370 protein-coding genes and 1 tRNA gene (2 of these 371 only partly in view) are annotated in these 456,497 nt (G+C 71.4%); 185 read left to right on the top strand and 186 right to left on the bottom strand.

Translation table 11 applies throughout. The features are described 5' to 3' along the window. A protein-coding gene (locus AABA78_RS23900; protein ID WP_338266091.1) for a sensor histidine kinase crosses the window boundary here: on the top strand, positions 1-498 show its 3' portion. It extends 900 nt beyond the left edge of the window; 498 of the gene's 1,398 nt are visible here — the last part of the coding sequence; its start codon lies off the left edge, out of view; its stop codon occupies positions 496-498. A gap of 12 nt (positions 499-510) precedes the next feature. Here AABA78_RS23900 and AABA78_RS23895 read toward each other — a convergent pair whose 3' ends face one another. Together AABA78_RS23895 and AABA78_RS23890 are read right to left on the bottom strand one after the other, a co-directional pair. Then, positions 511-885, bottom strand: coding sequence for a helix-turn-helix transcriptional regulator (locus AABA78_RS23895; protein WP_014393392.1), 375 nt, complete (start codon positions 883-885; stop codon positions 511-513). A 429-nt stretch (positions 886-1,314) separates the two neighbouring features. Further along, the gene (locus AABA78_RS23890; protein WP_338266085.1) at positions 1,315-2,196 is read right to left on the bottom strand and encodes an NAD(P)H-dependent flavin oxidoreductase; all 882 of its coding nucleotides are present in this window, start codon (positions 2,194-2,196) and stop codon (positions 1,315-1,317) included. Positions 2,197-2,435: 239 nt separating this feature from the next. On the opposite strand from AABA78_RS23890, the gene AABA78_RS23885 reads away from it, so the two are divergent. From AABA78_RS23885 to AABA78_RS23875, 3 genes are read left to right on the top strand one after another with little or no spacing between them, the layout of a single operon-like run. Beyond that, on the top strand, positions 2,436-4,541 hold the full coding sequence (locus AABA78_RS23885) for a HEAT repeat domain-containing protein (RefSeq protein ID WP_338266084.1): 2,106 nt from the start codon (positions 2,436-2,438) through the stop codon (positions 4,539-4,541). Positions 4,542-4,590: 49 nt separating this feature from the next. Further along, positions 4,591-5,553 (top strand): ParA family protein, encoded by a 963-nt coding sequence (locus AABA78_RS23880; RefSeq protein ID WP_171413097.1) that lies wholly within the window; start codon positions 4,591-4,593, stop codon positions 5,551-5,553. Positions 5,554-5,562: 9 nt separating this feature from the next. Next, the gene (locus tag AABA78_RS23875) at positions 5,563-7,323 is read left to right on the top strand and encodes a hypothetical protein (RefSeq protein ID WP_338266081.1); all 1,761 of its coding nucleotides are present in this window, start codon (positions 5,563-5,565) and stop codon (positions 7,321-7,323) included. A gap of 9 nt (positions 7,324-7,332) precedes the next feature. On the opposite strand, the gene AABA78_RS23870 is transcribed toward AABA78_RS23875, so the two are convergent. Genes AABA78_RS23870 through AABA78_RS23860 form a run of 3 tightly spaced genes read right to left on the bottom strand, consistent with a single transcriptional unit; the run spans position 7,333 to position 11,231 of the window. Next, positions 7,333-8,319, bottom strand: a complete 987-nt coding sequence (locus AABA78_RS23870) for a M48 family metalloprotease (protein ID WP_338266079.1) — start codon at positions 8,317-8,319, stop codon at positions 7,333-7,335. Continuing rightward, positions 8,319-8,882, bottom strand: a complete 564-nt coding sequence (locus AABA78_RS23865) for an SH3 domain-containing protein (protein ID WP_338266078.1) — start codon at positions 8,880-8,882, stop codon at positions 8,319-8,321. Before AABA78_RS23865 ends, AABA78_RS23870 begins: the two co-directional genes overlap by 1 nt. 27 nt (positions 8,883-8,909) lie before the next feature. Continuing rightward, entirely contained in the window at positions 8,910-11,231 is a 2,322-nt protein-coding gene (locus AABA78_RS23860) for a CHASE2 domain-containing protein (protein WP_338266077.1), read from the bottom strand. 285 nt (positions 11,232-11,516) lie between these two features. Between AABA78_RS23860 and AABA78_RS23855 the strand changes: the two genes are divergently transcribed. The 3 genes from AABA78_RS23855 (at position 11,517) to AABA78_RS23845 (ending at position 14,115) form a co-directional block, all read left to right on the top strand. Continuing rightward, positions 11,517-12,722, top strand: coding sequence for a hypothetical protein (locus tag AABA78_RS23855; protein WP_338266076.1), 1,206 nt, complete (start codon positions 11,517-11,519; stop codon positions 12,720-12,722). Further along, positions 12,719-13,489, top strand: a complete 771-nt coding sequence (locus AABA78_RS23850) for a ferritin-like domain-containing protein (RefSeq protein ID WP_338266073.1) — start codon at positions 12,719-12,721, stop codon at positions 13,487-13,489. Before AABA78_RS23855 ends, AABA78_RS23850 begins: the two co-directional genes overlap by 4 nt. A 95-nt stretch (positions 13,490-13,584) precedes the next feature. Then, entirely contained in the window at positions 13,585-14,115 is a 531-nt protein-coding gene (locus AABA78_RS23845) for a TspO/MBR family protein (protein ID WP_338266071.1), read from the top strand. 33 nt (positions 14,116-14,148) lie between these two features. Here the strand turns inward: AABA78_RS23845 and AABA78_RS23840 are convergent, their stop codons facing one another. Continuing rightward, positions 14,149-14,331 (bottom strand): hypothetical protein, encoded by a 183-nt coding sequence (locus AABA78_RS23840; RefSeq protein WP_171421999.1) that lies wholly within the window; start codon positions 14,329-14,331, stop codon positions 14,149-14,151. A gap of 145 nt (positions 14,332-14,476) precedes the next feature. After that, positions 14,477-16,423, bottom strand: coding sequence for a PAS domain-containing sensor histidine kinase (locus AABA78_RS23835; RefSeq protein WP_338266069.1), 1,947 nt, complete (start codon positions 16,421-16,423; stop codon positions 14,477-14,479). A 224-nt stretch (positions 16,424-16,647) separates the two neighbouring features. On the opposite strand from AABA78_RS23835, the gene AABA78_RS23830 reads away from it, so the two are divergent. Further along, the gene (locus AABA78_RS23830) at positions 16,648-17,364 is read left to right on the top strand and encodes an alpha/beta hydrolase (protein ID WP_338266068.1); all 717 of its coding nucleotides are present in this window, start codon (positions 16,648-16,650) and stop codon (positions 17,362-17,364) included. Positions 17,365-17,415: 51 nt separating this feature from the next. On the opposite strand, the gene AABA78_RS23825 is transcribed toward AABA78_RS23830, so the two are convergent. After that, positions 17,416-20,025, bottom strand: coding sequence for a M1 family aminopeptidase (locus tag AABA78_RS23825; RefSeq protein WP_338266067.1), 2,610 nt, complete (start codon positions 20,023-20,025; stop codon positions 17,416-17,418). Positions 20,026-20,170: 145 nt separating this feature from the next. Here AABA78_RS23825 and AABA78_RS23820 point away from each other — a divergent pair, with 145 nt between their 5' ends. Then, a complete protein-coding gene (locus tag AABA78_RS23820; RefSeq protein ID WP_338266065.1) occupies positions 20,171-20,959 on the top strand; it encodes a DnaJ domain-containing protein in 789 nt (262 codons plus the stop codon). Positions 20,960-20,970: 11 nt separating this feature from the next. Here AABA78_RS23820 and AABA78_RS23815 read toward each other — a convergent pair whose 3' ends face one another. From AABA78_RS23815 to AABA78_RS23800, 4 genes are all read right to left on the bottom strand, one after another. Next, positions 20,971-21,363 carry a DUF488 domain-containing protein gene (locus tag AABA78_RS23815; RefSeq protein ID WP_338266063.1) on the bottom strand — a complete coding sequence of 131 codons (393 nt, stop codon included), beginning with the start codon at positions 21,361-21,363 and terminating at the stop codon, positions 20,971-20,973. An 81-nt stretch (positions 21,364-21,444) separates the two neighbouring features. Then, positions 21,445-22,416 carry an endonuclease/exonuclease/phosphatase family protein gene (locus AABA78_RS23810; RefSeq protein WP_338266061.1) on the bottom strand — a complete coding sequence of 324 codons (972 nt, stop codon included), beginning with the start codon at positions 22,414-22,416 and terminating at the stop codon, positions 21,445-21,447. Positions 22,417-22,565: 149 nt separating this feature from the next. After that, positions 22,566-22,964 (bottom strand): DUF3037 domain-containing protein, encoded by a 399-nt coding sequence (locus tag AABA78_RS23805; protein ID WP_121724992.1) that lies wholly within the window; start codon positions 22,962-22,964, stop codon positions 22,566-22,568. After that, positions 22,942-23,724: a HipA family kinase gene (locus AABA78_RS23800; RefSeq protein WP_171421042.1), complete on the bottom strand. Its 783-nt coding sequence runs from the start codon at positions 23,722-23,724 to the stop codon at positions 22,942-22,944. The genes AABA78_RS23805 and AABA78_RS23800 overlap by 23 nt, the downstream gene beginning before the upstream one ends. A 149-nt stretch (positions 23,725-23,873) precedes the next feature. On the opposite strand from AABA78_RS23800, the gene AABA78_RS23795 reads away from it, so the two are divergent. Further along, entirely contained in the window at positions 23,874-24,317 is a 444-nt protein-coding gene (locus AABA78_RS23795) for a MarR family winged helix-turn-helix transcriptional regulator (RefSeq protein WP_338266060.1), read from the top strand. A 44-nt stretch (positions 24,318-24,361) separates the two neighbouring features. Beyond that, positions 24,362-24,805 (top strand): organic hydroperoxide resistance protein, encoded by a 444-nt coding sequence (locus AABA78_RS23790; protein WP_171421040.1) that lies wholly within the window; start codon positions 24,362-24,364, stop codon positions 24,803-24,805. A 4-nt stretch (positions 24,806-24,809) separates the two neighbouring features. Here the strand turns inward: AABA78_RS23790 and AABA78_RS23785 are convergent, their stop codons facing one another. After that, complete coding sequence (locus tag AABA78_RS23785) at positions 24,810-25,712, bottom strand: bestrophin family protein (protein ID WP_338266056.1); 903 nt, start codon at positions 25,710-25,712, stop codon at positions 24,810-24,812. Between the two features lie 170 nt (positions 25,713-25,882). Between AABA78_RS23785 and AABA78_RS23780 the strand changes: the two genes are divergently transcribed. Next, the gene (locus AABA78_RS23780) at positions 25,883-27,715 is read left to right on the top strand and encodes a patatin-like phospholipase family protein (RefSeq protein WP_338266055.1); all 1,833 of its coding nucleotides are present in this window, start codon (positions 25,883-25,885) and stop codon (positions 27,713-27,715) included. A gap of 2 nt (positions 27,716-27,717) precedes the next feature. On the opposite strand, the gene AABA78_RS23775 is transcribed toward AABA78_RS23780, so the two are convergent. The 4 genes from AABA78_RS23775 to sitA6 form a co-directional block, all read right to left on the bottom strand. Further along, positions 27,718-28,962, bottom strand: coding sequence for a DUF6068 family protein (locus tag AABA78_RS23775; protein WP_338266053.1), 1,245 nt, complete (start codon positions 28,960-28,962; stop codon positions 27,718-27,720). 62 nt (positions 28,963-29,024) lie between these two features. Then, positions 29,025-30,239 carry a DUF6068 family protein gene (locus AABA78_RS23770; RefSeq protein ID WP_338266051.1) on the bottom strand — a complete coding sequence of 405 codons (1,215 nt, stop codon included), beginning with the start codon at positions 30,237-30,239 and terminating at the stop codon, positions 29,025-29,027. Positions 30,240-30,241: 2 nt separating this feature from the next. Beyond that, complete coding sequence (gene sitI6, locus AABA78_RS23765) at positions 30,242-30,952, bottom strand: SitI6 family double-CXXCG motif immunity protein (protein ID WP_338266049.1); 711 nt, start codon at positions 30,950-30,952, stop codon at positions 30,242-30,244. Positions 30,953-30,955: 3 nt separating this feature from the next. Then, a complete protein-coding gene (gene sitA6 / locus AABA78_RS23760; RefSeq protein WP_338266047.1) occupies positions 30,956-31,657 on the bottom strand; it encodes a SitA6 family polymorphic toxin lipoprotein in 702 nt (233 codons plus the stop codon). A 123-nt stretch (positions 31,658-31,780) separates the two neighbouring features. Between sitA6 and AABA78_RS23755 the strand changes: the two genes are divergently transcribed. Beyond that, a complete protein-coding gene (locus AABA78_RS23755) occupies positions 31,781-33,802 on the top strand; it encodes a hypothetical protein (RefSeq protein ID WP_338266045.1) in 2,022 nt (673 codons plus the stop codon). Here the strand turns inward: AABA78_RS23755 and AABA78_RS23750 are convergent, their stop codons facing one another. The 3 genes from AABA78_RS23750 to AABA78_RS23740 form a co-directional block, all read right to left on the bottom strand. Then, positions 33,803-35,506: an amidohydrolase gene (locus AABA78_RS23750; protein ID WP_338266244.1), complete on the bottom strand. Its 1,704-nt coding sequence runs from the start codon at positions 35,504-35,506 to the stop codon at positions 33,803-33,805. It lies immediately after the preceding gene. Between the two features lie 109 nt (positions 35,507-35,615). After that, a complete protein-coding gene (locus tag AABA78_RS23745; RefSeq protein WP_338266043.1) occupies positions 35,616-36,368 on the bottom strand; it encodes a hypothetical protein in 753 nt (250 codons plus the stop codon). A 35-nt stretch (positions 36,369-36,403) separates the two neighbouring features. Beyond that, a complete protein-coding gene (locus tag AABA78_RS23740) occupies positions 36,404-37,285 on the bottom strand; it encodes an AraC family transcriptional regulator (protein WP_338266041.1) in 882 nt (293 codons plus the stop codon). Positions 37,286-37,369: 84 nt separating this feature from the next. On the opposite strand from AABA78_RS23740, the gene AABA78_RS23735 reads away from it, so the two are divergent. Next, positions 37,370-38,026, top strand: a complete 657-nt coding sequence (locus AABA78_RS23735; RefSeq protein ID WP_370469480.1) for an HAD family hydrolase — start codon at positions 37,370-37,372, stop codon at positions 38,024-38,026. 12 nt (positions 38,027-38,038) lie between these two features. On the opposite strand, the gene AABA78_RS23730 is transcribed toward AABA78_RS23735, so the two are convergent. Together AABA78_RS23730 and AABA78_RS23725 are read right to left on the bottom strand one after the other, a co-directional pair. Continuing rightward, positions 38,039-39,445 carry an NAD(P)/FAD-dependent oxidoreductase gene (locus AABA78_RS23730; protein ID WP_338266037.1) on the bottom strand — a complete coding sequence of 469 codons (1,407 nt, stop codon included), beginning with the start codon at positions 39,443-39,445 and terminating at the stop codon, positions 38,039-38,041. A gap of 107 nt (positions 39,446-39,552) precedes the next feature. Beyond that, positions 39,553-40,326 carry a rhomboid family intramembrane serine protease gene (locus tag AABA78_RS23725; RefSeq protein WP_338266035.1) on the bottom strand — a complete coding sequence of 258 codons (774 nt, stop codon included), beginning with the start codon at positions 40,324-40,326 and terminating at the stop codon, positions 39,553-39,555. A 125-nt stretch (positions 40,327-40,451) separates the two neighbouring features. On the opposite strand from AABA78_RS23725, the gene AABA78_RS23720 reads away from it, so the two are divergent. Next, on the top strand, positions 40,452-41,378 hold the full coding sequence (locus AABA78_RS23720) for an alpha/beta fold hydrolase (RefSeq protein ID WP_338266032.1): 927 nt from the start codon (positions 40,452-40,454) through the stop codon (positions 41,376-41,378). Between the two features lie 108 nt (positions 41,379-41,486). After that, positions 41,487-42,008, top strand: a complete 522-nt coding sequence (locus AABA78_RS23715) for a hypothetical protein (RefSeq protein ID WP_338266029.1) — start codon at positions 41,487-41,489, stop codon at positions 42,006-42,008. Positions 42,009-42,056: 48 nt separating this feature from the next. On the opposite strand, the gene rnz is transcribed toward AABA78_RS23715, so the two are convergent. Beyond that, positions 42,057-42,980, bottom strand: a complete 924-nt coding sequence (gene rnz, locus AABA78_RS23710; protein WP_171411937.1) for a ribonuclease Z — start codon at positions 42,978-42,980, stop codon at positions 42,057-42,059. A 130-nt stretch (positions 42,981-43,110) separates the two neighbouring features. Between rnz and AABA78_RS23705 the strand changes: the two genes are divergently transcribed. The 4 genes from AABA78_RS23705 (at position 43,111) to AABA78_RS23690 (ending at position 48,920) form a co-directional block, all read left to right on the top strand. Next, positions 43,111-43,812, top strand: a complete 702-nt coding sequence (locus tag AABA78_RS23705; RefSeq protein ID WP_338266027.1) for a DUF2293 domain-containing protein — start codon at positions 43,111-43,113, stop codon at positions 43,810-43,812. A gap of 57 nt (positions 43,813-43,869) precedes the next feature. Continuing rightward, positions 43,870-44,628: a TetR/AcrR family transcriptional regulator gene (locus AABA78_RS23700; protein WP_338266025.1), complete on the top strand. Its 759-nt coding sequence runs from the start codon at positions 43,870-43,872 to the stop codon at positions 44,626-44,628. Then, positions 44,625-45,734: an efflux RND transporter periplasmic adaptor subunit gene (locus tag AABA78_RS23695; protein ID WP_338266023.1), complete on the top strand. Its 1,110-nt coding sequence runs from the start codon at positions 44,625-44,627 to the stop codon at positions 45,732-45,734. Before AABA78_RS23700 ends, AABA78_RS23695 begins: the two co-directional genes overlap by 4 nt. 63 nt (positions 45,735-45,797) lie before the next feature. Then, entirely contained in the window at positions 45,798-48,920 is a 3,123-nt protein-coding gene (locus AABA78_RS23690; RefSeq protein WP_338266021.1) for an efflux RND transporter permease subunit, read from the top strand. Positions 48,921-49,185: 265 nt separating this feature from the next. On the opposite strand, the gene AABA78_RS23685 is transcribed toward AABA78_RS23690, so the two are convergent. Then, positions 49,186-49,539, bottom strand: a complete 354-nt coding sequence (locus AABA78_RS23685; RefSeq protein ID WP_253894833.1) for a hypothetical protein — start codon at positions 49,537-49,539, stop codon at positions 49,186-49,188. Positions 49,540-49,802: 263 nt separating this feature from the next. After that, positions 49,803-50,009 (bottom strand): cold-shock protein, encoded by a 207-nt coding sequence (locus AABA78_RS23680; RefSeq protein WP_120526528.1) that lies wholly within the window; start codon positions 50,007-50,009, stop codon positions 49,803-49,805. A 278-nt stretch (positions 50,010-50,287) separates the two neighbouring features. On the opposite strand from AABA78_RS23680, the gene AABA78_RS23675 reads away from it, so the two are divergent. Further along, entirely contained in the window at positions 50,288-50,842 is a 555-nt protein-coding gene (locus tag AABA78_RS23675; protein ID WP_171411931.1) for a hypothetical protein, read from the top strand. 61 nt (positions 50,843-50,903) lie between these two features. Here the strand turns inward: AABA78_RS23675 and AABA78_RS23670 are convergent, their stop codons facing one another. The 4 genes from AABA78_RS23670 to AABA78_RS23655 form a co-directional block, all read right to left on the bottom strand. Further along, a complete protein-coding gene (locus AABA78_RS23670; RefSeq protein WP_338266018.1) occupies positions 50,904-53,411 on the bottom strand; it encodes a sodium-translocating pyrophosphatase in 2,508 nt (835 codons plus the stop codon). Between the two features lie 262 nt (positions 53,412-53,673). Continuing rightward, entirely contained in the window at positions 53,674-55,083 is a 1,410-nt protein-coding gene (locus tag AABA78_RS23665; RefSeq protein WP_338266014.1) for a hypothetical protein, read from the bottom strand. A 244-nt stretch (positions 55,084-55,327) separates the two neighbouring features. Then, complete coding sequence (locus tag AABA78_RS23660) at positions 55,328-55,831, bottom strand: hypothetical protein (RefSeq protein WP_338266012.1); 504 nt, start codon at positions 55,829-55,831, stop codon at positions 55,328-55,330. A gap of 131 nt (positions 55,832-55,962) precedes the next feature. After that, positions 55,963-57,309 (bottom strand): TIGR00366 family protein, encoded by a 1,347-nt coding sequence (locus tag AABA78_RS23655; protein WP_171411928.1) that lies wholly within the window; start codon positions 57,307-57,309, stop codon positions 55,963-55,965. Positions 57,310-57,391: 82 nt separating this feature from the next. Here AABA78_RS23655 and AABA78_RS23650 point away from each other — a divergent pair, with 82 nt between their 5' ends. The 8 genes from AABA78_RS23650 (at position 57,392) to AABA78_RS23615 (ending at position 65,302) form a co-directional block, all read left to right on the top strand. Further along, positions 57,392-58,864, top strand: coding sequence for an ATPase domain-containing protein (locus tag AABA78_RS23650; RefSeq protein WP_338266010.1), 1,473 nt, complete (start codon positions 57,392-57,394; stop codon positions 58,862-58,864). Positions 58,865-58,878: 14 nt separating this feature from the next. After that, on the top strand, positions 58,879-59,268 hold the full coding sequence (locus tag AABA78_RS23645) for a response regulator (protein ID WP_338266008.1): 390 nt from the start codon (positions 58,879-58,881) through the stop codon (positions 59,266-59,268). Between the two features lie 31 nt (positions 59,269-59,299). Next, positions 59,300-60,121: a hypothetical protein gene (locus tag AABA78_RS23640; RefSeq protein ID WP_338266006.1), complete on the top strand. Its 822-nt coding sequence runs from the start codon at positions 59,300-59,302 to the stop codon at positions 60,119-60,121. A gap of 127 nt (positions 60,122-60,248) precedes the next feature. After that, a complete protein-coding gene (locus tag AABA78_RS23635) occupies positions 60,249-60,659 on the top strand; it encodes a hypothetical protein (RefSeq protein ID WP_171411924.1) in 411 nt (136 codons plus the stop codon). Further along, on the top strand, positions 60,652-60,909 hold the full coding sequence (locus AABA78_RS23630) for a DUF5985 family protein (RefSeq protein ID WP_171411922.1): 258 nt from the start codon (positions 60,652-60,654) through the stop codon (positions 60,907-60,909). Before AABA78_RS23635 ends, AABA78_RS23630 begins: the two co-directional genes overlap by 8 nt. 2 nt (positions 60,910-60,911) lie before the next feature. Further along, a complete protein-coding gene (locus AABA78_RS23625) occupies positions 60,912-61,187 on the top strand; it encodes a DUF5985 family protein (protein WP_171411921.1) in 276 nt (91 codons plus the stop codon). Positions 61,188-61,226: 39 nt separating this feature from the next. Next, entirely contained in the window at positions 61,227-62,180 is a 954-nt protein-coding gene (locus AABA78_RS23620; RefSeq protein ID WP_338266003.1) for an aldo/keto reductase, read from the top strand. 155 nt (positions 62,181-62,335) lie between these two features. Continuing rightward, positions 62,336-65,302: a GAF domain-containing sensor histidine kinase gene (locus AABA78_RS23615; protein WP_338266002.1), complete on the top strand. Its 2,967-nt coding sequence runs from the start codon at positions 62,336-62,338 to the stop codon at positions 65,300-65,302. On the opposite strand, the gene AABA78_RS23610 is transcribed toward AABA78_RS23615, so the two are convergent. Next, the gene (locus tag AABA78_RS23610) at positions 65,283-65,672 is read right to left on the bottom strand and encodes a DUF779 domain-containing protein (RefSeq protein WP_338266001.1); all 390 of its coding nucleotides are present in this window, start codon (positions 65,670-65,672) and stop codon (positions 65,283-65,285) included. The two genes, AABA78_RS23615 and AABA78_RS23610, sit on opposite strands and share 20 nt — an antisense overlap. A 12-nt stretch (positions 65,673-65,684) precedes the next feature. After that, positions 65,685-67,211 (bottom strand): aldehyde dehydrogenase, encoded by a 1,527-nt coding sequence (gene adh / locus AABA78_RS23605; RefSeq protein ID WP_338265999.1) that lies wholly within the window; start codon positions 67,209-67,211, stop codon positions 65,685-65,687. Between the two features lie 263 nt (positions 67,212-67,474). Between adh and AABA78_RS23600 the strand changes: the two genes are divergently transcribed. The 5 genes from AABA78_RS23600 to AABA78_RS23580 all read left to right on the top strand — a co-directional run bounded on the left by AABA78_RS23600 (position 67,475) and on the right by AABA78_RS23580 (position 73,737). Beyond that, positions 67,475-68,146 carry a phosphoribosyltransferase gene (locus tag AABA78_RS23600; RefSeq protein WP_338265997.1) on the top strand — a complete coding sequence of 224 codons (672 nt, stop codon included), beginning with the start codon at positions 67,475-67,477 and terminating at the stop codon, positions 68,144-68,146. After that, positions 68,143-68,844: a dienelactone hydrolase family protein gene (locus tag AABA78_RS23595; protein ID WP_338265995.1), complete on the top strand. Its 702-nt coding sequence runs from the start codon at positions 68,143-68,145 to the stop codon at positions 68,842-68,844. Before AABA78_RS23600 ends, AABA78_RS23595 begins: the two co-directional genes overlap by 4 nt. Continuing rightward, positions 68,841-69,785 carry a ribokinase gene (locus tag AABA78_RS23590; protein WP_338265994.1) on the top strand — a complete coding sequence of 315 codons (945 nt, stop codon included), beginning with the start codon at positions 68,841-68,843 and terminating at the stop codon, positions 69,783-69,785. The genes AABA78_RS23595 and AABA78_RS23590 overlap by 4 nt, the downstream gene beginning before the upstream one ends. A 710-nt stretch (positions 69,786-70,495) precedes the next feature. Continuing rightward, entirely contained in the window at positions 70,496-72,352 is a 1,857-nt protein-coding gene (locus AABA78_RS23585) for a protein kinase domain-containing protein (protein ID WP_338265992.1), read from the top strand. Between the two features lie 74 nt (positions 72,353-72,426). After that, positions 72,427-73,737: an ABC1 kinase family protein gene (locus tag AABA78_RS23580; protein ID WP_338265990.1), complete on the top strand. Its 1,311-nt coding sequence runs from the start codon at positions 72,427-72,429 to the stop codon at positions 73,735-73,737. Between the two features lie 31 nt (positions 73,738-73,768). On the opposite strand, the gene AABA78_RS23575 is transcribed toward AABA78_RS23580, so the two are convergent. Both AABA78_RS23575 and AABA78_RS23570 read right to left on the bottom strand, forming a co-directional pair. Next, complete coding sequence (locus tag AABA78_RS23575; protein ID WP_338265988.1) at positions 73,769-74,164, bottom strand: response regulator; 396 nt, start codon at positions 74,162-74,164, stop codon at positions 73,769-73,771. A 198-nt stretch (positions 74,165-74,362) separates the two neighbouring features. Next, complete coding sequence (locus AABA78_RS23570; protein ID WP_338265986.1) at positions 74,363-75,649, bottom strand: sensor histidine kinase; 1,287 nt, start codon at positions 75,647-75,649, stop codon at positions 74,363-74,365. Positions 75,650-75,816: 167 nt separating this feature from the next. On the opposite strand from AABA78_RS23570, the gene AABA78_RS23565 reads away from it, so the two are divergent. Further along, positions 75,817-76,506 (top strand): response regulator transcription factor, encoded by a 690-nt coding sequence (locus AABA78_RS23565; RefSeq protein ID WP_338265984.1) that lies wholly within the window; start codon positions 75,817-75,819, stop codon positions 76,504-76,506. A gap of 9 nt (positions 76,507-76,515) precedes the next feature. Here the strand turns inward: AABA78_RS23565 and AABA78_RS23560 are convergent, their stop codons facing one another. The 9 genes from AABA78_RS23560 to AABA78_RS23520 all read right to left on the bottom strand — a co-directional run bounded on the left by AABA78_RS23560 (position 76,516) and on the right by AABA78_RS23520 (position 89,818). After that, positions 76,516-77,178 (bottom strand): dienelactone hydrolase family protein, encoded by a 663-nt coding sequence (locus AABA78_RS23560; RefSeq protein WP_171411892.1) that lies wholly within the window; start codon positions 77,176-77,178, stop codon positions 76,516-76,518. 295 nt (positions 77,179-77,473) lie between these two features. Further along, entirely contained in the window at positions 77,474-78,514 is a 1,041-nt protein-coding gene (locus AABA78_RS23555) for a methyltransferase (protein WP_171411891.1), read from the bottom strand. Then, on the bottom strand, positions 78,511-79,650 hold the full coding sequence (locus tag AABA78_RS23550) for an aminotransferase class V-fold PLP-dependent enzyme (protein WP_338265979.1): 1,140 nt from the start codon (positions 79,648-79,650) through the stop codon (positions 78,511-78,513). Before AABA78_RS23550 ends, AABA78_RS23555 begins: the two co-directional genes overlap by 4 nt. 2 nt (positions 79,651-79,652) lie before the next feature. Further along, positions 79,653-80,978: a tryptophan 2,3-dioxygenase family protein gene (locus tag AABA78_RS23545; protein WP_338265977.1), complete on the bottom strand. Its 1,326-nt coding sequence runs from the start codon at positions 80,976-80,978 to the stop codon at positions 79,653-79,655. 272 nt (positions 80,979-81,250) lie between these two features. After that, a complete protein-coding gene (locus tag AABA78_RS23540; protein WP_171411888.1) occupies positions 81,251-81,670 on the bottom strand; it encodes a response regulator in 420 nt (139 codons plus the stop codon). Continuing rightward, the gene (locus AABA78_RS23535; RefSeq protein ID WP_338265974.1) at positions 81,663-84,629 is read right to left on the bottom strand and encodes a response regulator; all 2,967 of its coding nucleotides are present in this window, start codon (positions 84,627-84,629) and stop codon (positions 81,663-81,665) included. The genes AABA78_RS23540 and AABA78_RS23535 overlap by 8 nt, the downstream gene beginning before the upstream one ends. Positions 84,630-84,635: 6 nt before the next feature. Beyond that, positions 84,636-85,799 carry an FIST signal transduction protein gene (locus tag AABA78_RS23530; RefSeq protein ID WP_171411885.1) on the bottom strand — a complete coding sequence of 388 codons (1,164 nt, stop codon included), beginning with the start codon at positions 85,797-85,799 and terminating at the stop codon, positions 84,636-84,638. Positions 85,800-85,827: 28 nt separating this feature from the next. Then, positions 85,828-87,693, bottom strand: coding sequence for a cytochrome c3 family protein (locus tag AABA78_RS23525; protein ID WP_338265973.1), 1,866 nt, complete (start codon positions 87,691-87,693; stop codon positions 85,828-85,830). Positions 87,694-87,961: 268 nt separating this feature from the next. Further along, positions 87,962-89,818: a sensor histidine kinase gene (locus AABA78_RS23520; protein ID WP_338265970.1), complete on the bottom strand. Its 1,857-nt coding sequence runs from the start codon at positions 89,816-89,818 to the stop codon at positions 87,962-87,964. A 341-nt stretch (positions 89,819-90,159) separates the two neighbouring features. On the opposite strand from AABA78_RS23520, the gene AABA78_RS23515 reads away from it, so the two are divergent. The 5 genes from AABA78_RS23515 to AABA78_RS23495 all read left to right on the top strand — a co-directional run bounded on the left by AABA78_RS23515 (position 90,160) and on the right by AABA78_RS23495 (position 97,347). Continuing rightward, positions 90,160-93,225, top strand: coding sequence for a helicase-related protein (locus AABA78_RS23515; RefSeq protein ID WP_338265969.1), 3,066 nt, complete (start codon positions 90,160-90,162; stop codon positions 93,223-93,225). Positions 93,226-93,327: 102 nt separating this feature from the next. After that, entirely contained in the window at positions 93,328-94,125 is a 798-nt protein-coding gene (locus AABA78_RS23510) for a TadE/TadG family type IV pilus assembly protein (RefSeq protein WP_171411879.1), read from the top strand. Then, positions 94,104-95,645: a pilus assembly protein gene (locus AABA78_RS23505; RefSeq protein WP_338265966.1), complete on the top strand. Its 1,542-nt coding sequence runs from the start codon at positions 94,104-94,106 to the stop codon at positions 95,643-95,645. The genes AABA78_RS23510 and AABA78_RS23505 overlap by 22 nt, the downstream gene beginning before the upstream one ends. After that, positions 95,645-96,628, top strand: a complete 984-nt coding sequence (locus AABA78_RS23500) for a hypothetical protein (protein WP_338265964.1) — start codon at positions 95,645-95,647, stop codon at positions 96,626-96,628. Before AABA78_RS23505 ends, AABA78_RS23500 begins: the two co-directional genes overlap by 1 nt. Before the next feature lie 23 nt (positions 96,629-96,651). Beyond that, positions 96,652-97,347 (top strand): hypothetical protein, encoded by a 696-nt coding sequence (locus AABA78_RS23495; protein ID WP_338265961.1) that lies wholly within the window; start codon positions 96,652-96,654, stop codon positions 97,345-97,347. Between the two features lie 70 nt (positions 97,348-97,417). Here AABA78_RS23495 and AABA78_RS23490 read toward each other — a convergent pair whose 3' ends face one another. After that, a complete protein-coding gene (locus AABA78_RS23490) occupies positions 97,418-97,972 on the bottom strand; it encodes a hypothetical protein (RefSeq protein ID WP_171411874.1) in 555 nt (184 codons plus the stop codon). Positions 97,973-97,974: 2 nt separating this feature from the next. Next, positions 97,975-98,736, bottom strand: a complete 762-nt coding sequence (locus AABA78_RS23485) for a hypothetical protein (protein ID WP_338266242.1) — start codon at positions 98,734-98,736, stop codon at positions 97,975-97,977. 144 nt (positions 98,737-98,880) lie between these two features. Here AABA78_RS23485 and AABA78_RS23480 point away from each other — a divergent pair, with 144 nt between their 5' ends. After that, positions 98,881-99,564, top strand: coding sequence for a hypothetical protein (locus tag AABA78_RS23480; protein ID WP_338265959.1), 684 nt, complete (start codon positions 98,881-98,883; stop codon positions 99,562-99,564). Here the strand turns inward: AABA78_RS23480 and AABA78_RS23475 are convergent. The 3 genes from AABA78_RS23475 to AABA78_RS23465 all read right to left on the bottom strand — a co-directional run bounded on the left by AABA78_RS23475 (position 99,533) and on the right by AABA78_RS23465 (position 102,842). Further along, positions 99,533-100,501: a hypothetical protein gene (locus AABA78_RS23475; RefSeq protein ID WP_338265957.1), complete on the bottom strand. Its 969-nt coding sequence runs from the start codon at positions 100,499-100,501 to the stop codon at positions 99,533-99,535. The two genes, AABA78_RS23480 and AABA78_RS23475, sit on opposite strands and share 32 nt — an antisense overlap. Positions 100,502-100,550: 49 nt before the next feature. Further along, positions 100,551-100,946 carry a hypothetical protein gene (locus AABA78_RS23470; RefSeq protein ID WP_171411871.1) on the bottom strand — a complete coding sequence of 132 codons (396 nt, stop codon included), beginning with the start codon at positions 100,944-100,946 and terminating at the stop codon, positions 100,551-100,553. A 132-nt stretch (positions 100,947-101,078) separates the two neighbouring features. Beyond that, positions 101,079-102,842, bottom strand: coding sequence for an ABC transporter ATP-binding protein (locus AABA78_RS23465; protein WP_338265955.1), 1,764 nt, complete (start codon positions 102,840-102,842; stop codon positions 101,079-101,081). A 158-nt stretch (positions 102,843-103,000) separates the two neighbouring features. Between AABA78_RS23465 and AABA78_RS23460 the strand changes: the two genes are divergently transcribed. The 4 genes from AABA78_RS23460 to AABA78_RS23445 all read left to right on the top strand — a co-directional run bounded on the left by AABA78_RS23460 (position 103,001) and on the right by AABA78_RS23445 (position 108,666). Continuing rightward, positions 103,001-103,441, top strand: coding sequence for a hypothetical protein (locus AABA78_RS23460; RefSeq protein WP_120523638.1), 441 nt, complete (start codon positions 103,001-103,003; stop codon positions 103,439-103,441). 124 nt (positions 103,442-103,565) lie between these two features. Beyond that, the gene (gene dnaJ, locus AABA78_RS23455; RefSeq protein ID WP_338265954.1) at positions 103,566-104,687 is read left to right on the top strand and encodes a molecular chaperone DnaJ; all 1,122 of its coding nucleotides are present in this window, start codon (positions 103,566-103,568) and stop codon (positions 104,685-104,687) included. 188 nt (positions 104,688-104,875) lie between these two features. Beyond that, the gene (locus AABA78_RS23450; RefSeq protein ID WP_338265951.1) at positions 104,876-107,020 is read left to right on the top strand and encodes a penicillin-binding protein activator; all 2,145 of its coding nucleotides are present in this window, start codon (positions 104,876-104,878) and stop codon (positions 107,018-107,020) included. Continuing rightward, the gene (locus AABA78_RS23445; RefSeq protein WP_338265950.1) at positions 107,017-108,666 is read left to right on the top strand and encodes an aspartyl protease family protein; all 1,650 of its coding nucleotides are present in this window, start codon (positions 107,017-107,019) and stop codon (positions 108,664-108,666) included. The genes AABA78_RS23450 and AABA78_RS23445 overlap by 4 nt, the downstream gene beginning before the upstream one ends. On the opposite strand, the gene AABA78_RS23440 is transcribed toward AABA78_RS23445, so the two are convergent. Beyond that, complete coding sequence (locus tag AABA78_RS23440) at positions 108,660-109,352, bottom strand: ferredoxin reductase domain-containing protein (RefSeq protein ID WP_338265948.1); 693 nt, start codon at positions 109,350-109,352, stop codon at positions 108,660-108,662. The two genes, AABA78_RS23445 and AABA78_RS23440, sit on opposite strands and share 7 nt — an antisense overlap. Before the next feature lie 55 nt (positions 109,353-109,407). Here AABA78_RS23440 and AABA78_RS23435 point away from each other — a divergent pair, with 55 nt between their 5' ends. Beyond that, positions 109,408-110,193 carry a transglycosylase domain-containing protein gene (locus tag AABA78_RS23435; RefSeq protein WP_338265947.1) on the top strand — a complete coding sequence of 262 codons (786 nt, stop codon included), beginning with the start codon at positions 109,408-109,410 and terminating at the stop codon, positions 110,191-110,193. Between the two features lie 7 nt (positions 110,194-110,200). On the opposite strand, the gene AABA78_RS23430 is transcribed toward AABA78_RS23435, so the two are convergent. From AABA78_RS23430 to AABA78_RS23410, 5 genes are all read right to left on the bottom strand, one after another. Continuing rightward, complete coding sequence (locus AABA78_RS23430; protein WP_338265945.1) at positions 110,201-110,683, bottom strand: hypothetical protein; 483 nt, start codon at positions 110,681-110,683, stop codon at positions 110,201-110,203. A 10-nt stretch (positions 110,684-110,693) separates the two neighbouring features. Further along, entirely contained in the window at positions 110,694-112,397 is a 1,704-nt protein-coding gene (locus AABA78_RS23425; protein ID WP_338265943.1) for a serine/threonine-protein kinase, read from the bottom strand. A 139-nt stretch (positions 112,398-112,536) separates the two neighbouring features. After that, positions 112,537-114,252 (bottom strand): hypothetical protein, encoded by a 1,716-nt coding sequence (locus AABA78_RS23420; protein WP_338265941.1) that lies wholly within the window; start codon positions 114,250-114,252, stop codon positions 112,537-112,539. A 14-nt stretch (positions 114,253-114,266) separates the two neighbouring features. After that, positions 114,267-115,238 (bottom strand): hypothetical protein, encoded by a 972-nt coding sequence (locus tag AABA78_RS23415; RefSeq protein ID WP_338265940.1) that lies wholly within the window; start codon positions 115,236-115,238, stop codon positions 114,267-114,269. A 179-nt stretch (positions 115,239-115,417) separates the two neighbouring features. Continuing rightward, the gene (locus AABA78_RS23410; RefSeq protein WP_338265937.1) at positions 115,418-117,145 is read right to left on the bottom strand and encodes a TadA family conjugal transfer-associated ATPase; all 1,728 of its coding nucleotides are present in this window, start codon (positions 117,143-117,145) and stop codon (positions 115,418-115,420) included. Between the two features lie 142 nt (positions 117,146-117,287). On the opposite strand from AABA78_RS23410, the gene AABA78_RS23405 reads away from it, so the two are divergent. The 6 genes from AABA78_RS23405 to AABA78_RS23380 all read left to right on the top strand — a co-directional run bounded on the left by AABA78_RS23405 (position 117,288) and on the right by AABA78_RS23380 (position 122,512). Next, positions 117,288-118,040: a hypothetical protein gene (locus AABA78_RS23405; RefSeq protein WP_338265935.1), complete on the top strand. Its 753-nt coding sequence runs from the start codon at positions 117,288-117,290 to the stop codon at positions 118,038-118,040. After that, positions 118,037-118,615 (top strand): hypothetical protein, encoded by a 579-nt coding sequence (locus tag AABA78_RS23400; protein ID WP_338265932.1) that lies wholly within the window; start codon positions 118,037-118,039, stop codon positions 118,613-118,615. The genes AABA78_RS23405 and AABA78_RS23400 overlap by 4 nt, the downstream gene beginning before the upstream one ends. Positions 118,616-118,722: 107 nt before the next feature. Further along, positions 118,723-119,403: a uracil-DNA glycosylase gene (locus AABA78_RS23395; protein ID WP_338265930.1), complete on the top strand. Its 681-nt coding sequence runs from the start codon at positions 118,723-118,725 to the stop codon at positions 119,401-119,403. 40 nt (positions 119,404-119,443) lie between these two features. Next, positions 119,444-120,073, top strand: coding sequence for a TPM domain-containing protein (locus AABA78_RS23390; protein ID WP_338265927.1), 630 nt, complete (start codon positions 119,444-119,446; stop codon positions 120,071-120,073). After that, positions 120,070-121,686, top strand: coding sequence for a TIM44-like domain-containing protein (locus AABA78_RS23385; RefSeq protein WP_338265925.1), 1,617 nt, complete (start codon positions 120,070-120,072; stop codon positions 121,684-121,686). Before AABA78_RS23390 ends, AABA78_RS23385 begins: the two co-directional genes overlap by 4 nt. Before the next feature lie 22 nt (positions 121,687-121,708). Then, a complete protein-coding gene (locus AABA78_RS23380) occupies positions 121,709-122,512 on the top strand; it encodes an acyl-CoA thioesterase (protein WP_338265922.1) in 804 nt (267 codons plus the stop codon). Here AABA78_RS23380 and AABA78_RS23375 read toward each other — a convergent pair. Then, entirely contained in the window at positions 122,488-123,234 is a 747-nt protein-coding gene (locus tag AABA78_RS23375; protein ID WP_338265919.1) for an endonuclease/exonuclease/phosphatase family protein, read from the bottom strand. The genes AABA78_RS23380 and AABA78_RS23375 overlap by 25 nt on opposite strands. Before the next feature lie 189 nt (positions 123,235-123,423). Here AABA78_RS23375 and AABA78_RS23370 point away from each other — a divergent pair, with 189 nt between their 5' ends. Next, a complete protein-coding gene (locus AABA78_RS23370) occupies positions 123,424-124,668 on the top strand; it encodes a tetratricopeptide repeat protein (RefSeq protein ID WP_338265916.1) in 1,245 nt (414 codons plus the stop codon). A gap of 22 nt (positions 124,669-124,690) precedes the next feature. On the opposite strand, the gene AABA78_RS23365 is transcribed toward AABA78_RS23370, so the two are convergent. Both AABA78_RS23365 and AABA78_RS23360 read right to left on the bottom strand, forming a co-directional pair. After that, positions 124,691-125,050 carry a response regulator gene (locus tag AABA78_RS23365; RefSeq protein ID WP_338265914.1) on the bottom strand — a complete coding sequence of 120 codons (360 nt, stop codon included), beginning with the start codon at positions 125,048-125,050 and terminating at the stop codon, positions 124,691-124,693. Positions 125,051-125,197: 147 nt separating this feature from the next. Continuing rightward, complete coding sequence (locus AABA78_RS23360; RefSeq protein ID WP_338266240.1) at positions 125,198-126,532, bottom strand: M24 family metallopeptidase; 1,335 nt, start codon at positions 126,530-126,532, stop codon at positions 125,198-125,200. Between the two features lie 283 nt (positions 126,533-126,815). On the opposite strand from AABA78_RS23360, the gene AABA78_RS23355 reads away from it, so the two are divergent. From AABA78_RS23355 to gyrA, 3 genes are all read left to right on the top strand, one after another. Continuing rightward, on the top strand, positions 126,816-127,661 hold the full coding sequence (locus tag AABA78_RS23355; RefSeq protein ID WP_338265911.1) for a class I SAM-dependent methyltransferase: 846 nt from the start codon (positions 126,816-126,818) through the stop codon (positions 127,659-127,661). Between the two features lie 90 nt (positions 127,662-127,751). Beyond that, positions 127,752-128,489 carry a tetratricopeptide repeat protein gene (locus tag AABA78_RS23350; protein ID WP_338265908.1) on the top strand — a complete coding sequence of 246 codons (738 nt, stop codon included), beginning with the start codon at positions 127,752-127,754 and terminating at the stop codon, positions 128,487-128,489. A gap of 251 nt (positions 128,490-128,740) precedes the next feature. Next, positions 128,741-131,560: a DNA gyrase subunit A gene (gyrA, locus tag AABA78_RS23345; protein WP_338265905.1), complete on the top strand. Its 2,820-nt coding sequence runs from the start codon at positions 128,741-128,743 to the stop codon at positions 131,558-131,560. Positions 131,561-131,649: 89 nt separating this feature from the next. Here gyrA and AABA78_RS23340 read toward each other — a convergent pair whose 3' ends face one another. After that, positions 131,650-132,291 carry a nuclear transport factor 2 family protein gene (locus AABA78_RS23340; protein WP_338265902.1) on the bottom strand — a complete coding sequence of 214 codons (642 nt, stop codon included), beginning with the start codon at positions 132,289-132,291 and terminating at the stop codon, positions 131,650-131,652. A gap of 181 nt (positions 132,292-132,472) precedes the next feature. Between AABA78_RS23340 and AABA78_RS23335 the strand changes: the two genes are divergently transcribed. Next, positions 132,473-133,528: an ABC transporter ATP-binding protein gene (locus AABA78_RS23335; RefSeq protein ID WP_338265899.1), complete on the top strand. Its 1,056-nt coding sequence runs from the start codon at positions 132,473-132,475 to the stop codon at positions 133,526-133,528. A gap of 69 nt (positions 133,529-133,597) precedes the next feature. Beyond that, entirely contained in the window at positions 133,598-133,915 is a 318-nt protein-coding gene (locus AABA78_RS23330) for a YkvA family protein (protein WP_338265897.1), read from the top strand. Here AABA78_RS23330 and AABA78_RS23325 read toward each other — a convergent pair. The 4 genes from AABA78_RS23325 to AABA78_RS23310 all read right to left on the bottom strand — a co-directional run bounded on the left by AABA78_RS23325 (position 133,912) and on the right by AABA78_RS23310 (position 139,069). Continuing rightward, entirely contained in the window at positions 133,912-134,550 is a 639-nt protein-coding gene (locus AABA78_RS23325; protein ID WP_338265895.1) for an LURP-one-related family protein, read from the bottom strand. The genes AABA78_RS23330 and AABA78_RS23325 overlap by 4 nt on opposite strands. A 42-nt stretch (positions 134,551-134,592) precedes the next feature. Next, positions 134,593-135,780: a hypothetical protein gene (locus tag AABA78_RS23320; protein ID WP_338265893.1), complete on the bottom strand. Its 1,188-nt coding sequence runs from the start codon at positions 135,778-135,780 to the stop codon at positions 134,593-134,595. A gap of 101 nt (positions 135,781-135,881) precedes the next feature. Then, entirely contained in the window at positions 135,882-138,587 is a 2,706-nt protein-coding gene (locus AABA78_RS23315) for a VIT domain-containing protein (protein ID WP_338265890.1), read from the bottom strand. Beyond that, entirely contained in the window at positions 138,584-139,069 is a 486-nt protein-coding gene (locus AABA78_RS23310) for a helix-turn-helix domain-containing protein (RefSeq protein WP_338265888.1), read from the bottom strand. The genes AABA78_RS23315 and AABA78_RS23310 overlap by 4 nt, the downstream gene beginning before the upstream one ends. A 115-nt stretch (positions 139,070-139,184) precedes the next feature. Here AABA78_RS23310 and AABA78_RS23305 point away from each other — a divergent pair, with 115 nt between their 5' ends. Both AABA78_RS23305 and AABA78_RS23300 read left to right on the top strand, forming a co-directional pair. Next, a complete protein-coding gene (locus tag AABA78_RS23305) occupies positions 139,185-139,676 on the top strand; it encodes a DUF2721 domain-containing protein (protein WP_338265885.1) in 492 nt (163 codons plus the stop codon). A 139-nt stretch (positions 139,677-139,815) separates the two neighbouring features. Next, the gene (locus AABA78_RS23300; protein WP_171421443.1) at positions 139,816-140,331 is read left to right on the top strand and encodes a peptidylprolyl isomerase; all 516 of its coding nucleotides are present in this window, start codon (positions 139,816-139,818) and stop codon (positions 140,329-140,331) included. Between the two features lie 68 nt (positions 140,332-140,399). Here the strand turns inward: AABA78_RS23300 and AABA78_RS23295 are convergent, their stop codons facing one another. Together AABA78_RS23295 and AABA78_RS23290 are read right to left on the bottom strand one after the other, a co-directional pair. Further along, entirely contained in the window at positions 140,400-141,224 is an 825-nt protein-coding gene (locus tag AABA78_RS23295) for a slipin family protein (RefSeq protein ID WP_338265882.1), read from the bottom strand. Then, complete coding sequence (locus tag AABA78_RS23290; RefSeq protein ID WP_338266238.1) at positions 141,221-142,576, bottom strand: NfeD family protein; 1,356 nt, start codon at positions 142,574-142,576, stop codon at positions 141,221-141,223. The genes AABA78_RS23295 and AABA78_RS23290 overlap by 4 nt, the downstream gene beginning before the upstream one ends. A gap of 226 nt (positions 142,577-142,802) precedes the next feature. Here AABA78_RS23290 and AABA78_RS23285 point away from each other — a divergent pair, with 226 nt between their 5' ends. Both AABA78_RS23285 and AABA78_RS23280 read left to right on the top strand, forming a co-directional pair. Beyond that, positions 142,803-143,024, top strand: a complete 222-nt coding sequence (locus tag AABA78_RS23285) for a hypothetical protein (protein WP_338265880.1) — start codon at positions 142,803-142,805, stop codon at positions 143,022-143,024. Positions 143,025-143,035: 11 nt separating this feature from the next. After that, positions 143,036-144,634 (top strand): amidohydrolase, encoded by a 1,599-nt coding sequence (locus tag AABA78_RS23280; RefSeq protein WP_338265878.1) that lies wholly within the window; start codon positions 143,036-143,038, stop codon positions 144,632-144,634. A gap of 9 nt (positions 144,635-144,643) precedes the next feature. On the opposite strand, the gene nhaR (AABA78_RS23275) is transcribed toward AABA78_RS23280, so the two are convergent. Further along, positions 144,644-145,543 carry a transcriptional activator NhaR gene (gene nhaR / locus AABA78_RS23275; RefSeq protein ID WP_120551277.1) on the bottom strand — a complete coding sequence of 300 codons (900 nt, stop codon included), beginning with the start codon at positions 145,541-145,543 and terminating at the stop codon, positions 144,644-144,646. Between the two features lie 124 nt (positions 145,544-145,667). Here nhaR (AABA78_RS23275) and AABA78_RS23270 point away from each other — a divergent pair, with 124 nt between their 5' ends. From AABA78_RS23270 to AABA78_RS23260, 3 genes are all read left to right on the top strand, one after another. Beyond that, positions 145,668-146,468: a sigma-70 family RNA polymerase sigma factor gene (locus tag AABA78_RS23270; RefSeq protein WP_338265873.1), complete on the top strand. Its 801-nt coding sequence runs from the start codon at positions 145,668-145,670 to the stop codon at positions 146,466-146,468. Between the two features lie 90 nt (positions 146,469-146,558). Further along, positions 146,559-146,631, top strand: a tRNA-Phe gene (locus AABA78_RS23265). Between the two features lie 347 nt (positions 146,632-146,978). Next, positions 146,979-149,519 carry a S24 family peptidase gene (locus tag AABA78_RS23260; RefSeq protein WP_338265872.1) on the top strand — a complete coding sequence of 847 codons (2,541 nt, stop codon included), beginning with the start codon at positions 146,979-146,981 and terminating at the stop codon, positions 149,517-149,519. A gap of 62 nt (positions 149,520-149,581) precedes the next feature. Here AABA78_RS23260 and AABA78_RS23255 read toward each other — a convergent pair whose 3' ends face one another. The 3 genes from AABA78_RS23255 to AABA78_RS23245 all read right to left on the bottom strand — a co-directional run bounded on the left by AABA78_RS23255 (position 149,582) and on the right by AABA78_RS23245 (position 151,022). After that, positions 149,582-150,076, bottom strand: a complete 495-nt coding sequence (locus AABA78_RS23255) for a hypothetical protein (RefSeq protein ID WP_338265869.1) — start codon at positions 150,074-150,076, stop codon at positions 149,582-149,584. Between the two features lie 38 nt (positions 150,077-150,114). Further along, entirely contained in the window at positions 150,115-150,402 is a 288-nt protein-coding gene (locus AABA78_RS23250) for a hypothetical protein (RefSeq protein ID WP_338265867.1), read from the bottom strand. 197 nt (positions 150,403-150,599) lie between these two features. Beyond that, positions 150,600-151,022, bottom strand: coding sequence for a hypothetical protein (locus tag AABA78_RS23245; protein WP_338265865.1), 423 nt, complete (start codon positions 151,020-151,022; stop codon positions 150,600-150,602). A 319-nt stretch (positions 151,023-151,341) separates the two neighbouring features. On the opposite strand from AABA78_RS23245, the gene AABA78_RS23240 reads away from it, so the two are divergent. The 4 genes from AABA78_RS23240 (at position 151,342) to AABA78_RS23225 (ending at position 156,759) form a co-directional block, all read left to right on the top strand. Then, entirely contained in the window at positions 151,342-151,884 is a 543-nt protein-coding gene (locus AABA78_RS23240) for a hypothetical protein (RefSeq protein WP_338265863.1), read from the top strand. 92 nt (positions 151,885-151,976) lie between these two features. Beyond that, positions 151,977-153,383, top strand: a complete 1,407-nt coding sequence (locus tag AABA78_RS23235) for a M16 family metallopeptidase (RefSeq protein ID WP_338265861.1) — start codon at positions 151,977-151,979, stop codon at positions 153,381-153,383. Between the two features lie 80 nt (positions 153,384-153,463). Then, on the top strand, positions 153,464-154,978 hold the full coding sequence (locus tag AABA78_RS23230; RefSeq protein WP_338265860.1) for a M16 family metallopeptidase: 1,515 nt from the start codon (positions 153,464-153,466) through the stop codon (positions 154,976-154,978). Positions 154,979-155,139: 161 nt separating this feature from the next. Then, positions 155,140-156,759, top strand: coding sequence for a fibronectin type III domain-containing protein (locus AABA78_RS23225; protein WP_338265859.1), 1,620 nt, complete (start codon positions 155,140-155,142; stop codon positions 156,757-156,759). 24 nt (positions 156,760-156,783) lie between these two features. Here the strand turns inward: AABA78_RS23225 and AABA78_RS23220 are convergent, their stop codons facing one another. Then, positions 156,784-157,980, bottom strand: coding sequence for a DUF1615 domain-containing protein (locus AABA78_RS23220; protein WP_338265857.1), 1,197 nt, complete (start codon positions 157,978-157,980; stop codon positions 156,784-156,786). A 258-nt stretch (positions 157,981-158,238) separates the two neighbouring features. On the opposite strand from AABA78_RS23220, the gene AABA78_RS23215 reads away from it, so the two are divergent. Further along, the gene (locus AABA78_RS23215) at positions 158,239-160,461 is read left to right on the top strand and encodes a M4 family metallopeptidase (RefSeq protein ID WP_338265854.1); all 2,223 of its coding nucleotides are present in this window, start codon (positions 158,239-158,241) and stop codon (positions 160,459-160,461) included. Between the two features lie 121 nt (positions 160,462-160,582). On the opposite strand, the gene AABA78_RS23210 is transcribed toward AABA78_RS23215, so the two are convergent. The 3 genes from AABA78_RS23210 to AABA78_RS23200 all read right to left on the bottom strand — a co-directional run bounded on the left by AABA78_RS23210 (position 160,583) and on the right by AABA78_RS23200 (position 164,153). Then, positions 160,583-161,437 (bottom strand): hypothetical protein, encoded by an 855-nt coding sequence (locus AABA78_RS23210; RefSeq protein WP_338265852.1) that lies wholly within the window; start codon positions 161,435-161,437, stop codon positions 160,583-160,585. 93 nt (positions 161,438-161,530) lie between these two features. Further along, the gene (locus AABA78_RS23205) at positions 161,531-162,340 is read right to left on the bottom strand and encodes a hypothetical protein (RefSeq protein WP_338265850.1); all 810 of its coding nucleotides are present in this window, start codon (positions 162,338-162,340) and stop codon (positions 161,531-161,533) included. A 1-nt stretch (position 162,341) separates the two neighbouring features. Then, positions 162,342-164,153, bottom strand: a complete 1,812-nt coding sequence (locus tag AABA78_RS23200; protein ID WP_338265848.1) for an acyl-CoA dehydrogenase — start codon at positions 164,151-164,153, stop codon at positions 162,342-162,344. Between the two features lie 370 nt (positions 164,154-164,523). On the opposite strand from AABA78_RS23200, the gene AABA78_RS23195 reads away from it, so the two are divergent. Continuing rightward, the gene (locus AABA78_RS23195) at positions 164,524-164,721 is read left to right on the top strand and encodes a hypothetical protein (RefSeq protein WP_338265847.1); all 198 of its coding nucleotides are present in this window, start codon (positions 164,524-164,526) and stop codon (positions 164,719-164,721) included. Positions 164,722-164,765: 44 nt separating this feature from the next. Then, complete coding sequence (locus AABA78_RS23190) at positions 164,766-165,515, top strand: hypothetical protein (RefSeq protein ID WP_338265845.1); 750 nt, start codon at positions 164,766-164,768, stop codon at positions 165,513-165,515. Between the two features lie 508 nt (positions 165,516-166,023). Here AABA78_RS23190 and AABA78_RS23185 read toward each other — a convergent pair. Together AABA78_RS23185 and AABA78_RS23180 are read right to left on the bottom strand one after the other, a co-directional pair. Then, positions 166,024-166,815, bottom strand: coding sequence for an FRG domain-containing protein (locus AABA78_RS23185; RefSeq protein ID WP_338265842.1), 792 nt, complete (start codon positions 166,813-166,815; stop codon positions 166,024-166,026). A gap of 180 nt (positions 166,816-166,995) precedes the next feature. After that, a complete protein-coding gene (locus AABA78_RS23180; RefSeq protein WP_171421990.1) occupies positions 166,996-167,232 on the bottom strand; it encodes a hypothetical protein in 237 nt (78 codons plus the stop codon). Between the two features lie 274 nt (positions 167,233-167,506). Here AABA78_RS23180 and traC point away from each other — a divergent pair, with 274 nt between their 5' ends. Then, the gene (gene traC, locus AABA78_RS23175) at positions 167,507-169,321 is read left to right on the top strand and encodes an outer membrane exchange accessory lipoprotein TraC (RefSeq protein ID WP_338265839.1); all 1,815 of its coding nucleotides are present in this window, start codon (positions 167,507-167,509) and stop codon (positions 169,319-169,321) included. 58 nt (positions 169,322-169,379) lie between these two features. Here the strand turns inward: traC and AABA78_RS23170 are convergent, their stop codons facing one another. Further along, complete coding sequence (locus tag AABA78_RS23170) at positions 169,380-170,630, bottom strand: MDR family MFS transporter (protein WP_338265836.1); 1,251 nt, start codon at positions 170,628-170,630, stop codon at positions 169,380-169,382. Positions 170,631-170,880: 250 nt separating this feature from the next. Here AABA78_RS23170 and AABA78_RS23165 point away from each other — a divergent pair, with 250 nt between their 5' ends. Continuing rightward, positions 170,881-171,786: an AEC family transporter gene (locus AABA78_RS23165; RefSeq protein WP_338265835.1), complete on the top strand. Its 906-nt coding sequence runs from the start codon at positions 170,881-170,883 to the stop codon at positions 171,784-171,786. 31 nt (positions 171,787-171,817) lie between these two features. Here the strand turns inward: AABA78_RS23165 and AABA78_RS23160 are convergent, their stop codons facing one another. Further along, on the bottom strand, positions 171,818-172,027 hold the full coding sequence (locus AABA78_RS23160; RefSeq protein WP_120530399.1) for a hypothetical protein: 210 nt from the start codon (positions 172,025-172,027) through the stop codon (positions 171,818-171,820). Positions 172,028-172,302: 275 nt separating this feature from the next. Between AABA78_RS23160 and AABA78_RS23155 the strand changes: the two genes are divergently transcribed. Next, complete coding sequence (locus AABA78_RS23155) at positions 172,303-172,518, top strand: hypothetical protein (protein WP_338265832.1); 216 nt, start codon at positions 172,303-172,305, stop codon at positions 172,516-172,518. Next, positions 172,511-172,792 (top strand): hypothetical protein, encoded by a 282-nt coding sequence (locus AABA78_RS23150; protein WP_338265830.1) that lies wholly within the window; start codon positions 172,511-172,513, stop codon positions 172,790-172,792. The genes AABA78_RS23155 and AABA78_RS23150 overlap by 8 nt, the downstream gene beginning before the upstream one ends. A 27-nt stretch (positions 172,793-172,819) precedes the next feature. Here the strand turns inward: AABA78_RS23150 and AABA78_RS23145 are convergent, their stop codons facing one another. Then, a complete protein-coding gene (locus tag AABA78_RS23145) occupies positions 172,820-174,007 on the bottom strand; it encodes a hypothetical protein (RefSeq protein WP_338265828.1) in 1,188 nt (395 codons plus the stop codon). Positions 174,008-174,111: 104 nt separating this feature from the next. Here AABA78_RS23145 and AABA78_RS23140 point away from each other — a divergent pair, with 104 nt between their 5' ends. From AABA78_RS23140 to AABA78_RS23125, 4 genes are all read left to right on the top strand, one after another. Beyond that, positions 174,112-177,222 carry an MG2 domain-containing protein gene (locus AABA78_RS23140; protein WP_338265826.1) on the top strand — a complete coding sequence of 1,037 codons (3,111 nt, stop codon included), beginning with the start codon at positions 174,112-174,114 and terminating at the stop codon, positions 177,220-177,222. Continuing rightward, positions 177,219-179,591 carry an alpha-2-macroglobulin family protein gene (locus AABA78_RS23135; RefSeq protein ID WP_338265824.1) on the top strand — a complete coding sequence of 791 codons (2,373 nt, stop codon included), beginning with the start codon at positions 177,219-177,221 and terminating at the stop codon, positions 179,589-179,591. Before AABA78_RS23140 ends, AABA78_RS23135 begins: the two co-directional genes overlap by 4 nt. A 209-nt stretch (positions 179,592-179,800) precedes the next feature. After that, positions 179,801-180,838, top strand: coding sequence for a trypsin-like peptidase domain-containing protein (locus AABA78_RS23130; protein ID WP_338265823.1), 1,038 nt, complete (start codon positions 179,801-179,803; stop codon positions 180,836-180,838). 84 nt (positions 180,839-180,922) lie between these two features. Continuing rightward, positions 180,923-183,256 carry a hypothetical protein gene (locus AABA78_RS23125; protein WP_338265820.1) on the top strand — a complete coding sequence of 778 codons (2,334 nt, stop codon included), beginning with the start codon at positions 180,923-180,925 and terminating at the stop codon, positions 183,254-183,256. Between the two features lie 2 nt (positions 183,257-183,258). Here AABA78_RS23125 and AABA78_RS23120 read toward each other — a convergent pair whose 3' ends face one another. The 3 genes from AABA78_RS23120 to AABA78_RS23110 are packed head-to-tail and all read right to left on the bottom strand — an operon-like array spanning position 183,259 to position 185,661. Next, complete coding sequence (locus AABA78_RS23120; RefSeq protein WP_338265819.1) at positions 183,259-184,059, bottom strand: SDR family oxidoreductase; 801 nt, start codon at positions 184,057-184,059, stop codon at positions 183,259-183,261. A gap of 28 nt (positions 184,060-184,087) precedes the next feature. Beyond that, positions 184,088-184,882 (bottom strand): ZIP family metal transporter, encoded by a 795-nt coding sequence (locus tag AABA78_RS23115; protein WP_338265817.1) that lies wholly within the window; start codon positions 184,880-184,882, stop codon positions 184,088-184,090. Then, on the bottom strand, positions 184,882-185,661 hold the full coding sequence (locus AABA78_RS23110; RefSeq protein ID WP_338265816.1) for an alpha/beta fold hydrolase: 780 nt from the start codon (positions 185,659-185,661) through the stop codon (positions 184,882-184,884). Before AABA78_RS23110 ends, AABA78_RS23115 begins: the two co-directional genes overlap by 1 nt. Positions 185,662-185,749: 88 nt before the next feature. Here AABA78_RS23110 and AABA78_RS23105 point away from each other — a divergent pair, with 88 nt between their 5' ends. The 3 genes from AABA78_RS23105 (at position 185,750) to AABA78_RS23095 (ending at position 187,285) form a co-directional block, all read left to right on the top strand. Continuing rightward, positions 185,750-186,283 carry a nuclear transport factor 2 family protein gene (locus AABA78_RS23105; RefSeq protein ID WP_338265814.1) on the top strand — a complete coding sequence of 178 codons (534 nt, stop codon included), beginning with the start codon at positions 185,750-185,752 and terminating at the stop codon, positions 186,281-186,283. A 135-nt stretch (positions 186,284-186,418) separates the two neighbouring features. Then, entirely contained in the window at positions 186,419-186,820 is a 402-nt protein-coding gene (locus AABA78_RS23100) for a hypothetical protein (protein ID WP_171415707.1), read from the top strand. Positions 186,821-186,874: 54 nt separating this feature from the next. Then, complete coding sequence (locus tag AABA78_RS23095) at positions 186,875-187,285, top strand: SET domain-containing protein (RefSeq protein WP_338265813.1); 411 nt, start codon at positions 186,875-186,877, stop codon at positions 187,283-187,285. Between the two features lie 10 nt (positions 187,286-187,295). Here the strand turns inward: AABA78_RS23095 and AABA78_RS23090 are convergent, their stop codons facing one another. After that, complete coding sequence (locus AABA78_RS23090; RefSeq protein WP_338265811.1) at positions 187,296-188,363, bottom strand: hypothetical protein; 1,068 nt, start codon at positions 188,361-188,363, stop codon at positions 187,296-187,298. Between the two features lie 106 nt (positions 188,364-188,469). Continuing rightward, entirely contained in the window at positions 188,470-190,146 is a 1,677-nt protein-coding gene (locus AABA78_RS23085) for an amidase (RefSeq protein ID WP_338265810.1), read from the bottom strand. 199 nt (positions 190,147-190,345) lie between these two features. Here AABA78_RS23085 and AABA78_RS23080 point away from each other — a divergent pair, with 199 nt between their 5' ends. The 3 genes from AABA78_RS23080 to AABA78_RS23070 are packed head-to-tail and all read left to right on the top strand — an operon-like array spanning position 190,346 to position 193,721. Continuing rightward, complete coding sequence (locus AABA78_RS23080) at positions 190,346-191,398, top strand: ligand-gated ion channel (RefSeq protein ID WP_338265808.1); 1,053 nt, start codon at positions 190,346-190,348, stop codon at positions 191,396-191,398. A 10-nt stretch (positions 191,399-191,408) separates the two neighbouring features. Next, complete coding sequence (locus AABA78_RS23075) at positions 191,409-192,545, top strand: phosphatidylserine decarboxylase (protein WP_338265806.1); 1,137 nt, start codon at positions 191,409-191,411, stop codon at positions 192,543-192,545. A gap of 48 nt (positions 192,546-192,593) precedes the next feature. Beyond that, entirely contained in the window at positions 192,594-193,721 is a 1,128-nt protein-coding gene (locus AABA78_RS23070; RefSeq protein WP_338265803.1) for a BMP family lipoprotein, read from the top strand. Positions 193,722-193,763: 42 nt separating this feature from the next. Here the strand turns inward: AABA78_RS23070 and AABA78_RS23065 are convergent, their stop codons facing one another. The 3 genes from AABA78_RS23065 to AABA78_RS23055 all read right to left on the bottom strand — a co-directional run bounded on the left by AABA78_RS23065 (position 193,764) and on the right by AABA78_RS23055 (position 195,445). Then, a complete protein-coding gene (locus AABA78_RS23065; RefSeq protein WP_338265801.1) occupies positions 193,764-194,297 on the bottom strand; it encodes a hypothetical protein in 534 nt (177 codons plus the stop codon). A gap of 28 nt (positions 194,298-194,325) precedes the next feature. Then, complete coding sequence (locus AABA78_RS23060) at positions 194,326-194,706, bottom strand: hypothetical protein (RefSeq protein WP_338265798.1); 381 nt, start codon at positions 194,704-194,706, stop codon at positions 194,326-194,328. A gap of 211 nt (positions 194,707-194,917) precedes the next feature. Continuing rightward, entirely contained in the window at positions 194,918-195,445 is a 528-nt protein-coding gene (locus AABA78_RS23055) for a YkgJ family cysteine cluster protein (protein WP_338265796.1), read from the bottom strand. A 194-nt stretch (positions 195,446-195,639) separates the two neighbouring features. Between AABA78_RS23055 and AABA78_RS23050 the strand changes: the two genes are divergently transcribed. Further along, positions 195,640-198,189 carry a hypothetical protein gene (locus AABA78_RS23050; protein WP_338265795.1) on the top strand — a complete coding sequence of 850 codons (2,550 nt, stop codon included), beginning with the start codon at positions 195,640-195,642 and terminating at the stop codon, positions 198,187-198,189. A 33-nt stretch (positions 198,190-198,222) separates the two neighbouring features. Here AABA78_RS23050 and AABA78_RS23045 read toward each other — a convergent pair whose 3' ends face one another. After that, positions 198,223-198,987, bottom strand: a complete 765-nt coding sequence (locus AABA78_RS23045) for a glucose 1-dehydrogenase (RefSeq protein ID WP_171415693.1) — start codon at positions 198,985-198,987, stop codon at positions 198,223-198,225. Positions 198,988-199,020: 33 nt separating this feature from the next. Then, a complete protein-coding gene (locus AABA78_RS23040) occupies positions 199,021-200,007 on the bottom strand; it encodes a zinc-dependent alcohol dehydrogenase family protein (RefSeq protein ID WP_338265791.1) in 987 nt (328 codons plus the stop codon). 281 nt (positions 200,008-200,288) lie between these two features. On the opposite strand from AABA78_RS23040, the gene AABA78_RS23035 reads away from it, so the two are divergent. Further along, on the top strand, positions 200,289-201,365 hold the full coding sequence (locus AABA78_RS23035) for a lysylphosphatidylglycerol synthase domain-containing protein (protein ID WP_338265789.1): 1,077 nt from the start codon (positions 200,289-200,291) through the stop codon (positions 201,363-201,365). Positions 201,366-201,728: 363 nt separating this feature from the next. On the opposite strand, the gene AABA78_RS23030 is transcribed toward AABA78_RS23035, so the two are convergent. Next, on the bottom strand, positions 201,729-203,915 hold the full coding sequence (locus AABA78_RS23030; protein ID WP_338265786.1) for a molybdopterin oxidoreductase family protein: 2,187 nt from the start codon (positions 203,913-203,915) through the stop codon (positions 201,729-201,731). A 167-nt stretch (positions 203,916-204,082) separates the two neighbouring features. On the opposite strand from AABA78_RS23030, the gene AABA78_RS23025 reads away from it, so the two are divergent. From AABA78_RS23025 to AABA78_RS22995, 7 genes are all read left to right on the top strand, one after another. Next, positions 204,083-207,112 carry an ATP-binding response regulator gene (locus tag AABA78_RS23025; protein ID WP_338265784.1) on the top strand — a complete coding sequence of 1,010 codons (3,030 nt, stop codon included), beginning with the start codon at positions 204,083-204,085 and terminating at the stop codon, positions 207,110-207,112. Between the two features lie 189 nt (positions 207,113-207,301). Then, positions 207,302-207,898 (top strand): chalcone isomerase family protein, encoded by a 597-nt coding sequence (locus AABA78_RS23020; protein ID WP_253895086.1) that lies wholly within the window; start codon positions 207,302-207,304, stop codon positions 207,896-207,898. Between the two features lie 117 nt (positions 207,899-208,015). Beyond that, positions 208,016-208,828, top strand: a complete 813-nt coding sequence (locus AABA78_RS23015; protein WP_338265779.1) for an OmpA/MotB family protein — start codon at positions 208,016-208,018, stop codon at positions 208,826-208,828. 30 nt (positions 208,829-208,858) lie between these two features. Further along, a complete protein-coding gene (locus AABA78_RS23010) occupies positions 208,859-211,480 on the top strand; it encodes a TonB-dependent receptor domain-containing protein (RefSeq protein WP_338265776.1) in 2,622 nt (873 codons plus the stop codon). Between the two features lie 4 nt (positions 211,481-211,484). Beyond that, a complete protein-coding gene (locus tag AABA78_RS23005) occupies positions 211,485-212,378 on the top strand; it encodes a hypothetical protein (RefSeq protein ID WP_338265774.1) in 894 nt (297 codons plus the stop codon). 248 nt (positions 212,379-212,626) lie between these two features. After that, positions 212,627-213,109: a hypothetical protein gene (locus AABA78_RS23000; protein ID WP_338265771.1), complete on the top strand. Its 483-nt coding sequence runs from the start codon at positions 212,627-212,629 to the stop codon at positions 213,107-213,109. Between the two features lie 15 nt (positions 213,110-213,124). Continuing rightward, a complete protein-coding gene (locus AABA78_RS22995; protein ID WP_338265770.1) occupies positions 213,125-213,643 on the top strand; it encodes a hypothetical protein in 519 nt (172 codons plus the stop codon). A 22-nt stretch (positions 213,644-213,665) separates the two neighbouring features. Here AABA78_RS22995 and AABA78_RS22990 read toward each other — a convergent pair whose 3' ends face one another. Together AABA78_RS22990 and AABA78_RS22985 are read right to left on the bottom strand one after the other, a co-directional pair. After that, positions 213,666-214,235: a hypothetical protein gene (locus tag AABA78_RS22990; RefSeq protein ID WP_338265768.1), complete on the bottom strand. Its 570-nt coding sequence runs from the start codon at positions 214,233-214,235 to the stop codon at positions 213,666-213,668. A 515-nt stretch (positions 214,236-214,750) separates the two neighbouring features. Beyond that, on the bottom strand, positions 214,751-216,007 hold the full coding sequence (locus AABA78_RS22985; protein WP_338265766.1) for an Hsp70 family protein: 1,257 nt from the start codon (positions 216,005-216,007) through the stop codon (positions 214,751-214,753). Between the two features lie 159 nt (positions 216,008-216,166). On the opposite strand from AABA78_RS22985, the gene AABA78_RS22980 reads away from it, so the two are divergent. Beyond that, positions 216,167-217,033, top strand: a complete 867-nt coding sequence (locus tag AABA78_RS22980; RefSeq protein WP_338265764.1) for a hypothetical protein — start codon at positions 216,167-216,169, stop codon at positions 217,031-217,033. Between the two features lie 104 nt (positions 217,034-217,137). On the opposite strand, the gene AABA78_RS22975 is transcribed toward AABA78_RS22980, so the two are convergent. From AABA78_RS22975 to AABA78_RS22930, 10 genes are all read right to left on the bottom strand, one after another. After that, positions 217,138-218,028, bottom strand: a complete 891-nt coding sequence (locus AABA78_RS22975) for an RNA polymerase factor sigma-32 (RefSeq protein ID WP_171413924.1) — start codon at positions 218,026-218,028, stop codon at positions 217,138-217,140. A gap of 323 nt (positions 218,029-218,351) precedes the next feature. Beyond that, positions 218,352-219,239 carry a CHAD domain-containing protein gene (locus tag AABA78_RS22970; protein ID WP_338265759.1) on the bottom strand — a complete coding sequence of 296 codons (888 nt, stop codon included), beginning with the start codon at positions 219,237-219,239 and terminating at the stop codon, positions 218,352-218,354. A gap of 6 nt (positions 219,240-219,245) precedes the next feature. Next, positions 219,246-219,785, bottom strand: a complete 540-nt coding sequence (locus AABA78_RS22965; RefSeq protein ID WP_338265757.1) for an inorganic diphosphatase — start codon at positions 219,783-219,785, stop codon at positions 219,246-219,248. A 6-nt stretch (positions 219,786-219,791) separates the two neighbouring features. Further along, entirely contained in the window at positions 219,792-220,106 is a 315-nt protein-coding gene (locus tag AABA78_RS22960; protein WP_338265756.1) for a hypothetical protein, read from the bottom strand. A 39-nt stretch (positions 220,107-220,145) separates the two neighbouring features. Continuing rightward, positions 220,146-220,646 carry a hypothetical protein gene (locus AABA78_RS22955; protein WP_338265754.1) on the bottom strand — a complete coding sequence of 167 codons (501 nt, stop codon included), beginning with the start codon at positions 220,644-220,646 and terminating at the stop codon, positions 220,146-220,148. A gap of 92 nt (positions 220,647-220,738) precedes the next feature. After that, positions 220,739-222,205 carry a protein adenylyltransferase SelO gene (locus tag AABA78_RS22950; protein WP_338265753.1) on the bottom strand — a complete coding sequence of 489 codons (1,467 nt, stop codon included), beginning with the start codon at positions 222,203-222,205 and terminating at the stop codon, positions 220,739-220,741. Positions 222,206-222,223: 18 nt separating this feature from the next. Then, positions 222,224-222,838, bottom strand: a complete 615-nt coding sequence (locus tag AABA78_RS22945) for a glutathione S-transferase family protein (RefSeq protein ID WP_338265751.1) — start codon at positions 222,836-222,838, stop codon at positions 222,224-222,226. After that, positions 222,835-223,710, bottom strand: a complete 876-nt coding sequence (locus AABA78_RS22940; RefSeq protein WP_338265749.1) for an SDR family oxidoreductase — start codon at positions 223,708-223,710, stop codon at positions 222,835-222,837. The genes AABA78_RS22945 and AABA78_RS22940 overlap by 4 nt, the downstream gene beginning before the upstream one ends. 95 nt (positions 223,711-223,805) lie before the next feature. After that, positions 223,806-224,369 (bottom strand): DNA starvation/stationary phase protection protein Dps, encoded by a 564-nt coding sequence (dps, locus tag AABA78_RS22935; protein WP_338265747.1) that lies wholly within the window; start codon positions 224,367-224,369, stop codon positions 223,806-223,808. Positions 224,370-224,533: 164 nt separating this feature from the next. Next, complete coding sequence (locus tag AABA78_RS22930) at positions 224,534-225,904, bottom strand: flavin monoamine oxidase family protein (protein WP_338265745.1); 1,371 nt, start codon at positions 225,902-225,904, stop codon at positions 224,534-224,536. A gap of 40 nt (positions 225,905-225,944) precedes the next feature. Here AABA78_RS22930 and AABA78_RS22925 point away from each other — a divergent pair, with 40 nt between their 5' ends. Then, the gene (locus AABA78_RS22925) at positions 225,945-226,475 is read left to right on the top strand and encodes a DUF4442 domain-containing protein (RefSeq protein WP_338265744.1); all 531 of its coding nucleotides are present in this window, start codon (positions 225,945-225,947) and stop codon (positions 226,473-226,475) included. Here the strand turns inward: AABA78_RS22925 and AABA78_RS22920 are convergent, their stop codons facing one another. Beyond that, positions 226,476-227,618, bottom strand: coding sequence for an esterase/lipase family protein (locus tag AABA78_RS22920; RefSeq protein WP_338265742.1), 1,143 nt, complete (start codon positions 227,616-227,618; stop codon positions 226,476-226,478). It lies immediately after the preceding gene. Between the two features lie 130 nt (positions 227,619-227,748). Here AABA78_RS22920 and AABA78_RS22915 point away from each other — a divergent pair, with 130 nt between their 5' ends. Continuing rightward, the gene (locus AABA78_RS22915) at positions 227,749-229,827 is read left to right on the top strand and encodes a S46 family peptidase (RefSeq protein ID WP_338265740.1); all 2,079 of its coding nucleotides are present in this window, start codon (positions 227,749-227,751) and stop codon (positions 229,825-229,827) included. A 56-nt stretch (positions 229,828-229,883) separates the two neighbouring features. Here the strand turns inward: AABA78_RS22915 and AABA78_RS22910 are convergent, their stop codons facing one another. The 3 genes from AABA78_RS22910 to AABA78_RS22900 all read right to left on the bottom strand — a co-directional run bounded on the left by AABA78_RS22910 (position 229,884) and on the right by AABA78_RS22900 (position 234,314). After that, a complete protein-coding gene (locus tag AABA78_RS22910; protein WP_338265738.1) occupies positions 229,884-230,747 on the bottom strand; it encodes a hypothetical protein in 864 nt (287 codons plus the stop codon). A 128-nt stretch (positions 230,748-230,875) separates the two neighbouring features. Further along, a complete protein-coding gene (locus AABA78_RS22905; protein WP_338265736.1) occupies positions 230,876-232,822 on the bottom strand; it encodes a HEAT repeat domain-containing protein in 1,947 nt (648 codons plus the stop codon). A gap of 133 nt (positions 232,823-232,955) precedes the next feature. Continuing rightward, positions 232,956-234,314 (bottom strand): hypothetical protein, encoded by a 1,359-nt coding sequence (locus AABA78_RS22900; protein ID WP_338265734.1) that lies wholly within the window; start codon positions 234,312-234,314, stop codon positions 232,956-232,958. Positions 234,315-234,831: 517 nt separating this feature from the next. On the opposite strand from AABA78_RS22900, the gene AABA78_RS22895 reads away from it, so the two are divergent. Both AABA78_RS22895 and AABA78_RS22890 read left to right on the top strand, forming a co-directional pair. Further along, the gene (locus tag AABA78_RS22895; RefSeq protein WP_171413910.1) at positions 234,832-235,443 is read left to right on the top strand and encodes an adenylate/guanylate cyclase domain-containing protein; all 612 of its coding nucleotides are present in this window, start codon (positions 234,832-234,834) and stop codon (positions 235,441-235,443) included. A 38-nt stretch (positions 235,444-235,481) separates the two neighbouring features. After that, positions 235,482-236,132, top strand: a complete 651-nt coding sequence (locus AABA78_RS22890) for a glutathione S-transferase family protein (protein WP_338265732.1) — start codon at positions 235,482-235,484, stop codon at positions 236,130-236,132. Between the two features lies 1 nt (position 236,133). Here the strand turns inward: AABA78_RS22890 and AABA78_RS22885 are convergent, their stop codons facing one another. The 3 genes from AABA78_RS22885 to AABA78_RS22875 all read right to left on the bottom strand — a co-directional run bounded on the left by AABA78_RS22885 (position 236,134) and on the right by AABA78_RS22875 (position 239,166). Beyond that, positions 236,134-236,742 (bottom strand): HAD family hydrolase, encoded by a 609-nt coding sequence (locus AABA78_RS22885; protein WP_338265731.1) that lies wholly within the window; start codon positions 236,740-236,742, stop codon positions 236,134-236,136. Between the two features lie 14 nt (positions 236,743-236,756). After that, on the bottom strand, positions 236,757-238,649 hold the full coding sequence (locus tag AABA78_RS22880; protein WP_338265730.1) for a methyl-accepting chemotaxis protein: 1,893 nt from the start codon (positions 238,647-238,649) through the stop codon (positions 236,757-236,759). A gap of 79 nt (positions 238,650-238,728) precedes the next feature. After that, on the bottom strand, positions 238,729-239,166 hold the full coding sequence (locus AABA78_RS22875; protein ID WP_171413904.1) for a host attachment protein: 438 nt from the start codon (positions 239,164-239,166) through the stop codon (positions 238,729-238,731). A gap of 407 nt (positions 239,167-239,573) precedes the next feature. On the opposite strand from AABA78_RS22875, the gene AABA78_RS22870 reads away from it, so the two are divergent. Both AABA78_RS22870 and AABA78_RS22865 read left to right on the top strand, forming a co-directional pair. After that, positions 239,574-241,088 carry a serine/threonine protein kinase gene (locus tag AABA78_RS22870; RefSeq protein ID WP_338265729.1) on the top strand — a complete coding sequence of 505 codons (1,515 nt, stop codon included), beginning with the start codon at positions 239,574-239,576 and terminating at the stop codon, positions 241,086-241,088. Further along, positions 241,066-241,788 carry a tetratricopeptide repeat protein gene (locus AABA78_RS22865; protein WP_338265728.1) on the top strand — a complete coding sequence of 241 codons (723 nt, stop codon included), beginning with the start codon at positions 241,066-241,068 and terminating at the stop codon, positions 241,786-241,788. The genes AABA78_RS22870 and AABA78_RS22865 overlap by 23 nt, the downstream gene beginning before the upstream one ends. Before the next feature lie 18 nt (positions 241,789-241,806). Here AABA78_RS22865 and AABA78_RS22860 read toward each other — a convergent pair whose 3' ends face one another. The 3 genes from AABA78_RS22860 to AABA78_RS22850 form a co-directional block, all read right to left on the bottom strand. Beyond that, positions 241,807-242,343 (bottom strand): FHA domain-containing protein, encoded by a 537-nt coding sequence (locus AABA78_RS22860; RefSeq protein ID WP_338265726.1) that lies wholly within the window; start codon positions 242,341-242,343, stop codon positions 241,807-241,809. An 89-nt stretch (positions 242,344-242,432) separates the two neighbouring features. Then, entirely contained in the window at positions 242,433-243,287 is an 855-nt protein-coding gene (locus tag AABA78_RS22855) for an ATP-grasp domain-containing protein (protein ID WP_338265724.1), read from the bottom strand. A 76-nt stretch (positions 243,288-243,363) separates the two neighbouring features. Next, a complete protein-coding gene (locus AABA78_RS22850; protein WP_338265722.1) occupies positions 243,364-244,971 on the bottom strand; it encodes a serine/threonine-protein kinase in 1,608 nt (535 codons plus the stop codon). 238 nt (positions 244,972-245,209) lie between these two features. Here AABA78_RS22850 and AABA78_RS22845 point away from each other — a divergent pair, with 238 nt between their 5' ends. Further along, a complete protein-coding gene (locus tag AABA78_RS22845; protein ID WP_338265721.1) occupies positions 245,210-249,718 on the top strand; it encodes a thrombospondin type 3 repeat-containing protein in 4,509 nt (1,502 codons plus the stop codon). A gap of 138 nt (positions 249,719-249,856) precedes the next feature. Here the strand turns inward: AABA78_RS22845 and AABA78_RS22840 are convergent, their stop codons facing one another. The 6 genes from AABA78_RS22840 to AABA78_RS22815 form a co-directional block, all read right to left on the bottom strand. Continuing rightward, positions 249,857-250,501 carry a TetR/AcrR family transcriptional regulator gene (locus tag AABA78_RS22840; RefSeq protein WP_338265719.1) on the bottom strand — a complete coding sequence of 215 codons (645 nt, stop codon included), beginning with the start codon at positions 250,499-250,501 and terminating at the stop codon, positions 249,857-249,859. A gap of 19 nt (positions 250,502-250,520) precedes the next feature. Next, on the bottom strand, positions 250,521-251,780 hold the full coding sequence (locus AABA78_RS22835) for a metallophosphoesterase (RefSeq protein WP_338265717.1): 1,260 nt from the start codon (positions 251,778-251,780) through the stop codon (positions 250,521-250,523). Positions 251,781-251,889: 109 nt separating this feature from the next. Next, positions 251,890-252,492 carry a hypothetical protein gene (locus tag AABA78_RS22830; protein WP_338265716.1) on the bottom strand — a complete coding sequence of 201 codons (603 nt, stop codon included), beginning with the start codon at positions 252,490-252,492 and terminating at the stop codon, positions 251,890-251,892. Positions 252,493-252,751: 259 nt separating this feature from the next. Continuing rightward, positions 252,752-253,804 carry an alpha/beta hydrolase-fold protein gene (locus AABA78_RS22825; RefSeq protein WP_338265714.1) on the bottom strand — a complete coding sequence of 351 codons (1,053 nt, stop codon included), beginning with the start codon at positions 253,802-253,804 and terminating at the stop codon, positions 252,752-252,754. A 94-nt stretch (positions 253,805-253,898) separates the two neighbouring features. Continuing rightward, positions 253,899-254,807, bottom strand: coding sequence for a TIGR01777 family oxidoreductase (locus AABA78_RS22820; RefSeq protein ID WP_338265713.1), 909 nt, complete (start codon positions 254,805-254,807; stop codon positions 253,899-253,901). After that, on the bottom strand, positions 254,804-255,367 hold the full coding sequence (locus AABA78_RS22815; protein WP_338265711.1) for a peroxiredoxin family protein: 564 nt from the start codon (positions 255,365-255,367) through the stop codon (positions 254,804-254,806). Before AABA78_RS22815 ends, AABA78_RS22820 begins: the two co-directional genes overlap by 4 nt. Before the next feature lie 123 nt (positions 255,368-255,490). Between AABA78_RS22815 and AABA78_RS22810 the strand changes: the two genes are divergently transcribed. From AABA78_RS22810 to AABA78_RS22760, 11 genes are read left to right on the top strand one after another with little or no spacing between them, the layout of a single operon-like run. Continuing rightward, complete coding sequence (locus AABA78_RS22810; RefSeq protein WP_338265710.1) at positions 255,491-256,579, top strand: polyprenyl synthetase family protein; 1,089 nt, start codon at positions 255,491-255,493, stop codon at positions 256,577-256,579. Positions 256,580-256,589: 10 nt separating this feature from the next. Beyond that, positions 256,590-258,134 (top strand): phytoene desaturase family protein, encoded by a 1,545-nt coding sequence (locus AABA78_RS22805; RefSeq protein ID WP_338265708.1) that lies wholly within the window; start codon positions 256,590-256,592, stop codon positions 258,132-258,134. Continuing rightward, entirely contained in the window at positions 258,131-259,171 is a 1,041-nt protein-coding gene (locus AABA78_RS22800; RefSeq protein WP_338265706.1) for a phytoene/squalene synthase family protein, read from the top strand. Before AABA78_RS22805 ends, AABA78_RS22800 begins: the two co-directional genes overlap by 4 nt. Beyond that, positions 259,168-260,619, top strand: a complete 1,452-nt coding sequence (locus tag AABA78_RS22795; protein ID WP_338265704.1) for a phytoene desaturase family protein — start codon at positions 259,168-259,170, stop codon at positions 260,617-260,619. Before AABA78_RS22800 ends, AABA78_RS22795 begins: the two co-directional genes overlap by 4 nt. After that, entirely contained in the window at positions 260,616-261,575 is a 960-nt protein-coding gene (locus tag AABA78_RS22790; RefSeq protein ID WP_338265701.1) for a carotenoid 1,2-hydratase family protein, read from the top strand. Before AABA78_RS22795 ends, AABA78_RS22790 begins: the two co-directional genes overlap by 4 nt. After that, on the top strand, positions 261,572-262,690 hold the full coding sequence (locus tag AABA78_RS22785) for a glycosyltransferase (RefSeq protein ID WP_338265698.1): 1,119 nt from the start codon (positions 261,572-261,574) through the stop codon (positions 262,688-262,690). The genes AABA78_RS22790 and AABA78_RS22785 overlap by 4 nt, the downstream gene beginning before the upstream one ends. Then, entirely contained in the window at positions 262,687-263,070 is a 384-nt protein-coding gene (locus AABA78_RS22780; protein ID WP_338265697.1) for a lycopene cyclase domain-containing protein, read from the top strand. The genes AABA78_RS22785 and AABA78_RS22780 overlap by 4 nt, the downstream gene beginning before the upstream one ends. Continuing rightward, a complete protein-coding gene (locus AABA78_RS22775; protein WP_120560322.1) occupies positions 263,067-263,414 on the top strand; it encodes a lycopene cyclase domain-containing protein in 348 nt (115 codons plus the stop codon). Before AABA78_RS22780 ends, AABA78_RS22775 begins: the two co-directional genes overlap by 4 nt. Beyond that, complete coding sequence (locus AABA78_RS22770; RefSeq protein WP_338265693.1) at positions 263,411-264,088, top strand: lysophospholipid acyltransferase family protein; 678 nt, start codon at positions 263,411-263,413, stop codon at positions 264,086-264,088. Before AABA78_RS22775 ends, AABA78_RS22770 begins: the two co-directional genes overlap by 4 nt. Continuing rightward, positions 264,085-264,945 (top strand): MerR family transcriptional regulator, encoded by an 861-nt coding sequence (locus tag AABA78_RS22765; protein ID WP_338265692.1) that lies wholly within the window; start codon positions 264,085-264,087, stop codon positions 264,943-264,945. The genes AABA78_RS22770 and AABA78_RS22765 overlap by 4 nt, the downstream gene beginning before the upstream one ends. A 12-nt stretch (positions 264,946-264,957) precedes the next feature. Continuing rightward, positions 264,958-265,860, top strand: a complete 903-nt coding sequence (locus AABA78_RS22760) for a MerR family transcriptional regulator (RefSeq protein ID WP_338265690.1) — start codon at positions 264,958-264,960, stop codon at positions 265,858-265,860. Positions 265,861-265,866: 6 nt separating this feature from the next. Here the strand turns inward: AABA78_RS22760 and AABA78_RS22755 are convergent, their stop codons facing one another. The 5 genes from AABA78_RS22755 to AABA78_RS22735 form a co-directional block, all read right to left on the bottom strand. Continuing rightward, positions 265,867-266,241, bottom strand: a complete 375-nt coding sequence (locus AABA78_RS22755) for a DUF2019 domain-containing protein (protein ID WP_338265687.1) — start codon at positions 266,239-266,241, stop codon at positions 265,867-265,869. A 55-nt stretch (positions 266,242-266,296) separates the two neighbouring features. Continuing rightward, positions 266,297-266,647 carry a DUF2019 domain-containing protein gene (locus AABA78_RS22750; RefSeq protein ID WP_338265685.1) on the bottom strand — a complete coding sequence of 117 codons (351 nt, stop codon included), beginning with the start codon at positions 266,645-266,647 and terminating at the stop codon, positions 266,297-266,299. After that, positions 266,644-267,996: a SitA5 family polymorphic toxin gene (gene sitA5 / locus AABA78_RS22745; protein ID WP_440588512.1), complete on the bottom strand. Its 1,353-nt coding sequence runs from the start codon at positions 267,994-267,996 to the stop codon at positions 266,644-266,646. The genes AABA78_RS22750 and sitA5 overlap by 4 nt, the downstream gene beginning before the upstream one ends. Positions 267,997-268,464: 468 nt before the next feature. Further along, complete coding sequence (locus AABA78_RS22740) at positions 268,465-268,941, bottom strand: hypothetical protein (protein WP_171420344.1); 477 nt, start codon at positions 268,939-268,941, stop codon at positions 268,465-268,467. A gap of 206 nt (positions 268,942-269,147) precedes the next feature. Continuing rightward, entirely contained in the window at positions 269,148-270,623 is a 1,476-nt protein-coding gene (locus AABA78_RS22735; protein ID WP_338265681.1) for a DUF2252 domain-containing protein, read from the bottom strand. Between the two features lie 239 nt (positions 270,624-270,862). On the opposite strand from AABA78_RS22735, the gene AABA78_RS22730 reads away from it, so the two are divergent. Both AABA78_RS22730 and AABA78_RS22725 read left to right on the top strand, forming a co-directional pair. Next, a complete protein-coding gene (locus AABA78_RS22730) occupies positions 270,863-271,375 on the top strand; it encodes a hypothetical protein (RefSeq protein WP_253895012.1) in 513 nt (170 codons plus the stop codon). Between the two features lie 4 nt (positions 271,376-271,379). Further along, positions 271,380-271,850, top strand: a complete 471-nt coding sequence (locus AABA78_RS22725) for an SMI1/KNR4 family protein (RefSeq protein ID WP_338265677.1) — start codon at positions 271,380-271,382, stop codon at positions 271,848-271,850. An 11-nt stretch (positions 271,851-271,861) separates the two neighbouring features. On the opposite strand, the gene AABA78_RS22720 is transcribed toward AABA78_RS22725, so the two are convergent. After that, positions 271,862-273,202 carry a cytochrome P450 gene (locus tag AABA78_RS22720; RefSeq protein WP_338265675.1) on the bottom strand — a complete coding sequence of 447 codons (1,341 nt, stop codon included), beginning with the start codon at positions 273,200-273,202 and terminating at the stop codon, positions 271,862-271,864. Between the two features lie 275 nt (positions 273,203-273,477). Between AABA78_RS22720 and AABA78_RS22715 the strand changes: the two genes are divergently transcribed. Continuing rightward, entirely contained in the window at positions 273,478-274,308 is an 831-nt protein-coding gene (locus AABA78_RS22715; RefSeq protein ID WP_338265674.1) for a hypothetical protein, read from the top strand. A gap of 62 nt (positions 274,309-274,370) precedes the next feature. Here AABA78_RS22715 and AABA78_RS22710 read toward each other — a convergent pair whose 3' ends face one another. From AABA78_RS22710 to AABA78_RS22695, 4 genes are all read right to left on the bottom strand, one after another. Next, positions 274,371-277,886: a methyl-accepting chemotaxis protein gene (locus AABA78_RS22710; protein ID WP_338265672.1), complete on the bottom strand. Its 3,516-nt coding sequence runs from the start codon at positions 277,884-277,886 to the stop codon at positions 274,371-274,373. Positions 277,887-277,924: 38 nt separating this feature from the next. Beyond that, a complete protein-coding gene (locus tag AABA78_RS22705) occupies positions 277,925-279,784 on the bottom strand; it encodes a hypothetical protein (RefSeq protein ID WP_338265670.1) in 1,860 nt (619 codons plus the stop codon). A gap of 173 nt (positions 279,785-279,957) precedes the next feature. Continuing rightward, positions 279,958-280,476 (bottom strand): hypothetical protein, encoded by a 519-nt coding sequence (locus tag AABA78_RS22700; protein WP_338265668.1) that lies wholly within the window; start codon positions 280,474-280,476, stop codon positions 279,958-279,960. A gap of 36 nt (positions 280,477-280,512) precedes the next feature. After that, positions 280,513-280,911 (bottom strand): hypothetical protein, encoded by a 399-nt coding sequence (locus tag AABA78_RS22695; protein ID WP_338265666.1) that lies wholly within the window; start codon positions 280,909-280,911, stop codon positions 280,513-280,515. Positions 280,912-281,056: 145 nt separating this feature from the next. Here AABA78_RS22695 and AABA78_RS22690 point away from each other — a divergent pair, with 145 nt between their 5' ends. Beyond that, on the top strand, positions 281,057-282,970 hold the full coding sequence (locus tag AABA78_RS22690; protein ID WP_338265664.1) for a propionate--CoA ligase: 1,914 nt from the start codon (positions 281,057-281,059) through the stop codon (positions 282,968-282,970). Positions 282,971-283,046: 76 nt separating this feature from the next. On the opposite strand, the gene AABA78_RS22685 is transcribed toward AABA78_RS22690, so the two are convergent. Together AABA78_RS22685 and AABA78_RS22680 are read right to left on the bottom strand one after the other, a co-directional pair. Next, positions 283,047-284,840 carry a M4 family metallopeptidase gene (locus AABA78_RS22685; RefSeq protein ID WP_338265663.1) on the bottom strand — a complete coding sequence of 598 codons (1,794 nt, stop codon included), beginning with the start codon at positions 284,838-284,840 and terminating at the stop codon, positions 283,047-283,049. A 166-nt stretch (positions 284,841-285,006) separates the two neighbouring features. After that, positions 285,007-285,645: a TetR/AcrR family transcriptional regulator gene (locus AABA78_RS22680; RefSeq protein WP_338265661.1), complete on the bottom strand. Its 639-nt coding sequence runs from the start codon at positions 285,643-285,645 to the stop codon at positions 285,007-285,009. A gap of 149 nt (positions 285,646-285,794) precedes the next feature. Here AABA78_RS22680 and trhA point away from each other — a divergent pair, with 149 nt between their 5' ends. Both trhA and AABA78_RS22670 read left to right on the top strand, forming a co-directional pair. Further along, positions 285,795-286,430 (top strand): PAQR family membrane homeostasis protein TrhA, encoded by a 636-nt coding sequence (gene trhA / locus AABA78_RS22675; RefSeq protein ID WP_171413310.1) that lies wholly within the window; start codon positions 285,795-285,797, stop codon positions 286,428-286,430. A 52-nt stretch (positions 286,431-286,482) separates the two neighbouring features. Then, complete coding sequence (locus tag AABA78_RS22670) at positions 286,483-286,899, top strand: hypothetical protein (RefSeq protein WP_338265658.1); 417 nt, start codon at positions 286,483-286,485, stop codon at positions 286,897-286,899. Between the two features lie 18 nt (positions 286,900-286,917). On the opposite strand, the gene AABA78_RS22665 is transcribed toward AABA78_RS22670, so the two are convergent. Further along, a complete protein-coding gene (locus AABA78_RS22665) occupies positions 286,918-287,301 on the bottom strand; it encodes a winged helix-turn-helix transcriptional regulator (RefSeq protein ID WP_120524826.1) in 384 nt (127 codons plus the stop codon). 87 nt (positions 287,302-287,388) lie between these two features. Between AABA78_RS22665 and AABA78_RS22660 the strand changes: the two genes are divergently transcribed. From AABA78_RS22660 to AABA78_RS22650, 3 genes are read left to right on the top strand one after another with little or no spacing between them, the layout of a single operon-like run. Then, positions 287,389-288,408, top strand: a complete 1,020-nt coding sequence (locus AABA78_RS22660; RefSeq protein WP_338265656.1) for a zinc-binding alcohol dehydrogenase family protein — start codon at positions 287,389-287,391, stop codon at positions 288,406-288,408. A gap of 15 nt (positions 288,409-288,423) precedes the next feature. Beyond that, positions 288,424-289,590: a sensor histidine kinase gene (locus tag AABA78_RS22655; protein WP_338265654.1), complete on the top strand. Its 1,167-nt coding sequence runs from the start codon at positions 288,424-288,426 to the stop codon at positions 289,588-289,590. Next, entirely contained in the window at positions 289,583-290,365 is a 783-nt protein-coding gene (locus tag AABA78_RS22650; protein WP_338265652.1) for a LytR/AlgR family response regulator transcription factor, read from the top strand. Before AABA78_RS22655 ends, AABA78_RS22650 begins: the two co-directional genes overlap by 8 nt. A gap of 475 nt (positions 290,366-290,840) precedes the next feature. On the opposite strand, the gene AABA78_RS22645 is transcribed toward AABA78_RS22650, so the two are convergent. Further along, positions 290,841-292,358 carry an MBL fold metallo-hydrolase gene (locus tag AABA78_RS22645; RefSeq protein WP_338265650.1) on the bottom strand — a complete coding sequence of 506 codons (1,518 nt, stop codon included), beginning with the start codon at positions 292,356-292,358 and terminating at the stop codon, positions 290,841-290,843. Between the two features lie 225 nt (positions 292,359-292,583). Between AABA78_RS22645 and poxB the strand changes: the two genes are divergently transcribed. Both poxB and AABA78_RS22635 read left to right on the top strand, forming a co-directional pair. Continuing rightward, entirely contained in the window at positions 292,584-294,320 is a 1,737-nt protein-coding gene (poxB, locus tag AABA78_RS22640; protein ID WP_338265648.1) for a ubiquinone-dependent pyruvate dehydrogenase, read from the top strand. Between the two features lie 152 nt (positions 294,321-294,472). Further along, positions 294,473-294,934, top strand: coding sequence for a DoxX family membrane protein (locus AABA78_RS22635; protein WP_338265647.1), 462 nt, complete (start codon positions 294,473-294,475; stop codon positions 294,932-294,934). On the opposite strand, the gene AABA78_RS22630 is transcribed toward AABA78_RS22635, so the two are convergent. Together AABA78_RS22630 and AABA78_RS22625 are read right to left on the bottom strand one after the other, a co-directional pair. Beyond that, entirely contained in the window at positions 294,846-296,177 is a 1,332-nt protein-coding gene (locus AABA78_RS22630) for a FadR/GntR family transcriptional regulator (RefSeq protein ID WP_338265645.1), read from the bottom strand. The genes AABA78_RS22635 and AABA78_RS22630 overlap by 89 nt on opposite strands. 826 nt (positions 296,178-297,003) lie before the next feature. Then, positions 297,004-298,050 carry an NAD(P)-dependent alcohol dehydrogenase gene (locus tag AABA78_RS22625; protein WP_338265643.1) on the bottom strand — a complete coding sequence of 349 codons (1,047 nt, stop codon included), beginning with the start codon at positions 298,048-298,050 and terminating at the stop codon, positions 297,004-297,006. A 106-nt stretch (positions 298,051-298,156) separates the two neighbouring features. On the opposite strand from AABA78_RS22625, the gene AABA78_RS22620 reads away from it, so the two are divergent. Continuing rightward, positions 298,157-299,062: a LysR family transcriptional regulator gene (locus AABA78_RS22620; protein WP_338265641.1), complete on the top strand. Its 906-nt coding sequence runs from the start codon at positions 298,157-298,159 to the stop codon at positions 299,060-299,062. Positions 299,063-299,065: 3 nt separating this feature from the next. Here the strand turns inward: AABA78_RS22620 and AABA78_RS22615 are convergent, their stop codons facing one another. Then, complete coding sequence (locus tag AABA78_RS22615; RefSeq protein WP_338265639.1) at positions 299,066-300,541, bottom strand: S28 family serine protease; 1,476 nt, start codon at positions 300,539-300,541, stop codon at positions 299,066-299,068. Between the two features lie 88 nt (positions 300,542-300,629). Further along, positions 300,630-301,262 carry a hypothetical protein gene (locus tag AABA78_RS22610; RefSeq protein ID WP_338265637.1) on the bottom strand — a complete coding sequence of 211 codons (633 nt, stop codon included), beginning with the start codon at positions 301,260-301,262 and terminating at the stop codon, positions 300,630-300,632. A gap of 47 nt (positions 301,263-301,309) precedes the next feature. Here AABA78_RS22610 and AABA78_RS22605 point away from each other — a divergent pair, with 47 nt between their 5' ends. Then, entirely contained in the window at positions 301,310-302,323 is a 1,014-nt protein-coding gene (locus AABA78_RS22605) for a zinc-dependent alcohol dehydrogenase family protein (RefSeq protein WP_338265635.1), read from the top strand. On the opposite strand, the gene AABA78_RS22600 is transcribed toward AABA78_RS22605, so the two are convergent. Both AABA78_RS22600 and AABA78_RS22595 read right to left on the bottom strand, forming a co-directional pair. Continuing rightward, a complete protein-coding gene (locus tag AABA78_RS22600; RefSeq protein WP_338265632.1) occupies positions 302,310-302,711 on the bottom strand; it encodes a TonB family protein in 402 nt (133 codons plus the stop codon). The genes AABA78_RS22605 and AABA78_RS22600 overlap by 14 nt on opposite strands. A gap of 20 nt (positions 302,712-302,731) precedes the next feature. Beyond that, positions 302,732-303,343 (bottom strand): DUF2378 family protein, encoded by a 612-nt coding sequence (locus AABA78_RS22595; protein WP_338265630.1) that lies wholly within the window; start codon positions 303,341-303,343, stop codon positions 302,732-302,734. A 235-nt stretch (positions 303,344-303,578) separates the two neighbouring features. Between AABA78_RS22595 and AABA78_RS22590 the strand changes: the two genes are divergently transcribed. From AABA78_RS22590 to AABA78_RS22580, 3 genes are all read left to right on the top strand, one after another. Next, positions 303,579-303,959, top strand: a complete 381-nt coding sequence (locus AABA78_RS22590) for a hypothetical protein (RefSeq protein ID WP_338265628.1) — start codon at positions 303,579-303,581, stop codon at positions 303,957-303,959. Between the two features lie 33 nt (positions 303,960-303,992). Continuing rightward, positions 303,993-305,615, top strand: a complete 1,623-nt coding sequence (locus AABA78_RS22585) for a sigma 54-interacting transcriptional regulator (RefSeq protein ID WP_338265626.1) — start codon at positions 303,993-303,995, stop codon at positions 305,613-305,615. Positions 305,616-305,691: 76 nt separating this feature from the next. Then, positions 305,692-306,186, top strand: a complete 495-nt coding sequence (locus AABA78_RS22580; protein WP_338265624.1) for a cupredoxin domain-containing protein — start codon at positions 305,692-305,694, stop codon at positions 306,184-306,186. Positions 306,187-306,214: 28 nt separating this feature from the next. Here AABA78_RS22580 and AABA78_RS22575 read toward each other — a convergent pair whose 3' ends face one another. After that, the gene (locus AABA78_RS22575) at positions 306,215-306,844 is read right to left on the bottom strand and encodes a TetR/AcrR family transcriptional regulator (RefSeq protein WP_338265621.1); all 630 of its coding nucleotides are present in this window, start codon (positions 306,842-306,844) and stop codon (positions 306,215-306,217) included. A gap of 81 nt (positions 306,845-306,925) precedes the next feature. Between AABA78_RS22575 and AABA78_RS22570 the strand changes: the two genes are divergently transcribed. Continuing rightward, positions 306,926-307,828, top strand: a complete 903-nt coding sequence (locus tag AABA78_RS22570; protein ID WP_338265619.1) for an SDR family oxidoreductase — start codon at positions 306,926-306,928, stop codon at positions 307,826-307,828. Positions 307,829-308,547: 719 nt separating this feature from the next. Here the strand turns inward: AABA78_RS22570 and AABA78_RS22565 are convergent. Continuing rightward, positions 308,548-312,150 (bottom strand): protein kinase domain-containing protein, encoded by a 3,603-nt coding sequence (locus AABA78_RS22565; RefSeq protein WP_338265618.1) that lies wholly within the window; start codon positions 312,148-312,150, stop codon positions 308,548-308,550. 117 nt (positions 312,151-312,267) lie between these two features. Here AABA78_RS22565 and AABA78_RS22560 point away from each other — a divergent pair, with 117 nt between their 5' ends. Further along, positions 312,268-313,074 carry an alpha/beta hydrolase family protein gene (locus AABA78_RS22560; protein WP_338265616.1) on the top strand — a complete coding sequence of 269 codons (807 nt, stop codon included), beginning with the start codon at positions 312,268-312,270 and terminating at the stop codon, positions 313,072-313,074. 36 nt (positions 313,075-313,110) lie between these two features. Here the strand turns inward: AABA78_RS22560 and AABA78_RS22555 are convergent, their stop codons facing one another. From AABA78_RS22555 to AABA78_RS22545, 3 genes are read right to left on the bottom strand one after another with little or no spacing between them, the layout of a single operon-like run. Continuing rightward, positions 313,111-314,154, bottom strand: coding sequence for an HlyD family secretion protein (locus AABA78_RS22555; protein WP_338265615.1), 1,044 nt, complete (start codon positions 314,152-314,154; stop codon positions 313,111-313,113). Then, positions 314,151-315,836, bottom strand: coding sequence for a peptidase domain-containing ABC transporter (locus AABA78_RS22550; RefSeq protein WP_338265614.1), 1,686 nt, complete (start codon positions 315,834-315,836; stop codon positions 314,151-314,153). Before AABA78_RS22550 ends, AABA78_RS22555 begins: the two co-directional genes overlap by 4 nt. Before the next feature lie 5 nt (positions 315,837-315,841). Further along, positions 315,842-317,308: a TolC family protein gene (locus AABA78_RS22545; protein WP_338265612.1), complete on the bottom strand. Its 1,467-nt coding sequence runs from the start codon at positions 317,306-317,308 to the stop codon at positions 315,842-315,844. Positions 317,309-317,477: 169 nt separating this feature from the next. Between AABA78_RS22545 and nhaR (AABA78_RS22540) the strand changes: the two genes are divergently transcribed. Next, entirely contained in the window at positions 317,478-318,392 is a 915-nt protein-coding gene (nhaR, locus tag AABA78_RS22540) for a transcriptional activator NhaR (RefSeq protein ID WP_338265609.1), read from the top strand. 188 nt (positions 318,393-318,580) lie between these two features. Then, positions 318,581-319,429 (top strand): DUF1206 domain-containing protein, encoded by an 849-nt coding sequence (locus AABA78_RS22535; protein WP_338265608.1) that lies wholly within the window; start codon positions 318,581-318,583, stop codon positions 319,427-319,429. On the opposite strand, the gene AABA78_RS22530 is transcribed toward AABA78_RS22535, so the two are convergent. Continuing rightward, on the bottom strand, positions 319,426-320,865 hold the full coding sequence (locus tag AABA78_RS22530) for a glutamine synthetase family protein (protein ID WP_338265606.1): 1,440 nt from the start codon (positions 320,863-320,865) through the stop codon (positions 319,426-319,428). The genes AABA78_RS22535 and AABA78_RS22530 overlap by 4 nt on opposite strands. Positions 320,866-321,106: 241 nt before the next feature. Continuing rightward, positions 321,107-322,366, bottom strand: a complete 1,260-nt coding sequence (locus tag AABA78_RS22525; protein ID WP_338265604.1) for a C39 family peptidase — start codon at positions 322,364-322,366, stop codon at positions 321,107-321,109. Positions 322,367-322,508: 142 nt separating this feature from the next. Here AABA78_RS22525 and AABA78_RS22520 point away from each other — a divergent pair, with 142 nt between their 5' ends. Together AABA78_RS22520 and AABA78_RS22515 are read left to right on the top strand one after the other, a co-directional pair. After that, positions 322,509-323,009, top strand: coding sequence for a hypothetical protein (locus AABA78_RS22520; protein ID WP_338265602.1), 501 nt, complete (start codon positions 322,509-322,511; stop codon positions 323,007-323,009). Positions 323,010-323,056: 47 nt separating this feature from the next. Beyond that, positions 323,057-323,446: a helix-turn-helix domain-containing protein gene (locus AABA78_RS22515; protein ID WP_338265601.1), complete on the top strand. Its 390-nt coding sequence runs from the start codon at positions 323,057-323,059 to the stop codon at positions 323,444-323,446. Positions 323,447-323,550: 104 nt separating this feature from the next. Here the strand turns inward: AABA78_RS22515 and AABA78_RS22510 are convergent, their stop codons facing one another. Continuing rightward, complete coding sequence (locus tag AABA78_RS22510) at positions 323,551-324,879, bottom strand: ferritin-like domain-containing protein (protein ID WP_338265598.1); 1,329 nt, start codon at positions 324,877-324,879, stop codon at positions 323,551-323,553. A gap of 133 nt (positions 324,880-325,012) precedes the next feature. Then, positions 325,013-325,825 carry a TetR/AcrR family transcriptional regulator C-terminal domain-containing protein gene (locus AABA78_RS22505; RefSeq protein ID WP_338265595.1) on the bottom strand — a complete coding sequence of 271 codons (813 nt, stop codon included), beginning with the start codon at positions 325,823-325,825 and terminating at the stop codon, positions 325,013-325,015. A gap of 91 nt (positions 325,826-325,916) precedes the next feature. On the opposite strand from AABA78_RS22505, the gene AABA78_RS22500 reads away from it, so the two are divergent. The 6 genes from AABA78_RS22500 (at position 325,917) to AABA78_RS22475 (ending at position 334,885) form a co-directional block, all read left to right on the top strand. Further along, positions 325,917-326,315 (top strand): VOC family protein, encoded by a 399-nt coding sequence (locus tag AABA78_RS22500; RefSeq protein WP_171416430.1) that lies wholly within the window; start codon positions 325,917-325,919, stop codon positions 326,313-326,315. 87 nt (positions 326,316-326,402) lie between these two features. Further along, entirely contained in the window at positions 326,403-327,506 is a 1,104-nt protein-coding gene (locus AABA78_RS22495) for an ATP-binding protein (protein ID WP_338265591.1), read from the top strand. After that, positions 327,506-329,824: a DUF5682 family protein gene (locus tag AABA78_RS22490; protein ID WP_338265590.1), complete on the top strand. Its 2,319-nt coding sequence runs from the start codon at positions 327,506-327,508 to the stop codon at positions 329,822-329,824. Before AABA78_RS22495 ends, AABA78_RS22490 begins: the two co-directional genes overlap by 1 nt. Beyond that, entirely contained in the window at positions 329,821-331,038 is a 1,218-nt protein-coding gene (locus AABA78_RS22485; RefSeq protein WP_338265588.1) for a VWA domain-containing protein, read from the top strand. The genes AABA78_RS22490 and AABA78_RS22485 overlap by 4 nt, the downstream gene beginning before the upstream one ends. After that, positions 331,031-333,907: a HEAT repeat domain-containing protein gene (locus AABA78_RS22480; RefSeq protein WP_338265587.1), complete on the top strand. Its 2,877-nt coding sequence runs from the start codon at positions 331,031-331,033 to the stop codon at positions 333,905-333,907. The genes AABA78_RS22485 and AABA78_RS22480 overlap by 8 nt, the downstream gene beginning before the upstream one ends. Positions 333,908-334,126: 219 nt before the next feature. Further along, positions 334,127-334,885 (top strand): class I SAM-dependent methyltransferase, encoded by a 759-nt coding sequence (locus AABA78_RS22475; RefSeq protein WP_338265586.1) that lies wholly within the window; start codon positions 334,127-334,129, stop codon positions 334,883-334,885. A gap of 3 nt (positions 334,886-334,888) precedes the next feature. On the opposite strand, the gene AABA78_RS22470 is transcribed toward AABA78_RS22475, so the two are convergent. After that, a complete protein-coding gene (locus tag AABA78_RS22470; RefSeq protein ID WP_338265585.1) occupies positions 334,889-336,283 on the bottom strand; it encodes a M20/M25/M40 family metallo-hydrolase in 1,395 nt (464 codons plus the stop codon). Between the two features lie 96 nt (positions 336,284-336,379). Between AABA78_RS22470 and AABA78_RS22465 the strand changes: the two genes are divergently transcribed. From AABA78_RS22465 to AABA78_RS22425, 9 genes are all read left to right on the top strand, one after another. Continuing rightward, the gene (locus AABA78_RS22465) at positions 336,380-337,399 is read left to right on the top strand and encodes a dipeptide epimerase (RefSeq protein ID WP_338265582.1); all 1,020 of its coding nucleotides are present in this window, start codon (positions 336,380-336,382) and stop codon (positions 337,397-337,399) included. After that, positions 337,396-338,598 carry a DUF819 family protein gene (locus AABA78_RS22460; protein WP_338265580.1) on the top strand — a complete coding sequence of 401 codons (1,203 nt, stop codon included), beginning with the start codon at positions 337,396-337,398 and terminating at the stop codon, positions 338,596-338,598. Before AABA78_RS22465 ends, AABA78_RS22460 begins: the two co-directional genes overlap by 4 nt. Positions 338,599-338,619: 21 nt before the next feature. Then, positions 338,620-339,564: a serine hydrolase gene (locus tag AABA78_RS22455; RefSeq protein WP_338265577.1), complete on the top strand. Its 945-nt coding sequence runs from the start codon at positions 338,620-338,622 to the stop codon at positions 339,562-339,564. Positions 339,565-340,271: 707 nt separating this feature from the next. Further along, a complete protein-coding gene (locus tag AABA78_RS22450; RefSeq protein ID WP_338265575.1) occupies positions 340,272-341,348 on the top strand; it encodes an NAD(P)H-dependent flavin oxidoreductase in 1,077 nt (358 codons plus the stop codon). Positions 341,349-341,443: 95 nt separating this feature from the next. Beyond that, positions 341,444-341,809 (top strand): hypothetical protein, encoded by a 366-nt coding sequence (locus AABA78_RS22445; RefSeq protein WP_338265573.1) that lies wholly within the window; start codon positions 341,444-341,446, stop codon positions 341,807-341,809. A gap of 364 nt (positions 341,810-342,173) precedes the next feature. Next, entirely contained in the window at positions 342,174-342,590 is a 417-nt protein-coding gene (gene rnk, locus AABA78_RS22440; protein WP_338265572.1) for a nucleoside diphosphate kinase regulator, read from the top strand. Between the two features lie 219 nt (positions 342,591-342,809). Further along, positions 342,810-344,582, top strand: coding sequence for an OmpA family protein (locus tag AABA78_RS22435; RefSeq protein WP_338265570.1), 1,773 nt, complete (start codon positions 342,810-342,812; stop codon positions 344,580-344,582). A gap of 57 nt (positions 344,583-344,639) precedes the next feature. Then, positions 344,640-347,825, top strand: coding sequence for a DUF4215 domain-containing protein (locus AABA78_RS22430; protein WP_338265567.1), 3,186 nt, complete (start codon positions 344,640-344,642; stop codon positions 347,823-347,825). 117 nt (positions 347,826-347,942) lie between these two features. After that, the gene (locus AABA78_RS22425) at positions 347,943-351,503 is read left to right on the top strand and encodes a protein kinase domain-containing protein (RefSeq protein WP_440588511.1); all 3,561 of its coding nucleotides are present in this window, start codon (positions 347,943-347,945) and stop codon (positions 351,501-351,503) included. 23 nt (positions 351,504-351,526) lie between these two features. Here AABA78_RS22425 and AABA78_RS22420 read toward each other — a convergent pair whose 3' ends face one another. The 3 genes from AABA78_RS22420 to AABA78_RS22410 form a co-directional block, all read right to left on the bottom strand. After that, positions 351,527-351,916 (bottom strand): hypothetical protein, encoded by a 390-nt coding sequence (locus tag AABA78_RS22420; protein ID WP_338265562.1) that lies wholly within the window; start codon positions 351,914-351,916, stop codon positions 351,527-351,529. A 139-nt stretch (positions 351,917-352,055) separates the two neighbouring features. Continuing rightward, positions 352,056-352,415: a hypothetical protein gene (locus AABA78_RS22415; protein WP_338265559.1), complete on the bottom strand. Its 360-nt coding sequence runs from the start codon at positions 352,413-352,415 to the stop codon at positions 352,056-352,058. A 42-nt stretch (positions 352,416-352,457) separates the two neighbouring features. Then, the gene (locus AABA78_RS22410) at positions 352,458-354,101 is read right to left on the bottom strand and encodes a sigma 54-interacting transcriptional regulator (protein WP_338265558.1); all 1,644 of its coding nucleotides are present in this window, start codon (positions 354,099-354,101) and stop codon (positions 352,458-352,460) included. Positions 354,102-354,311: 210 nt separating this feature from the next. On the opposite strand from AABA78_RS22410, the gene AABA78_RS22405 reads away from it, so the two are divergent. Further along, entirely contained in the window at positions 354,312-355,025 is a 714-nt protein-coding gene (locus tag AABA78_RS22405) for an HAD family hydrolase (RefSeq protein ID WP_338265556.1), read from the top strand. On the opposite strand, the gene AABA78_RS22400 is transcribed toward AABA78_RS22405, so the two are convergent. The 12 genes from AABA78_RS22400 to AABA78_RS22345 all read right to left on the bottom strand — a co-directional run bounded on the left by AABA78_RS22400 (position 354,997) and on the right by AABA78_RS22345 (position 368,845). Continuing rightward, entirely contained in the window at positions 354,997-355,749 is a 753-nt protein-coding gene (locus tag AABA78_RS22400; RefSeq protein WP_338265554.1) for a hypothetical protein, read from the bottom strand. The genes AABA78_RS22405 and AABA78_RS22400 overlap by 29 nt on opposite strands. Positions 355,750-355,789: 40 nt before the next feature. Next, entirely contained in the window at positions 355,790-358,954 is a 3,165-nt protein-coding gene (locus tag AABA78_RS22395) for a TonB-dependent receptor (protein ID WP_338266235.1), read from the bottom strand. Positions 358,955-359,135: 181 nt separating this feature from the next. Next, entirely contained in the window at positions 359,136-359,717 is a 582-nt protein-coding gene (locus AABA78_RS22390) for a hypothetical protein (protein ID WP_338265551.1), read from the bottom strand. Further along, on the bottom strand, positions 359,714-359,965 hold the full coding sequence (locus AABA78_RS22385) for a hypothetical protein (RefSeq protein ID WP_338265549.1): 252 nt from the start codon (positions 359,963-359,965) through the stop codon (positions 359,714-359,716). The genes AABA78_RS22390 and AABA78_RS22385 overlap by 4 nt, the downstream gene beginning before the upstream one ends. 335 nt (positions 359,966-360,300) lie before the next feature. Next, positions 360,301-361,962, bottom strand: coding sequence for a HEAT repeat domain-containing protein (locus AABA78_RS22380; RefSeq protein ID WP_338265546.1), 1,662 nt, complete (start codon positions 361,960-361,962; stop codon positions 360,301-360,303). A gap of 89 nt (positions 361,963-362,051) precedes the next feature. Then, entirely contained in the window at positions 362,052-362,777 is a 726-nt protein-coding gene (locus tag AABA78_RS22375) for an SDR family oxidoreductase (protein WP_338265543.1), read from the bottom strand. Further along, a complete protein-coding gene (locus AABA78_RS22370; RefSeq protein ID WP_338265540.1) occupies positions 362,767-364,158 on the bottom strand; it encodes an FAD-dependent oxidoreductase in 1,392 nt (463 codons plus the stop codon). Before AABA78_RS22370 ends, AABA78_RS22375 begins: the two co-directional genes overlap by 11 nt. Further along, entirely contained in the window at positions 364,145-365,422 is a 1,278-nt protein-coding gene (gene kynU, locus AABA78_RS22365) for a kynureninase (protein WP_338265538.1), read from the bottom strand. Before kynU ends, AABA78_RS22370 begins: the two co-directional genes overlap by 14 nt. Beyond that, positions 365,419-366,435, bottom strand: coding sequence for an amidohydrolase family protein (locus AABA78_RS22360; protein WP_338265535.1), 1,017 nt, complete (start codon positions 366,433-366,435; stop codon positions 365,419-365,421). The genes kynU and AABA78_RS22360 overlap by 4 nt, the downstream gene beginning before the upstream one ends. Then, the gene (gene nbaC, locus AABA78_RS22355; protein WP_171412638.1) at positions 366,432-366,956 is read right to left on the bottom strand and encodes a 3-hydroxyanthranilate 3,4-dioxygenase; all 525 of its coding nucleotides are present in this window, start codon (positions 366,954-366,956) and stop codon (positions 366,432-366,434) included. The genes AABA78_RS22360 and nbaC overlap by 4 nt, the downstream gene beginning before the upstream one ends. A gap of 1 nt (position 366,957) precedes the next feature. After that, complete coding sequence (locus AABA78_RS22350; protein WP_014393721.1) at positions 366,958-367,386, bottom strand: RidA family protein; 429 nt, start codon at positions 367,384-367,386, stop codon at positions 366,958-366,960. Positions 367,387-367,402: 16 nt separating this feature from the next. Next, positions 367,403-368,845, bottom strand: coding sequence for an aldehyde dehydrogenase (locus AABA78_RS22345; RefSeq protein WP_338265528.1), 1,443 nt, complete (start codon positions 368,843-368,845; stop codon positions 367,403-367,405). Between the two features lie 186 nt (positions 368,846-369,031). Here AABA78_RS22345 and AABA78_RS22340 point away from each other — a divergent pair, with 186 nt between their 5' ends. Further along, a complete protein-coding gene (locus tag AABA78_RS22340; protein ID WP_338265526.1) occupies positions 369,032-369,820 on the top strand; it encodes a 2-keto-4-pentenoate hydratase in 789 nt (262 codons plus the stop codon). Positions 369,821-369,823: 3 nt separating this feature from the next. Here AABA78_RS22340 and AABA78_RS22335 read toward each other — a convergent pair whose 3' ends face one another. The 5 genes from AABA78_RS22335 to AABA78_RS22315 form a co-directional block, all read right to left on the bottom strand. Beyond that, a complete protein-coding gene (locus AABA78_RS22335) occupies positions 369,824-370,966 on the bottom strand; it encodes a bestrophin family protein (RefSeq protein ID WP_338265524.1) in 1,143 nt (380 codons plus the stop codon). A gap of 169 nt (positions 370,967-371,135) precedes the next feature. Next, positions 371,136-373,367: a hypothetical protein gene (locus tag AABA78_RS22330; protein WP_338265523.1), complete on the bottom strand. Its 2,232-nt coding sequence runs from the start codon at positions 373,365-373,367 to the stop codon at positions 371,136-371,138. A 106-nt stretch (positions 373,368-373,473) separates the two neighbouring features. After that, positions 373,474-374,760: a hypothetical protein gene (locus tag AABA78_RS22325; protein ID WP_338265521.1), complete on the bottom strand. Its 1,287-nt coding sequence runs from the start codon at positions 374,758-374,760 to the stop codon at positions 373,474-373,476. Positions 374,761-374,922: 162 nt separating this feature from the next. Then, positions 374,923-376,434 carry an FAD/NAD(P)-binding protein gene (locus tag AABA78_RS22320; RefSeq protein ID WP_338265517.1) on the bottom strand — a complete coding sequence of 504 codons (1,512 nt, stop codon included), beginning with the start codon at positions 376,432-376,434 and terminating at the stop codon, positions 374,923-374,925. 138 nt (positions 376,435-376,572) lie between these two features. Beyond that, positions 376,573-377,433, bottom strand: coding sequence for a sterol desaturase family protein (locus AABA78_RS22315; RefSeq protein ID WP_338265515.1), 861 nt, complete (start codon positions 377,431-377,433; stop codon positions 376,573-376,575). Positions 377,434-377,576: 143 nt separating this feature from the next. Between AABA78_RS22315 and AABA78_RS22310 the strand changes: the two genes are divergently transcribed. Next, positions 377,577-378,287, top strand: a complete 711-nt coding sequence (locus AABA78_RS22310; protein WP_338265513.1) for a TetR/AcrR family transcriptional regulator — start codon at positions 377,577-377,579, stop codon at positions 378,285-378,287. A 14-nt stretch (positions 378,288-378,301) separates the two neighbouring features. Here the strand turns inward: AABA78_RS22310 and AABA78_RS22305 are convergent, their stop codons facing one another. The 3 genes from AABA78_RS22305 to AABA78_RS22295 form a co-directional block, all read right to left on the bottom strand. Continuing rightward, positions 378,302-379,285: a sensor histidine kinase gene (locus AABA78_RS22305; protein ID WP_338265510.1), complete on the bottom strand. Its 984-nt coding sequence runs from the start codon at positions 379,283-379,285 to the stop codon at positions 378,302-378,304. Between the two features lie 310 nt (positions 379,286-379,595). Beyond that, positions 379,596-380,468 (bottom strand): hypothetical protein, encoded by an 873-nt coding sequence (locus tag AABA78_RS22300; RefSeq protein ID WP_338265507.1) that lies wholly within the window; start codon positions 380,466-380,468, stop codon positions 379,596-379,598. 349 nt (positions 380,469-380,817) lie between these two features. Then, the gene (locus AABA78_RS22295) at positions 380,818-382,206 is read right to left on the bottom strand and encodes a serine/threonine-protein kinase (protein ID WP_338265505.1); all 1,389 of its coding nucleotides are present in this window, start codon (positions 382,204-382,206) and stop codon (positions 380,818-380,820) included. A 260-nt stretch (positions 382,207-382,466) separates the two neighbouring features. Between AABA78_RS22295 and AABA78_RS22290 the strand changes: the two genes are divergently transcribed. Continuing rightward, a complete protein-coding gene (locus AABA78_RS22290; protein ID WP_338266233.1) occupies positions 382,467-384,731 on the top strand; it encodes a serine histidine kinase EspA in 2,265 nt (754 codons plus the stop codon). Further along, positions 384,728-386,545, top strand: coding sequence for an OPT/YSL family transporter (locus AABA78_RS22285; RefSeq protein ID WP_338265503.1), 1,818 nt, complete (start codon positions 384,728-384,730; stop codon positions 386,543-386,545). Before AABA78_RS22290 ends, AABA78_RS22285 begins: the two co-directional genes overlap by 4 nt. 85 nt (positions 386,546-386,630) lie before the next feature. Here AABA78_RS22285 and AABA78_RS22280 read toward each other — a convergent pair whose 3' ends face one another. Beyond that, a complete protein-coding gene (locus AABA78_RS22280; protein ID WP_338265501.1) occupies positions 386,631-390,548 on the bottom strand; it encodes a serine/threonine-protein kinase in 3,918 nt (1,305 codons plus the stop codon). Positions 390,549-390,912: 364 nt separating this feature from the next. Here AABA78_RS22280 and AABA78_RS22275 point away from each other — a divergent pair, with 364 nt between their 5' ends. Both AABA78_RS22275 and AABA78_RS22270 read left to right on the top strand, forming a co-directional pair. Then, a complete protein-coding gene (locus AABA78_RS22275) occupies positions 390,913-392,502 on the top strand; it encodes a Tox-REase-5 domain-containing protein (RefSeq protein ID WP_338265498.1) in 1,590 nt (529 codons plus the stop codon). A 12-nt stretch (positions 392,503-392,514) separates the two neighbouring features. Next, entirely contained in the window at positions 392,515-393,261 is a 747-nt protein-coding gene (locus AABA78_RS22270; protein WP_338265496.1) for an immunity 52 family protein, read from the top strand. Between the two features lie 56 nt (positions 393,262-393,317). Here the strand turns inward: AABA78_RS22270 and AABA78_RS22265 are convergent, their stop codons facing one another. Further along, positions 393,318-394,847, bottom strand: a complete 1,530-nt coding sequence (locus tag AABA78_RS22265) for a trypsin-like peptidase domain-containing protein (protein ID WP_338265494.1) — start codon at positions 394,845-394,847, stop codon at positions 393,318-393,320. A 363-nt stretch (positions 394,848-395,210) separates the two neighbouring features. On the opposite strand from AABA78_RS22265, the gene AABA78_RS22260 reads away from it, so the two are divergent. After that, positions 395,211-395,723 (top strand): response regulator, encoded by a 513-nt coding sequence (locus AABA78_RS22260; protein WP_338265493.1) that lies wholly within the window; start codon positions 395,211-395,213, stop codon positions 395,721-395,723. Positions 395,724-395,785: 62 nt separating this feature from the next. Then, positions 395,786-396,589, top strand: a complete 804-nt coding sequence (locus AABA78_RS22255; protein WP_338265491.1) for a glutaminyl-peptide cyclotransferase — start codon at positions 395,786-395,788, stop codon at positions 396,587-396,589. Between the two features lie 21 nt (positions 396,590-396,610). Here the strand turns inward: AABA78_RS22255 and AABA78_RS22250 are convergent, their stop codons facing one another. Then, a complete protein-coding gene (locus tag AABA78_RS22250; RefSeq protein WP_338265488.1) occupies positions 396,611-397,147 on the bottom strand; it encodes a metal-dependent hydrolase in 537 nt (178 codons plus the stop codon). 84 nt (positions 397,148-397,231) lie between these two features. On the opposite strand from AABA78_RS22250, the gene AABA78_RS22245 reads away from it, so the two are divergent. Both AABA78_RS22245 and AABA78_RS22240 read left to right on the top strand, forming a co-directional pair. Next, positions 397,232-405,898: a non-ribosomal peptide synthetase/type I polyketide synthase gene (locus tag AABA78_RS22245; protein WP_338265486.1), complete on the top strand. Its 8,667-nt coding sequence runs from the start codon at positions 397,232-397,234 to the stop codon at positions 405,896-405,898. Then, positions 405,876-406,328: a nuclear transport factor 2 family protein gene (locus AABA78_RS22240; RefSeq protein WP_338265484.1), complete on the top strand. Its 453-nt coding sequence runs from the start codon at positions 405,876-405,878 to the stop codon at positions 406,326-406,328. Before AABA78_RS22245 ends, AABA78_RS22240 begins: the two co-directional genes overlap by 23 nt. Here the strand turns inward: AABA78_RS22240 and AABA78_RS22235 are convergent, their stop codons facing one another. After that, entirely contained in the window at positions 406,329-406,562 is a 234-nt protein-coding gene (locus tag AABA78_RS22235) for a hypothetical protein (RefSeq protein WP_338265483.1), read from the bottom strand. A 47-nt stretch (positions 406,563-406,609) separates the two neighbouring features. Here AABA78_RS22235 and AABA78_RS22230 point away from each other — a divergent pair, with 47 nt between their 5' ends. The 4 genes from AABA78_RS22230 (at position 406,610) to AABA78_RS22215 (ending at position 411,241) form a co-directional block, all read left to right on the top strand. Further along, positions 406,610-407,716: a glycerophosphodiester phosphodiesterase family protein gene (locus tag AABA78_RS22230; RefSeq protein WP_338265482.1), complete on the top strand. Its 1,107-nt coding sequence runs from the start codon at positions 406,610-406,612 to the stop codon at positions 407,714-407,716. Between the two features lie 129 nt (positions 407,717-407,845). Beyond that, positions 407,846-408,352, top strand: coding sequence for a MarR family winged helix-turn-helix transcriptional regulator (locus AABA78_RS22225; RefSeq protein WP_171419247.1), 507 nt, complete (start codon positions 407,846-407,848; stop codon positions 408,350-408,352). Between the two features lie 48 nt (positions 408,353-408,400). Further along, a complete protein-coding gene (locus AABA78_RS22220; RefSeq protein WP_338265481.1) occupies positions 408,401-409,684 on the top strand; it encodes an HlyD family secretion protein in 1,284 nt (427 codons plus the stop codon). Between the two features lie 6 nt (positions 409,685-409,690). Further along, positions 409,691-411,241, top strand: a complete 1,551-nt coding sequence (locus AABA78_RS22215; protein ID WP_338265479.1) for a DHA2 family efflux MFS transporter permease subunit — start codon at positions 409,691-409,693, stop codon at positions 411,239-411,241. An 86-nt stretch (positions 411,242-411,327) separates the two neighbouring features. On the opposite strand, the gene AABA78_RS22210 is transcribed toward AABA78_RS22215, so the two are convergent. Further along, positions 411,328-412,863: a ricin-type beta-trefoil lectin domain protein gene (locus tag AABA78_RS22210; RefSeq protein WP_338265477.1), complete on the bottom strand. Its 1,536-nt coding sequence runs from the start codon at positions 412,861-412,863 to the stop codon at positions 411,328-411,330. A 193-nt stretch (positions 412,864-413,056) separates the two neighbouring features. After that, positions 413,057-414,127: a polysaccharide lyase family 20 protein gene (locus tag AABA78_RS22205; protein WP_338265476.1), complete on the bottom strand. Its 1,071-nt coding sequence runs from the start codon at positions 414,125-414,127 to the stop codon at positions 413,057-413,059. A 514-nt stretch (positions 414,128-414,641) separates the two neighbouring features. Here AABA78_RS22205 and AABA78_RS22200 point away from each other — a divergent pair. Further along, the gene (locus AABA78_RS22200; protein WP_338265475.1) at positions 414,642-417,398 is read left to right on the top strand and encodes a CHAT domain-containing protein; all 2,757 of its coding nucleotides are present in this window, start codon (positions 414,642-414,644) and stop codon (positions 417,396-417,398) included. Positions 417,399-417,406: 8 nt separating this feature from the next. Here AABA78_RS22200 and AABA78_RS22195 read toward each other — a convergent pair whose 3' ends face one another. Next, complete coding sequence (locus tag AABA78_RS22195; protein ID WP_338265473.1) at positions 417,407-418,414, bottom strand: cupin-like domain-containing protein; 1,008 nt, start codon at positions 418,412-418,414, stop codon at positions 417,407-417,409. Positions 418,415-418,560: 146 nt separating this feature from the next. On the opposite strand from AABA78_RS22195, the gene AABA78_RS22190 reads away from it, so the two are divergent. The 4 genes from AABA78_RS22190 (at position 418,561) to AABA78_RS22175 (ending at position 421,999) form a co-directional block, all read left to right on the top strand. Further along, entirely contained in the window at positions 418,561-418,734 is a 174-nt protein-coding gene (locus AABA78_RS22190) for a hypothetical protein (RefSeq protein WP_338265472.1), read from the top strand. A gap of 112 nt (positions 418,735-418,846) precedes the next feature. Next, on the top strand, positions 418,847-419,404 hold the full coding sequence (locus tag AABA78_RS22185) for an RNA polymerase sigma factor (protein WP_171420808.1): 558 nt from the start codon (positions 418,847-418,849) through the stop codon (positions 419,402-419,404). Then, positions 419,401-420,237, top strand: coding sequence for a zf-HC2 domain-containing protein (locus tag AABA78_RS22180; protein WP_338265468.1), 837 nt, complete (start codon positions 419,401-419,403; stop codon positions 420,235-420,237). Before AABA78_RS22185 ends, AABA78_RS22180 begins: the two co-directional genes overlap by 4 nt. A 127-nt stretch (positions 420,238-420,364) precedes the next feature. After that, positions 420,365-421,999, top strand: coding sequence for an acetate--CoA ligase (locus tag AABA78_RS22175; protein WP_338265466.1), 1,635 nt, complete (start codon positions 420,365-420,367; stop codon positions 421,997-421,999). A 29-nt stretch (positions 422,000-422,028) separates the two neighbouring features. Here the strand turns inward: AABA78_RS22175 and gnd are convergent, their stop codons facing one another. The 3 genes from gnd to zwf are packed head-to-tail and all read right to left on the bottom strand — an operon-like array spanning position 422,029 to position 425,682. Beyond that, positions 422,029-423,456, bottom strand: a complete 1,428-nt coding sequence (gene gnd, locus AABA78_RS22170) for an NADP-dependent phosphogluconate dehydrogenase (RefSeq protein WP_338265463.1) — start codon at positions 423,454-423,456, stop codon at positions 422,029-422,031. A gap of 22 nt (positions 423,457-423,478) precedes the next feature. Further along, entirely contained in the window at positions 423,479-424,144 is a 666-nt protein-coding gene (gene pgl, locus AABA78_RS22165; RefSeq protein WP_338265462.1) for a 6-phosphogluconolactonase, read from the bottom strand. Beyond that, positions 424,141-425,682: a glucose-6-phosphate dehydrogenase gene (gene zwf, locus AABA78_RS22160; protein WP_338265459.1), complete on the bottom strand. Its 1,542-nt coding sequence runs from the start codon at positions 425,680-425,682 to the stop codon at positions 424,141-424,143. The genes pgl and zwf overlap by 4 nt, the downstream gene beginning before the upstream one ends. A 207-nt stretch (positions 425,683-425,889) precedes the next feature. Between zwf and AABA78_RS22155 the strand changes: the two genes are divergently transcribed. From AABA78_RS22155 to AABA78_RS22145, 3 genes are read left to right on the top strand one after another with little or no spacing between them, the layout of a single operon-like run. After that, positions 425,890-426,687 (top strand): SDR family NAD(P)-dependent oxidoreductase, encoded by a 798-nt coding sequence (locus tag AABA78_RS22155; RefSeq protein ID WP_338265458.1) that lies wholly within the window; start codon positions 425,890-425,892, stop codon positions 426,685-426,687. A gap of 17 nt (positions 426,688-426,704) precedes the next feature. Then, positions 426,705-427,427: a lysophospholipid acyltransferase family protein gene (locus AABA78_RS22150; protein ID WP_171416514.1), complete on the top strand. Its 723-nt coding sequence runs from the start codon at positions 426,705-426,707 to the stop codon at positions 427,425-427,427. Between the two features lie 21 nt (positions 427,428-427,448). Next, on the top strand, positions 427,449-428,579 hold the full coding sequence (locus AABA78_RS22145) for an Ig-like domain-containing protein (protein WP_338265455.1): 1,131 nt from the start codon (positions 427,449-427,451) through the stop codon (positions 428,577-428,579). Positions 428,580-428,603: 24 nt separating this feature from the next. Here AABA78_RS22145 and AABA78_RS22140 read toward each other — a convergent pair whose 3' ends face one another. Further along, positions 428,604-429,287, bottom strand: a complete 684-nt coding sequence (locus AABA78_RS22140; RefSeq protein ID WP_338265452.1) for a hypothetical protein — start codon at positions 429,285-429,287, stop codon at positions 428,604-428,606. Positions 429,288-429,763: 476 nt separating this feature from the next. On the opposite strand from AABA78_RS22140, the gene AABA78_RS22135 reads away from it, so the two are divergent. After that, on the top strand, positions 429,764-431,008 hold the full coding sequence (locus tag AABA78_RS22135) for an exonuclease SbcCD subunit D (RefSeq protein WP_338265451.1): 1,245 nt from the start codon (positions 429,764-429,766) through the stop codon (positions 431,006-431,008). After that, complete coding sequence (locus tag AABA78_RS22130; protein WP_338265448.1) at positions 431,005-434,805, top strand: AAA family ATPase; 3,801 nt, start codon at positions 431,005-431,007, stop codon at positions 434,803-434,805. Before AABA78_RS22135 ends, AABA78_RS22130 begins: the two co-directional genes overlap by 4 nt. A 30-nt stretch (positions 434,806-434,835) precedes the next feature. Here the strand turns inward: AABA78_RS22130 and AABA78_RS22125 are convergent, their stop codons facing one another. Both AABA78_RS22125 and AABA78_RS22120 read right to left on the bottom strand, forming a co-directional pair. After that, entirely contained in the window at positions 434,836-435,783 is a 948-nt protein-coding gene (locus tag AABA78_RS22125) for a serine/threonine-protein kinase (protein WP_338265446.1), read from the bottom strand. Beyond that, positions 435,780-436,568, bottom strand: coding sequence for a TIGR02266 family protein (locus AABA78_RS22120; protein WP_338266230.1), 789 nt, complete (start codon positions 436,566-436,568; stop codon positions 435,780-435,782). The genes AABA78_RS22125 and AABA78_RS22120 overlap by 4 nt, the downstream gene beginning before the upstream one ends. 262 nt (positions 436,569-436,830) lie before the next feature. Here AABA78_RS22120 and cglD point away from each other — a divergent pair, with 262 nt between their 5' ends. Next, positions 436,831-440,259 (top strand): adventurous gliding motility lipoprotein CglD, encoded by a 3,429-nt coding sequence (cglD, locus tag AABA78_RS22115; RefSeq protein ID WP_338265443.1) that lies wholly within the window; start codon positions 436,831-436,833, stop codon positions 440,257-440,259. 130 nt (positions 440,260-440,389) lie between these two features. On the opposite strand, the gene AABA78_RS22110 is transcribed toward cglD, so the two are convergent. Together AABA78_RS22110 and AABA78_RS22105 are read right to left on the bottom strand one after the other, a co-directional pair. Further along, positions 440,390-442,156 (bottom strand): M14 family zinc carboxypeptidase, encoded by a 1,767-nt coding sequence (locus AABA78_RS22110; RefSeq protein WP_338265441.1) that lies wholly within the window; start codon positions 442,154-442,156, stop codon positions 440,390-440,392. A 31-nt stretch (positions 442,157-442,187) separates the two neighbouring features. Further along, positions 442,188-443,123 carry an MBL fold metallo-hydrolase gene (locus tag AABA78_RS22105; RefSeq protein WP_338265439.1) on the bottom strand — a complete coding sequence of 312 codons (936 nt, stop codon included), beginning with the start codon at positions 443,121-443,123 and terminating at the stop codon, positions 442,188-442,190. Positions 443,124-443,289: 166 nt separating this feature from the next. Here AABA78_RS22105 and AABA78_RS22100 point away from each other — a divergent pair, with 166 nt between their 5' ends. Both AABA78_RS22100 and AABA78_RS22095 read left to right on the top strand, forming a co-directional pair. Further along, positions 443,290-444,759, top strand: coding sequence for a sensor histidine kinase (locus tag AABA78_RS22100; protein ID WP_338265438.1), 1,470 nt, complete (start codon positions 443,290-443,292; stop codon positions 444,757-444,759). Next, positions 444,756-446,162 carry a sigma-54-dependent transcriptional regulator gene (locus AABA78_RS22095; protein ID WP_338265437.1) on the top strand — a complete coding sequence of 469 codons (1,407 nt, stop codon included), beginning with the start codon at positions 444,756-444,758 and terminating at the stop codon, positions 446,160-446,162. The genes AABA78_RS22100 and AABA78_RS22095 overlap by 4 nt, the downstream gene beginning before the upstream one ends. Before the next feature lie 6 nt (positions 446,163-446,168). Here the strand turns inward: AABA78_RS22095 and AABA78_RS22090 are convergent, their stop codons facing one another. After that, positions 446,169-446,633, bottom strand: coding sequence for a hypothetical protein (locus tag AABA78_RS22090; RefSeq protein ID WP_338265435.1), 465 nt, complete (start codon positions 446,631-446,633; stop codon positions 446,169-446,171). 119 nt (positions 446,634-446,752) lie between these two features. Between AABA78_RS22090 and AABA78_RS22085 the strand changes: the two genes are divergently transcribed. Both AABA78_RS22085 and AABA78_RS22080 read left to right on the top strand, forming a co-directional pair. Then, positions 446,753-447,328: a phospholipase A2 family protein gene (locus tag AABA78_RS22085; protein ID WP_338265433.1), complete on the top strand. Its 576-nt coding sequence runs from the start codon at positions 446,753-446,755 to the stop codon at positions 447,326-447,328. A 24-nt stretch (positions 447,329-447,352) separates the two neighbouring features. Further along, entirely contained in the window at positions 447,353-447,934 is a 582-nt protein-coding gene (locus tag AABA78_RS22080) for an RNA polymerase sigma factor (RefSeq protein ID WP_338265431.1), read from the top strand. A gap of 9 nt (positions 447,935-447,943) precedes the next feature. On the opposite strand, the gene AABA78_RS22075 is transcribed toward AABA78_RS22080, so the two are convergent. Continuing rightward, the gene (locus tag AABA78_RS22075) at positions 447,944-449,962 is read right to left on the bottom strand and encodes a DUF7151 family protein (protein ID WP_338265430.1); all 2,019 of its coding nucleotides are present in this window, start codon (positions 449,960-449,962) and stop codon (positions 447,944-447,946) included. A gap of 330 nt (positions 449,963-450,292) precedes the next feature. Between AABA78_RS22075 and AABA78_RS22070 the strand changes: the two genes are divergently transcribed. From AABA78_RS22070 to AABA78_RS22060, 3 genes are all read left to right on the top strand, one after another. Next, a complete protein-coding gene (locus AABA78_RS22070; RefSeq protein WP_338265427.1) occupies positions 450,293-452,770 on the top strand; it encodes a heavy metal translocating P-type ATPase in 2,478 nt (825 codons plus the stop codon). 109 nt (positions 452,771-452,879) lie between these two features. Further along, complete coding sequence (locus tag AABA78_RS22065; RefSeq protein WP_338265425.1) at positions 452,880-453,293, top strand: four-helix bundle copper-binding protein; 414 nt, start codon at positions 452,880-452,882, stop codon at positions 453,291-453,293. A gap of 41 nt (positions 453,294-453,334) precedes the next feature. Beyond that, positions 453,335-454,426 (top strand): Rieske 2Fe-2S domain-containing protein, encoded by a 1,092-nt coding sequence (locus AABA78_RS22060; protein ID WP_171411815.1) that lies wholly within the window; start codon positions 453,335-453,337, stop codon positions 454,424-454,426. Between the two features lie 4 nt (positions 454,427-454,430). Here the strand turns inward: AABA78_RS22060 and AABA78_RS22055 are convergent, their stop codons facing one another. Beyond that, positions 454,431-455,402 carry a PLP-dependent cysteine synthase family protein gene (locus AABA78_RS22055; protein ID WP_338265421.1) on the bottom strand — a complete coding sequence of 324 codons (972 nt, stop codon included), beginning with the start codon at positions 455,400-455,402 and terminating at the stop codon, positions 454,431-454,433. 173 nt (positions 455,403-455,575) lie between these two features. On the opposite strand from AABA78_RS22055, the gene AABA78_RS22050 reads away from it, so the two are divergent. Next, a protein-coding gene (locus AABA78_RS22050; protein WP_338265418.1) for a sensor histidine kinase crosses the window boundary here: on the top strand, positions 455,576-456,497 show its 5' portion. It continues 539 nt past the right edge of the window; the window shows 922 of its 1,461 coding nt (coding positions 1-922); the start codon lies at positions 455,576-455,578; the stop codon falls past the right edge of the window.

Genomic DNA, 456,497 nt, shown 5'->3' with positions numbered 1-456,497 from the left:
GAGGCGCAGCGGCTGGCCTCGGTGCGGCTGCGGAGCCTGGGCGTGGTGGAGCGCGACGTCACGCCGGGGCTGGCCCCCGCGCGCGTCACGGCCCGCCACCTGGTGCAGGTGCTGGTGAACCTGCTGCTCAACGCCGCGGACGCGCTGGAGGCCGCCCGCTCCAGCAAGCCCGCGCACGTGATGCTGCGCGCGCGCATGGACGACGGCCGCGTGCGGGTGGAGGTGGAGGACAACGGACCGGGCATCCCGGAGGCCGCGCTGCCGCGCCTCTTCGAGCCCTTCTTCACCACCAAGCCGCCCGGCAAGGGCACCGGCCTGGGCCTGGCGCTCTGCCGCGACTACGTGGCGCGCGCGGGCGGCACCCTGGAGGCGGAGAACCGCGCGGAAGGCGGTGCGCGCTTCATCCTCCGGCTGCCCGTCGCCGGCACTTCATCCCCCCCTGTCCACCGCGAAGCCCCCGCTCCCGTGGACGCGAACGCGGAGCCCGCGGCCGAGTAGCCCCTCCGCGCTTCATCGCTCCAGCGCGTGCGCGACCTGACCCAAGAGGCGCAGGCGCGGGGAGTCCAGCTTGCGCACGGTGCGCATGAGGCGGCGCACCTCGGGACGCTCGCGGTACTCCGGCGGGTCCTCCGCGAGCTGCGGCGCGCCGTCCTCCGTCACCGCCGCCGTCGCGCTCAACCCGAGCAGCACGTCCGACGAGCAGCTGAGCACCAGGCACAGCTTCCGCAACGTCCGCACGCTGGGCAGCATGTGCCCGCGCTCCAGCCGCCCGTACACCTCGGTGGCGATGCCAACGCGCTCGGCGACATCGGCCTGCGTCAGCTCCAGCCGCTGCCGGGCCACTCGCACCGCGTTTCCAATGAGGGTTGCCAGTCGTTGTTCCATGGCGTGGAAAACCTGTCGAAAGAGGAGCTTCTCCCCCCGCTTTTCAGACGGAGAGGTACCGGGGAGAAGTCGCTGCCTTGCGTGACCTCGTGAGACACAGATTAAGAGTGGGGTCTGACATCTCCGGGCATGCGGACAGGGCCCGCAAACCCTCGACAATCCGCCGTTTCCGCCGTTCTCGCGCACGCGTTTCGCAAGGCTTCCCGGGTGATTTTTTCGCGGGTGCCTCGCGCGTCGAACCGGGGTGGTAGGCGGGCGCGCTCGCGCCCCTCCCATGACGTCACGGGAAGGCCGTGTGAGGTCGCCCGACGTGCCAGGTTGCTTCGTGGGCTGGGAGACGGTTTCGCGAGGGTCCGGGGAGACCGCGCGCTTCCGGCGGGACGTGGCCGGAAGCGGGGCCTTCACACCCGGAGCCGCTTCAGCGCGGCTTCAGGATTCGGACGGCAGCGCGGCGCGTGCTTCGGAGTACTCGCGCACCATGCGCTCGACGACGGTGGCGGCGGGCAGCACGTCCTTCACGAAGGCCACGCCCTGGCCCGCGCTCCAGGTGTCCTTCCACGCCTTGCCCTGGCCCGCGCGGAAGCGCTCCAGCGCTCTCTTGATGAAGTTGCCGTGCACGCCCGTCACCTCCTTCGTGTACTCCAGGTCCTCCGGGTTCGAGTCCACCAGCGCCTGCTTGTAGTCGGGCGCGGCGCCCGCCTCCTCCGTGGCCAAAAAGCGCGTGCCCACGTACGCGCCATCCAGCCCCAGCGCGAGCGTCGCGGCCAGGTGGCGCCCCGTGGACAGCGCGCCCGCGAGCACCACCGGCACGCCCAGCTCCGCCTTGAGCCACGGCCCCAGCACCAGGGGGCTCAGGTTGCCCGCGTGGCCGCCCGCGCCGCTGCCCACGGCGACGAGCGCGTCCACGCCCGCCTTCACGGCCTTCTCCGCGTGGCGCAGCGAAATCACGTCGCTCCACACCTTGCCGCCGTACGCGTGCACGCGCTCCACGATGGGCGTGGGGTCGCCCAGGCTGGTGATGACCAGCGGGACCTTGCGCGCCACCGTCGCGGCCACGTCCTCCTCCAGGCGCTCGGCCCACTTGAGGATGAGGTTCACGCCGAAGGGCACGTTCTTGGGGAACGTGTCGAGGAAGTCCCGGTACGCCTGCGCGGTGCGGAAGTTGAGCGACGGCACCGCGCCGATGGCGCCCGCGCGTCCGGCGGCCTCCAGCAGCGCGGCGTTGGACACCAGGAACATGGGCGCGGCGATGATGGGATAGCGGATGCCCAACATCCGGGTGACGGCGGTGTCGATGCGCGAAGGGGCCATGACGCGCATTGGACCATGCGTGCACGCGGGCGCGAGGCCGAAAAATCGGCCTGGGCGGCGTTGTCAATCACAGCGTGTCCTGGCGGGGGAAAACCCCTGGTGTTTCCGTGGTTTACGTAGCACGTAGGGCTGACATAAGGTGCCCGCCCCGGCGATGAGCCGGGAAGCCGGGGAGTCCCTTCGGTGTCGCGAACCGGGGAGCGCCGCCGAGCGCCTTCGCGGGGAGGCCAGAGCCAGTCGTGAGTGACGAGCGTCCGGACGCGCTGCTCAAGAGCGCACTCGAAAAGATCGTCTACTTCGAGGCCCGTGCGCAGCAGTTGCATGGCGAGCTGGCGTCCGCGCGCGACGAGCTTTCGCACCTCAGGGAGGACCTGGCGGAGGGGCACCAGCGTGAGCTGGACCTGCGCCGGGAGGTGGCCGAGCTGGAGGTGAAGAGCGGCCGTGCGCAGGCGGAGCGCGAGGAGCTGACGCGGGTCAACCACGCGCTGCGGCTGGAGCGGGACCAGCTGATGGCGAAGCTGCTGGACGCGAGCCGGATCCACTCCTCCGGGCAGGCGCGCCCGGTGGTGGACGACGATGCCGACGAGTTGGGGTTCGACCTGGCGTCGTTCATCTCGCAGCTGCGCAGCGAGGTGATCCTCCGCGGGGACGTGCCGGCGGTGCGCACGCCGTACAGCGGGCCCGCGGTGCCGCTGAAGTCCCACGAGCCGATCGTCCCGTGGACGGAGCGCCCCGCGGCGCCCATTCCTCCGCGAGCGCATGCGGTGTCCTCGGGCGCGGCGGATTCAGGGCTGTCGCCGGTGGCGCGCGAGGCGCAGCGGCTGCAGAGCGAGGGCCGCCTGCGGGTGAGCCCGGAGCAGATGGCGGAGCTGTCCGGGCACGCGGGCAGCACCACGGACGAGACGCTGTTCGGGTTCTCCGTGCGGGAGCTGTCGGCGGCGGACGCGGCGGCGCGGGTTCGTGCGGCGGAGCGGCTGAAGGCGCTGGCGCATCCGGCGGCGGCGCCCGCGCTGGCGGCGGCGCTGCATGCGGAGACGGACGCGACGGCGCAGGTGGCGCTGGTGCAGGCGTTCGCGGGGCTGTGCCGGGAGGAGGGCGCGTCGGTGGTGTCGCCGCTCCTGTCGTCGCCGGTGCCGGAGGTGCGCATCGCGGCGTTGAAGGCGCTGCTGGTGCTGGCGCCGAAGGACGCGGCGCCGCACCTGGCGCAGGCGATGAAGGACTCGGACCGGTCGGTGCGCCGGCGCGCGTCGCTGCTCGCCCTGGGGTTGGAGGGGGAGACGGCGCGGCGGCTGGGCGAGGACGCGATTCACGACACGGATCCGGAGGTCCGCGCGCTGGCGGCGCTGGCGCTGGGCGCGGGCCGGGGTGAGAACGCGCGGACGCTGCTCTTGAGCGCGCTGGATGACGGCGAGGCGCGCGTGCGCAAGGCGGCGGCGCAGAGCCTGTCGCGCATCCTGGGGCACGACGTGTCCGCGGTGGTCGCGCTGGATGATGCCCACCGGCGCCGGGAGATCCGCCGGCTGGCGACGCTGCCCGTGAAGCCCGTGCGCGCGACGCTGGACGTGAAGCCCGTGGAGCCCGTGCGCGTGGCCCCTGTGGAGGTGGCGCAGGGCGCGCAGCCGGTGATGCAGACCGTGGCGCAGGGTGCTCAGCCCGTGGCGGTGCAGGGCGCGCAGCCGGTGTTCGCGCAGGCGCCTCAGGTGGCCGCTCACGACGTGCAGCCGCAGCAGGTGAATGCTCCGGTCGTGGCGCAGCAGCCCATCCCTTCGATTCCCGCGCACGCCGTGCCGATGTCGCTCGCGGCCGAGGCCGCCAACACCTCTCAGTGGACCGCCGCCCCCGCGCTCGCGGTCGCCACCGTGGGCGCGGCCCGCTCCGCACCGGCGATGATGCACGGCGCGGCTTCCGCTCCCGCCCGGGTCGCGAACGGTGGGCCCGTGTCGTTCGCTTCGGGCCCTTCCGCGCCGCCGTCGCGCCCCGTGGCCTCCGTTCCTCCTGCCGCGCCCGTGCAGCGCTCCGCGCCTGTGCCGCCCGCCGCGCCCGCGCAGCCCGCCGCGAGACGGACGCCCGTGCAGGCCGCGCTGGTTGCCATGGGCGCGCCTCCTCCCGCCCGGGCTCCCGCGCCCGCTGCGCCGCCGCCTGTTCCTCCCAAGCGCGGCCCGTCTCCCGTGGAAGCGCTGTGTGGGGCGATGTTGCAGGAGGTGCGGGTCGCCGTCCGGGGACGCTCGCTCGCCGAGCTGACGTCCGGGCTGTCCGCTCCGGCGGAGCTGGCCCAGGAGGCTGTTGCCCTGCTGGTGGCCCGAGGGGCCATCGTGCGAAGGGGGCACAAATACTTCGCCGCTTGAGGCAAGGTGCACGCAAGCCGGGCCTCACACGTCATCCGAAGGGTCGTTCATGGAAGCGCCGACGTACAGCTCGAAGCAGGTAGCCGAGATGCTCGGCGTGACTCCGAAGTCCATCCCCTCGGAGCTGCGCAAGGACGCCTACGGCCCGGAAGACGTGTGGGAGCTGCGCACGACGCTCAACAAGTTCCCGCCCACCGCGGGCCTCCGCCGCCAGCTCTTCCTCAACTTCAAGGGCGGCACCGGCAAGACGTCCCTGTCCACCTCCTACGCGTGGCGCCTGGCGGAGCTGGGCTACGCCGTCCTCCTCATCGACCTGGACAGCCAGGGCCACGCCACCAAGTGCCTGGGCTACGAGGGCGAGGACTTCGAGAAGACGCTGCTGGACGTGCTGGTGCGCAAGACGCCGCTCGCGCAGGTGGTGCAGAAGTCCACCCTGCCCAACCTGGACTTCATCCCGTCCAACCTGAGCATGTCCACGGTGGACCTGGCGCTGATGCCCATGGCGGGCCGTGAGTTCAAGCTGCGCAACGCGCTCAAGGACGTGGAGGCGCAGTACGACTTCATCGTCTTCGACGCGCCCCCGTCCTTCGGCCTGCTCAACCTGAACGCGCTGATGGCCGCGAACGACCTGTTCGTACCGGTGCTCGCGGACTTCCTGTCCTTCCACGGCCTCAAGCTGCTGTTCGAAACGGTGCAGAGCCTGGAGGAGGACCTGAACCACGTGCTGGACCACGTGTTCATCGTGGTGAACTCCTTCAACGCCACCTTCAAGCTGGCGAAGGAGGCGCTGGAGGCGCTCCAGACGCACTACCCCGAGTACCTGCTGCCCACCATCATCCGGCAGTGCACCAAGTTCGCGCAGGCCTCCAGCGAGGGCCGTCCGGTGTTCGTCGCGGACCCCACGTCCAAGGGGGCCAACGACATCCAGGCCATGCTGGACAACGTGCTGCCGCGCCTGGTGGCCGCGCACGCCGCGGCGGTGAAGGCCGGCACCGCGACGAAAGCCGGCTGAGATTTCCCCATGAAGAAAGCCTTCGAACAGAACGTGTCCCGCGCGAAGCCGCGCCTCCGCCTGGGGGCGCTGACGGGTGCCCTCGACCCGTCCGACCCCACGGGGACGGCCGCCGCCCACCCGGAGCCCGCCGCGCCGGAAGCACCTCCGCCGGTCGCGGAGTCGCCGGACCTGTCCTCCGAGGTGCGCGCCCGCATCGAGCGCCGCGCCGGCCCGCGTCCCACCGCCGCCGAGGCGATGGAGGCCGCGCTGAACGCGCCTGCCCGCACCGCCGCGCCCCCTGCCGCGCAGAACCTGCCCGCGGTGACGGCGCCGTCGTTCTCGCCGGTGTCCCACGCGCTGTCCGCGCTGGTGTCCCCGGAGGCGGCGCGCGAGGAGGAGGTCGCGCCGCCCTCGCCGTGGTTGGAGGCGGACTCGCAGGAGCCCGCGCCTGGCTGGAACGTGGCGCAGGAGACCGCGCCCGAGGAGTCCGTCTGGGACGCGGAGGCCGTGTCGCCCGTTTCGCACCGCGAGGTGGCGGAGGCGGTGGCCGCGTCCGCGTGGAACCTGTCCGCCGCGCACGTCGCGCAGCAGCGGGAGTCCGTGGTCGAGGCCTTCGGCCAGGAGCCCCTGGGCGCCGAGCCGACGCCCACGCACGTGGAGCCGCCCGCGCCGGCCGCGCGCTGGGATGCGCTGACGGCGCGTCCGGAAGCCGCCACGCATGTGGATCCGACGCGCGTGGCGCCCCTGGCCCACTCCGTGACGCACACCGAAGCGCTCCGCGCCGAGGTGTCCCGCATGGAGAGCCCGGCTCCGGCCGCGCCTCGCGCCGAAGCCGCCGCACCGGTGGAAGCCCCCAGGGCAGCGCCGGTCACGTTCGCCTCGCCTCCTCCGGCGATGGCCCAGGCTGAGGCGCCCCGGGCGGCCCCGGCCACCTTCGCGGGCCCTCCGCCCGGAGTACAGTTCGATGGACGGATGGGCGTTCAGGCCCTCCGCATGCCTTCCGAGGCCGAGCCCATGACGACGTACGCTGCCGTCCAGGCCTCCACCGTCACCACCACCGAGACGGTGGCCCGACAGGAAGCCGCGCCCGCCCCCGTCGAGGTGCAGACGCCCGCGCCTCCCCGCGAGGAGCTGGACTCCGAATCCCGCCGCGAGCGCCTCAAGGCCCGCCTCAAGGCCGTGCGCGAGAACCCGCGCCCGGAGCCGCTGCCCGCCACCGTCGCCGAAGCCGGCCAGCGCGCCGTGGAGCGCATCACCCACCTCCAGGCGGAGCTCACCAAGGTCAAGGCGCTCAACCTCACGCTCACCCAGGACCTCGAGGTCGCCCGCCGTCAGGCGGAGAAGGCCACCGAGGAAGCCCGCCTGCGCATGGACGAGGCCCGCCGCCTGTCCGCGGAGATGGAGGGCCGCGTGAAGCTGCTCGCCGACCTGGAGCGTGAGCTGGCCGCCCTGGAAGGTGAACGCGACGAAGCGCTCCTGTCCCTCCAGGAGTCCCGCCAGGCCCTCCAGGCCGCCGCGAAGGAGCACGAAGCGCTGGAGCAGGTCGTCACCAAGGGCAAGCTGGCCCTGGCCGACAGCCTCGCGGAAGAGGAGCGCCTCGCCGTGGAGCTGGAGGGCGCCAAGGACGAGTCCGCCTCCCTGCGCCGCGCCGTGGAGACGCTCCAGGGCGAACGCGACGTGCTGGCCCAGCAGGTCGCGTCCCTCACCGCCGAGCGCGCCGAGCTGCTCGAGGCGCGCAAGGCCCTGGAGTCCGTGCACCGCGCCTTGAGCCAGGCCACGGTGCGCTGAAGTCCCGGCCTACTTCGCGTCCTTCGCCACGCCCGTGGGCTTCTTCCCGGGCCCCACGATGGCGAAGGCCGCGGGCAGGGCAGGGCGCTGGAGCGACGCCACGTCCAGCCGCGCGAGCGGATCCGTCGCCTCCTTCCGCGCCTGGACGAGCTCGGAGATCTGCTTCTGGCGGTCCTCCTTGCTCGGGTGGTTCTCCATGAGCCCGCCGCCGCCGGACGTCTGGCCCAGCAGCCGCGAGTACTCCCCCGGGTCGTAGCCCGCGGACAGCATCAGCTCCACCGCGAGCGCGTCCGCCGCCAGCTCCTCGTCCCTGCGGTTGCCCTTGCCGAAGGCCTCCACGGTCCCTTCGACCATCTTCCCCATCAGCTCCGTGTCCGAGTCCAGGTCCAGGCGGCCGTCCAGCCGGCTCGCGCCCACCACCTTCGAGGCGACCGTCGACACCACGGCGCCCGCCACCGCGGCGCCCTTGCAGGTGCTCACCTTCACGGAGACGTACTGGTTCAGCGCGTGCTTGAGCACGACGTGGGCAATCTCATGCGCCAGCACGCCCGCGAGCTGCGCCTCGTTGTCCACGCCCTGGAGCAGCCCGCGCGTGACGAACACGTAGCCGGCGGGCGCGGACAGGGCGTTGAAGTGCCGCTCGTCCTTGAGCACGCCGAACGTCCAGCGCAGCTCCGGCCGGGGGGACTGCATCGCCAGGTTGCGGCCCACCGTGTTGACGTAGGTGTTCAGCCCCTGCTCCGCGGTGCCCGTCAGCATCAGCCCGCCGCCCTGCTGCGCCCAGTGGATGGCCAGCGCGCTGCCCAGCGCGTACTCCTCCTGGATGGCCGGCGCCACCTTCAGCTTGTCGCAGGACTGCACCTTCTCCGTCGCGGCCACCACCCGGTCCACGTCACCGCCCAGGTTCGCGGCCTTCAGGGTCTTCGTCACCTGGGTACAGGACGTGAGGCACAGCCCCAGGCCCGCCGCCGCCAGGACTCCCATGCGCGAGCGCATCACTTGCCCCCCTTCTTCGCCTGGGGACCCAGCTTCGTGTTGGGCGCCACCACCGGGAACAGCCCGGCCTGCCGCACGTGCTTGTCGATCTCCACGGGGGTGACCTTGAGGGCCAGGCCCTCCAGCGTCTTGATTTGAGCCACCGCGACCTTGTAGTCGCCGCCCTTCTCGTTGCCGTACTTCTCCGCGCCCGGGCTCAGCGCCTTCACCGCCGCGCCGCTGGACACGAAGGTCGCCGGGTCGATGGAGCGCGTCTGGCCGTCCTTGGCCACCAGCTCCATGTTGGGCGGCTTCGTGGACAGGTTCGTCTGGAACACGTAGCCGGGCTTGCCGCCGGGCTCCGTCACCTGGTGCCACTGCGCGTTCTTCGGATCCGCGCCCTTCCACGTCACCTGCTGCCCGGGCTGGAGCACCGCCACCACGTCCGCCGTGGGCACCGCGCTCTTGAGCACGCGCGTGTTGCGCGCCTTCACGTAGAGCTTCTCGTCCTTCTTCACCGCCCACGCGGCCGTCACCGGCACGCCCAACGCCAGCAGCAGGATGCCCCAGGTCCATCGTTTCATCGTCGTGCTCCCCACCCTGATACGCCGTCACTTCTCCAGATTCGCGACGCCATCGAAATTCTCCGGGGGTGACTCCAGGTACTCGCGGCAGCGCTCCAGCAGCTTCCCCGTGGGCCCGTCCTCCGGCGACCGAGCGGCCTCCGCCTCCAGCACCGCCGCGGCCTCCGCGAAGCGCGCCTCGCGGTACAGCCCCAGGGCCTCGTGGTAGCGCGCCACCGTGTGCCGCGTGGACGCGTCCAGCTGCCCCTTGAGCGCCAGCAGCTCGTACACCGTGACGGCCTCCGTCTTGCCCGCCACCCGCACCCGGTCCAGCTCGCGCACCTCGATGTGCTCGCGCGCCAGCTCATACGTGCGCGGGCCAATCATGATGACCGACCCGTAGGCCTTGTTCGCGCCCTCCAGGCGCGCGGCCAGGTTCATGCCGTCGCCAATGGCTGTGTAGCTGAAGAGCTGGTCGCTGCCGAAGTTGCCCACGAAGTTCACCGCGCTGTTCACGCCGATGCGCGTGTACACGTCCGGGAACCCCTTCGCGCGGAAGTCCTGGCGCAGCGCCTCCACCGCCGCCTTCGCCGCCAGCGCTCCCCGGCACGCGCGCACGGCGTGGTCCTCCTGGGCCATGGGCGCGCCGAAGAGGCACACCACCGCGTCGCCGATGTACTTGTCCAGGCACCCGCCCTCGCGCAGCAGCGCCCCGCTCACCGTCGTGAGGTATGTGTTGAGGATGCGCACCAGCTGGCGCGGGTCCTCCTTGAAGCGCTCGCTGAAGGTGGAGAAGCCGCGGATGTCGCTGAAGAACGCGGTGATCTCCTTGTTCTCCCCATCCAGGCGCGGCAGCTGGCGTGAGCGGATCATCTGCTCCACCAGCTTCGGCTCCATGAAGCGGTGGAACGCCTGCCGGATGAACTGCGTCTCGCGGTTGGCCACCAGGTGGTTGAACGCCAGCGCCGCCATGCTCGCGCCCACGCCCGCCAGCGCCGGCATCGCCATCCGCACGTGCGTGTGCGACGTCTTGAGCAACAGGCCCGTGAGCACGAACAGCCCCGCCACCAGCGCCACCGGCCAGACCACCTCCAGCGGCGTCCAGCGCGCCGTCATCAACAGCACCGCGGACACCAGCGCCACCAGGAACGTCAGGCCCAGGTCCACGCCCGCCGGGGCGTCGGTGATGAACGCGCCCGACAGCAGCGTGTCCACCACCGTGGCCTGCTTCACCAGGCCCGGCTGCGTGGAGGAGAAGGGCGTGGCCTTGATGTCGTTGACGCCCACCGCCGTGCCGCCGATGACGACGACCTTCCCCCGGAACAGGGCCGGGTCCAGGCCCGGGGGCTTGCCGTGGCCGCGGCGGATCCAGTCGTCCAGCACGGCGATGAGGGGCACCTGCTGGAAGCGCGTCTCCAGCGGACCGCCGTAGTCCAGGGCCGCGCTGCCATCCGCGTCCACGTGCCACGTGCGCTCGCCCATGCGCAGGGTACGGCCGGAGAGCGTGACCTCCTTCGCGCCCAGCAGGTCCGCCATCATGCGCACCGGCAGCGTCACGTAGGTGTTGGTCCCGTCCGTGAACGCGAAGTGCGTGCGGCGCATGGAGCCGTCCCCGTCCGCCTCCGTGTCCACCAGCCCGAACCCGCTCACCGCGCCCACCAGCGCGGGCGTGGGAGGCACGGGGTAGCGGGGAACCCGGGACGTTCCCTGGAGGCTCTGCAGCGGCTTCCCATCCGTCCGGCTCGCGGGAAAGGCCAGCGCCCGCGCCAGGGCTCCCGCCTCCAGCACGGGGGTGGCCGGGGCCGGGGCGTCCTCGAACTCGTCGGGGAAGGTGTCTGACGGGGGCTGGGGGGCGGACTCGGGCGTGGCCAGCGGCACGGGGGACTGGAAGTCCGCGCGGGCCAGGGGCTTCGCGGAGCCGCTGCTCACCATGCCCACGTAGAAGGGCAGCCCCGTCTCACGCAGCACCTGCGCGAAGCCCAGGTCGGCGGACTCGTCGGACGCCCGCTCGTCCATCACCGCGTCGAACAGCACGGCCCTGGCCCCCGCGGCCTTCAGCTCCTGCGCGACGCGCGCCCACAGCGTGCGCGTGTACGGCCAGTTGCCGAAGTTGACCTGGAGCTGCGCGTCCTGGCTGATGGCGTCGATGGACTGCTGGTCGATGGCCACCACCACCACCTGCCCGGACGCCTTCCGGTCGCCGGTGTAGCGGATCAGCGCCTCGTCGTAGGCGATGTGCTCCGTGCCTTCGAGGCGGCCGCTCCACTGGGCCGCCCCCGCGATGAGCGTGGCCACCAGCGCGACGCCCAGCATCGGGAGCCGGTGATGGCGCCAGCGCTCCTGGATGATCTTCCACGTCTCACCCGCCACGGCCCCTCCCCACGAGGTCGACGACGGCAAACGCTACTCCGGGAAACGGCCCTCCGGCACGCACCGGCCGCGACGGAATTGGACCTTCATCCAGGAGGAACAGGAGAGGTCCGCGAAGCAGGGGACCTGACGAGCCATCGCAGCCCCTGGCGTCCCACGGCCGACGCCTGCACGTCTGTTGCCGTTGGCGGGGGGCCCCCAACCTTGAAGCGCAGGGGACCCGAGCTGGTGACGCCCACCGCCCGCGCTTCAACGTCCTGTCCCTGCCCAAGAAGGAGTCACCCCGTGGCCTTGGACCTCTTCAAAGAAAAAGGCACTCCCGTCGAGCGCCAGTCCTTTACGTGGAAGGACCTGGTGCGGCGGCCCTACAGCAAGCTGGACGACGACGCCTTCACCCGGACGCGCGTCATCCTGATGAATGGCATTGAAGCGGACGCGCTGCGCATGAAGCACATCTTCGCGCGCCGCAGCCTGGAGCTGCGCCCGCACCTGGCGCTGGTGCGCCGCGCGGAGCACCACCAGCAGACGCTGGTGAACTGGCTCACCCCGCCAGACCAGAAGGCCATCGAGACGACCCTGGGCTTCGAGCAGCTCGCCATCGAGGTGACGGCCAGCGTGGCCATCCACGAGCCGGACCCCTATCTGGCGCAGACGTACCGCTTCGGGATGCTGGAGGACTTCGACCACCTGTACCGCTACTCCGCGCTCTACGACCGGCTGGAGGGGAAGGACCCCAACAACATCACCCAGTCCTATACGGACATCATCCCGGGCCGCCCCACGGCCGTGGAGCACCGCCACCCGCTGGATGACCTGCGCCGCCCGTACAACGCGAAGACGGCGGCCCCGCTGTCCAAGCTGCACGCGCTGACCATCACCGCGGCCGAGTTCCAGACGCACGACTACTACATGACCGTGGGCCCCACGTTCACGGACCCCGTCGCGCGGCAGCTCTACGCGGAGATCGCCTCCATCGAGGAGCAGCACGTCACCCAGTACGGCTCACTCATCGACCCCGACGAGTCCATGCTGGAGCAGTGGATGCTCCACGAGGCCATGGAGGTCTACAACTACCACTCGTGCCTCGCGTACGAGTCGAACCCGCGCATCAAGGAGGTGTGGCAGCGGTTCGTGGACTACGAGCTGGGACACCTGCACTACGTGATGGAGCTGTTCAAGAACCTGGAGCGCCGCGACCCCGCGGAGGTGCTTCCCCGCGAGCTGCCGGAGCCCATCGCGTTCAAGGAACACCGTGAGTTCGTGCGCAAGGTCCTCTCGCAGGAGGTGGACATGCGCTCCGACGGCACCGAGTACGTGGACAAGTCCCAGCTGCCGCCGGATCACCGCTCGCTCGCGTACCAGGCGCAGCTGAACTCGGAAGGGTCGCCCTCGGAGACGGCGGCGGCTGGTTACCAATGGAGGCCCGGCACGGAGCTCGCCGCGAAGGCGGAGCGCATGGGCTCGGTGCTGGAGGGGAGGAGACTGCAATGAGCAAGGACACCATCGCCGACGTGGGCGCCAACCGCACCGGCATCAAGACATCACCCGTGGACAGCAAGGACGTCATCGCGGAGGCGCGGCGCGCGAAGCCCAGCAGCCTGGGGGATGCGCGGGCCATCGCGGACGTGCGCAAGCAGTACATGCGCGAGGCCTGTGACGGTCTGGGCAGCGTGCCGCCGCCCGCGAGCCTCAAGGGCATGGCCAAGACGGCCATGGACATGCTCAAGGGCGGCAAGCCCACGGTGTTCATCGACAAGCTGGGGGAGCGGCTCGCCTTCGAGCGCTCCGGCGTCCGGCTCTACGAGGGCGCGCTCTCCAAGCTGGAGGTCTTCGGCAGCTGGGAGGGGGGCCCCTCGCGGGAGCTGCTCACGAAGATCATGGACGACGAGCTGAGCCACTTCGCCCTGCTGGTGGAGGCGATGGAGAAGCTGGGCGCGGACCCCACGGCGATGACGCCGTCCGCGGACCTCACCTCGGTCATCTCCATGGGCGTGCCGGCGGCCATCTCCGACGCGCGCACCAACCTGCGCCAGTGCATGGAGGCGCTGCTGGTGGCGGAGCTCACGGACAACGCGAGCTGGGAGCTGCTCATCGACCTGGCGCGCGGCCTGGGCCATGACTCGCTGGCGGACCGCTTCCAGCTGGCGCTGGACGCGGAGGCCGAGCACCTGGCCCTGGTGAAGGGCTGGCTCGCGGCGGGCGTGTCCACGGAGGCGCGCGCCCCCATGGACTCCGCGACCCTCCCCGCGCAGCCCTGAAGACGGCCGGGCAGGCAGGCGGACGTGGCGAGCCGTTGTGCGAGGACACAGCTTGTGGCTTCGCACAACGGCTTCATCACGTCTGGAGGAACGACATGCAGCTCAGCGAGCTGGGAGGCTCCGAGGGTCTGGAACACAACGCCACGCTCAACCGCGAGTCGATGGTGGCGCTGGGCGCCTTCGGTGCCCTGACCGCGGGCGCGGTCTTCATCGGCGCGCGCAGCACCCGCGATGCCATCCAGCAGGGCTGGTACAAGCGCCTGAAGAAGCCGCCCTTCCAGCCGCCCCGCCAGGCCTTCGCGCCGGTGTGGACGGCGCTCTATGGCCTCATCGCCGTCTCCGGCTGGCGCATCTGGGGCTCACCGGCGGGGGAGCGGCGTTCGCGCGCGCTGGGCCTGTGGTTCATGCAGCTGGGGCTCAACGCCGCCTGGTCGCACCTGTTCTTCCGCAAGCGCCTGCTGAAGGCCGCGGCGGTGGAGAACTGGGCGCTGCTGGGCAGCATCGTGGCCTATACCGCCGCCGCCAGCCGCGTGGACCGCAAGGCCCCGTGGCTGATGGCGCCCTACCTGGGCTGGGTGTCCTTCGCCAACGTGCTGTCGACGGACATCGCCCGGCGCAATGCCTGACCTGACGCCGGGCGTCTCCTCCTCGTGCTCGCGCTAGTGGCGCAGGCGCGAGGGGGGCGTCGCGTTGTTGAAGGACAGCACGGCCGCGAAGTAGCGCGCCTGGTTCTCCGAGGTGCAGCGCACCTCCTGGACACGTCCACCGACCTTCACCCGGACAATCCATCCGTCATTGTCGCGGCTGACAGGGGACTCGCTCTTCATCGTCATGTTCTCCATGGGTGTCTCTCCCTCCCGTGCACCCACCTTGAGCAGGGGGCGTGCCAGGGCTGGGAACCGTGGGATTCCAGCCCTTTGCATGGGGCGGCCGGCGGGGGCGGAGAGGCGGGGCTGAAGTTCTTTCAGCGCTTGCGCGCCCATGGCTTCAGTGGAGCTGGCGATCCGGCCAGGCGAGCGGGAGGGCGGGCCGCGCGGCGGAGAGTGTCGGCAGCGCGACGTAGAAGGTGGACCCCCGGCCCGCTTCACTCTCCACCCAGATGCGGCCGCCGTGGCGCTCCACGATGTCGCGGCTGATGTAGAGGCCCAGGCCCAGCCCGCCGTAGGAGCGGGTGGAGGCGTTGCGCGCGCGGAAGTAGCGGTCGAAGAGCTGCTGCTGCTGGTCCTCCGGGATGCCGATGCCCGGGTCCGTCACGGACAGCACCGCGACGTCCTCGCTCAGGGACAGCCGCACGCGGATGGTGCCGCCGTCCGGGCTGTACTTGAGCGCGTTCTCCAGCAGGTTGGAGACCACCTGCTCCAGCCGGTACGCGTCGCCCTGGACGGAGATGGGCTCCGGGGGCGTCTCGAACTCGAAGGCGTGGTTGCCCTTCTGGCCCTCCATGCTGGCGAGCGTGTGCTCCACGAGCAGGTCGAAGCGGGTGGCCTCCGGGTGCAGGGCCAGCCGGCCGGCCTCGATGCGCGAGGCGTCCAGCAGGTCGTTGATGAGGCCGGTGAGGCGCGTGAGCTGGTGGCGCGCGTGGCGCAGCACGCTGGGGTCCAGGTTCTCGCCGCGCTCCAGGCGGCGCTCCAGCGTGGCCAGGCGCAGGCTGAGGGGCGTGAGCGGCGTCTTCAGCTCGTGCGAGGCGATGGACAGGAAGTCGTCGCGCACGCGGATGGCCTCCTGGGCCTCGCGGTACAGGTGCGCGCGCTCCTCCTCCGCGCGCTTGCGCTCGGTGATGTCCTCCACGAGGACGCCCACGCCCAGCACGCGGCCATCCGGCGTGCGCACCGGGTAGTAGCTTCCCAGGAAGTAACGCCGGGGGCCGGGGACGCGCAGGTCCTCGTCGGAGATGGCCTCCCTGTTCACCATGGGCTCACCGGTGCGCAGCACCTGCCGGGGCCCCCGCTCGGCCAGGGCGCCCGGCTCCCCGAGCAGCTCCGGCAACGTGTGGCCCGTGTGGGCCTCCGCCGGGATGCCGTTGATGCGCGCGAGCGTCTCGTTGACGCGCACGTAGCGCAGGTTCGCGTCCAGGAAGCCGATGCCCACGGGCGCGCCGCGGAAGAGCAGGTCCAGCTGGGCCAGGTTCTCCTCGCGCTCGGCCTCCACGCGGCGGCGGTCGGTGATGTCCTCCACGATGCCGACGCCGCCCTCCACGGTGCCGTCCTCGGCGTAGCAGGGGGCGAAGCGCACGCGCACGGGCGTCACCTTGCTGGTGGTGAGCGCGCGGTAGTCGCCTTCGTAGTCACAGTTGTGGCCGGCCAGTGACTCGCGCACGCAGGCGATGATGCGCTCGTCGCTCAGCGTGAAGAGGTTCAGGCCCACCAGGTTGCGCTTCGACGTGCCGATGAGGTGCGCGAAGCGGTCGTTGCACGCGGTGACGATGGGCGCGCGGTCGAAGTGGAAGATGCCCAGGGGGGCGTTCTCCACGACCAGCCGGTAGAGCCGGTCCACCGTCTCCTCGTGGTGCGCGGTCCGGTCGGGGGTGCCGGGGACGTGCTCCACCGGCTCCTCCAGCGAGTCGATGACCTCGTGCAGCCGGCGCATCGTGAGGACGATGCGCTCCTGCGAGTCCACGCCGGTGGCGCCCGCCGTCAGCTCCACCTGCAGCTCCACCCCGTCGCGCCGCCGGGCGAAGACGCGCGTGGGCCGCCCCCCCAGCACCTTGCGGCGCGACAGCAGGTAGCGCGGCAGGGAGAGGCCGTGGAAGCGGTGCAGGCGGGGCGGGAAGAGGTCGGTGACGGGCCTGCCCAGGAGCTGCTCCCGGTCCCAGCCCAGCAGCCGCTCCGTCGCCGCGTTGACGTGCAGGATGCGCTCGTCGGCGTCGCACGCGATGAACGGGTCCACGGCGGCGTCCAAGATGGCTTCCAGCTCCCGTGCGGCTCCTCCGGCCATGCCTTGCTCCTGGTGGGGCCCGGCGCCCGCGTCCGTCGCGTGAGGCCGGCCCTGGCCGGGACATGGGGGCTCCCCGGCGTTGGCGGGCGCGCGTCTTGGCGCCCGTGCGCGTTTCCCTTTGACTACAGGTACACACTGCGAGCCCGAACGGCGCGGTGAAGCCGGATACCCGGACGCCGTCAGCACCCCTGGAGGACGGGCAGGCGGGCGGGTAGAGCAGGGGCATGCGTGAACCCCGGACCGTCGCCTTGTTGCTCGCCGTGTCGCTGCTGGGAGGAGCCTGTGCCGGGTCCCGCGGCGCCGCCGTGCCGCTCGTTCACCAGAGCGAGGCGGTGGGCGCTCCCATGCCCGAGGCGCTGCTCGTGGCGCTGCACTTCTCCGGGTCCACGCCCGCGTTCTGGGACGAGCACGTCCAGTCCCTGGGCATCCCCGTGCGCACGCTGCTGCCCCAGGGCCCGAGGCCCCGCCGCGACGGCTTCACGTGGTTCCAGGCCGACCACGAGGCGAAGACGTGGGAGGGGAAGGCGGAGGACGTGGAGGGCATGGCCGCGCGGCTCGCGGAGCTGATCCGCGAGGTCCGGGTGGCGCATCCGGAGCTCCGCCGCGTCGTGGTGACGGGGTTCTCCTACGGAGGAGACCTGGCGTGGATGCTGGCCATCCGGCACCCGGAGCTGGTGGACGCGGCGGTGCCCATGGGGACGCGGTTGTTGGGAGACCCGGCGGGGGAGCTGCCCGCGTCGCTCCGGGTCCGGGTGCTCCAGGGAGAACAGGACGCCATCATCCCCGTCCAGCACACGCGCGAGCGGGTGGCGGAGCTGAAGGGCCGGGGCGTCCCCATCGACCTGCGGACCTACCCGGACCTGGGCCACGACGTGTCGCCCGCGCTGCTCGAGGACTGGCGCACGTTCCTGCGCCAGGCGCTGCAAGGCCCCGTGGACTGAAGCGCAGGCCCTGCTCCACCGCGCAGGAGCGCTTCGGGCCGGATGCGCGGCTCAGCGCCGGCGCTTGGGAGGCGGCGTGCGGCCACGCTTGGCCGCGCGCTTGCTCGGGGGCTTCCGGGCGGTGGCGGCGGGCTTCGCGTTCAGCGTGAGCGTCTCCAGCTTCTCGCGCAGGGTGCGCGTCTCCTGCTTGAGCGCGTCCAGTTCCTCGCGCAGCGACGCGACCTCGCGGGCCTGGGGGGCGCCCTCGCGCAGGGCTCGCACGGCCTCGCGGGCGTAGCGGCGGGTGCGCGGGTCGCTGAAGGTCGTGCCCTCCAGCGCGGGCAGCAGGCGCCGGTCGCCCAGCGTGGCGGCCGCGTCGCAGACGGCCAGCTGCACGCGGAACTGCGGGTCGCGCAGCAGCTGCGAGAACAGGTCCACCGCTTCACGCTTGCGGTTCGCCACCTCCGCCAGCTTCGCCACGGCGCTCACGGCCGCGCGGCGCAGGAACGCGGGCTGCCCGTACGCGGTGCGCGCCACGGCCACCGGGAACGCCGCCGCGTCCTGCGTCTCCGCGAGCCCGTCCATCGCGCCCGCGCCGATGACGTCCTGGAACGACGGCCGGGCCGCGACGGCCTCCAGCAGGGGCAGCGCATCCGGCGCGCGCACGCGGCCCAGGCCCCGCGCGGCCTCCGCCTCCACGAAGTAGCTGGCGTCCCCGGCCTCCAGCAGCGCGCGCAGGCGCGAGGCCACCTCCACGTCGTGGCGGAACTCCCCCAGCGCGGCGACGACGGCGCGGCGCACGCGCGGGTGGTCGGTGACGGCCGCGTCCAGCAGCAGCGCGCGGGCCTCCGGCGTGCGGATGCGGCCCAGCGCCTTCGCGCACGCGGCGCGGGTGGCCCAGAACAGGTTCGCGTCCTTCAGCGCGCGGCCCAGCGCCTCCACCGACCTCAAGCCCCCGTCCTTCCCCAGCGCGTGCGCGGCCTCCGTGCGCGCGCGGGCCTCCGGCGCCTTCGCCAGCTCCTCGCGCCACAGCCCCACGGCCTTGTCCACGTCCAGCGTGCCCAGCACGTCGCGGCGCGGATCCACGCGCACCTGCGTGGGCGCGGCGGGGCAGGGAAGGTGGAAGCGGTGCTCCGCGTCCGTGAGCTCCAGCCGGTGGCGCGTGTCCTCGCCGTTCACCGTGACGGCCACCTCCAGCGGCAGACGGAACACGGGCGTGCCCGAGTCCGTGGCTTGCGTCTGGCGCACGCTGATGCGCAGGCGCGCGTCGTCCGCCTCGTAGCGGACCTCCACCTTCAACTCCGGGTGGCCGGGGGAGAAGACGTACTGGTCGAAGACGGGGTCCAGGTTGTGGCCGGTGGCCTCCTCGAAGGCGCGCGCCAGGTCCACCGTCTCCACCACGCCGTGGCGGTGGGACGCGACGTAGTGGCGCAGGGCGCGCACGAAGAGGTCATCCCCCACGCGGCGGCGCAGCTCGTGGAGCACCAGCCCGCCCTTCTCGTAGAGGTGGCGGTCGAACAGGTCCATGGGCGCCTGGAACTTCCGGGCGACGATGGGGCGCGCGTAGCGCTCGCGCGTCTCGGACAGGTACGCCTCCAGGTCGAGCGCGCGGTGGTGGTCGGCCTCGTCCCGGCTGTCCCCGCGCTCCTTCCAGAGGACCTCGAAGTAGGTGGCGAAGCCCTCGTTGAGCCAGCCGTGGGGCCAGTCGCGGCAGGTGAGCAGGTCGCCGAACCACTGGTGCGCCAGCTCGTGGGAGATGAGCGGTTCGGCGTTGTAGTCCAGGTGGGCCCGCGCGTCGTGCAGCACCGTGTCCACCAGCGTGGTGGCGGTGGTGTGCTCCATGCCGCCCAGGATGAACTCCGTGACGAACACCTGCGCGTAGCCGCTCCACGGGTAGGGCTCGCCGGTGAGGGACTCGTACGCGGCAATCATCTTCGGCGTGCGCGCCACGCACCGGAGCGCGTCCTCGCGGCGGCCCCTGGGGAACAGGTAGCGCAGCGGCGTGGTGCCGGCGGTGTCGGTGGCCTCGTCGAACTCGCCCACCACCAGCGTGACGAGGTAGGGCGCGTGCGGCTGCGCCATGCGGTGGTGCTGGGTGCGGCGCTCGCCGGTGGTGACGTCGCTGACGAGCACGCCGTTGGACAGCGAGGTCATGTTCGCCGGGAAGGTGGCGATGACCTCCGACGTGGCCTTCTGCGCGGGCGTGTCCAGGCAGGGGAACCAGCACCGCGCGTCGATGTCCTGCCCCTGCGTCCACGCCTGGAGCGGACGGTCCGGGTAGCCCGCGTCGGGGCCCCAGAAGTAGAGGCCGCGGCGGGGGCGGGCGCGGTAGGTGAGCGCGATGTCGCACGCCTGGCCCGCGTCGAGCGCGCGAGGCAGCTCCACGCGCACGTGGGCGCCGGAGTTGGAGAAGGCGGCGGAGCGGCCGTCCACGCGCGCGCCGGTGACGTCCAGGTCCACGGCGTCGAAGGTGACGGTGGACACGGTGCGCACGGCGCTCACGCGGGTGGTGCACGTGCCGGCCAGGGTGTGCTGGGCGAAGTCCAGGTCCAGCTCGATGCGCACGTGCTCGGCGCGCACGGGGCGGGGCGCGGCGTAGTGCTCGGTGGCGCCGGGGAGGCTGAACGGATGCGGGTCGGAGGACCCGGCGGCGGCGGGGGCGTGGCGGTGGCAGCAGCGCATAGGAGGGGGTGACTCTTTCCCAAGCCCGCCCCCGGGTCGAGCCGCTTTGAACCGCGCCTTGTCGGAATTCCAGGAACCGGACCCGGCGGGTTGGGAGGGGAACGGATGGGGGGCCGGGGCCTGGAGGCCCTAAGATGGGAGGACCGTGCAGGCCGTTCTCTACTTCTCCGACAAGCAGGTCCGCGAGAAGCTCTTCGCGTTCGTGGAAGCGGCGCAGGGGCTGCTGCTGGTGGCGGGGGTGCGCCACGGCGCGGCGATGACGCGCCCGCCGCAGGCGCGTGAGCCCTTCGCGGCGCTGGAGGACGTGTTCGGGCACGTGCTGTCGCAGGTCATCGTGGCGGACGAGGGCACCACGGAGGGCATGTGGCGCGATCCGCTGGGGGACCTGGGCGACCGGCTCTACCCGGAGGACAAGAAGCGCGCCTACGCCGCGGCCACGGGCTACGTGCTGCTGGAGGGCGGCAGGCCGCGCGCGGTGGTGCGCAAGAACGCCAGCCCCACGGAGGACCTGTGGTTCCTCCAGGAGGCCCTGAGCCGCCTCTCCCCGGCCATCCCCGCGCCGGACCCGGAGAAGCGCCCGGGCCACCGCCGCCCGGAGCCCGCGCCGAAAGCGCCTCCGCGCTACGGGCCCGCGAGCGACACCGGAGCCCGCCAGGGTTCCTCCAGGGCCCGCGAGTGGCAGGCCGACGAAGCCACGCCCCCGCGCGGCCAACGCGCCGTCGCGGCCGAGCCCGAAACGAAGGACCCGTGGACGGTGCTGGGCATCGAGCGGGGCACGCCCAGGGACGAGGCGCGCAAGGCGTTCCGCGCGCTCATCGCGCAATACCACCCGGACAAGGTGGCGCACCTGGCGCCGGAGTTCCACGCGCTCGCCGAGCGCCGCACGCGTGAAATCCTGGACGCGTGGGAGGCGCTGGAGCGCGACGAGGAGTAAGCCGCGCGCGGTCAGTGCACCGTGCGGCGCGGCTTCGCTCTCGATGGGCGCTTCAGCCGGGCCTCCAGGTAGTCCTTCAGCACCACGGCGTTGTTGTGCTCGGTGTCGCGGGCGCCGTAGAGCAGGGTGACGCGGCCCTGGCGCGCGGCCTCGAGCAGCGGCTCCCACGCGTCGTGGTGCGCGTCCAGCTCGCGGGCGTACCGGCGCCGGAACTCGTCCCAGCGCGCCACGTCGTGGGCGAACCACCGCCGCAGCTCCGTGCTGGGCCCCACCTCGCGGAGCCAGCCGTCCAGGTGGAGGTCCGCCTTCTTGCGTCCCCGAGGCCACAGCCGATCCACCAGGAAGCGGGTCCCCGCCCGGGGATCCGGGCCGCCCTCGTCATAGACGCGCTGGAGTCGAATCATCGTCGCGAGCCTCCGAAGAGACACGCTGCCCACGCGAGGCGCGCGCGGGGAGCAGCCGGCGGGGACGCGGCGGCCCGCTTCTCAGGTCACCAACGCTGGCGCCGGGGTCTCCAACCGGAAGCGCGCGATGAGCGGCACGTGGTCGGACAGGCCATGGAAGCGGCTGTTCAGGTCTCCGAAGGGCCGCGTCTCGTCCGTGTCCAGCCAGCTCACGCCGCCACCGGAGAACAGGTGGTCCAGGTGCATGCGCATGTGCATGAAGCCCGCGGTGGGGAACGCGCGGGCCAGGGCCGGGTTGATCTGCCCCACCGCCGCCTGCGCGCACGTCAGGTGCGCATCCCCCGTGAGATAGCGGTACACCGGCGACGACGGCGGCGAGTTGAAGTCCCCACACACCACGAACGGCTCGTCCTTCGCGTGCAACCCGATGAAGCCCGTGAGCTTCTTCGCTTCATGCAGTTGGTTCACGCCGCAGCCCATCTTGTCGCGCGTGGCCCAGAACTCGCGGGCGAACGGCGTGGGCAGGCTCAGGTGCGTGTTGAAGATGTGGAACGCGCGCTGGTCCGCGCGGCGGATGACGCGCATGTGCGCGCAGATGCGGCTCTGCTTGCGCTCCTTGAGGCCCTGCACGTGGTGGTGCGTGATGTGCTCCGGCGCCTCCACGTTGTGCCGGTCCACCAGGAGCGTGCGCGTGTTGACGAGCATCGCCAGCCCCGTCGTGTACAGCGACACCTCGCCCACCTTGTAGTGGTGCGCGCGGAAGTAGAACGCCTCGTAGGGCATCTCCCTCCCCTGGAGGGCGAACGTCTCCTCCACGCGCGCCATGAAGGCTTCCAGCTGCGTCTCACCCGGGCGGACCTGCCGGTGCGCGATGTTGCTGCGCAGCGACGTCGTCTCCACCTCCTGCAAGCACACGACGTCCGGCAGCGGATCCAGCGTGGCCAGGGCGGCGGCCACCCGGCGCTTGGGCCCCACGGTGCTCGCGAGCCCCCTCAGCATGTGTCCGAAGTAGCGGACGTTGTACGTGACGATGCGTAGCGGTGACGGCTCCATTGCGGCTCGCTACCTCCCCAGGGCTCGCGGCGAAAAATGGGAAGCCCTGGGACGAACGTCCAGGCCTCCCCCCTCTCTTCACGATGGGATGCGCGCCCGTCATTCGCGATGTGCCGACAAGCGGACGAAGGGCCCGCCCGCCCGCCTGCTCACGGAGCGGGCTTTACCCGCACCATCGTGTCCAGCAGGTGCTCCAGCGCGCGGTCCGGGTCGTCACACAGGCCCGCGTGCACGGGGCCCGTCTGGAGCATCGTGCTCCGGGGCGCCACCAGCCAGTGCCAGCGCTCCTTCTGCGGCAGCCGCCCGATGGGCCCCGCGTCCTTGCCGCCCACGCACACGCGGCGGAAGCTCTCCAGGTGGCCGCTGAGCAGCTCCACGTCCGCGTCCGGCGACAGCGCCTTCAGCCGCGCCACGTCCAGCTCCACGCGCGCGCCCAGGTAGCGGTGCTGCACGCAGAAGAGGACGACGCCCACGTTGATGAACTCCTCGCGCTCCACGCGAGGCACCAGCCGGATGATGGCGTAGTCAAACGAGCTGGGCGTGGGCACGCGTCGCCTCCTCGATGAACCCCGGCGCCGCTTCCAGCCTGCGCAGCAGCCACGTCACGTACGCCGCGCGGTGCTCCGCCGTGGACGCGAACGCGGGCTCCTGGCCCAGCCACGCCTCCGGAATCGCCCCCACGATGCGCTCCACCACCTCGCGCGTCACCCGCTCCCTGAGCAGGTCCCCGGCCTCCGCCAGCCCGTGCGCCCACGGCAGGAGCACGTGGTCCTTGATGGGCGCGAAGCGCGTCTGGCTGCGCTCCTCCCACCCGTCCCACGAGTGGTGGAAGTACAGCGCCGCCCCGTGGTCGATGAGCCAGAGGTTGCGGTGCCACACCAGGAGGTTGGGGTTCTTCGGCGTGCGGTCCACGTTCGTCACGAACGCGTCGAACGCCACGATGGCGGACGCCACCTGCGCCTCCGGCACCGGCACCGCCAGCGGGTCGAACGTCACCGAGCGCGGCAGGTAGTCCAGCGCCAGGTTCAACCCCGCGCTCGACTTGAGCAGCTCGCGGATTTCGCTGTCCGGCTCGTTGCGCCCCAGCGACACGTCCAGCTCCACGAACACCAGCTCCGGCACCCGCAGGCCCAGCACGCGCGCCAGCTCCCCCGCCAACAGCTCCGCGATGAGCGCCTTGGCGCCCTGACCCGCCCCACGGAACTTCACGACATAGAGCCCCGCGTCGTTCGCCTCCACGATGGCGGGCAGCGAGCCCCCCTCGCGCAAGGGCGTCACGTAGCGCGTGGCGGTGACCGTCCTGAGCATCCCTCGTCCTCGACAGTTCCCGGGCACTCCGGGGGTGGCGGCTGTACCACGGCCCTGCCCGCCGGGGGAAACACCCCGCACCCCGCCTGGCTTCCCCACGTGTCTCCAATTCAGTTGCGCGCAATTCAATTGCGCACTACATATTCCCCATGTCGACGGAAGACCTCCTCCGGCTGGACCTGCAGCTGTGCTTCCCGCTCTACGCGGCGTCGCGCGCGATGGTGCAGGCCTACACGCCGCTCCTGGCGAAGCTGGGGCTCACCTATCCGCAGTACCTGGTGATGCTGGTGCTGTGGGAGACGGACGGGGTCACGGTGAAGGAGCTGGGGGAGAAGCTGTACCTGGACTCGGGGACGCTCACGCCGCTGCTCAAGCGGCTGGAGGCGCAGGGCTTCGTGCGCCGCGAGCGCTCCACGCAGGACGCGCGGTCGGTGACGGTGTCGCTCACCGCGCAGGGCAAGGGGCTGCGCCGCAAGGCCGCGGCCATCCCGGAGGCCATCGTCTGCCGCACGGGTTTGACGCTGGAGGAGCTGTCGCGGCTGCGCCGGGACATCCAGCGGCTGTTCGAGAAGGTTTCTTCACGCAGCGCTTGAGACACACGCGGTTTCCACTCACGACGTCACGAAGGAGCAACACCATGGCCCCGGTCCAGATCTCGCCGCTCTACTCCACCACCGCCATCACGCACGGCGGCCGCAACGGCCGGCTGCTGCTGCCTGAGAGCCCGCTGGACGGCCTGGAGCTGGCCATGCCGAAGCAGCTGGGCGGCTCCGGCAAGACGACGGCCACCAACCCCGAGCAGCTCTTCGCCGCGGGCTTCTCCTCCTGCTTCGAGAGCGCGCTGCGCCTGGTCGCGGGCAAGGCCGGCAAGAAGCTGGATGAGAAGGCCGGCGTGAAGGCCACCGTCACCATCGGCAAGACGCCCGAGGGCGGCTTCGGCCTGGCGGTGGAGCTCACGGGCATCCTCCCGGGCGTCCCCCGCGAGGAGGCGCAGCAGCTGATGGAGGCGGCCCACCAGGTGTGCCCGTACTCCAACGCCACGCGCGGCAACATCGAGGTGAAGGTCTCCGTCGCGGAGTAGTCCTTCACGGACCCGGGCTCTCCTCTGCTGGGAGGGCTCGCGGTTCGGCCGGCAGGAACGCCAGCAGGTTGTTCTGGATGTTCTGGCAGATGGTGTCGAGCGGCAGGTCGTTGTCGTCCGTGCCGAAGGGGTCTTCAATCTCGACGCCGATCTCCTCGATGCCGAAGAAGACGTACGCCACCACGAAGGTGGCCACCACTGTCACCCAGCCAAAAGTGTCCACCAGCGCGAAGGGCAGGGTGAAGCAGTAGAGGATGAGCGCGCGCCGCAGGTGCACCATGTACGCGAAGGGCATGGGCGTGCGGTGGATGCGCTCACAACCCCCCAGGTAGTCGATGAGCAATTGGACGTTCTGGTCCAACTGCATCTGGACGTACTCCGGATACAGCCCCTGGCGGCGGCCTTCATCCAGCACGGCGGTCATCCGGCGGGCCACGGCGAGCGGCACGTGCTGGGCCTTGAGCACGCCGGCCACCTCCCCCGGGGGCAGGGTGTCCGTGTGCGGGCCGACATGCCGCTGCTGGCCGCGCAGCCACGCGGCGGCGGCGAAGGGGAACGCGGCCGTCCAGCGCACCAGCGGGGCGTAGAGCGGCGTCCTGCCCAGGAACACCTCCGACGCGCGCGCCAGGTTGCGCGTCTCGTTGACGATGCCGCCCCACAGCTTGCGGCCCTCCCAGAAGCGGTCATAGGAGGCGTTGGTGCGGAACACGAGCAGGAGGCTCAGCGAGATGCCCGCCAGCGTGTGCACCGTCGGGGCCACGCCCACGTTGCGCACGTGCTGTGAGAAGCCCACCACGGCCGCGGCCCAGACGACGCACATCAACACGCGACCGACGATCTCCTTCACCATCGAACCGCGCAGGTAGTGGAAGTAGCTCCACCAGCGATGCGGGTCATACTCAACCATGTGGGGTCCATCCTCCGGGTCGGGGGCGCGCATGCTAACCGCACCGCGACGCGTCGCGAGCGGCGCTTTGCGAGATTGCGGATGCCTGACGTTTCGGGTGATGGCCGGGCGTCGGGGGCATCGGCTAAGGAGGAGGACGGTCCGCTCATTCTCCTCATGGAGGAGTCCCCATGCGCCGTCACCTCACGCCCCTGCTGATGTTCCTCGCCGCCACCGCGGGCGGTTGCAGCTTCATGCGTACGGACGTGCTCCTGGACACGCTCAACACCCCGGACGCGTCGCCGCCCAAGGACATGCCGTCCCGGGTGCCGGCGGTGGAGCGCGTGGCGGGGATGACGCGCGCGCAGCTGACGGACTCCTACGTGGATCCGGCGCGCGCGGGCGCGTGGATGGAGGCGCTGGGCGCGGCTCCGGAGGCCGTGCTGGACATGACCGCGTGCCTGGTCCAGCACGCGGGCAACGACACGGCGTCCTGCTATGAGAACGCCGAGCGCACGGGCTACGTGGACCGGGCGGTGAAGGCGTCCGTGTGGGGCGTGCCGCCGCCGGTGCAGTCCCTCTCCGAGGCGTCGCCGGCCGTGGAGGAGGTGGACGCGCAGCGCTTCCTCGCGAACACGCTGGGCATCGGCCCGTCGCTGGCGGCGCTGCAGCAGTCGCTGGAGGTGCCGCTGACGCGCGAGGTGCTCGCGCAGGGCATCCAGAAGGGCGCGGCGTCCGCGGCCGCGTACGTGCGAGCGCGCTCGTGGCGCCGGGACCTCCAGCGGCCCAGCAACGCGGTGGTGCTGAGCGGCGGCGGGGCCAACGGCGCGTTCAGCGCGGGGGCCATCTGGCGGCTCTTGGGCATCCTGGAGCAGTGCCGGGGCAAGCCCGCGCCGGAGGGCTGCGGGGACGCGCGCATCGACCTGGCGGCGGGCACGAGCACGGGCGCGCTCATCAGCACGCTGGTGGACCTGTTCCACACGCCGGGCCAGGAGGCGAACGCGCGCAAGCAGCTGCTGGGCAACTACACGTGCACGGTGGAGTCGGACCTGTACTGCGTGAACTCCACGTGGCTGTGGAACCTGGCGGAGGACACGCGGGGGCTGGTGCGGTTCGACGGCATCTTCTCGAAGCTGGATCAGTTCATCCAGCCGGAGATGTTGCACAACGGCACGGAGCTGGTGTCGGTGTCGGTGGACTTCCAGACGGGCGACGTGTTCAGCGTGAGCGACCAGGACCCGGCGGACTTCAAGGCGGGCGCGTCCGACAAGCTGCGCAAGGGCGGGATGACGAACGCCATCGTGGCGTCCATCGCGGAGCCGGTGCTGTCGAACCCGGTGGGCGTGCTGCCGTCGGCGGCGGGCGACCGCACGGGGACGTACTACGACGGCGGGGTGCGCTCGGGGCTGCCGCTGCTGCAGGCGGTGCAGCGCGGGGCGGAGCGCGTGCTGGTGATTTCGACGGGTGGGGCGAACCCGTCGCCGTCGGCGGATCCGAAGAACGCGATGAGCGTGCTGATGCGCACCATTGACCTGTTCGTGGCGCAGCCGCGCGTGGGCGAGGTGCAGCAGGCGGAGTTGCTCGCGGTGACGCGCCGGCTGGGCGAGTACAACGTCTGCACGCTGCGCGGCGCGACCGAGGACTTCTGCCGCCGCAAGGGCCCGGGCTTCCAGCCGCCGTCGCTGGGGCCGGGGGCGGGGCAGTCGGTGTGGATGGGCTCGGCGCGCTTCGACCAGGTGGCAACCAGCTGGCGCAGCGCGTGGATGTTCAAGCCGGAGACGGGCCTGGCGACGGCGAGCGGCTACTCCTTCACGCCGGAGGTGATGCAGCCGCTCTTCGTGGCGGGCGTGGAGTCCCTGCAGAAGCGCTGCGCGGAGGTGCTGTCCCTGTTCGGCATCCAGGGCACGCTGGCGGCGAAGGAGTGCGCGCGCCCGCTGGTGGAGGTGGCGGACGAGGCGCGCGAGGCGCTCCCGTCCGTGGCGCAGTGCCGCGCGGACAAGCCGGAGCGCCGCACGTGTGACTGACGCTACTGCCCGCCGTCCTTGACCCACCTGCCCCAGCCCGCGAGCGCGGTGCTGTCCTCGGCCACGCGCTTGCCCTTCGGCGGGGCGCGGAAGACGGCGTCGGAGAGCGGGGTGAAGCGGGCCTCGTCCGCGAGCCCCTGGAGCGCGGTGCCCCACGGCTCCGCGGCGTAGTGGGTGACCTGCACGCGGCGCTCGGCGCCCTCGCCCGCGGGCGCTTCGAAGACGACGGCGGGGATGGGGTGCTGGGCGACGGTGAAGGTCTCGCGGCGCGACGGCGCGGTGCCGGCGGTGACGGGCGGCCACTGCTGCGGCTGGCTGACGGCCTCGCTGACCGCGTCGAGCACGGCCTCTTCCAGGGGCGTGGTTTCGGCGTCCTGGAAGTCCGCGCACGGCGCGTCGCCGGTGGGGCTGGTGGCCTCCTTGCGCAGGAGGAAGCCGCCCTCCGCGCCCAGGCAGACGCGGCGCACGGAGGCCGTGCCGGAGAGGTCCTGGCGCACGTCGTACCAGGTGCCCGGGCCCCACGCGTGGTCGAGCATGGGCACGGTGCCCGCGCCGTCGGTGCCCTGGCGGAAGGACACGAGCGTGAGCTGCTGGCTGCCGCTGGCGCCGAAGCCGGAGAGCGTGGTGCTGGCGTCGAGCAGGCCGTGGGTGAGGTACAGCGGTCCGGGCTCGGTGGCGTAGAGGCGGTTCTGGAGGGGGCCGTCGCTGGGGCGGCGGTCGTCCAGGAAGCGGCGCGCGTCCCACGCACGGCCGGCGGCGGTGGTCTGTTCGGTGGAGCGTTGGCCGCGGTGTTCCTCCTTCCACGGCTGCGTCAACTCCAGGCGCATGGGCAGCACGCGGGGCTGGGAGAGGCGCGGGTGGAGCAGGGGCCTGCCCTGATCATCCGTGAAGGTGACGGTGAGCCACGCCCACGGCGCCTGCACGGCGACGACCTCCAGCGCGACATGGCCGGCCACGCCCACGCCGGTGTCCGAGCCCGGGCGGCCCCGGTGGGCGGAGAAGGCGTACTCCACGCGGTCGCCCACGCGGGCGCGCTGCCACGGTGACGGCGTGGCGGTGGTCTCTTCGGGAGTGGGCGCGCCCGCGTCCGGCACGGAGGCCTGGGTGGGGACGGAGGCGTCGGGCGGTTCGGTGGCGGTGGTGCCGTCGGAGGGGGAGACGGCACGGGGCTTCATGCTCTCGCAGCCGGTGCTCAGGAGGAGCGCGGAGCACAGCAGGAGGGGAGCGCGGAAGAGGGGGCGTCGCATGCGGCCGTTAGATACACGGAGCCCCGCGCGGATCCGCGTGGACGGTGGCCGCGTGTTCGGGGTCAACGTGTGCTGGAAGACAGCTCGGAGGGCTCCATCCACGTGCCCCAGCCCGAGAGTCTGGAGCTTGAGATGAAATGGTGCACGCCTGCCCAGGGTTGCCAGACCGTCTCCTCGGACACCTGGTTGAAGCGGACTTCCATGGGGAGCCCTCGGAGCACGGGGCTCCACACGTCGGTGGCGAAGGCCCGGACGGCCACCTTGAGGCTGACGTACTCCTGCCCATTCGGGGTTTCGTCGAGATAGACCGGCAAGGCGTCCTGCCCCAGCTGAAGCCGTCCCTGCCGCGGGAGAGGCCTTCCGTCATTGAGAGGCGGCCAGGTGGGCACGCCGACGGTCTTGTTGACGAGGTTGAGCAGGGCGTCCTCCAGCGATAGGACCGCCGCTCCCTGGAAGTGCTCGCACCGCTTACCGGTTGGCGGCCGGGTCCAGATCTTGCGCCGCAGGTAGCCCTGTTCCGCGTCCAGGCAGACGCGCTTATCGGAGACGCCCTGGTGGGTCCGCTCCCGTATCTCGTACCAGGTGCCGGGGCCCCAAGGGTGGTCCATGGCGGGAGGCGTTCCCTGGGTGGCACCGGAGCCCCGCTGGAAGGACACGAGCGTGAGCGAGTGAATGGCGAAATCGCTGGGGCTGACCGCGCCGAAGTAGATCCTGAGCAGGCCGTTGGTGAGATAGAGCGGGCCGGGAGTCGTGGCATAGAGCCATTGCTGCATGGGGCCATCCCCCAAGGAATCGTCACGGGCGAACTGCCGTGCGCTCCAATGTTGACCGGCGGCAAAGGCCCAGACGCGGGTGATGCTGGTGCTGCCGTCCTTGATGGGATCGGGGAGATTGGGTGGGGCCTCCCCCATGCGCATGGGCAGCACGAAGTCGTGGCTCAGGAACGGATGCGGATGGGGCTGGCCGTCATTCCGCGCGATGCGGATGGAGAGCCAGACCCAGGGAGCCTGGACGGCGACGACCTCCACGAAGAGCTGGCCCGCCGAGGAGCTGCCTCCCCGGCCCGAGCCGGAGACGGCCGCGTCGAAGACATACTCCACGCGGTCTCCCACGCGAGCGTCCTGCCAGGACTTGGGGGCTTCCTCCGTGGAACTTCCGGGAGGGAACTCCGTCACGCTGATGAAGCCCCTGGGCCGGGAAGCCCCGCAGCCCATGAGCAGGACCAGGGCCACCCATGCCACCGCGATGAATCCCTGGCGAAAAGACAGTCGTTGCATCGCTACTCCACGGTGATCTCCCGGTAGACCACGTCACTGGGGCCCAGCCGGTTCACGGTGTCGACGAAGCGCTCGGAGACGACGATGCGGGTGGTTTCTTCCACGCCGAAGAGGTCCAGGTCCTTGGGGATGGATTCACCCAGCAGCCAGCGCTCCGGTGGGAGCGAGAAGCCGTGGCGTCCGCAGTACTCGCAGGTGGCCACCCGATCCTGGATGCAGGCGGGATGCAGCTTCACCAGGGGGCGCGCTTCCAGTTCGTATTGCGGAAGCTCCTTCGTACGGCGGTTCCGCAGGTCAGCCCGGACCGGGATGATGCCTTTGAGTCCTGCGTCCTGAAGTGCTGTGAGCGTGTCCTCCCGCACCAGCACTTCCCACGAAGGCCTCGCGGTGATGGGACCGAACTTGCCCATCGCTGTTCCTACCAGGGGACCGAAGCTACAGCCCGGCTCAAGAGGAAGTTCTGGTGGCACGAACGGGCGCACCAAGGCCGCACGCCGCGCGTACTCCTCCCGCGGTTGGGGCCATCCGCTCGTCAGCACGTCGCTCTCCGTCAGGTTGGACAGGTCCACCGACGCATAGGCCAACATGCCGCCCCAGGGCGTGCAGCGGGGACAGTCGACTCCCGGTAGGCACCACTTGCGCGTGGCCCGGTACGTGCCGCTCCACTGCCTGGAGTCGGGATCCCTGGGATCGGCCAATTCGAAGTAGCGCACCGCTCAGTCCTCCACCGGAATGGGCGCGAGGTCCACCTGCTGCCAGTAGGTCATGGTCAGGCCAAAGAGACCGTATTTCTGAATCATCAGGGAGGCCTGCTCGAAGTGTGCCTCCTGCGCGGCGAAGGCTCCTTTCGAAACAATGTAGCTCCACCATTCCTGGTTCCATGGGCCGCCATCCGCTCCACGGTGGATGCGCTTGTGCAGTTCCGCATCAATGGCAATGACGTATTGGTGGATGTCGATGCCCTTGTTGACGAAGTGTTTCTTGAACGCCTGCGGGAAGATGTGGTGCCGCTCCTTGGGCCGCTTCGCCCACTCCTCCAGCGCCTTCTGCCGCTTCACCTCGCTGGGCAGCTTCTCGCGCGGATACCAGCGGAACACCATGACGGGAGTCGCATCGCCCGGCAGGCCCTGAGCACTGCCCCACGTCCGCTGCGGCCCACTGCCCGGAGCCACGAACACCGGCGGCGCGAGCGCTCCCCGCGTGCGCACCACGCGGCCCGGCTCCAAGTCCTCGCACCGGAACAACGCGCAGGCCCCATCCACGCACAGCGGCGCGAGGCACTGGTCCTCGTCTCCGTCCGCGCACTCACTCCCAGTCTCCGCCTCCGCCCAGAAGACCTCCGGCGAGAACGCCGTCGAGGAGGGTGTCGACGCACAGCTCCAGAGCAGCCCTACCCACAGCCAACACAGTCCGCGCATGCATCTCCCGGGAATGACGCTCCGGCAGCATGCCAGGGCGGCCATCCCCACCCGGAGTGGAACCCCGTCCCCCGGCACTGCTAGACCAGACCCCACGTCCACACCGCACCCGGAGCCCCGCGCATGCCTTCGCCCCTGTCCATCCGCCGTGTCGTCCTCTACAAGCACGGCGTCGGCTACTTCGAGCGCCGGGGGAAGGTGACCGGCAGCGAGACCGCGCACCTGGACTTCAAGGCGCGCGACATGAACGACGTCCTCAAGTCCATGACCGTGCTGGACTTGAACGGCGGCTCCGTGTCCGCCGTGAGCTACGACTCCACCAAGCCCCTGGAGCAGCTCCTCTCCGAAGCCACCATCCGCATCCCCGAACACGGCAGCCTCACCGCGCTGCTCGGCCAGGTGAAGGGCGCCCGCGTGCGCGCTCGCGTTGGCGCCGCGCAGGTGGAGGGCGCCATCGTCGGCCTCGAGTCCCTGCCCGTCGTGCAGGGGGAAGCGAGCGTCGTGCGCCCCTTCCTCACGCTGCTCGTCGGCGCGTCGCTGCGCACCTTCGACGTGCTGGAGCTGGGCGAACTGGAGTTCCTCGACGAGGCCGTGCGCAAGGACCTGGAGTTCTACCTGGCCACCGTCATGTCCTCGTACAAGAAGGACTCCAAGCGGCTGTCCATCCTCACCGCCGGAGAGGGCTCGCGCGAGCTGTTCGTCAGCTACGTGCTGGAGTCCCCCGTGTGGAAGACCAGCTACCGCATCCTCCTGGACGAGGGGAAACCGCCCCTCCTCCAGGGCTGGGCCCTGGTGGACAACACCGGCGACGAGGACTGGGTGGACGTGGAGCTGTCCCTCATCGCCGGCCTGCCCGTGTCCTTCGTCCACGACCTCTACAACCCCCGCTACCTGCGCCGCCCCGTCGTGGAGGTGCGCTCGGAGACCGGCGTCGCGCCCGTCATCCCCCAGGAGGCCCACGAGAGCGCCTTCGAGCCCGCCATGGACATGGAGGCCGAAGACGGCTTCGGCAGCCAGGGCGCCGCCCCCATGGCCAGCATCATGCCCATGGCCGCGCCCGCCCCGGCCCCCCGCATGCGGGCCAAGGGCGGCCCCATGATTGGCGGCGGCGGCCGCGGTGGCATGCGCGAGACGCTGGAGCAGAGCACCGCCGTGACGACGCTGACGAAGGAGGTGGGCGACCTCTTCGAGTACGGCGTGGATCGCCCCGTCACCGTGCACCGCAACCAGAGCGCGCTCGTGCCCATCCTGCACCGCCCCTTCGAGGGCCGCCGCGTGCTGCTCTACAACCGCTCCACGCGTGAGAAGAACCCGATGGCCTGCATCGAGTTCAAGAACACCACCGGCCTCACGCTGGAGGGCGGCCCCGTCACCATCACCGAGGACGAGACCTACGTGGGCGAGGCGATGCTCGACACCCTCAAGCCCGACGACGTGCGCTTCGTCCCCTACGCCGTCGAGCTGTCCTGCACCGTGTCCGTGGAGCAGGACCTGGAGGACGGCCCGGTGTTCCGCGCGCGGCTCGGCCGGGGCACGCTCATCGTGGAGTTCTTCCACCAGCGCCGCACGAAGGTCCTCGCGCGCAACAAGGCGAAGCGTCCCCAGGTGCTCTACGTGGAGCACCCGCGCACCGGCTGGGAGCTGAAGGACACGGCCGCCCCCGCGGAGACGACGGACGGCTTCTGGCGCTTCAAGCGCGAGCTGGCCCCGGGCGCCTCCGACACGCTCACCGTCACCGAGCGCACCAAGGGACAGCGCCAGTACTACCTCGGCAACCTGGGGCTGGAGGAGGTGACGTTCTTCCTCGACTCGCGCTTCATCGACCCGCGCGTCGCCCAGGCCCTGCGCGACGTGGTGGCCATGCGCGAGAAGCTCTCCCAGGTCACCCGCGACGTGCAGCGGCTGGACGAGGAGCGCACCCAGCTCTTCAAGGACCAGGAGCGGATCCGCTCCAACATCGACTCGCTCAAGAGCGGCGCGTCCCAGCGCGAGCTGGTGGAGCGCTTCGTCACCAAGCTCAACGCGCAGGAGGACCGGCTGGAGAGCATCGGCCGGGAGCTGGAGCGACTCGAGCAGGAGCGCACCCGTCTGCAGACGGAGGCGAACCAGCGCATCGAGTCGCTCTCCTACGAAGCGGACCTGTAGCTACTTCGCGTCCGCGCGGAACACCTCGCGGCCCGCGACCACCGTCAGCCGGACCTGCCCGGTGAGCAGGTCCGCCGGGGGCGCGTCCACGGGGTCCACCGACAGCGCCACGAAGTCCGCGTCCATGCCCGGCTTCAGCCGGCCGCGCTGCCCTTCCGCGAAGGACGCCCAGGCCGCGCCCGCGGTGAAGCCCTCCAGCGCCTCCTCACCGCTCAGGCGCTGATCCGGCTGCCACCCGCCCGGCGGCTGGCCACTGGCGTCCTGCCGCGTGCGCGCCGCGTACAGCCCCGCGAGCACGTCCGGCCGCTCCACCGGGAAGTCGCTGCCCAGCGCCAGCACCGCGCCCGCGGCCTTCAGCTTCTGCCACGCATAGGCGCCCTGGATGCGGTCCGGGCCCACGCGCTTCTGCGCCCAGGGCATGTCGCTGGTGGCGTGCGTGGGCTGCACGCTCGCGACGAAGCCGTTCGCGCCCAGCCGGGAGATGTCCTCGGCGGTCATGATCTGCGCGTGCTCCACGCGGGGGCGCGCGTCCTTCGTCCCCGTGGCCGCCAGCTCACGCAGCACCGTGTCCAGCACCAGCGTGTTGGCGCGGTCGCCAATCGCATGCGTCGCCACCTGGAAGCCGCGGCCCACGAAGGCGTGCACGCGCGCGGCGTACTCCTCCGGGGACAGGAGCAGCAGGCCGCGGTGGCCGGGCTCGTCGCTGTAGGCCGCGCCCAGCGCCGCGCCCCGGCTGCCCAGCGCGCCGTCCAGGAGGAGCTTCACCGCGCGCATCGTCAGGAGCTTCCCCTGGAAGGGGCCGTCCTTGAGGTACTGCACGCGGTCGTCCGTCTGGCCATCCGCCATGGCGTAGACGCGCAGGGGCAGGGTGCCCGCCTTGTCCCAGGCCTGGAGCAGGCGGAAGGTCCGCAGGTCCATGCCGGCGTCGTGCACGCCGGTGAGCCCCACGCGCGCGCAGTGCTCCAGCGCCGCGCGCAGGTGCGCCTCGTGCTGCTCACGCGTGGGCGGGGGCAGCACCTTCAGCGCCAGGTCCATGGCGTTGTCGATGAGCACGCCGCTGGGGTCGCCCTCCGGCAGGCGCACGATGGTGCCGCCCTCCGGGTCCTTCGTGTCGCGGGTGATGTTCGCGCGCTTGAGCGCCGCGCCGTTGAGCCACAGCGCGTGCCCGTCGATGCGCCACAGCGCCACGGGCGTGTCCTTCAGGTGCTCGCCCATGTCGAAGAGGGTGGGGAAGCGCGGGGTGGCCCAGTCGTTCTGGTCCCAGCCCTGACCCACCAGCCAGTCGCCCTGGTGCGCGGTGGACGGGGCCTTCTCCAGCCGCTGGCGCACCTCCTCCAGGGACGTGGTACCCTCCAGCCGCACGCTCGCGAGCGCCTGACCCAGCCCGGCCAGGTGCCCGTGCGAATCCGTGAGGCCCGGCACCACCGTCGCGTCGCCCAGCTCCACCACGCGCGCGGTGGCGCCCGCGACGGCGAGCACCTCCTCGCGCGTGCCCACGGCCAGCACCTTGCCGTCGCGCACGGCGAGCGCCTGGGCCTCCGGCTTCGCGGCATCCAGCGTGCGGATGCGCCTGGCCACGTACACCGTGGGCGCGTCCTCGACCGCCTGCTCCGCGGGCGTTGCTTCCGGCACACGCCGGGAGCAGCCCGAAGCGCCCACCCACAGGACCAGCGCCCCCAGCATCCAACCGAGACGTCCTCGCATCATCCGCGCACCCGCCATGATCGTTCGCCCGGGAACCCGTCCCGGGACATCGCGCGGCACTCTGACGCACGCCCCGCGCGACGGCCAGTCCTGTGCGCCTGTCTGGTGACTACCGCGCCACGCGCAGCGTGTATGTGTAATCAATGGGCGCGCCGAAGGGCGCCAGGGCCCGCACGTTCACCACGTGCTCGCCCGGGGACAGCTGGAGCATCAGCCACCACCCGTCCGTCACGCCGCGCTGCTCGCCCCCCACGAGGCACGGGTCGGGAATCTTCCCCACGAGGCTGGGGTCCGCGTCGAAGGTGAACAGGCCGCTGGTGTGGCGGTGGCGGCGGGTGTCCACGCGCCGGCCGTCCACGGTGACCACCAGGTCCTGCGTGCCATTGTTGAAGTCGAGCGCGCCCTGGCGCAGGAAGTCCTCCAGCGTCTGGCCCGGCGCCGGTTCGAAGGACGGGTCGGGGCACGGGTAGTCATTGATGATGACCCACAGCGGCACCAGCACGGGCTTGTTCCGGGGGACGCGGCAGGTGCGCTGGTACGTGGTGTCCAGGTCGTAGGTGGGCACGAAGTAGACGGGGCCGTCCTGGTCCTCGTCGCAGTCCTGCTCCAGCCGCAGCATGGGGCTGCGGTCCGCCGGCACGCGGAAGTGCCAGCGGTACCACTCCTTCGCCCACGCGGTGATGGGGCGGCCGTACACGCGCGCTCCCGGTGGAAGGACGACCGCGCCCCAGGTCCGCGCGTCCGTCTCCAGCGCCTCCTCGGAGGCGGCGGGCTCCGCCGTCACCTCGTCCGCCAGGGGCTCCGGCGCGCAGCCCATGAGCCACCCCGTGAGCACCGCCACCGCGATGATGTTTCGCTGCATGTGTGGACCCCTCCTGTCTGAAAGAGGGCTCCAACCTACGGACGCACGGGCGCGCGGGATTGTACGTGCTTGCGCGGTCCACGCCCCGCGAGCGCCGCGGCCCGGTACTCGCCGGGCGTCACCCCCAGCGTGCGGCCGAAGTGTTTGATGAGGTGGCTCTGGTCCGTGAAGCCCGCCGCGAGCGCCACCTCCGCCATGGGCAGCGGCCCCGCCAGCAGCTCCTGCGCCAGCCGCAGCCGCAGGGCCCGCTGGAACACCTGCGGCGTCTGGCCGAACTGACGGTGGAACGCGCGCACCAGGTGCCACGGGCTGAGCCCCGCGACCCGCGCGAGCGCCTCCAGCGAGAGGTTGCGCGTGGGGTGGGCCTCCAGCAGCTCCCGCGCCCGCGTCACGCCCCGCGCGCACGCGGTGGACCGCCGCCGGTACGGCAGCCCCGAGTGCCGACGCAGCAGCGCCACCAGCAGCCCCAGCAGCCGCTCCTCGCGCTCCAGCAGGGACACCGCGCCGTCCTTCAGCGCGTCGAAGGTGACGGTGAAGCGCTCCATCAGCGCCGCGTCCTGGAGCATGGGCGACGCGAAGCCGGGCAGGGTGCCCGCGGGCGCTCCCGTCTCCTCCGCCGCGCGGATGAGCAGCGCGGGCGGGACGTAGAGGATGCGGTAGGCCCACCCGACGGTGGAGTCGGCGGCGTGGCCCTGGTGCATCTCCCCTGTCGACACGGCGAGGAGGCTGCCCACGGAGGCCACCACCCGCTGCCCCTGCAGGTGCATCGACTGCGCGCCCGCGTCGTAGGCGCACAGCGAGAAGACGTCATGCGAGTGCTTCGGAAAGGTCCACCGGGTGTAGGCCGCCCGGTGCAGCTCCAGTCCTGGCACCTCCGGGGCCACCCAGAAGCCGTCCTCTTGTTTCGCGCGTCGCATGTCGCCCCCCCGGCGGCGCCCCCGTCCAGGGGAAGGAGCGCACGTCGGACGCAAGCATAGGGACACGCGGCCCCGGAAGGGCGTATGGAACGGCGGGTGAGCACCGTTACCCCTCGCGGCATCTGTTTCGACCTGGACGGCACGCTGGTGGATTCGCTGCCGGACATCATCGACAGCTTCCTCCACGGCTTCACGCACCACGGCCTGCCGGTGCCCTCCGTCGCGGAGGTGCGGGCGCTCATCGGCCAGCCGCTGGAGGCCATGTACACGCGCTTCGCGCCCGAGCACGCCGCCACGCTCTGCGTGGCCTACCGCGAGCACTACCCTCTGAACTTCCACCGGCGCTCCCGGCCCTTCCCCGGCGTGGAGCGCGTGCTGCGCACCCTGCGCGAGCGGGGCTACCTGCTCGCCGTCGCCACCACCAAGCGCGGCGACATGGCGCGGCGCTTCGTGGACGCGATGGGATTGGGCGGCCTGCTGCACCACGTGCAGGGCACGGACGGCTTCCCGCACAAGCCCGCGCCGGACGTCATCCACCACGCCCTGAAGGCGCTGGGCACCGGCGGCCTGTGGATGGTGGGCGACACCACGCTGGACCTGCGCGCGGGCCAGGCCGCGGGCCTCAAGACCTACGCCGTGACGTGGGGCACGCACGCGCAGGACGAGCTGGCCACCGCCGCGCCGGACGAGCTCCAGCCGGACCTGGAGCGGCTGCTGCACCACCTGCCGCCGCTCGGCTGAAGCGCACGGCGCTCAGTGCTGCGTGCGCGGCTGGAGCGCCTGCACCTGCCGCACCTGCTGACGGCTGTTGAGCGGCAGGGCCGGCAGCGTGAGCTGATCCAATTCGCGCGGGCCGATGAGCTGCACCACGTCCTTGCGGAAGAACAGGTCCAGCGTCCAGCCCATGGCCACGCGCACCTTCGTCTCCAGCTTCGGCAGCTTGAACAGGTAGATGGTGCGCCAGAGCACCCACGCGAAGGTGCCGGAGAACTTCATCCCCAGGATGCGCGCCACCCCCGAGCGCCGGCCAATCGCCGCCAGCTGTCCCAGCATCTTGTAGCGCAGCGCCTTGCCCGGCTTGCCGTCCAGCGCCGCGCACACGTTGCGCGCCGCCACCAGCCCCTGGCGCAGCGCGTGCTGCGCGGTGGGCGGGCAGGGCTTGCCTCCGTTGGTGACGTCCGGCACCGACGCGCAGTCGCCCAGCGCCCACACGCCCGGGAAGCCGGGCACCTCCATGCGCTCGTTCACCTTGAGCCGCCCGCGCTCCTTCTCGCACGGCAGCGTCGCCATCAGGGACGGCGGCGTCACACCCGCGGTCCACACCACCGTCTTGGTGGGCACCACCGTGCCGTCCGGTAGCTCCACCCCCTCCTGCGTCACGTCCTTCACGTGGACGCCGGTGCGCACCTCCACGCCGTGCTCGATGAGCTTCTTGCGTGCGTACGCGCCCAGGTCCCTGCCCAGCTCCGGCAGCACCTCCTCGCCGCCGTGCACCAGCATCACGCGCACGTTGGCGTGCTGGATGTTCGGGTAGAAGGGCAGGGCGCCGTGGATGAAGTCGTTGATGGCGCCCGCCGTCTCCACGCCCGCGAAGCCGCCGCCCACCACCACGAAGGTGACGATGGCGTCGCGCTTGCCCGCCGTCACGCAGTCCGTGTCCGCCTCCTCCAGCCGGTCGATGAGGCAGTTGCGCAGCAGCATCGCGTCGCCCAGCGTCTTCATGGTCAGCGTGTAGTCGCGCGGGCCCGGCTTGCCGAAGAAGTTCGTCTCCGAGCCCAGGGCCAGGACCAGGTAGTCGTACGGCAGCGTGTGGCTGTGGCCGTCCAACCCGCCGTGCGCCACCGTGACCTTCTTCGCCTCCAGGTCCAGCCCGCTGACGTCGCCCTCCACGAACGTCAGGCGCGGCAGCAGCTTGCGCAGCGAAATGACGATGGCGGACGCGTTGACGTCGCTCGCGGCCACCTCGTGGAGCATGGGCGTGAAGAGGAAGAAGTTGTCGCGGCTGACGAGCGTCACCTCCACGTCGTCCCGATTGCCCAGCTGCCGCTCAAGGTGCAGCGCCGCGTACATCCCCGCGAAGCCGCCTCCCAGGATGAACACCCGCTTGCGAGGCGGCGGCGCCTCCACGCACAGCCCTGCCGACTTCGGGTCCGCCCCCATGCACGCCTCCTCATGACGCGAAGAACATCACCCCCCAATGTCGGGGCGCTCCTTCGCATCCGCACCCCCCGCGCGCGGGCGCCTGCCCTCCTACCCGCCGGACGGGCTCAGGGATGGTTCGGGTGCATCCGGTGCCGCCACGTCGTGCGCTGCGCCGTGTAGCGCGGGTTCTGGAAGAGCTTGATGAGCACCATGCCCGCCACGAACCCGCCGATGTGCGCCCACACGGCGACGCCGCCGGACACCTCCGGCCGCAGCGTCATCAGCTGCGGCAGGCCGGTGACGACCTGGAGCACGAACCACCACACCAGCACGGCCCACGCGGGGATGGGGAAGACGCGGATGAAGATGAAGAGGATGAACAGCATGTTCACCCGCACGCGCGGGTAGAGCACCAGGTACGCGCCCAGCACGCCCGCGATGGCGCCCGACGCGCCCACCGTGGGCACCGGCGACGTGGGGTCCACCGCCACGTGCGTCGCCGCCGCCACCAGTCCGCACAAGAGGTAGAACACGAGGAAGCGCAGGCGCCCCATGCTGTCCTCGATGTTGTTGCCGAAGACCCAGAAGAACAGCACGTTGCCCAAAAGGTGCCCCCAGCTGCCGTGCAGGAACATGGACGTGAGCGGCGTGAGGCGGTTGATGGCGTCGTTGTCCACCACGCACGCGAGCCCGTCCCCCAGCGGCACCGCCTGCCCCAGCGGCGCGCGGCCGGTGAGCTCCCCGGGCACCAGGCCCAGCTCGCAGATGCTGGTGGCCAGCCGCACCACGTTGAAGCCCGCGCCCTGGAAGAACACCCAGGTGAGCCCCAGGGCCGCGAGCAGCAGGTACGTCATCACCGGGGTGCGCAGGGTCGGGTTGTCGTCGCTGATGGGAATCATGTCCGCCCTCCAGCATGGCCCAACGTTGGATGCGCGGACGGTGTCGTGCACGCGGATGTGTGGCGCCCGACGCATGCGCCCGCGTCCGCCGGGAGGACGCCGGAGCGCGCATTAGGGTCCCGCCCATGAACACCCCCACGCCCGTCGACTTCCCGCTGCCCGGCCTGCGCATGCACGCGCTGGAGGCGGGCCCCTCGGACGGCCCGCTCGTCCTGCTGCTGCACGGCTTCCCCGAGCTGTCGGAGAGCTGGCGTGACGTGATGCCGCCCCTGGCCGACGCGGGCTTCCACGTCGTCGCTCCGGACCTGCGCGGCTATGGCGGCACGGACCGGCCGCGGGGCGGCTACGACACGGATACGCTCGCACAGGACGTGGCCCGGCTCGCGGAGCACCTCCAGCCGGACAGGCCCGCGCACGTCGTGGGCCATGACTGGGGCGGCGCCATCGCCTACCACCTGGCCGCCACGAAGCCCCAGGCGGTGGACCGGCTGGTGGTCATCAACGCGCCCCACCTGGCCGTCTTCGCGCGGCGCATCTGGCTGCCCCAGCAGCTGCGGCGCTCCTGGTACATCTTCTTCTTCCTCCTGCCCTGGCTGCCGGAGCACCTGCTGTCGGCCCACGGCGGCCAGCGCGTATCCCGGTGGATCCGCCACGCGCTGTCGGACCCCTCGCGCGTCAGCGAGGAGCGGCTGGACCCCTACGCACGCAACATGGCCCGGCCGGGCGCGGCGCGCGCCGCGCTCGCGTACTACCGCGAGGCCATGAAGGAGGCCGTCACGTCGCGGCGGAGGCAGCGTCAGCTGCGCGACTACCCGCGCATCCGCGCGCCCCTCCTCCTCATCTGGGGCGAGGACGACGGGGCGCTCGGCCGCGAGCTCACCCAGGGGCTGGAGCCATACTTCGAGTCGCCCCCCACCGTCCGGTTCCTCCCGGGCGTGGGCCACTTCGTGCCCCTGGAGGCCCCGGACCGGGTGGCCTCGCTGGTGCTGGGACACCTGGGCCGCGCGCAACGGGGCGCATCACCGGGAGGCGGCGGGGCTCCTACCAAATGAAGGTTGCCTGATGAGGGTAACCCCGTCCCGCACGGACCCGGACCTGGCTTCCGGGCCCGCACCGCGCGATGTTCCGCAGCCGTCTTCCCTTTCATGGAGTCCGGAGCAATGAACCCCTCGAAATCGTCCCGCGCCTCGGCGCTGCTCGTGGTGTCCGTCCTCGCCCTCGCCTTCAGCGGCTGTGCCGCGCGCCGGCAGCAGGCGTACCTGGAGGACAAGGCCATGGGGCACGTCTACCGCAAGCCCATCGCGGAGGTGTGGCCGGCGGCCGTCGCCCTCCTCCAGCAGAAGGGCTTCTCCCTGATGAAGGGCCAGACCGGCTTCGAGGCGACGACGGAGTGGCTCATGACCAGCGCCCCGTCCTCCCTGGGCACCGCCTACGCGCGCTACCACGTGCGCGGCACCGAGCGCGGCCCCGGCCAGTGCTCCGTGGAGTTCCGCCGCCAGGACCGCTCCGAGTCCCGCGCCGCCGACGACACCAGCGGCCGCGGCAAGGACATGGGCGAGTCCGCGGTGGGCGCCGGCAACTCCCAGATGAAGCGCGACTCCGAGCTGGAGTGGGAGCTGCTCCAGAAGGTGGACCCGGACGCCGCCTCCGCCCTCCAGGCCGAGGCGAAGAAGCTCGATTAACCCCGCCCTCCCTCACCGAGCAGGAGCCGCCGCCCGCGCGAAGCCACCTCAGTCGCGCAGCGGCAGCTCCACGGTGAGGCCGTCGAAGGCCACCTCCACCGGCCCCTTGAACGCCTCGCGCGCCTGCGTGAGCAGCCGTCCGGGGTCGGTGTCGTGGCGGCTGGACAGGTGGGTGAGGATGAGCCGCTTCGCGCCCGCGTCGCGCGCCACCTGGGCCGCCTCCCGCGCGGTGGAGTGCCGCGTCTCCACGGCGCGCGTCTGCTCGTCGTCGGAGAAGGTGGACTCGTGCACCAGCAGGTCCGCGTCCTTCGCCGCCTGCACCAGCGCGGGGCACGGCCGCGTGTCGCCGGAAATCACCAGCCGCCGCCCGGCCCGGGCCTCCCCCAGCACGTCCTCCGGCTTCACCACGCGCCCGTCCGGCAGCGTGACGGCCTCGCCCTTCTGCAGCTTCCCGAAGGCCGGCCCCTCCGGCACGCCCAGCTCCCGCGCCTTCTCCAGGTGGAAGCGCCCCGGGCGCGCGTCCTCCGCCAGCACGTAGCCCAGCGCGTGGATGCGGTGGTCCACGCCCACCGCCTGCACGGAGTAGCCGTTGCGGCGCACCACGTCCCCGTCCTTCAGCTCGTGGATCTCCACCGGGAAGGCCAGCGACTCCAGCCCCAGGTGCACGGCCTGGTGCAACAGCCGGCGCGCCGGGGGCGGCCCGTACAGGTGCATGGGCTCCGTGCGGCCCGTCATCCCCAGCGTGCGCAGGAAACCGATGATCCCCAGGTAGTGGTCGGCGTGGAAGTGCGTGAAGAACGCCGCGTCCACGGTGAAGCCCGTGCCGAAGCGCACCATCTGCCGCTGGCTGCCCTCGCCGCAGTCGAACAGGAGCAGGTCCGCGTGCGCCTTCACCGCCAGGCCGGACAGGCCGCGATGCAGGGTGGGCTGCGCGGCGGAGGTGCCGAGGAAGGTGAGCCTCAGTAGGGACATGCCGGCGCTTCCCACGACGAGAGTGGCCTCCTCGCACGCGCGGAGTCCTTCCTTCGCGCGCGCGTTCCCGGGGCATTTACCAGGGTGCGAGGGGGCGTGCTATGCAGCCGGCCCTTTCGGACCCCACCCCATGCCTGATTCCCTGACGGTCGGCCCCACGGCCGACCCCCGCCGCGTGCGTGCCCAGGACGGCCGCCTCCTCTCCGTGCCTGATGGCTGGGCCCTGCTTCCCCCCGGCGACGCCGGCCTCACCCGCCGCGTGAAGGCCGCCGGCCCCTCCTGGACCGTGGTGGAGAAGGTGGGCCGCAAGCTCTTCTCCCGGGGCGTATGGGCGCCGGAGGCCCACATCGTCCACGCCAGGGCCGCCCTGGAGGACGAGCGCGCCACCCCCGCCTACGCGAAGAAGCTGGCCCAGGGCCGAGAGCGCCGCGCCAAGGAGCAGGCGGAGTACGAGGTGGACTTCGCCAACGCCGTCCTGCGCTTCCTCGCCTTCAGCCCCGCGTGGCTCCCCCACGCCAAGCGACTGGCCGTGCTCGTCGCCGGCCACGCCACCCCCGTGGGCAGCGGCACCGTGGCCCGCACGGAGCGCATCCCCATTGAGCGGCGCGCGGAGGCCGCCGTCATCGCCTGGATGCGCCACCAGACCACCGGCTACGACCACATGCGCATCGAGCGCGTGAAGGGCGCCCGCCGCGAGGTGCGCCGCGAGCTGGCGGAGGTGTCCCGCGCCATCCTGGACCTGCACCGCCGGGACAGCCCCCACGCACCGCCCGCGTGTCCGCTCTGCTCCGCCCTCGTGCGCCCTCCGCCGACACGCCCCTCGGATTCCTGACCCGGCGTTCAGCAACGACTGTTTTATTTCTGACCAGCGGGTTAGGAATGGCCCGCCATGCCCCGTCCCGCCGACCCCAAAGCCCGCAGCGCGCTCATCGCGTCCGCGCGGGCGGAGTTCGCGAAGCGGGGCGTGAAGGGCGCGCGCATCAGCGACATCACCGCCGCCAGCGGCCTGTCCAAGGGCGCCTTCTACCTGCACTTCCCCTCGAAGGAGGCCCTCTTCGCGGCGCTGGTGGAGGGGTTCCTGGAGGAGCTGGAGCGGCTGGCCACGGAGCGCCTGTCGCGCATGGAGCGCTTCCGCGCGGAGTACGGCATGCCGGGCCCCGGCGACGTCGCCACGCGCTCGGAGCGCTACCGCGCCTTCCTGCGCCTGGAGGCCGCGCTGGACGTGGAGATGCTGGAGCTCATGTGGGACCAGCGTGAGCTCGTCACGGCGCTCATCGTGGGCAGCCAGGGCACCGCCTTCGAGTCCGTCATGTGGGACGTGGTGGACCGCGAGGTGGAGCGCATCGCGCGGGAGTTCCACCACCTGCGCGGCCAGCAGCCGGACACCCCAGACGTGGACCCCAGCCTCTTCGGCTCGTTCGTCGTGGGCACGTACCTGCTGCTGGCCCGGCGCATGGGCCGGCTGACGCAGAAGCCGGACCTGGCCACCTGGGCCGTGGGCCTCCAGCGCCTCATGCACGAAGGCTCGCTGCCGCGTGAGCCCGTGCCCCAGGCCGCCGCCTACGCGCGGCCCTCTTCCCCGCCCTCCACGCGCCGGCGCCACGCCCGCGCGGCCAACCCGCACCGTCCGCCAAGGAAACGCCCGTGAAACCGACCACGAAGCCCTCCACCTCCCGTGCCCTCGCCGCCATGGGCGTGGCCGCCGCGCTCGCGCTCACCGGCTGCGACAAGGCGGACGCGTCCGCGCCGGCCGCCGCCGCGGCGGCCCCTGGCCAGGACAAGCCCATGCCGGCCGTGAAGGTCGTCTCCGCGCGCGGCGTGCAGGCCTCGCAGTCGGAGGAGGTGACGGGCACGCTGTACCCGGCCCAGGGCCTCCAGGTTGGCTTCGAGGTGGGTGGCCGGCTGGAGGCGGTCCGCGTCCAGAAGGGGCAGGCCGTGAAGAAGGGCGACACGCTCGCCCAGCTCAACTCCGAGATCGTGGACGCGCAGGTGGCCGGCGCGGAGGCCGCCGTCGCCGCCGCGGAGGCCGCCGCCTCCATGGCGCAGGACGCGGCCGAGCGCACGCAGAAGCTCAGCACCGGCGGAGGCGTCAGCGACCAGCAGCACAAGAACGCCGTCGCCGCCGCCGCGCAGGCCCAGGCCCAGGTGATGGCCGCCAAGGCGCAGCTGGCGCAGGCCCGCGCGTCGCGCCGCCGGCACGACCTGAAGGCGCCCTTCGCTGGCACCCTGATTGAGTCCCCGGACCAGACGGGCGCCACGGTGGGCCCGGGCGCGCCCCTCTTCACGCTGGAGCAGCTGGACACGCTCATCTTCCGCACCACCGTGGCGGAGGGCGCGCGCGCGCTGCTCAAGCCGGGCGTGAAGGTGCGCGTGGCGGCGCTGGGCCACGGCGCGTCCACCGACGAGGCCGTGGTGCGCACCATCCTGCCCTCCGCGGACCCCACCACCCGCCGCATCCCGGTGGAGATTTCGGTGCCCAACGCGGACGGCCGCTTCGTGGCCCACACCCTGGCGCGCGCCATGCTGAAGCTGGGGGAGGCGCAGGACGCGCAGCTGCTGCCCACGACGGCGCTGTCCTCCTCCAACGGGGACCACGTCCTCGTCGTCAGCGACGGCGCCCTCCAGCGCGTGGACGTGCAGGTGCTGGAGCGCCGCGACCGCGAGGTGGTGGTGCGCGCCGCGGCCGTCCTCCAGCAGGTGGTGGACTTCCCCACGCCCTCCCTGTCCCCCGGCACCCGCGTCTCCGTGAAGTAGCCGAACGGCCGCCCCTTTTCGCCGCGCGGCCCTCAAGCCAGCGCGGCGCGCGTGAGCACTTCCATGATTCTCAGCGACGTCTCCATCCGACGGCCGGTGTTCACGGCCATGCTGTCCCTGCTGCTCATCGTGCTGGGCGTGATGGGCCTCAAGCGCCTGGGCACCGACCTCTACCCGGACGTCAGCTTCCCCGTGGTGGTGGTCAACACCCTCTACAAGGGCGCGGGCCCGGGCGAAATCGAGACCCAGGTCATCAAGCCCCTGGAGGACGCGGTCGCCGGCATCAGCGGCGTGGATAAAATCCACTCCTTCAGCCGTGAGAACGTGGGCACCGTCGTGGTGTCCTTCACGCTGGGCACCGCCCTGGACACCGCCGTCCAGGACGTGCGCGACAAGGTGGGGCAGGCCGTCAACAAGCTGCCCTCGGACGCGGACGCGCCCATCGTCAGCCGCGTGGACCTGTCCGCCGCGCCCATCCTCACCTACGCGGTGTCCGCGGACATGACGTCCCAGGCGCTGCGCAAGCTCCTGGATGACCGCATCAAGCCCGCGCTCGCGCAGCTGGCCGGCGTGGCGGAGGTGCGCATCACCGGCGGCGACACGCGGGAGATCCAGGTCGACATCGATTTGGACAAGGCCCGCGCGGTGGGCATCACGCCGTCCCAGGTGTCCCAGCGCATCGGCACGGAGAACCTCAACCTGCCCGCGGGCCGCCTCCAGCTGGGGCCCAACGAGCTGACCGTGCGCGCCATGGGCGAGTTCACCAGCGTGGACGACCTGCGCCAGCTGCCCATCGCCCGCAGCGGCACCGGCGCGCAGGTGCGCCTGGAGGAGATCGCCACCATCACGGACGGCGTCGCCGAGCGCCGCACCACCGCGCGCCTCAACGCCCGCGACGCCGTGGTGCTCGAAATCGTGAAGCAGCCGGGCTCCAACACCGTGAGCGTCAGCGACGCGGTGAAGAAGACGCTCGCGCAGATGGGTCCCGTCGTGGGGCAGGGCTTCCAGGCCACGCTCCTCATCGACCAGTCGGACCTCATCCGCGCCAACACCCACGAGGTGTGGATCGCCCTCATCTTCGGCGGCTTCATGGCGGTCCTCATCATCCTGATGTTCCTGCTGGACCCGCGCGGCACGTTCATCTCCGCGCTCGCGCTGCCCACGTCCGTCATCGGCACGTTCTTCGTGATGTACGTGCTGGGCTACTCGCTCAACCAGATGACGCTGTTGTCGCTGTCATTGGCCATCGGTCTGCTCATCGACGACGCGGTGGTGGTGCGTGAGGCCATCACCCACCGGCTGGAGCAGGGGGAAGACCCCATGAGCGCCGCGTCCAACGGCACGCGGGACGTGGGCCTGGCGGTGCTCGCCACCACGCTGTCCCTGGTGGCGGTGTTCATCCCCGTGGCCTTCATGCCCGGCATCGTGGGCCAGTTCTTCAAGCAGTTCGGCATCACCATCTCCGTGGCGGTGCTCATCTCGCTGTTCATCTCCTTCACGCTGGACCCCATGCTGTCCGCCCGCTTCGCCAAGGCGCGCAAGCCGGGGGAGCAGCACCACGAGCCCGCCGTGTTCCGCGCGCTGCGCCGCTTCCTGGAGGCCACGGAGCACACGTACGCGCGCATCCTGGGCTGGGTGCTGCGCCACAAGTGGGCCACCGCGGGCCTCACCCTGCTGGCGCTGGTGCTGTCCTTCGGCGCCGCCAGCCGCCTGGGCGTGGAGTTCATGAGCGCGGAGGACCGCTCGCAGCTCATCGTCGAGTTGCAGCTGCCGGACTCGTCCAACCTCGCGCAGACCACGGAGCGCGCCGCGCAGGCGGAGACGCTCCTCAAGAAGATCCCCGAAATCACCGACATCTACACCACGGTCGGTCCCAGCGGAGACGTCTACAAGGCGCGCCTGCGCGTGCTCACGGTGGGCAAGGAGAAGCGCACCAAGACCATCGGCACCCTCAAGGAGGAGGCCCGCGCGCTGCTGGTCCCCAACCTGGTCTCCACCGCCATCACCCTGTCGGACCCGCCGGCCATCGAAGGCCTGGGGGACTGGTACCCCATCATGGTGCGCGTGGTGGGCCCGGACCTGAAGCGCGTCAACGAGGAGGCCGAGCGCGTCGCCGGCATCCTGCGCACCCTGGGCACCTCCGACGTGCGCGTGGACTCCAACCCGGCCAAGCCGGAGCTCCAGATCCAAATCGACCGCGCGCGCGCCGCGGACATGGACCTGTCCGCCGGGGCGCTCGCCATGCAGCTGCGGCTGGCCATCGACGGTGACGTGTCCGCCAAGCTGCGCGAGGGCACGGATGAGACGGACATCCGCGTGCGCCTGCGCGAAGAGGACCGCGCCACGCCGGAGCGCGTGCGCCAGCTGATGGTGGCCACGCCCAGGGGCCTGCACCAGGTGACGGACGTGGCGGAGGTGTCGCTCAAGGACGGCCCCAGCGTCATCGAGCACGAGAACCGCGAGCGTCAGGTGGCCGTCGTGTCCCAGCTGGCAAAGGGCGCCGCGCTGGGTGACGTGGCCACGAAGCTCAAGGCCGCCATCGCCGCGAAGCCCCTGCCGCCCGGCTACGCCATCGTCTACGACGGCCAGATGAAGAGCCTGGATGAGCAGAACGACGCGTTCGGCATCGCGTTCGGCCTGGCCTTCGTCTTCATCTACATGGTGCTCGCCAGCCAGTTCGAGTCCTTCAAGCACCCCTTCACCATCATGGTGTCGCTGCCGCTGGCGCTCGTGGGCGCGCTGCTGGGGCTCGTCGTCACGAACTACCACGTGAGCATGGGCGCGATGATTGGCGTCATCCTGCTGATGGGCCTGGTCACGAAGAACGCCATCCTCCTCATCGACGGCGCGCTCCACCACCTGCGCGAGGGCGACTCCGTGGACGAGGCCCTGCTCAAGGCCGGCCCGCGCCGCCTGCGCCCCATCCTCATGACGAGCGCGGCGATGGCCATTGGCATGGTGCCCACCGCCGTGGGCACGGGCACCGGCTCCGAGTTCCGCGCCCCCATGGCCATCTCCGTCATCGGCGGCGTCATCACCTCCACCTTCCTCACGCTGCTGGTGGTGCCGGTGGTGTTCGCGGCCATGGAGAAGCTGTCCTTCCGCAAGAAGAAGCCCCGCACGGAAGAAGGGACGCTCCCGGCGCCGCCCGTGGACGCGCCCGCCGCGCACGACCGCGCGGCCTGAAGCGGACAGAGGGCCTTGAAGTGAAAGAGGGCGCGGGGACAGCCAGTCCCCCGCGCCCTTCTTCACGTCCGGTGGTCAATCACACGCGGGCAAGACAAAGGGCCCGGATGACGATGCCGTCACCCGCGCCCTTGATTTGAAACAGGGATGTCTTGATACAGGGGGATGAAACAAGTCCCGGGAGGGCGTCTTCCGCGGGGGCCGCCGGCTCCGGGCCGTGCCGGAGACGGGGCGTTCGCGGGCGTCCTGCCCGGGCGGGACTGCTCTAGCGCGCAGCCGACATGCCTTCGCCGTTGAGCAGGCGCACGCGCGCCTTGGCGAGCTGGTTCTGCGCCTCCTCCAGCGACACACAATCCACGGTGATGTCGTCGTTGGGGGATGCTTCCGACGCCACGCGAGCCGTCTGCAGGCGCGCGATGGTGGAGTCCGACACGTGGGCGCACATCACGCAGCCGTTCTTGCGCCCGTGGTTGATGACCTCGGAGAACAGGTTCGCGGATTCCGGCTCCAGCGGGCGCAGACCCCGCATGTCGGCCAGAACCAGGTGCCGCCCTCCGCCGTAGCTGTCCGTGGCCTTCTTGTAGACGGCCACGTACTCCTTCATCTCGTTGGGCCGCATGAAACCGCTCATGCGGGCAGTGATGGTCCGACGGCTGACATCGTTGGTGACTTCGAACATGGGTGCGCCCTCCCTCGCAGGTGCAAAGCCTAACAGACGTCTTTCGGACTTTCACAGCCCCCCCGGTGATTCCTTGGAGGTTGGAAGGTTTGAAAGGGATTGCGTGTTTTTCCTTCTTGGGACGTTGTAAAAATGAAGAAGCCCGGTCCGCGTGAGCGGGACCGGGCTTCCGTGACTCCAGGCTGACCCGGAGCGGGGTGTTATCAACCCGCTGCGCGGACGTTCTGTGCCTGCAGGCCCTTGGGGCCGCGCGTCACCTCGAACTCCACCTTCTGGCCTTCGGCCAGGGTGCGGAAGCCGTCCATGTTGATGGCGCTGTGGTGGCAGAACACGTCCTCACCACCGCCGTCCTGCGTGATGAAGCCAAAGCCCTTCGCATCGTTGAACCACTTCACGGTACCGGTAGCCATGAATCGTCTTCTCTTTGTTGGTGGGGCGGGGCACCCACCGCGCGAGGCGGCCAGTCCTCTCGAAATGTGAGGACCTGAGTGCGGACCGCAGTCTGCCCGGCGGGGCAGGGTGGGTGGAAGCCCCCCTGCTCGGCAGCCAACAGTTCAATGGGTGGTCCGCAGGGCCCCTCCGCCGTCGCAGGCAGGCGGGCGAGGGGGAGGGACGGGCCCGGCGCCCGGGCCTGGGGGCGTGGCTACCGTTCCGGCAAGGCCACGACGGCCGGGAGAGGAGTCACGTCATGTACGAGGTCCGAGGCCTGGAGCCAGCGCCGGTGCTGCCCCCCGTCCCCCCGCGCTCGGAGGGCGCCGTGCGCCGCGAGTGGCGCCGCATGAGGGACCACAGCGCGGCGGCGGGCATCCTGTCGCGTCCCCTGTGGGGTCGGCTGCCGCTGCGCCGCTGGGTGTCGCAGGACCTCCACTCGGTGCTGGACTACGTGGGTGGGGCGGCGCTGGTGGCGGTGGGGAGCGCGTCCGGCGACCGCGCGGCGAAGGCGGCCGGCTGGGCCCTGGGCGGTGCCGCGGTGGGCGTGTCGCTCCTCACGGACTACCGGCTGAGCCTCACGAAGCTCATCCCCATCGAAGCGCACGAGCTGGCGGACTACGCCTACGGCCTGGGCGCGGTGCTGGCGCCCTTCGTGCTGGGGTACGCGAAGCGCTCGCCCGTGGCGGCCGCGCTGCACGTGCTGCTGGGCGTGAAGGTGCTGGCCGCGTCGCTGGTGACGGACTACCGCTGCCAGACGGGCATGCACCTGGGCGGGGAGCTGGCCACGGACCCCGAGGGCATCGGGGCCTGAAACGGGCTTGAGCCCGGGCGGCGGGGCCTTGGGGGCTCCCGCCGCCGTCGCGAGCAGTAACTCAGGCGGTCTTCACCTGCGCGCTGGACTCCAGCTTCGTGGGGCCAGCGCTCTCGATGCGCATGCCGTAGAAGCTGCGGTAGACGAACACCGTGGACAGGACGAAGAACACCGCGGACAGCACGCGCAGGAGCGTGCCCTGGCCGGCGGCCTCCAGCTCCACGGACAGCTCCACCGCGAGCAGGCCGAACAGCGTGGTGAACTTGATGACCGGGTTGAGCGCGACGGAGGACGTGTCCTTGAACGGGTCGCCCACCGTGTCGCCCACCACCGTGGCGGCGTGCAGCTCCGTGCCCTTGGCCTTCAGCTCCGTCTCCACCAGCTTCTTCGCGTTGTCCCAGGCGCCGCCGGCGTTGGCCATGAACACGGCCTGATACAGACCGAAGATGGCGATGGAGATGAGGTAGCCCACGAAGAAGTAGGGCTCCAGGCACGCGAACGCGAGCGTGCTGAAGAACACCACGAGGAAGATGTTGATCATCCCCTTCTGCGCGTACTGGGTGCAGATCTCCACCACCTTCTTGGAGTCGGACACGCTGGCCTTCTCCACGCCCTCCAGCTGGATGTTGGCCTTGATGAACTCCACCGCGCGGTAGGCGCCCGTGGACACCGCCTGCATGGAGGCGCCGGAGAACCAGTAGATGATGGCGCCGCCGGTGATGAGGCCCAGCAGGAAGGGCGCGTGCAGGAGGGACAGGTTCTGCGCGTTGACCGCGTTGAGCACCTGCTGGCCGTTGGCGGCCCGCGTGATGCCCACCAGCAGCACGATAATGGAGAAGATCATCGTCGTGGCGCCCACCACCGCCGTGCCGATGAGCACCGGCTTCGCGGTGGCCTTGAACGTGTTGCCCGCGCCGTCGTTCTCCTCCAGGAACTCCTTGCCCTTGTCGAAGTCCGGCGTGAAGCCGAAGTCCCTGCGCACCTCCTCCTTCACGTCAGGGACGTTCTCGATGAGGGACAGCTCGTAGACGCTCTGCGCGTTGTCCGTCACCGGGCCATAGGAGTCCACGGCGATGGTGACCGGGCCCATGCCCAGGAAGCCGAACGCCACCAGGCCGAACGCGAACACCGCCGGGGCAATCATCAGCGCGCCCACGCCCAGGGTGCTGAACCCATACGCCAGGCCCATCAGCCCCGCGATGATGAGGCCCATCCAGTACGCGGAGAAGTTGCCCGCCACCAGGCCGGAGATGACGTTGAGGGACGCGCCACCCTCGCGGCTGGCCGTCACCACCTCGCGCACGTGGCGGCTCTCCGTGGAGGTGAAGACCTTGATGGCCTCCGGGATGATGGCGCCCGCCAGCGTGCCGCAGGTGATGATGGCGGACAGCTTCACCCAGAGGGTGTCGTCCCCGCCGATGTCCGGGATGAGCAGGTAGCTGATGAGGAACGTCAGCGCCACGGACACGATGGACGTCAGCCACACCAGGAAGGTGAGCGGCGCCTCGAAGTTCATGTGGTCCGCGTTCCTGTAGCGCGCGCCCTGGATGGCGTTGTTGATCCAGTACGACGCCAGCGACGCCACCACCATCACGATGCGCATCATGAAGATCCACACCAGGAGCTGCACCCGGTACTGGGCCTCCACCGCCAGGAGGATGAACGTGATGAGCGCCACGCCGGTGACGCCGTAGGTCTCGAAGCCGTCCGCGGAGGGGCCCACGCTGTCGCCCGCGTTGTCGCCGGTGCAGTCCGCGATGACGCCCGGGTTGCGCGCGTCGTCCTCCTTGATCTTGAAGACGATCTTCATCAGGTCCGACCCGATGTCGGCGATCTTCGTGAAGATGCCGCCCGCGATGCGCAGCGCGGAGGCGCCCAGCGACTCACCGATGGCGAAGCCGATGAAACACGCGCCCGCGAAGTCCGGCGGGACGAACAGCAGGATGAACAGCATCAGCATCAGCTCCGTGCTGATGAGCACCATGCCAATGGACATGCCCGCCTGCAGCGGGATGGCATACGTGGGATAGGGCTTGCCGCGCAGCGACGCGAACGCGGTGCGGCTGTTGGCGAAGGTGTTCACCCGGATGCCGAACCAGGCCACGCCGCAGCTGCCGGCGATGCCCACGAGGCTGGCCAGCAGGATGATGGCCACCCGGCCGGGCTCCATGTGCTGGAGGAAGCCGAAGTAGCCCACCATCACCACCGCGATGAGCACCCAGAGGACGCCAATGAACTTCAGCTGCGTCATCAGGTACGTCTTGCACGTCTCGTAGATGAGCTCGGAGATCTCCAGCATCGCCCGGTGCACGGGCAGCTTCTGGAGGCTCGCGTACTGCAGGAAGCCGAAGACGAGGCCCAGGACGCAGACGGCGATGCCGGACATCAACAGCTGCCGTCCGTCAAAGCCTCCGAAGAAGGTGACGGAGCTGAAGTCGGGGAGCTTGAGGTCCGCCTCGCTCGCGCGAGCGGGGGTTCCTCCGAACAACGCCAGGAGCCCTAGGGCCCCCAACGCCGTGCCGGTGACACGCTGCTTGAGACGGTCCAGCCGTGAAACGGTGGGTGTCATGGGGTGCAACCTCTCTCACAGTGACTCAGGGGAGTGATGTCGAGGGGTTGGCCGCCTGCGTGCGAGCACCTCCGAGCGCAGACGCTTCAGCGCAGCCTCGCCCTTCAAGGCAAGACATGCCCTGAAGGCGGCTGTGATTTATCACGCTCCGTCAATTGAAGTCGAAGTCAGGAATTCCATGTCGCATCCCGTCAAGTTGGATTCAGGGACAAACACCTGAACCACCCGGCAGGTGGGATGGCATTGGGGACGGATGGACCTGTCAGGGATTGAACTTGAAGAGGAAGCCGTCCTGCAGCCGGCGCGACGGACCGTCTTCCTGTTCGGGCCGGTCGAAGCCGCCGGCCAGGAGCACGCCGCCGGACGCGTCCACGCTCACGGCGCGGGCCTGGGCCACGGTGCCGGGGCTGGCGAAGCCGCGGACCCACAGCGACGTGCCCTCCTCCGGCAGCAGCTTCGCGACATACAACCCGGGGGGCAGGTTCCCCCCGCCCAGGGCCAGGCCGCCGTCGTGGCCGCCCGCCACCGTCACCTGGCCCGCCTCGTCGGTGGTGACCAGGGGCGCGCTGGTGGGGAAGGTGCGCGCCCACTGCTGGCCGCCGCGCGCGTCGTAGGCCAGCAGGAAGCCGTCGCGGGAGTCCGCGCGGTGGAAGGTGTTCTGGAAGTAGAGCCGGCCGCTGAAGCCGCCGCCCACGAAGACGCGGTCGGCCCCCACGGCCACGGACACCGCGGTGCCGTCCGTGCCGCGCACGTCGTGGCTCCAGACGTGGTCGCCGTCGCGGGTGAGCTTCACCACGAAGGGCGTGTGCTGGCGCACGGTGACGAAGGTGGCGTCGCCAAAGGACACCGCCCCCGCGTAGCCGCCCACCACGTGCACGTCGCCAAAGACATCCACCGCCACCGCCCGCGCGGAGACCTCGCCCTCGCCGGCGGGCATCCACACGCGGCTCCAGCGCTGCTCGCCCTTGGGCCCCACGCGCAGCGCGAAGCCCGCGTGTCTGCCATTGGGCGGCGTCTTCAAGCCCTCGCCCAGGTCGCGCGCGCCGGAGAAGTCCCCCACCAGCACCGCGCCGCCGTCATGGTCGGACGTGACGCCGTTCACCGCCACGGGGCCCTGGCCCGGCAGCGAGCGCACCCAGTCCAGCGCGCCGCCGCCGTCCAGCCGTGCCAGGAACGGCCCCTCCGGCAGCGTGGCGCCGTCGCGGGTGAAGCCCGCGGACAGACCCGTGAGGAAGATGTGGTCGGAGGCGTCCACCGCCAGGCCGCCCACGCGGGCCCGCGCCGCGTGCTGGGGCGTCCAGCCCCGCGCCCACCTGAGCGTGCCCTCCGGCGAATACCGCGCCACCAGCAGGTGCGGCGCGACAACGTTGCGATTGAAGGGCAGGGGCCCCGCCCCCAGGTCGATGGGCTCTTGATAGGTCGCCGCCACGAGGACGTCCCCGTTGGAGGTCACCACCGCGTGCGGAGCCTGAGGGTCCCCCACCATCAGGGTCCGCGACCACGCGTGGGCCTCCACGCCCTCTTGCACGACCTGTCCACCCACCTCGCCGAGCACCGGGATGCGCGGTGCCGTGGCCCGGGCTTCCTCGCACCCCACGAGGAAGAGTCCCCCCACGCACACCGCCATCCGAAACCACGCCACCGCCGCCACCCCGTCCCGGTCTCGCACCACCAACCCCGACTCCCCCGCCCTTCAACCGCGCCCAAGCCCTACTGCAAGCGCGCGGCCAACGTGGCGTGGCAAAGATGTCCCCTCGGGGAAGGCCACGGCGAGCCGGGCGGAAGGGCAGGGTGCGTGTCCGGCAGCCAGTAATTCCTGCCGACCGCGGGGAGGGGCGCCGGTAAAGAAAGACGCCCGCGCGGGTCTCCCCGGCGGGCGTCGATGGATGTGTTTGTTTCCGGACGCAGCCGGAGGACTACAGCACCTTCACCGGCACTTCCTTGAGCACCTGGTCGCCGCGCATCACCACGACGGTCCAGCTGCCGGGCTTGGCCAGCTTCACGCCAGTCCACTGCCGCGCGCGCCAGCCGTCGCCCTTCACCTTCACGTCCTTCGTCTCGCGCACGGTGTTGCCCTGCTTCACCTGCACCGTCAGGTCGTCGATGGAGTCGCCCTGGGGCACCAGGTAGCTCTGCCACAGCATCACGGTGGTGCCCGCCTTGATGCCCTCGGGGCCGACCTCGGCGGTGCACTCGAACTTGTTGGGGCCTTCCTTGGCCACCTCCGTGCAGAGCTTGGCCTCCACCAGCACGGGGCCCTGGCCCTGGCCCTTGTAGAAGTAGTTCCAGGTGTCGCGCACCGCGTCCGCGCTGGGGGCCTTCACGGACTCCGCCGCCGGGGCCGCCGCCTCCTGGGCTCCCGCCACCGACGCCACACCCAGCACCGCGCACAGCACGCTTCCGTTGAACACGCTCTTCATGTCTTGGGGTCCCCTCGTTGATGTTGAAGGCAGCCGGCCCACGTCCGGCCCCTTGGTGTGCCTGTCTACCATGAAACAACCCCGCCATTCCCCGGCTTCCCAGGACGGCGCACGGCGCACGGCGCGCCGCGCTATCCGAACAGGAAGAAGCCCAGCGTCACCAGCGGCAGGTACGCGAGGAAGGCCACCAGGAGGAAGCCGAGGATGTCCTTGAACTCCAACCGCGCCACGGCCAGCAGCGGCAGCGCCCAGAAGGGCTGGATGAGGTCGGTGGCCATGTCCCCCCAGGCGTACGCCAGCACCACCTTCTCCGGCGCCACGCCCAGCCTCCCCGCCGCGTCCAGCAGGTAGGGCGCTTCAATGGCCCACTTGGAGCCGCCAGAGGGCACGAAGTAGTTCACCACGCCGCTGTAGAGGTACACGATGGCGGGGAAGGTCTCCCGCGTGGACAGCGACACGAACAGCTCCCCGATGCGGTCCGTGAGCCCCGTGGCCTTGAAGATGCCGTAGATGCCCGCGTACAGCGGGAACTGCAGCACGATGCCGTGCAGCACGCTCGCGGCCTCCTCGCTCGCCTTGAGCAGCCGGGCCGGCGTGCCGTGCAGCAGCACCGCCAGCGTGAGGAAGGTGAAGTTCACCACGTTGAGGTTGAGCGCCTTCCAACCGCCGTTCAGCCACAGGTGCCGCGCGAACCACAGCAGCCCCAGCACGCCGAAGAGGGCGTTGAGCAGCCACGCGTGATCCAACCACTCCGCGGGGCTCAGGCGGCCTTGAGGCTTCCGCGGCGGGACGAAGTCGCCCAGCTTCTCCAGCACCGCGGGCTCCACGCGCACGGTGCGCTCAGGCGACGGGTGCAGCGCCCACGCCAGCGCCGTGAGCAGCGCCACCGCGGCCAGCGTGAGGCCCACGTTGAAGGGGGAGAACAGCGTCCGGTCGATGGGGATGACCCCCAGCTGCTTCTCCAGGAAGTGCCCCGGCGTCGCGACCAGCAGCGGGGCGGACGCGGACAGCCCCGCGTGCCACGTGGCGCCCAGCCCGAAGTAGGCGCACGCCACCAGCAGCCGGTAGTCCACGTCCGGGCGCCTGCGCGCGATGAAGCGCACCAGCATGGCGCTGGCCACCAGCGACAGACCCCAGTTGAAGTACGCGAGCGCCATGGACACCGCCGCCATCAGCGCGGTGGCGCTCCGGGGGCTCTGGGGCAGGCGGGCGACCTTCTCCAGCAGGGCCTTCACAGGGGCGGTGAGCGCGAGCAGATAGCCAGTGAACATCACGAGGGCCATCTGCATGGAGAAGGTGAGCAGCTCCCAGAAGCCGCCGCCCCACGCGTCCAGCACCGCCGGCGGCGCGGCCCCCACCCAGCCCAGGGCCAGCGCCATGGTCAGCAGGGTGAGCAGCACGGCGATGGCGAAGGCGCTGGGGACGAAGCGCGCGGAGAAGCGGCCCAGGCCTTCGGCGAGCCGGACGAGGGTTTCCACGGTGAAGGCTCCAGGCGGTCAAGGGGGCTCCGGTACAAACTCCCGGAGCGACACTGCGGGTTTTACGGTATGAGCGGTCGCCATGTCCCCTAGCGAGCAGCACCCTCCCGCCTTCGAGCGAATCGCGACAGGCGTGCCCGGACTGGACCCCATCCTGGGCGGCGGCCTGGTGGCCTCAGGCGTCTACATCGTCGTGGGGGAGCCGGGCGCGGGGAAGACCATCTTCGCCAACCAGCTCTGCTATTCGCAGGCGCAGCAGGGCACGCGCTGTCTGTACGTGACGCTGCTGGCGGAGTCGCACTCGCGCATGCTGGCGAACCTGCGCAGCATGGCGTTCTTCGACGCCTCCCAGCTGCCCCAGCGCATCTACTACGTCAGCGGCTTCCGCATGCTGGAGGAGCAGGGGCTGCCGGGGCTGCTGGAGCTGTTGCGCCGGGAGATGCGCAACCACGGCGCGGGCATCCTGGTGCTGGACGGCCTGGTGCAGGCGCAGGAGGCCGCGGGCAGCAGCCGCGACTTCAAGAAGTTCATCCACGAACTCCAGGTGTCCGCCGGCCTGTCGCGCTTCACCGCGCTCCTGCTCACGAGCAGCGTGGGCCCCACCGTGCACCCGGAGTACACGATGGTGGACGGCATCCTGGAGCTGCGCGAGCGCACGGCGGCCATGCGGTCGTGGCGCGAGCTCCAGGTGCGCAAGTTCCGGGGCAGCGCCAGCCTCAATGGCTCGCACCACTTCCGCATCTCGGAGGCCGGGCTGGAGGTGTTCCCCCGCCTGGAGTCCATGGCCAGCCGCGCGCAGCCGCCGGACTGGGGCACGCAGCGGGTGCGCTTTGGCGTGCCCACGCTGGACGCCATGATCCCGGAGGGCATCGCCGCGGCGTCCACCACGCTGGTGATGGGGCCGCCGGGCTGCGGCAAGACGCTGCTGGGCGCCAGCCACCTGGCTGAAGGGCTGCGCCTGGGCGAGCCCGGCCTGATGGTGAGCTTCTATGAGGGGCCGGACCGGCTGCTGCACAAGGCGGCCAACGTGGGGCTGTCGCTGGGCACCGGGGTGAAGGACGGCCGGCTGGTGCTCCAGTGGAACATGCCCGCCGAGTGCAACCTGGACCTGGTGGCGCACAACATGCTGGAGGACGTGCGCAAGCGCGGCGTGAAGCGCCTGTTCGTGGACGGCCTGAGCGCCATGGTGGAGACCACGCACGAGCCGGCGCGCATCAGCCCCTTCTTCGCCGCGCTGACGCAGGAATTGCGACGTCACGGGGTGACGACCGTCTTCACGCTGGAGACGCCGCGCCTCTTCGGCCCGGACATGGACGTCCCCCTGGGCACCGGCCTGTCTGGCGTGGCGGAGAACCTGCTGTTCATGCGCCACCTGGAGCTCAACGGCCGCCTGCGGCGACTGCTCTCCATCTTCAAGCTGCGCGACGCGGACTACGACCCGACGCTGCGCGAGTTCCTCATCACCTCCCAGGGAATCGAGATCCAGCCCCCGTTCCAGCCGTCGCCCGAGTTGCTGCTCACCGGCATCGCCCGCTTCCCGGGCAACCACTCCTGACCCCCAGAGGACCCGTGGTTCCCGCGACCGAGACCGTGCTGGTGGTGGACGACGAACAGGGCATCCTGGAGGCGCTCGCGGACCTCTTGAGGGAGGAGGGCTACCGCGTGCTCACGGCGTCCCATGGCCGCGAGGCCCTGGAGCGCATGGCGGAGGTGAAGCCGGACCTGGTGCTGACGGACTGGATGATGCCCGTGCTGGACGGCCCCGCGCTGATTGAACGCATCCTCCAGGACCCGTCCCTGCGCGACATCCCCGTGCTGGGCATGAGCGCCGTGGACGTCAACGGCCTCAAGCGCCTGCACCCGGCCATGGAGTTCCTCCAGAAGCCGTTCGACATCCGCGCCCTGATGAAGCTGGTCCGCAGGTCCCTGGACGCGAACCCCCGCGCCCGGGGAGGGTGAGGCGAAAGACCGCGTGCCCGGAGGGTCCGCAATGTTCCACCTGCTGAAGCTGGGTCCGGTGCCCCTCTCCGTGGGCACCACCGGCGTCTACCTGCGCATTGGCGAGACGGGCGAGCCGTCCGCCCCCGTCTTCGAACAGACGGACGTCGCCGGCGTGCGCGCCCTCACCGCCGGCCTGGAGCCGTCCCAGGTGTCCTGCGAGCCCGCGCTGGCGGACGCCGCCGCCGAGCTGGGCCTGGCCGTGGCGCCCCCGTCCCCCGCGGCGCTCTCCGCGCGGGCGGCCATCGCCACCTTCCTCGCGTGGGGGCAGTTGGGCGTGTCCGGGCTGGGCAGTGACAAGGCGCTGCTCTTCGTCCAGGCCGCCACGGAGTTCTGGGACGCCATGCCCTGGACGCACTGGGACGACAGCCAGGCCTTCGTCGTGGAGGTGACGGGCGCGCACGAGCACACCTACGAGGGCTGCGTCTTCCACGGCGACGACGAGGGCCCCTCCGGCCTGGCCCTGTACCTGTCCCCCGGCGCGCTGGGGCGGCTCCTTGAACTCCAGGTGCACGGCGCGGAGGCGGAGGCCAAGGCGCTGCCCGCCATCACCGTGTCGCTGGAGGGCCGCCCCGCCTACGCCGTGGAGGCGCTGTCCGCCGCCGGCCGCCTGCCCCGGCTGCCCCTGCCCGTGAAGGCCGGGCCCCAGGGGCTGGCGGTGCCCTCCAGCCTGGAGGCCCTCATCCTGGTGGCCGCCCTGCGCGCCGTGGCCCGCCTGACCCCGTCCCAGCCGGAGGCCATCAGCAGCATGGTGGCCGGTGATGCCCGCATGGACGTCCGCGTGCGCGCCCCTGCCCCTCGCGTCCGCAACTAGGCGGAATCAGGCACCCCCTGCCCTGACGGACCCGGACCAGGCAGGGGACCGGCTCGTGTGAAACTGTGAACAACCGCCCTCACCGAAAAGGTTGATTCACAAAGTATCTAGGTCCATAGGTGGAGGCGTGACTGACGCCGGCCTTTCCTCACGGGTCCAGCGCTTCATCACGACGCACATCGATTCCATCGAGAAGCTGGAGGTCCTCCTCCTGCTTCGCGCCCGGACGGACCGGGCGTGGTCAGCGTCGGCGGTGGCCCTGGAACTGCGCATCACCGAAGCCTCGGCGGCCCGCCGCATGGCGGAGCTGAAGACGGGAGGGCTGCTGCTCCAGGATGGGGTAGCGGACTCCTACCGGTTCAGCCCCGGCCGGTCGGACGACGTGCAGGACACGGCCGAGCTGGCTGCTGCGTACTCGGCGCGCCGCGTGAGTGTGATTTCGTTCATCTTCTCACGCCCCATGGACCGGGTGAGGGGCTTCGCGGACGCGTTCGTGTTCAAGCAGGACAAGGACAAGGACGGCAACGGACATGGCTGAGGTGGTCTACATCCTGTGCGCGTTGACGAGCGCGGCGTGCGCGGTGCTGCTGTTGAGGGCCTGGCGGCGCACGCGGATGAAGCTGCTGCTCTACAGCGGCCTGTGCTTCTCCGTCCTGACGGTGAACAACGTGCTGCTCTTCGTGGATCTGGTGCTCATCCCGGCCGGAGACCTGTCGCTGGCGCGCACCCTCGCGTCGCTCGCGGGGGGCAGCGTGCTGCTCTTCGGCCTCATCTGGGACGTGTCCTGAGCATGCTGAAGACCCTGCTCGATGGCGCGGTGATGATGGCGTACCTCGCGTGCGCCCTGTTCTTCCTGCGCTTCTACCTCCAGTCGAAGGACCGGCTGTTCGCGCTGTTCTCCCTGGCCTTCACGTTGATGGGCTTGCACAACGTGCTGGGCACGGTGGTGGGGCCGGACCTGGACACGGAGCGCATCCACTACCTGTTCGTCGTGCGCCTGGTGGCCTACCTGCTCATCCTGGGGGCCATCTGGGACAAGAACCGTGCGGGGCGCAAGCCGCGGTGAGAGGCTGTTCTTCCGCCTGACCCTCGGGAGGACTCCTTCATGCGCACGACCTCGCTTCCCCGCTTTACCCCGCGCCGTCCGTTGGGGCGCACGGGCTTCACCGCGACGGCGGTGGGCATTGGCGACCTGGCGGACCGCTCGGTGCCGCGCGAGTCGCTGATCGCCACGCTCGTGCGCGCGCTGGACGCGGGGCTCAACGTCATCGACACCGCGCCCGGCTACGAGGACGGCCTGAGCGAGGAGGTGGTGGGGGAGGCGCTGCGCGGCCGTCGCGAGGGCGTGTTCGTCATCGACAAGGTGGACGTGCTGGACGCGCCGGTGGCGCCGCAGGTGGAGGACTCCCTGCGGCGGCTGGGCTTGCCGTCGGTGGACCTGTTCGCGCTGCACGCGGTGAAGTCGCTGGCGCAATGGGAGGCGCTGGCCCGGCCGGGCGGCGCGCTGGAGCAACTGGAGGCGTGCGTGGCGAAGGGCCAGGCGCGCTTCAGGGGCATCTCCTGCCACCACCCGGACGCGCTGGTGGCGGCGGTGCGCTCCGGGCGGTGTGACGTGGTGATGTTCCCGCTGGGGCCGTTCGTGGACGCGCGCTACGTGGAGCAGGTGCTGCCCCTGGCGCGTGCGCACGGCGTGGGCGTGGTGTCCTTCAAGACGTTCGGCGCGGGCAAGCTGCTGGGGGACACGGAGGGCTATGGCCGGCCGCTCCAGGCGCGTCCGCGCGGCAAGGTGGGCTCCGGCGGCGAGGCGCGGGACACGCCGGCGCTGCCGCACCTGTCGGTGGAGGAGTGCGTGCGCTACACGCTCACGTTGGATCCGGACGTGATGTTGCTGGGGATGGGCTTCCCGAACGAACAGGACGCCGCGCTCCAGGCGGCCGCGGCCTTCGGGCCCCTGGACGCGGCCGGGCTCCAGGCGGTGCGCGAGCGGGCGCACGCGGCCATCCAGGACAAGGGCGAGGTGTGGTGGAATCCGCCTTCACCGGACGTCACGGCGGGCTGAGTCACCTGGCGCAAGCGGCCGGCCTTCGCGGGTTGCCTGGAGGACACTCGTCCCGGATCCAGGGGCCATGGAGGCTTGTGGCCCGTGGGGGACCGTCATTATCGGAGCGTCCTTCTGGTGAGGCGTCATCCCCGTGACGCCATGGCCCGCGCTCCATGCCCGAATCATCCATCGAGCCTTCGACCGAGCCTGCCGGTGAGCCACCGCCGACGTCCGCTGTCCAGACGAACGACGCGGTCTCCGCGCCTTCCCATGGTGGCGTGGACGCGTCCGTGAGCGCGGCGGAGGCGGTCGCCTCCGCCGTCGCCGTCACGCACGAGGCGTCCTCCTCCGCCAGGGAGGCCGTGTCGCTGGGGACGCGGGGCGGGGCGGCGGTGAATGTCATGGACCCCCAGGGGGGCGTCCCCGCCGCGTCCGTGGAGGGCGTCCCGCCGCGGACGGGCGGGCCGTCCGCCTCCGCGGAGGAGGGCCGCTTCGCGTTCCTGGCCCGCGCGGGCGAGGTGCTGGCGTCGTCGCTGGATGAACCCACGGTGCTGCGCCAGCTGGCGCAGCTGGTGGTGCCGGGGCTGGCGGACTGGTGCGCGGTGGACGTCGTCACGCCTTCGCAGCAGGTGGTGCGCCGGGCCGCGGCGCACCGGGACCCCGCGCTCGCGCCCTTCGTGTATGCCATCGCGGAGCGCTGGCCCCTGCGTGCGGACGGCGCCCAGGGCGTGGCCCACGTGCTGGGCACCGGCCTGCCCCGCCTCATCCCGGACCTGTCCGAACCCCAGGTCCAGGAGGCGGTGGCGCGCGGGAACGCGGCCTTGGGAGAAGCGTGGCGCCTGGGCTGCCGCTCCGTGATCCAGGTGCCGCTGGAGGCGCGGGGGCGGGTGCTGGGGTGTCTGTCATTGATCTCCGGCACCGCCGGCCGCTTTGGCGAGTGCGACCTCGAGCTGGCGCGCGAGCTGGCCCGCAGGGCGGCGCTGTCGCTGGACAACGCGCTCCTGTACGGCGAGGCCCGTCAGGCCCAGGCGCGCACGGCGCGGTTGCAGGCGGTGACGGCGGCCCTGTCCCGCGCGGCCAGCGAGGACGCGGTGGCGCAGGTGCTGGCGCGCGAGGTGTGGGAGGCGAGCGGCGCCACGCGCGTCGCGGTGCTGGCCCTGGAAGAGGACGGCCGGATGCGCCCGCTGCGGGTGCTGGGCTACTCCGAGGAGGCGCTGGCCTCGTTCACCCGGCCGCCGGACCGGTCCGCCTCCAAGGGGTCCCCGGAGCTCCGGCGCGAAGCGGGGTGGTTCTCCACGCTGGAGGAGTTCATCGCGTGCCACCCGCGGGACGCGGAGCTGGCGCGCCGCCAGGGGCAGGGGGCGCGCGCGGTGGTGCCGCTGTGGGGTGAGACGCGCGTGCGCGGCCTGCTGCTGCTCGCGTGGCCGGAGCCGCGCGTCTTCCCGGCCGCGGAGCGCTCGTTCCTGGAGGCGCTGGCGCACCAGTGCGCGCAGGCGCTGGAGCGGGCCGCGCTCTACGAAGCGCTGCGCGAGCGCACGGAGCGGCTGCGGCAGGCGCTGGTGACCGGCGACATGGGCACCTGGCGGCTGGACCTGGTGCGCGGCCGGGAGCTGCGCGACGCGGCGCTCAACCACATGCTGGGCCTTGCGGCCGTGGACTCGGTGGTGCCGGTGGGGGACACGCTGGAGCGGCTGCATCCGGAGGACCGGCCGCACGTGGAGGCGGAGTTCCACCGCTTCCAGCGCGAGGCGCCGGGCTTCTTCGAGCTGGAGTTCCGCGTCCTGCGCCGCGACGGCGCGCGCTGGATGCACAGCGTGGGACAGTCCTTCGCCGGGCCGGACGGGAAGGTGACGGAGCTCACCGGCGCGATGGCGGACGTCACCCGGCGCAAGGAGGCCGAGGAGCGTCTGCAATTGCTGCTGGACGCCAGCCGCGTGCTGGCGCTGCGCCTGGACGACGTGGAGGAGGCGCTGCCCCAGGTGGCGCGGCTGGTGGTGGACCACGTGGCCACCGGCTGCCTGGTGGACCTGTCCGCGCCGGACGGCACCCTGCGCCAGGTGGCGGCGGCCCACCGCATGGCCGGACACGACGCGCTGCTGAGGTCCCCGCCGGGGAGGGCCCGGAGGGCCTCGCACCCGGCGCTCCAGTGCTTCCGGACGGGCGAGGTCTGCTTCCTGTCGCGCCTGGACCTCCAGCTGCGCGACGAGGTCTTCGCGACCGACGCGCAACGCCCGCTGGTGCAGAGCCTGTCGCCCACGTCCGCGCTGTCGGTGCCGCTGCGCGCGCGCGGCCGCACGCTGGGCGTCATCACGCTGTTCACCGCGGACCCGCAGCGCACGCTGGTGGCCGCGGACGTGACGATGGCGGAGGAGCTGGCGCTGCGGGTGAGCGTGGCGCTGGAGAACGCGCGCCTGTTCCACGACGCCCAGTCCGCGGTGCGGCTGCGCGACGAGTTCCTCTCCGTGGCGAGCCACGAGCTGAAGACGCCGCTCACCAGCCTCATCCTCCAGCACAACCTCATTGCCCGGGCGCTGGAGGTCGCGGGCACGCAGGGGCCCGTCACCGGGAAGCTCAACACCGCGCAGCGGCAGGTGCACCGGCTGACGGCGCTGGTGGACAACCTGCTGGACGTGAGCCGACTGTCATTGGGCAAGCTGGCGCTGGAGCGCGCGGAGGTGGACCTGGCGCAGCTGACGCGCGACGCGGTGGAGCGGCTGGAGGACGTGTTCACCCAGGCGCGGTGTCCGCTGAGGCTGGAGCTGCCGCGCACGCTGACGGGCCAGTGGGACTCGCTGCGCTTGGACCAGGTGCTGGTGAACCTGCTCACCAACGCGGCGAAGTATGGCGCGGGCCACCCGGTGACGGTGCGCGCGGGCGTGGATGCCAGCGACGAGGCCTGGCTGGAGGTGCGCGACGAGGGCATCGGCATCGAAGCGGACGCGCTGCCGCGCCTCTTCGGCCGCTTCGAGCGCGCCGTGAGCGAGCGGCACTACGGCGGCCTGGGGCTGGGGCTCTACATCAGCCGGCAGATTGTAGAGGCGCTGGGCGGCCGCATCGACGTGGACAGCCAGCCGGGGCAGGGCGCCACCTTCACGCTGCGCCTGCCCCGGAACATGACCTTCAGTGCCGCGGCCCCTTGAGCGGGGGCCCCTCCTGCTCCAGCGCGCGGTACTCGTCGTCGGTGAACAGGCGTGAGCGGATGAGGAAGCGCACGCCTTCGGGGGCCTCGACGGAGAAGCCGCTGCCGCGGCCGGGCACCACGTCCACGGTGAGGTGGGTGTGGCGCCAGAGCTGGAACTGCGGGCCGGACATGTAGAAGGGCGTGCCGACGATTTCACCCAGGTACACGTCCTCCTGTCCCACGCGGAAGTCGCCGCGCGGAAAGCACATGGGCGCGCTGCCGTCGCAGCAGCCGCCGGACTGGTGGAAGAGGAGCGGGCCGTGAAGGCCCTGCATCTTGCGGAGCAGGGCCTCTGCGGCCGGCGTGACCTCGACGCGCGGCACGGGCATGGGCGGCGCGTCCTAGAAGAAGCCCATGGGCTTCGGGTCGTAGCTGACGAGCAGGTTCTTCGTCTGCTGGTAGTGATTGAGCATCATCTTGTGCGTCTCGCGGCCGATGCCGGACTGCTTGTAGCCGCCGAACGCCGCGTGCGCGGGGTACAGGTGGTAGCAGTTCACCCAGACGCGGCCCGCCTGGATGCCGCGGCCCATGCGGTACGCGGTGTTCTGGTCACGCGTCCACACGCCGGCGCCCAGGCCGTAGAGCGTGTCATTGGCCAGCGCGAGCGCGTCCTCGGCGTCCTTGAACCTCGCCACCGCGACGACGGGGCCGAAGATCTCCTCCTGGAACACGCGCATCTTGTTGGAGCCCTCGAAGATGGTGGGCTCCACGTAGTAGCCCTCCGCCAGCGCGCCGGGGAGCGCCTTGCGCCCGCCGCCGGTGAGCACCTTCGCGCCCTCCTTCTTGCCGATGTCCAGGTAGGAGAGGATCTTCTCCAACTGGTCGTTGGAGGCCTGCGCGCCAATCTGCGTGGAGACGTCCAGCGGGTTGCCCTGCACGATGCGCTTCGTGCGCTCCACGGCCCTGGCCATGAACTCGTCGTAGAAGCGCTCGGCGACGAGCGAACGCGAGGGGCAGGTGCAGACCTCGCCCTGGTTGAGGGCGAACATGGCGAAGCCCTCCAGCGCCTTCTGGGCGAAGTCGTCGTCCTTGGAGAAGACGTCCTCGAAGAAGATGTTGGGGGACTTGCCGCCCAGCTCCAGGGTGACGGGGATGATGTTCTCGGAGGCGTACTGCATGATGAGGCGGCCGGTGGTCGTCTCACCCGTGAAGGCAATCTTCGCGATGCGCTTGTTGCTGGCCAGCGGCTTGCCGGCCTCGATGCCGAAGCCGTTCACGATGTTGAGCACGCCGGGGGGCAAGAGGTCGCCCACCAGCTCCGCGAACTTGAGGATGGTGACGGGGGTCTGCTCCGCGGGCTTGAGGACGACGCAGTTGCCGGCGGCGAGCGCGGGGGCCAGCTTCCACGCGGCCATCAGCAGCGGGAAGTTCCACGGGATGATCTGCCCCACGACGCCCAGCGGCTCGGTGAAGTGGTAGGCGACGGTGTTGTCATCCAGCTGGCTGAGTGAGCCCTCCTGCGCGCGGATGCAGCCGGCGAAGTAGCGGAAGTGGTCGATGGCGAGCGGCAGGTCCGCGGCGAGCGTCTCCCGGACGGGCTTGCCGTTGTCCCACGTCTCGGAGACGGCGAGCATCTCCAGGTTCTGCTCCATGCGGTCGGCGATCTTCAGCAGGATGTTGGCGCGCTCGCCGGCGGCCGTCCTGCCCCACGCGTCCTTCGCCTTGTGCGCGGCGTCGAGCGCCTTCTCGATGTCCTCGGCCGTGGAGCGGGGAATCTCGCAGAAGGGGCGGCCGGTGACGGGGCTGATGTTCTCGAAGTACTGGCCCTTCACCGGCGGGACGAACTCACCGCCGATGTAGTTGCCGTAGCGGCTCTTGTACTCGACCTTGCTGCCCTTCTGACCCGGAGCTTCATAGACCTTCGACATGGGGGACTCCCTGCGTTGGTTTTGACGCGCACGTGCGGGGGGTTTGACGCGGAACGGACGATAGACAGGTGATGCTCCGCGTCATGCGCAGGGGGTTGGATGTGAATGTTTGTTAATGGTTGATGCCTGAATCGGGTGCCGAAAAGGCATACACAGCCTGCTTTGGCGGGCGTGCCAGCACCCGGGTGAGCTGCGAGCGAGCGGGCAGTGTGCCCTTGCTGGCGCCCGGCGTGTCCTCCACCTCAAGAAGGTGGGGGCATGGCATGCAAATGTTCAGAGACCGCTTCGACGCCGGCCGTGCGTTGGGGCAGCGGCTCCGCGTCCTGCTCGGTGGAGGCGGAGACCTGGTGGTGCTGGCGCTGCCGCGCGGCGGCGTGCCCGTGGGCTTCGAGGTGGCGCGGATCCTCGGCGTGCCGCTGGACGTGTTCGTGGTGCGCAAGCTGGGCACGCCCGGGCACGAGGAGCTGGCCATGGGGGCCATCGCCACGGGCGGCGTCACGGTCCTCAACGAGGGCATCGTGCGCAGGCTGGGGATTGCCCGGGCGGCCATCGCGGCGGCCGTGCAGCGGGAGGCGCGGGAGCTGGCGCGGCGGGAGCAGCTCTTCCGCGACGGCAGGCCGCCGGCGCGCGTCGAAGGGCGGACGGTGGTCCTGGTGGATGACGGGCTGGCCACGGGCTCCACCATGCGGGCGGCGCTCCAGGCGCTTCGTCAGCACGCGCCCGCGCGCGTCGTGGTGGCCGTCCCGGTGGGCGCGCCGGAGACGTGCGCGGCGCTCCAGGATGAAGCGGACGCGGTCATCTGCATCCACACCCCGGCGCGGTTCTTCGCGGTGGGCCAGTGGTACGAGGACTTCACGCAGACCACCGACGACGAGGTGCGCGAGCTGCTGGCGCGCGCGGCGCACGGTGAGGGGTCTGCACCGGAGGCGCCATGAACGAGCGACGGGTGTCGGAGCACGCGGTGCGGCTGGAGGCGGAGCCCGGCGTGTGGCTGGAGGGAACGCTGAGCGTGCCGGAGGGCATTTCGGGCGTGGTGCTGTTCGCGCACGGCAGCGGCAGCAGCCGCTTCAGCCCGCGCAACCGGTACGTGGCGGAAGTGCTCGAGCAGGCGGGGCTGGCGACCCTGCTCATGGACCTGCTCACGCCGGGAGAGGAGGAGGCCGAGCGGTGGACGCGGCACCTGCGCTTCGACATCGAGCTGCTGGCGCGACGGCTCCAGGGGGCGGCGCGATGGCTGATGCAGGTGCCAGGGCTGGAGCGCCAGCCGCTGGGGTTGATTGGGTCGAGCACCGGCGCGGGGGCCGCGCTGGTGGCCGCGGGGCGTGCGCCCGAGGGCATTCGAGCGGTGGTGTCCCGAGGCGGCCGTCCGGACCTGGCGGGCGCCGTGCTGCCGGCGGTGCGGGCGCCGACGCTGCTCATCGTGGGTGGGGATGACACGCAGGTGATCGCGCTCAACCGTCAGGCATTGGCGGCGCTGCGCACGCACAAGCAATTGGAGATCGTCCCTGGGGCGACCCACCTGTTCGAGGAGCCGGGGACGCTCGAGCAGGCGGCGCTGCTGGCCCGGGACTGGTTCCTCCAGCACCTGGCCACGGCCGCGCGGGAGCGCCCGTCCGCAGAGGTCCCGCCATGAGCCCGGACGTCGTGGTGGTGGGAGGCGTGGCCACGGACTACCTCGTGCGAGGCAGGTCGTTGCCGGAGCCGGGAGGCAGCGCCCAGGGCGACGTCTTCCAGGAAGCGCTCGGAGGAAAGGGAGCCAACGGCGCCGTGGCCGCCGTGAGGTTGGGGGCGCGTGCCGCGCTGGTGGCGCGGGTGGGGATGGATGGGCGCGGCCTGACGCAGGTGGCGTGGCTGACGCAGGAAGGCGTGGCGCTGGAGTCGGTGGTGCCCGCGTCGGAGGAGCCCTCCGGCGCGGTGCTGGTGATGGTGGATGGAGGCGGGAGGAAGCAGACCTTCTCCGCGCCGGGCGCCAATCACAGCCTGTCCATCCGGGACGTGTTGCGGAGCGCGGAGTTGATCGCCACCGCGCGGGTGTTGCTCGTGCAGTTGGAGGTGCCGCTGGACGCGGTCCAGGCGGCGGTCCGTCTGGCGCGTGCCGCGGGTGTCCGGGTGGTGTTGGATCCCGCGCCGGCCGTGCCGCTGCCGGAGGTGTTGCTGGAGGACGTGCACGTCCTCCGGCCCAACGCCTCCGAGGCCCGGACGCTGACGGGCATCCGGGTGCATGACCGCGCTTCCGCGCGGCGCGCCGCCATCAATCTGCTGATGCGAGGCGTGGGGGCGGCCATCATCGCGGCGCCCGGGGGCAGTCTGCTGGTGTCACGGGAGGAGGAGGCGTGGCTGCCGCACCTGCCGGTGGACACGGTGGATACGACCGGAGCGGGGGATGCCTTCTGCGCGGCGCTCTGTGTCGCCCTGGCGGAGTCCCAGCCGCTCCTCACCGCCGCGCGCTTCGCGCACGCCGCCGCGGCCATCGCGACGACACGGCTGGGAGCGCAGGCGGGGCTGCCGTATCGGGATGAAGTGGAAGGCCTGCTCGCGGACGTGAAGCCCGACGTCCAGCCCGCACCGTCGTAGCGAAGAACTCCGGGATACAGGCTCCAGCGGCGGATCCGCGAGGCGAACGGCATCGCCTCGGAACCGCGTCCCCACCGCACGCAGCCGCGTTCCGCCAGCAGCCGTGAAAGTCCCGCCATCCACGCAGGCCGCTTCATCCCAGGCCGATTTGTCGGCGTCCCAACACAGTTGGAGCCGTACGTTCCTCTAGCGCCTCAGCGCCTTCCCGGCACCCGCAGGGAGCCTCGCAATCTCGGCTTTCTTCGAGAGCGAACGACATGTTTTCCAGCGTGGATGTTCATGTCGCTGCGCACTGGAAACCCGCACGACGTGCTGTCATCGTGAAGGGACTGCGCGTCGCGGCAGGCGTGTTGGCGGTAGTGGGCGGAAATCGTCCAAGGTCTTCCGGACCCGACGTATTGGGATGTGCAGGGCGGAAAACGTTTCCGTCTCGGGGCTGTAAAAACTCCCCGGAACCGAGGGGTGTCTGCTGATGAGCTGGGACCCAGGCCGCATCCGAGTGTCGCAAAAGCGAAGCGGATCAACCGGTTGGCGTGGCCGGCCGCGCGAGCCGGAAAATCCCGGCTCCTGGCACAGGGCTCGCATCGGCCGCTGACGCTGTTCCACCCCCGCATCGCCTTCCCCAGGTCCCGGTCCTCGTGCTCGCCCAGTCGCCTCTCCTCTGCTCCTGCGGTCAGCTCCACTCGAACGCGGAGGCGTGTCCCACGCTGATGCGCGGGCTCGACCTCAACGGCGGGACGATGCTCTACGCCGGCACGCCGCCGCCGGGGCCGGCCTCCGCGCTGCAGCCCGCCACGCCCTCGCCCATGTCGTCTCCCACGCCCGTGGTGCCTTCCCTCGTGGGCCAGGAGTTCGGCCGCTTCCGCGTCGTGCGCGAGCTGGGGCGCGGCGGCATGGGCACCGTGTTCCTCGCGGAGCACACGCTCATCCAGAAGCGCGTGGCCATCAAGGTGCTCCACGCGCACCTGGCCCAGGCCCCGGAGCTCGTCGCGCGCTTCCTCTCCGAGGCCCGCACGCTCACGCTGGTGCAGCACGAGAACGTCGTCACCCTCTACGACCTGGACTCGCGCGACGGGCGCCCGTACCTCGTCATGGAGTACCTGGAGGGGGACAGCCTGGCCAGCTTCGCCCGCGGCCCCATGGCCCCGGCGCTGGTGGTGGACCTGATGACGCAGGTGTGTGACGCCCTGGGCGCCGCGCACGCGCACGGCATCGTCCACCGCGACCTGAAGCCCGCCAACGTCTTCCTCGTCCCCAGCCCCAGCGGCAAGCAGCGCGTGAAGCTGCTCGACTTCGGCATCGCCAAGCTGCTGTCCCGCCCCGCCGGGGAGATGACCACGGAGGTCGGCGTCCTCCTGGGCACGCCGGAGTTCATGGCCCCCGAGCAGTGCGGCGACGGACTCGTGGACGCGCGCAGCGACCTCTACGCGGCCGGCGTGCTCGCGTACCTGCTGCTCACCGGCCAGGTGCCCTTCTACGGCCGCACCGCCGCCGAAATCCTGGTGGGCCACCTGCAGAAGGAGCCCGTCCCGCCGCACGAGCTGAACCCCGCCGTGCCGGAGGCCCTGTCGCGCGTCCTGCTGCGCGCGCTGGCCAAGCGGCCTGAACACCGCTTCGCCTCCGCCGCGGAGCTGAGAGCGGCCCTGGAGGCGTCGCTCGCGCCGCCCCCCGCGCCCAGCGCGCCGCCGCTCACCGCGCTCCTGCGCGGCAAGGGCACCCAGGCGGCCATGGAGCTCAAGGGCGAGTGGGTGGGCCGCTCCGGCCTCTTCTTCCAGCTGGCCACGCCCCCTCCCGCGCTCCTGTCGGACGTGGCGCTGGTGCTGCGGCTGCCCGGCGGCGAGCTGCCCTGCACCGCGCAGGTGGTGCGCCACGTCACCGCCGAGCAGGCCCAGGCGTGGAACATGCCCCCGGGCTTCGGCGTGCAGCTGCGCGACTCCAGCCCCGCCTTCCAGGCCCAGCTGGCCCAGCTTCGCAACGGCGCGCGCGCGACGCCCGCGGCCGCCACCGCCGCCATCCCCACGCCCGAGGACGCGCAGGCGGAAGGAGTCCTCCAGGGCTTCCGCCGGCGGCTCGCCGGGGACCCGTACGCCGTGCTGGAGCTGCCGCGCGACGCCACGCTGGAGGCCGTGCGCACCGCCGCCCAGCGCGCTCGCGGGGCGCTGGAGCTGCTCAAGGCCCGGCCGCTGTCGGAAGGCCAGCGGGCCCAGGTGGACCGCGCGCTGGAGCGCGTGGCCGGGGCGCTCCACACGCTGGGCAACGTGGAGCGGCGCGTGGAGTACGACGCCACGCTGGGCAACGTGGAGGGCATCGAGCGGTGCCTGGCCGCGGGCCTCACCGCCACCATGCTGGAGCAGTGCCGCCGCCGCTTCCTCGCGGGCAACACCGGCCGCGAGGGCCGCGCCGCCGTGCACCGGCTGTCCGGAGACGCCCTGGCGTCCGTGGGCCGACTGGAGGAGGCGCTCGCCGCCTACGAGCTGGCGGTCCGCGCGGACCCGCTGGACCTGGAGGGGCTCAAGCGCTGGCGCTTCCTCCGGGCCCGGGTGCGGGGCTCGGCCGCCCCCCGGTAGGGGAGCCGGGTTCGCATCCATCCGGGGGTCGTCTTGCGTATGGGAGAGCAGTCCCCGTTAACTCCTCCTCTCCCATGGCTTCCGAACCCGACGACAAGCTGCCGCCCCAGGGGCGCTTCAACCGCCTGCGCAAGCTGGCGGGCCTCTCCATGCACGTGGGCACGGAGGTGCTCAAGGCGGGCGCCAAACAGCTCTCCGGCAGCAGCCCCACGGACCTGCTCAGCCTGGGCACCGCGGAGAAGCTGGTGGCCACGCTGGGGGAGATGAAGGGCGCGGCCATGAAGCTGGGCCAGGCGCTCTCCATGGACCCGGACCTGCTCACGCCGGAGGTGCGGCAGATGCTGGCCCGGCTGCAGAACCAGGCCCCGGCCATGTCCTACGCGCAGGTGTCGCGCGTGATTCAGCAGGAGCTGGGCGCGCCGCCGGAGGCGCTGTTCCAGGAGTTCTCCCCGGACGCGCTCGCCGCCGCGTCCCTGGGCCAGGTGCACCGCGCGGTGCTGCACGACGGCCGCAAGGTCGCGGTGAAGGTGCAGTACCCCGGCATCGACGCGTCCATGGGCCACGACATGGACAACCTGGGCCTCGTCGTGAAGACGGTGTCCAAGACGTCGCGGATGATGGACGGCACCGCCTACTTCCAGGAGTTCCGCGACGAGCTGATGCTGGAACTGGACTACCGCCGCGAGGCGAAGCTGGCCCAGGGCTTCGCGAAGAGCGTGGCGCGGCTGCCGGACCTGTACGTGCCCCAGGTCATCGAGGAGCGCAGCGCCCACCGCGTGCTCACGCTGGAGCTTCTGGAAGGCCAGACGCTCAAGGACTGGGTGCTGACGTCGCCGGACAACGACGCGCGCTTCCGCGTCGCGCGCCAGCTCATCCGCGCCACCTACGGGCCGTTCCTGGACGCGGGTGAAATCCACGCGGATCCGCACCCCGGCAACTTCATGGTGATGCCGGACGGGCGCATGGGGCTGTTGGACTTCGGCTCCATCAAGCGCTTCAGCCCGGGCTTCGTCGCGGCCAACCGGCGCATGTTCCAGCAGGCGCTGCGGCTGGAGACGCTGGACGTGCTGGGGCTGTGCCGCGAGGTGGGCTTCTCCGTGGAGCTGCCGGAGCCGGAGGCGGAGGTGCTCTTGCGCGAGGTGCTGCACATCGCCGGGCGGCCCATGCGCGGTGCTCCGTATGACTACGGCACCTGCGACATCAACCGCGACATGCGCAACCACTTCACGAAGAACGCCGCGCGCATGATGCGCATCCGGCCGCCCCCGGAGGCGATGATGTTCTTTCGCGCCACCGGCGGGCTGGCGCAGAACCTGCGGCTCGTGGGCGCCGCTGGCGACTTCCGCCAGGTGTTCCTGGAGGTCGGCGCGCTCGTGGGCGAGTGAGCCCACGAGGCGCGGGCGGGGCAGGGCGGCGCTACGTGCCCGCGGCGACGCGCGGGCGCTTGTGCAGCCGCTCCAGCTTGCGCGCCAGGTCCGCGCCCTGCGTGCTCTTGGACAGGTAGCCGTCCGCGCCCGCCGCCAGCGCCAGCGCGCGCAGCTTCGACTCGTCGGAGGCGGAGTAGAGGACGAAGCGCGTGTGCTCCGGGGCCTGCTGCCGCGCCAGCGCCAGCACCTTGTCTCCGCTCAGCGCGGGGATGTTCACGTCCAGGAGCACCAGGTCCGGCGCCGTGGTGCGCACCAGGTTGGAGACCCCCAGGGACGAGCGGTGGGTGCGCACCTCGAAGTTGTACGAGGTCAACGAGCGCTCCGTCAGCGCGAGCTGGTCCGGGTCATCGTCCACGATGAGGACGCGAATCTTGAGCTCCGACATGGTGGCTCCCCCTGGAACCGACAGTTGGGTGCCCCGGCCGGCAAGATGCCGCCCCAAGGATGACAGTGACCCGGGCACTTCCCGAGTATGACCCACCCCCTCCCTGCTGGCCAGCGTCCCTGGAATTTTCTGGAAACTTCCGATTGAAACCACATGCCTCACCCTGCCGGGTGGGCAGCCCGGTCCGCGCCTCGAGGATCATCCCCGCCCGGCGGGCGCGGCCTTGAGGGCGGGGAAGGTGAGCGTGAACACCGCGCCCCCTTCCGGGCGGTTGGCGGCGGTGAGCGTTCCGCCGGCCTGCGTCACCACGCCGTGGGCCATGGACAGCCCCAGGCCGGTGCCCTTGTCGCCCTTGGTGGTGAAGAAGGGCTTGAAGAGGTTCGGCAGGTGCGCTTCGGGGATGCCGGTGCCCTCGTCCTCCACGGTGAGCCGCACGGCCCTGCCCGTCTTGAGCGCGCGCACGCGGATGGTGCCGCCCCGGGGCATGGCGTCGCGCGCGTTGATGAGGAGGTTGATGATGACGTAACGCAGCTCCATGGCCGAGCCCGTCACCTGGGGCAGCCCTGCCGGCAGCTCCAATTCCAGACGCAGGGGATGATGGCCGCCCTGCCGCGCCTGGTGCTCGATGCCGCCCCGGATGATGTCCGCCGCGTCGCGCACCACGTCCGCCAGCTGGACGCGCTCCAGGACGGTGCCGGGCTTGCGGCGGGAGAAGTCCTGGAGCCGGCCCACGCGCGCGTTCGCGTCCGCCAGGATGCGCGTGAGCGCGTCCAGGTGCTGCTGGCCCTGCCCGGTGGAGCCCAGGTCGCGCTGGAGCAGCTCCAGCCGCAGCCGCATGGCGTCGAGCGTGGCGCGCAGGTCGTGCGCGATGCCCGCCGCCAGGTCCCTCAGGGCGAGCACCTTCTCGCGCTCCAGCAGCGTGGCGCGCGCGTTCGCCAGCTCCTCCTCGTCGCGCGCCTGGGCGGTGATGTCTCGCGCGAGCACCAGCACCCGCCCCCGCATGCGGCCGGCGACGCGCTCGGCGCGCAGCTCCAGCACCCGGGGATGGGCCTCGCACGTCTGCCGGTAGCGGGTGACGCGCGGCCCCTCTTCCAACCGGGCCAGCACCGCCGCGGCCTCCGCCTGGGCCGCGTCGGGCAGGGACCTCCACTCCGAGCCGTCCTCTTCACGCCGCCAGGGCCCGGGCAGTTGTTCCAGCGCGTGCCAGCGGCTGTTGGCCACCATCACGCCGTCCGCGTTCAGCATCGCGAGCGCGCTGTCGCTCGTCTCCAGCGCTTGGTGCGACAGCTCGAAGGTGAGGACCTGCTGGCGGGTGTGGTCCCTCAGCTTGCGCACCAGGCGGCGGAGGTCGAGGTTCCGGACCGGTCTCAGCGCTTCCAGGATGGCTTCGAGCTCGCTGTCTCGCGGAGGCTGTGTGGCCATGCAGAGGAAGTAGCCCAGCGGTCCCAACCGGGCAAGACCCGCATTCCCCTCTCGTAGGAGCATCCCGGGCGCACTCCTTGTCTGGGTTCACCGCGATGAAACGTTCGCTGTGTTTCTCCATGGGACGGAAGGGGCAGGGAGTCGTTTCGCGGCGGACGTCCGGATGGCATAGCGTGGATGTCCCTTCCCAGGGGGTGATGACCAATGATGGGAAGACAAGGGTGTCATCCATGGAGCTGAACGCAACGGGCCGGGAGATCCGCGTGGCGCTGCTGGAGGATCAGCAGGTGTTCCGCGAGAGCCTGGTGGCCCTGCTCGAAGGCGCGGGGATGAAGGTGGTGGCCCGGTGCGCGGAGACGGGCACGTTCCTGTCCAACGTGCGCGCGGCCGCGCCCGACGTGGCCGTGGTGGACCTGCGGCTGGAGCACGTGGGCCGCGAGGGCACGGAGGATGGCTTGAGCGCGCTGAAGTACCTGCATGACTTCCATCCGCGGGTGCGCGCGCTGGTGCTGTCCGGCTACCAGGCGCCGGACATGGTGGAGCGCTGCTTCCAGGCGGGCGCGGCGGGCTACCTGTGCAAGCTGAACGTGGGGTGTGACGACGTGGTGCGCGCCGTGGAGCGCGTGGCCCGGGGCGAGCGGCTCCTGCCCGTGGACATGCTCCAGGCCAATGCCATCCCATTGGACAACCTCCACGTGCCGGCCTCCGCGCTGTCGCGGCTCACCCTGCGCGAGCGCGAGGTGCTGGGCTACGTGGCGGCGGGCGCGGACAACCTGAAGATCGCCGCGCACCTCGGCATCACCGAGCGCACGGTGAAGGCGCACCTGACGAGCATCTACCGCAAGCTGGGGCCGGAGAACCGCGCCCAGCTCGCGGTGCTGGCGTGCGAGCTGGGCGTCACCCGCCCCGTGCTGGCCTGAGGCCTTGAGTCAGGGCGCCGCGCTCTCCTCCGCGGCGTCCCGGGGGCCGCCCAGGTGCTGGAGGAACCACTCCCCGGCGAGCTCCGCCACCTGCTCCAGCTCCGAGTCCTCCTGGAAGTGGTGCGTGGCGCCCGGGATGATGTCCATGCGCTTGTCGGTGCGGAGCGCTTCGTAGGCCCGGCGGTTGATGTCCAGGCCCAGCGTGTCCGCGCCGCCCACCAGCAGCAGCGTGGGGGCCCGCACCTTGGGCAGCACCGCGCCCGCGAGGTCCGGACGGCCGCCGCGCGACACGACGGCCTCCACCTGGTCGGGCCGGAAGGCCGCGGCGGACAGCGCCGCGCCCGCGCCGGTGTGCGCGCCGAAGTAGCCCACGCGCAGCCCCTGGGCGGGGCCTTCGCGCTGGAGCCACCGGGACGCGCCCGCCATGCGCATGCCCAGGAGGCCCACGTTGAAGCGCAGTTGCCGCGTGCGGCGCTCCTCCATCTCCTCGCTGGTCAGCAGGTCCATCAGCAGGGTGCCCAGCCCCATCGCCTGGAACAGGCGCGAGGTCTGCGCGAGCCGTGGACTCTGGAGGCTGCTGTCGCTGCCGCGCGCCAGCACCACCACGCCCCGGGCCCCCGCGGGCACCGCCAGCCGCCCCCGGACGAGGACGGCGTCATCGACGGGCACCATCACCTCGCGCTCCAGGTGCTTTCGCGTCGCCGAGCCACCACCACGCCGCGCTTGGGACTCCCGCGCTTCGTCCCACCCGTGGTCCTGCCCTACCGCCTTCAACCCCGTTCGTGACCGGGGACCTGTCATACAGGCTCCTCCCGTCTGCGTTTGGCTGGTTACAGCGTCTGGCTGAGACCCAAGTTGAGCACTGTGCCCGCCGCTGTGACCTGCCGGAAGGTACAGGGTGTCCAGCGTAGGACAGGGCCGCCGGTGCGGGGGAGGACGCCCTGGGGAGGGTGCCCGGAGCAGGACGTCAGGGCTTCGTGGCCACCACCAGCTCGAAGGGACCGGGGAGCACCCGCGCGTGCGTGAAGCCCGACGCGGTGAGCGCCTCCAGGTAGAACTCCACCTCGCGCAGCCGGCTCACGCACGTGTCCACGCCGATGAGGAAGTAGGACCAGAAGAACTGGGCCGCCAGCCGCTCCGGGGTGCGGAACTCCTCGCAGATGAGCACGCGCCCGCCGGAGGGCAGGGCGGTGAAGGCGGCCTGCATGAGCGACCGCGCCACCTCCGCGGGCCAGTCATGGAGCACGCGCACGAACGACAGCGCGTCGTAGCCCGTGGGCAGGGGCTCCTTCAGGAAGTCGCCGCCCACGAACCCCATCCGCTGGGCGGACAGGCCCGCGCGCTCGCGGGTGCGCGCGACGAGCGCTTCGGTCGCGGGCAGGTTGTAGACGTCCACGGCGAGCGCCGGGTGCTGGCGCAGCAGGTGCTCCGCGAGCGTGCCGTCCCCGCCGCCCACGTCGAGCAGCCGCGCCCCGGCGGGCCACAGCGCGCCCGCGTGCGTGCGGAACGTCTCCAGGATGGGGCCCAGGCCCGCGGCCATGCTGGCCTCGAAGCCCTCCACCTGCTCGGGCGTGCGCGGGGGCCAGTCGAACGACGTGGCGGACATGGAGTGCTGGCCGCGCAGCGTCTCCGGCATCCGGCCGTGCAGGGCCTTCCAGTCGTACTTCTCGCGGTCGCGCTCGAGCGAGTTGGCGCCCAGCACGGCCTCCGCCGCCGCGCGCAGGCCGGGCACGCCGCGGTAGCGCGCCGCCTCCAGCGCGTCGCTGGTCTGCTCGCGCTGCACCAGCCCCAGGCTCTCCAGGCAGTCGAGGAACTTGTAGAGCCGCTTGGGCACCAGGCCGTGCTTCGCAGACAGCTCGCCCAGCGTCACGGGCCCGGGCTCCAGCGCGTCCAGCAGCCCCAGGTTCAGGGCCGTCTCCACGACGTCCAGCGCGCGGGCGCCGTTGAACAGCAGGTGCAGCAGGGCGCGGGGCGAGGGCGCCTCGCGGGTGAAGGGGGCCGTGCTCATGCGGACTCCTTGCGCTGCTCTTCGAGGAGCGCGTCCATGAAGGCGTCCACCTCCTCGGGCGTGTTGTAGAAGTGCGGCGCCGCGCGCAGGAAGCCCCGGTGGCTGCAGATGAAGCCGCGCGCCACCAGCCGCTGCGTCACCTGGGCGTCGCCCTGGAAGCGCAGCGCCACCACGCCGCCGCGCCGGTGCGGCTCGCGCGGCGTCACCACGTGCAGGCCCGCTTCGTCCGCGCGGGCCATCAGCCGGTCCGTGAGCTTCAGCGAGTGCGCGCGCACCGCTTCCATGCCCACGCCCTTGAGCAGCTCCAGGCCCGGACGGGACAGCAGCACCATCAGCGGCGCGGGCGTGCCGCCCATCATCCGCCGCGCGTCCGGCGCGTAGTCCGCCGTCTCCTGGAAGGCCAGCGGCGAGGCTCCGGCCAGCCACCCGGTGGCCGCGGGCCTCAGCGTGGGCAGGAGGCCCGGGCGCACGTACATGAAGGCGGCCTCGGATCCGCCCAGCCACTTGTGCGCGCCGCCCATGAGGAAGTCCACGTCCAGGTGGCGCACGTCCACGGGGACGGCGCCCACCGTCTGGTACGCGTCCGTGGCGATGAGGGCCCCGGCCGCGTGCGCCGCCTTCGCGATGCGCGCGACGTCCAGCACCGCGCCGGTCGCGAAGGCGCCGTGCGAAACACAGACGATGCGCGTGCGCGCGTCGATGGCCGCCTCCAGCGCGGCATCATCCACGCGGCCGTCCTTGGACGGCACGACGACCAGCTCCGCCCCGTAGCGCGCGAAGCCCTTCCAGATGAAGGGCACCGTGGGGAACTCCAGGTCGGTGACGACGACGCGGCGGCGCTCTCCGGTGAACTCCAGGCACGAGGCCAGGCGCGACAGGTGCGCGCTCAGGTTCGTGTCCAGCGCCACGGAGCCGGCGGGCGCGCCGATGAGGCCCGCCACGCCGTCCGCGTACGCCTGCATCTGGGACAGCCACGTGTCCCAGGTGTCATCGCGCCACGCGCGCATCGTGTTCCAGTACTGCGCCAGCACGCCCTCCGCCGCCCGGGGCAGCGCCCCGGTGGAGTTGCTGTTGAGGTACGTGCAGGTCTGGAGCAGCGGGTACTCCGCGCGAAGGGCTCCCGGGAGTGCCGCCACGGTCACGGCAGTCTCCGCAGCTCCTGGGCGTGGGCGTACGCCGACGCATGCGCGGCGTGAGAATGCGCGTGCGGGCCATGCGGCGTCGGAGCGTGGGCCACCGGAGCGTGCGGACCGTGAGCCACCGGAGCGTGCGGACCGTGAGCCACCGGGGCATGCGGCCCGTGAGCCACCGGGGCGTGCGGCTGAGCGTGCGCCACCGGAGCATGCGGCCCGTGGGCCACCGGAGCGTGAGGCCCGTGAGCCACCGGAGCGTGAGGCTGAGCGTGAGCCACCGGAGCGTGCGGCACCGGAGTGTGAGGAGCATGGGCCGCTACGTGGGCCGGAGCAGGCTGGGCGTGGGCCGCCATGACGTGCGCCGGAGCAGGCTGGGCGTGGGCCGCGGAAGCGTGCGCCACCGGCGTGTGCTGAGCGTGCATCGGGCAGCCGCCGCCAACGCGCGGCTCATGTGCATGCGCGGTGGTGGGGTGCTGCGCGTGGGCCATCGGGGCGTGGTGCAGGTGCGGCGCGGGGCCCCCCGCGGACTGCGCCTGGGCCACCGGCGCGTGCATCGCCGAGTCATTCATCGCGTTGATCGCGGCCATCGGGCAGCCGCCACCGGTGCGCGCCTCACCCGGCGCGTAGCCACCCTCGCGCTTCCAGCCCGCGGTCAGCTCCACGCGCACGTCCCACAGCGCGCGGAACAGCGGCAGCGTCATCCGCGCCTGCAGCACCTGCGAAGGCAGCCCGTCCAGCGCCTTCACCGTGCGGTCGATGCCAATCGTCCGGCGCACCAGCTGGTAGTGCGCGTACAGCCATCCCTGGAAGCTCTCATCCACCGTCACCAGCTGCTCGCAGACGTGCTGCAGGTCCTTCGGCCCCCCAGCCGAATAGACCTGGAACAGCGTCAGCCCGCGACGCGCCAGCATGCGCTCCATGGCGGACTCCAGCCCGTCCGCCGCGTGGCGCAAGGTGTTGTAGCCCGGCGACTCCTGCCCGCTGCCGTTGCCCAGGCTGCGGCGGATGACCTGGTACTCCGACGGCGTCATCGTCTCCAGGATCGCCATCTCCGCGCTGATGCCGGCGATGATCTTCTGCACGCGCGCCAGCCGGGCCACCACCGCCCACAGCGCGTCGCGGTCCATCTCCGCCACCACCTCCACCATCTCCCGCGACGCCAGCTTCAGGTACAGCTCCTGCGACTGGTGGACGATCTGGAACATCAGCTCGTCGTGGGAGACCAGCTCGCCTTCCGGGGACTGCAGCGCCAGCAAGGTGTCCGTGTGCAGGTAGCGCTCGTAGTCCAGCTCGCCCTTGCCCACCCACTTCTTCAACATGACGTTGAACATGGGCTGAGTCAGCTCATACTTCAGCTTTTCGGCATGGCTGTAATCGGTCGACGTGTGCAAGGTGCCTCCGGGGGGACGCAGGCAGTTCGTGGTGGGTGAGGCGCGCCCCAGCAGGGAAGAACAGTGAGCGCGTAAATCTCTAGAAGCGACTACCTTACAGCCCTTTTGGTGAACTTCAAGTCATACCGGGCTTGCGGGTTATCGATTTTTGAGATTCCCATCGTTCCGGAGGGAGGGGTAGCCCGAGGGGTCGGGCTTACCCAGGGGGTGAGTCAGCTCTCAACCGGTGAGGGATTCCGGTTGGAGGACGCCGGCCGCGGCTTCAGGCGCATGGCGTTGAGCTTCTGGGCCAGGTCGGCGCCCTGGACACTCTTGGAGATGTAGCCGTCCGCGCCGGACGCGATGGCCAGCGAGCGCAGCTTGGCCTCGTCGGAGGCGGAGTAGAGGATGAAGCGGGTGCCCGGGGGGGCGTACTGGCGCGCCAGCCCCACCACCTTGTCCCCCTTGAGGGCGGGGAAATTCACGTCGATGAGCACGAAGTCCGGCTCGGAGGCGCGCACGATGTTGGACACGCCCAGGGCGGACGTGTGGGTCTGCACATCGAACCCGTACGCGCTCAACGAGCGCTGCACGAGGTCGAGCAGGTCCGGATCGTCGTCCACGACAAGGACGCGCGGTTTTGCTTCAGCCATGGCTTCTCCCTAGGTACTGACGAATCGTCTCGATGAGCTGGTCGCGGTCCAGGGGCTTGGTCATGTAGGCCGTGCAACCGGCCGCCTGTGCCTTGTCCTGGTATTCGCGACCCGCGTGCGCCGTGACGGCGATGACGGGCACATTCTGCCCATCCGGCAACGCGCGGAGCCTGCGGGTGACTTCCCAACCGTCGAGTCTCGGCAGGGACAGGTCCATGAGGATGAGGTCCGGCGCGTCGTTGCGGGCCCGCTCCAGCCCCTGCTCGCCGTCCTCCGCCTCGATGAGGTCATACAGCCCGCCCAGGTAGCGGCGGACGATGTCGCGGTTCTGCTCGCTGTCCTCCACGTACAGCACGCGGGGCAGCTTCCCCGCGGTGGCCGCTCGCTGGGACACCAGGAGCCCCTTGGCCTGCGCGATGACGTCCTCCAGCGCGTGGCCACCCTTGCGCACGAAGCCGGCGAAGCCGTCGCGTAGGAGCGTCTCCTCCTCCTGGGAGAGCGTCTTGCCGGTGAGCACCACCACCGGGACGGACAGCTTCTCCGCGCGCAGCCGGCGCAGCACCTCGAAGCCGTCCAGGTTGGGCATCATCAGGTCCAGCACCACCAGCGACGGCGGCGACACGCGCGCCTTGAGCAGCGCGTCCTCGCCGTTGCGCGCCTCGTTGGTGGAGAAGCCCGCGCGGCGCAGGTTGCGGCTGACCAGCTCGCGCGTGGCCGCGTCGTCGTCCACCACCAGCACGTCGCCGGCGGCGGCCGTGGCGCCCGCGGAGGCCAGGCTCTTCTGCACCACCTCCACCAGCCGCTCCGGCTCCACCGGCTTCACCAGGTACTCGCACGCGCCCAGGCTGAAGCCGCGCGCGCGCTGCTCCTCCACGGACACCAGGATGACCGGGATGGCCGCCAGCGTCGGGTCGCTCTTGAGCTGGCTCAGCACGGACCAGCCGTCCATGCGCGGCAGGTGGATGTCCAGCAGGATGGCCTGCGGCTTCACCTCCCGGGCCAGCTTCATCGCGGCGAGGCCGTCGTTCGCCGTCACCACCTTGAAGCCCGCGGGCTCCAACTGGCCGGTGACGAGCTGCTGGATGAGCACGTCGTCGTCCACCACCAGCACCGTGCTGCCCGGCCGCGCCATGGGCGCGAGCTTCTGGGCCACGTCGTGCACGGGCACCAGGCGCTCCGTGGCGTGCGGGCTGTCCGCGCCCACCGTCGTCGCCAGCACGTCCGGCAGCCGCACCGTGAAGGTGGAGCCGCGGCCCAGCGTGCTCTTCACGTCCACCGTGCCGCCCAGCACGCGGGTGAGCTCGCGCACGATGGCCAGGCCCAGGCCCGTGCCGCCCACCTTGCGCGTGGTGGTGCCGTCCACCTGACGGAACTTCTCGAAGATGAAGGCGAGCTGATCCGCCGGGATGCCCACGCCGGTGTCCTCCACCGTCATCAGCAGCTCGCCCCCGCCCGCGGGCACCACCGTGAGCGCGACCTCGCCCGTGTCGGTGAACTTGGCCGCGTTGCTCAGCAGGTTGAGCATGATCTGCCGCAGCTTCAGCGCGTCGGTGCGGATCTCCTTCGCTTCGGGGTCCACGTTCACGGTGAGGGCCACGTCCTTGCCCTTCAGGTACTCCTTCACCGTGGCCATGCACTCGTCGGCCAGCTCCTCGACGTCCACCGGCTCGGTGACGACCTCCACGCGGCCCGCTTCGATCTTGGACAGGTCCAGGATGTCGTTGATGAGCGCCAGCAGCGTCTTGGCGTTCGTCTTCACCACGTTGAGGTCGCGCCGGCCGTGCGGCGTCAGGCGGCTGCCCTCCTCGCGCATGAGCAGGTCGCAGTAGCCGATGATGCCGTTGAGCGGCGTGCGGATCTCATGGCTGAAGTTCGCCAGGAACTCGCTCTTGAGGCGCACGGCGCCCTCCGCCTCGCGGGCGCGCTCCTCCTCGTTGCGCTTGGCGACGGAGAGCTCCTGGGCCAGCCGGTCCAGGTCCTCGTTCTGCTGACGGATGATCTCCATCTGCAGCGCGCGCTGCTGGTAGCTCGCCAGGGAGCGGGCGGACACCGCGCGCGTCTTCTTGATCTCCTCCAGGCTGGCGGCCAGCTGCTTGTTGGCGGCCTCCAGCTCGTCCTTGGAGGCGCGCAGGGCCTCTTCGTTCTGCTTGCGCTCGGTGATGTCTTCCGTGACGCCCAGCACGAAGCGCGCGACGCCCTGGTCGTCCAGCAGCGGAATCTTGCGCGTGGCGAAGATGCGGTCCACGCCGTCCGCGCGGGCCACCTCCTCGAACGTCTTCATCCGGCGCGTCTCGAGGATCTCCGTGTCGATGGCGATGAACGACTCCGCCTGCTCCGCCGGGAAGTAGTCGTGGTCCAGCTTCCCCAGCAACCACTCCTTGGTGACCTTGAAGGCGTCCGCGAACGTCTTGTTCGCCACCACCAGCCGGCGCGTCTCCGCGTCCTTCACGAACAGCACGAAGGGCAGCGCGTCGATGATGTTGCTGAGCAGGTAGTTGGTGCGCTTGAGCTCCACGCCCGTCATCTGGTGCTGGGCGCGCTCGGCGTGCAGGCGCAGCTCGCGCGCCACCACGAAGGGCAGGTGGCCGTAGCGGTCCTCGGTGACGTAGTCGCGCGCGCCGGCGCGCATGACCGCGGACAGCGTGTCCGCGCTCCAGGTGGGAGAGCTCACCACGAAGGCCGTCTCCCGGCCGCGCTTCACCCACGCCGCCTGGACGTCCTCCCAGGTCATGCCCGGGACTTCGGCCCCCACCAGCACCAGGGCCCAGGGGCGCTCCAGCGCCTGCTCCAGGGACTCCCGCGTGCTGACGGGCTCCAGCGTGAGCATGGAGAGGATGTCCTCCTTCTCCAACGCGTCGCGCATGGCGCGCGTCTCACGCTCGCTGCCCACCAGGAGCAGGGACAGGGTGTAACCGAGGGGCGCTTCCGCGTGGGCCACGTCGAACGGGTGGTGGGCCATGGTCTTTTAGTTGGAACCGAACGCCAGCACGGTCAGCGTGGTGTTGATGTGGAACCCTGAGTAGATCTCGAACTGCACGTTCATCCCAGCCGCCGACGGTGCGAGCTTCATGGCCTCGGAGAGGCTCGGCACCGTACCCGTGGCGCCCGCGTACCACATGCGTCCGCTGCAGTGGAACAGGAGGGCCGCCTGGGGGTTCTGTACCCGCCTGGGCAGCTCCTCCTGGAAGAAGTCCCGCGTCATGCCCGCCAGGTCGCCGGCCTTCATCAGGTCCAGCTCGCTGCCCTCCTCCAGGAGGTTGGCGAACAGGATGGAGCCGTCCTCCAGGGGACGCCACGCGGCGCGGATGAAGTACTCGCGGCCCACCTTCAGCGCGGTGGGGCGCGACGCGAAGCCGCCCGGCCGGCCGAACTCCAGGTCCGCGATGTTCTCCACGCCCAGGATGTCCGCGTAGCGCCGCGCGGCGGGCTTGCCGTCGATCTCCAGGGCGCGCGTGTGCGTCTCATCCACCTTGGTGATGGTGAGCCGCTCGCCGGTGGGCACGTACCAGTGCGAGCGCAGCGCGGCCCAGGGGGCGTTCGTCTTGAACAGCGCCACCAGCACGCCGTCGCCGGCCACTTCACCATCCACGTGGATGAGGGCGGACTGGCGCGCGGGGTCCGTCTCTGAATCGCTGGCGCCGCCGCCCACGAGCACCAGGGTCTGGTTCTTCTCCAGGATGCCCAGCAGCAGCTCTTCCTTCTTGTAACGGAAGCCGTCGTCAATCACGAGGCCCACGTACCGGCGCGCGTCCAGGTCCTGCTGGCGCACGCCCAATTCCTCGCACGCGCGCTTGATGGCCATGGCGCCCGCGGCGATGGCGTCCCCGGTGAGGCCTGAGCCCAGGCCCAGGCCCACCTCGAAGTCGCCGGAGAGCGCGCCCAGCACCACGCTGTTCTCGTGGATGCCGTTGTTGTCCAGCTCGCCGGCGGTGGTGGCGCCCACCAGCCGGGTGTCCTTGGGCAGCCGCTCGCGCACCGCGCGGTTGAGCGCGCGCTGGTCCCGCTGACGGGACGCGAACAGCGTCACCAGCTTCGGCGGGGGGCCGTGTAACTGGCGCAGGAGGTCCTCAGCGACGGCGACTGGATCCGTGAGGGTGGAACGAGCCGTCTGCATCTTCACGTGCGCCATGGAGGACCTCCGTGCGAACCGGCGGCGGCTAGAAGCCGGCGCCGGGGTGTGTCTTGTGACAACTGCCGGTGCACTGCTGGAACGACTCGCGGCCCCCGCCGACGTAAATGCTCTCGATGGGGCCGAACTTCTCCACGTGGCTGTCCGGGTAGCTCTTGTGGCACGACAGGCACGCGGCCTTGCTGGTGCGCTGCGTGGTCTCCTGCTTCAGGTGGCAGGACGAGCACTTCTCCAGGGGCGCGTCGAAGCGGTTGGAGCGCGAGTGGATGAAGTGCGTGCGCACGAAGATGGGCCCCTCCAGTTCGAAGCCCAGCGGAGCATGGCACGACGCGCACGCGGCGCGGTTGTCGTTCGCATGCAGCACTTCGCCCAGCTCGCCGCCCTTGCTGTGGCAGGTGTTGCACGGACCCGTGGTCAGGACTGCTTCCGTGTGCGTCTTCGTCCCCACCTGGATTTCGATGGTGCGCGACGCCGGCCGGTCCTCGCCCAGGTACACGCGGCGCGCCTTGGCGGTCACCAGGTAGGTGCCGGGCTTCGCGTCCGCGGGCAGGTGGTAGGTCCAGGTGTCGCTCACGGGCGCGTCCCAGCGGCCCTCGTTGGGGAAGAAGGCGCCGCCGAAGAGCTTGTTCGCCGGGGGGAAGGTCATGAACTGCGCATAGACGCCGTCGCGCGCGGGGGTGGCGATGGTCTGCACGTCCTGCGAGTCATCCAGGAAGGCCTCCAGGTCGACGATGCTCCGGATGGGCTGGATGTCCTGCGCCGGCCCGATGAGCTGCGTCATCATCATCCGTTCCTGGTGCTTGCGGCGATAGTAGGTCGTCGTGGGGTTGAAGAAGGCCTGATAGTACTGGATCCCCGCCGGATTGCCGGGAGCGCCCGGAGGTGCGACCTCATTGTAGGTTGGAAGGCTCCCGGCCGGGTGCAGCCGCTTGCCCTGGCCGTCCTTCAGGGTCATCTGGAAGGTGACGTCCGACCCGGGGGCGTACGTGCCGTCCTTGCGGGGCGCCGTCAGGGGCTTGATGTCGATGCCGAACCCGTAGCTGTACGCCGGCTTGGAGACCTGCGTGACGGGGATGAAGTAGGGGGCGAACGGGCGCAGGCTCCAGCGCAGGCGCAGGCCCACCGTGCGGGACGTGAAGGTGAGCGTCTGCTTCTTCGCGTGGTCGTACGCGTTGCGCAGCTCCACCAGGGCCTCTTCCTCGTAGGCCTTGGCGCCCGTGCAGTCCGTGGACGAGCGGCAGTCGCGCGTCCACTGGATGGCGCGCATGCGGCGGATGAAGAAGTCGTCACGCTCCGTGCGGCGGGTGTCGTCGCTGCCGATGTTCAGCAGCACCGGCGCGCCCGTCAGCACGCCGCGCGCGTCCACCGGCTCCACCGTGAAGAGGCTGGTCGCCTTCATCCACGCCGCGTCCCGGTAGAAGCGGCGGCGGGTGTAGGTGCCGTCCGCGTTCGACAGGCCCACGAACTCCTGGTCCGCCAGACGCACACCGCCCCACCCCACGGCGAGGAAATCGCTGTTCTGGCGCAGGCCGTCCACGCCCTCGTCCTTCGTGGCGAAGATGGAGGCGCGCAGGTCAATCTGGTTCACCCAGAACGTCTGGCCGGCCTTCACCTTCAGGGGGACGCCCTCGCCGTTGTCCACCTCCAGCGCCAGGCCCACGGGCGCGGAAGCGCCGCTGCCGCCACCCTTGAGGGCGGCATCGTCGGAGAGCGCCTGACCCTGGGCCGCGAGCTCCGGCTCCAGGCCGGCGGAGGACTCCTGCTCCGTGGACTCAGGACCGCCGCAGGCCACCGTCAGGCTGGCCAGCGCGGCCAGCAGGCCAGCGCGGCCCGCCGTGAACAGGCGGGGGGAAGTGCGAGTACACCGCTCCTGAATCTTGTCAGCTCCACCCATGAGGGGACTCCTCCGAACGCGTATGTGCGGACGGCTGCCGGAGCAGCGTCGCGGCCAGTGGACCCGGGTGCCCTTGCGTCGGGGGGACGCTGGCGGAGGGTCGCGCTCAAATCCGGCTTTTGCCGGAAACGAGCAGTTCTAGCCGCACGGAGAATATCCACAATCAACAGACGGGTTCAACTTCTGAGAATAATTCTACTCAGAGGCGAACTCGGAATGTTCGTGACTGGATGGGAAGGGGTGCTGGGGCGCAACCCACCCGGGAGGGTCATGCTCGAATCGAGGAAACGCTTGCTGCCGGGGTTTCCGGGGTGAAAGGGAGTTCGACGGTGAACTCCGAGCCCTCTCCCAGCCTCGAGTGGACGCGGATGGTGCCGCCGTGGGCTTCGACGAGCTGGCGGACGATGTAGAGGCCCAGGCCGAAGCCCGGCGCGCGGCTGTCCGTTGTGACCCGCTCGAAGCGGGTGAACAGGCGCTGCTGGGCTTCCGAGGAGATGCCGGCGCCGTGGTCGCGCACCGACATGCGGATCCGGTGTGTGACCTCATCCACGTCCACATGCACCTCCACGGGCTGACCCCGGCCGAATTTGAGGGCGTTGCTGACCAGGTTGGTGAGGACGCGGTCCAGGCGCTGGCGGTCCCAGCGGCCGCGGGCGCCGTCGCGGGCGTGGACGGTGAGGGCGCAGCCGGCGGCGGCGGCCTGGTCCTCGTGGCGGGCGGCCACCTCGTGCGCCAGCTCCGCCAGGTCCATGGGCTGGGCCTCCAGCACCAGCCGGCCGCCGGACAGGCGCGACAGGTCCAGCAGGTTGTGCACCAGCCGCCCCAGCCGCTTCGTCTCCTCCTCGGCCAGCAGCAGCCCCTCGCGCAGGCGCGAGTCCTCGCCGTGGGCGGGCGCGCACTGCAGGCGCACGCGGCGCAGGCGCAGCTGCAGCGAGCTCAGCGGGGTGCCCAGGTCGTGCGCGGCCACGCCAATGAGCTCCAGCGCGTTCTGCGTCGCCGCCATCAGGCGGGCGTTGTCCAGCGCCAGCGCGGCCCGGGCGGACAGCTCCTCCAGGAAGGCCTGGTCCACCGCGCCGTAGTGGCGGTGCGGCCGGGTGGACAGCAGGCACAGCGCGCCCAGCACGCGGTTGTCCACGATGAGCGGCACGCTCAGCGCGGAGCGCACGCCCAGCGCGCGCCACAGCTCCGCGGAGGCGCTGTCGCTGACGGAGGGCGGCAGCCGGTCCGGATCCACCTCCGCGAAGCGCTCGGCGCGGCCGGTGTGGACGACGCGCGCGGGGCCGGGCTCATCCAGTGATGGCCGGCGCATCAGGGGCTCCCACAGCCGCGTCTGGGTGGCCGCGTCCGCGCACGCCACCGCGCCGGGGCGCACGTCGCCGTTGCCGTCCGGCAGGTAGAGCACGCACGCGTCCGCCACCTCCGGCACGCACAGGCGGGTGAGGGCGTTTCCCAGCTCCTTGGCCCCGGCCTGGGGCTGGAGCACGCGGCCGGCCTCCGCGAGCAGCGCCTGCATGCGCTCGGTGCGCTTGCGCTCGGTGATGTCGCGCGTCACCTCCGCGAAGCCCTGCAGCGTGCCGCCTTCGGCGTACAGTGCGGTGAGCAGCGTCTCCGCCCAGAAGCGCGAGCCGTCCTTGCGCACCCGCCAGCCCTCCGACTGCAGGCGCCGCTCGCGCGCGGCCCGCTCGCGGTGGGACGCGGGCAGGCCGTGCGCCACCGCGTCCGGCACGTGCAGCACCTCCGCGCGCTGGCCCACGATGTCCGACGACGTCCAGCCGGTGAGCCGCTCCGCGCCCGTGCTCCAGCAGGACACCTGCCCGTCCGGCTCCAGGAAGCACAGCGCGTAGTCGCTCACGCCATCCATGAACAGGTGCAACCGCTGTTCACTTTGCAGCCGCTCCTCGTGCATGGGGCCCAGCGCGTTGCGCAGCACCATGACCAGCGCGAGGAGGGCGCCCAGGCCCAGCAGGCCGGTGAGGATGTCGGAGACGTGATGGAGGAAGGCCCCATCGTCCACCGCCAGCGTGTGGGTCGCGGACACCAAGGCGGCAAGCAGGATGAGTCCGGCCAGAAGGCACGCGGACAGACCCGCACCCACCCTCTGCGCGAAGGTCCAACGTCGCAGCATGTGGCACTCCCCCCCGACGGCACCGAGCGCTTCTGTGCAGAAGGACCCTCAACATCACCGAAAAGGTGGGGTGAGCGACATCGCACTGCCGGGCAGGGTATCCTATAACTCGGTTTTTACCTGTTTGTCATGAAGTCATGGAGCCTACCTGACAGGACGGGAAGTTTTCGGCCGGCAGGACGCGGCGGGGCTGTCCGGCGGTGGACAGGGGCCTGGGGCCGCCGGGAACTCGGGCCTGGAATCAAGGGGTTGGAAGGGGTGGAGGTGCCTGTGAAATGGCCTTCCGGGCGCCGGGACGTTATGCAGCGCCCCCCTCCTCGCTTCCGGGTGTTGCACGGCATATGGCGTCTCTCGTCGAAGGTCTGAAGGTCCGCTACCTCCCGCAGCCCGAATGGGGCGTGGGGCATCTGGTGTCGCTGCAGGAGCAGGGGGCCAAGGCCCTCATCGCCTTCCCGTCCCGCGAGGATGCGCCGGTGCTGGTGTCCACGCGCGGCGGCGCGCTGGTGCCGTACCAGCTGCCGAAGGGCGAACCCATCCAGACGCCGAAGGGGCGCAAGGCCACCATCCTGGGCGAGGAGCCGGGCGCGCGCGGCCTGCGCCGCTACGTGGTGCGCTTCGAGGACACGGGCGAGGAGGACGAGCTGCCGGAGTCCGAGGTCCGCGCGCTGGCGCCGCGCTCCGACCTGCTGTCCACGCTGCGCGACGGGCGGGTGGGGGACGCGAAGGCGTTCATGCTGCGCAAGCAGGCGCTGGTGCTGGACGACGAGCGCCGGGGTGACGCGCTGGGCGCGCTGCTGGCCAGCCGGGTGATGGTGAAGCCGCACCAGGTGGGCGTGGTTCAGCGCGTGCTGTCCGCGCGCCGGCCGCGCTTCGTGCTGGCGGATGAAGTGGGCCTGGGCAAGACGATTGAAGCGGGCATGGTGTTCAGCGCGCTGCGGCTGGTGGGCCTGGCGCGCAGGTGCCTGGTGGTGGCGCCCAGCCACCTCACCGTGCAGTGGCTGGTGGAGCTGTTCCACAAGTTCAACCAGCTCTTCACGCTGATGGACTCGGACCGCTACGAGCAGTCGCTGAAGGAGGCGCCGGACGTCTCCCCGTGGGCGCGCTTCCCGCTGGTGGTGACCAGCCTGGAGCTGCTCAGCCGCACCCGCGAGCACCGCGAGGAGGTGGCGGCCGAGGACGCCTTCTGGGACCTGGTCATCATCGACGAGGCGCATCACCTGAAGGGCGAGAAGGCCTTCGCCGCCGCGAAGGGGCTGGCCGCGAACTCGTGGGGCCTGCTGCTGCTCACCGCCACGCCCATGCAGCTGGACCCGGCGGAGTACCACGGGCTGCTCACCCTCATCGACGCGGCGACCGCGCCGTCCGTGAAGGGCTTCGAGGCGCGGCTGCAGCGCCAGGAGGAGCTGTCCACCGCGGTGCGCGCGCTCATGGCGGGCAAGGACGCGAAGGCGGCCGTGGCCTCGCTGGCGAAGCGCTTCCCGGAGGACGCGCGGCTCCAGACGCTGAAGGAGAAGGAGGCGCTGCTCGCGCACCTGGCGGAGACGTACAGCCTGTCGGACCGGCTGGTGCGCAACCGGCGCGCGGTGGTGGGCGGCTTCTCCACGCGCAGGCTCCACCGGCACCCGGTGCAGCTCACGGCGGAGGAGCTGAAGGCGCGTGATACGGCGCTCGCCACGCTGGCGACGGGCACGCTCCGCGGCGCGCCGCTGGCCAACGTGCTCAGGCGCCTGGAGTCCAGCCCCGCGGCGTTCATGGGCGCGGTGAGGTCCAACCCGGCGCTGAAGGGCGCGGACCTCAAGCTGACCGGCCGCGACGCGAAGCTCGTCGCGTTCGTGGGCGTGCTGCGCGGCATCTGGAAGGCGGAGCCGCGCGCGAAGGTGCTCGTGTTCACGGAGAGCCGCGACACGCTGGAGTCGCTCCAGTCGGAGCTGTCGCGCGAGGGCGTGGAGGCGCTGGGCTACCACGGCGACCTGCCGCTCGTGGAGCGCGACCGGCAGGTGGCGCGCTTCCGCGACCCGGAAGGCCCCAAGGTGCTGCTGTGCACGGAGGTGGGCGGCGAGGGCCGCAACTTCCAGTTCGCGCACCACCTGGTCCACTACGACCTGCCGTGGAGCCCCTCCACCGTGGAGCAGAGAATCGGCCGCCTGGACCGCATCGGGCAGACGCACCCGGTGGAGATCCACGTCTTCGACCCCGCGGGCACGCTCGCGTCGGACGTGCTGATGCTGCTGGCGGATGCCGTGGGCGTCTTCGGTGAGACGGTGGGCGGCCTGGACGCGGTGCTGGAGGAGGTGGAGGACCGCATCGCGGACCTGGCCCTGCTGCCCCGCGAGGCGCGCGTCGAATACGCCGCGGAGTTGAAGGCCCGCGTGGAGGCGGCGCGCGAGCAGGTGAAGCGCGCGTACGACCCGCTCTTGGACGTGCGCAGCTTCGACAAGCCCGCCGTGGCCCGGCTGGTGGCGCGCGCGCAGGAGCGCATGGGCGAGGAGCCCCCGGAGCCCCCAGAGCTCGGAGACGAGGACTCCGACGAGGAGGCGCCGCCGCTGGAGGACGGGCTGTGGAGCGTGGCGCGCGACCTGGACGAGCGCCTGGAGGAGACGGTCACGGAGCTGGCGCGCCGCGTGGGCATCGGCGTGGACACCGACGAGCAGGTGGAGGCCTTCCAGGTGGCCTTCCAGTTCGGCCACGCGCTCAACGTCGAGGGCCTGCCCGGCATCGACGTGATGCAGGACCGCACCGTGCTGGGCACCTTCTGGCGCGACACCGCCGTGGAGGCGGAGGAGCTGGAGTACTTCGCCACCGGCCACCCGCTGGTGGAGGCGCTGTTCGGCTTCCTCAAGGACGGCCCCTACGGCCGCAGCGGCTTCCGCCACATCGAGAAGCGCGGCGTGAAGAAGCCCGCGCGCGGCCTGGAGCTGCTCTTCCACGTCCAGCTCCCGGAGCCCCAGGACACGACCCCCGGCGCCCGCGTGCCCAGCCGCCAGCTGGCGCGCTTCCTGGCGCGCACGCTGCTGCCCGTCGCCGTGGTGGACGGCCCCCAGGGCCCCGTGGCCGACCCCGCCGTGCTCCCCGCCCTGGAGGCGGACGGCAAGGCCCTGAAGGGGGACGAGGTCCACCAGGCCTTCCCCGGCTTCGGCGCCTTCGTGGACGCCGCGCTGCCCGTGGCCCAGGCCGCCGCCGAGGCGGAGCTGGCCCGGTCCGCGAAGAAGGCCCGGGCCGCCATCGAGGCGGAGCGCGACGCCGCCGCCAGCCGCCTGCGCCTCTCCCTCTCCCACCAGGGCCTGCCCCCGGAAGAGGTGGAGGCCCAGGTTGACGCGGAGCGCCATCACTATGAGCGCCTGCTGGGGGCGCTCACGGGGGCGAAGGTGGTGCTGGACGCCGCCTGCGGGTTCACCCTCAACAAGTGAGCCAAACAGTTGTGTCATAATGGAATCGGCCTTGTCGGCGTTCCGGCCATTTGACCGATTCCCCAATCATCGAGAATCTAGGAGGAAGGCAGCCTCCCCCCTATGGCCTTCCCCCGCCCCCAGCGTCGGCAGCACGAGTCCGGTCAGGCCGCCGTGGAAGCGGCGTTGTGCATGCCGCTGGTGGTGTTCATGGTGCTGGGCTCGCTGCAGCTCTTCATGCTGCTGCAGGGCCGCATCCTGGCGCAGGTGGCGGTGTACCGCGCGGTGCGCGCGGGCAGCCTCAACCACGGCAGCTGCGAGGCGATGACGCACGCGGCGCTGGTGACGATGCTGCCCACGGTGGAGCACACCCGGACGCCCGCGCAGCTGGCCGCCGCCTTTGAAGACCGCAAGCGCAACTACCTGCGTGTGCGCGGCTCCAAGGGCACGCTCTTCACCGAAGGGCCCATGGTCGAGATCGTCCGCGAGTCGCCGGACGTGGGCTGGGTGCGCAGCCTCGCGGGCGATGAAGATTTGATGTTCGACGCGCCCACGGACTCGGCGGCGGAGATGCAGCGGCGCACGCTCGAGATCCGCATGGTGGCCTGGTACTACATGCGCATCCCGTTCGCGGACTGGGTGATGAGCCGCATGTTCCTGGCCCAGTTCCACCTGAAGAACTACACGAACGCGAACCCGCTCAACCCGGCGCAGAAGGAGTCCGACTGGTGGGCGGACACCGACGTGGAGCTGGGGCCGGATGACTGGCCCGGTGGGGACCTGGGGGACCGGATGCTGCGCTGGAACGCGCAGGGCCACTACCTGTTCCCCATCCAGGTCCACGCGGCCATGCGGATGATGACCCCGGTGAAGGCGTCGAACTTCCAGGGAGGTGCCGGATGCAGCCTGCACGGCTTCTGAAGTCCGGCGCGCGCGGCCAGGCGCTGGTGCTGTTCTCGCTGACGTTCCTCCTGCTGACGTTGATGGTGCTGCTCACGCTGGGCTTCGGCATGCGCGCCAAGGAGCGCGTCGAAATCCAGATGGCCGCGGACGCGGCGGCCTACAGCCAGGCGGTGTCCACGGCGCGCACGTTCAACGCCATCGCGGTGATGAACCGCGCCCAGATTGCCCACATGGTGGCCATGGCGGGCACGCAGTCGATGATCAGCTACGGCAGCCAGATGTACGCCGCGCGGCAGACGTCCGCGTGCCCCATGCCCGCGCCCGCGTGGTCCGGCCTGGACGAGGCGGCGGCCATGCAGACGCTGTCGCTGCAGGGGCGCGCGGGGTCCATGTTCCGCGCGGAGCTGGCCATGTACAACCGGCTCATCGGCACGCACCTGGCGAACCAGGGCCTGACGAACCTCATCGCCAAGGAGGTCAACCCGGAGCTCTTCGCTCCGCCCGAGGGCGCCAACAAGTCGCTGGCGGAGGTGTCCGGCGGCGCGTCCGCCGGCTCCAGCTACGACGACCTGATGCAGCAGGAGAAGACCGGCACGGTGCCGGAGACCTCCGGCGCGGTGATGCCCACCGGCGGAGGCCAGGGCAACGCCACCCGCAACGCCACCATGGGCAGCCTGGGCTGGACCTGGGTGCACAACCGCCCGAGCGGCAGCGCGGGCTTCGGCTCTGGCGCGGCCGCGCACAACCCGGGCTTCCAGCACTACGCCAACGCGGGGGCGATGGACTCCTCCACCTACCAGACCATCTCCGGCCGCAACTCGTGGGCGCACGACCACGGCCGCGCCATCACGGAGACCTGCCCGGACGGCACCCCCATCACCGCCGCGGCGACGGACGCGTGGGTGATGTCCGACGAGAGGCAGTCCAACGAGGACCAGCACGTCTACGGCGCGAACAAGCCGCCCCCCGGCCAGGGCGCGGAGAACAACACCACCGTGGACGAGCGCCACACGCTGGGCGCCTGCGTGGTGTGCCCCGGCATCTGGCCCTACTCGGTGGGCTTCAACGCGGCGCTCCTGCACGGCAACGCGGACGAGAACGACTACGGCCAGCCCAAGCTGTACGCGATGCTCCTGCGCGACTACGCCAGCGACTCGCGCCGCGCGAGGCCGGATCCGTGGAACCTGCTGTTCACGTTCAAGTTCGCGAACCAGGAGACGGAGTTCGACAACGCCGCGCCGCTGGGCCGCATCCAGCCCACGGGCCGCGAGGACGTGCAGCGCAACCAGGTGGCGCTGGCCGCGGGGCTCGCCTACTACCACCGGCCCCGGCCGGCGGCGGCGGGCGGAGGCTGGGAGGAGCCGCCCAACTTCCTCAACCCCTTCTGGCGCGCGACGCTGGTGAGCACCGAGGGCGCCCGCGACGACAAGCCCGCGCGCAGCCTGGAGCAGGCGGGCTTCTCCGAGCACGCGGACGCGCTGCGCCGGCTGGACAGCGCCGGCTACCGGGGCGGCAGCAGCACGGGCGGGAGGTACTGATGCGCGCGCGCGCTTCCAGGTCACGCCGGGGACAGGCGCTCGTCGAGACGGCGCTGGGGTCCATGGTGTTCGTCACCATCCTCATGTTCGGCATCTACTTCGCGGAGGTGGGCGCGCTGACGCTCAAGGTGCAGGAGGCCGCCAACTTCGCGCTGTGGGAGTCCACCGGGCACGTGATGCACAACCCGGAGAACGGCATCTTCCAGCGCTCGAACGCGGAGGCGCTGGCGTCCTCGGAGGCGTCCGGGCGCTACCAGGACTTCGACGGCCGGGCCAGCCAGACGAGCGGCAGGATGACCTTCCAGCTGGCCATCGCGCGCGCCACGCGGGTGCAGGTGGACTGCGAGCCCACGCGGCCCGCGGGCAGCCCCGTGGACATCCTGGGCACCCGCCCGGTGGACGCGGATCCGGGCTCGGCGGCGCTGGGGCTGGCCATGAACACCCAGTCCGACGGCATCTCCTGCAATGCGTTCACCTCCCTGCGCGCGGAGCGGCTGGGCACGTTCATGGAGCCGGAGTTCTTCAAGGTGTCGCACCGGCTGGCCAGCGACCAGTTCCGCGTGTGCGCCGCCGGGCGCGCGTCCGGCGGGCGCTGCACCCGGCGCTTCTTCATGCTGCTGGACGACTGGGGCCTGTCGGGCGTGGCGGAAGGGCGCGAGTGCCCGCTCAGCACCAACACCGGCGGGCCGTGCGCGAACGTGGACTACTACGGCTGGGCCGAAAGCGTGTACCGCGAGAACGGCGGCGGCGGGAGCGCCGGCAGCGCGCTGATGGCGGGCGTGGGCGCGACGGGCGGCGTGAACGAGGACCAGTTCTTCATGAGCTTCCGCGGCGCGGAGAGCAACTACGAGCAGAGCATCGGCGCGTCGCACGCGGGCAACCAGACCGTCTGGGAGACGACCCCCTTCGTGGCGCCCAACGTCTCCCCCAACTACCGGAGCGACGGCCGGCGCAACAAGTGGCTGGGAGGCGTGCCGCATTGAGCGGGGCGGGGGGCCGCGGGCGCGTGGCGGCCGGAGCGCTGGCGCTGATGCTGTCGCTGTCCGCCTGGGCCCAGGCCCCGGATGCGGGCGTGCCGGACGCGGGCGCGCAAGCGGCGCCGCGCTTCGCGTGGCCCCAGCTCCAGGTCATCGCGCACGTGGAGTCCAGCGACATCGTGGAGGCGGGCGGCATCCCCGTGGCGCTGCGCGCGGTGCACGTGAAGGAGAACATCCGCGAACTGGTGCAGCGCTTCGCGGATGCGTTCCGCGACGGCGGGCTCTACGTGCCGCCCGGCAAGGAGCAGGCGCAGTACGCGAACAACGCGGCCATGCTCACCGCGTTGGATCCAAAGCGCCGCATCACCTACACCGTGGTGATGATGCCGCAGCCGGACGGCACCACCACGCTTTACCTGGGGGAGGCCAACCACGCGCTGGCGCGTCCGCCGGAAGCGGCGGGGGACTTCGCGCCGCTGCCGCCGCGGGCCAACGGCGTGCTGCGCGTCAACGCGGAAGGCTCGCGCACGCTCACCTTCGAGGTGCCTCTCACGGGCCAGGAGGTCCAGGCCTTCTACGATGACGCGCTGGCGAAGGCCGGTTGGAAGCGCGGCGACGAGGCCGGCCTGTACTCGCGGCCCGGCGCGGAGCTGCGGCTCACGCACCAGCCCGGCAAGGGCGGGCAGCGCGGCGTGGTGCTCATCTATCAGCAGCGCGCGCGCTGAGTTGCTCAAGCGCGCGGGGCAGCAGCGCGCACGTTGATCAGGCGCGCGGGGCAGCAGCGCGCTGAGTTGATCAGGCGCGCAGCTTCTCGCGCAGCGCCTTGGCGCGGCCCTGCATGTCGGGGTCCAGGCCGGTGAGCTCGATGGACTTCAGCCGCTGGTCCAGGCTCTTGGGCAGCTTCTTCTGGAGCGTGCCCGCCTCCTGGAGCGACTCCAGCTTCGCCAGCGCCTTGTCCACGATGCGCTCGCGCGGGTGGTCCAGCAGGCTGTCGAGGAAGTACGCGTCCTCGGGCAGGTCCGGATACTTCTCCAGGTAGTCCACCACGCCCTTCACCCAGTCCGCGCGCGTCTCCGACTCCTGCACCTTTCGCAGCGCGTCCTTCTGGGCCTTGCGCTTGCCCTCGGGGTCGAAGGTCTTCGCCAGGCCCTCGGGCAGCTCGCCGCCGGTGAAGAGGGCGTCCGCGGCCGTCTTGTATTTCTGGTAGCTGGCGCTGCGCTCCAGCTTCTGCTGCGCCGGGTCGTCCTGGCGCGAGTGGTACTTGCTCTTGCCGCGCTGCGCGTCCAGCTCGCGGTAGGACTTGTTGCGCTTGCCGGTGAAGCCACCACCGTCGTTGTCGTCTCGGGCCATCTTCATCTCCCCTTGCGGGCGCGCCACAGCGCCGCCAGTCCCCGCCGGACGAGGGTGCGCACCTGCGCCAGCTCCTCGGGGGCGAGGGGGTGCTCCTCGTCCTGCTCCGCCTCGAACAGCGCTTCCGTCACGTAGTCCTGGAGGGTGTCCGGCGCGGGCGGCGCATCCGGTTCCCTGTCCAGGGCCCTGGCCTCCACGGCCGTAAGCCCCGGCGGCCAGCCCAGCTCCAGCATGGCGTGCAGCTCGAAGAGCAGGTGGCGGGCGACCCCATAACCTTCGTCCGTGAGGCCAGCGGCGTCAAGCGCACCCAGCAAGCTGTCCTGACGGTTCTCGTAGGCGTGCATCAGCCGCGTGCGCGCCTTGTCGTCGTCCTCCAGGTAACGCCAGGCGGCCTCCACGAATTCGCTGGAGGGCTCACCGGGGTGGAAGGGCGCGGGCGGCTGCAGCCGCTCCTTCTTCGGGCGCGGCGGGCGGGGGCCGTCGTCCAGCCGCACCTCCTTGCCCTCCAGCACCAGGTCCCAGAGGCCCAGCAGGTTCTGGTACAGGCGGCGCGCCAGCTCCGCGTCCCGGAAGCGGGGCTCCCCCGCGAAGAGGGTGGGAATCACCTCGCTGGAGTCGGCGCCGTCGGCACGCGCCTCGCGCATGCGCTCGAGCACGTCGGCGGTGTCGCAGGGACTGCCGGCCAGCTCCAGCAGTCCGTCGAGCGTCTGTGCACCCTCGAACTGGCGGACGAAGTCGGGGGCTCGGTTCTTGGAGCGGCTCATCGTGAGGTGGACGGTAGGCACAAGGCGGGCATCCGCGCACGGGGCATTCACGCCTGGACGGCGCGGCTTCCGTTTCGGGCGCCGCGCCCCTACTCTGCGGCAGTCATGGCCGTGGAACCTTCGTCCGACCCCTTGAAGTCCGCGATGCAGGAACTCTATCGCGCGCGCGCGGTGGAGGGTCCCCTGGGGGAGAACGGCCTGCGCACCGTCTGGCACCTGTCTCCCCAGGGCGCGGAGTTGATGTCGCTGGTGGACGAGGACGGCCGGGTGCGCCGCCAGGAGCTCACGCTGCTGGACGAGCACTGCATCTGGGCCAGCGGCCAGGGCGTGCGCACGGGCCGCGTGGAGTCAGGCGAGGCGCGCCCCGTGTCCACGGAGGTGCGCGCGGACCCGGAGCTGGTGCCGCAGCGGCTGGTGCGTGCCGCGCAGGCGCTCGCCACCTACGAGGGGCAGGACCGTTACATCCTGCACATGCAGCGCGTGCTGGCGCTGGCGCGCGAGGGGCTGGAGATGTCCAGCGTCATGTCGCCGGAGCTGATGGGCCGGGGCCCTGGCGCGACGCGGGACACCGGGCCCACGCGGACCGTGACCTTCACGCCGGTGGCGCCGCCGCCGCGGGAAGTGATTCCCGCCGCCGCGCCGGAGGAGCCCGTGCCGGAAGCGGCGCCCGAGCCGGAGCACGTGCTGCCGCGGCACGGCCAGCCGCTGCCCAACGAGGTCCTGCCTCCCGTGGTGCGCCGCTCGGAGGGGCTGGTGATGGTGGCCGTCTTCGGCTTCGCCTTCGTGGTGGGGCTCATCATGCTGTACGTGCTGACGCGGGGAAGCTGAGGCGCACGGGCGAGTGCTCGCCCATCAGGTGCGTCACGTCCGCGTCGGTGGGGACGCGGCCGGACGTGCGGCGCCCGGCGGTGACGCGCTCCGGGCCCAGCGTCGTGTGCAGCGGATGCGCGTCCAGCACCAGCAGGACGGCCACCGCGGCGCTGAGCACCAGGCCGCCCACCCACTCCAGCGCGCGCGCGCGCCGGGCCTCCCGCGCGCGGTACGTCATCAGCCAGGTGAAGCCCAGCACCAGCAGGCAGGAGAAGCAGCTCCAGCGCACCGTGCGCAGCCGCGCCGCCTGCGCCATGCCCTCCGCCATCAGGTCCGGGCGCAGCGCGCCGGGGGCCCGCGACAGCCGCGACAGCAGCGTGAAGAGCTGGTGCGCCTCCAGCGTGCCCACCACCGCCATGCCCGCCAGCGCCGCTGACACCAGGCTGCCCAGCAGCAGGCTGCGGCGCGTGCTGGCGTCCTGACCCGCGCTCGCGCGGCTGAAGCGGGCCACGCCCAGCGCCACCGACAGCGCGCTCAGCAGCACCGCGCTCGTCCAGGCGCCGAGCAGCCGGGGCGCCATCGCCTTGCCCATCCCCGCCGTGAGCGCGACGCCCGCGTCGGTGGCGGACACCAGCGGCAGCGCCGCCTGCATCCGCTCCAGCAGCACCTCCGTGCCCAGCAGGCCCAGCGTCCAGGGCACCGTCGCCATGCCCACCATGACCGCCAGCGGCACCATCCGGCCCAGCAGCGTGGAGCCCGCCGCGAAGGTGAGCAGCGGCACCTCCACCAGCAGCGTCAGCCCGAGCAGCACCGCGAAGGGCCCCGCGGAGGCCACCACGCTCAACAGGCCGGAGGGACTGCCCAGCAGCGCTGGCAACGTGCCCCCCAACACGCACACCGTGGCGGGAACGGCCAGCGCCACGACGAACAGTCCGGGCGCGACGTGGGGTCTCACTGGAACAAGCATTTCCAGTAAGAATAGGGTGTCGTCGATTCCTGGTAATTCAGACGGGGGGACGACCCACGAGCCAGTACACGACAGAGCAGACGGCGCCGGCCACGGGAGCCAGCACGATTCCCCAGAGGAGTGTCTGGCCGCAGTCAGGACCCTCGCAGCCGATGCGGCCGTAGGCGAGCACGCCGCCCGCGAGCATGGGCACGTGCATGCCGGCGATGAAGAGGCCCAGGCCGCGCAGCACGAGCCCCCGGTACCAGGGCCGCGTCCACAGCCGGAAGACGAGCGGCACGAGGACGAGGGTGCCGGTGAAGGCCGCGGCCAGCGCGAAGTGACGGGCGGCCACCGCGACGCAGGCGCCCGCGGCCAGCAGCAGGGCGGGCGCCAGCAGCAGCGCGTTGAGGGACAGCGGCTCTCGTTCGCGGGGCGGCGGCGTCGGAGGCATGGGCCAGGGCGGAAGGCTCGCAGGGCGTGCTCGGCCGCGCAAGGCCAGGCTTGGGATGCGCCCGGTCGGCGGACACCGGCCCCGGGTCGGAGTGCATGGCCCTCCCGGGCCGGCCCCTCGCGCCCGACGGGTTCAGGCGGCGACGGCGCCTTCGCCCAGCAGCCGCGCGTAGCGGCCGCGCAGCGCGAGCAGCTGTTCGTGCGTGCCGGCCTCCACCACCTGGCCTCCCTCCACCACGGCGATGAGGTCCGCGTCGCGCACGGTGCTGAGCCGGTGCGCGATGACCAGCACCGTGCGGCCCTTCATCAGCGCCGCGAGCCCCGCGCCCACCGCCGCTTCACTGGTGGCGTCCAGGGCGCTCGTGGGCTCATCCAGCAGCAGCAGGGAGGGGCGGCACAGGAAGGCGCGCGCCAGGGCCAGCCGCTGCCGTTGTCCGCCGGACAGGCGGCTGCCCCGCTCGCCCACGGGTTCATCCAGGCCGCCGGGCAGCGCGCGCACGAAGTCCTCCGCGTGCGCCAGCCGCAGCGCTTCCCACAGCGCGTCATCCGGTGCGTCCGGCTGCCCCAGGCGCAGGTTGTGGCGCACGGTGCCGGAGAAGAGCACCGGCTCCTGCGGCACCCACGCCACCTGGCCGCGCACGCTGGAGGCCTTCAGCGACGACAGCGGCAGGCCGTCCCACCTCACCTCGCCGCCGCTCGGGGGCAGGAAGCCCAGGAGCACGGAGAACAGCGTCGTCTTGCCCGCGCCGGACGGGCCCACCAGCGCCACGCGCGAGCCCGCGGGAATCGTCAGGTCCACGCTCTTGAGCGCTTCGCGTCCGTCCGCGTAGGTGGCGCGCACGCCGGACAGCTCCAGGGCGCGCGACAGGGGCGGAGCCTCCGCGCCCACGTCCGGCGGCACCGGCGCGTCCGCGAGCGCGAAGAGCCGCTCCGCCGCCGCCAGCCCCGTGAGCACCTGGGACAGCGTGCCGCTCAGCGACTTCACCGGCTGGTAGAGCAGCAGCGCCGCCGCCATGAAGGACAGGAGCCGCCCGGCGAGCGACGGATCCATGGAGACCGCGCGGGCGCCCCACGCCACCGCCGCCGCCACGCCCACGATGCCCAGCAGCTCCACCGTCGGGCTGAACGCGCCGCGGATGAAGAGCGAGCGGCGCATCTCGTTCAGGTACGCCTCCGCCTCCTGGTCGAAGGACTCCAGCGCGCGCGGCACCGTCCCGTACGCCTGCACCACGGGGAGGTTCTGGAGCTGCTCGGCGGTGATGGCGCTGAGCGCGCCCAGGTTCGCCTGCGAGCGGGTCGCCACCTTCTTGAGCGAGCGCGCGAAGCGGTTGACCGGCAGCACGGTCACGGGCACGACGACGAAGGTGAAGAGAAAAAGCTTCGCGTCGATGAGGAAGCAGGTCGCCAGCAATGAGCAGATCTGCAGCCCATCCCTTACGTACGATGACAGCGCCTGGGTGACGGAGAACTCCACCAGGGGTACGTCCGAGGTGAACCGGGAGACAAGTTCTCCCGAGTGCCGCTGCTCGAAGAAAGAAGGCGGCTGGGCGAGCAGGCGGCCGTAGAGAAAGCCTCTCAGGTCGGCCATCACGCGCTGGCCCAACCGCTGCATCAGGCCCCCCTGGAGGAACTGGGCGGTGGCCTTCACCACCGCCACCGCGACGACCAGCAGGGGCAGCCGGGACAGCAGGGCCTCCGGCGACAGGGTCATCCCCGCGACGGTGACGGGGGCGCCGGTGAGGACGGCGCGCAGCAGGGGCCCGACGATCCAGGCGTACGCGGCGGTAGCGGCGGCGCCAGCGAGCGAGGCCAGCGTGCCCGCCAGCAGCAACCGGCGATACGGGCTCAGGTAGCCCAGGAGCCGGCGATAGACGTGCGCGGAGGGACGGGGTGCCACGGAGGGGGCGCACTCTGTCACCGAGGCGACGGTGGCGTCCAAGCCAAAGGGACGTGGGTCGTAGGCGTGCATGGCCGCCTGCCCCACGGCCGGTCAGGGAGCGCTCGCGCCCGCCTGCGTTGCCGCATCCCACACATGCGGACAGCTTGAGAGGCGCCATGGAAACCAACTCCGAGAAAGAAGTCCTGTTCAATCCCGGCTGCGAGTCGGTCGTGGATGACGAAGAGCGCCGCCGTCTGCTCTGGCTGATGGCCGAGTATTTCCGCACCATCGGTTACTCGGACATCAAAGCCCGGCTCCCTGGCTTCATGCCGCCGCCCGTACTCTCCGGCACCATCGAGGATCACCGGCCGGACTTCACCTGTCGTCAGTCCGACTCCGCCCGGACGCCCATCATCCTGGAGATCGTCACCCCGGGCATGGTGGATGATCCCACCGCGGAGAACCGCTGGAGCCTGCTGGCGAGCGCCGCGAAGCTCTACAACGCGGAGCTGCACTTCGTGGTCCCCAAGTGGTCCATCAACGGCCCCGTGGACCCGGCCCTCAAGCGCCGGCTCGCCCGCATGGAGCTGACCGTGAACCGCGTCTGGACCGTGTAGCCCCGAAGCGCTCCCGTCACATGGGTTGGACCGGCCTGGATTGCTGGTGGGTTTCGCTGCGTTATAGTGACTCCGATTCTCTACGCAGCTTGAAAACGCCAGCAAATTCCAGGGGTTCGATTCAATGGCAGGGGCCGCAGGGCAGAAGCGCGACTACTACGAGGTCCTGGGCGTCCAGAAGAATGTCTCGGCGCAGGACCTGAAGAGCGCGTTCCGGAAGGTCGCGTTGCAGTACCACCCGGACCGCAACCCCGGGAACCACGAGGCCGAGGAGAAGTTCAAGGAGGCCTCGGAGGCCTACGAGGTCCTGAGTGATCCGGACCGGCGCACGAAGTACGACCGCTTCGGACACGCGGGCAATCCCTTCGGGGACGCGGGCGGCGGCTTCCAGGGCGTCAACATCAACGACATCTTCGGGGAGATCTTCGGAGACATCTTCGGGGGTGGCGGCGGGCGTGGCCGGCAGCGCAACAGCCGGGGCGCGGACCTGCGCTACAACCTGGAGATCTCCTTCGAGGAGGCCGCGTTCGGCTGCCGTCCGAAGGTGACCATCCCCCGTCCGAAGAAGTGCGAGACCTGCTCCGGCTCCGGCAGCAAGAGCGGCGCGGCGCCACGGCCCTGCGCGGCGTGCGGCGGCAGCGGGGAGCTGCGCTACTCGCAGGGCTTCTTCGCGGTGTCCCGGCCGTGCGGTGACTGCGGCGGCACGGGCGCCACCATCCCGGATCCGTGCGCGAAGTGCCGGGGCTCCGGCAAGACGCCGTCGGAAGAGGTCATCGAGGTCGCCATCCCGGGCGGCGTGGACAACGGCACGCGCGTGCGGCTGGGCGGCATGGGCGAGCCGGGCGACCGGGGCGGGCCTCCGGGCGACCTGTACGTGACGGTCATCGTGCGCGAGCACCCGCTGTTCCAGCGCGAGGAGTACGAGGTCTTCTGCGAGGTGCCGGTGTCCTTCACGCAGGCGGCGCTGGGCGCGAAGATCGACGTGCCCACGCTGGACGGCAAGGTGAAGATGACCATCCCGCAGGGGACCCAGTCCGGGAAGGTGTTCCGGCTGCGCGGCAAGGGCATCCCGCACCTGCACAGCCAGCAGCGCGGAGATCAGCACGTGCGCGTCATCATCGAAACGCCCACGGAGCTGTCCTCCAAGCAGCGCGAGCTCTTGGAGCGCTTCGCGGAGGTGTCCGGCGAGGAGACCCATCCCCAGTCGAAGACCTTCTTCGACAAGGTGAAGGAGCTCTTCGGCTAGGAGGCCGGGCGTGCGTCCGGGGCCGCGCGCGAGCGTGGCTCCGGGGCCGCACGCGGTGGGGGAGGGGAGCCAGGTCCCCTCGGTGACGCACGCGGGCATGCGCGGTGCACTGAAGCGGACGTTCCAGGGGAATCTTCCCCCCGCTCAAGTGTCGACGGAGCCGCACCCGCGCTGCTATGCACCTCGCCATGGAAGTCCTCTCCGCATCGCGCCGCGCGCTCGTCGCCGCGCTGGCCCTGACGTTGACCGCCTGCCCCAAGACGCCCTCCCGCACCGACAGCCGGGACGACACCTCCGGGGGCGACTCCACCCAGCCCAACCGCCCGCGCGTGGAGGTGAAGCAGGACGCCACCGCGAACGCCGCGCTCGCGCAGGCCCGCACGCAGGCGCAAGGAAACCCGGACAAGAAGCAGGCCGCGGAGGCCTACCTGTCCGTGCGCAAGGCGTACCCCGCCACCACCGCCGGTCAGGACGCGCTCTACAACGCGGGCGTCCTCTACTTCGAGGCGAAGGACTACGCGAACGCGCGCAAGACCTTCAACGAGCTGCTCTTCGAGAACCCCCTCTACGCCCAGGCCGAGGACGCCAAGCACAAGCTGGCCGTCTCCGCCATGGAGGTGGGCGCCTACCGCGACGCGTACCAGACGCTCACCAGCCTGGCCGAGCGCGCGGAGGGCGCGGAGAAGGAGCAGCTGCTGAAGGAGGCCGCGCGCGCGGCGGAAGGCGCGGGCCTGTTCTCGCAGGCGCTGTCGTCCGCGGTGAAGGACGCCGGGGACGCGCAGTCGCCGGAGGAGAAGACCGCCGCGGTGCAGAAGGTGGAGCAGCTGGTGGAGGGCCGCGCCAGCTTCCTCGACATCGCGCGCGTGCAGGAGGGGCTGTCCCCGTCCAACCCCGCGTGGCCGGTGCTCCAGTTCAAGCTGGCGCGCATCTACTACCACCTGCGTGACTGGACCCGCCTGGAGGAGACGCTCCAGACGTACCTGCGCGAGGCGCCCAACAGCACCTTCGCGCCGCAGGCGAAGGAGCTGCTCGCGCGCGCCACCCGTCGCGTGGAGGTGCGTCCGCGCACCGTGGCGGTGCTGCTGCCCATGACGGGCCGCTACCAGCCCATTGGTGAAGCGGTGCTGCGCGGCGTGAAGCTGGGCCTGCAGGGCAGCGACATCGAGCTGGTGGTGAAGGACACGCAGGGTGACGTCAACAAGACGGGCACGGCGATGGAGCAGCTGGCGTTCGACGACGGCGCCATCGCGGCCATGGGCCCGCTCCTGGTGGACGACACCAAGCGCGCGGCGCTGCTGGCGGAGGAGCTCCAGGTGCCGCTGCTGACGCTGAGCCGTCAGGAGGGCATCACGGACATTGGCCCGTACGTCTTCCGCAACATGCTGACGAACTCCGCGCAGGCGCGCGCCATCGCGGACTACGCGATGAACGTGAAGGGCTACAAGCGCTTCGCGGTGCTCTACCCGAACATCCCCTACGGTGTTGAGCTGGCGAACGAGTTCTGGGACGACGTGGTGTCGCGCGGCGGCGCGGTGCGCGGCGCGGAGTCGTACTCCTACGACCAGACGACGTTCACCGGCGAGGCCAAGCGCCTGGTGGGCCGCTACTACCTGGAGGACCGCGGCGACTACGCGGAGGCCGTGCGCGACGTGCAGGACGAGAAGTTCACCGACGCGTACCGCCGCCGCAAGGCCATGGAGAAGGCCCGCAGCGGCGTGGAGCCCATCATCGACTTCGAGGGCCTCTTCATCCCGGACGACTGGCGCCGGGTGAGCCTGGTGACGCCCGCGCTCGCGGTGGAGGACATCGTCACCAACGCGTGCGACCCGCGCGACCTGGAGCGCATCCGCAAGACGACGGGCAAGAAGGACCTGAAGACCGTCACGCTCTTCGGCACGAACCAGTGGTCCAGCCCCAAGGGCCGCTCGGGCCTGCCGGAGCTGCTGGAGCGCGGCGGCAAGTTCGTCACCTGCTCGGTGTACGTGGACGGCTTCTTCGTGGACTCGCAGCGGCCCGCGACGCAGAAGTTCGTGAAGACCTACCGCGACGCGTACAAGGAGACGGGGCGTGACCCGGGCCTGCTGGAGGCCATCGGCTACGACTCGGCGCGCATGGTGCGGCAGGTCATCGACAAGCAGCGGCCCAACACGCGCGCGGCGATGCGCGAGGCGCTGGCGGGGCTGAAGGACTTCGACGGCGCCACCGGCCGCACGTCGTTCAACGACAAGCGGGAAGCGGACAAGCAGCTGTTCCTGCTGTCCGTGGACAGCAAGGGCGTGAACGAGATCAACGTGGAGAAGGAGAAGGCCGCCGTCCGCGGCTCGGGTTCATGAGCCTGCGTGTCGGGGGCTTCGTGCTCGCGGGCGCGCTGGCGCTCACGGGCTGCGCGCACACGGCCGCGGGCCTTCCGCCGGACACGGTGACGCGGTTGGAGTCCACGCCCGGAGGCTTCCTCTCCGGCGCGGTGGAGGGCTTCGACGGTGAGCCCACCGTCCTCAACCGCAAGGACGTCATCTGGACGGTGGACTTCGCGCCCCGAAGCCCGCTTGTCGCGTACACGCGCTTCGCGAACGGCACCATCGGCCAGCGGCTCACCGTCTGGGACCTGGGGACTGCCAGCGCCAAGGGCGCGGCCGGGCCCACCGAGCGGTTCGACGCCCTGGTGAACGCCTCCGAGTTCGACCCGGAAGGCGTGGCCTTTTCTCCCGACGGTGCGCTGGTGGCAACGGTGAGCCGCAGCGGCGCGGTGCAGCTGTTCGACGTGGCCACGGGAACGCAGCGGGCGCTGCTCGCCACCGAGGAGCCGCTGGTGTCGGTGGCCTTCCATCCGGACGGCAAGTGGCTGGCGGTGGGCAGCACCCAGGGCCTGGTGTCGCTGGTGTCGGTGCCCGCGCTGGAGTTCGCGGCGGAAGCCCGGCTGCACACGGGGCCGGTGAGCGCGTTGGCGTTCACGGCGGACGGGACCCTGTACTCGGGCGGCTGGGACGGCCACGTGCGCGCGTCGGACACGCCGGAGCAGGCCGCGCGGCCGGACGCGGCGCGCACGCACTTCGAGCGGCGCGGCGGGTTCGCGGCGGTGCAGGGCCGCGTGGACGACGGGCCGCCGATGGTGCTGGCGCTGGACTCGCGCACGCCGGTGGTGGTGCTCACCACCGCGGCCGCGACGGCGTCCGGCATCGACGTGGCGTTCCTGAAGGACACCGTCACCGTGCCGGGCGCGATGGGCAACACCGTGGCGCGGGTGGCGCGCGGACGCACGCTGCGCTTCAAGGCGCTGACGCTGCCGGGCGTGGACGTGGCGGTGTGCGACGCGTGCGTGCCGCAGGGCAGCCAGGGCGTGCTGGGCGCGCCCTTCAGCGAGCGCGTGGACACGGTCTTCGACGAGACGACGGCGGAGGCGGTCCTCACGTTGAAGGGCGGCGTGCCGGAAGGAACTCCCTCGGTGACCTCCCGCGGGCTGACGCCGCGTCTGGACTTCACCTTCCCCGCGCACGTCAACGACGTCACCGTGGATGCGCGCGGACAGCGGCTGGGCGTGGCCTTCAGTCAGGAGAAGGCGGAGCGCACGCTCGCGGTGTACCAGCGCGAGCGCAAGGGCGTGGAGGAACCGCAGGGCCCGTGGAACGCGGGCGCGCTGGTGGACGCGGCCTCCGGCAAGGTGCTGCGCAAGTGGGAGCTGCACCACGGCGTGGTGTCCTCGGCGGCCATCTCCCCCGACGGACGCTCGCTGGCGTCCGGTGGGTGGGACCGGCGCGTGTACCTCTTCACCGAGGCGGAGCAGGCGCCGAAGGGCGAGCTGGAGTTCGGCTGGACCGTGCGCCGCGTGCGCTTCTCGCCGGACGGACGTCGGGTGGGCGTGGCCGCGTGGACGCGCGTGAATACCGTGGGCAGCCAGGAGAGCGACCCGGCGGCGGTGGTGGTGGGCGTGCGCTACGCGTCCCCCACCGTGGAGCCGCGCGGGGCTCCGGCGGCTCAGTAGTTGAGGAACACGGCGCTCCTCGGAACGCCGCGCCGGGCCAGCTGGGCCATCACGTCCTGCACCATGTCCGCCGGCCCGCACACGAAGGCGATGGCGTGCTCCAGCCGCTCCTCGCCCAGGTGGGACTGCACGTAGCCGACGAGGCCCTGCCAGCCGCTGCCGCCGGGGCGGCTCACGGTGCACAGCACCTTCACGCCGTCCGCCTGCCACTGCTCCAGTTCATGCTGGTACGCGAAGCTGTCCGGCGTGCGCGCGCCGAAGTACAGCGTCACCCGGCCATACGCACCCCGGTCCTGGCGCACGGCGGAGATGACGGGGCGGATGGCGGAGATGCCGGAGCCGCTGGCGAACAGCAGCAGGTCGCGGCCGCGCGCCTTCTCCATGGGGAAGCCCGGGCCTTCCGGCCGCTTCACCTCCACGCGCGCGCCCAATGGCAGACGCAGCAGCGCGGCCGGCAGCGAGCCGTCGTCCTTGAGCAGGAACTCCCACTGCGTGCCGGCGGGAGCGGGCGGCGAGGCGATGGCGAACATGCCCGGCTCCCCACCGGGGAGGCGCAGCTGGACGTACTGCCCCGGATGGGCGTGCGAGCCCACGAGCGGCGTCCCGCCGATGTCGAGCACCCAGTCGGTGAGGCCATCCGCCGCAAGCTTCCGGGCGGTGACGGTGGCGGTGTGCCAGTCGCTCATGGGGCCTTTCTAACCGGTCCTCCTGAGGCGTGCCTCCCCTGCTAGAGTCGGCCCTGTGAAGACCGTTTTCTGGCTGTTCATGTTCCTGGTCGGCCTGGCCGGCGTGGTGATTCCGCTCACGTACCTGTACACGGCCAGCAAGCTGCCGCGTCTGGAGAGCGAATTCGACGTCGAGAGCCAGCTGCGCCATCGCATCGAAGGCGACCGGATGAGCGTGCTGGCCGGCCGGATGGACCAGGGCGGCCGGGAGCGCACGGCGGTGACCTTCACGCGTCCGGACTTCTCGCGGATGCCCAAGGACCTGGTGGCGCTCTACATCCGCCAGATGGACTGCCCCACCTACTTCCAGACGCCGCGTGAGGACGGCCGCGCGTGGGCGTGGCGCCTGTTCGCCGGCGTGACGCTGGGCACGGCGCCCCCCGGGGACGGTTCCTGTGAGCGGTGGCTGGCCATGCGCATCGCGCGGGAGATGGGCATCGAGGGCGACCTGCAGCTGTCCGTGGCGGCGCACCGGCTGCACGCGTTCTTCCAGAAGGACCAGCTCGTCGCCTACGACCTGTCCACCATCCGCTTCGAGCGCGGCGTCATCGGCGTGGAGGACGGGGCCCGCAAGCTCTTCGGCCGTGAGCTGGGGGAGCTCCAGTTGTCGGAGCTGGCGGAGCTGCAGCTCGCGCTGCCGCCGTACGGGTTCTACGGCGACCTCAAGGCGTGCAAGAACGCGAGCCTCATCCGGCAGAACCGCGACCTGCTGCTGCAGGACCTGGCGGGCTACGCGCTGGTGAGCGAGGAGCGCGCGCGCAACGCCATCGCGCAGCCGGTGGCGTGCCTGTCGGTGAAGTAGCGGGCCATCAGCGGCGCACCTCCGCGGGGACCTGGGCAAGCCAGCCCACCTCCAGCGCGCCCCACAGGCCCAGCAGGATGGCCTCCGCGGCGTCGTGGCGCAGCGAGGTGGGGCGGGGCGCCTGGGACCAGTCGATGACCCGCCGCGCGAGCCCGTCCGCGGCGTCCTTCGCCAGCGCGCCGCTGCGCTGCTCCCGCGCGTAGAGCAGCCGGTGGCGCCAGTCCTCCGCGGCCACGCGCAGCACGGGCAGGGCGCGGCGCAGGGCCTCGCGCTCCCAGATGTCCGCGATGGGGCCACCGCCCTCCAGCACGAGCCACGCGAGCGGCGATGCGTCCTGGAGCACGGCGGGCACCGCGCGCTTGAGCCGCGCGTGCGTGCCGAAGTTCTGCGAGCGGTACCACCGCAGCCGCCCGTCCGCGCCGAAGCGCGCGAGCCCGCTGCGCAGTCCCAGGTCCACCGCGAGCAGCGCAGGGCCTGGGGGCGCGGTCATGGCGTGAGGACTACTTGAGGTAGCGCTGCTTCCAGCCGCGAAGGTCCTCGAGGATCTCCGTGCGGCCCGCCGAGTCGTCCACGTTCTCCAGCCGCTTGAGCTGCTGGTCCAGGTAGTTCCGTGCGGCCTGCCGGGTGAGCCCCTTGTGGACCTTGTTGTCGGCGTACAGCGGGCTGGTCTCGACCTGATTCACGGTGGCGAGGATCTGATTGCGCACGGCCGTTTCACTCGAGGACTCCGTGCGCTTGGGCGGCGGGCCTTCACGGACGGGCTTCACGGTGGCGGTCCTGGCGACGACCGGCTCCTGCTTCACCGGAGGAGGCGGCTCGGCGACGGGAGCAGGCGCAGGCTCCTGCACCACGGGCGCGGCGACGACCTCCGGCGCGGGCGCGGGTTCGACCTTCGGCGCGGGAGGCGGCGTCGGGGACGCGACGACGGGCGGAGGCGTCTCACCGCCACCGCGCGTGGCGGCGACGACGCCCACGGCCGCGAGCAGCACGGCCGCGCCCACGGCGATGGGCACGAAGCGCCGCATCGACCGGGGCTCTTCTTCCTGCGGCACCATCAGGTCCTCGGGCGGGACCGGCGGCGGCACCTGGGTGGTGGGGCGGCGCGCGTCCGCGTCGCTGACGGCGACGGCGGCGGGCTTGGGCGGCGCGGGTTCGACGGGGGCGGGCGCGGTGGGGTTGGTGCGCGTGGCCCGCAGGGTGCGGCGCAGTTTGGCCAGGTGCTGACGCAGGACATCCGCGGAGTTGGGGCGCGTCTCCGGGTCCTTGGTGAGCATCTGCAGGATGAAGGCGTCCACGGCGGGCGGCAGGTCGGGGACGAACTCCGACGGCCGGGGCGGGCGCGCCTCCACGTGCTTCATGAGCAGGTCCACCGGGGAGCTGCCGATGAAGGGCAGCCGGCCGGTGACGATCTCGAAGGTGACGACGCCCATGGCGTACAGGTCCGTCATGGGGCCCACGGACTGGCCGCGGGCCTGCTCGGGCGCCATGTACTCCGGGGTGCCGACGACCATGTCGGTGCGCGTCTGCGCGGTGCGGACGGTGGGGCCTTCGCCGCGCTTGGCGAGCCCGAAGTCCAGCAGCTTCACGTAGCGCGAGCCGTCCGGCTGGCGCACCAGGAAGATGTTGCTGGGCTTGAGGTCGCGGTGCACCACGCCCGCGCCGTGCGCGGCGCCCAGGGCGGCGAGCACCTCATCCAGCAGCGACAGGGCCTCCGGGACGGGCAGGCGGCCCTTCTCCGCGAGGATGGCGTCCAGCGGCTGACCGTCCAGGTACTCCATGACGATGTACTGGCGACCGTCGGGGAGCTGGCCGAAGCCGAAGATGTCGATGATGCCGCGGTGGCGGATGGCGTTGACGGCGCGGGCCTCCGCGAGGAGGCGGGCCACCTGTTCCGACGAGTGCGCCAGTTCCGGGCGCAGCACCTTCACGGCGACGCGCTTGCCGATGAGGGGCTGGATGCCGTCGTAGACGAGCCCCATGCCGCCCACGCCGATGCGCGAGCGCAGCTCGTACTCGCCCAGCTTCAGGCCGATGAGGGGGTCGGTGGGGGCGATGGCTTCGTTACCGGGGTGCTCCACGATGACCTTCGGTTCCGGTGGAGTCGGATGGAACGACGACAGCACGACGGTGCCATCGCGAGGGCACACCGCCGTCTCGGACGGAACGGTGAGGCCGCAGGTTTCGCAGATCAGCTCGGAAGACATCTCCACCACGGGGGAGCGTAACAGGTGAAATCCCGGGAAGCGAAGTCACCGCCCGTGGATGCAGGGCAAGCAAACAAGCACCTGCCCCCGGGTCTCGTTTTCTCACCCGCCGCTGTCACCCAGCGGGCGATGCGGTGGGTCAGGGCGTCGTGCGGCAATCATGGGTGGGAACCTGGGCACCGATGCTGCCCCGGTTGCCCGTGCTCGCGCCGCCCTCGCCACCATTGCCGGGCGAGACGCTGCTGCTCTCGTCCACCACGACGCCCGCGTCCAACACGCACCAGACGCCAATGGAGGGCCCACCCGCGCCACCGCCACCCGGACCGCCCTGTCCGCCGGAACCTCCGTTGCCGCCCCGGCCGCTGGTCCCTCCGTAGGTGGTGTAGGACTCCTCGGTGCCGGTGGCCACGATGATCGTGGAGCGCGTTCCAGGCGTCCCGCCCTTTCCACCTTCGCCGCCTGCACCGCCGCGAGCCCCAGCGCCGCCATTTCCACCTCCGCGCGTGACCAGCTGGGAGTGACTGCTCACGGTGACGTCGGCTTGGAGGAGCAGCATTGCGATGGATGCGCCACCACCCCCTCCGCCCGTTCCCTGTTGGCCTCCACATCCGCCACTCCCGCCGCCACCGCCGCCTCCTGCGGCGGCAATCTGTGATGGAGGAATGGTGCCGTCCGCACATGCGCCTCCCGCGCCGCCACCGCCACCGCCAGCACCGGGCTTTCCCGCGGCGCCGTCGTTGCCCTTCTGCGGTGCGAGCCTCTGCCAGGTCACTTGATCGAGGTCGATCCCACCCATGCCGCTGCCAGGGGCTCCTGCATCGCCCGGGGCTCCGGTAACGCCGGCATCGCCATCACCTCCAGCTCCGCCAACGCATGTGGAGATGTTGTCGCCGGCATCCGCCTTCTGGCCCAGGGGGCCACCCCGGCCTCCGGGCGTGTTGGGGGCACCCACTTCGCCGGGAGCGCCCAGGTCCGCCGCCTTGGCGCTACCCCCATTGCCTCCGTCATTGGCGCCGCTGAAAGCGCAAACAGGGGCGACGCCGCCCAGGCCCCGGAATCCCGCCGTGTTCATATTCGCGTTTTCGCCTCGGCCTCCGTCTCTTCCAGCGCCGCCCTCAGCCCCTTCGGTGCCGTCTGTTCCAGGAGCTCCCTGACCTGCCTCGACGACCACGTTGTTGAATTGCACCGCCGAAGCACGAACGACCCGAACGGCGATGGAAGGCTCGCCCGCGTCGGTGGCATTCGCGGAGGCAATGTGGAGCGAATCCAGCAACACCCCTGCGTCCAGCGTGTCGCGCACCGTGAATGCGACCGTGCCGCCATCGAAGAACGTGCTGCCACCGCCCTCCTTGAACCGATCCCAGTATTTGTTTCCGCGCCACGTGTACCCGCCGTAGAGCGAAACAGGCATGTCCACCACGGGCGCGGGCTCGGTGTACGTGCCGGTGCCCAGGTACACGATGCTGCGCCCCGTGCCACCGTTGCGGATCTCCCGGAGAGCGCGTGCCAGGGTCTGGAACGGCTTCTCGCGGGTCCCGTCGTTGTCGTTGTCCCTGCCCCCCACCGGATCCACGAAATAGCCCGCGTCCGCGACACCGTCGATGCCGTCGCAGTCGTTGTCGAAGCCGGTCAGGTCGGGGTAGTCCACCCCGCCGTCGCCGCAGGGGGGAGGCGTTGTGTCGCCACCATCGCCTCCATCGCCCGCGTCCGCGCCGCCGTCGCCGCTCGCCTGCGGTCCGCAGCGGCCCGCGTCCTGGCAGCCTTCATAGGCGGCTTCGAAGTCGCTGCATCCGCCCATGCCGAGCACCGCACCGAACACCGCGCTCAGCGCTCCAACCTTCCAGAGGTTCCGCATGGCTTTCCCCGTGCTCACTGCCACGTCCCGGCGAAGCTCAATCCACCGCCCTGCGGCGTGAGCGTCACGGACGGCTGAACATTCGTCTGCTTCACCGGCAGGAAGTACATCAGCGCGCCCGCCGCGATGGCCGCCGCGCCCACTCCAATGCCCACCACGCCAATCGTCTGCGAGCGCTTGCCGGAGTCGCGGACATCCTCAGCCTCCGCCAGCGTGGGGAACTCGTTGTTGTTCAGGTCGCTGAGCTTCCCGCGCGACTGCACGTAGAACACCGTCCCCACCCCCGCGAGCACCACGCCGCCCGCCGCCGGCACCCACGCCCACTTGCGCCGCCCCGGCGTCTCCACCGTCGACGTGCCGCTCAGGCCCAGGTCCGTGGGCGGCTGCACGCCCGGCGTCAGCTCCGGACCCGGCACCGGCTGCTTCTCTCCCGGCGTCACGTTGGGCGTCTGCTGCGCCACGGGCGGCGTCACCGGCGGAGGCGCCACCGGCTCCGGACGCAGCACCCGCAGCGTGCGCGGCACCACCACGTCCAGCGACTTGCTGAGCGCGTCCAGCACCTGGTCCTCGCTCACGCCAGGGACGGACTCCTCGACGAGCGGCGCGCCGTCATGCGCCGTGTACACGCGCACGCCCGCCTTGTACGCGTTCAGGTACGGGCCAATCTCCGTCACCATCACCACGTCCGTCTTCGCCGCGATGCCCAGCGACGCGATGCAGGACGGCTGCGTGCGGTTGCAGCGCATCATCGCCGTGCGCTTCTTCTTCGGCAGCGTGCGCGTCACGTCCTCCACGCGGATCACCTCCAGGCCGCGGGCCTTGAGCTGCTCGGCCACGTGCTCCTGGGCGGTTCCGATGAGGTAGCGCGGCGTTCCCCGCGTCACGTCCGTCGGCGCCAGCAGCACGGTGACGGGTTTCGCGGAGGAGGGAGGCGCGGGCGCCTGGGCGACCACCAGGGTGAGCGCGGCGAGGAAGGGGATCAACACGGGAGCACTTTCTCCCCGACCCGCCCTCCTCGCAAGGTCAGGATTCGCGGACCCTCGTGGTGGGACAGGGCCCCACCCACCCGGGGGCGACGCCGGTGTCCAGCGCCGGGCGCCTGCGCGTGGATGCGACACGTCACCGGTGCACGGGGAACCCGGAGGGTCCCCGCGCCATGGCGCGGCTACCGGCGCGGGCGCTCCGGCGCGGGGCGGATCTGCGTCTTCTCCGACGTGTTCAGCTCCGTCTTCGGCCGGTTGTCGTCCTCGTCCTCGTCCAGGTCGTCGGAGGGCGGTGGCGGGGGACCCGGCGGACGGCGCGTGGGCGTCGCACCCGCGCGCAGGGTGTTGGACGGCGACATGCCGGGGCGTGCGGGCGCGGGCGGCGGACGGCGCGGCGGCGGCGTGTTGCGCGCGGGCGGGGCCTCCGCGAGCAGGTCCTCGGACACCTGCACCAGCGGTTCGGAGGGCGGAGCGGAGCGGGTGTCCTCCTGCTCCGCGAACGGGTTGCGCGTGGGCGGCGGCGTCTTGTCGTCGTCCTGCGGGGGCGGCGGGCGGGACGGCAGTGAGGGGCGCAAGGCCGGCGCGGCCTTCGCGGGCGGCGGCGGCGCGGCGGCGGGCTTGGGCGGGGGCGCCGCGGGCTTGGGGCCGGAGACGGGGCCGTCCGGGGCCGCGTTGCGCAGCACCTGTTCGAAGCGGGCCCAGTCCTCCTTGAAGTGCGCGGGGTCCGGCAGGCCCTGCTCGCGGTGCTTCAGCGAGGGGGCCCAGCGCAGGGAGTACGCCTCGCCCACGTGGAAGCTGGGCGGGGGCGGCACGCCGTAGGTGGCCGGGTCGAAGAAGGCGTCGTCCAGGTCGTCGAAGCCGTACGCGCGGGCCTTCTGGATGAAGTTGGGGATGATGCCGGTGGGCGCGTGGTAGCCCAGGATGTTGCCGTGCTCGTCCTTGGCGACGGGCGTGAAGACGAAGATGTCCTGCGTGCGGTACTCGCCCTTCTCCGTGAGGGGCAGCACCTCCGACAGGGCAATGGTCTTGCGGCTGCCGTCGTGGAGGCGCTCGCAGCAGATGACGAAGTTGATGGCGCTGGCCACCTGGGCGCGCACGGCGACCATGGGCAGCTCCACGGACGACATGAGGCACAGGGATTCAATGCGGCGCAGCGTGTCCGTGGGCGTGTTCGCGTGCGTGGTGGCCAGCGAGCCGCCGTGGCCGGTGTTCATGGCCTGCATGAGGTGGAAGGCCTCGCCGCCGCGCACCTCGCCCACCACGATGCGGTCCGGGCGCAGACGCAGCGCGGAGTGCAGCAGGTCTCCCATGTCCACGGCGCCCTTGCCGAACTTGTCGGCGGGGCGGGACTCGAAGGCCACGATGTGGGACTGGTTGAGCTGGAGCTCGGCGGAGTCCTCGATGGTGAGGATGCGCTCCTCGTCCGGGATGAGGGACGAGACGATGTTGAGCAGCGTCGTCTTGCCGGAGCCCGTGCCGCCGGCCACCAGCATGTTGAGCTTGGTGGCGATGCCGGCCTCGATGAGGCGCGCCATGGGCTTGGTCAGCGACTTGAACTTCAACAGCGAGTCGATGGTCAGCTTGTCCTTGAAGAACTTGCGGATGGAGATGGTGGTGCCGTTGCGCGCGATGGGCGGGATGACCACGTGGATGCGGCTGCCGTCGGGCAGGCGCGCGTCCAGGCGGGGGCGCTCCTCGGACAGGGGGCGGCCCACGAACTGGGCCATGTTGCGCGCGGCGCCCAGCAGGCCTTCGTCGGAGAAGGCGGCATCCGTCTTGATCAGCCGGCCCTTGCGTTCGATCCACACGTCGGTGGGGCCGTTGATCATGATTTCCGACACCGACTCGTCGTCCAGGTAGGCGAGGACGGGCTTGAGGAAGGCGCGGAGCGACTCGGTGTACATCGTCATGGCGGGCGCAAGGCTAGCGCGCCCCGGCCCGGGCCCCAAGCTCCCGCCCTGACTGCCTGCTCGCTTTCCGGTGCGGCGTTCCGGCACGATGCCGTCCAGGAGGCCATCCGCCTTCCATTTCCAAGGAAGGAGACTCCGACCCATGCGCGGTCTCTTGGGGTGCTGCCTGGTGCCCTGGCTCGGGGGCTGCGCGTCTTCAGCCGCGCTTGACCCGGACCGTGTACGGCCGGAGCCCGGGGCTCCCTTCCTGGAAGAGATTCAGGGCCCCTTGCTGGGCCCTTATGAGTCCGCCTCCGATGCGCTCCTGGCCGCATGCGGGAAGATCCTGTCGAAGCCTCGCGCCAGCGCGGGCCGCCCGGATCATCCCAGCTTCGACACCCACTGGCGTGTCTCCAGCGAGTACTGCGCATGGCTGTATTACACGCCAGAGCATCAGTACGCCGTCAGCCGACTCACCGACCAGTCGAGGGTTGATCCCGCTCAGCGCAGTAAGAGTTGCCTGCTCCCTTCCAGGGTCGCTGATGCGCGTTATCCCGCGGACGCAATCCGCTACATCTACGCCCTTCACAACCATCCCTACGGAAGCGCGCTGTCCTCGAACGACCTGCGCTTCATCGTTTCAGAGGGCCGGGTACACGGCTTCGAGACCGAAACGAAGAACGGACGCGTGCGGCTCTCCATCGTCGCGTTCTTCTCCAATGCGACGGAGCCGACGTCGTGTGACGGCTTCCACCAGTACATTCCCCTCACGGGGCAGTTGCTGAAGTGGACACGCACCGCATCGGCGGGGTGGCAGTGCGAGCAGGCGGGGCGCGTCACATGGCACGATGCGGACGCATTGGACTTCACCATTCAGAAACTCCAGGGCCCCTGCCTGAGGGGAGCGGGGCCATGAAGCGGCTGCTGCTCTTGGGCGCGGTCTTGTGCGTCGGATGCATGCGGCGCGAGGCAAATCCGTCCGACACGCTGGTTCCGGAGGACCGCTCCATCGTCTTCCCGGAGATGTTCACGCGCGAGGCGCTGTCCGTGGGTGTACCGGGGCAGCCGTACGTGTTGGAGGGAGGCCTGTTGCGGGCCGTGCTCGTGGCGGCCGATGACTTCCTTCCTCGGGCGCGGGAGGGACGGTCCTGCTGGAGCAGGAGGGAGGCCCACCGCTTCTGGATCCTTCGTGAAGGGGACATCGCCTTCGTGCGCATGGACCTGGACCCGCGTGCCTGTGAATCCGGTGGGCTGCCGCTGGACGGCGGCGCCACCTACGCGGTCCGGCTGTCGGACGGACGCATCCTGCGGCGGCTCCACGACGGCGAGCCGGATGGCCCTACCGTCCCTGGCAGCGCCGACGCGGGTGTGTCCGCCGGGCCCTCGGACCCGTCCATTCCCGTGGGGGATACGTCCTGGGGAGAGCCGCTCCCGTCGTTTCCATCCCAGTGGATGGACGCAGGAAGTCCAGCACCTGTCCCTGCACCCTGAGCGGCCCGCCTCCGTGCGCAACGTTCGCCGTCCGGCACGCGGATGCACACGCTTTCGCCTCCGGATGCGCGCACTGGTCTAGGGTGCGGCCTTACGGAGGGACGTGAATGAGCCTGGCGGACGGGTTGCCCGAGGACTGGAGAGAGGTGCTGCATGACGCCATCCACGCGCCGTCGTTCAAGGAGCTGGAGACGTTCCTGCGGCAGGAACGCAAGGAATACACCGTGTTCCCGTCGGAGGAGGACCTGTTCTCCGCGTTCCGCTTCACGCCCTACGCGGACGTGCGCGTGCTGCTGCTGGGCCAGGACCCCTACCACGGCCCCGGACAGGCCCACGGCCTCGCCTTCTCCGTGAAGCCCGGCGTGCCGCCTCCGCCCTCGCTCGTGAACATGTTCAAGGAGCTCCAGAGCGACGTGGGCGCTCCCAAGCCTCGCGACGGTTCACTCATCCCGTGGGCGAAGCAGGGCGTGTTCCTGCTCAACACCGTGCTCACCGTGCGCCAGGGCAGCCCCAACAGCCACGCGAAGCACGGGTGGGAGCCGTTCACCGACGCCGTCATCCGCGCCGTCAGCGCGAAGGAAGACCCCGTCGTCTTCCTGCTCTGGGGCAAGCCCGCGCAGAAGAAGAAGGCCCTCATCGACGGGGACCGCCACGTCATCCTGGAAGGCGTGCACCCCTCGCCGCTGTCCGCCAGCAAGGGGTTCTTCGGCAGCAAGCCGTACAGCACCACCAACGCCGCGCTCCAGAAGCACGGCCAGCCCACCATCGACTGGGCCCTGCCCGCCTGAAAAACCGCGCCCCGGGGGTTGGCTATAGTGCCCGCCCACGATGGCCACCACCTTCCTCCAAGACGCCGCACGTACCCTGGCCGCCGAAGCCGTCGCGGCCATTGAGTCCCAGACCTCCGCCGAGGTCGTGGTGGCCGTGCGCCGCGCCGCCAGCGACTACGCCCACACCGATGCCCGGCTGGGCGCGGCCGTCGCCTTCGTGATGCTGCTGGTGCTCCTGTTCATCCCGCAGGAGGTCCACCTCTTCGCCTTCCCGCCCGTGGTGCTCCTGTCCTACGCCGGGGGCGCGCTGGGCAGCCGCCTGCTGCCGTCGCTGCGCCGCGCGCTCACCTCGCGCAAGCTCCAGGAGTCCTGCGTGCGCACCGCCGCGCTGGCCGCCTTCACGGAGTTGGGCGTTTCTCACACGTCGCGCCGCACCGGCATCCTGGTGTTCGTCTCCCTCCTCGAGCGCCGCGTGGAGGTCGTCACCGACCATGGCGTGGACCCCTCGCTCATGGGCGCGGAGTGGCAGGACGCGCTCACGCAGCTGTCCGCCGCGCTGGCCACGTCCCCCGCGCCCGAGCCCTTCTTCCAGGCCCTGCGCCGCCTCCAGGCGCCGCTGGCGCGCGCGCTGCCCCGCCTGGAGGATGACGTGAACGAGCTGCCGGACATGCCCGGAGCCGTGGCGTGAGGGGCTCGCGTTCCGTCCTCCTCCTCGCCGTCGCGCTGTTCATGGGGCTGGGCTTCGGCTCGCTCCCCGACGCCGAGGCGCGCCCTGGCGGTGGCAGCACCTACCGCGGCTCCAGCCGCAGCTCGTCGAGCAGCCGAAGCTCATCGAGCAGCCGCAGCTCGTCGAGCAGCCGCAGTTCGTCGTCCTCGTCCTTCGGGTCCAGCAGCCGGTCCTCGTACAGCTCCGGCAGCCGGTCCTACGGCTCCAGCGGTTCGTCGTCGTCGGACGGTGGAGGGGCGTTCGGGGGCTTCTGCCTGCTCATCGTCGTCCTGGGCGTGGTCGCCATCGTGCTCATGAACGCGAGGTCGGGCTCGGGACAGAAGGAGTGGAGCACCAGCGCGCCCCATGCCCCGCCGCCCCCCCGGCGTCAGGGGTCGCTGCGCACGAAGCTCGCGAGCCTGGCCCGCGTGGGACCCAAGGGCTCGGACGGGTCCGTGCAGCCGCTGGATCCGGAGTTCTCCATCGTCCTCTTCGAGGACTTCGTCTACTCGCTCTTCGCCCGCGTGCATGAGGCACGCGGCGGCGACCGCCTGGACACGCTGGGCGGCTGGCTGTCCGACGGCGCCATCGCCTCGCTCCGGGAGCTGGGAACGCCGGACGCGGTGAAGGCCGTGGTGGTGGGGGCCGTGACGTACGAGTCCGTGGAGGGCGTGGGCGCGAACAGCCAGCGCGTCCGCGTGGTCCTGCGCTTCGAGGCCAACTACACGGAGGTCTCCGGCTCCGAGCAGAGCTGGTACGTCGCGGAGGAGTGGCGGCTGGAGCGCGACGCGTCCGTGAAGTCGCGGCCGCCCGAGGACGCGCGCGCCTTCAAGTGCCCGAACTGCGGCGCCCCGTTGGAGTCCGTGCACGGCCACACCTGCTCGTACTGCAACACGGTGGTGAACACCGGCGAGTTCGACTGGGTGGTGACGCGCGTGACGGCGCGGGAGCGCGAGCGGCGCGGTCCCCAGCTCACCGGCACCACGGAGGAGCAGGGCACGGAGCTGCCCACCCTCAAGGACCCGCGCGCGCAGGAGCGGCTGAACGCGCTCATGCACGACGACCCGGAGGCGACGCCGCTCGCGCTGCGCAAGCGCCTGGAGTTCATCTTCCACGAGATGCAGACGGCGTGGGCCCAGCGCGAATGGCAGGGCATGCGGCCCTTCCTCAGCGACAACCTCTTCCAGACGCAGCTGTACTGGATCAACGCCTACCGTCAGGCGGGCCTGCGCAACATCACGGAGAACGCGCACATCACGAACCTGACGCTCGCGCGCGTGACGCGGGACGCGTACTTCGACGCCGTCACGCTGCGCGTGCACGCCTCCAGCCTGGACTACACGGTGCGGGACCGGGACGGGCAGGTCGTGGGCGGCAGCCGTTCCCGGGAGCGCGCGTACAGCGAGTACTGGACGCTCATCCGCGGCCGGGGCGTGCAGGGCAGGCCCTCCACCCGGAAGCAGTGCCCGTCGTGCGGCGCCCCGCTGTCCATCAACATGGCGGGCCACTGCACGCACTGCCAGGCGCGGGTGACGTCCGGCGAGTTCGACTGGGTGCTCAGCCGCATCGAACAGGACGAGGCGTACCAGGGCTGAGAGGTCTAGGATGCGGTGCATCATGACTTCGCCCTTCCTCGCCGCCACCGTCGTTGAACCGCTGGAACCCGGGCACTACCGCTCGCGCTACGAGGCGGCCTGGTATCAGGGCCGGGGCGCCTACGGCGGCGTGGTGGCGGGGCAGGTGCTTCGCGCGCTGGAGCACCACCTGAACGACGCCCAGCGGGCGGTGCGCTCGTTCACCGTGCACTTCTGCTCGCCCGCGGCGGAGGGCGTGGCGGACCTGCACACGCGCATCGAGCGCGCCGGCAAGCTCGTCACCCACGCCACCGCGCGGGTGGAGAGCGGCGGCGCGGTGGTGGCCGTCGCCACGGCGACCTTCGGTGCCGCTCGCGGTGGGGCCCCCGGGTACACGGACTTCGTCATGCCCCAGGTGCCCGCGCCCGGGACGCTCACGCCCGTCCCCGACGACGTGCCCATGCCGGACTTCTGCCGCTTCTTCGAGTACCGCTACTGCGTGGGCTCGCCGCCGTACTCGGGCGGGCCCGAGGCGGAGGTGGGCGGCTGGCTGCGGCCTCGCGTCCCCATGGCGCTGGACGCGGCGCTGTGCGTGGGGTTGATGGACGCGTATCCGCCGTCCGTGCTGTCGCGGTTGGAGGGCTTCCGCGCCGCCGCGTCGGTGGACTTCAGCGTGCAGTTCTTCCAGACGTTCCCGGTGAAGGGCATCGCGCCGGACGCGCACTACCTGCGCACCGGCCGCTCGCGCCACGCCGCGGACGGCTACACGGAGGAGACCCAGCTGCTCTGGGCACAGGACGGCACGCTGCTCGCGCAGTGCCGTCAGCTCGTCGCCGTGCTCGGCTGAAGCGTCAGCTCGGCCACCACGGCGTGGTGGTCGGAGACGGCGTCGGGCAGGCGCGCGTAGCGGGTGAAGCGCAGGGCGTGGGAGATGAGCACCTGATCCAACCGCTGACGTGCTCGCGGAACGGGATACGTGGGCTCGCCGTCAGCGGGCGTGTGCAGTCCCAGCGCCGCGCACAGGCGGGCCGCGGGGCCGTCCGCGTCCTCCGCGTTGAAGTCGCCCATCACCACGCGAGGCCGCTCCGGCCGCTGGCGCAGGGCGTGGATGAGCTGGTCCACCTGCCGCTGTCGCACCGCGGGGGAGAACGGATCCAGGTGCAGCGACACGACCTCCGGCCCGCGCTCCCCCGCGAGCGCGGCGACGACGTAGCCCTTGTCCATCCGCCGGTCGCGGCCGAAGTGCGCCGTGTCGCGCGACTCCAGCGGATGCCGGCACAGGAGCGCGGTGCCCTGCGCGAACAGCCCGGCGACACCGGAGTGCACGCCGTGATGCACGTGCGGATAGCCGGCCTGCTCCGCGATGCGCGCCACCTGATCCACCCGCCCGCTGAAGAGGCTGGACCGGTCCGCCTCCTGCAACGCCACCACGTCCGCGGCCTCGCGCGAGAGCAGCGCCGCCACCCGGTCCAGCGTGCCCAGCAGCGCCGACCGCCGGCGCAGGAAGGGCATGGGCACGGCGAAGGGCGCACCGTGGGCCACGTTCAGGGTGAGGACCTTGAGTCGCACGCGCCTGAGTGGGACCACGGAGTCCCGCGCCCGGGCAAGTCCGTCGTCACGGTGCGCTGCCAGGTTTGCAAGAGCGCGGGGCGCCCGGCCGGGGCCCGGGAGCGCGGGAGGAGGACTGTCCGCCAGTCTGCTACCCTGAAGGCCACGGAAGGTTCGGGGGGCGGCATCGCGGACCTGAATGGACCTCCCATGCATTGCCCTGCCCGGTGGGGTGCGCATCTTCCGTGGGGAGCGTCCGTCCTGAATCCTGTTCCACGCCATGAAACGCTGTTCAAGGCGGGTGACCTGGAGGGGGCCCGTCGCGAGGCCCTGCTCGCGCAGGAGCGCGATGCGTCCGACTGGCGCGCGGCGCTCACGCTGGCGCGGCTTGCCCTGATGGACGGCGAGGATGCGCTCGCGGAGTCCCTGCTCCTGGGCGTCACCCGGGCCGGCGAGGCCTCCCGGCCCGAGGCCCGGCTGGTGCGCGCGGCGCTGCACACGCGGCGCGGCGAGTGGCCCCAGGCCCTGGCCCTGTACCGGGCGCTCACGGAGGAGCCCGACCCGCCCACCGAGGCCTTCTTCGGCCTGGGCTACGCGTGGATGGAGCAGGGGAACGCGACCGCCGCGTACCCGGCCCTGTCCCAGGCCGTATCGCGCGAGCCTCGCGTGGCGCTGCACCACTTCCAGTTCGCGCGCGCCCTCTTCCTGCTCGACCGGATGGAGGAGGCCTTCGCGCACCTGGAGAAGTCCCTGCACCTGGACCCGTGGCACGCGCCCAGCTACCTCGTGTTCGCGCGCGCGCTGGAGGCGGGCGGGGAGCTGGAGGCGGCGGAGGACCTGCTGCGCCAGGGCCAGAAGGCGGTGCCGGACGACGTGGGCCTGCTCAAGGCGCTGTCGGACGTGCGGCTCGCGCGAGGCAACGTGCGCGGCGCCGTGTCCGCGGCGGAGGCCCGCGTGCGCGTGGAGCCCGAAGGCGTGGCGGCGCTGGGGCACCTGGCCCGCCTGCGCGTGACGGAGCGCCGCTTCCTGGAGGCCCTGGAGCTGTGCCACCAGCTGGAGGCGCGAGGCCTCTCCACCGGCCTCAGCCGCTCCGTGGAGGCGCTCGTCTTCGAGTCCCTGGAGCCGCCGGACGTGGAGCGCGCGCTCGCCGCGTGGCGCGACGCCGTGCGGCTGTCCCCGGACGACTGGATGCCCGCGTGGCGCCTGGGCCTGCTGCTTCTGCGTCAGGTGGAGGGCGGGCCCCCGGAGGCCGCGGCCCCCGCGCGCGAGCCCCTGGCGGAGGCCCACCGCCGCGCGCCCCACCGTCCGGAGCCCGTGCTGTCCCTGGCCCGCGTGGAGGCCCGGCTGGGTGAACGGGACACCGCGAAGGCGCGGCTGACGACGCTGCTGGGTGGGCCCTCGCTGGAGCCCGAGTGGCGCGAGCGCGCGGAGGCCCTGCTCTCCGAGCTGGGCTGAAGGCCCGCGCGCGGAGGGCCGCTCAGGCGGCGATCTGCTTGCGCAGCAGCCGCGTCAGCTCGGAGGCATCCACCGGCTTGGGCAGCAGCTCCGCGCCGTAGCGGATGGCCACGGGCAGCAGGTCATCCAGGTCCGAGTGGCCCGTGAGGAAGATGAACGGCGCCCGGCACTCCTGCAGCTCGCGAATGGCGACGAGCACGTCGGAGCCGTTCATCTCCGGCATGTTGTAGTCGCACAGGATGGCGGCGACGCCGGAGAGGTCCAGGTGGAAGGCCTCGGCGGGGGACTGCACCGTGAGCACCGTGTAGCCCGCGCCCCGCAGGGTGTCCCCCACGGTCGCGAGCACGAAGAGGTCATCGTCGATGACCAGCACGGTTGGCATGGGCGGTCCTCCAGCGCCTGACCGGCGCGCTGATGCCTCCGAGTGTAGCCGAGCCCGCGCGTCCGCGCGCCACACCCCACCGTCCAAGTCGCCGGGGTCGGGACCACCCCCGTCGTAGGGTGTGGGCGCGGGCGGGGCCCAAGTTCCTCAGCGTTTCGTGGCCGTGACAGGAGACGGGATGAGGATGAGCTGCTCCTGGGGTGGGTTGAGGTACTCGGCGCCGGTGTCGGTGACGACGGCCATCTCCTCCACGGAGAGGATGCGCAGCGCGTCCGGGCTGCTGCCGTCCTTCCACGCGAAGAAGCCGTCGAAGGCGAACACCTGGCCGGGCTGGAGCTTGCGCAGCGCGGAGCCCGTGGGCGGCTTGCCGGACGCCGCGCCGGACAGGGCCGGGCCGGCGTCATGGGCCCAGTAGCCCACGGGGTGGCCGGTGCCCCACATCACGGGCTCGGAGCCCGCTTCGCGCATCCAGTCGCGCTGGGCCTTGTCCACGTCGTAGCCGCGCGCGCCGGGCTTCATCGCCGCCAGCGCGATGCGGCTGCCCTTCTTCGACTTCTCCCACTTCGCCAGCGCCTCCGCGGGCGGCTGCTGCTCGCCCGGGGCCAGCACGTAGGCGAAGCGCTGGATGTCCGTCACCCAGGTGCCGCCCACGCGGATGCCGAAGTCCGTCTGGATGAAGTCCCCCGGCTGGATGACGCGGTCGGTGGCGTTCGAGTGCCCGCGCGTGGGCCCGCTGTTCACGTTGGGGTTCTGGTCCGGCTGCCACCCGTCGCCCACGCCCAGCTCCGCGATGCGCTTCTTGAGGAAGCGCGCCACGTCCGAGTCCCGCGTCTTGCCCGGCACCACCGTGCGGTACGCCTCCTCCTCCAGCTTCGCGGTGAGGTCCGCGGCCTTGCGCATGATGTCCACCTCCTCCGGCGTCTTCACGGACAGCCACTCGGAGACCAGATCCTCGGAGGACACCAGCTTCTTGCGCAGCGCGGGGGACAGCGCCGCCTCCAGCTTCGCGCGCTGCGTGGCGGACAGCCCGTCCGCGATGGACATCCGCTCCGACGAATTGATGGCCACCTTCGTTGGCTTCGCCTTGGCCAGACGCGCGGCGATGAGCGCGTTCACGTCCGCGCCGCGCTCGAAGGCCACCACCTCGTCCACCACGCCCATGTCCCGGAGCGCGGTGGCCTCACCCTCGGGGGACAGGGCGGTGGAGCGCAGCGCGTCGCCGTCGCGCAGGAACAGGAACGCGGCGGTGCCGCCCGCGTTCTCCCCGCCGACGTGGGCGGCGAGCGGGTCGTTGTCGTTCTCGCGGCAGAGCACCACCCACGCGTCCACGCCCGCGCGGGCCATGGCCTGGGGCAAGAGCTTCTGGAGGCGCTCCTTGCGCACGCGAGGCCACGCGCCTTCCGCGGCGGGCACGGCGGGGGCCGCGTGGGCGAGGGAGGCAAGCAGCAGGGCGGAGAGGAGCACGGGCCGGACGCGCGTCAGCGTGGACATGGGAGAGGCGTTCCTTCGGTGGGAGAGCGCGCGGATTGTTTCACGGCAGCGCGGCGCGACCACCCACACGCCGTGCACCGCGCATGTGCTTCACCGGGAAGTCCCGGAATCAAGAGCCATGGCCGGGATGTGGGCCTGTCCAACGAGGGACGGGGGCCTGCCCTCCGGTCGCGGGCGCGGATGGCTGTCTGTCATTGCGGAGGGACCGCCGGGAGGGCGCGAAGGCCGCCAGGGCTTGCGACCGTGCGCGCTGTCTCCAACCCCGGAGTCGCACATGCACGTCGAGGAAACGGTAACCCCCGCGGACCCTGTCCTGGGCCACGAGGACCGGGAGCTGCACCGGCTGATGCTCCTGGCGCAGGTGTACGCGCCGCTGACGGAGGGAGTGCTGCGCGGGGCCGGCCTCAAGCCCGGCATGCGGGTGCTGGACGTGGGCTGCGGCGTGGGAGACGTGTCCTTCCTCGCCGCGGAGCTGGTGGGCCCCACGGGCCAGGTGGTGGGCGTCGACCGCGAGGCCCGCTTCCTCACCTGGGCCCAGCGCCGCGCCGAGGCGCAGGGCCTTGCCCACGTGCGCTTCCGGCAGAGCAGCCTGGAGTCCCTGCCCGTCGAAGGCCCCTTCGACGCCATCGTCTGCCGGCTGGTGCTGATGTTCCAGCCGGACCCCATCTCGTTCGTGCGGCGCATGGCGGAGCACCTGCGCCCCGGGGGCGTGATGGCGCTGCACGAACTGGAGCTGGCGGCCATGGGCCTGGCGCACCCGAAGCTGCCGCTGTTCTCCCGCCTCTGGGGCTGGATGCTGCCCACCTGCGAGCGCCTGGGCATCAAGGTCCACATGGGCATGGAGCTGGTGTCCACGCTGCGCAGGGCGGGGCTGGTGGTGGATGACGGCGTGATTGGCGGACGGCTGGGCGTGACGGCGGACGCGGAGCCCACGCAGGCCCTGGTGGAGACGGTGCGCACGCTGCTGCCCCACATGGAGCGGCTGGGCGTGGCGCTGGCCATGGAGGTGGACATCGACACGCTGGCCGCCCGCCTCACCGCCGAGCTTCGCGCCCACGGCGGCGTGCTGGTGCCCAGCCTCATGGTGGGCGCCTGGGGCCACCGGCCAGGCCCCGTCTAGCGCGGCCGTCTCCGGACGACTTCGTCTTCACGACTTCGTCTTCGCACGACTTCACGAGCGGCGGGGGAGTGGGTCGCTTAGAGTGGCCTCATGGCAAAGACGGCACCCCGCAAGTCCCCGGCGAAGGTGAAGAAGCAGCCTGCGCGCCCCGCCGCTCCCGCGAAGGCCCCGGCCCGGCCGGTGAAGGCGAAGGTGGAGAAGGTGGACCCCCGCCGCGCCTCGTCGTCCCCCAGGCCCCCCGTGCTGGAGGCCGAGCCCGTCTTCGACGAGTCCCCGCCCAAGAGCCTGCCCGCGGGCGAGCCGCAGGGCCGCGTGCTGCCCTTCGAAATCGACCCGGCCCAGCTGGAGGCCGGCTTCAAGAAGCTCCGCGGCGAGCTGGTCCACTGGACCAACAAGGGCCGCTACACCAAGGTCCGCTTCAAGTTCCGGGGCAAGCAGCTGCTGCCCGACCTGCCCCTGGCCGCCGTCGTCGCCGCGGAGGGGCTGTCGTTCTACTGGGGCGGCATCCTGCGCGTGCTCGTGGCCAACGTCGTGGGCAAGAGCGTCTTCGAGGTGGAGCTGGTCAACGACGCGGACAAGCGCGTCCTGGCGGGCCGTGAAGCGCTCCTGTCGGGTGACGTGGACCAGGCACTCACGTTGTTCCGCGAAGCGCTCGCCATGGACCGCGACAACGCCTCCGCGCACCTCAACGTGGGCGTGGCGCTGAAGCTGCGCGGGGACCGCGAAGGGGCGCTCGCCGCGTTCGAGACCGCGAAGGCCAAGGACCCCGAGGGCGGCGTGGGCGCGGAGGCCGAACGGCTGGCCGCGAACCTCCGCCCCAAGGCCTGAAAACGGCCTGGAAAACGGCCCTGAAGAAGGCCTGGAAAACGGCCTCCGGTGGGGCTGAAAACGCACCGCCCGGATGTTCCCTCCGGGTGCCCCGGAAAGGCCCTCTCCGACCCCTGGAACCGGGCGGGCGGGCAGCCGTGGCGAATCCCCCCTGTTTCCCTTATTGACTGAGGGAAATCCAGGGGTTACGAACACTCTCCCATCGAACGGAGCCCCCCACGCGCGGGGCCCGTCCGCACCTTCCAGAGCCCATGGCTGACGACACCACCGACACGCCGGCAACGCCCCCCGCGCCTCCTCCGTCGAGCGGCGCCGGAGAGCTCATTCCCATCAACATCGAAGACGAGATGCGCCGCTCGTATCTCGATTACTCGATGTCCGTCATCATCGGCCGCGCGCTGCCGGACGTGCGCGACGGCCTGAAGCCCGTGCACCGTCGCGTCCTCTTCGCGATGAACGACCTGGGCAACCTCCACAACCGCGCCTACAAGAAGAGCGCGCGCGTGGTGGGTGACGTCATCGGTAAGTACCACCCGCACGGCGACTCGTCGGTGTACGACGCCATGGTGCGCCTGGCCCAGGAGTGGAGCCTTCGCTACCTGCTGGTGGACGGCCAGGGCAACTTCGGCTCGGTGGACGGCGACTCGCCGGCGGCCATGCGCTACACGGAAGTGCGCATGGAGCGGCTGGCGGAGGACCTCCTGGGGGACATCGACAAGGAGACCGTCGAGTTCGGCCCCAACTACGACGACTCGCTGGAAGAGCCGCTCGTCCTGCCGGCCAAGTTCCCCAACCTCCTCGTCAACGGCAGCAGCGGCATCGCGGTGGGCATGACCACCAACATCCCGCCGCACAACATGACGGAGGTCGTGTCCGGGACGCTGCACCTCATCGACAACCCGGACTGCACCGTCCTGGACCTGATGGAGTTCATCGAGGGGCCGGACTTCCCCACCGCCGCCATCATCACCGGCCGCGAGGGCATCCGCCGCGCCTACGAGACGGGCCGCGGGTCCATGACCATCCGTGCGCGCACGGAGATTGAAACGAACAAGAAGGGCGACCGTGAGGCCATCATCGTCACGGAGATCCCCTACCAGGTGAACAAGGCCCGGCTCATCGAGAAGATCGCCGAGCTGGTGCGTGAGAAGAAGCTGGAGGGCATCAGCGACATCCGTGACGAGAGCGACCGTCAGGGCATGCGCATCGTCATCGAGCTCAAGCGCGACGCCATCTCCCAGGTGGTGCTCAACAACCTCTTCTCCATGACGCAGATGGAGACGACGTTCGGCGCGGTGATGCTCGCCATCGACGGCGGGCAGCCGCGCACGCTCAACCTGAAGGAGCTGCTGGACCGCTTCGTCGCGCACCGCCGCGACGTGGTGACGCGCCGCACTCGCTACGAGCTGCGCAAGGCGCTGGCGCGCATGCACATCGTGGAAGGCCTGCTCGTCGCGCAGGACCTCATCGACCTGGTGGTCAGCCTCATCCGCGCGTCGCGCGACCCGGACGAGGCCCGCTGGGGCCTGATGAACATCCTGTCGCCGGAGCTGTACACGCGCGAGCGCTTCCAGAACCTGGACCGCATCGACTACGCGAAGGCCAAGGCGCAGATGGAGCTGCTGGTCAGCCGCGCGCGCAACGAGGAGCCGGCCTACGGCGGCCTGGAGCACAAGTACGAGGGCGCGGGCTTCAGCGAGGACCAGGCGCAGAACATCCTGGAGATGCGCCTGCAGCGCCTCACCGGCCTGCAGCGCGAGGAGCTCTTCAAGGAGCTCATCGGGCTGGTGCGCGACATCGCGCGCCTGCGCGACATCCTGGCCAACGAGAAGAGCCTGCTCTCCGTCATCAAGGCGGAGCTGATGGAGATCCGCGAGCGCTACGGCGACAAGCGCCGCACGGAGATCACCGGCGCGGTGGATGACTTCACCAGCGAGGACCTCATCGCGGAAGAGACGATGGTGGTCACGCTGTCGCACACGGGCTACGTGAAGCGCTCGCCCCTGTCGGAGTACCGCGCGCAGAAGCGTGGCGGGCGCGGCAAGACGGGCGCGGGGACGAAGGAGGACGACTTCGTCACCAAGGTGTTCGTGGCCAGCACGCACGCGTACCTCATGCCCATCACCACCAAGGGCAAGCTGTACTCGCTGAAGGTGCACCAGATTCCGCAGGGCAGCCGCACGTCGCGCGGCAAGGCCATCGTGAACCTGGTGCAGTTCGGGGAAGGGGAGCGGCTGGCGCAGGTGCTGGTGACGCGCGACTTCCCGGAGAACCGCTACGTCTTCTTCGTCACGAAGAAGGGCGTGGTGAAGCGCACGGACCTGAGCGCGTTCGAGAGCGTCCGCGCCAGCGGCATCATCGCGCTGGGCATCGACGAGGGCGACGAGCTGGTGGGCGTGATGATCACCGACGGCACCAAGGACATCCTCCTGTCCACGGCCACGGGCATGAGCATCCGCTTCAAGGAAGAGGACGTGCGCTCCATGGGCCGTCAGGCCTACGGCGTGAAGGGCATCACGCTGGAGGACGGCGACGAGGTGGTGGGCGCGGACCTCCTGGACAAGGAGCCGGAGGAGGGCCAGACGCCCGCGGAGCAGGGCAGCGCCATCCTCACGGTGACGGAGAACGGCTACGGCAAGCGCACGCAGGGCGCCGAGTACCGGCAGCAGGGCCGTGGCGGCAAGGGCATCATCGACATCAAGACCACCGAGCGGAACGGCCGCGTGGTGGGCGTGGTGCAGGTGAAGGACAGCGACGAGGTGATGCTCGTCACCAACGGCGGCATGCTCATCCGCATGAAGGTGAAGGAGATCTCCGTCATCGGCCGCAACACGCAGGGCGTGCGCCTCATCGCGCTGGAGAACGGCGAGGAGAAGGTGATGGCCATCTCCAAGCTCCCCGAAGGCGAGGAGTCCGAGGAGGAGACGGAGGCCACGTCGCCCGTGGAGGCGGCCAGCGCCGAGGGTGCGGAGGCGGAGGCTTCCGCGCCGGAGGCTCCGGCGGATGCGTCCGGTCCGGAGGGCTCCGAGGGCTCCGCGGGCACTGAAGGCGAGCCCGGCTCGGAAGGCTGAGTCAGGGCCGTCGGTTGAAGCACGGGAGGGCCGGTGACGGGACGCGCGAGCCGCGCTTCCGGGACCGGCCCTCTTCGTTTGTCGCGGGGCTACTTCTGCGTGAGGTCCTTGGGCACCTTGAGGCCGGCGGTGTTCTCGTCGATCCAGAAGATGTTCATGACCCACCAGCGCTGGCCGTCGTTGAAGAGCTGGATGCTGTTGACGCCCTTGGCGATGAGCGGCCCGTCCTGCGTGCCGCGCGCCTCATAGGTGCTCATCACCTGCACCAGGGCGCCGAAGGCGTGCGTCTGGCGCGCGGTCTCCTTCTCGAAGAAGCCGTGCGTCGCGGTGGCCTCCTGGCCCCACGTCACGTAGTCCTCCGGGGTGATGGGGCGGGCCGCGAGCGTGGTGGCGCCCGGGGGCTTCACGAGCGGGATGAGCTGGGCGCCCGGGTAGAAGAGGGAGCGGAAGCGCTGCCAGTCGCGAGCCGTCCCCGCCGGCCCGCTGATGACGTCGTAGAGGGCCTTGAGGATGGCGTCCTGGGACTTCACGTCCTCGGGCTTCGCCTGGGGCACCTGCGCGAGCGCGGCCTGGGTGCGCTCCGCGGCGGCCTTCAGCGGGTTCGGCTTCGCCGGAGCGGCGGGGGCGGCCGGAGCGGTCGCGGCCTTGGGCGGAGACGCAGGGGCAGCGGGGGCCTGGGCGAAGGACGTGGCTCCCAGCAGGACGGCACAGGCGATGAGCAGGCGCGACATGGGGACTCCCGGGAAGTGGGCAGGAACGGCGAGCGAGCCTAATCCCACCGCGCGGAAGCGCGGCAGCCGCTTCGGAGCGCCTGCCCGAACCGGTCCGACTGTCCGACAGGTTCCGGCCGTGCCCGGCCTCGGGCCCCGGTGCTTGGCCCCGCCGGTGCCGCACCGTAGTGTGCCCGCCGTCATGGCCTTCCTCTCGCTCGATGCCCTCACCCTGAAGTTCCTCGGCGCTCCCGCCCCGGCGGTGCGGGACGTGACGCTGGCGCTGGAGCCGGGGGACGCGGTGGCGCTGATGGGCACCTCCGGCTCCGGGAAGACCGCGCTGCTGCGGCTGGTGGCGGGCCTGGAGCAGCCGACGTCCGGCACCATCACGCTTGAGGGCCGGGTGCTCGCGGGGCCGGACACGTTCGTCCCTCCGGAGCAGCGCCCCCTGCGCCGCGTCCTCCACGACGCCGAGCTCGAATCCGGCCTCACCGTGCGCGACGTGGTGATGGGCGTGCAGCCGAAGGGCGAAGGCCTGGCGCACGCGCGCGGCCTGCTGGCGCTGTTCCAAATCGAGGACCTGGAGTCGCGCACCTGCGGCACGCTCTCCCGTGGACAGCGGCAGCGGGTGCTGTTGGCCCGGGCGCTGGCCTCCGGCACGAAGCTGCTGGTGCTGGATGAGCCCTTCGCCGGAATGGACGCGGGCCTGCGCGCCACGGTCCTCGGGGAGTGGCGCCGCGTGCTCAAGGCGCGAGGCACCGCCGTGCTCTTCGCCACGCACGACGTGGGGGACGCGCTGGCCTTCGCGGACCGGCTGGTGCTGCTACGCGCGGGCACGGTGGAACAGCAGGGCACCCCCGAGTCCGTCTACGAAGCGCCGCGCACCGCCTTCGCCGCGTACTTCCTGGGCGGCACCAACCTGCTGCCCGGCTCCGCCTTCGGCCGCGTCGCGCGCACGGCCCTGGGCAACCTGCCGCTGAGCAGCGATGCGCGCGGCGAGGTGATGCTCTCCCTGCGCCCGGAGGCGCTGCGGCTCGTCCCCGACACGGACGGCGTCGCGGTGGGCGGCGCGCTGCGAGCGGAGGTGCTGGAGCGCGCCTTCCGGGGCGCGCACGTGGACCTCACCGTGTCCTGCGCGGGCATGGCGCTGGTGGTGCGCACGGCCACCGCGTCCCCCTTGCGCGAGGGCAGCCGCGCCCGCCTGGAGGTCTCAGGCCGCGCGGACGTGCTGGAGGAGACACCCGGGCAGGCCCGCTAGCACCCCGGGCGTGCAAGCGCCGGGCCGGGGTGATGCAATCACCCGCGTCCGCCATGCGTAGGGAGGGGTATGAACATCGCAGGCCTTCGAGGAATGGGGACCCGCTTCTTCCACTACGTTCGCGACCCCCGGGTGGCGACGTGGCGCAAGCTGGCCGGGCTGCTGGCCGTCCTGTACTTCGTGTCGCCCGTGGACGTGATTCCGGACTTCATCCCGGTGGTGGGCTGGCTGGACGACCTGGGCGTGCTGTCCGCCGCGGCGTTCTTCATGGTGCGCGAGGTCCAGCGCTGGCGTCCCGCCACGCTCTCCGGCGAGCCGGAGCTCGACGGCCTCCCGCGTGACGAGGAGGGCCGCACGCGCGTGCCCTCGCTGCGCCGGCACTCCTAGCCGCTGCTCTCGCGGCGGTTCTCGAAGTGCACGAAGTCGATGAGGAACGTGGCGGCCACGACCAGCGTGCGGACATGCGGGTCGTGCAGGCCATTGAACCGGACGCCGAAGTTGTCGGCGTCCGTGAACATCTCCTTGCCGAACCCGCTCCACTTCTTCGCGATGGTGCCCACCTCGCGGCCCTGCTGCTCCACGTTGAACGTCCACGGCCGGAAGAACGGCCCGCTCAGGTGGGCCAGTTCCTCGTCGCGGGGCCCGAGCACGTCGTAGGCGCGGCTGAAGAAGCGGAAGCGCTGCTGGATGGCGCCCAGGTGCCGCCCCTCGCCGTCCTCCACCTCCATCCGTGACAGCCAGAAGCGCCACGGGCGGCGCAGCCGCAGCAGCGTCTCCCCGCTCGCGGACTTGAGCTCCATCGTGAAGGGCCGCTTCGCCTTGAGGAAGCTGCGCAGGATGAACAGCCCCACGCCGCTGCCCACCTCGCCCGCGAAGAAGAGCGGGCCTCCGTCATTGCCCACCACCTCGTAGCGGTTGCGGCCCTCGAAGCCGGTGAGGATTTCGCCCCACTCCTTCACCTGCCGCACGCGCAGCGCGTGCTCATCACGCAAGAGGGTCAGGGCCTGGGGCTCGACGGGCATGGACGGCTCCGGAAGCGGGGGAACGAAGCGGGCAGCTTAGGGCTAGAACTGGCCCAGCACCGCCAGCCCCAGCCCACCGTGGCGTCCCAGCGTCGCCGGGATGACGGAGACGGCCGGCGCGTCATCCGGCCCGTCGAAGTCGCGCGTGAGGAAGGTCGCGGTCCCCAGGCCGGCCACCACGCCCACGGCGGTGCCCACCAGGAGGGCGTCCCCGTGGTCGTCGTTGAACGCCAGGAACAGCGCGCTCAGCCCCACCAGGCCGCCCAGGAGGCCGCCCGCGTCGATGAGCAGCACCCGGCCCCGGGAGATGTCCAGGTTGCGCGACACCAGCGCGAAGGTAATCAGGCCCGCGCCCACCACGCCCTGCTCGATGCCGAAGAACGCGCGCGTGTCGTTGTTGTCCTGCGTGCCCATGATGAGCGCCGCCACCACGCCGGACCACAGGCCGCCGGAGTTCGCCAGCGACACCTGCCCGGCGGTGGGCCGCGCCAGCTCCGCCACCAGGATGCCCAGCCCCGTGAAGCCCAGCGCCCCCGCCATCACCGCTCCCGTGGAGGCATCGCCGTCCAGGTCGAACGAGCCAATCGACGCAAGGCCATACCCGAAGCCCCACACCGTGCCGGAGTTGATGGCCGCCGCCTGCCCCTGCGTCAGCCCGCTCCGCGTGGTGAGCAGGGAAAGCGCCGCCCCCGCGCCGCCGCCCAGGAGCGACACCGCCACGTACGCGCGCGTGTCCTGGCAGTTGGAGATGGCGCACAGCAGGATGCCCTGGGTGATGCCGTGCATCGTCTGCACGATGGTCAGCGACGCCCGCGCCCCCTTCGACGGTCCTTCCTTCGACGGTCCCTCCTCCGACGACACCACCGGCCGCGCCAGCGTGTCCTGCGCCAGCCGCGCGCCGGGGTCCAGCCGCGTCCGCGCCAGCCGCGCCAGCTCCGGCGCGTACGGATGGCGGGGGCACACCCGCAGCACCCGCTCCAGCAACTCCAGCGCCCGGGCGTCCTCGCCGCGCACCAGCGCATCGAAGCCCGCCGCGTAGTCGGACTCGGCGGCGCAGGCTTCGTCACTCGCCACGAGCGGCGGCGCGGATACGGCGTCCGGAGGCGCGACGGCAGGGGAGGGCGCGGAGGAGACAGGGGCCGCGGCCCCCGGGGATGCCGCGCCTCCCTGGGGAGGAGGACCGGGCTGCGCGGCGACGAGGACGGCCAGGATGAAGGGCGCGAGGTGCATGCGGGCGCAACCCTAGTCGACCCCCGTGAAAAGTCGGGAGACCCGGGACCCCGGTCCTCCCGAAGAGGAGGCACGGAGCCCGGGTGACGCCACGCGGCGGCCTACCGCGTCGCCAGCGTCTCCACGTGCTGCCGGAGCGCGGCCGTGTCTCCCATCCGCCCGTCCAGGCCCGGGAGGGGCTTCGCGGCCTGCTCGATGCGGCCCCGGGTGCGCGGGCCCGCCGCCACCAGCCACGCGACGCCCAGCGCCAGCTCCGCCACGTCCGGCGCCTGGGTGAGCTGCGCGGCCAGCGCGAGCAGCGCGTCCACCGCCTTCTTCACCTGCGCGCCGTGCAGCGGATGGCTGCTGGTGATGCCCTCGCGCAGGAGCACCAGCAGCACCCGCGCGGTGGCACGCGCCTGACGCACCGGCTCCGGCCCTTCACCCGCGCCGGCCCACAGGCCGTTCGCGAGCTGCTGGCCCAAGAGGCTGCCCACGTCCTCGGTGGGGATGGAGGCCTCCGCCACGGACGGCAGCGAGACCTCCTCCTGCTCGTAGAACACCTCCGCCTTGTCCTGCTGCGGGCGCGGCGCGGCCTGGGAGGAGGGCCGCCCCTCCAGCTCGGGGGCAGTGAGCAGCTTCGACGAGGCGGACATCAGCCGGTCGAAGAGGCCGCCCTTCGCCTTCTTCGCGGACTCCTGCTCCCTGCGCTCCTTGGGCGCGGCACCGGGCCCCATGGCCCCGGCACCATCCGCGGACCCCGCCTGGAAGGAAGAGCCGGTGGTGGGCTCCGCCTCCAGAGCGCGCGCGGGCGCGGCCATGGCCGGAGCCGGCGGGGGCGGGGGCACCGCGCCGCCCCGGGAGCGGCCGACCGCTCCGGGCATCGCCCCGGGGGCAGGCACCGGCTTCGAGGCCATCCGCTTCATCGCGGGCGCCTTCGCCGGCGCGAGCCCACCCTCCACCTCATCGTCGGCCACGTCCCCCGGGGCCGGGTTGAACATGCTCCAGCCCGCGGGCGCGTTCACCGGCACCACGCGCGTCTCCGGCGTGCCCGACGCGCGACGGTCGCCCTGGCGCTCCTCCACCACCACGAAGGACGTGTACTGCGTGGCCAGCTGGTGCTCGACGGCCAGCCGCACGATGCGCTCCTTCATCGCCTCCGCGCGCCGGCCCATCAGCCCCGCGTCCATCCAGCCCCGGATGCGCTCGGCGGCCCACAACTTCTCCACCACCGGCCGGTCCGACAGCGAGGGCAGGTCCAGCCGCACCGTGAGGGAGAAGGGCTCCCGGCCCGACCTCCCCTTCAGCGTCACGCTGCCCGTGCCCGCCTGCGCATAGCGCCCGAAGAGCGTCCACGGCGTGCCGTCCACCAGCGGTGGCAGTGTGGCCGGAGCCAGCTCGCTGGCCTCCACGCCGTCGAAGCGCACCTCCAGGTCGGTGACCCGCGGCGCGAGCGCCCGCGAGAACTGCGCCACCACCTTCTCGTCGATGCGCTCCCCCGGGTGGATGAACTCCACCGCGCCGTCCGTGCGTCGAGCCAGGTCGCGCAACAGCGCGTCGCTCACGTTGGTGCCGATGCCGAAAGAGAACACCCGCCCCGACCCGCGCGACGCGAGCACCGCGTTGAGGATCTCGTTCTCGTTGCCCACCTGGCCATCCGTCAGCAGCACCACCACGCCGTCCGGCGCGGCCTTCATCGCTGCGACCATCGGCTCCAGCAGCTCCGTGCCGCCGTAGGCTTTGAGTCCCGCGACCCACGCATCCGCCTGCTCCAGCGTGCGCTGGGTGAACGGCACCGGCTGCGCGGAGAAGGAGCGGAACGCGTTCTCGAACGCGATGACGTTGAAGCGGTCGCCTTCGCGCAGGTGCCGCAGGCACAGCCGGAGCGCGGCCTGCGCCTGGGGCAGGCTTTCCCCGGCCATGGAGCCGGACGTGTCCACCACGAACACCACCTCCTGCCGGGGCGGCGCCGCCGCCAGGTTCAGCAGGTCCGGCACCACCGTGAGCGCGAACGTGCCCGGCCCCTCCGCCTTGCGGTGCGCGACCACGGGCGTGAGCATCACGTCCGGGTTGGCGTTGCGCATGGTGAGCACCACGTCCCGGTTCAGCTCCACCTCGTCGCCCGCGAGGTTCCGCAGGAGCGAATCGCGCTGGAGGTTCACCCGCGTGCGCGTGCCCTCCTTCGTGACGGTGAGCCGGTGGGACGGGCTCTCCACCACCACGTCACGGCCCACGTCGATGAGCAGGTCCATGCGCAGCCCGTAGTCCGCGCCCGGGCCCTGGGGCGGGGAGATGCGGTCCGCGTCCGGCACCCGCGTCGTCGGGGCCGCGCTGCCATGGCCCGTGCGGTCGCCGTGCACCGGGCCGGGGATGTACCGGGGCGCCACCAGCGTGGGCAGCATCCAGCGCACGCTGCCCTCCTCGGAGGTGAGCGTCTGGAGGAACTCCACTTCCACCAGCGTCTCCTCGCCCGGCAGCAGGTTGCCCACCTGCGCGGTGAAGACGTTGGCGCGCTCCTGGTCCAGCAGCGCCGCGCCGTGCCCTTCGGTGATGGCGTCGTCGTAGGCGCGGAAGGCCGCCTCGCGCTCCTTCACCACGCCGGCCACGCGGCGGCCCGCGCACGTCATGGAGAAGGCGCTGAGCGTCGCGTCCGAGGGCAGGGGGAAGGTGTAGACGGCCTCCACCGGCTTCTTCTCGTCGTTGCGGTAGCGCTGCGCCACGCGCACCCGCGCGTGTCCCCCGAGCAGCTCACCGGTGACCTCCACCCCCTGCAGGGGCACCTGGGCCCCCTCACGCGTGAACAGCCCACACTTCGCCTGCTCGTTCATGACGGCGTTCCTTCCTGGGACTCTTCGATGAGGGCGCGCACCCGCTCCGCCAGCGCCCGGACCTTTGCTTCCGCCTGCTCCGACACGTGCAATTCCAACCCCGGCGCCAGGAGCCAGCGCTGGTAACGCGCCACCTCCACCGTCGGGTCTTTTCCCGGACGCCTGGGGGGCGGAAGCCGGGGGGCTTCTTCCGGCAACGTCCCCGGCCCCACCGGCGTCTCCGCCAGCCGGCGCAGCTCCTCCAGCGACAGCCGCGCCAGCTCCGCCTGGATGGCGTCCAGGGGCAGGAACCTCGCCTGGAGCACCCGGATGGCCTTGAGCCGCACCCGGTGCTCCTCCCCGTAGACCGTGTCCGGCCCCTTGAAGGGCGGTGCGGGCAGGAGGCCCCGCTGGACGTAATAGCGGACCGTGCGAGGCGAGACGCCCACCTCCTCCGCCAGCGCGGTCAGCTTCCACTCCGTCTGTGTCTTGGGCGTGCTCACGAACCTGACAGTAGGTTGTGACAGTTCAAGTGTCAAGACGTCGGTGGCGATTCGTCAGCGGTGGTGTCGCGATGCCGGAGGTGGCGGCCGGGCGGGCGGTGGGACAGAAGGGGGCATGAACGGCGTCGTGGACGGCCTGGACCCCTCCTCCATCCAGCTCATCGGCACGGCGGTGACGCCCGCGGTGATGGTGTCCGGGTGCGGCATCCTGGCCACGGGCCTGGACAACCAAATCTCCCGAATCACCGCGCGCATGCGGGACATGGTCCGGGAATGGCGCACGCTGCCGGAGGGCCACGCGCGCCGCTCGCTCCTGCGCGAGGAGGTGGCCATCCTGGACCGCCGCCACGCCATCCTCGCGCGGGCCATTGGCTTCACCTACGCGGCGCTCCTGTCCTTCGTGGTGACGTCGCTGCTGTACCTGCTGCGCCGCAGCGTGGCGGTGCCGGAGGGGTTGCCGGTGATGTCCTTCTCCCTGGGCGTGGGGCTGCTGGGCTCCACGGCGGTGCTGGCCCTGGCGTCGCTGCGCTTGAGCCGCCGCGCCATCACGCTGGAGCACGAGGAGCTCTTCCGGGACGGGCAGCCGGGCGGCCCACCGAAGGCCTGAATTTGTTCCGCAGCGCACGCGAAGGTGCTAGCGGGTGCCTCCGAGACGCGAGGGTCTGGTACGTCCCGGCTCGCGCGCCTGGTATCGCGCTGGATTCCGCAGCCTCTCTGGCTCAACCCTCACCGTGGAGCACGTGAACATGGCAAACGCCAAGGTCTTCTTCGACATGTCGATTGGTGGCCAGCCCGCCGGTCGTATCGTGATGGAGCTGTTCTCCGACGACGTTCCCAAGACCGCCGAGAACTTCCGCGCCCTGTGCACGGGTGAGAAGGGCACCGGCAAGAGCGGCAAGCCGCTGCACTACAAGGGGACGCCCTTCCACCGCGTCATCCCGGGGTTCATGTGCCAGGGCGGCGACATCACGCTCGGCAACGGCTACGGCGGTGAGTCCATCTACGGTGAGAAGTTCGCGGACGAGAACTTCAAGCACAAGCACACCGCTCCGGGCTTCCTCTCCATGGCGAACGCGGGCCCCAACAGCAACGGCTCGCAGTTCTTCCTCACCACCGTCCCCACCTCGTGGCTCGACGGCAAGCACGTCGTCTTCGGCAAGGTCGTCGAGGGCATGGACGTGGTGAAGAAGATCGAAGGCGTGGGCAGCCAGTCCGGCGCGACGCGCCAGCCCGTGAAGATCGAGGACAGCGGCCAGCTGTAATCCCGCCGTCGCCGCGTCTCACCTGGAAGGTCCATCCGTGCCTCGCGCCCGGGTGGACCTTCGTCGTTTCAGGACAGGCCGTGGGACGCGTCCTCGTCCTCGTCCTCCTCCCGGGCCTGCTCCGGAGGGAGGGGCCGCGCGGTCACGGCGCCGAACGCGCGCAGGAGCTCCAGGGGAATGGGCAGGATGGTGTGGTTGCCGCCGCCGGTGATCTCCACCAGCGTCTGCAGGTAGCGCAGCTGGAGCGTGGCGGGGTTGCGGCTGAGCACGTCCGCGGCCTGGGCCAGCTTCTCCGCGGCCTGGTGTTCGCCTTCCGCGGCGATGATCTTCGCGCGGCGCTCGCGTTCGGCCTCGGCCTGCCGCGCGATGGCCCGCTGCATCTCCAGCGGCAGGTCGATGTGCTTCACCTCCACGTTGGAGACCTTGATGCCCCACGGGCCGGTGCGTGCGTCGAGCACCTGCTGCAACTCGTGGTTGATGCGCTCGCGCTGGGACAAGAGGTCGTCCAGCTCCACCTGGCCCAGGATGGCGCGCAGGGTCGTCTGCGCGATCTGGCTGGTGGCGTAGAGGTAGTCCTCCACCTGGAGCACGGCCTTGTCCGCCTGCATGACGCGGAAGTAGACGACGGCGCTGACCTTCACGCTGACGTTGTCCTTGGTGATGACGTCCTGCGGAGGCACGTCGCGCGCGACGGTGCGCAGGTCGATGATCACCATGCGTTCAATGAAGGGGATGAGCCAGCGGAAGCCCGCGCGCTTGAGGCCCACGTAGCGGCCCAGCCGGAACACGACGCCGTTCTGGTACTCGGTGACGATGCGCACACCGGAGAGGAAGAGGAGGAACAGCACGCCCAGGGGGATGAGCCATCCCAGGGCTCCGAACAGCTCGTTCATGGCATCGACTCCGCGACGGTGAGGGTGAGCCCCTCCACGGCGCGCACCACGACCTGCGCGCCCTCGCGGATGGGGGTGAAGGAGACGGCGCGCCAGCGCTCGCCGTGGACGAACACCTCGCCGCCGGAGGGCGTGACGGGGACCAGCGCCGTGCCCGCCTCGCCCACGAGCCCCACGTCACCGCCCCGCTGCGGCAGCTTGCGGGTCTGGGCGCTGCGATACGCGAGGAAGGCCGCGGACCCCGCGAACAGGAGCGCCGTCGGCAGCATCACGCCCCACGACAGGCGGAAGGACGGCTCCACGAACCAGCCCGGTTCGAAGCGGTCCACCAGGAACACGCCACCCAGTATCAACAGGCCCGTGCCCGCTGCCCCCAGCAGGCCGCTGGTGACGAACAGCTCCGCGATGATGAGCCCCACGCCCACCAGCATCAACACCAGCGCGCCCGAGCGCACCGGCAGCGTCGCCGAAGCCATCAACGCCAGCACCAGCGCCACGCCGCCAATGAGCCCCGGCGCCACCGCGCCCGGATGGGACACCTCCGCCACCAGGCCCAGCACCGCGACGAGGAACAGCAGGTAGATGATGGAGGGCTGCGCGAGCGCATGCACCACCTGCTGTGACAGCCCCGGCTCCAGGGACACCACGTGGGCATCGCGGGTGGTGAGCGTCACGGTGTCACCCCCGGCGACCTCCACGCTGCGGCCCTCCACGGCGTCGAGGAACGCGGCCTCGGTGGGCGCGACGAGCTCCACCACGCGAAGCTCCACGGCGCGGTCCGCGGGAACGCTGGCGCTGTCGCGCACGGCGGCCGCGGCCCACTCCGGATTGCGGCCCCGCTGCCGTGCGATGCCCTCCGCGAAGGCGACCGTGTCGTTCTCCACCTTCCGGGCCAGCTGCTCGCCGCCGCGCTCCTCCACGTCCTCGCCCCCCGGCCCCACGGGGTGCGCCGCGCCGATGTTCGTCCCCGGCGCCATGGCGCTCACGTTCGAGGCCAGCGAGATGAACACGCCCGCGCTGCCGGCACGCGCGCCGGAAGGCCCCACCCACACGAGCACGGGGACGCGCGAGCCCAGGAACGCTCGCACCACGGCGCGGGTGGCCTCCAGCGAGCCGCCCGGCGTGTCCAACCGGACGAGCAGCGCCGTGGCCCCACCGTCCTCCGCGCGCTTCACGCAGTCCGCGAGGTACGCGCCCGACCCGGTGTCCACCACGCCCTCCAGCTCGCAGCGCGCGACGAGGGACGGCGGCGCGGAAGCCGCCGGAGCGACGAGGCCCGCGAAGAGGAGCGCCAGGAGCCAGCCCCACAGAACGTGACGGCGCCAGCCCCTCCTGTCGACGTGCTCCCGCATGTCCGCCCCCGGTGCGCGCACCGTGCGCACACGCACTCGGACAACGATGTGCATGGGGCCGCTGGACGACCGGCGCGTGAAGCCAGGGGGCCTGGAGGGCATGCGGGCAGGAGGGGCCCGGCGTCCTGCTTGTGCATCCGATGTTGGACGTTGCAGGGGATGCGCGTTGCCGGAGGAGGACGCACCTCCCTAGGGTCGGCCTCTCGATATTCTCCCAGGAGGTTTCATGCGCCGTGCCGTGCTGCTCATCGCTGCTCTGGGTCTGACCGCTGCTGGAGCGGTGGCTTGCAAGACCACCCAGCCCGCCGGGACCGAGGACCAGATGCCCATCCAGGGCCCGGACACGGCCCGGGAGACCATCCAGAACGTACCCAACGAACCGGCGGGCCCCGCGGGTCCCGTCAATGCGCCGGACGTGGATGGCGGCATCCCCCAGGGTGGCGGATAGTCTTCCGCCCCATGACGGCAGAGACCACGGTCTACAAGGCGGAGCGCGTGTGGACTCTCGATGCGGAGCGTCCGCGCGCGGAGGCGTTGGCGGTACGTGACGGGCGGCTGCTCGCGGTGGGGACGCTCGCGGAGGCACGCGCCGCCGCGGGCTCCACCGCGCGCGAGGTGGACCTGGGCCGGGCCACGGTGGTGCCCGGTCTGGTGGACGCGCACGCGCACCTGCACGGTCTGGGGAAGAGCCTGACCACCGTGCGCCTGGAGAAGGCGCCCTCGGTGCAGGACGTCGTCCGGCGTCTGGGGCAGGCGCCCGCGTCGAGCTTCCAGGGGGACTGGTTGCTCGGCAAGGGGTGGGACCAGAACGAGTGGCCCGGCGCCGCGTTCCCGGGCCGCGCGGAGCTGGACGCGCGCTTCCCCACGACGCCGGTGTACCTCATGCGGGTGGATCATCACGCGGCCTGGGTGAACGGCGAGGCCCTGCGCAGAGCGGGCATCACGCGGGACACGCCGGATCCACGAGGAGGCCGCATCCTCCGCGACGCGAGGGGCGAACCCACCGGCGTCCTCGTGGACAACGCGATGGACGTGGTGGAGGCCGCCATCCCCGCGCCCACGCGCGAGCAGCTGGAGACCCGGCTGCGAGCCGCGCTGGAGCGCTGCGCGCAGGTCGGGCTCACGGGCGTGCACGACGCGGGCATGGACCTCCAGGCCTTCCGCACGTTGCAGGCGTGGGACGCGGCGGGGACGCTGCCCCTGCGCGTGTACGCGATGGCGGCGGGGCAGGGTGAGCAGCGCCACACCTATCTGGAGCAGGGCCCCTGGCAGGGGCGGCACCTGGCGATGCGCTCGGTGAAGTTCCTGGCGGACGGAGCGCTGGGCAGCCGGGGCGCGGCGCTGCACGACGACTACAGCGACGAGCCCGGCCAGCGCGGCCTGTTGCTCCTCGCGCCGGAAGAACTCGAGGCCCGCGCGCAGGCCTTCATGGCCCGGGGCTTCCAGGTGTGCATCCACGCCATTGGAGACCGTGCCAATACATTGGTCGTGGACGTCCTCCTTCGAGGCGCGGAGCGGACGGGCACGCAGGCCCTGCGCCACCGCGTGGAGCACGCGCAGATCCTCCGGCTGGAGGACATCCGGAGGCTGGGCGCGGCGGGGCTGGTGGCCAGCGTGCAGCCCACGCACGCCACCAGTGACATGCCCTGGGCGGAGACGCGGCTGGGGCGCGAGCGGCTCAAGGGCGCCTACGCCTGGCGCACGTTGAAGGACGCGGGCGCGCACCTGGCGCTGGGCAGCGACTTCCCCATCGAGAACCCGGACGTGCTCGCGGGGCTCTACGCGGCGCGCACGCGGCAGGACGCGAAGGGCTGGCCGGAAGGTGGCTGGTATCCGGAGGAGCGCCTGAGCGCGGCGGAAGCGCTGGAGGGCTTCACGGCGGGGCCCGCGTGGGCGTCCTTCGAGGAGGCGCGGCGCGGAAGGCTGAAGCCCGGCCTGGACGCGGACTTCGTCGCGCTGTCCGAGGATCCGCTGGAGGGGCCCGCGGTCGCGCTGGTGGACGCGCGAGTGCTGGCCACGGTGGTGGCGGGCGCGGAGGTGTTCCGGGCGGCGGGCTGAACGGCTGACTCACCCGCCGAAGATGTGCGAGCGCGCGGCCTCGGCGATGGCGACGACGGCGGGGTGGCGCAGGCGGCGCTCCACGGTGATGGCGTAGAAGCACTGCTCGATTTCGTCGGTGTGCCCGATGGCGGTGACGTTGAACTGCCGTTGCACCTCGGCGTCGATGATGGAGGGCATGGCGAAGATGCCGTGCCCCTTCTGTCCGAAGGCCTGGAGCAGCGCGCTGTCGTCGAAGTCACCCGCGATGAGCGGCCGGATGCCGAGCCGCTCGAACCACAGGTCCAGCGAGCGGCGCACCGAGGACTCCTCCGACGGCAGCAGCATGGGCGCGCCGTCCAGCGAGCGCGGGAAGTCCTTGCGCAGGTGCGCGAGCGGCTGGGCGGCGAAGAACGTCACGCCGCACTTGCCCAGCAGGTGGTTGAAGGACCGGACGCTGACGGGCTCGGAGCCGGGTGCGTCCGCGAGCACCACGTCCAACTCATGCAACGCCAGCTGTGCAAGCAATTGGGGCAGGGGGCTCTCGCGGCAGATGATGCGCAGCGAGGGGCCGGCCTCCAGCGCGGGCTTGAGCAGCTGCTCGGCGACGAGCTTGGGGATGACGTCGAGCACGCCCACGTTGAGGCGCAGCTGCTGGCCGGTGGGCAGGCCGGAGACGACGTTCTTCAGCTCGTTGCCCAGGCGGAAGATCTCATCCGCGTAGCGCATGACGGTGCGGCCCACGTCGGAGAGCACGAGCTTGCGGCCCTTGCGCTCGAAGAGCTGGTGGCCCAGCGACTCCTCCAGCAGCTTGATTTGAGCGCTGATGGTGGGCTGGGCGAGGTGCAGCTCTTCGCTCGCCTTGGCGATGCTGCCCGCCCGCGCAACCGTCCAGAAATACAGGAGATGGTGGTAGTTGAGCCACGCCATGACTTAGGTTTAACCGAAGGGTTTCATCCAAACTAGCTCATTTTTTTAAGAGTCGCGGCCGCTTATCTCTACCTCCGTCACCGCGCGATGGGTGTGCGGGGGACTGATTGGGGAGGTTGCGTTCATGGAAGCCATCTACGAGGAGCGCGAGTCCACGGTGGAGCTTGTCGGGGCCGAGGTGGACTCGGCCGAAGTGGAGATGCGGGTGCGGGGGCACCTGGAGCTGGTCCGCCGGCTGGCCTGGAAGTACCGCTGGACGGGTCTGTCGTTGGAGGAGCTGATGTCGGAGGGCAACGTCGGCCTGGTGGAGGCGGCGCGCCGGTTCGAGGAGCGGGGTGTGCCGTTCGGCGCCTACGCCCAGCAGTGGATCCGCGCGCGCATCCGGGCGTACGTGTCCCGCACCTGGAGTGTGGCGGGCGGCCGCGCGCCGTGGATCGTCTTCCAGCTGAGGCGCGAGCGCGCGCGGCTGGAGGCCCGCTGGGGCGAGGGCCATCCGGAAGTGACGAAGCGGCTGGCCGAGGCGCTGGGCAAGCGGGAGGAGGAGGTGGCGCGGGGGGCGGACGCCCTGGCGAAGGACGTGTCGTTGAACGCGCCCCTGGGGTGGGAGGGGGACGTGACGCGGCTGGACATGCTGGAGTCGGAGGAGGACTCGGCGGAGGAGCTGGCGGACCGGGGCGCCTGGGCGGAGAAGCTGCACCAGAGCGTGGCGGAGGCCTGGCCGGAGCTGGACGCCCGGGAGCGGGCGCTGGTGAAGGAGCGGATGCTGGCGGAGGACGGGGTGAGCGCGGAGCTGCTGGCGAAGCGCTTCGGGGTGACGGCGGTGCGCATCCGGCAGATCGAGCAGGGGCTGCGCCAGAAGCTGCGCCAGCGTCTGACGGCGGGGTGCACGGCCTGGGACAGCGAGTCGCCCCGGCTGGCGGCCTGAGTGTCGGGCGAGGGGGAGGGTTGGCGGAAAGAGGTTGACGGCGCGGGCAAGTGACCGTAAATCGGCGCTGCCGCTCGCGGTGCGCGGTACGCCCAAGTAGCTCAGTCGGTAGAGCAGGGGACTGAAAATCCCCGTGTCGGTGGTTCGATTCCGCCCTTGGGCACACCAGTACGAAGAATCTGAAGGGCGTCGGACTCCGGTCCGGCGCCCTTCTGTTTTTCGCGTGCTCCCAGGCCAGCGCCGCGGAACAGGTGCTGGCTCCGGTGCACACCGAAGCTGGGCCCGAAGTGCCGCACGGCCTGCTCATCGCCGCCATCGAGTGATGACAGACACTCTTTGAGACTGGCCGGGATGCTCGCCGGTCCCTTCCCATTCACCCCCATATGTCTGGTCTCCCGCTGCGGGCTGGGTGGGCCGGCCGCACCCGATGTGCGAGCATCGTGATGCATCCTTTGACGTGGCCGGTAGGCGTTGCCCCGCCCGTGCATCGGGTTCGGAGGTTCCTCGCAAATGGAGTTCTTTCAGACCACCGAGGCCACGACCGGGGAAGCACGGGTCTTCAACGCCCTCCGAGAGGCGTTCCGCCAGGACGAGGGACTCTGCTTCCTGCGGTATCCCTTCTTCGAGACCCGAGGGCGCTTTCGCCACGAGCCCGACATTCTCATGCTTCATCGGGACCTGGGACTGCTCATCATCGAGGTCAAGGACCTGCAGGCTCGCCACGTGTCCCGCATGGAAGGGCACACCTGGCACATGGCTGATTGGCACAAGGGCATCGAGGAGCCATATGCCCAAGCGGAAGCGCAGATGTGGTCGGCGCTCAAGCGCTTCAACAGCGTGCCTCTGCTGCATGATCGCCTGAAGCATCATGCGCTGGTGGCCCTTCCCAACGTCCCCCGTGCCGAGTGGGCCGCGAAGGGATTCACCTTGCTGCCGTGCAATCCGGCCATCCTTCACAAAGACGAACTGGGCCCCGTCACCCTGCGCCGGCGACTTGGCGATTTCGCCGGAACGGCAGGTCGCTCACGTCTGACGAATGAGGAGTGGCAGAAGGCGCGTGCAGTCCTGGGGTTTGGCACGGTCATCGAGCAGATCCAGAAGAGGGGAGGATTCGCTGGCACCGCCGCCCGTGTTGCCGCCAGCGAGACGAGGATTGCCGCCCTTGATCTGGAGCAGGTGAGTATTGGAGTGGAGATTCCACCGGGTCCGCAGCGGATCCGAGGCATCGCGGGCTCCGGTAAGACGATGCTCCTGGCCATCAAGGCGGCACGGATGCATCTCGCGCATCCGGATTGGGATATTGCATTCACTTTCAATACAAAGAGCCTTTATCAGGTCATCCAAAGCTACATCACGGAGCTGTGCCGGTATCTGGGCGATTCGGAGCCGAACTGGCGGAAGCTGCGGGTCATGCATGCCTGGGGCGGCAGGACGACGGGCCCCGGCCTCTACTACGTCACAGCGCAGGCCATGGGGCGCAAGGCGCGTATCCCCAACGATTTTGTGCGCTCTACCGTCGCAGAGAAGCTGGCTGTCGCGTGCCGCGAGCTCCTGGAACCGGGGAGGGTCCCCGAGCTCTTCGATGCGGTGCTCGTCGACGAAGGCCAGGATCTGTTGTCAGACTTTTATCGACTGGCGTACGCAGTTCTAAAGGCTCCCAAGCGCCTGATCTGGGCCTATGATGAGGCTCAGAGCCTGGACCACCTCACCATTCCAACGTCGGAGAACCTCTTCGGCCGCGGCCCCGACGGGAAGTTGCTCGTGGATGTCGCCGGCCAATACCCGGGAGGCATCTACAAGAGCCACATCATGCGGAGGTGCTATCGCACGCCACGCCAGATCCTGCTGGCAGCCCATGCGGTCGGAATGGGCCTCCTGCGGCCGGAGGGCCCGGTTCAGGCGATCACCACGAAGAGTGGCTGGCAGGACATCGGCTACTCAGTCGAGACAGGCGGATTCGCGAGTCCCGGTGCCGAAGTCGTGCTGGTGCGCTCGATGGCGAATTCGGGCCATCCGCTGGATTCCTTGCCGATGCCTCGCCGACCCCTCCTGAGATCTCAGGGCTTCGCGGATCGCGAGGCGGAATTCGAGGCCTGCGCACGTTGCGTCCAAGAGCAGGTGCGGACCGGAGTCCGAGCCGAACAGATCATGGTCGTCCATCTGGGCTTCAAGGACGAACTCCAACGCCTCGCCGGAAGGCTGAGTGAGGCGGGCGTCGTCGTTCATTCCACGGAGGAAAACCCCAGAGAGTTTCGCCGCGCAGGTGCGGTCACCGTGACCGGGGTCCATCGAGCCAAGGGCAACGAGTCTCGCGTCGTTTTCGTCACAGGGCTTGATTGTGTCGAGCGAGTCGAAGGCGAGGTCGTGAACCGGAATCACCTGTTCGTCGCGCTGACCCGCTCACGACAGGAGTGCATCGTCTCGGGCGTCAGTACGAGATCACGCCGCCTTCTGCACGAACTGGAAACACTGCACCGGATGGGAGACCGGATCGTGTTCCTGGCCCCTGACCCCAAGCGGCTCAAGCGGAGCCTGGAGGATGAGCCGAGCCCGGGAGTTCCTTCGGATCCGCCACGGCCCCAGGAGTCCCCTGTTCGTGCCAGCGTTGCTGATGACGAGCGCTTCAGGACTCACTTGCCGCTCTACGATGTCCGGGCCGCGGCGGGACCCTGGGGGGCTGGACGTGTCGTTGAACAGGAAGTGGATGGCTGGGTCGATGCCACGGCGATCGGCGCGCTCTCCACGGACATGTTCGCCGTAAGGGTCGCCGGAAAATCGATGGAACCCCAGATTGCTGATGGTTCCATCGCCGTGTTCCGACACCTGCGCGACTCCGTACCCGAGGGCAAGATCGTCCTCGTCCAGCAGTTGCAGGCGGACCACGAGAGTGTCGCGGTGGTGGTGAAGCGCCTGGCGCGCTCGGTCAGCGGCTACCGGCTGGAGTCCTTGAATCCGCTCTACTCCCCGTTGGCCTTCGACCCGTTCTCCGAGAAGGAGCCCGTCCGTCTGCTGGGTGTGTACCTTGGCGTTGTGCCACCTGCCAGGAGCTAGCCTCGATGCAAACTTGAGGAACCGCCGCGTTTCGGCCATGTCGGGGCGCGGTACATTTCCGCCTACTTCGCGGTGCCAATGCGTGATGCGAACAGGCCGAACTTCTGGCTGTGACGCTCGCGCCGGCACCAGTCCTCGATGATGTTCAGGTCCACTTCCTTGCTCCGCGCATGGAAGACAGCAAGGGCCTGCTCCAGGCCGCTGAAGTCGTTCCAGAAGAGAAAGGACGCGAGTCGGTCCCGGCAGGAGTCGGTCGGCGACAGGACGTACAGCACCTCGTCGTCACGACGCGCGGTGCTCCAGCTCTTGATCAAGTCATCCCCTACCGCCAGGGGGCCATTCGGAAACTCCAGAAGGAAGTGCGAGCGTGGGTGACGGTAGAAGTCTCCCTTCCTGATGAAGCCGAGCGCAGTCAACGCCGCTTCGCCTCCCGTTCCCTTCAGGGTGGTCACGAAGTCGAGGTCTCCTGATTGGTACGCTTCCGGCGCGTAGTAGGTCGCCGCGCTTCCGCCCGTGAGCACTGCGTGGAAGCCTTTGCGCTCCAGTGCCGTGCACACGGCGAATGCAATATCCGTGAGCGACGAAGTGGGCCCGATCACAGGAGCCCCGGCTTGCCAGCTCGGCGAGGACGACGCCGTCGCGCGGCGAGCTTGCTCTGGAGCGCCGTGTCGCTCTCGCCAAGTTTCCAAAGCAGCGCGCTGAGCTCCGCGTGCGCGAAGTACCGAGGATTCAGGGAGACCATCCGCGTTCGCCCCATCAGCCGGCTGGCGATGACGGCTTCCCGTTCGAGTGACGTCAGGATGGATTGGACGGTGTAGAGGCGTACGCCAAGCAGCGCAGCCAACTCACTGGGATAGGTTCCTTCGAGCAGGCGGATGGCCATGAGCACCGCCGTCCTGGTCGAAGTACCAAAAAGCCGGGAGCCTTCTTCAAGCACGAAGCCAATTTACCAATTTTCTTGGCGATATTGCCAGCGGCCTTGGTGATTCCGCCCTTGGGCACACCAGTAAGAAGAATCTGAAGGGCGTCGGACTCCGGTCCGGCGCCCTTTTTCTTTGTCCGCGCTGGCGGGCGGCGTCGCTACGGGGGGGTGATGCGTCCGGGGGCGCCATTGGCCCCGGCCACGGTGTGGCAGGAGCCGCAGGCCCCGGTGCCCTGCGCGGTGTTCATGGCCCACTGGGTGCCACCGTGGGTGACGCGGGCGGTGTAGGGGAACGCGAAGTCCTTCGCGTCTCCGGCCTTGAGGAAGAAGTTGCCGGAGGCATTGGCCGTCAGTGGGTAGGTCTTCTGGTTGGCGTCGGTGATGACGACCTGGGCGCCCTCGAGGCCCGCGCAGTCGTCCGCCTCGTGCGCGGTGGCCTGGACGGTCCCCGCCACCACGAACTTCGGCCCCTCGCCCCGGTCCGCATGACATTGGATGCAGTTGCCACCGGGATGCATCAGGGCGTTGCCGCTGTCGCCGCCCGTCCACTTCATGCCCGTGGAGCACTCGGAGGTGCTCACCGCCTCCAGGCTGCCTCCGCCGCATCCCGTGACAAGACCACCAAAAGCCAGACACAGCATGAGTATCGGGGAAATGCGTTGTGACATGTGTCACCTCTGGAAGGACTGTGTTTCATTCGAGGACTTCACCTCCTCGCTGTCAACGGCACTCCCGGTACGGGGTCCCGCGGGGGCGGGTTGGGAATACGGGAGGCAGCTCGCGGTTCATCCGGGCCGGGCCTCCGTTGGGTCCAGGCGCCTTGCGTGCGGTCCCTCCGCGTCCCGGGTGCACATCCGGGCGCGACGCGGTAGATCGGTGTCCCGGAGGAACATCAACGCAATGGACGCGAACGTGGTGGCGGAGCTGGAGAAGGCGGGCGTGAAGGTGGAGGACCCCATGCGCCTGTTCATCCCCGTGGAGCGGGACGAACAGGGCCAGGTGAAGCCCGTGGGTGACGAGGTGCCCGTGCGCTTCGGCGACGTCACCGCCCACGTGCGCCTGCAGCCCGTCTCCGCGCTGTGGACCGGGAACAAGCAGCCCCCTGACTTCACCCGGCCGCCCTTCCCCGAGTACGAGCCGTTCTTCTTCCTCATCGAGGCCACCGCCGCCGGCTTCTGCCGCGACACGCGCCACGCGGAGGTCGACCAGGAGTTCTCCCAGCTCTACCGCCACCTCGCGCGCCGGCCCGACGGCCACCACAAGAACCCGCTCTTCTCCTACCTGCGCGCCGCCGCCCGCCTGTACCTGTCCCTGCGCGACGTCAGCCAGGCGGAGTTCGAGGCCGTCGCCCAGCGGCTCCACCAGTCCGCCAAGCTGCACGCGGGCCACATCGGCAGCACGAACTACTTCCAGTCCGTGCTGCGGCAGGTGCTGGGCGCCTGAGGCTCCTCGGGGACACCCGCGCGGCGTTTCTGGAATAGGGTGCGCTGCCGCCCGTTCCCGGGCGCCGCCGTGGTCCCTCCCCAGGAGCAAGGATGTCCCGTCCTCCGTTGTCGTGGTTCGCCTGTCTGGCCCTCCTGGGTGCGCCCCAGGCGGGGGCCCAGGCCGTCCCCGAGCCGTCCGCGAAGCCCGCCGCCGCCTCCACCCCCGCCGCGAAGCTGGGCTCCGACATCCAGGCCCGCACGCTGAAGAACGGGCTCACCGTCATCGTCTGGCCGGACCACGACATCCCCAACGTGGCGCTGGCCAACTGGTTCCGCGTGGGCAGCCGCAACGAGCGCCCCGGCATCACCGGCCTGTCCCACTTCTTCGAGCACATGATGTTCAACGGCGCGAAGAAGTACGGCCCCGGCCAGTTCGACCGCGTCATGGAGGCCAACGGCGGCGCCAACAACGCCTTCACCTCCGAGGACGTCACCGTCTACCTGGACTGGTTCCCGTCCTCCGCGCTGCCCCTCATCCTGGACCTGGAGCAGGACCGGCTCCAGTCGCTCGCCTTCGACCCCAAGGTCATCGAGTCCGAGCGCGGCGTCGTCTACTCCGAGCGCCGCTCCGGCGTGGACAACGACAACGGCGGCGCGCTGCAGGAGCAGATGCAGGCCACCGCCTTCGTCGCGCACCCGTATCAAATCCCCGTCATCGGCTGGCCGTCCGACATCGAGTCCTGGCGCATGGAGGACCTCCAGCGCTACTTCAAGACGTACTACGCCCCCAACAACGCCACGCTCGTCATCGCGGGCGACGTGGAGCCCGCGCGCGTCTTCGAGCAGGTGGAGGCCACGCTCGGCACCATCCCCTCGCAGCCCGCGCCGGAGCCCGTGCGCACCCAGGAGCCCGAGCAGCAGGGCGAGCGGCGCATCGTCGTGAAGCGGCTGGCCCAGTCCCCGCTGCTCCAGGTCGCCTACCACGGCCTTTCCGCCAACGACCCGGACGCGGAGACGCTGGAGCTGCTGGGCCTCATCCTCACCCACGGCGACTCGTCGCGGCTGCACCGCAAGCTGGTGGATGAAGCGCGCGTGGCCATCCGTGTCCGCGGCACCACCGCCGGCGGCTTCGACCCGACGCTCACGTGGTTCTACGTGGACCTGCCGCCGGGCGGCGACCTGGCGAAGACCGAGGCGCTCCTCACCTCGGAGCTGGCCCGCGTGGCGAAGGACGGCGTCACCGACGCGGAGCTGAAGAAGGCGCGCAACGTCGCCCTGGCCACCTTCTGGCGCAAGCTGGAGACCAACGACGGCCGCGCCCGCGAGCTGGGCAACGCCGCCACCTTCCGGGGCGACTGGAAGGCCCTGCTCGACGCGCCCACGCGCTACGAGAAGGTCACCCTCGACGGCGTGAAGGCGCTCGCCGCCCGCATCTTCAACCCCGACCACCGCACGGTGGGCTGGCTGGTGCCCACCACCGATTCCGCCACCCCGGTCCGCCAGGAGACCGCGCGATGAGTGCTTCCTTCCGACTGCGTTCCGCCAGGCCTCACGCGACCCGCGCCTCCCCCCGCCCCGACCCGAGCAGGCCTCACCCGATGCCGACCCTCCGCCCGCTGCGCTCCGCCCTCGCCGCGCTGCTGTTCGTCTCCGCGTGCGCGACCACGCAGGCGCCCGCTCCCGACTCCGCGCCCGCGCAGCCTCCGCCGGCACCGGAAGCCCCTGCCCCGGCCACCCCGGCCCCCACCGCCCCGCTGTCGACGAAGGGCGTGACGCTGCCGGAGGCGACCGCCGTCACGCTGAAGAACGGCGTGCGGCTGCTGCTCGTGGAGAAGCACGAGCTGCCGCTGGTGTCCTTCAGCGCGTGGCTCAAGGGCGGCGCCGTCACCGACCCCGCCGGCAAGGAGGGGCTGGCCGCGCTCACCGCCGAGCTGCTCCAGAAGGGCGCGGGCTCCCGCAACGCCCAGCAGTTCGCGGACGCCGTGGACGGCGTGGGCGGCGAGCTGGAAGTCGTGCCGGGCCGCGAGGCCCTCATCCTCAATGGCAGCTTCCAGGCCCGCGACACCGCGCTGATGGTGGAGCTGCTGTCGGACATGCTCGTGCGCCCGCGCTTCGACGCGAAGGAGCTGGAGAAGGCCCGCGCGCTGCGAGTGTCGGAGATCGCCTCCGCCAAGGACGGCGACCCGCGCATGCTCATCGGCGTGTACTTCAATGCCTTCCACTTCCCCTCGCACCCGTACGGCGGGTCCTCGGTGGGCAGTGAGGCGTCATTGCCCACGATTGGCCGGGGCGACGTGCTCGGCTGGGCGAAGGCGAACCTGGGCGCGGACCGGCTCATCCTCTCCGTGGTGGGGGACTTCGACGCGAAGCAGCTCGCCGCGAAGCTGGAGGCCGCCCTGGGCGGGTGGGCCCCCGCGGGCCAGCCGCTTCCCGCCGTGCCCGCCACCGCGCCCACGAAGGGCCGGCACGTGCTGCTGGTGGACAAGCCGGACGCCACCCAGACCTACTTCGCCATTGGTAACACCGGCATCCGCCGCACCGACCCGGACCGCGTCGTGGCGGAGCTGGGCAACACCGTGCTGGGCGGCCGCTTCACCTCGCTGCTCAACACCGAGCTGCGCGTGAAGACGGGCCTCACCTACGGCGCCCGCTCCTCCATGCAGCAGGCCCTCCAGCCCTACACCGTCGTCCTCACCTCCTATACGCAGACGGCCACCACGGGCCGCGCCATCGACCTGGCGCTGGACGTGCTCTCGCGCTACCGCCAGGACGGCATGGATGACGCCATGCTCGCCTCCGCCCAGGCCTACGTGCTGGGGCAGTTCCCCCCCACGCTGGAGACGGGGGACCAGCTGGCCATGAAGCTGTCGGAGCTGGCCTTCTACGGCCTGGACGCCCAGGACGTGAACGGCTTCGCGGGCGCCGTGTCCGCCGCCACCCGCGACGGCGTGCGCACCGTGCTCCAGCGCGTCCTGCCCGCCCCGGAGGACCTGACGTTCGTCCTCATCGGCAAGGCGGACGCCCTGCGCGACGTGGCCCGCAAGTACGGCCCCGTCACGGAGATGAAGATCTCCGACAAGCGCTTCACCCCGCCAACGGCGCCTGCCCGTTGAAGACAGACTCAGGTGGGCGCAAGCCTTCATCCACGCCCACCTGAACTACCCATCAAAACGCAACTATCCAGTAAAAGCCTGCCGCGCTTTCGCGTATAGAAGCGGCGTCAGGTTTGGGCCGGGACCGGACAGCCATTCATTGCTTGTCACCTGGGCCCATCATGTCCTTCCGACGTCTGTCGTTGTTGCTCGTCCCCGCCTGCGCGGCCTGGCTGGGCTGCGGGGAAGCGCCTCCCTCCGAGGAGGTGAACCCTCCCGAGATCGCCATGGACCCCCGCGAGGGGACGGCGGTCATCTCCAGCGACGAGTTCCTGCCGGGCTGTGGTGAGACCGACGGGGGCACCGGGCCGGTGGACGCGGGCACGTCCGTGCTGGTGACGGCGGACACCCGCTTCCACTCCAGCGCCGGGGTGACGGTGGTGCCGCAGGACCTGTCCGGCCGCGACGTCGAAATCCTCATCCCCAACGGCATCGACTTCGAGCGGCGCACGGGCACGCCAGTGGCGGGGGGCCTGCGCTTCGACAACGTGCCGGACGGTGAGTACTTCCTGCGCTCGAACCGGTTCTACTACCTGACGCGGGAGCGCCACTTCGACCTGGGCGTCAACCGCATTGGCCGTCCGGACGCGGTCTACACGTCCCTCAACGAGACCCCCGTGTCGGCGGAGCTCTTCAACCTGGAGCCCTGGCAGCAGTGGGCCTCCACCGCCGAGCAGGGCAGCGTCGTGCAGGTCACCAGCGCGGACGTGGACGCGTACAACGCGTTCTCCCCCAGCGTGGAAATTCCCGTCGGGGCCACGTCCATCTTCGACCCGGACGCCTACGCGTTCTCCAGCAATGGCTACGGACTGGCCGTCCTGGACCAGGCGAAGGGTGACCGCCTCTACGTGAACCAGCTCAACTCCGTGGCGGTCGGGACGCTGCCGAGCGGCGGGACCCTGGCGTACCAGACGGTGGTGAGCAGCGCGCACCTGCCGTCGTTCTCGTTCACGCCGGACGGCACCACGGCGCTGCCGCTGGCGGCCACGATGACCCCCGTGCGCCAGACGCCCTTCTCCCTGGAGTGGCGCCTGAACGAGTTCTCCCGCTGGCGCACGGACTCGAACCCCACCGGCACCATCGGCTATGCCTCCATGTCGCTGCTGCCCATTCCGTTCGGCTACCAGCACGGCTGGGTGGGCTACCAGGGCGAGCTGTTCAACCTGTGGCTGCCGCGCGGTGAGGACGGCGTCATCACGAATCGCTTCGCCTACGGCAATCCCTATCCGTCCAGCTGGGGCGTGGTGGGCACCATCAGCTACTCGTTCCGCGCCCCGTCGCCCGTCATCGTGGGCACCCGCGCGCACTACCCCAGCGGCAACGTCTTCATCACCGACCGGATGGACCACCTCATCGCCGGCCCCATCCAGCCGGGCATCTCGCCGCCGCGGGAGCTGCGCATCGACGGCGTGGACGCCTACGTGCCGCGCGTGGTGGGCACCAACCAGCCGGTCATCAGCTGGCGGGCTCCCGCGATGCGCGCGCCCCGGAACTACGTGGTGTCCGTCCTCCAGTTGATCAGCACCTTCACCGCCACGCCGACGCTGCGCTTCTACGTCCCCGGTGACCGGACGCAGGTCCGCCTGCCGCCGGGCCTGCTGCTGCCCGGGACGAGCTACTACGTGCGCGTGACGGCGGACGACTCGCCGTACTACGAGCCCTCGCGCGCGCCGTACGTCACCGCGGAGCTGCTGCCCGCGGTCAGCGCGGACACGTTCAGCGCCGTCTTCACCACGCCGTAGTCCCGGCCTTCGGGCCCGGGCCCGCTACCGCGCAGCCTGGCGGTGGCGGGCCATGCACTGCTGGTAGCGGGCGTCCACCGACCTCGCGAACCACGCGGTGCTGCGCTCCCCGCTCAGCTTCACGCTCTTGAGCGTCACCTCGGGCAGCTGGGCGTAGGCGGGCGCCTCCCCCGTCTGCTTCGAGTAGACGCGCTTCACCGCCAGGTACGTGTCCGTCTTCTCGAAGTCCGCCGTCTTCTCCTCCTCCACGTCCCGGCGCACCCGGCGCTCGCTCAGGTCCGGCGCGTAGCGCTGACGGAAGAGGAGCAGCGCCTTGAGGCTCTGGCTGTCCTCGCCGCGAGGCTCTCCATCCTTGTCATACAGTCGCAGGTCTCCGTCGGTTGCCAGCGCGACGCCGGTGAGCCGGCTCACCTGGGCCTGCAGCGCGGCGTTGCGGGAGCTGTAGACACCGCCGTTGTAGTCCGCGAAGCGGTAGAGCGGGGCGTCGTACGCGGCCTCGAAGCCCAACAGCCGCGCGGTGCCGTAGCGCACGCCGCCCGCGCGCGTGTAGAGCGACTCGCGCACCGCCACCGGATCCGCGTCCGGGCCCGCCTTCTCCACCGCGTAGCGCACGCTGACCTGCATGGAGCCCGCGGTGGTGACGGGGTTCTGCCCCGCGAACGAGGACGGGCCGAACAGGGAGCTTGCCAGGTCCGCGGCCGCGTACGCCGCCGGGTACTCCTCCTCGTAGTACGCCAGCATGTCCCGGAAGAGCCGGTCCAGGTCCCGCTCCGTGCGCAGCGCGTCCAGCCGCGCGCCGAAGCTGCGCTTCGCCCCCTTCGCCTTCGCCGCCAGCACGTCCTCCAGCAAGCGCCGCCCCAGGGGGCCCAGCCGTCCCGCGGTGCCGTCCAGCTTCTGACGCACCAGTTTGGGCAGGCCCGGCACCGCGGGATCCGCCTGGAAGCCGGACTCCTGTTCGATGATGGCCAGCACCTGACAGACCACAGGCGCTGAAGGAGCAATCGCCTCCGCGTCCAGCGCCGCCAGCACGTCGCGCGCCCAGCCCTCGCGCTCCGCGCCCTTCACCTTCGCCGGCAAGAGCCGCGTCACCTGCGCCACCGACAGCGTGGGAGGCGCCGGCACCTCCGTCGCCACCGGCGCCCGCGACGCGCACGCCGTGAGCGCCAGCAGTACCCCCACGCACAGCGCCCCCGTCCCCCGGCGGCCGGCACCTCGCGTCATGTCAGCCTCCTGGTGCATGCTGCCGCCCGTCTCATGAAACATTTTTTGAGACATTCCCGGGGCAGGTTCGTTCACTCCGGAGACCCGCTGAAAGAGCGGAAGCGGTAGGAATCACGCTTACTCTGCAATTCCAGTTGTCCTGGTTTGTTCGGCAGGGTGGGGGAAAGTGACTAAACGTACTTTCTCTAAAAAGTAGTTGCCCTGATGATTTCAAGTGTGTCACGTATCACCCCGCTGTTTCTTCATGGAGGTATCGCGTTGGCTCATCGACTGTTGAAGACGATTGGCGCGGCTTGGCTCGGCGTGGCTCTGACGGCGTGCGGTACGCAGGGTTCCACGGGCGAGGAGACGCAGGCGCCTGAGCAGGAGAAGTCGGGCGAGGACATCCAGAGCTCGCTGAACGCGTTGGCTGGCGCCCAGGTGGTGGGCGTGCACGCGGACGGCATCCCGGACAACATCACGGGCGAGCTGGGCCGGGTGGCGCGGACGCTGAACACGCTGGACGCGAGCCGCCAGGCGGTCGCGGGCGTGGCGCCGGCGTTCCGGCTGAACGCGGACGACCTGGTGCTGCGCAAGGCGAGCACCGACGAGCAGGGCAACCAGCACCTGCGCTTCAAGCAGACGAAGAACGGCCTGGAGGTCATCGGCGGTGAGCTGGTGGTGCACGTGCGCCCCGACGGCACGGTGTTCCGCGCCAACGGCTCCGCGCGCGACGGCGTGAACGTGTCCGCGCTGCCGCGCATCGCGGCCTCGTCCGCGCGCGACGCGGCGCTGAGCGCGACGGTGGGCACGGGCCTGGCGGCCCAGGGTGCTCCCCGCCTGGTGTACGTGCGCACCGACGACGGCGCGCTGCGCCTGGCGTACGAGGTGAAGGTCACGGGCGAGAGCGACCTGATGCCCCTGCGCGACCGCGTCTACGTGAGCGCGGTGGACGGCTCCATCGTGCTGCGCGCGCCGGAGATCCACACGGCGCTCAACCGCAAGGTCTACAGCGCGAACAACGGCACCAGCACCCCGGGCACGCTCAAGCGCAGCGAGGGCCAGGCGGCCATCGGTGACTCGCATGTCGACACGAACTACGACATGCTGGGCTACACCTACAACTGCTACAAGACGCTGTTCAACCGCGACTCGCTGGACAACGCGGGTGAGACGCTCATCAGCACGGTGCACTACAGCACCAACTACGTGAACGCCTACTGGGACGGCACCCAGATGGTGTACGGCGATGGCGACGGCGTGAACTCCATCGAGCTGGGCAAGGACGCGGACGTCACCGTCCACGAGCTGACCCACGCGGTGACGGAGAGGGAGTCCAACCTCACGTACTCCGGCCAGTCTGGCGGCCTCAACGAGGCGATGTCCGACACCTTCGGCGCCATCTGCGAGAGCTGGGCCTCCGGCACGTGGAGCACCGCGGCGGCCATCTGGATGGTGGGCGAGGACGTCTGGACGCCGGGCACGGCGAACGACGCCCTGCGCTACATGGATGACCCGGCGAAGGACGGCGCGTCCAAGGACTGGGCGGCCAACGTGACGTCCGGCACGGACGTGCACTACAGCTCCGGCGTGCCCAACCTGGCGTTCGCGCTGCTCTCCAAGGGTGGCGTGCACCCGCGCCGCTCGGGCGGCCCCACGGTGCCGGCCATCGGCGTCGAGAAGGCCGGCCGCATCTGGTACAAGGCCAACACCGACCTCTACACGGCGAGCACGAACTTCGCGCAGGCGAAGACGCTGACCATCCAGGCGGCGGCGGACCTGGGCTACGACCAGGCCACGCAGGACGCGGTGAAGGCGGCCTGGGAAGCGGTGGGCGTGGGCGTCGTGACGCCTCCCCCGACCTCCACCCCGCTGACCAACGGCACGGCGGTGACGAACCTGTCCGACAGCACGGGCAACAGCAAGTACTACTCGCTGGTGGTCCCCTCGGGCGCGACGGGGCTGACGTTCACCATCTCCGGTGGCACGGGTGACGCCGACCTGTACGTGCGCTTCGGCGCCGCGCCGGACGCGTCCACCTACGACTGCCGTCCGTACGTCGGTGGCAACGCGGAGACGTGCACCATCACCAACATCCAGGCGGGCACCTACTACGTGATGCTGAACGCCTACGCCGCGTACTCGGGCGTGACGCTGAAGGGCAGCTACACGGCCCCCGGCGGTGGCGGCGGCAACGTGCTGCAGAGCGGCGTGGCGGTGACGGGCGTCTCCGGCGCCTCCGGCTCCTTCACCACGGAGTGGACGACGCTGGACGTGCCGGCGAACAAGACGGTCACCATCACCACCACGGGTGGCACGGGTGACGCGGACCTGTACGTGCGCTTCGGCTCCTCGCCGACGACCACCGCGTACGACTGCCGTCCGTACCAGTCCGGCAACACCGAGACGTGCACCCTGACCAAGACGACCGCGGGCAAGTACTACGTGAAGATCCGCGGGTACACGGCCTACTCGGGCGTGACGCTCAAGGCCGTCTACTAGCCGCATCCGCATCCAGCCCGGCTCCCCTCGCGTGAGGGGAGCCCGGGACGAAGACAGGCACCCGGGGAGCCACCATGGCTTCCCGGGTGTCGTCGTTTCAGGCATCGAAGGGGCAGCGGACCTAGCGCCGCACCTGCACGTCGCGCGCGACGGTGCGGCCGCCCATGAGGACGAACTGGGCGCGCACCGGGGTGCCCTCCTGGAGCTCCTTGAGGGGCACGCGCTGGCCCTGGCGGAGGCCGCGGCTGCGCGGGTCGAGCTGGAGCTCGTAGACGGTGCCCTCGCCGTCGCGCACGTGCAGGGTGTCCTTGGCCACGCGCGTCACCCGGCCGTTCACCGTGCTGGACGCGATGACGACCTGCTCCAGCGGCCGGTTGGCGGAGTTGTCCGTCACCGCCGCCTGCGCCGCCTTGGCCGCGCCCTCGTACCAGGCCTCGTCGTCGCTGGCCTGCACGGCCTGCGCGCCAATCATCACCCGGCCCTCGGCGGGCGCCTGCGTCGCGGGCGCGCCGTCCGGGTTGGCCTGGCCCTGCCGCTGGCCGTTCGCGTTCGCCGGGGTGGCCTGCTGGGACCGCGAAGCGTTCGGGTTCGCCTGGGCCTGCCGCTGGCCGTTCGCGTTCGTCGCCGGCGTGCCCTGACGGGCTGGAGCATTCGCGGGGGCCTGCGCGGTGGTGCCCTGCGCGGGTTCGCTCACCCGCGGGCCTGGAAGTGGCCGGGCGCCGGGTGGAGGTGCCGTGTCGGGGGGCACCTGCGCGTTCGCCGCCAGCAGCGCGTCACCACCTGGGGAACGGTCGCCGTCCACCGTGCTCCGTGCCAGCGCGGGCGTGGCGGGCACCATCAGCCCGCCGGTCGCGGAGTCCCGCGCCTGCATGGACGCCGGCGTCCGCGTCACCGTGTCCGCGGTGTCGTGCTCCCGACAGCCGGAAGCGAGCGAGCACAACCCCACCATCCCCATCCACATCCAACGTCCACCCATCCGCCAACCCTCCCGCAGGCAAACCTGCGGACGACCCCCTGGCGTTGCAAGCGGCCGGCGTGCGGAGGGGTGTTGGCTTCTGGATGGCGGGGTCTACGCGGGGAAGGTGGCGGCCACGGCGCGCACGTGGTCGCGCACCAGGGCGCGCGCGGCGAGCAGGGCCGGTGCGTCCGGGGGCGTGTAGCCCAGGCACAGCACCACGTCGTCCTCGGGGGCGGCGCGCGTGCCCAGCGCCGCGTAATCGAGTGAGCGCGGGGTGGGTTCGCCTTCCGTGTCATGGGCGAAGCGGCCGAAGACAGTGGCCTGTCCGTCGCGGCCGGGGGCCGTCTCCTTGAGGGCGAAGAGGCGGCGCACGGCGGCGAGCGAGTCGGGGCGCTCGCGCAGGATGTCCGGGGACGCGGGGCCTCCCAGCTCCCACTCCAGGAGCTTCAGGCAGCCGCGCACGAACTCCACGTCCGTGATGACCAACCCGTAGAGGTACCAGTCCGCGCACGCGGCCTGGACCAGCCGGGCCTGCGCGTCGGTGAGCCAGCCGAAGGACGGACAGGTGAAGGATTCACAGACGGTGGCGCGGTAGACGCCGCAGTCGCGCAGGTCCGCGCCGCCCGTCACCCGGGGATGGCCCAGGCAGCCCACGCGCTGGTGCTCCGCGTCCAGGAAGCCCAGCAGGGGACACACCCGCACGATGGGGAAGAGGGCGGGGGCGTCGCGGTTCGCGGTGAGCTCGCGCGCGGCCTCGCCGTAGGCCTCCGGGGTGTGGGGTGTGCGGGAGAGCCGCTCCGTCTGCGCCGTGAGCCTCCGGGTCAGCGCCGCGCGGGAGTGGTCGCGGAAGTTGTAGAGGCCGCAGCAGGCGCCGCACGAGGCGCCCCCGCCGGGCTGGCACAGGTGGAAGGAGACGGACATGTCAGAACCAGTCCGGGCGCATGCGCGCGTAGGAGTCCTCGCCCGTGCGGCACAGGTGGGCTAGCAGCGGCACGCGCGGCACCTCCACCGCGAACCAGTACTGCGCGGCGGCGAGCTTGCCCTCGTAGAAGCCAGCGTCCTCCGCGCTCGTCGTGCGCGCCAGGCCCTCCTTCGCGGCGGCGGCCTGCGCGAGCCAGCGCCACGCCACGGCCACCACGCTGAAGAGCTCCAGGAAGTCCGTGCTGTGGCGGAGCATCACGTCCACCTCGCCCGCCATGCCTCGCGCGCCCAGCTCCAGCGTGAGGGTGGTGGCCTGCTGGAGCGCGTCCTCCAGCGCGTCGCTCCACGCGGGCTCCACGCCCGCGGCGTGGGCGCGGGCGGTGGTGGCGCGCACCTCCTCGTCGAGCGCCTGGAGCGCGGCGCCGCCCTCCGCCACCGCCTTGCGCCCGAGCAGGTCCAGGCCCTGGATGCCGGTGGTGCCCTCGTGGATGCTGTTGAGCTTCTGGTCGCGCAGCCACGCCTCCGGGAGGTACTCGCTGGAGTAGCCGTAGCCGCCGTGGATCTGCAGCGCGAGCGCGTTGGCTTCGAAGCCCCGCTCCGCGGGGAACGTCTTGGCGATGGGCGTGAGCAGGTCCAGCAGCAGGTGCGCGCGCTTGCGCGTGGCTTCGTCCGGCGCGTGGGTGGCCAGGTCCGCCTGCGTGGAGGTGGTGAGCAGGAGCGCGAGGCCGCCCTCCACGATGGCCTTCTGGCGCAGCAGCATGCGGCGCACGTCGGCGTGTTCGATGATGGGGGACTGGGCGCGCGTGGTGTCGCGGATGCCGGCGGGGCGGCCCTGGGGGCGTTCACGCGCGTAGGCGAGCGACTCCTGGTAGGCGACGGCGGCGGTGGACACGCCGTTGAGGCCCACCATGATGCGCGCCTCGTTCATCATCTGGAACATGCAGGCGAGGCCGCGACCGGGCTGGCCCACGAGCCAGCCGTGACAGTCATTGGCTTCACCGAAGTTGAGGACGAGGCTGGGCAGGCCGCGCCAGCCAATCTTGTGGATGACGCCGGCCACCTGGACGTCGTTGGGGACGAGCGAGTCTGCCTCCGGCCTCTTCGCGGGCACGGCGAAGAGGGACACGCCGCGCGTGCCGCCCTCCGCGCCCTCGATGCGGGCGAGGGTGAGGTGCACGACGTTGTCGGTGAAGTCCTGGTCGCCGCCGCTGATGAAGATCTTCGAGCCCTGGAGGCGGTAGGAGCCGTCCGGCGCGGGCGTGGCGCGCGTCTTCACGTCCGCGAGGCTGCTGCCGGCCTGGGGCTCGGTGAGGGCCATGGTGCCGGTCCATTCACCGCGGTACAGCCGGGCCATGAAGGTGTCGCGCAGGAAGGGCGTGCCGAAGACCTCCAAGAGGTGCGCGGCGCCGAGCGTGAGGCCCAGGTAGCCATAGGCGCTCAGGTTGGCGGCCATGAGGTAGGCGCTGGCCACGGCGTGCACGGTGAGGGGGAGCTGCTGGCCGCCGACGTCCGGCGGGCGGGTGGCGGTGAGCAGGCCCAGGTCGACCATGCCGGCGTAGAGCGAGCGCATGGCGGGATGCACGCGCACGCGGCCGTGTTCGAAGACGGGCGGGGCGGCGTCCATGGGCCGGTAGGTGGGGGCGAGCACCTCGCGGGCGAAGCGGCGGGTGCTGTCCAGGAGGAGCGCGAAGGTGTCGCGCGAGTGCTCCTGGAAGGCAGGCAGCGCGCAGAGGCCCGCGGTGTCCAGCGCCTCGTAGAGCTGGAAGTCCACGTCGCGGTCCGACAGCAGGGGGTTGGGGCGGGGCACGCTCATGCCCTGATTCCCTACCAGGACGCGATGGGGTCGTCGAAGTCGTCGTGCGGCGGGCATTCACCGTTGGACGTGGGCGGGGCGGGGAGTGGGCGGGGGGCTTGGGGGCGAAGGGGGGGCGGGGGCAGCGAGGGCTTGGGGGTTGGGGGATTGGGTCGTCTGGTGCCGGCGTCTTGCATTGGCGCACCTCCATGTGGGGCGTCCCGGCGGCGTTTCGACGAAGGTGCGTCCCGTGTCTGTCCATTGCCAGGAGGGGGCACCGGGGTCGCAGGCAGGTGGGACCGGACGGGGAGGCAAGGTCCCGCAGGGCGTGTCGGCTCCGGCCTGCGGGAGGGGCAGGCGCGACGCACCGTTGGGAGTGGAGGTGGTCCACATGGTCATCATCGGCGCGGTGGTGGTGGGAATCCTGGTGATGTTGGTGGTGCTGGGCGGGGTCATCACGGGCGGCGCGCTCGCGCACAAGAACGCGCGCACGGATGACGCACGCTGGGCGAGGGAAGACGCGGAGCGCGAGGCACGGCGCGACCGGGACAGGTCCGGGCCCGTGGGTGGGGAACCCGTGCATGTGTGAATGCGTGAGGTGCGCTCCTCGCGTCGGTGCGAGGATGCCGCTCCGTGCGATTCTCGCTGACGTCATTGCTGGTGCTGCTGGTGGGATGCGCGGCCTCCATGCCCGCTCCCACCACCGTCGCGGCCGCCAAGGCCGTTCGCGGTCCCTGGGCGGAAGTGCCCGCGGTCGAGATGCCTGCTGGGGACAACTCCATCCCCATCGACCTGATGCGGGATGTGGCGGACGCGTTCCTCAAGCGTCCAGGTGCCCGGACGTGCGACCCCGCGACGCTGCGGCCCATCCAGGGCCTGTCCACGGAGTACTGCGCGACCGTCTACGTCACCGGCGGGCGAAATGCCTTGTCCTGGCGCGTGTCCGAGCCTGTTCGCGGAAGCCATGACCGCTGCTCCGCGCCACTGCATGTCCAGGATGATGATCATCCGGCCTCGCAAGTCTGGGTGGTCGGGTTCATCCACAACCATCCGTGTGGCAGCCCACCTTCTTCGGTGGACCTGCTGGCCTGGCCGACAGATGCGTTCGATCCGCTGACCGCCATGGCGGTGGTGCGCCTGGTTCCCGGCAATCCCGCACCCGCCTTGTTCAAGGAACTGGCCATTGAGATGGCCTCCGCCCTGGTCGCGGAGCGCATGGACGGAAGCCGGGTCTACCTGCGCTATTTTCCCACGGGCGAGGTCGAGCAATGGAGTGAACGGCGGCGAAGGTGGATCCTCCTGGGCACCTGCGCGCCGACACAGAGCCACCTGGGGTCGGAGCCCCGGTGCACGAATGGGCCGCTGCGGCTGCTGCGTGAATAGGGAGCATCGATGAGGGGCAGGGCACTGGCAGCGGGATGTATCGCGATGCTCGCGGGATGTGCCGCGAGGCCGACGGCGTGGAAGACGCCCATCGAATGGCCCGATGAGACCTCCGCCACCCTCGTGGGGCAACCCATGGAGGCCGGGGCCGTGGTGGCCGCGGCCGGCGCGGTGCGGGAGTTCATCCGCACGAACCCCGACCCCACGTTGTTCCAGGGCTGCGCCAGCCCGGAGCAGGGTCTGGCGGTCGCCGTCTTCACCGGGCAGGCCCAAGGCCTCTACTTCGTCGCGGTGCACCAGGACTTCAGGCGGTGTGGTGGACCTCGCATCCGCGTCCTCGACGCATGGGATGCCTATGCGGTCACTCCCCAGGGAGAGGTGATCGCCAAGGCTCCTCCACCGGCGGGAGATGCCTCCTTCGCGGTGCCGCCACCGGCTCCAGATGCGCAAACTCCTCCGCCGGAGGCCCCACCGCCCGCTCCCGAAGCTCCCGCGACCGAGCCTTCGCCTACCGGGGACGGGGGGCGTAGTAGCGGCGCAGCCAGCGGCTGAGGCCGTCCAGGCCGGGGAAGAGGACCCGCTCGGTGATGTTCGCCTGGTCGAGCTTGTCGCGGACCTCCCACTTGAGCTTCGCCGGCACCACGAGCCTGCGCACCCCCTGGTGCTGGTGCCCCAGGAAGTCGTTGAGGCTCAGCTCCGGCCCGTTCATCACCGAGAACAGCGCGAACTGGTTCACGATGCGCGCGTCCAGCGACGGCGGCTCGAAGAACAACACGAAGGGGTGCGTCCCCAGCCCGTCGAACGCCGCCAGGTCCCCGGCCACCGACGCCAGCATCTCCGCCGTGAACACGTCCGCGCCCTCCAGCCGCAACTGCTCCCGCAGCGGCCTGGGCAACTGCTCGTTCGTCTGGTGATAGTCCACGCACCAGATGGCGCCGTCCTCCGCCAGCAGGTCCGTGCGCTCCGTCATGAAGTGCAGCGCCACGTACGGGCTGAACGTCCAGTCCAGCAGCCGCGTGGGCATCCCGTGGTGCTGCGCCAGCGCCAGCCAGTCCCAGATGGACGTCAGCCGCTCCGTGCCCGGCACACCCCGCGCGTACTTGCGGAAGGCCCGCAGCAGGTCCCGCTCCTGGCGCACGAACGCACCCTGGCGGTTGAGCGTCGCCGTCAAATCCAGCTTCGCGTCCGGGACCCCCCGGAACACGAAGCTCGTGCGGAACCGGCCCAGCGGCTCGTTCCACGAGCCCGCGAACAACAGGTCCTGCAGCTCCAACCACGATGTGACACGACGCTCCTGCATCCGCTGTCCCCTCGCCGCCTGACAAGGTGGACCCTGTCCTCCAGGAACGCAGTGTCCAGGGGTACAGGAGGCGGAACCGGACGACGGGCGTCCCTCCAGCCCGCTCCCCCTCCTGGCGAAGAGGCGCGGAGGAGGGCAGGACGCCCGGCCGTCTCAATCACAGAACTTGAAACAGAGACACTACGGCTGCCCGAAGTTCGCGGGCTGCGTGAAGGCATACGAGCTGGCGCCCGGCGCCTTGTCCTGCTGGAACATGGGGCACTTGGCGCAGGTGAAGCTCTCCCAGTCCTGACGGACCGCCACGTCGATGCAGCCGCCGTAGAAGCGGCAGTGGACGTTGCGGTGGTCCTCGATGGAGAACGACTCGGCCCGCAGCGGGAGATGGAACTTGGTGGGACGCGGCTGTGGACAAGGCATTGGATTCCTCTAGCCCCCCTCGTGGGTGCTGATTCCCTCTACTGACTGGTGCGTCGCGTCATTCCCGGAGTCCCGCTGCCCGGTCACTGAACGCTTGCACCCCGTCTCATCGCTGCCAGCAGAAGACCGTGTGGGTGTGACACATTCAAAAGGCACAACAGCCTAATGACGACGGGCGTCCCTGGCCCGACCCGCCAGGATGTCTGCCTTCACGAGGGGTAGCCGGCCGGGCGGGCCGTCGGAATCTTCACGCCCGGCGCGCTTTCCCGCGAGAATGCGGCGCGTGAGCTCCCCCGCCCGAATCCCCCCCGCCCCCTCCCGCTGGCTGAGCGCCCTGGCCCTGCTGTCGCTGGTGCTGCTCAGTGGCTGTTCCGCCTTCTCCCGCGCGGTGCGCGAGGGCGACGGCGCCGTGAAGGAGCGCCACTGGGCGGAAGCCGAGGCCGCCTACCTGCGCGCCCTGGCCGCGGATCCGGAGGCGTCCGAAATCACCGTGAAGCTGCGCGCGGTGCGCAAGGAGTGGGGCGCGGAGGTGTACCAGGAGGCCGGCGCCGCCCACGCCTCCGGGGACCTGCCGTCCGCCACCAAGCTGCTGGTGCGCGTGCTGGAGCTGGACCCCGACCACGAGGGGGCTCGCGCGCTGCTCGCGCAGACGCTGGAGGCGCGCGTGGGCGTGGCCCTGGGGCTGCTCAAGGAGGAGAAGCTCCAGGATGCTCGCGCGGAGCTGGACGCGGTGCTGGCCGTGTCGCCGGACCACGTGAACGCTCGCAAGGGCGTGGACGCGGTGCAGGTGGCGTGGGCGAAGCGCTTCTTCGCCAGCGCGGACACGCTGGAGAAGGCGGGCAAGCTGGGCAACGCGCTCGTGGCCTACGTGCGCGCGGACCAGGAGCGCGTGGGCGCCACCGCGGCCCGTGAGCGCGCGGAGGCCGTGCGGCAGCGGCTGCGCGACGAGGTGGCCTTCCTGGTGGTGGCCACGCCCGTGGAGGACAACGCCCAGGCCCCCGACGTGGCGCAGCGGCTGAGCGCGGGACGGCTGGCCGCGGCGCTCCCCACGAAGCTGCCCCTGAAGGTCGTGACGGAGGCGCCCCCGGGCCGCGTGGGCGTGAAGCTGGACCTGGCCCTGGAGCGCGTGCTGCCGCTCAAGGCGGTGGAGGACTCCCAGCGCAGCCAGCGCTACCTCGCGGGCAACCGCTCCGTGCCCAACCCCAGGCGCGGCGACTACGAGAAGAAGCTGTTGGAGACGGAGCGCACCCTGGAGGGCGTGGAGCGCAAGCAGGCCGCGGTGCTGCGCGAGTACCTGCGCGCCCAGGTGGAACTGGGCACGCTGCGCGACGCCGCCGAGCGCTGCCGCGAGCGGGAGAAGCGCGAGTGCCGCGCGGCCATCCAGGAGTGCGGCGAGGAGGCTCGCGACGCGAAGAGCCCGGGCAAGATGCCCAGCGAGTGCGACCCGGAGCGGTGCTCGGGGCAGTGCACGCAGGACGAGGGCCTGATGGTGCAGAAGGCCAAGGCGGCGCGCGTGCTGGAGGTGGCCGTGCAGGCGGCGCTGGACAAGGCGGAGCTCCAGCGCGCCGAGGTGCAGCGCAACCGCGACGCCGTCTTCCGCGAGCCCATCACCGTGGAGGAGCCCATGTACTCGGACTTCGTCTACGACGTGCAGCTGCACCGGCTGACGGTGACGGCCACCGTGACGGCGGTGATGCGCGACCTCTTGACGCCCCAGCAGGTGGCCGCGCCCAACACGCAGGACTACGCGGTGCTGCACGAGGACCTGGCCCACAAGGGCTATGACCGCTACGGCGTGCTGGCGGACCCCGTGCAGCTTCGCAACGAGCTGGAGCTGCGCGTGGACGCGGGCGACAAGGCCGTCGCGGACGTGGCGAAGCACGTGAAGGAGCGCTTCGACCTGTACCGCGGCAAGCGCGTGGAGGACGCCCGGCGCGGCATGGTGCGCCCCGGCGCCGAGGACGTGGTGGAGACCGCCGTGCGCGCGCTGCTGCTCACCGCGGACGCGCCCCCGCAGGACATCCTCCAGCCCGTCGCCCGCGCGCGCGGCCTCACGAAGCCCGAGGCCCTCCTCGGCATCGGGCAGTAGGCCGCCGCCCTCCCGAGCCTCTCGTGGCGCGAGGGGCGCGAGGGGCGCCCGCCCTTTCTCAGTCCAGGCTGGCGCTCATCTCCGGGCGCTCCAGGCGCAGCGTCTCCACGCGGCGCCTGCGCGCACCCGCGATGGTGAGGTGCCACGCGGCCGCGGCCAGGCCCACGCAGCAGCAGCCCGCCCACAGCGCGGTGGCGCCCACGTGGCCCAGCATCGCGCCGCCCAGCGCGGGGGCGACGCTGGACGCGAGCCCCCACATCATGTGGTACGCGCCCTGGTAGCTGCCTCGCAGCTCCGCGGGCGCCAGGTCCGCCACCACCGACGGCGCCACGGGTGACTGCGCCATCTCCCCCAGCGTCCACACCGCCACGGCGACCATCGCCCACGGCACGCTCGCCGGCAGCGCGTGCAGTCCGAAGCCCACCCCCGTCAGCACCCCCGCCAACGCCAGCGCCGTGGAGCGCCGCACCCGGCCCACCGCGCGCGTGACGAACGGCTGCAGCGCGACGATGAGCACGCCGTTGACCGCCATCACCAGGCCGTAGTCCGCGGGCGTCAGGCCGCGCGCGGACAGCGTCAGCGGCAGGCTCAGGGTGCTCTGGAAGAAGAGCAGCGCCAGCGCGAAGACGGGCAGGCAGAAGGCCAGGTACACGCCGTCGCGGAACGGCGTCAGCAGGTCCCCCAGCGTGGAGCGAGCCTTGTGCTCCGTCGCGGCTTGCGGCCGCGTCTCCGGCACGAACGCCCAGACGCAGCAGCCGTAGAGGAACGTGGTCACCGCGTCCGCGATGAAGAGCAGCCGGTAGCCCAGCCCCGCCAGCAGGCCCGCCAGCGGCAGCGCGATGGCGAAGCCCAGGTTGATGACCCAGTAGAGCATCCCGTACGCGCGCGCGCGGTCCCGGGGCGGCACCACGTCCGCCACCGCCGCGGACACCGCCGGCCGGTACAGGTCCCCCAGGATGCCCAGCATGAAGGCCGCCACCGCGATGCGCCCCGGCGTCTCCGAGAAGCCGATGAACAGCATGGCCCCCGAGCCCAGCCACAGGCCCCCCGCGAGCGTCAGTCTGCGGCCCACCCGGTCCGCGAGCATGCCTCCCAGGGGCGCCGCCATCACCGCGCCCGCGCCGTTGAGCGCCACGATGAAGCCCGTCTGCTCCACGCTGAAGCCGCGCTCGCGCGTGAGGTAGAGCGCCAGGAACGGCGCGACGAAGGACCCCAGCCGGTTCACGAAGGTGCCCACCCACAGGACCCAATAGGTCCGTGGCAGGCCACCCCCGCCCAGCGCTCTCAACACCGTGGCAACGGGATTCATGGCGAATGCCCGACGGTCGTGGGGAGGAAGGACTGACCGGGGCGCCCGCCAGCATGCGCCCGCGCCCCGCGCGTTTCCACGCCCGCTCCGTCACGGCCCGGCGGTGGGCGCTGGTTGGGGCCTCATGCATTCCAGCCGCGCGCGAAACACGACTTCCCCGTGCGTGCCCTGATGGCGCTGGACATCGCTGGCGGGCTCCTCCAGGTTGCCGCGCCAACGCACACGCAGGAAGGCGGGACGCAAGGCGGGCATGGGGCAGGTCATCGGACTCCTGGGGGTGTGCCTGGTGCTGGGCGTGCTGGCGCGTGCGAGCGGCCGGTTCCCGGGTGGGACGGCGCCCGCGTTCAACGCCTTCATCCTCAACGTGTCCCTGCCCGCGCTGGTGCTGCGCGCCATGCACCGGCTGGAGTTCGCGCCCGGGCTGATGGTGGCCGCCGTGGCGCCGTGGCTGCTCTTCGGGGGGGCGGTGCTGTTCCTGCGGCTGCTCGGGCCCCGGCTGGGCCTGTCACGCGATTCGGTGACGGCGCTCATCCTCACCGCGGGGCTGGGCAATACGGCCTTCGTGGGCCTGCCCATGGCCACGGCGCTGCTGGGGCCCGCGAGCGTGCCGGTGGCGGTGGTGGTGGATCAGCTGGGCTCGTTCATGGTGCTGGCGACGCTCGCCACGCTGACGGCGGCGAGGGCCCACGCCCAGGCGGCGGTGTCCGCGCGTGGGCTCGTGCGCAAGGTGCTGGTGTTCCCCCCGTTCCAGGCGCTGGTGGTGGCGCTGGTGCTGCGGCCCTTCGCCTTCCCGGACTGGCTGGAGGCGGTGCTGCAGCGGCTGGGCGACCTGCTCACGCCGCTGGCGCTGTTCATCGTGGGCTTCCAGCTGCGGCTCCAGGGGTTGCGTCCGCGCGTACCGGCGCTCGTGCTGGGGCTGTCCTACAAGCTGGTGCTCGCGCCGCTGGCGGTGCTGGGCCTGCTGACGTTCGTGCCGGGGTTGTCGCTGGTGGTGAGGCAGGCCACGGTGCTTCAAATCGCCATGGCGCCCATGGTGACGGCGGCCATCCTGGCCGCCGAGCACGAGCTGGATCCGGAGCTGGCGGTGCTGATGGTGGGCGTGGGCATTCCGCTGTCGTTCCTCAGCGCGCCGCTGCTCGTGTCCCTGGTGCACTGACGCTCCGTGCACCAGGAAGGGACGCTCGGGTTCAGGCGAGCGCCGTGGTCTCGAAGGAGAGCTCGACGCCGTTGGGCTTCACCTTCATCTGCGGACGCGACAGCACGTGGCAGTGGGGGCAGTAGCCGTGGGCCCCCGCTGGCGTGGCCCGGATGGAGACCGCGCCGCCACACATCATGCAGCCCTCGGGAAGATCGAAGTCCGCGAACCGCTCTCCGTTCTGGGTCTCGAATTGGGTCATGCCATTGAGTTAACGCAGGATCCGCCCGACACAAGCAGACCGGCATCACCCCGCGGGGACTTGGTGTGGCGCCCCGCCCCGCCTTTCGGGGGCAGGGGGGGCCCCCCGGGGCAGGCTGCAAACGTTACCGGTCCCCTGGCGACTGCTCACCCGCTGACACCGCAACCCGTTGGGCAGGCTTGCGGGCGCTGGCACGGGGATTTCATGGGCCACCCCCTCGGACGACAGCGGGACGGGGGAGGCGTGGGATGGGTGCAGGGAACACAGTGAAGGTCATGTGCGACCCGAAGGGCTGGCGGGTGGAGGTGGCCCACGCGGGGGGCGTGCGGCGGTACCGGTACGGCAGCGAGTCACAGGCCCGCTACTTCGCCGCGGTGTTCGAGCTGGGGCCGAGCGTGCTGCCTCCCAAGAACCATGCGCGAAGGCGGCAGCAGCCCAGCTTGCCTCTACACAACGAGGTCTCTTTCGGAGAGGCTTGGCTGCATGAGTGATGCTCCCAAGACCAAGCCCTTCATCCTCCCCAACCGGCAGCACGTGACCAAGGAGCCGGATCCCGGCAACCGCTGGTCCGCGCAGTTCCCGGACACCATCGGCTACACCAGCCAGGGCGGCGGCAAGGTGCCGGCCGACTTCGGGTGGAACACCAACCCCAAGCAGTGGCAGGAGGAGCTGACGCCGCAGACGCTGGCGGAGCGCTTCGAGGAGCTGCGCGTGCTGCCTCCGAAGAAGGAAGACCCCGCGCTGCCCGCGCCCGCGAAGCCCTGAAGCGGGCCTTTGTCGAAGCGCGGCTCGCTAGCTGAACGGCAGGCTGGCCAGGCGCTCGCGGAAGCGGGCCAGCAGGTCGCGCGCGCCGGCTTCGTTGAGCCCCTCCGCGGCCTCCTGACGGCCCTTGCGCAGGAAGGCGTCGAAGGGCGCCGAGCGGCCGGTGAGCGCCCCCGCCGCCGTCACCGCCTCCTCCAGGACGCGCGCCGCGCCCGGAGAGCCCAGCTCCAGGTGCATGTCCACCTGCTCCAGCCGGACGCCGCTCGCGGCCCACACGGCGCGGTCGTGCACGGTGAGCCAGTGGCGCGTCACCTCCTCCATCGCTTCATCCAGCAGCGCGAGGAAGGGCTCCACGAGCCCGGGCAGCACCTCCGGCCCCAGCGCGGGCTGCGTGCCCGCCGCGCGCAGCCGGCCGCGCGCCGCGACGATTTCGCGCTTGGTGGGCGTCTTCAGCGCGAGCGACGCGGGCAGGGACACGAACGCGGCCAGGCTCTCCTCGGCCTGCCTCGCCAGCGCGGGGCGCTGCGCGTCCGTCGCCTTCGCGGCGCGCTCCAGCCGGCCCTGCAGTGAGCGGCGCAGGTCCGCCGCCGCGCCGCGCAGGGCCACGCGCGCGCCCACCTGGTTCGCGTAGCCCGGCACCACGTCCTCGCGGCGCACGTCCGCGAAGGCCGCGGCGGTGAGGTACACGAGGTCGCCGATGCGGTTGCGGAAGTCCGCGCGCGACGCGGCCAGCTCCGACATCAGCGTCCAGCGGTCGCTCACCACCTCCGGCCGGCGCATCTGCACGCCCAGCTCCTGCACGCGCTTGGACAGCCGCTCCGCGCTGGCGTGCAGCACGGCCTCCGCTTCCTGGGACAGGCGCTCGTCGGAGCTCGCGGGGGGCGGGGCCCAGCCGCCGTCGTTGGACACGGCGGGGCGCGCGGGCGGGGGGAAGGCGTCGCGGATGGCGACCACCAGCCGGTTCACGTCCACCAGCGTCTCGCCGATGGCGGGCGCCATCGTCTCCCAGAGGGACAGGTCCGCGGCGTCGTCGGGCTCCGCGGTGGTGGGCTCGTACTTCACGATGCTCAGGTGCCCCAGCCGGTCGATGGCGACGGCGGCCGCCTGGTAGACCTTGCGCAGCCGCGCCGCGAAGTCGCGGTCCATCAGGGACTCGAGCAGGGCATCGAGGCGGGGCGGCAGGGCATCCTGCGGAGGGCGGTTCTTCGGCGCGACCATGGCGCGGCACCCTAGCCCAGCCACCCCACGGATACGTCAACGGGGGGAGGCGGGGACCGGCCCCCGGCTTTCCGGCGTACAGTGGACAGACGGGGAGAAAACGCATGACAGGTGGCATCCAGCGCCGGCGATGGGTGGCCGGAGGGCTCGGGCTGTTGCTTCTGGGGGGAGGCCTGGCCTTCGTGGCCTCCGGGCGGTGTCTGTCCGCCTGGATGTTCCAGGGCGTGGACGTGCCCTGGTGTCCGGACGGCGAGTTCCGCCAGACGGTGGGCGTGTCCGCCAGCGGCCTCGGGCGAGGCGTCTCCAGCCAGGTGAGCGTCTGGGCGGAGGCGCACGGCGTCGACGCGAAGGGCAGCGCGTTCGCGTCCTCCGTGGGCCGGGGCACCGCGACGCTGTTCCTGGTGGACGCGGCCGGCCAGGAGACGCCGCTGCCGCTGGACGCCAAGGGCCGCTGGGAGCGCGACGGCGACGGCCCCATGGTCGCGCCGGTGACGCTGCCCCAGGTTCCGGACGGCGACTACCGGCTGCGCGCGCGCGTCACCACGCCGCTGGGCACCGACACGGTGGACGCGCCGCTGCCCCTGTACGCGCCCGCGCGGGTGCGCGTGCTGACGGACCGCCCCCTCTACGAGCCCGGGCACCGCGTGCGCTTCCGCGCGGTGGCCCTGCGCGCGAAGGACCTGTCGCCGCTCGACGGACGGCCGGGGACGTGGAAGGTGACGGACCCCTCCGGCGAGGTGGTGCTGGAGGAGCGCGCGCCCGCGGGCCCCTGGGGCGTGGTGGCCGGGGAGTTCCCGCTGGACCGGGGCGCGCCCACGGGCACGTGGACGGTAACGTGGACGAGCGGCGGCGCGTCCGGCTCCGAGTCCTTCACCGTGGAGCCCTTCACGCTGCCGCGCCTGCGGCTGGAGGCGAGGAGCCCCCGGCCCTTCTGGCGCGCCAACGACACGCCGGAGGTGACGGGGCAGGTGTCGTACGCGTCCGGCGCGCCGCTGGCGGACACGGACGTGACGCTGGCGTGGAGCCACGCGGGCGCGTGGCCGCCTCCGACGGAGTGGCTTCGCGGGGAGCTGCCGACGAAGGCGCGCACGGACGCCTCCGGCCGCTTCCGCGTGACGTTGCCGCGCGTGCCCCAGGACCTGCGCGGCCAGGCCACGCTGAGCGCGAGCGTGGAGGCGAAGGACGCCACGGGTGAGCCGGTGCGCGGCGCCGTGTCGCTCCTGCTGTCCGAGGACGCGCTGGCCGTGTCCTCCGTGACGGAGCTGGAGGACGGGCTGGTGGCGGGCTTCAGCAACCGCGTCTACCTGCGCGCCACCACCGCGTCCGGCCAGGTGCTGCCGGGCGCGGAGGTGACGGTGACGCGCGCGTGGGACCCTCGCGACAAGGGCGTGAGCGCGGTGGCGGACGAGGACGGCGTGGCCGCCTTCCAACTGGACCCCGGCCCCGCGGTGAACGTGGTGGTGCCGCCGCTGCCGGTGCGCGTGCAGCCGCGTCCGCCGCCCGTGTCGCTCGTGTCGTCGCGGGACCTGCTGGGCGCGCAGGGGGGACAGGCGTCGCTCGAGGACCAGGCCGCGCTGGAGCGGCTGCTGCCCGTCCTGCATCCCTGCGCGCGCTTCGTCGCGCCGTCCTCCGGCGCCTCCATGGCGGAGTTCGCGGTGCGGGTGGGCGCGTCCGGGCAGGTGCAGGACGTGGCCGGCGCGGAGGAGGGATTGGACGCGTGCATGGCCTCCGCGGTGCGCGCGAAGGGACTGCCGGCGGGCCGGGAGCGGATGCTCCAGCTGCGCTTCCAGGTGATGGATCCGGGCCTGCCCTCGATGCGGTGGAACACGGAGGTCGCCTCCGGAGACGAGCGGGGCGTGAGCGAGGCGCTGACGGCCGCCGCGCTGGACGCGCGCGCGTGCCTGCCTCCCACGCTGGACCGGGTCGTCGCCGTGCCCGCCGCGCTGACGTGGCGGCGGTGGGCGGACAAGCCGGAGCTGGCGCTGTCCTGGGTGCAGGAGCCCGCGAGCGAGAACGCGCTGTCCGCGACGGCCTTGACCTGCGTGAAGGAGCGCTTCGCCCGCATCCGCGTTCCCGCCTCGACGCAGGCGGAGCTGATGGCGGGCCGGCGGCCGGCGGAGGCCATGGGCGTGGTGCGCTTCACCGCGCAGCCCACTTATGGCGGCAACGGCATTCCGCGTCCGCCGCAGGCCACGGTGTTCCTGGGCTACGAGCTCAAGGTCCGGGCGAAGTGGGACGGCCAGGACATGGGCGAGACGAAGTTCGTGCTGCGCCCCGCGCGCCTGCCGCCGCTGCGCCTGCGCGCGACGCCGGTGATGGCGAAGGCGGGCGAGTCCGTGAAGGTGGAGCTGCTGCGCGGTCCCGGCTTCGAGGGCGAGCTGCCCCGGACGCTGGAGCTGGTGGCGGGGCAGGCGCGGCTCAAGGAGGCGGTGGATCCAGCCACGCGCTCCGCGCGCTTCACGCTGCCCGGGGACTTCGAGGGCTGGGCGGAGGTGGAGGGCGTGCCCGCGTCCGCGCGCGTGTACGTGGCGCCGCGCGCGGCGCTGTCGGTGGAGGTGTCGCCGGACAAGCCCGCGTACGCGCCCGGAGAGCTGGCGCATCTCCAGGTCCGCACGCGCGTGGACGGCAGGGACGGCGAGGCGGCGGTGGGCCTCTTCGGCGTGGATGAGACGCTCGGCCAGCTGGCGCCGCTGCCGGGCGCGGACGCGCTGGACGGGCTGCGGCCTTCGCCGTCGGTGGCCACGCCGGCCTTCGGCGTGCTGGACGGTCAGGCCCTGGCCATGGGCCGCATCCGGGGCGCGAACGCGGCCGCGGCGGCGCTGCTGCGCGTGACGGCGGTGCCCGCGCGGGAGGACCTGGAGACGCCGCTGACGGCTCACGCCACGAGCCCCTTCTCCCCGGACGCGGAGCTGACGGAGCCGTTCTACGCGGTGCTGACGGAGCTGCACGCGCGCACGCGCAAGTGGGAGGAGACCGCGCCCGCGGGGGAGACGTTGGACCCGGCGGGGCTGGCGCGGCTGTGGGCGGAGTCGCTCGCCGCCTGTGAGCAGCGCGGGCAGAAGGTGACGGATGCGTTCGGCCGCAAGCTGCGGCTGTCGCGGCTGCCGGAGGACCTGCTGGCCCTGACGGATCCGCGCGCGGTGGTGGTGAATGGAACGCGGTTGCCGGAGGACGTCGTGAACTGGGGCGCGTGGGTCGCCCAGGAGGCGCCATGAAGCAGCGCTCGTGGTTGTCCGGGGCCGTGGGCCTCGGGGTGGGGTTCGTGCTGGGCGGGATGACGCTCGCGCTGGTGGCGGGGGACATGGTCCGCCGCACCATGGGGCAGTCCGCCGCCGCGCTCGCGGGGGACTCGGACGAGATCGCCGTCGGCAAGGCGCCGCCGAAAGCCATGCAGTTCAAGGCGATGAAGAGCTTCGGCTCCGCGAACTCCTACGATGATGAAGGCGGGTCGCGAGGAGGCGGTGGCCGGGCCGAGCCCCCGAAGGCCGCGGCGCCCGTCGCCGAAATGGCGGCACCTCCGGAGCCGGAGATGGAGGATGCGCCGGGGGACGCCGTCGGTGGCAAGGATGGTGCGGCGGCCGCGCCCACCCGCGCGTGGTTCCCGGAGACGTTCCTCTTCGAGCCCCTGGTGGTGACGGACGCGAACGGCCAGGCGACGGTGCCGGTGCGCGTGCCGGACCGGCTGACGCAGTGGCGGGTGCTGGCGCTGGCGCACTCGCGCTCTGGCGCGCAGGCGGGGGCGGTGACGTCCTTCGCGGGCACGCTGCCCACGTACGTGGATCCGGTGCTGCCGCCCTTCCTGCGGGCGGGCGACACCGTGCGACTGCCGGTGCAGGTGGTGAACACCACCGACAAGGCCGTGGAGGCGGCGCTGAAGGTGGACGTGAAGGGCGCGCAGGTGGAGGCCGGCGCGCGCACGGTGCGGGTGCCCGCTCGCGGCAGCGTGGTGGAGCTGGTGACGGTGAAGGCCGGAGGCGCGGGGCCGGTGACGGTGCGCGCCTCGCTGGGAGACACGGACGCGGTGGTGCGCGACTTCGACGTGTGGGCCACCGGGCAGCCCGTGGTCCAGACGCGCGGCGGTTCGCTGGCGGCGCCGCGCACGCTGTCCCTGACGGGCCCCGCGGACGCGCAGGCGGGCAGCGAACGGCTGCGCTTGCAGGTGTACCCGGGCGCGCTGGGCGTGGTGCGCGCGGAGCTGGCGGCGGTGGAGCGCCGGCCGGTGGACGTGGCCGGGGACGCGTACGCGCTGCTGCTCGCGGGTCAGGCGCCGGAGCTGCTGAAGGCGCTGGGCGAGACGGCGGATCCGGCCGCGCTGAAGGCGCTGGCGCTGGTGTCGACGCAGCGGGTGCTGCGGGCGGCGCGGGCGCCGACGGTGGACGTGGCGACGCGGCTCGCGGAGGGCGCGCTGGCCCACCCGGACAACCCGGTGCTCGCGCGGCTGGGCGAGCGGCTGGTGGCGCAGGTGGCCCAGGCGCAGCGGCCGGACGGCACCTGCCAGGGCGGTGAGGGCTGGACGCTCCAGCGCCTGCTGGTGGCGACGGCGGACTGCGCCCGCACGGTGCGCGCGGCGCAGGGCACCCCCGAGGGCAAGCAGCGCGCGGCGGCCTTCACCGTGCGCGCGTCGGGCGTCGTCGAGCGCTACCTGCCGCAGGTGAAGGACGGCTACACGGCGGCGGTGCTGCTGGCGGAGGGCGCGGCGGAGGGCAGCGTGGCGGACACCCTGCGCACCCGCGTGCGCGAGGCGCTGAAGTCCGGCACGGACGGCACCGCGTGGCTGCCGGTGGAGCCGGACACGGTGCGCGCGGACGGGCAGGTGCCCTCGGAGGCGGAGGCCACGGCGATGGCGGTGCTCGCCCTCCAGGGTGATGCGAAGGCGCCGCTCGCGGACCTGGGCGCATGGCTGCTCGCGCACTACACGCCGGGCCTGGGCTGGGGGGATGGGCAGGCGAACCGCGTGGGCCTGCGCGCGGCGCTGGCCCTCTTCAAGGCGCCGCTGCCCGCCCGGGTGCGCGTGACGGTGGCGCGCGACGGACAGGTCGTCACCGAGGGCACCTACGACACGAAGGCGCTGCGCGAGGTGCTGGCGCTGGAGGCCGCCGCGCCAGGCTCGGCGGGGACGCACGCGTGGACCGTGCGCGCGGAGCCCGCGGTGCCGGGGCTGGGCTTCTCCCTGGCGCTGTCCGCGGCGGTGCCGTGGAAGGGCGAGGCGAAGGGCGGCCTGCAGCTGGCCGTGACGGGGCCGAAGGAGGCGCGCGTGGGACAGCTGACGAGCGTGCGCGTCCAGGTGGGCGCGCCGTCCTCGTTGCCGCTGCGCTTCCAGCAGGACCTGCCCGCGGGCGTGCAGGTGGATCCCGCGAGCCTGGACGCGCTGGTGTCCTCCGGACAGGTGACCGGATGGGACGTGCAGGACGGGGCGCTGAGCTTGAGCCTCGCCCCGCGGGAGCAGGGTGCGCCGGTGCAGGTGGAGTTCCGCGTGCTCCCCACGCTCGCCGGGACGCTGCAGGCGGGCGCGTCGCGCCTGGACGTGCCCGGCCGGCCGGACATCACCGCGTCGCTGCCGCCCTCCACCTGGGCGGTGCGCTGACACCCGCTGGCGCCGTGGGGTCATTCCCAACTCACGGCGCCGGTGCAGGCCCCTTCCGTCTGGCCGTGGGGGCGGGTGGAATGCGCGCCGGAAGCGCGGCGGGGGCCCGGCCCGGCAGGCGCTCCACGCCCGGTGCAATCGCTGCCCGCATGCGTACACTGCAAGTCACACGGCAGGTGTGAACAGCGCGCGGCCGCGAGAGGAAACGGATGGAGCTTGAAGGCTCCGAACAGGAGGAACTGACCCACGCCCTCCTGGGCGCGTTCGCCTCGGTGGAGGACCTCCACCGGATGGTCGAGGCGAAATGCGGCCGCAGCCTGGTGCCCCCCGTCGAGCGGGAGGGGGCGGCGCGGGCCCGGGCGCTCGTGCGCACCGCGGAGGCGGAGGGGTGGACGGACGTGCTGGTGCGCGGCGCGCACGCGGCGGCGCCGGGCCACCCGCGCATCCGCCGCTTCCTCCAGAGCTACCTGTCCTCCGTGCAACGCAGCGTGTCTGGCAGCGCGCTGGCGCGCATCGTCCAGCAGTCCCGGCTGGCGTTGACGCCGGAGGTCTGGCGGGACCGGCTGACCACGCTGTCGCGGCGCGTGTGCCGCGTGGAACTGGAGGGGGGCCGTGCGCTGGGCACGGGCTTCCTGGTGGCGCCGGACGTGGTGCTCACGAACTCGCACGTCATCGAGCACCGGCTGCTGGAGGCGCTGCGCGTGCGCTTCGACCTGAAGGTGCTGCCGGACCGCATCGCGGTGCACCCCGGCCGCGTGTACGCGGTGACGGCGTGCCTGGCGCAGAGTCCGCACAGCCCGGCGGACCTGATGCACCCGCGTCCGCGCGAGGCCACGCGCGAGGAGCTGGACTACGCCTTCCTGCAGATCCAGGACGCCCCCGGCGAGGACCGGCTCGGGGACCGGCCGCGAGGCTTCATCCCGCTGGCCCCGTCCGCGCCCACGGCGTTCGAGCCCGGCGCGCTGGCGCTCGTGGTGCAGCATCCCAAGGGCCGGCCCATGCAGGTGGCGCTGGACACGTTCCAGGCGGTCAACCGGTCGCACACGCGCGTCACGTACTGCACCAACACGCACCCGGGCTCGTCCGGCTCGCCGTGCTTCACGCCGGACCTGGACCTGGTGGCGCTGCACCACAGCGGAGACCCGCGCCCCGGCCACGAATCCGCCGAGGACGACGAGGGCATCCCCCTGGACACCATCCGCTCCAGCCTGTCCTCCAGCGTGCTGCGCCGCCTGGGCTGGGGCTGAACGCGCCGCACGCGGTCGAACATGCGGGGCCGGGTGAGGGGACTGCTATCGTCCCCGCGCATGAGCCTTCCCGCTCGACGCTTCATGGCCGCGAAGGTCCTGGCCCTCACCGTGCTCTGCCTGCTGCCCGGGCTCGCGGTCGCGGCGCCGCGCTTCGGCCTCGCGGGTCTGTCCTCCAACAACGAGGTGCGCCTGCGCACGTCCACCGCGCACCTGGAGACGGTGCTGCGCGTGGACCTGCTGCCCACGTCCACGGACGCGTCACCGGACTCACCGCGCGACGCGGGCGCGGAGTCCACGCGGGTGACGGTGCTGGTGGATCCGCTGCTCGCGGCGGACGGCACGCAGGTGCCAGTGACGGTGCGCGTGGGGACGGAGGAGGGCGCGGCCCGGGTGCCCATCTCCGTGGGTCAGCCGGTGACGGTGACGCTGTCCGCGGACCTGCCCGCGCCCGGTGACTACCAGGGCCGCGTGGTGCTCCTGGGGGACGGCGCGCGCGAAGTCACCCCGCTCGCCGTGCGGCGCGTGGCGTCGGCGCCCACGGTGCAGTTCTATCCGGTGGCGCCCGCGCGCGGCTGGACGCTGGGGCCGTTCTCCGGCAAGGCCACGGTGCGTCTCACCTTCCGGGAGACTGCGGGCGTGGGCGGCGCGGTGGGGCCCGCGGCGGTGGTGCAGCTGGACCGCAAGGCCGGTGGCGCGGGGGATGGCGCGGCGCCCGTGCAGGCGCAGGACGCGAAGTGGTTCTTCCGGGGGCCGGATGGCCAGCCCCAGGGCCCGGGCAAGGAGGGCGTCTTCCAGGTGCCCGCCTACGGGACCGGCCTCCTGAGCCTGGACGTGGGCGACCTGCCGGAGTCCGGCGAATACACCGGCACCGTGCGGCTGCTGGTGCCGGAGGGCGCGGCGGTGGAGCAGGCCTTCACCGTCTGGGTGAAGACGCCCGCGATGTTCGGCGCGTTCCTCATCTTCCTGGGCGTGGCGACGTCCGCGGCCGTGCGCTTCTACGTGCAGCGCGTGCGCCCGCGCGTGAACCTGCGCAGCCGCGCGGAGGCCGCGCGCCAGAAGCTCCAGTCCCTGGTGCCCGCCCGTCCCCTGGAGCGCGAGGCCGCCGTGGCCGCGTCCCTGCGCCGTCAGGTGGACGCGCTCCTCGCGGACATCCAGCGGCCGCTGAGCGGGCTCGTCGTGCAGGACTCCGTGCTCGCCCTCTTCGAGGCGCGCCTCCAGCTCTTCTCCCTCTGGTCGGTGCTGCTGCGGCAGCTGGAGGGCCTCAAGGGGGTGGCGCTGCTGGACGCGGAGCGCAAGCTCAAGGCGGTGGAGACGCTGCTCCAGGATGATCAGGCCACGGCCGCGGACTTCTCCGAACAGGCGCAGCTGATGCGGACGCTCGACCTGGAGGCGGTGGCCCGCGCGGTGCTGGAGTCGCGGCTGACGGAGCTGGAGCAGCAGTCCCGGACGCTGGCCTCCCAGCGCGGGGATGATCCGGTGAGTCGCCGGCTCCAGGGCGAGCTGCCCCTGTACGTGCTGCGGGCGCGCCAGCAGCTGCCCGGCCCCGACCTGGAGGCGTCCCGCCGGCTGGTGGAGACCGCGCGCGAGGCGTTCCTCGAAATCCTCCTGACGGACCTGGAGGACGCCCTCACCGCGAAGGCGCTGCCCGGCGGCTTCACGCAGGAGGAGTGGGCGGCGCTGCGCCTGCGCGTGGGCGAACAGCTGGCCCGGGCGCGGGCCCGCATGTCCGCCAGCGTGGACGAGGCGTTCCTCTACTACCAGTCCGCGCACGCGCTGTACCTGCGCGAGCTGGTGGACAACCTGGAGGAGGCGATGACGCAGCTCCAGGCGCAGGCCGGCGGCGACCTGACCGCGCAGGAGGCCTGGCGGACGGAGGTGGACGCACGGCTGGTGGCGGCCCGAGCGCACCTGGACAAGGGCGAGGCGAACCTCGCGGCGCCGGAGTACCGCGCCGCCCGCGACGACTTCGCGCGCCACGTCGCGCCCCTGCCGCCCCCGGTCGCCATGGGCGGGCGGCTGGCCCTGGAAGGCGTCCCCTCCGCCGTGACGCTGGACCCCTTCTCGCAGCCCGCCGCGCCGTCGCCCGCGCCGCCGCCGCTGCCCGGCGGACCCGCCAGCGGGAACCTCTCCCCCCTGCCGCCCGCGTCCACGAAGGCGAGCACCGATGTGCTGGTGAGCCTGGATTGGATTCCCCTGCCGCGCTCCAGGGACTTGTGGAAGGTGGAGCTGGCGGTGCTGGGGATGATGTCCTTCATCGCGGTGCTGCTGGGGCTCCAGGTGCTGGACGTCTTCGCGCCCACCTGGGGCGGCTCCGGCGCGTGGATGACCGCCTTCCTCTGGGGCTTCGGCCTGCACCAGGTGGGCAACGCCACCTTCGACGGCCTGTGGGGCATGGTGTCGAAGTTGGAGAAGTAGCTTCAGGCCTTCTTGCCGCGGATGGCGCGCGCGGCCAGCCGGTCCACCAGCGCCGGCGCCACCAGCTTGAGCACCTGCCCCACGCGGCCGGTGAGCGTCATCACCAGCTCGCGCTCGCGGCGCTCCATGGCGCGCAGGATGAGCGCCACGCAGGTGTCCACGTCCATGGTGGGGCCCGCCTCGTCGCGGGGGCTCTGGCCCAGGGGCCGGCCCTCCGGGCCCAGCGCGTGCGCGCGGATGTCCGTGGCCACGAAGCCCGGCGACACCACGAGCACGTCGGTGCCGGTGCCCAACAGTTCGATGCGCAGCGAATCGAAGAAGCCCTGCATGGCGTGCTTGCTGGCGGCGTAGCCCGTGCGCATGGGTACGCCCGTCTTGCCCGTCAGCGACGACACGGCGACGAGCAGGCCCTTGCGCGCCTTGATGTACGGCAGCGCGTGGAAGGTGCAGTGCACCGCGCCCAGGTAGTTGATGCGCATGAGGCGCTCGTAGAGGCCCAGGTCCTTCACGTCCTCGAAGCGCGAGTGCATGGTGATGCCCGCGTTGTTGACGAGCACGTCCACGCCGCCGAACGCCTCCACCGCGCGCTCCACCAGCCGGCGGCACGCGTCCGGGTCACCCACGTCGGTGGGCACCGCCAGCGCCTTGCCGCCCGCGGCCTCGCACCGCGCCTTCACGCGCTCCAGCGCCTGGGCATCCCGCGCCGCCAGCACCACGTTCGCGCCCCGGCCGGCCAGGGCCACCGCCAGCGCCTCGCCGATGCCCGCGGAGGCGCCGGTGACAATCACGGACTTTGCTTGCATGGCCCCATCCTCTCAGGGGCGCGGCCCTTCAGCCATGGCCTCCGGAGAAGGCCTCCGCGAAGTGCAGCCCGCCAATGAGGAGCAGCCCACAGAAGAAGCCCACCACGCGCTGGCGTGCGTCCGGGCCCCGGCGCAGCTCCGGCAGCAGGTCCACCGCGCCGATGTAGAGGAACGAGCCTCCGGCGATGGCCAGCACGGTGCCCTGGAGCGAGGGCAGGTACCGGGTGCCCAGCAGCACGCCCGCCGCGCCCGCCGCCGCGGTGAGCTGCACCGCCGCCAGCGCGACGAGCGACCGGGCGCGAGACCAGCCCGCGGCGCGCAGGAGCGCGTAGTCGCCCACCTCCTGCGGCAGCTCGTGGACGATGACCGCGAACGCGGTGGCGAAGCCCGCCTGCGGCGACACCAGGAAGGCCGCCGCGACCGCCGCGCCGTCGCCCACGTTGTGCAGCGCATCCGACGCGAGCAGCGCGCTGGGGAGCGTGGGCGCGCCGGAGTGCCCGTGATGGTGCGTGTGATGGACGTGGCCGTGCGCGTGCCCCGCGGCGAGCTCCGCGTCGTGGTGGTGATGGCCCAGCGCCCACTCCAGCAGCGCCAGCGCGACGAAGCTGGCGAAGGCCCACGTGAAGGCAGCCTGGCCCCGCGCCTCCACCGCCTCCGGGAGGACCTCCAGGAACACGGTGCTCAAGAGCGTGCCGGCGGCGAAGGCCACGAGCGCGGGCAGCCGCCGTTGCAGCCAGGGCTCGGACAGCACGCCGCCCGCGAGCCCGGCCAGACCGTCCAGCCCCACGGCGATGAAGACGAGCAGGACGGTGTTCGTGTCCATCAGGGGGCCATCAGCCACGCGAGCACGGCCTGGGGACCGTCCACGTGCACGAAATGGCCCGCGTCCGGGAGGAGGGCCACGGGGCAGCCGCCGGCCTCCATCCGCCGCGCGCTCTCTTCCGACACGTACCGGCTGCGACCGCCACGGATGCAGCGCAGGGGCGGGTGGACGGGGCGCTCCACGGCGGGCCACAGGTCCTCGCCGTTGACGCGCCGGTGGAGGCGGTGGAGCGCGTCGCGGTCGAAGCGCCAGCGCACGCCCTCGCCGTCGGGCGCGAGGTTCATGAGGAGCCAGTCCGACAGCGCCTCCGACAGGCCGTTGCCGGTGAGGTTCGCGCGCAGGTCCTTGCGGCTGTCGGCGCGCGGCGGGGCCTTCAGCAGGATGTCGAGCACGTAGCCGCTCTCCGACAAATCCAGCGGCACGGGGCCGGGCGCGATGTCGAGCAGCGCCACGCTGCCCACACGCTCGGAGGCCTCCAGGCTCGCGGCCAGTGACACGCGGCCGCCCAGTGAGTGGCCCACCCAGTCCACCGCGCCGGTGAAGCCCTGCGCGTCGAGCGTGTCCACCACGTCGCGCGCGAGCGTGGTCAGGTCCGCGTCCGGGGGCAGGGCGGGGGAGGTGCCGTGGCCGGTGAGGTCGGGCAGCAGGATGCGGCGGCGCGGGTCGGCCTGGGTCCACGCGACGGCCAGCGAGCGCAGGTTGCGGCCCGTCCCGAGGAAGCCGTGCAGCATCACCGTGGGCACGTCGCCCGTGCCCACCTGGAAACTTTCGAGCACCACGCCACCACCGCCTTGTGTCGCGTGCCTTGACCTGAAGGCACGCCTGCCGCTTCATACCGCGAACCCCGTTTGCGTCGAGGTGAACCCGATGGCATCCGTCTCCTGGTTGTTGCTGGCGCTTGGCGCCAACCCCGTCGCGGCGCCGGCCCAGGCCCCGGCCGATCCGAAGGTGGCGGTGGCCACGGTGCTGGACGACTGGCACCGCGCGGCGGCCGTCGCGAACGAGCCGCGCTACTTCTCCTTCTTCACGCCGGACGCGGTCTTCATGGGCACGGACGGCCAGGAGCGCTGGACCGTGGATCAGTTCCGCGCGTGGGCGAAGCCCTTCTTCACCAAGGGCAAGGCGTGGTCGTTCAAGTCGGTGTCCCGCAACGTGTTCCTGTCCAAGGATGGACAGGTGGCCTGGTTCGACGAGGCGCTGGACACGCCCAACCTGGGCCCCGCGCGCGGCAGCGGCGTGCTGGTGAAGGACGCGGCCGGCTGGAAGATTGCCCAGTACAACCTCTCCGTCCCCATCCCCAATGACTTGATGGGCGAGGTGACGAACCGCATCGCCACGTACTCGAAGGCAAAGCCAGCCACACCGCCCGCCCCAGCGCAGCCGCCCGCGAAGAAGCCCTGAGCGCGTTGCCCGCCTGCGTCATGGCCGGACGTCATGACAGAACCATGACAAACGCATGGCGGAGATAAGGCCCTCCGCCATTTCCTACGCTGTAGGTTGGTGTCCTTCGCCGCTCTGTACCGGAGGCCTCAACCCATGCGTGTCATCACCCCCGACCTTCTCGTCGCGGCCGTGACGGAACTCTCCCGGGGAACGAAGCTGGTCCGAATGAAGGACGTGCTGGCCTGGTGTGAGTGGAACGGGGTGGATGCCCAGGGCGATGGCCTGAAGAACCAGGCGCTCTGGGACGCGGAGCGGGCGGAGGCCCAGACGCACCGCCGGTTGCTGAAGTTCAAGAGCGGCGAGTGCAAGCAGTCCCGGCTGGGCTGGGCGCTCGTCCCCCACGGGGCCAAGGCGCGGGAGCTGGCCACGGAGCTGCGCTGGTGTGAGCAGCTGTGGAATGGCGTGGACTGGGTGTGGCTGGGCGGCATCGCCCCCGTCCCCGAGCGCCGTCCCAACCGCGTCCGGGACGTGGAGCAGGCGCCCGCCTCCCCTTGATTCAGGGACGTGCTTAAGTTCGGGCAGGCACCCTCCCTCCGGGAGGGTCTCTCCATGAACAATCCCGAACTCGATCGCCTCATCTCCGAGAACCAGTTTCATCCCAACGTCGAATGGCGCCTCGTTCCTGGAAAGGGACGGGGCGTCTTCGCGCGCCGGTTCCTGCCGAAGGGGACGCTGGTGGAGTGGGCGCCCATCAGCCGCTTCCCCGCGAGCGACCTGAAGCCGGTGGATCACCGCGACTGCCAGGCGCACCACCACGTCTTCACCTGGGGCACGGAGCCCGGCCGGGAGAAGGCGTACGCGTGGGGCATGCTGGCGCTCTACAACCACTCCAAGACGCCCAACGTGGAGCTCATCGACGGGCCGGTGCCGGACACCGGCGCCGCCGTGGCGCTGAGAGACATCCAGCCCGGCGAGGAGCTGTGTCTGGACTACGGCATCACCTGGTTCGACGCGCGCTGATCCGCGGCCCTCAGCGCACCGCGTCCTGGATGTTGCCCAGGTACGTGTCGATGCCGTGCTTGCCATCCACCGCGAAGACGTCCCCGTTCGCCCCGGGGGAGTCGAAGGTGTGGATGGCCGCGCCCTTGGGGTACTGGGTGGACGGGCCGCCGTTGAGGATGCCGATGCCGGGGAAGAGGCCGGACACGATGCCGCTCACGATGTCCGTCACCGGGTTGAACGCGTGCGTTCCCAGCCACGTCGGCACGGGGTCCTGCTTGTTGACGTAGAAGTTGTACTTCGGCCCGTCCGGGAACGTCTTGCCCGCGCCCGCGAAGGTCGTGACGTTGATGTTCCCGAGCATCGCCTCGCGCTTGTCGCGGTTGCCGTCGCCCAGGACAGGCAGGTTGCCCCAGAAGCCGCCCAGGTCGTCCTTGATGCGGTGGTCCACCTCGCGCAGCGCGCTCGACACGATGGCGCCGCCCTGGCTGTAGCCCGTGACGTTGACCTTCTTGCCGGCCTTCAGGTCGTTGTAGATGGCGTCCGCGAGCGTCTGGGCCGCCTTGTTGTCACCCATGCCCAGCCGGTCCAGGCCCGTCTGCGCCACGTCCGCGGGCAGCCCCTCCGTCGCGTTGTAGATGGGCACCACGTTGGTGCCCGTCTCGTTCGCCAGCTTCTGGGCCTCGCCCGTGGCGTTCCCGTCGCCCTGCGGCTGCGTGAGGATGCCGTTGACGTGGTACGTCGTCGGCGTCGGGGACGCGATGGGCTTCTCCGGCTTGAACGGCGGCACCTCCGAAATGGAGAACTTCTCCGGCGGATAGGCGTAGCCGTCCGAGCCCAGGTACATGCCGTCGTACGTCTTCGGGTCGGCGCTCGCGTCGAGCTTCAGCGCGCCGCGCGCCACCTTCGTCGCGTCATCCAGTCGCACCGTGCCGGCCTGGACCGTGCCCGTGTTGGACTGGATGGGCGGGAGGTTCGCGTTGCCCGGGCTGGAGGACTGCGCGCCCTTCGCCTCGAAGACGTCCTTCGTCGCCAGCGGACGCGCGAGCGTGTTCTTCGCGACGGGCGCGGAGGGGCCCTCCGGCGGCTGCGGAGTCACTGGCCGGACTCCGCCTCTTCCCACTCCGTCGATGGACATGTCCCGGGCCTTCCGTGTTCGTGGTTCGAGAAGGGTTATCGGGAACCGGGAGGAGGAGTTGTGCCCCTTAGGGCAGAAGGTTGACGTGGATGCCCGGCGTGCGGCGCTCCGTCGCGCGCTCCACCACGCGCCCCAGGCGCAGCAGCAGGTGCTCTTCGTAGGGTCGCCCCATGAGGTGCACGCCCACGGGCAGGCCCGCGCGGTCGAAGCCCGCGGGGACGGAGAGGGCAGGGCAGCCGGTGAGGTTCGCCAGGCGGATGAAGCGCATCAGCGCGTCCACCACCGGCAGGTTGGACTCGCCCGCCGGGAGCGCCGCTTCGGGGATGGCCGGGGCGGTGCTGGCCGTCGTCGGCGTGACGATGACGTCCACGCCGGCCATGAGCGACAGCAGCTCGCGCGTCAGCCGGTGCCGGTGCCGCAGCGCATGGATGAGGTCCGTGGCCCGGAAGTGACGCCCCAGCGCCAGGTTGGTGCGCGAGTCGAGCCCGAACACCGACGCGCGGGCCTTCACCTGCGGCAGCATCGCCTCCGCCATCTCGCTCAGGATGATGCAGCTGTGCGTCCAGAGGATGGTGTTCAGGTCCGGCGCGGGAAGCTCCACCACCGTGGCGCCCGCGTCGGTGAGGGCGCGTACGGCCTCGCGGCAGCGCGCCACCACGTCCGGCTCCGCGTCCTCGAAGTATGGCGTGCAGAGGCCCAGCCGGACGCCCTTCAGCGCCCCGTCCTCGTAGCCGGACAGGTGGTGCGGGGGCTGCTGCCGGGAGGCGACGTCGTGCCCGTCCGTCCCCGCGACAATCGCATACACCGCCGCGACGTCATCGACGGTGAGGCCCAGGGGGCCCACGTGCGCCACGTTCCAGCACAGCGGCGGCACGCCCGTCTCCGGGATGCGGCCCCAGGTGGCCTTGAGCCCGACGAGTCCGCACAGCGCGGCGGGGATGCGGATGGAGCCGCCGCCGTCCGCGCCGATGCTCGCCGGACACAGGCCCGCCGCCACCACGGCGCCGGAGCCGCTGGAGCTGCCGCCGGTGATGTGGCCCCGGTTCCACGGGTTGCGCGCGGCGCCGTGGTGCGGGTTCAACCCGATGGGGTTGATGCCAATCTCATGCATGTTGGCCTTGCCCAGGATGACGGCGCCCGCGGCCTTGAGGCGCGCGGCGACGGTGGAGTCGGTCCGGGCCGGCTCGGTGCGGAACGTGGTGCCCAGCGTCGTGGGGAAGCCCGCCAGGTCCAGCTCGTCCTTGATGACGACCGGCACGCCGTCGAGCACGCTCAAGGGCACGCCCGCGCGCAGCCGCTCCGCGGACGCCTCCGCCGCCCGCAGCACCTCCTCCGGCTTGCGAGCGATGAAGAGGCCCAGGCGGTCCGCGCCGCCGTCCAGCCGTTCAATGGCTTCGTGGGCCTTCCTCGTCACGGCCACCGGGTCGGTGCCCCCGTCCCGGTAGGCGCGAGCGAACGCCGCCACCGTCTCCCGCTTCGACTCCACGGGCGACGCGGCGGCGGCGCGCGCGGCCTGCTCCACGGGTGTCTGTGTTTCAGTGGCTGGAGCGCCCGGGGGCAGCGGGTACTGGATGGGCGGGGCGTCGCCCGCGGACAGCTCGCGCCACTGCTCGATGCCGCTGTCCCGCATCAACTTCTCCAGCAGCGCCGGGCCCATGCCGCCCCGCTCCAGCGTGTTCACCATGGCCTTGAGGGCCATGCCAGAGAGTCGCGGAGCCTTCACCGGGGCGCGTTGGTAGGTCATGGCGGACAGCGTATCGCCGCGTCGCGCGGGGACGCAGCCCGCGTCCCACGGGAACGCGCCCCCGGGCCGCCGTCCGCGCAGGCAGGGGCGAGGGACCGCGCAGGCGGTCTGTCCTGAAGGCGGCATATCGCATGCACCCACCGGGAGCATGCACGCATGCCGCAGCGGGTCGGTGGAGGCAGCCCACCGGCTCTGGGGAATGTTGCTCTGTCTGGGCCTGCTCCTGTCCCCCCGGGCGGGCGCGGTGGAGGCGCCGCCAGGGGCCGGGCCGCGCAAGGTCTACGTGAGCTTCGCGCTGTCCGGCTTGAGCACCGTGGACGACGTCAACGAGACCTTCGACGCGGACTTCTACATGCGGCTGCGCTGGTACGACCCCACGCTCGCCGACGCGCCGCTCGGCAACCTGGACGCGCCTCCCGCGTGGCGCCCGAACCTGGAGATCATCAACGCCAGGAGCGTGTCCAAGCAGTTGGAAGAGGACAGCTATCAGCTGGTGGCGCCCGGCGTCGTGCAGACGGTGAACCGCTACCGGGTCACGCTCGCCAGCAAGCTGGACCTGCGCAGGTTCCCCTTCGACGAACAGGACCTGCCCATCCTCATCGAGGACTTCCAGCACGCCCGGGAGGAGCTGGTCCTGGTCCATGAGCGCGTGGGGGCGCCGCTCCAGGGGGCGGAGTCGCTGGCGGAGTGCAGCGCGCCGCTTCATGGCGACGACGTCCTGGAGCTCGCCTCCAGCGGCCCGTCGGAGTGGGAGCTCCACGGCGTCCGCGTCGGGACCGAGACGCACCGCTACACCTTCTTCGACGACGTCGGCTACTCGCGCTTCAACATCACCCTCCACGTCGAGCGGCGTCCCCAGTACTACGTCTTCAAGCTCATCCTGGTCCTGCTGCTGCTCGTGCTGGCCCCCTGCGTCGTGTTCTTCCTGGACCCGGAGAGCCTGGGGGAGCGCAGCGGCATCTGCATCACCGCGCTGCTGGCGGTCATCGCGCACAACTACATCGCCTGCACCGTGCTGCCGCGCATCGCCTACCTGTGCGTGATGGACTACTTCATGTTCGGGGGCCAGGCGGTGCTGTTCCTCATCGTGGCGGAGAGCCTCTGCGTGCACCAGGTGCTCAAGCGCACCCAGGGCACGGAGCACGAGGCCCGCGGCCTGCGGTTCACCCGGACCCTGGACCGCGTCTGTCTGTATTCCATTCCTCCCGCGCTGCTCCTGGCGGGGGCGTCGGTCTACGCGCTGTATTCCTGAAGGAGAGCCCATGCACCCCCATGACAAGCCCTTGCAGCCCGTCGTCCAGGAGTTGAAGCAGCTCATCGCCCGGAACGGTTGGGAGGGCCGCTTCACCCAGGCCATCCAGGACGCCCGGCGCTACGACATCCCCGCCATCCGCCACATCGAGAACCTGGACGGCTACCTCCAGTGGATGAGCGGCCTGCTGGAGTGGGTGCCCTCCGAAACGTCCAACGGCCGGCACATCTACAATCACATCTGCGAGTTCTACTTCTTCCTGGACCAGAAGCCGGTGCGCGAGCTCCAGAACCACATCGTCCCGAGCCAGCGGGCGCCGGAGCTGACGGAGCTCTCCCGGTGGATGGTGGCGTACGCCGACGCGTGGGGGCGCTTCCTGGACACGCCGGAGTCGCTCACGCCGGAGTCGCTGCGCACGTTCTATGACGCCCCGGCCTACAACATGTCCGAGTACATGCAGGCCCCCAGCGGCTGGAAGACCTTCAACCAGTTCTTCGCCCGCAACTACAAGCCGGGCATGCGGCCCATCGCGTCCATCGGGGATGACCGGGTGATTGTCTCTCCGGCGGACTCCACCTTCGTGGGCTGGTGGCAGATCAACGAGAAGTCCACCATCACGGTGAAGAACCTCACCTGGTCCGTCATGGAGCTGCTGGAGGGCAGCCCCTACCGCGAGCGGTTCCGGGGTGGCGTCTTCATGCACAGCTTCCTCAACACGACGGACTACCACCGCCTGCATGTGCCGCTGCCCGGCCGGGTGCTGGAGTCGCGCGTGATTCACGGGCAGGTGTACCTGGACGTCGTGGCGGCGCGGGACGCGGACGGGACGCACCGGCTCCACGCGGCGCGCCGGATGGATGCGGAGGACGGCACGGGCTACCAGTTCGCGCAGGCGCGCGGCCTGCTGGTGCTGGACACGCCCACGGGCCTGGTGGCGGTGCTGCCCATCGGCATGGCGCAGGTGTCCTCCGTGGTGATGACCGCGGAGGTCGGCAAGAAGCTGCACAAGGGCGAGGAGTTCGCCTACTTCCAGTTCGGTGGCTCGGACATCGTCGTGCTGTTCGAGGCCGCGAGCAGCGTCGGGCTGATGGCCCAGCCCAACGTGCACTACAACCAGGGCAGCTGGATTGGCCAGGCCTTCCCCTGAGCCCCGGCCCGGAAGCAGCCCGGGGGGCGTGATACATTTGGCGGTGTGATGAGCCCGCACCGCCGAATCGTCTCCTTCGTCCTGTGTCTGCTGGCGGCCTCCACCGGCTGCAAGAAGGAGGCGCCCGCCGCGCCTCCCACGCCCACCATCGGACTGGTGCTGGGATTGGGAGGCCGGGGCGACCAGGCCTTCAACGACTCCGCCCTGCGCGGGCTGGAGCTGTGGGCCGCGGGGAAGAAGTACGAGAAGGCCGGCTACCAGGAGGCCTCCCTCTCCGAGCGGCAGGCCTCGCTGGGGCCCGACCTGGCCTCGCGCGCGCAGGAGCTGACCCCGCTGGGCATCACGCCGGTGGTCCTCCAGAGCCGCGTGGCGGAGGACTACGAGCCGAACCTCCAGTTGCTCGCGGATCAGCACGTGTCCATGGCGATGGGCGTGGGCTTCATGCTGGAGAACGCCGTGGAGGCGGTGGCCCGGCGCAACCCGTCACTGCCCTTCCTGCTGGTGGACAGCCCGCTGCTGGACGCGCAGGGGCGCGTCATCACGCTGCCCAACGTGCGCACGGTGGTGTTCCGCGAGGAGGAGGGCTGCTTCCTCGCGGGCGCCCTGGCCGGACTGGCCACGAAGACGGGCCGGGTGGGCATGGTAGGCGGGATGAGGATTCCCCTGGTGCAGCGCTACGAGGCGGGCTTCCGGGCCGGCGTGGCCGCGACGAACCCGAGCGCCAAGGTGGTGGTCACCTACACCGGCAGCTTCACGGACTTCGCCCTGGGCAAGCAGGTGGGGCAGGACCTGCTGCTCAAGGACACGGACGTCGTCTTCGCGGCGGCCGGCGTGGACGGCCTGGGCGCCATCCAGGCGGTGAAGGAGGCGCGCGAGGCGGGCAAGGCCGTGTATGTCATTGGCGTGGACTCCGACCCGTCCCACCTGGCGCCGCAGGCGGTGCTGTCCGCCGTCGTGAAGCACGTGGACCTGGTCGTGTACGAGGCCATCCGCGAGCAGCGCCAGGGGCGCCTCCAGGGCGGGAACGTCTCGCTCGGCTTGAAGGAGGGAGGCGTGGGGCTGGCGCCCGTGCGGCTGGACTTCCCCGGCAAGGCGGAGGCGCTGCGCACGGTGGACGCGCTCCGGGCCCGCATCATCTCCGGGGAGCTGAAGGTGCCCACGCAGCCCGCTCCCTGAACGCGGGGCGGGGCTCTCACCGCATCGCCGCACCGCTTCCGTTCAGAAGAGCGGGCCGCGCGTCTCCACCTTCAGCTGGCCCTCGTTGATGGCCACGCTGAGCCGGCGCAGGAGGTCCAGTTGCTGCTGTTGCGTGAGCAGGGGCACGGACGCCGCCAGCTCGCGCGCCTGCGCCTCACCCCACCGGCGGTCGGAGAGCGCCCGGTCCACCACCTCGTTGCCGCGGGCCCAGGCTTCGGCGTTCCGCGCGTTCGGCGCGGGGGGCTCCCTCGGCGCGGGAGTGTCCCGGGGCGCGGCGCTGGAGGCGTGGGCCTGCAACGCGCGGGTGACTGCCTGCTCGACGCGGACGTCCAGGTCCGCGGGCAGCGCGGGCGCCGGGGAGGGCGCACCGGACAACGCCACGGCGGGACCCTGGCGCTGCGCGAGCAACTGATTGATGCGCCCCTCCATCCGCTCCAACCGGGCTTCGACCTCCCGGGCGCTGGAGGACGCGCGCTGACCCTGCACGAAGAGGGCAAGCCCCGCGCCGAAGAACATCAGGTTGAGCACGACGAGCGTGCGGCTGAGTGGAGTCATGGCGCGGGTTGCCTTCAACGCGGGACGCTCAGGGGCCCTTGGTCTCGAAGTGGGAGCCGGTGGCGACGTAGATGTACGTGCAGAGCCCCGTGTTGTCGTAGAGGACCTGCAGGTTCGAATCCGAGTTCAGCGAGCGGATCGTCTCGAGCATCCCCGCGTCGGTGGTCACGCAGCTCGCGGTGACGCCGGAGGCATCCTTCGCGTGGCACCAGCCGACCCCTGAGCCGGTGGAAGCACACCACAGGTACGACACGAAGTCCGAGCCGTTGCGGGCCGTCCCCAGGTTCCCGCTGAATGCGCGGGTCGTGGTGTTGATGAAGACCGAAGCGCTGAACCTCTCACCGGCGAAGCCGATGGTGGACAGACCCATCGCGACACACAACCCCCACATCATTCCCGTCTTCTTCATGTCGACTCCCGTTGCTGGATGAATGGCCCCTGGACACACCCTGCGTGGCCAGGGGCCCGGCGTTCTATGTCATCAAGCGCAGGGGTTCCATGGCTTCAGATGTATTCCGGGAGCGTGAAACCCGTGGCCGCGTGGGTAACGAGCTTTTCGAACACACGCTCCAGCGGCTTCGTGGTGAGCAGGCCATGGATGTGATTGCGCATCCGGAGGCTCACGGCTCCTGGCGCTGGCTCCGCGCGAACCACTCGGGGAGTGGACGTGTGGAGCCGCTCAGCCCAGCCACTGCGTCCTCCAGTGCGTCCTGGTTGGCCCAGACGATGTCCGCGTCGCCGTGCTTCTCCACCAGCTCCAGGATGAAGTGGCAGAAGAGGCCGCCGTCGCGCGCGGCGGCGAAGCCATACGCGCGGCACACCAGCGGCCGGTGTGCGTAGACGCGGCAGGCTCCTGTCTCACGGTCGAGCAGCGGGCAGGTGTACGGGCGGGTCTCCTGCCGGGCCAGGGCTTCGACCCGGGTGCGAATCTCCTCGCGTGCCTCCGCTGGGAGCCGCTGGAGCCCTTCCTCCAGGTAGCGCCACTCCAGCTCGGTGAGCGGGAGCGGCGCGGCCAGGTGGCGGCAGCAGTGGTCACAGCCACGGCGGCAGGGCCACCAGTCATGGGTGCCGGAGATGTCGGCCGCGCGCGCCTCCACGCGCTGGTACACGGCCTCCAGCGCGCGACGCGCTTCGTCTGGCGTACTCATCGGGGCCTGTTTCTACCGCCCTCCTGGCACCCGCGTCGAAGCCAATGCCCGTCCCACCGTCCGTCACGAGCGCGCTCTCCCCGTCCAATGCGCCCAGGTGTCTCCCTGAAAAGACATCCGGATGGCATGGGCACGCCCGGCGGTTGCCTTGACCCGGGATGCGCGAAGCCCCCGGGCCGGGGTAGACACGGGGCATGTCCGCCCTGCTCGACAGCGGCGTGCGCCAGGGCGCGGAGGTTCGCTGCCCCGGGTGCATCCGCTTCATCCCTCCTGACGCCGCGTGCCCGCACTGCCTCTGTGGTGCCATTGCGCCGGAGCGCTATGGCTCCGCGCGCGCGTTGTCGAAGTCCGGCGTGGACCGCTTCGCCCTGGCGGCCCGCACCGCCGCGCTGGAGCCCTCGCAGGTGGCCGTGCTGGAGGCGCGCTACGCACGGCAGTGGGGCGCGGTGCTGTACCTGGCCCAGGACGCCCGGCGCATCGAGTCCCACCTCGTGCAGCGCGGCTTCGCGCGGGAGCTGGAGGACGCCTGGGCGCTGATACTGCCCATCGAGGAGTCGGCCCTGGAGGAGATGCTCGCGCCCTTCAGCCCCATGCCGGATTCGCTGGAGTGGCTGGCGGACAAGGCCCCGGATCCGACCCTGCGCCTCCTGGCCGCGCTCGCCTGCGTGCACCAGGGCACCGGGGCGCGGGAGGCCCGCTTCGCCGTGAGCAACCAGCTGCTGCACGGCGAGGGCCGCGTGGCGGTGGAGGCCATGCTCGCGATGACGCGCTGGCGCAACGGCCTTCCGCCGCGGCTGAGCCCCGAGGAGCGCGAGCGGATCCGCATTCTCGCCCTGGGCGTGCTCGACGTGCCGGAGCTGTCCTCGTGCGCCGCCGTCGCCTGGTCGCGGGTGTCGCGGGAGGTGACGCCGGAGGGGGTCTCCGCCGCGCTCCACCGGGGTCTGTATGGCAATGACGCCGACGTCCGCTTCGAGTGCGCCCTGTGCCTTCACGACGAGATGGAGGTCTTCCAGGCGCTGGACTCCGCTGACGCCAGCACCGCCCGCTTCGCGCGGCGCATCCTGAGCCAGTGGGGCTCACGCCGGCTGCTCGCGCGGTTGCGGCAGGACGGCGACGCGGCCTTCGCGAAGGAGGTCCTTCGCGAGCTCCCCTCGCCCCTTCCCGAGGGCGCCCTGGACGCACTGCTCACCGTGTCCCTGCGCACGGTGGGCTCGCTCGCGGGCGAGCTGTTGTCCTTCGCGAAGCAGCGCCCCTTCCGTGCGTGGGGCCTGGAGGGCCAACAGCAATGGGCCCGCTGGGCGCGCTCGGTCCTTCGCGACCTGCCCGCCCAGACAGCGCTGGACTTCTTCGAGTGGGCCGCCACGCCTCCCCACAACGACCCCGAGGCCCCGGAAGAGGAGGAGGCCGAGGCGATGTGGGCCTTCCTGGAGGAGACCGTGCACGCCCTCGACCGGGGCGCGGCGAAGGACCGCACCGCGTGCTTCGGTGACTCCGCGTTCGCGCGCTTCCTCCACCACTCGGGCGTGGACGAACAGCGGCGGCTGAACGACTGGGCCCGCGACACGTCCAGCGGCGAGACCCTGCTGGAAGCGTTGATCATGTTTCCCTCGCGGGCGCGGAACCTGGGCCTGGTGCCTGACCACCGGCACGAGGAGAAGCACCCCGACCCGGGGCACGCGGGCCGGCTGTTGATGGCCGTCTGGGAGGGACCGGGCCAGCACCTGCTGGTGGCTCCGCTGTCGCGCGTGGTTCGCTCCTGGAGCTCCCTGTCCGGCCGTGAGGTGCTCGTCGAAGCCGTCTGGCGGCGCTTCCAATCCCATCCCGCGGAGCGAGGCGACCTGCTCACCGCCTTCGCCGGCTGGCGCGACCGCCTCTGGGAGAACCAGTGCGAGGTGGAGCCGGACGTCCTCGCGCGCTTCCAGTCCTGGTGGCGCGTGGATCCGGAGGGGCTCTATGAGCAGACGCGGCGGTTGCTGGACGACGCGCCGGTGGACGCGCTACCACGGCGGCTGCGCGCCCTCTGGGACGCGGCGGAGGAGTTGGTGGGCACGCGCCCGCGCACCGCGTCCCTCTCAGTGTCGAAGGGCGCCATGGCGCTGCGCAACGGGCTGGAGTCCCGCGACGAGGCCGTCCTCCCGGCGCTGGACGCGGAGCTGGACCACTTCGAGGCGTGGCTGCCCGCCTTCGAGAAGCGCGTGCTCGCCACGCCGTCCCCGCCGGAGGAGTCGAACATCCACCGCGACTTCCTGGACGACACGCACGGCGCGCTGCGGATGATGCGGGAGCGCCGCGAGCGCAGGCGCGAGAACCAGGAGCGCGAGCGCCAGCGCGAAATCGACCGCCAGGTGGCCGAGTCCCGCCGCCGTGACCAGGAACGCCGCGCCGAGGCCGCCCGCCGCGACGCCGAAGCGCGCGCGGCCCAGCAGGCCGTGGAGCGCGAGCAACAGGAGCTGACGGCCCGCGTGCAGGCCCAGCTGCTGTTGTCCACGCTCCAGCCCCGCGTGCCGCTCAAGCCCGTGGACCGCGAGGTGGTCTTCCCGGAGACGGCCTTCCCCACGCTCGTGGACTACGCGCGGATGATCAAGGCGATGCAGCGGGGCGGGGACGTGATGAAGCTCTTCGAAACCCTGGGGCTCACGCCCGCCACCTGGGCCGCGCAGGCCAACGCCTGGGGTCAGGCGATGGTGGGCCGCCTGGAGCTGGGGATGCGCTTCGGGGAGCTGCTCGGGGCGCCCTGGGAATGAAGTCCCCGGGCGCCGCCGTGTGGGCCTGACGCGCTACTGCGCGGTGGCGCCGCCGTCGAGGACCATCTCCGCGCCGGTCATCAGCTTGGACTCGTCCGACGCCAGGTACACCACGGCGTTGGCCACGTCGTCCGGCTCGCCGAAGCGGCCCGCGGGGATGCCCTTGAGCATGCGCGCGCGCGTCTTGTCCGCCTGACCGCCGGCCTGGGCCAGCGCCTCCACCATGGCCGTCTCCACGTAGCCCGGGTGGATGGAGTTGCAGCGGATGCCGTAGCCCTTGTACGCGCAGTGCAGCGCCACGGACTTGGACAGCATGCGCACGCCGGCCTTGCTGGAGCAGTACGCGGGGAACTGCGGCACGCCCACCAGCCCCGCGATGGAGGAGATGTTGATGATGGAGCCCTGGGACCTGGACTCCCGCATCACGCGGATGCCGTGCTTGCAGCCCAGGAAGACGCCGTCCAGGTTGACGGAGTGCACGAGCTTCCACTCGTCCAGGGACATCTCCTCGATGTCCTTCACGATGCCCATGCCCGCGTTGTTCACGAGCACGTCCAGCCGCCCGAACTTCTCCACCGTGCGCGCCAGCGCGCTCACCCACTGGTCCTCGCGGGTGACGTCCAGCGGGACGAACAGCCCGGCGTCGCCCAGCTCCTCCGCCACCGCGCGGGCTTCGGCCTCGCGCCGGTCGGTGACCACCACCTTCGCGCCCTCGCGCGCGAGCATCCTCGCGGACGCGGCGCCCAGGCCCCCCGCGCCGCCGGTCACCAGGGCCACCTTGCCTTCGACTCGCTTCATGGTCGTCGTTCCTTCATGTGAGCGGCGGGTGCTTCACGCCGCGGGGTTGGGGGTGAGCAGGATCTTCCCGTTGCGGCCCGGCTCCAGCGCGCGCTTCACCGCGTCCTGGATGCGCTCCAGCGGATAGGTGCCGTCCACGGGCGCCTGCAGCGTGCCCACCGCCATCAGCTCCGCCAGCCGCGCGAGCGTGGCGTTCTGCTCCTCGCGAGGGGCGTCGCGCAGCCAGCGCGTCAGCCAGAAGCCGCGCAGGGTGACGTCCTTGAAGATGCTGGCCGCCGCGGACAGCATGGGGCCCTTGCCGCTCATGGCGCCGTAGTTCACCAGCACGCCGCCCGTCGTCAGACAGTCGCCCACCCTGCGGGCGGAGTCGCCGCCCACCGCGTCGATGCCCAGCCGCACCTTCGCGCCGCCCGTGGCCGCGCGCACCTGCTGGGGCAGCTCATCCGTGTCCAGCAGCACCACGTCCGCGCCCTGGGCCTTGAGCTCGTCGGCCAGCGTCTGACGGCGCACGACGTTGACGGTCTTCAGGCCCATCACCTGCGCCAGGGTGATGAGGTAGCGGCCCACCGCGGAGTTGGCGGCGTTCTGCACCACCCACTCGCCGGGCTGGAGCGTCACGAACTGGCGCAGCATCAGGTAGGCGGTGGGCGGGTTGATGAGCAGCATGCTCGCTTGGAGCAGGTCCAGGCCCGGCGGCACGGGCAAGAGCTGCGCGGCGGGCGCGGTGAGGTGGGTGCGCCAGGTGCCCGAGCCCAGGGGCAGGAACACGAGGTCGCCCACGGACACAGCGTCGGAGCCGGCCACCTCCACCACGCGGCCCACGCCCTCGTTGCCGGGCGTGGCGGGCAGCTTGGGCAGCACGCCGTATTCGCCGGAGAGGGTGAGCAGGTCGGAGGGGTTGATGGGCGTGGCGAGCACGGCGAGCCGTGCCTCACCGGGCTTCAATGGCACAGGCGACTCCTCCACCACCTGGGCGACGTCGGGGGGCGGCCCGAAGGCCGAGAAGCGCACTGCTTTCATGGCATTGCTCCCGCGCTGTGAAGGCGGCGTCACCCTAACCGCCTTCCGTCCTGCTGCCGAGCGTGCGTTGCCGCCCATGCGCGGGGTGCATCCACGGGTGGATGGATCCACCCCGCCTGCATTCGTCGCCCCGAGGGCATGGCGCTCTGTCCACCCGCGGACGCGAGAGGAAGGAGGCTGACGACCGTCGACGATCGGGCCTCGCCATGACGGTGGGGGCTGCACAGGTTCTGAAATGGGCCCCTCGGTGGGGTGGGTGGGGACGGGCGAGGAGGGCGAGTGTGAGCAACGTGCACCGCGAAGGGGCCCTGGCCGGGCCGGGGGCCGTCGTCGGGGAGGGGCTTTCCGCCGCACCGTGCGTCTGGAGACGCCGGCTGCTGACGGTGCTCAAACCGGTGTTCGCGATGGGGGGCCTGGGCATGCTGGCCACCCTGGTGCACAAGGCGGGCGCCGGTGAGCTGAAGACCACGCTCGCGGACGCGCTGCCGCTGCTCCCCTGGGTGGTGTTCCTCGAAATGGGACGGCAGGCCTGCGACGCCACGGCGACGCGCCTGGCCTACGGCGCCCGCTCCGGGCAGGTGCCCCTGTCGGTGTTGGTGCGCGCGCAGTTGATTGGCACCGCGGTGTCGAGCATGGCGCCCGCGGGCCGGACGGCGGCGGAGGCGACGAAGGCGACGATGCTGACGCCCTACACCGGAGGCGCGGCTGCGGCTGCGGCTGCGGCCACGTCGCAGTCGGCGTCGCTGGGCGCCGGAGGGCTCATCTCCTTCCCGTGCGCGCTGGCGGCCTACGCGATGACGGGCTGGAGCGCGTTCACGGTGGCGATGCTGGTGCACGGCTTCGTGTTGCTGCTCGCGTCGCTGGGCGTGCGCGCGGCGCTCCGGGCGAAGCGGCTGGGCGCGTGGATGCGCGGGCGGTGCGGGAAGTGGGGCACGCACGCGGAGGCGTTCCAGGCGTCGGTGTGCGCCGGAGGGCTGTGTCCGTGGCGGCCGATGATGGCGTTCCTGGGCAGCCGGGTGTTGCAGGTGATGCAGTACGCGGTGCTGGCGCACGCGGTGGGCATCGACGCGACGGTGGTGCAGGCGCTCTTCACGCAGGGGCTCTACCTGGTGGCGCTGGCCATGGGCTCGCTGGTGCCCGGACAGGTGGGCGTGACGGACGGGATGTTCTCGCTGGCGGCGGGAGTGATGGGGACCACGGCCGCGAAGGCCATGTCCATCGCGCTGCTCGCGCACACGGTGCAGGCGGTGTTCGTGCTGGTGGGGGCCCTCACGCCGCTGGTGTGGCGTGCCAAGGCGAAGGTGTCGGCCGCCGCGCCGGTGGTGCCGCCCGTGCTGCCCGCGCCGGTGTACCGCTAACCCCGCGGACATGAAGCCCGTCCACATGGATTGAGAAGGTGAGAACCCTACGGGGGGCGCCCGTCGGCGGAGCACCCCACGAACCTGTCCGACAGTCGGACAGGTTCTGGGAACAGGGGCCGGGGGCGTCCGCTCCACCCACGCGGCGGAAACCTGTCCGACAGTCGGACAGGTTTTGGAAAACCGTGGCGGGAGAGCCTCCGCCCCATCCGAGCGGATGATCTTGTCCGACAGTCGGACAGGTTTTGGAGAGCCGTGGCGGGAGCGCCTCCGCCCCATCCGGGCGGATGAACTTGTCCGACAGTCGGACAGGTTTCGAGGAACCGCAGCAGACCAGCGGTGTACCTTCCGGGTGTTTGGGGCTCAGGCAGGTCGGACCTGGACCGGTGTCCCGCTGAATGCGGCGTTGCCGCTGACGAGGTCCAGCGCCTGATCATCCGTCAGGTCGTTGATGCTGGCGCCCGCATGCGCGCTGGCGACCTGCTGGCGGATGCCTGGGCGCTGGTGGCCGTAGCCATGCGGCAGGCTGACGACGCCGGGCATCACGTCGGCGGTGACGGCGACGGGCACGGTGACCTCTCCCACGCGTGAGCGGACGGTGGCGCTGCCGCCTTCGGCGAGGCCCAGGCGGGAGGCATCATCCGGGTGGATCATCAGCGTGCAGCGGGGGCGGCCCTTCACCAGCCCCGGCACGTTGTGCATCCACGAGTTGTTGTCGCGCAGGTGCCGCCGGCCGATGAGCAGCAGCTCGCCCTCGCGAGGCGCCGCGTCATCCGGGAACGCGGCGCGGAGCCGGGCCACATCCGCGACGAGCAGCTCCGGCGCCAGCTGGATGCGCTTGGAGCGGTTGCGCAGCCGGCCGGGCAGGCTGGGCTTCAACGGGCCCAGGTCGATGCCATGCGGCGCGGCGCGCAGCTTCGCGAGCGACAGGCCGTGCTGCTTGAGCGGATGGAAGCGTGTGCCATAGGGCCCCATGCGAAGGCCCAGGTCGAGGAGGCGCTCCGGCCCCAGCCGCTTGAGGGCCTGGTGCTGGAGCAGCGCGCGGACGCTCCGCCCCTTGCGCAGGGTCTCCAGCCGGTGCTGGAGCTCCAGGAGGATCTCCCAATCCTGCCGTGAGTCAGGCCCGGCGGGGAACACCGGCGGCGAGTACTTCGCCGTGTTGCGCACCGCGAGCACGTGGAAGACCAGGTCGTAGTGTCCGCGCTCCAGCAGGGACGCGGGCGGCAGGATGTAGTGCGCGTGGCGGGTGGTCTCGTTGAGGTACGGATCCACGCTCACCATGAAGTCCAGCTGGCCCAGCGCGGTGTCCAGCTGCGTGCCATTGGGCGTGGAGAGCACGGGGTTGCCGGCCACGGTGATGAGCGCGCGGATGCGGCCCTCGCCCGGGGTGAGGATCTCCTCCGCGAGCGCCGCGACGGGCAGCTCCCCGGAGGACTCCGGCAGGCCGCGCACGCGGCTCTTCCAGCGGCCATGGCTGCCGGGGCTGACGCCGAACGCGCGAGGCCCGCCGATGAGGTCGAAGGCGGGCAGGGTGAAGAGGGCGCCGCCCTCGCGGTCCAGGTTGCCGGTGACGATGTTGAGGACGTTGATGAGCCATTGGCAGAGCGAGCCGAACGGCTGCGTGGACACCCCGACGCGCCCGTAGCAGACGGCCCCGTCCGCGGCGAGGAAGTCCCGCGCGATGCCGCGAAGCACGTCCGGCGCGATGCCCGTGTGCGGGGCCGTGCGCTCCGGAGGGAAGTCCCGGGCGAGCGGCACCACGGTGTCCAGCCCGTCCACGAACGCCGCCAGCCGGCCCATGCGGTGCGCGTTCCCCTCGTTGCCTTCCAGGACGACGTGCAGCAGGGAGAGGAGGGCGAGCGCGTCGGTGCCAGGGCGGATGAAGACGTGCTGGTCGGCAATGGCAGCCGTCTCCGTGCGGCGCGGGTCGATGACCACGACCTTGCCCCCGCGCTCCTGGATGGCGCGCAGCCGGGCCCGCACGTCTGGCGTCGTCATCAGGCTGCCATTGGACGCGAGCGGGTTCGCGCCCAGCACGAGCATGTACCGCGTGCGGTCGATGTCCGGGATGGGCACCAGCAGCTGGTGGCCGAACATCAAGTGGGCCGCGAGCTGGTGGGGGAGCTGGTCGACGGAGGTGGCGGAGAACCTGTTCCGGGAGCGCAGCGCGCGGAGCAGCATGGGCCCGAACATCATCGCGCCCAGGTTGTGGACGTTGGGGTTGCCCAGGTACGCGCCCACGGTGTTCGGCCCGTGCTCCTTCTGGAGGTCATGGAGCCGCTGGCTGATGTCGCGGAAGGCGTCCTCCCAGGACACGCGCTCCCAGCCGGAGGCGGTGCGCTTCAGGGGGTGGCGCAGCCGGTCTGGATCCTCGTGCAGGTCGCGCAGCGCCACGGCCTTGGGACAGATGTGGCCCCGGCTGAAGGGGTCCTCCGCGTCTCCCTTGATGGACGTGATGCGCCCGTCCGCCACCTCGATGCGCACGCCGCACATGGCTTCACAGAGATTGCAGGTGCGGAAGTGGACCTGGGGCGGGGCGGAAGCGCTCATGGGCGGGGAGACTACGCCGGCTTCCCTGCGTGGGGGACCGTTGGGTGACGGACGGTCCAACCGCCCGAGAATCGGTCTTCCGCCTTGATGGCTCGTACCAGGGTACTTATCTCCTCACGATGGCGCCGCTCCCCGGGAAGCTCGAATGGCTTGCAGGCGGAGGCGAGATGGCCGCCCTCATCGCCTCACTCGATTGGTCGAAGTCTCCCCTGGGGCCCATCGAGTCGTGGCCCCAGAGCCTGCGCACGACGGTGAGCCTGTGCCTCGCGTCGAACTTCCCCATCAACATCATCTGGGGCGAGGGCCACAACCAGATCTACAACGCGGGCTACCGCGTGTTGTGCGGCGCGGTGCACCCGCGCGCGATGGGGGAGAGCTACCGGGTCACCTGGGCCTCCGCCTGGTCAGCCCTCCGCGAGCCGTTCGAGCGCGCGCTCGCCGGGGAGACGTCCTACCTCGAGAACCAGCGCATGTTCCTGGAGCGCAACGGCTATCCCGAGGAGACGTTCTTCACCTTCTCGCTGAGCCCCATCCGCGACGAGTCCGGCAAGGTGGTGGGCCTCTTCCACCCGGTGACGGAGACGACGCCCACGATGCTCGCCGAGCGGCGGACGCGGGCCCTGCGAGACATCGCCGACAGCGCGGGACAGGCGCTGGTGTTCGAGGAGGCGTGTGCCCTGCTGCTCGCGACGCTGGGGGAGTACGCCTTCGACCTGCCCTTCGCGCTGCTCTACCTGACGTCCCCGGATGGCACCGAGGCCCGGCTCCAGGGCGTATGTGGGACCCAGGCCGGAACGCCGTTCGCGCCGGAGGTCGTCCGCCTCGAGGACCCCGCGGACGACGCCACGTGGCCGCTGGCGCGGACGGCGACGAGCGGCCGGGTGGAGCCGGTCACGGACCTGGAGGCCCGCTTCGGCCCGGTCGTCGCGGGGCCCTACCCGGAGCCGGTGAAGACGTCCTTCGTGTTGCCGGTGCGGGTCGCGGGCGTGGAATCGCCGCTCGGGTACCTGGTCATCGGCGTGAGTCAGCGCCTGCCGCTGAACGACCTCTATCGCGCCTTCGTGGAGATGCTGAGCGGGGCGGTGAGCGCGGCGCTCGGGAACGCGCGGGCCTATGAAGCGGAGCGGCGCCGGGCGGAGGCGCTCGCGGAGATAGACCAGGCGAAGACGGCCTTCTTCAGCAACGTGAGCCACGAGTTCCGCACGCCGCTGACGTTGATGCTCGGGCCGGTGGAGGACCTGCTGGCGGGGCTGCGCGGGGCGTTGCCGGAGGGCGCGCGCGGGGAGCTGGAGGTCGTGCACCGCAATGCCTTGCGGCTGCTCAAGCTGGTGAACGCGCTGCTCGACTTCTCCCGCATCGAGGCGGGCCGCGCCCAGGCCACCGTGGAGCCCACGGACCTGTCCGTCCTCACCCGCGACGCGGCGAGCGCGTTCCGCTCCGCCATCGAGCGCGCGGGCATGCGGCTGGTGGTGGACGCGGAGCCGCTCGGGGAGCCGGTCTTCGTGGACCGGGACATGTGGGAGAAGATCGTCCTCAACCTCGTGTCGAACGCGTTCAAGTTCACGCACGCCGGGGAGATCCGCGTCGAGCTGAAGCGGGAGGGCGGCTTCGCGCGGCTGTCGGTGCGGGACACGGGCATCGGCATCCCGGAGGCGGAGCTGGGCAAGGTGTTCCAGCGCTTCCACCGGGTGAAGGAGGCCCGGGGGCGCACGCACGAGGGCAGCGGCATCGGGCTCGCGCTCGTGCACGACCTGGCGAAGCTCCACGGCGGTTCGGTGGAGGTGGAGAGCGTGGAGGGGCAGGGGGCCACCTTCTGCGTCCGGGTGCCGTTCGGGCGTGGCTTCTCGAAGGCGTTGCCGGCGCCGGAGGCGGAGCGGCCTCCCGCCAACCCCATCCGGGTCGAGGCGTTCGTGGAGGAGGCGCTGCGCTGGTCGGTGGACCGCGTGGAGGATCCGTTGCCCGGGGCGGTCGCGCAGCCGCACGCTCCGGCACCGGTGGTGGAGATCGGGCCGCGGCCGCGCATCCTGCTCGCGGACGACAACGCGGACATGCGCGACTACGTGCGCCGCCTCCTGTCGCAACGCTACGACGTGACGGCGGTGGCGAACGGGGCGGAGGCGCTCCGTTCGGCGCGCGAGTCGCGGCCGGACCTGGTGCTGTCGGACGTGATGATGCCGGTGATGGACGGCATCCAACTGGTGAAGCAGCTGCGCGCGGACGAGGCGCTGCGCACGCTGCCGGTCATCCTGCTGTCCGCGCGCGCGGGGGAGGAGGCCACGGCGAGCGGGCTGGAGCTGGGCGCGGACGACTACCTGACGAAGCCGTTCGCGGCGAGGGAGCTGCTGGCCCGCGTGCGGGCGCAGCTCACCATGGCGGCCATGCGGCTGCGGGCGGCGGAGCAGGACGCGCACGCGGAGCAGCTGGCGCAGCACCAACGGGGGTTGGAGGCGCTGCTCAACGCGCGCGACGAATTCCTCTCCATCGCCTCGCATGAGCTGAAGACACCCATCACGTCCCTGCTGCTGCAATTGCAGATGGCGGAGCGGCACGTGAAGCCCGTGGTGGAGGGGCGCGCTCCGAACCCGGAGCGGCTGGCGCGGGCGCTGAAGGTGTCCCTGGTGCAGGTGGACCGGCTGACGCGCCTGGTGGAGGACCTGCTGGACGTGGCCCGCATCCGGACGGGCACGTTCGAGCTCGCCGTGCAGGAGGTGGACCTGACGCAGCTCGCGTCGGACGTGTTGGAGCGGCTGTCCGGGCAGCTTGCACAGACGGGGTGTCTGGCGACGCTGGAGGCCCCGCCGAAGCTGGCGTGGGCGGCGGACCTGCGGCGGCTGGAGCAGGTGTTGACGAACCTCATCACCAACGCCATGCGGTACGCGCCGGGAGGGCCGCTGGCGGTGCGGCTGGAGGCGCGGGGCGACCTGGTGCGCCTGGAGGTGCGGGACCACGGCCCCGGGGTTCCGGAGTCACAGCGGGACAGCATCTTCGACCGGTTCGAGCGGGGCATCGCTTCGCGCCACGCGGGGGGGCTGGGATTGGGCCTCTTCATCTCCAAGCAGATCATCGCGGCGCACGGCGGCAGGATCTCCGTGGAGGCGCCGCCGGACGGAGGCGCGTGCTTCGTGGTGTTGCTGCCCCGGAGCGCCGCGCACACGCAGGCTCCCGGCGTCCTGACGTTCTCGGGAGTCCTGGGATGACCCGGAGCAGCGGCTCGACCCTTCCTGAGTAGGCCCAGCTCCCGGGTTTCGTGACACCTCGCGCCATCCGCCCCGTCCACCCTCCGGCCGGGGAGTCGTTTGCGCCCCCAACAGCCTTGCCTTGGGGCGTTCGTTGCCGTCCAATGGTGCACAAACCAATGATCGCGGCCGGTGGCGGTTTTTAAGAGCATGCGCACCGTTGCGATCACCGACTCAGGGGTGAAGGGGAAGGCGATGATGGGGACGGCGTGGAAGACGGGGGCGCGAGGGCTCGCGCTGGGGATGCTCCTGCTGGTGGGCGGTATCGCCCATGCGGGACAGGCGGGCGGGGTCAACATGCCGGATTCCCTCCAGGTGGAGGGGCGCACGCTCGCGCTCACCCACATGGAGCTGAAGAAGAAGCTCTTCTTCAACATCTACGTCTGGAGCCTCTACATGGAGGAGGAGCCCTCCTGCTTCAAGGAGGCCGTGGCGTCCAACAGCCTGAAACGCCTGCACTTCCGCTTCCTGCGCACCATCACCAAGGACCAGCTCGTGGGCAGCTTCCGCGAAGGCCTGCGCCAGAACCCGGCCATGCGCGAGGACGCCCTCAGCCAGTCCCTGGAGAAGCTCCTGTCGTCCCTCCATGACGTGCGCAAGGGCGACGACCTGGTCCTCACCTACCTGCCCGGCTCCGGCCTCCACGTCTCCGGCGGCGCGTCCGGCGGCGTCCACATCCCGGGCAAGCCCTTCGCGGACGCCCTCTTCAGCTCCTGGCTGGACACCCACCCCATCTTCCCCAAGTAGGCCGCTCGTCCAGCGGGGAAGTTTGGCCTCAAATTGGATGCGCGTTTCTCCTAGGCGGCGGGTCTGAGCGCGGTACTCTCAGACCCACCAACATCCTTGTCAGGAGGAATCGCACCTATGCGGACACGTCTGGTTCTGGCTGCCCTCGTCGCCCTCTCCACGGGCTGCGTCTCGCAGGGGAAGTTCAACGAGAAGGCCCTGGAGGCCGAGGGGCTGACGAAGAACCTCACGGATGAGAAGGCGGCCCGCACGGCGGCCGAGGCGAAGATCAAGGCGCTGGAGGAGAAGCAGGCCGCGCTGGAGCAGGAGAAGACCGCGCTGCAGACGCGCCTGGAAGCCTCCGAGAACCGCCTCACCAGCGCCGCGGCCGAGCGCCGCGCCCTGGAGGAGAAGAACGCGCAGCTGGCCGCGCTCAACGACGAGCTGGGGCGCAACGCCAAGAAGCTCGCGCAGGCGAAGGAGGAGCTGGAGAAGAAGAGCTCCGAGTACGAGAACCTGGCCCAGTCGCTCAAGCAGGAGATCTCCGACGGCAAGATTGAGCTGTCGGAGATGAAGGGCCGGATGACCGTGCAGCTCAAGGACAAGATCCTCTTCGCGTCCGGCTCCGCGCGTGTGGGCAAGGAAGGTCAGGAAGCGCTCGTGAAGATCGCCGACGCGCTCAAGACGGTGCAGGGCCGCATCGTGCGCGTGGAGGGCCACACGGACGACGTGCCCACCGGCGGCGGACAGTTCCCCACCAACTGGGAGCTGAGCCTGGCGCGCGCGATGGCGGTGGTGCGGTCGCTCCAGGACTCGGGCGTGGACCCGACGATGCTGTCCGCGGCGGGCTACGGGCAGTACCAGCCGCTCGTGCCCAACGACTCGCCGGAGCACAAGAGCCAGAACCGGCGCATTGAAATCGTGCTCGCCCCGAGCCTCGGGGGGCGTTAGGAGGGGGCGCGGGAGACCCGCGCACCCTTCATGAGAACGCTCCTCTGCGTCATCTGTGTATTGCTTGCGACCGGGGCCGTGGCACAGGCTCCGGACGCAGGAACCCCCGCCGGCGATGCTGGCGCTCCCACGGGCGTGCTGACGAAGCCGCCCGCCCTCCTGCGCCAGGTGGAAGCCGCCTACCCGCCGGACGCCGCCGCCCAGCAGCTCGAGGGCACGGTGGTGATGTTCATCGACATCTCGGAGACGGGCGCCGTCACGAACGTCGAAATCACCCAGCCCGCGGGCCACGGCTTCGACGAGGCCGCGGTGGAGGCGGTGAAGCAGTTCCAGTTCGAGCCCGCGGAGGTGGACAACGTCCCCGCGCCGGTGCGCATCCAGTACGCCTACCAGTTCGTCTTCCGCGCGCCGGAGCCGCCCCCGGAGGCCCCGTCCGCGGACGGCGGCGTCCAGGAGCCGCAGGGCCCGGTGAACTTCAGCGGCCAGGCGCTGGAGCGCGGCACGCGCAAGCCGCTGGTGGGCGCGGAGGTGGTGCTCACGGAGCTGGACCGCTCCGCCGTCACGGACAGCGAGGGGCGCTTCTCCTTCCGGGGCGTCCCCGTGGGCACGCACCCGGTGGTCGTGGTGCTGGGCAACTACGACCGCTTCAAGACGCAGGAGACCATTGAAGAGGGCAAGCTCACGCAGGCCACGTACTACGTGCAGAAGCGCATCTTCAGCCAGTACGAGACGGTGGTGAGAAGCGACCGCGAGCGCAAGGAGGTGACGCGCACCACCATCACGGTGGCGGAGGTGCAGCGCATCCCGGGCACGCAGGGTGACACGCTCAAGGTGGTGCAGAACCTGCCGGGCGTGGCGCGGCCCGCGTTCAACGGCGGCGCGCTGGTCATCCGCGGCACCAGCCCCCAGGAGTCCGGCGTCTTCCTGGACGGCCTGCGCATCCCCATCCTGTACCACTTCGGTGGCCTCACCTCCGTGTACAACTCGGACCTGCTGGAGGCGGTGGACTACCTGCCCGGCAACTTCTCCGCGTACTACGGCGACATCACCGGCGGCGTCATCAACGTGCGCAGCCGCGAGCCCCGGACGGACCGCTACCACGCCACGGTGGGCATCAGCCTCATTGAATCCAACGCGGTGATTGAGGGCCCCATCACGGACACGCTGAGCTTCGCCATTGGCGGCCGGCGCTCGTACATCGACCTGGTGCTCAAGGCGGTGCCGTTCGACGACGACAGCCTCCAGGTGGCGCCGCGCTACTACGACGCGCAGGCGAAGCTGGTGTGGAAGCCGAACAGCCGCAACACCTTCACGCTGCAGGGGCTGACGTCGCGCGACCGGCTGGCGTTGCTGCTGGATCAGCCGGCGGACGGCGACCCGTCCGTCAATGGCAGCCTGGACGTGACGACGGGCTTCAACCAGCTGCGCCTGCGGCACCAGTTCCGCGAGGGCAAGCTGACGCTCGACACGCACGGGCTCATCGGCAACACCCTCCTGGACTTCCAGATTGGCGAGCGCGGGCTGCGCATCGCGTCCACGGACCTGTATCTGCGGCCCACGGTGGAGTACGCCTTCAACGACAGCGTGACGGTGGCGGGCGGTCTGGACGTGGTGACGAACCTGGCGAAGGTGACGGCCAGCATCCAGCAGCCGCCGCGCGAGGGCGAGCCGCCGTCGCCGCTGGTGACGGAGGACCTCATCAACATCGACGGGAAGTTCACCCAGTACTACCCGTCCGCCTGGGCGGAGGTGCGGTGGCGGCCTATCAAGGACCTGCTGGTGGTGCCGGGCGTGCGCACGGAGAGCTACGTCTTCACGGACCAGCAGGAGGTGAAGCGCTCGGTGAACCCGCGGCTGGCGGTGCGCTATGCGCTCACGGAGACGTTGACGCTGAAGGGCGGCGCGGGCGTCTACCACAGCCCGCCGGTGCAGGACGAGCCGTCGCCGGGATTCGGCAACCCGGACCTGGGGGCGAAGCGGTCGCTGCAGTACAGCGTGGGCGCGGAGTGGCAGGCGCGGCCGGAGTGGTTCGTGGGGACGGAGGTCTTCTACAACGACCTGGACGACCTCATCGTGCGCTCGAACGCGCGCGTCGAGCGCGACGGCGAGTCGGTGCCGGAGAACCTGAAGAACGGCGGCGTGGGGCGCATCTACGGCTTCGAGCTGCTGGTGCGCCGCGCGCTGACGGACCGGCTGTTCGGCTGGATTTCGTACACGCTCAGCCGCAGCGAGCGCCGGGACGCGCCGGGGGCGCGCTGGCGCCTGTTCGACAACGACCAGACGCACGTGCTGACGGCCATCGCCAGCTACAAGCTGCCGAAGGGCTGGGAGGTGGGCGCGCGGTTCCGCTTCGCGTCCGGCAACCCGACGACGCCGGTGCAGGGGGCGAAGCGCGACGACACGACGGACGTGTTCATCCCGTACTACGGGCTGGTCAATTCGCAGCGGCTGCCGTCGTTCAACCAGCTGGACATCCGCGTGGACAAGAACATCGTCTTCGACACGTGGAACCTGGACGTCTACCTGGACCTGACGAACGCCTACAACAACCAGTCGGTTGAAGGCGTGGCCTACAACTACAACTATTCAGAGCGCGAGTTCTTCAAGGGCCTGCCCATCCTGCCCGTGCTCGGCCTGAAGGGAGCCTTCTGACGCCATGCGCACTCCCATCCTCCTGTGTGCCATTGCCTTGCTGGGGTTGAGCGCGTGCGGTGGCGCCGACTTCGATGCCCAGAGTGAGATTCGCAGCGTGCGGGTGCTGGCCATCAAGGCAGAGCCGCCGGAGCTGGTGTTGGACCCGGACGCCTCCACGCTGCCGCCGCCGGTGACGTTCACCGCGCTGGCGGTGACGCCGGACGCGCGGCCGGTGACGGTGACGTACGCGCTGTGCCGGGCGGACGTGAACCCCTACGGGGACACGGCGTGTCCGGGGGACAGCGGGGTGGCGCTGCAGAATGGCGTGCTGTCGTTGAGCGACCCGGCGGTGCAGGCGCTGCTCATCGAGTCGTTCCAGAAGGCCACGGGCAACACGGGTGGCGGGGACGGCGGCACGTTCGACTTCAACGACCCGGCGGTGCAGGAGGCGCTGCGGGTGGGGATTCCGCTGTTCGTGGGCTACGAGGCGACGGACGGCAGCGGGACGCCGGGGGGCGTGGAGCGGGGCGTGCGGCGCATCACGCTGCGTTCGACGGACGCGCCCAACCAGAACCCGGTGATGCAGGACGTGCTGTGGAACGACGCGCCGCTGGTGGGGCCGCTGCCGCTGGACACGGAGGTGACGTTCACGCCGGTGCTGGGTGAGGGCAGCGAGGAGGTCTACGCCACGGAGGACGGGACGAAGACGGAGCAGGTCTTCTACAGCTGGTTCGCGACGGGCGAGGGCGAGGTGGGGTCATTCCGTTCGCTGGAGCCGGTGGACGGCAAGCCCGGAGACCCGACGACGACGTACACGACGGCCGCGACCCCCGAGCGCATCACCGTCTGGGTGGTGGCCCGGGACGGCCGCGGCGGCACGGACTGGACGACGCGCACGGTGGACGTGGGGCCCTGAGGGCCGTGAGCGCGCGCGGGCTGTTGTGGGGAGCCCTGATGCTGGGAGGGTGTGCTTCGCCGCCGCCCCCGGGCGTCGTGCGCTTCGACCCCAGGGGAATGCCTTCCCGGCTGGAAGGCCCGATGCCGGGGACACCGCTGTTCGATAGTGCGTGGGATGCACTCCTGGCGGCCTGTCCCCTGATCCTCTCCCAACGCAACGCCACGGCGGGAAACGCGGGGGCCGCGAACTTCGATGTGCGTTGGCGCATGTCGAAGGAGTACTGCGCCTGGCTGTATTACGTCCCGGACGACCGGTATGCGTTGAGCAAGCTGGTGGAGAGCTCCGACGCCACACGGAACCAGTTCGAGCAGGGCTGCAGGGCTCCCGCGTTCGTCGAGGACTCTCGGTATCCACCCGACAGTCTCAAGTACCTCTACTTCCTCCACAACCACCCAGCGACGCCCACCAACCTCTCGGAGCGGGACCTCGCCGCGCTGGCGAAGATGGTGCGGATCCACGGGGGATACGTCGAAACGAAGGCAGGGCGGCTTCCCATTGGAATCATCGCCTTCTTCTCCGACGGTTCCTCCGGGAACTCCACGGGCTGCGACGGCTTCTATGAATACACCTACGGGAGCACGGAAGTAGTGCGATGGACGCCCGATGAAGAAGGCCATTGGCGCAGGACGCGGGCAGGCTCCGTTACCTGGGACAGCGAGACAGAGTTCCGGTTCGTCCCGACACGTTAGGCAGGAGCACCGCGGATGCCACGACTGACGAGTGCGATTCGTTGCGGAGGACTGACCCTGGTGGGGGGAGCGCTGTTGCTGGTGGGGTGTCTGCGCGGGCAAGGAACCCGGCCTCCTGACTGGGAAGGCGACCGGAGCATCGCGTTCCCGGCGTTCTACGCGCAGTCAGCGGTGCAGGTGGGGGCCGACACGAAGGCTTATGAACTGGACGGCAGGTTGCTTCACGCTGTCCAGGTCGCGATGGAGGACTTCTTCCCTGCTCGGTCCAAGGACACGCCGTGCTGGGGAACACCGGAGGCGTATCGCTACCGTGTCATCCGTCAGGGAGACCTCTTCTTCATCCTGATCCACGAGGACCCGGACGCCTGTGGAGACACCTTCATTGGCGTGGACACCGGCGCGCGCTACGCGGTCAGCCTGGACGGTCGAATCCTGCGGCGCAGTGTGGGAGCGGAACCCGCCCCCCTCCCGGTGCCTTCAGAAATGGATGCAGGAGTCCTGGAAGGCCCCCCGTCGGATGGCGGGGCCCCGTAGCTGGGCTCATTCGTCCCACGCGTCACGGGACGATGGTGGGCTCGCTGTCGAAGAGCGCGTCGAACAGGGTGGTCCGGGGTGGACGCGTCCACTCCACGGTGACGGGGACGGGAAGGGCCGCGACTTCGGGCGGGAGCGCCGTGACGTGGAAGTGGGCCTCGAGTTCCAGGGCGATGATGCTCGCGGTGTCACTCATGGCCGCGGGCAGGGGCGGCAGGTGCAGGTGGGCTTTGCCGCGCTTGCGTCCCTCGTAGTCGAACGTCAGTCCATACACCGTGTAGACCGGCGCCAGGATGCTCATGCAGCCCACGAGGACCCAGGGCACGGGCTGCATGGGGATTCCCTTCGCGGGATAGACGGCGCAGCGCAAGGATGCCTGGGAGGTCGTGCTTGCTTCCGCCAGCGTGAAGTCTGGAAGACGCATGCCCAGCTGCCGCCGGAAGTCCTCCCAGCGCTCGTTCTGCTGTCGCATCTGCGCCCAACGCTCTCGGCGACGCTTGAGCTCAGGATGGGCGTCGTCCAGGGACTCCTCGTACGAAGCAGGCCAGTAGTGGCGAACGAGGGTCAGCAGTTCATTCGTGCTGGGTGGCATGGCGCGATGGCTCCAGCGTCAGAGATTCACGTTCCCAACAGCACGGGAGGCGCCCGCTCATCGCATTGCGCCCTGAATCGGGCTCCGGCAAGGGACGCCTCGAAGGTCGTTCTAAGCTGTGCCTTCATCAACTCACAAAGCATTCCGAGCGGTGAGTCGAGGGTGGCGGAGCTGAAGACCGCCTGGGAAGCCTCGTTGATACGGTCCGCCGCGATGCGCTGCGCCAGCGGTAGGGAGATGACACCCTCATGGGTTCGCAGAGGCGTCTCAACGCCGAACCTGCACAGCACTGACTCGCTTGTGTTGGCGCGAGTAATCCGGATGTGGACACAGGCGGAGCGCTGACCGCCTTCCTCCCCTGGCGTTGCTTCCCGGAGCGTCACGAAGCGGATCTGCTTCGGAAGGATCCGCCCCGTGACCACGGTCCGGTCCGTGGGCCCGACACACGCCGTGGGCAGGGACAGCACGACCGCGACTGGAAGCCACCGTCGCCGTGCTGCCTGTCCCGCCATGGTTCACCCCGTCAGCCACGCGGACGCGCGGCCCAGGCCCTCCGCCACGGAGGTGAAGGCGTCCGCCGTGCGCACGCGCTCCTCTCCGAAGCGCTTCACGTACAGCTCCCGCACCGCCGGAATCTGCGACGAACCTCCCGTCAGGAAGACCGCGTCAATGTCCCTGGCCTCCGGGTGCTTCGCCAACAGCCCCTCCGTGCACTGCGACAGTTCATCCAACAACGTGCGGCCCGCCGTCTCGAACTCCCCGCGCGTCATCGGCTCGTGCAGGTGGATGCGCGCCTCGTCGAAGTCGATGGTCGCCTGCGCCTCGCTGGACAGCTTCACCTTCGCCGCTTCAATGGACCGGAACAGCCGGTAGCCCAGGTTGTCCATCACCAGGTCGTAGAGCGCTTGAATCTCCGCCGGGTGGTCGCTCGTGTCGAGCATCACCTCCAGCAGCTCCTGCGTGGACTTCTCCCGGATGAAGGACATCTCGTGCCAGTTGAGCAGCTTCGCCAGCACGTGCTGCGGAATGGGCAGCCGCTTGTGGCTGAAGCCCTTCACCTTGTACGTGGACCCCGCCCCGAAGCGCGGCAACAGCTTGTGCCGCATGATCTCCGCGTCGAAGCGGTCACCACCGATGCGCACACCCGTGGAGCCCACCACGTCCGGCCGCCGGTCCAGGTTCCCCCGCCGCGACGGGCCCAGCCGCATCAGCGTCAGGTCCGTCGTGCCGGCGCCGAAGTCCGCCACCAGCACCAGCTCGTCCTTCTGCAGCCGCGCCTCGTACGCGAGCGCCGCCGCGATGGGCTCGATGAGGAACTGCACGTGCGTGAAGCCCGCCAGCTCCGCCGCCTTGCGCAGGCGCTTCTCCGCCAGCGCGTCCGCCTCCGCATCCGGCGTGAAGACCGCGGGCCGGCCCAGCACCACCGCGTCCGGCGCCTCGCCCAGGTGCGCCCCGGCCGCCTCGCGCACGCGGCGCAGGAGGATGGCCACCAGGTCCTCGATGGTGAACGTGCGCCCCTTCACCTGCGTGGCCCGGAAGGACGAGCTGTGCAGGAAGGACTTCACGGACTGGATGAACCGGCCGTTGTTGTCCTCCAGGTAGCGCTGGATGGCGTCCGCGCCCGTGAAGACCTCCCGCTCGTCCTCCGCGAAGAAGAGCACGGAGCGGAACAGCCGGGGCTCCGGGGTGTGGGGCTGCAGCGGCAACACGGTGCCGTCCGGCAGGGCCAGGGCGGTGTTGCTGGTTCCGAAGTCGAGTCCGCAGGCGCGCATGGGGGGGCGCCCCTTATCGCCATTCCTCCGGACGCGGTAGCCCCAAAGTGAGCGCCTGCCGCAGGGCGGGCGGACGGGCGGGCGCTCGCGGTGCCATGGCTTGGCGCCTCGCGAGCGCTCGCCATCTTTGCCCTGTCATCCCTTTGACAGGAGAACCCCATGAAATCGCGCGCAGCATGGCTGGGTGCCGGAGTCGCCGCACTGACGTTGGGCACCACCGCCTGCCAGGACGGAGACCGCTCCCGCCAGGACCGTGCGGAGAACACGCCAGGACAGCAGGTGGAACAGGCCCAGGCCCAGTCGGAGAAGGCCTTCGACGACGCGCGCGACGCGCAGAAGGAGGCCTCCAGCCAGCAGCGCGAGGCCGCCCGCGCCCAGGAGGACGTGCAGCACAAGCAGCAGGAGCTCCAGGAGGCCCAGGCCAAGGCCCAGAAGGAGGCCCAGGAGGCCCAGTCCAGCCAGCAGCAGGCGCAGGCGCGCACCCAGCAGGCCCAGTCCGTGGCCCAGCAGGCCCAGGCCAGCGCGCTGCAGGCCCAGCGCCAGGCGCAGCAGAACTTCGCCAGCCAGCAGCAGCAGGCCTCCAACGACAGCGCCGCCGCGAACCAGCGCCTCGCCCAGCAGAGCGCCCAGCAGCAGCAGGCCGCGAACCAGAACGCCGCCACGCAGCAGGCCGCCATCGCTCGGAACACGCAGGCCGCGCCCGCGCGGAACACGCAGGCCGTGCAGCAGCAGGAGCAGCAGGTCTCCGGTGACGTGCTGAGCGCGAGCGCCCAGGAGGTGCTGGTGAGCCAGGCCGGCGAACCCCAGCTGCGCCTGAAGGTGGGCCCCGGCACGCAGGTACAGGTGGACGGCCGGGCCGCGAGCGCGGCGGACATCCAGGAGGGCGCGCAGGTCCGGGCCTCCTACCGCACGGACGCGAACAGCGGCGAGCCGCAGGCCCTGCGCATCGACGCCACGTCCCGCGCGCAGCCGGCCGCGCCCGCCGCGCCGGAGAGCGGCGAGTCCTCGCCCGGCGTGCCCCGGTAGAGAAGAAAGACGCCGGACATGCCACGGCCCCGTGCCTTCGCGCTTCCCAACGCGAGGGTCCGGGGCCGTGAAGTGTCGCAGCCTTGAAGGCCGTGCCTTGCGCGTTACGCGGCCAGCTCGGCCTGGTCCAGCCCGGCCTCGGCCATCAGGTTGGCCAGCTCCGCCTTCAGCTTGTCCTTGGCGCGGATCTCCAGCTGGCGGGCGCGCTCGCGGGAGAAGCCGAAGTGCTCGCCCAGCTCGCTCAGGGTCATCTCGGAGTCGCTCATCACGCGCTGCTCGATGATGAAGCGCTCGCGCGGATCCAGGCGCATCAGCGCGCGCTGCACCAGCGTGCGGGTGAGGCCCGCCTGCTGCCGGTCGGCGACCTCGTCCGCGTGGGAGGCGGCCTCCGACTCCACGAAGTCCAGGTGCGTGGCGTCGCCGTCCTCGCCCACCGGCGCGTCCAGGGACAGGTCCCGGCCGCCCATGCGCTGCTCCATCTCACGCACTTCCGCGGGCTTCACGTTCAGCTTCTTGGCGATCTCATCCGCGTTGACGATGTGGCCGCCCTCGCCGGCGCCCAGCTTCTCCAGCTCGCGGCGCGTGCGGGCCAGGCTGAAGAACAGCCGGCGCTGCGCCTGCGTGGTGCCCAGCTTCACCAGGCTCCAGTTGCGGAGCACGTAGTTCTGGATGTACGCGCGGATCCACCACACCGCGTAGGAGATGAGGCGGATGCCCTTCTCCGGGTCGAACTTCTGCACCGCCTTCATCAGGCCGATGTTCGCCTCCTGGATGAGGTCGGACATCTTCAGGCCGTAGGAGCGGTACTCGTAGGCGACCTTCACCACGAAGCGCAGGTTGCTCGTCACCAGCCGGTGACCCGCGGACAGGTCACCCGCGCGGAAGGCGCGCGACAGCGACTGCTCGTCCTGCGGGTTGAGCAGCGGGTACTGGTTGATCTCCGAGAGGTACGTGGAGAGCGAGTCAGCGGAAGAGAAGGAGTTGGAAGCCTGCATGGGGGTCTCTCGGGGAAGAGGGCGGGGTGTGTGACCGCCGTTTGCTGCGACGGGGAGACCTTTAGCAACGCACGGGCCAATGCCAGCCGCCGGGCAACTTCAATGATTCCGGTGACTTGCGCGAAAGAGCCTCAATGCTTAGGGCGGAACCCGGCAGTTTTTACAGCGGGGGGTTCCGACACTTCTTCCGGGTGCCCTGAAGGGAGGGTTGCCTGGCCTCCGACCCGGGCACAGGGCGGATCACATCCAGCAGGGATGTAGGCACGCCCCGGCCCCCACACCAGGGGACCGGGGCGGCGGGTGTGCGGAAACGGGCGGTCGCGTCAGGTCAGCGCCTTGCGCAGCCGCTTGGGGATGGCCTCCGCGTGCCAGCGCTGCACCTCGCGGGCGATCTGCTCGGAGCGCTCCGCGCGCTCGTCGCGGGCCTGGGGCAGCAGCTTGCGGGCGGCCTTGCGCTGGCCGGGCGGGGCCTCCGCGGCGGCGCGCTCGAAGAGCTCCAGGCGCACGTCCGCGTCGTGCAGTTCTCCCAGGCCGTCCTGCAGGGGCACCAGGACCTCCAGCAGCGCGCCCACAGTGCGGCGGAAGGCGGGCTGGAAGATCTCCAATTCGTAGCGCAGCTTCTTGAGGTCCTTGCGCAGGGCGTGCGCGGACGCGGCGTCGGGCGCGTCCGCGTAGCGCTCCAGGCGCTTCTCCACGCGGCGCAGGCGCTGGCGCAGGTGGCTTCGCACGCGCTTGCCGGCGAAGCGGTGGGCGTCCTCCAGCGAGTCCAGCTTCTTCAGCAGGCGCGGCACGGTGCGGTCCGTCCAGCGCTCCAGCTCCGCGCGCAGCTTCTTCTCCTTGGCCTTCAGTCCGGACAGGTGGGACTGGCGCAGGCCGGCCAGCGCCTTGTCCGCGTCCTTCTTCCCCTTCGCGGCGGTGTCCAGCCACTGGTCCTGGACGTGCAGGTCGCGCACGTCGCCCAGCGCGTCCTGGAGGCGCTTCACGTCTGTCTCCAGCCGGGTGAGCTTGCCGGTGGCCTGGAACACCTGGAGCGCGGCGCGCAGGCGGCGGGTGGCCACGCGCATGTCGTGCACGCCGTCCTCGTCCAGCGCTCCGTCCAGCTGGGCCTCGGGATGGCGCACGTCGGCGAGCCGGCCGGCGAGGATGCGGCGGGCGGCGTCGCCCAGCGCGGTGTCGGGGCCCAGGCCCCGGATGGGAGTGGGAGGGGGCATGGCGCGTCAGTCCTCCTTCAGGGCGTACTGCCGGACCATGCGCTCGGCGGCGTCCGGGCCATCCCAGCCGAGGATGCGCGCGTCCTTGTCCGCGAAGTGCACCACCGCGAGGAAGAAGTGCTCCAGCTCCTCGCGCTCGCGCTGGGACAGGTCCTGATAGGAGTTGAGGTGGTCCGAGCGGGTGGCGTTCACCGGCACGAGCAGCAGGCGGTCATTGCGCTCGCGCTCGCCGCTCTTCGAGTCCCGCTTCTTCTGGTCCACCTGGAGCACGCCCAGCGCGCGGCAGGGCAGCACCACGCCGGGCCAGGTGGGCACGTCCCAGTACACCAGCGCGTCCAGCGGGTCCCCGTCCGGGCCCTTCGTGCTGGGGATGAAGCCCCAGTCGAACGGGTAGCGGAAGCCGCGCGTGAGCGGCCGGGACAGCATGAAGGCCTGGAGCTTCGAGTCGTATTTGAGCTTCACCGTCGAACCGCGGGGCGATTCGACGACGACGTGCAACGCATCCTGTTCGCCGCGCAGCGGCAGGCGGGTGAAGTCGGTGGCCATGGACCCTCAGGCTGGGGTCGCCCTTCCGACTCCGGCAAGTGCCCCCGGACCGGGAGTTTCACTCGCCAACCCTGGCCCGCGCTTCCACCGGCTCCAGGCCTCTTCCGTGAAGGGAAGGGTCCCCTTCACCCGCTTCGTCATCGCGGAGGCGACGATGATGGCGATGAGCAGGTTGAAGAGGACGAGCAGGCCGATCCAGCGCGGATACCAGGAGAACTTCACCGGCTTGAAGACCACGCCCTCCCGCTCACCGGTGACGACACAGACCGGTGGCAGGTCGAACTCGTTCAGCTCCCCGGACGGGATGTTGATGGAATGCATCGCGGGGACTTGTAGTCCACCGCCTGCAATCCCTTCCACTCACTGCTCGCGTTGATGCAGGGGCAGCGCTGACTCATGGCGCGCCACCAGCTTCCGTGTCGCGCGGGCCGCGGCCAGACCCCCCAGCGTGTACCAGGCCACGGTGAGCAGGGACGTGGACGGACGGGCCTGGGAGGGTGCCCGGCCCAGCCCCAGCTTCGGGGGCAGCACCACCGCGCCCAGGCCGGCGAGCAGACCCAGCACCGCGCCGCGCAGATAGGGCCGCTTGGGACGTCCCAGCGCCACCAGCGAGAAGAAGAGGCCGTTGGACAGGAGGTCTCCCGCCAATGTCTGACGGTGCAGCCGGCGCCCCTTCGCGGGCTCGCCGCCGAAGAAGCGGATGCCCTTCTCCAGGGAGCGCATGCCCAGCACGTCCATGCGCGGCGGGTGCTTCAACACGCGCCGGGCGCTCTCGTGCACCAGCGTCAGCGCGGCGGCGCCGACGAGGCCGGGACCCAGGGCACGGAACACGATGCGGGGCGGAGCGAGAGGTTCGATCATGCCTTCCAAGCTAGGCACCGCGCGCCGGGGATTCCCGCTCGCGTGCGCCTGCCCGCCTGCCCCCCTGTCCGGCGACCCGTTGTGCCGCCGCGTCAGGAGCTGCAGCTCACCACGAGGTGCCGTCCCCACGTGGGCGGAGCTTCCGCGTAGGACTCCCGGCCGGGGTGTTCGTCGAAGGGCGCGGACACCAGCGCGAGCACGCGGTCCACCTCCGCGAAGTCGCCCTCCTGCGCGCGGGCGATGGCCTGCTGCGCCACCCAGTTGCGCAGGACGTACTTCGGGTTGACGCGGTCCAGGCGCGCGTGGCGCTCGCCGTCCACGCTGCCCTCGGACTCCAGCCGCGCCCGGTAGTGCGCGGCCCACGCGTCGAAGCCCTCCGGCGGCAGGAAGTGGTCGCGCAGGGCGTCGTTGCGCGCGCCCTCGCTGGAGTCGAACCGGTTCAGCGCGCGGAAGAAGCGCGTGTAGTCCACGTGCGAGCCGGCCATCAGCCCGAACAGGTCCTGCACCAGCTCGCGGTCCTCGTCGCGCGCTTGCGTCAGGCCCAGCTTCTCCCGCATGCGCGCGAGGAAGTGGCGGGCGAACGTGGGCTGGAAGAGGGCCAGCGTGGCGCGCGCTTCGTCCTCGGTGATGAGCGTGAGCAGCGCTTCGCCCAGGCAGGCCAGGTTCCACAGCGCGACGCGCGGCTGCTGGTCGAACGCGTAGCGGCCCTGCGGGTCGGAGTGGTTGCAGATGAAGCCGGGGTCGAAGTCGTCCAGGAACCCGTAGGGCCCGTAGTCCAGCGTGAGCCCCAGGACGGACATGTTGTCGGTGTTCATCACGCCGTGCGCGAAGCCCACCGCCTGCCACCGCGCGACGAGCTGCGCGGTGCGCTCCATCACCTCCGCGAAGAAGCGCGCGTGTCTGCCCTCCTGGCCCACGAGCTGGGGGAAGTGCCCGGCGATGACGTGGTCCGCGAGCGTGGCCACGTGGCCCGGCTGCTCGGTGTGGTGGAAGTACTCGAAGGTGCCGAAGCGCACGTGCGACGGGGCCAGGCGCACCAGCATGGCGCCGGTCTCCACGTCCTCGCGGTACACCGGCGTCTGGCTGCCCAGGATGCACAGCGCGCGGGTGGTGGGGATGCCCAGCGCGTGCAGGGCCTCGCCGGCCAGGTACTCGCGCACGGTGGAGCGCAGCACCGCTCTCCCGTCACCGCCGCGCGAGAAGGGCGTGGGCCCGCCGCCCTTCAGGTGCAGGTCCCACCTGTCGCCGTCCGGGGCGCGCACCTCGCCCAGGAGCAGCGCGCGGCCGTCTCCCAGGCGCGGCACGTACACGCCGAACTGGTGCCCCGCGTAGACCATGGCCAGCGGCTCCATGCCGGGCAGCGGCGTGGCCCCGCCGAACACGCGCGCGAACTCCGGGCGCGCGGCCTCTTCCGCGTCCAACCCCAGCAGCCTCAAGCCCGCCGGGTTCACGCTCACCACGCGCGCGTCCGGGAAGGGCGCGGGGGCCACCCGGGCGGCGAACCCGGGGGGCAGGCGGGCGTAGGTGTTGTCGAAGACGAGCTGTTCGAGCGAGGCCATGGTCCGGAGGAACAAGCGTCAGGGGATCTGCATGCCCCGCTGGACCGCGGGACGGCTGCCCACGCGGTGCAGGTACTGGGTGATGTTGTGCGTGTTGAGGAAGAGGTCCGGGAAGAAGTCCCGCGCGGTCTTCAGCCACGGGTACGTGGCGATGTCCGCGATGGAGTAGGTGGTGGCCAGGTAGTCCCGCGACGCCAGCTGCCGGTCCACCACGCCCAGGAGGCGCTTGGCCTCCGTCTGGAAGCGGTCAATGGCATACGGGACCTTGGTGGAGGCGAAGTGCCCGAAGTGGTTGAGCTGGCCGAGCATGGGCCCCAGGCCGCCCATCTGGAACATCAGCCACTGCGTCACCTCCGCCTTGCCGCGCGGGTCGGTGGGCATCAGCCGGCCCGTCTTCTCCGCCAGGTACAGCAGGATGGCGCCGGACTCGAAGAGGGACAGGGGGCCCCCCGGCGCGTCGTGGTCCACGATGGCCGGAATCTTGTTGTTGGGGTTGATGGCCAGGAACTCGGGCTTGAACTGCTCGCCCTTGGTGATGTCCACCGCGTGCGTCTTGTACGGGAGGCCCAGCTCCTCCAGGGCGATGGAGATCTTGCGGCCGTTGGGGGTCTTGAACGTGTACAGGTCGATCATGCCTTCACTCCCGTGAGCTGTTCGCTCACCTGCCAGAGCCGCTCCGCGAGCGCGTCATCCCGGGCGGCGGACGACGGCTTCGCCTTGCGGCATTTGATGAAGTACTCGCCGCTCACGCCCGCCACCTCCGGCGACGACGCCAGGTAGATGGACGTCCGCGCGCCCTTCTCCGGGGAGAGCATGAAGGGCGAGGCCAGCTTGATGAGGTGCTTGAAGAAGCCCTGGCTGTTGTGGCCGAAGCCCGTGGCCACCGCGCCGGGGTGCAGCGCGTTCGCCGTCACCTGCGTGCCGGCCAGCCGCTTCGTCAGCCCGCGAGAGAAGAGGATGTTGGAGAGCTTGGCGTTGCCGTAGACGCGGATGCCCTCGTAGCGGCGCCGCTCCGTCTGCGGATCATCCAGGAAGTCCGCGCGCGCTAGGCGGTGGCCTTCGGAGGACACGTTGATGATGCGCGCCGGTCCGCTCGCTACCAGCAGGTCGCGCAGGAGGTGCGTGAGGAGGAAGTGGGACAGGTGGTTCGTGGCGAACGTGGCCTCGTAGCCGTCCACCGTCACCTGGCGCCGGTCGATGATGAGGCCCGCGTTGTTGATGAGCACGTCCAGCCGCGAGTGGCGGGCCTTGAACGCCTGGGCCAGGTCGCGCACGGACTGGAGGGAGGACAGGTCCGCGAGCAGCGATTCGACCCGGGCACCGGGGGCGGCCTCGCGCACCGCGGCGACCGTGGCCGCCGTGCGGGCCTCATCCCGGCCGGACAGCACCAGCGTGGCGCCGCGCTTGGCCAGCGCCTTCGCCGTCTCCTGGCCAATGCCACCGGTGGCCCCGGTGATGAGGCACACCTTACCGTCGAGACGGTCTTCGGGAAGCTCTGACGCCATGGGACGCGTCCTCCTGGAACCCGGGGACGCGTTCTATACGCTCCACGCCTTCCCCGCGCAGGAGAACCTGCCCGGGGAGGGGGAGTTGTCCTGCATCAGGTGGTGACCTGGCTGATGTCCTCGGCGGGGCGGCCCCGGCGGTTGCCGCCCTTGGTGGGCAGGGTCATCCCCGCGCGCGCGTCGCCGTTGAGGTGGCTCTCCAGGAACCAGAGGTCCTCCTCCGTCTCTCCCAGGGTCTGGGTGAGGAGGTCCGCGGTGACGGGGTCGTTCGCGTCATCGGACTTGGTGATGCCGTCGCGGAGGCTGGCGGCGTAGCGGCCCACGCGCTCGACGAGCGCGCGGATGTGGGCCTCGCCGTCCACGGCCTGCAGGTCGTATTCGGGCAGCTGGCTGTTGTTGGTGGCCAGGCGGATGGTGCCCTGGGCGTAGCCGCCCAGCGCGCCCGCGCGCTCCGCGTAGGAGTCCGCGTGCTTGCGCGCATGCTTGGCCACTTCGTCGAAGAGCAGGTGCCGGCTGTAGAAGTGCGTGCCCCGGATGTTCCAGTGCGCCTGCTTCACCTGCCAGTGCAGGTCGATGGCGTTGGCGAGCAGCGTGTTGAGCATGTCGATGAGCTCTTCGCGCGCGTCCTGGGGAAGGTTCACGTGGCTGGTCGTGTACATGGTCCGGATCCCTCGTGGGTGGTTTGCGCGCGGCAGGCCGTCGGCATGACGTCTCGGCGCTCCCCACAGGGTGGGGATGCACGGGGCCCTTGGCCATGGCGCGGCGCGCGTCGCCTGGACGCACGGCTGGCTCGAAGGGCAGGCGGCCGGGCGTTTCCAGGCGCTCAGCCTGCGTCGGGGGCGGTCAGCCGGGCGGCGATCTCCGTGGCGGCACGCTCGCCCGACTCCACGGCGCCGTCCAGGTAGCCGCACCCCTCGATGGCCGTCTCGGTGCCCGCCCAGTGCACGCGGCCGAAGGGGGCCCGGAGCGCGTCGCCAATGGCGGTGAGGGTGCCGGGGCGGGGCAGGCCCACGTAGCAGCCGGTGCTGAACGCCTCCTGCTTCCAGTCCAGCGCCGCGATGGCCACGGGCGTGAGGGCCTGGGGGCCAAAGAAGCGCGCGAAGTCCGCCAGCGCGGCGCGGTGCAGGTCCACGGCGGGGCGGCCGGTCCACGCGCGGGCGGTGTCGCCCAGGAAGAAGCCCACGAGCGCGGGGTGGTGCCCGTGGGGGCCGCAGTCGTCGAAGCACAGCCGCACCGGGCCCACGTCGCTGACGGCCTCGCCGGACAGGCCCGCTTCGCGCCAGAAGGGCGTGGCGTAGGTGGCCACGACCTTGATGACGCTGCCCATGGGGAGGTCCGCGTGCGCGCGGCGCCGCCCCGAGGGGAGGTCCGCGCCGAAGTCGATGCGCTCCGCGAGCGCGGGCGGCGTGGCCACCACCGCGTAGCGCGCGCGCAAGGCCCGGCCGTCCTCCGTGGTGGCGGTGACGCCGCGAGCATCCTGGCGCAGGGCCTTCACGGGCGCGGAGAGGAGGACGCGCTCCGGGGGCAGTCCTTCCGCCAGCCGCCGTGAGAGGGATTGCGCGCCGTCCACGAAGCGCTCCGCCTGGGCGCCGCCTTCAACCTCGGTGAGCGGCATGAGGCCGCCGTTGGAGTGCACGTAGGAGAGGAAGTGCAGGAAGGACAGCTCGGAGGGCTCCGCCGCGAATACCGCGCGCGTGGCGATGTCCAGCGCGGCGCGAGCGCCCCAGGTGGGCACGTGGCGCTGCTTCCACTCCTCCACGGTGAGGGCGTCCCACTCGGCGGCCTTCGGCGCGGCGGCGGGTTGTTCCCTGGGGACGCGCTTCGCCAGGCCCTCCAGCTTCCAGACGATGCGCTGCAAGTCCAGCAGCGACAGGAGGGGCAGGGACGGGACCTTGCCTTGGTACGTGCGGCGCTCGCCGCGCACCTCCAGCACTTTGGTGCCCTGGTGGTGCTGGGGGAAGCGCTGGAGGCCCAGGCTGTCCGCGAGCCGGAGCACGTGGCGCTGCCTGGGGCCCACCCACTGGCCGCCCAGGTCCACGAGGCCCCCGCCCACTTCGCGCGTGAGGGTGCGGCCGCCCACGCGGTCGCGCGCCTCCAGCACGGCGACGGTGGCGCCGGTGCGAGCGATGTCCCGGGCCGCGGTGAGCCCCGCCACGCCCGCGCCGATGACGACCACGTCCACGCTTTCACCCATGGTGTGGCGGACTCTACGTCGGAGGCGGCGGGTGGCTAGGATGCGCGCCGGAAGTCAGACGGGAAGGGTGGAGGACCGGATGTTCGCGTTGGAGCTGGTGGAGAAGGTGCGGCGGGTGTCGCCGGGCGCGGCGAACGCGCTGACGACGTTGGCGGTGAAGAACATCGTCCCGCTGGCGGCGGCCATGGGCTACCGCGTGGACGAGGTGACGGACGCGCGCGTGAAGGCCACGGTGCCGCTGGACCGCAAGACGAAGAACCACGTGGGCAGCGTGTACCTGGGCGCCCAGGTGACGGTGATGGAATTGACGATGGGCGTGATGCTCTTCCGCCGCTTCCCGCCCAGCGAATACAAGATGCTGGTCAACCGCATGGAGGTCGCCTTCCACGCGAAGGCGAAGACGGCGGTGAGCGCGGTGTGCGAGCCCGGGGACGAACTGCTCCAGAAGCTCGCGTCGGAGCTGCGCGCGACGGGGGACAAGGCGGAGGCGTGGATCCCCGTGCGCCTCTTGGGCACCGACGGCCAGTGCGTCGCGGAGTCGCGCTTCCTGGCCGTGTTCAAGCGCGGGTAGCTACCGCGGCGGTTCTTCTTCCATGAGGAAGTCGCCAATGGTCTTCCACATCGCCTCGAACTGGGGGCGGCGGAAGCCGGAGCCGGAGATGAGCCAGTCCACGTGCGGGGGCTGGTGCGCCGGCTGGTCGAAGTGGCCAATGGCATCCAGGTGGTCCGCGCGCACCGCCGCCAGCACGCGGCCGTACACCTGCGAGCGCGTGGGCACGATGCCGTCGCACGCGGTGGGACCGGGCATGGCGCCGTAGGCCTGCACCAGCGCCGCCGTCTGCGCGGGCGTGTGCAGGGGCAGCTGCGTGAGCGGCATCCGCTGCGTCTGGCCGTACACGAACGCGTAGATGGTGTGCGTGAGCTGCGCGTACGGGTCCAGGCCCGCCGCCAGGCGCGTGCGCAGGGAAGGGGGCCGGGCCTGCGTCACCACGGAGCCGTAGCGCACGCCGGGCCGGTCATGCGCGCCGCCGTTGAACAGGTCGATGCCCTCCGGCGTGAGCTGGGGGATGAGCGACGTGTCGCGCCCCACGTCCCACAGGAACTTCGTCACCGCGTCGCGCCGCTCGCTGGAGAAGTCCCCCAGCAGCTGGTCGAAGAGCTGATCCAGCAGCGTCGCCTTCCACCCGAGCTGATCATCCGCCCGCGCCATCAGGTGCCCGAAGCGGAACACCACGCTCAAGGGCAGCCGGCCGAAGCGCAGCACGTACATGGTGAACAGCGACAGGAGCTTCAGGAGCTGCTGTCCGAAGAGGCCCAGGAAGAACGTGGCCAGCGGCGTGCCCGCGTGGGGCGCGGACACCGTCACCACCGTGCGCACTCGGCGCGCGAAGGGCTCCAGCTCCAGGGCCTCCGACACCTGCGCGCCGGGGGAGACGAACAGCCGGGCATCCAGGCCGCCGGTGGAGTGGCCCACCAGGTGGATGGGGCCGTCGTCCCCGGAGGCCGTCTCGCTCACGGCCTTGAGCAGGTCCGCGGTGCGCTGGCGGATGGACGCGGTGGGATGGGAGACGACCGTCACCACCTCCGCGTCGATTCCCCGGCGGGCGAGGTCCTGCTTCAGGAACTCGTACGCGTGGCCGAAGTAGAGGAGCTCGCCCAGGTTGGTGAACCCGAAGAACCCGGGGACGAGATAGACGTGGTGCTTCACGGACATGGGCCCACCAGCATAGCCCACGCTCCCGGGATGGGCTTGGAATACCCGGCGTCCCAAGCGGTTGACGCGCGCCCGGCCGCGTTGACAAAACCGGCTGCCTGTTTCCCCTCCTCACGAAGGAAGACTCCCCGTGTACCGCAGACTGCTCGCGCTTGGCCTGCTGTCGTCCCTCCCCGCCGCGGCGGAAGAGGGCATGTGGACCTACGACGCCTTTCCCGCCGCCCAGGTGAAGAAGGCCTACGGCTTCGAGCCCGACCAGGCCTGGCTGGACAAGGTGCGCCTGGGCTCCGTGCGGCTCGCCGGTGGCTGCTCCGCGAGCTTCGTGTCGCCGGACGGCCTGGTGATGACGAACCACCACTGCGTGCGCAGCTGCATCGAGGAGCTGACGACCGCGAAGGACGACCTGCTGGCGAAGGGCTTCCAGGCGAAGTCAGCGAAGGAGGAGCGGCGCTGTCCCAAGATTGAAGCCAACCAGCTGGTGGAGATGACGGACGTCACCGAGCGGATGAACACGGCGACGAAGGGCCTGTCCGGCGCGGCCTTCAACACCGCGCTCAAGAAGGAGATGGCCGCGGTGGAGGGGGCGTGCACCACCGGCGCGGACGTGCGCTGCGACGTGGTGACGCTCTACAACGGCGGCAAGTACCAGCTCTACAAGTACCGCCGCTTCCAGGACGTGCGGCTCGTCTTCGCGCCGGAGTTCTCCATGGCCGCCTTCGGCGGGGACGCGGACAACTTCAACTTCCCGCGCTACGGCTACGACGTGTCCTTCGTGCGCGTGTGGAAGGACGACGCGCCGGCGAAGAGCCCGGACTACCTGCCGTGGGCGAAGGAGGGCGCGAAGGAGGGGGACCTCGTCTTCGTCTCCGGCCACCCGGGCGGCACGGAGCGCAAGAGCACGGTGGCGGAGCTGGAGTTCCAGCGCGACGTGGCGCTGCCCCAGACGCTGCTCCAACTGGCGGAGATGCGCGGCGCGCTGCGCGAGTTCACCAGCGCCTCGCCGGAGCGCTACCGCGTGGCGCGCTCCAGCCTGCGCGGCGTGGAGAACGGGCTCAAGGCGCTGAAGGGCCGGCAGGAGACGCTGGCGGACCCCGCGGTCCTCGCGCGCAAGCGGCAGGAGGAGGCGGAGCTGAAGAAGCGCATCGACGCGAACCCCCAGGCCAGGGCGCTGACGCAGGGCATGTGGGAGGAGACGGCGCAGGCGCTGGACGCGTGGCGCCGGATGATGAACGACCACCGGATGAAGGGCGCGGGGGACGCGTTCCGCTCCGACCTGTTCTCCTACGCCCAGGCGCTGGTGCGCGCGGCGGAGGAACTGCCCAAGCCCAACGGGGAGCGGCTGCGCGAGTACACCGATGGGCAACTCCCGGCGCTGAAGCAGCGGCTGTTGCGTGAGGCGCCCATCCCGGCGGAGCTGGAGGCGCTGACGCTGACGTTCGGTTTCAACAAGCTGCGCGAGACGCTGGGCGCGGATGATCCGTTCGTGCGGCGGGTGCTGGAGAAGGAGGCCCCGGCGGACCTGGCGAAGGCGCTGGTGCGCGGCTCGAAGCTGGGCGACGTGAAGGTGCGCCAGGCGCTGCTGGACGGCGGCAAGGCGGCGGTGGACGCGTCGAAGGATCCGATGATCGTCCTGGCGCGCAAGGTGGACGCGGAGACGCGCGCGTCGCGCAAGCGCTACGAGGACACGGTGGAGGCGGTGCTCAAGCGCAACGGCGAGCGGCTGGCGAAGGCGTACCTGCTGGTGAACGGCACCGCGGGCGCTCCGGACGCGACCTTCACGCTGCGGCTCAACTACGGGCAGGTGAAGGGCTGGGACGACAACGGCAAGGCGGTGCCCGCGCTGACCACGTTCGGCGGCGCGTACGGGCGAGACACGGGCAAGGAGCCCTTCAAGCTGCCGGCGCCGTGGGTGAAGGCGAAGGGGAAGGTGCCGGACGCGACGCCGCTGGACATGGCGACGACCAACGACATCATCGGAGGCAACTCCGGTTCGCCGGTGGTGAACCGCGACGGGCAGGTGGTGGGGCTCATCTTCGACGGCAACCTGCCGTCGCTGGGCGGCCGCTACCTCTACGTGCCGGAGACGAACCGCGCGGTGGCGGTGCACGGCGACGGCATCCTCGCCGCGCTGGAGCACGTCTACGGCGCCACGCGCGTGGTCAACGAGCTGAAGGGCGCGCAGGCGGCGTCCGCGGCTCCGGCCCGCTGAGTCCCCGGGCCGGCACGTCCTGAACCTGTCCGACAGTCGGACAGGTTCAGGAGGGCTCATCGTCCCTGGGGTTTGCGTGCCCGGGCCGCCGCGGCCCTCCCGGCGTGGAGCGCCGAAGGAACGCGGCTCAGCAGCCCTTCCGCCTCCAGCGCGGCGCGCACGGACGGCATGTGTCCCCGGTGCGCCTTGAAGCGCTGGAGGAACAGGCGCACCCAGTGCAGCGGCGGCGTCAGCGTGCCCCAGATGTGGCAGTGCGAGCCCCACGCGTTGGGCTGAAGCGAGTCCAGGAAGGGGTTCACGTCGTGCACGCCGAGCAGCGCGCGGTGCGGCGGCGGCTCCGTGAGCTTCCGGTTCGCGGCGGCCTGACCGTTCAACGTCCGTGTCCACGTGTATCGCTCGCGCAGGAAGCGGTTGAAGGTGCGGTGGCCTTCGGGCTCCAGGAGGAGCGCGCGCAGCAGCTGCGCCTGTTCACCCCGGTCCAGCAGCGCGCCCTTGCGCTGTTGCTTCTGGCGCTGGCGCCACCTGTCCTGGAGGGGATCCCTGAATGCGTCCGTCCACACCAGGTGGCTCATCGCGTGCTCGCCGATGACGCCCCGGGGCAGCAGGCCCCGCACGTGGCCCCGGCGGTCCTCACGCGGCAGGTCGCGCGTGCGCGCGGTGGCCCAGCGGATGAACGGGTTCACCTTGTCGCCGCTGCGCCGCCAGTTCACCTGCTGGCGGATCTCCCTGCGCTCCCACGGCGCGAGGGGCGGCACGTCCTGCTCCGGGTCACCGCCCTGGACCCACGCCGCCAGCTCCTGGCGGGCCGCCTGCCGGGCCGCGCGGTGGATACTGGCCCGCGCCGCGCGCGAGGCCTCCCGGTTCTTCGACGGCAGCAGCGAACGCGCCATCTGCCGGACCTTCTCGTCTGAGTGGATCATGGCCCGCGGGCCCTCCGTGGCAGTGCGCGGACGGGGCGCGCCCCCGTCACCTGACGCGCACGGGACGTCCTCCAGCGCGGCGGTCGGGCGCCGGGCCCCCGCGCCCCCGAGGGCTTGCCCCGTCGCGCCTACGGATTCGGCGTCTCCACCGAGCGCGTGGGCGGGGCGAGGTAGGCCAGCGCCGTGTGGCGGATCTCCCCGTTGGCGTCGTTCTGGCCGGACCAGGTGAGAAGCTCCCGGGCCAGGGGCATCTGGAAGGCGTTGGCCCCCAGCAGCTTCACCGCGTCCATGCGCACCGCGTCCACGGCGTCCGTGCGCAGCACCTGCCCCAGGGCCGCCAGGAGCGGGCCCAGCGGGCGGAAGCTGGCGGCGAAGATGGCCGCCCGGCGCACCTCCGGTGACGTGTCCTTCGCCATGGACTCCGCCAGGAGCTGATCCGCCAGCGGTGACGGGATGAGCCGCAGGGCCTCCAGGGCGCTCTGGCGGATGAGCGGGAGCGGGTCGCGCAGGCACTCCTGGAGGAACGGCAGGATGCGCGCATCCGCGCTGTTCGCCAGCGAGCGGATCCACAGCGCGCGCGCCTCCGGCGTGGGGGCCGCGCGCGCCCGGTCCTGGAGCTCACGCAGCAGGGCCTCCGCCTCCGGGCTGTCCGGCCCTCCGGAGTGCCGCGCGACGTTGCCCAGCGCCAGCGTCGCGGTGCTGCTCAGGTCCACGTTGTCGCTGCGGGACAGCTCGCGCAGCGCCTCGGTGCCCTCCGGGGTGGGGGACTCCGCCATGCCCAGCACCGCGGCCGCGTTGACGCGCGTCGCGGCCGGGGACTGGGCGTCGGTGGCGACCGTGGCCAGGGCCTGGACCGCCTGGGGCGTGCTGGCGGCGGACAGCGCGCCCAACATGGGGCTGTACGTGTCCCGGTCCTTCTCCCCTCGCAGGAGCGCGGGCACCTGCTTCGCGCTCTCCGGCTCGAGCTGGAAGAGGGCGCGCATCCGGTTCATCAGGTGCGCGGACTTCGGCCCCGACGCCTTGTCGCCGCGGGGAAGGTCGCGCAGCTCCTGGACCAGGTCCTTCAGCTTCGCTCCCGCCACCAGCTGCTTGAGGCCCTGCTGGGGATCCGGCGGTGAGAAGACCTGCGTGGCCAGCGAGGACCGCGCGAGCTGCGCGCGGCGGGCATCCAGCGCGCCGATGAGCAGCGGCACGTTGCGCGTCGAGGTGCGCCGCAGCGAGATGCGCCCCTCGCCCTGAACGGGCGGCATGCCCTCGTCGAACGTCGCCACCATCCGCTCCTGGCCCTCCAGCGTCAGCAGCCAGCCGTCGGTGCCCAGGGAGAGGGTCGCCTCGGAGGTGGGCACCACGCGCATCGGGGCGCTCACGGGCTTCAGGCCCTCCGGGGTCGCGAGCCGCAGGTAGCGCACCTTCTGCTTCGTGTACTGGAGCGCCTCCGCCGCGCGCTGATAGCGCGCGACGTATTGGCCCGTCGTGTCCAGCTCCTGCGCCTCCCAGGACGCCTGGGCGGCGTCGGGCGCGACGAATTGCAGGGACGCCACCAGCGAGCGCAGGAAGTTCTGGGCGATGGGCCCCACGTCCCGCTCGAAGAGGATGGCCAGCGCGGCGCCCTGCCGGTTGTACGTCACGTAGAACGGCGCCTGGAGCGTGGCCACCATGAGCGGGCGGCTGTTGGCGTCCAGCGCGTCCTGGCCGTCCGACTCGAAGGCGAAGCCGGTGGACTGCACCTGGAACTGGACGTCCACCTGGTCCGGACGGCGTCCGACGATGGACTGCGTGAGGGCGCCGGCCACCGCCAGCCTGAGCGTGGACGTCTCCGGGGCGCCTGGCTCGCCGAAGGTGAGGCGCTGCTCCAGGGAGAGCTGGTAGCCGAACTGGGCCCCCGGCTCCCACGCCCGCACGGCCCCGGCCGCCGCCGGGCGGGGAGGGGGCGCGCCGGACGCGGCGGTGCCCGGCGCGGCGGCGACGGCCTCGCCCGCCTGTTCATGCCCGCCACCGCGCGTGGCCCAGAAGGCGCCCACGCCCAGCAGCAGTCCCAGCACGGCCAGGGCCACCGGCCCTTTGCGATGAATCAAGGTGACACCTCGAAGCGACACGTGATGCGAAAGCAGGGGAACTGCGAAGCCCCGGCAGGCGGCGGAGGCCGGACGTCACGCGCCGCCGCCTGCCGGAACACTCAACGACATCCACGAAAGCGCCAGCGTCCGCCTAGTAGACCTGGCACTGCTCGATCTGCTGGAGGCTGGTCATGCCGCCCTCCATGCCACCGCCCTGGAAGCAGCCACCGCCGTAGCCGCCACCGCCACCGCCGCCGGTGTCACCGCCACCGGTGTCACCGCCGCCAGTGCCACCCGTGCCGCCGGTGTCATTGATGGACGCCAGGTAGGGGCTCGCGGGAGGCGTGAGCGACGCGGCGCCGCCCGTGGGCGCGCCGTAGGAGCACAGGCTGGCGAACGGCACGCCGCCGTTCATGTTGAACAGCGTCCAGCTGTTGTTGGTGCCCAGGACGCTGCCGCTCCACTTGGCGATGGTCAGCGACACCGTCTTCTTGAAGATGAAGAGCTTCACCTTCACGAAGGCCTCCAGCTTGCCTGCGAGCGTCTTGACCGTGAACCCGGACTTGAGGTCCCACGCGAGGTCACCACAGGTGGTGAGCGCGAGCTGTCCGGACGTCGGCAGCGAGGCCTCGATGAGCGTGAGCGTGCCCTTCAGGCCCGCGCTCACGACCCACACGTCGGCGGCCGCCGTGCCCTCGCCGTAGATCTTGCCCTCGGCGACGACGGAGAGCTTCGCGGCGGTCGGCTTGAGGACGGACTTCACCGTCAGCCCGGCCTTGCCGAAGGCCTTCGCTTGCACCTTCACCGGGATGAAGAAGATGGTGTAGCGGATCTCCGGCGTGTTGAAGAAGTGCACGTCCAGGGCGTCGTACTGGTACAGCGGCTTCTCCTCGACCGTGGCGCTCTGGACGCTCTTGGAGATCAGCTCGATGCCCACGACGTACAGCTTGGCCTCCATGCTCGACTGCTGGCTGCCCTGCTTCGCCGACGCCTTGGCGGTGGCGCGGACGACGTCGAACTTGATGGAGTTGAACAGCTTGGCCCAGACCTTGCCCTCGCCGGAGGCATCCAGCGTGTAGTTGATGGGGTCTGCCTTCAGGGACGCGTCCAGCGAATAGCCCGAACCGAAGAGGCCGCTGCCGAAGCTGTCGTCCTTGTGGAACGTCTTGACGAACGGCTGGTTGATGGGCGTCGTTCCAGTGGGGTTGACCTGGATGCCGCCCGGCTCGGTGGTCGTGGAGGCCTGGGCGTGGTCTCCCTCGTCCCCAATGATCAACGGATCCGGATCCGCGGGGTCCGTCACCCCATAGCAATAGCCGATGCAGTTGGTCGTCGTCTCGTACACCAGCTCGTTGTAAGCCTGCTGAACGGTCTCGGGGCTTCCGTAGAAGGTGCTTCCGTCATCCAGCAGCACGCGGTCTTCCATCATCTGGCGCGCCCCTACGGGGGTGGACGTGCCAAGGCAGACCAGTGCGCCCAGCGCGGCTGTCTTCAAAGACAGTCGTGGCATGAGTGCCTACTCTTTCTTTTCTTCAGGGGGTTGTGGGGATGAACCAGCAAGAAGCGGAGAAGGGCCCTTCCCGGCCATTCACGCTCCTCCTGGTTTCCAATAACACCTGATGATTTCATCGCATGTCAAATAGACATACGCCGGGTGGAGGGCGGCCGCTCATCCAGGCTCTGGTGTTTCATGTCTCAATTGGAACCCGGAGGGGAGCCGTGTGCCCGGGCCCCCGGTGACCGTGAGCGGCCGTGGCGTGCACCCATCACCTGACGCGCACTGGACGTCCTCCCACCGCGGCGCGTCGGGTGCCGGACAACCGCGAGCCAGAACCTCCCGGGTGCTTGGTGCGTCGCGTCAGGAGCGCACTACCGTAGGTGTGCGGATGCATGTCCGCCTCTGTCTTCGCACGGTTGCGTTCCCCGGAACGTCGCCGTCCGAGCGCCTTCCCGGGGTGGTTGGGAGCCGGCGCCCGTCGTGCTGTAGCATCGCGCTCGTCTGACGCCGGGGGGAGGGAGGATGCACGATGGTGGTGGAGGCTCCGGAGCCCCGGACGATGTCGGCCATCATGTTCACGGACATGGAGGCCCCCGCAGGTCAACGCTGGCGGGATGAGTCGCTACAACAAGCGCTGCACGAGGAGCACGGTCAGCTGGTGCGCGGGCTGCTTGCGCGCCACGGTGGCCGCGAGGTGAAGCGGATGGAGGAGGGCGGCTTCCTCCTGGAGTTCGAGTCGGGCCTGCCCGCGGTGTCGTTCGCGCAGGAGTGGCGCGCCGCCGTGGACGCACGCAACCGCGCGGTCCCCACCGAGCAGCGCATGTCCGTCCGGGCCGGCGCGCACCTGGGCATGGTGGTGCACCGCGACGGTGACGTCTTCGGCGAGGGCGTCAACCTGGCGGCCCGCATCGAGTCCCTGGCGCGCCCGGGCACCGTCTACGTCAGCGAGACGCTGGTCGCGCAGCTGGAGGGCCGGTTGAAGGCGCCGCCCGTGCGGCTGGGCCGCAACGAATTGAAGAACATCCGGCTGCCGGTGGCGGTGTTCCGCATCGACCCGCCGGCGGAGGCCCGGAACGAGCGCGCGCTCCTGTCGCGCGTGCGTTCACTGCTGGGCCGTAAGCGGGCGCCCGCGGACGGTTGAGGCTTGTGGCCGGGCGCGCGGCGGTAAGGTGCCGCGCCATGTCCGAGCTCACCCTGGTCGTTGGTTCCAAGAACTTCTCCTCATGGTCGCTGCGCCCCTACCTGGCCCTGGCCCACACCGGCCAGCCGTTCCGGGAGGTGCTGGTGCCGCTGGACACGCCGGAGACGGCGGCGCTCATCGCCATGCACTCGCCCAGCGGCCGGGTGCCGGTGCTCAAGCACGGCGACACCGTGGTGTGGGATTCGCTGTCCATCTGCGAGTACCTGGCGGAGGCCTTCCCGGACGCGAAGCTCTGGCCGGAGGACCGCGCGACGCGCGCGATGGCGCGCTCGGTGACGTCGGAGATGCACTCGGGCTTCACGGCGCTGCGCACGAACCTCCCCATGGACATCAGCGCGCGCAAGACGGTGCCGGGGCTGGACGCGCCCGGCGTGCACGCGGACATCGCGCGCATCCAGGGGCTGTGGGCGGGCTGCCGCGAGCGCTACGGCAAGGGCGGCCCCTTCCTCTTCGGCGCCTTCAGCATCGCGGACGCGTTCTACGCGCCCGTCATCACCCGCTTCGTCACCTACGGCGTCCCGTTCCGTCCGGAGAACGTCCCGTACCGCGACGCGGTGCTGGGCCTGCCCGCGATGATCAAGTGGACGGAGGCCGCCCAGGGCGAGCCGCCGCTCGCGCGCTACCGGTAGCTCACAGCCCCAGGGACTCGAGCTGCGTGTCGAACGTGGGCGCGTCCGTGAAGACGTGCCCGCGCAGCCCCAGCGCCCGGGCCGCGTCCACGAACTCCGGCAGGTCGTCGAAGAAGACGGCCTCCCGTGGCGCGCAGCCTGCCTTCTCCAGCGCGAGCCGGTAGATGGCCGGCTCCGGCTTCACGTGCCCCACCTCGCAGCTCATCACCAGGGCGTCGAAGCGCTGGAGCAGGGGCAGCAGCGGCTTCAGATAGGCCACGTGCAGCGCGTTGGTGTTGGACACCAGCACCAGCTTCACCCGCCCGACGAGCCCCTCCACGCGCGGCAGCACCGCGTCGTGCACCGTGAAGTGGCTGCTCCACAGGGGCGCGAACTCCGCCATGGGCAGGTCCACGCCCAGCGCGCCGCACACGTCCTGCCGGATGCCCTCCGCGTCCAGCAGGCCCCGGTTCGCCGCCGTCCACCCCGCGCCGGTCAGCCGCCTCGCGGCCTCCCGCGGCTCCAGCCCCGCCCGCGCCGCCAGCCTCGCGAAGAGCCGCGCGTTGTCGTGGAACACCAGCACGTTGCCCAGGTCCAGCAGCACGGCCTTCACGGCGGGGACGGCGGACACAGGCGCTCCTGCTTTCAGATGCGGTAGGACCGCGCGACGCCTTCCATCTGGCCCGCGACTTCCTGCAGCCGCTTCGCGGCGCCGGTGGTGGACTTCAGGCTGGTCTGCGTCTCCACCATCATGGAGGACAGGTCCGTCACCGCGCTGAAGATTTGAGCGATGCCCGCGTTCTGCTGGTTCACCGCCCCGGCGATCTGCCGCGCCGCCGCGGCGTTGTCCTGGACGATGGTGGCCAGCTCCTTCAGGTGCTCGCCGCTGGTGCGCACCTGCTCCAGGCCCTCCGCGACGCTGGAGTGGCTCTGCTCGGTCATCTTCGCCGTGGAGATGATGGCGTGGCCCAGGTCCCCCAGGATGTCGCGCACCTTCTCCGTGGCCTGGATGGACTGGTCCGCCAGGTTGCGGATCTCGCGCGCCACCACGCTGAAGCCCTTGCCGTGCTCACCGGAGCGCACCGCTTCGATGGCCGCGTTGAGCGCGAGCATGTTGGACTGGTCCGCCAGGTCCTTCACCGTCTGGGTGATGCCGCCAATCTGCTGCGTGCGCTCGTTGAGCTGCACGATGCGCATGGCCATCTCGCCGGACTGCTCGTGCAGGCCCTGGAAGCCGCCCAGGCTGTCGCGGATGGCGACCTCGCCCGCGCGGCCCACCTCCTCCGCGCGCGCCGCCACGCCCAGCACCGTCTCCGCCTTCTCCGCGGCCAGCAGCGACGTCTGCTTGATCTCCTGCGCCGTCACCTGCGTCTCCTGGAGCGCGGCGGCCTGCCGGGCCACGTTGCGCTCCTGGACCTCGGAGGCGAGGTTCAGCTCCGCCACCGTCTCGCTGAGGACGTGGGTGCCCTCCTGGAGGCTGGTGGCCGTCTCGCGCAGGTTCTTCATCATCTGCCCGAAGGCCTGGGTGAGCTCCCCCACCTCGTCCCGCCCCGCCTGGACCTCCATCACCTGCGTGAGGTCGCCCTCCTTCACGACGCGGCGGACCACCTCACTGAGCGCGCGCAGCGGCCGGGTGATGCCGCGCGCCAGCACCCACGAGCCCAGGCCCACCCCCGCCACGAGGAGGGCGGCCAGCCCCAGCACCAGCCGGCGCATCTCGTTGAGGGGCGCGTAGGCCTCGTCCGGCTCCAGCTGGGCCAGGAACCTCCACCCGTCCCCCACGTCGCGCACGTCCGAGCCGTTCACCGCGACCGCGGCCACGCGGCCCGTGTCGTCGTGCTCGCCCTTGCGCGTGTCGAACAGCGTCCGGCCATCCTCGCGCTGCAGCTCCAGGGAGAAGGTGTGGTGGCCGCGGTGCTCGGCCCGGGCGAGCGCGGGCTTCACCAGCTCCCCCACCTGGCCCCAGTCGAACGCCGCGAGCAGCACGCCCAGCCGCTGGCCGCGCTCGTCCATCACCGGCACCGCCAGGGGCAGCACGTGCACGCCGTAGATGGGGTCCTCCACCTCCAGGCCCTCGGCGGTGGTGGCGCCGGCCTGCGCCTGACGGAACCACGCCGCCTGACGCACGGCCTCCGCGCCCCCCGCGTACGCCTCGCGCAGCGCGGGCGTGCTGGCGGAGACCGCCACGCCGTCGTCGCCGAAGAGCACGATGCCGTTGAGGGTGAGGTAGCGCCGCTGCAAGAGCGCCAGCATCGCGTCGCTGGCCGAGGCGTCCTTCGTGCGCAGCGCCTGGCGCAGGACGGGGTCCTCCGCCCAGCTGTGCGCGCTCGCCTCGCGCTCCGCCAGGGTGGACTCCAGCAGGTCCTTGAACCCCTCCGCCTCCATGCGCAGCGACGCGTCCAGCTGCGCCTCCGTCTGCTGGCGCATCAGCCGGTCCTGCAGCCCGGTCAGCGTCAGGAGCGGCACGCACGACACCAGGGTCATGTACAGCAGCAGCCGCCCACGCAGCGTCAGGGACGGCAGTTTGAAAGAAGGCATGGCACGCCGGCGCGAGAAGGAGAGGACCCGGATTCCTATACCAGAACCCGGGCCGTGAACCCCCCGGCCGACCGGCCGCCTACAACACAGGCACCCGGTCAGGCAGGTCCCTCGCGGGCAGGTTGGAGTAGTCCGCGTCCAGGTCCAGCCGCACCCGCTGCTTCACGCGCGTGCTCAGCAGGCCCCGGAGCAGCCCCAGGAACCCCGGCGGCGCCGCGATGACCACCTGGTCGAACGCGTGGGAATCCACGCCCCGGTCCAGGCGCCCGGACAGCTCGCGTGCGAAGCGCTCGTGCTCCAGCTGCCGGCGGCCGTTCGGGTCGTTCTCCGGCACCGGGCCGTGCAGCGTGCCCGCGTTGGGGTTGTCCGGCTGATTGAACAGGTCGACGGGCTTGGCCCGGCTCTCGTCATGCTGGAACTGCTCGATGAGGTCCCACTTCTCCGCCTTCGCATCCGTGGCGAAGAGCCGGGCGCGACTCGCGTTGGCCACCAGGATCCAGAGCCTCTTGTCCGCCATCTTCACGCCTCCTTGTCTCTTGAGGAGTGCGGACCCCCCCGGCCCCCGGCAAGCTTCCCCCAGCGAGCCGGCTCCCTGCCGCGCGGAGGCCAGGCAACCTGTCCGCCGCCCCCTTCCGGACCGGGAACACTCCGCCTGTCCCCCGGTGCCTGACGACCTCCTCCCACGTTGACCAACCGCATCCGAGCAGCGACCATCCTGCGCCGGGGGAACAGGACGGGAGTGGGCTGTATGGAGAAGTATTTCAATGTCCGTGGACAGAAGGTGCGCGAACGCCGCACATGCCACCTGTCCACGTGGCGCACGGCGGTTGAATCGTCACGTGCCGAAAGTTTTTCCGTCTCTCGCACGATAGATGCCCTCCCGTGGGTTGCAGGGTCGCTCCGCCATGGAAACCTGATCCCCCCATGGGCACCGACGACCTCCTCGCTCACACCGTGCTGTCTGACTCGGGTGATGCCGTGACCGACAGTGGCGGGATGCCGGCCGTGATGTCGCCACCTGGACAGGAGGTCCAGGAGGGCACGGTGCTGGGGAACTACCAGCTGGAGAAGCTGCTGGGCGAAGGCAGCATGGGGCGGGTCTTCCAGGCGCGGCACGTGCGGCTGGGGCGCCAGGTGGCGCTCAAGGTGCTCAAGCCGGAGCACGCGCGGGACAGCTCGTTCGTGCAGCGCTTCTTCCAGGAGGCGCGCACCGTCAATCAGATCAACCACGAGCACATCGTGGAGGTCTTCGACTTCGTGGACGAGTCCCCCGACGGGCACGTCTACTGCGTGATGGAGCTGCTTCGCGGGCAGAGCCTGGCGTCGCTCCTGAAGGAGGAGGGGCTGACGCTGGAGCGCGTGCAGCGCATGGGCGTGCAGGTGTGCGCGGCGCTGGGCGCGGCCCACCAGGTGGGCGTGGTGCACCGGGACATCAAGCCGGACAACCTCTTCGTCACGCACCGCTCCGGGCAGCAGGACTTCGTGAAGGTGCTGGACTTCGGCGTCGCGAAGCTCATCACCACGCAGACGGGCGTGAGCCTCACGGGCACGCTGGACGGCACCATCATCGGCACGCCGGCGTACATGGCGCCGGAGCAGGCCGCGGGCCTGCCGGTGGACGCGCGCGCGGACATCTACGCGGTGGGCAACATCCTCTACGAGATGCTCTCCGGCCACCCGCCGTTCCAGGCGTCGGCCTTCGGGCAGCTGGTGGTGCAGATCATCACCCAGCCGCCGCCGCCCCTGCCGTCGCACCTGCCGTCGGGCGAGCGGGTGCCGCAGGAGCTGGCGGAGCTGGTGATGCGCTGCCTGGCGAAGGAGCCGGAGGCCCGGCCGCAGCAACTGGCGGAGGTCACCACGTCGCTCCTGCTGATGCCCACGTCGCCGGCCGGGGCGCCGCGCATGGAGGCGCTGGTGGAGGAGGCGGAGCGGCCCACCCTGCGCATGAAGGTGCCGGGCATGCTGCGCGACCGGCGGCTCCAGGTGTCGGCGGGGCTGGTGGCGCTCGCGCTGGTGTCCGGCATCACCACGTGGACGGGGCTGCACTCGATGCGCGCCTCCCAGGCGGAGCAGGCTCCGGTGGCGGTGGCGTCCGCTCCGGAGACGCCGGTGGCGGGCGCGATGGACGCGGTGACGCTGACGGTGCACTCGTCGCCGCCGGGCGCGAAGGTGGTCCGCGTGGACACGGGCGAGGAGCTGGGCACCACGCCGCTGACGAAGGCGCTGACCCGGCAGGCGGTGCCGCCACAGTTGCGCGTCGAACTCGCGGGCTACGTTCCGCTGGAGCGGGCGGTGGATTTGAAGCAGGGTGCCGCCGCCGCGGAGTTGACCGTGCCGCTCGTGAAGGCGAGCGCGGGGCCGCGCCGTGCCCCCGCGCGTGCGCCGGGCCGCAAGGGAGGAAGCAGGGATGCGGTCATTGATCCGTTCTCGTCGCAGTGAGCCCAGGGCGCTGAGCCTGGGGCTCGTGCTCGCGCTGGGGACGCCGTTGCCGGCGGCGGTGGCGGCGCAGGACGCGACGGTCACCGCGGGGGTGGAGGACGCGGCGCGGGAGCGGTTCTCCGAGGGCAACCTGGCGTACGACCTGGGGGAGTTCGACCGGTCGCTCAAGGCCTTCAGCGAGGCGTACCGCCTCAAGCCGCTGCCCGCGTTCCTCTTCAACATCGCGCAGTGCCACCGGCAGCTGAACAACCCGTCGCGCGCGGCCTTCTTCTACCGGCGCTACCTGGCGCTGTCGCAGGAAGAGCCGGCCAACGCGGACGTGGTGCGCGAGCTCATCGCGGAGATGGACACGAAGGCGCGCGTCCAGGAGGAGCAGCGCCGGGAGCGCGAGCGCTTCGCGCGGGACCGCGACCTGCAGCGGGCCAGGGAGCAGGCCGCGCTGGCGGAGGCCCGCGCCAACGAGGCGAGGCTCGCGGTGAGCCCCGCCGCCGCGCCGGAGAAGAACGGGGCCTCCGAGGCCCTGGCCCTGCAGGTGCCGGACGCGTCCGTGAAGACGGAGGCCCCTGCGTCCAAGCCGTGGACGCGCCGCTGGTACGTCTGGGCGGGGGCGGGCGCGGTGGCGCTGCTCGCGGGCGGCGCCGTGTGGATGGCCACGGCGCCGAACCCCCGGGACACGACGCTCGGCACCGTGGGGCGGTAGGCGCCGCCCCGGCGGGCGTCAGCGCGGTGGCGGCGGTGTGGCGGCCTGGGCCAGCACCTGCGCGGCGATGCGGCCGATGCGCGCGTGGAACGACGGGGCGTCGTGGAAGGTGAGGCGCACGTCGCCCACCTTCAGCTCGTCGCCCGTGCTCAGCAGGCGGGGCCGCTCGGCCTCCAGCGGCTCGCCGTTCACCGTCACCGGCCGGGACTGCGCCAGCCGCTCCACCTTCCAGCCGCCTTCCGGCGTGGGGTGCAGGGCGAACTGCTCGCGCGACACCGTGGCGTCGTTGACCACGAAGGTGTTGAGCGACGCGCGCCCCAGCTTGAGGGGGCCTCGGTCCGCCACCCCCATCAGCTCGAAGCACAGCGCGTCGCCCGCGGGCAGGCAGTCGCGCAGGTCCATCATGGGCAGCCGCGTGGCCGCCACGTTCTGCTCCTCGGGGACGTTCCACGCGCCCGCCTCCCACACCAGCCACGCGTGCGGGTACTTGGCGTTGAACTTCTCCTGGAGTGCCATGTGCTGCCGGATGAGCAGCGAGAGCAACAGGGCTCGCATATCTCCCGTCATAACCCCATCCGCCGCATCCGCGTCGCCCTGACGGCCTCCCAGGTGTCCACGAGTGGGCGAATGGGTCGGGCCCCTGACTACAACCGGGCGACCACCGCCCTCGCCATCCGCTCCGGCGCGCCCGCGTCCATGGGCAGGAAGAGGCACGGCTCCGTCACCTCCACCTCCTGCAGCCGGGTGCGCCCCGCGTTGTCCGTGGCCACGTCCACGCGCGCGTACAGCAGCCGAGCGCCCCCGGACGCCTCCATCACGTCGTGCGCCACCTGCTGCTCCGCCGCGTCACCCGGCGTGAAGCCGTGCGGCTCCGCGAAGCCCCGGGGCGCGGTGGACAGCGTGGGCGGACGGCGCACCGCGTGGCTGAAGACGCCGTTGAAGAAGATGTACGAGCGCTCACCCTCCGTCTCGAAGGCGCGCAGGTAGGGCTGCACCATCACGTCCCCCTCCTTCGCCAGCTCCGCCACCTTCGCGCTCGCGTCGTCCCACTGCTCGCGCCGGAGGATGAAGACCTTGAGCCCGCCCGCGGCCACCGCCGGCTTGAGCACCACCGCGTCCCAGCCGCGCTCGCGCGCCGTCGCCGCCACGTCCAGCGTCCCGCCCGGTGGCACCCAGACCGTGGGCGTCAGGGGCAGGCCGCGCGCCTCCAGCGTCTTCAAATAGCCCTTGTGCGTGTTCCACCGGAGCACGTCCGCCGGGTTGAACAGCCGCGTGACGCTTCCCACGCGGTCCGCCCAGGCGAGGAACTCCTCGCGGCGCAGGTGGCTGTCCCAGGCGTTGCGCACCACCACCGCGCGGACGCGGCTCCAGTCCACGGAAGGGTCGTCCCAGAGGACCGGCCGTGCGTCCAGGCCCAGCGCGTTCAGCGCGGGCACCAGCGGCGCGTCCAGCGGATGGAGCTGCGGCAGTCCGGCGTAGGTGATGACGGCGATGTCCAAGGCGGAGGGCTCCAGGCGGAGGGAAACGCGCCGCGTTCTAGCGCGCTCCCGCGTCCCGCGCAGCTGAAGCCCCGCGTCAGGCCGAGCGCACCACGGGCGGCTTCCCCACGGACAGCGTCTCCACCGTGTCCACGGTCAGCTGCTCCGCCAGCGTCTTCGTCTCTCGCGCCACCCGCGCCAGCTCCGCCTGACCGTGGGGGTAGGGGGCCGCGGGACCGTCCAGCGCCAGCAGCTGCTGACGCAGCGCCGCGCCGTTGGGCGTGCGCCGCTCCGGGTCCTTCTGCAGGAGCGACATGACGATGAGGTCCAGCGCCAGCGGCACCGCGGGGTTGAGCTGCGAGGGCGGGACGACCTCCTGGTCCACCGCCGCGCGCAGCAGCACCTCCTCCGAGTGGCCGCTCAGCGCGCGCTGGCCGGTGAGGGCCTCGTGCAGCGTGAGCCCCAGGGCGAAGAGGTCCGCCCGTCCGTCGATGTCGCGGCCCATGGCCTGCTCCGGCGCCATGTAGCCCAGCTTGCCGCGCACGCTGCCGGCCACCGTGAGGTGGGCGCGGACCGCGTCGCGCGCGATGCCGAAGTCCGACAGCTTCACCTCGCCGATGCGCGACACCAGGATGTTGGGCGGGTTCAGGTCGCGGTGGACCAGCCGCAGCGGGACGCCGTCCGCGCTGGTGCGGCGGTGCAGGTAGTCCAGCGCGGACGCCAGCTCCGCGGCCAGGAACGTCGCGGCGGACACGGGCAGCGGCCGGCGGTTGCGCGGCTTGAGCAGCGCGCTCAGGGGCAGGCCGTCCACGTACTCCATGGCCAGGAAGTACGTGCCGCCGTGGCGGCCCAGGTCGAACACCTGGACGATGTTGGGGTGGTAGAGCGACGAGCACAGCTCCGCCTCGCGCCGGAACATCGTCACGAAGGCCGCGTCGTCCGCGTACGACGGCAGGATGCGCTTCAAGGCCACCTGCTTCTCGAAGCCGCCCTCCGGCGAGTACGTGGCCCGGTACACCTCCGCCATGCCGCCGGCGCCCAGCCGCTCGTGTAGTACGTACTTGCCCATGACCTCCTGCTCGCGCAGCGCCGCGAGCGCGCTCCTCGTGCGCTCCAGGAAGTGCCGCGCCAGCGTCGCCGTCAGCGCCCCCGTGGCCACGAAGAAGAACGCGCGCACGCAGATGAACAGCGGCCCCAGCGTCACCAGCGGCTGGTCCGGCAACAGCGGCCGCACGAAGCCGAAGTAGAGCGCCAGGTACTCCGCCGCCACCAGCGCGCCCGCGGCCAGCCCCAGGCGCGGGTTGCTGCGCAGGCCCGCCAGCGTCACCAGCGTGCCCCAGATGACCAGCGTGGGCGCGGTGAGCGCGTAGACCGGGCCCTGGTAGCGCAGGTCGAACGTGAGCACCACCGCCGGGATGCTCACCTCGATGAACACGTTGAGCCACGGGATGGCCGGGTGGAACGCGCCGGAGCGCAAGACCCACCACATGCACGCGTAGTAGCCCGACAGCACCGCCGACAGCCCCATCAACGCGAACGTCAGGTCCCAGCCCATCGCGGGGCCGAGCGCCGCGGCCACCACCACGCAGATGGCGGACAGGATGCTCATGAAGCGCGCCACCGACAGTTCGCGCGTCTGCGCGTCGCGGCGCAGGTGCGCGTCCAGGAAGCGCGACACGGTGCTGGATGGATTCCGGGTGATCATGTCCCCCCCACTCTAGAACGTGGCAGGACGCGTCATCCGCCTGCTCCCCCACACGTTGGGTGCGCTCCTACCACACCTTGAGGCACATGGAAGGCCCTTGGAACCCCACGAAGTGGACTTCACGGGTCAGGTATCGCTGAAATGTTGCACCCCCGTCCTACGCCACGTGCGAGGCCCGGGGGGTTTTCACGCCACACCGGCTCTTCCTTCACGGCACTGCCTTCGGGCAGGAGGCTTCATGCGCAGCTCCCCCCGTCTATTGCTGGCCGCCCTGGGCGCGGTCCTGTTGTTGGGCAGTGCCTGTGGATCCGATGATCCAGAAGTTCCCAAGGTGGTCTGCGGTGACGGCAAGAAGGAAGGCGCCGAGCAGTGCGATGACGGCAACGCCACGAGCGGCGACGGGTGCGAGGCGAACTGTACCGTCACCCCCACCCAGAGCGGGCAGTGTTGGGCCACCCCTCCCGCGCCGCTGGCGAACGGCGCCACCTGCGAGGTGACGAAGGCGGGCACGGCGGGCAAGCTCTTCATCGGCATCGTGCTCAAGGACGGCGAGACGCTGACGGGCGGCCAGGTGCTGGTGGACGCCCAGGGCGTCATCACCTGCGCGGCGTGTGACTGCTCGCAGGCGGCGGGCGCCGCGGAGGCCACGGTGGTGACGTGCCCCACGGGCGTCATCTCCCCGGGCCTCATCAACCCGCACGACCACATCACCTACCCGGGCGCGCCCCAGGCCAGCACCAGCACGGAGCGCTACGAGCACCGCCACGACTGGCGCACGGGCAACAACAAGCACACCCGGCTGAACAACCCGTCCAACTCCAAGGCGGACGCGATCCGCTGGTCGGAGCTGCGGCAGGTGATGGCGGGCACCACCTCCATCGCGGGCGCGGGCGGGCAGCTGGGCCTGCTGCGCAACCTGGACGTGTCCGCCGCCGCGCAGCAGGAGGGGCTGTCGGAGCCGTACGCGGACTCGGACACCTTCCCGCTGGGTGACAGCAGCGGCACCACGCTGACGGACAGCTGCTCCTACTCGTCGTTCCCGTCCTCCGCGACCATCACCTCGCGCACGTCCGCGTACCTGCCGCACGTCGCGGAGGGCATCGCGGCCACGGCGCAGAACGAGTTCCGCTGCCTGTCCACGGGCTCGGGCAACGTGCTGTACCCGCGCTCGTCCATCATCCACGGCGTGGGCCTCACCGCCCGGGAGATTTCGGAGATGGCGGCGCACGGCACGGGCCTGGTCTGGTCGCCGCGCTCCAACATCTCGCTGTACGGCGACACCGCGATGGTGACGACCTTCAAGCGGATGGGCGTGTCCATCGCCCTGGGCACGGACTGGATCCGCTCCGGCTCCATGAACATCCTGCGCGAGCTGGCGTGCGCGGACCACCTCAACACCACGCGCTACGCCAAGACCTTCACCGACGAGGACCTGTGGCGCATGGTGACGGGCAGCGCCGCGGACGCGGTGGACGTGTATGAGCGCGTGGGCCGCATCGCGCCGGGCAAGATGGCGGACCTGGCCATCTTCCGCGTGGGCACGAACGCCGCGTCGCCGTTCCGCGCGGTCATCGCCGCGCAGCCACAGGACGTGGTGCTGACGGTGCGCGGCGGCAAGCCGCTCTACGGCGACCAGGCGCTGGTGGACGGCCTCAAGGGCACGGACACCTGCGACGCGCTGGACGTGTGCGGCACCCAGAAGGCCGCGTGCGTGAAGTCGGAGATTGGCAAGACGCTGGCGGAGTTCCAGGGCTCCCAGGACACCCAGGGCCTCTACCCGCTGTTCGCGTGCGGCACCCCGGCCAACGAGCCCACGTGCGAGCCCGAGCGCAAGGCGGTGAACACCACCTTCCCGGTGGCCGCCGTCAACGGCTCCACCGTCTATTCGGGCGTGGCGAGCGCGGAGGACGCGGACGCGGACGGCATCGCGGACGCCACCGACAACTGCCCCACCATCTTCAACCCCGTGCGCCCCATGGACAACGGGCGGCAGCTGGACACGGACGGCGACGGCATGGGTGACGCGTGCGACCCGTGCCCCCTGGAGGCGGGCAGCACCGCGTGCGTGGCCTTCCGCGGCGACGACGACGACCACGACGGCGTGGCCACCTGGAAGGACAACTGCCCGTTCGTGGCCAACGCGGACCAGAAGGACACCGACGGCGACGGCAAGGGCGACGTGTGCGACGGCTGCCCGGCGGACGCGGCCACGTGCTCGGCCGAGGACCCGTCCGACTTCGACTACGACGGCATCACGGCCCCCAAGGACAACTGCCCGCTCGTCCCCAACGTGGACCAGAAGGACGCGGACAACGACGGCGTGGGTGACGTATGCGACCCGTGCCCGGTGGCCAACCCCGCTGGCGCCGCGTGCCCCACCACCGTCTACGACGTCAAGACGACGCCCCGCTCCGGCCTGTCGCTGGTGAACTCGAAGATCGCGGTGGACGACGTGGTGGTGACGGCGGTGGATGCGAAGGCGGACCGCGGCTACTGGGTGCAGGTGGCGCACTACCCGGCGGGCAAGAACGCGGAGAACTCCGGCCTCTTCATCTTCAACGCCAAGGCGGAGGTGGCGGTCGGTGACAACATCCGCGTGGAGGGCACGCTGAAGGACTACTTCGGCCTGCTGGAGGTGACGGACGCGAAGGTGACGAAGAACAGCGCGGCCAACCCGCTGCCGGCCCCGGTGGTGGTGCGCACGGAGGCCATCCGCACGGGCGGCCCGAAGGCGGCGGCGCTGGAGGGCGCGCTGGTGGAGGTCCGCGATGTCTTCACCACCCGCCTGGAGAACACCAACCGCGAGTTCATCGTGGACGAGAACAAGGCCGGCGACCCGGCGTCCACGGGCCTCATGGTGGATGACCAGGCCTTCAGCTACCCCACGCAGGTGCTGGGCAAGGAGTACACCGCGCTGCGCGGCGTGCTCACGTTCGGCTTCAGCAATCACAAGCTGCTGCCCCGGAGCGCGGCCGACATGGTCATCCCGCTGCCGCCGCTGCCGGCGCTGACGGCGTTCACGTCCGGCGGCTTCGTGCGCGTGGGCGGCACCCAGGCCATTCCCCAGCCCTTGACGGTGACGATGGCGAACGCCTACCCGGTGGACGTCACCGTGAGCATCACGTCGGGTGACGCGGCGGCGCTGAGCGCGAAGAACGGGCAGGTCGTGATTCCCGCCGGCCAGACGAGCGCGACGGTGGCGCTGGAGGCGAAGGTGGCGGCGGCCGCGGTGGAGCTCACCGCGACGCTGGGCTCGTCCTCCCAGAAGGCCACGCTGCGCGTGCTGGGGGAGAGCGAGGCGGCCACCGCCACGGACCTCACCCCGGCGACGGTGGGCGTGGCTCCGGGCGGCACGGCGCGCTTCACCGTGACGTTCGACCGGCCGGTGCCCGCGGGCACCACGCTGGCCCTGGACGTCACGCCGGCGGGCTTCGGCACCATCACGGCCCGGGCCGTGACGACGGACGCGCTGACGGCCACGTTCGACCTGACCGTGGACGAGGCCAGCACCGGCTCCGGCACGGTGACGCTGGGCACGCTGAGCGCCACGGTGAACGTCATCACGGACGTGCCCCGGCTGGCGTCCATCACCCCGTCCACCGCCACGGTGAACGCGGGCGCGCAGCAGGTGTTCACGGTGACGCTGGAGTCCGCTCCGACGGCGCCCGTGCAGGTGCTGCTGGCGCTGGCCCCTCCGGCCACGGCCTTCGGCGCGCTGTCCGCCACGTCGGTGACGGTGGCCGCGGGTGAGACGACGGCGACGGTGACGTTCACCGCCGACGCGGATGGGGAGGGGATGGGCACGGTGTCCGCCTCGCTCAACGGCATCACGCGCTCGGCGTCGCTGACCGTGCTGCCTCCGCCCGCGAAGCTCGCCAGCGTCACGCCGGCCGTGGTGACGGTGACCACGGGCAAGACGCAGGTGTTCACGGTGACGCTGGACCGCGCGGCTTCGGCGGGCGGCGCGACCGTCGACCTGGCGCTCACGCCTGCGTCGCTGGGTTCGCTGTCGGCTTCGACGGTGACCGTGCCGGAGGGCCAGAAGACCGCCACGGTGACCTTCACCGCTCCAGCGGCGACCGGCAGCGGCCAGCTCACCGCCACCTACGCGGGCGTGACGAAGCAGGCGGCCGTCACCGTGGCCGCGCCCCAGGGTCACGTCGTCATCAGTGAGATCTCCGGCCAGGGTCTCACCGTCAACGCGGACGACTACATCGAGCTGTACAACCCGACGGACGCCGAGGTGAACATCACCGGCTGGAAGCTGCTCTACCGCACGGCGAGCACCACCAGCACGACGACGAACTACACGGTGCTGGCCACGCTGCCTGGCGCGACCATCAAGGCCCACGGCTACTACCTGGTCGCGGCCGACACCTACTCCACGTCGACGGTCCCCGCGGACCACAAGTGGGGCGGCACGGACATCTCCGGCAACACGGGCAACGTCCGCCTGGGCACGGCGGAGGTGACGGTGGATCCCTCGGTCCTCACGGGCGTGGTGGACACCGTGGGCTTCGGCAACGGCCGCACCGTGGTGGAAGGCGCCGCGGCTCCCGCGCCCGCGGGCAAGGGTGGCAGCATCGAGCGCAAGGCCCGGACGACGTCCACCGCCGCGACCATGGGCGTGGGCGGCGAGGATGAGCTCGCGGGCAACGGCTCCGACACCGACAACAACGCGTCGGACTTCCTGCCCCGCGCCGAGCGTCAGCCGCAGAACTCGCAGAGCCCCGTCGAGCAGCCGTAGTCCCGGCTCCACGCCCCGCTCCCCTCACCGGGGAGCGGGGGGCTGAAGGCTCCTGCTGGAAATGAAAACGCCCGGTCCCTCACGCGGGGGGCCGGGCGTCTTTCGTTCCGGGCCGCCTGGCCCGGTGGCTTCAGCGCGTCAGCCCAGGGGGCCGCGCACGTGGAGGCCGCCGGAGAGGATCTGATCCAACGACGCCATCAGCGGGTCGTAGCTCACGGCGGAGCGGAACAGGTTGTGGTGCAGGAGGATGCCCAGGTAGCCCCCCATCATCGTGTGGGCCATGTGCAGCGGGTCCACCTCCTGGCGGAACTCCTGCCGCTTCTGGCCGTAGCGGATCATCCCCGCCAGCACCGCCACGTAGAGGGAGATCTTCTCGCGCAGCGCCTCCGCCACGCGGTCGTTGGACTCCGCGGACTCCGCGGACAGCATCCCGAAGAAGATGCCGTACTCGCGGTGGTAGCGCAGGAACTGTGACGTGCGCGAGACGACGAACACCAACTGCTCCCGGCCGGACAGGACGCGGCGCTCGGCGAGCAGCGGCGCGAACTCCATCAGGTAGCGGTTGTGCAGCTCCTCGATGGCCGCCAGCAGCAGGTCTTCCTTGGTGGGGAAGTGCCAGTACAGCGCGCCGGGCGTCATCCGGATGGCCTTCGCCAGGTCCGACATCGTCGTCGACAGGTAGCCCCGCCGGGCGAACAACGTGATGGCGGCCTCCAGGATTTCGACCCGCGTTCGCGCGGCCCGCTCCTGTTTGATTTCGCGCTTCGCTGGTTCCTTGCCCATTTACGGGTAAATCTACACCTCACACCGCCAGGAGCGTCACCTTAACGATTTCGGATGGCGCGGCGACGCGCAGGGGCGGGCCCCAGAAGCCGGTGCCGCGGCTGACGTAGAGGGAGCTGTCGCCCTGCTGGAAGAGGCCGGCGTCGTGCTTCCAGATGGCGGAGACGGCGATGGTGAACGGGAAGAACTGTCCACCGTGGGTGTGCCCGGACAGTTGCAGCCCCATGCCCGCCTTCGCGGCCACGTCCCAGTTGGAGGGCTGGTGCGCGAGCAGCACGGCCGCGCGGCCGGGGTCCCTGCCCGCGAGCGCGGCGTCCAGGTTGTAGCCCTTGGGGCCATTGCGCATGGACCAGTCGTCCACGCCCACCAGGTCGAACGCGCCGCCCGCGTCGCCCACGGTCACGTGGCGGTTGCGCAACACGGTGACGCCCAGGCCGGTGAGCGCGTCCGCCCAGGTGCTCGCGTTCCAGTAGTACTCGTGGTTGCCGGTGATGAAGTGCGTGCCCGCCCGGGCCTGGAGGTTCTGGAGCGCGGCGACGGAGTGGCGCAGGTCGGGCACCGTGCCGTCCACCAGGTCGCCGGTGATGGCGACGAGGTCCGGCTTGAGCGCGTTGGCCCGCCGCACCAGCTCGTCCATGAAGCGCCGCTGGATGACGGGGCCCACGTGGATGTCGCTCATGTGGACGATGGTGAAGCCGTCCATCGATTTGGGCAGGCCGGGCAGCCGCACCGCGACCTCGTTGACCACGGGCGGATGGAACGCGCTCCACATGCCGTAGCCCGTGAGGCCGCCAGCCGCGAGCACCGCGCCCCCCGCGGTGGCCCTCGCGAGGAACCGGCGCCGGTCTTCGTCCACCGGCGGCGCGGCGGGAGACGGGGGCGGCACGGTGACGGCTAGGTCCGCCAGGGACGGCGACGCGGCGGGGGCCGGCGCGGCCATGGCGAGCGGCGCGACGACGGCCCGGGGGCCCCGCGCGCGCGCCACAGCCTGGCGCACCGCGCCCAGCAGCGCCAGCGCGAGCAGCAGGTACACGGCCACGCCCATCCACGTCCACGCGGCCACAGCGACGATGAACGCGGAGGGCACCACGCGCGTCACCACCCAGGACAGCAGCAGCGGCAGGCACAGCGCCGTCAGCAGCACCTTGCCGGCGGTGCGCCAGGTCCGGTTCGTGGACGTGTCGCGGAAGAGGCGCCGGTACAGGTAGACGTGGACCAGGACCGACGCGACGCTGACGAGGAGGATGAACAGGATGATGCGCAACGGGCTTTCCACCATGGGAGGCCCATCCTGGCGCGCACGCGTTCCGGCGCAACCGGCATGCGCGTGAAGAAGCGTGAAGCGGTGGGGGGGCACCGGAGCTCGGAGCCCGGGGCCGGGCCGCCGGCTACTTCCGGGCGTCACCCAGCGCGGCGCCAATCTGCTGCCACTCCTGCGCGTAGGTGCCGCGGGAGAAGGCGCGCAGGTCGTCACCCGTGACCGTGCCGCGGGAGAGCGCGGTGTCGAGCGCTCGCACGATGGCGTTCTTGTGCGGCTGCTCCACGTACGGGTTGTCCTCGCGGAACACCTCGCCGAAGAGCGTCTCCAGGCGGCCGTCCTGCTTCAGCCGCTCCACGATGCGGTTCTGCGACGCGGGCGCGTCCGAGTGCGCGTGCAGCATGGCGGACGCGATGCCGCTCTGTGCGTCCGCGTCCGGGAACTCCGCCAGGAGCCCCAGCTCCATGTCCGCCTGGGCGATGGACTCCGCCTCCGCCGGCGAGGGCGGGGCCTTCACGGCTGGCGTCTGCGGGGGCGTGGGGCGGGCAGGGGCGGGGCGCGAGGGCTCGAAGTCGCTGCGGCCCTGGAACGAGCGCACGTTGGCGTTGGCGGGCGTGCGGCCCTGGGCGGTCCCCGGCTTGCCGTCGCGCGTGGCGTCGCTTCGCTCGGACCGCTCGAACTCCGAGCGCTTCGGGGGAAGGGACGGGCGGTTGCCACCATCGACGCGAGACATGAGGGGACTCCAGGAGCGGGGGAAGGGGCCCGTCGCGGTACTCGCGCCGGGTTGCGCACCTACATCCGTTATCGGATCTGCCTTCCCCCAGGTTGCGTGGCCTGGCGGTCCACAACCCCCGCCCGGCTGCCCGCCTGCCGCGTCAAATCCCCCGCCCAATCCTGGATCATCCAGCCTTGGCCGCCTTCCTCCCGGGCCAAGCCCTTGAATCCATGGGACTTTCATCCCGGACGGAAATCCGGCCCTTCGCCGCGCCGCGTCACCCGGCGGGCGAGAAGATTTCTTCCAGGCCGGCCGGGAGGCTGGTCTGCCACGCGGGGTAATTATGGCCCCCGCTGTAGGGTCGGTACGTGACGCGGTGGCCCGTGGCGTCGAGGACGGGCAGCAGGCGCTGGTTGCCGTCCTGGAGCCCCTCGAAGCGGCCGCAGTCCAGCCAGACGTGCAGGGGCGGCTGGTTCGTGCGCCGGGCCAGGTCGAAGACGACCATGTCGGTGCCCTCGATGGAGAAGGCGCCGGACTGGGACAGCACGCGGCCGAAGACGCGCGGCAGGCGCTGTCCAGCGTAGAGCGCCATCAGCCCGCCCAGGGACGAGCCCAGCACCGCGTGCGCGCCCGGCGTGCGCTGCTCGTCCACCAGCGACAGGTGCTCGCGGGCCAGCGGCAGCACGCGCTGCGCCAGGAAGGCCACGGTGGCCTCGCTGCACGCGTACTCGGTGGTGCGGGCGGGACCGCCGTTGGACACGAAGGCCATGGCCACCGGGCGCATGCGGCCCGCGGCGACCAGGTTCTCCACCAGCGTGGGCAGCTGCACGCGCTTGAGGTAGTCGTCGCCGTCCAGCACCACCATGAGCGGCACGGGGCCCTTCACGGGCGGCGCGTAGAGGGCCACCGCGCGCTTGCTGCCCACGGCCCACTCGTGCGTCTCCAACTGGTGGCGCGTCACGCGGCCCTTCGGCACGTTCCGGATGCGCCGGCCCAGCGGCGTGGCTTCACCCTTCGGCATCCAGAAGCAGTGGTTGAAGCCGCCGAAGCCGTTGTCGGAGCGGCGCGGGTTGAGGACGTCGCGCACGCGGCGGCCCTTCGCGTCCTGGAGCGCGTACTCGACGTAGGCGTCCTCGGGCAGCGCCAGCGAGCGCGCCCACAGCCCCTTGCCCACGCGCTCCAGGGGCAGCGGCGTGCCGCGCCAGTCCTGGAAGTCCCCCTGGAGGAAGACGGGGCGGGATCCCTTCCACACGAAGGTGGCGGTGTCTCCGTCGATGAGCGGCGTGCCCTCTTTGCGCGCGCGGGCTTCCAGCGTCCGGGTGTCGTCCATGCGTGGCGCGCACTGTACGCACCGTGCGCGCGAGCCCGGGACCCGGCGCACCGTCCCCGTCCACCCGCCGACATCGCGGACGGGAGGCTCCGGCTCAGGAGGACAGCAGGTCGCGCAGCGCTCCAGTGAGCTCCGGGTAACGGAACTGGAAGCCCGCCTCCAGCGCGCGCTGGGGCATCACCCGCTGGCCCTCCAGCGCCACGCGCGCCATCTCCCCGAAGCGCGCCTTGAGGACCAGCCCCGGCACCGTCAGCGCCGCGGGCCGGTCCAGCACCGCGCCCAGCGTGTGCGCGAAGGCCGCGTTGGTGACGGGCTCCGGCGACGTGGCGTTCACCGGGCCGGACAGCGTGGGGTGCTCCAGCGCGAAGCGGATCAGCCCGAAGAGGTCCTCGCGGTGCACCCAGCTGACGTACTGGTGGCCGTTGCCCACCTTCGCGCCCGCGCCCATGCGGAACACCGGCAGCATCCGGTGCAGCACGCCGCCCGCCGGGTGCAGCACCACGCCGATGCGCAGCCGCACCGTGCGGATGCCCGCTCCTTCCGCGCGCAGGGCCTCCGCCTCCCAGCCCTGGCACACGTGGGCGAGGAAGTCGTCCCCGGGCGCGTCCTCCTCCGTCAGCGTCCGCCCCGCGCGCGCGCCGCCGTAGAAGCCCACCGCCGACGCGCAGACGAAGTGCCGCACGCAGCCGGCCTGCTTCATCGCCTCCACCAGCACGCGCGTGCCCTCCACGCGGCTGGCGTGGATGCGGTGCTTGGCCTCGTGTGTCCAACGTTGGTCCACCGGCTCCCCGGCCAGGTGCACCACCCCCTCCGCCCCCGCGAGCGCGTCCGGCGACAGCGGCGTGCTGCCGTCGAAGTAGGAGCCCGTCACCCCGGAGGGCAGCCGGCCGAGCGCGTGTTCCACGTTCCGGCTGAGCACGTGCACCGTGTGACCAGCCTCCAACAAACCCTGGACAAGACCTGGACCGAGGAAGCCGGTGGCGCCCGTACAGGTCACCCTCACGGGTGGGCCTCCGGTTCCCGCTCGGCGGTCAGGTCCTGGCCCACCAGCTGGCTCAGGACGGTGAAGAAGCGGTCCTGTTCCTCCGGCTTCATGCGGCCGGAGTGCCGGAAGACGGGCGTGCCCTCCGCGTCCAGCAGCATCACCGTGGACGTCTTGGTGGGCAGCTTCCATGGCGCCAGGCCCAGGGTGCCCTTCAGGTCCACCAGGATGGGCACGCCGGCCTTCTTCTCCTCGTCGCGCACGTACGACAGGGCAATCTCCCGGGCTGGGAAGAAGTCGTACTTCTCCAGGTTGGCGACCGCGACCACGAAGGCGCTCTGGAGCAGGCCCCGCTCCCGTCCCCGGGCGAACAGCTCCGCCTTCAAGGGGGCGTTGAGTGTCGTGGAGTCCTTGTCCTCGTAGAAGAGGATGACGGGTTTCCCACGCCAGCGGGCCAGCTGGACGCGCTCTCCCTTGGAGGTGCTTAACGTCGCGTCCACCGGCTCCGGATCCGGAGGGGCGCCGCTCGCGCTCCCCGCCGCCAGGGTCACCGTCAACGCACCTGTGATCCATGCCTTCATCGGGAGCCTCCCGTGTACAAGGTTTTTGCAAACCTTAGACATAGCCTTGACAATCTCTGTACGCAAACGCTACCTCTAGGTGGAAAGGCTGCTGCCGTGCTCCCGCCTTCGGAGATCCGCTGTATGGCCACCCTGCTTCCCAACGTGCAGCAGACCTCCGCCGGAGCCGCATACCCCGAGCAAGCCTGGCTGCAGCTCGTGCAGGCACAGGTGGAGGCCGCGCTCACCCAGCTGTTCGAGCTGCCGGACGAACAAGGCCTGGACGCACGTTGGACACAGGCGCAGGCGCAGACGCGGGCCTACGCGCTGCGGCCGGCGAAGCGGCTGAGGCCCGCGCTGGTGCTGGCGGGGCACGGGCTGGCGCGCGGGAGCACCGCGGTGCCGCCGGGGCTGTGGCGCTTCGCCGCCGGGCTGGAGCTGCTGCACACGTTCCTGCTCATCCACGACGACGTGGCGGACCAGGCGGAGCTGCGCCGGGGCGGGCAGGTGCTGCACCGGATGCTGGCCCCGGGCCGTCCGGGGGAAGACCTGGCCGTGGTGATGGGGGACCACCTCTTCGCGCGCTCGCTGGAGGCGATGCTGGAGTCGGGCATGCCGGGCGCGTCGCGCGTGGCGCGCTACTACCTGGGCGTGTGCCGGCACACGGCGGCCGGGCAGTACCTGGACCTGGACCTGGCGCGCGTGCCGCTGGCGGAGGTGACGCTCTTCCAGACGCTGCGCGTGGCGCACCTCAAGACGGCGCGCTACGGCTTCTGCGCTCCGCTGGTGTGCGGCGCGATGCTGGGCGGCGCGGATCCGCTGCTCCAGCAGGGCCTGGAGCGGGTGGGGCGCTCGGTGGGGCTCGCGTACCAGCTGCGCGACGACCTCATCGGCCTGTACGGCGACGCGTCCGTGGCGGGCAAGGCGTCCGACGGCGACTTCACGCAGGCCAAGCGCACCTTCCCGGTGGTGGCCGCGTATGTGCGCGCCACGCCCGAGGGCCGCGAGGAGCTGGAGCGGCTGTGGGCGCTGCCGGTGGAGTGCAAGGACGAAGCGGCGCTCGCGCGCGCCCGGGAGCTGGTGGAGCACTTCGGTGGCCGTGCGGCGTGCGAGCGCGCGGTGGAGCGGGCGTCGCGCGCGGCGCGGCGGAGCCTGCAGGCGTTGCCCAACCCCCATGGCATGAGGGATCTGCTGGACGCCCTCATCAGCCGGCTCGCGCGTCGCGCTTCCTGAGGACACCGTCATGAGCGCACAAGGCAAGCGGGTGGTGGTGGTGGGCGCGGGGGTGGGAGGTCTGGCCGCGGCGGCGAGGCTCGCGCGGCAGGGCTTCGACGTCCAGGTCTTCGAGAAGACGCACGGCCCCGGCGGCCGGTGCAACCAGCTCCAGGTGGACGGGTTCACCTGGGACGTGGGCCCCACCATCGTGTTGATGCCGGAGGTGTTCGAGGAGACCTTCCGCGCGCTGGGCCGCCGCATCGAGGACTACCTCACGCTCATCCGCTGCGACCCGAACTACCGGGTGCACTTCCGGGACGGCTCCGACGTCACCTTCACGTCCGAGCTTTGCACCATGGGCCGCGAGCTGGAGCGCGTGGAGCCCGGCAGCTTCCAGCGCTACCTGGCCTTCATGGCGCAGGGGCGCGACCAGTACCGCATCAGCCTGGACCACTTCGTGGGCCGCAACTTCAACGGCGTGCGCGACTACTTCTCCCCCGGGGTGCTGGCCAAGATCTTCAAGGCGCGCGCGCACCGCCGCATGTACGCGGACGTCAGCCGCTACTTCCAGGACGACCGGCTGCGCGCGGCGATGACGTTCCAGACCATGTACCTGGGCGTGTCCCCCTTCGAGTCGCCCGCGGTGTATGGCCTCTTGCCCTTCACCGAATTGGGCGTGGGCATCTGGTTCCCCAAGGGCGGGCTGTACGCCATTCCCCTCGCGCTGGAGCGGCTGGCGCGCGAGGAGGGCGTGACGCTGCACTACGGCCGTCCGGTGGAGCGCATCCTCACCGAAGGCGGCCGCACCACGGGCGTGCGGCTCGTCGGCGGTGAGGTGGTGGCCGCGGATGCCGTCCTGTGCAACGCGGACCTGCCGTACGCGTACGAGAAGCTGCTCGACCCGAAGGACGCGCCGTTCAAGCGCGGGGAGAAGCTTCGCTTCACCTCCAGCGGCTACATGCTCTACCTGGGCATGAAGAAGCGGGTGCCGGGCCTCTTGCATCACAACGTGATGTTCGGCCGGGACTACGCGGGCTCCTTCGACGACATCTTCCAGCGCTTCCGCGTGCCGGAGGACCCCAGCTTCTACGTCAACGTGCCCACGCGCACGGACCCCTCGCTGGGGCCGGAGGGGAAGGACTCGCTCTACGTGCTGGTGCCGGTGCCGCACCAGCACCCGAACCTGGACTGGAAGGTGGAGGGCCCGAAGGTGCGCGCGAAGGTGTTCCAGCGTCTGGCGGAGCTGGGCTACCCGGACCTGGAGGCGGACATCGAGGTGGAGCGCGTCTTCACCCCGGATGACTGGGCGGGCACGTACAACCTGGCGCGCGGCAGCGCGTTCGGGCTGGCGCAGAACTTCTTCCAGATTGGACCCTTCCGTCCGGCCAACGTGGACCCTCGCGTGAAGAACCTCTTCTTCGTGGGAGCCTCCACGCAGCCGGGCACGGGCCTGCCCACGGTGCTCATCTCCGCGCGGCTCGTCACCGAGCGGCTGATGGCGTGGGCTCACCAGCAGGGCGTGGCGCTGTCGCCGCGCGAGGGCGCCCCGGCGGCGGTGGAGGTGGCGGCATGAGCGGCACCGCTTCTCCGGAGCTCATCGCCCGGGGCTACCAGCGCGCGCGGGTCGTCACGCGCCACCACGCCAAGAGCTTCTTCTTCGCGTCGTACCTCCTCTTCGGCCAGCGGCGGAAGGCGGCCTTCGCGCTGTATGCCTTCTGCCGGCGGCTGGACGACCTGGTGGACGCGGGCGAGAGCGCGCTGCCGGGCGAAGCGCCCATGTCCCTGGCGACGCGGCTGGCCCGGGCGCGCGAGCGCGTGGCGGAGGTGTACCTGTCGCTGCCGGAGCTGGCGTCCCAGGAGCTGGGCCCGCCGTCCGCGCGCCAGCCCTCCGCGGACGCGCCGTCGCCGTGGGACCCGAGCGAGTTCGCGGCGCTGCGCCACACCATCCACCACTACCGCATCCCCGAGCAGCCCTTCCAGGACCTCATCTCCGGCATGGAGATGGACCTGACGAAGCAGCGCTACGACACCTGGGAGGAGCTGGACCTCTACTGCTACCGGGTCGCGGGTGTGGTCGGGTTGATGCTGACGCCGGTGCTGGGCTGCGAGGACGCTCGCGCGGTGGAGCCGGCGGCGGACCTGGGCCGCGCGATGCAGCTCACCAACATCCTGCGCGACGTGCGCGAGGACCTGGAGCGCGGCCGGGTGTACCTGCCTGCGGAGGAGCTGCGCGCCTTCGGCATCACCGAGGACGACCTGCGCGCGGGCCGGGTGGACGCGAAGTGGCGCGACTTCATGCGCTTTCAAATCGAGCGCGCGCGGGCCTACTACGCGCGGGCGGCGGCGGGCGTGCACTACCTCACCGGCTTCGGCAGCCAGCGCATGGTGCGGCTGATGGGCGCCATCTACGGCGACATCCTGCGCGACATCGAGGCGCGGGATTACGACGTGTTCAGCGGCCGCGCGCACACGACGACGGGGCGCAAGCTGGCGCTGACGGCGACCGTCTTCCTGCGGCCCCGGGCCGCGTTGCCGGAGGCCCCGCTGGCGCTGCCGGTTTCGCCCGCACCGGTGCCGCTGTTGCCCACGGGCACGGGAGGTCCGCGATGAAGGCGTCGCGCGTGGCGGTGATTGGCGGCGGGATTGGCGGGCTGACGGCCGCGGGCCTCCTGGCGAAGGAGGGCCACGCGGTGACGCTGTTCGAGGGCGGTCCGTCCCTGGGCGGCAAGGCGCAGGCGGTGACGGTGGAGGGGCTCACGCTGGACACGGGGCCCACGCTGCTCACGTTGCCGGCGCTGGTGCGCAGCACCTTCGAGCAACTGGGCGCGCTGGACCTCCTGCCGCCGTTCACGGAGCTGGAGCCGCAGTGCACCTACCACTTCGCGGACGGGTGCGGCTTCACGGCGTACAAGGACCTGGAGCGCATGGCGGAGAGCGCCGCGGAGCTGCGCCCCATCGAGCGCAAGGGCGTGCACTCCTTCTACGCGGAGGCCGCGGCCATCTGGCGCGCGGCGGGCGAGCCGTACCTGGAGGCCCCCTTCGAGGGCATGGCCGGCTTCATGGCGCGCGTCGCCCGCCGGGGCATCGGCGCGATGCTGGCGGGGATGAAGCTGGACACGCTGCACACGCTGGCGGCGAAGCACTTCCAGACGCACCACCTGCGGCAGTACGTGGGCCGCTTCGCCACCTACGCGGGCGGCTCTCCGTACGCGTCCAGCGCGGCGTTCGCGCTCATCCCGCACATCGAGCACGCGTATGGCGTGCACCACGTGCGCGGCGGCATCGGCGCGCTGGTGGAGGCGCTGGGGCAGGCGGTGCGGCGGCTGGGCGTGACGGTGCACCTGGACACGCGCGCCCGCTTCGAGCGCGTCTCCGGGGGCTACCGCGTGGACCCGGCCGGCGAGCTGTTCGACAGCGTGGTGGTGAACGCGGATCCGCTGGCGTCGCTGCGCCGCGAGTCGGAGCCGCTGTCGCTGTCCGGCTTCGTGCTGCTGCTGGAGGCGGAGGGCCGGCCGTCGGTCCCGCATCACACGGTGATGTTCGGCGGGGACTACCGCAAGGAGTTCGATGAGCTCTTCACAGGACAGCTCGCCGCGGACCCCACGGTGTATGTCTGCAACCCGTCCGCCACGGACCCGGGCATGGCGCCGCTGGGCCGCACGGGGCTGTTCGTGATGGTGAACGCGCCGGCCATGCCGCTGGAGGAGGGCAGGGCGGAGCAGGCGCGCCGGGACTGGGAGTCCAGTGCGGAGCGCGTGCGCGAGCAGATGTTCGAGAAGCTCATGCGTCACTACCCGGCGTTGAAGGGGCGGGTGCGCGTGGTGGGGCAGCGCTCGCCGGTGGACCTGGCGGCGCGCGGGGCTCCGGGCGGTTCCATCTACGGCTTCCTGCCGCACGGCCGCTTCGGCCCGTTCCGCAGGCCGCGCATCCGGGGCGGCACGCCGGGGCTGTTCTTCGCGGGCGGCGGCACGCATCCGGGCGGCGGGGTGCCGCTGGTGATGCTGTCGGGCCGGTTCGCGGCGCAGCTGGCGTCCGCGCACCTGCGGGAGGGCGCATGAAGTCCGTCCTCGCTCAGAGCCTCCTGTCCGGCGCGGCGGAGTCGTGCGCGCTGCCTGCGTTGCCGGACAGCCCGGGGGCGTACCGCTGGTTCTACGCGGACGTGACGGCCGGGCCGTACAGCGCGGTGTGCATCTTCATGCTGGGGTCGTTGTTCTCGCCGCGCTACTCGGTGGCGGCGCGGCGCGGAGGGCACCCGCTGGCGTACAGCGCGGTGAACTTCGCCCTGTACCACCAGGGTGTGCGCAAGTTGTGGGTGCTGAGCGAGTACCCGCGCGTGGAGCTGCAGGGGCCGGGGCGCCTGCGCATCGGCCGCTCCACGTTGACGCACGCGGTGGACGGCACGGTGCGCATGGACGTGGACGACGGGACGGCGCCGTGGGGCCGCCCGGTGCGCGCCAGCCTGACGTTGCGGCCGATGACGGGGCGGGGCGCGGAGGTGCAGCTCATGCCGGGCCTGCCGCACTACTGGCAGCCCCTGGCGCCGCGGTCGGAGGCGACGCTGGACGTGTCCTCGCTGGGGCTCAAGGCCGAGGGCCTGGGCTACCACGACACGAACCACGGCCAGGAGCTGCTGGGCTCGCGGCTGTCGGGCTGGCACTGGGCGCGCACGCACCACGCGAACCACACGGTGGTGGACTACCACCTGCCGGACGGCGTGGCGCCGCTGCGCATGATGGCGGGACCCAACGGCGTGGTGTGCGAGCGCGGCCCGAAGCCGGAGCTGCGTCCGACGAGCCTGACGGGCTGGGGGCTGCGGGTCCCCGCGAGGCTGCACGCGGGCAACGAGGGGGTGGGCGAGCCGCGCCTGCTGGAGTCGTCGCCCTTCTACGCGCGGCTGGAGGCCAGGCGCGACACGCTGGACACGATGGGCGAGGTGGCGGACTTCCGCCGCTTCCACTCCCCGTTCATCCGCTGGATGGCGCACTTCCGCACGCGCGTGGGGAGGACGGCATGAACGCGCTCGGCCTCTTCACGCTCGGGTGGGCGGCGCTGGCCGGGGGCTTCAGCGCGGTGGCGCTGGCGCGGCTGTCTCGCCGTGCGCCCGTCGCGGGCGCGGGCTCGCTGCCGTCCGTGCTGCTCCTGCGCCCCGTGGACGCGCCCACGCCGCAGGAGCTGGACAACCTGGAGCTGCCCATCAACTACGCGGGCCCCCTGGAGCAGGTGGTGCTGTCGCCCTACCGGCCCCGGCTGGCGGAGGGCGTGCGCTGGCTTCCGAGCGACCCGGTGTGCCCCAACCGCAAGGTGGGCCACCTGCTCTACGCGCTGCAGACGCTGGACGTGCGCGGACGCGTGGTGCTCGCGGTGGACGCGGACGTGGCGGTGACGGGCGCGCTGGTGGAGGGCCTCGCCTCTCCGCTGGTGGCCGGCGCCGCCTTGAGCACCGCGGCCCCCACGCCCGTGGGCGCGGTGGACGCGGCCGGCCGCGCCATGGCGGGACTGCTGCGCTACACGCACCACAGCTTCCGCGCGCTGCATGCGATGAGCGCGGGCGCGCAGGCCGTGTGCGGCAAGGCGCTCGGGCTTTCACCGCGCGCGGTGGAGGAACTGGTCGGACTGTCGGACCACATCGGCGAGGACCTGGAGCTGGCGAAGCGGCTGCACGCGCGCGGCCTGGACGTGGCGCTGAGCCCCGCGCCCGCGTGGGTGCCCGTGGCCAACGGGACGTCCTGGCGCGTGCCCCTGGAGCGCTTCACGCGCTGGATGCAGGTGCTCGCGAGCCACCGGCCCGGCCTGTACCCCACCGTGCCGCTGCTCTTCACGCCCACCGTGCCGCTGGTGCTCCTGGCCGCGTGGCTCCATGAGCCCGCCGTGTGGCTCGCGGTGGCGGCCCTCGTCGCCGTGCGCACGCTCCTGTCGCTGCGCCTCGCCGCGCTGAGCCGCGTGCCCGCGGAGGCGGACTCGGGCCACGCGCTGACGGACTGGGTCCAGGGAGAATTGCTGCTGCTCGCGGCCTTCGCGGCCTCGCTGACGCGGCAGGGACGGGTGACCTGGCGCGGCCATACCTACGCGCTGGAGGCAGGGGGACGCATGAGCCGGGTGGCGCCGCGGTGGAGTGGAGGCCCGGGATGACCTACGCGCGCTTCCTGGGCATCTTCGTCGTGCTGCCCATCCTGTTCCTGCTCGTGCGCTACCGCCGCACGCTGTCGTGGCGGGGCCTGGCGCCCATGGCCATGCTGCTCGTCGTCGTCTACGCGGCCACGTCGCCGTGGGACAACATGGCCGTGAAGTGGGGCCTGTGGGGCTTCGACCCGGAGCGCATCTGGGGCGTGAAGCTGGGCTACCTGCCGCTGGAGGAGTACCTCTTCTTCGGCCTCCAGACCCTGCTCGTGGGCCTGTGGGCGCGCGACCGGCTGGAGCGCGTGCTGACGAAGAAACCCCAGGCCGTGTCGCGGGAGCAGAAGCCCGTCCGCGCGGAGCGGACCCTGGGACCCCGCGAGGTGTCGCCATGATGGAAACGCGCTGGGCGTACCTCATCCACCTGCTGGCGTGGACGCTGCCTGTGATCGCGATCCAGCTGGCGGTGCTCGTGAACCACTACAAGGCCCGCGCGGGAGAGGTCTTGCGCGCGGTGCTGCCCCCCGCGCTGGTCGTGGGCGTGTACCTGTCCATCGCGGACCACCTGGCCATCTCCACCGGCATCTGGAACTTCGGCGAGGGACGCCACGTGGGCGTGTACGTGGGCGCCGTGCCGCTGGAGGAGATCCTCTTCTTCCTCATCACCAGCATCCTGGTGTCGCTGGGACTCGCGCTGTTCACGGCGCTCCTGCGGCTCAAGGAGGCGCGGGCGTCTTGATCCGCGCGGCCAAGGGTGGGCCCTTCGGGTGGGCGGTGGACCGGTACATCGGGTGGAAGGTCCGCTCGACGTTCCGCGGCCTGTGGGTGCGCGGCGAGCTGCCCTCCGACGGCGTGGGCCGGCTCGTCTACCTGAACCACAGCAACTGGTGGGACGGCTTCGTGCTGCACCAGCTCTGCCAGGTGGCGGGCTGGGACGGCTACTGCCTCATGGACGAGGAGAACCTGCGCCGCTACCCCTTCCACACGAAGATGGGCGCGTTCAGCATCCGCAAGCAGGACGCGATGTCGTCCTTGTCCTCGCTGCGGTACGCGAAGGAGCTCTTGCGCAAGCCGAACGCGGCGGTGTGTGTCTTTCCGGAAGGGGAGCACCGGCCCTTCGGCGTCCACCCGCTCCAGTTGGAGCGCGGCGTGGAACTGCTGGCCCGGGCCGCGAAGGCGGAGTGCGTGCCCATCGCCATCCGCTACGCCTTCTTCGAACACGAGCGGCCGGACGTGTTGCTGGAGGTCGGCGCGCCGCACGAGGCCGGGCCGCTCGCGCGCTTCCAGAGCGGCCTGGAGTCGGTGGTGCGGCGGGTGTCCGAGGCGACGGGCCTGGAGGGCTTCACTCGGAAGGTGGCGGGGGCGCGCGGCGTGGCGGAGCGCTGGGACCGCGCGCGAGGCCTGGGCCCATGAGTCTGCGCATCCGCACCATCGCCCGGCTCACCGGCATCCGCGAGGCCACGCTGCGCGCCTGGGAGCGCCGCTACGGGTTCCCGCGCCCGGAGCGCAGCGAGAACAACTACCGCGTCTATTCACGCGACGAGGTGGAGGCCGTCCGCCGGGTGGCGAAGCTGATGGAGGAGGGCCTCTCGGTGAGCGAGGCCATCGCCCAGGTGCGCGACGAACCCGCGCGCACCCTCCCGCCGGAGCCGCCGAGGCTGGAGCGCTTCTGGACGGCGGTGATGATGCTGGACGCGGAAGGGGCGGACGGGGTCCTGTCCGAGGCCCAGGTGGGGCTGGACGCGACCGCCTATTGCGACACCGTCCTCATCCCGCTGCTGCGGGAGATGACCTCCCGCCTGGACGTGGCGCGCGAGCACATGGCGTCCGCGCTGGTGCGGCAGCGGCTGCGCATGCTGCTGGCGGGGATGGAGCGCGTGGGCGACGGGCCTCGGGGGCTCCTCGCCTGTCCGGCGAAGGACCACCACGAGGGGGGGCTCCTGGCGCTGGGCGTGCATCTCAAGGCGCGGGGCTGGCGGGTGACGCTGCTGGGCGCGGACACGCCCGCGGAGGCGCTTCAGGGGGCGTGCAGGCAGTTGCGCCCGGACGTGGTGGCGCTGTCGTTCATCCGCCGGCGGGATGCGGAGGATTTCGTCACCGTGTTGTCCGAAGTGATGCATGCGTGCGCGCCCGTGCCGGTGGTGGTAGGCGGACCCGGCGCGCGCGAGCACCTGAAGACGCTGTTCACGCTGGGCGCGCAGTACGCGGAGTCCGCGGAGGAACTCATCGCGGTCTGGCAACAGGCGCGAAACGCGCAGAACCGACCTTGAAGCACGCACACCATGGCTGAGCGCACCTATCGCATCCACATCGCCGCGGAGCTGTCGGGGGTCCGCGTGGAGCTCATTCGCGCCTGGGAGCGCCGCTACGGGGTGCTGGTGCCCGAGCGCACGCCCGCGGGCTACCGCGTCTACACCGACCGCGACGTGGCCCTGCTCAAGCGGCTCAAGGCGCTGACGGACGAGGGCGTGGCCATCAGCGAGGCGGCGAAGCTGCTGCCCCAGCTGCGCGCGGAGCTGGAAGCGCCACCCCCGCCGGCCCGAGAAGCCACGGACGACCGGCCCGGCCCGCAGCCGGACGCGTGGCGCGCGGCGGTGATGGCCGCGGCCGAGGCGTATGACCAGCCCCGCGTGGCGCGCATCCTGGACGAGGTGCTGGCCTCGCTGCCGCCGCTGAAGGCCTTCGAGGACGTGCTGGTGCCGGTGCAGCGCGAGGTGGGCGAGCGCTGGCACGCGGGAGCGCTGTCGGTGGCGCAGGAGCACCTGGTGACCCAGGTGGTGCGTGAGCGGCTGGTGAGCCTGCTGCACGGCGCGCCCCGGGGAGGGCGCAGGCACGCGGTGCTGGCGTGCTTCCCGGAGGAGGAGCACGAGATTGGCCTGCTGGGCGCGGCGCTGCGGCTGCGCCACGCGGGCCTGCGCGTGACGCTGCTGGGGCAGCGCGTGCCCGCCGAAGGGCTGGGCGAGACGGTGGCGCGAGCAAAGCCAGACGTGGTGGGCCTGTCCGCGGTGATGAACCGGGGCGCCACGGTGTTCGAGGACGTGCTCACGCGCCTGAGGGACGCGCTGCCGAAGGACCTGCCCCTCTGGGTGGGAGGCCCCGCCGCCCAGGCGCACGCGGACATCTGCGAGCGACTGGGCGTGAGGCTCTTCCTCCACGAGGACGACTGGACGCGGCTGGTGGGCTGAGCGGTTCTACTCTTCCAGGGGAAGGGTTCCGTTCTTCCATGCGCGCAGGGTCATCGCCGCACTCACACTCAACAGCGTCGGCGGCGGCTCCGACAACAGGGCAAGCGCACGTTCTGCCTCGCTGGGCGCGAAGCCCAAGGCGGCCGTCGCGGCCCAATACCGCGTCCCTGGCTCCGGATCGGTCAGCAATACCAGCAGGCACTTCTCCGCATCGGGCCCACGGGTACGCAGCTCTTTCCTGACGGCGGCCGCGTGCTTGTACTCCTTGTTGGCGGCGCGAGTATTGAGCGCGTTCAATAAATGACCGTGTTTCGCTGAAAGCTCGTGAAAGCGCGCGATCAACTCTTCCAGCGTCAGCGTCTTGAGGTCCTTTGTCTTCATGGAGAGATGGCGAGCGCGGCGCCCGACAAGGAGGGGTTCACGGGAGGCCCCTCCGCTATTCCGGATCCAAGTCCCAGACGCCTTCTCCCCATCCGTTCAACGTCTGCTGGGCGCCGAAAGCAACGAGCCCTTCTCCTTTCGCAGCCTCCTCCAGCACTGCTCTGGCCTCTGCGGTGCGGTAACGGAGCAGGAAGGCAGCAGCCGTGGCCCTCACGTCTATCCTGGGGTGCTTCAGGAGGATGCAAAGCGCCTCTCTTCCTTCATTACCTCGGGCACGGAGTTCATCAAAAGCCGCGATGTACCGGTCTCCGTGTTTGTCCTCGGGATCCGCACCCACCTGGAAGATCGCGTCCGTCTGTGCCGCGACGTTCTCGGCGAACTCCCTGACCAGTCCCTCCAGAGTCATCGCCAGACTCCCTTCTTGATGTTTTCAATGGCGAGCAAACCGAAATCGCGTTGGGCTGCGTACGACTGCGTACTCAGCCACTCTCGAATGGTCAGGACGCGTGAACGAGTGATGAGAGGGTACTTCCTGGAATAGAACGCGCTGACCATGTCGTGAAGCGCCTTGTCCAGGGCGATGACATTCTCGGTGTTGTGTATCGCTTCAGGTCCGAACTGACGAACATTCCCCTCTGTCTGCTCGACGACGTGGTGCCACTCGCTGTTCGGGCCTGCTCTTCCTCGCGCCTTCGTCATGCCCCGGTGTGTCTGCCAGGCCTTGTGTCCAGAGGAGGCGCTCCCACCGCCGCGAGTTCCACTCGATGACATCGCGACCGCGCCCGGCGCGAGGCTGAACGTGAAGCCGTCCGCGGCGATGGCGACGGACTCGACCTGTCCCACGGCCGCGTAGACCACGCCGGCTTCCGCCTCGGCCCGGACCGCGGCCTGGGCTGCCCCTGGCAGGCCCGGGAGTTTCGCCCCAAGCGTCGCGCCCGTGCTTCCGATGGCCGCCGTCGCCAGCACCACGAAGGCCCGCGCCGCCTGCCGGCCCATCACCTTGCCGAATCGCTCTCCCGCGCCGCGCAACTCGTCGAACGTCAGCGCCGCGTCCGACTCCACCATCAGGTACCGGAAGCCCTGGATGAGTGCCCAGAACGTGTCGATGCCCACGTAGGCGATGAGCCCCGCCGAGATCACCGCCGCCACGCCCTTCGTCGCGGGCTCAGGTACCGTCCAGAGCAGCGCATACGTGGCCGCTGTCCACAAAGCGGCCTGCATCAGCGCCTCGGGATTCGCCATGTCCTTCACGGCGTCCCACAGCTCCTCCAGCACGGCTCCCTTCGCCAGCGCGAGCGCCAGGGCGAAGCGCGCGTCTCCTGTGATGACCGGGCTCTCCTTCAGCAGGCCCAGACAGTCACCGGCCCGTCCGGTCCGTCCGCACCAGCGCAAGTAGGCGCGGGTCAGCTCCTCGTCGGGCCGCGACGGCTCGGCGGACAGGTGCTCACCCGGCCCGAGTGGCGTGATGCGGCGGCGCTTCACGTCCACCAGGTACGAACCGCTCCGGGGCTCCACCTCGAACAGACGCCGGGCGGCTTCCTGGGCACGGGGCGACAGGCGGATGTCCCGCGCCAGCCTCGCCACGGATTCCTTTAGCGCTTCCTCATCCAGCGTGACGCGCCCGGCGGCTCCAGGCGCGCGGGGCACCTGGACGACAGGCGCACCGCGCCCCGTGTCGAGCCGGACGACCTTCGTCGCACCGCTACACCCGGCCAGCGCCCAGAGCAGGGACAGCACCAGCCATGGAAGCCGCATCAGGAACTCCAAGCGCATGCCCTTGCCCCTGCGAACCTACCGCTGAGGGTCCTCCCTCCGTGCGCACCTTGGACCGCAGGGCCTCCCACAGCATCGCGTGGTTGAGCAGGATGCCCTCGATGCCATTCCGGACACTCTCGGAGTCCAGCGCCTCCCGTCAAGCAGGGGGCCATGGTGAGCACCCACGTGGTGCGTTCACCGATCGAGGCCGCCGAGAAATCCGGCGCCGAAGCTCTGAATCCGGCGTCAGAAGGTATCTGCGATCTTTGCAAGCTCCCTCGGCAGAAGTCCCCTGAGAGTGACTCCCGGAAGCTCAGGAGGCGCGGCATCCTGGCCTTGCGGAATCACAACTGCAACGGACCCCTGAGGCCGCCCAGGCGCACGCGGACGTCCGCGAGCGCCTGGGCGTGAAACTCTTCACTCATCAGGACGACGGGACGCGGCTGGCGGGCTGAGCGCCCGCGGGCGTCACGGCCGGCAGAGCGGGGGCAGCGAGCGGGCCAGGCCCACCGCCGAGTCCACCTGCCCGAGCGCCACGGTGAAGGCCTGCTGCGCGGCACCGGGGTTCCCCGCCAGCAGCGAGGTGGTGGCGTCGCGCAGGCTGCTGATGCCGGAGGTGGCCGTGGCGAGCGGAGCGCGGAGGTCCGTCGTCAGTGCCGAGGGCGTCAGCAGCGCCACCGCCGCTTCGGCCTGGGCGACCGCCAGGAGCGCGGAGGTGTTCTGCTGGGTGGCCGCGAGGATGGTGAACAGGTTCAGCGTCGTGAGGGCATTCCGGGTGGTGTCCGCCGCGGTCTGCGCCGCGTTCACCGCGGTGGCGACCGCCGTGATGGCCACGGCTTCGGTGGAGTCCGTGTTCACGCACTGCAAGGACTGCGCGGAGGCCGGCGCGACGTAGAGGGCCACGGTCAGCACGGCAGCGGACAGCCAGTTCGTACGGGTCGTCATGGGCGGGGGTGCGCGTGATGGTGGACACCGCCCCTCCTCCGGAGACAGCGGGACGGGGTCCACCGGCCCGCGCGGGCGGGTGGGGGTTGAGGGTGGGTGAAGAATTACAGCCGGAGGGTAGGGAATAACTGGGGCTGACCCTCGCGTCCGTCAATCAATGACAGACTTCGGGACGAATGGCTGTGCATCCCACAACGCCTGTTTTCTCAATGCGTGAGTGCTTCCAGCGCCTTCGCCTGCGCGTCGATGAAGTTCCCGTAGTCGGACTCCACCTGATCCGCATAGGCGCAGGCGAACTCCGCGACGGCTTCGTCGAAGTGGGCGTTGGTGCCCAGGTATCCCGCGATGAGCGCGGCGTCGCCGGTGCGCGCATGCGCGCGGGCCAGGGTGGCGCCACAGGCGTCCGCGTAGTCCTGGAACACGGGCGCGTCCATCTTCTCCGCGTCCAGCGCGCCCTTCATGTCGCGCAGCTGGCGCACGTAGAAGGCGCCCATGCCCTCCACCTCCGTCCAGCCGAGGAACAGGTCGGAGAACGCCTGCATGCGCCGCTGGCCCACCACCACGCGCTCGCCCGCGCTGTGGAACTCGCTGGGTCCCAGGTAGGGCTCCAAGACAGACGCCTTCGCCTCCTTGAGCTGCAACACCAGCGGGTCCTCCCCGCCGTTGCCTTCACACAGCACGACGTAGGCCTGGAGCCCCACGCTGCCCACGCCCACGACCTTGAAGCCCCACTCCTTGCGCTGGTAGCGCAGGCACAGGTCGCGCACCGCGCCGTCCAGCGACTCCAGGTAGCCCACCGTGAGCCGCTTGATGCGCCGCTCCAGCTCCGACGGCGACACGTCCATCTTCACCGCCGTGAGCGGGAAGAGCAGGGGCGGCTGGTAGGCCAGGTGGCGCTGGCCGTTGCGCTCGACGGTGAGCTTCTCCACCGCGTGCGCGCTGGTGTGCCGCTTCGCCTTCTCCACCGCCTCCGTGGCCAGCCTCGCGGTGTCGTCGGAGCCGGCGTTCTTCAGCTCCTTCGCGTCCACGTGCAGCGACCAGACCTCCAGCAGGCTCTTGGTCGTCAGCTCGCGCATGGTGAGCCGGTAGGACTCCACGGCCTTGCGCGCGGCCTTCTTCCCGCAGCGAGCGCCCAGGCCGTTCTGCTTCGCCGCCATGACGAAGCTGGCGGCCAGGCGCTTCACGTCCCATTCGAAGGGGCCGGGCAGCGTCTCGTCGAAGTCGTTGAGGTCGAAGATGAGGTTGCGCTCGGGCGTGCCGAACAGGCCGAAGTTGGCCAGGTGCGCGTCGCCGCAAATCTGGCTGCGCAGGCCGCTGTTCGGCGTGTGGGCCAGGTCGCGCGCCATGACGAAGGGCGTGCCGCGCAGGAAGGCGAAGGGGGACTCCGACATGCGCTCATGGCGCACGGGCACCAGCCACGGCAGCCGCGTGGCGTCGGACTCCTTGAGCTGCGCGAGCGGGTCGCGTCCCCGGAACGCCTTCCACGTGGCGTGGCTGCCACGGGGACAGCGCTTGCGCAGGGCGCGGCCGGCGTCCATGCGCTCCTCCACGGAGCGGAAGTCCACGGCCTGGAGCCGCGAGGGCTTCAGCTTCCGGGGCGTGCGCCGCGTGCGCTGCTGCTTCTGGGTGGATACGAGGGGAACCTTCGCGGCCCCCAGCTCCGATGTGCCTTCCGCATCCATGGGGTGTGTGACTCCTCACCGCCAAAAGTGGATCCGCCCCCCTGGAACCGGAAGCGTCCGGGGCCGGAAAATCGTCCGCCTCCAGGGACGACGACGTGGGGAGTGTTCACCCTTGAGTAGAGTTCCACTCGATGCAACTCAAACTGGGACTCCTCGTGGGAGCACTGCTCCTGACCGCTTGCGCCGAAGCACCCCTTCCCGCGACCGCTGGAGCCGTCCGCAAGTGGGTAGGACCTCGCGTGGACGTGCCTGGCGGGGGCCAGTTCCGGACCGTCATCCACTACGGCCCGTGGCAGTGCAGCTCCCAGCTCATGACCTACTGCCAGGAGAAGTGTGCTGGGAGTGGGCATGTGCTTCAGGGCTGCATGTGGCTGGCGGATGTGAAGATGGACTTCGAAGGCACGATGGTCAGGGCTGGGAGCCGGTTCGGGCTGACTCAGTGCTGCTGCAACTACGGGACGCTCAGCCCGCTCCAGACGGAGGCAGCCCGCGGTCGCTGGAAGAACATCAGGGAGGGATTCCGTGGCCAGTGGGCGGAACGCTTTGGGGCGTGGCCCGCCGAAGCCAACGGGAAGCCTTTCGAAGGGCACCACATCCGGGACCTCTGGCATGGAGGCAATCCCACGGACTGGGACAACATCCTCCCGTTCCCCAAGGACATCCATCAGGACCTGTTCGGCCTCTACAACCAGTGCTACGCGAACGAGCCTCCGTGGACGCAGGTGGGCCCGGACCATCCCTACGGAGAGTAGACCCATGTCGATGAGCGACTTGCTCGAAGAGGTCTCACGCCTCCATCACGTCCGCCCACCCGCAACGCCGGAACAAATCGATGCGTTCGAGCAAAGGGTAGGGTGGCGTCTCGACCCGGACCTCCGAGCCTTTTATCTGCACTGCGACGGTGCGGACCTGTTCGACCCCGTGGACCCCGCCTTCTCCTTCCTCCCCCTGGAGCGGATTCGCCGGGCACGGGTCGTGATGCGCAAGGACGATACCGACCGCGCGGGGCCTGCGTCCTGGTTCGCCATCGCCGAGGTGCAGGACAGCAACTACATCCTTCTCGATGTGAACCAGCACTCCAACGGCCGATACCCCATCCGCGACGGCTACAACGAAGCGTTCCCGGACCCAGACTACTGCCGCCAGATCGCCGGTTCGTTTTCCGAGTTCCTCGCGGGAGCACTCCGCTCCAACGGGCGCTGGTTCTGGCTCCGCGAGAACGGGTAGCCGTCCCTGCGCTACACCGCCCGTGGCGTGAGCGGGATGCCGCCCTTCGGACGCAGGGTGATGGCGGGGAGGACCTCGGGTGCGGGCCCGGGCCCGGCGTCGAAGTGGAAGCGCTGGAGCAGCGTGGCCAGCACCAGGCGAATCACCATCAACGCGGAGCCCGCGCCGATGCAGAGCCGGGGCCCTCCTCCGAAGGGACACCAGGCGAAGCGTGGGAGGCGCCGCTCCAGCCCGTCCGCCCAGCGCTCGGGACGGAAGGCCTCCGGCTCCGGGAAGTGGCGCGCGTCACGGTGCAGCGCCCACTGTGACCACGCGACCACCGTGCCGGCGGGGACGTGGACGCCGTCCATCCGGTCGTCCGCCTCCGCCACCCGGCTCATGCCCCACGCGGGCGGATACAAACGCAGCGACTCCTTCACCACCTGCTCGCAGTACGGCAGCGACGGCAGGTCCGCCACCGTGGGCTCGCGGCCTCCCAGCTCCCGCCGCAGCGCGGCCTCCGCCTCCGGGTGACGCGCCAGCAACCACAGACTGAGCGCCAGCGCCGCGGCCGTCGTCTCATGCCCGGCGATCATCAACGTCAGACATTCGTCGCGCAACTGCGCGTCCGTCAGGGGCTCGCCTTCCCCGGCCTGCGCCTCCAGCAGCAGGCCCAGCAGGTCGTCTCCGGGACCGCCCTGCCTCCTCCGAACCTCCACCACGTCGTCCACGACGGCGTGCAGGGTGCGCAGGGCGGCCTGGAACCGCCGCTGCCCCGGCGTGGGCACCCAGGCCGGCAGCGGGAGGGGCGTGTCGAAGAGGAACTGGGCGTGCAGCATCACCGCCTCCATGGCCCGCCCCAGCTCCCGCGCCCGCGCGGAGAGGTCCGCACCGAAGAGCGTCCCGGCCACCACGTCCAGCGTCAGCGCCATCATCTCCGGGTACGCGTTGAAGGCCTCTCCCTCCCGCCGTGACTCGAGCCAGGTGTTCGCGGCCCTCACCGCCACGCTCCCGTGCGCGGCCAGCAGGTGTTTGTGGAAGGCCGGCTGCATCATCCGCCGCCGCCGCATCCAGACGTCGCCGTGGCTGGTGAACAGCCCCTGGCCCACCACCGCCTCCAGGGCGCGCTTCTGGAAGGCGTCCTTCGGGTAGTTGCGGAAGTTCTTCACCAGCACGTGCTCGATGGCCTCCGACGTGTTGAGCAGGTAGACGGCCGTCCCCACGAAGCGGGTCCGCACCACCGCGCCCGCGCCCGCGTAGCGCAGGAAGAAGCCCAGCGGGTCCTTGCGGTACTCCAGCCCCTGGCCCACCCAGGGAAGCCCTGACGGAAGCCGGGGCGGAAGGACCGCGGGGTCGGAAGTGACGGCGTGCATGCGGCGAGTGTAGCCGAGCCGCAACAGTGGGAGCCCCTACGAGGCCGTCCCGCCGTGACGGTGCACGCTACAAACCCAGACACCTGTGACATGCGGGGCTACAGCGACTTGCTGCGTCAGCTCGTTTTGCTGCGTAAACAGGAACATTTGTTTTCGCAGGTTACTGGCTCGGAGGGTGCAGGAGCGCTGGCCGCCGGGCGCGGGAGGTCTCGTGCCCGGTGTTTCACCCCCGGGTGAAACACACCCCCTTTTTCGAGGTCGAAGACATGCGGACGATGAAGACGGCATTCGCGATGGCGGCGGCTTTCCTGACCCTGGCGGGTTGCCAGGGACCGGACGACGGCGCACAGGCTCCCATGGACACGCAGGAGTCGCAGGCGCAGGGCTGTGTCTCGCGGTTCAATGGCATCCAGAGCTGTGCCACCGGCAACGCGCAGCTGACCGCCACGGCGGAAGGGCTCCAGGTCTCCGGGCTCGCGAACCCGCAGGCGGACGGTGTCGCCAGCCGGTTCTCCGACGCGCAAGGCTGGCAGCAGACCACGCGGATGACCCTGGGCCAGGGCCAGGGCCAGGGCCGGTTCTCGCTGGCCGCGCGCGACACGGACCAGGTGGTCAGCACGCTGAGCGTCACGCCGAACTCGACCGGGACGCAGCTGGCCCTGGCGCCCGCCTTCACCGGCACGGCCGGCGGCTCCAGCTACCGCGTCAACGTGTACCGCGACGGCGTGTACCAGGGCGGCGGCACCCAGGAGCCCGCCGCCCGCGTCATCATCTTCACGGACTGGATGGGCAACGTGTACATGGCCTGGGGCTTCGCCAACATCGACTTCCGCCACCTGCCGTTCCCCTACGCCGTGCGCGAGACCGCCGCGCCCCAGACCGAGGTGGGCGCCTGCAACTGGCGCATGAGCCTCAAGGGCAAGACCTTCACCACCCTGGTGAACGGCCAGCAGCTCACCGGTGACACGCTGGAGCTGGTGGAGCAGATCGGCGACGGCGCCTATCCCTACCGTCACTTCTCCGGCATCGACGTGAAGGGCTCCGCCAGCGGCTACACCATCCTGAACGAGGCCACCGCCCAGGCCGACGGCGCCCAGGCGCGCTAGCCGTTCCGTCGTGACACCTCCCGTCCCCCGGCTTCGTGCCAGGGGACGGGGGCGTGGGGGGCCTACCTGGGGTGGAAGCACTTCGTGTCGGTGTTGCCTTCGTCCTGGTTGTAGAGGACGGCCTCCGCCCACCGGATGACGTCCAGGCCCACGGCGCCGAACTCGAACGCGAAGGCGGTGAAGACAATCTCCTCCTTGGCCGGTGAGGGGGTGAAGCCTCCCAGGCACTCGAGCGCCGTCCCCGTGTAGCGCAGCAGGTTGGCGCCGAGCTTCTCCGTATCCGTCATGAAGCCATGCGAGTTGGACACCGGCTCGTCCCCGGCCAGGGCCGCCATCTCCATCACGTAGCTCAGGACGGAGAGGATGAGCCCGCCAACGCCAATGACCCCGAGCAGCCCCGTGTCCACCTGCTCCAGGACCTTCGCGGCGAGCTTCGTGTCCTCGCCCGTCGGAGGCCTCCAGCCCAGGTAGGCCACGCAGCCCGAGGTCATGGCCTCCACGGCGGTGACGCACCAGAGGAGCAGGTCCACCACCCGCTGGGGGATGTTTTCGTCGGTGGGGAAGGTGCCGGCCACGCCCGCCGCGGTCGCGACGGCCTGGAGGGTGGCGTTGACCTTCTTGAGCGGGCCTTCGACCTTCGCGATGCTCAGCAGCGCCGAGGCCTCCAGGAAGAGGGAGTAGAGGAGGGAGGCGATCTCCGCCCCGGCGCCGCCCAGGATGGAGTAGGCGCAGGCCTTCGGGCCCAGGTTGCTCGTCTTCGCGGCCAGCTCCAGGGTCGGCTGTGCGCGCCAGGGCATCCGCGCCAGCTCCAGCGTGGCCTGTTGGGCCTGGGGCTGGCTGGGGACGGGCGCCTCGCCCGTGAGCAGCTTGTAGACAATCGTCAGCGGGATGGCCGTGAGCAGGCTGAGGGCGCTCAGCATGGTCAGCTGCTCTTCACCCGTGAGCTTCTTGTAGAGCCACGTGATGACCGGGATGTTGAACGGCCGCAGCAGCACGTCCTGGATGATGGCCTGGGTCAGGTCCTCCACGACTTCACAGAGGCCCAGCACCAGGTCCCGCATGGCGCTCAGCAGCGCCTTGCCCGCCTCGCCCGCGACGAGCTTCACGATGGCGTGCAGGCTGAGGTTGCCCTGCTGCGCGAGCGTCTGGAGGCCCTGGAGCAGCTCCGTCACGCTCGTCGCGACATCCGACAGGATGTCCTGCACGGTCTGGACGAAGTCGGAGATGGCCTCCATCACCGGGTTGTCCGGCGCGTCCGACGTGCTCTGGCCGATGCCGCCGTGGGACATCTGGTACGTGGAGAAGCTCGCACCCGGGCTGGTGGTGAGGCAGTCGAGCGCGGACTGCTGCTCCGCGCTCGCCGAGGACTGAGCCTGGGCCGTCACCTGCTGCGTGCTCACGTCCTGAAGCCCCAGGGCGGAGTCACAGAGGCTGTCGAACTGCGCGATGAGCGAGTCGAAGAAGGAGGTGATGGTGGCCTCCGACCCCTTCAGCTTGCCCGCGAGCGCCAGGAGCGCGTCCTGCGTCATCGCCTCCAGCGCGCGCTGGGTGGCCAGGATGTCGTCCCACGCGAACAGGAAGCCCAGGAACGCGATGATGTCTTCAATCAGCACCGCCAACTGCTGGAACAGCCAGCTGATGAGCTGGAGCGCTTCCTTGATCGTCCGGACGACGAAGGACACCACCTGCTCGCCAATCTTCACGAAGAACTGGAGCAGCGTCTTCGTGCCGCTGACGATGGGCTGGATGACGTACTCGTAGACAGCGCCCGCGGCGCTCTTGAGCGCCTGGAGCACGTCACCCGCCGCCGTCTCGATGGCGTTCGTCACGTTGCCCAGCACCCGGAAGGACGTCTGGGTCTTCGCCATCGCCGTGGGCGCCATCGTCGGCGCCGCGGGCTCCACGGGCGCCGCCGAGCCGTCCGCGGGCAGGCTGTCCATGTTGTCCATGAGCTGCTGGAGCGACGCCTGCACCTGCGCCACCAGGTCCGGATCCGCGCCGGGAGGGACCACGGGCGTGCCGTCCGGCTTCTTCCACTGGGACAGGTCCGCGGACTTCAGCTTCGCGGCCAGGTTCGCGCGCAGCTCCTTGCTGGGGTCCGCCGTCACGTCCTGGGCGAGGAACGCCGCGCTGAAGCGGAACACGGGCGTGCCCACGTCGGACACCTTGTTGATGAGCGTCACCGTGCCGCTGGCGTCCGTCTTCACCTCCACGCGCGTGCTGGCGTCCAGGTCCGTCCAGTAGCCGTTCACCATCACGCGGGACCACTCGGAGGCGTTCACCCGCACCGGCTGGTTCACGATGGGGGCGCCCTGCGCGTCGGTGAAGCGCACCACCGTGGTGTAGCTGGGGAACTCCTGCCCGTTGGCCAGGGTGGGCAACACCATGTCCGTGTTCTGCCAGGCGGTGGTGTCCGGGTCCTGCCACAGGTACGTGATGAGGCTGTTGTCCGTGGAGGTGACGAACAGCTCGCCCGTGGAGCGCTTCTGGTTGCGGCGCGGGGCCAGCCGCGCCACGTGCTCGCGCTGCTGGAGCGGCACGGACCAGCCGGCGGTGGCGCCCACCGCGTTGTTCAGGGAGAACAGCCGCTGGCTGCCGTCCACCGCCCAGACGCTGACGCGCTGCGAGTCCTGCTGTGCCAGCACCGACGTGACCCCGGACAGCACGGCCGACGACGCGATGGTCAGCGCGGTGCTCTTGGCGTTCTTCAGGCCGGTGGAGGGGAACCACGACAGCCCGTCACCGCCCACGTACAGCGCGCTCAGCCCCCCGTTCTGGCGGTCCTCCAGCGCCCACAGGCAGCGCGCGCCCGGCGGCGCCGTCACTGACAGCGAGTGCGTGGTGTTGGTGGAAGGGTCCAGGAGGCTGGTGAACGTGAGGCACCGCTTGCCGGTGTTGTCGTCGAACAGCGACCACGTGCCCCGGTAGGAGATGCCGGTGATGGAGGCCCGGGCCACCACCACGTCGTGCAGCGTCTGCATGTCCTTGGGCGGCGCCCAGTTCACCCACGCGCTGTTCGTGCTGCTCGTGGACGCGTCCACGAAGTAGCGGCCCGTGGTGCCGGACGTGTTCTTCACCTCGGCCACCAGCAGCGGCGGCTCGCTGGCGCTGACGAAGTCACCCAGCAGCAGCCGCTGCACGGGCATGCCGGCGGGGGCGCCGTTGCGCTGGACCCACGCGGTGTTGAGCGTGTTCCAGGGGCCGCCGTCCGGCGTGGGCGTGAGCGCCGGGGAGACGAACACGCGGCTGCCGCCCGCGCCGTCATCCAGGGCCACGGCGATGATGACCTGGCCCGAGGGGGCCTGGACCACCGCGTAGCCCTGCACGTCGTGGTTGGCGTCCGGGCTGAGCTCCACCTGGCGCCAGCCGGTCGTCACGGTGGTGTCGCGCAACATCACCCACAGCGTCTTGCGCGCGGTGTTCGCGGCGGACGCGCCCACGCTGAACAACAGCGGGGAGCCGCCGGTGTCCTCCGCGGAGGCCAGCGGGTAGGCCGCGTCCACGGAGGTCGCGGCCAGGTAGTTGGACATGAGGCTGGAGGAAACGGTCGCCGTTCCCGTCTGGGGAGTCTGGGACATGGAGGGTTCCTTGGATGTCTTTGAGAGGGATTGGCGCTTCAGCCGGGGAAGGACACGTCCACCTGGACGGCGCCCTCGGCGTTGAAGACGAACTGGCTGTAGTCGTGCGCGGAGCCCGTGGGCAGCACGACGCAGTCCTCGACGTCCAGCGCCATGGACGCGTTGTCACGGAAGGCGGTGGCCAGGTTGCTGGCGAAGTCCTGCGCCTGCTTCGTGATGGCGTCCTGCGGCGACGTGGAGGACCAGTTGAACAGCTTGTCCAGCGCGTTGAAGACCCAGCCATCCAGGGTCTTGTCCACGCTCGGCGCCGGAGCCTGGCCCAGGACGATGTTCACGGACGTCACCAGCTTGCCGCCGCTGCCGGCCTGCAAGGTGACGGTGCCCGTCCAGGGCTGTACGTAGGTGGCCCGTCCCAGGACGTCCTTCATGCCCAGGCCGATGAAGTCCAGCGGGTACTGACTCACCTCGATGTTCACCTGGAACTGCCCCGTGAGGGACAGCGTGCAGCGGTCGGTCTGGGTGAGGTCGGGCTGGGTGGTGAAGCTGATGCCCTCCGTGCCGGCCACGTACTGGTCGAAGCCGTTGTTCACCTGGACGAACTCGCCCCGGCCGTCGTTCTTGCTGGAGTTGTCCTTCGTGCCGACGCACTGGTACTTCAGCGGCGCCAGCCGGTTGATGGAGCCCGGGATGCCGGAGGCCCTCAGGATGGCGGGCAGCACCACCGGCTTCAGGTAGCCCTCGCCCAGCGTGTCCTGGCTGAGGAACAGCCGCGCCCGCGCCTCCGCCGGGGTGCCGTCCGGGTTGGTGGTGGCGGCCAGCGGCGCGGTGAAGCCGAAGCGCGAGGCCCACGCGGGCTCCTTCCGGCCCCGGCTCATCATGCACACGTTGAGCGTGCTGTAGTTCCCGTTGGTGCCGTAGCGGGTGGTGCGCTCCTTCGCGAACGTGGGGACGATGCTCGCGGGGCTGCCCGGCGCCTGCGTCGTGTACGCCACGTCCATGTGGCCCACACCGGCCAGCGTGGCCTGGAGCGCGCTCTGCGCGGCCTGGCTGAGCGCCACGGGCTGGTTGCTCGCGTTCACCACCTGGAGCGACCGGAACAGCGACGGGTTGGCCAGGTCCAGGAAGAGGCGGTAGACGGAGTAGTTGAGCGACTGGAGCCCCTGGATGTGCTGCTTCGCCTCCGACGTGGCGGCCAGCGTGTTGGGGTCCGTCACCTGCGCCTGCGACAGGTCCAGCGACACGATGACCGTCGTCCCCGACAGCGCCTGCGTCTTCGTCGCGCCTGACTCCACGTACTGGAGGGTCGCGGTGGTGAAGGGCAGGTGCACGTCCAGGTGGGTCGTCTGGTCGTCGGGCACCGACACGGTCGGGTCGCCCATGGCCGTCACGGTGAGCTGCGCGCCGCCGCTGGCGGTCTGCGTGAACGAAGACGGGATGAGCTGGTAGTAGCGCAGCGCGTGCAGTTGCTTGTTGATGAGCCCCACCGACAGCGCCCACACCAGGTCCCACTCATGGGGCGCGCGCGGCTTGAAGTCCACCCGGTAGGTGGTCGCGTGATGGTCGCCGGACGTGTCCGTCTGGGTGATGACCACCGGCGCGAGGTTGGTGTCCGTGGTGGCGGTATAGGACTCGTGGTGCTGCGCTCCGCTGGAGTAGTTCCAGTAGAAGGAGAGGGGTACCTGCTCGTTCCCCGTCTCCAGCTTGTACGTCACCGTGCCCTCGGGCCCGGGAGAGAGGGAGTTGTTCTGCTCGATGGTGAAGGCCGTGCTGGCGCCCGCCGCGATGCTGGTGGCGGGGGCACTGCCGCTGAGCGAGCCGTCCTTGTAGTCAACGGTGCCGCGGTTATCGATGGGGCAGCCGGAGTTGTTCTGGATGGTGAGGGTCGTCGAGATCGTCATGAGAGGACCAGGCAGGTGGGGGACATGTGTCGCGAAACACAACCTGTTTCACGGACACGCTGTCTTTGACTGCAAGGCCAGGACCAATCCCTGACGCACCGTCATCGCGTTCACTGCTCGCGCGCGGGCCCGGAACTGCGTGCTGACGGGACGCGCGTGCGTCGTGCGGCGCGCTAACGCTCGTCGCCGAGCACCGGCCTCAGCTGTCCGCTGTTGATGGCCAGCGACAGCCGCTGCTCCATGGCTTCACGTTCGTCGTGGGTCCCCGCGCGAAGCGCCTGGTGGAAGCGCTGTTGATCTGCTTCCGTCCAGCGGCCCCGCGTGATGGCGTCCGCCAGGACCTGCTGGCACTGACGGGACGCCTCCACCTGTTCGGGCGTGGGGGCGGGGCGCGGGTCCTCCTCGGGCTCCGCGGAAGACGCCGCCACGGGTTCCCTCGCCGCGAGCACGGCGAGCTGTTCGCGGATCAGCCGCAGCTCCTCTCGGGAGTCCGGCGCCTGCATCACCACGGAGGTCGGCGCGGGACGGGACTGCATGAGGACGCGGAGGTGCTGGGCGTGGGCTTCCAGCTTCGCGTCCAGCATCTGCTCCACGCGGGACTCCAGCGTGGCGAAGGTCAGCGCCACGCCCCCGGTGATGCCGAGCGCGATGCCCGGGACCTGTGACAGGAGTGTCTGGAGGAAGGTCTTCATCGTGAGCCTCCGGGAGCGTGACGCAGGAAGGTGTGACTACGGCGCCTTCGGCTCCAGCTGCGAACCCTTGAGCACGTCGATGGACTGACAGACGCCGCTCGCGTCCCAGGAGAAGTACAGGTAGGCCGAGTCGCTGGCGGACTGGGCGCTGCGGATGAGCACCGGCGAGTACGACACGCAGGACACGTAGACGCTCGCCGAGCTGTTGGCGAAGCACCGCACGGACTCGCCCGCCGTCACGTCCGCGAAGGTGCGGCAATAGATGTTCTGGATGGCGTCCGCGCTGTTGCGCGCCGTGCCCATCGCGCCGTACGCGTAGCGGCTGGCCGTGCTGATGACCACGGGGAACGTCACCTTCGACCCCGCGTACGCCACGGGCACGGCCAGCAGCACCAGCGCGACGGACATCCCCAACGCCTGCGTGAAACGCTTCATGGTGTGGACTCCTTCAGTGGAAATGGCTGAAGGGGTTACGACCGCCGCGGCGTTTATTCCCGTGACGTTTCCGGAGGGCGTCCTTCCCACCCGCGAGGGCCCGCCCCTATCGTCCCGGGACATCCCCCATTGAAGGAGCGTCCGCATGGGCAGCTATCTGGACTTCTACCGCCGCTCCATTGAAGCGCCGGAGGCGTTCTGGGCGGAGCAGGCCCGTCTCATCGACTGGGAGCGGCCCTTCGACGCGGTGCTGGATGCCTCCCGACCGCCCTTCGCGCGCTGGTTCGTCGGCGGGCGCACCAACCTGTGCCACAACGCCGTGGACCGGCACCTGGCCACCCGCGCGGACCAGCCGGCGCTCGTCTTTGAATCCTCCGAAACGGACCAGCGCCGCCAGTACACCTACGCGCAGCTGCACGCGGAGGTGAACCGCGTGGCGGCCATGCTGGGCTCGCTGGGCGTGAAGCGCGGCGACCGCGTCATCGTCTACATGCCCATGGTGCCGGAGGCCGTCTTCGTGCTGCTCGCGTGCACGCGGCTGGGGGCCATCCACTCGGTGGTGTTCGGCGGCTTCGCGGCGCACAGCCTGGCCCTGCGCATCGACGACGCGAAGCCCGTGCTGCTGGTGACGGCGGACGCGGGCATGCGCGCGGGCCGGGTCATCCCCTACAAGCCGCTGGTGGATGAGGCCCTGTCGCTCGCGAAGCACCCGCCCGCGCAGGTGCTGGTGCTGGACCGGGGCCTGGTGCCCGGCAGCCCCGTCACGCCGGGGCGCGACGTGGACTTCGCCACGCTGGGCGCGCGGCACGAAGGGGCCCAGGTGCCGGTGGAGTGGCTGGAGTCCTCCGAGCCCAGCTACATCCTCTACACGTCCGGCACCACCGGGAAGCCCAAGGGCGTGCAGCGCGACACGGGCGGCTACGCGGTGGCGCTGGCCGCGTCCATGCGCCACATCTACACGGGGCAGCCCGGCGAGGCGATGTTCACCGCCTCCGACATCGGCTGGGTGGTGGGCCACTCGTACATCGTCTACGGCCCGCTCCTGAACGGCATGACGACGGTCCTCTACGAGGGCCTGCCCATCCGGCCGGATGCCGCCGTCTGGTGGCGCCTCATCGAGCACCACAAGGTGAGCGTGATGTTCACGTCCCCCACCGCCATCCGCATCCTGAAGAAGCAGGACGCCGCGTTCCTCGAGCGCCACGACACCTCCCGCCTGCGCTACCTGTTCCTCGCCGGGGAGCCGCTGGATGCGCCCACGCACGCGTGGATTTCGGACGCGCTGCCGGCCACGCAGGTGCTGGACAACTACTGGCAGACGGAGACGGGCTGGCCCATCCTGGGGCCCGTCCCCGGAGTGGAACCGCGCAAGCGCAAGCTGGGCTCACCGGGCACGGCCATCTACGGCTACCGCGTGAAGCTGGTGGACGGCTTGAGCGGGGAAGAGGTGACGGCGCCGAACCACAAGGGCGTGCTTGTGATTGAGCCGCCGCTGCCGCCGGGGTGCCTGTCCACGGTGTGGGGGGACGACGCGCGCTTCGTCTCCACGTACTTCTCCAGCTTCGACACGCCCCTCTACAACACCTTCGACTGGGCCACGCGCGACGAGGACGGGGACTACTTCATCCTGGGCCGCACGGACGACGTCATCAACGTGGCGGGCCACCGGCTGGGCACGCGGGAGATTGAAGAGGCCATCAGCGGCCACCCGGGCGTCGCGGAGGTGGCGGTGGTGGGCGTGAAGGACGAGCTCAAGGGCCAGGTGGTGATGGCCTTCGCCGTGCCCAGGGACCCCGCGCGCCTGCATCGCGAGGAGGACCGCGACGCCCTCGCCCGCGAGGTGATGGACACGGTGGGCCGCACGCTGGGGGCCGTGGCCCGCCCCGCGGCCGTGTACGTGGTGGCGAACCTGCCCAAGACGCGCTCCGGCAAGCTGCTGCGCCGGAGCATCCAGGCGGTGGCGGAGGACCGCGAGCCGGGGGACCTCACCACCATCGAGGACCCGGGCGCCCTGGAGGGCATCCAGGCCGCCGTGAAGGCGCGGCCCCCGAAGCCCTGAAACAGGACGGGCCCCCGACGCGGTCGCCTGGGCCGAGGCGACCGCTCCGGAGGCCCGTGGACGGCCTGCCTGCTGCCTACTGCCCGGAGCTCACCGTGAAGGTGGAGCCGGAGAACGCGCTGTAGGCGCGGATGAGCACGTAGTAGGTGCCCGACTGCGCGGCGTTGATGGTGCAGGACTCGTCGCTGGTGGCGCCCGCGGAGCGGCAGTCGTAGCTGGTGGTCGTGGGCGCGCTGCCGAACTTCACGTACAGGTCCGCGTCACCCGTGCCGCCGGCCAGTTGGAAGCGCATCGCGGTGGCGCCGGACGGCTTGACGTAGCTGAGGTTCGTGTTGCTGTTGCGGGCGCCGGAGACGTTGGTCAGCGTCGCGAGGGTCGTCCAGGTCGGCGGCGCGGCCACGCCCACGGCGGTCCACGCCTCGTTGACGGACGTGACGGCGCTGGAGCCGTACAGGTCGGCGGCGGCCTGCGCGGTGGCGCCGCGCGCGTCGGAGAAGGTGCTGCCCGGCGTCAGGTAGACGGTGTTCGCGCGGTAGAAGATGGCCGCGCCCTTCTGGATGCTGGCGTAGGTGTTGGCGTCGAGCGCGGGCACCACGTTGCTCGTCTTGCCGCGCGGGTGCGTGCCGCCCTTGACCATCAGGTGGAACGCCAGGTTCGCGATGCCGGAGTTCCAGTGCACGCCGCCGCTGTCGGACGTGCCGGTGTAGCGCGTGGGGTAGTAGTCGTAGTCCCCCGCGATGGCCGGGTCGTTCATGTAGCGCAAGGCGTCGCCCGCGGTGGCCGGCGTCCAGCACTCCTCGCCAATCTTCCAGGTGTTGGCGCTGACGGCGCCGTCCCGGTACGCCTCGATGGAGGCGCCGAAGATGTCGGACATGGCCTCGTTCAGCGCGCCGGACTCGTTGGCGTAGATGAGCTCCGAGGACGTGTCGGTGACGGCGTGCGTGAGCTCGTGGCCGACGACGTCCAGCACGGTGAGCGCGCTGGACTGCACGCCGTCGCCGTCGCCGTAGACCATCTGCGTGCCGTCCCAGAACGCGTTCACGTAGTTCTTGCTGTAGTGGACGCTGGAGGTGAGCGCCGTGCCCAGCCCGTCGTAGCTGTCCCGGCCGAACACGTTGGCGTAGAAGTCATACGTGAAGCCCGCGTTGTCGTGGGCCTGGTCTAGCAGCGCGTCGCCCGACGGGCCCTGGCCCTCGCTGCGCACCAGCGTGCCCGGCAGCGTCGTGCGGTTCTTCGCCGTGTACGTCTTGCGGTTGCGGCTGGTCTGCAGGTTGTCGAAGCCCCAGACGGTGTCGCCCGTCCGCGCGTCGATGAAGACGTTGGGCATGGAGGGCAGGCCGTCCACGTCCACCGTCGCCAGCTGCACGCGCCACGTCAGGCGGGTGTCCTTCGGGTCCGCGAGGATCTGCAGGTCCGCCCGGGGCGCGCCCGTGAGCACGCTGCCCGCCGCCTCCTGAGCGGCCACGGCGCGCTGGATGGCCTCGTCCGCCTTGAGCCGGGGCGTGGTCTCCACCTTGAGGTCGCGCACGAGCCGGTCCGTCACGCCCTCGACCGCGCCGTTCGCGCCCAGGTGGACGATGGCCGCCGCGCCAAAGACAGGCACGCCCTGGAAGGTCTGCGTGAGGCGCTCATGCGCCTGGCCGCGCGCATCCACGTGGAAGCGCCGCGAGGTCAGCTCCCCCGCGCCCTTGAAGAAGCCGGGGCGCTCCGCCTGGAGCCGGCGCAGGCCGTCGCCACGCACCGGCTTCGCGGCCAGCGCGCTGTCCTGCTGTGCCACGGCCTTCGAACTGTCTTCAATGGTTTCAGTCGGACCGCAGGCGCTTCCCAGCAGCAGGAAGGACGCGAGCGAGGCGTAATGACGGATGCGCATGGAGGACTCCGGTTCGCGCGGGGAGCGCTTTCCAGGGGGTGTGGTTTCACCCAGAAAGTAAAATTCCTGGGTAATTCAGGAGACTCGGGGAGCCGTGAAACGGCCACGGCGGCGATCAGCGAGCTCCTGCCCACACACGCGAGGTCCTGGTGACGCGCACCCTGCTTCAGCCCCGGCGCTTCGCCTCGCGCTTCGCGCCGGGCGGGACGGGGTCCTTGGGGAGGTGCCGCAACCCCATCCACCCGAGCGCCGCCACGTGGCGGGCCACGTTCTCCGTGGAGAAGGCCTTGCCCTCCGCGGCCCACCAGTGGCCCACCTGCGTCACCATGCCCACCAGCGCGTTGGCGTAGATGGGCGCCACCTTGGACGGGTAGCCGGCGCGCTCGAACTCGCTGCGGAAGACGTCCCCCACGCGCTGGGCCAGGTCGTCGATGACGCGCGTCAGTCCGCGCCGCGCCGCCGCCGTGGGCGAGTCCCGCGTGAGCACCGCGAAGCCCGCCGGCTCGTCCTTCACGTAGGCCATGAACGCCAGCACCGCGTCCTCGAAGCGCTGCCGGGGCGTGCCCTGCGCGATGCTCGCCGACACGCGCGCCACCAGGTCGTCCATCTCCCGGTCCACGATGGCCGCGTACAGTCCCTCCTTCGCTCCGAAGTGCTCGTAGACGATGGGCTTGGACACGCCCGCCTGCTGGGCGACCTCCTCGATGGACGTCGCCTCGTAGCCCTTCGACGCGAAGGCCGCCCGCCCAATCTCCATCAACTGGACCCGGCGCTCGGCGCCCGTCAGCCGCTGTCTCTTCTTCAAGTTGACCTCGAACCTACCCACCAGTAACTTACCGGACCGAAACCTACCATCCCGTAGGTACGGCGAGGAGCCGACACCGTCATGAAATGCCGCGTTTCGAAGGGTGTCGAGTCCGCCATGGGGCGCGCGTGAGCGCGGCGGTGCCTGGAATGGAGAAGCCGAAGCTGCGGGGCGTGCTGCACCAGTGGGCGGCGGCGTTCGCGGTGGGGGCGGGGGTGGTGCTGGTGGCGATGGCGCCCACGCCGCGCACGGTGCTGGCGTCCTCGCTGTACGCGCTGAGCCTGGTGGGGCTGTTCACCATCAGCGCGACGTACCACCGGGTGAACTGGTCCCCGAAGGCGCGTGCGTGGATGCGGCGGGCGGACCACGCGGCCATCTTCCTGCTCATCGCGGGGACGTACACGCCGGTCATCCTGCTGGGGCTGCCGCCGGAGGTGGGCAACACGCTGATGGCGTGGCTCTACGCGGGCGCGGTGCTGGGCATCCTGCAATCGCTGTTCTGGGTGGGCGCGCCCAAGTGGGTGACGGCGGCGCTGGCCATTGGAGTGGGGTGGACGATGATGCCGTACTTCGGCGACGTCTTCCGCGCGCTGGGCACCTCCGCCATCGTGCTCATCCTTGGCGGAGGGTTGGCGTACACGCTGGGGGCGCTCGCGTATGCCTTCAAGCGGCCCAACCCCCGGCCGGGCGTCTTCGGCTACCACGAGGTGTTCCACGCCATGACGCTGGTGGGCGCGGGGCTGCACTTCGTGCTGGTGCTGCGCATGGTGCGCGCGGCGGGGTAGGGCGTCTGTCTTTCCCGGCCGGACTGCGCTAGAGCAGCGCTCCGGAGGGGACATGTCCATTCATCTTCGTGGAATGCTGTGGGTCGCGGTCCTGGCGATGGGGCAGGGCTGCGCGACGTCGAATGCGCTGAGGGATCCGGAGCTGCGGCGGCGGGCGGCGAACATCGCCATCGTCAAGGCGGAGGAGCTGCCCCAGCGGAAGTTCAAGTTCCTGGGCGAGGTCGAGGCGGCCACCTGCACCAGTGGCATCTACCGGACCAACTACTCGCCCGCGGCCCTCCAGGAGATGCTGAAGGGCGAGGCCGCGCGGCTGGAGGCCGACGCCGTCACCAACGTGGCGTGCGGCGAGGGCGGCGTGCGCTTCCAGTGCTGGACGTCCTACGAGTGCCGGGGAGACGCCATCCGCTGGGAGGGGCCTCCCTCGAACGCCGCCTCGGAGCCGAAGTTCACGCTCCTCCAGCGGGAGTAACGGCGGCGGGCGCTTGTCTCAGCGGCCCGCGACGGCGGCGAGCCGGCGCTTCGAGGCCGCCTGCTCCGGGGCCTTCCGACCCAGGTACGTCTCTCCCCAGGACTTGAGCGCGGCAATCACGCCGCGCAGTGTCTGGCCTTGCGGCGTGAGGCTGTATTCGACGCGCGGAGGGACCTCCGCGTACACCTGCCGGTGCACGAGCCCGCTCTCCTCCAGCTCGCGCAGGTGCTGCGTGAGCATCCGCTGCGTGACGTCCGGGATGCGCTTGCGCAGCTCTCCGAAGCGGAGCGTGCCTTCGAGCAGGTGGTAGAGGATGAGCCCCTTCCACTTGCCGCCAATCACATCCAGCGTCGCGGACACCGGACAACCAGAGGAGCAGTCATAGGTCTTGTGCCGGGCCATGGTTCCCTTTTTGTACGTATGGGCGGAAATCCTGCGTACTTGTCCACTTCAACCTTCGGGACGATGTTGCACGCAAAGGAGCCCCCCATGCGAGCTGTCGCCCTCACGAAGTACCTCCCCAGTGACCACCCCGAAGCCTTCGTCGACGTGGAGCTCCCCGACCCCACGCCCGGCCCCGGCGACCTGCTGGTGCGCGTGCGCGCCGTGTCGGTGAACCCGGTGGACGTGAAGGTGCGCGCGCCCAAGGACAAGGTGGAGGCCTCACCGCGCGTGCTCGGCTGGGACGCGGCGGGCGTGGTGGAGGCGGTGGGCCGGGACGTGAAGCGCTTCCGCCCCGGTGACGAGGTGTTCTACGCGGGCTCCATCGCGAAGCCCGGCACGGACTCCGAGCTGCACGTCGTGGACGCGCGCATCGTGGGCCGCAAGCCCAAGGGGCTGACGTTCGCCCAGGCGGCCGCGCTGCCGCTCACCTCCATCACCGCGTGGGAGCTGCTGTTCGAGCGCCTGGGCGTGCCCCAGCGGAAGACGGGCACCCCGAAGGACGCGCTGCTCGTGGTGGGCGGCGCGGGCGGCGTGGGGTCCATGGCCATCCAGCTCGCCAGCAAGCTGACGGACCTCACGGTCATCGCCACCGCGTCGCGGCCGGAGACGGTGGAGTGGTGCAAGTCGTTGGGCGCTCACCACGTGGTGGACCACCGCCAGCCGCTGGCGGCGCAGGTGCAGGCGCTGGTGCCCGGTGGCGTGCGCTACGTGATGGCGCTCACCGCGACGGAGCAGCACTTCGCGCAGCTGGTGGAGCTGATGGCCCCGTTCGGGCACCTGGGCATCATCGACGACCCGCAGACGCCGCTCGACGTGAACGCGATGAAGCGCAAGAGCCTGGCGCTGCACTGGGAGCTGATGTTCACCCGCGCCCTCTACGACGCGGATCCGCTGTCCCAGCAGCGGCTGCTCGACACCGTGGCGGACCTGGTGGAGGCGGGGACGCTGCGCACCACCATGACCCAGGACTTCGGGCCGCTCACCGCCGCCAACCTGCGGCGCGCGCACGCGGCGGTGGAGACGGGCCGCACGCTGGGGAAGATTGTGCTGAGCGGCTTTCCCTGAAGCGCTCCGGAGGCCGTGAAGTCCGCCGCGCCCGCCGGTAGACTCGCGGGCCTCTTGGACTCCGTGGAAGACGCATCCGGAAGTGCGTGGCGAGCCTGGGCGAAGCGGGCCGCCGTGTGGTCCGCGCCCGCGCTCTTCTCCGCGCTGGAGACGTACACCTTCAGCCGGGGCATGCCCGAGCCGCCCGCGCTATGGCGGGTGCTCGCCGCACAGGTGCCCGCCTGGTACGTGTGGCTGCCGCTCACGCCGTGGCTCGCCCGGCTCGCGGCGCGTGAGCCCTTGAGCCCCCCGCGTCCGCGCCCGGTGTTCGTGCACCTGGCGGCGTGCCTGGGCGTGGGGGCCCTCTTCGCGGGTGTGTACGCGGTGACGACGGCCGTGTTCATGCCCATGCCTGGAAGGGAGACGGCCTGGGCCGCGCGCTGGCTGCAGGTGTGGTGGGGCTGGCTGCCGATGATGGGCATGGCCTACGCGACGGTGCTGGCGGTGGCCTCCGCCACCCGGGCCTCCCAGCGAGCGCGGGACAGCGAGCGGCAGGCCGCGGCGCTCGCGGTGCAGCTGGCCGAGTCCCGGCTGCTCGCGCTCCAGACGCAGCTGCAACCGCACTTCTTGTTCAACACGCTCAACGCCATCGTCGTGCTGGTGCGCGAGCGGGAGACGGAAGAGGCCGCGCGCATGCTGGTGTTGCTGAGCGACCTGCTTCGTCAGCTGCTCCAGCAGGGCGCCACCCAGGAGGTGTCCCTGCGCGACGAGGTGGCGGTGCTGTCACGCTACCTGGAGCTCCAGCAGCTGCGCTTCGCGGACCGGCTGCGCGTGGAGTGGGCCGTGGAGCCGGACGCGCTGGATGCCCGGGTGCCCCACCTGGTGCTCCAGCCGCTCGCGGAGAACGCGCTCCGTCACGGCATCGGCATGCGGTCCGCGTCCGGGGTGCTGCGCATCCGTGCGCGGCGGCGCGGTGACGCGCTGGAGCTGACCGTGAGTGACGACGGCCCGGGGTTGCCCCCGGACTTCGACCTGGAAGCGGCCAGCGGGATTGGCCTGTCGAACACGCGCGCGCGCCTGTCGCAGCTCTACGGCGAAGCCGGGCAACTGCGCGTCGCCAACGCGGAAGGGCATGGCACCGTGGCCACGGTCCTGTTGCCATGGCGTTCCATGCCGGGCACCGCCAGGGTGGCGCATGGCTGAGCTGCGGGTGCTGCTGGTGGATGACGAGCCATTGGCCCGGAAGGGATTGCGTCAGGCTCTCGCACGCCATCCGGACGCCGTGGTGAGCGGTGAGTGCCGCGACGGCCGGGAGGCGGTGGAGGCCATCCGCGCCCAGCGGCCCCACCTGGTGCTGCTGGACGTGCAGATGCCGGAGCTGGATGGCTTCGGCGTGCTGCGCGAAGTGGGCGCGGAGCACATGCCCGCCGTCATCTTCGTCACCGCGTTCGACACCTTCGCCGTGAAGGCCTTCACCGTGCACGCGGTGGACTACCTGGTGAAGCCCTTCGACGACGCGCGCTTCGACGAGGCCCTGGCCCGGGCCCGCCAGCGGCTGCGCGCGGGCGAGGCCGCGGAGCTGGGGCGGCGGCTCGCGGACCTGTTGGCGGACGCGGGCCCGGCGCCAAGGCCCGCCGAACCTCCCGCGGACCGGCTGCTGGTGCGCGTGGGCCTGCGCTCCGTGCTCGTCCCGGTCGCGGACATCGAGTGGATCGAAGCGGACGACTACTGCGTCACGCTGCACGCGGACGGCAAGGCCCACGTGCTGCGCGAGAGCCTGGCGGCACTGGAGGCGCGGTTGGATCCGGAGCGCTTCGTTCGCATCCACCGCTCCGCCATCGTCAACGTGGAGTGCATCCAGGAGGTGCACCGGCCCTCGCCCACGGAGCAGGTGGTGGTGCTGCGAAGCGGCCAGCGCCTGCGAGTGAGCCGCAGCCGCCGTGAACACCTGGAGCGACGCCTGGGCCGGGCCCGCTGAGAGATGATCAACGGTCGTCGCTCGCCCACTCCGCGCGGAGATTGGCGACCATTTTCAGGGCCTCGGCATCAGAGGAGGACTGAGCCATGGATTCGGCTCTTGCCAGGCACGAACGCGCGCTGTCCGCCTGACCCAACCGCCAGCAACCGCTTCTTCGTAATAGAGCGCTGCTTGCGAAAGTCTCCCGACGACCTCGCAGTGGAGTCCCGCTATCCTGGCCAGGAGGGATGTGTTGGCTGGCCTTTCCTTGTCTGACCGGGTGCGAGCGAGAGCAGACTCCAGGCAAGCGATGGCCTCACCCGCCCTGCCTGCCTGGGCGAGTTCCGACGCGGTCCGAAGGGGATTCTCGGCAGTCACCATGAAAGCCTAACAAAACCTGTCGATGCTCCGCGGGGTGCTACTCCGGATTTCAAACCTGTCCGACTGTCGGACAGGTTCGTGCGGTGCGCCGCGGAAAGGGGAGCCCTCGCGGGCCTCAGCGCGCGCGGGCCTTCTCCACGGCGGTGGTGAGCGCGCTCCAGTCCGTGGGCTTCAGGTGCATGCCGAACACGCGGGCCACCGGCAGCTTCTCGCGCGTGGCCACCTCCACCGTCTCATCCACCTGCTGCACGTTGAAGAACGCGCCGTCCGGCTGGGGCTGCACCAGGTCCGACGTGTAGAGCAGCCGGTGCTCCGGCAGCCACGCGAACACCATCCGCTCTCCCGTCTCCGTGCGCACCGGGACCAGCTCCAGCCGGTTCTTCCCGTTGCCCAGCACCCGGCGCCCGTCCACGACCTGGAGCTTCGCGGCGCGCGGCTTCCTCGCGAGCGCATCCGGGAGCAGCGTGCGCGGCGACGCCACCAGCCGCTCCACCAGCGCGCGGTTGAGGTCCAGCACGTACACCGGGATGCCCCGCGCCACGTACTCCCGCAGCCCACCAACGTGCGGCCAGGCATCGCTGGTGGACACCACGGCCTTCACCTTCAGGCCCGGGAAGCGCTTCGCGGCCTCCTCCAGCACGCGCGCCGAGTAGCCCGACGCGAGCGGCCCCTCCACCACCACCACGCCGTCCTCCTGCGCCACCAGCGCCACGTTCCACGCGCCCGGCAGCTGCACCACGCCCGGCGCCAGCTCCACGGGCGGAGCGTCCGGACGGAGCGCGGGCGTGTCGTCCAGCTTCCTCGCGCGGCGTGCCTCGAAGCCCTGCTTCACGTCCTCCGCCACGGCGAAGTCCGCGTCCGTGAGCGGCGGATCCACCGTCACCGCCGTCACCGTGACGGAGTGGTGGGGCTGGCCGTTGCGCGCCCACTCCCAGTGGCGCGGGTAGCGCAGGCCGCCGGACTCCAGGGACCACGCCTGGAAGGACAGCACCGTGCGCACGTCGCCCCAGACGCTCCAGAAAGGGTCTTCCGGATGCGCGCCCACCGTCTCCACCGCCGTGGGCAGGCCCGTGCGGGCGTTGAGGAACAGGCGCACGCTCGCGCGGTCCAGGTGGAAGGCGACCACGTGGTGGGGCACCTCCTGCAACACGGTGTCCGCCTGGGCTCGCAGGTCCTTCGCGTCCAGGGCCGCGAGCAGCACGTGCTCTGGCGCGAGGGCCATCCGCTCCTGGAGGTCCTGGAGCTGCGCGGCGCCCAGGGGCCTCCACTTCCCATCGAACTCCGCCGCCGCCACGCCGTCGGCCAGCAGCATCGTCACGCTCCTCCAGTCGTCCATCACCACCCCGCGCGCCTCGGACTTCTGACGCAGACGGCCCCGGCGCAGGTCGCTCACCTCGTCGAACTGCTCGTACATGACGAGGAAGGGCGGCGTGGGACGCTCGGACTGCTCCAGCAGGTTCCAGTGGCCCACGCCCCGGATGCGCAGGCCCGTGAGCGCGCGGAGCCGGGCCTCGCCGCCCATGGCCTCGGCGGCGGCGCGGACGTGGGCGCGGCCGGGGTCCTCGGCGGCGGCGGCGGGCAGGGCGATGAGCAGCAGCACGGCGACAGCGGAGGTCAGCAAGGGTCTTCGCATGGACCCAGGATGTCCTGGCCGGAGCCTGCCCTCGGGGGCCATGCCGCCAGTGACGCGAACGGCGCGGCGAACGGTGGGCGGAGCGCGGCGAATGGTGGAGGCCCGGCCGTCCCCCACACCTGGCAACCAGCCTGACCCGGGGCCCGGCCGCACGGCCGGTCGCAGGGCGATGGGACGGTGCACATCTTCGCCCCGGGTGAAGACGCCCGGGGCCAGGGGTGGACGATGAAGCGGACGGCGGCGGATCAATTCGTGGAGGTCCTCGCGCTCGCGGGGGTGAAGCGCATCTACGGGGTGGTGGGCGACAGCCTCAACGCCATCACCGAGGCGCTGCGCAAGCGCGGCGACATCGAATGGGTCCCCATGCGCAGCGAGGAGGCCGCCGCCTTCGCGGCCGGCGCGGAGGCGCACCTCACCGGGCAGCTCGCGGTGTGCGCGGGCAGCTGCGGCCCCGGCAACACCCACCTCATCAACGGCCTCTATGACTGCCACCGCAGCCGGGTGCCGGTGCTGGCCATCGCGGCGCAGATTCCCTCCGTGGAGCTGGGCACCGGCTACTTCCAGGAGACCCACCCGGAGAACCTCTTCCGCGAGTGCAGCCACTACTGCGAGCTCATCTCCGCCCCCAACCAGATGCAGCGCACCGCGGAGATCGCCGTGCGCAACGCCCTGGGCAAGCGCGGCGTGTCCGTGGTGGTGATCCCCGGCGACGTCGCGCAGCAGAAGGAGGAGCCATCCCGGCCGCCCACCGCGGAGTCCCTGCGGCTCTCCGCGCCCCAGGTGCTGCCCTCCGCCGAATCACTGGAGCAGCTGGCCACGCTGCTCAACGCCGGGGGCCGCGTGACGCTCCTGTGTGGCGCGGGCTGCGAGGACGCGGGGCCGCAGGTGGTGGAGCTGGCGAAGCGGCTCCAGGCGCCCGTCGTCTCCGCCCTCCGGGGCAAGGAGTTCGTGGAGAAGGACAACCCCCACTTCGTGGGGCTCACGGGGCTCATCGGCTACGCGTCCGGGTACTGGGCGATGATCGACTGCGACGTGCTGGTGATGCTGGGCACGGACTTCCCCTACCGGCAGTTCTACCCGGACCGCGAGGACACGCGCGTCATCCAGGTGGACGTGCGCCCGGAGAACATCGGCAAGCGCACGCGCGTGGACCTGGGCGTGGTGGGCAGCGTGACGCCGACGCTCCAGGCGCTCCTGCCCAGGCTGGAGGCCCGTAGCGACGCGAAGCACCTGGAGCGCGCGCTCGCGCACTACCGCAAGACGCGTGAGGAGTTGGACGCGCTGGGGCAGGGCACTGTCGGCCGCAAGCCCATCCACCCGCCGCAGGTGGCCCGCGCGTTCGACCTCCAGGGGGCCGACGACGCCATCTTCACCTGCGACGTGGGCCTGCCCACGGTGTGGGCCGCGCGCTACGCGACCATGAAGGGCGGCCGGAGGTTGGTGGGCTCCTTCAACCACGGCTCCATGGCCAGCGCGCTCGCGCAGGCGATTGGCGCGCAGAAGGCCTTCCCGGACCGGCAGGTCGTCTCCTTCTCCGGCGACGGCGGCTTCACGATGCTGATGGGGGACGTGCTCACCCTGGTGCAGCTGTCGCTGCCCATCAAGATCGTCGTGTTCAACAACAGCTCCCTGGGCTTCGTGGCCATGGAGCAGCAGGTGGGCGGCATGCTCAGCGTGGGCACCGCGATGCACCCCACGAACTTCGCCGCGCTGGCGGAAGCGCTGGGCATGAAGGGACTGCGCGTGGAGGATCCGGGGCAGGTGGACGAAGCCGTCCAGCAGGCGCTCGCGACGCCGGGCCCCGTGCTGGTGGACGCCGTGGTCAGCAAGGCGGAGCTGGTGATGCCCCCGCGCATCACCGCGTCCATGGCCGCGGGCTTCACCCTGTTCGGCATCAAGGCCCTGCTCAACGGCCGCACCACCGAGGTGCTGGAACTGGCGCGCACGAACCTCTGGCGCTGAACCCCCTGCTGTTCCCGGGGACGCGTGTTGGCAGGGCGTACGGCCATGTAGGCAGGCTGCCGCACCGATAAAAAAGAGGGCGTGTCGATTCGTGGGCCCCTGCTTCGACGTGGAGTAGAAGCCCCGCGCTCTTACCTGCCACGGAGTACGCCATGGACGCCGCCCTTTCCTCCTCCACCCCCGAGGTGGAGGCCACCCCGAAGAAGAAGTCGTTCGCCCGCCACCTGCCGACGGCGGCCCGCGTGTTCATGGGGCTGGTGTTCTTTGTCTTCGGCCTGAACGGGTTCCTGGAGTTCATCCCCACGCCCAAGGACCTGAACCCGGCGGATCCGGCGGTGGCCTTCGGCATCGCGATGAAGGCGACGGGCTTCCTGTTCTGGCTGGTGAAGGGCACGGAGACGGTGGCTGGGTTGCTGCTGCTGTCCAACCGCTTCGTCCCGCTGGCGCTGGCGATCATCGCGCCGGTCATCGTGAACATCTTCCTGACGCACGCCCTCCTCGCGCCGGCGGGCCTGGGCCTGGCGGTCATGCTCCTGGCGGCGGAGCTGTTCCTCGCCTGGTCCTACCGGGCGGTGTACCGCCCGATGCTCGCCATGCGCGTGACGCCTTCCTGAGCAGGCGCGCAGCCCCCCGGCGAAGGCGGCCCAGGATGGCGTGGAGCAGTCCCCCCTCGTTGCGCACCGCTCCCCCGGTGTGCCCGAGGGCGCCGGTGGATGGAGGCTCGAACTGCGGGTCCCCCATCGGAGACGAGGTGCCCCGACCTGCCCGGCAGCCGGACAGGACTCCCAAGACCGCGCCCTGCATGTCCCTGACGCACACTTCATCAGGCTCGCTGGAGTCGAACCCGGCGGGCGCTGGAAACAGCGCCTCGCTGTCCGGTTCCATGGGGAGGGTTTCCGCATGGGGGCGGGGCGCAACCTTGAGGTCCCCGATGGCCTCGGAAGCGGGCGCAAGGTGGCCGAGGCCCGGCGCCTCGATGTCAGGGTGCGTCTCCCGCGCGGTCGCTGTCGCGAGGCCGCAAGGGACGTGCTCCTCACCATCAGGGTGTGTCGCCAGCTCCTCGTCTTGCGCGGCAGCTGACGCAGCAGGCGCGACTACCGGTGCGGGAGCGTCGAGGAGGCAGTCCTGGGCGCGGTGCGCTTCGGGGACGGCAGGCGCGAATTGCGCGAGCACGCGCTCATCGCACGCCTTCATCAGTACCGGCAGCTTGTGCTGGAGGGCCAGCGCGTCGCGCTCTCCCAGGGCCCTCATCGCGCACCAGGCCCACTCGCGTAGCAGCTCTCCGCCCATGAGGGGCAGCAGTTGGGCCACGCCTCCCAGGAAGGCCCGCTGCAGGGACTGAACGAGGAGCACGTACCCGGGACGCTCCGCCACCCTGGCCGCCAGCCGCAGCAACTCGAATTCCACCTGCGCGCACCAGGCCCCTGACTCCCAGTGTGCCGCGTCCTGCAACTTGTAGCACGCGTCCGCCAGCCGGTTCAGGTCCAGCTCAGAGCCCCTCGCGCAGCAGTCGCTCAGGAGCTCCAGCAGCACCTGCCGCTTGAGGCTGAAGGCGCTCTCCAGGAGCCACCGGGCTTCCGGGGTGCGCGCGTCATGCAGTGCCAGCCCCAGGTTCTCCAGCGTCAGCGACTCATCCAGCGCCACTGCTCGCGTCTTGCGTCCGGGGCGTTGCACCACCAGCCCCCGCGCCGCCAGCCGCCGCAGTGCTTCGCGAATGGTGCCCCGGCAGGTCTCATAGTGCCGCGCCAGCTTCGCTTCCGAGCCGAACTGCCCGCCTGGCGGCAGCCGCCCCTGCATGATGTCGCGCTCAAGCTGCGCTTCCACGTACGCCACGAGTCCGCCCCGCCCCATCCTCATCCCCCTTCTCGTTCCAGCGTCGCCATCCAACCATGGGGGTCTGACATGGACGCGCTGCCCCACCGCACGCGTTGTCTTCCATGCGGGGACCCTCTCCGGGACCGAACGGCGCGAACCGGTCGGACAGTCGGACACGTTCGCGGGCTGGGCCCCATGTGGCGCAAACGTGTCCGACAGTCGGACAGGTTTCTGGAGAGCGCGCCCGGCAGGCGGCCTCTTTCCGTGGCGCCCTGCCTTGGCGTCGGCGCGAACACTCCGTCGCGGCTCACCGATGCGCTCCGCGAGATGCTCGCCGTCGCGGAGGCGCTTGGGGCGAACCGTTGGCGGCCTACCTGGCCGCTTCACGCAGCTCCATGAGGAGGCGGCCCCGCATGTTGCTGCCGCTGCCGTCTCCTCCGTCGCCCCAGTGGACGTCGTTCTCCGTTTGCTCCACCCGCTTTGTCGCCAGTGGCCCGGAGCAGGCGTGCGAGGTCCTCATGTTGGGAGAACTTCGCCTGGAGCGCCTCCCGCATCACCGCCACCTTCACGGACTTTCAGTCGCGGCGAGGCTTGCGGTTGCGGCCCATGCACGCCGCCAGCATCGGGGAGCTGGCCCCGCGGGGCTCCTCCTGGTCCGAGGCATTCTTGAGCTTCCGGGCCTGCAAGAAGTGCTCGGTGGTCGGCCAGGTCTTGCCCCGGACCTTGGCGGGATGGTGCTCGAAGTTCGAGCACCCCCGTGGTCGTCGGTCACGCTGTCGAGGTGGATGACGCCTGCCATGCGGTCCCCCTGAGGCGCGAGGCTTCGCGCGCTGCTTGTGCTTGCGCCAGGGATTGAAAGGGGCCGGGCCTATTTCAGGCTCTTGAGGTCGATGACGAAGCGGTACCTCACGTCGCCCTTCTCCAGTCGCGTGAACGCTTCGTTGATGGCCTGGATGGGAATGAGTTCGATGTCGGAGACGATGCCGTGCTCGCCGCAGAAGTCGAGCATCGCCTGCGTCTCCGGCAGGCCGCCGGTGCCGGAGCCGGAGAAGCTGGCGCGGCGGGAGAGCAGCGAGATGGGCGCCACCTCCAGCGGCTTCGCCGGGAAGCCCACCAGCACCAGGTGCCCGTCGCGCCGCAGCAGCCCCAGGTAGGCGTTGACGTCATGGGCCGCGGACACCGTGTCGAGGATGAAGTCGAGCGAGTTCGCCTTCGCCGCCAGCTCCTCCGGCCTCGACGACACCACCACCTCGTGAGCGCCCAGCCGCAGCGCGTCCTGCTTCTTGCGGTCGGTGTGGCTGAACACGGTGACGTGCGCGCCCAGCGCCAGCGCGAACTTCACGCCCAGGTGCCCCAGCCCGCCCAGCCCCACCACGCCGACCTTCTGGCCCGGCCCCACCTTCCAGTGGCGCAGCGGTGAGTACGTGGTAATGCCCGCGCACAGGAGCGGCGCCACCGCCGCGGGGTCCAGGTTCGCGGGCACCTTCAGCGCGAAGTGCTCGTCCACCACGACGCTGTCCGAATAGCCGCCCTGCGTGAAGGCCTTTCCGTCCTGCTCGGGGCTGCCGTAGGTCAGCACGCCGCGGACCTTGCAGTACTGCTCATACCCGTCCTGGCAGTCCGCGCAGGCGCGGCACGAATCCACCATCGTGCCCACGCCCGCCAGGTCCCCCGGCCGGAACCTCGTCACGTCGCGGCCCACGCGCACCACGCGGCCCACGATTTCGTGCCCCGGCACCAGCGGGTATGGCGAGAAGCCCCAGTCGTCGCGGGCCATGTGCAGGTCCGTGTGGCAGACGCCGCAGTAGAGGATCTCCAACTGGACGTCGCGAGGGCCGGGCTCGCGGCGCTCGAAGGAGAAGGGGGCGAGCGGGGACCGGGCGTCCGGGGCCGCGTAACCGCGAGCGGGAATCATGGGCAGTGCTCCTGGGGTGGTACCGCGTGACGCCCGGAAACATGCGCTGGAAGCCTCATTCGAGAAACGGATGGAATCCGCACGCGGCATGTCGGAAAACTTCCGAATGGCCTCCACTCCCCTCAACGCCCTGAATGCCTTCCTCGCCGTGGGACGCCGGCGCAGCTTCGCGGCGGCGGCCGTGGAGCTGGGCATCTCGCCGTCCGCGCTGAGTCAGCAGGTGCGCCAGCTGGAGGCCCGGCTGGGCGTGCCGCTGCTCACCCGGACGACTCGCAGCGTGGCGCTGACGGACGCGGGGCAGCGGCTGCTGGAGCGCGCGGGACCTTCCGTGGAGCAGGCGCTGGAGGCCCTGGAGGCGGCCACCGCCAGCGCGGGCGAGGTGACGGGGCGCGTGCGGCTGTCCGTGCCTGGAATCTCCCTGGCCACCGTCGTCACCCCCATCCTGCTGCGCTTCGCCCAGCGCCATCCCCAGGTGGAGGTGGACCTGCGCATCGAGGACCGGATGGTGGACATCGTGGCGGAGGGGCTGGACGCGGGCATCCGCCCGTTCGAGATCGTCGAGCGGGACATGGTGCAGGTCCGCCTGTCCAAGCGCTTCCGCTACGTCGTCGTGGGGGCTCCCGCGTACCTCAAGCGCAGGGGCACTCCCCAGCGCCCTGAGGAGCTGCTGGACCACGACTGCCTGAACATCCGCCTGCCCTCCACGGGAGCCCGGTACGCGTGGGAGCTGGAGCGCGGCAAGAAGACCTGGCGCATCCCGGTGCGAGGCCCCGTGCTCGCCGCCCACGAAGGGGTGCTGGTGGCGATGGCGGAGGCGGGCCTGGGCCTCATGTATGCCTTTGAGCCCACCCTCGTGCCGCGCCTCAAGCGCGGCACCCTGAAGCTCGTCCTGGAACCGTACGCGGCGTGGCAGGAGGGGTTGTTCCTCTACTTCCCCAGCCGCGCCCAGGTGTCCCCCGCGTTCCGCGCCTTCCTCGACGTGGCCCGCGAGGTGACAGCCGAAAGGGCCTGAAGGTCAGTCGCGCGGCGGGCCGCGGCGGCGGTCCACCACGCCCGTGGTGACGGGCAGCTCCGCGGCCTTCACGCTCCGGGCGCGCAGGCCCAGGGTCGCGGTGTCCTCCGCCGGCAGCCCCGCCCAGGTCCGCAGCCGCTCCAGCGCCACGGCCTGGTCCGCCTCCGGCAGGCCGGTGATGCGGGCGCTGTGATTGCCGCCCGGCTCGAAGAACCGGTACGAGTCATTGCGCGCGCTCACGCTGAACGCGCCCGTGGACCACGGGTCGTTCTCTCCGTAGACCAGCAGGATGCGCTCGCCGAACGCCTTCACCCAGCCCTCCACGAGCGGCATGGCGAAGGGGTTGAAGGGATATGGCTTCATGTCGAAGGGCACGAGCGCCCGCGGGTCATAGCCCCGGGGATAGCGCTGGACGCCGCGCAGGTGCTCCTCCGCGGACGCGTAGCTGCCCAGCTGCGTGGCGGCCTGGAAGTCGTAGGGCGCGTAGTAGTCCAGGTCGCCGTCGCTCATGTACGTGATGCCCACGACGTCATCCATCAGGTCCACCAGCCCCTGCGCGGGGCCGCCCTTCGGGGGGAGCAGGTCGCACAGCGACGCGTCGCCGTACTGCCAGAACGCGAAGGCGAACTCGAGGACGGTGAACTCCAGCGCCTTGTCCACGCCCAGGAAGTCGTAGGTCCGGCCATACGCCGCGCCCGCGGCCTGGAAGAGGGGCTCCACCTCCGCGCGCCGCTCCAGCACCTCGCGCTGGAAGACGCGGATGGCCTCACGGCACTCGGGCGTGCCCAGCTTGCCCAGGAACTTCACGTAGCGCGGGTCCTGCGTGCCGTAGCTGTTGGGCGCCACGTAGGCCACCGTGGCGTCCACGTCGCGCGGGAAGAACGCCCGGTGGTAGAGCGACGTCATGCCGCCCTTGCTGCCGCCGGTGCTGATCCACTTGCCCGGGAAGAGCGGCTTGAGGGCCTGGACGATGCGGTGGTGGTCCGCGGCCGCCTGCTCGATGCTCAGCAGCCTCCAGTTCGCGGGCTGCGGGATGGAGGGCGTGAAGAAGCGGTGCTCCACCAGCAGCTGGTTGCCCTGCACCAGGTAGGTGGGCTCCGTCTGATACGGGAACGTGCTGATGCCATACCCCGTGCTGGCCAGCACCGTGGGCGCCTCCGCGCTCCGGAAGAGCAGCGTCATCCGCTGCTGGAAGCGCGTGCCATTCGGGTGCAGGTGGTCCGCCGGCTGCTCATAGCTCAGCACGAAGAACCGGATGCCCGGCGCGGGTGCGGGCCGCTCCTGCACCACCGTGAGGCCGGGAACCGCCTGCAATTGGGCCAGGATGTCCGGCGCCGCGTCCTGTGTGAGGGATTGCGCCTGGACTTCCGGCGCGCTCGGGGCCGCCGCCTCCAAGGGAAGCTCACTGCCACCACACGCTTGCAGCCCCAGCGCCAGCGCACAGGCGAGCACCAGGGGACGACCGAAGAAACGCGTCATATGGGAAATACCTCCTGTCTTGGAAAGACGCTACGAAGATGCTGGGGTCGCATTTCGTGAAGAAGGACTTCCCAGGTGCCCCGGGCAACTATTTGCGTCGCGGAGGTGAGTCGCGCAGCAGCCGCTGGCCCTGGCGCAGGTGCTTCGCCAGCGCGGTGTAGGAGCCCTCCTGGTACCTGTCCCATGCCTCGGGGTGCAGCAGCTGCTCCAGCGCCGCGGCGATGACCCGGGAGTGACCATGGAGGTGCGCTTCCGCGTGGAGCCGGTCCACGGCGTCCGCGCGGTCGTCCGCCACCACCGCGCGGGCCGTCAGCGTGTCGGCGTAGGTGGAGTAATCATTGAAGTAGGTCCATGCCGCGCCGCGCAGGCTGAGGCCTTCCAGCGCGACCAGCTCTCCGTGGAAGAGGAGGTTGTCCGCCTGGATGGAGCCGCCCGCGAAGAGCAGGGCGTAGTCGATCCCTTCGTGGACGATGTTGCCCTCCACCACCACGTCCCCCGCGACCAGCAGGCGGGACTGGTCGTCCAGGAGGAGGTGCCCCTTCACGTGGAGGCGGCCCTCTTCGACGAGGAGGTCCTCGCCTTCGGAGAGCCTCAGGTCGCCGTCCACCTGCTTCGTCGCGACGGAGGGCGGAAGGCTGGCCTTGAGGTGGGCCCGCTTCGCGGCCGTCCCGCAGGGATCATGGAGCGATGGGTGTTCCATCAACTTCTGGAGCAGTGACATGGCGGGGTCCTGTTCGGTGTGGAGTTCTGCCTCTAAGGTCGTGCGTCATGAACGTCTACGAGATTCGCGGTGCCTTCGGCCTGGAGAACCTGGTGCGCGCGGAGCGGCCAGACCCCACGCCCGGCCCCTTCCAGGTGCGCGTGCGCGTGAAGGCCACGAGCCTCAACTCGCGCGACCTCATGATGGTGGAGGGCCGCTACAACCCGCGCCAGAAGCTGCCGCTGGTGCCCAACTCGGACGGCGCGGGCGTGGTGGACGCGGTGGGGCCGGGTGTCACCCGCGTGAAGCCCGGCGACCGGGTGATGACGCTGTTCGCGCAGGGATGGCAGGCCGGTGAGCCCACGAAGGCCATCACCGCCACCACGCTGGGCGGGCCGCTGGACGGCGCGCTCGCGGACACGGTGCTCCTGCACGAGGACGGCGTGGTGCCCACGCCCGCGTACCTGTCCGACGAGGAGGCCGCCACGCTGCCGTGCGCGGCGGTGACGGCGTGGAGCGCGCTCGTCACGCAGGGCGGGCTCAAGGCCGGCGACACGGTGCTGGTCCAGGGCACGGGCGGCGTGTCCATCTTCGCGCTGCAGATTGCCCGGCTGTTCGGCGCGCACGTCATCGTCACGTCCAGCCGCGACGACAAGCTGGAGCGGGCCCTGAAGCTGGGCGCGCAGGAGGGCATCAACTACGTCACCACGCCAGACTGGGAGAAGGCGGTGCGCACGCTCACCGGCGGCGTGGGCGTGGACCACGTGGTGGAGGTGGGGGGCTCGGGCACCTTCGAGAAGTCACTCAAGGCGGTGCGCGTGGGCGGCACCGTGTCCGTCATCGGCGTGCTCTCCGGTGGGGCGGGCTCCGTGTCGCTCGTCCCCATCCTGATGCAGAACCTGCGCGTGCAGGGCGTGTTCGTGGGGCACCGTCAGTCCTTCGAGGCCCTCACGCGCGCGTTCGCGCTCAATGACATCCACCCGGTGGTGGACCGCGTGTTCCCCTTCGCGGAGGCGCGCGCCGCCTTCGAGCACATGAAGCAGGGCGCGCACTTCGGGAAGATTGTCATCAAGGTGAGCTGACCCACGCGAAGTGGAAGTGCGCCTCCACCGTGGCGGCCGTGGTGCTCTTGGGCAGCGGCGGGAAGGGCGCCGCCTTCTTCACCGCGGCCAGCGCGGCGGCGTCCCACGCCTTGGCGCCGGACTCCGTGAGGATGGCGGTGGAGACCAGCTTGCCGTCCTTGTCGAGCACGGCCTGCACGATGGTCTTCTTGCCCAGGGCCGGTGTGCCCTTGGGGCCCGGCTGCTTCCAGGCCTTCGCGACGCGCTGGAAGGCCTGCTGCTGGTAGGCGGGGCTGTCCACCGAGCCCTGGAAGTAGGTCTGGAGCTGGGGACTGCCGCTCGCGGCCAGCGCCCCGGAAGCGAGGGCCAGCGCGAGCACCACCACGGCGGTTTTCGTCAGACGGAGCATGGGCCGAATATAGGGCCCGCTCAGCTCCTCGGCTCGGGGCTCCGGGGCGGCGGCGCCTTCACCTCGGGCGGCTTGCCGGCGCCCTTCTCCGGCAGCCAGGACAGGTCGTACACGGCCGCGTCGCCCGCGCTGCGCATCAGCACCACGGAGGCGCCGTGCGCGCCGCTCATCTCCAGGCCGGCGGCGAACAGGCCCCGGTAGAAGCCCGCCACCACCACCGGGCGGCAGGTGAGCACGTAGCGCGTGGGGCCCGTCTGCTCCAGCCGCGCCTCCAGGTAGTTGGTGCCCGTGCGCAGGTTGCGCGTCATCCGCTCCAGCATCCGGTGCGGGCCCAGCAGCCGCACCCCCGCCAGGAGCGCGCTGCCGATGAGCGTGGCCCCGTAGCCCTCCAGGAAGCGCCGGCCCACCACCTCCGCGCCGTCGTCCAGCGTGGCCGCGGGTGCGAGCACGGCCGCCGCCAGCTTCAGCGACTCCACCCAAACCTCCAGGGGATAGGCCACCGACAGCTTCCCGCGCGGGTCGATGCCGGCCTCGCGCAGCTGCCGCGCGCAGGAATCGTCCAGGCGGTCACCCAGGGCGCGAATCAGCCCTTCGAAGCTCTGCTGGAACACGAGGCGTTCGGGACTCGGCATGCCCTCCCACGCTACCCGTGTGAGCGGGGCTGTCTCAACCCGGGAGGTTCCCAGATTTCAAGAACGTGCCGTGGATTGTTCGAAAACGCAGTGCGGCACGGGGCCCGGCGGGTCGGTCGACGCGGTTCGACGCGTCGAAAGGGGGGCGGCGCAGGGGCCTTCCGAGGGAAGGGGGCGTGGCATCGCGGTTGCTCTGGGAGGGAGGCGTCACCCCAACCTCCTCAGGAGCAAGACCATGGGCACTCCCTCCGTGATTTTCGTCGCCAACAACACCAGCGGCGCCAACTGGCTGCCGGGCACGCCCACCATCGACCACGGCGCCATCAGCCCGTCGACGCCGCCCAACGTGACGACGCAGGCGGGCACGCAGAACCTGTTCACCGCGGAGCCCAACTGGGGGCTGATGGGGGACGAGGGGGCCGTGACGTACTCGAGCGGCGCCAGCCCGTCGGACCAGTTCGTGCTGTGGTGGGACAACCGCTGGTCGCACGCCTCCGGCCCGGGCGTCATCGCGAAGAGCGCCAACTACGACATCTCCTCCACGGTGTCGTTCAACCAGGGCTCCGGCAACTACACCGTCACGGTGAGCCTGGCGCCGAAGTCGTCGCGCCGCTGAGGTCCGGAGGCGGGTGGGGTAGGGTCGTGGGCCATGCCGCACGACCCCCTCGCCGACATCTCCACGGCCGCGATGCAGGAGCGCGGAGCCGCCCGGGGGGCGCCCCGGGTCGTGCCCGCGCTGACGGTGGTGTCCCATCCGGTGCCCCGGCGCGTGGGGGACCGGCGGCTGCTGGACGCGCTCGTGGCGGGCCGCCCGGTGGCCCTGTCGCGCAACGCGCCGGACTTCGCCCCGCCGGGCAGCTCGCTGGGGCTGCCGCTTGCGGATCCGTTCGTGAGCCGCAAGCCGCTGGAGTTCTCCCCGCTGCCGGACGGCGGCGTGCGGCTGACGGTGCCGGAGGACGGAACGCACGTGGTGGTGGCGGGCACCCCGCTCCAGGGTACGCGCGACTTCGGGCCGTCGGAGTGGAGGGACGGCGTGGCGCTGGAGCTGTCCGGCCGCGTGGTGCTGCTGCTGCACGCGGTGGAGCTGGACGGTGAGGGCGCGGCGGACACGCTGGGCATGGTGGGCCAGAGCGTGGGCCTGCGGCGGCTGCGCAAGCACATCGAGCGGGTGGCGGACCTGGACGTGTCGGTGCTCATCCGCGGCGAGACGGGCACGGGCAAGGAGCTGGTGGCGCAGGCCATCCACCGGCTGGGGCCGCGCAAGGCGGGGCGCTTCGTGAGCGTCAACCTGGGCGCCATCCCCAAGGAGCTGGCCGCGGCGGAGCTGTTCGGCTCGCAGAAGGGCGCGTACTCGGGGGCGACGCGGGACCGCGAGGGCTTCTTCCGCGCGGCGCACGGGGGCACGCTGTTCCTGGACGAGGTGGGCGAGGCGCCGCCGGAAGTGCAGGTGATGCTCCTGCGCGTGCTGGAGACCGGGGAGCTGTACCCCGTGGGCGCCAGCAGTCCGGTGACGGTGGACGTGCGGCTCATCGCCGCGACGGACGCGCATCTGGAGGAGCAGATCCGCGACGGGCGCTTCAAGGCGCCGCTGCTGCACCGGCTGGCGGGCTACGACCTGCGCGTGCCCGCGCTGCGCGAGCGGCGCGAGGACGTGGGCCGGTTGTTCTTCCACTTCGCGCGCGAGGAGCTGGCGGCGCTGGGGGAGGAGGCGCGGCTGGACACGGAGGACCCGCACGCGGAGCCGTGGCTGCCCGCGCCGCTGGCGTCGAGGCTGGTGCGAGCGGCGTGGCCGGGGAACATCCGGCAGCTTCGCAACCTCACGCGGCAGCTCGTGATTGGGAGCCGGGGGCAGGCTCGGCTGCAGGCGGATTCGCAGCTGGATGAGCTGCTGGGGGTGCCGGAGGTGGCGGCGCAATCGCCAGGAACAGGCGCGACGCTGCCCGCGGGCGCTCCCGAGGCGGACGTGGCGGCGGTGCCCCGGCGCAAGCCCTCGCAGGTGACGGAGGCGGAGCTGCTGGCCGCGCTGCGGGCGAGCGCGTGGGACCTGAAGGCCACGGCGGATGCGCTGGGCATCCCGCGCCCGTCCGTCTACGACCTCATCGAGCGGAGCCCGAACCTGCGCACGGCGGGGGACCTGGGCGCGGACGAAATCACCCGCTGCTTCGAAGCCTGCGGCGGCGACCTCGACGCGATGGTGCGCACGCTGGAGGTGTCGAAGCGCGCGCTGGGACGGCGGCTGAAGGAGCTGGGGCTGGTGGCGAAGGGGACGTAAGCAGGTAGGTACGCCGCGTGGCACGCTGGATGCTGAGCCGTCGCGCCGTCAGTGTTCATCCCCTGGAGGGTCCCCCATGCGAAGCCGCTTCGTCTTCCCGCTGTGCCTCACCGGACTGCTGCTGGCCTGCGCCAGCGGCCCCCGTGCCACCTCCTCAGAACCCGCGTCGGACGACACCGGCCCGGTGCAGCCCTGCGCGCCGAGAGAGGGCGCGCGGACCGAGGGCGGCACGCAGGTAACCATCATCACCAGCTCGGATGGCAAGGTCCACTTCAGCCCCAACGCGGTGCAGGTGCAGGCCGGTGATACGGTGACGTTCGTGTCGCAGGTGCAGCAGGACCGGTGCATCGGTCTGTCGAACAGCGCGCTCCTGAAGGAGGGGGCGCCGAACCCCCTGCTGGTACCCGCCTGCCAGAGCGCTTCGTGGAAGGTGCGCGGTAAGGACGAGCCGGGGTCGAACACCTCGTGGTGGTCCTGCCCGACGAGCGACTGCTCCAAGTGCACCCAGCCCCAGGGCATCACCGAGACCATCAACGGCACACTGGAAGTCACCGGCCGCGGCGAGGACTGAAGCAAGCCTGTCCCCCGGATGGAACCGGTCAGGGCTTGCGGGCCCTGGCCGGCCTGACGGGCCGCTTTGGAGGCTCGGCTGGCGCCCCGGTCCCGGTGCTCGCGGTGACAGCTCGGAGCTCGTCAAGGCCGAGCTGGATGTGCCGTGAGAGGTCCTGCGCCTTCGGGTCCTCGAGCCAGCGCTCGAACGCGACCTTGAAGACGGCGATGCCTGCCTCGGCGGCCAGGCTCGCCGCGGGCTCGGTGACGCCGCGCTTCCGCAGGGTGTCCGCGGCCGCCGAGGCGAGGGAGGCCAGCTTGCTCAGCTCGCGCTCCCGCAGCTCGGCGTGCGCGGCAAGGAGCGTCTGGCGCGCCCGGGCATGGTCGCGGCGGTCCTTGAAGAAGGGGGCCATGGACTCCAGGGCGGCGGCGACCGCGTCGAGCGGCGCGGTCCCCTGCGAGGCCTCCGCGATGGTGGTGACGATGCGCTCGTGGAGCGCGTCAGAGCCCCCGAACAGGACCTCCTTCTTGTCGGTGAAGTAGCGGAAGAACGTCCGCTCCGTGAGCCCCGCGCGCGCGGCGATCTCCTCCACCGTCGTCCGGTCGTACCCGTGCTCCTGGAACAGCGTCATCGCCGCCTGTGCGAGCCGGTCTCGTGCGTTGGGTTCCCAGCGGCCCATGGGCATCAACATAACCTGATTGCAGCCACTGACATCACTTGTTAGTAGTGATGTCAGTAGCTGACATGAGGGAGCTTTTCCATGCGCGTATTCGTCACGGGTGCATCGGGGTTCATTGGCTCGGCGGTCGTCCCCGAGCTTCTGGGGGCGGGGCATCAGGTGGTGGGGCTTGCCCGTTCGGAGGCTTCGGCCCGGACCCTGGAGGCGGCGGGGGCGGAGGTGCATCGCGGTTCGCTGGACGACCCGGACAGCCTGCGGGCCGGGGCGGCGAAGGCGGACGGAGTCATCCACCTGGCGTTCATCCACGACTTCTCCCGCTTCGAGGACTCGGTGCGTGCCGACGCGCGAGCGATTGACGCCATCGGCGCGGCGCTCGAGGGCTCCCAGCGACCTTTCGTCAACGCGGCGGGGCTGCTGTTCCTGGCGCCGGGACGCGTCGTCGAGGAGACCGACGCGGCGGCTCCGGCGGGGCGTGGCGCGTCCGAGGCGAAGATGCTCGCGCTGGCCGAGCGAGGCGTGCGCACGTCCATCGTGAGGCTTCCGCCGTCGGTTCATGGCAAGGGTGACCACGGCTTCGTGCCGCACCTCATCGCCTCCGCGCGGCGGACGGGCGTGGCCGCCTACGTCGGGGAGGGGGCGAATCGTTGGCCTGGCGTGCACCGGTCCGACGCGGCCCGGCTCTTCCGGCTCGCGCTGGAGCGAGCCCCCGCGGGTTCGAGGCTCCACGCCGTCGCCGATGAGGGCGTGCCGACCCGGGAGCTCGCGAACATCATTGGCCGCCGGTTGGGGGTTCCAGTCGCTTCGAAGACGCCAGCGGAGGCGGGCGACTTCCTCGGCTTCCTGGGGGCGCTCTTCGCTCTCGATGCCCCCGCGTCGAGCGCCCGCACGCGCGAACTGCTCGGCTGGCGGCCCGAAGGGCCCGGGCTCCTGGCGGATCTCGACGACGAGCATTACTTCGCACCGGACGCTGGCACGGTTCTGTGAGCGCGATGGAGGAGCGCTGACCTGCCCCGGGATGCCTCAGCCCGAGGTCTCGCGGTTGCTCACGTCCAGTCGCGAACCGTGGCGAAGTCCGAAGCAGCGCTCCCGGCGTAGAGGGCAAGGGGCATGCGCCGATGCCAAGGCCTCGGACCTCCATGCCGTGCACCCGGGCCCGATGCGGCCCCAACTGGTCCGACAGTCGGACCGGTTGCCGCTGCTTGAACTGAGCGGGAGCACCCCCGGCCGCGTCGTTCCAAACCTGTCCGACAGTCGGACCGGTTGCCGCTGCTTGAGCCGAGCGGGAGCACCTCCGGCTGCGTCGTTCCAAACCTGTCCGACAGTCGGACCGGTTGCCGCTGCTTGAACTGAGCGGGAGCACCCCCGGCCGCGTCGTTCCAAAACCTGTCCGACAGTCGGACAGGTTCGTGCGGTTCGCCTCCGCCGCAGGGTCCCTGCAGGGTTTTCTCTTTCTCAGCTCCGAAGGCTGGGGGCATCTCGGTGGACCCGTGATGCCTCGGGCGGCGAAGGTCCGCCCCCGCCACCGCGACGGCTCGTCGAGCGGAAGCCCGTGGCGCCGTGCATTGCGCCAGTGCGGCGGGGCACTCGCCCTCCATCGGCTGACGCTTCGAACCACGACCCGTGTTGGGTTCTCGTGGATCGGGTCCTTCTCGCCGGCTCACTGCACATGAGGCGGGCCAGCGAAGGTCATCCGACCCGTGCGGTCAGTCCGGTGGCAGCTTCGCGAGGGCTCGCCGCAGGGCATCACGCAACCCGTTCGCATCCTTCCATCGCGGACGCGCGGTGAGCACGGCTTCGGTGAGCGACAGGCCCTGCTGGAGGTGGGCGCGTGCCTCCGGGCCGGAGGAGGCCGCGCTCCATTCACGCAGGAGGGCGCCGTAGGCCAGGCGCTGATCCAGGTTCTCGGGCTCCAGCTCCAGCGCCTTCTGGAAGTCGTTCGCCGCGGCCTGGAAGGACGCGTCTGGCTTCACGCCCCGCCGGGCCTCCTCGCGGGCCTGGAGCGCCCGCGCTTCGCCCCGCCAGCGCCACGCCTGCGCGAGCGACGGGTTGAGCTTCAGCGCGCGCTCCAGCGCCTCCGTGGCCTGGGTGAGCGCCGGGCGTGGGTCCCCTCCCTGCTTCAGCGCGTAGGCCGCCACGGTGTGGTGCACCTGGCCCAGGTTGGCCCACGGTTCAGCGAGTCCTGGCAGCAACGCCGTGGCCTGCTGGAGTTCGGCCTGGGCCTCCTTCGCGCTCGCAGTGGGGTCCTGGTCGCGCAGCCGCCTCCAGGTCGCGCGCCACATGCGCACCTCACCCAGGTTGTTGTGCGCGAAGCCCACCTTGGGCGCGATGGCGATGGCCTCAAGGAAGGCCTGCTCCGCCTCATCCAACAAGGGCTCCGGCGCGTCTCCCCGGTCCCACGCCTCACGGGCCTGGTCGAGCAGGACGGTGCCCACTCCGTTCCGCAACGGAGGCAGCTTCGGGTTGATGGTGACGCCGTGACGGTAGGCCTCCAGCGCGCGGGCAAGTCCCGGCCCCGCGTCGCCGCCGTGGTCGCGCAGGCGCAGGGCGAGCGCGCGGTGCACCTCCGCCAGATAGAACCACGCGACGACGTGGCCCGGGTCGAGCGTGCTCGCGCGCTCCAGCGCCGTCCTTGCCTCCTCCAGGTCCCCGTCCTTCGACGGAGCTCGCGGATGGTTGGCGCGGTTCACGTAGGCCGTGCCCAGGTTGATCCACGCATCCGGCCGCTTCGCATCCAGCGCCAAGGCGTGTCGATAGGACGTGATGGCCTGCTGCCGGAAGGGCAGCGAGTCGCCGCCGCGTCCGTCCTCGGAGTCCGCCCACACCTTGAAGACGAGCCCCAGGTCCAGGTGGAAGTCGTAGTCTCGCGAGGACTCCGGGATGGATTCGAAGGCGGCGACGGCGGCGCGCAGTTGTTCGCGCGGATCCTCGTTGCGGTCCTGCCGGTAGCGGGCCCACTGCCACCAGCCCATGGCCAGCGCGTGGCGTGCCTCCACCCTGGACGGTTCGAGCCTCAGCGCTTCCTTCGCCGCGTCGAGCGTCCGGGCGAGGAGCGGCTCCACGTCGCCTCCACTGCTCAAGCGCGCCTGGGCGAGGCGCCGGTGGAGCCGGGCCTCCAGCACCCACGTCTCCGCTTCATCGGGAGCCGCCGTGCGCGCGCGTGACACGGCCTCCATCCCGCGCGTGTACGCGGGCAGCACGTCGCCCTTGCCGGACAGCTCCAGCAGCAGGGCCTCCTGCTCCAGCTCCGCCCGCGCACGGTGCACGGCGGACACGCTGCGGCCAATCTCCGCCGCCGCCTCGTAGGCCCGGCGTCCGGCCTCCAGGTCATCGCGAGCGGCGTCGCGTTCACTCGCCAGGGCATGGCGCACGGCGCGGGCGAGCAGGACGTCGCCTCGGAGCAGCGGCGCTTCGTGGAACCACGGCAGCCGCGTGCCCAGCGCGTCCAGGGACTTCAGCGCGTCCTCGAAGCGCTCCTCGTGGAAGGCGCGGAGGGCCTCCGCGTACTCAGGGGCGGGCACCTCCGCTCCCCGGCCCTGCTCCAGGAACGCCAGCGCCGGAGCTCGCGAGCGCGTCTGGGCTTCGAGTCGCTTCGCCTCGCGGCTGGCCGCGTCCGGGATGCGGTCCGCCTCCATCCGCTCGCGCTGGTAGCGGTGGCCCAGCACCAGTGCGAGCGAATACGCCACGCGGGGCTCGCGGAAGCCCTTCGCCCAGGCGGCCTCCAGGTGCGTGCGCGCGGCCTCCTCGTCCCCCAGCGCGAGGAACCCGCGTCCCAGCGCGTAGTGGCCCGGGCCCTCCGCGACGGGGCCCGCATCGCGCATGGACGCTTCGATGTCGCGCATGCGGGCGCGCATCGCCTCGCGGTCCGGCCGCGTGTCGTGCAGGGGCGCCTGGCCGGAATAGCGGGCCTGGGCCGCGATGCGTTCAACGCCTTCGGTGAAGCGACGGGTCAGGGCCTCGCGCTGGGAGACCTCGCGCCGGGCCATCACGCCCTGGCCCACGGTGCCCGCGACGGCGAGCCCGGTGATGCCCGCGACGACGACGGCGACCCGGTGACGGGCCACCCACTTGCGCACGCGGTACGCGGGGCCGGTGCGCGCGAGGACCCGGTCGCCTTCGAGGAACCGCGTGAGGTCGTCCGCCAGGGCCCGCGCGGAGCCGTAGCGCCGCGAGCGCTCCTTCTCCAGACACTTGAGGACGATGGCCTCCAGGTCCGCCGGAAGCTCCGCGTCCAGCTCGCGCGGGCGGCGGGGCTCCTGGGTGGCGATGCGGCCGAGCACCTCCAATCCATTGGCACCGGTGACAGGCGGTTGGCCAGTCAGCAGGTGGTACAGCGTGGCCCCCAGGCTGTAGACGTCCGCGCGCCGGTCCAGGTGGGACACCTCGCCCCGAGCCTGCTCAGGGGCCATGTACTGGGGCGTGCCCAGCACGGTGCCGGTGGCGGTGGCGGCGTCGTCGCTGGTCCAGTCGCGCGCCAGTCCGAAGTCCATGACGTAGGGGCGCAGGGCGCCGTCCTCGCCGCGCTCCACGAGGATGTTGGAGGGCTTGAGGTCGCGGTGCACGAGCCCGGCCAGATGGGCGGCGTGCACGCCCAGCGCGGCGTCGCGCAGCACGAGCGCCTTCTGCTCCACGGACAGCGTGCCGGCCAGGGTGTGCAGCGGCGCCCCCGGGATGTACTGCATGGCGATGTACGCGCGGCCCTGGACCTCACCGACCTCGTACACGCGGCAGACGCGTTCATGGTCCACGCGGGCCTGGGCGCGGGCCTCGGAGATGAAGCGGCGCGACAGCTCCGGGTCCTCGTCGCGGACGAACTTCAGCGCCACGTCGCGGTGCAGCCGCAGGTCCCGGGCCAGGAAGACGCGGCCCATGCCGCCCTGGCCCAGGAAGCGGATGGACCGGTAGAGCGCCCAGTGCGGCACCGGGAACGCGGGCCCGTCCACTCCGGAGGCAGGCGCGGCGCCCGGAGGCAACGTGTCGTCGGCGGTGCCCGGCGCAGGGCCCATGCGCACGGGCGCTTCGGCATGCACGGGGCCGTGCGGCGTGCCCTCCCGCGGGCGTTCTTCGTCGCGGAGCGCGCTGTCGCGCGGGCGCTCCCCCTTGCTTCCGGGCGGAGGTGGCGTCTCCGCCTCCAGGCTCCGGCGCAGCGACACGAGCGAAGCCGCGGAGAGCCGTCCCTGCTCCACGAGGAGCTGGAGCGGAGAGACGCCGCGCCGCGCGGCCTCCTCGCGCACGGCCTCCACGTCCTCGCGGGAGAGGAGCCCCTCTGCCAGGGCCATGCGCAGCTCCGCCTCATCCGCCTCAAGCACGCCAGCACGCTCCCATCGCCGGAGGAGCGTAGCGGAGCCTCCCGCTTCCACGCACGTCGCCACACGGCGGCGCGGCGCGACTTGCGGTGCCCGCCCGCCCGTTCCCAAGATGCGCGCATGAGCTCCATGTGGGTCCTGGAAACGCCGCAGCCGCCGCCGGACGCGCGCATCGCCTATGGTGAAGCCCCGCAGCAGTTCACCGAGCTGCGCAAGCCCAAGGGCAAGGGCCCGCACCCCGTGGTCCTCTTCGTCCACGGCGGCTTCTGGCGCGCCGAGTACGGCCTGGAGCACGCGGGCCACCTGTGCGCGGACCTGACGAAGCGCGGCTTCGCGACGTGGAGCCTGGAGTACCGCCGCGTGGGCCAGGCCGGCGGTGGCTTCCCCGGCACCCTGGAGGACGTGGCCTCCGCCGCGGACCACCTGGTGGACGCCGCCCCGTCGCTGGGGCTGGACCTCTCCAACGTGGTGGCCATGGGCCACTCCGCCGGCGGACACCTGGCCATGTGGCTGGCCGCGCGCCACCGCCTCACGCCGAAGCAGGCGCTGTACCGCGACGCACCCCTGAAGCTGAAGGGCGTGGTGTCCCTGGCCGGCGTGCTGGACCTGGCGCAGGGCGCGGCGCTGGACCTGGGCAAGGGCATCGTGAAGACCTTCATGGGCGGCACCCCGGAGCAGTTCCCCGAGCGCTACGCGGTGGCCTCGCCCGCCGCGCTCCAGCCGCTGAAGTTGCCGCAGGTCCTCCTCCACGGCACCGAGGACGACACCGTCCCCCTGAAGGTCAGCGAGGGCTTCCACGCCCGGGGCGTCCAGCAGAAAGACCCCGTGCACCTGGTGCCCTTGAAGGGCGCGGGCCACTTCGAGCTCATCGACCCACGCTCCAAGGAGTGGCCCCGCGTGGTCCAGGCCGTGCGGACGCTGCGCTAGCGTCCGCCGTGCGCCCGGGGCTCCCTGGAGCCGGGGCTACTTCTTCTGGGGGTTCGCTTCCGGGGGCGGCTTGGACAGCGCGGGCGGGAACGCGTTGAAGCGGCGCCACAGTTCGTAGGCGAGCGGCACCTGTTCGAGCAGCACCCACCCATGGGCCCGCACGCCCTGGCGCAGCAGGTCGCTCGCCGGCCAGGGCTCACCGGGCAGGGGCGTGACGAGGATGCGGAAGCGGCCCGGCTGGCCGCCACCCGCCGCGTCGATGACGGAGACCTCACCCCCGAAGGTGCCCACGGCCACGGAGGGCCAGCCGCTGGCCTGGAGCGCGGGCCAGCCCTCGAACTGCAGCCGCACCTGCCGCTCGCGCATCACCAGCGGCAGGTCGTTGCCGTCCATCCACAGCTCCACCGCGCGCGAGCGCGTCTCCGGCACGAGCACGGCCAGCGGCTCCCCCGTCTTCACGTACATGGCGCTGTCGCCCGCGTTCCTGCGCAGGATGACGCCCGCGCGCGGCGCCGTCACCAGCTGCCGCCCCTGGCGCGCCAACCGCGTGTCCACCCGCGCCAGCTCCGCCCGGGCGCTGGTGAGCTCCTTCATCACGTCCGCCTCCTTGAGCTGCGCTTCCTCGTACTGCTTGCGCGAGCTGAGGCCCTCGTTGAAGAGCTGCCACTGGCGCCGCACGTTGCGCAGCGCCGTGTCGAGCGCGCGCTCGGCCGCCGCGAGGCGGGCCTGCGCCGCCTCCTGTTCGGAGCGCAGGCGCTGGAGCAGCTCCGGGTCGTTGTCCACGATGCGCGCGATGGGGTCCCCCTTGGCCACGTGCGAGCCCTCCTGGACGAACCACGCGTCCAGCCACCCGTCCAGCGGGGCGTCCACGCGCTGCTGGCGCTCGTCCGGCGAGTACGCCACCACCTGGCCTTCTCCAAAGGCCGACTGCTGCCAGGGGATGAACGCCAGGCCGAACGCGAGCAGGACGCCCGCGACCACCATCCCGCCCGCGAGCCTGCGCGCGGAGGCCACCGGGCGGACGCGCGCGAAGGACCCGATGCGGCCATCCTGCAAGGAGACGCGATAGGGCATGCTCATGACGGCTTCACCTCCACCAGGGTGTTCGCTTGCACGCGCAGCGCGCGGTCACAGCGCGCCGCGAGCTCCGGCAGGTGCGTGGTGAGCAGCAGCGTCCACGGCGCGCCGGGGGTCAGCAGCCGGTCCACCACCTGCGAGCGCACGTCCGCGTCCAGGCTGTCCAGGGCTTCATCCAGCACGAGCATCCGCGGGCGGCCCACCAGGGCGCGCGCGAGCATCAGCCGCTGGGCCTGCCCTGGAGACAGCAGCGTGTGGCCGCCCGACAGGCGCGTGCGCAGGCCGTCCGGGAGCCGCGACAGCTCATCCAGCAGACACACCGCGTCCAGCGCCTGTCGCACGTCCTGGAGCGACACGTCCGCGCGGCCCACCGCCACGTTCTCCTGCACCGTGCCGTCGAAGAGCTGGATGCCGCGCACCAGCGCCACCTGGGCCTGCAGCGAGTCGGTGGACGCCTCGCGCAGGTCCATGCCGTCCAGCTCCACGAAGCCGTGGGCCGGCTCCCGCAGGCCCACGGCCACGTCCACCAGCAGGCGCTTGCCGGAGCTGTACGGGCCGACGATGGCGACGCGGCTGCCGGGCTCCACCTTCAGGTCCACGTCGCGCAACGTCGCGGTGGAGAGCGGGCTGGCCGGGAGGCTCACGTCCCGCAGGCGCAGGGCCGCGGCGCGCCCGTCCCGGCGGTCCAGGGGTTCGCCCCCGTCCGGCTGGATGGGCAGGTCGAAGAGGTGGCCCACCTTGTCCACCGCGGCCAGCAGGTCATAGAGGCTCTCCAGGTACTTGCCGAACTTGGCGAAGCTGGCCACCACCGGGGCGACGATGAGCTCCGCGGCCACGAGCTGGCCCAGGCTCAGCTGCTGGCGGGTGACGAGCCAGCCTCCCACGCCCAGCAGCAGCCCGCTCGCGAGCGCCTGGACCGCGAGCGTTCCCGCCACCTGGCGCAGCAGGATGCGGAAGTGCCCGGAGCGCGCCTCCAGATAGGCCTGGGTCGCCTCATCCGCGCGCCGCAGGGCCAGCGCCCCGCCCGCCGGCCCCCAGAAGGCGAGCGGCACCCGCGCCAGCTCCGCCAGCCAGCCCACGACCTCGTACTTCCGATACGACTCCTGGACGCTGGTGCGCACCGCGCCCCGCCCGAGCCCGAAGAGCACCAGCGCCATGCTCCCCAGCAGCAGCAGGTCGAAGCCGAGCAGCAGCGGGCTGTAGAAGGCCAGCACCGTCAGCCCGACGAGCGCCTGGAGCGCGAGCGCCAGCCCATCCAGCAGGATGAGGGAGGTCGCCTTCTGGATGGTCATCACGTCCATGAAGCGGTTCACCAGCTCCGACACGCGGTGGGTGTCATGCACCTGCGCCCGCACGCGCGGCAGCCGCCAGGCGAGGTCCACCGCCATGCGCGCGAAGAGCCGCTGCTGGAGCCGCTCCGCCACCAGGACCTGCATCAGCCGCAGGCCCCCGGCCAGGACGAGCAGGCCGAAGACGACGAGCCCCAGCACCGCCAGGGGCTGGAGCACGGTCCCGAAGGCGGCGGTGTTCACCACCGCCTGCGCGGTGATGGGCACCACGAGCGAGAGCAGCCCCACGCCCGCGCCGTAGACGACGAGGACCCAGAGGTCACCGCGCTCCGGCGTGAGCACGGCCTTCAGCCGCTCCCAGGGGGTCAGGTGAGGGTGATGCGTGTCCGTGGCCATTGTGTTCATCTCCCCGGCGTGGTGACCGTGGCGACCGGCAGCGCCAGCGCGGCGCGCAACGTCGCCGCGGCCTTGAAGTACTCCGCGAGTGCATCCACCTCGCGCACCTGGGCCTCCGCCGCCGTCTGCTCGCGCAGGTTCACGAGCAGCAGGCTGCTGTCGCCGTGGCGCAGGCGCGTGCGCTCACCCTGCGCCAGCTCCCGCGCGGCGGCCGCCTCCGTCCGGGCGAGCAGCACCCGTGACCCGGCCGCGTCCAGGGCCGCGCGCGCGTCCCCCACCTCCACGGCGGCCCGCTCGCGCTGCAGCCGCAGCTGGGCCTCCACGCGCGCCACGGACGCGCGCGTGCCGCCGTCGCGTCCCCGCGCCGCGCGGTTCAGCAGCGGCACGTCCAGCACCACGCCCACCTCCAGCTCCGTCTTGCGCAGCCGCTCCGGCCCCGAGCCCAGGTCCTGCGCGGCCGCCACCGTCACGTCGATGAGGGGCGCCTGCTGGTTGGCCGCGAAGCGCGCCTCCACCCGCTGCTGGGCGGCCTGGGCCTCCAGCCGCGACACATCCGGGCGCCGCGCCAGCATGTCGCCGAGCGGCTCGGCGGCGGGGGGCGGCGCGTCCAGCGCGGGGAAGTCCGCGGGCAGCCGCTCAGGAAGGACGGGCACGGGGTTGCCGTCCGCGTCGCGCAGGTACAGCGCCAGCTCCAGCGCCGCCTGCTTCAACAGCCGCTCCGCCGCCACCACCTGCGACTCGCGCTGCGCGAGTGCGCGCTGGTTGTCCGTCAGCTCGAGGGCCGCCAGGTCCCCCTTGCGCACGCGCTTCGCCAGTTGCGTGTCCCGGGCGCGCGCGAACTCCAGCAGCTCCCCGGCGATGGCCTTGCGGCGGCCGGCCGCGACCCAGTCCCAGTAGCGGTGGGCCGCGTTCCTCGAAGCGTCGAGCGCGGCCTGCCGCACGGAGTGCTCCGCCGCGGTGTGCCCCAGCCGCGCCCGCTCCAGCGTGGCCCTGCGGCGGTCCACCGGGCCGTTGCGCCACAGCGGCACCGTCACCCCGGCGCGCAGCTCGCCCGCGCTCAGCGTCTCCAGGTTGCCGTAGTACTCCGGAATCTTTCCGTCCCCCCGGCGCCAACCGCCGAAGACGGTGGCCCCGTGGTACGGCGTGGGCTGCTGCAGCGTCGCCTCCAGCCGCGTGTACGGGTAGGGGCCCACGGGGAAGGCCGTGGCACGCGCCTTCAGCTCCGGGTCGAAGCCGCCCTGCGCGGCGAGCAGCTCCATGCGCGCGGCCTCCGCGTCCAGCCGGGCCGCCTCGATGAGGGGGAAGTGGGACGCGGTGGAGGCCAGCACCTCCTCCAGCGACAGCGGTGGCGGGGAGGACGAGGACACGCCCCGCGCGCTCGCCGGCGGGCTCCACGACGTCAGCACCAGGCCGCACAGCGCGGCCGCGCACGGCGCGCGCCAGGGCCTGCTGGCGCGGGGCTCTTCGCTCACGTCGCTCCCCGGGCCCGGGGCGTGCTGTCTGGGAGTGCCGCGCATCGACTTCCTCCAGGCGCGGATGGGGACGCGGGCCCCATCCGTTTCGCCGGCCCTGGAAATACGAGCGCGGCGATATATCGGCAAATAGGTAATTGGCGCGCTGAAGCCACAGGAAAGCCGATATATGGCGGCGATGGACTGGCTCAACTACCACCACCTGCTGTACTTCTGGACGGTCGTGCGCGAGGGCGGTGTCGTGGCCGCGGGGCGCAAGCTGCGGCTCAGCCAGCCCACGGTGACGGGGCAGGTGCGGGCCCTCGAGCAGGCCCTAGGAGAGAAGCTGTTCGAGCGCGCCGGCCGCAAGCTCGTGCTCACGGAGGTGGGCCGCTACGTCTACCGCTACGCGGATGAGATCTTCACGCTGGGCAACGAGCTGCAGAACGGGCTGAAGGGGCTGCCCACGGCGCGCCCGCGCAAGCTGCTGGTGGGCGTGTCGGAGGTGATGCCGAAGCTCATCGCGCACCGGCTGCTGGAGCCCGCGATGCGGATGTCCGAAGAGGTGCAGCTCATCTGCACCGAGGACCGGACGGAGAAGCTGCTGAGCGACCTGTCCCAGCACGCGCTGGACCTCGTGCTGTCGGACTCGCCCGTGCCGCCCGCCTCCGGCATCCGCGCCTACAACCACCTGCTGGGCGAGTGCGGGACGACGCTGTTCGCGACCGCGCGGCTCGCGGCGTCCCTGCGCCGCGGCTTCCCGAAGTCGCTGGACGGAGCCCCCTTCCTGCTCCTGGCGGAGGTCGCGCCGTCACGTCGCTCGCTCATGCAGTGGCTGGAGTCGCAGGGGGTGCGCCCCCGCGTCCGGGGCGAGTTCCAGGACAGCGCGTTGATGAAGGCCTTCGGGCAGGCCGGCGAGGGCGTCTTCCCGGGCCCCTCCGTCATCGAGGCGGAGATCCGCTCCCAGTACGACGTGGAGGTCGTGGGCCGCGTGGACGCGGTGCGCGAGCACTTCTACGCGCTCACCGTCGAGCGGCGGCTGCGGCACCCCGCGGCGGTCGCCATCTCCGACGCGGCGCGCACGCACCTGTTCCGGCAGGCCTGAAGGGGGCGGCTCCGGCGCGCGCTTCAGCGCTCCGCGAAGGACCGGGGAGTTCTTCCCAGCAGCCAGCCAGCCGAGCCCTCCGTTCCCCGCCCGGAAGGGGAACCGGGGGAGGCGCCCTGGGTCCGTCCGGGCCACCGGATGCGCACCCTGTCCTTCGGTCCTGGGTGAGGGACGGGAGGAGCATCCACATGGCGACGATGGACGTGATGCGTGGGCCGGGCATGGAGCGGCTGTCGCGTGGCGCGAAGGAGGCCGCGAGCCACCCGTGGGCGAAGAAGCTGGGCCGCATGGGCTACGCGGCGAAGGGCGCGGTCTACGCCATCATCGGCGTGCTGGCGCTGAAGCTCGCGGCGGGCGAGGGCGGCCGCGCCACGGACAGCCGCGGCGCGGTGGCCACCGTCGCGCACGGGCCCTTCGGCATCGCGCTGCTGTCGCTGCTGACGGTGGGCCTCGTCGGCTTCGTCGTCTGGCGCTTCGCGCAGGCGTTCGCGGACACGGAGGACAAGGGCTCGGACGCGAAGGGGCTGGCCGCGCGCGCCATGTACCTCATCAGCGGCGTCATCTACGGCTCGCTGGCGCTGTTCGCGGTGAAGAGCGTGGTGGGCGCATCACAGGGGAGGGGCAAGGGCACGCAGGGCTGGACGGCGACGCTGATGGAGCAGCCCTTCGGCCGCGTCCTGGTGGTGCTGGTGGGCCTGGGCATCATCGGCTTCGCGCTGAAGCAGTTCCACACGGCGTGGAAGGCGAAGTTCCGGGAGAAGCTCACGCTCACGGGCCCGGCGGCGAGTCACCAGCACCGCGTGGAGCGGGTGTGCCAGTTCGGCATCGCGGCGCGCGGCGTGGTGTTCGCCGTCATCGGCGGCTTCCTGGTGCTCGCGGGCGTGGACGCCAACCCGGGTGAGGCCAAGGGCCTGGGTGAGGCCCTGGCCGTCGTCGCCCGCCAACCCGCGGGCGACGTGCTCCTGGGGGTGGTGGCGGCGGGCCTGGTGGCCTACGCCGCCTACCTGTTCCTCCAGGCGCGCTACCGCCAGTTCTAGAAGAGGTTCCAGAGGTACTGGTTCGTCACCTCGTGGTGGAACTGGATCTCCGCGTCCTTCACGCGGGTGCCCAGCTGCTTGGGGCAGCGGTCCGCGGAGGCCACCTTCAGCTCCGCGTACTTGCCCTGCACCTGCTCACCCAGCGTCTGCGCGATGAACTGGCTGCCCTTGAAGAAGCGCACCGCGTCGTAGATGTTGTCCGGCAGGAAGCGCGTGCGGCTGCGCTTGGTCTCCGCGTCCTCCTGCGGCTGCGGCCCCTCCAGGCCCGTCTTCAGCAGCGTGAAGAGGACCATGTACGGGTTCGCGTCCGGCGCCACGGAGCGGCACTCGACGCGCGCGCTGCGCTCGTTGCCGAACGGGATGCGCACCATGGCGCCGCGGTTGTTCGCGGAGGCCTTGATCTGGTTGGGCGCCTCGTAGTGCGGATCCAGCCGGCGGTACGAGTTCACGCTGGAGTTGAGCACCAGGCAGATGTCGTTCGCGTTGGTGAGGATGCGGTCGATGAACTCCCAGCCCATCGCCGACAGGCCGTCCTGGCCGCCCTTGTCGTAGAAGAGGTTCTTGCCGCCCTTGGACAGCGACATGTTGATGTGCATGCCGTTGCCGTTCACGCCCGTGACGGGCTTGGGCAGGAAGCTGGCCGTCAGCCCCTGCTGCGCGGCGACCTGACGGCAGAGCAGCTTGTAGAGCTGGATCTGGTCGGCGGCGACCAGCGCCTCGCTGTAGGAGAAGTTCATCTCGAACTGGGAGGGCGCCACCTCCGGGTGGTCCTTCTCGTTCTCGAAGCCCATGGCGCGCTGCGCTTCCGCGGCCTTGTCGATGAAGGCGCGCAGCCCGTCGCCCGGCAGCGCGTGGTAGTAGCCGCCGATGGAGATGAACTCGAACTTGCCCTCTTCGTGGTAGTGGCGCTCGGCGTCACGGTTCTTGAAGAGGAAGCCCTCGATTTCGGGCGCCGCGTGGAACACGGTGCCGTCCTTCTGGAACAGCTGCTCGGTGGCGCGCTTGAGCTGGCCGCGCATGTCCGAGTGGTACGGCGTGCCGTCGCGCTCCAGGACCTCGCAGAACGCCAGCACCTTGCCGGGGCCGAAGATGTCCGACGGCAGCCAGTAGAACGCGCTCCAGTCCACGTTCAGGCGCAGGTCGCTCTCCGCCTGCGCGGAGAAGCCGCGGATGGAGGAGCCGTCGAAGGTGAGGTTGTCCGCGCTCTTGAGGAGGAACTTCTTGTCGTAGTCCAGCATGTGCAGCCGACCTTCCAGGTCGGTGAAGCACACGGTGACGGCCTTGATGCGCTTCTCGTCGGTCAGGTACTTGATCCGCTCCTCGCGAATCTTGTCCGCCGACTCGCGCTTGATGCGCTGGCGCTTCACCTTGAGGTTGAGCTCCTCCAACTCGTCGTAGGGAATCTCCAGGAAGTCCCGCAGCGGCTTCTGCTCCATGGTCCTGCCTCCAGGCGTGTCCCCGGTTCCGGAATACCGGCGGAGACATCAAAAGCACGGGCGCAGGTATTTACATTCCGCGACGCGAAATCAAGCCTAAATTCTGCGGACTGAAGGCTAAAGGGCTTGTCGGGCCGCTCACAGGGGACAAAACGTCAAGGGACGGGGGGCCTGACGCCCCGGCCAGTGGACACTGCGCGCCGCGCTGCGTTGGCCGCGTGTCCGCATCTGGACGTCCGGGCTACGGGAGGGGGACGAGCCCCTGCTCGGGCAGGGGCGTGCCGGCCGGCCAGAGCACGTACGCGGCCCCCCGGGAGTGCTGCCAGGCTCGCCACAGCGCGGCGCGGGGGTAGGTGGCGCTGGTGGTTTCGTTGGAGCCGAAAGCAGGGTCGTTGACGAGGACGTCGCCGGAATCGGTGAAGCCCTTCACGACGATGAGGTGGCCGTCGGTGCGGCGGGCGGCGCCACCGGGGAGCTCTCCGGGTTCGTAGGCGATGCTGATGCTGACGGGGATGCCGGCGGCGATGAGGCGCTCCACGGGGGCGAAGGAGTCGAAGCGGGCGACGAGTCCGTGCAGCGCGCCGTTGGCCATGCTGGCGGCGTAGGCGGTGTTGAAGCTCCAGTTGCCGGTGCCCTTGTAGACCCAGTCGTAGGTGTGGGCGGCGGCGGTGGGCACGGGGTGTTCCAGGTCCGCGCGGCCCAGCTTCCGGCTCCAGTAGCCGAGCAGCATGGTGGTGGACGTGGGGGAGCACCAGACCTCGCCGCCGTCGGGGTAGATCATCTGCGAGTAGCCCGGCACGTCGAGCACCACGCCCCACCCGGTGCGGTCCGACGTGGCGTCCTGGGGCGTCAGGCGCGTGTCGGTGACGGCGGCGGCGAGCGCCCGGACGCGGGGGCTCGAGTCCGCGCGTTCGGAGAAGAGGTGGACGGTGACGCGCAGGGCGTCCGCGCGGCGCTTCAGGTTGAGGGTGTCGGTGAGGACGTTGCCGTCGGCGTCACCCTGGCCCTCCACGCTGTGGCGGGCGACGGTGGTGGTGTCGAAGGCCCAGACGCCCAGCTCGTAGTCCTTGGTCCAGGTGCCCTCGATGCGGGCGGAGACGGTGAGCTTCACCCAGGTGCCCGGAGGCGTCTGCGCGTCGAAGGACGGCACCACGCTGTCGAAGCCGCCGGGGACGGACTGGACCTCGGAGGTGGCGGTGCCGAAGCGGAACGTGCCCCCGTTGTAGAAGCTGCCGCCGTCCAGCCAGCCGCCCGCGGGGAACGGGTCGGTGCCTTCCTTGGAGGTGGATGGGTCCAGCTCCAGCGCGCCTTCGGCGGTGACGCGGGTGCCGTCGCGGGAGAAGCGCGCGAGGTCGCCCGTCACGGCCGTCTTCTGCCAAAGGCGCGCGGGCGAGCCTGCTTCCGGAGTCGCGTCCGGCGAGGCCGACGGCGGCGAGGAGGCGCAGGCCCAGATGCAGGAGGCCAGCAGGACGGCGGAGAGGACGCGAGCGCGGGCGTTCACGCCCGGGATTGTCGCAAACGCTCGCACGGGGGCTCAAGGCGGATTCCTGGAAAGTCAGGCTGAGCGGACAGAAGGCGGCCAGGGGCCGGAAGGTCAGACGCGGTTGCTAAAGCGCCACGCGCGACCCCCTGGGGCCGCCCCGATGACCCACGCCCCTCTCTATACGGTTGAGTTCTACGAGGAAGCGAATGGCTTCTCGCCCGTCTTCCAATGGATGACCGAGGTGCTCTCCCCAGCGCAGCGGCGCGCCGTGACTGCCGCATTGGAGGAACTCGTCGCGCCAATGGGGCCCGACATCGTGGCAACGGAGTTCGGCAAGAACCTGGGGGGCGGCATCATCGAGCTGCGCTTGCGGCAAGGTGAGGAGCAGCTTCTCAGACGTGTCGGCAAGGCTCCCAGGGACGCTCACCCGGAGGACACGGGCGAGGAGATCTTCCTCCGCATCTTCTTCCACGCGCACGGACAGAAACGGGCGCTGGTCCTCCACGGCTACGACAAGGGCCGCAATGCGGCCAAGCGGTACCAACAACAACAGATAGGTGTCGCGGAGGCCCGGCTTGCCCGCTTCAAGCAGCGTGAGAAGCAGGAGGGCAAGGTGAAGAGGAGGCAAGCCCACGCAGCGAAGCCGAAGCCCGGGCGGTAGCAGTTGCTGGTTATGGGTTATAGGAATATCGTCCCTTTGGAGATTCCATGCGCACCCTCAAGGACCTGACTGGCTTCGTGGAAGAGGAGGCCGCTGCGGAAGGGCCTGCTGCTCAAGCGGAGCTGCAGGCCCAGCGCGACCGTTTCCGCATCGCTCGGGAGTTGGCCCTGTTGCGGAAGGCGCAGGGCCTGACGCAGGCGCAGCTCTCCGCGAGAGCGGGGGTGCCCCAGAGTGAGATCAGCAAGATTGAATCGGGAAAGGCGAACGCCACCGGGCTGACGCTCTTCCGCATGGCCCATGCGATGGGCCACGCATTCCGACTGGAGCCTGTCGGGCGCGTCGCGGCTCCCAGCAGCCCCCGCCGGCCTGGCGCCGCGGGGAAGGGGCGCACCGCGCGGAAGCGTGCAACCCGGTCACGCAAGTTCGAGCCCGCGTGACCCGCGGTGATGGCTTGGTGAGCCTGGAGCCGTCCACGTCCGAAGTGGACTCGCAGCCGGCCCGCCGCAGCGACCAGTCCACCAGGGCCTTGGAGAGGAGCCCCTCACGCCCAGAGGTCCTGCTCCAGCGTGTCCAGCAGCGCCAGTGCCGCCTCGGGCGTGGGCATGCCCGCCTCCGTGATGATGCTCGCGTCCAGCGGCACCGCGACCTCTTCCCTCAGGAGCGCCACCGCGCGCTTCTGCGCCTCGCGCAACGTCTCACGCTCCTGGGCGGAGAGGCGCGGACGGGCCCACTGGTCGATGTCCCACGACAGGGCCGCGTGCCGCGTCTCGTCCTCCGCGATGCGGACCATGGCCTCGCGCACCTCCAGGTCACGCGCATGCAGCGCCTGGTGGTGCGCGAGCAGCGCGCCGTACGTCTCCCGCACGCAGCCCTCCACCGCGTTCTCCAGCGCCACGTCCATGAGCGAGCGCGGGGGCAGCTCCGCCACCACCGGACGCTGGGGCGTGCCGCCGAAGCGCCGCGCCAACTGGTCCGTCACCCGGGCGTGCTGGACCTCCTCCATGGCACTCCTGCGCGCCGCGTCCTGGAGGCCCACGTCCGCGCCGTGCAACTCCAGTTCATCGCGCAGCCGCAGGAACGCATGGACCGACGCCGCCTCCAGGTGCGCCGCGTCCGCGAAGTAGCGCCCCAGCGCCTCCGGGTCCTGGCACGCCTCCGCGACCTGGAGCCCCACCGGCCGCCGGCCGATGTTGCAGTTGGGGTTCCCCTTCTCCAGGACGCGCTTCTCCTGCTCCTGGACCTCGCCGGAGGCGGTCACCTTCACCACGTGCTGCGTCAGCTCCGTGCCCGGCCCGCAGGCGTAACCCTTCGTGCCGATGACGCTGAAGCTGCCGTCGTCGTTCTTCTTCACCGCGCCGCTCTTCAGCTCGGAGCAGCTCACGCTGTAGCCCGCGGCGAAGGTCTTGAGCACCGCCTCCTGCTCGGTGTCGACCGTGCCCAGCACCTGCTGGAGCTCCGCCAGCGTCGCGTGGGTCTTCACCTCGTCACCCCGCGTCGTCACCAGGAAGGCGTCGGAGCAGATGTCCAGGCAGACGTGGTGGAAGCCGGCGTTCACGGTCGCGTTCTCCAGCGCGGTTTCGCACGCGGGAACGTCGGTGGCCGTAGCGCAAGCCTGGCCGGAGGACGACGCCGCGAAGGGCGTGAAAACCTGGCCCGGTCCGTTCGTGGTGATGTAGCGGAGCTGCACGAAGTCCGGTGCCGGCGCCAGCGTCAGGTCACTGACGGCGAGGCCCTGGTCCGTGCACGCAACCTTCGAATAGCCCGTCAGGTCCGTGCTCCCTTCCGTGCCACAGCCCGCCAGCACCAGGGGCGTGGCGAGCGAGGCGTGCAGGGCCCGCGAGAAGAGACGGCGCAGTCGGTGGATGTTCACGGACACGACTCCAGGGCAAGCGGTGTGTCCGGGCACTGAGCAATGCGGATGCCAGCGGGTCTCCCCAGGGGCGCCCTCTGTCCGCGCCGCTCGGAAAGCCGAGGAGGACTCGGAAAGTTGAGGGGGACAGGACCTAGCCGCCGCGCTTCCGGGGCGTCTTCCGGGCCGGGGGGCGAGCAGCGCGCGGCCGTTCAATGAGCGCGGCCAGCCCGTCCAGGATGCGCTCCAGGCCGAAGGCATAGGCATGGTCCGGGTCGTACGCGGCGCCATGGGCCGCGCCCGCCGCGGAGCCCACCCGGGACGCGGTGGGGTAGCGCTCCGCATCGAACATGCGCGTGAGCAGGGGCGCGTTCGCCTCCCACCAGTCCCCGTCACTCATCCGTGACTCCAGCCGCGCGGCGCGCTGGTCCGAGGCCGCCCGCGCGGAGGACTCCACGAAGCCCAGCACGAACGTCAACGCGGCGTCCTGCGCCACGTCGTCCAGGCCCACGCCTTCGAGCGCCTGGAGCTCGTACTCGTACTTGGCCAACTGGCCCGGGCCGAGGGGCGGGCGCGTGGTGGACACATCCGCGAGCCATGGGTGCTCGGTGAACAGGGCGCGGTTGTCATGCGCCACGGCCTCCAGCCGCGAGCGCCAGTTCCGGGCCTTCGGCTTGCGCCGGGCCATGCCCGCGTAGAGGGTGTCGAGCATCACGTCGATGAGCTCCGCCCGCCCCGGCACATAGGTGTAGAGCGCCATGGGCGCGATGCCCAGCCTCCCCGCCAGCGCCCGCATCGTCACCGCGTCCAGCCCCTCCGCGTCCGCCAGCGCCACCGCCGCCTCGACTACGGCGGTGACGGTGAGCGTCTGCTTCGGACCGCGCTGGCCCTTCGCGGGCAGGGACTCCCGCCACAACAGCTCCAGCGTCCGGGTGGGGTCTCCCATGCTGCTGCGATGCGATGCCATGCGCCGGATTCTTCCAACGCCGCGACCTTGACGTGCAACTCCGTACGACGTACGTAGATTGAGCCGTCGAACCCGTGGGGAGGAACCGTCCATGCGAGTCACCGCTTCCGCCGTGTCCCTGAACGTCGATGACGTGGAGGCCTCCGCGTCCTTCCTGAAGCGCCACTTCGGCTTCACGGAGGCGATGGCCGCGGATGGCTTCGTGTCGCTGAGCCGGCCCGACGTGGGCTTCAACGTCATCTACCTGCGCACGGGCCTGAAGACGCTCAAGCCGGAGTCGCTCAAGGCGCGCCGGGCGGACGGGCTCATCGTCGCGTTCGTCGTGGACGACATCGACGCGGAGTACGCGCGCATCCAGGCGGAGGGCGTGAACATCCTGACGCCCATCGAGACGGAGGCCTGGGGCGAGCGCTACTTCCAGGTCGCCGACGCGAACGGCGTCATCGTCCAGCTCGTGCAGTGGATGCACGCGCCGGGCACCACGGCCTGAGTTCCAGGCGCACCGGCGGGTAGGAAAGTCTCCGGTCCCGGAACCGGCCTGGCAGGCAGCCGGGACGTTTGCCGGATGTCAGACCGAGTGGATAGCGTGCAGCTCATGCCGGACATCCGCCTGCCTGCCGAAGCGAAGTACAAGAACGAGCTGGACGCCCTCGCCGCGCATGACGACAAGCCCCGCCCACCGGGTTGGGCGCTGTCGCCTCGCGCGGTGGAGACGTACATCCTGGGCAGCCCCAAGCCCGTGGGCGGCGTGGCCATCACGCCCAAGTACGTGGGCGACAAGGGGCTCATCCAGGTGTGCATCGCGACGCTCGCGTCGGACCGCGCGCTGATGCTCGTGGGCGAGCCGGGTACCGCGAAGAGCTGGCTGTCGGAGCACCTGTCCGCGGCCATCAGCGGCACGTCCGCGCTCGTCGTCCAGGGCACGGCGGGGACCAGCGAGGACCACATCAAGTACTCGTGGAACTACGCGCTCTTGCTCGCGCAGGGCCCCACGCCGGAGGCGCTGGTGCCGTCGCCCATCCTGCGCGCCATGCGCTCGGGCAAGTTCGCCCGCTTTGAAGAGGTGACGCGCACGTCGCCGGAGATTCAAGACTCGCTCATCTCCATCCTGTCGGAGAAGCAGGTGTCGGTGCCGGAGCTGGGGGAGGTGACGAGCGCGCAGCGCGGCTTCAACCTCATCGCCACCGCGAACACGCGCGACCGCGGCGTCAACGAGATGAGCGCCGCGCTCAAGCGCCGCTTCAACTTCGTCACCGTGCCGGTGGTGGAGGACCTGGAGCAGGAGATTCAAATCGTCACCAAGCGCGAGGCGGAGCTGCGCACGGACTACCAGGTGGGCGTACCGCCGCCGGAGGAGCTGTCGCGCGTGCTGCTGACGCTCTTCCACGAGCTGCGCAAGGGCGTGACGAAGGACGGCAAGACGAAGGTGCGCACGCCCGGGGCGGTGCTGTCCACGGCGGAGGCCATCAGCGTGCTGTTCAACAGCTCCATCCTCGCGCAGCAGTTCGGCTCCGGGACGGTGACGTCGCAGGAGCTGGCGGCGTCGCTGGTGGGCGCGGTGGTGAAGGAGCAGGAGGACGACGTGAAGGCGCTGCGCGAGTACATGGAGACGGTGGCCAAGACACGTTCGGGCCCGTGGAAGGAGCTGTACACCGCGAGCAAGAAGCTCCTGAGGGGCTGATGGACTTCGCCCTGCTGTCCCGGGTGCGGCACTTCCCGGTCCGTCACCACTCGCCGCGCACCACCGCCGTGCTCCTGAAGTGGCTGGAGCGGGTGAAGCCGGAGGTGGTCCTCGTGGAGGGCCCCTGCGACGCCACCGCGCTGGTGGACGTGCTGTGCGACGCGCAGACCCGGCCGCCCGTGGCCATCCTGGGCTACCGCACGGATGGCACCCCGTCCTCCTCGCTGTGGCCCTTCGCGGCGTACTCGCCGGAGTACCAGGCGCTGAAGTGGGCCCGGGCGAACGGCGCACGGGCGGAGTTCATCGATATCCCGGTGGGCGTCAGCCTCGCGGTGGACCGCCAGGTGCCCGGCCTGGGCCTGGAGGCGGAGGCCACGGGGCCGGATGCGGCCGCGCTGGAGGAGGAGCCGGTGGTGCCGGTGACGGAGGCGTTCGCGCGCTCGCACGGCTACCGCTCCTTCGAGGAGTTCTGGGAGGCGTCCTTCGAGGCGCCGGACTGGAGCCCGGAGCAGTTCCAGCCGCTGCTCATCGCCTGGGCGGAGGTCCTCAACGCGGGGCCCCGGCTGGCCTATCACGGCCAGCGCGACGCCTTCATGGCGCGCAAGGTGCTGGAGGTGGTGGCGGGAGGCGTGGCGCCGGAGAAGGTGGCGGTGGTGGCGGGCGCGGCCCACATCGCGGCCTTCCTGGCGAAGAGCGTGGACCCGGCGGAGGAGGCGAAGCTGCCGCAGGCCGGGCCATGCGCGGTGACGGTGATTCCGTACAGCTTCCCGCGCCTGTCGGAGCAGCTGGGGTACGGCGCGGGCAACCGGGCGCCGCACTTCTACCAGAAGGCCCACGAGGCGAACTGCGACTTCCGGCGGGCCACGCTGGAGGTGCTGCTGGACTTCGCGGCGCACCTGCGGATGCGCGGCTTCTCCGCGTCGCTGTCGGACGTGCTGGAGGCGTACCGGCTGGCGGTGACGCTGTCGGATCTGCGCGAGAAGAGCGCCCCGGGCCTGGATGAGCTGCGCGAGGCCACGGTCGCCACGCTGTGCCGGGGCGACGCGACGCACGTGGACGGCTTCCTGTGGAAGAGCGTCATCGGCCATGAAGTGGGGCAGGTGGCGAGCCGCATCGGGCAGAACTCGCTCCAGGCGGAGTTCTGGCGCGAGGTGGGCGAGCGGCGGCTGCCGCGCACGGACAGCCCGGAGACGTTCACGCTGCGGCTCAACAACCCGGTGGAGGTGGGCTCCTCCGTGTTCCTCCACCGGCTGCGCGTGGCGGGCATCCCGTACGCCACGCTGTCCGGCACGGGCTCGTCGCGCAAGCAGGGTGGGGAGGCGGAGGCCGGCGGCTACGCGGCGCTCACCCGCGTGCGCGAGGCGTGGCAGGCGCAGTGGACGCCGTCCACGGACGTGGCGCTGGTGGAGAAGATTGTCCTGGGTGACTCGCTGGAGGCCGTGACGACGCGCGTGCTCCAGGAGCGGCTGACCCAGGCGAAGACGACGGCCCAGGCGGCGGACGTGTTGCTGGAGTCCGTCATCACCGGCTGCTCCCAGACGGTGGCCCAGGCGCTCAAGGTCTGTGACGCGCACGCGGCCACGGACGCGGACCTGCCGTCGCTCGCGTCCGCGGCGCGGGCGCTGTCGGGGCTGATGGCCTACGGCACCTCGCGCGCGCACTCGGACGTGGGCGACGAGGCGGTGGCGGCGCTGGGGGAGAAGACCTTCGGCCGGGCGCTGCTGCGCGTGCGCGACGCCAGCGCCTGCGCTCCGGAGGCGGTGCTCCCGGTGCTGGACGCGCTGCGCACGCTGCACGAGGTGGCGCTGTCCCAGCCGCGCGCGGACAAGGAGGGCTGGTTCGTGGAGGCGCGCGGGTTGATGGCGAGCCACGCGGTGCACCCCGCGACGTCGGGGCTGGCCACGGGCCTGTTGTACCTGGCGCGCGAGCTGCCGGAGGCGGACGTGGCGCTGGAGGTGGGCCGGCGGCTGTCGGCGGCGGTGGAGCCGGCGGACGCGGCGGCGTACCTGGAGGGCTTCCTCCAGGTGAACGCGCTGGTGCTGGTGAAGAGCCGCGACGTGGTGAAGGCGCTGGACGACTTCCTCGTCAGCGTGGAGCCCGAGCGCTTCCGGCAGACGCTGCCGGTGCTGCGCCGGGCGCTGGGCGCGCTGGGGGCCACGGAGCGCCGCTACCTGATGGAGAACGTGATGGGCGTGCGCCAGCTGAAGGACAAGGGGCGCGCGGTGAAGGCGGTGCTGGAGGAGAAGGACAAGGCGACGCTGAAGGACCTGAGCGCGGACCTGGGCAAGGCGCTCGACGACCTGGATGACCTGCTATGAGCGTGGACCCCAAGGACCTGGACCCGAAGGACCGCGACGCGCTGTTGCGCTGGCGGCTGGCGCTGGGCCCGGAGGCGGAGAAGACGGGCTCCTGCCCTTCCCTGAGTTCGCTGGGCGCCAGCGCGGACACCGTGGACCTGAAGGGCGACGACCTGGAGGGGCTGGATGACGCGCTCTCCTTCGTCTACGGCGAGCGCTCGGCGGGGCGGGGCGGCTCCAAGCCGTATCTGCCCAAGTGGCTGGGCGCGCTGCGCGACTTCTTCCAGGACGACGTCATCGCGCTGGTGCAGAAGGACGCCATCGAGAAGAAGGGGCTCACGCAGCTGCTCTTCGAACCGGAGACGCTGCCCTTCCTGGACAAGAACCTGGAGCTGGTGACGACGCTGGTGAGCGCCCGGGGGCTCATCCCGGAGCAGGCCAAGGACACCGCGCGCGCCATCATCCGCGAGGTGGTGGAGGACCTGCGCAAGAAGCTGGAGTCCCCGCTGCGCACGGCGGTGCTGGGGGCGCTGCGCAGGGACAGGACGAGCCCCATCCCCATCGCGCGCAACATCGACTGGCGCCGGACCATCCGCTCCAACCTGAAGGGCTGGGACCCGGAGAGAAAGCGCCTCATCCCGGAGCGCTTCTACTTCTGGCCCAACCAGCGCCGTCACCACGAGTGGGACGTGACGCTGGTGGTGGACCAGTCCGGCTCCATGGCGGAGAGCGTGGTGTACAGCTCCGTGATGGCGGCCATCTTCGCGTCGCTGGACGTGCTGCGCACGAGCCTGGTGCTGTTCGACACGGAGATCGTCGACATGACGCCCGTGCTGGCGGACCCGGTGGAGGTCCTCTTCTCCGCGCAGCTGGGCGGCGGCACGGACATCAACCGGGCGGTGGCCTACGCGCAGGAGCACTACGTGCGCCGGCCGGAGAAGACGCTCTTCATCCTCATCACCGACCTGTACGAGGGCGGCAACGCGGAGGAGCTGGTGGCCCGGCTGCGGCAGCTGGTGGACTCACGCTCCAAGGTGCTGTGCCTGCTGGCGCTGTCGGACAGCGGGCGGCCGTCGTACGACCACGCGATGGCGGAGCAGCTCACCGCGCTGGGGATCCCGTGCTTCGGGTGCACGCCGCGCAAGCTGGTGGACGTGGTGGAGCGGGTGATGCGCAACCAGGACCTGGCGCCGCTGCTCGCGTCCGACGACAAGAAGGGGGAGCGTCATGGCTGAGGTGCGGCCCATCATCGGGATGGGCGGGATGACGGAGATCATCAGCGACAAGGCGGAGCTGGCCAAGGGCGCGGCCCTGTTCGACGGCAAGCAGCTCACCAACCTGTCGCGCTACGAGAACCGCCTGTTCGCGGACGCGGCGGGCTCCGGGGCGACGCCGTACAAGGTGTCGCTGGTGTTCGGCGAGTCGCGCTCGGACGTGAAGGGGCGGTGCTCGTGCATGGCGGCGCGCTCGCGCCCCTTCTGCAAGCACGCGGCGGCGCTGCTGGTGGCGTGGGCCCGGGCGCCGCAGGCCTTCGTGACGGCGGAGGCGGCCCCGGCGGCTCCGGCCGGTTCGGGCGGCGCCAGGAAGAGCGTGAAGAAGGGCAAGGCGGAGACGGGCGACCTGATGAAGGCGGGCGTGGCGCAGGTGTCCACGCTGGTGCGCGAGCTGGGTCTGTCGGGCGTGGCGTCGCTGGGTGCCGAGCGGCCGGAGCAGGTGCGCGCGCTGGGTGAGGCGCTCCGGGCCAACGGCCTGCGGCGGCTGTCCGCGCGGGCGGTGGAGCTGGCGGGCCTCCTGGACGCGGCGGCCTCGCGCACGGGCACCTTCGAGGCGCCGGTGTACACGGACCTGGTGGCGGACATGCTGCTCACCGCGCGCAAGGTGGAGAAGCACCTGGGCGGCGACGCGCTGGAGGCCCGCCACGTCGAGGAGCTGATTGGCAAGACGTGGACGAAGAAGGACCGGACGCCCGTCACGGGGCTGACGCTGGTGGAGTACGCGTTCTCCTCCAAGGTGACGGCGGACCGGTTCATGGTCCGCGAGAGCCGCTTCGTGGACCTGGTGTCGGGCGGCCACTACAGCGAGAAGCAGATCCTCCCCGCCACCCTCAAGACGGTGGCGCCCAAGAAGAGCCACGCGGGCTACGTGCTCCAGGGAGCGCAGGGCAACCAGTACCCGGGCTTCGCGCCGCACCGGCTGGACCTGGAGGAGTGGACGGGCGGCGCTCCGGTGGACAGGGCCGTGCTGGAGCGGCTGGTGGAGGTGGCGCTGCCGGACGTGGGCGCGGTGATGACGGCCTTCCAGGAGCACCGCAAGGACGTGTTCGCGCCGGACCTGCTGCCGGTGGCCGTGCGGGTGGAGACGCTGCTCGCCAGCGGGACGCGCTCCCAGTTCGTGGACGGCTCGGGACGCGGACTCTTCCTGCCCGTGGACTCCTCGCTGGAGGAGCCGCTGTCGAGCGCGCTGGAGGACTCGAGGCTGGTGGCGGTGCTGGGCGACGTGGGCCTGGAGGCGGCGCTGCCCACGCTTTTCCCCACCGCCGTGGTGGTGCGGACACCGGAGGGGCTGGACCTGCGCACGCTGGGGCGTTCGGAGGACGCGCCCGTGTCGCCCCGGCGGCGCGGCCGCGTGCGGGCCCCCACCGCGCCGAACGCGCTGCCTCGCAGCGGGTGGGCGGAGGCGGCCCGGGCGGCGGGCGCGTCGCGGGCGGCCATCGCGCTGGCGGAGGTGCGCGACGAGCTGGCGGACGCGTTCGCCAGCGGCCTTTCGGCGGTGAGCCCCCGGACGGTGGAGCCGCTGGTGTCGCGGCTGAAGGAGCTGGGGCTGGAGAAGCCGGGCGCGCTGCTGGAGGCGCTGGCGCAGCGGGCGGACCCGGCGGAGCGGCTGGACGACTTCATCAAGGTGTACCAGGTGCTGGGCATCGCGCTGGTGCGGCTGTCCGGCGCGGTGCAGGTGGACCTGGCCGGGCTTGAGGCCGTGCCCACGCACCCGAGCATCCACGTGCACCGGCCGGAGGAGGTGCTGAGCCCGGGCGAGGCGATGGTGCGCCGGGCGCGCGGGGAGCTGACGCGCTACGAGGCGGCGGCGCACGCGGCGCGCTACTACGCGGGCCTGGGGTCGGACGCGCTGATGCGGGAGCTCTACCCGGCGTGGAGCGATGGCTCGGCGAGCGCCTTCGTGGCGCGCACGGTGGCGGCGCGTGGAGAGGAGGCCCTCGTCGTCGTGCGGGGCGCGCTGAACGAGCGCCACAGCCGCATGGTGCGCCGCACCGCCATCCGCGTGCTGGGCGCGATGGGCGGGGTGCAGGCGAGGCGGGAGCTGGACGCGTTGACGCGCGGGGGGCACGACATGGGCCTGCGCCTGTACGCGCGGGAGACGCTGGAGGACGTGCAGGCCCGGGAGACGGGGGAGAAGGCCGTGGCGGAGCTGGCGCGGCGCCGCAAGGACAAGGCGGTGCCGCTGATGCAGGCGGCGCTGTCAGAGACGACGAAGGACGCGCGCGGGGCGGCGGTGGCCATGCTGGCGGACCTGGGCACGGTGGCCATGCCCGTGCTGCGCCAGGTGCTGCACTCGGACCCGTCGCGCGAGGTGCGGCGCGAGGCGGCGGAGGCGCTGGCCCGGCTGGGGGACGCGGAGGTGCTCGACCGGTTCATCGACATGGTGCAGGGCCGCGGCCACGACGACGTGGAGGCGAAGCACGCCGTGTACGCGCTGGGCATGCTGGGCGACGTGCGCGGCGCGGAGGCCCTGCTGCTGGCGTTCGCGGACGGGTGGAAGCCCGGCGTCGTCGCGGAGGCGATGCGCGCGCTGGGGCTGGCCCTGCTTCGGCCCGCGCTGAACCTGGCGGAGACGCGTCCGGAGGTGCTGGAGCGGCAGGCGCTGCGCGGCCTCTTCGAGGCCTTCGAGCCGCCCCTCCTGGCGAAGGAGCTGCTCGCCCGCGTGGTCAGGTCCCTGCCGCATGTGGACCTGCTCACGCGCGCGGCGGCGTACCTCAAGGTCGCGGCCGTGAACCCCGCGGTGGGCAAGGTCGTGGCCGCGCGCCTCATGGAGGTTCCCGCCGTGGCCGAGGACAAGGCCCTGGCCAGGGCGGCGAAGAAGCTGCTGTGAGGCCCTGGCCCCGCCGCGGGGCGCTCAGCGCCCCAGCTGCGCGGTGAGGTCGATGCGGGTGGGGGGGACGGCACGGAGAAGGGCTTCCCGGCGGCGCCGCTGAAGTCCGGCGTCTTCAGGTTCACCGAGTACACGCAGGGGTTGGCGTAGAGGCAGGCGCGTCCCCGTCAGACGCGGGGCATTGCGTGGGCCCCGGAATCCAGCAAGCCTCCGCGCCGCATGACGGATCCCGCGCCGCCTCCCGAGCCTTCACCGCGCCGCGACGACGCGCAGGACGAGTTCGAGCTGCCGTTCCTCCAGCGGCTGTCGCTGCAACTGCAGGGCATCGTCATCGCCGTCGTGCTGCGCGTCACCGACCTGCTGCTGCTCCTCCTGCGTCCCCGGCTCCTGAAGCCGTACCTGGGGCTGTGGTGGCAGCGCATCCTTCGCACGCCCTACGCCGCGCGGCGCACCTTCGAGATGGCGCGAGCGCTCCAGGCCACGGGCCAGTCGTTCCGCGAGCTGATGTACGGCGAGACGCCGCTGGTGACGGCGCTGGCGTTCCTCAAGAAGGCAGGCGTGGGGCGCGGCAGCCGTGTGGTGGACCTGGGCGCGGGGCGGGGCCGCGTGCTACTCGCGGCGCGCTGGTGGGGCGCGGGGGCGCATGGCGTGGAGCTGCTCGCGGACCACGTGGCGCGCGTGGCGCCGTGGCTCGGGCCCGCGGGCATCACGCTCACCGTGGGCGACATGACCCGCGAGCCGCTGGCGGACGCGACGCACATCTTCTGCAACTGGGTGGCGTTCAGCCCGGAGACGAAGGCGCGGCTCGTCGCCCACCTGCGCACGTGCACCCCCGGCACGCGCATCATCACCGTCACCCGCCCCATCCATGCGGAGGGCTTCACCAGCCACACCTCCCACTGGATGCTCTTCACCTGGGGCTTCGAGAAGGTATGGCTTCAGGAATACCGCCCCAAGGCCCTCCCCGCGGCGCCATGAGGGTCAGCGCGTCAAGTGCTTGAGGGTGAGGTAGACGAACTCCGCGCCGGGCTGGAGCGACGCCACCGGGACGCGCTCGTTGGGCGCGTGCGCGGTGCGCGCGTCGTCCGGCGTCAGCGCGAAGAGGTCGATGCCGTAGGCGTGGATGCCCGCGCGGCGCAGCGTGGCGGACTCGGTGGTGCCGGTGGACATGCGCGGCAGCACCGGCGCCTTCGGCCACACCTTCGCCGCGGCGGCCTTCACCGCGCGGAACATCGCGTTGTCCCCCACGGGCGACATGGGCGAGTCCGGCGGCGACACGTCCATCTCCACCTCGATGTCCTTGTCGTTCACGGCCGCGACGATGCGCTCGCGCACGGCCTTGGGGTCCGCGTCCGGCAGCAGACGGCAGTTCACGGTGGCCTCGGCCGTCGCGGGAATCACGTTGGAGCGCGTGCCGGCCTTGAACACCGTGGGCACGCAGGTGGTGCGCAGCACGGCGCCCAGCGCGGGCTCCAGCCTCGCCACGGTGGCCACCGCGTCCTCGGGCGGCGCGTCCGGCGCGGCGGCGATGCGGCGCAGCGCTTCTCCCAGCTCCCCGGGCGTCGTCGGCGCTCGGCCCTGCACGTGGAGCCGCGCGGCGGGCGTCAGGTGCGCGGGGAAGGTGAGGGCGCCCACTCGCGCCACGGCCGCGGCCACCCGCACCAGGGGCCCCGCGTCCACGGGCGGCGCGGACGAGTGGCCTCCAGGGCCCGTGGCCTTGAGCGTCACGTTGCGGGACACGCGCTCCGCGGCCTGGAGCGCCACGAAGCGCACCTCCTTGCGGTCCGGCGACAGCTCCGTGAGGCCGCCTTCGTTGAGCGCGAACTCCGCCTCCTTCAGCTCCGGGCGGTGCTCCATCATCCAGTCCAACCCCTGCCCGGAGCCCACCTCCTCGTCCGCGCCCAGGTACAACAGGATGTCGCGCGAGCGCGCGCCGCCCTCCTGCTTCAGCCGGCGCAGCGCGAGGATGCTCGCCGCCGCCATGCCCTTGTTGTCCTGCACTCCGCGTCCATAAAGCAGGCCGTCCTTCTCCGTGAGCGTCCACGGGTCGGTGGCCCACTCGGCCTTCACCGCCGGCACCGTGTCCAGGTGCGCGAGCACGAGCACCGGCCTCCCCTTGCCGCTGCCCTTCAAGCGCACCAGGAGATTCCCGCGCCCGGGCGAGGGCTCGATGAGCTCCGACTCGATGCCCGCCTCACGCAGCCACTTCGCCGCCACCCGGGCCGCGGCCGTCTCGTTGCCGGGCGGGTTGGACGTGTCCGCGGCGACGAGCTCCGCGAGCAGCGTCCGCAGCTCGTCCCTGGGCGCGGGACGGGATGACGCGGCGTGGCTTGGACCCAGCGCGAAAAACACGGCGAGGAGGGGCAGGAGACGCATGGCCCGGAGGCTCGCGCCTTGGGCCCCGGAAGGCAACGGAAGCGGCGTTTGCCGGGAGTGCCGTGTTAAGGGTGGAGCCCTGGAGGGAGTCCGCCCATGGCCTCGCCGTTGAGCTTTCGCACCGTGGAACTGCCGCTGCGTCACGCCTGGACCATTGCCCGGGGCACGAGCACGGTGAAGCGCAACGTGTTCGTGGAGGTGCGCTCCGGAGGGCACGTGGGCTACGGCGAGGCCGCCCCCAACGTGCGCTACGGCGAGTCGTGGGAGACGGTGGAGGCCGCGCTCCACAAGCTGGCTCCGGTGCTGGAGGGCCGCGACCTGCGCTGCTTCCGTGACGTGTCCGAGGCCGTGGACGCGGCGCTGCCGGACAACCCCGCGGCGAAGGCGGCGGTGGACCTGGCGCTGCACGACTGGGCGGGCAAGGTGATGGGCATGCCGCTGTACCGGATGCTGGGCGTGGACCCCGCGCGCCAGCCGGTGACGTCCATGTCCATTGGCATCGACGTGCCGGAGACGCTCGCGGTGAAGGTGCGCGAGGCGGCGGACTTCCCGGTGCTGAAGGTGAAGCTGGGCGCGGACCGGGTGCGGGAGGTGTTCGGCACGGTGCGCGCGCTGACGGCGCAGACCATCCGCGTGGACGCCAACGAAGCCTGGAAGCCGGACGAAGCCCTGGCGCACATCCAGTGGCTGTCCACGCAGGGCGTGGAGTTGGTGGAGCAGCCGCTGCCCGCGGCGGACGTGGAGGGCGCGAAGTGGCTGCGCGCGCGCTCGCCGCTGCCGCTGGTGGCGGACGAGTCGCTGACGAAGGCGTCGGACGTGCCGAAGCTGGCGGAGGGCTTCCACGGCATCAACGTGAAGCTCCAGAAGAGCGGCGGCATCCGTGAAGCGCTGCGCATCATCGAGACGGCGCGCGCGTGCGGCCTGAAGGTGATGCTGGGCTGCATGGTGGAGACGGGGCTGGGCATCGCGGCGGGCGCGCACCTGGCGCCGCTGGTGGACTGGGTGGACCTGGACGGCAACCTGCTGCTCGCCGAAGACCCGTACCGCGCGCATCCGGTGGTGCAGGGCCGCATCCAGCTGGGGGAAGGCGCGGGCCTGGGTGTGGAGCCCCGGTGACGCCACCGCTCATCCAGGATCCGATGGCGGTGCTCGCCGTGCTGCTCGCGGTGCTGGCGGGGCTGTATGCCTTGCAGCGCTACCCGGCGGTGGAGCGGTTCTTCAACGTCGTGCCGCTGCTGGTGTTCGCGTACTTCGTGCCGACGCTGCTGTCGAACACGGGCGTCATCCCCACGCAGTCTGAGCTGTACCGCTTCACGCGCGTGTACCTGCTGCCCGCGAGCCTGGTGCTGCTGGTGCTGTCGGTGGACCTGCCCGCCATCGCGAGGCTGGGGCGCAACGCGGTGGGCGTCTTCCTGGCGGGGTCGCTGGGCATCATGGTGGGCGGGCCGCTCGCGTATCTGGCCCTGGGGTGGCTGGTGCCGGCGGAGCTGGGGGACCAGGCGTGGAAGGGATTGGCGGCGCTCAGCGGGTCGTGGATTGGCGGCAGCGCGAACTTCGTGGCGATTGGCCAGAGCGTGGGCGCGCTGGACAGCACGTTGAGCATGCTGGTGGTGGTGGACGTGGGCGTGTCCAACGTGTGGACGGCGGTGCTGCTGTCCTTCGCCGGGCGTGAGAAGGCGATGGATGAGAGCATCGGCGCGGACCGGACGGCGCTGGACCGGGTGCGCGAGGAGTCCGCGCGGATCCAAGCGGCGACCGCCCGGCCCGCAAGCCTGTCGGATTTGCTGTCGATGCTGGCGGTGGCGTTCGGCGTGACGGTGGCGTGCACGGCGCTGGCGAAGAAGCTGCCGGACCTGGGCAACGTGGTGACGGGCTTCACGTGGGTGGTGCTGCTGGTGACGACGGTGGGCGTGGTGCTGTCGTTCACGCCGGTGCGCAGGCTGGAGGGCGCGGGGGCGAGCCGGCTGGGCTCGCTCTTCCTGTACCTGCTGGTGGCGACGATTGGCGCGCAGGCGGAGTTCCGGCGGTTGTGGGACGCGCCCGCGCTGGTGGCGGTGGGGGCGGTGTGGATGTGCATCCACGCGGCGGTGACGATGGGCGCGCGGCGCTGGCTGAAGGCGCCGGTGTTCTTCGCGGCGGTGGGGTCGCAGGCGAACGTGGGAGGCACGGCCTCCGCGTCCGTGGTGGCGGCGGCCTTCCATCCCGCGCTCGCGCCGGTGGGCGTGCTGCTCGCGGTGCTGGGATACGTGCTGGGCACGTACTGTGGGCTGGTGACGGCGTTGATGCTGGAGCAGGTGCACCGGCTGATTCACTGAACTTCGGACAAGGGGTCGCGGATGCGGACGGTGTGGCTCTGGGTGGGGCTCGTGGCGATGAGCGGTTGCGCGACGACGCAGGACGCGCCCGTGCCCCGGGAGTCCCTGAAGACGGTGGTGGAGTCGCTGGCGGGCGAGGCCGCGCGCCTGTCCCCCGGAACGGACCTGTCGCTGGCGGTGATGGACCTGCGCACGGGGGAGACGGCGAGCGTCTCCGGCCTGGAGCCGCACATCTCCGCCAGCTCCGCGAAGGTGTTCTGGGTCGCGGCGGCGCTGGAGCAGCGGGACCTGACGGCGGTGGCGCCGCTCGCGGAGAAGGTGTTCCGCACGTCGGACAACGAGGCGTCCGGAGAGGTCATCGACCTGGTGGGCGGACCGGATGCCATCAATGTCTATCTTCAGAAGCTGGGCCTGAAGCACACGGCGCTGACGAAGTGGAACTACGGCCGGGAGCGCTGGGCGACGAACTCTCCGCGCGTGATGGGGCGGGACAACTACTTTTGCGCGGACGACATGGTGTCCTTCCTGGCGCGGTTGGAGCGGCAGGAGCTGCTGGAGAAGGAGCCCACGGCGCGGCTGCTGAAGTGGATGGAGTTGACGCCTCGCGACGGCTGCGGCGGCTGGCTGGGGACGCGCCTGCCCGCGAACGCTCGCGCGTCGCTCCAGCACAAGGGTGGGTGGTTGCCGCCGGGCTGCTGTGGTGATGACGCGCGCTACAACGTGCTCAACGAGGTGGGGGTGGTGACGCTGCCGGACGGTGGGCGGTACGCCGTGGCCATCCTGGCCTCGCGAGGACCGGACTGGCCGAAGCAGGCGTTCTTCGTGGAGCGCGCGTCGTGTGTCCTGTACCGGCACCTGGCGAAGGACGTGACGCTGGACTGCGGTGAAGCGCTGGTAAAGGCAGGAGGACCGGCGCCGGTCGTCCTGGAGCCCGGTGCGCCCGCGCCGAACTACGACTGCGAATGACGGGCGCCGGGGTGTCGATCAACACCAGGGCGCGGAGAGCTCCAAGCCGTCGGGCATGAAGCCTGTCCACATGGATGAGAAGTTGAGAGCCCCGCAGGGCTTCCCCGCCGGAGGCGGCCCGCGAAAACCTGTCCGACAGTCGGACAGGGCTGGGCCGCGAGAACCTGTCCGACTGTCGGACCGGTTCGGGCACCGGGAACTTGTCCGACTGTCGGACAGGTTTGGACCGTACCGGGCGGAGGGGGACGGTCTGGAGGTTCGGAATCCTGGTGCGCTCGCGGCACGACCTTGCAGTGCCAGTGAACTCATGAAGAACCTGCCCCGGTGTTCCGCAGCGGAGTTGAAGGTCCTGGAGACGCTGACCGCGTTCAGGCGGGCCTTGTTCTGGAAGGGGACTGGCTCCGTCGAATCGCGCCTGCCACGGTGGCATCGACGACTTCGTGTCTGCGGTGACGAACCGGGACGTGCGAGACGATGGCGGTTGGGCCCTGGCGATGTTCTGGAGCCCCGTTGGTACGACCTGGTGGTGCTCCCGCCGGCCTTTCACCGGGCCCCTGGATAGCTACCTGGATACCGGCAAGTGCGGGACGTAGCGCCGCGTCCGGCATGGAGCGTGGAAGCAGGACTGATGCTGCCGGAGCGCGCGGAGCTGCAGTGTGAAGCCGGGCCGTTAATGCTGTCCGACGTGAGTCACGGGAGGTGTGGCCATGATGGATCCGCAGGCGTGGCGCAGGTTCGCGGAGCGGCTCGGCGTGGAGCATCCGCTCATCCAGGCGCCCATGGCGGGCGGCCTGACGCCGCCGGAGCTGGTCGCGGCGGTGTCAGAGGCCGGGGGCCTGGGCTCGCTGGGGGCCGCCTACGTGCAGCCGGAGGACATCGTGCAGCAGGCCCGCGCGGTGCGAGCCCGGACGTCGCGGCCGTATGGCATCAACCTCTTCGCTCCACAGCCCGCGGTGGCTCCTGCGGACCCCGGGCCCACGCTCGCCATCCTCGAGCGCTTCCATGCGGCGGTGGGACTGCCTCCTCCCGTGATTCCGGCGGCGGCGATGCCGGACTTCGCGAAGCAGGTGGAGGCGGTGCTCGAAGCGGCGCCCACGGTGTTCAGCTTCACCTTTGGCATCCCGCCAGCGCCGGTGCTGGAGACGTTCCGGTCGCGAGGTATCCTCGTCGTGGGCACGGCGACGAACGTGCGCGAGGCCCGGGCGCTGGAGGTCGCGGGTGTGGATGCGATTGTCGCGCAGGGCTCGGAGGCGGGAGGCCACCGGGGCTCCTTTGGCGGGTCATTCGACGCGGGCATGGTGGGGACGATGGCGCTGGTGCCGCAGATGGTGGACGCCGTGCGCGTGCCGGTCATCGCCAGCGGCGGCATCATGGACGGACGGGGTGTCGCGGCGGCGCGGATGCTCGGTGCGGCGGCCGTGCAATTGGGCACGGCGTTCCTGCGGTGCCAGGAGTCCAGCGCGGCGGTGGCGCACAAGGCGCTGCTGCGTGAGGCCCGGGATGAGTCCTCGCGCATCACCCGCGCCTTCTCCGGTCGCCCGGCACGGGCGATTCCGAACGAGCTGACGACCACGCTGGAGGAGGCTGGCGCCATCCTGCCGTTCCCTCAGCAGCACGGGGCCACGCGCACGCTGCGGGCCGCTGCGTCGAAGCAGAACGATACGCGCTTCATGGCCCTGTGGGCGGGGCAGGGCATTGGGCTGTCGCGAGAGGGCTCGGCGGCGGACCTGGTGCGGGCCCTGGTGGCTGAGACAGAGGCCGCGCTGTCCTCTGTGCTCGGCTGACCCTGGAAGGCAAGCGCGGCCGCGACTCTGGGTAGGCTTCACTCATTCATGCCACGCCCGTCCGCGTCCACACGCCGCAACGAGACGTCCAGCCCATGGAGTTGGACGAAGACGCCTTCGTGTCCACGGTCGTGGAGCTCGCGCGCAGCGCACCTGTTTCCATGCATCCAATGGAGGCGGCTCGAGGCTGCTGGCGGCGTCGCTTCCTTCACGTCCCTACGCCCACGTGCGTGGACACCCGGGGTTCGTTGACGCGGATGTTGCGAAGCCTGGCGAACGAGCTCGTCCAGGAACGCGAACCATGCCGCAGCGCTACTTCGACCTCACCGACGACGTGTATCTGCAAGGACGTTGGGAGCTGGGGCATCCACAGCCTCGTCATTCCCGAGGACATCAAGCTCGCACTGGAAGCCATCAGCGCCACGGGGGTGTGGTTCCAGGACGTGTCCCCGCTGCGCTGATTCCGCGCCTCCGGGCGTCACGGCGGCTGTCCGCCAGGCCGCCTGTTCTCCGGGGGGCGGTTGCAATCACCGGCGACGCGGCTACATTCAGCACTTCACCGCAGCCGCAGCCCCCCGGGTCCCTCGTCAGATGACGGTTTCGCTCACAGCCTGCATGCAGCGTGCTCCGCGCCGGATCTCCGTGCGCCGGATGCTGCCCGCGCACGGCCGAGCCACCGCCTGGCTTGTCACCCACGCCGCCCGTCTCGCGTAGTTCACGACGGACGGCGTCCGCTGCACCCCCGCTGAAGCCCCACGCCACGCGCTCCCGCCTTCCGGGAATGCGTTCCACCGTCATTCCCTTCCCACGCAGGAGGCCATCGCCATGACCCACGACCACCCCCTCATCGTCACCGACACCGACCTCCAGCGCCTGGAGCGCGTCGTCGAACAGTACGGCAACGCCCGCAACGCGGAGCTCGTGGAGCAGCTGGAGTCCGAGCTCGCCCGCGCCACCGTCACGTCCTCCGGCGCCATCCCCCGCGACGTCGTCACCATGAACAGCACCGTCGTCTTCGAGGACGAAGAGGCCGGGGAGACGCGCGAGGTGACGCTCGTCTATCCCAAGGACGCCAACAGCGACGCCGGCCGCATCTCCATCCTCGCCCCCGTGGGCAGCGCCCTCATTGGCCTGTCCGTGGGCCAGACCGTGGAGTGGCCCCTCCCCAATGGCCGCACCCGGCGCCTGCGCATCCTCGCCGTGCCCTACCAGCCGGAGGCCTCGGGCCACTTCCACCTGTAGGCCCCGCGTCCTCCCCTGACGCGTCAGCGCCGTGTCCGTGTCCTCCGCTGACGCGTCAGCCACGAGGGCCCGGCCCGGGCCCCGCCTCGCATCTCCGCGCCACGACTCGATGTCGTGCTTCGGACACCTCCTGGCCCCTCGCGTGCAACCGTCCGCCCACCCCTCGCCTCGCGAAGGGCGCGGGCACCTTCAAGCCCGCGAGTGCATGTGGAGGAACGCTTGTTCGCACGAAGGCATCACCTTGGGCTCGGAGGACTGGCCGTCCTCTGCGCCTTCAGCAGCGCCCAGGCCCAGAGCACCATTCCGGGCATCGAACTGGAGCGCCTGCAGCTCAACCCCGGCATGCGCGACAGCCTCGTGCTGTCCACCGCGGACCTGCTCCCCGCGGGGCAGTTCCGCGTCGGGCTGACCGCGCACTACGAGAACCGGCCCCTCGTCCTCGTGGAGGACGGCGACCGCCAGGCCGACGTCATCTCCAACCGCGTGACGGCGCACCTGAGCGCCGCGTACTCCTTCACGAACTGGCTGGAGGTGGGCGCCCAGGTGCCCATCGTCGCCCAGTGGGGCCCGGAGACCGCCGGACTCGGCGTGTCCCGTCCCACCACCAGCGCGCTCGGCACCCCGTGGGTCCAGGCCCGCGTGGGCTTCCTCTCCGAGAGCCGGGGCGGACCGATGGACCTCGGGCTGCACCTGGGCGTGGCCCTGCCCCTGGGCAGCAAGGCCGCCCTCACCCGTGACGAGGGCTTCACCTTCTCCCCACGCCTGGGCGCCGGCAAGCAGCTGGGCGGCACCTTCCGCGTGGGCGCGGACGTCGGGACGCTCGTGCGCACGAAGACGTACGCGCTGACGCCGCAGACGCAGCCGTACCAGGATGAGATGGGCGTGGAGCTGAACGGCGGCGTGAACCTGTCCGCCAGCCTCTGGGGCCTGCGCGAGGAGGTCCTCGTGCGCGGCACCGTGCCCACGCAGGACTCGCCCAGCTCGCTGGAGGCCCTGCTGGGCCTGCGCGTCCCCACCGCCGACGGCACCGAGGTGTACGTCATGGGCGGCCCGGGCTTTGGCCAGACGCCGGGCACGCCGCGCTTCCGCGTGCTCGCCGGTGTGTCCTTCGGCACGCCTCCCGCGCCCAAGGGCCCCGTGTGTATCGCGGGCCAGCCCCACGTGGCCGCCGAGTGTCCCGACCTGGATGCCGACGGCGACGGCGTGAAGAACCGCGATGATCAGTGCCCCACCACCGCGGGCCTGGCGCAGCTCCAGGGCTGCCCGGACAAGGACGACGACCAGGACGGCATCCCCAACCTGGCGGATAAGTGCCCCGCGCAGGCGGAGAACAAGAACGGCTTCCAGGACGAGGACGGCTGCCCGGACGACCCCGACTCCGACGGGGACGGCATCGTGGACTCCAAGGACGCGTGCCCGAAGGAGCCGGAGACGTTCAACCGCTACAAGGACGCCGACGGCTGCCCGGACGTGGAGCCGGACCGCGACGGCGACGGCATCGTGGACCGCCTGGACAACTGCCCCGACGAACCGGGCACCGAGTCCAACGGCGGCTGCAAGGAGGCGCCCATCGCGCGCATCGACTCCGGCAGCATCCGCATCCTCGAGGCCGTGTTCTTCGAGAACAACAAGGCCGTCATCCAGAAGCGCAGCAACGCGGTGCTCGACAAGGTCGCGGCCATCCTCGTGTCCCATCCGGACATTGAGAAGGTCCGCGTGGAAGGCCACACCGACAACACCGGCAAGGCCGCGTACAACCTGGACCTGTCCCAGCGGCGCGCCGAGGCGGTGGTGGACTACCTCGTGAGCAAGGGCGTGCAGCGCGAGCGGCTGGAGGCGAAGGGCTTCGGCCCCGAGCAGCCCATCGCGGACAACGCCAAGGCGGACGGACGCGCGAAGAACCGCCGCGTCGAGTTCAAGATCGTCGGAGAGGCCGAGGGCGTGCAGACGGCGCCGGCCTCCTCCTCTTCCCCCGACACCCTCAAGAAGTAGGGCAGACCCTTCATGTTCACGACCCTGATGAATTCCCTCCGGGGAGATTCACCCCGCATGGCCCTGCGCGCGGGCCTCCACGCGCTGGCGCTGTGTTCGCTGTTCCTCCTCGCCGGCTGCGAGTCGGCGACCTCCACGTCAGAGCCCGTCCTCACGAGCCAGTCCTCCGGGCTCGTGGGGGACGGCCGGCTCCAGCCCGGCGAGCAGTGCGACGACGGCAACACCGCGAGCGGAGACGGCTGTTCGGCCACCGGCACCGTGGAGGCGGGCTTCCTGTGCAACGTGCCCGGCAACGCGTGCTCGCTGGCGAGCCTGTGCGGCAACAACGCCACCGACTCCGGCGAGCTGTGTGACGACGGCGACACCGCGGACAACGGCAACGGCTGTTCGGCCACGTGTGACTTGTCGCTGTGTGGCAATGGCACGTTCGACAACCGCCAGTACCCGTCGTACGCGCAGGAGGTCTGCGACGACGGCAACCGCTTCGAGGGCGACGGGTGCAGCCGGCAGTGCGAGGTGGAGCCCGGCTTCGCCTGCGCGGGCAGCCCCAGCCGCTGCGTGAGGGCCGGTGTGGCGGTGTTCAACACCGGCGTGGACGCGCAGAACCGCCGCCTGCCCGCGGGCGGGGTGGATCCGCACTGGTTCTACTCCGGCACCACCACCGGCGCGGACACCGGCGTGCGCAACGCGAACGACTGGCCGCTGGAGATGCAGACCGCGCGCTTCATGGCGCCCCAGGGCGCGCAGACGTGCGTGTACCAGGACTTCCTCATCCCCTCGACGACGAACGTCGCGCAGTTCCGCCTGCGGCTGGCCACCTTCAACGACAACCGGTTCGACAGCGCGAAGGTGAACGGCGTGGACATCACCCCCGTCACCGTGAGCGAGCCGCCCGGCCAGCCCTGGCAGAAGAACATCTTCCGCGAGTTCGGCACCAACGCGGCCTGGCACGCGGGCGTCAACCGCATCGAGCTGTGCAACGAGAACGCGGCCAGCCCGCCGAACGCCTTCCGCTACCTCTTCGTGGACGCCTACGACGACCGCTGCGGTGACGGCGCCGTCTCCCCGCGCGAGGAGTGCGACGACGGCAACGCCAAGAGCGGCGACGGCTGCAACGCCACCTGCGGCATCGAGCCCGGCTACGGCTGCACGGGTGCGCCCAGCACCTGCGCCCAGACGTGCGGCAACGGCAACCTGAACCCCGGCGAGCAGTGCGACGACGGCAACACCACCGCGAACGACGGCTGCAACGCCAGCTGCCGCGTGGAGGACGGCTACGCGTGCCCCACGCCGGGCCAGGCCTGCGCGGCCACCTGCGGCAACGGCGCCATCAACGCGGGTGAGCAGTGCGACGACGGCAACGCGTTCAGCTCCGACGGCTGCTCCGCGGCGTGCCGCATCGAGACGGGCTACACCTGCTCCGGCGCTCCGTCCGTCTGCGCCCCGCTGTGCGGCAACGGCGTGCTCAACGCCGGAGAGCTGTGCGACGACGGCAACACCGCCCTGGGCGATGGCTGCTCCAACGCCTGCACCCTGGAGCTGGGCTACGCGTGCGCCACCCCGGGCCAGCCCTGCGCGAAGACCTGCGGCGATGGCACCGTGAACCCGGGCGAGCAGTGCGACGACGGCAACCTGACGTCCGGCGACGGCTGCGCCACCGAGTGCCGCGTGGAAGACGGCTACGCCTGCTCCACGCCGTCCACGGGCCCGTCCGTGTGCGCCCAGACGTGCGGCAATGGCGCCCTGGATGCGAACGAGACGTGCGACGACGGGGACAAGGTGTCCGGCGACGGCTGCTCCAGCGGCTGCCAGGTGGAGACGGGCTACAGCTGCTCGGGCGCGCCCAGCACCTGCAACACCCTCTGCGGCGACGGCCTCCGCGCGGGCGCCGAGGCGTGCGACGACGGGAACACGACGGTGGGGGACGGCTGCAACGCCACCTGCGCCGTGGAGCCGGGCTACAGCTGCCCCGCGCCCGGCACCTCGTGCTTCAAGACCTGCGGCGACGGCGTGCTCAACGCCGGCGAGCAGTGCGACGACGGCAACGCCGCCAACGGCGACGGCTGCAACACCACCTGCGCCGTGGAGCCGGGCTACAGCTGCAACGGCTCGCCCAGCGCCTGCGGCACGACGTGCGGCGACGGCGTCCGCGCGGGCACGGAGGTGTGCGACGACGGCAACCTGGTGGGCGGTGACACCTGCTCGCCGCGCTGTCTGCTGGAGGTGGGCCAGACGTGCAACGCGTCCAACGTCTGCGAGGGGTTCTGCGACCCGTCCACCCAGAAGTGCGTGGCCCAGGACCCGGGCCCCGTGACGCCGGCCCCGGTCATCACCGGCCCGGTGGCGAACACGACGGTGTCCACCGGCACGCCCCCCATCTCCGGCACCAGCGAGCCCGGCGCCACGGTGACGGTGCGTGAGGGCACCACCGTGGTCTGCACCGCCACCACCGACGCCAGCGGCCACTGGACCTGCACGCCCACGACGCCCCTGGCGGACGGCCCGCACACCGTGACGGCCACGGCCCAGGCGCCCGGGAGCGCCACCAGCTTCCCGTCCACCGCCGTCCCCTTCGTCGTGAACACCCAGGTCCCGGCTCCGGCCGCCCCGGTCATCACCGGCCCCGTGGCGAACACCACGGTGTCCACCGGCACGCCCGCCATCTCCGGCACCGGCGAACCCGGCGCCACGGTGACGGTGCGCGAGGGCTCCACGGTGGTCTGCACCGCCACCGTGGATGGGAGCGGCCACTGGAGCTGCGTCCCCTCGACGCCGCTTCCGGACGGCCCGCACACCGTGACGGCCACGGCCCAGACGCCCGGCGGCACCAGCCCCGCGGCCACCCCCGTCCCCTTCGTCGTGGACACCCGGGGCCCGGACACGCAGGCCCCGGACACCTCCATCGTGAAGGGCCCGGCGCCCACCACCTCCAGCCACACGGCGGACTTCGAGTACGCCTCCACGGAGGAGGGCAGCACGTTCGAGTGCCGCCTCGACGGTGGCGAGTGGGGCCCCTGCCAGGACTCCTACACCGTCGGCACCGGGGACCACGTCCTTCAGGTGCGCGCGGTGGACGGCAGCGGCAACCGGGATGAGTCCCCCGCGGAGTACACCTGGACGGTGCAGGGCTCGCGCGCCTTCGCGGGCGGCGGGTGCAGCACCGCGCCGGATGCCTCCTGGCTGGCCCTCCTGGGCCTGATGGGAGTGCCGGGCCTGCGCCGCCGTCAGCGCCGGACCGCCTAGCCTCCGTCTCACGGAGCCCGCCGGAGGGGCCAGCCTTCCCCCTTTCCGGGAGCGCCCCCTCGCTCCCTCCCATGGCGCCCTTCCGGCGGCGCTCCCGCGTTCCCCGGCCTTCCCCGTATGCTCCCGTCCGTGCCCGGGGCAGGTCATCAAGAGGTGTACGAGGAGGAGGTCCTGCTCGCGCTGGACGAGGGGCTGCTGTCCTCCGACGAGGCGGCCGCCCTGCGCGAGGAGGCCCTCCGCCTGCACCGCGGGCCCCTGGAACTGCTGAAGGAACGGGGCCGGCTGACGGAGAACACCCTGGACCTCTTGCGGCAGGACCTGGTCAAAGGTCGCACGGACCGGGGGAGCGCCCCCATCGAGGAAGCCGCCACGCTGTCGACGGCGGTCCCCTCCTCGCTGCCCGTCGAAGGCGTGCCCGCCTTCCCGGTGCCCGGCTGGGACCGCTACGAGCCCGTGCGCTTCCTGGGGCAGGGCGGCATGGGGCAGGTGTTCCTGGCCTATGACCCGCTCCTGCGCCGCAACGTGGCCCTCAAGTTCGTGCGCGACGGGGATCCGGAGCTGGCCCGCCGCTTCCTCTCCGAGGCCCGCGCCCAGGCCCGCGTGCGCCACGAGCGCGTGTGCGAGGTCTACGAGGTGGGCGAGGTGCGCGGGCACGCCTTCATCGCCATGCGCTACGTGGAGGGCCCGTCGCTGGGGCAGTTGTCCCACTCGCTCACGCTGGAGCAGCGCGTCTGGGTGCTGTGCCAGGCCGCGGAGGGCGTGCACGCCGCGCACCGCGTGGGGCTGGTCCACCGCGACCTGAAGCCCGGCAACATCCTGGTGGAGCGCTCGGAGGACGGAGGCTTCCTCCCGTTCGTGATGGACTTCGGGCTCGCGCGCGACTGGCGCGAGGACAGCACCACCCCGAACGCGGTGCTGGGCACGCCGCACTACATGCCGCCCGAGCAGGCCCGGGGCGAGGGCCACCGCCTGGACCGCCGCGCGGACGTCTACGCGCTGGGCGCGACGTTGTATGCGCTGCTCACCGGGCAGCCCCCCTTCACCGGCGGCACGGAGAAGGAGGTGCTCGCGAAGCTCCAGTCGGAGCCGCCTCCGCGTCCGCGCCTGCTGGAGCCGGACATCCCGGAGGACCTGGAGGCCGTCGTCCTCAAGTGCCTCCAGAAGGAGCGGCCGCTCCGCTACGACTCCGTCCGCGCGTTCACCGACGACCTGGAGCGCTTCCTGTCGGGCGAGCCGGTGCGGGCCCGGCATGGCGCGCGCTACTGGCTGGGCAAGAAGGTCCGCAAGCACCGCGCGGCGCTGGCGCTGGGCGGCACGGTGGCGGTGGTGGTGGCCGGCGCGCTCACGCAGGCGAAGCTCGCGCGCGGCGAGGTGGCCGAGCGCGAGCGGCTGGCCCGCGCCTTCACCGAACGCGTGGAGCGCATCGAGTCCTCGGCGCGCTACTCCGCCCTGTCGCGCCTGCACGACACGCGCAAGGACCGCGAGGCGCTGCGCGCGAGCATGGCCGCGCTGGAGGCGGACATCGCCCGCGCGGGCGAGCAGGCGGTGGGCCCCGGGGAGTACGCGCTGGGCCGCGCCCTGTTCGCGCTGGACGACCTGGACGGCGCGCGCGGCAGGCTGGAGGCTTCGTGGGCGCACGGCTACCGCGAGCCCCGCGTGGCGTGGGCGCTGGCGCAGGTGCTGGGACACCTCTACCGCGAGCAGCTCCTGCTGGACGTGGAGCGCCGTGCCCCCGCGCAGCGCGAGGCCCGCCTCAAGGAGCTGAACGGGCGCTACCGCGACCCGGCGCTCGCGTACCTGCGCCAGGCGGAGGGGCCGGACGTCCCCGCGCCGCCGACGTTCGTGAAGGCCCTGTTCGCCTTCTACGAGGACCGGCCGGAGGACGCGCTGGCGCTCCTGGACGCGCCGGGCACGCAGTCGCCGTGGTTCTACGAGGCGCCGCTGTTGCGCGGGGACATCCTGCTCGCGCGCGCCATGCGCCGCTGGAACGGCGGGGACCGCGCGGGTTCGCAGGCGGACCTGGCGCTGAGCCGTGAGGCCTACGCCGCCGCGGTCGCCACGGCGGAGAGCCAGCCTGTCGTGCACTCGGTGCTGGGGCGGCTGGAATTGGCCGCGCTGGTGATGGAGCTGTACGGCGAGGGCAACGTGCTGCCGCACTACGAGCGGGGCCTGGAGGCGCTGTCGCACGCGCTCGCCGCCGCGCCGGACCACGCCCGCTCGCTGGTGCTGGTGGCGCGCTTCCACCGCCGGCTCGCGGAGCAGCGCACGAACCAGGGCGGCGAGGGCGTGGAGGCGCTGCTGGAGAAGTCCCTGGCCGCGCTGCGCACCGCGGAGGCCGTGGCCACGCCCAGCGACCGCATCCCGCTGGAGCGGGCCCTCACCCACCGGCAGTGGGCGCGCTACCAGCAACTGCACGGGGAGGATCCGCGCGGACAGCTGAGGCTCGCGGTCGCCTCCTTCGAACAGCTGCGCGCCGAGGACCGCGACTACGCGTTCCACGCCAACCTGGGCCTCGCGTGGCAGGGGCAGGCGGACGCGGAAGGAGCGCGCGGGGGAGACCCGGTCCCGCTCCTGGACAAGGCCATCGCCGCGTACCAGGCGGCGCTCCAGCTGAGCGAGCAGCAGCCGTACTCGTGGATCAACCTGGGCGTCGCGTACCGCAAGCGCGCGGACGTCCCGAACGCGCCGGACGCGGCGGGCGACCTGCGCCGCGCGAACAGCGCGCTGACGCGGGCCCTGTCGTTGAACCCGGACAACTTCGGCGCGTGCTTCAACGGCGCGGAGGTGGCGGAGCAGCTCGCGCGGGCCCGCTACCTGAAGGGCGAGGACGTCAGCGTGGACCTGGAGCGGGCCCTGACGCTGTACCGGCAGGGGCTGGCGCTCAACGCGAAGCAGCCCGCGCTCCACAACGCGCTGGGCTCCGCGGTGTTCTGGCAGGCGGAGCTGCGGGCGGAGGAGGGCGGCGACACGAAGGCCCTGCTCGACGAGGCGAAGGCGTCCTTCGAGAAGGCCCGGGCCCTGGCGCCCACGCAGGGCTTCGCCTTCAACAACCTGGGCGAGTGGGAGGTCTTCCGCGCCGAGCTCCAACTGGAGAAGGGCGAGGACCCCAGCGCCGCGCTGCGGGCCGCGGTGGACGACTACTCGGAGGCGCTGAAGCGGCTGCCGGACGACGCGGACCTCCTGGCGAACCTGGGCAAGGCCTGGGTGCGCAAGGCGACGTGGACGCTTTCGCGGGCGCACGACCCGGCGGCGGACCTCGTGAAGGCGGAGACGGCGCTCAACCGGGCGCGTGAGCTCAACCCGAAGCTGGGCAATGCGTGGCGCTACCTGGCGGAGGCCGCGGGCCTCCGGGCGCGCTGGCTGGCGCGGGGCCAAGGCGCGGCGGACGGCGACTTCACGCGCGCGGCGCAGGCCTTCGAGGACGCGATGAGGCTCGACCCCAGGCTGGAGTACCGGCTGGCGGCGGCGGACCTCCACGGCGCCTGGGCGGCGTGGCGCACCCGTGAAGGGCAGGACGCGGCGGCGGGCGTGAAGCGCGGGCTGGCGCTGGCCGACGCGGTGGTGGCGGCCCGTCCCCGGTGGATCCGGGCGCGCGAGGTGAGGGAAGGGTTGCTGTCGCTTCGCGCCGGACCGCGCGCCCCGTCAGCGGAGCGCGCGGCCGACGCACCCGGGCCCTGAGCAGGGCCCGGGCGGGAACGGCCCTAGCGGGTGGCGGGGGCGGGGTCCTCCGGCGGGTCGCTGGTCACGTCGATGCCGCCGTTCTTCCGGTCGCGCTCCTGCGGGCCGCGAGGGTCCGTGCCGCGGTCGCGCGTCCCGTCGTCGATGACCGCGTCGAAGCCGTAGAGCTTCCTCGGCGCCAGCAGCGAGACGGTCAGCGGGGAGGTCGCCAGCGCATTCGTCCCTCCGAGCTGGTACGGGTACGGGTTCGAGGCGGAGACGCTGAGGCAGTTGCCGTCGGGGAACGTGATGGTGGCGGTGTAGGAGGCAGGGTAGCTGCCCATCGAGAAGACAACCGTGTCGCCGTGCTTCACTTCCGGGCCGGGGCTGTAGCTGATGGGAACCGTGGAGAGGTCGACTGTGATGGTGGCCATAGGTCCGCACAGCATTGCAGCCCGTGGGCCAGGGCGCATGTCCTGAGCGCCCCCCTCGGATGTTTCACGGCTGCGACAGGCGCCGCGCTCCCGGACGCGTCAATGGCGCGTCACGCCCGGGCGCTGACGTGTCCGGAGCCTACCGGCGGGCCTCTTTCGGCGGGTCGCTGGTCACGTCGATGCCGCCGTTCTTCCGGTCCCACTCGTGCCCCTTGCGGGCCTGGGACTCCAGGCCGCTGTTGAAGTCCACGTCGAAGGAATAGATCCCCTTCGCCGCCGTCAGGGACACGACCAGGGGCGCCGTCGCCAGGGTGGGGCCGCCCAGCGTGTACGGCCCGGTCGTGGTGAGGCAGGTCCCGCTGGGGAACGACACGGTGGCGGTGGCGGTGAGCGCGTTGCCCAACGTGAACACGACCGTGTCGCCGTGTTTCACGTAGGGGCTGGGGGTGTAGCTGACAGGGGTCGTGGAGACGTCGATGGTGATGGTATTGTTGGCCATGGTGCCGGTAGGCATTGCAGTCGCCGTACCAGCGCGCCGGCCCTAGCTGCCTTCCAATCCCAGCTCACGCACGCGGCGCTGGAGCGCGCGCCGGGAGACCTCCAGCTTCTGCACCATGCGGTCCAGGTCGCCCTCGCACTCGTGGAAGCAGCGGGTGATCTCCTCCGGGCTCAGGTCCCGCGCGGTGCGCAAGAGCGAGCTCTTGTCGATGAGCACGTACACGGACGAGCGCGGGATGCCCAGCCAGTCCGCCGTGGCCTTCAGGTCCCACGCGCAGGCGCGCAGGGCCTCCAGCACCTCCTGCTCGCTCACGTCCGAAGGCTTGCGCCGCGCGGGCGCGCGAACCTCCGAGGGCGCGGGCGTGTCCTCCGCGGCAGGGGAGGGCGCCTGGGCCGTGAGGGGCTGGCCGGGGATGGGGAGCGCGCCTTCCTCCAGCGACTGCTCCAGCCGGGCATCCACGCGCAGCCCGGGCAGTCCCCGGCTCCCGATGACGAGCTGCCGCGCGACGTTGCGCAGCTGGCGCACGTTGCCCGGCCACGCGGAGCGCACCAGCCGCGCGGCCAGTGACGCCGGCAGCCACGGCTCCGCGCGCGCGTCCGAGGAGCTCAGCCGCCCCGCCTCGCCCGTGGACTCCAGCTCCTGGCGGGCGAAGTGGAGGAACAGCGGCGCGATGTCCTCGCGCCGCTCCCGCAGCGGCGGCACGGTGATTTCAAAGCCCGCCAGCCTGTGCAGCAGCGGGGCCTTGAAGTGGCCGTCGCGGATGCGCGCCTCCAGGTCCGCGTCCGTCGCGGTGACGAGCCGCACGTCCACGCGCACGGGGGCCTGCCCGCCCACGGGGTAGACCTCGCCCGTCTCCAGCACGCGCAGGAGCGCCGCCTGGACCTCCGGGGGCGCCTCCGCCACCTCGTCCAGGAAGAGGGTGCCGCCGTGCGCGGCGCGGAAGAAGCCCTCCCGGTCGCGCGTGGCGCCGGTGAACGAGCCCCGCAGCGCGCCGAACAGCTCCGAGGCGATGAGGTCCTTGGACAGGGCGCCCAGGTTGACGCTGACGAAGGGCCCTGCGCGGCGCGGGCTCCGCTCATGGAGCGCCCTCGCCACCAGCTCCTTGCCCGTGCCCGTCTCGCCCCGCACCAGCACGGGGACCTGGAGGTCGGCCACGCGCAGCACGTCCTCGCGCACGCGGAGGATGCCCTCGCTGTCGCCCACCATGCCCAGCGCCGCCAGCTCCGCCGGGGCGACGGCGCCGCGCACGGTGGCCTGGTGCAGCAGCAGCGCCACGCGCCCGGCGAGCACCAGCGGCACGCCCGCCACCAGCGCCTCCGCGGGGAACTCGCGCCCGCCGCGCACCGGCTCGCTGCCCACCCACACCGGCGTCCCACCCTCTGGCACCCGCAGCCGCACCCCGCCGCGCTCACCCGCCTCGAAGCGCACCGGCGTGCGGCTGAGGAACGGGTCCCCCAGGGGCAGGGCCAGCACGCCGCCCGCGCGGCTGAAGTCCGGGGCGTTGCGCGACAGCGCCACCGCGCGCTCGCCGGAGAGCAGCCCCTCCAGCAGCAGCCGCTCCCCGATGCGCTGGGGCTGGGCGTGGCCAATGAGCGTCAGCGCCGGCATCACCTGGGCGGCCTGGGAGGGCGTGCCCTGCGTGCGGACGGCGGTCGTGGAGAAATCCGTGGGGTTCTTGGGCGGCATGGATCTCCGAGGCAGCCTACAACGGGCAGGCCGCACCTGGGCCTGGCAGGCGGGTCCCCTCCTTACTTCTCCTGGCCCTGGCCGGGAGCCATCCCCACGGCTGCTCGCCTGGAGAGCGGCGGCAGTGGGGCCAGAAGCCACGCCCGCGACCCACCTCGTGAATAGTGTTGAGAGGCGTGCCGTGTGGATCTTCGAGAGAGCCCGACCTCCATGTCCCCATCGACCTCGAACATCACTTCCTTCGACGCCGTCCTCTTCGACCTGGACGGCGTGGTCATCGACACGACCGAGCTGCACTACCGCGTCTGGGAGGAGTTCGCCCGCGAGCGGGGCTACGTGCCCACGCGGGAGGAACTGCTGGCCACCAACGGCCGGCGGGCCGGGGAGACGCTGCGCGCGTGGTTCGGACAGGAACTGGACGACGAACAGGTGGCCGCGCTCACGGATGACCGCGAGCTGGCCTTCCACCGGCTGCTCGACCACGAGCCGGTGTCCCCCGTTCCCGGCGTGGGCGCCTACCTCCAGTCGTTGAAGCAGGCGGGCGTGCGCTGGGCCCTGGGCACCAGCGCGCTGGCGCAGAACGCGGAGCGGGCCCTGGAGCGCGTGGGGCTGGAGCACCTGTTCCCCGTGCGCGTGACGTCCACGGACGTCCTCCAGGGCAAGCCGGATCCGGAGGTGTACCTCAAGGCCGCCGCCGCGCTGGGCGTCCCGCCGCACGCGTGCGTGGTGTTCGAGGACGCGGTGGTGGGCCTCCGGGCCGCGCGGGCGGCGGGCGCGGCGTGTGTCGCCGTCGCCACGTCGTTCCCGCGCGAGGTCCTGGTGCGCGAGCGGCCGGACTGGCTGGTGAAGGACTTCCGGGACCTGCCGCAGGCGCTGCGTCCCGGAAGTCACGGCCTCACGGCGCCGACGGCACCTCACCCGTGAGCACGCAGATGAGCGCGTCCGGGTCGCACTTCACGGGGAACAGCGGGTTGATGCCGGAGCCGCGCAGCCGGCCCGCGTCGTAGTCCGCGTACGGGTCGCACAGCGTGTCGTCCGGCAGCTTCGTCTTGCTGTTCTGGCACTTCACCACCGGCCAGATGCCCTTCACGGCGTACTCGGCGGTGCAGCCGTTCTCCGTGTAGACGAGGTCCGCGGTGAACTGCGTGCCCGGAATCTCCGGCGTGTTGTAGATGCGCAGGTTGCTCCAGCTGTAGCCGTAGTCCTGCGCCGCCAGCGCGCCGCCGTCGGGCGCCACGGACGCGGGCACGTCCAGCCGCGTGGGCGTCAACTCCGGCACCGAGCAGAAGTGGTCCGCCCCCGGCGTCACGGTGGCGAACGGGCCCACCGCGGTGGCGGTGGCCTTCGAGTCCGCGGACAGCCGGGACGCGAAGTCCTCCAGCAGCTTGCCCAGCCGCGCGCTGCGCACGCCCACGGTGTCGGGCGCGGCCGGGTCGGGGCTGAAGAACTTCTGCAGGCCCAGCGGCTCCGGCTTGAGCCGCGCGCAGACGTTGTCCGGGTTCTGCCCGGGCTTGAGCTGGTACGTCGCGGCGAACGAGCCGGTGGAGCCGTCCGACACGGCGCGCGCCACCACGCACTCGGGCTCCGGTTCGCTGCCGCACGCGCCCACGGCGACGGCCGCGCACGCGATTCCTGCACTCACTGCCATCCAACGAAGCTTCATCGCGGGAGTCCTCATGGTGCGGGGCCTAGAAGGTGAGCTTCGCGCCCAGACGGATGGAGCGCGGGGCCTGGTAGGCGGTGGGCCGCTTGAAGTTGGGGTTGATGTCCTGCACGCCAATGGGCAGCCCCGTGGCGGTGGAGATGACCTTGCAGTTGGGGTTGTTCGCGGTGAGGCAGGCGGTGAGGTCGTCCGGCTTGCCGCCCTGCTCGATGGCGTACACGCGCGTGGTGGTGAAGGTCTGGTCCACGTCCGTGTACTGCTGGAAGTTGAAGAGGTTGAACACGTCCAGGGACACCGTGAGGACGTAGTCCTTCACCAGCCGCTGGTTGAGGCCCACGTGGCCGTCCACGCCGTGCACCCAGGGCAGCCGGCCCGCGCTGCCGCGCGGCAGGATGAACGTCTCCGAACCGCTGCGGCGCGGGTGCGCGCCCAGGTAGTTGAGCGGCGTGCCGGAGCGCGCCCGGTAGTTGCCGCCCACGTTGATGCTGGTGCGCGGCCCCAGCACCAGCTCCTTCGCGGCGAAGACCTTGAACGCGTGCGTGCGGTCCCCGGGCAGCTGGCCCTCGCGGTTGATGGTGAGCGACACCAGGTCGAAGTCGCGCGTGAGGTTGGGGGACAGCTGGCCGGTGTCCGCGCGGAACAGGCCGGAGTAGTTCCCGCGCAGCGTGGACCAGGTGTAGCTGGCCTGGGCCAGCCAGCCGCTGGTGAAGGCGCGCTGGAAGTAGACGTTGACCGCGTCGTACTCGCGCTTCGCCAGCGGGAAGTCCGTGGAGTAGCCCTTGCCCGGGTTGCCCAGGAAGAAGGTGCTGCCGTCGTCGCGGCTCATGTCCTCGATGACGTCGTTGAGGTAGCGCCGGGTGTACGTGGCGCCCACGCGGCTCGCGGTGAACAGCTCGTACTCACCGCCCACCACGAACTCGTCCGCGGACTGCGCGCGAATCTTGGGGTCCACCGGCACGCGGTCTCCGCCCTGCGCGTCCCACAGCTGGTTGGGGCTCTCGCGGTTGCCAATGGGCTGGCGGTTCGCGTCCAGGGTGCAGTCCACCAGCAGCGACCCCTCGCGCGACGGGTTGCACGGGGGTGCGTCGTAGGTGGCGGACAGCAGCTGCTGCTGCGGGAAGGACAGGTCCGCCATGTCCAGGGGGACGCTCTCGAAGAAGCGCGCGTAGTTGGCGAAGACCTTGGCGCGGCCGCTCTGCGTCGGGTCGTAGATGACGCCCAGGCGCGGGGACCACTGGTTGGGCAGGTGCAGGCCCACCTCGCCGTCCAGGCCGTAGATGGTCTGCACGTCGTAGCGCAGGCCCACGTTGACGGTGACCTTGTCCAGCACGGACCAGCTGTCCTGGAGGAAGCCGCCCACGGTGGTGGACGTGGAGGTGCCCTCCTTGTTGGGCAGGAACACCGGCTGATCCGGGCCCTCCAGGTAGCCGTACTGGTTGAGGCTGAAGAAGCAGTCGCCGCCGGTGCACTCCTGCCAGGGCGTGAGGCCCGTGCGCGCGCGCTTGTTGTAGAAGCTCATCCGCTCGATGTCCGCGCCCGCCTTGAGGATGTGGTGGCCCAGGGCCTCCAGCAGGTAGGTGCCCATCACCTTGCCCTGCACGCGGTCCAGCCGCTGGATGCTGATGGTGCCGGGGCCGCCGGTGGAATAGGCCGTCACGGGACAGCGCAGCATCTGCTCCGCGGGCGTGCTGCCACAGTCGTCCGCGTTCGGGAGCGTCTCGAACTCGTTGATGGTGTGCGGGCCCGGGTTGCGGGTGCGGCGCCAGGCGATGTTGGACTTCGCGGACAGGCCCTCGCCGGAGCCCAGGCCGGAGCCGTCCGACGGGAGGATGGAGTCCGCCTGGTGGTGCCAGCCGAGCGTCGCGTCCACCAGCAGCTTCTTGTCGAAGAAGGACGAGGCCTGCTTCGCCACGATGTCCATGGCGCTGTTGCTGCGGCGGGTGGCGATGGCCTCATACGCGCCCTGCACGAAGCCGGTGCACGACAGGCTGGAGCACACCTCCGGCTCGCCGTCGTCGCTGAAGGAGTACTTGCCGCTGCCGCCGGAGGAGCGCGGCGTGCCGAAGACGGACAGGGACAGGCTGTGGTCCGGGTTGAAGTTGTAGGTGAGCTTGCCCAGGTACTGGACGCTGCGCTCGTCCGCGAAGCGGGACACGCGGCTGCCCTCGATGGGGGACACCTGGGAGAAGCCGGTGGTGGGGTCCTTGCGGCGGGCGCCCACGGCGGAGCAGCCGTTGGCGGGGTCCACCTCCGAGCACAGCTCATAGCTGCTGAGCTGGCGGTCCACCTGGATGCGATTGAAGGACGGCGCGACGCCCACGTAGAACCAGAGCTTGTCCTTGAGCAGCGGGCCGCCCAGGTCGAAGCCGAAGTCGCCCAGGTTGTGGGCGCTTCCCTGCGCGGAGATGACGCTGCCCTCGCGGAGGATCTCCTTGCCGGACGTCTGGAACGCGCCGGGCGCGTAGTTCGCGAACACGGAGCCGTGGAACTCGTTGGAGCCGGACTTGGTGACGACGTTGAGCACGCCACCGGTGGAGCGGCCGTACTCCGGCATGTAGCCGCCGGTGATGATGTTGACCTCCTTCACGAACTCCACGGACAGGGGCGTGCCCAGGGTGCCCACGCCGGGGTCGTTCACGGACAGGCCGTCCACGACGTACTGGCTCTCAGGGGAGGAACTGCCGCTGATGCTCACGCCGTAGCGGTCCTCGGTGGCGCCGGGGGCCAGCTCGGCCAGGCCTTCGAAGGAGCGGGACGCGGAGCCCTTGGTGCCGGGGCGGATGACGGCGATGTTGCGGATGAACTCCTGGTCCACGGTGACGCCCGCGGCGCTGGAGCCCACGTCCACGCTGGGCGGCGAGCCGACGACCTCGAAGTCCGCGCTCATGGTGTCCGGCGCCAGCTCCGCGTTGAAGCGGATGGTGCGGTCGATGCGCAGCAGGATGCCGTCGCGGACGTAGGGCTGGAAGCCCTGGGCCTCGAAGCGCAGCGTGTACGTGCCCGGAGGCAGCTGGGGGATGCGATACAGGCCGCTCTTGTCGGAGAGGACGGTGCGCTCGCCCTGCAACTGGGGCGACGTGGCGGTGACGACCACGTTCTCCAGCCGCTGCTTGTCGAGCGCGTTCGCCAGGGTCCCGGTGATGACCGAGTTGCCCTGGGCCCACGCCCCGGCTCCCCACAACACGACCATGAGCCACAGCCCACGGATGAAACGGATTCGTCTGAGCACGTCTGCGCCCCTCCCGGCGAAGGGGGCGAACTTTGTCGCAAAACGTGAGAAATCCACCAGCCCAAATCACAAAGACTTTGCGGCTAGAGCGGAAAATGCCCGACCGGCTGCGTCAGGCCCGGTGGAGGGAGGGGAGGGTGAATCAGAGGATGTTCCCGGGCTCGGAGGTGAAGAGCGCGTGGAAGAGGGTGGTTTCCGGAGGCTTCATGAGGTTGACGTAGAGCGGAACGGGCGTCTGCGCGACGTCGAGGGGCAGTGCGGTCGCGCCGTATTCGGCCTCGATGTGTCGGGCGATTGTGTCCGCGATGTCTCGGAGCTCCAGCGGAGCGGGGCCGAGGAAGACCTTCGATTCCATGAGGTGCTTGCCGAGGAAGACCCGACGAACACAGTGCACGGTGTAGAGGGGGGCCAGGATGCTGAGATATCCGGCGACCGTCCAGCGAGTCTGCGGGCGCATCATGTCCTGCTCCTGATGCGGGTAGACCAGCACGCCGAAGCTGGGGTTCGCCAGGCCCGGCGCGTAGTCCCAGGCATCGCAGCTGGGAAGCGCTTTTCGAAGCGTCTTCACAAAGGCCCCCCAGAGGGGCCTCTCCGCATTTTTCTCAGCCCAGAGTGCCTCGTAACGAAGGTCTTCGGGACTGGGGTCCTGACGGAAACGATAGGCCTCGTCGGCCCCCCAGTAGAGACGTGCAACCGCGAGCAGGTCTTCGGCGGAGGGCGTCATGGCTTCCCAAGCTTGGATTTGAAGGTGAGCGTCGCCGGATGGCACTGTTGCCTGACCCGTGAGCCGACAACGGCCGCGTCGAGCGCGGTCGTGAGGGTGTTCCTGAACTCCTCACATGCAAGACCGAGGGCTGTTACCGGAGTCGTTGCGCTGAACACGGTCTGGGCCGCCAGATTGGCGCAATTCGCCGCGATGCGCTGGGCCAGTTCCAGCGGGATTGGCTCCGAGCCTTCGACCTGGAGGGGCATTCCAATTCCCAATGGGCAACGGAAGACCTCTCCCGTGTCACGCCGTAGCGGAACATGGACACAGGCTTCTCTCCAGCCGCCTGCTCCCGGCTCTGTCTGCTCAACGACCGTGACGAACCGGAAGTGCCGGGGCTGGAGGCTCCCCTCCACCACGGTTCCGGTACTTGTCGCGCAGCCCGTGAGCAACCACGTCAGCCCCAGGCCTACCGCCCGTTTCATCGCGTCCATGGCCTTCCCCCCGGAAGGCCCCCGACGTCACTTCAAAATCCTCTCAACGCTCCATCGTCACAAAGGATGGACGACTGTCCGCTGAGACACGCGTCCGCCTTGCGTTGTCAGGGCTGCGCCTCGCGTCGCGCCAGGTGCTGCGCGAACAGGTCATCCAGCCACGCGCAGACGTAGCCTCGCTGCGCCAGCTCCAGGAGCGCGGAGAGATCCTCGTTCGTCCCCAACTGGGAGAGCGCCAGGATGGCTTCCGCGAGCTCGGGGCCGAGGGGTGGCATGAGGTCATGGCGAGAGGGGTCTTCCTCCCCTCGCGAAGGGGCTCGGGAGAGCACTTCCATGAACAGGTGCCGGCTGGCCTCCCCGTCCAGCACTCCGAGCCACCGGAGCGCCTGTGCGCGCACTTCCGGGGCCGTTGCTTCACGAGCCACCTGTCGAAGCGCTCCCACCCACTGGCGGTCGCCCTGCTGGATGAGCCCCGCGAGCGCATGCAGTCGGATCGTCATAGGGCTGTCATGCGCCAGCGAAAGGAGCTGCTCGGTCCACGCCGCGTTGGATTCGCCCAGCAGCACCAGGCCCTTGATGGCCAGGGACCGCATTCCTTCATCGGGTTCTCGAAGGGTGGCCAGGAACAGGGGACGCGCGTCGGGGGCTCTCGCGTCCAGCGCAAGGCGAAGCACCCTGGCGACAAGCGACGTGTTGCCAGGATAGTGCATCGCGGTCTGGGCCCACCTGATGGCCACTGCGGGGGCGCAGTTCCACAGCAATGTGAGCAATTGAGCGCGAACGAGTTCCGCCAACCCGACGTCGCAGAGGCGCCGGGATAAAACACGCCGCCGCGCTTCGCTCCAGCCTCCCAGGATGTCCAGCACCCAGACGAAGGCGGGCGGATGTGCCAGAAGCCCGTAGGGCGTGAGCCAGGCCGCGCTCTCCGCCCGGACGACGGCGTCGAGCTGGCGCAACAACCCCTCGTCTCCAAAGTGGGTCCGCAGATCCTCCAGGGGAAGCATGAGCGCTTCTGCTGCGCGTTGGCGAAGCTCGGGAACCGCGCCCATGAAACATGAGAGCTCATTGCGGGACATTCCCCAGGGTCGCCTCATCTTCCGCTCCAGCGCCTCGGCGCTCAGATCCTGGCTCCATGCCACGAGGAACTCCCGGGCCTGGGGGCGCTCACGCTGTGCGAGGGCCACGTCGAGGTTCAACGCATGCCTCAGGTCGCCCCCGGCTTCGAGGAGGCCGCGGTCGGACTCGCACCAATGCGTGAACAGCCAGTCGAAGAGGGCACGCGGCTGCTGCACTGCGATGACTGCGTCGAAGCGGCGTGCCCGTTCGCGGTCATGCGCTTCCAAGGTCGCCCCCCTCATGGGAGTGACGAGGAGCCGTGCCCGCTCCTCAGGAGGCAGTCGGAGCAACACATCTTTCAGGGAGGACGTGAAGCCGTCGAGCCTCGCGAAGAGCAGAAGGTATTCCAGCGAGAAGCCCGCTACTCCAGAGGAGGCGTGCTCCTCGTGAAGCCGGGCAAGCTCCGCCCCCGAGAGCCAGAGGCCATGCTTCGAGCCTACACGCAGCGCCATGTCCCGGAGGGGCGGGTCTGTTGCCGGGTCGAGGATCAACGACCGCAGGAGAGGCAGAAGCCCGTCGCCGAAGATGCCCAGCAGCCAGAGGGCCCGGCATCTTGCGGCGGAGGACTCCGGGGGATTCGTTTCCAGCAGGTGGAGCAACTGCGCGCGAAGCTGCTCGCGCGAGGACCACACCAGACGGGGCTGCGAGGACACACCAGACGCCGGATTGGGCCCGGTTGGCGAGGCCGGCCGCGAACACGCGGGATGATGCTCCCAGCCTACACACGACCCGGGCCCGACGACTAGAAGCCCTTCAGCGCTCCACCGTCGCAGGCGATGGACTGGCCGCTGATGTACGCGGCCGGCTCCGACGCCAGGAACGTCACCAGCGCCGCGAACTCCTCCGGCCGCCCCAGCCGCCGCGCGGGGATGTTCGGCGCCACCTTCTCGTCGGACAGACCCAGGTCCTTCATCCGGTCCGTCGCGTGGTAGCCCGGCAGCGCCGCGTTCACCGTGATGCCGTACGGCCCCACTTCATTGCTCAGGCTCTTCACCAGCCCCAGCAACCCCGCGCGCAGGCCGTTGGACACCGTGAGGTTGTTCATCGCCTCGCGCGCCGCCGTGGACGTCACCAGCACGATGCGGCCCCAGCCCTGCGCCTTCATGCCCGGCAGCGCTTCCTGAATCGCATCCACCGTGGCCAGCCACAGGCTCTGGAACCCTGTCTGCCATTGCTCCACCGTGATGGCCTCGAAGCCTCCGGACGGCGGGCCTCCCGCGTTCACCACCAGCACGTCCAGGCCGCCCAGCTTCTGCGTCACCTCGCGCACCAGCCCGCGCGCGGCTCCGGCTTGAGTCAAATCACACGGTACGGCCAGCGCCGCGCCCAGCTCCTTCGCCGCCTTCTGGAGCTTCTCCCCGCCTCGCGAGGACACCGCCACCGTCGCGCGCTCCTTCACCAGCGTGTCCGCGATGGCGCGCCCCAGCCCCGACGACGCGCCCGTCACCAGCGCCCGCCTACCCTTCAAGCCGAAATCCATCCGCGTGCTCCTCCATGAAAGGGGTCAGCCGGCCGCGAATGAGCTTCGCCGCCCGGTCCAGGTCCACGTCCTCGGGTCGCTTCAGGTCCTTCGCCAGCTCGGACACGATGCCGCCCGCGATGGCGCCCACGCCGTAGGCCAGCCGGTAGGGCACGCGGCTGAAGCTCACCAGCGTGTAGCGGCTGACGAACTCGCCCGGGAAGGCGTTGAGCAACACCTTCTCCACGCCCTTCTCCAACAGGAAGCGCGGATCCGCCGTGCTGTCGCGCATCTCGATGAAGTTCTCCACCGCCATGTCCGCGATGGCGTCCGCGTTCGTCTTGCGCAGCCGCTCGAACTCGCGGAACGCCTGGCCGAAGTCCGGCTGCTTCTCCAGGAGCGCGTCCAGCACCACGCAGTCCTCGAAGCCGCAGTTCATGCCCTGCCCGTAGAACGGCACGATGGCGTGTGCCGCGTCGCCCAGCAGCAACGTCCGCTCCCCCGCGTGCCACGGCGCGCACTTCACCGTCACCATGTGCCCGGTGGGCCGGGAGAAGAACTCCTCCACCAGCCCCGGAATCAGCGCCTTCGCGTCCGGGAACTGCTCCTGGAAGAACGCCTCCAGTGCCGCGGGCGTCTGGAGCGACGCGAAGCTCACCGGCCCCTCCCACGGCAGGAACAGCGTGCAGGTGAAGCTGCCGTCCTCATTGGGCAGCGCGATGAGCATGTACGTACCGCGCGGCCAGATGTGCAGCGCGTGCTTCTCCATCTGGAAGCGCCCGCCCTCGCCCGGCGGAATCGTCAGCTCCTTGTAGCCGTGCCCCAGCGTCTGCGAATCCGCCTGGGAGCCTGTCTGGGATTGCAGCGCCTGCCGTATCGCCGACCCGGAGCCATCCGTGCCGAACACCACCGCGTCGCGCACCTCGCGCGTCTCACCCGTGGCCTCATCCAGCACCGTGAGCGCCCCCGCCGCCGGATCCGCCTGCATCACGCGCTGCTGGAAGCGGATGGACACGCGGCCCGTCGCTTCCGCCTGCGTCATCAGGAACTTGTTCAACCAGCCGCGTGACAAGGAGTTGATGTGCTGCGAGTCGTCCTTGCCATACGGCTGGAAGGCCAGCTCGCCCTTCACCGGGTGGATGACCCGCCCGCGCATGGGGATGGCGTGCTTGAGCGCCTCCTCCTCCAGGCCCACCTGTCGCAGGGCGTGCAGGCCGCGCGTGGAGATGGCCAGGTTGATGGAGCGGCCCGCGTCCAGCGTCTCGCGGCGCATGTCCGGCCGGCGCTCCAGCACCTCCACCGTGTGGCCCCGGCGGGCCAGGTACAGCGCCAGGAGCGAGCCCACGAGGCCCGCTCCCACCACCGTCAGCTTCGACTCATTCGAGGGCATGGGCCTCCAGCGCCTTCACGAAGCGGAAGACGTCCAGGTACGTGTTGTAGAGGGGCGCGGGCGCGGCGCGGATGATGTCCGGCTCGCGGAAGTCGCAGATGATGCCGGCCGCGGCCAGCCGCTGGAGCAGCCGCTTCGGCTCGCCCTTGAAGCGCAGGGACAGCTGCGCCCCGCGCTGCTTCAGGTCGCGCGGCGTGGTGATGGTGACGTACCCCGCGGGCAGCCGGTCCAGGAGGAACTCCAGGTAGCCCGTCAGCTGGTCGCTCTTGGCGCGCAGCGCCGCCATCGTCGCCTTGTCGAACAGCTCCAGCGACGAGCGCAGCGCCGCCAGCTGGAAGATGGGCGGGTTGGACAGCTGCCACCCCTCCGCGCCCGGCAGCGGGTCGAACGTGGGGCCCATCTCGAAGCGCGTGGCCTTGTTGTGTCCCCACCAGCCCTCGAAGCGCGGCAGCTCCGGCGAGTGCGCGTGTCGCTCGTGCACGAACACGCCGCCCAGGCTGCCCGGTCCGCCGTTGAGGTACTTGTAGGAACACCACACCGCGAAGTCCGGCCCGTCGTCGTGCAGCGACAGCTTCAGGTTGCCCGCCCCGTGCGCCAGGTCGAAGCCCACCTTGCAGCCCTGCGCGTGCGCCACGCGCGTAATCTCCCGCAGGTCGAACGCCTGCCCGGTGAGGTAGTTCACGCTGCCCAGCATCACCAGCGCGACCTCCTTTCCGTGCCGCTCGATGGCTTCGAGGATGTCCTCGGGGCGCAGCGTGTCCTCACCCTCGCGGGGCGTGAGCCGGACGATGGCCTCCTTCGGGTCGTAGCCGTGGAAGCGCGCCTGCGACGCCACCGCGTACTGGTCCGACGGGAAGGCGCCGCCCTCGATGAGGATTTTGAAGCGCTCGCGCGTGGGCCGGTAGAACGACACCATCATCAGGTGCAGGTTCACCGACAGGGTGTTCATCACCACGACTTCCACGGGCTGCGCGCCCACCACGCGCGCCACCTGCTCGGTGAGCAGCTCGTGGTAGGGCAGCCACGGGTGGCGGCCGTGCACGTGGCCCTCCACGCCCAGCCGCTCCCAGTCCTCCATCTCCATCTGCACGTACTTGCGCGCCTTGCGCGGCTGCAGCCCCAGCGAATTGCCCGCCAGGTAGATGGCCGGCGCGCCGGAAGCGGCCGGAGGGAAGAGGAACTCGTCGCGCAGGGGCCTCAGCGGATCCTTTGCGTCCAGGCCGTAGGCGAACACATCGGTGTTCTCGTAGACAGGGGCCGTCATGGTGCGAAGTCCTCGTGCGAGCGCCCCAGCCACTCCAGGGCGTTGCGATAGAGCAGTTGCTCGCGCACGGAAGGCGCCAGGTCCGTCAGCGACTCGATGAGCGTGCCGGGCCGCTCCTCGCCCAGCGGGAAGGGATAGTCACTGCCCAGCGCGACCTTGTCCGCGCCGAACAGCTTCACGATGGCGCGCAGCGTCTGGGCGTCGTGCACCAGCGAGTCCACCCAGAACCGTCCCAGGTAGTCGCGCGGCGCGACGGGGTTGTCCACCGCCACCAGGTCCGGGCGAACTTCAAAGCCGTGCTGGATGCGGCCCAGCGTGCCGGGGAACGCGCCGCCGCCGTGCGCGAAGGCGAGCCGCAGCTTCGGCAGCCGCTCCATCACCCCGCCGAAGATGAGCGAGCAGATGGCCAGCGACACCTCCGCCGGCATCCCCACCAGCCACGGCAGCCAGTACTTCGCCATCTTCGCCTCACCCATCATGTCCCATGGGTGCACGAAGACGGCCGCGCCCAGGTCGCTCGCGGCCTGGAAGAAGGGGAAGAGGGCCGGGTCGGAGAGGTTCAGGTCGTTGACGTGGCTGCCAATCTGCACGCCCGCGAACCCGAGCGTGCGCACGCAGCGCTCCAATTCCTTGACCGCGAGGTCGGTGGATTGGAGCGGCACCGTGCCCAGCCCCACGAAGCGCTTGGGCGCGGAGGCCACCGCGCCGGCGAGGTGGTCGTTGAGGAAGCGCGCCACCTCCAGGCCGTCCTGCGGTTTGGCCCAATAGCTGAACAGCACCGGCACCGTGGACAGCACCTGCACCTGGACGCCGTGCGCGTCGCACTCCGTGACGCGCTGCTTGGGGTCCCAGCAGTTGCTTTCAATCTCGCGGAAGAACTTCCCGTCGTCCCGCATCATCCGCGCGCGGCAGGGCGCGTGGTGGTCCAGCGTGATGAAGCCGCCGTAGCCGAAGCGCTCGGCGAAGCGGGGCATCTCCGGGGGGAGGAGGTGCGTGTGGATGTCGACCTTCACTGGGGCGCACCACCCCGCGCCACCTTCGTGCCGCACTTCTTGCACGTGCAGTTGTCGGGGTTCCCGTAGAAGTGCTCGAACACGGGCGGCAGCTGCGTCACGAGGTTGGTGACGTGCAGCGACTCTTCATAGAGCTTCTCGCCGCACTTCGGGCACAGCCACAGGAAGGAGTCCAGCTCCTGCGGCTGGCGGCGGCGCTCCAGCACCAGCCCGATGGTGCCCGCGGGCCGCTGCGGCGAGTGCGGCACCTTGGGCGGCAGCAGGAAGATCTCCCCCTCGCGGATGGGGACGTCCTGCACCTGCCCCTCGTCGATGACGCGCAGGGTGATGTCGCCCTCCAGCTGGTAGAAGAACTCCTCGCCCTCGTTGACGTGGAAGTCCGTGCGCGAGTTGGGCCCGCCCACCACCGTGACCATGAAGTCCCGGTCCGCCCAGACCTGCTGGTTGCCCACGGGCGGCTTGAGCAGGGGGCGGTGCTCGTCGATCCACTTCTTGAAGTTGATGGGGGTCAGTCTGCCCATGTCACTCGTCTCCAATGGTGGCGATGCACTTCAGTTCAATGGCGATGGGCGTGGGCAGCGCGTTGATTTCGAGCGTGGTGCGGCACGGCGGGTTGTCCTTGAAGTACTCCGCCCACAGCCGGTTGTACGTGGGGAAGTCCCGCTTCATGTCCGTGAGGTACACCGTCACGTCCACCAGCCGCTCCCACGACGAGCCCGCGTCCTCCAGGATGTAGCGCACGTTGCGGAACACGGAGTGGCACTGCGTCTCGATGTCGTAGGAGACGATGTTGCCCGCCGCGTCCAGCTCCACGCCCGGGATGGCCTTGCTGCCGCGCTCGCGCGGGCCCACGCCGGAGAGGAACAATAGATTTCCCACGCGGCGCGCGTGGGGGTAGAGCCCCACCGGCTCCGGGGCCTTCTTCGAATCGATCCGCTCGCCAGCGCTCACGTGTCGCTCTCCAGGCTCAAAGCTTGATGCAGACGTTCTTGGGTTCGGTGAAGAAGCGCAGCGCGTCCCAGCCGCCCTCGCGGCCCACGCCGGACTCCTTCACTCCGCCGAACGGCGTGCGCAGGTCGCGCAGCATCCAGGTGTTCACCCAGACGATGCCGCTGTGCAGCCGGGCCGCGAACCGGTGCGCGCGCGCCAGGTCCTTCGTCCACACGCTGCCCGCAAGCCCGTAGCGCGTGGAGTTGGCCCACGACAGCACCTCCTCCTCGTCGTCGAAGGGCATCAGCGTGGCCACCGGGCCGAAGATCTCCTCCTGGTTCGTGCGGCACGTGGGCGCCAGGCCCTCCACCAGCGTGGGCTCGATGAACCAGCCGTTCGCGCAGCGGCCGGGGACGCTCGCGCGCTGCCCGCCGGTGAGGATGTTGCCGCCCTCCTGCTTCGCCAGCGCGATGTAGCCCATCACCTTCTCGAAGTGCTCGCGCGACACCAGGGCGCCCTGGTCCGTGCCCTCCACCAGCGGGTCCCCCACCTTGAGGGCCCGCGTGCGCGCGACCAGCGCCTCCTTGAAGCGCGGATACAGCGAGCGCTGCACGAAGATGCGCGGGCCGCACAGGCAGATCTGCCCCTGGTTGGCGAAGGACGAGCGCAGCGTGGTGGCCAGCGCCTCGTCGAAGTCACAGTCCGCGAAGATGACGTTGGGGTTCTTCCCGCCCATCTCCAGCGACAGCTTCTTGAACGCGGGCGCAGCCACGCGGGCGATCTCCGCGCCCGTGCGAGTGCTGCCGGTGAAGGAGATGGCGCTCACGTCCGGGTGTCGCGTGAGCGGCCCGCCCACGTGAGGCCCCAGCCCGTGCACCAGGTTGAGCACGCCCGGCGGCAGCCCCGCGTCGCGGCACACCTGCGACAGGAGGTAGGCCGTCATCGGCGTCACCTCCGACGGCTTGGCCACCACGCAGTTGCCGGCCGCCAGCGCGGGGGCGATCTTCCACGTGAGCAGGTACAGCGGCAGGTTCCACGGCGAGATGCAGCCCACCACGCCCAGCGGCGAGCGCAGCGTGTAATTGAGCGCCACGCCGTCCATGGGGTGCGCTTCGCTGGAGAACTGCGTCGCCGCGTCCGCGAAGAACTCGAAGTTGAGCACGCTGCGCGGGATGTCCACCGTGCGGGCCACCGCCAGCGGCTTGCCCGTGTCGATGGACTCCGCCCGCGCGAAGGCGTCCAGGCGTTCGTGGATGAGGCCCGCGATGCGGCGCAGGAACCGCGAGCGCTCGATGGCCGGCAGGGCGGCCCACGCGGGGAAGGCCCGGCCCGCGGCCTCCACGGCGGACCGCACGTCCTCCTCGCGCGAGTCCGGCACATGCGCGTAGAGCTGGCCCGTCGCGGGCTCCGGCTTGTCCAGCCACTGGCTGCCCGCCGCGGGCACCAGTTCGCCACCGATGTAGTTGAGGACCTTTTCCAAGGCAGCGCCCTCCTGAAGGGAGACGCGGCAATGTATGTCGCGGCCGTCCGCTGCCTCCAGGATTCCGAACGGCGGACGTCGGATGGCGCTCGCTTGCGCGGCCGTCTGGCGCCCGGCGTCTCCGGGACCCGCTCCACCGGTGAATCCTTGGTGGAATTGCGGGCCGGGCATGGAAAAGATTCGCGCATGACCTCGACAGTGGATGTGGTGGCCCTGGCCGGAATCCTGGACGCGGCGCGGCGCGAGCGGCGCGAGGTGCCGCCCCTCACGCACGCGCACCCGCAGCTCTCGGTGCCGGACGGCTACGCGGTGCAGGCGGAGGGCATCCGGCTGCGCGAGGCCCAGGGCGAGCGGGTGGTGGGCCTGAAGATGGGCTTCACGTCGGAGGCCAAGCGCCAGCAGATGAACCTGGGCTCGCCCATCTTCGGCGTGCTCACGGACCGGATGCGCGTGCAGCCGGGCGGCGTGGTGCGCGTGGGCGCGGGCATCCACCCGCGCATCGAGCCGGAGATCGCCTTCCGCACGTCGAAGGAGCTCAAGGGCACCGTGACGCGCGACGAGGTGCTGGACGCGTGCGAGGCCGTCTTCGCGGCGATGGAGGTGCTGGACTCGCGCTTCGTGGGCTTCAAGTACTTCAGCCTGCCGGACGTGGTGGCGGACAACGCGTCGTCGTCGCTGTTCGTGCCGGGCACGCTGGAGCGCGGCCCGCGTGAGCTGGACCTCACGAAGCTCCAGATGCGCATGGAGGTGAACGGCAAGGTGGAGGGAGAGGCGCGCTCGGACGCCATCTCCGGCGACCCGGTGGTGTCGCTCATCCAGCTGTGCGCGCTGCTCGCGGAGCGCGGTCAGGTGCTGCCGGCGGGGAGCCTGGTGCTGTCGGGCGCGGCCACCGCCGCGTACCTGATGAAGCCCGGCGACCACGTGCGGCTCACCGTGGACGGGCTGGGCACGGTGGAGGTCACCGCGGCCGAGTAGTCCTCAGTACAGCAGGCCGTCCTTCGGCTGGAGCGGCGGAGGCAGCCCGGACTCGCCCAGCATCTGCCGCAGGTTGATCTCGATGGTGCGGCAGAGCGCGGTCATGGGCGTGTCGCTGACGCCGTCCTCGAAGGGGTTCTCCACGTCGCGGCCCACCGCGTCCAGGGCGATGAAGAGGAACGCGATGATGGCCGTGACGAGCGGCGTGAGCACGCCCAGGTCCGCGACGACGCCCAGGGGCAGCATGGTGAGGTAGGCGCGCACCATGGCGTGCGGGAGGATGTCGTACTGGCGTGGCAGGGGCGTGTTCTTGATGCGCTCGCACGCGCCCAGGTAGTTCGTCAGTTCGGTGAGCGTCTCGTCCATCGACACACGCATGTAGACCTTCTCCGGGTGCTCGATGTCGCTGTAGACGCGGCGCATGCGCACGCCCATCCACAGGACGATGGCGGCGGGCACGTTCTGCTCGTCGCGCAGGGCCTCCAGCACGGACGGCCGGAAGAACGGCGTGATCTCCGGGAAGGGGTCCTGCCGCCGCAGGTGGCAGCGGAGCGCGTTCACGAAGCCCACCTGCGCGTAGACCAGCTCGCGTGCGTCCTCGGTGATGCCCCCGAACATTCCGGTGATGCCCCGGGGGGACTCCGCGGCCGGGTGGATGAACGTGGCCAGGTTCGCGCGTGGGACCTCCCTGCGCAGGTCGCGCGCGTGGCCCAGCTGGTCGCGCACCGCGCCGTCCCCCACCTGGGACCAGGCGGGCGCCAGCGCGGGACCCTCCGGCTGCACGGCCACCTGCACCAGGCGGGACGCGGCGGAGGGTGTCTCCGGCGTCCCGTCGCTGCGCTGCGCCCGGGGCGCGGGCAGGAAGGTGAGCACTTGCCGGGCGAGCGTCCGCGACGCGTTCACCAGCCCGCCCCAGATGGTGCGCGCCTCCCACCAGCGCTCGTAGGCGGAGTTGTTGCGGAAGCCGAGCAGCACGCCCAGCGCCGCGGCCAGCAGCGTCACCGGCAGCGCCGGCACCGACAGCCACTTGGCGTCCAGCACCTCGTAGCCCAGCGAGATGGCCAGCGCGATGACGATGTGGACGACGACGGGGCGCCCCGTGTAGCGGAGGATGATCCGCCAGGACAGCATCCGACCGACGATCATCTCGCGGGGCTCCTCGCGCGTCGCGCGTGCTGCGTGAGAAGCCGGATGTAGTGATGCCCTCGCGCCGGGGCAATGCGGCGCGTCACCTTCGCGTCCACCGCCCGGCCGGAAGCCCGGTCCGCACGCCGGGGGAGCGTGCGGAACCGGACGGAAGGACGCGTGCGCGTCCTCAGGCCCGCGACTTGGAGAAGACGATGCTCGCGCCCGTCCCCGGCACCGTCACGGTGAAGGTGCGCTCCACGGTGGCCAGGCCGTTGCCGCCGCGCGCCGCCAGCTCCAGGAAGAACGCGCCCGTGGCCTTCAGGTGGAAGGACTGCGCCCACGACTGGGACAGCGCCTTGAACGCGTCCTTGAAGACGGAGGCCGAGCGCTGCTCGCTGTTGCGCAGGTCCAGCAGGCCCGCGCGCAGGTCGCGCCACTTGGACACGGTGCCGGGGTTCTTCTGGATGACCTCCGCGAACGTCAGCATGCCGTTGCCCAGCTGCCCCTCGCTGTACGCGAAGTGCCCGACGAGCGGGTTGTTCTTCAGGTTCGCGGCGGCCGTCCTCGCGGCGTCGGCGGCGGACCAGTTCTGCTCCAGGTACGCCTTCCACAGGGCAGCGTAGACGGACTCGCGCACGGCGGGCCGGTCGCGGCACGGCACGCCGTACCAGGGCAGGGCCCGGGCCAGCGCGCGCGCGAAGGCGGAAGGGGCGTCCGGGTCCGCCGCGTGGTCGATGACGTCGCGCAGCGTCCGGTTGTCCAGCTTCAGCTCCACGCGCGTCTCCACCTCCTTGCCGCCGGACGCGTCGCGGATGCGCTGGAGGACCTCCTCCTCCTCGGCGTCGTCCAGCGCGCCCCAGATGATGGCCTCGTCCACGGCCTGGCGCAGGTCGTTGTCCGACAGCTTGCGCGCGTCATGGGCCAGCAGCAGGTACAGGCCCAGGTCGAAGTCCGCCACGACGGGCGACTTGCGGAACTCCGCCATGTCCGCCTTGAAGTCCGCGGTCCAGTGCATGTACGGCGTGAGCAGCGCGCCGCTGTAGCTGCGCACGCCCAGGAACGAGATGCGCTGGGGCGCCTCCTTCTCCAGGCTGTTGCGCTGCACCACCTGGGTGAGCTCGCGCGTGTCGTTGCCGCCCAGCGCCCACTTGCCCAGCTTCAGGGAGAAGCCCCAGGCCTTCGACTCCTTGTTGACCTCCTTCAGCAGGCACTGCTCCAGCGCCAGGCCTTCGGCCTGCATGCGCTGCATCGCGCCGTCCATCCGCCCCGACACCAGCAGCGGGTGCAGCGCGCGGGCCTGGGCGTCGGTGCACACGGTGGACAGCAGCGTGGTCTGCTCGCGCAGGCGCAGGTACTCGTAGCGGAAGCCCAGCTCGAACTTGGACTCGGCCAGGGCCTGGATGCGCGCGCGCACGTCCGTGCGGAGCTTCTCCCACTGCGTGCGCAGCGCCGTGGTGTTGGCCTCCAGCTCCCCGAAGCCCAGCCGGTCCAGGATGAGGCGCAGCACCTTCGTCTCGGCGTCGGACAGGGTGTGCGCCTCCAGCTTCGTCATCAGGGACTCGAACCGGGACAGCGGCACCGACAGGAGTCCTTCGAGGACCTTCTCCACCTGCGTGACGACGGCGGCCGGGTCGGTGAGGCTCGCCTCCACGTGGAGGCTGGCCGTCACGCCCGCCTCGCGGGCCACCACCTTCTTCACCTGCACGCGCACCTGGCCTGGGGCGGGGCGGGAGAAGATGACGGCGTAGTCGTCCACCACCTTCACCTTGGCGGACACGGTGGCGCCCGCCTTGGCCTCGAAGGAGAGCAGGGTGCTGGCGGACAGGAGCTTCGTCAGCGTCTGGAGGTTGGAGGTGTAGACGTCCGTCCAGTCCAGCGTCGCGGTGACGGACAGCTCGCCGCGCGCCTGGAAGGCGAACGCGTCGCCCACGCCCAGCGTGTCCAGCGACGACGTGAGCAGGGGCAGCCGCAGGTTGGGCGCGTCCTGCTTCAGCGCGGCGCGCGCGTTCGTGTCCTGCGTGTGCCGGTGGTAGTCCGCCAGCAGCACGCGCACGTCGCCGTTGGCCGCGAGCGCCACGTAGGGCAGCGGGAAGCCGACCTCCGCCTTCACGCGCGCCTCCACCCCGTACTTGAGCCACGCCTGGTCGCCGCCGTGGACGAGCGCCGGGGCCAGCTGCTCCTTCGCGTCGCCGGGGGCCTCGCCCACCACGCCCGCCGCGTCCACGTCCGCGGGGGCGTCATAGCCCTCCACGAAGCCGCGCGCCGACACGTCGAACGCGAACGTCAGGGGGCCCAGCTTCTCTCCCGCGGGCAGCGCGTAGCTGGCGGTCGGCAATTCCACGCGGATGTCCGAACCCTTGAGGGGCGCATCCGGCAGCACCTTCGACACTTCGTCCAGCAGCGCCAGCTTCCACGACATGACGGCTCCCTCCCACGACGTCCACGGAAAGGCCGCATCCTACATCGCCGGTGTGACGTGGGAGGCCGGACGTGAAGCGGGCGCGAGCGACCCACCAGGGAGGCGGTCAGGGCACGTCGCGGACCTGCTGGAGCGCGGGCGGACCGTCCGCCGTCACGACCAGCGGGTCGGGCATCATCCCCTGCACGCACGAGCGGATGTGGGCCTCGTTTTCGTCCACGGGCTTCAGCATCAGCGACTTCGTCCGGGTGCGGAGCGCGCGCGGCCACTGGCCCCTCTCCGCGCGGGCCACGTCGACCTCGGTCAGGGCGATGAGCGCCTCGGAGCGCAGCGCGCGCAGGTCCAGGGCCTCCACGTCCTCGGGCGACAGGCGCACCGCCGGGGCCTCCGCCTGACGGAAGAACTCCCCGCGCTCGCGGGCCTCCAGGGCCTCCAGCGAGCTGCGCCGGTCCTCGGCCGGTTGATCCGCCACGGCGAGCAGCCGGTCCGCGTCCTCCACCCACTGCCGCCACTGGAGCCGGCGCGACAGGGCGCCGGGCAGCGAAGGCGCGTCGAACCACGAGGGCGGGAGTTCGGCGCGGGCCTCGTCGGAGAGCAGGTCGCGGAAGGCGTGGAGCTGCGCGGCGACGGCCTCCTCGTGCAGCGTCAGGGACACCGGCGGGAAGCCCTCCTGCAGCCGGGTGAGCTGCGAGATGGCCTCGCGCTTGCGGGCCAGGGAGGCCGCGTCGAGCGCGTCCGCGCAGGCCCGCCACACGCGGCCATAGCCGGTCGCGGACAGGCGCTGTCCCAGGAGCCCGCCCCCCAAGGCCAGCTCGCGGCTGAGCGCGAGCGTGTCCACGCACGTGTCCACCGCCTGATCCGCTTCATCCCGCGACACGAGCAGCCGCGTCTCCAGCGCCGCCTGCTCCACCACGTGGCGCAGGGCCTGGAGCAGCGCGTCCCGCCGTGAGGTCTCCGGCCCGGACAGCGGGCGCAGGTCCTCCGGGAGGCCACCGGACTCCGCGTGGGTGGCGGCGAGCACCTGCCGCATCAGCGGACGGCTCCGCTCCAGGGCCTCGTGGCTGGAGGCGGGAAGGTCCGTCACCGGCGCGCGTCCCTCCGTCACGGCCTCGCGGGTCGCGGCCTCCGCCGCGCTGGGGGCCGGGGCTTCGCGGGCCTGCTGGAGGAGCGCGGGCCGCAGCGCCTCCACGGCGTCCCCGAAGGTGCCGGGCCGCGCGGGAATGACGTGGACCGGACGCGGGTGTTCCGCGTGCGTCAGCGTGTTCACCTCGCGCAGCAGCCGTTCCTCCAGCGCGTCGGTGCGCAGGTGCTGGTACGCCAGCGCCCCAAGGCTCACGAGGACGGACAGGGACACGCCTCCCATGAGGGCGGGGAGGGGGCGCTTCAGGGCCATGAGGAGGGGACTCCAGGAGGGGGACCCGGAATGTCGCACGAAACGCCGGAGCCCCACAGCCTCCCCCCGGGCGGAGCCTTCCGCTGGCGGGCAGGAACTTCCTGCCCCTCATCATCGGGCCTGTCAGCTCGGCTACCAGGCAAGCACCCCGCAGGGCACGTGTCAGGCCCCGGCGGGGGCTGTCTCGGAGGTCGTGGTCCGGGCCGCGCCCAGCCGGCGCAGCAGGTGGTCCGCCAGGTCCCGGGCCTGGGAGCGGATCTCCGGCACGGCGGTGGTCTCCCAGAGGTCCCCCCGGCGCGGCGGGCCCAGCGTGAAGAGGTGGGCGGACGGCTGGCCGCGCGCGTCCAGCACCGCGCCATCCCCCGCCGTCGCCAGCCCGATGCCCAGCGCGTCCGCGCGCGCCTGTCCCGCCTCCAGCAGGCCGCGCAGGACGGGCTGGCTGCGCGAGGCCGGGCTCGACTCGGGGCCGGTGCAGTTGATGACGTGCTGCACGCGCAGCACCTGGGCTTCGCGCTCGCCCCGGGGGCGCAGGCGGACCGCCACCGCGTCCGGCTCCAGCTCGAAGCCGAGCACGTGGCCCGCGTGGAGCACCAGCCGCCCCTCGCGCCGCCACGCGTCCAGCGCGTCGTGGATCTCCGGCGCCATGCGGTGGCGGTGCACCTCCCAGTACGCCCGCAGGTGGCGCAGGAACCGCCGCCGCTCCGGCTCCGACAGCCGCTGCCACAGGGGCGTCGTCACCGGCCGCAGCGCGTCCACCGCCGCGCGCCAGTCCGCGCCCGCGGCCGTCTGCGCGTCGACCTCCTGGCGCATCGCGTGCAGCACGTCGCGGATCCGCAGCGTGCTGAACGGCACCACGTCCTCGGCGGAAGGGGACGCGGTCTCCGCGTCGCGACAGCGGTCCATCTCCCGGCGCACCGAGCGCAAGAGCTCGCGGATGCGCAGGGGCTCCGCCGCGGCGGGCGTCTTCGCCCCGTGCGCGCGGTGCGGGTGCGGCAGCAGGCCGTGCCGCGACAGCGCGTGCACCGTGCCCTGGTGGCCGCGCTCGCCCAGCGACAGCACCGTGTCCACCATGGTGAGCGCCGTGCCGACGAGCAGCACCGACTCCCCGGCGCCGATGCCCTCCAGCGCCCCGTCCATCCACGGCGAGCGGTGGTAGCGGGGGCTCGCGTACAGCCCGCCGTCCGGCACGCGCAGGTCCGCGGGCAGCGCGTTGCCCAGCGCCAGCACCACGCTGCGCGCCTCCAGGGTCGCGCCGCTCGCCAGCGACACCTTCACGCCGTCCGCGGTGTCCACCACCGCCGTCACCTCGTCGCGAGGCGTCTCCAACTGGACGCCCGGCGCGGCCCGCGCGGCGGACTCCTTCAGCACCGACTCCAGATATTGGCCATAGCGGCGGCGCTCGGCGAACGCGGACGGCGGCGTGTCCGGCGCCTCCACGCGCAGCCAGCGCAGGAAGTGCTCCGGGTCCTCGACCCAGGCGCTCATGCGGCCGGCCGGCACGTTGAGCAGGTGACGCGCGCTGGTCGTCGAGTACGCGACCCCCCGACCCAGGCGCTCCCCCCGCTCCACGAGGGCCACGCGCAGGGGCGAACGGGCGCCCCGCAAGAGACAGGCCGCCAGCAGCGTTCCGCTGGCGCCCGCGCCGATGATGATGATGTCCTGCCGGGAGTTCACCGCTCGATTCTAGGGCCGGCCCCCCCGGATGCCATCCCTCCCGGGCGTCGTCCCAGGCGCGGACTGTCCGTCGGCCCACGGCTCCCGGGCCGCTCCAGGGCCTGGCGCCCACCCCGGGACGTCGGGGCCCGGCGGACCTCAGAGCGCCTGGCGAGCTCCAGGCACCTGGGACACCTGGGGCACCGCGGGGACGGAAGGGGCGGGAGGAGGCACCGCCAGCCGCTCCCCGATGCGCGTGAGCCCCTCGCCAGCGCGGGCGCGCGCGTGCACGAGCGCATAGTCTGGAAACGCGGTCCCGAACCACCGGTCCAGCACCACGGTGTAGAGGCCGTAGTGCCCCTGGTAGCGCGCATGGTGCAGCGCATGGAACGTGGGGGTGAAGAAGACGCGGCCCACCCAGGACGTCACGAAGCGCTTCGGCAGCCACTCCGTGTTGCCGTGCCCGAAGGCGTTGAGCAGGTAGTTGGTCATCATGTAGGCCAGGATGCCCACCTGCGTGCCCGGCATCAGGTGCATGGCCGCGAAGTGCAAGCTGAGCCCGCCGCCCATCAGCACCAGCCGCTCCGCCACGGAGAACGACAGCGCGGTGAGCGGCTCCGTCACCTGCGCCACGTGGTGCTGGGCGTGGAAGCGGTAGAAGCGCGGCAGGTGCAGCAGCCGGTGCGTCGCGTAGAACCACACCTCGAAGCCCACGAACATCCACGCGTAGGACCACAGCGCCCGGGTCAGGTTGAACGGCGCCACCAGGGGCCCGCTGAAGTAGCGGAACGTCGCGATGAGCACCGCGTCCGTCAGCACCACGCCCACCGCCGCGAGCGCCTCGCTGCGCAGCTGCCCCTTCGCCAGCTCCCGCCGGTACACCCGGAAGCGCTCCGCCAGCCGCGTGCGCCACACCAGCCACCCGCCCGTCACCGTCAGCAGCTTGATGGTCCCCGTGATGAAGAGGACCAGCAGCAACAGCAGGGGCAGCGACGGATTCTGGGGCAGCAGCATCAGCATCACGGACCTCGCGAAGGCCAGCACACCCCCGGGCCATGCCTGCCCGGACACCCCATTGATAGTGACGAACCCAGTCCGTTGTCAAATCTGACAATAGCGTCGGCGCGTTGAAGGACGGAGCGCGGTGGCTAGGATGCGCCGGGATGGCATCCAAGCGTCCTCCGGGACGGGCTCCGGCCCGGCGCACCCCTGCTCCCCGTCGTCCCGCGAAGCCCGCCGCGCCCCGGAAGCGGCGCACGCCGGAGGAGGCGCGCGAGGCCATCCTCCAGGCCGCCGAGCCGCTGCTCGTGGAGCAGGGGCCGGACCGGGTGGGGCTCCAGGCGGTGGCGAAGGCGGCGGGGGTGAGCCACGCGCTCGTCACGCACTACTTCGGCACCTACGAGGCCCTGGTTCGCGAGGTGCTCCTGCGCCGCAACGAGCTGCTGGCCGCGTCCTTCCGGGAGCAGCTGCTCGCGGCGGAGACGCCGCCCGACGCCGGAGAATTGTTGGAGCGCTTCTTCGCGGTGGTCCAGCAGGGGCAGCACGGCCGGCTGATGGCCTGGGCGCTGCTCACCGGCCGGACCGAGCACATGCCGCTGGCGAGCGCGCAGGGCCTGCGGCTGCTGGCGGACGCGCTGGAGTTCCAGTCCGGCCGCGTGGCGCAGGCGCAGGGCACGCCGCCGCCGTCGCGCGACGCGGTGGACATGACGCTGCTCGTGGCGCTGTGCGCGTCGCAGTGGTTCATGCTCGCGCGGGAGGTGCTCCTGCCCGTGCTGGGGCGCCCGGTGGACGCGGCGTCGGACGCGCGCTTCCGGGAGGTCCTTGGCGGGATGCTCCAGCGGTCGCTCGGGGTGAAGCCGCCCGGCGGAGGCTGAGCGGGGGCGCCGCTTCAGGTCCAGTCGGCCTGCGAGCGCGGCGACTGCACGAAGGCGCCCGCCACCGGCAGGGACACGCGGAAGATGCTGCCACGGCCGGGCGCGCTCTCCATGGTCAGCGTGCCGCCCAGCGACGTGACGATGCCGTGGCACACCGCGAGCCCCAGCCCCGTGCCCACGCCCAGCGGCTTGGTGGTGAAGAAGGGGTCGAAGATGCGCTCGCGGTGCTCGGGCGCGATGCCGCAGCCGGTGTCGCGCACCTCCACCAACACGTGGCCGGGCTCCCCGGGGCGCGCCACCACGCGCACCTCGTTGGCCTCCGCGTTGCCCGGTGAGATGGACTGCGCCGCGTTGAGCAGCAGGTTGAGGAACACCTGACCCAGCCGCGAGCCGTTGCCCTGCACCGGCGGCACGCCGTCGCACTCCACCACCAGCCGCGCGCGGTGCCGCAGCTCGTGCATGGCCATCTTCGCCGCCGTGCGCACCACCGCGGCCAGCTCCGCGGGACCGCTGCCCACGTCCTCCGCGCGCGACAGCGTCTGCAGGTCGCGCACGATGAGCCGGATGCGCTCCGCGCCGTCGCGCGTCTCCGCCAGCGCCTCCAGTATCTCCTGCCGGTCCTGCTCCGACAGGCGCTCCTTCTGCTGCAGCTCCTGGTGGATGTACTCCAGGTTGCTCAGGATGAAGGCCAGCGGGTTGTTGATTTCATGGCCCACGCCCGCCGCGATGCGCCCCAGCGCGATGAGTCTGTCCGCGAAGAGCAGCTGGGTCTGCGTCGCGTGCAGCTGCTCCAGGCTGCTGGACAGCTTCGCGTTGGCGGCCTCCAGCGCCGCGGTGCGCTCGCGCACCGTCTCCTCCAGCAGCCGGTTGTCCGCGCAGGGCGTCTCCTCGGCGCACCGGGCCTTGGAGCCGGGCCCCAGGCGCTCGAAGGCCTGACGGAGCATGCCCCGCCGCCGCGTCATCGCCGCCAACCGCCCGACCTTCGCTCGTAACGTCATCGCGGCCCGCTCCACCCGACTCCATCCGCGGCCGTCACCGCTCCTCGTGGCGGTGGTCCCTACGCCGGGCCCGGCCTGTGGAGGACCATCCAACACCGCCGCTTCGTGCCCGGCAAGGTGTGCGCGAGTACAGGACGCCGTCGAGCGGACACCGTCCAGGCTCACGTCCCGGCTGTCATTTTCCACTGGGATTCGGGCGCGCGGAAGGGACCCACCGCACGCCCGGATGCTTCTGGACACGCGGCCCGAGGTGGGGGCCGAGGCCGTCCATGTCCAGCACTTCACCGCAGGTTCAACAGGTGCGTCTGCTTCAGGCGCCGCAGTCCGCGCGGCAGCTGTCCGCCGTGGTGCCGGAGCCCGCGTGCTCGGTGAACTGGCACACGCCGTCGCCGCAGCGGAACAGCTCCGTGGGCTGCACGCGCGTGGTGATGGCCGGGTACGTCTTCCCGTTGTACGTGCACTGCGTGTAGTAGGGCTGGCTCGGGTCGCCCTTGGTGCAGAACTGCGCGCAGCTGCCGATGTTGGTGATGGGCGCGCAGGTGTCCGCGCTCAGCGTGAGGCCGCACGCGCGCGTGGAGCTCTCCGCGGTGCTGAAGTCGCGATCACGCGCCGCGAACAGGCCCTCGTTGGTGAACAGGTTGCCGAAGAAGCAGGCCTCCTTCGCGCTGAACTGCGACAGCTCCTCCGCGGAGTAGGGCACCGCCGCGCCCGCCGCCGTGCGGCCCAGCACGGACAGCGCGATGTGCAGGCCATACTTGTTCGCGTGCGCCGCCAGGCACGCGCTCACCGCCTGCTGCTCCGGCACCGTGGCGGGGATGCCCGACGCCCAGCCCGGCGCCAGGCCCAGGCTGCCCTGCCACGTGTACTTCACCCCCGTCGTCGGGGACTGGAAGGTGCGCGTCTGGCCCGCGGGCACCGCGCACTTCACGATGTACGCCATCAGCGTCGGCGCCGTGTCCGCGTTCTGGGCGAACCAGTCGTTGAAGCCGTTGGTGGACAGGCCGTTGGTGGAGAGCCCGTTGGTGGAGAGCCCGTTGGTGGACAGGCCGTTGGTGGAGAGCCCGTTGGTGGACAGGCCGTTGGCCACCTGCTGCGCCTGATCCGCGGACGCCAGGTCCGCGCCCAGGGCGTCCTCGGGCATCGCGCCGCCACAACCCACGAGGGCGAGCAGTGCCCCCGTCATCAACGCCGCCTTCAGGGGTTGGCGTGAGGCAACTCGGTTCCACCACTCGCTGCATCCACTTCCAGACCGAAAAGCAGGGGTGAGGCGCATGTAGGGGGCTCCCGCTCGAGGGGGAAGTCGGAGGACCGACTTCCAGAATGTCAGGCAGTCCAGGCTTTCAGCCAGAAAGGTGCTGAAACTGTCAGACAGGGGAATCGTGACGGATCCATGATTGAAAATAAATACCGCTTCGTCAAAAAATTACGGTGTGGGTCCAATTCTCACGGAGTCAGACGTGTGCCGGTGAAGGGCATGGAACCACAGACCTGTAGCGGACGCGGCGGGGGTGGGGAGGGGGAAGGGGGACGGCTCAATGCGGGGGAGGGCCTTCGAGGAGCTGTGCGGCGGGACGGGTGAGGGCGAAACCACCGGGGTCCCTTACGTTCCAGGTTGCCACATGCGTGACCGGGCCGCCTACCACCTCGGCCTCCCCGGCCTCGCCGCGTGTCTCCGCCTCACCATGATGGATGCAGAGGTGGACGCGGGCGTGGGCGGGCTCCGCCAGGCGCTGGGCCTCCGCGTGCAGTTCGCGCAGGGCATGCAGGGTCCGGGCGGGCGCGGTGTCGGCGGACAGGGGCCGCACGCCCAGCAGCGTGGTGCCCGTCTGGAGCGCCAGGAGGAAGCCTTGCGCGCGCAGGCCCTGCTCCAGCGTGTCCAGCACGCTCGCGAGCGCGGCGTACACGGTGTCGTCGTCCTGGTCCGCGGGCGGCAGCACCACCTCCGCGTTCACCGCGAGCACGGCGCGCGTCTGGCCCTCCACCTGGCCGGGCTCCTCGGCGGCCTCGCGCAGCGCGGTGAGGAAGGCGTTCACGCTGGGGTAGCGGCGGGTGGCGTCCTTGTCCATGCAGCGCAGCACCACCGCGTCCATGGCGGGCGACACCGGCGCGCGCACGCTGGGGCGCGGCGGCGGAGCCTCCAGGTGCATCCGCTCCAGCTCCAGCCGGTCATCGGACTGGAACGGGTAGCGGCCGGTGAGCAGCTGGTAGAGCAGCACGCCCAGCGCGTACACGTCCGTGGGCGGCCCGATGCGCCCGCCCCGGAACTGCTCGGGCGCCATCGCGTGCGCGGTGCCCAGGCGCTGGCCCGCGGTGGTGAGCCCCTCCTGGCCGGGCTCCTGCTGGATCAGCTTCGCGATGCCGAAGTCGAGCAGCTTCAGCCGGGGCTTCTCCCCCTCCTCCACGACGAGGATGTTGCTGGACTTGAGGTCGCGGTGCACGACGCCCGCGCGGTGCGCCGCCTCCAGCGCGCCGCAGATGGGCTCCAGGTACGCCAGCGCGCGAGATGCGGACAGCCGCCCGCGCTCCTGCACCACCTGGCTCAGGGTGCGCCCGGAGAGCAGCTCCATCACGTAGTAGGGGCTGCCGTCCGGCATCAGCCCGAAGTCGTAGACGTCCACGATGTTCGGGTGGTGGATCTGATTGACGACGCGCGCCTCGCGCACGAAGCGCTGGAGCATCTCCCCCTGGTCCGCCAGGTGCGAGTGCAGCACCTTCACCGCGGCGTGCCGCCCCAGGATGCGGTGCTCCGCCTCGTAGACGCTGCCGTGGCCACCGGCCGCCAGCATGCCCTTGAGCACGTACTCGCCCGCGAGCGTGCCCGGCCCGCGCTCGGGACGGCTGGGTGTGTCGTGCCCCTTGTCCGTGGCGTTCGCGGCCGCGCGCGCCTGGATGCGGAAGGTGCTCTCGGAGTCCGCCGCCATGAATGCCCCGCACCCTACCATCCACGGGTGGGTCGCGAGTACCCGTGCCGGGTTGGCTGTGCTGCCTGCCTGTCTGCCCGTTCACCAGGAGTCACGCTCCCTGTCCCGCCGGTGTAGGGACGTTCATTGGAAGCCGTTGGGGTATGGTGGGTGTCCGGGCCAGGACTTCGGGCCCACACGGAGCGCGGCGTCATGCACGACAGGCGGCGAGGACACTGCCGGCCCGAGCGCAGGGGAACGCCCGGGGGCTGGCATACATGATGACGTTGGTGGACGAGCTCACGACCTGCGCGGGCCAGTCGATGACGGCCCCGTCCTCGACCGGGGCGTGCCTCATCCTCATCAGCACCACCACGCCGGCGGCCATCGGCAAGGCGTACCGGCTGGAGCCGGGCGAGCACGTCATCGGGCGCGGCTCGGAGGCGGAGGTGCGCATCGACGACCACGGGGTGTCGCGCAAGCACGCGCGCATCCTGCGCAAGCCGGACGGCTCGTGCCTCGTCACCGACCTGGAGTCCACCAACGGCACCTTCCTCAACGGGCTGCCGGTGTCCACCGCGGAGCTGCAGGAGGGCGACCGGCTCCAGGTGGGCACGGTGACGGTGTTCCGCTTCTCCCGGCGCGAGGTGCTGGAGCAGCGCGAGGAGCAGCTGCGGCAAGCGCTGTCCGCCGCGCGCGTGGGCATCTGGGACTGGAACGCGAAGAGCGGGCAGGTGACGTGGAGCGAGCACGTGGACCGGCTCCTGGGCCTGGCCGTGGGCAAGCTGTCCGGCCGCGCCATGGACCTGGAGGAGGTCGTGCACCCGGCGGACCTGCCCCGGCTTCGCGCGGGGCTGGCCACGGCGCTCCAGCAGCGCTCGCAGGTGGACGTGGAGTACCGAATCGAGCCCCCGGGCAGCGGCTTCCGCTGGATTTCATGCAAGGGCGACGTGCTGCTGGACGCATCCGGGCAGCCCGCGCGGGTGACGGGCACGGTGATGGACATCACCGCGCGCAAGCAGGCGGAGCAGGAGCTGCACCGCCAGGCGCTCATCTTCGAGAGCATCTCCGACGGCGTCGTCATCACGGACCTGGCGGGCGGTGTCATCGACTGGAACACCAGCGCGGAGCGGATGTTCGGCCGAAGCCGCAAGGAGGCCATGGGGCAGACGCTCTTCAGCGTGCTGCACCCGGGTGAGCCGGACCGGCTGACGGCCGCCATCCTCACCGCGCTGGAGGTGCACGGGCGCTGGAGCGGGGAGCTGGAGTTCCGCCGCGCGGACGGCATGGCGTGCGTCTGCGAGTCCGTGGTGGTGCCGCTGCGCGACGCGGAAGGGCGCGTCATCGCGAACATCATGGTGCACCGCGACCTGAGCGAGCGCCGGCAGCTCCAGGCGCGGCTGGTGGTGGCGGACCGGCTGGCCAGCGTGGGCACGCTGGGCGCGGGCGTGGCGCACGAAATCAACAACCCGCTGGCGTACATGCTGGTGAACCTGCACCTCATCCGCGAGGGGCTGGAGAAGCTGGAGGCCCAGGGCGCCCCGTCTCAGCCGGTGGCCTCCATCCAGCAACTGGTGCGCGAGACGACCGAGGGCGCGGAGCGCATCGCGACCATCGTGCGGGACCTGAAGGTCTTCGCGCGCGGCGAGCAGGAGTCGCGTCCCATGCCGGTGGACGTGCGCCGCTCCGTGGAGCTGGCGTGCAAGATGGCGGACAACGTCATCCGCCACCGCGCGCGGCTGGTGACGGAGTTCGAGCCCGTCCCCGCGGTGGAGGCCAGCGAGGCGCGGCTGTGCCAGGTGTTCCTCAACCTGCTGCTCAACGCGGCGCAGGCCATCCCGGAGGATCCGTCCTCCGTCACGGAGCATGAGATCCGCGCCATCATCCGTCCGGGCGAGCCGGGCAAGGTGGTGGTGGAGGTGCGCGACACCGGCGTGGGCATGACGCCGGAGGTGCTGGGGCGCATCTTCGATCCGTTCTTCACCACGAAGGCGGTGGGCGTGGGCACGGGGCTGGGGCTGTCCATCTGCCACGGCATCGTGGAGTCCATGGGCGGCTCCATCCACGCGGAGAGCACGCCGGGCCAGGGCAGCACCTTCCGCGTGGTGCTGCGGTCGGCGGCGCACGAGCCGGACCTCTACCCGCGGCTGTCGGCGGCGGCGCCGGCGGGGGCGCGGGCGCGCATCCTGGTGGTGGATGACGAGCCCAACGTGACGGTGGCGCTGCAGCGCTCGCTGGCGACGGAGCACGAGGTGTCCACGGCGAACAGCGCGCAGGCGGCGCTGCGGCTGGTGACCGAAGGCAGCCGCTTCGACCTCATCCTCTGCGACGTGATGATGCCGGGGATGACGGGCATGGACCTGTACTTCGAGCTGGGGCGCTCGGCGCCGGAGCAGGCGGGGCGCATGGTGTTCATGACGGGCGGCGCGTTCACGCCGCGCACGATGTCGTTCCTGCGCGACGTGCCGAACCTCAAGCTGAGCAAGCCGCTGGACCTGACGCAGCTGCGCGAGCTGGTGGGACGCTCGGCGGAGGCGTCTCGATGAGTGCCTCCCCCGGCCACCCCGCGGCTCCTCCCGAGGTCGCGGTGGGGCCGGTGGCGCCGGTGCCCGTGACGGCGGCCGGGCTGGGGCTCGCGGGCGCGGCGGCCTCCCAGGGCCGGGAGTGGACGGCCCGGTCGCTGGGGATGGGGTTGCTCATTGGCGCGCTGCTGGCCGTCACCAACCTCTACATGGGGATGAAGACGGGCTGGTGGGACTCGGGCTCCATCACCGCGACGGTGCTGGGGTTCAGCGGCCTGGCGGCCTATGGGCGCAGGCGCGGCGTGCCGTACACGCCGCTGGAGAACAACCTCACGCAGACGGCCGCGTCGGCGGTGGGCGCGATGCCCGCGTCGGCGGGGCTGCTGGGCGCGCTGCCGGCGCTGGCCCTGCTGGGCACGGGCGTGCCGGGCTGGGGTATCGCGGCCTGGGGCCTGGTGCTGGGCGTGGTGGGCGTGCTGGTGGCGGGACTGTTGCGGCGGCGCCTGCTGGAGCAGGAGGCCCTGCCGTTCCCCACGGGCATCGCCACGGCGGAGCTCATTTCGACGCTGCACGCGGCCACGCCCACGGAGGCCCAGGGTACGCCCGCCGGAAGGGGCCGGACGCTGGTGGGCGCGGGCGTGGTGGCGATGGTGCTCACGTGGATGCGCGACTCGCGCGGGTGGCTGCCGGGGATGGTGGCGCTGCCGGGCCGCGTGGGCGGCGTCGCGCTGGAGTCGCTGACGTGGGGCGTGGGGATGAGCCCCATGCTGCTGGCGGTGGGGATGATGACGGGCCTGCAGCTGGCGCTGAGCATGCTGCTGGGCTCCGGGCTGGCGTGGGGCGTGCTCGCGCCGGGGCTCGTGGACGCGGGCGTGGTGTCGGGCGCCGGGTATGAGCCGCTGTCCTCGTGGCTGATGTGGCCCGGCGTGGGGTTGATGGTGGGCGCGTCGGTGGTGTCGCTGGTCGTGCAGGCGCGGGACTTCCTGGGCGCGGCGAAGGACCTGCGCTCGGTGGGCGCGAGCCGGGGTGGGCTGCCCGGGTGGACCGTGGGCGTGGCGGTGGTGGCGTGCGTGCTGGCGGTGGTGCTGGGCGGGGTGCTGTTCGGGCTGGGCGTGCCGTCGATGCTGCTGGCGCTCGTGCTGCTGGTGCCGCTGTGCGCGGTCTGCGCGCGAGGCGCGGGGCAGACGGACGTGTCGCCGGTGAGCCAGATGGGCAACCTCACGCAGGTCGTCTTCGGCGTGGTGAGGCCCGGGGAGCTGTCGCCCAACGTGGCGGCGGGTTCGGTGGTGGCGGGCGCGTCCGCGCAGGTCGGCGTGAGCCTGTGGTCTTTGAAGGCGGGGCACCTGCTGGGGGCGTCGGCGTCACGGCAGCTGGCCGCGCAGCTGGTGGGCGTGGCGGTGGGCGCGGTGGTGGCGGTACCGGCCTACCTGCTGTTGGTGAACGCGTACGGCCTGGGCACGGCGGTGTTGCCGGTGCCCGCGGCGGCGCAGTTCCGGGCGGTGGCGGAGGTGTCCGTGCGGGGCCTGGCCGGCCTGCCGCCCCACGCGGGCTGGGGCGCGCTGGTGGGCTGCGCGGTGGGCGCGGTGCTGACGCTGGCCGCGAAGGGCCGGGCGGCGCGGTGGCTGCCGTCGCCGGTGGCGATGGGCATCGGCTTCATCACGCCCGCCTACTTCGCGGTGACGCTGTGCCTGGGCGCGGGGCTGGCGGCGCTCGCGCGCAAGTGGTCGCCGAAGATGACGGATGCGCACGTGCCCTCCCTGGGCTCTGGAGCGCTGGTGGGTGAGTCGCTGATGGGGTTGCTCATCGCCGCGACAACGGCCCTCTCGCGATCCGCGTAGCGCTCGCCAGGGCCCGGGCGCGGAGACCTGTCCGGCTGTCGGACAGGTTCGTGCGGTGCGCCGCCCACGGGAGCCGCGGCGCGCGCTACGCCGCGGGCGTGAGGTCCCGCACGCGCTCCAGCGAGCGGCGGATGCGGTCCTCCATCAGGTTCGGCACGTGCGCCGCGCGGGCCAGGGCTTCTCCGAGCGCGAGCATCGCCTCCGCGAAGTCGCCCCGGCGCCACGCCGCCAGGCCCATCATCTCCAAAACTTCGAGCGGCTCCTGCTCCACGGACGCCTGGGCGGAGCGCTCGCGCAGCGCGTGCCACTCCTCCGCCGTCGCGTCCCGCGCGGACAGCTCCACCATGGAGAACAGCACCTCCTCCGACGGGCTCAGGTTCACGCCGTGGCGGTTGTTCGCCATCGTCTGCCGCACCTGCTCCAGCAGGTCTCGCGCCCGGTCGTGCCGGCCCGTCCACGCCATGGCCCGCGCCTGGAGCAGCAGCGCCCACGGCCGGTGCGCCACCTCCGGATGCCGGCGCTCCAGCACGATGGCCCGCGCGATGTGCGGCGCCGCCGCCTCCACGTCGCCCGCCTGGTAGTACAGCTCGCCCATGTTGTGCTCGGCGAAGTACTCCCAGCCCACCACGCCCAGCTCGCGCCCCAGTTGCATGAAGCGCTCCTGGTCCTTCAGCGCGTGCGTCAAATCCCGGCGAGCCACCCACAGGTTGCGGCGGTTGTTGATGGCCGAGCCCAGGTGGAAGCGGTCTCCGCGCTCCGTGCACGCGCTGATGACCTCGTCCATCACGCGCTCGGCGCCGTCGATGTCGCCCAGGTTCGGCAGGATGACCGCCATGAGCAGCAGCGCCACCACCAGCGTCTCGTAGCCCGCGTCGCCCAGCTTGCGCGCCCGCTCCGCCGCGGCCTCCAGCGGCATCAGCGCGTCCAGCCACTCGCCCTTGCGGAACTGCGCGCGGCCCAGCGCCAGCAGCAGCCGCGCCTGCACGTAGGGCGACGTCACCGTCTCCGCCAGCTGCTGCGCCTCCTGGGCCCGCGCCTCGCTGCGCGCGTAGTCGTTCACCCAGTCGAGCGCCATCGCCTCGTCGAGCAGCAGCTCCACCTCCGCGCGCGAATCCCCCAGGCCCCGCGCCCGCTCCCGCGCGATGGCGAAGTCCGTGAGGGAGTCCTCGTACCGGCCGATGCGGTAGCGCATCAGGCCGCGGCCCCGCAGCGCCGTGAGGCCGCGCAGCTCGTCCTCGGGCTCGATGAGCTCCAGGGCGCGCGTGTACATGGCCTCCGCGTCGAGGAACGCGTGACGGCCGCGCGCGGACTCCGCCAGGTCGATGGTCAGCGCCGCCGCCTCGTCGCGCAGGCCCGCCGCCGCCGCGTGCAGCGCGAGCCGGGCCAGCCGCTGACGCTCCTGCGCGCCCGCCGGGCTCAGGTAGTGGCGGTACGCGGCGCGGTGGATGCGCGCCTTCTCCTCCGCGGGGAGGCCCGCGACCACGGCCTCGCGCACCAACTCGTTGCGGAAGCTCAGGCCCTCCAGCCGGTGCTCCACCAGCAGCCCCGAGTCCAGCAGCCGCCGCGTCGCGTGCCCCACGTCCAGCGGGAACTGCGCCGCGGCCCCGTCGCGCTCCAGCTCGCGCAGCACGCCGTCCGCCGCCGTGGCGGTGAAGGTCACGCCCAGCAGCGCGCACAGCCGGGCATGCGCGGCGAGCGCCGGAGGCAACGCGCCCAGCTCGCGGTCCGCCAGCCACTCCACCAGCCGCAGCTCCGGCACGCGGTCCAGCTCGTCCGTGACGAGGTACCAGTTGCCGCCCGGCGAACGCTGCCGCACCAGCCCCTGACGCTTGAGGCCGCGCACCAGCTCCACCAGGAACAGGGGCACGCGCTGCGCGCGCTCGACGATGCGCTCCACCGCCTGCGCGGGCACGTTCTCCACCGGCCTGAGCAGCGCGCGGCACAGGGCCTGCGCGTCACCCGGAGACAGGCCGGACAGGGGCAGGTCCAGCTGGCGCGCGGCGCGAGCGCCCCACGCGGGGCGGCTCTGCTCGAAGCCCGGGCGCACCAGCACGCAGACCCACAGGGGCACGCTGGTCTCCGCGAGCGCCGCGTACTCCAGCGCGTCCAGCGCCGTCTCTTCCGCGAAGTGCGCGTCGTCCACGATGAGGCACAGCGGCCGTTCGCGGGCGCTCGCCGCCAGCAGCTCACCCGTGGCGCGCAGGGCCAGGGAGCGCAGCGCGCCCGGGGCCGCGGCCCAGCTGTGCAGCTCCGGCCCGCCCGGCGCGTACCACCCGAGCGTCGCGGCCACGCCCGGCCACAGCTCCATGCCCAGCCGCGTCCCCAGCCGGTCGAGGATGGCGGTGCGGCCGTCCTCCTGCGTGTCGGTGTCGTCGCGGTCGAAGCCGTGCAGCGCCACGCGCAAGAGCGTGCGCAGCGTGCCTTCCGGGTCGCCCTGCACGGGCTCGCGCGAGCGCATGGAGTAGACGCGCGCGTGCGGCAGCGCGGCCCTCAGGCGCAGGCTCAGCGTGGAGGACAGGTGGCTCTTGCCGTGGCCCCGGTCGCCGCGCACGGTGACGATGGTGGGCGCCGCGTCCGACACCGCGGAGCGAGCGCTCTCCAGCAACTGCTCCAGCTCCGGGTCGCGGCCCACCAGCATCGCGCTGCCCAGCTGCAGCACGGTGACGTCCGGCCGGGGCGCGGCGCCGGAGGGCGCGGGGCGCATCAGCCCGGCGCGTCCTGTCACCGGCAGGCACGGCACCTCCGGCACGGCCTCCGCGGCGGAGGGGGAGAGCAGGGGGCCTCGCAGCTCCGGCACGTGGGGATAGCGGTCCTCGCGCGCGAAGATGGCGCCCAGGTAGCGGGGCGCGCCGTCGAGGCGGCGCTGCACGGTGACCGTGGCCACGTCCACGAGCGCGGCGGGGGCGAGTCCCCGCTCGGCCAGGCCCTCGGCGGCGCGCAGCGCGCGGCGCACCGGGTTCTCTCCCACGTCGGGGTCGAAGACGCCCGCGAAGCGCTCGCCGTCCGTGAAGGCCATGTGGCCTCCGTAGGCGGCCAGGGCCTTCTGCACCGCGACGGGGTTCGCGCGCGAGGAGGTGAACAGCACCGCCACCGAGCGGCGCGTCTGCGCGGGGCGCACCTCCGGCAGCAGGGTGAGCCGGGGCGCGGGCTGCACCGCGGACTGGCCCGCGTGGTCCAGCGCGGCGCGCAGCGCCTGGGCCACGGTGGCCGCGTCGCGAGGCCGGCGCGCGGGCTCCTTGGCCAGACAGCGCAGCACGACCTCCTCCACCGGCGGCGCCACCGGGGCGAACTCCGACGGGGGCGGGGGCCGCAGCGACAGGTGCGCCTGGAGCACCTCCGTGAGCGAGCCGAAGAAGGGCGGCCGGCCGGTGATGAGCTCGTAGAGGATGATGCCCAGCGCGTACACGTCCGTGCGCGCATCCAGGGCCGCGTGGCCGGCGCACTGCTCGGGCGCCATGTACTCGGCGGTGCCGGCGAAGGAGGACGTGTCGCCGGGCGTGCCGTCGTCGGCGAGCGCGCCGGGGGCCGGACGCTGCACCAGGCCGAAGTCGAAGACGCGGGCGCGGCCGTGGGCGTCGTCCAGGAAGACGTGCTCGGGCTTGAGGTCGCAGTGCACCAGCCCGTGCGCGTGCACGACGGCCACCGCCTCCAGGAGCGCGCTGGCGCGAGGCCCGAACTCCTGCGGCGACATGGGGCCGGACACCTGGGCCAGCCAGTCCGCCAGCGTGGGCAGCGGCACGTACTCCATGGCGACGAAGCGCTGTCCACCGGGCAGCGTGCCGGTGGCGTGGAGCGCGGGCACGGTGGGCGGCCCGATGGCGCGCAGGGCCTCCGCCTCGCGGGCGAGCTGCGCCTCCGCGAGCGCGATGCCGGGGCGCGCCAGCTTCAGCGCGATGCGTTCCCCCTCGGTGCCGTCGGCGGAGCGCGGGTGCGCGGCCAGGAGCACGCCGAAGCCGCCGCGCGCGATGACCTTCTCGCAGCGGTAGCCCGGAACGTCGGGCACGAGGAGCGAGGCATCGGACGGCGGAGCGGTGGGCGGCGAGACGCCGGGCGGGCACGGCGAGTGAGAGCCCTCCCAACGCCGCCCGCATGTGAGGCAGCGCGGCACGGCCGCACTCTACGCCACCGCCGCCGTGATTTCCGAACCCCCGGGGGCGGCCAAACGACGGCGCGTGAAACATCGGTCAGAAGTCCTCCCATGCCCGGGGAGCTTCCAGGCGCCACGTTGTGTGAACCGCGTGACACCGGACATTCGGGGCAGCCAGCGGGTCAGCGGGTCGCCCGCGCACCGGCCGCGTCATTTCGCACCGCATCGCGGCAAGGATGTCAGGACTCCCTGCTAGCCCTGTTCAACAGGAGGAACAGGCATGAGAGGGATTCAGGCACCGCGCGGTGGGGAAGGGTTCCGGCGCGCATGGCTGGGCCTGGTGTTCATCGCGGGCCTGGTGGGCTGCGCGGGAGGACGCGCCCGTTCCCTGCCGGTGGGGTTGCAGGGCTATGCGCGCTACCACAGCGCTTCGCCCGCACCGCTGCATGGGGAGGTGTCCGCTGGGGCAGGCGGCACGGTGGGGGATGACGCTCCCGCGCGGCTGCCTCCGGGAACGGTGCTCATCGGGAGCTCGGAGGAGCGGACGCGGCAGGCCGTGGCGCTGGGCCTGCTGGAGGTGGACGCGTTCGAGAAGCTGCTGCTGCGCGCCGGGCTGGAGGACCTGGAGGAGCTGCCGGTCCGCCGCAATCCCTTCACTCCCGAGGACGCGGCCGAGGTGCTGAACCGGCTGATGGAGAAGCCGGTGACGTTGGGCACCTATCCGCCCCGCATGGCGGCGGGCTTCCTGCTGCGCGAGGTGCTGGAGGGCGGCGAGGTGTCCCGCGAGGAGTTGGTGCGCCGGATGGAGCGGTTCGTCCGGGAACAGGTGGCCGTGCTGCGGCCGGACGGGTATCTGGCCTGGGCGCTGGATGGGCGCACGCAGCAGAAGGTGGGGCCCGTGCAGTGGCGGGACGGAGCGTTCCGCGCGGGCAGCTTCGAGCTGGGGCGCTTCTACAGCGGCAAGGGTGGTGTCTTCCGACACGTCGATGCGCGGTTGCAAGCTGCGGATTGGCGCCCACTCGCGGAGGTGTACGACGACGCGGACGTCCTCAGCCGCTCACTGGACGGCGCGGAGGACGCGTTCGTGGAGCTGTACCACGGCCTGGGACAGCTCCTGTCCCAGCCCACGGACAGCATCGCGAGCCTGCGCCATCTCCCCGAAGGCGTGGCGGCGCTCATCACGTCGTCGCCCGCGTACTGGGAGCGCTTCCGCTACATGACTGAGGGCGAGCAGCTCCGCGAAGCAGCGCGGCTGACCACGAACGTCCTCATGTTGTGGGGAACGGCTTCCGCGACGACGCGCACGTTGACGCGAGCCGCGGCGGGCGTGGAGGCCACGGTGCCCGTGCTCGCGGTGTCCGCGGAGGGACTGCTGAGTGTCGAGCGCGTCGCGGTGCCAGCCGGACGCGCGGCGGCGGTGCTGAGCGGAGGACCTGGCGCGGCCCTCCTCCTCCAGAAGGCCAACGCGGCGCCGGCTCCGGACGAGCCAGGGAAGTGGGGGCCCGCGAAGGAGTCGATGTCCGAGCGGGCCCGGCGCTACCAGGAGCAGATCTCCGGGCACTCGGCGGACGAAGCGTACTGGGTCGGCGACGTGAAGTTCGACGGGTTCCGGGACGGAGTGCTACTGGAAGCCAAAGGTCCCGGCTATGCGAACAAGTTCCAGGAAGGCTTGGCGCCAAAGCCCTGGTTCAAAGATACAGGTGCACAAGCGCTCGCCGACCAGGCGTCGCGACAAGTCGAGCAAGTTCGAGGCATGGGATTCCGCATCCGATGGCATGTCGCGGAGGAGAGGGCGGCCGATGCAATCCAGAAACTTCTCAAGCGCGCTCGTCTCGGTGAGATCGAAGTCGTTCACACCCCCGCACGCTGAGCAAAAGATCCCATGACCACGGAGTCCAAGCGCCAAGCCTACCCGGATAGCTTCTTTGTCGGCGGTTACTGGGGGGCGCGGAAGGAATCACCTGAAGCATGCGCCAGTCGTGCGGCGGTCTTGCTCGAACGCCTGGCTGCGTGCGATCCGCTTCTGGCCCATTGGTACAAATCCATCAGGTCCCGAAAGGGCACGAAGAAGCTGTCATTGATGCCGCCCGATGTGTCCGTGCTTACGGACCTGTTCCGACGGGGCACCAACCGAGAAGGGGGGCGCGTTTTCGAGGAACTGGGCTTCCATGTCTGGTTCCTGAACGAAAGCGATCCTGATGACGTGGACCTGCGTCTCCGATGCGGAGACTACGCTGGGAGCACGCCGAACTCCTGCTTCCTCTCCCTTCCATTCGAAGGGCCGAACGCGGAACGGGTGTTGACCCCTTCCGTGCTGGAGGCCGTGATGCGCGGCATGGTGACCGCTTTGGATCCAGACTGGATCGCGGCCATGTCCGAACACCATCGGGAACTGGATGATCCAGGCAACAAGACCAACGCCTGGGTCGGTTGGCTGACGTACTTCTCCAAGCAGCGCGGCACCGTGCCTCCGCTCCCCGCGCCCGTGCGCATCGAACCCGTGGAGGACAAGGGCACCCTCATCCTCCTGACCCCGGAGCGCTTCACCGTGGCCAACCCGGAACACGTGGCCCTGGCCCGGCGCGTGCGCGAGCTGCTCACCCGGGCCGGGCTCATCCACAGCCGCTGAAAAAACAACGGCGCGCTCACACCCCGGCCGGTGGAGCGCGCCAACACAAAGCCAGACTACCGCTGCGGCACTTCAATCGCTCGCAGCAGCGCCCCGTCCTGTCCGGGCACCCGCGCGCGCAGGAGCAGCGCGGAACCCGGCTCCGCGGACGTCAGGGCCTGCGCCGCTTCCGCGACGCCGGACACCTTCTGGTCGCCCACCTGCGTCAGCACCATCCCGGGCATCAACCCCGCGCGCTCCGCGGCGCTGCCGGACTCCACCGCCACCACCTGCGCGCCGCCGCTGCCGTCCTGCGCCTCCGACAGCCGCAGGCCCAGCCGCTTCGACAGGGGCGCGGGCGTCGTGTCCCGGGGCGTCATCTCCTCCTCGCCCCGCTGCGTGGGCCGGGTGCCCAGCTTCACCGGCACCTCCATCGCCTTGCCGCCGCGCACCAGGCTCACCTTCACCTCGCTGCCCGGCTTGAGCAGCGCCACCGCGCGCGTCAGCGACCCGGCGGAGTCCACCGCGCGCTCGCCCACCGACGTGATGATGTCCTCCTCGCGCAGGCCCGCCTTCTCTCCCGGCCCGCCCGCGGAGACGCCGGCCACCACCGCGCCCTTCGCCGCGTCCACGCGCAGCGCGCGCGCCAGCTCCGGCGTGAGGTCCTGCACCGCCAGGCCCACCCAGCCCCGGCGCACCACGCCCGTCTCCTGGAGCTGCGGCAGGAGCGCCTGGATGAGGTTCGCCGGCACCGCGAAGCCGATGCCCGTCGCGCCGCCGATGATGGCCGTGTTCATGCCCACCACCTCGCCCTTCATGTTGAAGAGGGGGCCGCCGGAGTTGCCCGGGTTGATGGCCGCGTCCGTCTGCAGGAAGTCGTCATACGGACCCGCGTGGATGTCGCGCGCCCGGGCGGACAGGATGCCCGCGCTCACGCTCGACGCGAGCCCGAACGGGTTGCCAATGGCCATCACGGGGTCGCCCACGCGCAGGCCATCCGAGTCCCCCAGCTTCACGAAGGGCAGGTTCCCGGACACGCCCTTCAACTGGATCAGCGCCACGTCCGTGAGCGAGTCGCGGCCCAGCACCTCCGCGTCGAACGCGCGCCCGTCCTCCAGCTTCACCCGGACGAGGTCCGCGCCCTCCACCACGTGGTTGTTCGTGAGCACCAGGCCGGACGGGTCGATGACGAAGCCCGACCCCAGCCCCTGCTTCGCGGGCGCGCCGCCCTCGCCGAAGGGGCTCTGTCCGCCCGGCATGCCGAAGCGCTCGGCGAGGCCGGGGGGAAGGCCCTGCATCATCCCGCCCATCGCGGGCCGGGCGCGCGCCTGCACCTCCACGTTCACCACCGCGCCCTTCACCGTGTCCACCAGCGGCGCCAGCGACATGAGCGCGCCGGGCGACCCCGGCGTGGGCGTATAGACCGCCGGCTCCACCTTCGCGCCCGACGGCGTGGTGGCTGTCTGCGTGGAGCCCGTCTTGAGCGACAGCGTGGGGCGGGAGGGAGTGGCCACGTCCGCGGCCGGCTTGCAGGCCCCCAGGGCGACCAGGGGCATCAGCGTGAGCGCGCGGGCAAGGTGGCGGCGGGACGGAAGCGTGCGGACCATCGTGCGTTCTCCTTGGTGGCGGCCGGAAAGCGGGCCTTCCGGACGGAGAGGGGGAAAAGAGTCGAACCGGATGCGGTGGGCACCCTGGGAAGGAGGCAGCGGTCCCGTTCCACCAGCGACACCGGGAGCCACCGGTGGCCCAGCTGCCTGAAGGGAGCTCTTGGAGGAAGCCCCGCATCCGGTCCGACGCCCGGACCTCATTGCAGCCCGTGGGCCAACCCCTCCAGAACCCCCCTTCAGAGGGGAGCCCGGCCTCGGAAGGCCCCAGGACGCGGGGCAAAGTGCCCCAGTCGGGGCATTTCGCCCGGGGGCGGCATGCCCCATGCCCCACCGCCACGGCGCCCCCCATGCATGGCACGGCGGATGCTCTTGAAGCGGGAGATCCCCTCTCAACCCCTCCAGGAGTCCACGCCCATGGTGCACGAGCAGCCGGAAGGGGTCGCGCGCGGCGCGGCCTGGGAAGACCCCCACTCCGAGCCCGCCAGGGCCCCGCGCATCCTGGTGGCGGATGATCAGCTGGAGATGCGCACGCTCATCCGCAAGATGCTCGTGCGGCGGGGCTATGAGGTGGTGGAGGCGGCGGACGGGCCGGACCTGGTGCGCGTCCTCGTGGAGGGGCTGACGGCGGAGGAGTCGCGCGCGCCCGACCTCATCATCACCGACGTGCGCATGCCGGGCTTCACGGGCCTGGAGGTGCTCGCCCGGCTGCGGCGCGAGCAGTGGACCACGCCGGTCATCCTCATCACCGCTTTCGGCGACGTGCAGCTGCACCGCGAGGCCCTCCGCCTGGGGGCCGCCTGTGTGCTCAACAAGCCGTTCGACATGGACGAGCTGCGCGGCGCGGTGGAAGTGGCCCTCGCGGTGACGCGCGAGTAATGCCGGCGCGCTAAGGTGGCGCGGCCCGCCGCTCGTGAAGCCGGCATGTCGCAAGGACGCCCATGCGCCGCCTCCCCTGGTCCCTGTCGTTGTCCCTGCTGTGCCTGGCGTGCGCGCCCACGCAGCGCCAGACGCCGGACGCGGGCGCCCCGGAGGCCACGCCCCAGCGGCTGGCGGTGAACATCGTCCACACGTATCCGCACGACCCCACGGCGTTCACGCAGGGGCTCCAGTTCCACCAGGGCCAGCTCTATGAGAGCACCGGTGAGAAGGGCGACCTGCGCCGCATCTCGCTGGAGCAGGCGGCGCCCCTGTGGAAGGAGTCCCTGCCGGACGTGTTCCCGGAGGGGCTCGCGAGCGACGGTGAGCGGCTGTACCAGCTCACCTGGCAGGACGAGACGCTCTACGTGTGGAACGGCACGCCGCCCGCGCGGGAGAAGCAGGTGGCCTACGCGGGCGAGGGCTGGGGCCTGTGCTACTGGCGGGGCCAGCTGGTGCGCAGCGACGGCACGGCCACGCTGCGTTTCCACGACCCGAAGGACTTCCACGTGAAGTCCCAGGTGCAGGTGACGCTTCAGGGCGTGCCGCAGGAGATGCTCAACGAGCTGGAGTGCGCGGAGGACGGCGTCTACGCCAACGTCTGGCATTCCAACACCCTCCTGAAGATCGACTATGCGACGGGCCGCGTGCTGGCGGTCATCGACGCGTCGGCGCTGGCGCAGGCGGTGCGCGGGCGGGTGCACAGCTATGAGGCGGTGCTCAACGGCATCGCGCTGGAGCCCGGCACCGGCCGCCTGTTCCTCACCGGCAAGCTGTGGCCCGACCTCTTCGAAGTGACCCTGGTGGGGCCCGCCGCCACGCCGTAGGCCCTTTCCAGACAACCCGCTTCAGGCCGGGCCGGAATCCCCCTGTCTGGAAAAGCGCCGCCGCACCGTACGGACCACCTCCGCGTCCCAGCGCGGTGACAGCAGCTCCAGCGCGGTCCGCCGGAAGGGCAGGGCGCACGCCAGACACGCCAGCGTCGCGGCCAGTCCAATGAGCGAGTTCTGCCACGACGCCAGGTTCCACTGGCCGGACCAGGACCACGCCTCCAGGCTCTGGGGCCACAGATAGTGGATGGGCCAGCCGGGACCGCTCCCGGCGAGGTCGCACAGCAGATGCCCGTGGAATGCAGTCACCGACAGCAGGGCCACGGCTGCTCGCTGCCGTGCCAAGGCCGTACAGACCGCCAACGTGACGAGCGCTCCCACATAGCCATGAAAAATCACGTGGTGATAACGCGAATAGAACTCTTCACCCGCCAGCAATGACAAACCATCCAGATCCGGCGCCAGCCCCGCGCAGGTGACCAGGAGGCGGTCACGCCGCTCGCGCAGGCCTTGCGCCAGGAGCCAGGACAGTTCGGCGTGGACGATGGGGTTCATGGGTACTCCAGAGTACGTCATGCCAGGGGGCCGGGCGAAGGTTCCCGGCCCTGTGCGTTGAGAAGGTGGGGGCAATGACTCGTCATGAATTTCATCTCCGCGCGCCCGGGGCCAGACCTCGCCACGTTGTTTGAGTCACACGCACGAGACACCCCCGAAGCCGTGGCGGTGCATTCCGAAGAGGGTGTGCTCAGCTATGACACCCTCAACCGGCGCGCGAACCGGCTGGCACGGCGGCTCCAGGCCCTGGGCGTGGGGCCCGACCAGCCCGTGGGCATCCACGTCGACCGCACACCGGCGACGCTGGTGGGATTGCTGGGCATCCTGAAGGCAGGAGGCGCCTATCTGCCATTGGAGCCGAGCCATCCTTCAGAGCGGCTCGCCGCGATGGTGGAGGACTCCGGGATGCGGGTCCTCGTGGGTCGGCGCGAGGCAGTCCAGGGACTGCGCTTCCAGGGGCACGTCGTCGAAGCGCCCACCGCGGACGAGCCTCCAGACGAACGCGATGCCGTGAACGTGAAGGGCGGGGCGGGGCCGGACTCGCTGGCCTATATCCTCTACACGTCGGGCTCCACGGGCAGCCCCAAGGGTGTGTGCATCCCGCACCGGGGCGTGGTGCGGCTGGTGCTGGATGCGGGCTTCATGGGCTTCCGGCGCGAGGACCGCGTGCTCCAGGCCGCGTCGTATGCCTTTGATGCCTCGACGTTGGAGGTCTGGGGGGCGCTCCTGAATGGCGCGACGTTGTGTCTGGTTTCACGGGAGACCCTGCTGTCGCCCCCGCTCCTCGCGGCGAAGCTCCGGCGTGAGGCCATCTCCGCCGCGGTGCTGAGCACGTCGCTGTTCCATCAACTGGCGGCGGCCATTCCAGACGCGTTCGGCGGGCTCCGCGTCTTGATGGTGGGCGGCGACGTGCTGGACGGCAGGTGGGTGGCGCGAGTCATGGCGCAGGGAAGGCCCCAGCGGCTGCTCAACAGCTACGGCCCCACCGAGTGCACCACCTCCGCGACGGCGTATGAGCTCCACGCGCCGCCAGCTCCGGGAGGGTCCATTCCCATCGGCAGACCGCTCGCGCGGCTCCAGCTTCACGTCCTGGACGACACTGGGAAGCCGCTGTCCGTGGGCGAGGCGGGTGAGCTGTACCTGGGCGGGGAAGGGCTCGCGCGGGGCTACTTGAACCGGCCTGACCTGACCGGCGAGCGGTTCCTCCCGGATCCCTTCAGCGACATGCCCGGGGCGCGGATGTACCGGACGGGAGACCGGGCGCGGTGGCTGGAGGACGGCAACCTGGAGTTCCTGGGGCGGGTGGACCACCAGGTGAAGATTCGCGGCGCGCGGGTCGAGCTGGGGGAGATTGAAAGCGTGCTGCGCGCGCATGCCGGGGTCGGTGACGCCGTGGTCCGGGTGCACGAAGCGTCTCCCGGAGACAAGCGGCTGGTCGCGTATGTCTCACGGCGTGAAGGCGCGGCCCTGGAGGACGCGGAGCTGCGCGCGTATCTGGGCTCGAAGCTGCCGGACTTCATGCTCCCGCATGCGGTCATGGTGCTGGACCGGCTGCCGCTCAACTCCAGTGGCAAGGTGGAGCGTCAGCTGCTTCCGGCGCCGCGCTTCGGGAGCGGTGAGGGCGAGACGCCGCGCACGCCGCTGGAGCAGGAGATCGCGCGCGTCTGGTCGGAGGTCCTGGGGACGCAGCAGGCCGGAAGGCAGGACCGCTTCATGGAGTCGGGCGGGGACTCGCTGCTCGCGATCCGCCTCATCGAGCGGCTGGAGCAGGCGGTGTCCGTCCGCCTGCCCGTGCGGGCGCTCTTCGACAGCCCGAACATCGCGGAGCTGGCGCGGCTGGTGGAACTGGCACGGAACGAGGGTCGGCGCCTCGCCCTTCCCCCCATCGTCCCGGTGGACCGGACGCGGCCCCTGCCGCTGTCGGATGCCCAGCGGCAACTGTGGCTCCTGGAGCAGGTGGCGCCCCGGAGCGCCGTCTACAACGAGCCCTTCACGCTGCACCTGCCCGGCGACCTCCAGCCCGACGCACTGGAGCGCGCGTTCCTGTCACTCATCGCCCGGCATGAGGTGCTGCGAACGACCTTCGGCTCCACGCCGGACGGTCCCTTCCAGCGGGTGGAAGCCGATGTGCCGTTCCACCTGCGACGCGTGGACCTGCGCGCCCTTCCTGAGAGCCTGCGGGGCGCGAAGGCGTCGCGGTTGGCCACCCAGGAGGCGCGTGCGCCCTTCGACCTGGAGCACGGGCCGCTGCTGCGGGCGACGTGGATCCGGCTGAGCGCGGCGGAGAGCCGTCTCTTCCTGGTGATGCACCACCTCATCGTGGATGGCTTCACGATGGCGGCGTTCCTCCAGGAGCTACATCGGTTCTACCTGTCGGAGGCGACCGCGCTTCCGCCCTTGCGGCTCCAGTACGGCGACTTCGCCGTCTGGCAGCAGGGGCCTCGATACCAGGAGGCCATCGCGCCGCACCTCGACTGGTGGAAGCAGGCGCTCGCGGGGGCTGCGCACCTGGAGCTGCCCACTCAGCATGCGCGGCCTCCGGTCCCGAGCTTCCGGGGCGCGAAGCACGTCGTGCGGATCCCCAGGGACCTGTTGGAGTCGGTGAAGGCGCTGGGACGCGGCGAGGACGCCACGCTCTTCATGACGATGCTGGCGGCGCTGGGGGCGTTGCTGCACCGCTACTCCGGCGCGGAGGACCTGCTGGTCGGAGGGGCCTTCTCCGGACGGAGCCGCGAGGATTCGCAGGCCCTCTCCGGGCACTTCGTGAACCTGCTGCCGCTGCGGCTGCGCTTCTCCGCCGGGCTGAGCGTCCGGGGCCTGCTGGCGCAGGTGCGCCGCGTCTGTCTGGAGGCGCTTGAACACCAGGACGCGCCGCTCCTGCGCATCGTGGAGGCGGTGAACCCGCCGCGCATCCCCGGCGTGAACCCGCTGTTCCAGGTGTCCTGCACGCTGGAGCCGCGCATCGCGGTGCCGGAGTCGGGCTGGCGGGTGGAACCCCATGACATCGACACGGGGACGTCGAAGCTGGACCTCTCCATCGAGCTGGATGAGCGGCCAGACGGCATGTCCGTGCGGTGGGAGTACGCGCTGGATGTCTTCGAGCCCTGGATGATCCACCAGCTCGGCGACCACTTCGTGACGCTGCTGGCCGAGGCCGTGCGCGACCCGGAGCGGCCGGTGGCGGCGCTGCCCTTGCTCTCCGAAGCGGAGCAGACGCGGCTGTTCGAATGGGCGCAGGGGCCCGTGGAGGACCTGTCGCACGCGGACTGCCTGCATCACCCGTTCGAAGCGCAGGTGGAGCGCACGCCGGACGCGACAGCCCTCGTCTTCCAGGGCCGGACCCTGAGCTACCGGGCCCTGAACGCGGAGGCGAACCGGCTGGCGCATCACCTCCAGTCGCAGGGCATCGGGCCCGGAGACTTCGTGGGGGTGTGCCTCCAGCGGTCCTTAGAGCTGATCACCGCCATGCTGGCGACGCTGAAGGCGGGCGCGGCCTACGTGCCGCTGGACCCCGCGTATCCCCGAGCGCGGCTGGAGTTCACGGCGCGGGACGCGGGGCTGAGCTGCATCCTCGCGCAGGAGGCGACGCGCGCGCTCATGGACGGCGCGGGCGTTCCGGTGGTCGCGCTGGAGCAGGTGCGCGGTGGCTCGGAGGAGAATCCCCGGGTCCATGTCACCGGGGATGACCTCGCGTACGTCATCTATACCTCCGGTTCGACGGGCCAACCCAAGGGCGTGCGCATCGGGCACCGGAGCGCGGGGCACCTGTCCGGGACCGTGGCCTCCGACTTCGGCTTCGCACCGGGAAAGCGCGTGGCGCAGTGCTCCCGGTTCGGCTTCGACTTCTCCGTCGGGGAGATCTTCCCGACGATCTCCTCCGGCGCCACGCTGTGCCTGATGGCTCAGGAGGACGTGGCCGCCGGTGAGGAGCTGGCGGACTTCCTGGAGCAACAGCGCATCCACCTCGCGATGTTCACGCCGGCGGCGCTGGGCTCCATGGCGTGGCGGGCGCTCCCGGACCTGAAGACGCTCGTGATTGGCGGTGAGGAGCTCCCCGCGCGGCTCGTGGACACCTGGGCCCCGGGCCGCCGGTTCATCCAGGTCTATGGGCCCACCGAGGCCACGGTCTTCACGACGACCACGGAGTGCACCGCGGGCCAGGGCCCGTACGCCATCGGGACGCCGCTTCCGGGCTACGAGGTCTACCTGCTGGATGAAGCGCTGGCGCCCGTCCCCGTGGGCGTGCGCGGCGCGCTCTACATCGGAGGCAAGGGGCTGGCGCACGGCTACCTGAACCGGCCCGAGCTCGACGCGGAGCGGTTCATCCCCCATCCCTTCAGCGCGGAGCCGGGCGCCCGCCTCTACAAGAGCGGTGACGTCGCCAGCCACCGGCCGGACGGCCGCATCGACTTCCACGGGCGGTCGGATCGCCAGCTCAAGCTGCGCGGCTTCCGCATCGAGCTGGGCGAAATCGAAGCGGCGCTGCGCAAGCATCCCGACGTTCGCGACGCCGTGGTCGAACCCCGGCTGCTCGCGGGAGAGCGGCACCTGGTGGGCTACGTCATTCCCCGGGATGCCGCCACGGCGCCACGGTTGCTGACGCCCGCGTTCAGGGACTCGCTGGGCGAGACGCTTCCACCGCACATGGTTCCCCGGGAGCTGGTGCTGCTGGACGCGTTCCCGCTGGGGCCCACGGGCAAGCTGGACCGCGACGCGCTGCCGCTTCCTGCCGTCAGGGCCCAGGCCGCTGCTCCCGAAGCCAGTCAGTCCTCGGCGCGGGAGCAGGCGCTGGAACGCATCTGGTGCCGGATTCTCGGCGTGGAACGCGTGGGCAGGCAGGAGGGCTTCTTCGACGCGGGTGGCAATTCGCTGCTGCTCGCGCGGGTACAGTCCGCGCTGGCCTCGGAGCTGGGCATCCGCGTGAGCATGGCCACGCTGTTCCAGTTCCCGACCCTCGAAGCCCTCGCGCGGCACCTGGACGAAGACTCCCGCCCGCGCCCGGTCCCGGTGGCCCCGGAGCCTGAGCGAAGCCCCTCGCGTTCGGAGCACATCGCCGTCATCGGCAGCGCGGGGCGGTTCCCGGGAGCGCCCAGCGTCGATGCGCTGTGGACGCTGCTGGTGGAGGGACGCGAGGGCCTCTCCCGCTTCAGCCGGGAGGCGCTGCTCGCCGCGGGCGAGGACCCCCAGCTCCTGGACGACCCCGCGTATGTCCGGGCCTCGGGCCTGCTGGAGGACGCGGAGTCCTTCGACGCCGCGTTCTTCGGCTACAGCCCCCTGGACGCGCGGCTGATGGATCCGCAGCTGCGCGTGTTCCTGGAGTGCGCCTGGGAGGCGCTCGAGACGGCGGGCTACGACCCGAAGCGGCTTCCCGGCAGGGCGGGGTTGTTCGCGGGCTCCGGCGTGCCGCGCTACTGGCTGGATCAGGTGCTTCCGCGCTTCCGCTCCCTGTCCGTGGCCTCGGAGGCGTACCGGTCCATCCTGGGCAATCCGTGGCAGTTCCTCGCCACGGCGACGGCATATCAGCTGGGCCTGCGCGGGCCCGCGCTCACGGTGCAGACCGCCTGCTCCACGTCGCTGGTGGCCGTGCACCTGGCCTGTCAGAGCCTGCGCACCGGCGAGTCCGACGTGGCCCTGGCGGGGGGCGTCTCCCTCTTCGCGTCCGGTCCGTCCGGCTACCTCCACGAGCAGGGCGGCATCACGTCTCCGGATGGGCACTGCCGTCCCTTCGACGCGAAGGCGCAGGGCACGGTGCCCTCCAGCGGTGTCGGCATCGTGGTGCTCAAGCGGCTGGAGGACGCGCTGCGGGACGGTGACTCCATCCAGGCCGTCATCCGGGGCTCGGCCATCAACAACGACGGCAACGCCAAGGTCGGCTTCACCGCCCCGGGCGTGGAGGGACAGCGCGACGTCATCACACGGGCCCACGCCGACGCGGGCGTGGCCCCCCGCCACATCACCTACGTCGAGGCCCACGGCACGGCGACGCCGCTGGGCGACCCGCTGGAGGTCCAGGCGCTGCGGCTCGCCTTCGGAGCGCGTGAGGCGTCCGAGCCCGCGGTCGTCCTGGGGGCGCTCAAGAGCAACGTGGGGCACCTGGACTCGGCGGCCGGGGTGGCGGGGTTGATCAAGACGACGCTGGCCCTGGAGCACCGCTTCCTTCCGGGGACCGTCCACTTCGAGCACGCGCATCCGGAAGCGGGCCTGGAGCGTTCGCCCTTCGTCGTGAGCCGGGAGGGGCGGCCGTGGTCCGTGCCCGAGGGCTTCCCGCGCCTCGCGGGGGTCAGCTCGTTTGGCATTGGCGGGACGAACGCGCACGTCGTCCTGGAGGAAGCGCCGTCCGCGAAGGTCCTCGCCGCGGGCACGGCGATGGAGGTGCTGACGCTCTCGGCGCGGAGCGGGGAGGCGCTGGGCGCGGCCTCGCGGCGGCTCGCGGATCACCTGGAGCGGCATCCCGGACAGTCACTGGCGGACGTCGCGTACACGTTGCAGGAAGGCCGGACGGCGTTCGGGTACCGGCGCGCCATCACCTGCGAGACACCCGAGGAGGCCATCGCGAAGCTCCGGCGGGACGGCTCCGCGCAGCTCGCCTCCACTCCACTCCCGGAGGTGTGCTTCCTGTTCCCGGGGACGGGCACGCAGGAGCCGGGCATGGGCGCGGAGTGGTACCGGCGCGCGCCGGCGTACCGCGAAGCCTTCGACGAATGCGCCGCGCACTTCGGCCGGGAGGTGGAGCGCGACCTTCGCGCCGCGCTGCTCACGGTGGATGACGGGACGCGTGCGGAGGAGGCGCTCCGTGCGCCCTCGCTGGGCATGGCCGCCATCTTCACGACGGAGTACGCGCTGGCGAAGCTGCTGGGCGCCTGGGGCCTCCACCCGACGAGCCTCCTGGGTCACAGCCTGGGCGAATACGCCGCTGCCTGTCTCTCCGGTGTCCTGTCGTTGGAGCAGGCCGTGTCGCTGGTCGCGCTGCGCGGCCGGCTCTGCGACGCGCTGCCACCCTCCGGCATGCTGGCCGTGCCCCTGTCGGAAGCCGTGCTGACGCAGGAATTGCCACCCGCGCTGTCCCTGGCCGCGGTCAACGGCCCCGGCCAGTGCGTGGTGGCCGGCACGCTGGAGGCGTTGGAGGACTTCGCGGCGCGGTTGCAGGAGCGGGGCATCAAGACGAAGTGGCTGCCACGCACGAAGGGGTTCCACTCCGCGCTCGTGGAGCCGGCGATGCAGCCGCTCACGGAGCTGGCCCGGACGATGCGCCCGAGGTCCCCGGCGATTCCCCTGGTCTCCAACGTCACTGGCACCTGCATGACCGGGGACGACGCGCGCGATCCCACGTACTGGGCCCGCCACCTGCGACACACGGTCCGGTTCTCCGCCGGGCTGGAGCTGCTGCTGGAGGACCGTGAGCGGATCTTCGTGGAGGTGGGGCCGGGACGGACGCTCTCCACGTTGACGCAGCTGAACCCCCGGGTGGGGCGGGAGCGGCTGGTGCTGCACACGCTCGGCGCGCGCGCGGGACGGCGGCACCTGGCGGAGCGCGACGAACAGGCGCTGCTCCAGGCCGTGGGACAGCTCTGGTCCGTGGGCTTCCCCGTGGACTGGAGCCGGGTGCGCGGAAGCGGACCGCGCAGGCGCGTCGTGCTGCCGACGTATCCCTTCGAGCGCAAGCGGTACTCGCTGGCGGAGAAGGCCCCACCGCCCGCGCGACCTCCCGTCAGTACCGAGCCCCGGGCCCTGAGCCGCGAGGAGGTGCGGGCCTCCATGGAGGCGCTCTGGAAGGAGCTGCTCGGCGTGGACACGCTGACGCCGGACAGCCACTTCTTCGAACTGGGCGGCACGTCCCTGCTGGTCGTGCAGCTCAACCGCGAGCTCAAGTCGCGGCTGTCCGTGACCCTGTCGCTGCACGCGGTGCTGGAGCACCCGACGCTGGGCGCCTGGGTGCACGCGGTCCAGGAGGAGCTGGAGCGGACGGGGAGGCCGCTCCTCAAGGAGGCGCCGCTGCGGATGGAGCTGCAGGCGGGACGGCGCGGACGGACGCCGCTGTTCCTGGTGCAGCCCATTGGAGGCACCGTCTACACGTACCTGCCGCTGGCGAAGCGGCTGGGCGCGGACATACCCGTGCACGCGTTCCGCGCGTCGGGGCTGGAGCCGGGCGAGGTGCTCTACCGCGACGTGCCGGCGATGGCGCGCACGTACGTGGACGAGCTGCTGACGTTCCAGCCCCAGGGCCCCTTCTGGCTGGGCGGCCATTCATCGGGCGGCGTCATCGCGTACGAGATGGCGGCCGTGCTGCTGGAGCGCGGCCACTCCGTGGCGGGCGTCATCCAGATCGACACGGTGACGGTGGACGACTCGCGCAGGCTGGGCATCCGGAGCGTCGGGGACGTGCTCCGGCTCATCGATGCGTTCCAGGAGATCTCCCCGCGCGCGGCGGACGGACTGCGGGCGGCGATGGAGCTCGACGCGCGGCTGCGCGACGTGGTGCTCGCGACCAACGAGGCCATCGCGGCGTACGCGCCGGAACGTCACGCGGTGCCGCTCGTGTACCTGCGGGCCTCGGAGCGGGACGCGGTGCTGGATTCGCACGCGGCGGCATGGTGGCAGGCGTTGACGACCGCTCCGTTCCAAGCCCACGACGTGCAAGGCAACCACTTCACCGTCATGGAGGAGCCCGCCGTGGCGGAGGTGGCGCGGCTCATCCGGGAGCACCTGACCGCGGGAAGGGACACGGGACGTGACGACCTCGACGCGGGATGAATGGAGGACGGAGCTCTCACGGCGCTTCACCGCGTTCGTGGAGGCCTATGAGCGCGGGAGCCTGGAGGCGCTGTCCAGGTTGTTCTGGCACGACGACGACATCGTGGTCGTGGGCACGCACTCCAACCTCCACTTCATCGGCTGGGAGCGCGTGGAGCACTCCTTCCGCACCCAGTTCGGGAGCCTGCGCGACCTCCGCGTGACGCTGCGCTCGGAGCAGCTCTGGCACGGAGGGGCCGCGCCCTCCACGATGGCGTGCCTCACGGTGCCCGCGATGGACGTCTCCTTCGTCGGAGGCAGCGGGCCCGTCACCTTCGAGAACATCCGCGTGGCCTGCGCCTTCGAGCGCCGGGGCACCGAGTGGCGGATGGTCCAGATGCACTGGTCGCTCCCGCGCAAGGAGGTGCTGGTGGACCACGGGAGCCGCTGATCACCCCGGAGGCAGGGGCGAGCGTCGCGGCGTGCCCAGCAGCTCCAGCGTGCGCAGCGCCACGTCCGCCAGCGTGGACGTGCACGGCATGCAGCCTCCGCCGCAGCACGGAGGCCAGTCGCCCTCCGGGTCCCGCAGCAGCGGATACACGCAGCCCCGCAGGGACAAGGGCAGGCCCGCGTCGTCGCAAGCCTGACGCAGCGCTGCCTGCACGGTGGCATCCTTCACGTCCATCGCTTCAGCTTCCTAACCGGCTTCAGGAAGGAAGACAGCCCGTGCGCATGGCCTTGTCCCCCCGGTGGTTCCCGCGCCGCGCCTTCGCGGTGCTCCTCGCGTGCCTCGCCTGCGCCTGCACGCGGACCGGCCGGACCTCCCGCACGCCAGCGGACGACCCCACGGTTCGTCTCATGGACACCCTGCGTGCACACGCTCGCGGCAGGGCCCCCGTCTGCGCCCCGGACGCCCGGCTGCTCCAGCCTGGAGGCGGCATCGACCTGGAGCGCCTCCACGCCTCGGGTCATCCCGTCATCGTCTGGACCGTGAACGACGTGCCCACGATGCAGGCCCTGCTCCGGCGCGGCGTGGACGGCATCATCAGCGACCGGCCGGACCTCCTCGCGCGGGCGGTGCGCGACTTCGACGCCAACGGGGACGGCACCTCCGGGGACCTGCTGGACGCGGACGGGCTCATCGACCCGAAGCGCTTCGATGCGCAGGGCCACCGGGGCGCGCGGGGCCTGCGGCCGGAGAACACGCTGCCCGCCTTCGAGGCCGCGCTCGACTTCCACATGACCACGCTGGAGCTGGACACCGTCCTCACCGCCGACGGCGTCCCCGTGCTCTCCCACGACCCGGACCTGTCCCCGGCGAAGTGCCGCCACGCGGATGGAAGCCCGCTCCCGGCTCCCGTCCCCATCGCGACCCTCACCGTCGCGCGGCTCCAGACCGCCTTCGTCTGTGACCGGCTCCTCGCGGACCGCCCGGAGCAGACGAACGACCGCGCCCGCTCGCCCGAAGCCGTCGCGTTCTCCGCCCGCGCCGGACTTCCGGACCCCTACAGCGTCCCCACGCTGCGCCAGCTGTTCGCCTTCGCGGCGGACCAGGCGGACGCCGCGCACGAAGCCCGCGACCCGCTCCGCGCCCGGAACGCCCGGCGCGTCCGGTTCAATGTGGAGCTCAAACGGCCATCGCCGAAGACAGACGTCGCTCCAGCCCACGGCGGCGCGGTCGCCCAGGTCATCCAGGACGCGGGGCTCGTTCAACGGGCGGACGTGCAGTCCTTCGACCTGCGCGCCGTGCGCTCCATGCAGGAACATCATCCCGGACCGCGCGCTGTTCTCCTCCTGCAGACGCCTCCCACGGCCGCGGACGCGCGGGCTGCCGAGTAGCCAGACGGCCCCGCTCCCAGTTGGGAAATCAAGGATTTAGTCAGGCGACGAATCAACTTGCGCAAAATCGTTAGGGGCCTTACTAGACGTCGCGTCTTGGCTCCTCCCCGTCCCAGAAACGCCACGCCGATGAAGCTCGTGCCCCGGTACGAGCGGCTGAAGCAGATGGCCAAACGGTTTCCCGCGCTCGACCCGAGCGCCATCGAGACCTGCCTGACGATGCTCCGCCTCTCCAATGAGCTGACCGAAGCCTATGAGGCGCACTTCGCGCGACACGGGGTGTCCCACGGACGCTTCGTCGTGCTGGTGCAGCTCTTCGCGGCGGAGGACGCGGGGGAGACGCTGCGCCCCGCGGAGCTCGCGGAGCTGTCGCGGTGCAGCCGCGCGACCATCACGGGGCTCCTGGACACGCTGGAGAAGGACGGCTTCATCTCCCGCACGGACCACCCGGAGGACCGGCGCATGTACTCCGTGCACCTCACGTCCAAGGGCCGCGAGTTCATCCTGGGCATGATGCCCGACCACTACCGCCGCATCGCCGCGCTCATGGCTCCCTTGAGCCTGGATGAGCGGGACACGCTCCGCGACCTGCTCGCCAAGGTGTCCTCCGGCATCCCCGCCCTGCGGGACCCCTGAAGCCTTCCCACACCCCTTCTTCAACAACAGCCGTACCGAGCAACAACCATGACGACCCGTACCGCCGAATCCCTGGAAGCCGCCCCCTCCATCGACGCCCCCGTCGCCACGAAGCCCGCGAAGCGCTCCCGCGCGAAGCAGGTGCTGCCCATCCTCGTGGGCGTGGCGGTGCTGGGCGGAGGCGCGCGCTACCTGCTCACCCACGGCCACGAGTCCACCGACGACGCGCAGGTCGAAGGCCGCATCGCCAACGTGTCGCCGCGCGTGGCCGGGCAGGTGGTCCGCGTGCTCGTGAAGGACAACCAGGCGGTGAAGGCCGGCGACGTGGTGGTGGAGCTGGACCACGCGGACCTGGACGCCCGCCTGGAGGTCGCCCGCGCGGACGTGATGAGCGCGGAGGCCCAGCTGTCCAACGCCCAGGCCCAGCTCACCCTCACGGAGGCCAACGCGGGCGCCAACCTGCGCCAGGCCCGCGCCGGCATCACCCAGGCCTCCAGCGGCATCAGCTCCTCCAAGGCCGCGCTGGAGCAGGCCCGCGCGGACGTGGCAGCGTCCGAGGCGCGCTTCAAGCTGGCGGAGACGGACCTGGGCCGCGTGAAGCAGCTGCGCGAGCAGGGCGCGCTCTCCCAGTCGGACCTGGACACCCGGCAGGCCGCGTATGACACGGCCCGGGCCGCCCTGGACCAGTCCCGCGCGCGCCTGAGCTCCACCGAGGCCGGCATCCAGAGCTCCTCCGGTGGCCTGGAGGCCGCGCAGGGCAAGCTGTCCGCCGCGGAGACGGCCCCCGTGCAGGTGCAGGCCGCGCAGGCCGCGCTGAAGCTGGCCGAGGCCCGCGTCAAGCAGACCCACGCCGCGCAGCAGCTCGCGGAGCTCGCCGTGTCCTACGCGCAGGTGCGCGCCCCGGTGGACGGCGTCATCAGCCGCCGCACCGTGGAGGTGGGGCAGATGGTGGGCCCGGAGCGCCCGCTGATGGCCGTCGTCCCGCAGAACGACATCTGGGTCGTCGCCAACTTCAAGGAGGACCAGGTCGGTGAGATGCGCGCGGGCCAGCCGGTGGACGTGAAGGTGGACGCCTTCGGCAGCCACTCCTTCAAGGGCCACGTGGACAGCCTCGCGGGCGCCAGCGGCGCGCGCTTCGCCCTGCTGCCTCCCGACAACGCGTCCGGCAACTTCGTGAAGGTCGTGCAGCGCATCCCGGTGCTCATCCGCTTCGACGGCGACCTGAAGGAGCTGCCCATCAAGCCCGGCATGAGCGCCTACGTCACCGTGGACACGGGCGCGGAAGCGCAGCCGCAGAAGACCGCGGCGGTGGACACCCGGAAGGCGGAGTAACCCACCGTGGACGCACGCCGCGACGTCATCCAAGGTTCCAAGGCGGGCATCACCATCGCGGCCATGGCCGCGGCGCTGATGTCCGTGCTGGACATCTCCATCGTCAACGTGGCCCTGAGCGACATCCGCGCGAGCTTCGGCACCCCGTTGGATCAGATCGCCTGGGTGTCCACGGGCTACATGATGGCCAACGTGGTGGTCATCCCGATGACGGGCTGGCTGCAGCGCCGCTTCGGCTACCGGAAGTACTTCACGTTCTCCATCCTCCTCTTCACGGTGGCCAGCGTGCTGTGCGGCCTGTCGTGGAACCTGCCCTCGCTGGTGGCCTTCCGCATCCTCCAGGGCATGGGCGGCGGCGCCATCATCCCCACGTCCCAGGCCATCCTCTTCGCCCGCTACCCGCGCGAGGAGCACGGCATGGCGGGCGCCCTCTTCGGCCTGGGCGCCGTGACGGGCCCGCTGCTGGGGCCCACCGTGGGCGGCCTCCTCATTGAAGCGGCCAGCTGGCACTGGATCTTCCTCATCAACGTGCCGGTGGGCCTCTTCGCCGCGTACATGGCGTGGCGCTCCATCGAACAGCCCCACTTCGAAGCGTCCACGGAGAAGGTGGACCGCAACGGCATCGCGCTCCTGGCGGTGGGCATGGCGTGCCTCCAGTACGTGCTGGAGGAGGGCAACCGCGAGGACTGGTTCGACAGCCGGCTCATCACCCTGCTGGCGGTCATCGCGGGCATCGCGCTCATCACCTTCGTCGTCCACGAACTGGAGACACCCAGTCCCGTGGTGGACCTGCGCGTGTTCAAGAACCGCTCCTACTCCGCGGCCACGGGGGTGAACTTCCTCGTCGGCACGGCGCTGTTCTCCGGGTCGTTCCTCTTCAGCCTCTTCTGCGGCTCCGTCATGCGCTACGAGGCGTTGGACATCGGGCTCATCTTCCTCAAGGGCAGCGCCATCCAGGTGCTGCTGATGCCGCTCATCGGCAAGTTCGGCGGCAAGGTGGACGGCCGGTTCCTCATCGGCTTCGGCGTCCTGGGCGTGAGCCTGTCGCTGTGGACCAACGGCCACCTGACCACGCGCGTGGATGAAATCACCCTCATCACGCCGGTGTTCATCCGCGCCTGCTCGCTGGGCTTCATCTTCGTGCCGCTGTCGGTGATGGCGCTCAGCAACCTGCGCCCGGAGCAGCGGGGCAACGCGTCGGGCCTCTTCAACCTCACCCGCGAGCTGGGTGGCTCCATTGGCACCGCGTGGATGAGCAGCGCGCTCAGCCGCTCCACCCAGGCCAACGTCACCGCCATCACCTCGCACGTGGACGTCTACGGGCAGGTGGCCCAGGAGCAGGTCGCCTCGATGACGGGCGCCATGGCCGCGAAGGGCGTGCTCAACCCCACGGGCGCCGCCTACGGCCTCTTGAGCCAGCGCATCAGCGCCCAGGCGCTGGTGCGGGCCTTCAACGCGAACTTCCTCATCCTCGCCGGGCTGTTCGTCTGCGCGCTCGTCCTGGTGGCCATGCTCCAGAAGGCGGACCCCACCGTGAAGGTGGAAGGCGCGCACTGACGCGCGGACCGCCGTGAAGGACAAAGCGCGGGTCCCCGGTGCGTTGGGGGCCCGCGCTTCTTCGTTTCAGCAGGGCAGGGGCGGGACTACCGGCGCCACTTCTGCGCGGCGGTGCCGTTGCACTCCCACAGCTGCAGCGGGGTGCCGCTGGCGGAGTTGCCGCCCGTCACGTCCACGCACTTGTTGGCCTGGGGGTTCACCAGGTCACCCGCGCCGGAGAGGATGAACTGCTGCGCCGGGTTGCCGTTGCAGCTCACCAGCTGGATGGCGGTGCCGTTGGCGCTGGAGCCCCAGGCCACGTCCATGCACTTGCCGAACGCGCGCACGGTGCCGTCCGACATGAAGGTCCACTTCTGCGCGTTGGTGCCGTTGCAGTCCCACAGCTGGAGGCGGGTGCCGTCGGCCGTGTTGGAGTTCGGCACGTCGATGCACTTGTTCGCCAGGCCGATGATGGGCCCGCCGGAGCCGCCGCTGCCCGTCGTGGTGAGCGACAGGCCGTAGGCGCCCAGGATGGGGTTGAGCGGCTGGAAGACGGTGTTGCCGCCGGAGGTGCAGTTGCCGCCCGCGCCGGACGTCACGCCCTGCGCCTGGTTGCCGGACAGCCACGAGCCACCGGAGTCGCCGCCCTCCGCGCACGCGCTGGACGCCGTCAGGCCGTACACCGGGCCCGCCGAGTAGTTCACCGTGACGTTCTTCTGCGTGATGACGCCGCAGCGCCAGCCGGTGGTGGAGCCCGAGCGACAGACGGACGCGTTGAGGCCCGCCTCCTGCGACCCGTACACCAGCACGTTGCCGCCCGCGTAGTTGTTCACCCACGGCTGCGAACCCCAGGAGCCGTTGGTGCGCACCCAGGCGTAGTCGTTGCCGGGCCAGTTGGCCGCCACCACCGTGCCCTGCGCCACGCCGTTGAAGCCGCTGGTGGCCGTGCCCGGCCCGCCGCAGTGGCCCGCCGTCACGAAGCCGCCCGACACCGGGAAGCCGATGGAGCAGCGCGCGTTGCCCGGGTAGTACGCGTCACCGCCGCGCAGGTCGTACACCGGCTTGAACTCCTCGCGCGAGGGCACCGTGCGCACCGCGGCGTGCTTCACGCCCGCCTTCGCCACGAAGTCCGTGCCGCCCGTCAGCGCGGAGTCCTGCGCCAGCACGACGACGCTGTTGGTCATCACGTCCACGTACCAGGCGTGCACGGTGCGGTTCGCCGTCTCCGCGTGACGGTCCAGCTCCGCCTTCACCGCCTCCAGCTCCGCCTGCGTGTACTTCACCTTCTGCGGCACCGCCCCCGCGCGGCGGACGGCGTCCGCGTCCGCGTCCGTCGTCACGCCCACCACCAGCGCGCTGCCGTCCGCGTTCATCCACGCGCCGCCAAAGCGCTCGCCCAGCTGCGCGCGCAGCGTCCCCTCCACGCGCACCGCCGCGGCCTCCGCCGCCAGCCGCCGCTTCGCCCCGTCCGCCGTCAGGCCCAGGTCCCGCTGCATCGCGGAGAGCAGGTCCGGCGACACGTCATGCGCGCGCGCCGCTTCCGCCTGGGAAGGGGCCGCCAGCGCCAGCGAGGGAACGACGCTCAACGTGGCGCCGGCGAACAGCGCCGTCGCGGTGGAGAACAGACCGAGGGTCCGCTTCATCGGGTCCTGCCTTTCGTGCTGCGGGGGAGCCCGGAGCGAAACCCGACTGAGCCACGACAGTCAAACAATTCAAGAATTACTTAAATTCTCTGACATATTTGCGTGGTCGAAGAAAGTCCCCGGAAACAAGGAGGCCCGGTGCGTCACGGGGACGCACCGGGCCTGGGGGACTTGCTTCGGAGACGGGCGGAAGTCAGCGCTTCGCGCGCGGGGCCGGCGCGCGGGCGGGGGCCCGGCGGCGGCGCAGCGTGGCGGCGCCCAGCATCAGCAGGGCGGCGGCGAAGGGCAGGGTGCCGGAAGTGCCGGACGCGCTGCAGCCCCCCGCCATGGACTCGGACGAGTCCGGCAGGCCATTGGGGTTGTTGGACACGGGCGTGGTGGTGCCGGTGGGGGTCTGCCCGCCCACGATGGGCAGCGGGGTGGTGGGCGCGTCCGTCGTCGGGGTCTCCGGCGCGGGGGACGGGGTGGTGGTGTCCTGCGTCGTGTCGTTCGGGATGGTCGTGTCATCCGGCACGGGCGCGGGCGCGGGCTCCTCCGCCGGAGCGGGCGCGGGCGCGGGCGGCATCACGTCCTCGAGCGTCGTCGCCATGGTGAAGCCGTCGTGGTAGATGGACCCTTCGGGCTTGATGGCGTCGTCGCGGTACAGCCCCATCTTCAGGTAGTTCAGGTCCTTGCCGAACTGGTTGGCGCCGTAGGTCTTCGGCAGCACGTGCTGGCCGTTGTGCCACAGCTCCACGAAGCCGACCTTCTTGTCCGAGGACCACTTCACGTGCAGCACGAAGTCGTGCCAGTTGCCCTTGTCGATGGACGTCTGCCACAGCACGGGCGTGGTGTTACCGCCCACGCGCAGGTTGATCTTGTCCCCGCGCACGAAGAACTCCAGCGGCGGAGAGCCACAGCAGCCCTCCTGGTGCCACTGGGTGATGACCTGCCACGAAGCATGGACGGGGTAGTTCGACGGGAAGAGCGTGCTCCACTTGTAGTAGTACTCCTTCCCCTGCGTCTCGTGGGTCAGGTAGAGCAGCTCGTTGCGGTTGCCGCTGGCGTTGATGGGATCATCGCCCTGCTTCACCGTGGCCTTGAGGGCGTACCTGCCGTCACGCACCACATCCGTCACGACCTGCAAGCGGCTGTTGGCAACGGCCTGCTGTCGCGTCCACTGCGACGTGTTGCCGGTCTCGAAGTCGCCCTTCCAGATGACGCCAGCGAAAGACAGGGCGGGCATCAGGGAGGCCGCGGCAACGAGCTGAAGGAGTCGCTTCAAACAGGGGTCCTTTCGGTCCGGGTTGGGCCACGAGGACACGCGGCGGCGAAAAAGCCTTCCCGCCCCGTCCCGCCTGCCAACCCCCTGCCGCACGCGCGCTCGGCGGGACGCCTGCCGGGGCATGAGGGAGGCAGGGCCCTGCCGCCCGCCACTTCCCCAGGCATGCCGAAGCGCGTGATTCCGGGTGGATGCGGGCGCTCAAACCATCCCGTGAAGGCAGCCGTGCGGCCGAGCCCCCGAGCGTCATCCCCCCAACAGCCTGACGGCCCGGCGTCCCGTCCCCCTCTCGCGACGGACGTGGGAAGTGGGGCCTTTTTTCAAGATCGGGGGAGCAGGCCGTCTATTGGAGCGTGTGTCGCCCACAACATCCGATGCGCCTGTTTTCCCACCGCCTTGCTACCCACCGCGTCATGGGACGCCTGGAGGCAGGACGCGAGGCCAGGTCGGCGTTCGTCGGAGGTTGGTGTAGAACGTCCCGGAAGGGCGGCTGGGGGGAGACGCCCGAGGGGATCGCATGTTGAAGCCGGCGAAGAAGAATCTCTGGGCGCTGGCGCTGGCCATCCCGCTCCTGGCGGTGGGAGTCGCGGCCGTGAAGCCCCGGGCGCAGCCGCAGACCGTTCCCGACACCTTCTGGGCGGACCGCCGGGCGGCGGCCCGCATCGAAGCCCGCCTCACGCACCCTGAAGCGGACCGCTACCGCTCGCGCGCGCCCGCGGGCGGCTGCCCGGTGCCCGCCGAGCCGATGCCCCTGGGCCCGCTCGCCCGCATGGAGGCCCGGGAGGACTGGGGTGGCATCGCGGCGGCCTATGCCCTGGAGGGCGAGTGGAACCAGGCGGCGTCCTTCCTGGAGCGCCTGCCGGCCTCGCCGGAGCGCGACAGCGACCTGGCGGCGGTGGCGCTCGCCCGGGGGGACCATGAGCGCGCGCTGCGCCTGCTGGACGGCGCGCTGGCCGCGAAGCCCGGCCTGACGCAGGCCCTGTGGAACCGCGCGCTGGTGTTCCGCGAGATGGGGCTGACGCTGCGCGCGTCGGAGCTGTTCGAACAGGTGGCGAAGCGCAACGAGCAGGGCTGGGGGCGTGAGGCCCACGCCCAGGCGCTGGCCCTGCGCGAGGCCACGCTGGAGCGCCAGCGTCAGTGGAAGGCCGCGCGCGAAGCGACGATGGCGCTGGTGGACGACCCGAAGGCGCCGCTGCCCATGGACGCGGCCCGTCAGCTCCCGGGGACGGTGCGCGGCGTCTTCTACGAGGCCGTGCGCGCCGCGCCGTCCAAGGAGCGCGTGCTGGCGCTCTTGCCCCTGGCGAAGGAGCTGGACCGGGTGCAGGGCGGCAGCGTGCTCGGGGACTACGTGCAGCGCGTGGCGAAGCGCGACTTCTCCCGCCGCTCGGACCTGGCGCGGCAGTACGCGGAGACGCTGCGCGCGGGCCAGGCCGTCCCGGAGGCGCTGCTGGACCGGGCGCGCCTGTCCGGCGACGAGGACATCTACCTGGGCGCCCTCCTGCGCACGCGCAAGGGGACCCTGTCCCACCTGAAGGACACGCTGGAGCGCATCAAGCGGCTGGAGGACCCCTGGTTCACCTACGTCGCGGACCGCGACCAGGCCTTCAAGGAGGTCTCCGACGGCGCGTGGTGGAAGGCCGAGCAGCGGCTCTTCGGGGCGCTCCAGCGCTGCCGCGAGAATGGCCTGTCGGTGCGCTGCCTGGAGCTGGAGAAGCGGCTGGCCATCTTCTATTACGACATGCAGCGCGTGACGGAGTCCGAGCAGCACGCGCGCGTGCTCTGGGCCGGCGCGCGGCAGCTGCGCGAGTGGGAGCTGGAGTTCAGCGCGCTGGAAGTGCTGAGCCAGGTGGCGCGCTCGCGCAACGACCTGGGCAGCGCCCGCGCCTATCTGGAGGAGTGGATGGCGCGCGGCCCCACGCGCAGCTGCGCCTGGCCCCACGTGCAGCTGGCGCACCTGCACTACCTGGACCTGCGGCCCCAGGACGCGCGGCGTGAGCTGGACGTCGCCGCCGCCTGCGCGGACAACCCCATGGAGCCGGTGTTCGGCGCCACGCTCGCGGAGCTGTCGCGCTCCAGCTCCGGCGCCCATGACGTGGAGTGGCTCTCCCGCGTGACGGCCAACGCGCTGGCGGGCCCGGTGGTGCAGGCCGGCGACCGCGTCTACGCGGACTATCTTGAAGGCCGCTTCCACCTGGACCGCGACCGCGCGAAGGGCGAGAGCCACCTGCGCAACGCCATCAAGGAAGCGGACACCCTGCCGCGCGGCGACGCGCTGGGGCGCGAGTCCTGGGCGCTCAGCTATTCGTCGCTCGCGGTGGACGCGGGCCGCGCCGGCGAGTTCCCCAAGGTGGTGGAGCTGATGGCCGCGCAGCTGGGCACGCCCGTGCCCGCGCGGTGCGCGCTGGCCGCCAGCGTCCACGCCGAGCGCACCGTGCTGGTGGCGCTGGGCCCCCAGGGCGAGGTGAAGGGGCACTACGACGACACGCGCAAGGAGCCCTTCGCCCGCGCGGACTCGTCCCGGCTGGTGCCGGAGGCCCTGCGCAAGACGCTCTCCAGCTGCGACCACGTGGACGTGCTCGCGTGGGCGCCCGTCTTCGGCCGCACGGACCTGCTGCCCTCCGACATCGCGTGGAGCTTCCGCCTGGGCCGCGCCCATGGCCCGCGCCCGGTCGCCAGCGCCCAGGCTGCGCGCCGGCTGGTGGTGGCCGGCGTGGAGGCCCCGTCGCTCTTGCAGCTGCCCCGGCTGCCCGCGTGGACGCCGGACGCGGAGCCGGGCAGCGCGCCGCCCAACGTGCTGTCCGGTTCGGACGCCACGCCGTCGCGCGTGCTGGAGAGCATGGCGGACGCCACGGAGATTGAAATCCACGCGCACGGCATCACCGACCCCAGCATCTCCGGCGCGTCGCTGGTGGTGCTGTCCCCGGAGGTGAACGGCCGCTACGCGCTCACCGCGGACGTGGTGCGCGAGCAGCGGCTCAAGGGCGAACCCACGGTGTTCCTGGCCGCGTGCAGCGCGGGCCGCACCACGGCGCTGCAGAGCACGGAGCCCTTCAGCCTGCCGGCGGCCTTCATCGACTCGGGCGCCCGCGCGGTGCTGGCCTCCACGGTGGACATCCCGGACGCGGCGGGCCGCTTCTTCGACGGCGTGCGCCGGCGCATCCACGCGGGCTCGCCCGCGGCCGTCGCGCTGCGCGACGAACGCCAGGCGTGGCTCGCGCGCGACGGCCGGGCCGGCTGGACACGCTCGGTGCTTCTGGTGGAGAAGGCGGACTGAAGCGCTTGTTACGGGGGGGCATCCAGGTGCGTGTTTCCGCCGGGGACGACGAAGTGGTGGAAGGTGACGCTGGCGCTCACGTCCAGCGCCTTCACCCAGTGCCACCAGCCCACGGGCAGGAACACCATGTCCCCGGGCTCCAGCACCGTCTCCAGCACCGTGGCCTCCGCGAACAGCGGGTGCGCCACCAGGTCCGGCGCGCCCGCGTCCACGTGGCTGAAGGTGCCCCGGTGCGGGTACACCCGGTGGCGCTCGTAGGACGGCACCAGCTTCACGTGCTTCCGGCCCATCACCTGCCCCAGCAGGATGTTCATGTTGTCGTGGTGCAGCGGGGTGACGGTGCCCGCGGGCCCCAGCAGCAGCGTCATCTGATCCGCCATGAGCGACGGGTCGATGATGCCTTCAGGCGCGCGCAGGTCCTCGCGCAGCGGGGACAGCCCCTCGCGGCTCCAGTTGTCGTTGCGCGGAACCATGTAGTAGTCGTTCGTCCGCCGGCCGGACTCCACCATCGCCAGGAAGTCCGCGAAGGGCATCCGCGAGCGGTGCCGGTCCTGCTGGGCCGCGTGCTCCGGGTTGGCGTCGCGCCCCGTCATCACCTCCACCTCCACCCGCCCGAAGTGCTCGCGGAAGTACGGCACCGACCACTTCTTGATCGCGGGCCAGTCCTTCATCGCCCCCTTGAGCACCACCGGCCGGTGGCCGAAGTAGTAGCGGCGGAAGAACTCCTCCGGGGTGAGCCCCTCGCGCACCTCCAGCTCGCGGCCCCCGTCCTGGGCCCGGAGCGCGCTGTAGGTCTCCATCAGCGACTCCAGCCACCCGAAGTGCCGGGCCACCTGCCGGCACGCCTGGAAGTACGGGTGCTGCCCCGCCGCGGCAATCTCCTCGCGCGCGACCTCCAGGGACACGCCCGCTCCCACCAGCACCTGCTCCACCTCCTCGACACCCACCCCCAGGGCCAGGTTCTCCGCCAACCACTGGCGCCACTCCGGACGCAGCAGGGACTTGTCCTCGTTCATTCGGAACTCCTTGAAATCCTTGAAGGATTGACCCCGGGGGGCCCCTCCTGTCGGTGCGGCGGGGCGTGGTATGGACAGCCCCGTCCGTCTTTTTCCACCCATCCCATGCTTACGCAGGACTTCCGTCGTACCAGGAGAAGCCATTCATGACCCCCGGAGACCTGTCCTCTCCCCGCGCTGGCACCTTCGAGCCGGACCACAGCGCCCCACACGTCAAGGGCTCATACGTGAACTGCGACAACCGGGCGCCGCGCCGGCGCCGGCCGCTGCCGCCGCCGTCGGTGCCTCCCCTGCTGGAGGGGGCGGCGGCCGCTCGCTGAGCCGCCTTGCCCGGCGGGCTTGTCTGCCCTTCCGGGCATTTTTCTCTCAAGAAACGAACCGCTCGGCGTCTTTAGTCAGGAAAGCCCACCAGTCACTTCGGGGCCTTGTGTCATGGCCAACCTCTTCAACCGGGAACGACGCCACTTCGAGGCGTTCATCCAGCGACACCGGCCCAGCCTGCTGGCGGTGGCGCGGCGGTTGTGCGCCCGCGGCATCCTGGATCCGGAAGACCTGGTCCAGGAGGCCTTCGAGCGGGCGTTGCCGGAGTACGGCCACCTGAAGGACCGGACGGAAGCGGCGTGCGCGGCGTGGCTGTGCACGACGATGACCAACCGGTTCCTGGACCACTGCCGCCGGCAGCGCACGGAGAGCCGGGGGCTGCCGCACCTGGCGCTGGTGCAGGACCTGCCGGTGACGGGGGACGGGGACCGGGAGAACTGGGAGCTGGTGGGCAACGACGCGTTCCAGGCTGCCATCGAGCAGCTCAAGCCGCACCTGCGGGACGCGTACAAGCTTCACGCCGAGGGTCGCCGCTACCAGGCGATCGCCGAACATTTCAACGTCCCCGTGGGAACCGTGGGCAGCTGGCTGACGCTGGCGCGCCGGGACCTGAGGGAACTGCTGCTTCCGAGCGTCGCGGTAGCCCGGGAGCGGGGAGTCCAGTCATGAACGCGCATTGCACCCGGCTGCACCTCTTCATGGACGGCGAGCTGTCCGAGTCCGACGCCGAGGGGTTCCGCAACCACCTGCCACGCTGTGCCGCCTGCGAGGGCGGCCTTCGCGACCTGCTCCAGCTGGAGCTGCTGGCGGCGCGCGCCCTGGGCACGGGCGTGGCGGAAGCGCCGGCCGCGAAGCCGGAGGGCAACGTGGTGGCGCTGGGCGCGTGGGTGCGCCGCAACGCACGCGTGGTGGCGCCGCTGGCCATGGCCGCCAGCCTCTGCGCCGTCTTCGTGCCGCGCATGATGCCCGCCGCGGAGGTGCCGGCGGTCGTCTTCCTGGACAACCAGCCCACCCGCGAGCTGGAGGCCCGTCTGTTTGATCCGCGCGCGGACAAGCACCGCCCCTACAGCCCCATGCGCGGTGGCGCGGACGGCCTGGAGGCCGGGAAGGTCACGCTGCCGCTGCGTCCGCTGGCGCAGATGGAGGAGCGCAAGGACTTCCGCGGCATCGTCGCGGCCTACGTGCTGCACGGCCAGTGGCAGCAGGCGCAGGCGGTGCTGGCGCGCGAGCCCGAGTCGCTGGCGCGAAACATCGACCTGTCGGTGGTGGCGCTGCAGGAGGGCCGGTACCAGGACGCGCTGATGCTGCTGGATAAGCCGGTGGTGCGCGAGCACCCGCGCAACGCCCAGGCGCTGTGGAACCGTGGGCTCGCGCTGCGCGCCCTGGGCCAGAAGGACGCCGCCGCGGCCGCCTTCGAGCAGGTGGCCGATCTGGATGAGCCCGGCTGGAGCGACGAAGCGCGCGGCCTGGCGAAGGGCCTGCGCGAAGAAGTCGCCCGCTGAGAAAGCACCCGGGGTTCCCCTCGCGTCCGAGCGTCCACCACCGGGCGCTCCGCGCGGGGGCTCCGCCTCACCGCTCGGGATGACGTGACAGGCTGCTGGGGTTGTCGGAACACTCCAGGAGCCTCCCATGCCCGAGTCCCCGTCCCGCGCTTCCGCCGACTACGCGTCCACCCGCCGTGACTTCCGGTGGGAGCGGCCGGCGCACTTCAACTTCGCCACGGACGTCATCGACCGGCACGCGGCCGAGCGGCCCCAGGCCCCCGCGCTCCAGTGGTCCGACGAGTCCGGGCGCTCCCAGCGCTTCAGCTTCCAGGAGCTGAAGGAGCGCTCGCTGCACGCGGCGCGCTTCCTCACCGGGCTGGGCCTGAAGCGCGGCGACCGGGTCTTCATCCTGATGCCGCGTGTGCCGGAGTGGTGGTTCCTGGTGCTGGGCTGCATCCGCGCGGGCATCGTCTTCATGCCCGGCACGCCCATGCTCACCGCGAAGGACATCCGCTACCGGCTGGAGGTGTCCGGCGCGAAGGCGGTCCTCACCGACGGCAGCTGCCTGGACCGCTTCGAGGGCGTGCTGGGCCACGCCCCCGGCGTGACGACGTGGGTGTCCACCGGCGACGCGCCTGCTCCGTGGACGCGCTACGTGTCGGAGGCCCTGTCGGAATCGCAGGCGACGGCGTTCCCGCCGACGAAGGCGGATGATCCGCTGCTCATCTACTTCACGTCCGGCACCACGGGCATGCCGAAGATGGTGCTGCACACCCAGGCCAGCTACGGCCAGGGGCACCTCATCACCGGCCGCTACTGGTTGGATTTGAAGCCGGAGGACCGGCACCTCACGCTCAGCGACACCGGCTGGGCGAAGTGCGCGTGGGGCAAGCTCTTCGGCCCGTGGAGCGTGGGCGCGTGCAACGTCGTCTACGACTTCCGCGGCCGCTTCGACCCCGCGGCCTTCCTGAAGGTGCTGGAGCGCGAGCAGGTCACCACCTTCTGCGCGCCGCCCACCGCGTGGCGCGCGCTGGTGCTCCAGGACTTGAAGGCGGTGGACCTGTCCTCGCTGCGCCATTCCCTGAGCGCGGGTGAGCCGCTCAACCCGGAGGTCATCCAGACGTGGAAGGAGGCCACCGGGCTGCACATCCGCGAGGGCTACGGCCAGACGGAGACGGTGGTCATCGTGGGCATCTTCCCCGGGATGGAGCCGCGCGTGGGCTCCATGGGCAAGCCGTCCCCGGGCTTCACCGTGAGCGTCATCGACGAGCACGGCCATGAAGTCGCGGACGGACACGAGGGCGACATCGCCGTGCGCGTGAAGCCGGAGCGGCCGGTGGGCCTGTTCGCGGGCTACCTCAACGACGACGCGGCCAACGCCGCCAGCAGCCGGGGGGACTGGTACGTCACCGGCGACCGCGCGGTGCGCGACGCGGACGGCTACCTGTGGTTCGTGGGGCGCTCCGACGACGTCATCAAGACGTCCGGCTACCGCGTGGGCCCCTTCGAGGTGGAGTCCGCGCTGATTGAACACCCGGCGGTGGCCGAGTCCGCCGTCATCGGCGTGCCGGACGACAAGATTGGCCAGCGCATCAAGGCGTACGTGCTGCTCACGCCGGGCCACACGCCGTCACCGGAGCTCGCGCAGGAGCTGCAGGACTTCGTGAAGAAGACCACGGCGCCCTACAAGTACCCGCGTGAAATCGAGTTCGTCACGGAGCTGCCCAAGACGGTGAGCGGGAAGATCCGCCGCGCCGAGCTGCGCGCCACCCAGAAGTAGTAGGGGCGGCGCGCAGGCGGGGCAGGGGACTACTTCAGCCAGTCCGAGTGCACGAAGCCGGCGTCGGGCTTGTCCCGGCGCTGGTACGTGTGCGCGCCGAACGCGTCGCGCTGCGCCTGGGTGAGGTTCTGCGGCAGCTCCGGGCTGCGGTAGCTGTCCATGTACGCCAGGCTGCTGCTGAACACCGGCACGGGGATGCCCGCGCTCGTCGCGGCGCCCACGAGCTTGCGCCACGCCGGGGCCATCTTGTTCAGCACCGGCGCGAACGCCTCCGACACCATCAGGTTGGGCAGCGTGGGCTGCTGCTGGAAGGACTCGCGCAGCGGGGTGAGCAGCTTCGCGCGGATGATGCAGCCGCCCCGCCAGATGCGCGCCATCTCCGCCAGCGACACGCCCCACTTGTACTCGTCCGACGCGGCCTGGATGAGCCGCATGCCCTGCGCGTACGTCACCACGCGCGCCGCGTAGAGCGCGTCATGCGCCCACTGCGCCAGCTCCTTCTGCTCGTCCGAGGACAGGGAGATGGCGGGGCCGTGGAGCTTCTTGCTCGCGGCCACGCGCTCGTCCTTGCGCGAGGACAGGTTGCGCGCGTCCAGCGCCGCCGCGATGGAGGGCACCGGCACGCCCAGGTCCAGCGCCACCTGCACCGTCCACTTGCCCGTGCCCTTCTGGCCGGCCTTGTCCAGCACCAGGTCCACCAGCGGCTTGCCCGTCTCCGGGTCGCGCTTGCGCAGCACCTTGATGGTGGTCTCCAGGAGGAACGACTCGGCGATGCCCTCGTTCCACTTGGAGAACAGGTCGGCGAGCACCGCGGTGTCCAGGCCCAGTCCGCGGCGGAGCACGTCGTACGTCTCCGCGAGCAGCTGCATGTCCGCGTACTCGATGCCGTTGTGCACCATCTTCACGAAGTGGCCCGCGCCCTCCGGGCCCACGTGGGTGACGCACAGGCCCTCCTCGCTGCGCGCGGCGATGGCCTCCAGCACCGGCTGCACCAGCGCGTACGCGTCCTTGGGGCCGCCGGGCATGATGGACGGGCCGTGGCGCGCGCCCTCTTCACCGCCGGACACGCCGATGCCCAGGAAGTGGAAGCCCTTCTCCTTGCACAGGGCCTCACGGCGGCGCGTGTCCAGGTACCAGGAGTTGCCCGCGTCCATGATGACGTCGCCGGGCGACAGGAGCGGGAACAGCCGCTCCATCATCTCGTCCACGGGCGCGCCCGCGGTGATCATCAGGAGGATGCGGCGCGGGCGCTCCAGGCCGGCGACGAACTGCTCCAGCTCCGCGTAGCCCATCAGGCCCTGCTTCGGGTTCTCCTGCTGGATGTGCTGGAGCTTCTCCGGGTGGCGGTCCCATACGGCGACGCGGAAGCCGTGGTCCGCGATGTTGAGGGCCAGGCTGGCGCCCATGACGCCCATGCCCGCCACGCCGAACTGCGCCGGCTTCGTCTGTGTGCTCATCATTCCCTCCAGAGGGCCCGCCTCACCCGTGGGCGGCGGGGTCCAGCATCCACTGCGTGTTCGTCACGTGCGCCGCGGGCAGGGACATATCGCCCGCGAGCACCCGCCGCATGGCGTCCCGCTTGCCCTCGCCCGCCACCAGCCCCAGCACCGCCCCCGCGCCCTGGAGCACGGGGAACGTCAGCGTCATCCGCCACGGCGGCGGCTTGGCGCTCTGCTCCACCGCCAGCACCCGCCGCGTGCGCTCCTGGAGCGCCGGATGGCCGGGCATGAGGCTCGCGGTGTGGCCGTCCTCGCCCACGCCGATGAGCACCACGTCCAGCTTCGCGGGCAGCACCTTCTCGTAGTCGCGCGCGGCGGCGTCGCGGTCCGTGCGCTCGCCCTGCATGCGGAACACCTGCGCGTCCGGCAGCTTCAGCGGCGCGAGCAGCGACTCCTTCACCAGCAGGTAGTTGCTGTCCTGGTGGTCCGGCGGCACGAAGCGCTCGTCCACGAAGTACACGTCCACGCGCTCCCAGGGGAGCTTGTGGTCCGCGAGCATCCGGTACGCGGGCTTCGGCGTGTTGCCGCCCGACAGCGCCAGGCTCACCCGGGGCTTCGTCGCGAGCGCCTTCTCCAGCTCGCGCGCCAGCCAGTCCGCGGCCTCGCGGGTCAGCCGCTCGGAAGGGACGACGAGGGGCGGGCTCATAGCGCGGACCACCGCCGGCCGTTCTTCGCGGGCAGCGCGTCCGCGGCGTCGGGGCCCTTGCTGCCCTTGGCATAGGTGTGGACCTTGCCGCCGGCCTCCGTCTCCAGCGCCTGCAGGATGGGCGTGATGTAGCCCCAGGCCTGCTCCACGCTGTCCTGGCGCGCGAAGAGGGTGGCGTTGCCGCGCATGCAGTCCAGCAGCAGCCGCTCGTACGCCTCCGGCACGGGCTTCTTGAAGCTCTCCGCGTAGTCCATGTCCATGGTGACGCCGCCGATGTTGACGTCCTCGCCGGGGATCTTGGACTCGAAGGACAGCGCGATGCCTTCGTGTGGCTGGATGCGCAGCGTGAGCACGTTGGGCTGCAGCCGCTGGCACGACGCGCCGCCGCCGCTGAACAGGCCGATGGGCACCGACTTGAAGTGGATGGACACCTCCGTCAGGCGCTTCTTCAGGTTCTTGCCCGCGCGCAGGTAGAAGGGCACGCCCTGCCAGCGCCACGAGTCGATGTTCATCTTCATGGCCACGTAGGTGGGCGTGCGCGAGCCCTTCTTCACGCCCTTCTCGTCCTGGTAGCCCTCGTACTGGCCCACCACCACGTGCTGGGCCACCTCCTCGCCCTCCACGGGGCGCAGCGCGCGGAAGACCTTGTTCTTCTCATCGCGGATGTCCTCCGCGGCGAAGGACACCGGCGGCTCCATGGCGCACAGGGCCAGCACCTGGAGCAGGTGGTTCTGCACCATGTCCCGGATGACGCCCGTCTCGTCGTAGAAGCCGCCGCGGCCCTCCACGCCAATGGCCTCGGACGCGGTGATCTCCACGTGGTCGATGTGCTGGCGGTTCCAGAGCGGCTCGAAGATGGCGTTGGCGAAGCGGAAGACGAGGATGTTCTGCACCGTCTCCTTGCCCAGGTAGTGGTCGATGCGGAAGATCTGCTTCTCATCCAGGACCGCGCCCAGCTCCTTGTTGAGCTTCTTCGCGCTCTCCAGGTCGTGGCCGAAGGGCTTCTCGATGATGAGCCGGTGCCAGGGCTTCTGACCGGGTTGCTCCTCGCGCTTGAGCAGGTCCGCGTCCGCCAGGCTCTTGATGATCTGCGGGAACGTGGAGGCCGGCGTGGCCATGTAATAGAGCTGGTTGCCTTCCGTCTTGTGGCGCTTCGCGATGTCCTGGAGCTTCTGCGCCAGGCGCTTGAAGGCCTCCGGGTCGTCGTAGCCGCCGGAGGCGGTCTCGATGGTGTCCGCGAAGCGCTTCCAGGTGGCCTCGTCCAGGGGTTGCGTGCGGGAGAACTTCTGGAGGCCCTCCTTCACGTGCTCGCGGAAGGACGCGTCCTCCAGCTTGGAGCGGCTGAAGGCGACGATGGCGAAGTGCTCCGGGAGCAGGCCGGAGCGGGCGAGCTCGAAGAGGGCCGGGAATAGTTTGCGCTCGGCCAAGTCGCCCGTGGCGCCGAAGAGGACCAGGGTGCAGGGGTCCGGGCGGCCCGCGCTGAACACCGGTTCGCCCTCACGGGGATGGGTTTCGATGTGCACTCCCTGCGCGTCCATGCGGTGTCTCCCTCCGTGTGACCGACCGGGCACCTTAAGGCGCTAATCTGGCGGCCCTGCAAGCGCATTGCAGGAGAATGATGCGGGCCCGACGTCTTGCCTGCCCCGGGCTCCGGCGCCACGAGGGCTTCCCCTGAGCCGCGCCGGGGAGCACGCGGGCGGGCGGGCGTGGGTCGGGGTGGCGGGAACATGGTACTCCTGGAGGCCATGACGACTCCTCCCGTGGCGCTCATCACCGGGGGCTCGCGCGGCGTGGGCCGCGCGGTCTCCCTGCGGCTGGCCCGTGCTGGTTACGACATCGTCTCCACGTACCGGCGGGACGCGGAGGCCGCGGCGTCGCTGGCGAAGGAGGTGGAGGCGCTGGGCCGCCGCTGCCGCACGGTCGTCGCGGATCAGCTGGAGCCGGCGACCCTGCACGGCGTCTTCGACGTCATCCAGCAGGAGTTCGGTGCGCTGGACGTGTTCGTCGCGAACGCGGCGTCCACGGTGTTCACGCCGCTGATGCAGACGAAGCTGCACCAGATGGACAAGACCTTCAACGTCACGGTGAAGAGCTTCCTGCTGGGCGCGCAGCGCTCGGTGCCGCTGATGGAGGGGCGCAAGGGGCGCATCGTGGCGGTGTCCGGGATGGACTCGCGCATGCCGCTGCCGTTCCATGGCCTGCTGGGCGCGATGAAGGGCGCCATGGAGATCATGGTGAAGTACCTGGCCGCGGAGCTGACCGGCACGGGCATCCGCGTCAACGCGGTCAACCCGGGCTACATCGACACGGATTCCAGCCGCTTCTACATGGGCGACGCGTGGGACGCGCTGGAGGCGAAGGTGCAGGAGCAGGTGCCCGCGGGGCACGTGGCCCACGTGGATGAGATTGCCCGCCCCATCGAGTGGCTGTGTTCAGAGGGCTCCGCGTACGTGAACGGCCAGACGCTGGTCGTGGACGGCGGTCTGGAGATCAACTACGCGATGAACTTCGCGGCGAACATGACGCCTCCAGCTTCGCGCTGAACGGGTCCCTCTCACGCATGCGCTACGTCGTCTCGCTGTGGTTCTTCGCGCTGTTCCTGGTCACCGCGCCCATCCTCTTCACGCTGGGCGCGGTGCTGTTCGTGGTGGCGTACCCGCTGGACCCCGACCGCCAGTGGCTGCACGTGCTGGTGTGCCGGTGGTGCTACGGGCTGTGGCTGCACGCCTCGCCCGGCTGGCGCGTGCGGGTGGAGGGGCGGGAGCTGTTGCCCAAGGGGCCGTGCGTCTACGTCGTCAACCACCAGTCGTTCGCGGACATCCTCGCGGTGATGGGGTTGTTCACGCCGTACAAGTTCGTGGCGAAGGCGTCGCTGTTCCGCACGCCGCTGGTGGGCTGGATGATGACGCTCCTGGGCTACGTGCCCATCGTGCGCGGCAGCTCCAAATCCATGGAGCAGCTGATGGGGCCGTGCCGCCGGTGGCTCCGCAAGGGCATCCCGGTGCTCATCTTCCCGGAGGGGACGTACTCGCCGGGGGAGCTGCTGCCGTTCAAGCGCGGCGCGTTCCAACTGGCGCTGGAGGAGCACGTGCCGGTGGTGCCGGTGCTGGTGCGCGGCACGCGGGAGCTGGTGGACGGGGACGGGCCGTGGATGAGCCCGCGCGCCACCGTCACGGTGCAGGTGATGCCGGCGCTGCCGCCGGAGACGTTCGGGCCGGACTCCGCGGCGCTGGCCACGCACGTGCGCGAGCGGTTCGTGGAGGCGCTCGCGCGGGTGGGCTGAGGCCAGGGTAGGGTGAGGGACATGCGACGACTGTCCTTGTCCTGGCTCGTGGTCTGTCTGTCTTTCACGGCGTGGGCAGGGACTCCTGCCCTTCCCACCCCCTTGCCGGAGGCGGGAATCCCCGACCCCGCGCACCTCGTGCTGTACGTGTCGGCGCTGACGGTGGTGGAAGGGGGCACGGCGTCCTTCAGCGTGGCGTTGTCCCGCTACCCGGGTGCGCCGCTCACCGTCACCGTGGCGCGGACGGACGGCGACGCGGACCTCACGGTGCGGGAAGGGGCGTCGCTCACGTTCGAACCGGCCACCTGGGCCACGCCCCAGCAGGTGGTGCTGGCGGCCGCGAAGGACGCGGACAACGAGGACGGCACGGCCACCTTCACGCTGTCCGCGCCGGGCTTGGAGCCAGGCACCGTCCTCGCGACGGAAGCGGATCAGGACCCCCTGGCTCCGGTCTTCACCACCGTGCCTGTCACCCAAGCCGTGGTGGCCATCCCCTATCGGCTCCTCGTGCACGCGCGGGGACGGCCCGCGCCGACGTATGTCCTGCGCACCGCGCCTCCGGGCATGAGCCTGGATGCGCTGGGCAACCTCTCGTGGACACCTTCACAGCTGGGGGAGGTGGACGTGGCGGTGGTGGCGAGCAATGGGCATCCGCCCGATGCGGAGCTGTCCTTCCGGCTCGTCGTGGGGCGGGATCAGCCTCCGGTGGCGCGCATCACCGCGCCGCTCCAGGGAGCCCGGCTGTCAGGCCCGCGGGCCGACTTCTCCTGCGAGTGCATCGACGACGTGGGTTGCGCGCGCGTTGTGTTCCGGGTGAATGGTTCGATCCTGGCGACCCAGGAGGGCCCGGGCCCCGTCTATTCCGTGAGCGACTGGGACCTCACGGGGCTCGCTCCTGGAGGCCATGTCCTCCAGGCCTTCGTGACGGACTCAGCGGGACACACGGTCGAGCCGGAGGCCGTCCTGGTGTACGTCGACGCTCCCGGTCCGGACGCGGGAGCGGAGGTGGATGGCGGACACACCGGATTCGGTGACGAGGGCGACGACATCATCGACCCCTGGAGCTGCGGCTGCGGCAGCAGCGCGATGGCTCCGGCGGTGTGGATGGGGCTGGGCGTGCTGGGGCTGCGCGCCCGACGTCGCCGGGCCTGATGCCGGGCCGAGCGCGGCGGAGGCTCAGGCGTGCTCGGAGCCGGGCCGCTCTTCGTCCAACGACGCCTCCGCGTGCGGCGGAGCGTCCAGCGCGTTCGACGCGGGCAGCGCGGGCGCGGCCTCGGTGACGGCGCGGGCCAGGTCGTGGGGGGCTCGGAGCAACGCCTCCAGCGCGGCGGCGCTCGCGGGGACTCCGCGCTGCTCCACCTGGAGCCAGCCGCCCTTGATGCTCACGCGGCGGTGGCCCTTCAGTCCCAGCAGGCGCTGACGCACGCCCGGCTCCAGCAGGATGGGTCGCGCCTCCGGGGCCAGCCCCTCCACCTGGAAGGCCGCGTCCAGCTCCGCGTCGCCCAGCGACTCCTCGCGGGGCGTCGCGGCGCCGGGGAGCTTGTCCTCGGGGCGCTCGTGCTCCAGCAGCAGGTCCGCGGGCAGCGCGCCCTCCAGGTCCAACCGCAGCACCGTCACGGTGTGGCGCCTCTTGCCACCCACGCCGCCGCGCTTTCCCGTGGCGAGCAGCAGCGGCCGCCCCTGGTAGCGCCCCTGCACCTCCATCCGCCGCTCCGCGATGGACAGGCCGTGCGCCTTCGCGAACGCCTCCCACGCGGCGCGCTGGCGGCGCTTGAGCTGGAACAGCGTGGCGAGGACCAGGGCGCCCACGACGAGCAGGGACGCGAGGATGCCGAGCGGGGAGAAGACACCGGAAAGCATGACGGCGCATTGTGCACGGGCCTCGCGACGCGGGAACCACAATCCGATCGCGGATGCACCGCCGCGCGCCGGGCAAGCTTGCTGCATGGGGTGCGTGGACCTGGGGAAGGGACGCCGCGCGCCTGCAAACGTGTGGAATCCCGCGTGCCTCGCGCTCCTTCGCGCGCTGGACGCATGGCGCCGTCGCGCGGAGACCCGCGGCGGGTGCACGGATGGCGCACGCGTCCCCACTCCGCCGGTGTGTCCTCACGGGTGGAGTCGTTCGCGCGTGTCAGGCTCCGTGGTGCGTGGGGTGGAGAGGACGGGACGCGTCGGGCAGGCCACGGTTGCAAGCGCGCGGAATGACGCCCTTTTTCGACAATGTCAGAGGGGGCGGGTAAGGGAGCGGGGGCTCGCCGCTTGGAGTCGGGGTTGGGACCGGGGGAGGCTGCCCGGCCCGCACCCGCCACCGGGCCACGAGGGAGGGTGAACGCCGGATGCGCCTGCTGCACACGTCGGACTGGCACCTGGGCCACACGCTGTATGACGTCTCACGCGAAGCGGAGCACGCCGCGTTCCTGACGTGGCTGTTGGAGACGCTGGAGTCCCAGGAGGTGGATGCGCTCCTGGTGGCCGGGGACATCTTCGACACGGCCAACCCCAGCGCGGAGGCGCAGGCGGCCTGGTACCACTTCATCGCGCGGGCCCGGCGCACGCTGCCGAAGCTGGACGTGGTGGTGGTGGGCGGCAACCACGACTCCGCCGCGCGGCTGGACGCGCCGGATCCGCTGTTCCACGCGCTGGGCGTGCGCGTGGTGGGCGGACTGCCGCGCCACCGGGGCGGGCTGGAGCTGGAGCGGCTGGTGGTGCCGGTGCACGACGCGCGCGGGAAGGTGGGCGCGTGGGTGGCGGCGGTGCCGTACCTGCGGCCCTCGGACCTGCCGTCGGTGCCGGACGGGGAAGGGGACCGGCTGGTGGAGGGCGTGCGCTCCGTCTACTCGGACGTGCTGGAGGGCGCGCGGCGGCGGCGCAGGTCCGGACAGGCGCTGGTGGCCATGGGCCATTGCTACATGACGGGCTCGGAGCTGTCGGAGCTGAGCGAGCGGAAGATTCTTGGCGGCAACCAGCACGCGCTGCCGGTGGAGCTGTTCCCGGAGGACGTCGCGTACGCGGCGCTGGGACACCTGCACAAGGCGCAGCGCGTGGGCGGCCGCGAGGGCGTGCGCTACAGCGGCTCACCGCTGCCGCTGTCGCTGTCGGAGGCGCACTACCGGCACCAGGTGCTGGTGCTGGACCTGGAGGACGGGGCGCTCACGCAGGTGCGTCCGCTGTCGGTGCCGCGCACCACGGACATGATGCGGGTGCCGGCCCGGGACGCGGCGCCGCTGTCGGAGGTGCTGGAGCTGCTGGCGGCGCTGCCCGCGTGCGAGGCGGGAGCGCCGGAGTCGACGCGGCCGTACCTGGAGGTCTGCGTGTCGCTGCCCCGGCCGGAGCCGGCGCTGCGCCACAAGGTGGAGAAGGCGCTGGAGGGACGGGCGGCGCGGCTGGTGAAGCTGACGCCCTTCTACACGGGCACGGGCGGGGCGCTGGCGGACGTGCGGCCGGGGCTGTCATTGCGTGAGCGCACGCCGGAGGACGTGTTCCTCGCCCGCTACGCGCGGGACTTCAAGGAGGCGCCGTCGCCGGGGTTGCTGGAGTCGTTCCACGCGCTGCTCACGCAGGTGCAGGAGGACGCGTCGTGAAGATCCTGGCGATTCGCGGCAGCAACCTCACGAGCTTCGCGGGGGACTTCGCGCTGGAGCTGGACCGGGCGCCGCTGGACCGGCTGGGGCTGTTCGCCATCTCCGGCGCGACGGGGGCGGGGAAGAGCACGCTGCTGGATGCGCTGTGCCTGGCGCTGTTCGACCGCACGCCCCGGCTGGGCGGGCCCAGCAAGGTGCTGGTGGGCCGGGCGGACGAGGACGAGGAGGCGCGGCTGTCGGCCTACGACGTGCGCGGCATGCTGCGGCGCGGGGCGGGCAAGGGCCACGCGGAGGTGGACTTCCTGGGCAAGGACGGGCGGCGCTACCGGGCGCGGTGGAACGTGTGGCGTGCGCGCGAGCGCGCGGAGGGGAGATTCCGGCCGCAGGAGCTGAGCCTGACGGACGTGGCCTCCGGGCAGCTGTTCGGCCGCACCAAGGGCGAGGTGCTCCAGGCGATTCAAGAGCGGCTGGGCTTGTCGTTCGACCAGTTCCGGCGCTCGGCGCTGCTGGCGCAGGGGGAGTTCGCGGCGTTCCTGCGCGCGGACGCGAACGAGCGCGCGGAGCTGCTGGAGCGGATGACGGGCACGGAGGTGTACAGCCGGGTGTCCATCGCGGCCCACGAGAAGAACGCGAAGGAGCAGGAGGAGCTGAAGCGGCTGTCGCAGGGGCTCGCGGCCATCGCGCTGATGTCGGACGCGGACCGCGAGGCCGCGCGCGTCCAACTGGACGACGAGGAGGCGGCGCGGATCCGCGAGGAGACGCGGCTGCGTGAGGCGGAAGCGGCCCGGTCCTGGTACGCGCAGCTCGCGGAGTTCGTGGCGCAGGAGCAGCAGGCCGCGAGCGCGGTGACGCGGGCGGAGGGGGAGCGGGAGGCGGCGGCGCCCCGTGAGGCGCTGCTGGAGTCCGTGCGCGCGGCGGAGGGCTTCCGCGCGGTGGTGTCCGCGGTGGAGACCGCGGAGCAGGGCTGCGTGAGGGCGGAGGCGGAGCAGCTGGAGCGGGCCTCGCGGGCGGAAGCGGCGCTCGGGGCGGCGGCGGCGCAGCGGCAGGTGCGGTTGCAGGCGGAGGCCGCGCGGGCGGCGGCGCTGGACGCGGAGGCGTCGGTGCGTCCGGCGCTGGAGGAGGCCGCGACGCTGGACACGCGCCGTGCGGAGGCGGAGCGCGAGGCCCGAGAGGCCGCGGAGCTGGCGAAGCAGGCGAAGGCCGCGGAGTCGTCGGCGCGCGACGCGCTGGCGCTGGTGCAGGCGGCGGAGGCGAAGGCCCAGGCGGTGGTGGACGCGGCCGAGGCCTGGCGTGGGTCGCATGCGAGCTGGGAGTCCCTGGCGACGGAGTGGCCCCGCTGGCAGCGCGAGCTGGAGCGCTTCGCGGGAGCGCTGAAGGAGGAGCAGGCGGCGGGCGCGGACGCGGACCGGCTGGGGAAGGACGCGGACCGGCTGGGCAACGACGCCCAGGCGCGCCGTGAGGAGCACCAGGACGCGGCCGAGTCGGAAGCGCAGGCGCAGGCCCTGGCGACGCACGCGGAGGCCGCGCTGGGTGAGGACGGCGGCGCGGCGCGGCGGGCGCTCCGGGAAGCGCTGCTCGCGCGTCAGGACGCGCTGGGGGCCCTGGCGCTCGCGGGCGAAGGCGCGCGGGCGGAGGGCACGGCGGAAGGCGACGCGGCGGCGGAGGTGAAGGCGCACCGCGAGGCTTCGCTGCGCGCGGCGGAGGAGGCGAAGGACGCGGCCGCGCGGCGTGCGACGCAGGAGGCGATGCTCCACGAAGCGCGCCGTGCGCAGTCGCGCGCGGAGGCGACGCAGGGGCTGGCTTCGCACCGGGCCGCGCTGCACGACGGTGAGCCGTGCCCATTGTGTGGAGCGCTCGAACATCCATATGCCCGTGAGGGTTCCGCGCTGGAGGGGCTGGTCGCGGAGGCGGCGGCCCGGGTGCTGGAGCTGGAGTCGGCGCGCGATGCCGCGGCGAAGCAGGAGAGCGCGGCGAGCGTGCGGCAGGCGACGGCGGACACGGCCGCGACTCAGGCCGAAGGCCGACGGGACACGGCGGCCCGCAAGCGCACGGGGCATCGCGAGTCCTGGCGCGTGGCGCGCGAGCGGTGGGCCCGCGCCGTGCTCCCTTCGAACGATGACGAAGTCCTTGATCCCCCCGAGGACGCGGAGGCCCCCGGCGCTCAGGTGTGGATCCGCACTGCACAGGAGGACGTGCGCGTCCGGCTCGCGACCCTCCGTGAGGAAGAGGCCTCCGTGGAAGCCCGGGCCAGCGCCGCGCGCGAGGCCCGCGCCCTGCTGGAGACCCGGCGCACCCGGCGCGAAGGCGCGGCCGAAGCCCTTCGCAAGGCCGAGGACGCCCAGGCCCGCGCGGCCCAGTCCCACCGGGATGCGCTCCTTCGCCGGGACACCGCTCGCGAGGCCCGCGAGCGCGCCCTCACGGAAGTGTCTCCTCCCTTCGCCAGCGAGACCGCCCCCTGGAAGGAGAAGCTCGCCGAGGACCCCGCGCGCTTCCAGAGCCGGTGCTTCGACCGCGTGACGAAGTGGCGCGAAAAGCTCACGGAGCTGGAGGCCGCTCGCAAGCGTCTGGAGGAGGAGCAGGGCCGCCGCGCGCGGGAGGAGGTCCGCCTCCAGGCCCGTCACGAGGACGCGGAGACCGCTGGCCACCGCGCGAGCCTCAAGGACGCGACCTTCCAGGACGCCTCCAGGGCCCGCGCGCGGCTGCTCCAGGGCCGCTCCACGCAGGAGGTGCGCGGGGAGGTCCAGGCGCGGCTCGACGCCGCCCAGGCCGCCTACGAACGCGCCCGCGAGGACTCCGAAGCCCTCCAGCAGGCGGAGAAGGTGGCCACCGCCCGCGCCGAGGACGCCGTGCGCCTTCGCACCGAGGCCGCCCGCGTCCTCGACAGCGCCCAGGCCGTCCTCGCGGAGCGCCTCGCCGGCCATGGCACCACCCTGGAGGAGCTCAAGGCCCTGCTGTCGCGCGGCGCCGCGTGGTGCGACTCGGAGGCCCGCGCGCTCAACGCCCTGCGCGAGTCCGTGGCCCAGGCCCGCGCCATCCTCGTGGAGCGCCGCGAGCGTCGCGTCCGCCACGAGTCCTCCGGTCTCCCCACGCTCGCGGAGGCGGACGTCGCGGACCTCTGCGAACGCCTGCGCACCGACGTGGAGGTGCGCCGCCGCGCGGAGGCCCTGCTGCGCGCGAAGCTGGACACCGACGACGCCGCCCGCGCGCGCCATGGCGCGGAGGCCCGGGCGCTGGAGCTGCGCCGCGCCGACGCGGAGGTGTGGAAGACGCTGGGCGACCTCATCGGTTCGCACGACGGGAAGAAGTTCAAGGTCTTCGCCCAGAGCCTCACCCTGGACGCGCTGCTCTTGCACGCCAACGCGCACCTGCGCGAGCTGGCGCGCCGCTACCGCCTGGAGCGCGTGCCCGGCCACGACCTGGATCTCCAGGTGGTGGACGGCGACATGGGCGACGAGGTGCGCAGCGTGGCCAGCCTCTCCGGCGGCGAGAGCTTCCTCGTGTCGCTGGCGCTCGCGCTGGGGCTGGCCTCGCTGTCGTCGGAGACGACGCAGGTGGAGACCCTCTTCATCGACGAGGGCTTCGGCACCCTGGATCCGGAGACGCTGGAGGTGGCGCTGGCCACACTCGACGCGCTCCAGGCCACCGGCCGCCAGGTGGGCATCATCTCCCACGTGAGCGGGCTCGCCGAGCGCATCGGCGTGCAGGTGCGCGTGGTGAAGCAGGGCGGCGGTCGCAGCAAGCTCGTCGTGGAAGGTGACGCGGGGATCGTCGTCCCGTCGGATCAACAGGTGGCCTGACGGCCCGGCCGGGGACCCGCTCCCCGGCCTTCAGCCCGTCACCGGCTCCGCGCCCATCAGCCCGCGCACCACCGCGGCCACGGCCAGCGGCGTCGCCACGCGGTCGTCGCTCAGCGCCGCCAGCGCCCGCGCGAACTGCTCCGCCGAGGAGAAGCGCTGCGACGGGTGCGGCGCGAACGCCCGGTCCAGCACCAGCGCCAGCGGATCCGACACCTCCGGCGCCACCATGCGCACGGGCGTCACCCGCAGGCCGCGGATGGAGGCCTCGACCTCGTCGGCCGTCCCTTCCGGGTAGGGCGACTCCAGCGACAGCAGCTCGTACAGCAGCACCGCCGCCGCCCACAGGTCCACCGCCACGGAGACCTCGCCCGCCAGCAGCTCCGGCGAACGGTAGTTCTGCTTGCCCACGCGGCGCGGATCCAACGCCAGCCCCGCGCGCGAGCGGGCCACGCCGAAGTCCGCCAGCTTCACCTCGCCGCCGCGCGACAGGAGCACGTTGTGCGGAGACACGTCGCAGTGCACCACCGCCAGCGGCCGGCCCTTGGAGTTGGTGGCCGCGTGCGCGTACGCCAGCGCCTCCAGCACGTGGCGCACCATCATCACGGAGAGGTCGATGGGCAGCTCGATGCGACGGCGCCGGCACTGCGCCAGCACCCGCCCCAGGTCCGTGCCGTCCACCAGCTCCAGCGCCAGGTAGGGCCCATCCGCCAGCTCGCCGTACTCCCGGAAGCCCACGATGTGCGGATGCGCCAGGCACCGCGCCAGCTCCGCTTCATGCAGCAGCTGCTCGCGCGCCTCCGCGTCCCGCAGGCGCTCCGGCCGCACGCGCTTGAGGGCCACCTCCTCGCCCGCCAGCGGCCCCTGGAGCATCCGCGCGCGGAACACCTCCGCGTTGCCGCCCCGCCCCAGCCGCGACAGCAGCTGGAAGCGCCCCAGGTCGCGCGGCCACTCCGGCGTCGGGCCTTCCTCCAGCGTCACGCCTTCTCTCCCACCAGGCTCGCCAGGTACCCGTCCAGCGTCGCCGCGAAGGTGGCGTCGTCGCTCAGGAAGGCCAGCCCCACGCCCCCCGTGTACGGCGCGTCCACCACATGCACCACCAGCGCCTCGCCCTGCAGCCGCTGGCCGTTGGGCAGCTTCACGTCCACCGTGACGACGCTGTCCTGCGGCGGGCGGTGCGCCGTGCGCACGAAGAGTCCACCGTTGCTGATGTTCAGCGCGTGCTCGCGCACGAAGTCCAGCTCCGTGCGGAACTCCATCTCCAGCTTCACGGCGAAGCGCCGGGCCCGGCGCTGGGGCTCGTCTCCAGCGCCCGACGGCGATGGATCCGCGGCCGCGTCCGTCTCCGGCGCGCGGTACGACTCGCCTCCGCTCGCGCTGGGGGCGGCCGGCGGCGCGGGCGGCGCTTCTGCGAGCGGCGTGGACAGGGGCGCGGGCTCGGGCGCGGCGGGCAGGGGACCTCGCGCGGACAGGGCCTCCAGGTGCTGCCGCAGCTCCTGCGCGGCCTGCGTGCGCTCGGTGCCGGAGAACGGCGTGCCGCCCGCCAGCGTGCGCGAGCGCAGCGCGTCCCGCTCCGCCTTGGGCAGCCGCCACAGCTCCACGAACGTGCCGCCGCTCTTGCGCACTTCCTCGCCCAGCCGCTCCACCGCCGCGCGCGGATAGCCGGGCACCTCGACCTTCACCTCCAGCGCGCCGGCCTCGTCGCGAAACGCCACCACCAGCTGCATGGACTGCGCGGACGGCATGAGCGCGCCCAGGCCCTCCACCACGGCTGCCGCCTTCTCTGGCGAAGCCGCTCCCCCCCATACCGCCGCAAGACCGAAGACAGGCACGGAGCGGAAGATAACCGAGCCCTCCTGGCCCCCGTAAAGACAGTGCAGTCGGAAACAGGCGACAGCGCTGCACGCCAAGTTTACGAATCGTGATGCGACCTCGGCCCGGGGGCGTACCTACATCGGAATCAGACGCGTGGCCCTCTATGCTGTCCGGTGTTCTCCGTAACCCCCCTTCCCGGAGTGCAGACCCCGTATGCGCAATTGGATCCGACTCTTTTCGGGCACGCTGCTCGCCGCCACGCTCGTGGCGGGTTGTGGTGGCACTGACCCGGACCCCGGCCCTGGCACCGACCCCAACCCCACCACCGACGGGGGCTTCGACGGCGGCAACGACGCGGGCTTCGACGCCGGCTTCGACGCCGGCTACGTCGAGGACGCGGGCGTCATCGTCGACCCCGACCCCGACCCCGGCGAAGTCGCGACGGACCCTTATGATCCGACCAACGCGACGAAGGACTCGGACTGCGACGGCCTGTCGGACCAGGAGGAGTTCTCCACCGTCTACACCGGTGGCCTGAAGACGAACCCCGGTCTGCGCGACAGCGACGGCGACGGCATTCGCGACGGCGTGGAGGTGGGCCGCACCACGAGTGTGAATCCCGCGTGCTCCTTCTACCCGGATCAGGACCCCGCCTCGCGCACCTCGCCGGTGAAGGCGGACACGGACGGGGACGGGCTGCCGGACGGCCTGGAGGACGCCAACCGCAACGGCAAGCGCGACCTCACGGAGACGGACCCGAACACCGCGGACTCCGACGGTGACGGCCTCACGGACGGCGTGGAGGACGCGAACAAGAACGGCTCGGTGAGCCCCGGCGAGACGGATCCGCGCCTGCGCGACAGCGACGGCGACGGCCTGCCGGACGGACTGGAGACGCGGACCGGCACGGATCCGCTCAAGCCCGACACGGACGGCGACACCTGCGCGGACGGCGCCGAGGACGTGAACAAGAACGGCCAGGTCGACCCGGGTGAGAAGAACCCGCGCGTGGCGGACTGCGCCGCGGCCGTGCCCGACGCGGACTTCGACGGCATCCCCGACTCGGTGGAGGACGCCACCGGCACCAACAAGAACAAGGCCGACACGGACGGCGACGGCGTGGCGGACGGCGTGGAGGACACGAACAAGAACGGCCGCGTGGAGCCCGGTGAGACGGACCCGCGCCTGACGGACACGGACTGCGACGGGCTCCAGGACGGCGCCGGCCGCGACGGCTTCCTCGGCGAGGACCCCAACTCCAACGGCCAGGTGGATCCCGGCGAGACGGACCCCACCAACCCGGACAGCGACGGCGACGGCCTGCTCGACGGCGTGGAGCGTGGCGTGACCACGGCCGCGGCCCCGCGCAACAACTGCGGCTACTCGGGCGACGCGGACCCCGCGACGACGACGGACCCCAACAAGGCGGACTCCGACGGCGACGGCATCCCCGACGGCGCGGAGGACTCCAACCAGAACGGCCGCGTGGATCCGGGCGAGCTCAACCCGAAGGACCCCAGTGACGGCGCGGCCACCACGCCCGCCGGCAAGGCGTGCAGCGTGCAGAACCTGCGCACGGTGACGTTCAAGGAGGACAGCGGCGCGGACCTGCGGCTCGCGCTGCCCAACACCTTCAAGAGCGCCAACCTGGTCAACCTCACGGCCAACGGTCAGACCGTGGGCGTGATGGGCTGGGACGACACGAAGCAGGTGACGTTCATCGCGTACAAGCGCGGCCAGGTGGGCACCTCCACCACGCCCGCGGGTGACGAGGCGGGCATCCGCACCGGCGCGGCGCTGCTGGCGGCCGCGGACGTGGAGTTCACGCAGACCTTCACCACCTGGGACGGCTTCCCCGCGGCGGTCGCCCGCTACGGCGTCACCGGCACCACGGAGCTGAAGGCGTTCACCAACGCGCTGGCGCGGCAGCTGGCGCCCACCAGCGCGGGCGCCTTCACCGGCTCCGCGGGCGTCAACGGCCCGTTCAAGATTCAAGCGCAGTACGTGCACCGCTCCAACGCGAGCGTGGTGACGGTGCTCGCCATCACGCCGACGGCCCGTTACAACGAAGGGGGCAGCCTCTTCACGATGGCGGACACGGCGGGCGGCTCCGCGCTGGCGCAGTTCGGCGACGCGGACGCGGTGCAGTGCGAGGTCTTCACCGGCAACACCGCGGTGGTGGACTTCCTCTTCGTGGTGGACGACAGCGGCTCCATGGCGACGTCGCAGACCTTCCTCGCCGGCGCGGCGACGGCGGTGGCCAACAAGCTGGCCAACGCCACGCTGGACTGGCGCCTGGGCATGGTCACCACGGCGTACACGGGCAACGGCCCCAACAACGGCGTGCTGCGCGCCTTCACGCAGAACATCGACCAGTTCAAGTCGTGGCTCACCCAGAACGCGGTGTGCAACAGCAACGTGTGCGCGGTGAAGGGGGGCACCACCCAGAACCCGACGTACACGCCGCTGCCCAACACCACCTGCGCCAGCGACAAGGAGTGCTGGACGGGCATTGGCGGTGACGGCACCGAGCGCCCGCTGGAGGCGGCTCGCAAGGCCATCAACGACCTGACCGCGGCGGGCGGCACGGCGGCGACGCGCATCCGTCCGGGCGCGAAGGTGGTGGTCGTCGTCCTCACGGACACGCGCGACCAGTCCTCCAGCACCGTGGCGGACTACACGGCGTACTTCCTCAACACGGGCACCACCGCGGGGACGACGAAGAACCCGCTCAACGCGCCCATCCAGATGCACGGCATCATCTGCCCGCCGGAGAAGGCCACCGCGGACACGGCCACCTGGTGCCGCACGGACGAGGACCCGCGCAACCCGCGCCACCTGGACGTCATCCAGGCCACGGGCGGCGTGTCCGGCAGCATCCGGGACAACACCTCCATCACCAACACCATCAACGCCATCGTGGACAGCGTCATCGCGTCCGTGGGCTACAAGACGCTCAAGCCGCCGATTGGCGCCTCGATGAAGGTGGCGGTGGCGGAGGTGGCGGATGCCTCCCTGTGCCCCAGCATCGGGGACCTGCCGCGCAGCCGCACCCACGGCTTCGACGTGGACGGCATCAACCGCACCGTGTCCTTCTACGGCGCGTGCCGTCCGAAGCAGTCCGGTTTGACGCAGGCGGCGGTGTCGTACCGCTACTGGATCGACCGCACCGCCAAGCCGGACGGCAACCCGCCGCCGTGCGCGTCCGACACGCAGTACTACAACCCGAACGACCCGGACTACTGCGACGGCAAGCTCGTCTGCAACCGCACGACGGACAAGTGCGAGTGCCCGGCGGACTGCGGTGGCACGGCGCCCCCGGGCCAGGTGTGCAACACGGACCGCGCGGTGTGTGACTTCACCTGTGCGCAGGACTGCGGCGGCACGTGCGGCACCTTCGAGACGTGCAACACGGCTGCCTGCTCGTGCAGCTGCGTGCAGTCCGCGACCTGCGCGGCGGGCTACAAGTTCGACGCCAACGCCTGCGGCTGCGTCTGCGACACGGGCGCGCTCAACTGCGGCACCGGCTTCGGCGCCGACCCGGGCCTGTGCGCCTGCGTCTGCAAGCCGGACTGCGGCGGCTGCGCGCCGGGCTTCCAGTGCAACGTCAGCGCGTGCGCCTGCGAGAAGCCCATCGGCTAGCCGTGAATGAAAACGCGCTCCCGGTGCCTCATGGACCGGGAGCGCGGCGGTGACTGAAGGCCGTGCCTCCGAAGCCCCCGCTCCGCGACGCCCCCTCGAGGGGAAGCGGGCCGGGGGCTTCTTCTTGCCGTTACTTCACGGTCCCCAGGCTCGGAGGCGCGCTGGCGGTGCGGTACACGGGGTAGAGGCCCAGGCGCTCGTCCCAGGTCGGGTGGAGCTCGGCGAAGAAGCGCAGGCGCGCGCGCGGGTCCTTGGCGAAGGCCGGGTCCTTCAGCCGCTCCTGGAAGGCGGCCTTCACGCCCGCGTCCTTCGCGAGCAGCTCCCGGGCCCAGGGCTCCAGCACGTAGTCCTCGATGTATTCCTTCTGCTCGAAGTGGGCGTTGAAGAAGCCCCACGCCAGCAGCGAGTCCGGCCCCGCGGGCTCGAAGAGGTGCGCCACCAGCTGCACGTTCTTCTGCGCCACCGGCACGTAGAGCGTCCCCGCGGGCAGGTCCTGCGTGTCCGGCTTCCAATCGCCCCTGGCGGTGAGCCCCTGGCGGCTCTCGTTGGAGCGCGCCTGGAACTGGAAGTCCTTGGAGCGGAACGACTCCACCTTCGCGGCGGGCACCGCGCGGGGGAGGCGCTGGAACGCGATGCCGTGCGCGGCCAGCTTGGGCGCGACCCACGCGGCGTGCGCGGCGGACACCAGGTAGCCGCCCGCGGGCAGCGTCGCGGTGACGGCGGGCTGGATGTCCGGCGCGTACGGCACCTTCCACGTCTGGGGCTTCGTGTCGTCGTAGCGGATGTACGGCTGGCCGGAGACGTCCGACGGGCCGCGCTCGTAGGCGTAGCCCTTGAACTCAATCGTCTCCCGCTTGGGCGTGCTCTCCCAGCCGAGCACCACCTCCCGCACCTGGCCGGCCACGGCCTTCTGGTCCTCCGCCTTCACGGCGGCCTGGAGCGCGGCGCCGTCGCGGGCCACGAGCCGCAAGAGCCCCTCCAGCACGTCGCGGGTGGCCTTCACGCGCTGGGCGTAGCTCTTCCAGGAGTGCGTCTCCACGAGCACGCCGAAGCGGTGGTGCACGGACCAGAAGGCATGGCTGAAGCGCGGCGGGGGGACGCCGTAGGCGAAGCCGCTGGTGGGGTCGTCATCCTTCTGGAAGGACGGGTAGAAGCGCAGCGGCTGGTGGCCTTCGGCGGTGAGGCCGGTGAAGAGCTCGTCCACCAGCTTGGTGCCCAGCTCGCGCAGCGCGGGCGGGCCGGACTTCTGCGGCTCCAGGCCCACGGACACGTCGGGTTCGAACTTCGCGCCGTCGGTGACGTGCAGGTCCACGTAGACCAGCGGGTCCCACGCGTTGAGGTACTTGAGCAGCAGCACCATCTCCGGCGCGTCCGCCTTCACGTAGTCCCGGTTGAGGTTGAGGTTCTGGCCGGTGACGCGGAAGCCCATCTCCTCCGGGCCCACCTGGTTGGGGCGGTGGTTGGGGTTGAAGCGCTCATGGCCGTCCACGTTGAAGACGGGCACGAAGACGGCGGTGACGCCCTTGAGCAGGTCCGGCACGGAGGCCCGGTTCTGGAGCGCGTCGCGCAGCAGCCAGTAGCCGGCGTCCTTGCCGTCGATTTCACCCGCGTGGATGCCGCCCTGGAAGAAGACGACGGGCCGCCCCTTCCTGCGCGCGGCGTCCGCGGTGAGGGTGCCGTCCTGGCTGACGACGAGCGCCACCATCGGGCGGCCCTCCGGCGTGGTGCCCAGCGTGTCGCAGCGGGCCTTGCCGGGGAACGCCTTGGGGAAGGCGCGGCAGAGGCTCTCTGCTTCCGCGTAGCGGCCGGTGCGCTTCCAGCCGCTCTGTTCGGAGAGGGAGGTGAGAGGAGGTGGAGCCTGCGTGAGGACCAGGGCGGCGAGGGTGGGCAGGAGCATGCCCGCTTGAGACCACAAGCCCCGCCAGCGCTCAACCGTGCCGCACGGTGTGTGTGCCACCCACGGGCAACACGTGCACGCGGTCGCGCGGCCAGCCCCGGCGCAGCCACTCCGCGTCCAGGCGGACGGGCGGCTCGTCGAGCGGCTCGTCGGTCAGCTTGAACGTGCCCCAGTGCATGGCGAAGAAGGCCATGGCGCCCAGGTCCTCGAAGGCCTGCACCGCCTCCTCCGGGTTCATGTGCTGCAGCCGCATGAACCACGCGGGGTCGTAGGCGCCAATGGGCAAGAGCGCCGCGTCCAGCTTGGGGAAGCGCGCGCCAATCTCCTTGAAGCCCTGGAAGTAGGCGGTGTCGCCGGAGTGGTAGACGCGCGCGCTGGAGCCCTCCACCACGAAGCCGCCCCAGAGCATCTCGTTGGCGTCGTTCAGGCCGCGGCGGCTCCAGTGCTGCGACGGCACGTAGTGCACGCGCACGGGCCCCACCTGCGTGGACTCCCACCAGTCCAGCTCCTGGAAGGACAGGCCCTGGCCCTGGAACACCGGCGCGTGGCCCAGGCCGGTGATGACGCGGGCGCCCACCTGCTTGAGCGTGGGCAGGTCCAGGTGGTCGTAGTGGTTGTGGGACACGAGGCTCGCGTCGATGCGCGGCAGCTTCTCCACCGGCACGCCGGGCGGCACGTTGCGGCGGATGATGACGTTGATGGCGTCGCGCAGCACCGGGTCGATGAGCAGCGACACGCCGTCCAGCTGCACCAGCCAGCTCGCGTGGCCCAGCCAGGTCAGGCGGGCGCCCTCGCCCGGGGCGGGCGGGGTGGCGAGCACGGCCAGGTCCGGCTCCACGTGCGGCACGACGGCGCGCGCGGGCGAACCGCGGCGCTTGCCCAGGAGCTTGTCCGTGACGGCCCACTTGAAGACGCGGGTGAAGGCCTGCGGTCCGCTGCCATCCAGGTTCTTGAAGCGCATCGCCATGAGTGGTTCCCGGCAACGGGTGTCCCCCAAGGATGGGCCCGCGCCTCTTCTTCCGAGTCATGCTCGGCAGGAGGGGAGGGGCGCAAGGGGAATGCGGCACCGGCGGTCCGCGAAAGGACATGGGCCGGGCGCGGGCCCGGGGCCGCGCCGTATAAGAGGGCTTCCCATGGGACCTGTCTCCGGCACCACGACCCGCAGGGTGTTGCTCGCGTTCGGCGCGCTGGTGGCGCTGTTCGCGGCGGCGTCGGGCTATGCGCTCGGCCGGCTGTCGGACATCCACGAGGGCACGCATGCGCTGCGCGAGGTGGGCGGCCGGGCACGCGAGGCGCGCGAGCTGGCCACGGCGGTGAGGGATCAGTACGCGCACCTGGCGCACACCATCATCCTGGGCAACGACAGCCACCGGCGCTTCCACGCGGAGGCCCGCGCGCGGGTGGAGGCTCTGACGCGGCGGCTGGCGGAGCACGCGCGCGACGCGGACGAGCGCGCCGCGGTGGCGGACATCCAGGCGTCGGGCGACGCGCTGGACACGCTCTACCGGGACACGCTCCTACCCGCGGTGATGGCGAAGGACGCTGCCGCGGTGGAGGCGGCGCATGGGCGGGCGCTGGAGTGGGTGTCGCGCATCCAGGCGCGGGTGGACGCGCTGACGGCGGGCTCGGACGCGTCCATGGCGGCCTTCGAGTCGCACGTGGGCACGGTGGAGCGCGACAGCTTCCGCTGGGCGCTGCTGCTGCTGGGCGGGGCCACGCTGTTCGCTGCCGGGGTGGGCGTGTACATCGGCAACTCGGTGGCGCGGCCGGTGGCGCGGCTGTCGGAGGGCGCGGCGCGGCTGGCGCGCGGTGACCTGGACGTGCGCATCCCGGAGGACGACCCGGGCGAGGTGGGCCAGCTGGCCGCGCAGCTCAACCGGATGACGGGGGCCCTGCGGGAGCACCAGGCGCGGCTGGTCCAGCACGAGAAGCTGGTGGGCATCGGCCGGCTGGCGGCGGGCGTGGCGCATGAAATCAACAACCCGCTGGGCGTCATCCTCGGGTACGTGCGGCTGTTGCAGCGGCGGGCGGAGGGCGCGCTCGCGGAGGACCTGCGCGTGGTGGAGGAGGAGGCGGTGCGCTGTCAGGACATCGTGGAGGGGCTCCTGGACCTGGCGCGGCCGGGGCGCGGGCCGCTGGAGCCGGTGGCGCTGCGCGACGCGTGCGAGGAGGTCGTCTTGCGCCTGCGCGAAGCCACGCGCCTGGGGCCCCAGGGCTCGGTCTCGGTGGAGGTGCACGGCCAGGGCACCGCGTGGGCGCAGGCGCCCCGGTTGCGGCAGGTGCTGCTCAACCTGGTGAAGAACGCGGCGGAGGCGGCGGGGGAGGGAGGCCGGGTGGAGGTGCGCATCGCGGCGGACGCGGATGGCGCGTCGCGCGTGGCGGTGTCGGACTCGGGGCCCGGGATGTCGTCCGAGGCCCGGGCGCGGCTGTTCGAGCCGTTCTTCACGACGAAGCCCTCCGGCACGGGGCTGGGGCTCGCGGTGAGCCAGGCCATCGCGGAGGCGCACGGCGGCCGCATCGACGTGGACGCAGGGCCCCTGGGCGGCGCGCGCTTCACGCTGTCGCTGCCCGCCCCGTCGCGTGAGCAGGAGGCGGCGGCATGAGCGACGCGAAGCCCTCCGTCCTCGTCGTGGACGACAAGGAGAACATGCTCAAGCTGTTCGCGCGCATCCTCGGGGACGCGTACGCGGTGACGACCGCGCCCGATGGTGCGCAGGCGCTGGCCCTGCTCTCCGCGCGCGCGTTCGACGTGGTCGTCACCGACATCCAGATGCCGGGCGCGGACGGCTTCACGGTGCTGCGCGAGGTGAAGCGGCGCGCGCCGGACACGGAGGTCCTCCTCGTCACCGCCTACGCGAGCGTCCCCAAGGCCGTGGAGGCCATCAAGGAAGGCGCGTACGACTACCTGTCCAAGCCCTTCGACCCGGACGACGTGGCCCTCGTCGTCGCCCGCGCCCTGGAGCGCCAGCGCCAGCATCGCGAGGCCCGGGGGCTCGCCGCCCGCGTGGCGCGCATGCCCGACTTCCACGGCCTGCGCGGCACCAGCCCCGCGCTCCAGAAGACGCACGCCCTGCTCGCGCAGGTGGCGTCACGCGACCTCACGGTGGTGCTCACCGGCGAGACGGGCACCGGCAAGGAGCTGGCCGCCCGCGCGCTGCACCGCGAGAGCCCTCGCCGCGACAAGCCCTTCGTCGCGGTGAACTGCGGCGCGCTGCCGGCGGAGCTGGTGGAGAGCGAGCTCTTCGGCCACGCGCGCGGCGCGTTCACCGGCGCGACGGGCGCGAAGGCCGGCCTCTTCGAGGAGGCCCACGGCGGCACGCTCTTCCTGGACGAGGTGGGGGACCTGCCGCTGCCCGTGCAGGTGAAGCTCAACCGCGCGCTCCAGGAGAAGGAGATCCGCCGCGTGGGCACCACCACGCCGGTGACGGTGGACGTGCGCGTGGTCGCGGCCACGCACCGGGACCTCGCGGAGGAGGTGGCGCAAGGCCGCTTCCGCGAGGACCTCTACTACCGGCTGGGCGGCGTGATGGTGCGGATGCCCGCCCTGCGCGAGCGGCGCGAGGACATCGCGCCGCTCGCCATGCACTTCCTCGCCGCCGCGAACCGGTCGGAGCTGGAGGGCTTCACCCCCCAGGCCCTCCAGGCCCTCACCGCCGCGCCCTGGCCCGGCAACGTGCGGCAGCTCCAGAATGCGGTGGCGCGCGCGGCGGCGGTGGCGGTGGGCCCCCGCATCACCCCGGAGGACCTGCCGCCCGAGCTCGGCACGGCGCGTGCCCCCGCGGCCCCGGGACCGCTGCCCGCGGAGGCCCTGGCGAAGCAGCCCTACCGCGAGGCGGTGGACCGCGTGCGCGACGCCGTGTCGCGCGACTACCTCACCGCGCTGATGCAGGAGTTCTCCGGCAACGTCACCCACGCGGCCGAGCGCGCGGGCATGGAGCGCGAGAGCCTGCACCGCCTGCTCAAGCGCTACGGCGTGCGCACGGAGGACTTCAAGCGCGGGGACTGACGGCGGCTAGCGGGGCTCGTGCTGAGCGAGCACCTTGTCCAGCGCCTCCGCCTGCGCGCGCACGTCCGCGTCCGGGGCCTTCATCGCCCTGGCGGCGTGCGTGCGGGCCCGCGCGGCCTCCGTCTTCGCCAGCGCCATGGCCATGCACAGGTTCGCCTTCGGGTGATCCGGAGCGGCCGCGAGCGCGGGCTTGAGGACGGCGGCGGCCTGCTCATCCTCCTGCTTCTCCAGGAGGTACATGGCCAGGGCACAGGCCGGCTCCGCCGCCGAGGGCTCCTGCCTCAGCGCCTCCCGCAGCAGCTCCGTGGCGAGGTCGCGCTCACCGTGTTCGTCCAGCCCGTACGCCATGTCGCGGAGCTCTTCCACGGAAGCGTCCCCCTGCCGCTTCGCCTGCTCCACCAGACGCTGCGCGTTCTCCAGGTTCCCGGCGCGCAGTTGCTTGATTCCTTCGGAATACAGGGGGTTTCCCACGGTGTCCTCCAGTGCACCACGCGGTGTGTTGCACACATTCTGCGCGACTTTGGTGGAAGGGCCGCAACTTTGGGGAGGCGGTTTCCGAAAAATCGAGAAGACTTCTCCCCCAGGCCCCCATGATCATCCGCAACAACCCCGTCCGCCAGCCGCTGACCTCCGGTACGGAGTCCACCGCCGCGCGCCCCGCCCCCACCGCGCGCAACGTGGTGAAGGACTCCTTCTCCTCCGGCACCGCCGCCGCCCAGCGCACGGGCGCCGTCACGGGCGCGCCTCCGGGCGACCACGGCAAGCTGATGAGCGAGTACCTCACCGGCGCGCGCCCGCCCCCGGCGGACTTCGAGAAGGTCATGGGCTACAAGCCCTACGCCATCCAGACGCCGCACGGCCAGCGCATGCAGGATCCGCTCGGCGACGCCTCCGTCCCCGGCAAGATCGGCCCGGACAAGGAGTTCGACCCGGCGGCCAAGACGCACGACTACGGCTACGACCTGCTGCGTTACTACGACCGCAAGGGCACGCCGCTGAAGCCGGAGGCCCGCAAGGCCGCGGACGCGCAGTTCCGCAGGGACATGTTCGACTACGCGAACGACCAGAAGGGTGCGATGGCGAAGTTCAAGTTCCGCGCGTGGGCGCAGATCTACGCCACCGCGGTGGAGCTGAACTCGCGCGTGCAGGGCTACGGCCCTCCGTAGTCGCAGGGAGTCGCAAGGAGTCGCATGACGGAGGCTGAAGGGCCAGACGCCGCGGGGCTGCCCCCGGAGCGTGACGAGGTGGTGGCGGCGCTCCTGGCCCACCAGCGCCGCTTCCTCGCCTTCGTGGAGCGGCGCGTGGGCAGCAGGGCCGTCGCGGAGGACCTCCTCCAGACGGCCTTCGCCCGCACCCTGGAGAAGGGCGGGGCGCTGAAGGACGGCGAGGGCGCGGTGGCGTGGTTCTACCGCCTCCTGCGCAACGCCCTCGTGGACCACCACCGCCGGCAGGCCGCGGAGGGACGCGCGCTGGAGGTGGAGGCGCGCGACGCGGACGGCGCCACCGACGACCTGGAGCTCAAGGGCGCGGTGTGCGCGTGCCTCACGGAGCTGCTGCCCACGCTCAAGCCCGAGTACGCCCGGCTGGTGCGCCAGGTGGACCTGGAGGGGCGCGCGGTGCCGGACGTGGCGCGCGAAGTGGGCATCACCGCCAACAACGCGGGCGTGCGGCTGCACCGCGCGCGGCTCGCGCTCAAGCGTTCGCTGGAGCGAGGCTGCGGCGCGTGCGCGGCGCACGGCTGCCTGGACTGCTCCTGCAAGCCCCGCCGCTGAAGCGGTCGCTCAGGGGCAGGTCGCCGCGTCGTCGTTGCCGCCGATGTTCACGCCCGTCACCGGGTCGCCCTGGAACACGCTCGCCAGGAGCGCGGTGGCTTGGCACGTGGGCAGCTTCGCGTTGTCCACGACGACGAAGGCCCCCGACACGCGCGCCAGCTCCGGCAGCCCGAAGCCCGTGAGCGCCGCGTTGCCCTGGAGGCTGAGGAAGTCCAGCTCGCGCAGCAGCGTCAGGTCCCCCAGGGACATGAGCGCCGCGTTGCCCAGCGACTCCAGCGTGTTCAGCCGGGTCAGCTGGCTGAAGCCCTCCAGCGACGTCAGCACGGGGTTGCCCGCGGCCACCACCGCGCTCACGCTTTTCAGAAGGGGCAGGCGGTGCACGCGCTGGAGCTTCTCGTTGTACCTCACGTTGAAGTCCTGCGTGACCTGCTCCAGCACGGGCATGTTCCCCGCGCTCACCAGATCCTTGTTGCCCTGGATGAAGATGCGGCCCGCGTAGGAGAGGCGGGTGAACCCCGACGTGTCCGTCAGCCGGGGGTTGCCGATGAGGTGCAGCTCGCCCACGGAGCCGAGCCCGGCCAGCGGGTGCAGCACCTCCAGGGCGCTGTTCTCGCGCAGCTCCAGCGTGCCGTCCACGCGGGTCAGCTTCTCCAGGCCGGAGGGCGCCGGCATCCCCGCGTTGCCCGTCAGGCGCACGTCTCCGTGCACCCGCGCCAGGTTCACGAAGGGCGTCCGGTCCATCCGGAGGTTGTCCTTGATGACGAGCGACCCCTGGAGCACGACGACCCGGGGCAGCGGACCGGGCTCCACCATCGCGTTGTTCGCGCGCAGGAAGATGCTGTCGCGGGGCTGCACCGCCGCCAGTCCCGCCAGCGTGGGGAGCATGGGGTTGTCCTCCACGAAGAGGCTGCGCTCGACCCACAGGACGGCGCCCGACGCCCCGCCCAGCGCGAGGGCGTCCAGCCGGGCGTTGGAGCGCACCGCCACGTCGCCCCCCACGAAGTGCAGCGCGGGCAGGGACAGCCGCCGCAGGCTGGAGTTGCCCTTCACCGTGAGGCTCCCCTGGATGACGGCCAGCGAGGGGAGCGACGCGTCGGCGAGCGTGGGCGCGGAGAGGGTCAGCGTGCCCCGGAGGTGCGTGACGCCCTCCAGCGCGACCAGGTCCGCGGGGTCCGCGATCACGAAGCTCCCATCGTGCACGCGCGTGGCCTGGCACACGTACACCGTCGACGCGAAGCCGGCGGGATCCAGCGCACCGTCGTCGTCCCGGTCCTCGAAGGCCTCCACGCGCGTGCCACCCCGGGGGCAGTTCGGCCCCGCGGGCTCGGCCTGCTGACGGAGCTTCAGGTCGGCCGCGGCCAGCCCGCAGGCGTAGTCCGTGGCCGCGATCTCCGACGTCGTGAGCGCGGAGTCGCCGTCCAGGTCGGGGCCGGCCTCCACCGCGGCGCCTCCTCCGTCGTCGCCGTCGCACGGCGCGGCGAAGGCCGGCAGCGCGCGCACGCGCGACAGGACGGGGGCCGCCTCGTTGCAGGCGTACACCTCCTGGGAGATCTCCTCCTCCTCCAGCAGCCCGTTGGCGTTGACGTCATGGCCGGCGTGAGACACCTGACCGCCCTGGGGGCACCGCTCGCCCGGGGCCACCGGCCGCACGCGCAGGAGCACGTTGGAGACCGAGGTGGCGCAGACGAAGTCGGCGATGGCCACCTCCGCGTCGTCGAGCTGGCCGTTGGCGTTCCGGTCCAGCCCGGACTCCACGGCCTGGCCCCCCAGCGCGCAGTTCATGCCGTGGGGCTCCGCCCGCGAGCGGGTGCGGACCTTGGGGATGGCGTCGTCGCAGACGTACTCGGTGGCGGTGACCTCCGCGTCGTCCAGCTCCCCGTCGCGGTCCTGGTCGAGGCCGGTCAGGACCGCGTCGCCGCCGAACTCGCAGTGCTCGCCAGGAGGCTCCGCGCGCACCCGGGTCATCGCGTCGCGCTGGGTGAGCTCCGACAGGTCGATGGCATCACAGCCGCTGACGAGCAGGGCCATCGCCGCTCCCCATGTCCCCCACATGCGTCGCATTCGATGCCCTCTCTGGTCGGGCCCCGACCGTGCCTCCCAGGCCATACGGAGGGAGTGGATTTTCCGGGCAATTTCCCCGGCGGGTGCGGTGGGCCCAACGTGCAATGCCCCGGAAATCCAGGCTGCCGGGGCTGCCTCCTACCGGAAAAGGCCCCGGGCGGACAAATCCCCCGGCCTGCCTGGCGCCCCGCCCTCCAGTGGAAGGAGCGGGGCCACACGGGGGCGGGGAGGGGGCGGATTACGCATGTGTAAGAGCGCGCCGGGTGCCGCGTTGGCCCGGGGAAAGGAGGCTCCACCATGACGCACCCCCATTCCCACTCTCATTCCGCCCCTTCGCCCCAGCCGCCCCCCCACGCCACGGAGGGAGGGCCGGCCATCGACCCCGTGTGCGGCATGGAGGTGGACCCGCGCGCCCCCAAGGGCGGCAGCTGGGAGCACGACGGCCACACCTGGTTCTTCTGCGGGCAGAAGTGCCGCCAGCGCTTCCAGGCGGACCCCGGGCACTTTTTCCAGCCCCGGACGCCGCCACCCCCGGCCCCGCCGGGCGCCGTGTACGTGTGCCCCATGGATCCGGAGGTGCGCCAGGACGCGCCGGGGGCCTGCCCGAAGTGCGGCATGGCGCTGGAGCCGGAGGCTCCGCCCGCCCTCCAGACGCGCGTCGAGTACACCTGCCCGATGCACCCGGAGGTGGTGCGCGACGGGCCGGGCACCTGCCCGAAGTGCGGCATGGCGCTGGAGCCGCGCACGGTGACGGTGGAGGAGCCGCCGGACCCGGAGCTGCGCTCGATGACGCGGCGGTTCTGGGTGGGGCTGGCCCTGAGCGTGCCGCTGATGCTGCTGGGCATGTCGGACATGCTGCCGGGCCAGCCGGTGCAGCACGCGCTGTCGCCCGCGGCGCTCGTGTGGGCGCAGTTCGCGCTGGCGACGCCGGTGGTGCTGTGGGTGGGGGCGCCGTTCTTCCAGCGGGGCCTGGCGTCGGTGCGCAACCGGCACCTGAACATGTTCACGCTCATCGCGCTGGGCGCGGGCGCGGCGTACGTCTTCAGCGTGGCGGCCACGCTGTTCCCGCACCTGCTGCCGCAAGGCGCGCGCACGGGGCACGGCGGCACCGCGCCCGTGTACTACGAGGCCGCCGCCATCATCCTCACGCTGGTGGCGCTGGGGCAGGTGCTGGAGCTGCGCGCCCGCCACGCGACGTCCGGCGCGCTGCGGGCCCTGCTGTCGCTGGCCCCCGCCATGGCCAGGCACATCTCGGACGACGGCCACGAGGAGGACGTGCCGCTGTCCCAGGTGCACGTGGGGTGGCGCCTGCGCGTGCTCCCCGGCGGCAAGGTGCCGGTGGACGGCGAGGTGCTGGAGGGCGCGAGCGCGGTGGACGAGTCGCTCGTCACCGGAGAGCCCGTGCCGGTGGAGAAGGGGCCGGGCGCGAAGGTGACGGGCGGTACGGTGAACGGCACGGGCACGCTGGTGATGCGCGCGGAGCGCGTGGGCCAGGACACGCTCCTGTCGCGCATCGTCCAGCGCGTGGCCGAGGCGCAGCGCACCCGCGCGCCCATCCAGCGGCTGGCGGACCGCGTGGCCGGCATCTTCGTGCCCGCGGTCATCGCGGTGGCGGTGGTGACGGCCGCGGTGTGGGCGGTGTGGGGCCCGGAGCCCAGGCTCGCGCACGCGCTGGTGAACGCGGTGGCGGTGTTGATCATCGCCTGCCCGTGCGCGCTGGGCCTGGCCACGCCCATGTCCGTGATGGTGGGGACGGGGCAGGGCGCGCGCATGGGCGTGCTCATCCGCGACGCGGCGGCGCTGGAGCGGATGGCGGCGGTGGACACGCTGGTGGTGGACAAGACGGGCACGCTGACGGAGGGCAAGCCGCGCCTCGTGACGGTGGAGCCCGTGCCGGGCGTGGACGCCTCCGGACTCCTGCGCCAGGCCGCGAGCCTGGAGCGCGGCAGCGAGCACCCGCTGGCCGCCGCCCTGGTCGCGGGCGCCCGGGAGCGGGGCGTGTCCCCTGCCGGCGTGGAGGGCTTCCAGGCCGTGCCAGGGCAGGGCGTCCGGGGCCGCGTGGACGGCCGCGAAGTGGCGCTGGGCAACGCGGCGCTGATGCGGAGCCTGGGCGTGGAGGTGGAGGCGCTGACGGAGCGCGCGGAGGCGCTGCGCCACGAAGGCCAGACGGTGGTGCTGGTGTCGGTGGACGGCCGCGCGGCGGGGCTGCTGGGCGTGGAGGACCCGGTGAAGCCGTCCACGCCGGAGGCCCTGGCGCGGCTCAGGGCGGAGGGCCTGCGCGTGGTGATGCTGACGGGCGACAGTCCGACGACGGCGCACGCGGTGGCGCGCAGGCTGGGCATCACGGAGGTCATCGCGGGCGTGCAGCCGGACGCGAAGGGCGACGCGGTCAAGGCGCTGCAGGCCCAGGGGCGCGTGGTGGCCATGGCGGGCGACGGCGTGAACGACGCGCCGGCGCTCGCGAGGGCGGACGTGGGCATCGCCATGGGGACGGGCACGGACATCGCCATGGAGAGCGCGGGCGTGACGCTGGTGAAGGGCGACCTGCGGGGCATCGCGAGGGCACGCGCGCTGAGCCAGGCCGTGCTGCGCAACATCCGGCAGAACCTCTTCTTCGCCTTCGTCTACAACCTGTTGGGCGTGCCGCTGGCGGCGGGCGTGCTGTATCCCGTCCTGGGGCTGCTCCTGAGCCCGCTGTTCGCGAGCGCGGCGATGAGCCTCTCGTCGGTGTCCGTCATCGGCAACGCCCTGCGGTTGCGGCGCCTGGAGTTCTAGTCCGGGGCTGTCGGCCCGCCGGCCAGCCGGGCGCGCGCGGTGGGGTGGTGGGGCCCCCGCGCGTGCCCACCGTGAGGCCGGAGGCTCATGACCTGAAAGGACGCCCACCATGGCGAACGCCGAGGCGATGCGAAGCAAGGACGAGCTGCGCGAGTGCATCGACAACTGCCTGGCCTGTCACCGCGTCTGCATGGAGACGCTGGCGGACGGTCTCCAGCGGGGAGGCAAGCACGCCGAGCCGAAGCACCTCCGGCTGCTGATGGACTGCGCGGACATCTGCGAGACGAGCGCGCGCTTCATGCTGCGGGGCTCCGACCTGCACTCGCGCACCTGCTTCGCCTGCGCGGAGGTGTGCGCCGCCTGCGCGACCGCCTGCGAGAAGCTGGGCGACGAGGGGCTGATGAAGTCCTGCGCGGAGGCGTGCCGCCGCTGCGAGGAGTCCTGCCGGAAGATGAGCGGCGGGGTGATGCCGCAGCCCATCAACCCGGAGGCCGCCCAGCGCGCCGCCGACCTGCCCGCCTGAAGGGGGCGTGCACGGACGCCCGGGCCCATTAGACTGGGCACATGAATGCCCGCGAGGAGGGGCGCGCCCCGGGCGCGTCCCCCAGTCACATCTCCGTCGTCCGGCTTCCCCACTCCTGGTTCATCCTCTGCACGTCGCGTGAGCTGGGGGACAAGCCGCTCGCGCGCACCCTCCAGGGCACGCCCCTGGTGCTCTTCCGGGGCGAGGGCGGCAGGCCCGGCGCCCTGGTGGACCGCTGCCCGCACCGCAACGTGCCCCTGTCGCTGGGGCGCGTGAAGGAGGGGCAGCTGGAGTGCGGCTACCACGGGTGGCGCTTCGACACCGGAGGCCAGTGCCGGCTCATCCCGGGCCTCGTGGGTGAGCCCGAGGCCCGCTCCCGCTGCGCCGCGTCCCACGCGACGCGCGAGCAGGACGGCTTCGTCTGGGTCTACTCCACGCCCGGCGTGGAGCCCACCACGGAGCCCTTCCGCTTCCCGCTGCTGGACGCGGCGGACTACACCACCGTGCGCCGGGTGCTGCGCGCGCCGGGGTCGCTGCACGCGGTGCTGGAGAACACGCTGGACGTGCCGCACACGGCCTTCCTCCACGGCGGCCTGTTCCGCACCGCGGAGAAGAAGAACGAAATCGACGTGGTGGTGCGCAGGAGCGCGGACCGCGTGGAGGCGGAGTACCTGGGCGAGCCCGCGCCCAAGGGGCTCGTGGGGAAGCTGCTCGCGCCGGGCGGCCAGGTGGTGCAGCACTTCGACCGCTTCCTGATGCCCTCCATCGCGCAGGTGGAGTACCGCATCGGGGACAAGAGCCACATCCTGGTCACCTCCGCCATGACGCCGGTGGGGGACTGGGACACGCTCGTGTACGCGGTGGTGACGTTCAAGCTGCCCGTGCCGCGCTGGCTGCTCAAGGCCGCGCTGCCCTTCGTGCTGCCCGTGGGCCTGCACATCTTCGGGCAGGACGCGCGCATCCTGGAGAAGCAGACGGACTCCATCCGCCGCTTCGGCACGGAGGCCTACGCCTCCACCGAAATCGACGTGCTGGGGCCCAGCATCCTGCGCCTGATGCGCGCCCAGGAGCGCGAGCGCACCGCCCCGCCCCCGGACACCGTGCACGAGACGCGCGTGCGCATGCGCACGTGAGCCGTCAGCTGGCCTTGGACGCGGGGGCGGGCGTGGGCCGGGGCTGCACGAGCTCCGTGGAGAAGTAGCGCTCCATGCGGTCCGGGAACACCGTCACCACCTGGGCCTGCGGGCCCAGCCGCTTCGCCGCCTCCACCGCCGCCGCGTAGTTGAGGCCGGAGGACGGGCCCACCGGGAAGCCCCGGCGGATGAGCGCCCGCGCGGTGCGCATGGCCAGGTCGTCCGACACGTCCAGCTCCACCCGGCCCGGCATGTCCGCCTCGCGGTACAGCCGCGACAGGCCGTCCACCACGCCCGGTACGCGCGCGCTGAAGCTGCAACACTCGATGTCGCAGCCCAGCCCGGAGATGGGCCGCGCCACGAAGGGCGTCACCGGACAGCCGGCTTCCGCGAACGCCTGGTACAGCCCCACGATGGTGCCGCCCGTGCCCACGCCGCTCACCACGCCGTGCACCAGGCCGCCCGGCACCTGCGCCAGGATTTCCTGTCCCGTCCACACGCGGTGCGCCTCCGCGTTGTCGGGGTTCTCGAACTGGCGGGGCGCGTAGCCGCCGCGCTCCTTCGCCATGGCCGCCGCCCGCGCGATGGCGCCCCGGATGCCCTCCGAGCGCGGCACCAGCTCCACCTCGCCGCCGTAGGCGCGGATGGCGATGAGCCGCTCCTCCGTCACGCCCTCCGGCATCACCGCCGTGAAGCGGCACCCCATCTGCGCGCTCGCCAGCGCCATGGCGATGCTGGTGGAGCCGCTGGATGCTTCCACCACGTCGCCGCCCGGGCACAGCTCCCCCAGCCGCCACGCCTTCTCCAGCATGTACCGGGCGATGCGATCCTTGGTGGACCCACTGGGGTTGAGGAACTCCAGCTTGCACCAGATGGTGGGGCCTTCCGGGTCCAGCCGCACGGGCACCAGCGGCGTGGGCCCCACGGCCTGGAGGAAGCGGCCATCAGCGGGTAGCGGGCGGCAGGGAGGGCGCATGACCCATCCCTATCGCGAAACGCGCTGGCGGGGGAGTCGCCCTGTCGTCCAGCGAGCGCCGGCGGCCGGCCGTTCCCCCGGCTGTTCCGTCGGAGAAGACATTTTCCCACGTGTGACACTTGGCGCGCCCCGGGCCAGCCATTACGAAGGAGGCCACGGCTTCTTTCGCACGCATGCCTTCCGCACCCATCATCCTCAACGTCAACGACGACCTGGCCAGCCGCTACGTCACGTCTCGCGTGCTGTCCCTGTCGGGCTTCCAGGTGCTGGAGGCGGGCACGGGCGGGGAGACGCTGGCGCTCGCGGACGAGCGGACCGACCTGGTCATCCTGGACGTCCGCCTGCCGGACATGAGCGGCCTGGAGGTGTGCCGGCGCCTGAAGGCCTCCCCGCGCACGCGCAACGCGCTGGTGCTGCACCTGTCCGCGCAGGCGGTGGGCCCCGGGGACCGGGCCCAGGGGCTGGAGCACGGCGCGGACGCGTACCTGGTGGCGCCGGTGGACCCGGAGGAGCTGGTGGCCCAGGTGCACGCGCTCCTGCGCCTGCGCCGCGCCGAGCGCGAGGTGCGCGTCCTCTCCGACCAGGTGCAGCAGCAGCGCCGCCTGCTGGAGCTGGCCATGGGGGCGGCGGCGGACCCCATCGCGCTCTATGACGGGGACGGGACGCTCATCTACGCCAACCAGGCGGTGGCCGCGTCGCGCGGCTCGCACCACGTGCACATCCCGGGCAGGAACATGGACGCGCTGCGCGCCATGGATCCGCAGCTGGAGCCGTTCGCGAAGTCGCTGGACGCGGCGCGGCGCACGGGCCAGGTGCAGCGCGGCCGCATCAGCCTGTCCTCGGACACGGGCGTGCGGCACTTCGAGTACACGATGTCGCCCGCCACCGGGCCCACGGGCGCGGTGGAGGCCGTCATCGCCACCGGCCAGGACACCACGGAGCTGCGCAACGCGGAGGACTTCCGCGAGCAGTTCATCGGCATCCTGGGCCACGACCTGCGCAACCCCCTCAACGCGCTGTCCATGTCCGCGCAGCAGCTCCAGCGCCAGGGGGAGCTGTCCGACCGCCAGCGCGTCTTCACCGAGCGCATCCTCA

Source organism: Corallococcus caeni (genome assembly GCF_036245865.1).
Taxonomy (GTDB): domain Bacteria; phylum Myxococcota; class Myxococcia; order Myxococcales; family Myxococcaceae; genus Corallococcus; species Corallococcus caeni.
Note: the sequence above shows the minus strand (reverse complement) of the source record. Positions and strands in the feature narration are given on the sequence as shown.

Excerpts from the sequence above, each read along its gene's own strand:
- AABA78_RS22295 (WP_338265505.1), bottom strand. The coding sequence starts at position 382,206 with ATGGCGGCGGACTCCGAGAGCACCTTCCGCATCCAGGCGCGCGCGGCC.
- AABA78_RS23785 (WP_338266056.1), bottom strand. The coding sequence starts at position 25,712 with ATGGTTGAGTATGACCCGCATCGCTGGTGGAGCTACTTCCACTACCTG.
- AABA78_RS23625 (WP_171411921.1), top strand. The coding sequence starts at position 60,912 with ATGCTGAAGACCCTGCTCGATGGCGCGGTGATGATGGCGTACCTCGCG.
- AABA78_RS23755 (WP_338266045.1), top strand. The coding sequence starts at position 31,781 with ATGCCTTCGCCCCTGTCCATCCGCCGTGTCGTCCTCTACAAGCACGGC.
- AABA78_RS23045 (WP_171415693.1), bottom strand. The coding sequence starts at position 198,987 with ATGAAGCGAGTCGAAGGCAAGGTGGCCCTGGTGACCGGCGGCGCGGGG.
- AABA78_RS23720 (WP_338266032.1), top strand. The coding sequence starts at position 40,452 with ATGAACACCCCCACGCCCGTCGACTTCCCGCTGCCCGGCCTGCGCATG.
- AABA78_RS23500 (WP_338265964.1), top strand. The coding sequence starts at position 95,645 with ATGCGCGCGCGCGCTTCCAGGTCACGCCGGGGACAGGCGCTCGTCGAG.
- AABA78_RS23440 (WP_338265948.1), bottom strand. The coding sequence starts at position 109,352 with ATGAGCGACTGGCACACCGCCACCGTCACCGCCCGGAAGCTTGCGGCG.
- AABA78_RS22520 (WP_338265602.1), top strand. The coding sequence starts at position 322,509 with ATGACCCACGCCCCTCTCTATACGGTTGAGTTCTACGAGGAAGCGAAT.
- AABA78_RS23080 (WP_338265808.1), top strand. The coding sequence starts at position 190,346 with ATGTTGCTCTGTCTGGGCCTGCTCCTGTCCCCCCGGGCGGGCGCGGTG.
- AABA78_RS22550 (WP_338265614.1), bottom strand. The coding sequence starts at position 315,836 with ATGGCCACGGACACGCATCACCCTCACCTGACCCCCTGGGAGCGGCTG.
- AABA78_RS22570 (WP_338265619.1), top strand. The coding sequence starts at position 306,926 with ATGCGCGTATTCGTCACGGGTGCATCGGGGTTCATTGGCTCGGCGGTC.
- AABA78_RS23410 (WP_338265937.1), bottom strand. The coding sequence starts at position 117,145 with ATGACGATGTACACCGAGTCGCTCCGCGCCTTCCTCAAGCCCGTCCTC.
- traC (WP_338265839.1), top strand. The coding sequence starts at position 167,507 with ATGCGGCGCGTGAGCTCCCCCGCCCGAATCCCCCCCGCCCCCTCCCGC.
- AABA78_RS23730 (WP_338266037.1), bottom strand. The coding sequence starts at position 39,445 with ATGGGGGCGGACCCGAAGTCGGCAGGGCTGTGCGTGGAGGCGCCGCCG.
- AABA78_RS22970 (WP_338265759.1), bottom strand. The coding sequence starts at position 219,239 with ATGCCCCCTCCCACTCCCATCCGGGGCCTGGGCCCCGACACCGCGCTG.
- AABA78_RS22920 (WP_338265742.1), bottom strand. The coding sequence starts at position 227,618 with ATGTCCGTGAAGCACCACGTCTATCTCGTCCCCGGGTTCTTCGGGTTC.
- AABA78_RS23485 (WP_338266242.1), bottom strand. The coding sequence starts at position 98,736 with ATGAGCCGCTCCAAGAACCGAGCCCCCGACTTCGTCCGCCAGTTCGAG.
- AABA78_RS23835 (WP_338266069.1), bottom strand. The coding sequence starts at position 16,423 with ATGGCCGGAGGAGCCGCACGGGAGCTGGAAGCCATCTTGGACGCCGCC.
- AABA78_RS23725 (WP_338266035.1), bottom strand. The coding sequence starts at position 40,326 with ATGATTCCCATCAGCGACGACAACCCGACCCTGCGCACCCCGGTGATG.
- rnk (WP_338265572.1), top strand. The coding sequence starts at position 342,174 with ATGACCCACGACCACCCCCTCATCGTCACCGACACCGACCTCCAGCGC.
- AABA78_RS23685 (WP_253894833.1), bottom strand. The coding sequence starts at position 49,539 with ATGCGGCCCAACGAGATGAAGGAGTACGTGGCCGTCTACAAGAAGGCC.
- AABA78_RS23015 (WP_338265779.1), top strand. The coding sequence starts at position 208,016 with ATGCGGACACGTCTGGTTCTGGCTGCCCTCGTCGCCCTCTCCACGGGC.
- AABA78_RS23800 (WP_171421042.1), bottom strand. The coding sequence starts at position 23,724 with ATGCTCAGGACGGTCACCGCCACGCGCTACGTGACGCCCTTGCGCGAG.
- gyrA (WP_338265905.1), top strand. The coding sequence starts at position 128,741 with ATGGCTGACGACACCACCGACACGCCGGCAACGCCCCCCGCGCCTCCT.
- AABA78_RS23570 (WP_338265986.1), bottom strand. The coding sequence starts at position 75,649 with ATGCTCCTACGAGAGGGGAATGCGGGTCTTGCCCGGTTGGGACCGCTG.
- AABA78_RS22575 (WP_338265621.1), bottom strand. The coding sequence starts at position 306,844 with ATGGGCCGCTGGGAACCCAACGCACGAGACCGGCTCGCACAGGCGGCG.
- AABA78_RS23355 (WP_338265911.1), top strand. The coding sequence starts at position 126,816 with ATGCACGTCGAGGAAACGGTAACCCCCGCGGACCCTGTCCTGGGCCAC.
- AABA78_RS23145 (WP_338265828.1), bottom strand. The coding sequence starts at position 174,007 with ATGGTCGCGCCGAAGAACCGCCCTCCGCAGGATGCCCTGCCGCCCCGC.
- AABA78_RS23585 (WP_338265992.1), top strand. The coding sequence starts at position 70,496 with ATGCGCGGGCTCGACCTCAACGGCGGGACGATGCTCTACGCCGGCACG.
- AABA78_RS22895 (WP_171413910.1), top strand. The coding sequence starts at position 234,832 with ATGGTGGTGGAGGCTCCGGAGCCCCGGACGATGTCGGCCATCATGTTC.
- AABA78_RS23300 (WP_171421443.1), top strand. The coding sequence starts at position 139,816 with ATGGCAAACGCCAAGGTCTTCTTCGACATGTCGATTGGTGGCCAGCCC.
- AABA78_RS23395 (WP_338265930.1), top strand. The coding sequence starts at position 118,723 with ATGAGCCTGGCGGACGGGTTGCCCGAGGACTGGAGAGAGGTGCTGCAT.
- AABA78_RS22900 (WP_338265734.1), bottom strand. The coding sequence starts at position 234,314 with ATGCCACGACTGTCTTTGAAGACAGCCGCGCTGGGCGCACTGGTCTGC.
- AABA78_RS23390 (WP_338265927.1), top strand. The coding sequence starts at position 119,444 with ATGGCCACCACCTTCCTCCAAGACGCCGCACGTACCCTGGCCGCCGAA.
- AABA78_RS23095 (WP_338265813.1), top strand. The coding sequence starts at position 186,875 with ATGAACAATCCCGAACTCGATCGCCTCATCTCCGAGAACCAGTTTCAT.
- AABA78_RS22420 (WP_338265562.1), bottom strand. The coding sequence starts at position 351,916 with ATGGCCACCATCACAGTCGACCTCTCCACGGTTCCCATCAGCTACAGC.
- AABA78_RS22700 (WP_338265668.1), bottom strand. The coding sequence starts at position 280,476 with ATGAAGACCTTCCTCCAGACACTCCTGTCACAGGTCCCGGGCATCGCG.
- AABA78_RS22235 (WP_338265483.1), bottom strand. The coding sequence starts at position 406,562 with ATGGACGTGAAGGATGCCACCGTGCAGGCAGCGCTGCGTCAGGCTTGC.
- AABA78_RS23660 (WP_338266012.1), bottom strand. The coding sequence starts at position 55,831 with ATGAAGAGCGTGTTCAACGGAAGCGTGCTGTGCGCGGTGCTGGGTGTG.
- AABA78_RS23305 (WP_338265885.1), top strand. The coding sequence starts at position 139,185 with ATGAACGGCGTCGTGGACGGCCTGGACCCCTCCTCCATCCAGCTCATC.
- AABA78_RS23560 (WP_171411892.1), bottom strand. The coding sequence starts at position 77,178 with ATGGTGCCCGTCGATGACGCCGTCCTCGTCCGGGGGCGGCTGGCGGTG.
- AABA78_RS22945 (WP_338265751.1), bottom strand. The coding sequence starts at position 222,838 with ATGATCGACCTGTACACGTTCAAGACCCCCAACGGCCGCAAGATCTCC.
- AABA78_RS22325 (WP_338265521.1), bottom strand. The coding sequence starts at position 374,760 with ATGGCCCTGAAGCGCCCCCTCCCCGCCCTCATGGGAGGCGTGTCCCTG.
- AABA78_RS22810 (WP_338265710.1), top strand. The coding sequence starts at position 255,491 with ATGGCCACCCTGCTTCCCAACGTGCAGCAGACCTCCGCCGGAGCCGCA.
- AABA78_RS22260 (WP_338265493.1), top strand. The coding sequence starts at position 395,211 with ATGCTCTTGAAGCGGGAGATCCCCTCTCAACCCCTCCAGGAGTCCACG.
- AABA78_RS23740 (WP_338266041.1), bottom strand. The coding sequence starts at position 37,285 with ATGCGACGCGCGAAACAAGAGGACGGCTTCTGGGTGGCCCCGGAGGTG.
- AABA78_RS23180 (WP_171421990.1), bottom strand. The coding sequence starts at position 167,232 with ATGCCTTGTCCACAGCCGCGTCCCACCAAGTTCCATCTCCCGCTGCGG.
- AABA78_RS22870 (WP_338265729.1), top strand. The coding sequence starts at position 239,574 with ATGGGCACCGACGACCTCCTCGCTCACACCGTGCTGTCTGACTCGGGT.
- AABA78_RS22300 (WP_338265507.1), bottom strand. The coding sequence starts at position 380,468 with ATGACGGGGGCACTGCTCGCCCTCGTGGGTTGTGGCGGCGCGATGCCC.
- AABA78_RS22910 (WP_338265738.1), bottom strand. The coding sequence starts at position 230,747 with ATGATCCACTCAGACGAGAAGGTCCGGCAGATGGCGCGTTCGCTGCTG.
- AABA78_RS22650 (WP_338265652.1), top strand. The coding sequence starts at position 289,583 with ATGGCTGAGCTGCGGGTGCTGCTGGTGGATGACGAGCCATTGGCCCGG.
- AABA78_RS23595 (WP_338265995.1), top strand. The coding sequence starts at position 68,143 with ATGAACGAGCGACGGGTGTCGGAGCACGCGGTGCGGCTGGAGGCGGAG.
- AABA78_RS23250 (WP_338265867.1), bottom strand. The coding sequence starts at position 150,402 with ATGGCCATCCGCCTGCTCGAAGGAACCTATCCCAGTGAGTTGGCTGCG.
- AABA78_RS23450 (WP_338265951.1), top strand. The coding sequence starts at position 104,876 with ATGGAAGTCCTCTCCGCATCGCGCCGCGCGCTCGTCGCCGCGCTGGCC.
- gnd (WP_338265463.1), bottom strand. The coding sequence starts at position 423,456 with ATGAGCACACAGACGAAGCCGGCGCAGTTCGGCGTGGCGGGCATGGGC.
- AABA78_RS22705 (WP_338265670.1), bottom strand. The coding sequence starts at position 279,784 with ATGACGATCTCGACGACCCTCACCATCCAGAACAACTCCGGCTGCCCC.
- AABA78_RS23130 (WP_338265823.1), top strand. The coding sequence starts at position 179,801 with ATGGAGCTTGAAGGCTCCGAACAGGAGGAACTGACCCACGCCCTCCTG.
- AABA78_RS22860 (WP_338265726.1), bottom strand. The coding sequence starts at position 242,343 with ATGCGAGCCCTGTTGCTCTCGCTGCTCATCCGGCAGCACATGGCACTC.
- AABA78_RS23165 (WP_338265835.1), top strand. The coding sequence starts at position 170,881 with ATGGGGCAGGTCATCGGACTCCTGGGGGTGTGCCTGGTGCTGGGCGTG.
- AABA78_RS22385 (WP_338265549.1), bottom strand. The coding sequence starts at position 359,965 with ATGCCCCTCCAGGTCGAAGGCTCGGAGCCAATCCCGCTGGAACTGGCC.
- AABA78_RS23150 (WP_338265830.1), top strand. The coding sequence starts at position 172,511 with ATGAGTGATGCTCCCAAGACCAAGCCCTTCATCCTCCCCAACCGGCAG.
- AABA78_RS22710 (WP_338265672.1), bottom strand. The coding sequence starts at position 277,886 with ATGTCCCAGACTCCCCAGACGGGAACGGCGACCGTTTCCTCCAGCCTC.
- AABA78_RS22660 (WP_338265656.1), top strand. The coding sequence starts at position 287,389 with ATGCGAGCTGTCGCCCTCACGAAGTACCTCCCCAGTGACCACCCCGAA.
- AABA78_RS22790 (WP_338265701.1), top strand. The coding sequence starts at position 260,616 with ATGAAGTCCGTCCTCGCTCAGAGCCTCCTGTCCGGCGCGGCGGAGTCG.
- AABA78_RS22100 (WP_338265438.1), top strand. The coding sequence starts at position 443,290 with ATGGGACCTGTCTCCGGCACCACGACCCGCAGGGTGTTGCTCGCGTTC.
- AABA78_RS23210 (WP_338265852.1), bottom strand. The coding sequence starts at position 161,437 with ATGGGTGGACGTTGGATGTGGATGGGGATGGTGGGGTTGTGCTCGCTC.
- AABA78_RS22615 (WP_338265639.1), bottom strand. The coding sequence starts at position 300,541 with ATGACGCGTTTCTTCGGTCGTCCCCTGGTGCTCGCCTGTGCGCTGGCG.
- AABA78_RS22290 (WP_338266233.1), top strand. The coding sequence starts at position 382,467 with ATGACGTTGGTGGACGAGCTCACGACCTGCGCGGGCCAGTCGATGACG.
- AABA78_RS23865 (WP_338266078.1), bottom strand. The coding sequence starts at position 8,882 with ATGAAACGATGGACCTGGGGCATCCTGCTGCTGGCGTTGGGCGTGCCG.
- AABA78_RS23780 (WP_338266055.1), top strand. The coding sequence starts at position 25,883 with ATGCGCCGTCACCTCACGCCCCTGCTGATGTTCCTCGCCGCCACCGCG.
- AABA78_RS23025 (WP_338265784.1), top strand. The coding sequence starts at position 204,083 with ATGGCCGCCCTCATCGCCTCACTCGATTGGTCGAAGTCTCCCCTGGGG.
- AABA78_RS23470 (WP_171411871.1), bottom strand. The coding sequence starts at position 100,946 with ATGCCTCCGACGCCGCCGCCCCGCGAACGAGAGCCGCTGTCCCTCAAC.
- AABA78_RS23610 (WP_338266001.1), bottom strand. The coding sequence starts at position 65,672 with ATGCCCGTGCCGCGCGTCGAGGTCACGCCGGCCGCAGAGGCCCTGCTC.
- AABA78_RS23140 (WP_338265826.1), top strand. The coding sequence starts at position 174,112 with ATGACAGGTGGCATCCAGCGCCGGCGATGGGTGGCCGGAGGGCTCGGG.
- AABA78_RS23285 (WP_338265880.1), top strand. The coding sequence starts at position 142,803 with ATGCGCCGTGCCGTGCTGCTCATCGCTGCTCTGGGTCTGACCGCTGCT.
- AABA78_RS22645 (WP_338265650.1), bottom strand. The coding sequence starts at position 292,358 with ATGCGAAGACCCTTGCTGACCTCCGCTGTCGCCGTGCTGCTGCTCATC.
- AABA78_RS23460 (WP_120523638.1), top strand. The coding sequence starts at position 103,001 with ATGGAAACCAACTCCGAGAAAGAAGTCCTGTTCAATCCCGGCTGCGAG.
- AABA78_RS22270 (WP_338265496.1), top strand. The coding sequence starts at position 392,515 with ATGACCACGGAGTCCAAGCGCCAAGCCTACCCGGATAGCTTCTTTGTC.
- AABA78_RS22925 (WP_338265744.1), top strand. The coding sequence starts at position 225,945 with ATGCGCGCCGGAAGTCAGACGGGAAGGGTGGAGGACCGGATGTTCGCG.
- AABA78_RS22590 (WP_338265628.1), top strand. The coding sequence starts at position 303,579 with ATGGGCACTCCCTCCGTGATTTTCGTCGCCAACAACACCAGCGGCGCC.
- AABA78_RS22585 (WP_338265626.1), top strand. The coding sequence starts at position 303,993 with ATGCCGCACGACCCCCTCGCCGACATCTCCACGGCCGCGATGCAGGAG.
- AABA78_RS23675 (WP_171411931.1), top strand. The coding sequence starts at position 50,288 with ATGTACGAGGTCCGAGGCCTGGAGCCAGCGCCGGTGCTGCCCCCCGTC.
- AABA78_RS23205 (WP_338265850.1), bottom strand. The coding sequence starts at position 162,340 with ATGTCCGTCTCCTTCCACCTGTGCCAGCCCGGCGGGGGCGCCTCGTGC.
- AABA78_RS22070 (WP_338265427.1), top strand. The coding sequence starts at position 450,293 with ATGACGCACCCCCATTCCCACTCTCATTCCGCCCCTTCGCCCCAGCCG.
- adh (WP_338265999.1), bottom strand. The coding sequence starts at position 67,211 with ATGTCGAAGGTCTATGAAGCTCCGGGTCAGAAGGGCAGCAAGGTCGAG.
- AABA78_RS23220 (WP_338265857.1), bottom strand. The coding sequence starts at position 157,980 with ATGACGCGAGGTGCCGGCCGCCGGGGGACGGGGGCGCTGTGCGTGGGG.
- AABA78_RS22815 (WP_338265711.1), bottom strand. The coding sequence starts at position 255,367 with ATGAAGGCATGGATCACAGGTGCGTTGACGGTGACCCTGGCGGCGGGG.
- AABA78_RS23195 (WP_338265847.1), top strand. The coding sequence starts at position 164,524 with ATGGTCATCATCGGCGCGGTGGTGGTGGGAATCCTGGTGATGTTGGTG.
- AABA78_RS23325 (WP_338265895.1), bottom strand. The coding sequence starts at position 134,550 with ATGCCCGTCGAGCCCCAGGCCCTGACCCTCTTGCGTGATGAGCACGCG.
- AABA78_RS22315 (WP_338265515.1), bottom strand. The coding sequence starts at position 377,433 with ATGCTGATGCTGCTGCCCCAGAATCCGTCGCTGCCCCTGCTGTTGCTG.
- AABA78_RS23075 (WP_338265806.1), top strand. The coding sequence starts at position 191,409 with ATGCACCCCCATGACAAGCCCTTGCAGCCCGTCGTCCAGGAGTTGAAG.
- AABA78_RS22390 (WP_338265551.1), bottom strand. The coding sequence starts at position 359,717 with ATGACGCCCTCCGCCGAAGACCTGCTCGCGGTTGCACGTCTCTACTGG.
- AABA78_RS22475 (WP_338265586.1), top strand. The coding sequence starts at position 334,127 with ATGACGGATCCCGCGCCGCCTCCCGAGCCTTCACCGCGCCGCGACGAC.
- AABA78_RS23850 (WP_338266073.1), top strand. The coding sequence starts at position 12,719 with ATGAGCAAGGACACCATCGCCGACGTGGGCGCCAACCGCACCGGCATC.
- AABA78_RS22795 (WP_338265704.1), top strand. The coding sequence starts at position 259,168 with ATGAAGGCGTCGCGCGTGGCGGTGATTGGCGGCGGGATTGGCGGGCTG.
- dps (WP_338265747.1), bottom strand. The coding sequence starts at position 224,369 with ATGTACACGACCAGCCACGTGAACCTTCCCCAGGACGCGCGCGAAGAG.
- AABA78_RS23225 (WP_338265859.1), top strand. The coding sequence starts at position 155,140 with ATGTCCTTCCGACGTCTGTCGTTGTTGCTCGTCCCCGCCTGCGCGGCC.
- AABA78_RS23070 (WP_338265803.1), top strand. The coding sequence starts at position 192,594 with ATGAGCCCGCACCGCCGAATCGTCTCCTTCGTCCTGTGTCTGCTGGCG.
- AABA78_RS23340 (WP_338265902.1), bottom strand. The coding sequence starts at position 132,291 with ATGTCGCGCCTGCTCATCGCCTGTGCCGTCCTGCTGGGAGCCACGTCC.
- AABA78_RS23640 (WP_338266006.1), top strand. The coding sequence starts at position 59,300 with ATGTTCCACCTGCTGAAGCTGGGTCCGGTGCCCCTCTCCGTGGGCACC.
- AABA78_RS22975 (WP_171413924.1), bottom strand. The coding sequence starts at position 218,028 with ATGCAGGCTTCCAACTCCTTCTCTTCCGCTGACTCGCTCTCCACGTAC.
- AABA78_RS22285 (WP_338265503.1), top strand. The coding sequence starts at position 384,728 with ATGAGTGCCTCCCCCGGCCACCCCGCGGCTCCTCCCGAGGTCGCGGTG.
- AABA78_RS23545 (WP_338265977.1), bottom strand. The coding sequence starts at position 80,978 with ATGTTCAACGTCATGTTGAAGAAGTGGGTGGGCAAGGGCGAGCTGGAC.
- AABA78_RS23840 (WP_171421999.1), bottom strand. The coding sequence starts at position 14,331 with ATGGAGAACATGACGATGAAGAGCGAGTCCCCTGTCAGCCGCGACAAT.
- AABA78_RS22845 (WP_338265721.1), top strand. The coding sequence starts at position 245,210 with ATGCGCAGCTCCCCCCGTCTATTGCTGGCCGCCCTGGGCGCGGTCCTG.
- AABA78_RS23105 (WP_338265814.1), top strand. The coding sequence starts at position 185,750 with ATGGCATCCGTCTCCTGGTTGTTGCTGGCGCTTGGCGCCAACCCCGTC.
- AABA78_RS22505 (WP_338265595.1), bottom strand. The coding sequence starts at position 325,825 with ATGGCATCGCATCGCAGCAGCATGGGAGACCCCACCCGGACGCTGGAG.
- AABA78_RS23520 (WP_338265970.1), bottom strand. The coding sequence starts at position 89,818 with ATGCTGCGACGTTGGACCTTCGCGCAGAGGGTGGGTGCGGGTCTGTCC.
- AABA78_RS23700 (WP_338266025.1), top strand. The coding sequence starts at position 43,870 with ATGCCCCGTCCCGCCGACCCCAAAGCCCGCAGCGCGCTCATCGCGTCC.
- AABA78_RS23590 (WP_338265994.1), top strand. The coding sequence starts at position 68,841 with ATGAGCCCGGACGTCGTGGTGGTGGGAGGCGTGGCCACGGACTACCTC.
- nhaR (WP_338265609.1), top strand. The coding sequence starts at position 317,478 with ATGGCGGCGATGGACTGGCTCAACTACCACCACCTGCTGTACTTCTGG.
- AABA78_RS23830 (WP_338266068.1), top strand. The coding sequence starts at position 16,648 with ATGCGTGAACCCCGGACCGTCGCCTTGTTGCTCGCCGTGTCGCTGCTG.
- AABA78_RS22395 (WP_338266235.1), bottom strand. The coding sequence starts at position 358,954 with ATGGTCGTGTTGTGGGGAGCCGGGGCGTGGGCCCAGGGCAACTCGGTC.
- AABA78_RS22445 (WP_338265573.1), top strand. The coding sequence starts at position 341,444 with ATGGAGTTGGACGAAGACGCCTTCGTGTCCACGGTCGTGGAGCTCGCG.
- AABA78_RS23620 (WP_338266003.1), top strand. The coding sequence starts at position 61,227 with ATGCGCACGACCTCGCTTCCCCGCTTTACCCCGCGCCGTCCGTTGGGG.
- AABA78_RS22245 (WP_338265486.1), top strand. The coding sequence starts at position 397,232 with ATGAATTTCATCTCCGCGCGCCCGGGGCCAGACCTCGCCACGTTGTTT.
- AABA78_RS22780 (WP_338265697.1), top strand. The coding sequence starts at position 262,687 with ATGACCTACGCGCGCTTCCTGGGCATCTTCGTCGTGCTGCCCATCCTG.
- AABA78_RS23770 (WP_338266051.1), bottom strand. The coding sequence starts at position 30,239 with ATGCAACGACTGTCTTTTCGCCAGGGATTCATCGCGGTGGCATGGGTG.
- AABA78_RS22105 (WP_338265439.1), bottom strand. The coding sequence starts at position 443,123 with ATGGCGATGCGCTTCAAGAACCTGGATGGCAGCGGACCGCAGGCCTTC.
- AABA78_RS23235 (WP_338265861.1), top strand. The coding sequence starts at position 151,977 with ATGTCCCGTCCTCCGTTGTCGTGGTTCGCCTGTCTGGCCCTCCTGGGT.
- AABA78_RS22140 (WP_338265452.1), bottom strand. The coding sequence starts at position 429,287 with ATGCTTTCCGGTGTCTTCTCCCCGCTCGGCATCCTCGCGTCCCTGCTC.
- AABA78_RS23030 (WP_338265786.1), bottom strand. The coding sequence starts at position 203,915 with ATGAGCGCTTCCGCCCCGCCCCAGGTCCACTTCCGCACCTGCAATCTC.
- AABA78_RS22230 (WP_338265482.1), top strand. The coding sequence starts at position 406,610 with ATGGCCTTGTCCCCCCGGTGGTTCCCGCGCCGCGCCTTCGCGGTGCTC.
- AABA78_RS22405 (WP_338265556.1), top strand. The coding sequence starts at position 354,312 with ATGTCCCCATCGACCTCGAACATCACTTCCTTCGACGCCGTCCTCTTC.
- AABA78_RS22155 (WP_338265458.1), top strand. The coding sequence starts at position 425,890 with ATGACGACTCCTCCCGTGGCGCTCATCACCGGGGGCTCGCGCGGCGTG.
- AABA78_RS22515 (WP_338265601.1), top strand. The coding sequence starts at position 323,057 with ATGCGCACCCTCAAGGACCTGACTGGCTTCGTGGAAGAGGAGGCCGCT.
- AABA78_RS23880 (WP_171413097.1), top strand. The coding sequence starts at position 4,591 with ATGGAAGCGCCGACGTACAGCTCGAAGCAGGTAGCCGAGATGCTCGGC.
- AABA78_RS23100 (WP_171415707.1), top strand. The coding sequence starts at position 186,419 with ATGCGTGTCATCACCCCCGACCTTCTCGTCGCGGCCGTGACGGAACTC.
- AABA78_RS23270 (WP_338265873.1), top strand. The coding sequence starts at position 145,668 with ATGGAAGCCATCTACGAGGAGCGCGAGTCCACGGTGGAGCTTGTCGGG.
- AABA78_RS22635 (WP_338265647.1), top strand. The coding sequence starts at position 294,473 with ATGGACGCCGCCCTTTCCTCCTCCACCCCCGAGGTGGAGGCCACCCCG.
- AABA78_RS23005 (WP_338265774.1), top strand. The coding sequence starts at position 211,485 with ATGCGCACTCCCATCCTCCTGTGTGCCATTGCCTTGCTGGGGTTGAGC.
- AABA78_RS23705 (WP_338266027.1), top strand. The coding sequence starts at position 43,111 with ATGCCTGATTCCCTGACGGTCGGCCCCACGGCCGACCCCCGCCGCGTG.
- trhA (WP_171413310.1), top strand. The coding sequence starts at position 285,795 with ATGGAGAAGCCGAAGCTGCGGGGCGTGCTGCACCAGTGGGCGGCGGCG.
- AABA78_RS22470 (WP_338265585.1), bottom strand. The coding sequence starts at position 336,283 with ATGCGTCTCCTGCCCCTCCTCGCCGTGTTTTTCGCGCTGGGTCCAAGC.
- AABA78_RS22430 (WP_338265567.1), top strand. The coding sequence starts at position 344,640 with ATGGCCCTGCGCGCGGGCCTCCACGCGCTGGCGCTGTGTTCGCTGTTC.
- AABA78_RS22195 (WP_338265473.1), bottom strand. The coding sequence starts at position 418,414 with ATGAACGAGGACAAGTCCCTGCTGCGTCCGGAGTGGCGCCAGTGGTTG.
- AABA78_RS22750 (WP_338265685.1), bottom strand. The coding sequence starts at position 266,647 with ATGACTCTGGAGGGACTGGTCAGGGAGTTCGCCGAGAACGTCGCGGCA.
- sitA5 (WP_440588512.1), bottom strand. The coding sequence starts at position 267,996 with ATGCGGCTTCCATGGCTGGTGCTGTCCCTGCTCTGGGCGCTGGCCGGG.
- AABA78_RS23795 (WP_338266060.1), top strand. The coding sequence starts at position 23,874 with ATGTCGACGGAAGACCTCCTCCGGCTGGACCTGCAGCTGTGCTTCCCG.
- AABA78_RS23790 (WP_171421040.1), top strand. The coding sequence starts at position 24,362 with ATGGCCCCGGTCCAGATCTCGCCGCTCTACTCCACCACCGCCATCACG.
- AABA78_RS22665 (WP_120524826.1), bottom strand. The coding sequence starts at position 287,301 with ATGGCCCGGCACAAGACCTATGACTGCTCCTCTGGTTGTCCGGTGTCC.
- AABA78_RS23510 (WP_171411879.1), top strand. The coding sequence starts at position 93,328 with ATGGCCTTCCCCCGCCCCCAGCGTCGGCAGCACGAGTCCGGTCAGGCC.
- AABA78_RS22055 (WP_338265421.1), bottom strand. The coding sequence starts at position 455,402 with ATGCGCCCTCCCTGCCGCCCGCTACCCGCTGATGGCCGCTTCCTCCAG.
- AABA78_RS23540 (WP_171411888.1), bottom strand. The coding sequence starts at position 81,670 with ATGGCTGAAGCAAAACCGCGCGTCCTTGTCGTGGACGACGATCCGGAC.
- AABA78_RS22580 (WP_338265624.1), top strand. The coding sequence starts at position 305,692 with ATGCGAAGCCGCTTCGTCTTCCCGCTGTGCCTCACCGGACTGCTGCTG.
- AABA78_RS22805 (WP_338265708.1), top strand. The coding sequence starts at position 256,590 with ATGAGCGCACAAGGCAAGCGGGTGGTGGTGGTGGGCGCGGGGGTGGGA.
- AABA78_RS22610 (WP_338265637.1), bottom strand. The coding sequence starts at position 301,262 with ATGTCACTGCTCCAGAAGTTGATGGAACACCCATCGCTCCATGATCCC.
- AABA78_RS22715 (WP_338265674.1), top strand. The coding sequence starts at position 273,478 with ATGAAGACGGCATTCGCGATGGCGGCGGCTTTCCTGACCCTGGCGGGT.
- AABA78_RS23490 (WP_171411874.1), bottom strand. The coding sequence starts at position 97,972 with ATGGCCCGAGACGACAACGACGGTGGTGGCTTCACCGGCAAGCGCAAC.
- AABA78_RS22150 (WP_171416514.1), top strand. The coding sequence starts at position 426,705 with ATGCGCTACGTCGTCTCGCTGTGGTTCTTCGCGCTGTTCCTGGTCACC.
- AABA78_RS23420 (WP_338265941.1), bottom strand. The coding sequence starts at position 114,252 with ATGCGGAACCTCTGGAAGGTTGGAGCGCTGAGCGCGGTGTTCGGTGCG.
- AABA78_RS23445 (WP_338265950.1), top strand. The coding sequence starts at position 107,017 with ATGAGCCTGCGTGTCGGGGGCTTCGTGCTCGCGGGCGCGCTGGCGCTC.
- AABA78_RS22725 (WP_338265677.1), top strand. The coding sequence starts at position 271,380 with ATGTCGATGAGCGACTTGCTCGAAGAGGTCTCACGCCTCCATCACGTC.
- AABA78_RS22255 (WP_338265491.1), top strand. The coding sequence starts at position 395,786 with ATGCGCCGCCTCCCCTGGTCCCTGTCGTTGTCCCTGCTGTGCCTGGCG.
- AABA78_RS22530 (WP_338265606.1), bottom strand. The coding sequence starts at position 320,865 with ATGGAGCAGAAGCCGCTGCGGGACTTCCTGGAGATTCCCTACGACGAG.
- AABA78_RS22960 (WP_338265756.1), bottom strand. The coding sequence starts at position 220,106 with ATGCATTCCATCAACATCCCGTCCGGGGAGCTGAACGAGTTCGACCTG.
- AABA78_RS22200 (WP_338265475.1), top strand. The coding sequence starts at position 414,642 with ATGTTGAAGCCGGCGAAGAAGAATCTCTGGGCGCTGGCGCTGGCCATC.
- AABA78_RS23000 (WP_338265771.1), top strand. The coding sequence starts at position 212,627 with ATGTCGAAGGAGTACTGCGCCTGGCTGTATTACGTCCCGGACGACCGG.
- AABA78_RS23580 (WP_338265990.1), top strand. The coding sequence starts at position 72,427 with ATGGCTTCCGAACCCGACGACAAGCTGCCGCCCCAGGGGCGCTTCAAC.
- AABA78_RS23715 (WP_338266029.1), top strand. The coding sequence starts at position 41,487 with ATGAACCCCTCGAAATCGTCCCGCGCCTCGGCGCTGCTCGTGGTGTCC.
- AABA78_RS22840 (WP_338265719.1), bottom strand. The coding sequence starts at position 250,501 with ATGGGCAAGGAACCAGCGAAGCGCGAAATCAAACAGGAGCGGGCCGCG.
- AABA78_RS23650 (WP_338266010.1), top strand. The coding sequence starts at position 57,392 with ATGTCCCCTAGCGAGCAGCACCCTCCCGCCTTCGAGCGAATCGCGACA.
- AABA78_RS22595 (WP_338265630.1), bottom strand. The coding sequence starts at position 303,343 with ATGCCGAGTCCCGAACGCCTCGTGTTCCAGCAGAGCTTCGAAGGGCTG.
- AABA78_RS23135 (WP_338265824.1), top strand. The coding sequence starts at position 177,219 with ATGAAGCAGCGCTCGTGGTTGTCCGGGGCCGTGGGCCTCGGGGTGGGG.
- AABA78_RS22075 (WP_338265430.1), bottom strand. The coding sequence starts at position 449,962 with ATGGCCCTGCTCGTCAGCGGCTGTGATGCCATCGACCTGTCGGAGCTC.
- AABA78_RS23320 (WP_338265893.1), bottom strand. The coding sequence starts at position 135,780 with ATGCACCTCGCGCCCTTCATCCTGGCCGTCCTCGTCGCCGCGCAGCCC.
- dnaJ (WP_338265954.1), top strand. The coding sequence starts at position 103,566 with ATGGCAGGGGCCGCAGGGCAGAAGCGCGACTACTACGAGGTCCTGGGC.
- AABA78_RS23690 (WP_338266021.1), top strand. The coding sequence starts at position 45,798 with ATGATTCTCAGCGACGTCTCCATCCGACGGCCGGTGTTCACGGCCATG.
- AABA78_RS22685 (WP_338265663.1), bottom strand. The coding sequence starts at position 284,840 with ATGCGCATCCGTCATTACGCCTCGCTCGCGTCCTTCCTGCTGCTGGGA.
- AABA78_RS23120 (WP_338265819.1), bottom strand. The coding sequence starts at position 184,059 with ATGCAAGCAAAGTCCGTGATTGTCACCGGCGCCTCCGCGGGCATCGGC.
- AABA78_RS23085 (WP_338265810.1), bottom strand. The coding sequence starts at position 190,146 with ATGACCTACCAACGCGCCCCGGTGAAGGCTCCGCGACTCTCTGGCATG.
- AABA78_RS22065 (WP_338265425.1), top strand. The coding sequence starts at position 452,880 with ATGGCGAACGCCGAGGCGATGCGAAGCAAGGACGAGCTGCGCGAGTGC.
- AABA78_RS23125 (WP_338265820.1), top strand. The coding sequence starts at position 180,923 with ATGGCCGCGAAGGTCCTGGCCCTCACCGTGCTCTGCCTGCTGCCCGGG.
- AABA78_RS23365 (WP_338265914.1), bottom strand. The coding sequence starts at position 125,050 with ATGCCAACCGTGCTGGTCATCGACGATGACCTCTTCGTGCTCGCGACC.
- AABA78_RS22250 (WP_338265488.1), bottom strand. The coding sequence starts at position 397,147 with ATGAACCCCATCGTCCACGCCGAACTGTCCTGGCTCCTGGCGCAAGGC.
- AABA78_RS23065 (WP_338265801.1), bottom strand. The coding sequence starts at position 194,297 with ATGACTCCACTCAGCCGCACGCTCGTCGTGCTCAACCTGATGTTCTTC.
- kynU (WP_338265538.1), bottom strand. The coding sequence starts at position 365,422 with ATGACGGCCCCTGTCTACGAGAACACCGATGTGTTCGCCTACGGCCTG.
- AABA78_RS23530 (WP_171411885.1), bottom strand. The coding sequence starts at position 85,799 with ATGGCGCACGTGAAGATGCAGACGGCTCGTTCCACCCTCACGGATCCA.
- AABA78_RS23480 (WP_338265959.1), top strand. The coding sequence starts at position 98,881 with ATGCAGGAACTCTATCGCGCGCGCGCGGTGGAGGGTCCCCTGGGGGAG.
- AABA78_RS23185 (WP_338265842.1), bottom strand. The coding sequence starts at position 166,815 with ATGCAGGAGCGTCGTGTCACATCGTGGTTGGAGCTGCAGGACCTGTTG.
- AABA78_RS23670 (WP_338266018.1), bottom strand. The coding sequence starts at position 53,411 with ATGACACCCACCGTTTCACGGCTGGACCGTCTCAAGCAGCGTGTCACC.
- AABA78_RS23240 (WP_338265863.1), top strand. The coding sequence starts at position 151,342 with ATGGACGCGAACGTGGTGGCGGAGCTGGAGAAGGCGGGCGTGAAGGTG.
- AABA78_RS22950 (WP_338265753.1), bottom strand. The coding sequence starts at position 222,205 with ATGGCCTCGCTCGAACAGCTCGTCTTCGACAACACCTACGCCCGCCTG.
- AABA78_RS22720 (WP_338265675.1), bottom strand. The coding sequence starts at position 273,202 with ATGCACGCCGTCACTTCCGACCCCGCGGTCCTTCCGCCCCGGCTTCCG.
- AABA78_RS22775 (WP_120560322.1), top strand. The coding sequence starts at position 263,067 with ATGATGGAAACGCGCTGGGCGTACCTCATCCACCTGCTGGCGTGGACG.
- AABA78_RS23565 (WP_338265984.1), top strand. The coding sequence starts at position 75,817 with ATGGAGCTGAACGCAACGGGCCGGGAGATCCGCGTGGCGCTGCTGGAG.
- AABA78_RS22535 (WP_338265608.1), top strand. The coding sequence starts at position 318,581 with ATGGCGACGATGGACGTGATGCGTGGGCCGGGCATGGAGCGGCTGTCG.
- AABA78_RS22175 (WP_338265466.1), top strand. The coding sequence starts at position 420,365 with ATGCCCGAGTCCCCGTCCCGCGCTTCCGCCGACTACGCGTCCACCCGC.
- AABA78_RS23060 (WP_338265798.1), bottom strand. The coding sequence starts at position 194,706 with ATGAAGAAGACGGGAATGATGTGGGGGTTGTGTGTCGCGATGGGTCTG.
- poxB (WP_338265648.1), top strand. The coding sequence starts at position 292,584 with ATGAAGCGGACGGCGGCGGATCAATTCGTGGAGGTCCTCGCGCTCGCG.
- AABA78_RS23505 (WP_338265966.1), top strand. The coding sequence starts at position 94,104 with ATGCAGCCTGCACGGCTTCTGAAGTCCGGCGCGCGCGGCCAGGCGCTG.
- AABA78_RS22110 (WP_338265441.1), bottom strand. The coding sequence starts at position 442,156 with ATGCTCCTGCCCACCCTCGCCGCCCTGGTCCTCACGCAGGCTCCACCT.
- AABA78_RS22080 (WP_338265431.1), top strand. The coding sequence starts at position 447,353 with ATGACGGAGGCTGAAGGGCCAGACGCCGCGGGGCTGCCCCCGGAGCGT.
- AABA78_RS22425 (WP_440588511.1), top strand. The coding sequence starts at position 347,943 with ATGCTCCCGTCCGTGCCCGGGGCAGGTCATCAAGAGGTGTACGAGGAG.
- AABA78_RS22210 (WP_338265477.1), bottom strand. The coding sequence starts at position 412,863 with ATGAAGCGGACCCTCGGTCTGTTCTCCACCGCGACGGCGCTGTTCGCC.
- AABA78_RS23350 (WP_338265908.1), top strand. The coding sequence starts at position 127,752 with ATGGCAAAGACGGCACCCCGCAAGTCCCCGGCGAAGGTGAAGAAGCAG.
- AABA78_RS23810 (WP_338266061.1), bottom strand. The coding sequence starts at position 22,416 with ATGGAGCCGTCACCGCTACGCATCGTCACGTACAACGTCCGCTACTTC.
- AABA78_RS22190 (WP_338265472.1), top strand. The coding sequence starts at position 418,561 with ATGACCCCCGGAGACCTGTCCTCTCCCCGCGCTGGCACCTTCGAGCCG.
- AABA78_RS23230 (WP_338265860.1), top strand. The coding sequence starts at position 153,464 with ATGCCGACCCTCCGCCCGCTGCGCTCCGCCCTCGCCGCGCTGCTGTTC.
- AABA78_RS22740 (WP_171420344.1), bottom strand. The coding sequence starts at position 268,941 with ATGACGACCCGTACGAACTGGCTGTCCGCTGCCGTGCTGACCGTGGCC.
- AABA78_RS23845 (WP_338266071.1), top strand. The coding sequence starts at position 13,585 with ATGCAGCTCAGCGAGCTGGGAGGCTCCGAGGGTCTGGAACACAACGCC.
- AABA78_RS23370 (WP_338265916.1), top strand. The coding sequence starts at position 123,424 with ATGCATTGCCCTGCCCGGTGGGGTGCGCATCTTCCGTGGGGAGCGTCC.
- AABA78_RS22450 (WP_338265575.1), top strand. The coding sequence starts at position 340,272 with ATGATGGATCCGCAGGCGTGGCGCAGGTTCGCGGAGCGGCTCGGCGTG.
- AABA78_RS23010 (WP_338265776.1), top strand. The coding sequence starts at position 208,859 with ATGAGAACGCTCCTCTGCGTCATCTGTGTATTGCTTGCGACCGGGGCC.
- AABA78_RS22185 (WP_171420808.1), top strand. The coding sequence starts at position 418,847 with ATGGCCAACCTCTTCAACCGGGAACGACGCCACTTCGAGGCGTTCATC.
- AABA78_RS22340 (WP_338265526.1), top strand. The coding sequence starts at position 369,032 with ATGACCTCGACAGTGGATGTGGTGGCCCTGGCCGGAATCCTGGACGCG.
- AABA78_RS23335 (WP_338265899.1), top strand. The coding sequence starts at position 132,473 with ATGGCCTTCCTCTCGCTCGATGCCCTCACCCTGAAGTTCCTCGGCGCT.
- AABA78_RS22335 (WP_338265524.1), bottom strand. The coding sequence starts at position 370,966 with ATGATCGTCGGTCGGATGCTGTCCTGGCGGATCATCCTCCGCTACACG.
- AABA78_RS22060 (WP_171411815.1), top strand. The coding sequence starts at position 453,335 with ATGAATGCCCGCGAGGAGGGGCGCGCCCCGGGCGCGTCCCCCAGTCAC.
- AABA78_RS23290 (WP_338266238.1), bottom strand. The coding sequence starts at position 142,576 with ATGCGGGAGCACGTCGACAGGAGGGGCTGGCGCCGTCACGTTCTGTGG.
- AABA78_RS23630 (WP_171411922.1), top strand. The coding sequence starts at position 60,652 with ATGGCTGAGGTGGTCTACATCCTGTGCGCGTTGACGAGCGCGGCGTGC.
- rnz (WP_171411937.1), bottom strand. The coding sequence starts at position 42,980 with ATGTCCCTACTGAGGCTCACCTTCCTCGGCACCTCCGCCGCGCAGCCC.
- AABA78_RS22670 (WP_338265658.1), top strand. The coding sequence starts at position 286,483 with ATGTCCATTCATCTTCGTGGAATGCTGTGGGTCGCGGTCCTGGCGATG.
- AABA78_RS23160 (WP_120530399.1), bottom strand. The coding sequence starts at position 172,027 with ATGACCCAATTCGAGACCCAGAACGGAGAGCGGTTCGCGGACTTCGAT.
- AABA78_RS23425 (WP_338265943.1), bottom strand. The coding sequence starts at position 112,397 with ATGTCTTCCGAGCTGATCTGCGAAACCTGCGGCCTCACCGTTCCGTCC.
- AABA78_RS22695 (WP_338265666.1), bottom strand. The coding sequence starts at position 280,911 with ATGAAGCGTTTCACGCAGGCGTTGGGGATGTCCGTCGCGCTGGTGCTG.
- AABA78_RS23155 (WP_338265832.1), top strand. The coding sequence starts at position 172,303 with ATGTGCGACCCGAAGGGCTGGCGGGTGGAGGTGGCCCACGCGGGGGGC.
- AABA78_RS22880 (WP_338265730.1), bottom strand. The coding sequence starts at position 238,649 with ATGCCTTCTTTCAAACTGCCGTCCCTGACGCTGCGTGGGCGGCTGCTG.
- AABA78_RS23575 (WP_338265988.1), bottom strand. The coding sequence starts at position 74,164 with ATGTCGGAGCTCAAGATTCGCGTCCTCATCGTGGACGATGACCCGGAC.
- AABA78_RS23895 (WP_014393392.1), bottom strand. The coding sequence starts at position 885 with ATGGAACAACGACTGGCAACCCTCATTGGAAACGCGGTGCGAGTGGCC.
- AABA78_RS22735 (WP_338265681.1), bottom strand. The coding sequence starts at position 270,623 with ATGGATGCGGAAGGCACATCGGAGCTGGGGGCCGCGAAGGTTCCCCTC.
- AABA78_RS22835 (WP_338265717.1), bottom strand. The coding sequence starts at position 251,780 with ATGGTGGAAAGCCCGTTGCGCATCATCCTGTTCATCCTCCTCGTCAGC.
- AABA78_RS22620 (WP_338265641.1), top strand. The coding sequence starts at position 298,157 with ATGGCCTCCACTCCCCTCAACGCCCTGAATGCCTTCCTCGCCGTGGGA.
- AABA78_RS23875 (WP_338266081.1), top strand. The coding sequence starts at position 5,563 with ATGAAGAAAGCCTTCGAACAGAACGTGTCCCGCGCGAAGCCGCGCCTC.
- AABA78_RS23745 (WP_338266043.1), bottom strand. The coding sequence starts at position 36,368 with ATGCAGCGAAACATCATCGCGGTGGCGGTGCTCACGGGGTGGCTCATG.
- AABA78_RS23170 (WP_338265836.1), bottom strand. The coding sequence starts at position 170,630 with ATGAATCCCGTTGCCACGGTGTTGAGAGCGCTGGGCGGGGGTGGCCTG.
- AABA78_RS22305 (WP_338265510.1), bottom strand. The coding sequence starts at position 379,285 with ATGACGTTACGAGCGAAGGTCGGGCGGTTGGCGGCGATGACGCGGCGG.
- AABA78_RS22825 (WP_338265714.1), bottom strand. The coding sequence starts at position 253,804 with ATGGACGACACCCGGACGCTGGAAGCCCGCGCGCGCAAAGAGGGCACG.
- AABA78_RS22800 (WP_338265706.1), top strand. The coding sequence starts at position 258,131 with ATGAGCGGCACCGCTTCTCCGGAGCTCATCGCCCGGGGCTACCAGCGC.
- zwf (WP_338265459.1), bottom strand. The coding sequence starts at position 425,682 with ATGGACGCGCAGGGAGTGCACATCGAAACCCATCCCCGTGAGGGCGAA.
- AABA78_RS22630 (WP_338265645.1), bottom strand. The coding sequence starts at position 296,177 with ATGAGGATGGGGCGGGGCGGACTCGTGGCGTACGTGGAAGCGCAGCTT.
- AABA78_RS22370 (WP_338265540.1), bottom strand. The coding sequence starts at position 364,158 with ATGCCCTCGAATGAGTCGAAGCTGACGGTGGTGGGAGCGGGCCTCGTG.
- AABA78_RS22875 (WP_171413904.1), bottom strand. The coding sequence starts at position 239,166 with ATGGCGGACAAGAGGCTCTGGATCCTGGTGGCCAACGCGAGTCGCGCC.
- AABA78_RS22415 (WP_338265559.1), bottom strand. The coding sequence starts at position 352,415 with ATGGCCAACAATACCATCACCATCGACGTCTCCACGACCCCTGTCAGC.
- AABA78_RS22625 (WP_338265643.1), bottom strand. The coding sequence starts at position 298,050 with ATGATTCCCGCTCGCGGTTACGCGGCCCCGGACGCCCGGTCCCCGCTC.
- AABA78_RS23200 (WP_338265848.1), bottom strand. The coding sequence starts at position 164,153 with ATGAGCGTGCCCCGCCCCAACCCCCTGCTGTCGGACCGCGACGTGGAC.
- AABA78_RS22330 (WP_338265523.1), bottom strand. The coding sequence starts at position 373,367 with ATGTCGTGGAAGCTGGCGCTGCTGGACGAAGTGTCGAAGGTGCTGCCG.
- AABA78_RS23775 (WP_338266053.1), bottom strand. The coding sequence starts at position 28,962 with ATGCGACGCCCCCTCTTCCGCGCTCCCCTCCTGCTGTGCTCCGCGCTC.
- AABA78_RS23315 (WP_338265890.1), bottom strand. The coding sequence starts at position 138,587 with ATGAACGAGCAGGCGAAGTGTGGGCTGTTCACGCGTGAGGGGGCCCAG.
- AABA78_RS22980 (WP_338265764.1), top strand. The coding sequence starts at position 216,167 with ATGAAATCGCGCGCAGCATGGCTGGGTGCCGGAGTCGCCGCACTGACG.
- AABA78_RS22145 (WP_338265455.1), top strand. The coding sequence starts at position 427,449 with ATGCGACGACTGTCCTTGTCCTGGCTCGTGGTCTGTCTGTCTTTCACG.
- AABA78_RS23055 (WP_338265796.1), bottom strand. The coding sequence starts at position 195,445 with ATGAGTACGCCAGACGAAGCGCGTCGCGCGCTGGAGGCCGTGTACCAG.
- cglD (WP_338265443.1), top strand. The coding sequence starts at position 436,831 with ATGCGCAATTGGATCCGACTCTTTTCGGGCACGCTGCTCGCCGCCACG.
- AABA78_RS22085 (WP_338265433.1), top strand. The coding sequence starts at position 446,753 with ATGATCATCCGCAACAACCCCGTCCGCCAGCCGCTGACCTCCGGTACG.
- AABA78_RS23330 (WP_338265897.1), top strand. The coding sequence starts at position 133,598 with ATGAACATCGCAGGCCTTCGAGGAATGGGGACCCGCTTCTTCCACTAC.
- AABA78_RS22310 (WP_338265513.1), top strand. The coding sequence starts at position 377,577 with ATGGCATCCAAGCGTCCTCCGGGACGGGCTCCGGCCCGGCGCACCCCT.
- AABA78_RS23890 (WP_338266085.1), bottom strand. The coding sequence starts at position 2,196 with ATGGCCCCTTCGCGCATCGACACCGCCGTCACCCGGATGTTGGGCATC.
- AABA78_RS23050 (WP_338265795.1), top strand. The coding sequence starts at position 195,640 with ATGTCCGCCCTGCTCGACAGCGGCGTGCGCCAGGGCGCGGAGGTTCGC.
- pgl (WP_338265462.1), bottom strand. The coding sequence starts at position 424,144 with ATGAGCCCGCCCCTCGTCGTCCCTTCCGAGCGGCTGACCCGCGAGGCC.
- AABA78_RS22690 (WP_338265664.1), top strand. The coding sequence starts at position 281,057 with ATGGGCAGCTATCTGGACTTCTACCGCCGCTCCATTGAAGCGCCGGAG.
- AABA78_RS23615 (WP_338266002.1), top strand. The coding sequence starts at position 62,336 with ATGCCCGAATCATCCATCGAGCCTTCGACCGAGCCTGCCGGTGAGCCA.
- AABA78_RS22830 (WP_338265716.1), bottom strand. The coding sequence starts at position 252,492 with ATGTCTCGCGTCGATGGTGGCAACCGCCCGTCCCTTCCCCCGAAGCGC.
- AABA78_RS23525 (WP_338265973.1), bottom strand. The coding sequence starts at position 87,693 with ATGGGTGGAGCTGACAAGATTCAGGAGCGGTGTACTCGCACTTCCCCC.
- AABA78_RS23405 (WP_338265935.1), top strand. The coding sequence starts at position 117,288 with ATGCGCGGTCTCTTGGGGTGCTGCCTGGTGCCCTGGCTCGGGGGCTGC.
- AABA78_RS22995 (WP_338265770.1), top strand. The coding sequence starts at position 213,125 with ATGCCACGACTGACGAGTGCGATTCGTTGCGGAGGACTGACCCTGGTG.
- AABA78_RS22500 (WP_171416430.1), top strand. The coding sequence starts at position 325,917 with ATGCGAGTCACCGCTTCCGCCGTGTCCCTGAACGTCGATGACGTGGAG.
- AABA78_RS23430 (WP_338265945.1), bottom strand. The coding sequence starts at position 110,683 with ATGACCGCGCCCCCAGGCCCTGCGCTGCTCGCGGTGGACCTGGGACTG.
- AABA78_RS22850 (WP_338265722.1), bottom strand. The coding sequence starts at position 244,971 with ATGATCACCCGGAATCCATCCAGCACCGTGTCGCGCTTCCTGGACGCG.
- AABA78_RS22275 (WP_338265498.1), top strand. The coding sequence starts at position 390,913 with ATGAGAGGGATTCAGGCACCGCGCGGTGGGGAAGGGTTCCGGCGCGCA.
- AABA78_RS23600 (WP_338265997.1), top strand. The coding sequence starts at position 67,475 with ATGCAAATGTTCAGAGACCGCTTCGACGCCGGCCGTGCGTTGGGGCAG.
- AABA78_RS22400 (WP_338265554.1), bottom strand. The coding sequence starts at position 355,749 with ATGGCAGTGAGTGCAGGAATCGCGTGCGCGGCCGTCGCCGTGGGCGCG.
- AABA78_RS23680 (WP_120526528.1), bottom strand. The coding sequence starts at position 50,009 with ATGGCTACCGGTACCGTGAAGTGGTTCAACGATGCGAAGGGCTTTGGC.
- AABA78_RS22985 (WP_338265766.1), bottom strand. The coding sequence starts at position 216,007 with ATGCGCGCCTGCGGACTCGACTTCGGAACCAGCAACACCGCCCTGGCC.
- AABA78_RS22265 (WP_338265494.1), bottom strand. The coding sequence starts at position 394,847 with ATGGTCCGCACGCTTCCGTCCCGCCGCCACCTTGCCCGCGCGCTCACG.
- AABA78_RS23515 (WP_338265969.1), top strand. The coding sequence starts at position 90,160 with ATGGCGTCTCTCGTCGAAGGTCTGAAGGTCCGCTACCTCCCGCAGCCC.
- AABA78_RS22560 (WP_338265616.1), top strand. The coding sequence starts at position 312,268 with ATGAGCTCCATGTGGGTCCTGGAAACGCCGCAGCCGCCGCCGGACGCG.
- AABA78_RS22180 (WP_338265468.1), top strand. The coding sequence starts at position 419,401 with ATGAACGCGCATTGCACCCGGCTGCACCTCTTCATGGACGGCGAGCTG.
- AABA78_RS23260 (WP_338265872.1), top strand. The coding sequence starts at position 146,979 with ATGGAGTTCTTTCAGACCACCGAGGCCACGACCGGGGAAGCACGGGTC.
- AABA78_RS22095 (WP_338265437.1), top strand. The coding sequence starts at position 444,756 with ATGAGCGACGCGAAGCCCTCCGTCCTCGTCGTGGACGACAAGGAGAAC.
- AABA78_RS23280 (WP_338265878.1), top strand. The coding sequence starts at position 143,036 with ATGACGGCAGAGACCACGGTCTACAAGGCGGAGCGCGTGTGGACTCTC.
- AABA78_RS22600 (WP_338265632.1), bottom strand. The coding sequence starts at position 302,711 with ATGCTCCGTCTGACGAAAACCGCCGTGGTGGTGCTCGCGCTGGCCCTC.
- AABA78_RS22890 (WP_338265732.1), top strand. The coding sequence starts at position 235,482 with ATGTCCGAGCTCACCCTGGTCGTTGGTTCCAAGAACTTCTCCTCATGG.
- AABA78_RS22965 (WP_338265757.1), bottom strand. The coding sequence starts at position 219,785 with ATGGCCACCGACTTCACCCGCCTGCCGCTGCGCGGCGAACAGGATGCG.
- AABA78_RS23295 (WP_338265882.1), bottom strand. The coding sequence starts at position 141,224 with ATGAACGAGCTGTTCGGAGCCCTGGGATGGCTCATCCCCCTGGGCGTG.
- AABA78_RS22940 (WP_338265749.1), bottom strand. The coding sequence starts at position 223,710 with ATGGCGTCAGAGCTTCCCGAAGACCGTCTCGACGGTAAGGTGTGCCTC.
- nbaC (WP_171412638.1), bottom strand. The coding sequence starts at position 366,956 with ATGGGCAGACTGACCCCCATCAACTTCAAGAAGTGGATCGACGAGCAC.
- AABA78_RS22225 (WP_171419247.1), top strand. The coding sequence starts at position 407,846 with ATGAAGCTCGTGCCCCGGTACGAGCGGCTGAAGCAGATGGCCAAACGG.
- AABA78_RS22760 (WP_338265690.1), top strand. The coding sequence starts at position 264,958 with ATGGCTGAGCGCACCTATCGCATCCACATCGCCGCGGAGCTGTCGGGG.
- AABA78_RS22930 (WP_338265745.1), bottom strand. The coding sequence starts at position 225,904 with ATGGGTGAAAGCGTGGACGTGGTCGTCATCGGCGCGGGCGTGGCGGGG.
- sitA6 (WP_338266047.1), bottom strand. The coding sequence starts at position 31,657 with ATGCGCGGACTGTGTTGGCTGTGGGTAGGGCTGCTCTGGAGCTGTGCG.
- AABA78_RS23735 (WP_370469480.1), top strand. The coding sequence starts at position 37,370 with ATGGAACGGCGGGTGAGCACCGTTACCCCTCGCGGCATCTGTTTCGAC.
- AABA78_RS22465 (WP_338265582.1), top strand. The coding sequence starts at position 336,380 with ATGGCCTCGCCGTTGAGCTTTCGCACCGTGGAACTGCCGCTGCGTCAC.
- AABA78_RS23870 (WP_338266079.1), bottom strand. The coding sequence starts at position 8,319 with ATGCGCTCGCGCATGGGAGTCCTGGCGGCGGCGGGCCTGGGGCTGTGC.
- AABA78_RS23115 (WP_338265817.1), bottom strand. The coding sequence starts at position 184,882 with ATGGACACGAACACCGTCCTGCTCGTCTTCATCGCCGTGGGGCTGGAC.
- AABA78_RS22755 (WP_338265687.1), bottom strand. The coding sequence starts at position 266,241 with ATGAAGACAAAGGACCTCAAGACGCTGACGCTGGAAGAGTTGATCGCG.
- AABA78_RS22605 (WP_338265635.1), top strand. The coding sequence starts at position 301,310 with ATGAACGTCTACGAGATTCGCGGTGCCTTCGGCCTGGAGAACCTGGTG.
- AABA78_RS23400 (WP_338265932.1), top strand. The coding sequence starts at position 118,037 with ATGAAGCGGCTGCTGCTCTTGGGCGCGGTCTTGTGCGTCGGATGCATG.
- AABA78_RS22135 (WP_338265451.1), top strand. The coding sequence starts at position 429,764 with ATGCGCCTGCTGCACACGTCGGACTGGCACCTGGGCCACACGCTGTAT.
- AABA78_RS23815 (WP_338266063.1), bottom strand. The coding sequence starts at position 21,363 with ATGATTCGACTCCAGCGCGTCTATGACGAGGGCGGCCCGGATCCCCGG.
- AABA78_RS22785 (WP_338265698.1), top strand. The coding sequence starts at position 261,572 with ATGAACGCGCTCGGCCTCTTCACGCTCGGGTGGGCGGCGCTGGCCGGG.
- AABA78_RS23555 (WP_171411891.1), bottom strand. The coding sequence starts at position 78,514 with ATGAGCACGGCCCCCTTCACCCGCGAGGCGCCCTCGCCCCGCGCCCTG.
- AABA78_RS22765 (WP_338265692.1), top strand. The coding sequence starts at position 264,085 with ATGAGTCTGCGCATCCGCACCATCGCCCGGCTCACCGGCATCCGCGAG.
- AABA78_RS23750 (WP_338266244.1), bottom strand. The coding sequence starts at position 35,506 with ATGCGAGGACGTCTCGGTTGGATGCTGGGGGCGCTGGTCCTGTGGGTG.
- AABA78_RS23535 (WP_338265974.1), bottom strand. The coding sequence starts at position 84,629 with ATGGCCCACCACCCGTTCGACGTGGCCCACGCGGAAGCGCCCCTCGGT.
- AABA78_RS22220 (WP_338265481.1), top strand. The coding sequence starts at position 408,401 with ATGACGACCCGTACCGCCGAATCCCTGGAAGCCGCCCCCTCCATCGAC.
- AABA78_RS22455 (WP_338265577.1), top strand. The coding sequence starts at position 338,620 with ATGCGGACGGTGTGGCTCTGGGTGGGGCTCGTGGCGATGAGCGGTTGC.
- AABA78_RS23040 (WP_338265791.1), bottom strand. The coding sequence starts at position 200,007 with ATGAAAGCAGTGCGCTTCTCGGCCTTCGGGCCGCCCCCCGACGTCGCC.
- AABA78_RS22410 (WP_338265558.1), bottom strand. The coding sequence starts at position 354,101 with ATGCCGCCCAAGAACCCCACGGATTTCTCCACGACCGCCGTCCGCACG.
- AABA78_RS23020 (WP_253895086.1), top strand. The coding sequence starts at position 207,302 with ATGCGCACCGTTGCGATCACCGACTCAGGGGTGAAGGGGAAGGCGATG.
- AABA78_RS23380 (WP_338265922.1), top strand. The coding sequence starts at position 121,709 with ATGACTTCGCCCTTCCTCGCCGCCACCGTCGTTGAACCGCTGGAACCC.
- AABA78_RS22990 (WP_338265768.1), bottom strand. The coding sequence starts at position 214,235 with ATGCCACCCAGCACGAATGAACTGCTGACCCTCGTTCGCCACTACTGG.
- AABA78_RS22480 (WP_338265587.1), top strand. The coding sequence starts at position 331,031 with ATGGCTGAGGTGCGGCCCATCATCGGGATGGGCGGGATGACGGAGATC.
- nhaR (WP_120551277.1), bottom strand. The coding sequence starts at position 145,543 with ATGGCGTGGCTCAACTACCACCATCTCCTGTATTTCTGGACGGTTGCG.
- AABA78_RS22490 (WP_338265590.1), top strand. The coding sequence starts at position 327,506 with ATGGACTTCGCCCTGCTGTCCCGGGTGCGGCACTTCCCGGTCCGTCAC.
- AABA78_RS23825 (WP_338266067.1), bottom strand. The coding sequence starts at position 20,025 with ATGCGCTGCTGCCACCGCCACGCCCCCGCCGCCGCCGGGTCCTCCGAC.
- AABA78_RS22555 (WP_338265615.1), bottom strand. The coding sequence starts at position 314,154 with ATGAGCATGCCCTATCGCGTCTCCTTGCAGGATGGCCGCATCGGGTCC.
- AABA78_RS22955 (WP_338265754.1), bottom strand. The coding sequence starts at position 220,646 with ATGATCGAACCTCTCGCTCCGCCCCGCATCGTGTTCCGTGCCCTGGGT.
- AABA78_RS22485 (WP_338265588.1), top strand. The coding sequence starts at position 329,821 with ATGAGCGTGGACCCCAAGGACCTGGACCCGAAGGACCGCGACGCGCTG.